General features: G+C 67.0%; 427 protein-coding genes, 4 tRNA genes, 1 other RNA gene and 6 pseudogenes (2 of these 438 cut by a window edge). 216 read left to right on the forward strand and 222 right to left on the reverse strand.

Going from position 1 to position 449,789, the window contains the following annotated elements; genetic code table 11:
• Positions 1-360: pseudogene (locus CSW63_RS20615) on the reverse strand (glycosyltransferase family 9 protein) (its annotated part extends 667 nt beyond the left edge of the window); the annotation flags it as partial.
• 103 nt (positions 361-463) lie between these two features.
• On the opposite strand from CSW63_RS20615, the gene CSW63_RS20620 reads away from it, so the two are divergent.
• Together CSW63_RS20620 and CSW63_RS20625 are read left to right on the forward strand one after the other, a co-directional pair.
• Complete coding sequence (locus CSW63_RS20620) at positions 464-1,255, forward strand: folate-binding protein YgfZ (RefSeq protein ID WP_062098276.1); 792 nt, start codon at positions 464-466, stop codon at positions 1,253-1,255.
• 95 nt (positions 1,256-1,350) lie between these two features.
• Positions 1,351-2,232: an alpha/beta fold hydrolase gene (locus CSW63_RS20625; protein ID WP_099503019.1), complete on the forward strand. Its 882-nt coding sequence runs from the start codon at positions 1,351-1,353 to the stop codon at positions 2,230-2,232.
• A gap of 13 nt (positions 2,233-2,245) precedes the next feature.
• Here CSW63_RS20625 and CSW63_RS20630 read toward each other — a convergent pair whose 3' ends face one another.
• Positions 2,246-2,668 carry a hypothetical protein gene (locus tag CSW63_RS20630; RefSeq protein WP_062098280.1) on the reverse strand — a complete coding sequence of 141 codons (423 nt, stop codon included), beginning with the start codon at positions 2,666-2,668 and terminating at the stop codon, positions 2,246-2,248.
• Between the two features lie 128 nt (positions 2,669-2,796).
• On the opposite strand from CSW63_RS20630, the gene CSW63_RS20635 reads away from it, so the two are divergent.
• The gene (locus CSW63_RS20635) at positions 2,797-3,387 is read left to right on the forward strand and encodes a DNA-3-methyladenine glycosylase I (RefSeq protein WP_062098282.1); all 591 of its coding nucleotides are present in this window, start codon (positions 2,797-2,799) and stop codon (positions 3,385-3,387) included.
• Here the strand turns inward: CSW63_RS20635 and CSW63_RS20640 are convergent.
• Positions 3,381-4,718, reverse strand: a complete 1,338-nt coding sequence (locus CSW63_RS20640; RefSeq protein WP_062098327.1) for an MFS transporter — start codon at positions 4,716-4,718, stop codon at positions 3,381-3,383. The two genes, CSW63_RS20635 and CSW63_RS20640, sit on opposite strands and share 7 nt — an antisense overlap.
• 132 nt (positions 4,719-4,850) lie before the next feature.
• On the opposite strand from CSW63_RS20640, the gene CSW63_RS20645 reads away from it, so the two are divergent.
• A complete protein-coding gene (locus CSW63_RS20645; protein ID WP_231737543.1) occupies positions 4,851-5,888 on the forward strand; it encodes an alpha/beta fold hydrolase in 1,038 nt (345 codons plus the stop codon).
• Positions 5,889-5,898: 10 nt separating this feature from the next.
• On the opposite strand, the gene CSW63_RS20650 is transcribed toward CSW63_RS20645, so the two are convergent.
• Entirely contained in the window at positions 5,899-6,801 is a 903-nt protein-coding gene (locus CSW63_RS20650) for a glycoside hydrolase family 16 protein (RefSeq protein ID WP_062098286.1), read from the reverse strand.
• An 85-nt stretch (positions 6,802-6,886) separates the two neighbouring features.
• On the opposite strand from CSW63_RS20650, the gene CSW63_RS20655 reads away from it, so the two are divergent.
• From CSW63_RS20655 to CSW63_RS20670, 4 genes are all read left to right on the forward strand, one after another.
• Positions 6,887-7,522 (forward strand): ribonuclease HII, encoded by a 636-nt coding sequence (locus CSW63_RS20655; RefSeq protein WP_062098288.1) that lies wholly within the window; start codon positions 6,887-6,889, stop codon positions 7,520-7,522.
• A 138-nt stretch (positions 7,523-7,660) separates the two neighbouring features.
• Entirely contained in the window at positions 7,661-8,737 is a 1,077-nt protein-coding gene (ccrM, locus tag CSW63_RS20660) for an adenine-specific DNA-methyltransferase CcrM (RefSeq protein WP_062098290.1), read from the forward strand.
• Between the two features lie 59 nt (positions 8,738-8,796).
• Positions 8,797-8,979 carry a hypothetical protein gene (locus CSW63_RS20665; RefSeq protein ID WP_127847000.1) on the forward strand — a complete coding sequence of 61 codons (183 nt, stop codon included), beginning with the start codon at positions 8,797-8,799 and terminating at the stop codon, positions 8,977-8,979.
• A gap of 7 nt (positions 8,980-8,986) precedes the next feature.
• Entirely contained in the window at positions 8,987-9,424 is a 438-nt protein-coding gene (locus CSW63_RS20670; protein ID WP_062098292.1) for a hypothetical protein, read from the forward strand.
• A gap of 3 nt (positions 9,425-9,427) precedes the next feature.
• Here the strand turns inward: CSW63_RS20670 and mutY are convergent, their stop codons facing one another.
• A complete protein-coding gene (mutY, locus tag CSW63_RS20675; RefSeq protein ID WP_062098294.1) occupies positions 9,428-10,492 on the reverse strand; it encodes an A/G-specific adenine glycosylase in 1,065 nt (354 codons plus the stop codon).
• 47 nt (positions 10,493-10,539) lie between these two features.
• On the opposite strand from mutY, the gene CSW63_RS20680 reads away from it, so the two are divergent.
• From CSW63_RS20680 to smc, 4 genes are all read left to right on the forward strand, one after another.
• Positions 10,540-11,079 carry a DUF721 domain-containing protein gene (locus CSW63_RS20680; protein ID WP_010918264.1) on the forward strand — a complete coding sequence of 180 codons (540 nt, stop codon included), beginning with the start codon at positions 10,540-10,542 and terminating at the stop codon, positions 11,077-11,079.
• 125 nt (positions 11,080-11,204) lie between these two features.
• Entirely contained in the window at positions 11,205-11,819 is a 615-nt protein-coding gene (locus tag CSW63_RS20685) for a DsbA family protein (protein ID WP_062098296.1), read from the forward strand.
• Positions 11,819-12,427, forward strand: coding sequence for a thioredoxin domain-containing protein (locus tag CSW63_RS20690; protein ID WP_062098298.1), 609 nt, complete (start codon positions 11,819-11,821; stop codon positions 12,425-12,427). Before CSW63_RS20685 ends, CSW63_RS20690 begins: the two co-directional genes overlap by 1 nt.
• 21 nt (positions 12,428-12,448) lie before the next feature.
• Positions 12,449-15,892, forward strand: a complete 3,444-nt coding sequence (gene smc / locus CSW63_RS20695) for a chromosome segregation protein SMC (protein ID WP_062098300.1) — start codon at positions 12,449-12,451, stop codon at positions 15,890-15,892.
• 127 nt (positions 15,893-16,019) lie between these two features.
• Here the strand turns inward: smc and CSW63_RS20700 are convergent, their stop codons facing one another.
• Together CSW63_RS20700 and CSW63_RS20705 are read right to left on the reverse strand one after the other, a co-directional pair.
• Entirely contained in the window at positions 16,020-16,805 is a 786-nt protein-coding gene (locus tag CSW63_RS20700) for a TSUP family transporter (RefSeq protein ID WP_062098302.1), read from the reverse strand.
• A gap of 69 nt (positions 16,806-16,874) precedes the next feature.
• Complete coding sequence (locus CSW63_RS20705) at positions 16,875-17,264, reverse strand: DUF6481 family protein (protein ID WP_062098304.1); 390 nt, start codon at positions 17,262-17,264, stop codon at positions 16,875-16,877.
• Positions 17,265-17,684: 420 nt separating this feature from the next.
• Here CSW63_RS20705 and CSW63_RS20715 point away from each other — a divergent pair, with 420 nt between their 5' ends.
• The 6 genes from CSW63_RS20715 (at position 17,685) to CSW63_RS20740 (ending at position 21,812) form a co-directional block, all read left to right on the forward strand.
• Complete coding sequence (locus CSW63_RS20715) at positions 17,685-18,065, forward strand: AtpZ/AtpI family protein (protein WP_062098308.1); 381 nt, start codon at positions 17,685-17,687, stop codon at positions 18,063-18,065.
• Between the two features lie 5 nt (positions 18,066-18,070).
• A complete protein-coding gene (locus tag CSW63_RS20720) occupies positions 18,071-18,832 on the forward strand; it encodes a F0F1 ATP synthase subunit A (protein ID WP_062098310.1) in 762 nt (253 codons plus the stop codon).
• 49 nt (positions 18,833-18,881) lie between these two features.
• Positions 18,882-19,106, forward strand: coding sequence for a F0F1 ATP synthase subunit C (locus CSW63_RS20725; protein WP_004615714.1), 225 nt, complete (start codon positions 18,882-18,884; stop codon positions 19,104-19,106).
• Between the two features lie 126 nt (positions 19,107-19,232).
• On the forward strand, positions 19,233-19,769 hold the full coding sequence (locus tag CSW63_RS20730; protein ID WP_062098312.1) for an ATP synthase F0 subunit B': 537 nt from the start codon (positions 19,233-19,235) through the stop codon (positions 19,767-19,769).
• Positions 19,770-19,779: 10 nt separating this feature from the next.
• Positions 19,780-20,289: a F0F1 ATP synthase subunit B gene (locus CSW63_RS20735; RefSeq protein WP_062098315.1), complete on the forward strand. Its 510-nt coding sequence runs from the start codon at positions 19,780-19,782 to the stop codon at positions 20,287-20,289.
• A gap of 782 nt (positions 20,290-21,071) precedes the next feature.
• On the forward strand, positions 21,072-21,812 hold the full coding sequence (locus CSW63_RS20740) for a hypothetical protein (protein ID WP_127847001.1): 741 nt from the start codon (positions 21,072-21,074) through the stop codon (positions 21,810-21,812).
• 279 nt (positions 21,813-22,091) lie between these two features.
• On the opposite strand, the gene CSW63_RS20745 is transcribed toward CSW63_RS20740, so the two are convergent.
• From CSW63_RS20745 to phnC, 4 genes are all read right to left on the reverse strand, one after another.
• Positions 22,092-23,405 carry a hemolysin family protein gene (locus CSW63_RS20745; RefSeq protein WP_062098317.1) on the reverse strand — a complete coding sequence of 438 codons (1,314 nt, stop codon included), beginning with the start codon at positions 23,403-23,405 and terminating at the stop codon, positions 22,092-22,094.
• 154 nt (positions 23,406-23,559) lie between these two features.
• Positions 23,560-24,396: a phosphonate ABC transporter, permease protein PhnE gene (gene phnE, locus CSW63_RS20750; protein WP_062097217.1), complete on the reverse strand. Its 837-nt coding sequence runs from the start codon at positions 24,394-24,396 to the stop codon at positions 23,560-23,562.
• Positions 24,397-24,401: 5 nt separating this feature from the next.
• The gene (gene phnD, locus CSW63_RS20755) at positions 24,402-25,442 is read right to left on the reverse strand and encodes a phosphate/phosphite/phosphonate ABC transporter substrate-binding protein (RefSeq protein WP_062097218.1); all 1,041 of its coding nucleotides are present in this window, start codon (positions 25,440-25,442) and stop codon (positions 24,402-24,404) included.
• A complete protein-coding gene (gene phnC / locus CSW63_RS20760; RefSeq protein ID WP_062097219.1) occupies positions 25,439-26,233 on the reverse strand; it encodes a phosphonate ABC transporter ATP-binding protein in 795 nt (264 codons plus the stop codon). The genes phnD and phnC overlap by 4 nt, the downstream gene beginning before the upstream one ends.
• Before the next feature lie 353 nt (positions 26,234-26,586).
• On the opposite strand from phnC, the gene CSW63_RS20765 reads away from it, so the two are divergent.
• From CSW63_RS20765 to CSW63_RS20785, 5 genes are all read left to right on the forward strand, one after another.
• Positions 26,587-27,846 (forward strand): type III PLP-dependent enzyme, encoded by a 1,260-nt coding sequence (locus CSW63_RS20765; protein ID WP_062097220.1) that lies wholly within the window; start codon positions 26,587-26,589, stop codon positions 27,844-27,846.
• Between the two features lie 122 nt (positions 27,847-27,968).
• Positions 27,969-29,063 carry a deoxyhypusine synthase gene (locus tag CSW63_RS20770; RefSeq protein ID WP_099503017.1) on the forward strand — a complete coding sequence of 365 codons (1,095 nt, stop codon included), beginning with the start codon at positions 27,969-27,971 and terminating at the stop codon, positions 29,061-29,063.
• 78 nt (positions 29,064-29,141) lie between these two features.
• Positions 29,142-29,918, forward strand: a complete 777-nt coding sequence (locus CSW63_RS20775) for a phosphatase PAP2 family protein (RefSeq protein ID WP_062097224.1) — start codon at positions 29,142-29,144, stop codon at positions 29,916-29,918.
• Positions 29,919-29,954: 36 nt separating this feature from the next.
• Complete coding sequence (locus tag CSW63_RS20780; RefSeq protein WP_099503015.1) at positions 29,955-30,440, forward strand: Fur family transcriptional regulator; 486 nt, start codon at positions 29,955-29,957, stop codon at positions 30,438-30,440.
• A 50-nt stretch (positions 30,441-30,490) separates the two neighbouring features.
• Complete coding sequence (locus CSW63_RS20785) at positions 30,491-31,435, forward strand: thioesterase family protein (RefSeq protein WP_062097228.1); 945 nt, start codon at positions 30,491-30,493, stop codon at positions 31,433-31,435.
• Here CSW63_RS20785 and CSW63_RS20790 read toward each other — a convergent pair.
• Positions 31,432-32,322, reverse strand: a complete 891-nt coding sequence (locus CSW63_RS20790) for an alpha/beta fold hydrolase (protein ID WP_099503013.1) — start codon at positions 32,320-32,322, stop codon at positions 31,432-31,434. The two genes, CSW63_RS20785 and CSW63_RS20790, sit on opposite strands and share 4 nt — an antisense overlap.
• 69 nt (positions 32,323-32,391) lie before the next feature.
• Here CSW63_RS20790 and CSW63_RS20795 point away from each other — a divergent pair, with 69 nt between their 5' ends.
• Complete coding sequence (locus CSW63_RS20795; protein ID WP_062097256.1) at positions 32,392-32,826, forward strand: DUF488 family protein; 435 nt, start codon at positions 32,392-32,394, stop codon at positions 32,824-32,826.
• On the opposite strand, the gene CSW63_RS20800 is transcribed toward CSW63_RS20795, so the two are convergent.
• The gene (locus CSW63_RS20800) at positions 32,823-33,620 is read right to left on the reverse strand and encodes an SH3 domain-containing protein (protein WP_062097232.1); all 798 of its coding nucleotides are present in this window, start codon (positions 33,618-33,620) and stop codon (positions 32,823-32,825) included. The genes CSW63_RS20795 and CSW63_RS20800 overlap by 4 nt on opposite strands.
• Positions 33,621-33,702: 82 nt before the next feature.
• On the opposite strand from CSW63_RS20800, the gene CSW63_RS20805 reads away from it, so the two are divergent.
• Positions 33,703-34,563 (forward strand): crotonase/enoyl-CoA hydratase family protein, encoded by an 861-nt coding sequence (locus tag CSW63_RS20805; RefSeq protein ID WP_062097234.1) that lies wholly within the window; start codon positions 33,703-33,705, stop codon positions 34,561-34,563.
• A gap of 48 nt (positions 34,564-34,611) precedes the next feature.
• Here the strand turns inward: CSW63_RS20805 and CSW63_RS20810 are convergent, their stop codons facing one another.
• From CSW63_RS20810 to CSW63_RS20830, 5 genes are all read right to left on the reverse strand, one after another.
• Positions 34,612-36,039, reverse strand: coding sequence for an alpha/beta hydrolase (locus tag CSW63_RS20810; RefSeq protein ID WP_099503011.1), 1,428 nt, complete (start codon positions 36,037-36,039; stop codon positions 34,612-34,614).
• A 115-nt stretch (positions 36,040-36,154) separates the two neighbouring features.
• Positions 36,155-36,919 (reverse strand): MipA/OmpV family protein, encoded by a 765-nt coding sequence (locus tag CSW63_RS20815; RefSeq protein ID WP_062097238.1) that lies wholly within the window; start codon positions 36,917-36,919, stop codon positions 36,155-36,157.
• An 85-nt stretch (positions 36,920-37,004) separates the two neighbouring features.
• Positions 37,005-38,240 (reverse strand): pentapeptide repeat-containing protein, encoded by a 1,236-nt coding sequence (locus CSW63_RS20820; protein WP_062097240.1) that lies wholly within the window; start codon positions 38,238-38,240, stop codon positions 37,005-37,007.
• Between the two features lie 154 nt (positions 38,241-38,394).
• Positions 38,395-39,102 (reverse strand): CHAP domain-containing protein, encoded by a 708-nt coding sequence (locus CSW63_RS20825; RefSeq protein WP_062097242.1) that lies wholly within the window; start codon positions 39,100-39,102, stop codon positions 38,395-38,397.
• Between the two features lie 70 nt (positions 39,103-39,172).
• The gene (locus CSW63_RS20830) at positions 39,173-40,267 is read right to left on the reverse strand and encodes an acyltransferase (protein ID WP_062097244.1); all 1,095 of its coding nucleotides are present in this window, start codon (positions 40,265-40,267) and stop codon (positions 39,173-39,175) included.
• A 124-nt stretch (positions 40,268-40,391) separates the two neighbouring features.
• On the opposite strand from CSW63_RS20830, the gene CSW63_RS20835 reads away from it, so the two are divergent.
• The gene (locus tag CSW63_RS20835; protein WP_062097246.1) at positions 40,392-41,180 is read left to right on the forward strand and encodes a TerC family protein; all 789 of its coding nucleotides are present in this window, start codon (positions 40,392-40,394) and stop codon (positions 41,178-41,180) included.
• 80 nt (positions 41,181-41,260) lie between these two features.
• On the opposite strand, the gene CSW63_RS20840 is transcribed toward CSW63_RS20835, so the two are convergent.
• Positions 41,261-43,420 carry a primosomal protein N' gene (locus CSW63_RS20840; protein WP_062097248.1) on the reverse strand — a complete coding sequence of 720 codons (2,160 nt, stop codon included), beginning with the start codon at positions 43,418-43,420 and terminating at the stop codon, positions 41,261-41,263.
• A 125-nt stretch (positions 43,421-43,545) separates the two neighbouring features.
• Between CSW63_RS20840 and CSW63_RS20845 the strand changes: the two genes are divergently transcribed.
• The 3 genes from CSW63_RS20845 (at position 43,546) to CSW63_RS20855 (ending at position 47,334) form a co-directional block, all read left to right on the forward strand.
• A complete protein-coding gene (locus CSW63_RS20845) occupies positions 43,546-44,226 on the forward strand; it encodes a DUF484 family protein (protein ID WP_062097250.1) in 681 nt (226 codons plus the stop codon).
• A complete protein-coding gene (locus tag CSW63_RS20850; RefSeq protein ID WP_082749578.1) occupies positions 44,223-45,137 on the forward strand; it encodes a tyrosine recombinase XerC in 915 nt (304 codons plus the stop codon). The genes CSW63_RS20845 and CSW63_RS20850 overlap by 4 nt, the downstream gene beginning before the upstream one ends.
• Positions 45,138-45,318: 181 nt before the next feature.
• Positions 45,319-47,334, forward strand: coding sequence for a methyl-accepting chemotaxis protein (locus CSW63_RS20855; protein ID WP_099503009.1), 2,016 nt, complete (start codon positions 45,319-45,321; stop codon positions 47,332-47,334).
• Positions 47,335-47,516: 182 nt separating this feature from the next.
• Here the strand turns inward: CSW63_RS20855 and lpdA are convergent, their stop codons facing one another.
• Positions 47,517-48,917 carry a dihydrolipoyl dehydrogenase gene (gene lpdA / locus CSW63_RS20860; protein WP_062094638.1) on the reverse strand — a complete coding sequence of 467 codons (1,401 nt, stop codon included), beginning with the start codon at positions 48,915-48,917 and terminating at the stop codon, positions 47,517-47,519.
• Positions 48,918-49,160: 243 nt separating this feature from the next.
• Between lpdA and CSW63_RS20865 the strand changes: the two genes are divergently transcribed.
• On the forward strand, positions 49,161-50,006 hold the full coding sequence (locus tag CSW63_RS20865; RefSeq protein ID WP_082749392.1) for an alpha/beta hydrolase: 846 nt from the start codon (positions 49,161-49,163) through the stop codon (positions 50,004-50,006).
• Positions 50,007-50,071: 65 nt separating this feature from the next.
• The gene (locus CSW63_RS20870) at positions 50,072-50,803 is read left to right on the forward strand and encodes an AcvB/VirJ family lysyl-phosphatidylglycerol hydrolase (RefSeq protein WP_062094640.1); all 732 of its coding nucleotides are present in this window, start codon (positions 50,072-50,074) and stop codon (positions 50,801-50,803) included.
• Positions 50,804-50,815: 12 nt separating this feature from the next.
• Here the strand turns inward: CSW63_RS20870 and CSW63_RS20875 are convergent, their stop codons facing one another.
• The 12 genes from CSW63_RS20875 to CSW63_RS20930 all read right to left on the reverse strand — a co-directional run bounded on the left by CSW63_RS20875 (position 50,816) and on the right by CSW63_RS20930 (position 68,575).
• Positions 50,816-51,160 (reverse strand): DUF3088 family protein, encoded by a 345-nt coding sequence (locus CSW63_RS20875; protein ID WP_062094641.1) that lies wholly within the window; start codon positions 51,158-51,160, stop codon positions 50,816-50,818.
• An 86-nt stretch (positions 51,161-51,246) separates the two neighbouring features.
• On the reverse strand, positions 51,247-52,455 hold the full coding sequence (odhB, locus tag CSW63_RS20880) for a 2-oxoglutarate dehydrogenase complex dihydrolipoyllysine-residue succinyltransferase (protein ID WP_062094643.1): 1,209 nt from the start codon (positions 52,453-52,455) through the stop codon (positions 51,247-51,249).
• Between the two features lie 60 nt (positions 52,456-52,515).
• The gene (locus CSW63_RS20885; RefSeq protein ID WP_062094645.1) at positions 52,516-55,479 is read right to left on the reverse strand and encodes a 2-oxoglutarate dehydrogenase E1 component; all 2,964 of its coding nucleotides are present in this window, start codon (positions 55,477-55,479) and stop codon (positions 52,516-52,518) included.
• Between the two features lie 176 nt (positions 55,480-55,655).
• The gene (sucD, locus tag CSW63_RS20890) at positions 55,656-56,540 is read right to left on the reverse strand and encodes a succinate--CoA ligase subunit alpha (protein WP_062094647.1); all 885 of its coding nucleotides are present in this window, start codon (positions 56,538-56,540) and stop codon (positions 55,656-55,658) included.
• On the reverse strand, positions 56,541-57,740 hold the full coding sequence (sucC, locus tag CSW63_RS20895; RefSeq protein ID WP_062094649.1) for an ADP-forming succinate--CoA ligase subunit beta: 1,200 nt from the start codon (positions 57,738-57,740) through the stop codon (positions 56,541-56,543). It abuts the gene before it with no gap.
• Positions 57,741-58,039: 299 nt separating this feature from the next.
• Positions 58,040-61,402, reverse strand: a complete 3,363-nt coding sequence (locus CSW63_RS20900) for a glycosyltransferase (RefSeq protein ID WP_062094650.1) — start codon at positions 61,400-61,402, stop codon at positions 58,040-58,042.
• Between the two features lie 93 nt (positions 61,403-61,495).
• Positions 61,496-62,812, reverse strand: coding sequence for an MFS transporter (locus CSW63_RS20905; RefSeq protein WP_062094653.1), 1,317 nt, complete (start codon positions 62,810-62,812; stop codon positions 61,496-61,498).
• A 68-nt stretch (positions 62,813-62,880) separates the two neighbouring features.
• Positions 62,881-65,121, reverse strand: a complete 2,241-nt coding sequence (locus CSW63_RS20910; RefSeq protein WP_168193707.1) for a TonB-dependent receptor — start codon at positions 65,119-65,121, stop codon at positions 62,881-62,883.
• Between the two features lie 173 nt (positions 65,122-65,294).
• Positions 65,295-66,005 carry a TetR/AcrR family transcriptional regulator gene (locus CSW63_RS20915; RefSeq protein WP_168193708.1) on the reverse strand — a complete coding sequence of 237 codons (711 nt, stop codon included), beginning with the start codon at positions 66,003-66,005 and terminating at the stop codon, positions 65,295-65,297.
• Positions 66,006-66,082: 77 nt separating this feature from the next.
• The gene (locus tag CSW63_RS20920) at positions 66,083-67,534 is read right to left on the reverse strand and encodes a carotenoid oxygenase family protein (protein WP_062094657.1); all 1,452 of its coding nucleotides are present in this window, start codon (positions 67,532-67,534) and stop codon (positions 66,083-66,085) included.
• A 10-nt stretch (positions 67,535-67,544) separates the two neighbouring features.
• Positions 67,545-67,982, reverse strand: a complete 438-nt coding sequence (locus tag CSW63_RS20925) for a DUF2141 domain-containing protein (RefSeq protein WP_062094659.1) — start codon at positions 67,980-67,982, stop codon at positions 67,545-67,547.
• Between the two features lie 32 nt (positions 67,983-68,014).
• Positions 68,015-68,575 (reverse strand): DUF2306 domain-containing protein, encoded by a 561-nt coding sequence (locus CSW63_RS20930; RefSeq protein ID WP_062094662.1) that lies wholly within the window; start codon positions 68,573-68,575, stop codon positions 68,015-68,017.
• On the opposite strand from CSW63_RS20930, the gene CSW63_RS20935 reads away from it, so the two are divergent.
• Entirely contained in the window at positions 68,554-69,465 is a 912-nt protein-coding gene (locus CSW63_RS20935) for a LytTR family DNA-binding domain-containing protein (RefSeq protein WP_062094663.1), read from the forward strand. The two genes, CSW63_RS20930 and CSW63_RS20935, sit on opposite strands and share 22 nt — an antisense overlap.
• A gap of 21 nt (positions 69,466-69,486) precedes the next feature.
• On the opposite strand, the gene modB is transcribed toward CSW63_RS20935, so the two are convergent.
• Both modB and modA read right to left on the reverse strand, forming a co-directional pair.
• Positions 69,487-70,161 (reverse strand): molybdate ABC transporter permease subunit, encoded by a 675-nt coding sequence (gene modB, locus CSW63_RS20940; RefSeq protein WP_062094665.1) that lies wholly within the window; start codon positions 70,159-70,161, stop codon positions 69,487-69,489.
• A gap of 2 nt (positions 70,162-70,163) precedes the next feature.
• On the reverse strand, positions 70,164-70,922 hold the full coding sequence (gene modA / locus CSW63_RS20945) for a molybdate ABC transporter substrate-binding protein (RefSeq protein ID WP_062094667.1): 759 nt from the start codon (positions 70,920-70,922) through the stop codon (positions 70,164-70,166).
• Between the two features lie 72 nt (positions 70,923-70,994).
• On the opposite strand from modA, the gene CSW63_RS20950 reads away from it, so the two are divergent.
• The gene (locus CSW63_RS20950) at positions 70,995-71,765 is read left to right on the forward strand and encodes a TOBE domain-containing protein (protein WP_062094669.1); all 771 of its coding nucleotides are present in this window, start codon (positions 70,995-70,997) and stop codon (positions 71,763-71,765) included.
• A 10-nt stretch (positions 71,766-71,775) separates the two neighbouring features.
• Here the strand turns inward: CSW63_RS20950 and CSW63_RS20955 are convergent, their stop codons facing one another.
• Both CSW63_RS20955 and mtgA read right to left on the reverse strand, forming a co-directional pair.
• A complete protein-coding gene (locus CSW63_RS20955) occupies positions 71,776-72,315 on the reverse strand; it encodes a GNAT family N-acetyltransferase (protein WP_062094671.1) in 540 nt (179 codons plus the stop codon).
• Between the two features lie 15 nt (positions 72,316-72,330).
• On the reverse strand, positions 72,331-73,020 hold the full coding sequence (gene mtgA / locus CSW63_RS20960) for a monofunctional biosynthetic peptidoglycan transglycosylase (RefSeq protein ID WP_062094673.1): 690 nt from the start codon (positions 73,018-73,020) through the stop codon (positions 72,331-72,333).
• An 84-nt stretch (positions 73,021-73,104) separates the two neighbouring features.
• Between mtgA and CSW63_RS20965 the strand changes: the two genes are divergently transcribed.
• Positions 73,105-73,767: a nitroreductase gene (locus tag CSW63_RS20965; RefSeq protein WP_062094675.1), complete on the forward strand. Its 663-nt coding sequence runs from the start codon at positions 73,105-73,107 to the stop codon at positions 73,765-73,767.
• A 39-nt stretch (positions 73,768-73,806) separates the two neighbouring features.
• Here CSW63_RS20965 and CSW63_RS20970 read toward each other — a convergent pair whose 3' ends face one another.
• A complete protein-coding gene (locus tag CSW63_RS20970; protein ID WP_062094677.1) occupies positions 73,807-74,838 on the reverse strand; it encodes a WD40 repeat domain-containing protein in 1,032 nt (343 codons plus the stop codon).
• A gap of 243 nt (positions 74,839-75,081) precedes the next feature.
• Between CSW63_RS20970 and CSW63_RS20975 the strand changes: the two genes are divergently transcribed.
• Positions 75,082-75,540, forward strand: a complete 459-nt coding sequence (locus CSW63_RS20975; RefSeq protein WP_082749393.1) for a biopolymer transporter ExbD — start codon at positions 75,082-75,084, stop codon at positions 75,538-75,540.
• A gap of 199 nt (positions 75,541-75,739) precedes the next feature.
• On the opposite strand, the gene CSW63_RS20980 is transcribed toward CSW63_RS20975, so the two are convergent.
• Positions 75,740-76,837: a GTP-binding protein gene (locus tag CSW63_RS20980; protein ID WP_062094681.1), complete on the reverse strand. Its 1,098-nt coding sequence runs from the start codon at positions 76,835-76,837 to the stop codon at positions 75,740-75,742.
• A 42-nt stretch (positions 76,838-76,879) separates the two neighbouring features.
• Positions 76,880-77,509: a hypothetical protein gene (locus CSW63_RS20985; RefSeq protein WP_062094683.1), complete on the reverse strand. Its 630-nt coding sequence runs from the start codon at positions 77,507-77,509 to the stop codon at positions 76,880-76,882.
• A gap of 203 nt (positions 77,510-77,712) precedes the next feature.
• Between CSW63_RS20985 and rplU the strand changes: the two genes are divergently transcribed.
• The 3 genes from rplU (at position 77,713) to CSW63_RS21000 (ending at position 79,245) form a co-directional block, all read left to right on the forward strand.
• Positions 77,713-78,228: a 50S ribosomal protein L21 gene (gene rplU / locus CSW63_RS20990; RefSeq protein WP_062094685.1), complete on the forward strand. Its 516-nt coding sequence runs from the start codon at positions 77,713-77,715 to the stop codon at positions 78,226-78,228.
• 30 nt (positions 78,229-78,258) lie between these two features.
• Positions 78,259-78,528 (forward strand): 50S ribosomal protein L27, encoded by a 270-nt coding sequence (rpmA, locus tag CSW63_RS20995; protein ID WP_004615680.1) that lies wholly within the window; start codon positions 78,259-78,261, stop codon positions 78,526-78,528.
• 183 nt (positions 78,529-78,711) lie between these two features.
• A complete protein-coding gene (locus CSW63_RS21000; RefSeq protein WP_062094687.1) occupies positions 78,712-79,245 on the forward strand; it encodes a GNAT family N-acetyltransferase in 534 nt (177 codons plus the stop codon).
• Between the two features lie 12 nt (positions 79,246-79,257).
• Here the strand turns inward: CSW63_RS21000 and CSW63_RS21005 are convergent, their stop codons facing one another.
• Complete coding sequence (locus tag CSW63_RS21005) at positions 79,258-80,217, reverse strand: hypothetical protein (RefSeq protein WP_062094689.1); 960 nt, start codon at positions 80,215-80,217, stop codon at positions 79,258-79,260.
• Positions 80,218-80,423: 206 nt separating this feature from the next.
• Between CSW63_RS21005 and obgE the strand changes: the two genes are divergently transcribed.
• The 9 genes from obgE to CSW63_RS21050 all read left to right on the forward strand — a co-directional run bounded on the left by obgE (position 80,424) and on the right by CSW63_RS21050 (position 89,678).
• Positions 80,424-81,488, forward strand: coding sequence for a GTPase ObgE (gene obgE, locus CSW63_RS21010; RefSeq protein WP_062094691.1), 1,065 nt, complete (start codon positions 80,424-80,426; stop codon positions 81,486-81,488).
• On the forward strand, positions 81,485-82,615 hold the full coding sequence (proB, locus tag CSW63_RS21015) for a glutamate 5-kinase (protein WP_062094693.1): 1,131 nt from the start codon (positions 81,485-81,487) through the stop codon (positions 82,613-82,615). Before obgE ends, proB begins: the two co-directional genes overlap by 4 nt.
• A 23-nt stretch (positions 82,616-82,638) precedes the next feature.
• A complete protein-coding gene (locus CSW63_RS21020; RefSeq protein ID WP_062094696.1) occupies positions 82,639-84,168 on the forward strand; it encodes a UbiD family decarboxylase in 1,530 nt (509 codons plus the stop codon).
• A 33-nt stretch (positions 84,169-84,201) separates the two neighbouring features.
• On the forward strand, positions 84,202-84,780 hold the full coding sequence (locus CSW63_RS21025) for a hypothetical protein (protein ID WP_062094699.1): 579 nt from the start codon (positions 84,202-84,204) through the stop codon (positions 84,778-84,780).
• Positions 84,781-84,946: 166 nt separating this feature from the next.
• Entirely contained in the window at positions 84,947-86,776 is a 1,830-nt protein-coding gene (locus CSW63_RS21030) for a M14 family metallopeptidase (protein WP_062094701.1), read from the forward strand.
• A gap of 80 nt (positions 86,777-86,856) precedes the next feature.
• Positions 86,857-87,258 carry an MAPEG family protein gene (locus CSW63_RS21035; protein ID WP_062094703.1) on the forward strand — a complete coding sequence of 134 codons (402 nt, stop codon included), beginning with the start codon at positions 86,857-86,859 and terminating at the stop codon, positions 87,256-87,258.
• Between the two features lie 55 nt (positions 87,259-87,313).
• The gene (locus tag CSW63_RS21040) at positions 87,314-88,645 is read left to right on the forward strand and encodes a TldD/PmbA family protein (protein ID WP_062094704.1); all 1,332 of its coding nucleotides are present in this window, start codon (positions 87,314-87,316) and stop codon (positions 88,643-88,645) included.
• Positions 88,642-89,421, forward strand: a complete 780-nt coding sequence (locus CSW63_RS21045; protein ID WP_062094705.1) for a 3'(2'),5'-bisphosphate nucleotidase CysQ — start codon at positions 88,642-88,644, stop codon at positions 89,419-89,421. Before CSW63_RS21040 ends, CSW63_RS21045 begins: the two co-directional genes overlap by 4 nt.
• Positions 89,422-89,441: 20 nt before the next feature.
• Complete coding sequence (locus tag CSW63_RS21050) at positions 89,442-89,678, forward strand: DUF4170 domain-containing protein (protein WP_168193709.1); 237 nt, start codon at positions 89,442-89,444, stop codon at positions 89,676-89,678.
• A 138-nt stretch (positions 89,679-89,816) separates the two neighbouring features.
• Here the strand turns inward: CSW63_RS21050 and CSW63_RS21055 are convergent, their stop codons facing one another.
• Entirely contained in the window at positions 89,817-90,482 is a 666-nt protein-coding gene (locus CSW63_RS21055; RefSeq protein WP_062094707.1) for a tyrosine-protein phosphatase, read from the reverse strand.
• A gap of 155 nt (positions 90,483-90,637) precedes the next feature.
• Between CSW63_RS21055 and CSW63_RS21060 the strand changes: the two genes are divergently transcribed.
• Genes CSW63_RS21060 through lpxK form a run of 5 tightly spaced genes read left to right on the forward strand, consistent with a single transcriptional unit; the run spans position 90,638 to position 96,452 of the window.
• Complete coding sequence (locus CSW63_RS21060; protein WP_062094708.1) at positions 90,638-92,452, forward strand: ABC transporter ATP-binding protein; 1,815 nt, start codon at positions 90,638-90,640, stop codon at positions 92,450-92,452.
• A complete protein-coding gene (locus CSW63_RS21065) occupies positions 92,449-93,162 on the forward strand; it encodes a lysophospholipid acyltransferase family protein (protein WP_062094709.1) in 714 nt (237 codons plus the stop codon). The genes CSW63_RS21060 and CSW63_RS21065 overlap by 4 nt, the downstream gene beginning before the upstream one ends.
• 31 nt (positions 93,163-93,193) lie before the next feature.
• The gene (locus CSW63_RS21070; protein ID WP_062094710.1) at positions 93,194-94,201 is read left to right on the forward strand and encodes a cation diffusion facilitator family transporter; all 1,008 of its coding nucleotides are present in this window, start codon (positions 93,194-93,196) and stop codon (positions 94,199-94,201) included.
• Positions 94,171-95,448: a 3-deoxy-D-manno-octulosonic acid transferase gene (locus CSW63_RS21075; protein WP_062094712.1), complete on the forward strand. Its 1,278-nt coding sequence runs from the start codon at positions 94,171-94,173 to the stop codon at positions 95,446-95,448. Before CSW63_RS21070 ends, CSW63_RS21075 begins: the two co-directional genes overlap by 31 nt.
• On the forward strand, positions 95,445-96,452 hold the full coding sequence (gene lpxK / locus CSW63_RS21080) for a tetraacyldisaccharide 4'-kinase (protein WP_062094714.1): 1,008 nt from the start codon (positions 95,445-95,447) through the stop codon (positions 96,450-96,452). Before CSW63_RS21075 ends, lpxK begins: the two co-directional genes overlap by 4 nt.
• A gap of 33 nt (positions 96,453-96,485) precedes the next feature.
• Here the strand turns inward: lpxK and CSW63_RS21085 are convergent, their stop codons facing one another.
• From CSW63_RS21085 to CSW63_RS21130, 10 genes are all read right to left on the reverse strand, one after another.
• Positions 96,486-97,775 carry an amidohydrolase family protein gene (locus CSW63_RS21085; RefSeq protein ID WP_082749394.1) on the reverse strand — a complete coding sequence of 430 codons (1,290 nt, stop codon included), beginning with the start codon at positions 97,773-97,775 and terminating at the stop codon, positions 96,486-96,488.
• A 4-nt stretch (positions 97,776-97,779) separates the two neighbouring features.
• Positions 97,780-98,862, reverse strand: a complete 1,083-nt coding sequence (locus CSW63_RS21090; RefSeq protein ID WP_062094716.1) for a phosphotransferase — start codon at positions 98,860-98,862, stop codon at positions 97,780-97,782.
• A 79-nt stretch (positions 98,863-98,941) separates the two neighbouring features.
• Complete coding sequence (gene purD / locus CSW63_RS21095) at positions 98,942-100,222, reverse strand: phosphoribosylamine--glycine ligase (protein ID WP_062094718.1); 1,281 nt, start codon at positions 100,220-100,222, stop codon at positions 98,942-98,944.
• Between the two features lie 61 nt (positions 100,223-100,283).
• On the reverse strand, positions 100,284-102,200 hold the full coding sequence (locus CSW63_RS21100; protein WP_062094720.1) for a methyl-accepting chemotaxis protein: 1,917 nt from the start codon (positions 102,198-102,200) through the stop codon (positions 100,284-100,286).
• A gap of 468 nt (positions 102,201-102,668) precedes the next feature.
• The gene (phoB, locus tag CSW63_RS21105) at positions 102,669-103,361 is read right to left on the reverse strand and encodes a phosphate regulon transcriptional regulator PhoB (RefSeq protein ID WP_010918183.1); all 693 of its coding nucleotides are present in this window, start codon (positions 103,359-103,361) and stop codon (positions 102,669-102,671) included.
• A 20-nt stretch (positions 103,362-103,381) separates the two neighbouring features.
• Positions 103,382-104,074 carry a phosphate signaling complex protein PhoU gene (gene phoU / locus CSW63_RS21110; RefSeq protein ID WP_062094723.1) on the reverse strand — a complete coding sequence of 231 codons (693 nt, stop codon included), beginning with the start codon at positions 104,072-104,074 and terminating at the stop codon, positions 103,382-103,384.
• 21 nt (positions 104,075-104,095) lie between these two features.
• The gene (pstB, locus tag CSW63_RS21115) at positions 104,096-104,929 is read right to left on the reverse strand and encodes a phosphate ABC transporter ATP-binding protein PstB (RefSeq protein WP_082749397.1); all 834 of its coding nucleotides are present in this window, start codon (positions 104,927-104,929) and stop codon (positions 104,096-104,098) included.
• A gap of 59 nt (positions 104,930-104,988) precedes the next feature.
• Positions 104,989-106,284, reverse strand: a complete 1,296-nt coding sequence (gene pstA / locus CSW63_RS21120; RefSeq protein ID WP_099503007.1) for a phosphate ABC transporter permease PstA — start codon at positions 106,282-106,284, stop codon at positions 104,989-104,991.
• Positions 106,277-107,710: a phosphate ABC transporter permease subunit PstC gene (pstC, locus tag CSW63_RS21125; RefSeq protein WP_062094728.1), complete on the reverse strand. Its 1,434-nt coding sequence runs from the start codon at positions 107,708-107,710 to the stop codon at positions 106,277-106,279. Before pstC ends, pstA begins: the two co-directional genes overlap by 8 nt.
• A 151-nt stretch (positions 107,711-107,861) precedes the next feature.
• A complete protein-coding gene (locus CSW63_RS21130) occupies positions 107,862-109,274 on the reverse strand; it encodes a cell wall metabolism sensor histidine kinase WalK (protein WP_062094729.1) in 1,413 nt (470 codons plus the stop codon).
• Positions 109,275-109,437: 163 nt separating this feature from the next.
• On the opposite strand from CSW63_RS21130, the gene CSW63_RS21135 reads away from it, so the two are divergent.
• The 10 genes from CSW63_RS21135 (at position 109,438) to CSW63_RS21180 (ending at position 120,652) form a co-directional block, all read left to right on the forward strand.
• Positions 109,438-112,695, forward strand: coding sequence for an autotransporter outer membrane beta-barrel domain-containing protein (locus CSW63_RS21135; protein ID WP_082749395.1), 3,258 nt, complete (start codon positions 109,438-109,440; stop codon positions 112,693-112,695).
• 262 nt (positions 112,696-112,957) lie between these two features.
• Positions 112,958-114,493 carry an OprO/OprP family phosphate-selective porin gene (locus tag CSW63_RS21140; protein WP_062094733.1) on the forward strand — a complete coding sequence of 512 codons (1,536 nt, stop codon included), beginning with the start codon at positions 112,958-112,960 and terminating at the stop codon, positions 114,491-114,493.
• Between the two features lie 23 nt (positions 114,494-114,516).
• A complete protein-coding gene (locus tag CSW63_RS21145; protein WP_062094736.1) occupies positions 114,517-115,566 on the forward strand; it encodes a sulfate ABC transporter substrate-binding protein in 1,050 nt (349 codons plus the stop codon).
• Between the two features lie 193 nt (positions 115,567-115,759).
• The gene (locus CSW63_RS21150) at positions 115,760-116,866 is read left to right on the forward strand and encodes a histidine kinase dimerization/phosphoacceptor domain -containing protein (RefSeq protein ID WP_062094815.1); all 1,107 of its coding nucleotides are present in this window, start codon (positions 115,760-115,762) and stop codon (positions 116,864-116,866) included.
• A 19-nt stretch (positions 116,867-116,885) separates the two neighbouring features.
• Complete coding sequence (locus CSW63_RS21155; protein ID WP_062094738.1) at positions 116,886-117,353, forward strand: response regulator; 468 nt, start codon at positions 116,886-116,888, stop codon at positions 117,351-117,353.
• A complete protein-coding gene (locus tag CSW63_RS21160) occupies positions 117,353-117,625 on the forward strand; it encodes a SemiSWEET family sugar transporter (RefSeq protein ID WP_062094741.1) in 273 nt (90 codons plus the stop codon). Before CSW63_RS21155 ends, CSW63_RS21160 begins: the two co-directional genes overlap by 1 nt.
• Before the next feature lie 80 nt (positions 117,626-117,705).
• Complete coding sequence (argB, locus tag CSW63_RS21165) at positions 117,706-118,620, forward strand: acetylglutamate kinase (RefSeq protein WP_062094742.1); 915 nt, start codon at positions 117,706-117,708, stop codon at positions 118,618-118,620.
• Entirely contained in the window at positions 118,617-119,282 is a 666-nt protein-coding gene (locus CSW63_RS21170) for a pyrimidine 5'-nucleotidase (protein ID WP_062094745.1), read from the forward strand. The genes argB and CSW63_RS21170 overlap by 4 nt, the downstream gene beginning before the upstream one ends.
• Entirely contained in the window at positions 119,279-120,124 is an 846-nt protein-coding gene (gene dapD, locus CSW63_RS21175; RefSeq protein ID WP_062094747.1) for a 2,3,4,5-tetrahydropyridine-2,6-dicarboxylate N-succinyltransferase, read from the forward strand. Before CSW63_RS21170 ends, dapD begins: the two co-directional genes overlap by 4 nt.
• A gap of 51 nt (positions 120,125-120,175) precedes the next feature.
• The gene (locus tag CSW63_RS21180; RefSeq protein ID WP_062094750.1) at positions 120,176-120,652 is read left to right on the forward strand and encodes a DUF805 domain-containing protein; all 477 of its coding nucleotides are present in this window, start codon (positions 120,176-120,178) and stop codon (positions 120,650-120,652) included.
• 4 nt (positions 120,653-120,656) lie between these two features.
• Here CSW63_RS21180 and CSW63_RS21185 read toward each other — a convergent pair whose 3' ends face one another.
• A complete protein-coding gene (locus CSW63_RS21185; protein WP_062094752.1) occupies positions 120,657-121,007 on the reverse strand; it encodes a hypothetical protein in 351 nt (116 codons plus the stop codon).
• 82 nt (positions 121,008-121,089) lie between these two features.
• On the opposite strand from CSW63_RS21185, the gene fmt reads away from it, so the two are divergent.
• On the forward strand, positions 121,090-122,016 hold the full coding sequence (gene fmt, locus CSW63_RS21190; protein ID WP_062094754.1) for a methionyl-tRNA formyltransferase: 927 nt from the start codon (positions 121,090-121,092) through the stop codon (positions 122,014-122,016).
• Entirely contained in the window at positions 122,016-122,759 is a 744-nt protein-coding gene (truA, locus tag CSW63_RS21195; RefSeq protein ID WP_062094756.1) for a tRNA pseudouridine(38-40) synthase TruA, read from the forward strand. The genes fmt and truA overlap by 1 nt, the downstream gene beginning before the upstream one ends.
• On the opposite strand, the gene CSW63_RS21200 is transcribed toward truA, so the two are convergent.
• Genes CSW63_RS21200 through dapE form a run of 3 tightly spaced genes read right to left on the reverse strand, consistent with a single transcriptional unit; the run spans position 122,756 to position 125,497 of the window.
• A complete protein-coding gene (locus CSW63_RS21200; protein WP_062094758.1) occupies positions 122,756-123,346 on the reverse strand; it encodes an NAD(P)H-dependent oxidoreductase in 591 nt (196 codons plus the stop codon). The two genes, truA and CSW63_RS21200, sit on opposite strands and share 4 nt — an antisense overlap.
• A 52-nt stretch (positions 123,347-123,398) precedes the next feature.
• Positions 123,399-124,319, reverse strand: coding sequence for a glutaminase (locus CSW63_RS21205; protein ID WP_062094761.1), 921 nt, complete (start codon positions 124,317-124,319; stop codon positions 123,399-123,401).
• Between the two features lie 17 nt (positions 124,320-124,336).
• On the reverse strand, positions 124,337-125,497 hold the full coding sequence (dapE, locus tag CSW63_RS21210) for a succinyl-diaminopimelate desuccinylase (RefSeq protein WP_062094762.1): 1,161 nt from the start codon (positions 125,495-125,497) through the stop codon (positions 124,337-124,339).
• 64 nt (positions 125,498-125,561) lie between these two features.
• On the opposite strand from dapE, the gene CSW63_RS21215 reads away from it, so the two are divergent.
• Positions 125,562-126,041, forward strand: coding sequence for a cupin domain-containing protein (locus tag CSW63_RS21215; RefSeq protein ID WP_062094764.1), 480 nt, complete (start codon positions 125,562-125,564; stop codon positions 126,039-126,041).
• Between the two features lie 14 nt (positions 126,042-126,055).
• On the opposite strand, the gene CSW63_RS21220 is transcribed toward CSW63_RS21215, so the two are convergent.
• The 7 genes from CSW63_RS21220 to ffs form a co-directional block, all read right to left on the reverse strand.
• Positions 126,056-126,688, reverse strand: coding sequence for a glutathione S-transferase family protein (locus CSW63_RS21220; RefSeq protein WP_099503004.1), 633 nt, complete (start codon positions 126,686-126,688; stop codon positions 126,056-126,058).
• Positions 126,689-126,748: 60 nt separating this feature from the next.
• A complete protein-coding gene (gene def / locus CSW63_RS21225) occupies positions 126,749-127,270 on the reverse strand; it encodes a peptide deformylase (RefSeq protein WP_062094769.1) in 522 nt (173 codons plus the stop codon).
• Between the two features lie 8 nt (positions 127,271-127,278).
• The gene (rmuC, locus tag CSW63_RS21230; RefSeq protein ID WP_062094771.1) at positions 127,279-128,568 is read right to left on the reverse strand and encodes a DNA recombination protein RmuC; all 1,290 of its coding nucleotides are present in this window, start codon (positions 128,566-128,568) and stop codon (positions 127,279-127,281) included.
• 39 nt (positions 128,569-128,607) lie between these two features.
• Positions 128,608-129,210 carry a recombination mediator RecR gene (gene recR / locus CSW63_RS21235; RefSeq protein ID WP_062094773.1) on the reverse strand — a complete coding sequence of 201 codons (603 nt, stop codon included), beginning with the start codon at positions 129,208-129,210 and terminating at the stop codon, positions 128,608-128,610.
• 2 nt (positions 129,211-129,212) lie between these two features.
• On the reverse strand, positions 129,213-129,542 hold the full coding sequence (locus CSW63_RS21240) for a YbaB/EbfC family nucleoid-associated protein (RefSeq protein WP_062094817.1): 330 nt from the start codon (positions 129,540-129,542) through the stop codon (positions 129,213-129,215).
• A gap of 147 nt (positions 129,543-129,689) precedes the next feature.
• Positions 129,690-131,516 (reverse strand): DNA polymerase III subunit gamma/tau, encoded by a 1,827-nt coding sequence (locus tag CSW63_RS21245; RefSeq protein WP_062094776.1) that lies wholly within the window; start codon positions 131,514-131,516, stop codon positions 129,690-129,692.
• A 91-nt stretch (positions 131,517-131,607) separates the two neighbouring features.
• An RNA gene (ffs, locus tag CSW63_RS21250) (signal recognition particle sRNA small type) lies at positions 131,608-131,699 on the reverse strand.
• A gap of 75 nt (positions 131,700-131,774) precedes the next feature.
• Here ffs and nudC point away from each other — a divergent pair.
• Positions 131,775-132,716 carry an NAD(+) diphosphatase gene (nudC, locus tag CSW63_RS21255; protein WP_062094778.1) on the forward strand — a complete coding sequence of 314 codons (942 nt, stop codon included), beginning with the start codon at positions 131,775-131,777 and terminating at the stop codon, positions 132,714-132,716.
• 93 nt (positions 132,717-132,809) lie between these two features.
• Positions 132,810-134,048, forward strand: coding sequence for an acetyl-CoA C-acetyltransferase (locus CSW63_RS21260; RefSeq protein WP_062094780.1), 1,239 nt, complete (start codon positions 132,810-132,812; stop codon positions 134,046-134,048).
• 48 nt (positions 134,049-134,096) lie between these two features.
• Here the strand turns inward: CSW63_RS21260 and CSW63_RS21265 are convergent, their stop codons facing one another.
• Positions 134,097-135,551, reverse strand: coding sequence for an AMP nucleosidase (locus CSW63_RS21265; RefSeq protein WP_062094782.1), 1,455 nt, complete (start codon positions 135,549-135,551; stop codon positions 134,097-134,099).
• Positions 135,552-135,860: 309 nt separating this feature from the next.
• On the opposite strand from CSW63_RS21265, the gene CSW63_RS21270 reads away from it, so the two are divergent.
• Complete coding sequence (locus CSW63_RS21270; RefSeq protein WP_062094784.1) at positions 135,861-137,114, forward strand: dicarboxylate/amino acid:cation symporter; 1,254 nt, start codon at positions 135,861-135,863, stop codon at positions 137,112-137,114.
• Between the two features lie 145 nt (positions 137,115-137,259).
• Positions 137,260-137,676 carry a DUF6491 family protein gene (locus tag CSW63_RS21275; protein ID WP_062094786.1) on the forward strand — a complete coding sequence of 139 codons (417 nt, stop codon included), beginning with the start codon at positions 137,260-137,262 and terminating at the stop codon, positions 137,674-137,676.
• Between the two features lie 24 nt (positions 137,677-137,700).
• On the opposite strand, the gene CSW63_RS21280 is transcribed toward CSW63_RS21275, so the two are convergent.
• Complete coding sequence (locus CSW63_RS21280; RefSeq protein WP_127847002.1) at positions 137,701-138,408, reverse strand: hypothetical protein; 708 nt, start codon at positions 138,406-138,408, stop codon at positions 137,701-137,703.
• Between the two features lie 163 nt (positions 138,409-138,571).
• Complete coding sequence (locus CSW63_RS21285; RefSeq protein WP_062094790.1) at positions 138,572-139,612, reverse strand: ribonucleotide-diphosphate reductase subunit beta; 1,041 nt, start codon at positions 139,610-139,612, stop codon at positions 138,572-138,574.
• 152 nt (positions 139,613-139,764) lie between these two features.
• On the opposite strand from CSW63_RS21285, the gene CSW63_RS21290 reads away from it, so the two are divergent.
• On the forward strand, positions 139,765-140,439 hold the full coding sequence (locus CSW63_RS21290; RefSeq protein WP_168193749.1) for a glutathione S-transferase family protein: 675 nt from the start codon (positions 139,765-139,767) through the stop codon (positions 140,437-140,439).
• A 52-nt stretch (positions 140,440-140,491) separates the two neighbouring features.
• Here CSW63_RS21290 and CSW63_RS21295 read toward each other — a convergent pair whose 3' ends face one another.
• The gene (locus CSW63_RS21295) at positions 140,492-141,376 is read right to left on the reverse strand and encodes a hypothetical protein (protein WP_127847003.1); all 885 of its coding nucleotides are present in this window, start codon (positions 141,374-141,376) and stop codon (positions 140,492-140,494) included.
• Positions 141,377-141,463: 87 nt separating this feature from the next.
• Between CSW63_RS21295 and ahcY the strand changes: the two genes are divergently transcribed.
• From ahcY to CSW63_RS21310, 3 genes are all read left to right on the forward strand, one after another.
• A complete protein-coding gene (gene ahcY / locus CSW63_RS21300; RefSeq protein ID WP_062094796.1) occupies positions 141,464-142,855 on the forward strand; it encodes an adenosylhomocysteinase in 1,392 nt (463 codons plus the stop codon).
• Positions 142,856-142,974: 119 nt separating this feature from the next.
• Entirely contained in the window at positions 142,975-143,826 is an 852-nt protein-coding gene (locus CSW63_RS21305) for a bifunctional hydroxymethylpyrimidine kinase/phosphomethylpyrimidine kinase (protein ID WP_062094798.1), read from the forward strand.
• Positions 143,827-143,844: 18 nt separating this feature from the next.
• A complete protein-coding gene (locus CSW63_RS21310; protein ID WP_062094801.1) occupies positions 143,845-144,969 on the forward strand; it encodes a serine hydrolase domain-containing protein in 1,125 nt (374 codons plus the stop codon).
• On the opposite strand, the gene rarD is transcribed toward CSW63_RS21310, so the two are convergent.
• Both rarD and CSW63_RS21320 read right to left on the reverse strand, forming a co-directional pair.
• Positions 144,966-145,868 carry an EamA family transporter RarD gene (gene rarD / locus CSW63_RS21315; RefSeq protein ID WP_062094803.1) on the reverse strand — a complete coding sequence of 301 codons (903 nt, stop codon included), beginning with the start codon at positions 145,866-145,868 and terminating at the stop codon, positions 144,966-144,968. The two genes, CSW63_RS21310 and rarD, sit on opposite strands and share 4 nt — an antisense overlap.
• Positions 145,869-146,013: 145 nt before the next feature.
• The gene (locus CSW63_RS21320; RefSeq protein ID WP_062094805.1) at positions 146,014-147,042 is read right to left on the reverse strand and encodes an aspartate-semialdehyde dehydrogenase; all 1,029 of its coding nucleotides are present in this window, start codon (positions 147,040-147,042) and stop codon (positions 146,014-146,016) included.
• A gap of 250 nt (positions 147,043-147,292) precedes the next feature.
• Between CSW63_RS21320 and CSW63_RS21325 the strand changes: the two genes are divergently transcribed.
• Complete coding sequence (locus CSW63_RS21325; RefSeq protein WP_062094807.1) at positions 147,293-149,254, forward strand: penicillin-binding protein 1A; 1,962 nt, start codon at positions 147,293-147,295, stop codon at positions 149,252-149,254.
• Between the two features lie 3 nt (positions 149,255-149,257).
• Here the strand turns inward: CSW63_RS21325 and CSW63_RS21330 are convergent, their stop codons facing one another.
• The 3 genes from CSW63_RS21330 to CSW63_RS21340 form a co-directional block, all read right to left on the reverse strand.
• Positions 149,258-149,977, reverse strand: coding sequence for a SprT family zinc-dependent metalloprotease (locus CSW63_RS21330; RefSeq protein WP_062094808.1), 720 nt, complete (start codon positions 149,975-149,977; stop codon positions 149,258-149,260).
• A gap of 48 nt (positions 149,978-150,025) precedes the next feature.
• Positions 150,026-151,288, reverse strand: a complete 1,263-nt coding sequence (locus CSW63_RS21335; protein ID WP_062094810.1) for a polyhydroxyalkanoate depolymerase — start codon at positions 151,286-151,288, stop codon at positions 150,026-150,028.
• A gap of 82 nt (positions 151,289-151,370) precedes the next feature.
• Complete coding sequence (locus CSW63_RS21340; protein WP_062094811.1) at positions 151,371-151,961, reverse strand: SCO family protein; 591 nt, start codon at positions 151,959-151,961, stop codon at positions 151,371-151,373.
• Positions 151,962-152,017: 56 nt separating this feature from the next.
• Here CSW63_RS21340 and CSW63_RS21345 point away from each other — a divergent pair, with 56 nt between their 5' ends.
• Both CSW63_RS21345 and spdR read left to right on the forward strand, forming a co-directional pair.
• Positions 152,018-153,418 carry an ActS/PrrB/RegB family redox-sensitive histidine kinase gene (locus tag CSW63_RS21345; RefSeq protein WP_099503002.1) on the forward strand — a complete coding sequence of 467 codons (1,401 nt, stop codon included), beginning with the start codon at positions 152,018-152,020 and terminating at the stop codon, positions 153,416-153,418.
• A gap of 76 nt (positions 153,419-153,494) precedes the next feature.
• Complete coding sequence (gene spdR / locus CSW63_RS21350) at positions 153,495-154,052, forward strand: stationary phase response regulator transcription factor SpdR (protein ID WP_062096510.1); 558 nt, start codon at positions 153,495-153,497, stop codon at positions 154,050-154,052.
• Between the two features lie 46 nt (positions 154,053-154,098).
• Here the strand turns inward: spdR and CSW63_RS21355 are convergent, their stop codons facing one another.
• From CSW63_RS21355 to CSW63_RS21365, 3 genes are read right to left on the reverse strand one after another with little or no spacing between them, the layout of a single operon-like run.
• On the reverse strand, positions 154,099-154,884 hold the full coding sequence (locus CSW63_RS21355; protein WP_062096512.1) for an SDR family oxidoreductase: 786 nt from the start codon (positions 154,882-154,884) through the stop codon (positions 154,099-154,101).
• Positions 154,885-154,903: 19 nt separating this feature from the next.
• Positions 154,904-155,209 carry a 4a-hydroxytetrahydrobiopterin dehydratase gene (locus CSW63_RS21360; RefSeq protein ID WP_062096513.1) on the reverse strand — a complete coding sequence of 102 codons (306 nt, stop codon included), beginning with the start codon at positions 155,207-155,209 and terminating at the stop codon, positions 154,904-154,906.
• Positions 155,210-155,234: 25 nt separating this feature from the next.
• The gene (locus CSW63_RS21365; protein ID WP_062096515.1) at positions 155,235-155,876 is read right to left on the reverse strand and encodes an HAD-IA family hydrolase; all 642 of its coding nucleotides are present in this window, start codon (positions 155,874-155,876) and stop codon (positions 155,235-155,237) included.
• 141 nt (positions 155,877-156,017) lie between these two features.
• Here CSW63_RS21365 and CSW63_RS21370 point away from each other — a divergent pair, with 141 nt between their 5' ends.
• From CSW63_RS21370 to CSW63_RS21380, 3 genes are all read left to right on the forward strand, one after another.
• Entirely contained in the window at positions 156,018-156,419 is a 402-nt protein-coding gene (locus CSW63_RS21370) for a hypothetical protein (protein ID WP_082749522.1), read from the forward strand.
• Positions 156,420-156,487: 68 nt separating this feature from the next.
• Entirely contained in the window at positions 156,488-156,592 is a 105-nt protein-coding gene (locus tag CSW63_RS21375; RefSeq protein WP_062096518.1) for a hypothetical protein, read from the forward strand.
• A 172-nt stretch (positions 156,593-156,764) separates the two neighbouring features.
• On the forward strand, positions 156,765-158,747 hold the full coding sequence (locus CSW63_RS21380) for an AsmA family protein (RefSeq protein WP_231737487.1): 1,983 nt from the start codon (positions 156,765-156,767) through the stop codon (positions 158,745-158,747).
• A gap of 15 nt (positions 158,748-158,762) precedes the next feature.
• Here CSW63_RS21380 and CSW63_RS21385 read toward each other — a convergent pair whose 3' ends face one another.
• The 5 genes from CSW63_RS21385 to CSW63_RS21405 form a co-directional block, all read right to left on the reverse strand.
• Positions 158,763-159,032 (reverse strand): HPr family phosphocarrier protein, encoded by a 270-nt coding sequence (locus tag CSW63_RS21385; protein ID WP_062096520.1) that lies wholly within the window; start codon positions 159,030-159,032, stop codon positions 158,763-158,765.
• A gap of 5 nt (positions 159,033-159,037) precedes the next feature.
• The gene (locus CSW63_RS21390) at positions 159,038-159,445 is read right to left on the reverse strand and encodes a PTS sugar transporter subunit IIA (RefSeq protein WP_062096522.1); all 408 of its coding nucleotides are present in this window, start codon (positions 159,443-159,445) and stop codon (positions 159,038-159,040) included.
• 75 nt (positions 159,446-159,520) lie between these two features.
• Positions 159,521-159,955: an HPr kinase/phosphorylase gene (locus tag CSW63_RS21395; protein WP_062096524.1), complete on the reverse strand. Its 435-nt coding sequence runs from the start codon at positions 159,953-159,955 to the stop codon at positions 159,521-159,523.
• Positions 159,952-161,565, reverse strand: a complete 1,614-nt coding sequence (locus CSW63_RS21400) for an ATP-binding protein (RefSeq protein ID WP_062096526.1) — start codon at positions 161,563-161,565, stop codon at positions 159,952-159,954. Before CSW63_RS21400 ends, CSW63_RS21395 begins: the two co-directional genes overlap by 4 nt.
• The gene (locus tag CSW63_RS21405) at positions 161,540-162,247 is read right to left on the reverse strand and encodes a response regulator transcription factor (RefSeq protein ID WP_062096527.1); all 708 of its coding nucleotides are present in this window, start codon (positions 162,245-162,247) and stop codon (positions 161,540-161,542) included. The genes CSW63_RS21400 and CSW63_RS21405 overlap by 26 nt, the downstream gene beginning before the upstream one ends.
• Positions 162,248-162,462: 215 nt before the next feature.
• On the opposite strand from CSW63_RS21405, the gene CSW63_RS21410 reads away from it, so the two are divergent.
• The gene (locus CSW63_RS21410; protein ID WP_062096529.1) at positions 162,463-164,160 is read left to right on the forward strand and encodes a hypothetical protein; all 1,698 of its coding nucleotides are present in this window, start codon (positions 162,463-162,465) and stop codon (positions 164,158-164,160) included.
• Positions 164,161-164,220: 60 nt separating this feature from the next.
• Here CSW63_RS21410 and pseC read toward each other — a convergent pair whose 3' ends face one another.
• A complete protein-coding gene (gene pseC, locus CSW63_RS21415; RefSeq protein WP_062096530.1) occupies positions 164,221-165,378 on the reverse strand; it encodes a UDP-4-amino-4,6-dideoxy-N-acetyl-beta-L-altrosamine transaminase in 1,158 nt (385 codons plus the stop codon).
• Positions 165,375-166,415, reverse strand: a complete 1,041-nt coding sequence (gene pseB, locus CSW63_RS21420; protein WP_062096531.1) for a UDP-N-acetylglucosamine 4,6-dehydratase (inverting) — start codon at positions 166,413-166,415, stop codon at positions 165,375-165,377. Before pseB ends, pseC begins: the two co-directional genes overlap by 4 nt.
• A gap of 129 nt (positions 166,416-166,544) precedes the next feature.
• On the opposite strand from pseB, the gene CSW63_RS21425 reads away from it, so the two are divergent.
• Positions 166,545-166,961, forward strand: coding sequence for a hypothetical protein (locus CSW63_RS21425; RefSeq protein ID WP_062096532.1), 417 nt, complete (start codon positions 166,545-166,547; stop codon positions 166,959-166,961).
• Here the strand turns inward: CSW63_RS21425 and tadA are convergent.
• Complete coding sequence (gene tadA, locus CSW63_RS21430) at positions 166,954-167,442, reverse strand: tRNA adenosine(34) deaminase TadA (RefSeq protein WP_082749526.1); 489 nt, start codon at positions 167,440-167,442, stop codon at positions 166,954-166,956. The genes CSW63_RS21425 and tadA overlap by 8 nt on opposite strands.
• Positions 167,443-167,492: 50 nt before the next feature.
• Between tadA and CSW63_RS21435 the strand changes: the two genes are divergently transcribed.
• On the forward strand, positions 167,493-168,716 hold the full coding sequence (locus CSW63_RS21435) for a pseudouridine synthase (protein ID WP_168193710.1): 1,224 nt from the start codon (positions 167,493-167,495) through the stop codon (positions 168,714-168,716).
• Position 168,717: 1 nt separating this feature from the next.
• Here CSW63_RS21435 and CSW63_RS21440 read toward each other — a convergent pair whose 3' ends face one another.
• Complete coding sequence (locus CSW63_RS21440) at positions 168,718-169,683, reverse strand: CPBP family intramembrane glutamic endopeptidase (protein WP_062096570.1); 966 nt, start codon at positions 169,681-169,683, stop codon at positions 168,718-168,720.
• 200 nt (positions 169,684-169,883) lie between these two features.
• Here CSW63_RS21440 and rsmD point away from each other — a divergent pair, with 200 nt between their 5' ends.
• The gene (gene rsmD / locus CSW63_RS21445) at positions 169,884-170,450 is read left to right on the forward strand and encodes a 16S rRNA (guanine(966)-N(2))-methyltransferase RsmD (protein WP_062096534.1); all 567 of its coding nucleotides are present in this window, start codon (positions 169,884-169,886) and stop codon (positions 170,448-170,450) included.
• Here rsmD and CSW63_RS21450 read toward each other — a convergent pair whose 3' ends face one another.
• Positions 170,451-170,726: a YjhX family toxin gene (locus tag CSW63_RS21450; RefSeq protein WP_062096572.1), complete on the reverse strand. Its 276-nt coding sequence runs from the start codon at positions 170,724-170,726 to the stop codon at positions 170,451-170,453. It abuts the gene before it with no gap.
• Between the two features lie 448 nt (positions 170,727-171,174).
• Here CSW63_RS21450 and CSW63_RS21455 point away from each other — a divergent pair, with 448 nt between their 5' ends.
• Positions 171,175-173,220, forward strand: a complete 2,046-nt coding sequence (locus tag CSW63_RS21455) for a TonB-dependent siderophore receptor (RefSeq protein WP_062096535.1) — start codon at positions 171,175-171,177, stop codon at positions 173,218-173,220.
• A 101-nt stretch (positions 173,221-173,321) separates the two neighbouring features.
• Complete coding sequence (locus CSW63_RS21460; RefSeq protein ID WP_062094136.1) at positions 173,322-174,263, forward strand: IS481 family transposase; 942 nt, start codon at positions 173,322-173,324, stop codon at positions 174,261-174,263.
• A 6-nt stretch (positions 174,264-174,269) separates the two neighbouring features.
• On the opposite strand, the pseudogene CSW63_RS21465 reads toward CSW63_RS21460, so the two are convergent.
• Positions 174,270-175,019: pseudogene (locus tag CSW63_RS21465) on the reverse strand (alpha/beta fold hydrolase); the annotation flags it as partial.
• Positions 175,020-175,039: 20 nt separating this feature from the next.
• Positions 175,040-176,659, reverse strand: coding sequence for a glucose-6-phosphate isomerase (pgi, locus tag CSW63_RS21470; protein WP_062096538.1), 1,620 nt, complete (start codon positions 176,657-176,659; stop codon positions 175,040-175,042).
• 104 nt (positions 176,660-176,763) lie between these two features.
• Between pgi and CSW63_RS21475 the strand changes: the two genes are divergently transcribed.
• Positions 176,764-177,258, forward strand: coding sequence for a hypothetical protein (locus CSW63_RS21475; protein ID WP_062096541.1), 495 nt, complete (start codon positions 176,764-176,766; stop codon positions 177,256-177,258).
• 12 nt (positions 177,259-177,270) lie between these two features.
• Here the strand turns inward: CSW63_RS21475 and CSW63_RS21480 are convergent, their stop codons facing one another.
• Complete coding sequence (locus CSW63_RS21480; protein ID WP_062096542.1) at positions 177,271-177,876, reverse strand: thioredoxin family protein; 606 nt, start codon at positions 177,874-177,876, stop codon at positions 177,271-177,273.
• Positions 177,877-178,040: 164 nt separating this feature from the next.
• Here CSW63_RS21480 and CSW63_RS21490 point away from each other — a divergent pair, with 164 nt between their 5' ends.
• The gene (locus tag CSW63_RS21490) at positions 178,041-178,772 is read left to right on the forward strand and encodes a DUF1353 domain-containing protein (protein WP_062096544.1); all 732 of its coding nucleotides are present in this window, start codon (positions 178,041-178,043) and stop codon (positions 178,770-178,772) included.
• A gap of 6 nt (positions 178,773-178,778) precedes the next feature.
• On the opposite strand, the gene CSW63_RS21495 is transcribed toward CSW63_RS21490, so the two are convergent.
• Positions 178,779-180,935, reverse strand: a complete 2,157-nt coding sequence (locus CSW63_RS21495; RefSeq protein ID WP_062096546.1) for a protein-disulfide reductase DsbD — start codon at positions 180,933-180,935, stop codon at positions 178,779-178,781.
• A 113-nt stretch (positions 180,936-181,048) separates the two neighbouring features.
• On the opposite strand from CSW63_RS21495, the gene CSW63_RS21500 reads away from it, so the two are divergent.
• A complete protein-coding gene (locus CSW63_RS21500) occupies positions 181,049-181,441 on the forward strand; it encodes a hypothetical protein (protein WP_062096574.1) in 393 nt (130 codons plus the stop codon).
• A 65-nt stretch (positions 181,442-181,506) separates the two neighbouring features.
• On the opposite strand, the gene CSW63_RS21505 is transcribed toward CSW63_RS21500, so the two are convergent.
• The 6 genes from CSW63_RS21505 to CSW63_RS21530 form a co-directional block, all read right to left on the reverse strand.
• Entirely contained in the window at positions 181,507-182,295 is a 789-nt protein-coding gene (locus CSW63_RS21505; RefSeq protein WP_062096547.1) for a SapC family protein, read from the reverse strand.
• Positions 182,296-182,494: 199 nt separating this feature from the next.
• Positions 182,495-184,531, reverse strand: coding sequence for a TonB-dependent receptor (locus tag CSW63_RS21510; RefSeq protein ID WP_099502998.1), 2,037 nt, complete (start codon positions 184,529-184,531; stop codon positions 182,495-182,497).
• 234 nt (positions 184,532-184,765) lie between these two features.
• Positions 184,766-185,293 carry a GNAT family N-acetyltransferase gene (locus tag CSW63_RS21515; RefSeq protein WP_062096551.1) on the reverse strand — a complete coding sequence of 176 codons (528 nt, stop codon included), beginning with the start codon at positions 185,291-185,293 and terminating at the stop codon, positions 184,766-184,768.
• Entirely contained in the window at positions 185,290-186,168 is an 879-nt protein-coding gene (gene aguB, locus CSW63_RS21520; RefSeq protein ID WP_062096553.1) for an N-carbamoylputrescine amidase, read from the reverse strand. Before aguB ends, CSW63_RS21515 begins: the two co-directional genes overlap by 4 nt.
• Positions 186,168-187,175: an agmatine deiminase family protein gene (locus CSW63_RS21525; RefSeq protein ID WP_062096555.1), complete on the reverse strand. Its 1,008-nt coding sequence runs from the start codon at positions 187,173-187,175 to the stop codon at positions 186,168-186,170. Before CSW63_RS21525 ends, aguB begins: the two co-directional genes overlap by 1 nt.
• 163 nt (positions 187,176-187,338) lie before the next feature.
• Positions 187,339-189,786, reverse strand: a complete 2,448-nt coding sequence (locus CSW63_RS21530) for a TonB-dependent receptor (RefSeq protein WP_062096576.1) — start codon at positions 189,784-189,786, stop codon at positions 187,339-187,341.
• Positions 189,787-189,973: 187 nt separating this feature from the next.
• On the opposite strand from CSW63_RS21530, the gene CSW63_RS21535 reads away from it, so the two are divergent.
• Together CSW63_RS21535 and CSW63_RS21540 are read left to right on the forward strand one after the other, a co-directional pair.
• Positions 189,974-191,551 (forward strand): glycosyltransferase family 39 protein, encoded by a 1,578-nt coding sequence (locus CSW63_RS21535; protein ID WP_099502996.1) that lies wholly within the window; start codon positions 189,974-189,976, stop codon positions 191,549-191,551.
• An 81-nt stretch (positions 191,552-191,632) separates the two neighbouring features.
• Entirely contained in the window at positions 191,633-192,622 is a 990-nt protein-coding gene (locus CSW63_RS21540) for a DJ-1/PfpI family protein (protein ID WP_062096559.1), read from the forward strand.
• Here the strand turns inward: CSW63_RS21540 and CSW63_RS21545 are convergent, their stop codons facing one another.
• Positions 192,623-193,264, reverse strand: a complete 642-nt coding sequence (locus CSW63_RS21545; protein ID WP_062096561.1) for a 3-oxoacid CoA-transferase subunit B — start codon at positions 193,262-193,264, stop codon at positions 192,623-192,625. It lies immediately after the preceding gene.
• A complete protein-coding gene (locus tag CSW63_RS21550; protein WP_062096563.1) occupies positions 193,264-193,974 on the reverse strand; it encodes a CoA transferase subunit A in 711 nt (236 codons plus the stop codon). The genes CSW63_RS21545 and CSW63_RS21550 overlap by 1 nt, the downstream gene beginning before the upstream one ends.
• Here CSW63_RS21550 and CSW63_RS23955 point away from each other — a divergent pair.
• Genes CSW63_RS23955 through CSW63_RS21560 form a run of 3 tightly spaced genes read left to right on the forward strand, consistent with a single transcriptional unit; the run spans position 193,877 to position 196,569 of the window.
• Positions 193,877-194,083, forward strand: a complete 207-nt coding sequence (locus tag CSW63_RS23955) for a hypothetical protein (RefSeq protein WP_231737489.1) — start codon at positions 193,877-193,879, stop codon at positions 194,081-194,083. The genes CSW63_RS21550 and CSW63_RS23955 overlap by 98 nt on opposite strands.
• Entirely contained in the window at positions 194,083-194,664 is a 582-nt protein-coding gene (locus CSW63_RS21555) for an NAD(P)H-dependent oxidoreductase (protein ID WP_099502994.1), read from the forward strand. Before CSW63_RS23955 ends, CSW63_RS21555 begins: the two co-directional genes overlap by 1 nt.
• A 3-nt stretch (positions 194,665-194,667) precedes the next feature.
• A complete protein-coding gene (locus tag CSW63_RS21560) occupies positions 194,668-196,569 on the forward strand; it encodes a monovalent cation:proton antiporter-2 (CPA2) family protein (protein ID WP_099502992.1) in 1,902 nt (633 codons plus the stop codon).
• 3 nt (positions 196,570-196,572) lie between these two features.
• On the opposite strand, the gene CSW63_RS21565 is transcribed toward CSW63_RS21560, so the two are convergent.
• The 3 genes from CSW63_RS21565 to CSW63_RS21575 form a co-directional block, all read right to left on the reverse strand.
• The gene (locus tag CSW63_RS21565; RefSeq protein ID WP_082749520.1) at positions 196,573-197,577 is read right to left on the reverse strand and encodes a sterol desaturase family protein; all 1,005 of its coding nucleotides are present in this window, start codon (positions 197,575-197,577) and stop codon (positions 196,573-196,575) included.
• A 57-nt stretch (positions 197,578-197,634) separates the two neighbouring features.
• On the reverse strand, positions 197,635-198,690 hold the full coding sequence (locus tag CSW63_RS21570) for a fatty acid desaturase (protein WP_062096509.1): 1,056 nt from the start codon (positions 198,688-198,690) through the stop codon (positions 197,635-197,637).
• Positions 198,691-198,808: 118 nt separating this feature from the next.
• Positions 198,809-199,489: an OmpA family protein gene (locus CSW63_RS21575; protein ID WP_062096500.1), complete on the reverse strand. Its 681-nt coding sequence runs from the start codon at positions 199,487-199,489 to the stop codon at positions 198,809-198,811.
• A 161-nt stretch (positions 199,490-199,650) separates the two neighbouring features.
• Between CSW63_RS21575 and CSW63_RS21580 the strand changes: the two genes are divergently transcribed.
• The gene (locus CSW63_RS21580; protein ID WP_062096499.1) at positions 199,651-200,586 is read left to right on the forward strand and encodes an isopenicillin N synthase family oxygenase; all 936 of its coding nucleotides are present in this window, start codon (positions 199,651-199,653) and stop codon (positions 200,584-200,586) included.
• 51 nt (positions 200,587-200,637) lie between these two features.
• On the opposite strand, the gene CSW63_RS21585 is transcribed toward CSW63_RS21580, so the two are convergent.
• Positions 200,638-202,527: a ubiquitin-activating E1 FCCH domain-containing protein gene (locus tag CSW63_RS21585; protein ID WP_099502990.1), complete on the reverse strand. Its 1,890-nt coding sequence runs from the start codon at positions 202,525-202,527 to the stop codon at positions 200,638-200,640.
• A 129-nt stretch (positions 202,528-202,656) separates the two neighbouring features.
• Between CSW63_RS21585 and trmD the strand changes: the two genes are divergently transcribed.
• From trmD to CSW63_RS21625, 8 genes are all read left to right on the forward strand, one after another.
• Positions 202,657-203,391, forward strand: coding sequence for a tRNA (guanosine(37)-N1)-methyltransferase TrmD (trmD, locus tag CSW63_RS21590; protein ID WP_062096495.1), 735 nt, complete (start codon positions 202,657-202,659; stop codon positions 203,389-203,391).
• A gap of 5 nt (positions 203,392-203,396) precedes the next feature.
• Complete coding sequence (gene rplS, locus CSW63_RS21595) at positions 203,397-203,798, forward strand: 50S ribosomal protein L19 (protein ID WP_062096507.1); 402 nt, start codon at positions 203,397-203,399, stop codon at positions 203,796-203,798.
• A 110-nt stretch (positions 203,799-203,908) separates the two neighbouring features.
• Positions 203,909-204,595, forward strand: coding sequence for a glutathione S-transferase family protein (locus CSW63_RS21600; protein WP_062096493.1), 687 nt, complete (start codon positions 203,909-203,911; stop codon positions 204,593-204,595).
• Positions 204,596-204,858: 263 nt separating this feature from the next.
• Positions 204,859-206,298, forward strand: coding sequence for a 3-isopropylmalate dehydratase large subunit (leuC, locus tag CSW63_RS21605; protein ID WP_062096506.1), 1,440 nt, complete (start codon positions 204,859-204,861; stop codon positions 206,296-206,298).
• Positions 206,295-206,903 (forward strand): 3-isopropylmalate dehydratase small subunit, encoded by a 609-nt coding sequence (gene leuD / locus CSW63_RS21610; protein ID WP_062096491.1) that lies wholly within the window; start codon positions 206,295-206,297, stop codon positions 206,901-206,903. Before leuC ends, leuD begins: the two co-directional genes overlap by 4 nt.
• Positions 206,904-207,043: 140 nt before the next feature.
• Positions 207,044-207,346 (forward strand): putative quinol monooxygenase, encoded by a 303-nt coding sequence (locus CSW63_RS21615; RefSeq protein ID WP_062096489.1) that lies wholly within the window; start codon positions 207,044-207,046, stop codon positions 207,344-207,346.
• 14 nt (positions 207,347-207,360) lie between these two features.
• A complete protein-coding gene (gene leuB, locus CSW63_RS21620) occupies positions 207,361-208,413 on the forward strand; it encodes a 3-isopropylmalate dehydrogenase (protein WP_062096487.1) in 1,053 nt (350 codons plus the stop codon).
• Between the two features lie 64 nt (positions 208,414-208,477).
• Complete coding sequence (locus CSW63_RS21625) at positions 208,478-210,097, forward strand: long-chain fatty acid--CoA ligase (RefSeq protein WP_062096485.1); 1,620 nt, start codon at positions 208,478-208,480, stop codon at positions 210,095-210,097.
• Here CSW63_RS21625 and CSW63_RS21630 read toward each other — a convergent pair whose 3' ends face one another.
• From CSW63_RS21630 to CSW63_RS21640, 3 genes are all read right to left on the reverse strand, one after another.
• Positions 210,098-210,574: a GNAT family N-acetyltransferase gene (locus tag CSW63_RS21630; RefSeq protein WP_062096483.1), complete on the reverse strand. Its 477-nt coding sequence runs from the start codon at positions 210,572-210,574 to the stop codon at positions 210,098-210,100.
• Between the two features lie 188 nt (positions 210,575-210,762).
• Positions 210,763-211,191 (reverse strand): acyl-CoA thioesterase, encoded by a 429-nt coding sequence (locus tag CSW63_RS21635; protein ID WP_062096481.1) that lies wholly within the window; start codon positions 211,189-211,191, stop codon positions 210,763-210,765.
• A gap of 18 nt (positions 211,192-211,209) precedes the next feature.
• On the reverse strand, positions 211,210-211,494 hold the full coding sequence (locus tag CSW63_RS21640) for a zinc-finger domain-containing protein (RefSeq protein ID WP_062096479.1): 285 nt from the start codon (positions 211,492-211,494) through the stop codon (positions 211,210-211,212).
• A gap of 141 nt (positions 211,495-211,635) precedes the next feature.
• On the opposite strand from CSW63_RS21640, the gene CSW63_RS21645 reads away from it, so the two are divergent.
• The 4 genes from CSW63_RS21645 (at position 211,636) to CSW63_RS21660 (ending at position 215,237) form a co-directional block, all read left to right on the forward strand.
• The gene (locus CSW63_RS21645; RefSeq protein WP_062096477.1) at positions 211,636-212,598 is read left to right on the forward strand and encodes an ABC transporter ATP-binding protein; all 963 of its coding nucleotides are present in this window, start codon (positions 211,636-211,638) and stop codon (positions 212,596-212,598) included.
• A gap of 102 nt (positions 212,599-212,700) precedes the next feature.
• The gene (locus CSW63_RS21650; protein WP_062096475.1) at positions 212,701-213,762 is read left to right on the forward strand and encodes a purine nucleoside permease; all 1,062 of its coding nucleotides are present in this window, start codon (positions 212,701-212,703) and stop codon (positions 213,760-213,762) included.
• Complete coding sequence (locus CSW63_RS21655; RefSeq protein WP_062096473.1) at positions 213,759-215,075, forward strand: NCS2 family permease; 1,317 nt, start codon at positions 213,759-213,761, stop codon at positions 215,073-215,075. Before CSW63_RS21650 ends, CSW63_RS21655 begins: the two co-directional genes overlap by 4 nt.
• Positions 215,076-215,160: 85 nt before the next feature.
• A tRNA-Arg gene (locus CSW63_RS21660) sits at positions 215,161-215,237 on the forward strand.
• Between the two features lie 333 nt (positions 215,238-215,570).
• Here the strand turns inward: CSW63_RS21660 and CSW63_RS21665 are convergent.
• From CSW63_RS21665 to CSW63_RS21680, 4 genes and pseudogenes are all read right to left on the reverse strand, one after another.
• Positions 215,571-220,925, reverse strand: coding sequence for a tandem-95 repeat protein (locus CSW63_RS21665; RefSeq protein ID WP_168193711.1), 5,355 nt, complete (start codon positions 220,923-220,925; stop codon positions 215,571-215,573).
• Positions 220,926-221,456: 531 nt separating this feature from the next.
• The gene (locus CSW63_RS21670) at positions 221,457-222,332 is read right to left on the reverse strand and encodes a hypothetical protein (RefSeq protein WP_127847004.1); all 876 of its coding nucleotides are present in this window, start codon (positions 222,330-222,332) and stop codon (positions 221,457-221,459) included.
• 234 nt (positions 222,333-222,566) lie between these two features.
• Positions 222,567-223,076: pseudogene (locus CSW63_RS21675) on the reverse strand (TetR/AcrR family transcriptional regulator); the annotation flags it as partial.
• Between the two features lie 261 nt (positions 223,077-223,337).
• Positions 223,338-224,063 (reverse strand): family 1 glycosylhydrolase, encoded by a 726-nt coding sequence (locus CSW63_RS21680; RefSeq protein WP_062098821.1) that lies wholly within the window; start codon positions 224,061-224,063, stop codon positions 223,338-223,340.
• A gap of 451 nt (positions 224,064-224,514) precedes the next feature.
• Here CSW63_RS21680 and CSW63_RS21685 point away from each other — a divergent pair, with 451 nt between their 5' ends.
• Positions 224,515-225,276 carry an A24 family peptidase gene (locus CSW63_RS21685; protein WP_062098823.1) on the forward strand — a complete coding sequence of 254 codons (762 nt, stop codon included), beginning with the start codon at positions 224,515-224,517 and terminating at the stop codon, positions 225,274-225,276.
• Here CSW63_RS21685 and gspN read toward each other — a convergent pair.
• The 14 genes from gspN to CSW63_RS21755 all read right to left on the reverse strand — a co-directional run bounded on the left by gspN (position 225,265) and on the right by CSW63_RS21755 (position 240,075).
• The gene (gene gspN / locus CSW63_RS21690) at positions 225,265-225,990 is read right to left on the reverse strand and encodes a type II secretion system protein N (protein ID WP_062098825.1); all 726 of its coding nucleotides are present in this window, start codon (positions 225,988-225,990) and stop codon (positions 225,265-225,267) included. The genes CSW63_RS21685 and gspN overlap by 12 nt on opposite strands.
• Complete coding sequence (locus CSW63_RS21695; RefSeq protein ID WP_062098827.1) at positions 225,987-226,466, reverse strand: type II secretion system protein M; 480 nt, start codon at positions 226,464-226,466, stop codon at positions 225,987-225,989. The genes gspN and CSW63_RS21695 overlap by 4 nt, the downstream gene beginning before the upstream one ends.
• The gene (gene gspL / locus CSW63_RS21700; RefSeq protein ID WP_062098828.1) at positions 226,463-227,569 is read right to left on the reverse strand and encodes a type II secretion system protein GspL; all 1,107 of its coding nucleotides are present in this window, start codon (positions 227,567-227,569) and stop codon (positions 226,463-226,465) included. The genes CSW63_RS21695 and gspL overlap by 4 nt, the downstream gene beginning before the upstream one ends.
• Positions 227,551-228,525 carry a type II secretion system minor pseudopilin GspK gene (gene gspK / locus CSW63_RS21705; protein WP_062098830.1) on the reverse strand — a complete coding sequence of 325 codons (975 nt, stop codon included), beginning with the start codon at positions 228,523-228,525 and terminating at the stop codon, positions 227,551-227,553. The genes gspL and gspK overlap by 19 nt, the downstream gene beginning before the upstream one ends.
• Complete coding sequence (gspJ, locus tag CSW63_RS21710) at positions 228,522-229,112, reverse strand: type II secretion system minor pseudopilin GspJ (RefSeq protein WP_062098833.1); 591 nt, start codon at positions 229,110-229,112, stop codon at positions 228,522-228,524. Before gspJ ends, gspK begins: the two co-directional genes overlap by 4 nt.
• On the reverse strand, positions 229,109-229,492 hold the full coding sequence (gspI, locus tag CSW63_RS21715; RefSeq protein WP_082749690.1) for a type II secretion system minor pseudopilin GspI: 384 nt from the start codon (positions 229,490-229,492) through the stop codon (positions 229,109-229,111). The genes gspJ and gspI overlap by 4 nt, the downstream gene beginning before the upstream one ends.
• The gene (locus tag CSW63_RS21720; protein ID WP_062098837.1) at positions 229,461-229,874 is read right to left on the reverse strand and encodes a GspH/FimT family pseudopilin; all 414 of its coding nucleotides are present in this window, start codon (positions 229,872-229,874) and stop codon (positions 229,461-229,463) included. Before CSW63_RS21720 ends, gspI begins: the two co-directional genes overlap by 32 nt.
• A gap of 58 nt (positions 229,875-229,932) precedes the next feature.
• Positions 229,933-230,385: a type II secretion system major pseudopilin GspG gene (gspG, locus tag CSW63_RS21725; RefSeq protein WP_062098839.1), complete on the reverse strand. Its 453-nt coding sequence runs from the start codon at positions 230,383-230,385 to the stop codon at positions 229,933-229,935.
• Positions 230,386-230,396: 11 nt separating this feature from the next.
• Positions 230,397-231,608, reverse strand: coding sequence for a type II secretion system inner membrane protein GspF (gene gspF, locus CSW63_RS21730; RefSeq protein WP_062098841.1), 1,212 nt, complete (start codon positions 231,606-231,608; stop codon positions 230,397-230,399).
• Positions 231,595-233,070 (reverse strand): type II secretion system ATPase GspE, encoded by a 1,476-nt coding sequence (gspE, locus tag CSW63_RS21735; RefSeq protein WP_099502986.1) that lies wholly within the window; start codon positions 233,068-233,070, stop codon positions 231,595-231,597. The genes gspF and gspE overlap by 14 nt, the downstream gene beginning before the upstream one ends.
• Positions 233,067-235,151: a type II secretion system secretin GspD gene (gspD, locus tag CSW63_RS21740; protein WP_062098844.1), complete on the reverse strand. Its 2,085-nt coding sequence runs from the start codon at positions 235,149-235,151 to the stop codon at positions 233,067-233,069. Before gspD ends, gspE begins: the two co-directional genes overlap by 4 nt.
• Positions 235,148-235,585, reverse strand: a complete 438-nt coding sequence (locus CSW63_RS21745; RefSeq protein ID WP_062098846.1) for a type II secretion system protein N — start codon at positions 235,583-235,585, stop codon at positions 235,148-235,150. The genes gspD and CSW63_RS21745 overlap by 4 nt, the downstream gene beginning before the upstream one ends.
• 187 nt (positions 235,586-235,772) lie before the next feature.
• Positions 235,773-238,445 (reverse strand): TonB-dependent receptor domain-containing protein, encoded by a 2,673-nt coding sequence (locus CSW63_RS21750; RefSeq protein ID WP_082749687.1) that lies wholly within the window; start codon positions 238,443-238,445, stop codon positions 235,773-235,775.
• Positions 238,446-238,527: 82 nt separating this feature from the next.
• Positions 238,528-240,075 carry a hypothetical protein gene (locus tag CSW63_RS21755; RefSeq protein ID WP_099502984.1) on the reverse strand — a complete coding sequence of 516 codons (1,548 nt, stop codon included), beginning with the start codon at positions 240,073-240,075 and terminating at the stop codon, positions 238,528-238,530.
• A 786-nt stretch (positions 240,076-240,861) separates the two neighbouring features.
• Here CSW63_RS21755 and CSW63_RS24240 point away from each other — a divergent pair.
• From CSW63_RS24240 to CSW63_RS21820, 13 genes and pseudogenes are all read left to right on the forward strand, one after another.
• A pseudogene (locus CSW63_RS24240) lies at positions 240,862-241,725 on the forward strand (PAS domain-containing protein); the annotation flags it as partial.
• Positions 241,726-242,017: 292 nt separating this feature from the next.
• Positions 242,018-242,701, forward strand: a complete 684-nt coding sequence (locus tag CSW63_RS21765; protein ID WP_255357780.1) for a response regulator — start codon at positions 242,018-242,020, stop codon at positions 242,699-242,701.
• A 150-nt stretch (positions 242,702-242,851) separates the two neighbouring features.
• On the forward strand, positions 242,852-243,178 hold the full coding sequence (locus CSW63_RS24245; protein WP_168193713.1) for an STAS domain-containing protein: 327 nt from the start codon (positions 242,852-242,854) through the stop codon (positions 243,176-243,178).
• On the forward strand, positions 243,175-243,540 hold the full coding sequence (locus CSW63_RS21775) for a response regulator (protein ID WP_062098855.1): 366 nt from the start codon (positions 243,175-243,177) through the stop codon (positions 243,538-243,540). The genes CSW63_RS24245 and CSW63_RS21775 overlap by 4 nt, the downstream gene beginning before the upstream one ends.
• On the forward strand, positions 243,537-245,510 hold the full coding sequence (locus CSW63_RS21780; RefSeq protein WP_099502982.1) for a chemotaxis protein CheA: 1,974 nt from the start codon (positions 243,537-243,539) through the stop codon (positions 245,508-245,510). Before CSW63_RS21775 ends, CSW63_RS21780 begins: the two co-directional genes overlap by 4 nt.
• A gap of 8 nt (positions 245,511-245,518) precedes the next feature.
• Entirely contained in the window at positions 245,519-245,986 is a 468-nt protein-coding gene (locus CSW63_RS21785; RefSeq protein ID WP_062097258.1) for a chemotaxis protein CheW, read from the forward strand.
• Between the two features lie 77 nt (positions 245,987-246,063).
• Positions 246,064-247,872 (forward strand): methyl-accepting chemotaxis protein, encoded by a 1,809-nt coding sequence (locus tag CSW63_RS21790; RefSeq protein WP_099502980.1) that lies wholly within the window; start codon positions 246,064-246,066, stop codon positions 247,870-247,872.
• Entirely contained in the window at positions 247,869-248,342 is a 474-nt protein-coding gene (locus CSW63_RS21795) for a chemotaxis protein CheW (RefSeq protein ID WP_062096139.1), read from the forward strand. Before CSW63_RS21790 ends, CSW63_RS21795 begins: the two co-directional genes overlap by 4 nt.
• Positions 248,343-248,408: 66 nt before the next feature.
• Positions 248,409-249,269, forward strand: coding sequence for a protein-glutamate O-methyltransferase CheR (locus CSW63_RS21800; RefSeq protein ID WP_062096137.1), 861 nt, complete (start codon positions 248,409-248,411; stop codon positions 249,267-249,269).
• Positions 249,270-249,273: 4 nt separating this feature from the next.
• Entirely contained in the window at positions 249,274-250,371 is a 1,098-nt protein-coding gene (locus CSW63_RS21805; RefSeq protein ID WP_099502978.1) for a chemotaxis response regulator protein-glutamate methylesterase, read from the forward strand.
• Between the two features lie 154 nt (positions 250,372-250,525).
• Positions 250,526-250,642 (forward strand): hypothetical protein, encoded by a 117-nt coding sequence (locus CSW63_RS21810; RefSeq protein ID WP_062097945.1) that lies wholly within the window; start codon positions 250,526-250,528, stop codon positions 250,640-250,642.
• Positions 250,643-250,727: 85 nt separating this feature from the next.
• On the forward strand, positions 250,728-251,261 hold the full coding sequence (locus tag CSW63_RS21815) for a DUF2975 domain-containing protein (RefSeq protein WP_062097943.1): 534 nt from the start codon (positions 250,728-250,730) through the stop codon (positions 251,259-251,261).
• 16 nt (positions 251,262-251,277) lie between these two features.
• A complete protein-coding gene (locus CSW63_RS21820; protein WP_062097941.1) occupies positions 251,278-251,505 on the forward strand; it encodes a helix-turn-helix transcriptional regulator in 228 nt (75 codons plus the stop codon).
• On the opposite strand, the gene CSW63_RS21825 is transcribed toward CSW63_RS21820, so the two are convergent.
• On the reverse strand, positions 251,502-252,479 hold the full coding sequence (locus CSW63_RS21825) for a S1C family serine protease (RefSeq protein ID WP_062097939.1): 978 nt from the start codon (positions 252,477-252,479) through the stop codon (positions 251,502-251,504). The two genes, CSW63_RS21820 and CSW63_RS21825, sit on opposite strands and share 4 nt — an antisense overlap.
• Positions 252,480-252,544: 65 nt before the next feature.
• The gene (rph, locus tag CSW63_RS21830) at positions 252,545-253,261 is read right to left on the reverse strand and encodes a ribonuclease PH (RefSeq protein ID WP_062097937.1); all 717 of its coding nucleotides are present in this window, start codon (positions 253,259-253,261) and stop codon (positions 252,545-252,547) included.
• 139 nt (positions 253,262-253,400) lie between these two features.
• On the opposite strand from rph, the gene hrcA reads away from it, so the two are divergent.
• Positions 253,401-254,477: a heat-inducible transcriptional repressor HrcA gene (gene hrcA, locus CSW63_RS21835; protein WP_062097935.1), complete on the forward strand. Its 1,077-nt coding sequence runs from the start codon at positions 253,401-253,403 to the stop codon at positions 254,475-254,477.
• A gap of 12 nt (positions 254,478-254,489) precedes the next feature.
• Positions 254,490-255,110 carry a nucleotide exchange factor GrpE gene (gene grpE / locus CSW63_RS21840; RefSeq protein ID WP_062097933.1) on the forward strand — a complete coding sequence of 207 codons (621 nt, stop codon included), beginning with the start codon at positions 254,490-254,492 and terminating at the stop codon, positions 255,108-255,110.
• On the opposite strand, the gene CSW63_RS21845 is transcribed toward grpE, so the two are convergent.
• Complete coding sequence (locus tag CSW63_RS21845) at positions 255,056-255,307, reverse strand: DUF2061 domain-containing protein (protein WP_062097931.1); 252 nt, start codon at positions 255,305-255,307, stop codon at positions 255,056-255,058. The genes grpE and CSW63_RS21845 overlap by 55 nt on opposite strands.
• A gap of 176 nt (positions 255,308-255,483) precedes the next feature.
• Between CSW63_RS21845 and dnaN the strand changes: the two genes are divergently transcribed.
• The 6 genes and pseudogenes from dnaN to CSW63_RS21875 all read left to right on the forward strand — a co-directional run bounded on the left by dnaN (position 255,484) and on the right by CSW63_RS21875 (position 264,279).
• Entirely contained in the window at positions 255,484-256,602 is a 1,119-nt protein-coding gene (gene dnaN / locus CSW63_RS21850) for a DNA polymerase III subunit beta (RefSeq protein ID WP_062097929.1), read from the forward strand.
• Between the two features lie 63 nt (positions 256,603-256,665).
• The gene (locus tag CSW63_RS21855; protein WP_062097927.1) at positions 256,666-258,612 is read left to right on the forward strand and encodes a S9 family peptidase; all 1,947 of its coding nucleotides are present in this window, start codon (positions 256,666-256,668) and stop codon (positions 258,610-258,612) included.
• Between the two features lie 173 nt (positions 258,613-258,785).
• Positions 258,786-259,157, forward strand: a complete 372-nt coding sequence (locus CSW63_RS21860; RefSeq protein WP_062097925.1) for a VOC family protein — start codon at positions 258,786-258,788, stop codon at positions 259,155-259,157.
• Positions 259,158-259,372: 215 nt separating this feature from the next.
• Positions 259,373-260,536: a DNA replication/repair protein RecF gene (gene recF, locus CSW63_RS21865; protein WP_062097923.1), complete on the forward strand. Its 1,164-nt coding sequence runs from the start codon at positions 259,373-259,375 to the stop codon at positions 260,534-260,536.
• Positions 260,533-262,998 (forward strand): DNA topoisomerase (ATP-hydrolyzing) subunit B, encoded by a 2,466-nt coding sequence (gyrB, locus tag CSW63_RS21870; protein WP_168193714.1) that lies wholly within the window; start codon positions 260,533-260,535, stop codon positions 262,996-262,998. Before recF ends, gyrB begins: the two co-directional genes overlap by 4 nt.
• A 140-nt stretch (positions 262,999-263,138) precedes the next feature.
• Positions 263,139-264,279 (forward strand): annotated as a pseudogene (locus CSW63_RS21875) (methyl-accepting chemotaxis protein).
• Between the two features lie 46 nt (positions 264,280-264,325).
• Here the strand turns inward: CSW63_RS21875 and CSW63_RS21880 are convergent.
• Positions 264,326-264,919 (reverse strand): glutathione S-transferase family protein, encoded by a 594-nt coding sequence (locus tag CSW63_RS21880; RefSeq protein ID WP_062097919.1) that lies wholly within the window; start codon positions 264,917-264,919, stop codon positions 264,326-264,328.
• Between the two features lie 24 nt (positions 264,920-264,943).
• Here CSW63_RS21880 and rdgB point away from each other — a divergent pair, with 24 nt between their 5' ends.
• The 9 genes from rdgB to CSW63_RS21925 all read left to right on the forward strand — a co-directional run bounded on the left by rdgB (position 264,944) and on the right by CSW63_RS21925 (position 274,758).
• Positions 264,944-265,546: an RdgB/HAM1 family non-canonical purine NTP pyrophosphatase gene (gene rdgB / locus CSW63_RS21885; protein WP_062097917.1), complete on the forward strand. Its 603-nt coding sequence runs from the start codon at positions 264,944-264,946 to the stop codon at positions 265,544-265,546.
• Positions 265,539-266,693 carry a radical SAM family heme chaperone HemW gene (gene hemW / locus CSW63_RS21890; RefSeq protein WP_062097915.1) on the forward strand — a complete coding sequence of 385 codons (1,155 nt, stop codon included), beginning with the start codon at positions 265,539-265,541 and terminating at the stop codon, positions 266,691-266,693. Before rdgB ends, hemW begins: the two co-directional genes overlap by 8 nt.
• Before the next feature lie 34 nt (positions 266,694-266,727).
• Positions 266,728-267,600 (forward strand): 16S rRNA (cytidine(1402)-2'-O)-methyltransferase, encoded by an 873-nt coding sequence (rsmI, locus tag CSW63_RS21895; RefSeq protein WP_062097913.1) that lies wholly within the window; start codon positions 266,728-266,730, stop codon positions 267,598-267,600.
• The gene (locus CSW63_RS21900) at positions 267,600-267,977 is read left to right on the forward strand and encodes a YraN family protein (RefSeq protein WP_062097911.1); all 378 of its coding nucleotides are present in this window, start codon (positions 267,600-267,602) and stop codon (positions 267,975-267,977) included. The genes rsmI and CSW63_RS21900 overlap by 1 nt, the downstream gene beginning before the upstream one ends.
• A 1-nt stretch (position 267,978) precedes the next feature.
• Positions 267,979-268,794, forward strand: coding sequence for a SirB1 family protein (locus CSW63_RS21905; protein WP_062097909.1), 816 nt, complete (start codon positions 267,979-267,981; stop codon positions 268,792-268,794).
• A 54-nt stretch (positions 268,795-268,848) separates the two neighbouring features.
• A complete protein-coding gene (gshB, locus tag CSW63_RS21910) occupies positions 268,849-269,802 on the forward strand; it encodes a glutathione synthase (protein ID WP_062097907.1) in 954 nt (317 codons plus the stop codon).
• 108 nt (positions 269,803-269,910) lie between these two features.
• Positions 269,911-271,455: a YifB family Mg chelatase-like AAA ATPase gene (locus CSW63_RS21915; protein WP_062097906.1), complete on the forward strand. Its 1,545-nt coding sequence runs from the start codon at positions 269,911-269,913 to the stop codon at positions 271,453-271,455.
• Between the two features lie 36 nt (positions 271,456-271,491).
• Positions 271,492-273,036: a response regulator gene (locus CSW63_RS21920; RefSeq protein WP_062097904.1), complete on the forward strand. Its 1,545-nt coding sequence runs from the start codon at positions 271,492-271,494 to the stop codon at positions 273,034-273,036.
• 33 nt (positions 273,037-273,069) lie between these two features.
• On the forward strand, positions 273,070-274,758 hold the full coding sequence (locus CSW63_RS21925) for an MFS transporter (RefSeq protein ID WP_062097902.1): 1,689 nt from the start codon (positions 273,070-273,072) through the stop codon (positions 274,756-274,758).
• A gap of 26 nt (positions 274,759-274,784) precedes the next feature.
• Here CSW63_RS21925 and CSW63_RS21930 read toward each other — a convergent pair whose 3' ends face one another.
• The 6 genes from CSW63_RS21930 to CSW63_RS21955 all read right to left on the reverse strand — a co-directional run bounded on the left by CSW63_RS21930 (position 274,785) and on the right by CSW63_RS21955 (position 279,623).
• Complete coding sequence (locus CSW63_RS21930; protein ID WP_062097900.1) at positions 274,785-275,618, reverse strand: serine protease; 834 nt, start codon at positions 275,616-275,618, stop codon at positions 274,785-274,787.
• A gap of 25 nt (positions 275,619-275,643) precedes the next feature.
• A complete protein-coding gene (locus CSW63_RS21935) occupies positions 275,644-276,072 on the reverse strand; it encodes a DUF350 domain-containing protein (RefSeq protein WP_062097898.1) in 429 nt (142 codons plus the stop codon).
• 117 nt (positions 276,073-276,189) lie between these two features.
• Positions 276,190-277,404: a 23S rRNA (adenine(2503)-C(2))-methyltransferase RlmN gene (gene rlmN, locus CSW63_RS21940; protein ID WP_062097947.1), complete on the reverse strand. Its 1,215-nt coding sequence runs from the start codon at positions 277,402-277,404 to the stop codon at positions 276,190-276,192.
• An 85-nt stretch (positions 277,405-277,489) separates the two neighbouring features.
• Positions 277,490-278,290: an SDR family oxidoreductase gene (locus tag CSW63_RS21945; RefSeq protein ID WP_062097897.1), complete on the reverse strand. Its 801-nt coding sequence runs from the start codon at positions 278,288-278,290 to the stop codon at positions 277,490-277,492.
• Positions 278,291-278,453: 163 nt separating this feature from the next.
• Positions 278,454-279,062 (reverse strand): flavodoxin family protein, encoded by a 609-nt coding sequence (locus CSW63_RS21950; RefSeq protein WP_099502973.1) that lies wholly within the window; start codon positions 279,060-279,062, stop codon positions 278,454-278,456.
• 138 nt (positions 279,063-279,200) lie between these two features.
• Positions 279,201-279,623: an Rrf2 family transcriptional regulator gene (locus tag CSW63_RS21955; protein WP_062097895.1), complete on the reverse strand. Its 423-nt coding sequence runs from the start codon at positions 279,621-279,623 to the stop codon at positions 279,201-279,203.
• Between the two features lie 200 nt (positions 279,624-279,823).
• Here CSW63_RS21955 and CSW63_RS21960 point away from each other — a divergent pair, with 200 nt between their 5' ends.
• The 3 genes from CSW63_RS21960 (at position 279,824) to CSW63_RS21970 (ending at position 283,496) form a co-directional block, all read left to right on the forward strand.
• Positions 279,824-281,821, forward strand: coding sequence for a potassium transporter Kup (locus tag CSW63_RS21960; protein ID WP_062097894.1), 1,998 nt, complete (start codon positions 279,824-279,826; stop codon positions 281,819-281,821).
• Between the two features lie 3 nt (positions 281,822-281,824).
• Complete coding sequence (locus tag CSW63_RS21965) at positions 281,825-282,187, forward strand: hypothetical protein (RefSeq protein WP_062097893.1); 363 nt, start codon at positions 281,825-281,827, stop codon at positions 282,185-282,187.
• Positions 282,188-282,269: 82 nt separating this feature from the next.
• Entirely contained in the window at positions 282,270-283,496 is a 1,227-nt protein-coding gene (locus tag CSW63_RS21970; protein ID WP_062097892.1) for an argininosuccinate synthase, read from the forward strand.
• Between the two features lie 110 nt (positions 283,497-283,606).
• On the opposite strand, the gene CSW63_RS21975 is transcribed toward CSW63_RS21970, so the two are convergent.
• Positions 283,607-283,807 carry a KTSC domain-containing protein gene (locus CSW63_RS21975; protein WP_062097891.1) on the reverse strand — a complete coding sequence of 67 codons (201 nt, stop codon included), beginning with the start codon at positions 283,805-283,807 and terminating at the stop codon, positions 283,607-283,609.
• Between the two features lie 174 nt (positions 283,808-283,981).
• Between CSW63_RS21975 and CSW63_RS21980 the strand changes: the two genes are divergently transcribed.
• The 4 genes from CSW63_RS21980 (at position 283,982) to CSW63_RS24250 (ending at position 285,921) form a co-directional block, all read left to right on the forward strand.
• Positions 283,982-284,389 carry an MAPEG family protein gene (locus CSW63_RS21980; RefSeq protein WP_062097889.1) on the forward strand — a complete coding sequence of 136 codons (408 nt, stop codon included), beginning with the start codon at positions 283,982-283,984 and terminating at the stop codon, positions 284,387-284,389.
• A 107-nt stretch (positions 284,390-284,496) separates the two neighbouring features.
• Positions 284,497-285,165, forward strand: a complete 669-nt coding sequence (locus CSW63_RS21985) for a LysE family translocator (protein WP_062097887.1) — start codon at positions 284,497-284,499, stop codon at positions 285,163-285,165.
• 94 nt (positions 285,166-285,259) lie between these two features.
• Positions 285,260-285,850: a hypothetical protein gene (locus tag CSW63_RS21990; protein WP_168193715.1), complete on the forward strand. Its 591-nt coding sequence runs from the start codon at positions 285,260-285,262 to the stop codon at positions 285,848-285,850.
• Entirely contained in the window at positions 285,847-285,921 is a 75-nt protein-coding gene (locus tag CSW63_RS24250; RefSeq protein WP_371415252.1) for a hypothetical protein, read from the forward strand. Before CSW63_RS21990 ends, CSW63_RS24250 begins: the two co-directional genes overlap by 4 nt.
• Before the next feature lie 71 nt (positions 285,922-285,992).
• Here CSW63_RS24250 and CSW63_RS21995 read toward each other — a convergent pair whose 3' ends face one another.
• Positions 285,993-286,775, reverse strand: a complete 783-nt coding sequence (locus CSW63_RS21995; RefSeq protein WP_062095981.1) for an SDR family NAD(P)-dependent oxidoreductase — start codon at positions 286,773-286,775, stop codon at positions 285,993-285,995.
• Between the two features lie 71 nt (positions 286,776-286,846).
• Between CSW63_RS21995 and CSW63_RS22000 the strand changes: the two genes are divergently transcribed.
• Together CSW63_RS22000 and CSW63_RS22005 are read left to right on the forward strand one after the other, a co-directional pair.
• Entirely contained in the window at positions 286,847-287,257 is a 411-nt protein-coding gene (locus CSW63_RS22000) for a YkvA family protein (protein ID WP_062095985.1), read from the forward strand.
• Between the two features lie 8 nt (positions 287,258-287,265).
• Positions 287,266-287,724 carry a hypothetical protein gene (locus tag CSW63_RS22005; protein WP_062095987.1) on the forward strand — a complete coding sequence of 153 codons (459 nt, stop codon included), beginning with the start codon at positions 287,266-287,268 and terminating at the stop codon, positions 287,722-287,724.
• Here CSW63_RS22005 and CSW63_RS22010 read toward each other — a convergent pair.
• Together CSW63_RS22010 and CSW63_RS22015 are read right to left on the reverse strand one after the other, a co-directional pair.
• Complete coding sequence (locus CSW63_RS22010; RefSeq protein ID WP_062095989.1) at positions 287,721-288,239, reverse strand: GNAT family N-acetyltransferase; 519 nt, start codon at positions 288,237-288,239, stop codon at positions 287,721-287,723. The two genes, CSW63_RS22005 and CSW63_RS22010, sit on opposite strands and share 4 nt — an antisense overlap.
• Positions 288,236-288,697 carry an SAM-dependent methyltransferase gene (locus tag CSW63_RS22015; RefSeq protein WP_062095991.1) on the reverse strand — a complete coding sequence of 154 codons (462 nt, stop codon included), beginning with the start codon at positions 288,695-288,697 and terminating at the stop codon, positions 288,236-288,238. The genes CSW63_RS22010 and CSW63_RS22015 overlap by 4 nt, the downstream gene beginning before the upstream one ends.
• A gap of 58 nt (positions 288,698-288,755) precedes the next feature.
• Here CSW63_RS22015 and CSW63_RS22020 point away from each other — a divergent pair, with 58 nt between their 5' ends.
• The gene (locus CSW63_RS22020; protein ID WP_099502971.1) at positions 288,756-289,934 is read left to right on the forward strand and encodes a cyclopropane-fatty-acyl-phospholipid synthase family protein; all 1,179 of its coding nucleotides are present in this window, start codon (positions 288,756-288,758) and stop codon (positions 289,932-289,934) included.
• Positions 289,935-289,947: 13 nt separating this feature from the next.
• Here CSW63_RS22020 and glmS read toward each other — a convergent pair whose 3' ends face one another.
• Entirely contained in the window at positions 289,948-291,768 is a 1,821-nt protein-coding gene (glmS, locus tag CSW63_RS22025) for a glutamine--fructose-6-phosphate transaminase (isomerizing) (protein ID WP_062095996.1), read from the reverse strand.
• Positions 291,769-291,929: 161 nt separating this feature from the next.
• Between glmS and glmM the strand changes: the two genes are divergently transcribed.
• Complete coding sequence (gene glmM / locus CSW63_RS22030) at positions 291,930-293,276, forward strand: phosphoglucosamine mutase (RefSeq protein WP_099502968.1); 1,347 nt, start codon at positions 291,930-291,932, stop codon at positions 293,274-293,276.
• 69 nt (positions 293,277-293,345) lie between these two features.
• Here glmM and CSW63_RS22035 read toward each other — a convergent pair whose 3' ends face one another.
• The 4 genes from CSW63_RS22035 to CSW63_RS22050 all read right to left on the reverse strand — a co-directional run bounded on the left by CSW63_RS22035 (position 293,346) and on the right by CSW63_RS22050 (position 298,470).
• On the reverse strand, positions 293,346-296,663 hold the full coding sequence (locus CSW63_RS22035; protein ID WP_062096000.1) for an amidohydrolase family protein: 3,318 nt from the start codon (positions 296,661-296,663) through the stop codon (positions 293,346-293,348).
• An 86-nt stretch (positions 296,664-296,749) separates the two neighbouring features.
• The gene (locus CSW63_RS22040) at positions 296,750-297,055 is read right to left on the reverse strand and encodes a transcriptional regulator (protein ID WP_082749464.1); all 306 of its coding nucleotides are present in this window, start codon (positions 297,053-297,055) and stop codon (positions 296,750-296,752) included.
• Positions 297,056-297,057: 2 nt separating this feature from the next.
• Complete coding sequence (locus tag CSW63_RS22045; protein ID WP_062096002.1) at positions 297,058-297,630, reverse strand: hypothetical protein; 573 nt, start codon at positions 297,628-297,630, stop codon at positions 297,058-297,060.
• Positions 297,631-297,723: 93 nt separating this feature from the next.
• Positions 297,724-298,470 carry a DUF6065 family protein gene (locus tag CSW63_RS22050; protein ID WP_062096004.1) on the reverse strand — a complete coding sequence of 249 codons (747 nt, stop codon included), beginning with the start codon at positions 298,468-298,470 and terminating at the stop codon, positions 297,724-297,726.
• A 76-nt stretch (positions 298,471-298,546) separates the two neighbouring features.
• Here CSW63_RS22050 and CSW63_RS22055 point away from each other — a divergent pair, with 76 nt between their 5' ends.
• The 4 genes from CSW63_RS22055 to CSW63_RS22070 all read left to right on the forward strand — a co-directional run bounded on the left by CSW63_RS22055 (position 298,547) and on the right by CSW63_RS22070 (position 300,949).
• Entirely contained in the window at positions 298,547-299,053 is a 507-nt protein-coding gene (locus tag CSW63_RS22055; RefSeq protein WP_062096006.1) for a prolyl-tRNA synthetase associated domain-containing protein, read from the forward strand.
• 96 nt (positions 299,054-299,149) lie between these two features.
• The gene (gene trxA / locus CSW63_RS22060) at positions 299,150-300,049 is read left to right on the forward strand and encodes a thioredoxin (protein ID WP_062096008.1); all 900 of its coding nucleotides are present in this window, start codon (positions 299,150-299,152) and stop codon (positions 300,047-300,049) included.
• A gap of 24 nt (positions 300,050-300,073) precedes the next feature.
• Complete coding sequence (locus tag CSW63_RS22065; RefSeq protein WP_062096010.1) at positions 300,074-300,739, forward strand: LON peptidase substrate-binding domain-containing protein; 666 nt, start codon at positions 300,074-300,076, stop codon at positions 300,737-300,739.
• 9 nt (positions 300,740-300,748) lie between these two features.
• The gene (locus CSW63_RS22070; RefSeq protein ID WP_062096012.1) at positions 300,749-300,949 is read left to right on the forward strand and encodes a Trm112 family protein; all 201 of its coding nucleotides are present in this window, start codon (positions 300,749-300,751) and stop codon (positions 300,947-300,949) included.
• Here CSW63_RS22070 and CSW63_RS22075 read toward each other — a convergent pair.
• Together CSW63_RS22075 and CSW63_RS22080 are read right to left on the reverse strand one after the other, a co-directional pair.
• On the reverse strand, positions 300,946-302,196 hold the full coding sequence (locus tag CSW63_RS22075) for a UbiH/UbiF/VisC/COQ6 family ubiquinone biosynthesis hydroxylase (protein WP_062096018.1): 1,251 nt from the start codon (positions 302,194-302,196) through the stop codon (positions 300,946-300,948). The genes CSW63_RS22070 and CSW63_RS22075 overlap by 4 nt on opposite strands.
• 47 nt (positions 302,197-302,243) lie before the next feature.
• Positions 302,244-302,942: a MarC family protein gene (locus CSW63_RS22080; protein ID WP_062096014.1), complete on the reverse strand. Its 699-nt coding sequence runs from the start codon at positions 302,940-302,942 to the stop codon at positions 302,244-302,246.
• 98 nt (positions 302,943-303,040) lie between these two features.
• On the opposite strand from CSW63_RS22080, the gene pyrF reads away from it, so the two are divergent.
• Entirely contained in the window at positions 303,041-303,742 is a 702-nt protein-coding gene (gene pyrF, locus CSW63_RS22085) for an orotidine-5'-phosphate decarboxylase (RefSeq protein WP_062096016.1), read from the forward strand.
• 677 nt (positions 303,743-304,419) lie between these two features.
• On the opposite strand, the gene CSW63_RS22095 is transcribed toward pyrF, so the two are convergent.
• Positions 304,420-306,705 carry an NADP-dependent malic enzyme gene (locus CSW63_RS22095; protein WP_062096612.1) on the reverse strand — a complete coding sequence of 762 codons (2,286 nt, stop codon included), beginning with the start codon at positions 306,703-306,705 and terminating at the stop codon, positions 304,420-304,422.
• 251 nt (positions 306,706-306,956) lie between these two features.
• On the opposite strand from CSW63_RS22095, the gene dapB reads away from it, so the two are divergent.
• The 4 genes from dapB to CSW63_RS22115 are packed head-to-tail and all read left to right on the forward strand — an operon-like array spanning position 306,957 to position 311,619.
• The gene (dapB, locus tag CSW63_RS22100; protein WP_082749550.1) at positions 306,957-307,730 is read left to right on the forward strand and encodes a 4-hydroxy-tetrahydrodipicolinate reductase; all 774 of its coding nucleotides are present in this window, start codon (positions 306,957-306,959) and stop codon (positions 307,728-307,730) included.
• A 50-nt stretch (positions 307,731-307,780) separates the two neighbouring features.
• The gene (locus CSW63_RS22105; protein ID WP_062096614.1) at positions 307,781-311,026 is read left to right on the forward strand and encodes a YdbH domain-containing protein; all 3,246 of its coding nucleotides are present in this window, start codon (positions 307,781-307,783) and stop codon (positions 311,024-311,026) included.
• A 35-nt stretch (positions 311,027-311,061) separates the two neighbouring features.
• Positions 311,062-311,247: a YnbE family lipoprotein gene (locus CSW63_RS22110; RefSeq protein ID WP_024265977.1), complete on the forward strand. Its 186-nt coding sequence runs from the start codon at positions 311,062-311,064 to the stop codon at positions 311,245-311,247.
• A 15-nt stretch (positions 311,248-311,262) separates the two neighbouring features.
• Positions 311,263-311,619: a YdbL family protein gene (locus tag CSW63_RS22115; RefSeq protein WP_062096616.1), complete on the forward strand. Its 357-nt coding sequence runs from the start codon at positions 311,263-311,265 to the stop codon at positions 311,617-311,619.
• A gap of 72 nt (positions 311,620-311,691) precedes the next feature.
• On the opposite strand, the gene CSW63_RS22120 is transcribed toward CSW63_RS22115, so the two are convergent.
• The 4 genes from CSW63_RS22120 to CSW63_RS22135 all read right to left on the reverse strand — a co-directional run bounded on the left by CSW63_RS22120 (position 311,692) and on the right by CSW63_RS22135 (position 313,392).
• The gene (locus CSW63_RS22120; protein ID WP_062096618.1) at positions 311,692-311,955 is read right to left on the reverse strand and encodes a hypothetical protein; all 264 of its coding nucleotides are present in this window, start codon (positions 311,953-311,955) and stop codon (positions 311,692-311,694) included.
• A 13-nt stretch (positions 311,956-311,968) separates the two neighbouring features.
• Positions 311,969-312,157 (reverse strand): hypothetical protein, encoded by a 189-nt coding sequence (locus tag CSW63_RS22125; protein WP_062096619.1) that lies wholly within the window; start codon positions 312,155-312,157, stop codon positions 311,969-311,971.
• 339 nt (positions 312,158-312,496) lie between these two features.
• Positions 312,497-312,955, reverse strand: coding sequence for an OmpA family protein (locus CSW63_RS22130; RefSeq protein WP_062096621.1), 459 nt, complete (start codon positions 312,953-312,955; stop codon positions 312,497-312,499).
• Between the two features lie 92 nt (positions 312,956-313,047).
• On the reverse strand, positions 313,048-313,392 hold the full coding sequence (locus tag CSW63_RS22135) for a YMGG-like glycine zipper-containing protein (RefSeq protein ID WP_062096623.1): 345 nt from the start codon (positions 313,390-313,392) through the stop codon (positions 313,048-313,050).
• A gap of 128 nt (positions 313,393-313,520) precedes the next feature.
• On the opposite strand from CSW63_RS22135, the gene CSW63_RS22140 reads away from it, so the two are divergent.
• Positions 313,521-314,375 carry a diacylglycerol kinase family protein gene (locus CSW63_RS22140; protein WP_082749535.1) on the forward strand — a complete coding sequence of 285 codons (855 nt, stop codon included), beginning with the start codon at positions 313,521-313,523 and terminating at the stop codon, positions 314,373-314,375.
• Positions 314,372-315,160, forward strand: coding sequence for a metallophosphoesterase (locus CSW63_RS22145; RefSeq protein ID WP_062096626.1), 789 nt, complete (start codon positions 314,372-314,374; stop codon positions 315,158-315,160). Before CSW63_RS22140 ends, CSW63_RS22145 begins: the two co-directional genes overlap by 4 nt.
• Before the next feature lie 45 nt (positions 315,161-315,205).
• Here CSW63_RS22145 and CSW63_RS22150 read toward each other — a convergent pair whose 3' ends face one another.
• From CSW63_RS22150 to CSW63_RS22160, 3 genes are all read right to left on the reverse strand, one after another.
• Complete coding sequence (locus CSW63_RS22150; RefSeq protein ID WP_062096771.1) at positions 315,206-315,826, reverse strand: superoxide dismutase; 621 nt, start codon at positions 315,824-315,826, stop codon at positions 315,206-315,208.
• Positions 315,827-316,031: 205 nt separating this feature from the next.
• A complete protein-coding gene (locus CSW63_RS22155) occupies positions 316,032-316,433 on the reverse strand; it encodes a hypothetical protein (RefSeq protein WP_062096627.1) in 402 nt (133 codons plus the stop codon).
• Positions 316,430-316,774 (reverse strand): hypothetical protein, encoded by a 345-nt coding sequence (locus CSW63_RS22160; protein ID WP_062096629.1) that lies wholly within the window; start codon positions 316,772-316,774, stop codon positions 316,430-316,432. Before CSW63_RS22160 ends, CSW63_RS22155 begins: the two co-directional genes overlap by 4 nt.
• A gap of 166 nt (positions 316,775-316,940) precedes the next feature.
• Between CSW63_RS22160 and CSW63_RS22165 the strand changes: the two genes are divergently transcribed.
• The 4 genes and pseudogenes from CSW63_RS22165 to aac(6') all read left to right on the forward strand — a co-directional run bounded on the left by CSW63_RS22165 (position 316,941) and on the right by aac(6') (position 320,251).
• Positions 316,941-317,567, forward strand: coding sequence for a hypothetical protein (locus CSW63_RS22165; protein WP_246842035.1), 627 nt, complete (start codon positions 316,941-316,943; stop codon positions 317,565-317,567).
• Positions 317,497-318,438, forward strand: coding sequence for an IS481 family transposase (locus CSW63_RS22170; RefSeq protein ID WP_099502965.1), 942 nt, complete (start codon positions 317,497-317,499; stop codon positions 318,436-318,438). The genes CSW63_RS22165 and CSW63_RS22170 overlap by 71 nt, the downstream gene beginning before the upstream one ends.
• Positions 318,435-319,811, forward strand: a pseudogene (locus CSW63_RS22175) (HWE histidine kinase domain-containing protein); the annotation flags it as partial. The gene CSW63_RS22170 and the pseudogene CSW63_RS22175, both read left to right, overlap by 4 nt.
• Positions 319,808-320,251, forward strand: a complete 444-nt coding sequence (aac(6'), locus tag CSW63_RS22180) for an aminoglycoside 6'-N-acetyltransferase (protein WP_062096633.1) — start codon at positions 319,808-319,810, stop codon at positions 320,249-320,251. The pseudogene CSW63_RS22175 and the gene aac(6'), both read left to right, overlap by 4 nt.
• A gap of 12 nt (positions 320,252-320,263) precedes the next feature.
• Here aac(6') and CSW63_RS22185 read toward each other — a convergent pair whose 3' ends face one another.
• On the reverse strand, positions 320,264-321,463 hold the full coding sequence (locus CSW63_RS22185) for a CaiB/BaiF CoA-transferase family protein (protein WP_082749537.1): 1,200 nt from the start codon (positions 321,461-321,463) through the stop codon (positions 320,264-320,266).
• 137 nt (positions 321,464-321,600) lie between these two features.
• Between CSW63_RS22185 and CSW63_RS22190 the strand changes: the two genes are divergently transcribed.
• A complete protein-coding gene (locus CSW63_RS22190) occupies positions 321,601-322,227 on the forward strand; it encodes a DUF4142 domain-containing protein (protein ID WP_062096638.1) in 627 nt (208 codons plus the stop codon).
• Here the strand turns inward: CSW63_RS22190 and CSW63_RS22195 are convergent, their stop codons facing one another.
• From CSW63_RS22195 to CSW63_RS22205, 3 genes are read right to left on the reverse strand one after another with little or no spacing between them, the layout of a single operon-like run.
• Complete coding sequence (locus tag CSW63_RS22195) at positions 322,228-322,656, reverse strand: PaaI family thioesterase (protein ID WP_062096640.1); 429 nt, start codon at positions 322,654-322,656, stop codon at positions 322,228-322,230.
• Complete coding sequence (locus CSW63_RS22200) at positions 322,653-326,240, reverse strand: M1 family aminopeptidase (RefSeq protein WP_062096642.1); 3,588 nt, start codon at positions 326,238-326,240, stop codon at positions 322,653-322,655. Before CSW63_RS22200 ends, CSW63_RS22195 begins: the two co-directional genes overlap by 4 nt.
• A 13-nt stretch (positions 326,241-326,253) precedes the next feature.
• Positions 326,254-327,138 (reverse strand): ABC transporter ATP-binding protein, encoded by an 885-nt coding sequence (locus CSW63_RS22205; protein WP_062096645.1) that lies wholly within the window; start codon positions 327,136-327,138, stop codon positions 326,254-326,256.
• 302 nt (positions 327,139-327,440) lie between these two features.
• Here CSW63_RS22205 and CSW63_RS22210 point away from each other — a divergent pair, with 302 nt between their 5' ends.
• From CSW63_RS22210 to CSW63_RS22220, 3 genes are read left to right on the forward strand one after another with little or no spacing between them, the layout of a single operon-like run.
• Positions 327,441-328,121, forward strand: coding sequence for a fumarylacetoacetate hydrolase family protein (locus CSW63_RS22210; protein WP_062096647.1), 681 nt, complete (start codon positions 327,441-327,443; stop codon positions 328,119-328,121).
• Between the two features lie 37 nt (positions 328,122-328,158).
• On the forward strand, positions 328,159-328,791 hold the full coding sequence (gene maiA, locus CSW63_RS22215) for a maleylacetoacetate isomerase (RefSeq protein WP_062096649.1): 633 nt from the start codon (positions 328,159-328,161) through the stop codon (positions 328,789-328,791).
• A complete protein-coding gene (locus CSW63_RS22220) occupies positions 328,792-329,418 on the forward strand; it encodes a carbonic anhydrase (protein WP_062096651.1) in 627 nt (208 codons plus the stop codon).
• Between the two features lie 3 nt (positions 329,419-329,421).
• Here the strand turns inward: CSW63_RS22220 and pbpC are convergent, their stop codons facing one another.
• From pbpC to CSW63_RS22240, 4 genes are all read right to left on the reverse strand, one after another.
• Positions 329,422-331,467: a penicillin-binding protein 1C gene (gene pbpC, locus CSW63_RS22225; RefSeq protein ID WP_062096652.1), complete on the reverse strand. Its 2,046-nt coding sequence runs from the start codon at positions 331,465-331,467 to the stop codon at positions 329,422-329,424.
• A gap of 154 nt (positions 331,468-331,621) precedes the next feature.
• Entirely contained in the window at positions 331,622-336,682 is a 5,061-nt protein-coding gene (locus CSW63_RS22230) for an alpha-2-macroglobulin (protein ID WP_062096654.1), read from the reverse strand.
• Positions 336,683-336,759: 77 nt separating this feature from the next.
• Complete coding sequence (locus CSW63_RS22235) at positions 336,760-337,587, reverse strand: carbonic anhydrase (RefSeq protein WP_082749539.1); 828 nt, start codon at positions 337,585-337,587, stop codon at positions 336,760-336,762.
• 72 nt (positions 337,588-337,659) lie between these two features.
• Entirely contained in the window at positions 337,660-338,133 is a 474-nt protein-coding gene (locus tag CSW63_RS22240) for an Lrp/AsnC family transcriptional regulator (RefSeq protein WP_062096658.1), read from the reverse strand.
• Positions 338,134-338,252: 119 nt separating this feature from the next.
• Between CSW63_RS22240 and ald the strand changes: the two genes are divergently transcribed.
• Complete coding sequence (gene ald / locus CSW63_RS22245) at positions 338,253-339,365, forward strand: alanine dehydrogenase (RefSeq protein ID WP_062096660.1); 1,113 nt, start codon at positions 338,253-338,255, stop codon at positions 339,363-339,365.
• Between the two features lie 94 nt (positions 339,366-339,459).
• Here ald and CSW63_RS22250 read toward each other — a convergent pair whose 3' ends face one another.
• Positions 339,460-340,164 (reverse strand): glycosyltransferase family protein, encoded by a 705-nt coding sequence (locus CSW63_RS22250; RefSeq protein ID WP_062096662.1) that lies wholly within the window; start codon positions 340,162-340,164, stop codon positions 339,460-339,462.
• A 167-nt stretch (positions 340,165-340,331) separates the two neighbouring features.
• Positions 340,332-341,210: a bifunctional regulator KidO gene (locus CSW63_RS22255; RefSeq protein ID WP_062096773.1), complete on the reverse strand. Its 879-nt coding sequence runs from the start codon at positions 341,208-341,210 to the stop codon at positions 340,332-340,334.
• On the opposite strand from CSW63_RS22255, the gene CSW63_RS22260 reads away from it, so the two are divergent.
• On the forward strand, positions 341,203-342,285 hold the full coding sequence (locus tag CSW63_RS22260) for an XdhC family protein (protein WP_082749541.1): 1,083 nt from the start codon (positions 341,203-341,205) through the stop codon (positions 342,283-342,285). The two genes, CSW63_RS22255 and CSW63_RS22260, sit on opposite strands and share 8 nt — an antisense overlap.
• On the opposite strand, the gene CSW63_RS22265 is transcribed toward CSW63_RS22260, so the two are convergent.
• The gene (locus CSW63_RS22265; protein WP_062096666.1) at positions 342,282-343,037 is read right to left on the reverse strand and encodes a creatininase family protein; all 756 of its coding nucleotides are present in this window, start codon (positions 343,035-343,037) and stop codon (positions 342,282-342,284) included. The two genes, CSW63_RS22260 and CSW63_RS22265, sit on opposite strands and share 4 nt — an antisense overlap.
• A 137-nt stretch (positions 343,038-343,174) precedes the next feature.
• On the opposite strand from CSW63_RS22265, the gene CSW63_RS22270 reads away from it, so the two are divergent.
• From CSW63_RS22270 to CSW63_RS22290, 5 genes are all read left to right on the forward strand, one after another.
• Complete coding sequence (locus CSW63_RS22270; RefSeq protein ID WP_062096774.1) at positions 343,175-344,125, forward strand: GAF domain-containing protein; 951 nt, start codon at positions 343,175-343,177, stop codon at positions 344,123-344,125.
• A 119-nt stretch (positions 344,126-344,244) separates the two neighbouring features.
• On the forward strand, positions 344,245-345,765 hold the full coding sequence (adh, locus tag CSW63_RS22275; RefSeq protein WP_062096668.1) for an aldehyde dehydrogenase: 1,521 nt from the start codon (positions 344,245-344,247) through the stop codon (positions 345,763-345,765).
• 126 nt (positions 345,766-345,891) lie between these two features.
• Positions 345,892-347,820, forward strand: a complete 1,929-nt coding sequence (gene acs, locus CSW63_RS22280) for an acetate--CoA ligase (RefSeq protein ID WP_062096670.1) — start codon at positions 345,892-345,894, stop codon at positions 347,818-347,820.
• Between the two features lie 33 nt (positions 347,821-347,853).
• Positions 347,854-348,411, forward strand: coding sequence for an SRPBCC family protein (locus CSW63_RS22285; protein ID WP_062096672.1), 558 nt, complete (start codon positions 347,854-347,856; stop codon positions 348,409-348,411).
• Positions 348,396-348,830 (forward strand): thiol-disulfide oxidoreductase DCC family protein, encoded by a 435-nt coding sequence (locus tag CSW63_RS22290; protein WP_062096674.1) that lies wholly within the window; start codon positions 348,396-348,398, stop codon positions 348,828-348,830. Before CSW63_RS22285 ends, CSW63_RS22290 begins: the two co-directional genes overlap by 16 nt.
• A gap of 45 nt (positions 348,831-348,875) precedes the next feature.
• Here CSW63_RS22290 and CSW63_RS22295 read toward each other — a convergent pair whose 3' ends face one another.
• Both CSW63_RS22295 and CSW63_RS22300 read right to left on the reverse strand, forming a co-directional pair.
• Positions 348,876-351,392, reverse strand: coding sequence for an HWE histidine kinase domain-containing protein (locus CSW63_RS22295; RefSeq protein WP_231737499.1), 2,517 nt, complete (start codon positions 351,390-351,392; stop codon positions 348,876-348,878).
• Positions 351,379-351,972, reverse strand: coding sequence for a biliverdin-producing heme oxygenase (locus CSW63_RS22300; protein WP_062096678.1), 594 nt, complete (start codon positions 351,970-351,972; stop codon positions 351,379-351,381). The genes CSW63_RS22295 and CSW63_RS22300 overlap by 14 nt, the downstream gene beginning before the upstream one ends.
• 161 nt (positions 351,973-352,133) lie before the next feature.
• Between CSW63_RS22300 and CSW63_RS22305 the strand changes: the two genes are divergently transcribed.
• On the forward strand, positions 352,134-354,980 hold the full coding sequence (locus CSW63_RS22305) for a pitrilysin family protein (RefSeq protein WP_062096680.1): 2,847 nt from the start codon (positions 352,134-352,136) through the stop codon (positions 354,978-354,980).
• Between the two features lie 78 nt (positions 354,981-355,058).
• Here CSW63_RS22305 and mscL read toward each other — a convergent pair whose 3' ends face one another.
• The 6 genes from mscL to aroA all read right to left on the reverse strand — a co-directional run bounded on the left by mscL (position 355,059) and on the right by aroA (position 361,913).
• A complete protein-coding gene (gene mscL, locus CSW63_RS22310) occupies positions 355,059-355,478 on the reverse strand; it encodes a large-conductance mechanosensitive channel protein MscL (protein WP_062096681.1) in 420 nt (139 codons plus the stop codon).
• Positions 355,479-355,561: 83 nt separating this feature from the next.
• A complete protein-coding gene (locus CSW63_RS22315) occupies positions 355,562-355,852 on the reverse strand; it encodes an integration host factor subunit beta (RefSeq protein WP_010921415.1) in 291 nt (96 codons plus the stop codon).
• A gap of 128 nt (positions 355,853-355,980) precedes the next feature.
• Positions 355,981-357,957: a DUF3857 domain-containing protein gene (locus CSW63_RS22320; RefSeq protein ID WP_062096775.1), complete on the reverse strand. Its 1,977-nt coding sequence runs from the start codon at positions 357,955-357,957 to the stop codon at positions 355,981-355,983.
• Between the two features lie 113 nt (positions 357,958-358,070).
• On the reverse strand, positions 358,071-359,780 hold the full coding sequence (gene rpsA, locus CSW63_RS22325; protein WP_062096684.1) for a 30S ribosomal protein S1: 1,710 nt from the start codon (positions 359,778-359,780) through the stop codon (positions 358,071-358,073).
• Between the two features lie 148 nt (positions 359,781-359,928).
• Positions 359,929-360,570: a (d)CMP kinase gene (gene cmk / locus CSW63_RS22330; protein WP_062096686.1), complete on the reverse strand. Its 642-nt coding sequence runs from the start codon at positions 360,568-360,570 to the stop codon at positions 359,929-359,931.
• Positions 360,571-360,572: 2 nt separating this feature from the next.
• Positions 360,573-361,913 (reverse strand): 3-phosphoshikimate 1-carboxyvinyltransferase, encoded by a 1,341-nt coding sequence (gene aroA / locus CSW63_RS22335; RefSeq protein WP_062096688.1) that lies wholly within the window; start codon positions 361,911-361,913, stop codon positions 360,573-360,575.
• A gap of 118 nt (positions 361,914-362,031) precedes the next feature.
• Here aroA and CSW63_RS22340 point away from each other — a divergent pair, with 118 nt between their 5' ends.
• The 4 genes from CSW63_RS22340 (at position 362,032) to CSW63_RS22355 (ending at position 363,743) form a co-directional block, all read left to right on the forward strand.
• Positions 362,032-362,499: a TIGR02300 family protein gene (locus CSW63_RS22340; protein WP_062096689.1), complete on the forward strand. Its 468-nt coding sequence runs from the start codon at positions 362,032-362,034 to the stop codon at positions 362,497-362,499.
• 215 nt (positions 362,500-362,714) lie between these two features.
• Positions 362,715-362,790 (forward strand) — tRNA-Ala (locus CSW63_RS22345).
• A 169-nt stretch (positions 362,791-362,959) separates the two neighbouring features.
• Entirely contained in the window at positions 362,960-363,388 is a 429-nt protein-coding gene (locus CSW63_RS22350) for an Hsp20 family protein (protein ID WP_062096691.1), read from the forward strand.
• 85 nt (positions 363,389-363,473) lie between these two features.
• Positions 363,474-363,743, forward strand: a complete 270-nt coding sequence (locus tag CSW63_RS22355) for a DUF1150 family protein (RefSeq protein ID WP_062096693.1) — start codon at positions 363,474-363,476, stop codon at positions 363,741-363,743.
• Positions 363,744-363,756: 13 nt separating this feature from the next.
• On the opposite strand, the gene ptsN is transcribed toward CSW63_RS22355, so the two are convergent.
• From ptsN to CSW63_RS22400, 9 genes are all read right to left on the reverse strand, one after another.
• Complete coding sequence (gene ptsN / locus CSW63_RS22360; protein WP_062096695.1) at positions 363,757-364,221, reverse strand: PTS IIA-like nitrogen regulatory protein PtsN; 465 nt, start codon at positions 364,219-364,221, stop codon at positions 363,757-363,759.
• 84 nt (positions 364,222-364,305) lie between these two features.
• Positions 364,306-364,932, reverse strand: coding sequence for a ribosome hibernation-promoting factor, HPF/YfiA family (gene hpf / locus CSW63_RS22365; RefSeq protein ID WP_062096696.1), 627 nt, complete (start codon positions 364,930-364,932; stop codon positions 364,306-364,308).
• Between the two features lie 63 nt (positions 364,933-364,995).
• Positions 364,996-365,610, reverse strand: coding sequence for an exopolysaccharide biosynthesis protein (locus tag CSW63_RS22370; protein ID WP_062096698.1), 615 nt, complete (start codon positions 365,608-365,610; stop codon positions 364,996-364,998).
• Between the two features lie 49 nt (positions 365,611-365,659).
• On the reverse strand, positions 365,660-367,153 hold the full coding sequence (gene rpoN / locus CSW63_RS22375; protein ID WP_062096699.1) for an RNA polymerase factor sigma-54: 1,494 nt from the start codon (positions 367,151-367,153) through the stop codon (positions 365,660-365,662).
• Between the two features lie 136 nt (positions 367,154-367,289).
• Complete coding sequence (gene lptB / locus CSW63_RS22380) at positions 367,290-368,048, reverse strand: LPS export ABC transporter ATP-binding protein (RefSeq protein ID WP_062096701.1); 759 nt, start codon at positions 368,046-368,048, stop codon at positions 367,290-367,292.
• An 8-nt stretch (positions 368,049-368,056) separates the two neighbouring features.
• The gene (locus CSW63_RS22385; protein WP_062096982.1) at positions 368,057-368,611 is read right to left on the reverse strand and encodes an LptA/OstA family protein; all 555 of its coding nucleotides are present in this window, start codon (positions 368,609-368,611) and stop codon (positions 368,057-368,059) included.
• A gap of 59 nt (positions 368,612-368,670) precedes the next feature.
• Positions 368,671-369,291, reverse strand: a complete 621-nt coding sequence (lptC, locus tag CSW63_RS22390) for an LPS export ABC transporter periplasmic protein LptC (RefSeq protein WP_062096703.1) — start codon at positions 369,289-369,291, stop codon at positions 368,671-368,673.
• A 7-nt stretch (positions 369,292-369,298) separates the two neighbouring features.
• Entirely contained in the window at positions 369,299-369,916 is a 618-nt protein-coding gene (locus CSW63_RS22395; RefSeq protein ID WP_062096705.1) for a ribonuclease D, read from the reverse strand.
• A 153-nt stretch (positions 369,917-370,069) separates the two neighbouring features.
• A tRNA-Leu gene (locus CSW63_RS22400) sits at positions 370,070-370,156 on the reverse strand.
• A gap of 154 nt (positions 370,157-370,310) precedes the next feature.
• On the opposite strand from CSW63_RS22400, the gene CSW63_RS22405 reads away from it, so the two are divergent.
• Positions 370,311-371,270, forward strand: a complete 960-nt coding sequence (locus CSW63_RS22405; protein WP_062096707.1) for a complex I NDUFA9 subunit family protein — start codon at positions 370,311-370,313, stop codon at positions 371,268-371,270.
• A gap of 76 nt (positions 371,271-371,346) precedes the next feature.
• On the opposite strand, the gene CSW63_RS22410 is transcribed toward CSW63_RS22405, so the two are convergent.
• A complete protein-coding gene (locus CSW63_RS22410) occupies positions 371,347-372,147 on the reverse strand; it encodes an undecaprenyl-diphosphate phosphatase (protein ID WP_062096708.1) in 801 nt (266 codons plus the stop codon).
• Between the two features lie 230 nt (positions 372,148-372,377).
• On the opposite strand from CSW63_RS22410, the gene CSW63_RS22415 reads away from it, so the two are divergent.
• Positions 372,378-373,823: an NAD(P)-dependent oxidoreductase gene (locus CSW63_RS22415; protein ID WP_062096710.1), complete on the forward strand. Its 1,446-nt coding sequence runs from the start codon at positions 372,378-372,380 to the stop codon at positions 373,821-373,823.
• 15 nt (positions 373,824-373,838) lie between these two features.
• Positions 373,839-378,362, forward strand: coding sequence for a glutamate synthase large subunit (gltB, locus tag CSW63_RS22420; protein WP_062096711.1), 4,524 nt, complete (start codon positions 373,839-373,841; stop codon positions 378,360-378,362).
• A 65-nt stretch (positions 378,363-378,427) separates the two neighbouring features.
• Here gltB and CSW63_RS22425 read toward each other — a convergent pair whose 3' ends face one another.
• On the reverse strand, positions 378,428-378,862 hold the full coding sequence (locus CSW63_RS22425; protein ID WP_062096713.1) for a PaaI family thioesterase: 435 nt from the start codon (positions 378,860-378,862) through the stop codon (positions 378,428-378,430).
• Positions 378,863-378,983: 121 nt separating this feature from the next.
• Between CSW63_RS22425 and CSW63_RS22430 the strand changes: the two genes are divergently transcribed.
• On the forward strand, positions 378,984-380,594 hold the full coding sequence (locus CSW63_RS22430; protein ID WP_062096715.1) for a cisplatin damage response ATP-dependent DNA ligase: 1,611 nt from the start codon (positions 378,984-378,986) through the stop codon (positions 380,592-380,594).
• A 61-nt stretch (positions 380,595-380,655) separates the two neighbouring features.
• Positions 380,656-382,434: an ATP-binding protein gene (locus CSW63_RS22435; RefSeq protein WP_062096716.1), complete on the forward strand. Its 1,779-nt coding sequence runs from the start codon at positions 380,656-380,658 to the stop codon at positions 382,432-382,434.
• On the opposite strand, the gene CSW63_RS22440 is transcribed toward CSW63_RS22435, so the two are convergent.
• On the reverse strand, positions 382,424-383,584 hold the full coding sequence (locus CSW63_RS22440) for a DegT/DnrJ/EryC1/StrS aminotransferase family protein (protein ID WP_062096718.1): 1,161 nt from the start codon (positions 383,582-383,584) through the stop codon (positions 382,424-382,426). The two genes, CSW63_RS22435 and CSW63_RS22440, sit on opposite strands and share 11 nt — an antisense overlap.
• Positions 383,585-383,721: 137 nt before the next feature.
• Between CSW63_RS22440 and CSW63_RS22445 the strand changes: the two genes are divergently transcribed.
• Positions 383,722-384,714 carry a mechanosensitive ion channel family protein gene (locus CSW63_RS22445; protein ID WP_062096720.1) on the forward strand — a complete coding sequence of 331 codons (993 nt, stop codon included), beginning with the start codon at positions 383,722-383,724 and terminating at the stop codon, positions 384,712-384,714.
• A 46-nt stretch (positions 384,715-384,760) separates the two neighbouring features.
• Here the strand turns inward: CSW63_RS22445 and fsa are convergent, their stop codons facing one another.
• The 3 genes from fsa to CSW63_RS22460 form a co-directional block, all read right to left on the reverse strand.
• Positions 384,761-385,414 carry a fructose-6-phosphate aldolase gene (fsa, locus tag CSW63_RS22450; protein ID WP_062096721.1) on the reverse strand — a complete coding sequence of 218 codons (654 nt, stop codon included), beginning with the start codon at positions 385,412-385,414 and terminating at the stop codon, positions 384,761-384,763.
• Positions 385,415-385,486: 72 nt separating this feature from the next.
• Positions 385,487-386,368 carry a dTDP-4-dehydrorhamnose reductase gene (rfbD, locus tag CSW63_RS22455; RefSeq protein ID WP_099502959.1) on the reverse strand — a complete coding sequence of 294 codons (882 nt, stop codon included), beginning with the start codon at positions 386,366-386,368 and terminating at the stop codon, positions 385,487-385,489.
• Positions 386,365-386,910 (reverse strand): HAD-IIIA family hydrolase, encoded by a 546-nt coding sequence (locus tag CSW63_RS22460; RefSeq protein ID WP_062096724.1) that lies wholly within the window; start codon positions 386,908-386,910, stop codon positions 386,365-386,367. Before CSW63_RS22460 ends, rfbD begins: the two co-directional genes overlap by 4 nt.
• 94 nt (positions 386,911-387,004) lie before the next feature.
• Here CSW63_RS22460 and CSW63_RS22465 point away from each other — a divergent pair, with 94 nt between their 5' ends.
• Positions 387,005-388,165 carry an AGE family epimerase/isomerase gene (locus CSW63_RS22465; protein ID WP_062096984.1) on the forward strand — a complete coding sequence of 387 codons (1,161 nt, stop codon included), beginning with the start codon at positions 387,005-387,007 and terminating at the stop codon, positions 388,163-388,165.
• Here the strand turns inward: CSW63_RS22465 and CSW63_RS22470 are convergent.
• Together CSW63_RS22470 and CSW63_RS22475 are read right to left on the reverse strand one after the other, a co-directional pair.
• The gene (locus tag CSW63_RS22470) at positions 388,149-389,459 is read right to left on the reverse strand and encodes a mannose-1-phosphate guanylyltransferase/mannose-6-phosphate isomerase (RefSeq protein ID WP_062096726.1); all 1,311 of its coding nucleotides are present in this window, start codon (positions 389,457-389,459) and stop codon (positions 388,149-388,151) included. The two genes, CSW63_RS22465 and CSW63_RS22470, sit on opposite strands and share 17 nt — an antisense overlap.
• Positions 389,460-389,567: 108 nt before the next feature.
• Positions 389,568-391,604 carry an NAD(+) synthase gene (locus tag CSW63_RS22475; protein ID WP_062096728.1) on the reverse strand — a complete coding sequence of 679 codons (2,037 nt, stop codon included), beginning with the start codon at positions 391,602-391,604 and terminating at the stop codon, positions 389,568-389,570.
• Positions 391,605-391,801: 197 nt separating this feature from the next.
• Between CSW63_RS22475 and tkt the strand changes: the two genes are divergently transcribed.
• Positions 391,802-393,763, forward strand: coding sequence for a transketolase (tkt, locus tag CSW63_RS22480; protein ID WP_062096730.1), 1,962 nt, complete (start codon positions 391,802-391,804; stop codon positions 393,761-393,763).
• A 156-nt stretch (positions 393,764-393,919) separates the two neighbouring features.
• On the opposite strand, the gene CSW63_RS22485 is transcribed toward tkt, so the two are convergent.
• A tRNA-Ala gene (locus CSW63_RS22485) sits at positions 393,920-393,995 on the reverse strand.
• 106 nt (positions 393,996-394,101) lie between these two features.
• On the opposite strand from CSW63_RS22485, the gene CSW63_RS22490 reads away from it, so the two are divergent.
• The 3 genes from CSW63_RS22490 (at position 394,102) to CSW63_RS22500 (ending at position 396,653) form a co-directional block, all read left to right on the forward strand.
• Positions 394,102-394,416, forward strand: a complete 315-nt coding sequence (locus CSW63_RS22490) for a YggT family protein (RefSeq protein WP_062096732.1) — start codon at positions 394,102-394,104, stop codon at positions 394,414-394,416.
• Between the two features lie 3 nt (positions 394,417-394,419).
• Positions 394,420-394,704 (forward strand): DUF167 family protein, encoded by a 285-nt coding sequence (locus tag CSW63_RS22495; RefSeq protein ID WP_062096733.1) that lies wholly within the window; start codon positions 394,420-394,422, stop codon positions 394,702-394,704.
• 146 nt (positions 394,705-394,850) lie between these two features.
• The gene (locus CSW63_RS22500; RefSeq protein WP_062096735.1) at positions 394,851-396,653 is read left to right on the forward strand and encodes an ATP-binding protein; all 1,803 of its coding nucleotides are present in this window, start codon (positions 394,851-394,853) and stop codon (positions 396,651-396,653) included.
• Here the strand turns inward: CSW63_RS22500 and CSW63_RS22505 are convergent.
• The 4 genes from CSW63_RS22505 to CSW63_RS22520 form a co-directional block, all read right to left on the reverse strand.
• Positions 396,587-397,042 carry a very short patch repair endonuclease gene (locus CSW63_RS22505; RefSeq protein WP_062096737.1) on the reverse strand — a complete coding sequence of 152 codons (456 nt, stop codon included), beginning with the start codon at positions 397,040-397,042 and terminating at the stop codon, positions 396,587-396,589. The two genes, CSW63_RS22500 and CSW63_RS22505, sit on opposite strands and share 67 nt — an antisense overlap.
• Before the next feature lie 17 nt (positions 397,043-397,059).
• Entirely contained in the window at positions 397,060-398,046 is a 987-nt protein-coding gene (cysK, locus tag CSW63_RS22510) for a cysteine synthase A (RefSeq protein WP_062096739.1), read from the reverse strand.
• Between the two features lie 111 nt (positions 398,047-398,157).
• On the reverse strand, positions 398,158-398,973 hold the full coding sequence (locus tag CSW63_RS22515; protein ID WP_168193716.1) for a helix-turn-helix domain-containing protein: 816 nt from the start codon (positions 398,971-398,973) through the stop codon (positions 398,158-398,160).
• Positions 398,933-400,114: a DNA cytosine methyltransferase gene (locus CSW63_RS22520; RefSeq protein WP_062096985.1), complete on the reverse strand. Its 1,182-nt coding sequence runs from the start codon at positions 400,112-400,114 to the stop codon at positions 398,933-398,935. Before CSW63_RS22520 ends, CSW63_RS22515 begins: the two co-directional genes overlap by 41 nt.
• A 27-nt stretch (positions 400,115-400,141) precedes the next feature.
• On the opposite strand from CSW63_RS22520, the gene CSW63_RS22525 reads away from it, so the two are divergent.
• A complete protein-coding gene (locus tag CSW63_RS22525; protein WP_062096741.1) occupies positions 400,142-400,597 on the forward strand; it encodes a COG3650 family protein in 456 nt (151 codons plus the stop codon).
• On the opposite strand, the gene CSW63_RS22530 is transcribed toward CSW63_RS22525, so the two are convergent.
• The 3 genes from CSW63_RS22530 to purU form a co-directional block, all read right to left on the reverse strand.
• Positions 400,594-401,871 carry a serine hydrolase gene (locus tag CSW63_RS22530; protein ID WP_062096743.1) on the reverse strand — a complete coding sequence of 426 codons (1,278 nt, stop codon included), beginning with the start codon at positions 401,869-401,871 and terminating at the stop codon, positions 400,594-400,596. The two genes, CSW63_RS22525 and CSW63_RS22530, sit on opposite strands and share 4 nt — an antisense overlap.
• Before the next feature lie 80 nt (positions 401,872-401,951).
• Complete coding sequence (rfbB, locus tag CSW63_RS22535; RefSeq protein ID WP_062096745.1) at positions 401,952-403,016, reverse strand: dTDP-glucose 4,6-dehydratase; 1,065 nt, start codon at positions 403,014-403,016, stop codon at positions 401,952-401,954.
• A gap of 74 nt (positions 403,017-403,090) precedes the next feature.
• Entirely contained in the window at positions 403,091-403,933 is an 843-nt protein-coding gene (gene purU / locus CSW63_RS22540; protein WP_062096747.1) for a formyltetrahydrofolate deformylase, read from the reverse strand.
• Between the two features lie 178 nt (positions 403,934-404,111).
• Here purU and argE point away from each other — a divergent pair, with 178 nt between their 5' ends.
• Positions 404,112-405,287 (forward strand): acetylornithine deacetylase, encoded by a 1,176-nt coding sequence (argE, locus tag CSW63_RS22545; protein WP_062096749.1) that lies wholly within the window; start codon positions 404,112-404,114, stop codon positions 405,285-405,287.
• Between the two features lie 133 nt (positions 405,288-405,420).
• Here the strand turns inward: argE and CSW63_RS22550 are convergent, their stop codons facing one another.
• On the reverse strand, positions 405,421-406,446 hold the full coding sequence (locus CSW63_RS22550) for a glycosyltransferase family 2 protein (RefSeq protein WP_062096751.1): 1,026 nt from the start codon (positions 406,444-406,446) through the stop codon (positions 405,421-405,423).
• Between the two features lie 36 nt (positions 406,447-406,482).
• Between CSW63_RS22550 and rfbC the strand changes: the two genes are divergently transcribed.
• From rfbC to CSW63_RS22565, 3 genes are all read left to right on the forward strand, one after another.
• Positions 406,483-407,046 carry a dTDP-4-dehydrorhamnose 3,5-epimerase gene (gene rfbC, locus CSW63_RS22555; protein WP_062096753.1) on the forward strand — a complete coding sequence of 188 codons (564 nt, stop codon included), beginning with the start codon at positions 406,483-406,485 and terminating at the stop codon, positions 407,044-407,046.
• 140 nt (positions 407,047-407,186) lie between these two features.
• Positions 407,187-408,089 carry an alpha/beta fold hydrolase gene (locus CSW63_RS22560; RefSeq protein WP_082749547.1) on the forward strand — a complete coding sequence of 301 codons (903 nt, stop codon included), beginning with the start codon at positions 407,187-407,189 and terminating at the stop codon, positions 408,087-408,089.
• A gap of 75 nt (positions 408,090-408,164) precedes the next feature.
• Complete coding sequence (locus CSW63_RS22565) at positions 408,165-409,367, forward strand: threonine ammonia-lyase (RefSeq protein ID WP_062096987.1); 1,203 nt, start codon at positions 408,165-408,167, stop codon at positions 409,365-409,367.
• Here the strand turns inward: CSW63_RS22565 and CSW63_RS22570 are convergent.
• Entirely contained in the window at positions 409,364-409,861 is a 498-nt protein-coding gene (locus CSW63_RS22570) for an FKBP-type peptidyl-prolyl cis-trans isomerase (protein ID WP_062096757.1), read from the reverse strand. The genes CSW63_RS22565 and CSW63_RS22570 overlap by 4 nt on opposite strands.
• 160 nt (positions 409,862-410,021) lie before the next feature.
• Here CSW63_RS22570 and CSW63_RS22575 point away from each other — a divergent pair, with 160 nt between their 5' ends.
• Complete coding sequence (locus tag CSW63_RS22575) at positions 410,022-410,903, forward strand: UTP--glucose-1-phosphate uridylyltransferase (RefSeq protein WP_171012827.1); 882 nt, start codon at positions 410,022-410,024, stop codon at positions 410,901-410,903.
• On the opposite strand, the gene queG is transcribed toward CSW63_RS22575, so the two are convergent.
• From queG to CSW63_RS22600, 5 genes are all read right to left on the reverse strand, one after another.
• The gene (gene queG, locus CSW63_RS22580; RefSeq protein WP_062096759.1) at positions 410,900-412,018 is read right to left on the reverse strand and encodes a tRNA epoxyqueuosine(34) reductase QueG; all 1,119 of its coding nucleotides are present in this window, start codon (positions 412,016-412,018) and stop codon (positions 410,900-410,902) included. The genes CSW63_RS22575 and queG overlap by 4 nt on opposite strands.
• Entirely contained in the window at positions 411,999-412,685 is a 687-nt protein-coding gene (gene fzlA, locus CSW63_RS22585) for an FtsZ-binding protein FzlA (RefSeq protein ID WP_062096989.1), read from the reverse strand. The genes queG and fzlA overlap by 20 nt, the downstream gene beginning before the upstream one ends.
• 119 nt (positions 412,686-412,804) lie before the next feature.
• Positions 412,805-414,256 (reverse strand): D-glycero-beta-D-manno-heptose-7-phosphate kinase, encoded by a 1,452-nt coding sequence (rfaE1, locus tag CSW63_RS22590; RefSeq protein ID WP_062096761.1) that lies wholly within the window; start codon positions 414,254-414,256, stop codon positions 412,805-412,807.
• Between the two features lie 61 nt (positions 414,257-414,317).
• Entirely contained in the window at positions 414,318-415,247 is a 930-nt protein-coding gene (locus tag CSW63_RS22595; protein WP_062096763.1) for a cation diffusion facilitator family transporter, read from the reverse strand.
• Positions 415,248-415,278: 31 nt separating this feature from the next.
• On the reverse strand, positions 415,279-416,364 hold the full coding sequence (locus tag CSW63_RS22600; protein ID WP_062096765.1) for a citrate synthase/methylcitrate synthase: 1,086 nt from the start codon (positions 416,362-416,364) through the stop codon (positions 415,279-415,281).
• 74 nt (positions 416,365-416,438) lie between these two features.
• Between CSW63_RS22600 and CSW63_RS22605 the strand changes: the two genes are divergently transcribed.
• The gene (locus CSW63_RS22605) at positions 416,439-417,617 is read left to right on the forward strand and encodes a citrate synthase family protein (RefSeq protein ID WP_062096767.1); all 1,179 of its coding nucleotides are present in this window, start codon (positions 416,439-416,441) and stop codon (positions 417,615-417,617) included.
• Here the strand turns inward: CSW63_RS22605 and CSW63_RS22610 are convergent.
• A complete protein-coding gene (locus tag CSW63_RS22610) occupies positions 417,593-418,621 on the reverse strand; it encodes a ligase-associated DNA damage response exonuclease (RefSeq protein WP_082749552.1) in 1,029 nt (342 codons plus the stop codon). The genes CSW63_RS22605 and CSW63_RS22610 overlap by 25 nt on opposite strands.
• A 136-nt stretch (positions 418,622-418,757) precedes the next feature.
• On the opposite strand from CSW63_RS22610, the gene CSW63_RS22615 reads away from it, so the two are divergent.
• From CSW63_RS22615 to CSW63_RS22625, 3 genes are all read left to right on the forward strand, one after another.
• Positions 418,758-419,258: a PaaI family thioesterase gene (locus CSW63_RS22615; protein ID WP_168193717.1), complete on the forward strand. Its 501-nt coding sequence runs from the start codon at positions 418,758-418,760 to the stop codon at positions 419,256-419,258.
• Positions 419,255-419,674 (forward strand): PaaI family thioesterase, encoded by a 420-nt coding sequence (locus CSW63_RS22620; protein ID WP_099502955.1) that lies wholly within the window; start codon positions 419,255-419,257, stop codon positions 419,672-419,674. The genes CSW63_RS22615 and CSW63_RS22620 overlap by 4 nt, the downstream gene beginning before the upstream one ends.
• A 218-nt stretch (positions 419,675-419,892) precedes the next feature.
• Positions 419,893-419,991: a hypothetical protein gene (locus CSW63_RS22625; RefSeq protein WP_062098755.1), complete on the forward strand. Its 99-nt coding sequence runs from the start codon at positions 419,893-419,895 to the stop codon at positions 419,989-419,991.
• 82 nt (positions 419,992-420,073) lie between these two features.
• Here CSW63_RS22625 and CSW63_RS22630 read toward each other — a convergent pair whose 3' ends face one another.
• Positions 420,074-420,988, reverse strand: a complete 915-nt coding sequence (locus tag CSW63_RS22630; protein WP_062098757.1) for a histone deacetylase — start codon at positions 420,986-420,988, stop codon at positions 420,074-420,076.
• Positions 420,989-421,069: 81 nt separating this feature from the next.
• Between CSW63_RS22630 and CSW63_RS22635 the strand changes: the two genes are divergently transcribed.
• Complete coding sequence (locus CSW63_RS22635) at positions 421,070-421,924, forward strand: acyl-CoA thioesterase II (RefSeq protein WP_062098759.1); 855 nt, start codon at positions 421,070-421,072, stop codon at positions 421,922-421,924.
• A 4-nt stretch (positions 421,925-421,928) separates the two neighbouring features.
• On the opposite strand, the gene CSW63_RS22640 is transcribed toward CSW63_RS22635, so the two are convergent.
• The 5 genes from CSW63_RS22640 to CSW63_RS22660 all read right to left on the reverse strand — a co-directional run bounded on the left by CSW63_RS22640 (position 421,929) and on the right by CSW63_RS22660 (position 426,117).
• The gene (locus tag CSW63_RS22640; RefSeq protein ID WP_062098761.1) at positions 421,929-422,492 is read right to left on the reverse strand and encodes an NUDIX hydrolase; all 564 of its coding nucleotides are present in this window, start codon (positions 422,490-422,492) and stop codon (positions 421,929-421,931) included.
• 24 nt (positions 422,493-422,516) lie between these two features.
• On the reverse strand, positions 422,517-423,083 hold the full coding sequence (rimM, locus tag CSW63_RS22645; RefSeq protein ID WP_062098763.1) for a ribosome maturation factor RimM: 567 nt from the start codon (positions 423,081-423,083) through the stop codon (positions 422,517-422,519).
• A gap of 57 nt (positions 423,084-423,140) precedes the next feature.
• Positions 423,141-423,638 (reverse strand): 30S ribosomal protein S16, encoded by a 498-nt coding sequence (gene rpsP / locus CSW63_RS22650; RefSeq protein ID WP_062098765.1) that lies wholly within the window; start codon positions 423,636-423,638, stop codon positions 423,141-423,143.
• A 27-nt stretch (positions 423,639-423,665) separates the two neighbouring features.
• A complete protein-coding gene (gene ffh / locus CSW63_RS22655; protein WP_062098767.1) occupies positions 423,666-425,195 on the reverse strand; it encodes a signal recognition particle protein in 1,530 nt (509 codons plus the stop codon).
• Positions 425,196-425,610: 415 nt separating this feature from the next.
• Entirely contained in the window at positions 425,611-426,117 is a 507-nt protein-coding gene (locus CSW63_RS22660) for a DUF1993 family protein (RefSeq protein WP_082749678.1), read from the reverse strand.
• 108 nt (positions 426,118-426,225) lie between these two features.
• Between CSW63_RS22660 and CSW63_RS22665 the strand changes: the two genes are divergently transcribed.
• Complete coding sequence (locus CSW63_RS22665; RefSeq protein ID WP_062098771.1) at positions 426,226-426,654, forward strand: CBS domain-containing protein; 429 nt, start codon at positions 426,226-426,228, stop codon at positions 426,652-426,654.
• A gap of 61 nt (positions 426,655-426,715) precedes the next feature.
• Here CSW63_RS22665 and mdh read toward each other — a convergent pair whose 3' ends face one another.
• A complete protein-coding gene (mdh, locus tag CSW63_RS22670) occupies positions 426,716-427,678 on the reverse strand; it encodes a malate dehydrogenase (protein ID WP_062098773.1) in 963 nt (320 codons plus the stop codon).
• A 147-nt stretch (positions 427,679-427,825) separates the two neighbouring features.
• Here mdh and CSW63_RS22675 point away from each other — a divergent pair, with 147 nt between their 5' ends.
• A complete protein-coding gene (locus tag CSW63_RS22675) occupies positions 427,826-428,872 on the forward strand; it encodes a MaoC family dehydratase (RefSeq protein ID WP_062098777.1) in 1,047 nt (348 codons plus the stop codon).
• Positions 428,865-429,290, forward strand: coding sequence for an HIT domain-containing protein (locus CSW63_RS22680; protein ID WP_062098775.1), 426 nt, complete (start codon positions 428,865-428,867; stop codon positions 429,288-429,290). The genes CSW63_RS22675 and CSW63_RS22680 overlap by 8 nt, the downstream gene beginning before the upstream one ends.
• Before the next feature lie 51 nt (positions 429,291-429,341).
• Here the strand turns inward: CSW63_RS22680 and CSW63_RS22685 are convergent, their stop codons facing one another.
• Positions 429,342-430,520, reverse strand: a complete 1,179-nt coding sequence (locus tag CSW63_RS22685) for a hypothetical protein (protein WP_231737560.1) — start codon at positions 430,518-430,520, stop codon at positions 429,342-429,344.
• Positions 430,402-431,289: a CoA ester lyase gene (locus CSW63_RS22690; RefSeq protein ID WP_062098749.1), complete on the reverse strand. Its 888-nt coding sequence runs from the start codon at positions 431,287-431,289 to the stop codon at positions 430,402-430,404. The genes CSW63_RS22685 and CSW63_RS22690 overlap by 119 nt, the downstream gene beginning before the upstream one ends.
• 134 nt (positions 431,290-431,423) lie before the next feature.
• Here CSW63_RS22690 and CSW63_RS22695 point away from each other — a divergent pair, with 134 nt between their 5' ends.
• Positions 431,424-431,807, forward strand: coding sequence for a DUF2237 family protein (locus tag CSW63_RS22695; protein WP_062098747.1), 384 nt, complete (start codon positions 431,424-431,426; stop codon positions 431,805-431,807).
• Here the strand turns inward: CSW63_RS22695 and thpR are convergent, their stop codons facing one another.
• Together thpR and CSW63_RS22705 are read right to left on the reverse strand one after the other, a co-directional pair.
• The gene (gene thpR, locus CSW63_RS22700) at positions 431,808-432,347 is read right to left on the reverse strand and encodes an RNA 2',3'-cyclic phosphodiesterase (protein WP_062098745.1); all 540 of its coding nucleotides are present in this window, start codon (positions 432,345-432,347) and stop codon (positions 431,808-431,810) included.
• A gap of 7 nt (positions 432,348-432,354) precedes the next feature.
• Positions 432,355-433,407, reverse strand: a complete 1,053-nt coding sequence (locus CSW63_RS22705; RefSeq protein WP_062098742.1) for an aldo/keto reductase — start codon at positions 433,405-433,407, stop codon at positions 432,355-432,357.
• 202 nt (positions 433,408-433,609) lie between these two features.
• Here CSW63_RS22705 and CSW63_RS22710 point away from each other — a divergent pair, with 202 nt between their 5' ends.
• The gene (locus CSW63_RS22710) at positions 433,610-434,362 is read left to right on the forward strand and encodes a Bax inhibitor-1/YccA family protein (RefSeq protein ID WP_062098741.1); all 753 of its coding nucleotides are present in this window, start codon (positions 433,610-433,612) and stop codon (positions 434,360-434,362) included.
• 77 nt (positions 434,363-434,439) lie between these two features.
• Here the strand turns inward: CSW63_RS22710 and CSW63_RS22715 are convergent, their stop codons facing one another.
• From CSW63_RS22715 to acnA, 3 genes are all read right to left on the reverse strand, one after another.
• On the reverse strand, positions 434,440-434,772 hold the full coding sequence (locus tag CSW63_RS22715) for a DUF2794 domain-containing protein (protein ID WP_062098740.1): 333 nt from the start codon (positions 434,770-434,772) through the stop codon (positions 434,440-434,442).
• 540 nt (positions 434,773-435,312) lie between these two features.
• Positions 435,313-436,059: a thioredoxin family protein gene (locus CSW63_RS22725; RefSeq protein WP_082749676.1), complete on the reverse strand. Its 747-nt coding sequence runs from the start codon at positions 436,057-436,059 to the stop codon at positions 435,313-435,315.
• Positions 436,060-436,228: 169 nt separating this feature from the next.
• Positions 436,229-438,916 carry an aconitate hydratase AcnA gene (gene acnA / locus CSW63_RS22730; RefSeq protein ID WP_062098737.1) on the reverse strand — a complete coding sequence of 896 codons (2,688 nt, stop codon included), beginning with the start codon at positions 438,914-438,916 and terminating at the stop codon, positions 436,229-436,231.
• A 183-nt stretch (positions 438,917-439,099) separates the two neighbouring features.
• Here acnA and ccmA point away from each other — a divergent pair, with 183 nt between their 5' ends.
• On the forward strand, positions 439,100-439,714 hold the full coding sequence (ccmA, locus tag CSW63_RS22735; protein WP_062098735.1) for a heme ABC exporter ATP-binding protein CcmA: 615 nt from the start codon (positions 439,100-439,102) through the stop codon (positions 439,712-439,714).
• Entirely contained in the window at positions 439,711-440,376 is a 666-nt protein-coding gene (gene ccmB / locus CSW63_RS22740) for a heme exporter protein CcmB (RefSeq protein ID WP_062098733.1), read from the forward strand. The genes ccmA and ccmB overlap by 4 nt, the downstream gene beginning before the upstream one ends.
• On the opposite strand, the gene CSW63_RS22745 is transcribed toward ccmB, so the two are convergent.
• Positions 440,373-441,266 (reverse strand): DMT family transporter, encoded by an 894-nt coding sequence (locus CSW63_RS22745; RefSeq protein ID WP_062098731.1) that lies wholly within the window; start codon positions 441,264-441,266, stop codon positions 440,373-440,375. The two genes, ccmB and CSW63_RS22745, sit on opposite strands and share 4 nt — an antisense overlap.
• Before the next feature lie 219 nt (positions 441,267-441,485).
• On the opposite strand from CSW63_RS22745, the gene CSW63_RS22750 reads away from it, so the two are divergent.
• From CSW63_RS22750 to CSW63_RS22765, 4 genes are all read left to right on the forward strand, one after another.
• Positions 441,486-442,139, forward strand: a complete 654-nt coding sequence (locus CSW63_RS22750) for a Spy/CpxP family protein refolding chaperone (RefSeq protein ID WP_099502953.1) — start codon at positions 441,486-441,488, stop codon at positions 442,137-442,139.
• 95 nt (positions 442,140-442,234) lie between these two features.
• The gene (locus tag CSW63_RS22755; protein WP_062094138.1) at positions 442,235-442,978 is read left to right on the forward strand and encodes a heme ABC transporter permease; all 744 of its coding nucleotides are present in this window, start codon (positions 442,235-442,237) and stop codon (positions 442,976-442,978) included.
• Positions 442,975-443,142 (forward strand): heme exporter protein CcmD, encoded by a 168-nt coding sequence (gene ccmD / locus CSW63_RS22760; RefSeq protein ID WP_062094139.1) that lies wholly within the window; start codon positions 442,975-442,977, stop codon positions 443,140-443,142. The genes CSW63_RS22755 and ccmD overlap by 4 nt, the downstream gene beginning before the upstream one ends.
• Positions 443,139-443,651 (forward strand): DsbE family thiol:disulfide interchange protein, encoded by a 513-nt coding sequence (locus tag CSW63_RS22765; RefSeq protein WP_062094140.1) that lies wholly within the window; start codon positions 443,139-443,141, stop codon positions 443,649-443,651. The genes ccmD and CSW63_RS22765 overlap by 4 nt, the downstream gene beginning before the upstream one ends.
• Before the next feature lie 5 nt (positions 443,652-443,656).
• On the opposite strand, the gene CSW63_RS22770 is transcribed toward CSW63_RS22765, so the two are convergent.
• A complete protein-coding gene (locus CSW63_RS22770) occupies positions 443,657-444,040 on the reverse strand; it encodes a hypothetical protein (RefSeq protein WP_062094141.1) in 384 nt (127 codons plus the stop codon).
• 117 nt (positions 444,041-444,157) lie between these two features.
• Here CSW63_RS22770 and CSW63_RS22775 point away from each other — a divergent pair, with 117 nt between their 5' ends.
• Positions 444,158-444,436, forward strand: coding sequence for a hypothetical protein (locus CSW63_RS22775; protein ID WP_062094142.1), 279 nt, complete (start codon positions 444,158-444,160; stop codon positions 444,434-444,436).
• Positions 444,437-444,456: 20 nt separating this feature from the next.
• Here CSW63_RS22775 and CSW63_RS22780 read toward each other — a convergent pair whose 3' ends face one another.
• From CSW63_RS22780 to ftsY, 3 genes are all read right to left on the reverse strand, one after another.
• The gene (locus CSW63_RS22780) at positions 444,457-445,017 is read right to left on the reverse strand and encodes a MarR family winged helix-turn-helix transcriptional regulator (RefSeq protein WP_062094185.1); all 561 of its coding nucleotides are present in this window, start codon (positions 445,015-445,017) and stop codon (positions 444,457-444,459) included.
• Positions 445,018-445,139: 122 nt separating this feature from the next.
• The gene (locus tag CSW63_RS22785; protein WP_062094143.1) at positions 445,140-445,751 is read right to left on the reverse strand and encodes an inner membrane-spanning protein YciB; all 612 of its coding nucleotides are present in this window, start codon (positions 445,749-445,751) and stop codon (positions 445,140-445,142) included.
• Between the two features lie 3 nt (positions 445,752-445,754).
• Entirely contained in the window at positions 445,755-446,696 is a 942-nt protein-coding gene (gene ftsY, locus CSW63_RS22790) for a signal recognition particle-docking protein FtsY (protein WP_062094144.1), read from the reverse strand.
• Positions 446,697-446,787: 91 nt separating this feature from the next.
• On the opposite strand from ftsY, the gene CSW63_RS22795 reads away from it, so the two are divergent.
• From CSW63_RS22795 to CSW63_RS22805, 3 genes are all read left to right on the forward strand, one after another.
• Complete coding sequence (locus tag CSW63_RS22795) at positions 446,788-447,438, forward strand: trimeric intracellular cation channel family protein (protein ID WP_168193718.1); 651 nt, start codon at positions 446,788-446,790, stop codon at positions 447,436-447,438.
• A gap of 225 nt (positions 447,439-447,663) precedes the next feature.
• The gene (locus CSW63_RS22800) at positions 447,664-448,122 is read left to right on the forward strand and encodes a tellurite resistance TerB family protein (protein WP_062094146.1); all 459 of its coding nucleotides are present in this window, start codon (positions 447,664-447,666) and stop codon (positions 448,120-448,122) included.
• A 341-nt stretch (positions 448,123-448,463) separates the two neighbouring features.
• Complete coding sequence (locus CSW63_RS22805; protein WP_168193750.1) at positions 448,464-449,477, forward strand: TerC family protein; 1,014 nt, start codon at positions 448,464-448,466, stop codon at positions 449,475-449,477.
• Positions 449,478-449,505: 28 nt separating this feature from the next.
• Here the strand turns inward: CSW63_RS22805 and mtaB are convergent, their stop codons facing one another.
• Positions 449,506-449,789: the 3' portion of a tRNA (N(6)-L-threonylcarbamoyladenosine(37)-C(2))-methylthiotransferase MtaB gene (gene mtaB / locus CSW63_RS22810; protein ID WP_062094148.1), read on the reverse strand. It continues 1,057 nt past the right edge of the window; only the last 284 of its 1,341 coding nucleotides appear in the window; its start codon lies off the right edge, out of view — the gene reads right to left on this strand; it ends in the stop codon at positions 449,506-449,508.

Genomic DNA, 449,789 nt, shown 5'->3' on the forward strand with positions numbered 1-449,789 from the left:
CGCGTCCACCACCTTGTGGACGACCTCGCCCGGGATCTTCTTCCAGATGGCGCGCTTGTCACGCCGCAGGAACAGCGCCGTGGCCGAGCCTCGCAGATCGACAATCAGGCTCCACTTCTTGTGGCGCACCTGGTTCCAGAGCTTGAACCAGTGGCCCTTGCCCTTGCCCTTCTCCATCACGATCACCCGGTCGAGACCGGGGACGTGCGCGAAGAGCGGCGCGGCGAGAGGGCCGGCGACGATGGTGAAGCGCGCGTTGGGGATCTGGTCGGCCAGCATCTTGATCAGGCCAGACGACAGCACCGCGTCACCGATACGCGTCGCCGTGATGAAAAGGATCGGGAAGGCCCGCTGTGTCATCGGTCCACCTATAGGCCGGTCGGTGAGTCGGCGCACCCCACGTTAACACTTGAGTTACCTCAAGGACTGGCGCTGCCCGCGACACGGCGCCACATGTGCCCTCATGACCGCACCTTTGCTCGCCCGTCTCGCCTCCCGCGCCGTCATCGCCGTCTCCGGTCAGGATTGGCGGAGCTTCCTTCAGGGCCTGCTGACCCAGGATGTCGAAACCCTGGCCGCCGGCGAGCTGCGCTTTGGCGGTCTGCTGACCCCGCAGGGCAAGCTGCTCTACGACCTGTTCGTGGTGGGGACTGAGGACGGCGCCCTGCTGGACGTGGCGACGGCGCACCGCGACGCCATCCTGGCTCGCCTGACGATGTACCGCCTGCGGGCCAAGGCGGACCTCGCCGCCAGCGACCGCTCGGTGATCGCGGTGTTCGGGGGCGACATTTCCGGCGCGGGCCTTTTCGCTGATCCCCGCCTGCCCGCCCTGGGCGCCCGCGCCTATGACGACCGCCAGACCAACGCCGACGAGGACGCCTATGAGGCCCACCGCCTGGCGCTGGGCGTCCCCGGCCCCGCCGACTGGGGCAGCGAGACCACCTATCCGATCGAGGCCAATTTCGACCTGCTGGCGGGGATCGATTTCAAGAAGGGCTGCTTCGTCGGCCAGGAGACCACCAGCCGCATGAAGCGGCGCGGGACGATCAAGAACCGCATGCTGCCGATCGTCTTCGATGGCCCGCCGCCGCCCTTCGGCGCCGAGGTCCTGGCCGGCGAGCTGCGCGCCGGCGAGGTGCTAAGCGGTCGGGACGGCCGGGCCATGGCCCTTCTGCGTCTGGACCGGATCGACGGCGCCGCGCTGAGCGTCGACGGGCGGCCGGTGCGCGTCGACCGTCCAGAGTGGATGGCCTGAGACCGCCGGTTGCGAGCGTCCCCAATTCGGGGCAGAGAACGCAAAACTGCGGTCGCTGAACCCAGTGACCGGTGTCGCTTAGGGGCATGGGAAACATGAATCGTCGCAAAATTCTGGTTGCGGGCGCGCTGCTGGCTATGGCCGCCGCGGGCGGACCCGCTCTGGCCGCCAGCGCTGAGCGCTTCACCGTCAAGGTGCGCGGCAAGGGTCCCGACGTCATCCTGATCCCGGGCCTGTCGTCGTCACCGGACATCTGGGAGTCGACCGCCCAGGCGCTGGAAGGCCGTTATCGCGTTCACCTCGTTCACGTCGCCGGGTTTGCGGGCGCGCCCACGGCCGGCAACGCCGAGGGTAAGGTCGCCGCGGGCGTGGCCGAAGGTCTCGCGAGCTATATCCAGGCTCAGGGTCTGAAGTCGCCCGCCGTGATGGGCCACTCGATGGGCGGTACGATCGCCATGATACTGGCGGCGCGTCACCCCGACCTGGTGGGCAAGCTGATGGTCGTCGACATGTTCCCGAACCTGGCGGTCGCCTATTTCGGCCCTGGTCAATCGCCGGAGGCCGTCGCACAGCGCGCGGCCGGCTTCCGCGCTCAGATCACCGACGCCCCCGCCGACGCTTTCAAGGCCATGCAGGAGCATTTGATTACGGGCATGGTCCGCACTGAGTCCGCCCGCGCCGCCATCGTCAAGCACTCGCTCGACAGCGACCGGCAGGTTTCCGGCCGCGCCATGGAAGAGCTGCTGACCACCGACCTGACGCCCGAGCTGGCCAAGATCACCGCGCCGACCACCGTGGTCTGGGCCTGGAACAGCAACATGCCTGTCCCGGCCGCGACGTTCGGCGGCTGGTATCAGGCCGCCTATGGGCCGCTAAAGGGCGTCAAGGTGGTGCGCATCGACGATAGCGCCCACTTCATCATGATCGATCAACCGGCCAAGTTCATGGCCGAGGTCGAGACCTTCCTGGCCGGTTGATCTGGCGTCGACCTTATCGGCAGCGACCGTAGCGGTCCGGGGACGCCCCCGGGCCGCCGCGCCAGCCGGGCGGGTTCTCCCAGTTCGTACCAGGACCGCCGCGCGGACCCGGCGGGTTGCGGTCGTTGTCGAACCAGCACTTGCCCGCCTGGTTCCACCAGCCAAAGCTGGGGTGATAGTAGCCGTAGGCGCGGTTGTAGTAGTAGCCGTCGCGGTAGCGGAACTCGATCCGCTGACCGTTCCAGCGATAGTAGCGTCGGTCGGGCGAGGCCCCGGGGCCGCCTCGCCAGCCCGGCGGATTTTCCCAATTGGTCCCCGGTCCACCGCGCGGCCCCGGCGGGTTATGATCGCGGTCCCTGTGCTGGGCCAGGGCCGGCGTCGTCGCCACGGCGGTCGTCGCCAAGGCCATCAGGGCGAAGGTCTTCAGGCGCTTCATCGGCGCACCTTTCGTGTGTCTAGGTCCCTCGCGAGGCTCAACGCGCAAGATCCGGAAATCCGTCGCCCTACGCTTCATGTTCCTGAAAAGTTCTAGTCAGCCGGCAAAGTTTCTGCCAGCTTCGCCGCATGACTGAGATCGCCCGCTGCACCTGGAAAGGCATGAACGGAGACCCGTTCTACGAGGCCTATCACGATGACGAATGGGGCGTGCCCGAGTGGGACAGCCGCGCCCTGTGGGAGAAGCTCGTCTTGGACGGTTTCCAGGCGGGGCTGTCCTGGATCACCATCCTGCGCAAGCGTGAGGCCTTTCGCGCCGCCTTCGCCAATTTCGACCCGGAAAAGGTCGCGCGCTTTGACGAGACAGATCGCGCCCGACTGATGGCCGACGCCGGCATCATCCGCTCGAACGGCAAGATCGACGCGACGATTCAGGGCGCGCGCCTCTATCTCGACATGCGCGAGCGGGGCGAGGATTTCAGCCAGTTCCTATGGGACATGGTCGGCGGCGCGCCGATCCAGAATCAGTGGGAGGCGGGCCAGGTGCCGGCCCAGACCCCCTTGGCCGTCGAGATGTCCAAGGCGCTGAAGGCCAAGGGCTTCAAGTTCTGCGGGCCGGTGATCGTCTATGCCTTCATGCAGGCGACCGGGCTGGTCAACGACCACCTGGTGACCTGCTTCCGACATGAGGAGTGCAAGGCGCTGGGCCACCGTCACTGAGCGGCGGCGGCCGTCTCGCCCTGAACATAGGCGGCCGATAGCTGCTTGTAGGCCTTGGAGCCGAAGGCCAGCAGGGTGACGATGACCCCTACGATCCCGGCCACCGTAAACACCAGCGCCATGCCGCGATCCGGTCCCCGACCGAACCAGTCGCCGATAGCGCCGGCGCCGGCGCCATGGGTCATGAACGGGATGAAGATGAACTGGGTCAGCGGTCCGATCAGGAACGCCGTCAGCGGCGACGCCGCCTGCTCCACCGACTGGGCGAAGCCGAAGACCCGGCCCTGGCGCTCGAACGGCACCACCTTCTGCAGCGTCGTCTGCTCGGCGGCCTCCGCATAGGGCCCCAGCGCCATCCAGACGAAACAGCCGATCGCCAACAGGACAATCGACGACTTCAGCGGAAACACACAACATACCGCCCACGAGATCAGATTGACCAGAAGCAGGGTGCGCAGCGGGTTCTTGCCCAGCCCCGTCCTGCTGATCGCGACACCGCTGGCGATGAAGGCCACCGACAGGAAGCCGAACAGCAGCCCCCAAGTCTGCACTGACACCATCGACAGACCGTAGGCGTCCAACAGGGCCATGAAGATCCCGCCCAGGAAGTTGTTGAAGGTCGCGAACAGGATCAGGGCGAAGAGACCGGGCACGGCGGCTACGACCTTGATCGTGCCGGCGAGGTCGATCGTCCTGGGTTCGACGGGCGCCCCATGTTCGGCTTCGACACGCGGCTCATGGACCGGAACGGCCAGCAGGTGGACCAGCGCGGCGAGCGTCAAGCCGAGCGCGAAGACGAGGGCGGCGAACATGCCGCCCCAGGCCACCAGGAAGCCGCTGATCACCGAGGTGGTCAGGAAGCCGATTCCCGTCACCATGCCGACCAGACCGTTGGCCTTGTCGCGCCCGTCCTCGGGAATCAGCAGCGTCACCAGAGTGGGCAAGGCGATGGTGCGGATATTGCCGGCGATGACGCCCAGCATCGAAAGCCCGATCAGCGCCCACAGCCAGGGACGCCCGACATCGGCGATAGCGCCCTTGGGCGCCAGCAGCAGCACGGCCAGCGCCAGGGCGTAGAGCAGCAGCGACGCCACGCTGGAGCCCGCCATCGCCACCTTCTTCCGGTGATGATCGACGAGGCTGCCGAACCAAATGCCGCAGGCCGCCGTCAGCACCAGATAGACGCCCGCGATCATGCCTGTGGCGAAGACCGACTTGGTCTCCAGATAGACGTAGAAGGTCAGGGCGAACCAGATCGTGAAGTTCGTGATGTTCGCAACCAGGTTGTTGACCAGCAGGTGATGGAACGGGGTCACAAGGCGCGTCTCCAGGGCGAGGCCGGGACCCTGCCAGCGGGCTGCGCCGGAGGCAACGCGCGCTCTGCCAAGACGTACCGAACAACAGCGTTGGCGCCCCCTCGCAGGGAAACTAGGCTGCGCCGCACAAGGGCTACGGGGCGTCGAATGGCAAGCAAAATCATCCTGGGCGTAGTGGCGGCGATCGCGTGCGGGATCGGCGGCGCGCAGGCGCAGGTCATCCAGGGCGTTCCGGTCGTGGAAGCGATGAACGCCTATGTCGAACCGACTGGTCTGGTCGAGGTCGAGGCCGGTCGCCGGATTCACATTCACTGCCTGGGATCGGGCTCACCGACGGTCGTCTTCACCGCCGGCCTTGGCGGCTGGTCGGGCAGTTGGGCGCTGGTGCAGCCCGAGGTCGCCAAGACCACCCGCGCCTGCGCCTGGGACCGCGCGGGCTTTGGCCTGAGCGACGGCGACGCTCAAAACGCCCAGACCTCGGACCAGACGACACAGGACCTCGCCAAGGCCCTGGCGGCGGCGGGCGAGCGCGGGCCCTTTGTGCTGGTCGGCCATTCGGCCGGCGCGTTCGAGACCCTGACCTTCGTCGACCGTCACCGGGATCAGGCCGCCGGCGTGGTGTTCGTCGATCCGACCCGGCCGCATGACATGGCGCGCGAGGCCAAGGCCGGCCCCAAAGCCGCCGCTGCGGATCGCGCCTATTTCGCTTCCGAAGCCAAGCGCCTGCGCGATTGCGCGGCGGGTATCGAGGCTGGAACAGTCAAGACCGGCGCGCCCGCCGCCCCGTGCTTTCAATACTATCCGGAGATCCCGACCGCCGCCCAGACGGCGCTAGCGCGCCGTGACGCCGAACCCGCCCGTCTCCGCGCTCAGGCTTCCCTGTACGAGGAATACGAACCGAACGGCGAACGCGTCGCGCGCGACGGGCGAGACTGGGGCGACCTGCCGCTGATCGTCGTCAGCGCCGGCGCGGCGGCCGACGGCGGTCTCTGGAGTCCTGACGCCCGGGACGAGCACGCGGCCCTGTTCGCCGACTGGACAGATAGCCACAAGAGCCTGGCCAAACTGTCCCGTCGGGGCGAGCGTCGCGTCGCCGAGGGGGCGGGGCATCTCGTCCAACTGCAGAAGCCGCAGGTGGTGATCGAGGCGGTGCTGGCCATCGTCAAGGCGGCGCGGCCCCACTGAGGCCCTGCCGCTAGCCCCCGATCCGCTGACTAACTCGCACCCAGTCCACCTCCAGCGTCGCCGGCAAGGCGGCTTCGTCGATGCCCTTGGCGTTGAGGCTCTCGGGCCAGCGACCCCCGAAGGCGAGGTTGATGATCAGGTGAAAGGGCTGGTCGAACGGCGCGGCGCTGGCCGGCTGGCCGTCCCGCTTCCAGTCGCTCGGCGTGGCGCGGACGTACTCTCGGCCATCCAGGAACCAGACGATCGCCTCGGGCGACCACTCCACCTCATAGACATGGAAGCCGTCGGGCGAGTCCGGCAGCGGCGCGCTGGCGCTGACTTGCTTGTGGGTCCCGGCCGCGTCGGCGGCGAAGTGGATGGTGCCGAACACGCGGTTCTCGCGGCCGTCCGCGCAGGCCTCGCCCGACGGCGGACACGGGGCGCCGAGGTTCACCGTCTCCAGGATGTCGATCTCGCCGGACCTGGGCCAGCCGCCATAAAGCGACAGCTCCGGCATCATCCAGATCGCCGGCCAGACGCCCTGCCCGCCCGGAACCCGCGCGCGCGCCTCGACGCGGCCATAGCGCCAGCTGAACTTGCCCTGGGTGACGATCTTGCCCGAGGCGTAGTGGCCGGTCTTCATCGGCCCCGTCGGCCCGGCCCACGGGTTGCCTATGCCGCGCGTCTTGCGCTTGATGACCGTCAGCCGCAGCGCGCCGTCCTTCACCGACAGGGTCTCGGGGCTGACCACGTAGCACTGCCGCTCATCGTTACCGCCGCCGCCGCAGTCGGCCGCCGGCGTCCACTTGGCGGCGTCCAGAGCGGTCCCGTTGAACTCGTCGGACCAGACCAGCGTCCAGTCGTCCTGGGCGTGGACCGGTCCGGCCGCCATCAGGACGGCGCAGAGGGCGAGGGCGGCGAGGGGACGTGGCATCGGATGACCCTAACGGCATCGGCCGAGCCGCTCCACCCGCCCCCGCCACATTCCCATCCGCGCCGAACCGGCCTAAACAGCCGCCATGCCGCCCGGACCCGACATGATGCTGGAGCTGGCCTGCGGACCGGGGCCGGTCTGCGGGGTGGACGAGGCTGGGCGCGGCCCGTGGGCCGGGCCGGTGAGCGCCGGCGCGGTGATCCTGGATCCCGACCGCATCCCCAAGGGCCTCAACGACTCCAAGAAGCTCTCGGCCAAGGCCCGCGCAGCCCTCGAAGAAGAAATCAAGGACGTCGCTATCGCCTGGTGCGTCGGCCTGGCCTCGATCGAGGAGATCGCCAAGCTCAACATCCTGCACGCGGCGGGCCTGGCCATGTGCCGGGCCATCGAGGGCCTGTCGGTTACCCCGGCCTTCGCGCTCGTGGACGGCAACTACGCCTTCAAGCTGCCCTGCCCGATCAAGACCGTGGTCAAGGGCGACAGCCTATCGTGCTCGATCGCCGCGGCCTCGATCCTGGCCAAGGAGGCCCGCGACCGGATCATGGTCGAGATGGACGCGCTCTATCCCGGCTACGGCTTCGCCGGCCACAAGGGTTACCACGCGCCGATCCACGTCGAGGGCCTGCGACGCCTCGGCCCCTCGCCGATCCACCGCCTGGGCTGGGCGCCGGTGAAGGCGGCGCTGGCGGCGACACCGGTCAACGGCGAGCTAGATCTTTGATCGGCCTCGGTTTTTGAGTCTGGTCAGACTCAAAAGCGCCTGAAGGGCCGTGGTTAACGGCCCGCTAACCACGTCTCTCAACACCGGGTTTACCAGGAAGACTCATGATTCCGTTCTCTTTCTTGAGGACGCGGGACCATGAAGTTCGGGCCGGAAACCATCATTCACGGCGATTGCATCGAGCAGATGAACGCCCTGCCCGAGAAGTCGGTCGACCTGATCTTCGCCGATCCGCCCTACAATTTGCAACTGGGCGGCGACCTCTTGCGTCCCGACAATTCCAAGGTCGACGCGGTCGACGACCATTGGGACCAGTTCGAGAGCTTCGCGGCCTATGACAAGTTCACCCGCGAGTGGCTGAAGGCCGCCCGCCGCGTCTTGAAGGACGACGGCGCGATCTGGGTGATCGGCAGCTATCACAACATCTTCCGCGTCGGCGTGGCGATCCAGGACCTGGGCTTCTGGATCCTCAACGACATCGTCTGGCGCAAGTCCAACCCGATGCCCAACTTCAAGGGCACCCGCTTCGCCAACGCTCACGAGACCCTGATCTGGGCCTCCAAGAGCCAGAACGCCAAGCGTTACACCTTCAACTACGACGCCCTGAAGATGGCCAATGACGAGGTGCAGATGCGCTCGGACTGGACCATCCCGCTGTGCACCGGCGAGGAGCGCATCAAGGGCGCCGACGGAGCCAAGGCCCACCCGACTCAGAAGCCCGAGGCCCTTCTCTATCGCGTCATCATGTCGACGACGAAGCCGGGCGACGTGATCCTGGATCCGTTCTTCGGCGTCGGCACCACCGGCGCGGCCGCCAAGCGCCTGGGCCGCCGGTTCGTCGGCATTGAGCGCGAGGCCGAATATCTCGAGCACGCCAAGGCCCGCATCGCCAAGGTCACGCCGATCGCGCCGGAAGACCTGGAGGTCATGGGCTCCAAGCGCGCCGAGCCGCGCGTGCCGTTCGGCACGATCGTCGAAGCCGGCCTGCTGTCGCCGGGCGACACGCTCTACTGTGCTAAGGGCACGCACGTGGCCAAGGTGCGCCCGGACGGGTCGATCACCGTCGGTGACCTGTCAGGCTCGATCCACAAGATCGGCGCGCTCGTCCAGAGCGCGCCGGCCTGCAACGGCTGGACCTACTGGCACTTCAAGACCGACGCCGGCCTGGCGCCGATCGATGTCCTGCGGGCCCAGGTCCGGGCGGGGATGAACTAGGGTGTTATTTCCGAGACCGGGACTTGTCCTCACCGGAAAGCGGCGCATATGGTTTGAGCATGAGCAAGAGCAATCGCATTTTGGCGAACGGGGCCTTTGTGAGCGTCGGGCCAACCGGCGCGAAAAGTGGCAGCGTTTTGCAACAAATTCGCCGCCCTGACGGCAGCAAGGTCACTGGACTGAGCCGCGAAACGTATGATCGAGCGCTGTCGAGCGCCAAATCAGTGCTCTCCAAGAAGTAGCATCTTCATGGCGTCGACCGAATACAATCCGGTCTTCGACAACCTTGTCCAGGCACCTGACGACATCGAAGGCTTCATCGCCTACGGACTCTACAAGCAGGCCAAACGTGAGTGGTTGCTGGAGCATCAGGCGCGCGAGGGCAAATCGCCTTCGCCGTCGGAACTTCGCGCATTTTCCCGCCAATGGTCTCCGACCACGCTGCAAGCGTTTAGAGAGACCGCTGAAAGCGCGCTCTCGGCCTATGCACAGAGTGTGCTCGAAGATCAGACGCCCTCTATCCAGCGCGACGCATTACTGCACGGCCGCCCTCTTTGGAAAGATGTCTTGATCGGCGTTGTCTCGGCTCTGAGCTACTCCGTGATATTGGTAATCGCCGCCTTCCTGCTGAAGATTTTCGGTAACGACTTCATGGATGCCGTCACGGCCATCCGAGGCAAACAGTAGACTTCAGAGCAGCCGTTCGGCCGCTCGCGCCGCCTTCAAAAACACGCTCGGCAAGGCGCCAAGCCCCTCGCGCGGCGTCCAGACGAAATCGCCGGCGTTGGCGCCGCCATTGTTCTCCTTGGCCGCCGCGAACACCCGCAAGGTCAGGGAAAAGTGCGTGAAGACGTGCTCGACCGCGCCGAGGTCGCGCCAGGCGGCGGCGACGGGCGCGGCGGCGATCACTTCCGCATCTGACCACGTGTTGGCGCGCCATTCCGACGTCGGCAAGCCCAGCATCCCGCCTAGCAAGCCCTTCGGCGGGCGGCGGACCAAAGCGACCTCATCGCCGCGCGTCAGCACATAGGCCACGCCATAGCGGCGCGGACGATCGGCCTTCTTGGTCTTCCTCGGATAGGTCTCGGGCGCGCCGCCCTGATAAGCCGCGCACCAGGCGGAGATGGGGCAGCGGTCGCAGAGCGGTCCCTTGGGCTTGCAGACGGTGGCGCCCAGGTCCATCAGCGCCTGGGCCCAGTCCCCGGGTCGATCGTCGGTAACGAGGTCGCCGGCCAGGGCCTTCAGCTCGGGCTTGGCGTCGGGGAGCGGCGTCTCCACCGCGAACAGCCGCGACATCACCCGCTCGACATTACCGTCGACGACATTGGCGGCGCGGTCGAAGGCGATCGCGGCCACGGCGGCGGCGGTGTAGGCGCCCACGCCCGGCAGGGCGCGCAAGGCCTCCTCGGTGTCGGGAAAGACGCCGCCGTGATCGTGGGCGACGGCCCGCGCGCAGGCCAGCAGGTTGCGGGCGCGGGCGTAGTAGCCAAGCCCCGCCCAGGCGGCCATCAGGTCGCCGTCCTCCACGGCCGCCAGGTCCGAGACCGTCGGCCAACGCTGAGTGAAGCTCAGGAAATAGGGCGTGGCGTGCGGCACGGTGGTCTGCTGCAGCATCACCTCCGACAGCCATACGCGGTAGGGATCGCTGCGCACGCCCGCGCGGCGGTCGGCAGGACCGATCCGCCAGGCCAGATCGCGCGCCTGGGCGTCGTACCAGGCCAGCAGGGCCGAGCGGAGAGCGTCGCGGTCTTTCATGCCCCTTCGCCTACCGCGAACTGACCACGCCATGCTAGTTTCCTCGCATGCGTCGCCCCCTGCCCACGCCGGAAGAAGCCATCGCGATCCTGCGCAGCAAGCGGACCAAGCCCCAGCGCCGTCCGCCGCCGCCGGCCGGCAAGAATCTAGCGCCGTTGCTGAAGGACCTGGAAGACCGCTTCGGCAAGGGTCCCGCCGCTCTGCAGGCGCGCTGGAAGGAGATCGTCGGCGACACCCTGGCGCGCCGCACCGAGCCAGTCCGCATCATCAAGGGTCGCAACGGCGAAGGCGGAGCGCTGGAGTTGCGGGTCGACGGGCCCGTGGCCTCGCTGATCCAGCACCAGGCGCCGCAGATCACCGCACGGCTCGACATGCTGCTGGGCAAGGGCGTGGTCACCCGCCTACGCATCGTGCAGGGCCCGGTCAAGGCGCCCGCCGCCGCGCCGTCCACGCGCCTGCGCCGTAAGCCGCCGCTGGACGCGGCGCTGGAAAAGCAGCTGGCCGACAGTCTGGCCGAACAGCCTGACGGGGCGCTAAAGCAAGCGCTGCTGAAGCTGGGTCGCGGGGTTCTTTCCTCCGAGCGCTAGAGGCCGGATCGGACCATTGACAAGGACGGCTGGCTCACGCTCTTGGAGCCGTCACGGTTGCGCCTTTTTCGCTGCCTAACGAGAATCGGGTTTAACCTCTCCAACGACCGCCAAGGGGCCATTTCATGCGTTCGCTGATCAGCCGAGTCACCATCGTCGCCGCCCTCGCGGCCAGCCTCGCAGCCTGCTCGCCCAAGAGCACGGCGGTCACGGCCGAGGACATGGTCCTGGGTGATCCGAACGCCAAGGTCACGGTCATCGAGTACGCCTCGGTCGCGTGCCCGCACTGCGCCGACTGGAACGCCGAAGTCTTCCCGGCCTTCAAGGCCAAGTACATCGACACCGGCAAGGTCAAGTACGTCCACCGCGACGCCCTGACCGGCGAACCGCGCCTGGCCAACGCCGGCGCCATGCTGGCCCGCTGCGCCGGTAAGGATAAGTACTTCCAGGTCACCGAGGCGCTGTACCGCGCCCAGCGCAACATCTTCACCAGCGGCGACATCCGCGGCGAGCTGCTGACCATCGCCCAGGCCGCCGGCATGAACGAAGCCCAGTTCAACGCCTGCCTCAGCGACGAGAACGCCGCCAAGTCGGCCGAGCGCATCGAGAAGATGATGTCGGACAACAACATCCGCGGCACCCCGACCTTCGAGGTCAACGGCAAGCGCCTGGGCGGCGAAGAGGGCGGCGAGCAGACGCTGGCCCAGCTGGACGCCGCCATCGCGGAAGCCTCAAAGTAATGGCGTTCGACCGGCGCATCCTGATCGCTGGCGGCCTCGCCCTCGCGGCGGGGCCTTCCGTCGGGCGCGCCCGGTCGCTGCCGCCCGCGCCCGGCGACATGGTGCTGGGCGCGGCGACCGCGCCCGTCCAGTTCGTGGTCTACGCCTCGGCCAGCTGCAATCACTGCGCCCACTGGTGGACCACCGAGCTGCCAGCGATCCGCAAGGCCTTTATCGACACCGGCAAGGTGCGCCTCGTTTTCCGCGAGTTCCTGACCCCGCCCAACGAGTTCGCCGCCGCCGGCTTCCTGCTGGCCCGACGCATCCCGGGCAAGTACTTCGAGGTCCTCTCGACGATCTTCCAGAAGCAGGCGTCGATCTATGAAAGCGGACGCCTGTGGGAAGGCCTGCTGGCGATCGCCCAGCAATACGGCCTGACCGAGGCTCAGTTCTCCGCCGCCATGAACGACACCAAGGCGCTGGAGGGGGTCAATACGCGCTTCCGCCGGGCCATCGGCGAGGACCAGGTCGAAGTCACGCCCACCTTCTTCGTCAACGGCGCGCCCTATGAGGGCGAGGCCGATATCGCGACGCTGTCCAAGGTCTTCGCCCTGGCGGCGAAGGGCTAGGGATCGGAAGGGACCGCCTCCGTGCAGTTCCAGCGCCTCCGCCTCTCGGGCTTCAAGTCCTTCGTCGAACCCACCGAGTTCCGGATCGAACCGGGGCTGACCGGCATCGTCGGCCCGAACGGCTGCGGCAAGTCCAACCTGCTGGAAGCCCTACGCTGGGTGATGGGCGCCAACTCCGCCAAGGCGATGCGCGCCGGGGGCATGGACGACGTAATCTTCGCCGGCAGCGGCGCGCGCCCAGCTCGCAACCACGCCGACGTCACCCTGACCATCGACAACACCGACCGCACCGCGCCAGCCCAGTTCAATGACGATCCCGTGCTGGAGGTCGTCCGGCGGATCGATCGCGGCGAAGGGTCGACCTACCGGATCAACGGCCGCGAGGTGCGGGCGCGCGACGTCCAGCTGCTGTTTGCCGACGCCTCCACCGGCGCCAACTCGCCGGCCCTGGTGCGTCAGGGCCAGATCAGCGAGCTGATCGGCGCCAAGCCGCAGAACCGCCGCCGCATCCTGGAAGAGGCCGCCGGGGTCTCAGGCCTGCACACGCGCCGTCACGAGGCCGAGCTGCGCCTGCGCGCGGCCGAGACCAATCTCTCACGCCTGGAAGACGTGGCTCGTGAGTTGGAGACCGCGCTGAACCGGCTTCGCCGTGAGGCGCGGCAGGCAGAGAAGTACAAGCGCCTGTCGGCCGAGATCCGCGCCGTGCAGGGCGCGGTGCTCTACGCGCGCTGGACCGAGGCCCGCGACCACCTGGAGCGCACCACCAGCGAAGCGACGGCCGCCGCGCGTCTGGTCGAGGAGACCGCCCGCGCCAGCGCTGCGGCCCAGCTGGCGATCACCGAGGCCGAGGCGGCCATGCCGCCGCTGCGCGAAGAGGCCACGATCGCCCAGGCCATCCTCGGCCAGTTGGCGATCCAGAAGGACCGCGCCGAACGCGAGGCCGAGGCCGCCGCCGCCGAGTTCGAGCGTCTGTCTAACGACTTGGCCCGCATCGACGCCGACCGCGCCCGTGAGGCGCAGGCCAAGGACGACGCCGCAGCCGCCCTCGCCCGCATCGAGCCTGAGCTGGCAGAGGTCCGCGCCCTGGTCGCCGCCGCGCCGGAGCGGGGTCCGGAGTTGGCCGCCGCCGCCAAGGCCGCCGAGGAGGCGCGCGCCGCCGCTGAGGCCGCCGTCGAGCAGCTGGCCGCTCGCGTCGCCGCCGAAGAAGCCCAGGGCCGCGCCGCCGCCGCGCGCCTCTCCGAGGCCGAGGCCCGCGCCAACCGCACCAACCGCGCCCTGGATCAAGCCCGCGCCGAGCGCGCCGCCGTCGGTCCCGAGGTCGACCCGGCCGCCGCCGACGCGCGCCAGCGCTTCGCCAACGCCGAGGCCGCCCTCGCCGCCGCCCGAACCGCGCTGGAGGAGGCCGAAACCGCCCGCGTGAAGGCCGCCGAGCAGGAGGCCCAGGCCCGTCAACTGGCGCGCAGCGTCGAGGACCAGCTGGGTCGGCTGCGGACCGAGGCGCGAGGCCTGGCGCAGCTGACCGCGCCGCGCACCAAGAGCGGCCACGCGCCGGCGCTGGACAGCGTCGCGCCCGACAAGGGCTATGGCGCGGCCCTGGCTGCGGCCTTGGGGGATGATCTCGACGCGGCGCTCGATCCGAAGGCGCCCTCGTACTGGGGCGGCGCCGAGGCGCCCGCGCCGGTCTGGCCCGAGGGCGCCGAGCCCCTGGCGCCGCTGGTCAAGGCCCCGCCGGCCCTGGCCGCCCGCCTCTCGCATGTGGCCGTAGTCACCCGGGCCAATGGCGATCGGCTGCAGAAAGCACTCAAGCCCGGCATGCGCCTGGTCTCGAAGGACGGCGACCTGTGGCGCTGGGACGGTTTCGTCGCCCGCGCCGACGCGCCGCGCCCCGCCGCCGTCCGGCTGGAGCAGCGCACGCGCCTGGCCGAGGTCGAGGCCGAGATCGACGTCATGGCGCCCCGCGCCGAGGCCACCACCATCGCCCTGAAATCGGCCGCTGATCGCCTGCGCGCGGCCGAAGAGCTGCTGCGCGACAAGCGGCGCGGCCCGCCCGACGCCGAGCGCCTCTTGACCCAGGCCCGTGAGCAGGTCGCCAAGTTCGAACGCGAACAGGCCCTGCGCGCGGCCCGCGCCCAGTCCCTCGACGACACCATCGCCCGCTTCGAGGCCGAGAAGGTCGAGGCCGACGCCGCTCTCGCCCAAGCCCAAGAGGCCCACGCCGCCGCCCGGACCTCGGGCGACCTGCAACCGCAGCTCACTCAGGCGCGGCAGGCCGCAGCCCAGGCGCGCGAGGCCGCCAGCGCCGCGCGCACGGCCCTGGATGTCGAGACCCGCGAGCGCGCCGGCCGCCAGCGCCGCCTGGAAAGCCTGGACCGCGACCGCGCCGACTGGAGCAAGCGCGCCGAGGCCGCCGCTAAGCGAGCCGAAGCTCTGGAAGGCGATCGGGTGAAAGCCGCCGCCGCCCTCGAGGCCGCCCGCGAGGCGCCGACCGCCCTGCAGGAAAAGCTGGTGGCGCTGCTCGACGAGTTCGCCGCCGCCGAGGCGCGCCGCGCCAAAGCCAGCGACGCCCTGGAGGCCGCCGAGACCACGCGCCTGAACGCCGACCGCGCCGCGCGCGCCGCCGAACAGGCCGCCGGCGAGGCCCGTGAGAAGCGCGCGGCGCTGGTCGCGCATCTGGACGGCGCCCGCCAGCGCTTCGCCGAGGTCGCCTCGGCCATCCGTGAACAGGCCCGCATGGAGCCCGAGGAACTGGGCCGACACGTCGCGGGCGAGGCGGTGGCCGTGCCGAAGGACGCCGCCGGCGTCGAGGCCCACCTGTTCGCCCTGGAGCGCGAGCGCGACTCGATCGGCCCGGTGAACCTGCGCGCCGAGGAGGAGGCGCAGGAATATGCCGGCCGCCTGGAGACGATGCGGGTCGAGCGGGCCGACCTCTCGGGCGCGGTGACCAAGCTACGCGCCGGCATCGAGGAACTAAACGCCGAAGGCCGCGAGCGCCTGCTGGCCGCGTTCGACGTGATCAACGCCAACTTCCAGACCCTCTTCCAAGCGCTGTTTGGCGGCGGTCAGGCCGAGCTGAAGCTGATCGAGAGCGACGATCCGCTCGAGGCGGGGCTGGAGATCTTCGCCTGCCCGCCGGGCAAGCGCATGGCCAGCATGAGCCTGATGAGCGGCGGCGAGCAGGCCCTGACCGCCAGCGCCCTGATCTTCGGCGTGTTCCTGGCCAATCCGGCCCCGATCTGCGTGCTGGACGAAGTGGACGCGCCGCTCGATGACGCCAATGTCGATCGCTACTGCAACATGCTAGACGAGATGCGTCGCCGCACCCAGACGCGCTTCATCGCCATCACCCACAACCCTGTGACCATGAGCCGGATGGACCGCCTGTTCGGCGTGACCATGGCCGAGCGCGGCGTGAGCCAGCTGGTCAGCGTGGACCTGAGCACGGCGGAAAAGCTGGTGGCGGCTTAGGCCGCCCACTTGCCCCCTCCGCGCTTCGCGCTCCTCCCCCGGAGGGGGAAGAAGGATCACCTTCCGCCCGCCTTTGGGGGCGGACGATCCGCGAAGCGGATCAGGTGGGGGGAGCCTCAGCCCCTGGTTAAAACCCTATCGCCATCCGCAACGGATTGGCCGGATCGGCCAACAGCTTCACGGCCATGGCGCATGAGATCACCACCAGCAGCGGCCGGATCAGCTTGGGGCCAAAGCGCATGGCCAGCCGCGAGCCGACCTGCGCTCCGAGGAACGCCCCTGCGGCCATGGCGAGGCCCACGGGCCAAACGACCGCGCCCTTCAGCGTGAAGAGGATCAGACTGCCCAGATTGCTGGCGGCGTTGGCGAGCTTCGTATGGGCGGTGGCCTTCAACGCGCCGTAGCCCAGTAGGGTAACGATGGCGACCATGTAGAAGGCGCCCGCCCCCGGACCGAAGATACCGTCATAGAAGCCGACCAGGGGCGCGATGAAGCAAGCGAAGGGGATGAGCGCCATGCGCGGCGTCACGTCCTCGCCCTTGATGGCGCGGGAGAAGCCGAAATACAGCGCGATGGCGATCAGCAGCAGCGGCACGACCGCACGCAGCAGCTCCGGCGATAGCAGGCTGGCGCATAGCGCGCCGCAGAGGCCGGCGAGCGCCGCCGCGCCCGCCACCGGCAGGGCGGTCTTCCAGTCGATCAGGCCGCGCCGCGCGAAGGCGCTGGTCGAGGAGATGGCGCTGACCGCCCCTTGCAGCTTGTTGGTGCCAAGGGCCTGCACCGGCGACAGACCGGCCAGCAGCAGGGCCGGCAAGGTGATCAATCCGCCGCCGCCTGCGATGGCGTCGAGCGCGCCGGCCAGGGCGGCGACCACGAAAAGGCTGGCCAGGACGTCGAGATGCAAAGGGCCCATGGGCGCCTCATGATCCCGTTCTGACGAAGAGGCAAAGAAAAAGGGGCCCCCGAGGACCCCTTATCGTCTTTAGCCCAGCAGGCTGGCCCACTGGTGGGCGCGGGAGGCCTTGCTGTTGGCCGGTTTGCCCAGGGCGCGCAGCTCGTCACGCTCCTTGGCCTTCTCTTCCTTGCGCATGCGCATTTCAGCGGCTTCGAGCGCCTTGCGCTCCTTACGCTCGGCGCGCTTGGCGGCCATCTGCTCTTCCTGGCGCGCCAGGGCTTCCAGGCGGGCCTTTTCCTTGGCTTCGGCGCGGGCGGCGCGGACGGCCTCGAGTTCGGCGGCGCGGAGCTCCTCGCGCTTGTCGAAATCGGGATCCTGGACCGTCGGCTTGGCCTTGAACTTGGCCAACATGGCCTTTTTGGCTTCCTGCTGGGCAGAAATACGATCGGCGAATCCGGTGTTCTTCAGGTGCGACATGAATCTTCGTGTTGTTTGGAGGCGGCGGCTCTTAAGCCCAGATTGACGAAAAAATCAATGCGTCATCGGGCTCCGACGCCCCTTGCCTAGAGGGGGCGAAGCATAAAGAGCACAGGTTACATAGGGCCCGCGTGTGACAGTTGGTAGGGTCACGCCCGGAAATGATCGAAACGCCCTCTCGCAAAGCCGGTTCAAAGGCGGGCTTGCGGGAACAGGGCGACCCCGGAGCCCGTGATCCGGGGATGGTTTTGCCCGCCCGCCGGCGAGATCTCGAAATCCTTAAGTATTTCGGTCACTTGCCGGAAAAATAGCTCACCTTGACGCACTGCGGCGAGGTCTATAGGTTCCGCGCCGATCAAGCCGGCCGGAAAAGCGCCTTGTTTTGGCGCGTCCTCGGCGCTTTCGGACCTGCCGCTTCCCATGCCCAAGGCCGACGAACCGAACGAAAAGGCTCTTGAAGGCCTCGACGCTCGGCTCGCCGCATTTGAGGCGAGGAAGGCGGCGGAAAAGCCGTCCAAGGCGGCGTCCGAACGGGCCACGCAGGACGGTTACCGTCTGCTGGCGGATTTGATCGGGGGCGTACTGGTGGGGGCCGGCTTTGGCTGGCTGCTCGACCGCTACGTCCACACGAGCCCCTGGGGCATGGTCGGCGGACTGCTGATCGGCCTGGGACTCGCGATTTTCTCCATCGTCCGCAAGGCGATGAAACTGAGCGCGCAGGCGTCGGCGCCGTCCCCGCAAGGGAACGCCGACGGAGACACGGGAGGCGGGTCTACCGCCCCCAAGCAGAAGAGAGACTAGGGCCGATGGCCGATCCGATGCACCAGTTCCAGATCCAGAAGATCGTGGAACTGCCCACCGTGACCGTTCCTGGCCTCGGCGCCATCGACCTGTCGATCACGAACTCCGTGGCCGCCATGATGTCGGCCGCCCTGCTGATCATCGGCTTCTACGCCCTGTCGGCGAAGAAGGCCGTGGTTCCGGGCCGCCTGCAGGCGGTGGGCGAGATGCTCTACGGACTGGTCGACGGTCTGGCCGAGTCGATCATCGGCCACGACGGCAAGAAGTTCCTGCCCTTCATCTTCACGCTGTTCGCGTTCGTGCTGTTCATGAACGTCCAAGGCATGTTCCTGGTGTTCACCGCCACCTCGCAGCTGGCCGTAACCCTGACGCTGGGCCTGATGGTCATCCTGACCGTGGTCGCCGTCGGCTTCGCCAAGAACGGCGTCAAGTTCTTCAAGCTGTTCGCCCCGTCGGGCGTGCCGTGGCCGCTGTATTTCCTGCTCGTGCCTATCGAAATCCTGTCGTTCCTGATCCGTCCGATCACGCTGGGTCTTCGTCTGTTCGGCAACATGCTCGGCGGCCACGTCGTGCTGAAGATCTTCGCCGGTTTCGTGATCGCCCTGGGCGGTCTCGGCGTGCTGGGCTGGGCCGGTGCGGCCCTGGCCCTGACCTCGGTCGTCGCCTTGACGGCCCTCGAGTTCATGGTGGCCTTCCTGCAGGCCTTCGTGTTCGCGGTGCTTGCCTGCGTCTACATCAACGACGTCGTGCACCTCGACAGCCACTGATCAACCTTTAGTCTTTCAACCTACATACCCTTCCTAAGGAGTCTCAATCATGGACGCTGCTGCTGCTAAGTACATCGGCGCTGGTCTGGCGATGCTCGGCATGATCGGCGCGGGCGTTGGCCTGGGCGTGATGTTCGGCAACTACTTCCAAGGCGCTCTGCGTAACCCGACCGCCGCCGCTCAAGAGCGCCCGATGCTGTTCCTGGGCATGGCTCTGACGGAAGCCCTGGGCATCTTCGCCCTGGTTATCGCCTTCCTGATCCTGTTCTCGTAATCCGATCCCTGGAGCGCGGCGCTTCATCGGAAGCGACGCGCTCCATGCTTTTGTTTTCTCGCGCTTCCTGGAGCGGGCCGGAACACGGTCCGCTCCAAGCGCACTAGCTGAGAGGCGCCCTCGCCCATGGCGACGGAAAATCACGGCACGACCGAGACGACGGAAGCCCCCCAGAAGCACGAAAGCGGCGGCCTTCCGCAGCTGCAGTTCGAGCACTGGGGTGGTCAGATCGTCTGGCTGCTCATCATCTTCGCCGTTCTTTACGCGGTGCTGTCGAAGGGCCTGCTGCCCCGGGTCAGCGGCGCGATCGAAGAGCGCGGCGCCAAGATCGCCGGCGACATCGCCGACGCCCGTCGCATGAAGGACGAGGCCGAGGCCCAGGCCCGCGCTGCGGCGGCGGAAGTCGCCGAGGCTCGCGCCAAGGCCCAGAAGACCGCTGCGGACGCCAAGGCCAAGGCTTCGGCCGAAGCCGCCGAGCGTCAGGCCAAGGAAGAGGCCGTCCTGGCCGAGAAGCTGGCTGCGGCCGAGGCTTCGATCCAGACCGCTCGCGACCAGGCCATGAGCCAAGTCCGCGTGGTGGCCGAAGAGACGGCCGGCGCGATCGTCGAGAAGCTGACGGGCAAGGCGGCTACGGCCGCCGAGCTGAAGTCGGCTCTGGCCTAAGGAGCGAACGATGGAACACGAATCCCTGTTCAGCTTCTCGAACCCGGAGTTCTGGGTTCTGGCCGCCCTGGTGATCTTCTTCGGCCTGCTGGTCGTTCTGAAGGTGCTGCCGGGCGCTCTGTTCGGCGCTCTGGACGGCTATGCCGCCAAGATCAAGGCCGAGCTCGACGAAGCCGAGCAACTGCGTGAAGAGGCCCAGGCCCTGCTCGCGGACGTGAAGGCCCAACGCGAGGACGCCGAGCGTCAGGCCGCCGCCATGCTGGAAGCCGCCAAGGCCGACGCCAAGCGTCTGGCCGAGGAAGCTAAGGAAAAGCTCGAAGAGCAAATCAAGCGCCGCGCCGAAATGGCCGAACGCAAGATCGCTCAGGCCGAGGCGCAAGCCGCCGCCGACGTGAAGGCCGCTGCGGTGGATCTCGCCGCCCAGGCCGCCGAGACCGTCCTGGCCGCCCGCCTCGCGAGCGCCAAGGGCGACGCTCTGGTCGACGCCGCGATCAGCCAGATGGGCGCCAAGCTGCAATAGCGGCCGGCTTCATCGGGTAGACAAGACGAGGGCGCGGATCGCAAGGTCCGCGCCCTTTTTCTTTGGGTCGTGTCTTGGAGCGGCTGTTGGAACGCGGACATCGCCAACGTCAGTAAAGGGTGGAAAGCTGACTCTCGCCATGCGATCAGAAGCGGTCACGAACTCGATCGTGGTCAGCTATGAGCTTCCGACGTTCAACGGCGGGCGGCCAGATTCAAAAGAGGCGCTCATAGGCGTTAGAACAGCTTTGGGCAGTCCAGCGCCCGAAGGCTTTTCGAAGCCGGCATACGTAGGTTGGAAATCGTTGCTCACTAGCTATGCCGGGGAGATGCTCTCGAGCTCCCAGGGTCGCGCCTACGACAATCACGGCTCGCCGCCCATCCGGAGAGACCAGGGGCTGATAAAAGGTAAGCCGAACGCCAGTCTCCTCTCTCGAGCGATCAAAATCACAGCGAGGCCATTTCCAGCCGAGGTGCGCGCCCAAGCCCAACTTCGGCATGGGAGTGCCCACCTTTCCATTCCAGAAGGTTTCGTTCCTGAGCTCATTAACATCGGGCGCGAGTATGTCTGACTGGTCGACTTGAGATTTACTCAAATCGTACATCACTCTGTACTTCCGCAATGCGTCTGCTGAACTTTTAATGAGCGCGCACGCTTGCTGAGCGGATGATGGCGCCCGAACCGCGTAAGCGGGCAAGGAGTCCATTGACAGCATCACAACCTCCAGATTACTCCTAGAACAAACCACTCCAGGTTACATTTGTGGGCGGGGAGCACAAGCTGTGTCGGATGAAAATATAATCGCCCCGATTATTATCACTCTCCCGCCAAGCATAAGCATATCTTACGGTACTGAGATCGATTTCCTCAGCTGGAAAGCCAGCATCTATGGAAACCTTCCAGAATACATGAAGCAGTATCCGGAATTCTTCGGGCCTTACTCGACATCGATTCAGAGCGAAGTGACGGAAAATCCGACGAAGCCGTGGATTATACCCAATCTCATATCTGCGTTCGGCAACAAGCTTGCAGCATTTGCAACGGCGCTAAGCGCGACACCAGACACGCAGTTAATCGATGTGGGCGGAGGCGTAAGCGTCCCAGCCGGAGACATCAAGCGAACGCTTCAGAATTTTCAGAAAATCGTCATCGTTGACAACAACGGAATGCCGGAAGGTTACGGCGGAAGAAACTATGGAGATAAACTATATATTACAATCGGAACGCTCAATGGATACTTAGCTTATGATCAAAATGGCATAAATTTCCTTATGCTTCATGAAATTGCTCACAACACAATATCGACTATGCAGGGGGCTCAGCAGTTATATGACGCTCACCTGAAGAACGGCGGAACGGCAGCAACGTACAATAATGGATCTATGTATTTCCGCCAGGCGGAGGCGCGAGCTAACTACGTGGCCACAAAGATCGCAACCGCGACAAGTACCCCGATACCTCCGATATCTCCCGGGGTCGGCGACCTCTCTGTTTTCCCCCCTTACGGCACGCTTCCATTTTGAGCCAATGTCGAGTTGCGATAACTTCAAAGCAAGTGGGGTGGGATCCGGGCGCAGGCGGCGAGAGCAACGCCCGCATTCAGTAAAGACGTCGAAACGCCACGACAACTCGCCCTCCTTATAGGTCACGCCGACCTTCTAAATATTCTGGGGTGAGCGGAGTCTAAACCGCACAATGCAACGAGTCCGACTTGGGTCGCTAGCCGCCTGCAGCCTCCCGCCGGAAACCCGACCTTCCCGGCGACACGTGCGTGCGGCCTTCAGCCGGAACCGCGACGCCCCCTACCCCTCCTGGCCGTCCTTCTTGCGCTTGCTGGGCTTGAGGATGACCTTGTCGATCCGCGAGCTGTCCATGTCGACGATCTCGAGGTCGAAACCGCCGATTTCGACGTGCTCGCCTTCAACCGGCAGGCGGCCCAGGCGGTCGAGGATCAGGCCGGCCACCGTGTGATAGCCACCCTCGGCCTCGAAGTTCTCGCCGAGGTGGTCGTTGAGCTCCTGGATGTCGAGGCGCGCGTCGATCAGCCAGCCGCCGTCCTCGCGGCGGATGATGCGCTTTTCGTCGTCGTCGTGATCTTCCGGGAAGTCGCCGGCGATCATTTCCAGCAGGTCCAGCGGGGTGATGGCGCCCTGAAGCGAGCCGAACTCGTCGACCACAAGCGCCATGTGCAGGCTGGTCGATTTGAACAGCTGCAGCGCCTTGAGCAGCGACATGGTCTCGGGGATCGCCAGCGGCTGCTGGACGTGGGCCTTCAGGTCCAGCGGCTCGCCCGACAGGCAGGCGTCCAGCAGGTCCTTCTTGAGCAGCACCCCAACATCGCCGTCGAGGTCGCCCTCGGTGGCGACCACGATACGCGAGTGAGCGCTGGCGCGGATCTCGGTCAGCACGGTCTCAGTGTCGTCGGCCAGCGACACCCAGAAGAGGTCGCGGCGCGGGGTCATGGCCACCCGGACGGGACGATCGCCCAGGCGCAACACCTCCTGGATCATCGAGCGCTCCTCAGGCTCGATCAGGCCGGCGTCCGCGCCCTCGGCCAGGACCGCCTCGACTTCTTCGGACGTGACGCTGGTGTTGCGCTCGTCGCGTACGCCCATCAGGCGCAGGACGGCGGCGGTCGAGACCGTCAGCAAGGTGACGAAGGGGCGCAGCACCGTCGCCACGATGGCCAGGAACGGCGCCATGCGGCGGGCGATGGCGTCGGGGAAGATCAGGGCCAAGCGCTTGGGCACCAGTTCGCCCAGGATCACCGAGACATAGGTCAGGCCGATGACGACGGTGGTCGTGGCGATGGCTTCGGAATACTTGGCCAGGGCCGGGACGCTCGCTTCCAGCCAGGTGTCCAGGGCGGCGGCGATGGTGGCCTGACCGTAGGCGCCGGCGAAGATGCCGATCAGGGTGATGCCCACCTGCACGGCCGACAGGAACCGCGTCGGATGCTCGGACATCTCCAGGGCCAGCTTCGCCCCCCGATCGCCCCGTTCGGCGAAGCCCTGAAGGCGGGCCTTGCGCGCCGAAACGACGGCCAGTTCGGACATGGAAAAGACCCCGTTCAGCAGAACGAGGAAAAGGACGACGACGAGCGCGACGAGAATCATGGCCCTTCAGGGTCAGGGGCGCGTCGCCGGACGGCGACCGCGACCGGCGCATGGGGAGGTCCGGCGCGCCACTATACAAACAAAAACGCCGCGGCCCATAGAGCCGCGGCGTGAATGCGTCGCCATGCGAAGACTTGCCGGCTTTCGCCGCGCTCTAAAGCAGACGCGTGCGGATGATCTGCGACAGCAGGTCGATCATCGACACGGCCACCACGATGACCAGCACGATGCAGCCGGTCTGGTCGAACTGGAACGCGTTGATCGAGTCGTACAGGATCTGGCCGATGCCCCCGGCGCCGATGATGCCCAGCACCGTGGCGGCGCGGCTCGACGACTCGAAGCGGTAGAGCGCATAGCTGGTCCACAGCGGAGCCACCTGCGGGATCACGCCCCAAACGATCTCCTGCAGCTTGGCCGCCCCGGTGGCGCGGACGCCTTCGACGGGGCCCTTGTCGATCGACTCGACCGCCTCGGCGAACAGCTTGGCCAGAACGCCGCCGGTGTTGAACATGATCGACATCACGCCCGCGAACGGACCAAGGCCGACGGCGGTGATGAAGATCAGCGCCACGACCAGGTCGGGGATCGAGCGGATCAGGTCCAGAACGCGGCGGACCGGCTGCTGCACCCAGACGGGCGCGATGTTGCGCGCGCCCAGGAGGCCCAGCGGAATGGCCACGATGATCGCCAGGGCCGTACCCCACAGCGCCATCTGGATCGTCTGCCACATCTTGCCGATGAACAGACTCCAATCCATCGACATGAACAGCGCCGGATCGGTGAACGGCTTGAAGAACAGCTTGGCGAAGCCTTGCGTCTTCTCGGTGTCGGTGAACAGCTGCGGGAACTTATCGATCTCGGCCGGCTTGAAGCTGATGATCAGCAACAGGATCACCCCGCCCCACAGCAGGGTGTCGAAGGCCAGGGCCGAGGTCGACCGCTTGGGGGGTGGCGGAATCGCCCCTTCAATCTTGGCGGCTTGGCTCATCAAGGACCTCAGTTGGCCGGCTGAGCGACGACGCCCGCCTTGCCTTCGGCGGCGACGCGCTCGGCCTTCACGCCGTCGAGGACCTTCTGGGCGGCGGCGATCTTGGCCTGATCGCCCGACTCGCGAGCGATGCCCAGCTGTTCCGTGGCCTCCATCTCGCGCACCACCAGCAGATGGGTGTCATCGGCCGGCTTGAAGCCGCCGATCGACAGCCTCTTCAGATAGCCGCGCTGCTGCTCGGCCTCGGGCGTGTCGCCTTGGGCGTAGGTCAGGAAGAACTGACGCAGCTTTTCCTTCACGACCGGGTCGAGGTCCTTGCGCCAGACGATCGGATCTTCCGGCAGGGTCGGCGACTCCCAGATCACGCGGATCTTGTCGGTCACGCCTTCGCCGCGCGCCCTCGAAAGGTTGATGGCGGTGGAGTTGTTCGTCGAGGCGTCCAGCTTGCCATTGGCCACCGCGAACAGGTTGGCCTGGTGGTTGGCGCTGATCACGGTCTTGAAGCACTCTTCGGGCTTCTTGTTGGCCGGGATGAACACATACGTCATCGGCGCCAGCGTGCCCGAGGTCGATTTCTTGTCGCCAATGCCGAAGTCCAGGGTCTTGTCGCACTTCAGCAGGTCCTGAACCGTCTGGATCTTGCTGTCGGCCGGCACGATGATCACCGACTTGTAGCCGTCGGTGCCCGAAGGATCGAACGTCCGGGCGAACACCTCGCCGTTGGAGCGACGCACCGCCTCCAGGCCCGACTGGTTGGAGAACCAGCCCAGATCCGTCTGCTTGGCGCCCATAGCCACGATCAGCGACGAATAGTTGGATGAGAAGAACGGCTTCACCTTGAGGCCGGTCTGCTTCTCCATGTCCTTCAGGATCGGCGTCCAGTAGCTCTCCATGTTCTGGGCCGACTCGGTCGACAGGATGGAGAAGGTCACCTCGTTCTTGGCCGTGGGCGCTTCGGACTTGCCCGAGCAAGACGCGAGCGCCAGGGCCGAGAACCCCACAAGCGAACAACGGGCGGCGATGACGAGAGCCGAACGACGGCTGATCATTGGGGAGCTCCTTCCCAGAACACGTCCTCGAATTCCGGGCCGTAGATATCGATGAGTTTTTCACGCTTCAGGCCGGAGGCCGGGCCGTCATAGACCTTCTGACCGGCCTTCAGGGCCACGACCCGGTCGCAGTAGCGCAGGGCGTAGTCCACCTGGTGCAGTGTGACGACGACGGTCAGCCCGTCGCTTTGATTCAGGTCACGAAGAATCTCCATGACCTTGCGCGCCGAAACCGGATCCAGCGAGGCGACCGGTTCGTCGGCCAGGATGATCTTGGCGCGCTGAACCAGCGCGCGGGCGATGGCGCCGCGCTGCTGCTGACCGCCGGAAAGGGTGTTGGCGCGCTGGCCGGCGTAGTCGGAAACCCCCACGCGATGCAAAGCGGCCATGGCCGCCTCGCGCGTCTCCTGCGGCCACCAGCCAAAGAGGCCGCGAAGGAAAGAAATCCGCCCCAGGGAGCCCAGGGCCACGTTGCTGAACAGCGACAGGCGGCCGACCAGATTGAATTGCTGGGCCACGAAGCCGATGCGAACGCGGGCCTTGCGCACCTGGTCCGAGACCTTCCCACGCGCCTGCACCGGACCGGCGAACGCGGTGATGGTTCCTTCGTCCTCGTCGATGGTCTGCAGACCATCGATCGAGCGCAGAAGCGTGGATTTGCCCGACCCGGAAGGGCCAATGAGCGCGATCATCTCGCCCCGATTCACATCGAGCGAGACGGCGTCCAGCGCGCGGCGAGACCCGAAGGTCTTCGAGGCGGCGCGGATCGAGAGAACAGGGTCCGACGTCATGGTCGGGGCGAATCCTTAACGTGGTTTCACGGGTTGGGAAATGCGTTCTCCGGTTTGCGGTCAGGACGCAACGAATTTGTGACGGCTTCGCCCGTTTTGTACGGCCGGAAGCGGGGCTCTGACGGCGGTGAAAGCCCCAGCGTTTCCGGGCCTGGAGCGCTCCGGCGCGACGAAATCTCGCAGGTGGCGGGCCGCTGGACCGCTCTGGATCAATTCGCCTCGAAACGGGGCCGCAAAAGGGTCTTTACATCCCGGATCAATGCCCCTATCTCGCACGGCTCCGGCGGACCCGAAGTCCTACAAGCGCTGCTAACGCCGGCCTGGGTTTAACTTCCAACAGGGGGTTACGTGAATTGCACACGTACCATACGCCCCTGGACCTGGTCCGCGAGCGGTCGCCGGAACGTCCTGTCGCCATGGTGCGACCGGACGCGGTGGCGGTAGCGGCGCGCTGGTTCCAGGCAGAATTTAAAGGCGATGTCTTTTACGCGGTGAAGGCCAATCCTTCGCCGTGGGTGATCCGCGAGCTGGCCAAGTCCGGCGTGCGGTCGTTCGACGTCGCATCGCTGAACGAAGTCGAGCTGGTGGCCCAAGAGGCGCCGGGCTCGCGCATGGCCTTCATGCACCCGGTCAAGAGCCGGGCGGCGATCTCCGCCGCCTATTTCGACCACGGGGTGAAGACCTTCTCGTTCGACACCCACGAAGAGCTGGCCAAGATCCTGGACGCCACGGGCCAGGCCAAGGACCTCAACCTGATCGTCCGCATGGGCGTGCAGGCCGAGGGCGCAGCCTACAGCCTGTCTGGCAAGTTCGGGGTCGAGATGCACAACGCCCCGGCCCTGCTGCTGGCCGCGCGCCGCGCGACCCAGGACCTGATGGGCGTCAGCTTCCACGTGGGCAGCCAGTGCATGCGTCCGACCGCCTTCCAGGCGGCGATGGCTCAGGCGAGCCGCGCCTTGGTGCGCGCCGGGGTGCTGGCCGATGTCGTAGACGTCGGCGGCGGCTTCCCGTCGATCTATCCGGGCATGGTCCCGCCGGATCTGTCGGAGTACCTGGCGGCCATCGACCGCGGCTTCGCCGAGATGATGGTCCATGAGACCACCGAACTCTGGTGCGAGCCCGGCCGCGCGCTGGTGGCCGAGGCTTCGTCGCTGCTGGTCAAGGTCGAGCTGAAGAAGGGCGACGCGCTCTATCTGAACGACGGGTCCTACGGCTCGCTGTTCGACGCCGCGCACATGAAGTGGCCGTTCCCGGTCAAGCTGTACCGCAAGAGCGGCGAAGTGGTGGAAGAAGGCCTCAAGCCGTTCCGCTTCTACGGCCCGACCTGCGACAGCGTCGACCACATGCCTGGCCCCTTCTACCTGCCGGAAAGCGTCGACGAAGGCGACTACATCGAGATCGGCATGCTCGGCGCCTACGGCGTGGCCATGAACACCCGCTTCAACGGCTTCGGCGAAACCGACACCGTCGAGGTGCAGGATGCGCCGATGGCCTCGATGTACGGCCTGGCCAAGCGTTCTATCCCGGTCGTCCGTCAGGAGACGGAAGAGCGCAAGATCGTCCGCTTCTCGCGTCCCAAGGGCGCGGCCGGCAAGCGCAAGCGTCGTCGCTGATCCGACACGGTTCGCCAGTAGATCGTTTCTGAGTTAAACCGCGCCCCGCGCCCGACGTTATCAGACGTCGGGTGCGGTTCGTTTTTCAGCCCCGTCGGTCGCTCCGTCCCGGCGAAGGCTCTTTGTTTCAACGACGGGCGTCCAAAGTCAGGGAAACCGAAGCGATGAACGCTCCCGTTCCGAACAACCAAAAAGCCGAACTCCTCCAGAAGACCGTCGAGCACGTCGACATCACCAGCTACGACGCCCGCCCGATCATCGACTCGATGCGCAAGATGTCGTTCAGCTCGCGCGACACCGCCCGCGCGGCCGACATCTTCAACATGGCGCTGGCCGACAAGGGCTGCTCGACCTGGCTGATCCTGGCCGGCTCGACCTCGGCCGGCGGCTGCATGCACGTCTACCGCGACATGGTGAAGAACGGCATGATCGACGCCGTGGTCGCCACCGGCGCCAGCATCGTCGACATGGACTTCTTCGAAGCCCTCGGCTTCAAGCACTATCAGGCCGCCGGCCCGGTCGACGACAACGTCCTGCGCGACAACTACATCGACCGCATCTACGACACCTATATCGACGAAGAAGAGCTGCAGGCCTGCGACCACACGATCCTCGAGATCGCCAACCGCCTGGAGCCGCGCGGCTACTCCTCGCGCGAATTCATCTGGGAAATGGGCAAGTGGCTGGCGGAAGGCAACGCCAAGAAGGAAGGCTCGCTGATCCAGACCGCCTATGAAGAAGGCGTGCCGATCTTCTGCCCGGCCTTCGTCGACAGCTCGGCCGGCTTTGGTCTGGTCAAGCACCAGAAGGAGCGCGCCGCCGAAGGCAAGCCCTACCTGATGATCGACGCGATCGCCGACTTCCGCGAACTGACCGACATCAAGATCGCGGCCGGCACCACGGGCCTGTTCATGGTCGGCGGCGGCGTCCCGAAGAACTTCGCACAGGACACCGTCGTCTGCGCAGAGATCCTCGGCGTCGAGGCCGACATGCACAAGTACGCCATCCAGATCACGGTGGCCGACGTGCGCGACGGCGCCTGCTCGTCGTCGACGCTGAAGGAAGCCGCCTCGTGGGGCAAGGTCTCGACCACCTACGAGCAGATGGTGTTCGCCGAAGCCACCACGGTGGTGCCACTGATCGCCTCGGACGCCTACTGGCGCAAGGCCTGGGAAGGCCGCGAAAAGCCGCGCTGGAACAAGCTGTTCGGCAAGTAAGGCTGATGGTCCGGCAGGCTTGATCGGCCGGACTTGAAAATGCAGGGTCTCCGAAAGCGATTTCGGGGACCCTTTTTCATGCGTGCTGTCTGGCTTGTCACCGCCACCGCCCTGATGCTGAGCGGCTGCGCCACGTTGAGCGGCGACGCGCCCAGCAACCGTTACCTGGCCAAGGGCGTCTTCGACGCGCGCGACCACCTGCCGCCGCCGCCGCCCAAGGGGTCCGAAGCCGCGCTGCGGGACCGCGAGATCTTCCGCGCCACCCGCGCCCTGAAGGACACCCCGCGCTGGTCTTTGGCCCAGGAGGACAATGTCGAGGAGAAGGTGCTTGATGGCTACGCTTGCGCTCTGGGCGTCACCCCGTCGTTCGAGCGCAACCCCAAGCTGGCCGCCACCCTGTTGCGCATGAGCCGCGACGTCCGCTCAGCGGTGGCCGGGCCAAAGCTGAAGTATCGCCGCCCCCGCCCCTATTTCCGCGAGGAAGGTCCGATCTGCATCAAGCGCAGCCTGGGGCTGGCGCTGTCGCCGGACTACCCGTCGGGCCACGCGACCTGGGGCTGGAGCGTGGGTCTGGTCCTGGCCGAACTGGCGCCCGACCGCCGCGAGGCGATCCTGGCCCGCGCCAAGGCCTATGGCGAAAGCCGCGTGGTCTGTGGCGTGCACAACATGAGCTCGGTCGAGGCCGGGCGGATGAACGCCGAGAACCTGTTGGCGGCGCTGAAGTCGTCCGACGCCTTCAAGGCGGACCTCGCCGCCGCCCGCGCCGAGCTCGATGCAGCACGCGCCGCCGGTCCTGCTGTGGCCCCCAAGCGCTGTGAGGCCGAGGCGGCGGCCCTTTCGAAACCTCTGCTGTAGCTTGCGTAGAGCCCACCCGACCTCTACCTCTTGACCATGGCCAACGCCCCTTCCTGCGGACACGACCACCACAACCACGGCGTCGCCGGCGCGGCCCTTGCGGCCGAGCTGGACGCGGCCGAGGCGCGCTGCACGGCCGCCGATCAACGCCTGACCGCCCCTCGCCGTCGGGTGTTGGAACTGCTGTTGCAGGCAGGCCAACCGGTAAAGGCCTACGACCTGATCTCGACCTTCGGCGGCGAGGGCCCGCCGGCCAAGCCGCCGACCGTCTATCGCGCCCTCGACTTTCTGGAAAAGCAGGGCTTCGCCCACCGGATCGAGAGCCTCAACGCCTATGTCGCCTGCCGCAAGGAAGCCGACGGCCACGTCGCTGCGTTTCTGATCTGCGACTGCTGCGGCGCGACCCGCGAGATCGAGCCCAAGGCCAGCGCCGAGATCATCGCCGCGGGCGAGGCGGCGGGCTATGCGCTGACGGGGGTGACGATCGAGGCCCACGGGCTGTGCGCGGATTGCCGAAGCTGAGCAAAGCCCGCTAGGTTCGAACAACCGTTCAACCGCGTTCGAGACAGCTCATGACCGCGCAGTCCCTCCCTGGCGTCGAGATCTGGCGCGGCGGCGTCAACACCTGGGACTGCGACGAGATGGGGCACATGAACGTGCGCCACTACGTCGTGCGCGCCCAGGAAGGGCTGATTGGCATGGCCGCCGAACTGGGCCTGCCCCACGCCTTCTCGCCCCACGCCAATGCGACGCTGCTGGTGAAGGAACAGCACATCCGCTTCCTGCGCGAGGCGCACGCCGGCGCGCCGCTCTACATGCTGGGCGGCGTGATCGAGATGAGCGCGTGCGAGGCGCGGATCCTGCAACTGCTGATCCACCCGGCCTCCGGCGAACTGGCGGCCACGTTCCAGACCACCGTCGTTCATGCCACGCCGCGTGACGGTCAACCGTTTCCCTGGCCGAAGGTCGCCCGCGAACGAGCGGAGGCCCTGAAGGTCGCGGTTCCGGAACGCGCCCAGGCCCGCAGTCTCGACCTGTCGCCCTTCACGCCGACCGCCAATCTCGCCCGCGCCGACGCCTTGGGCTTGTCGCGGATCGGGCTTGGAGGTCTCCTGCCGTCGGATTGCGACGTGTTCGGACGAATGCGCACCGAGCAGTTCATCGGCCGGGTCTCCGACGGCATCGGCACGTTCATCCATCCCTTCCGCGACGTCGTGGTCGAGCACGCCGAGCACAAGCCGCAGCGGATGGGCGGCGCGGTGCTGGAGTACCGGATCGTGCACCTGGCCTGGCCGCGCGCCGGCGATCGCATCGAGATCCGCTCGGGCCTGCTCGGGACCGACGCCCGGACGATGCGCGTGGTCCACTGGATGCTGGACCCCGCCACCGGCGAGCCGTGGGGAACCTCCGAGGCGGTGGCCATCACCTTCGACCTCGACGCGCGCAAGGTGGTGCCGGTCACCGACGCGGCGCGGGTGGCCCTGGCCGCCCATGAGGTGAAGGGGCTGGCTCTCTAAGCCGTCGCCATCTCGAATAGCGCGTCGCGCACCAGATCGGGCCGCTCCATGGGCAGGAAGTGGCTCGTGCCCTCGACCATCTCGATACGGACGTTCCGCCCCCGGCGCGCGAAGCCGTCGCCCACGCGGCATGTCGAGTGCTTCTGGGCCTTCAGGATCTTCACCGGCGCAGAGACGCGTCGAATCGCGCGCCAGGGATCATGCGCCTGCGCCGCGTAGTTCGACGCCTCCCAGGCTGGCGCGCAAGCCAAGCGCACCTTGCCGTCCGGCGCATCGACCACGCCGCCGGCGACATATTCGGCGAGCATCGTCTCGGGCCACGTCTTGAAGGCGCCGCGCCCCTTGTAGCCTGCGAAAACCGCCTCGCGATTATCGAACACGGCCCGCCGCTTCAACGCCGCCTGGGCGATCGGCAGCTGCATGAAGCCCCGGCCGGAGGTCCAGGGCGCCTTGGCGTAGAGGTTGGCCAGCCACGGCATGATCACCGGGTCCAGCAGCAGCAAGCCCTTGACCCGCTCGGGTCGCTCGGCGGCGGCCAGCAGGCTGACCGTGCCCCCCATCGAGTGGCCGGCCAACACGACCGGCGGCCCATCCAACACCTCCAGCAGGCCGACGAGGTCGTCGCGCAAATCCCGCCAAGACCGACGCCCCTTCGGATCAGCCGGCAGGGTGGTCGCGCCGTGTCCCCGCTGGTCGATCGCAAGAATCCGCAGGCCCGCCGCCAGCGGCGACAGGAGCGTCCGGTAGGTCTGGGCGTTGAAACCGTTGGCGTGGACGAAGACGATATCGATCGCCCGATCCTCGGGACCAAACTCCAGGGCGGCGATCTCGCCGCCGGGCACGGCCACGACACGTCGGCGAGGTTCGCGAAAAACGGCCGCGTCCATGGCGTGGCTCCCTGAAACTGATCGGGCGTAAGGTAGGCGTCTCCAACCCCCGCGTCCATGGAGCCCAAGATGAATCCGCTGGCCACCATCGGCTACGAGACCGACACGCAGAGCGGGATGATCGACCGACTGAAAGCCGCCGACGTCGAACTGGTGATCGATGTCCGCGCCGTCGCCAGCTCGCGCAAGGCCGGGTTCTCGAAGACGCTGCTGGCCGGCGGCCTGAAAGACCAGGGCGTCGACTATCTCCACCTGCGAGACCTGGGCACGCCCAAGCCGGGGCGCGACGCCGCCCGGACTGGGCGGATCGACGAGATGCGCCAGATCTTCGAGGCGCAACTGGAGGAACCCGCCGCGGTGCTGGCCTTGGCTCAGGCGACGGCGCTGGCCAAAACAAAAAGGATCGCCCTCCTTTGCTACGAGGACGATCCCAATTGCTGCCATCGCCGCATCGTCGCCGACCGCATTCGCGAACGGCTGAAGTGCGAGGTGGTGGACCTCTAGGCCTGGGTCAGCTGCCATTCGCCGCGATTGTCGCGGCAGGCGCTGTAGCGCTGGGTCGAGGTCGCCTGGCCGCCGCCCGAGACCGCCGCGTCGATGATCCGGCAGCTGGCCGCCAGCTGGCCGCTGGGACGCACCAGCGAGGCGGCCGCGTAGCCGACGCCAAAACCGCTGCGGCCCACAAGCACCCAACCGCCCGTCGGCGCCTGGCCGATGGCGTCGAACGTCTCGCCGGCCGCCAGCTTGCCGACCACGGCGGTCTTGGTGGAAGGCCCCGCGCGCAGGTTCACGGTCGAAGCGGCCGTATAGGCGCCGGCGGTCGCCGCCAGGCTGGGCAGGCTCTGCACGCCCTGGGCGTAGCGGATGTTGCGGCCGTCGATCGGCGGGCCATAGCTGGACGAGACCACGCTGATGCGGCCCGAATTGCCTGTGCGGCTGTTGCTCCAGGTTTGGGAGACGCCCGTCTCCAGCGCCTTCTTGGTGGCCTGTTCGGCGAGGGCCGCGTCGGTCGACTGCATCCGGCAACCGATATAGGCGCCAGCTGCGGCGCCGGCGGCCGCGCCAACGAGCGCGCCCAGGGTCTTTTCGTTCTTGGCGACCTTGCTGCCCAGCAGCGCACCGGCCGCCGCGCCGATCAGGGCGCCGCCTTCCTGCTTCTTGCCCGAGCCTTCGCATCCGAAGATCCCGCCGAGCGGCTTGGACTGCTGGGCCAGCACGGGGGCCGGTGCGGCCGTCAGGCCAGCGCCCAGGACGGCGGCGAGGGCCAGGGCCGTAGCGGGGGTCTTGCGCGTCGTCATGTCGTTTCCCTTTTCCGTAGGGTCAGTGTTGTCGCCGCCCTCCCCCCGTCCGATAGTCGCGGACAACATAAGGGAGGCCAGCATGAGCAACCAGGATCAGACGAACTATAGCTGTTTCAAGGTCGAGATCGAGGCTGGCGTTGCGCACATCCAGTTGAAACGCCCGGAAGCCATGAACACCATGACCCGGGCGTTCTGGAACGAGCTTCCCGCGATTGTGAAAGACATCGACGACAACGCCCGGGCGCGCTGCATCGTAATCTCCTCGACCGGCAAGCACTTCAGCGCCGGCATGGACCTGTCGGTGTTCACAGACGACGAGGGCGTCACCGCCCGTCAGGACGCAGACCGGTGGGTGGCCGCCGAGAGCTTCCGCCGCTTCGTCCATCACCTGCAGGACACCTTCAGCTGCCTCGACAAGGCGAGGATGCCGGTGATCGTCGCTATCCAGGGCGGCTGCATCGGCGGCGCGGTCGACTTCATCAGCGCCTGCGACATCCGCTACGCGACCACCGACGCCTTCTTCTCGATCCAGGAGATCAACATCGGCATGACCGCCGATGTCGGCACCTTCCCGCGTCTGTGCAAGCTGATCCCCGAGGGTTGGGTGCGGGAGCTGGCCTACACGGGCCGCCGCCTGCCAGGACAGCGGGCCCGCGACATCGGCCTCGTCAACGAAGTGTTCGACACCCATGAGGAGGTCGTCGCCCACGCCCTGGCCACCGCCCGCGAGATCGCCGAGAAGTCGCCGCTGGCCGTGGCCGGCAGCAAGGTGATGATCAACTACGCCCGCGACCACACCATCGCCGACGGCCTCGACTACATCGCCACCTGGCAGACGGGCATGTTCTCGGGTCCGCACATGGCCGAGGCCTTCGCGGCGAAGGCGCAGAAGCGGGATGCGGTGTATCCGGACCTGCTGCCGCTGAAGAAGAAGATGTAGGGCGGCGATGGAAAGCCCTTCCCCGGCCGGAGAGGGCCTTCCAGAAGGTCAGCCGGCGTAGTTGAACACCATCGGCGTATCCGCTGCCGGCAGGCAGCTGCGGTCCACCGGCTGGGTCGGATCCAGGAAGAAGCTGCGGATCATCTTGCGCGCGCAGGGATGGCGGCTGACGCCGTGGGTGGCGTTGGTGACGATGACCACCTGCGAGCCCTCGTATCCCTTGGCGGCGGCCTTGGTCAGTTCCGGCGGGCAGCCGGGGTCGATCTCGGCGGCCAGGAACAGGGTCGGGATCGCGGTCTTGACCGGCTGCTGCTCGAGCTTGGAAATCGGGCCGACATCGATGGCGGCGCAGACGTCATGAATACGCTGCATCGAGGCGACCATCAGGCGGGCCACGGGGTCCTTTTCGGTCCCGTCCGCCACCGCAGCGCGGGCCTCGAACGGGATTTCTTCCTTGCACAGGTGGGTCATGAACTGGCCCTCGCTGTAGTAGTCGCGGCTCTCGACGAACTCGGCCACGGGCGACACGTCACCCTCGATGATCTTCCAGAGGTCGCGCGGCAGGACGCTGGCGGTGAAGTAGCTGGCGTCCATCAGATAGCCGCCAAGATCATCGGCCGTGTAGGTCTTGCCGTTGATCGTCTGGGGCCCGGCCAGCCAACGCTCGGCGACGACCGCCAGCTTGGCCTTGAGGTCGGGATAGCGTTTGGCGCACTCGGCGACCTTGGCGCACTTGGCCATCACGATATCGATCGAGCTTGAGACCATGGCCGGGCCGCCAACGGTCCAGTCAGCCTCGGGCGGCCAAGGCGAGTCCTGCACCACCGCGCGCACGCCCTGCGGCGCATGGGCCTGGATCGCCGCCTCGATGCGGGTGCCATACGAGCCGCCAAAGAGGTCGATCAGCGGCAGCTTCAGCACCTGGCGCAGGTCCTGAACGTCCTTGGCGACCTCGACGGCGTTGTAGCGCGACAGGTTCACGCCCTTGGCCTGGAAGGCCTTCAGACAGGCGATGATGGCCTGGGCGTCCTTCTCGGTCGGCGGGCCTGCGTCGGTTAGGTTCGCACCTGGACAGTTGAGGTTGGGATCCGACTGGCCGCCGCCGCGCTGGTCGATGAAGATCCAGTCCTGATCGACCGCGACATACTCCAGGGCGGCCTTGCTCTTGAGCATCTGCGGCAACCCGTCGAGCGCCGAACCGCCAGGACCGCCATGCAGGTAGACGACCGGCGGCTGACCGGGCTTGGGCGCGCTGGCCTTGACGATCGCCACCGCGACCTTGATGCGACGGCTCTTGGGATCACCGCGCGTCTCGTCGACGATCAGAGTCCCGCAACGCGTTTGCCGCGCGGCGTCCTTGTAGTCACCCATACACGCGGACGGCTTGAACTGCGGCGCGGCGGCGTGAGCCGCGCCCCCCAAACCCGCCAGGGCCAAGGCGCCGGCGGCGGCGATCCAGGACAGACGCGACATCATAAAACTCCCACGGTTACCCGGCATCAACACCAAGGTTGACGCGCACCGCAAGAGCTCGCGCAAGATTATGCCGCGATCAGCGGTGGGCGGGCGCCGCCGCCCTTCGTCCGACCGGCTAGAACCGATAGGAAACCGACAGCACGCCCGAGGGTTGGGTGGGATCGACGACGATCGGGCTCTTGCGCGCGTCACCCGTCAATCGGCTCAGGCTGGCCGTCGCGCCCAGGCTGACCTTGTCGGTAAGCCGGTAGTTGGCGCCGAGCGACATCGAGACATCCTTGACACCGCCGCCCGGACGATAGGTCGGCAGCTTCGAGGCGGCAGCCTGGGCGGCGCTGATCCCGAAATAGGCGCGGTTATACTGGGCGTCGGCCCGGGTGGCCGACACGCTGGGCGTGACGCTCAGGCGGTCCGAAACCCGGATCGGATAGGCGAGACTGGCGTCCAACAGGGCCCCGTCGACGTCGCCCGACACCACCTTGGTGCCGCCCACCGAAGCCAGGACGCCGCCCAGCCGCATGTCAGCCGCCACGCGCAGTCCCGCGCCGCCGTCCAGGCGCCCGATACCGACCGGCGCGTCGCGTCGTCGGTAGCCGGGCACATAGGTCGCGCCCGCGCTGACCTTCGCCACCGGTCCGTCGATCACGGTATAGCCTAGGCCCTTACGGCCGCTCGCGAAGAAGCGGCCATAGGTCACGTCGATCACCGGAAAGGGCATCAGGCGATAGTCGTCACCGCCTTGATAGCCGGGCGTGTAGACGGCGGCGATCCCGATCACGGCGCGGTCCGGCGCTCGGCCTTGAGCGACCGCAGAGGTCGCTGCGGCGCAGACCCCCAGACCGATCAGGCTGTGATTGGCGAGCTTGCGGAGGGCGATCATGCGGTTTCGGGCTCCTGGCGCGGCGTCATCACACTATACGGCGCAAGCGCGCCGATGGATGCCAGAAACCTCGGAAGTTGTACCCCTAAGGGCGGAAACCCGCCGGCATTTCGGCGCCGCCCAGGTCGGCCCCGTCGAGTTTCGCCCCGGACAGGTCCGCCTCGATCAGCCTGGCGCGGGGCAAGCTGGCGCCGCGCAGGTTCGCTCCCCGAAGAACCGCACGGGTCAGATCGCTCCGGATCACGCGATCCTCGTCGATCTTCAGCGGACCCAGCTTGGCGTCCGACAGGTCCGCCCGGCACAGCTGCGCCCCGACCAGCCGCGCGCCGCGAAGGTCAGCGCCGCGAAGCTTGGCCCCACGCAGGTCCGCGCCAGACAGATTGGCGCCCTGCAATTGCACGCCCTCCAGGTCCATGCCGAAGAATACCGCGTTTGGAGCCGACAGGCCGCTGAGACGCCGATTCTTCAGGCGGCGCAGGGGACGGAAGTCAACCTCGGAAACATTGGCGATCTTGCCCTCGCGGCCTTCGGACTTGCAGAACAGTTCGTGCGCTTCCAGAACCTCGCCCAAGGGCAGGTCGTCGATATAGATGATCGGCGGCGGCGCGCGCAGGACGTCGCTAAGGTCGGCGGCGGTCAGATTAGCCCCGCTGACATCGACGCCCACCAGGACAGCCCGGCGCAGCGAGGCCTTGGACAGGTCCGCGTTGTGCAGATTGGCGCCGGACAGGTTGGCCCCGTCCATCACGGCGTTGTTGAGCTTCGCGCCCTCCAGGGAGACATTCGAGAGATCCGCATCCCTGAAGTCGGCCTGACGCGCGAACGCGCCAGACATCTGAGCGCCATTGAGATTGGCCCCCTGCAGCAGAGCATAGTCCAGCTCGCCCGGCCGCTGGGCATGGTCGAGAATTCGCAGCCCCTTCTCCTCGTCCCGCACGGCCGTGACGCCTTCGCGCAGATCGCAGTTGGAGAGGTTGGCCCCGCCGAGGTTGGCCCCGCGCAGGCAGGCGCCGCGCATGTCGCAGCGCGAAAGGTCGGCGCCGCGCAGATCGGTATCCCGCAGATCGGTTCCGTACAGCGTCGCGCCGCTCAGCCGCGCGTCGCGCAGCGACGCGCCGTGCAGCAGCGCCCCGGTGAGATCGGCCTCGCGCAGGTCGGCGCCGTCCAGCTCGTAATGGCTGAGATTGACGTATTGCAGCCCTGCGCGACGCCCGTTGGGCACCCCCTTCAGATAACGGGCGTGCGCCTCCAGCACCTCGCGCACCACCGATGGGTGGATGCGACGAACCAGGCTCGGTCGTGAGGGCACGGCGGATGGCATCGTTCGGTGACGGAACGCTCAAAGGGACGGGATTACGCGAAAGCGGCGTTCACCGTGCCACAACAGCCTTAATCAACCGTTCAAATCGCGACAGAAAGTCGCAGCCCTGACCGAGCGTCGAAGGCGTTCGCGGGGCGCACCTTTGCGCGTCCGCTTAACGGGGCGCGTTGGGCTTGTTGCTGGCGTCGTTCGAGGGCGAACCACCGCCCGTGGCGGCCTCGATCAGAGCCGCGATGCGGTCGGTCGAGTCGGCGGCCTGGCTGATGATGTCCAGCGGCGAGGCGCGGACCGAGGCGGCGACCTGATTGGCGGCGGACTTGGCGGCCGAGACCACGGCGTTCTGGGCCAGGGCGATCTTGCTGGTGGCCATGGCGATCTTCATCGCCTGGGCGTCCTGATAGATGAAACCATTGGTCGGATAGACCGTGGTGCCGAGATCGCGGATCGGATCGTACCAGACCTTGACCTGGGTCCAGTCGCCGTTGGGCGAAACGTCGACGACCGTGACGTCCTTCTCGATCTGACCGCGATCGCCTTCGATCACAGACCAGTTGGCGTGGGTGACCTGAATGACGCGATCGGTCAGCACCTGGCTGACGAAGGCCACATGACCAAGGTTCATGCGGGCGGTGGGCTTGAAGGAAAGGACCGAACCGATCTTGGGGGTCGACCCAGTATCGTATTTTCCGGCGGCTTGGCCCCACCACGTGCGGGCGTCACCGAAAATCTGGATACCCGACATCAGACGCGCGAACGGCACGCACTGCCAGTAGCCGTCAGCGTTCGCGCCGGACATCGGCACAAGGCTGATCATGGCGGCGGCGGCCAGGGAACCCAGAAGGGTCCTCGTCCGTTTCGTCATGCTGTGGGTACTCCCCCGCGTCACTGGGTGAAGGGATAACCCTAGAGGCGATTGGTGAAAAGAGTATTTATCAGGCGCCCGCCACGGCGAGACGCCGGCTCCGCCATGCCGCAGCCCAAGTTTTCATGCGCTCGCGGCACGGATTCTCGATGATATGGAACGAAATCGCCGACAGCGGGACTAGCGCGGCGACAATCACCAGCCAGACAAACAGCGGCAACTTGTCGCTATCGATATTCAAGATTTTGGTCGCCGCATTGATCGCCAGGATCTTCCACGGGATGCAGATCATGTAGGTCGAGTAGCTGATCTCGCCGAGATAAACGAAGACCTTTTGCGAGGCGAATCGCGACCCCGCCGAAGCGAGGCTGGCGAGCATGAAGATCAGCCCCCCCAGAAGCATGACGATGCCCAAATCCGGGGCGCCCGCATGAATGGCGAGCAGAGTCGCCAAGCCCAACGCCGCCGCGCCGAGACCCGCCAGACGCGCGGGGAATCGTCCCGAGCGCCACAAGGCATGGAGGGCGCAGCCGTAGGCGAAGCACGGCACGATGCGCAGCGCGCCCCAGCGGATAGTGGCCTCGGTCAGGGAGAAGCCCGCCAGGGTCTGAAACACCGGGTAGATCACGGAGATCAGGGCCAAGGCGCCCAGCACGGCGACGAGCGGCCGCTCGCGCAAGCGCCAGGCCGCGAAGGCGAAGACCGGAAAGGTCAGATAGGCGAACCACTCCGCCGAGATCGACCACGAGGCGTGATTCCAGCCCGCGACAGGCGCGAAACCCCAGGCGTGAACCAGCAGCAGGTTCGCCGGCAGAGAGGGCCAGGACAGAATGTTGGGGTCTACAGCGAGACCCGCCATTGTCGCGGCCAAAGCCATCGCGCCGACGCCGACCAACGTCGCCAGATGCAGCGGATAGACCCGCGCCAGACGGTTCCAGAGGAAGTCGCCATAGCGAAAGCGCCCTTCCCCGAAACCGCTCAGATACACATGGCAGAGAATGAAGCCCGACAGGACGAAGAACGCTTCGACGCCGAGATAGCCTTTGGACGCGATCGCCGGGGTGAAGCCGACGTCGAGGTTGGGCCAGTAATGATAAAGCACGACCCAGAACGCGGCGAAGAATCGAAGGGCCGTAAGCGGCCTTATGTGGGCGGCGTCGGGCATGAATCGTCCTCCGGCGTCGCTTTTCGAAACACGAGGCCTCGACAAGCAGGGCGTTCGTCCCCCATTTGGTCCCTCTCACGGGTCCGTGCGGGGAGGCGCGGAGCCAGAACCCTATTGGGAACCCATGAACGAAATCCTTAGCCTTGCCGCTGACCCGGCCGCGTGGGCCGCCCTCGTCACGCTCGTCGTGATGGAGGTGGTGCTGGGTATCGACAACCTGATCTTCATCTCGATCCTGTCCAACAAGCTGCCGGAAGAACACCGGCAGAAAGTCCGGCGGATCGGTATCTCTCTGGCGCTGATCATGCGCCTGATCCTGCTGTCGACGATCGCCTTTATCGTCGGCCTTACCGCGCCGGTCTTCGATCTCGGGATCAGCGGTCCCGTCGGGACGCATGGCGAACCCGGCTTCGAGACGGCCTTCTCCTGGCGCGATCTGATCCTGATCGCCGGCGGCGTCTTCCTGATTTGGAAAGCGACCAAGGAAATCCACCACGCGGTGGATCCGGGCAAGAGCGACGACGTGCTGGAGAAGGACAAGACCACTGTGGTGATCAACAACGTCGGCTCGGCGATCTTCCAGATCATCCTGCTGGACCTGGTGTTCTCGATCGACTCGATCCTGACCGCCGTGGGCATGACCGATCACCTGCCGATCATGGTCATCGCCGTTCTGGTCGCCGTAACCGTGATGCTGCTGGCCGCCGATCCGCTGGCCAACTTCATCAACGCCAATCCGACCGTGGTCATGCTGGCCCTGGGCTTCCTGCTGATGATCGGCACCGTGCTGATCGCCGAAGGCTTCGGCGCCCACGTGCCGAAGGGCTACATCTACACGGCCATGGCCTTCTCGGCCGGGGTCGAGGGCCTGAACATGCTGTCACGCAGACGCGACGCCAAGAAACAGCCCTAGCGCCGCGATCCGCAAGGATCCGCAGTCAGAAAAGGCCCCCGGAGCATCTCACTCCGGGGGCTTCTTTTTATGCCGCCGGCTCAGAGAAATGAGTACGGATCGACGTCGATCACCACGCGGACCGAGTTCGGAATCCTGGCCCGGGCGCGCCACGCCGCCATGAACCCCTGGAGGTCGACACCGCGCTCAGCCCGGACGAGGAACCGTTTGCGGCGGCGGCCGCGCACCAGGGCTAACGGCGCGTCGGCGGGGCCGAACACCTCGACGCCCTCGGCGTTGGGAATGACCGCGGCCAGCGCCTCGACATAGGCGTCCAGCGCCGCCCCGTCCGCCCCCGAGGCGATCACCGCCGCCAGGCGTCCGAAGGGCGGCAGGCCGGCGTCCTCGCGCATCGCCATCTCGGCCTCGACAAAGGCGTCGCGGTCCTGCGCCGCCAGGGCCCGCATCACCGCATGGTCGGGCGCATAGGTCTGCAGCAGCGCCCGCCCCGGCTTCTCATGCCGCCCCGCCCGGCCCGCCGCCTGGGCCAGGAGTTGGAAGGTCCGCTCTCCGGCCCGCAGGTCGCCGCCGCGCAGAGAGAGATCGGCGTCCACCACGCCCACCAGGGTCAGGTTCGGGAAGTTGTGCCCCTTGGCGGCCGCTTGCGTGGCCACCAGGATGTCGATCTCCCCCGCCGCCATGCTGGACACCAGCGCCTTGGCGCCCTCGGCGTCCATCACCGTGTCCGAGGAGAACACCGCCACGCGGGCGTCCGGAAAGATGTGCCGCGCCTCCTCCTCGACCCGCTCGACCCCCGGGCCGATCGAGACCAGCGAGTCCTTGGCGCCGCAGTGCGGGCAGGCCTCGGGCTTCTTCATCGAGAAACCGGTCAAATGACAGACCAGACGACCGGTGTAGCGGTGCTCGACCAGCCAGCTGTCCGTGTCGGGCGACTTCATCTTCTCGCCGCAGGCCTTGCACAGCACGAGCGGCGCATAGCCGCGCCGGTTCAGGAACAGCATGGCCTGCTCGCCGCGCTGCAGGGTCACGGCCATGGCCTTGATCAACGGCGGCGACAGCCAGCGGCCGGGCTCCGGCGGGGTCTGGCGCATGTCGATCAGGCCGATATCTGGCAACTGCGCCGCGCCGTGTCGCGCGGACAAGCGAAGCCAGCGATAGCGGCCGGTCTGAGCGTTATAGAGGCTCTCCAGCGACGGCGTGGCCGAGGCTAGGAGGACACTGGCGCCCTCGATCTTGGCGCGCGCCACCGCAAGGTCCCGAGCCTGGTAGATAAAGCCTTCTTCCTGCTTGAACGAGCTGTCGTGCTCTTCGTCCACGACGATCAGGCGTAGCTTGCGGAAAGGCAGGAACAACGCCGAACGGGCGCCGACCACGATGCGAGCGTTCCCGCCCGCCACCGCCTCCCAAACCTGCCGGCGACGCGGCGGCGAGACGCCCGAGTGCCACTCGGCCGGGACCGCGCCGAACCGCTGCTCGAAACGGGCCATCACCGCCTGGGTCAGGGCGATTTCAGGCAGCAGCACCAGAACCTGCGCGTCGGGGTCCTTCAGCGCCTCAGCCACCGCCTCGAGATAGACCTCGGTCTTGCCCGAGCCGGTCACGCCGTCCAGCAGCGCCGCCTGGAAGCCGCCGGTCTCCAGCATGTCCTTGAGCACGTCGACACAGGCAGCCTGGCCCGGATTCAAGGCGCGGGGCGGAAGCGTCAGGTCGGGCTGGGGCAGACCGCGTTCGGGCTCGATGAAATCGACCGCGAGCACACCTTCCTCGACCAGCCCCTTGACCACCCCCGCCGAAACGCCGGCGGCCGACGCCAGGGCCGGGCCGGAGAGCTTCCGCCCCTCGGCGGCGGCCATCACCTTGAGTCGGGCCGGGGTCACACGGGCGGGCTGTGCGCCAGTCAGCGCCAGAACCTTGTCGGGCTTGGGCGGCGGGTGGCGCAGGCCGCGCAAGGCCATGGCCAGGGGCCAGCCTGGAACATCGACAGAGTAGCGCGCCGCCCACTCAACAAAAGCCAGCGCGCCAGGCGGCAGCGGCGGGTCGTCGACCCGTTCCAGCACCGGCTTCAGCGGCCGATTGCCGCCCGTCCCGTCACGCAACGCCGTCACGACGCCCCGGATCACGCGCGGCCCGAGCGGGACGGTGACATGGTCGCCAACGGCCAGCTCAAGGCCCTCCGGCTCGGCGTAGTCGAAGGCCTCCGGCAACGGCATCGGCAGCAGGACGGAAGCGATACGCGGCATGGCGTGAGCTTCTGCCGCGAAACCGTCCCCAGGTCGAGAGCCGCCGATGAAGGGGTCATCAAGCGGGTGTTAACCGTCTTGCCGCTTCATCGGGGCCAGTTAGGTCCAAAGCCGGTGGGGACGAGATGAGCGACGCGACGCGAGCGACCAAGACAACGGTCGTGGACCCCGAGAGCGTCCGCGATTTCCTCCGGACCGAGCCGGAGTTCCTCCGCCAGGACGAGAACCTGCTGGGCGAGCTGGGCCTGCGGGTCGACGCGGCCAATGTCGTCGATTTCGGGCCGCGAGCCCTCGCCCGCGCTGCGGCCGCCCACCGCCGCGAGGCGAGCGTCCGTCAGGCCATCGAGGCCAACGCCCGCGCCAACTATTCGGCCCAGGCCCAGACCCACGCCGCCGTGATCGACATGCTCGACGCGCGGAATCACTCCGACCTCGCCCGACGGGTCGACGAGATGGCCCAGCTGCGCTTCGGTCACGCCGCCGGCGTCATCGCCCTGGAAGGTCCGCACCGCGTCCCGGCGGGCTGGCGTGCCCTGGCCGAAGGCCAGGTGGACATGCTGCTGGGCGACGCGCCGATCGCGCGCATGGGCTTCTTCGCGCCGGCCCTGCCGCTGTTCGACGACAAGGCCGACACGATCCGCAGCATGGCGCTGGTCCGCATGGCGATCTGGGAGCCCCGGCGCGAGGCGCTGATCGCCTTTGGCTCGACCGACCCAGAGGGCTTCACGCCCGACATGGGCACCGAGCTGGTCAATTTCCTGGCCCGTGTGGTGGAGCGCACGGCCGAACGCTGGCCGGTCCTGTGAGCGCCCGCCAGGCCTATGTCGCCTGGCTGGACCACCTGACGCTGGAGCGCCGGGCCTCGCCGCGCACGGTGCGGGCCTATGGCGACAATGTCCTGGCCTATCTGAACTTTCTGGAAGCCCATCACGGCGAGGCGCTGAGCCTCTCGGCGATGGCCGAGGTCTCGGCGGCGGATCTTCGCGGCTACCTAGCCTTCCGGCGTCAGGGCGAAAACGCACTGGCGCCGCGCTCGCTGTCGCAGGCGCTGTCGTCCATTCGCGCCTTCCACCACTATCTGGACCAGCGCCATGGCGTGGCCAACGCCGCCATCGACCTCGTGCGGGGCCCCCGCCTGAAGGTCTCCCTGCCCCGACCGGTTTCGGAAGACCAGGCGCGCGACCTGATCGCCGAGGCCGCCGAGGACACCGAGCGCGAACCTTGGGAGACCGCTCGCGACGAAGCGGTGCTGACCCTGCTTTGGGGCTGCGGCCTTCGCATCAGCGAGGCGCTGTCGCTGCGCGAGGCCGACGCCCCGCTCGGCGCCACGCTGCGCATCTTGGGCAAGGGCGGCAAGGTCCGCCTCGTGCCCGTGCTGGACGCGGTGCGCGACGCCATCGACCTTTATCGAGACGCGCTCCCGTTCGCGCTGTCGCCGGACGACGCGCTGTTTCGCGCCAAGCGGGGCGGTCCGTTGTCGCCCCGCCACGTGCAAGGTCTCGTCCAGACCCTTCGCGGCCGGCTCGGGCTCTCGGACCGCGTCACGCCCCACGCCTTCCGGCACGCCTTCGCCACCCATCTGCTAGGGGCGGGCGCGGACCTGCGGGCGATCCAAGACCTTTTGGGGCACGCGTCGCTGTCGACCACCCAGCGCTATACGGCGGTCGACGCCGCTGGCCTGCTAGCCGCCTATCAAGCCGCTCATCCCAAGAGCTGACGCCTAGCGCGAACCGCGCCCGCGTTGGTTGTGCAAAAGCCCAATTCGGGTGCGGCAGACTGTCGCCCGAGCCCCACGGGCGCTTGCCGTTAACCGCGATTTTACCGCGTCACGTCGTTCTGGGGTTTGAGAAAAAGTACGATTTTCCGTGCCGCGACCGTTCGCCGACGAGGTCCCCCCCATGAAATTTGATGACCTGAAGATCTCAACCAAGGTTGCGCTGCCGGCCGTCATCCTGACCGTCGTCGCCCTTACGATCGTCGGCATGGACGCGATGCAGGCGCGCAAGGTGGAGGCTAACACGGAGGTGCTCGTCCACGAACGCGCGCCCGCCGAGCTGGCCTCTTCGCGCTTCAACCGGCGCCTGATGGGCCTTGGCTATGCGTCCTATCGCTCTGTGGCCAATGCGGGATCGTCGTCCGAGGCCCGGCAGGCCAGCGACGAGATCGATGAGGCCTACAAGGAGGCCAAGGAGCAGCTGGCGGAAATCAAGAAGGCCGAGCCGGCTTCGGCGAAAATGGTGGCGGACTTCGGCGCGCGTCTCGAGAAGATCTACACCAGCGCCCGCCAGGGCGCGGACCTCGGCCTGCAAGACGCCGACGAGGCCGCGATCATGGTCATGGCGGTGATCGATCCCGAAATCGCCGCCCTGAGCAAGGACGTCACCAAGTTCACCAACAGCCACAACGACGAAACCCGCGCGATGGTGGAGAAGGCTTCGAAGCAGGCCGCCGCCGGGACGATGTTCTCGATTCTGTTCGGTCTGATCGCGGCGGGTTCGGCCCTGCTGTTCGCCCTGTGGATCGGCTCGAAGAAGATTGCCGCGCCTCTGATCGCCACGTCCAAGACCATGGACATCCTGGCGCAAGGCTCGGTCGACGTCGAAGTGCGCGGCGCGGATCGCAAGGACGAGGTCGGCGCCATGGCCCGCTCGGTCCAGGTGTTCAAGGACAACGCCGTGGCCCTGCGCACCGCCGAGGCCGCTCAGCAGCGCGCCAGCGCCGAAGTGGAGGCCGAGCGCCGTCGCAACCAGGAACTTGCCGAGGCCGCCGCCAAGGAGCAGGCCATGGTCATGGAAGCCATCGCCGGCGGCTTGGCCCGCCTGTCGGACGGCGACCTGACCTACCGCCTGGATCAGCAGTTCCCCGAGGCCTACAAGCGCCTGCAGAACGATTTCAACGGCGCGATCGCCCAGCTGGAAGAGGCCATGGGCACGATCGTCCATGCCGCCAACAGCATCGGCGCGGGCTCGGACGAAATCGCCTCGGCCGCGGACGACCTGTCGCGCCGCAGCGAGCAGCAGGCCGCCAGCCTGGAAGAAACCGCCGCCGCTTTGGACGAGATCACCGCCACGGTGAAGCGCTCGTCGGCCGGCGCTCTGGAAGCCAGCAAGGTGGTCGGTTCCACCCGTTCGGACGCCGAGCGCTCCAGCGTCGTGGTCCGCAACGCCGTCGACGCCATGAACCAGATCGAAAAGTCGTCGCAGTCGATTAGCCAGATCATCGGCGTGATCGACGAGATCGCCTTCCAGACCAACCTCCTGGCGCTGAACGCCGGGGTCGAGGCCGCCCGCGCGGGTGAAGCCGGCCGAGGCTTCGCCGTCGTCGCTCAGGAAGTCCGCGCCCTGGCCCAACGCTCGGCCGACGCCGCCAAGGAGATCAAGACCCTGATCTCGACCTCGTCGCAGCAGGTCAACCAAGGTGTGTCGATGGTCGGCCAGACCGGCGAGGCCCTGGAGGCCATCGTCACCAAGGTCGGCGAGATTGACGCTCTGGTCAGCGAAATCGCTGCGTCGGGCCAGGAGCAGGCCACCGGCCTGAACCAGGTCAACGCCGCCGTCAACCAGATGGACCAGACCGTCCAGCAGAACGCCGCCATGGTCGAGCAATCGACCGCCGCCTCGCACGCGCTGAAGAGCGAAGCGGGCAATCTGATGCAGATGATCTCGAAGTTCCGCGTGCAGGGCTCGGCGAGCATGGCGGTCGCCGGCGGCTCAAAGCGCGCCAGCCGCCCCACCGCCCCGCCGCCTGCGGCCCGCGCCCCGGCGCCCGCGCCCGTCGCGAAGGGCCCGGCCCTAGCCAGCGCCACCAGCCGCCCGGGCGCCAATCCCGTCGCGGCCGCCCAGGCCAAGCTGGCCAGCTTCGCCAAGAGCTCGGCCGCGCCGGCCGCCTCTGCCGACGACTGGGAAGAGTTCTAAGCCGCTTGAGTACCGCGTAAGCCCCGCCCATCCCCTCGGCGGGGTCCCTCCCCGAAAGCAGATTGGCCCCGCCTTCCCTCAAGGCGGGGCCTTTTTCGTTCAAGCGCGCTGCAACGCCGAGACAAAAAAGGCGGGGCTTCGCCTCGCGAAACCCCGCCTCCAAGGCTTGATGAGAGCCGTCCTTAGGCCTGCATCGTCCAGCCTTCGACGCCCATGGCCGCCTGGCGCAGGGCTTCCGAGCGGGTCGGGTGCGGGTGACAGGTACGGGCCACGTCTTCCGACGCCCCGCCGAACTCCATGGCGACGCAGTATTCGGCGATCATGTCGCCGACGTTCGGGCCGACCATGTGGGCGCCGAGGATGCGATCGGTCTTGGCGTCGGCCAGGATCTTCACGAAGCCGTCGGTCTCGTGGTTGATCTTGGCGCGGCTGTTGGCCAGGAACGGGAACTTGCCGACCTTGTACGCGACGCCCGCCGCCTTCAGATCGTCTTCGGTCTGACCGACCGTGGCCACTTCGGGGCTCGTGTAAACGACGCCCGGGATGATGCCGTAGTTCACGTGGCCAGCCTTGCCCGCGATCATCTCGATGCAGGCCACGCCTTCGTCCTCGGCCTTGTGGGCCAGCATCGGACCCGAGGTGACGTCGCCGACCACCCACACGCCCGCAACGCCGGTCTTGAAGTGGTCGTTGGCGATCATCCCGCGCTTGTCCGGCGTGATGCCCACCGTCTCCAGGCCCAAGCCTTGGGTGTAGGGGCGACGGCCGATGGCGACCAGCACGTAGTCGGCCTCGATCGCCTGGGCCTCGCCGCCGGCGACCGGCTCGAAGCTCAGCTTCACGCCCTTGGCCGAAGCGGCCGCGCCGGTGACCTTGGCGCCCAGCTGGAACTTGAAGCCTTGCTTGACCAGGATCTTCTGGAAGGCGTTGGCCACTTCGGTGTCGGTGCCCGGGAGGATGCGATCCAGGTACTCGACCACGGTGACTTCCGCGCCCAGGCGCTTCCAGACCGAGCCCAGCTCCAGACCGATGACGCCGGCGCCGACGACGACCAGGTGCTTGGGCACTTCCGGCAGCGACAGGGCGCCGGTGGAGTCGATGATGCGCTTGTTGTCGACGGTCACGCCCGGAAGCGGGGTCGGCTCCGAGCCGGTGGCGATGACGATGTTCTTGGTTTCGAGGGTGGTTTCCGAACCATCCTCGGCCTTGACCACGACCTTGCCGACGCCGTCGATGCGGCCCCAGCCCTTCACGTAGTCGACCTTGTTCTTCTTCATCAGGAACTCGACGCCCTTGGTCAGGGCTTCGACGCTCTCGGCCTTCTGGGCCATCATCTGGGGCAGGTTCAGCTTCGGCTTCACCTCGATGCCCAGCTTGGCGAACTCAGGCCCCGTCGCGGCGGCGTACAGTTCCGAGGCGTGCAGCAGGGCCTTCGAGGGCATGCAGCCGACGTTCAGGCAGGTGCCGCCCAGCTTGCCGCGGCCTTCGACGATCGCGACCTTCAGGCCCAGCTGGCCAGCGCGGATCGCCGCGTTGTAGCCACCAGGACCGCCACCGATGATGACGACGTCGTACTGAGCCATGGGTGTATCGCCTTCAGGACGCGCCGGAAGCGGCGCCGGACAAATATGGGGCCTCGCCGGCCGCTTTGTCAGACCTCTGGAGGCGCGTGTTCCTTAGAGGGAACCAGGCCAAAACGGAACCCGCTTTCGACGCGCCCGGCCTTGAAAATCAAGGAGAATGGGCAGTCTTCCTGGAGCCGCGCCCCTTCCCTGCCGCCCACGACGCAGCCTAACCTTGCGGGCTCGTCCGGAGACCGTCGCATCGTGTTGAAATCCGCCGCCCTCGCCCTGGCTGTTCTTTGCGCTTCGGGCGCGTCCGCCGCCGCCGCCCAAGCCGTCCCCGAAGGAACGCCGATCGTCATCGGTCAGTCGCTGACGATCGAGTCGAAGGTTCTCTCCCAGACCCGGCGGATCAACGTCCACCTGCCGCCGGAGTACGCGAGCTCGGGTAAGACCTATCCGGTGCTGTACCTGCTGGACGGCGGCGAGAAGGAGGACTTCCCGCACATCGCCGGCCTGGCCCAGCTGGGCGAGCTGTCCTGGACCTATCGCGAGATGATCGTGGTCGGGATAGAGGGTATCGACCGTCGCCATGACCTGACCCACCCGACCACTGTCGCCGAGGAGAAGGCCGACTATCCGACCACCGGCGGCTCGGCCGCCTACCGCCGCTTCCTGGCCGAAGAGCTGAAGCCCTGGGTCGCGGCCCGCTACCGGGTCAGCAGCGAAAGCGCGATCATCGGGGAGAGCCTGGCGGGCCTGTTCGTGGTCGAGACCTTCCTGAAGCAGCCGACCCTGTTCGACGCCTATATCGCCGCCAGCCCCAGCCTGTGGTGGAGCGACCAGGCCCTGGCGCGCGGCGCGGCGGCGGATCTGGCCAAATGGCCGGTGGGTGGGCCGCGCAAGCTCTATCTGACCATCGGTGACGAGGGGACCACGATGCAGGCGGGCGTCGACAAGGTGGTGGTGGCGATCGGCGCGGCCAAGCCAGCGGGCCTAACGTTTGTCTACGACCCGATGCATCAGGAGCACCACAGCACGATTTACCATCCAGCCGCTCTGAAGGCCTTCCGCAGCGTCTGGCCCGGCCCCCGCCCGAACTCGAACTGAGCTTTGCCACAGGCCTGACATCGCGGCGCCTGGAGAGCGCCACCGATCGGTGACGTCATGTCGGCATGACCTCGCGTATCCGTCTTTTCGCCGCTCTCACCGTCTTGGCCCTCGCCGCCGGCGCGGCCCTGTCCGCGCCGGCTCGCGACCATCAGATTCCGATCGCCAGCGCCAAGCCTGGCGACACCCTCGCGGTGCTCTATTCGGGCGATGGCGGCTGGGGACCGCTCGACCAGGTCGTCGCCCGCCACCTGGCCGATGGCGGCGTGCCGACAATCGGTTTCAACTCGCTGACCTATTTCCGCACCAACCGCTCACCCGATGGCGTGGCCGGCGACTTGGCCGGCGCCGTGCGCAAGTACGAAGCCCTGTGGGGCCGCAAGAACGTGGTGCTGATCGGCTATTCGTTCGGGGCCGACGCCCTGCCGGCGATTATACCGCGACTGCCAAGCGACGTGCGTGCGCGGATCAGTCACGTGGTGCTGATCGGCACGGGGCCGGTCGGCGATCTGCGCTTCCATCCGCTCAGCTGGTTGAACCTGGCCCCGCGTGACTCGTTCGCGGTGGCCCCGGCGATCGCGGCGCTGAAGGACGTGAAGATCACTTGCATCTACGGCGACAAGGAGCGTCACGACATCTGCCCCACGCTTACGGACGCTCAGGTCGCCAAGATCCGCCTGCCCGGTGGCCACCACTTCGACGGCGACTATGCAAGATTGGGCGAGGCGGTGCTGACGGCTAGCCGATCGGCTGACCAATCTTCGAGCACGAGGCTGGAACCCGCTCGAACGCCTTGACGCAGCCTTTAATCAAAGCGGCGCGGCCAACCCATGCTTGGCCGCCAGATAGCGGGTGATCGGCCGGGCGTCGGTCAGGAACGACAGGCCTTTGGACGCTTGGATTTCGCCGTGCGGACCCGCGTCCGGCGCGGCCTGCGCCAGGATCAGGGTCGGGGCGTTCTGGTGGTCTTCGCCCAACCGCTCGACGAGGATCGCCCGCGGGCGGGCATAACCGACATAGACGATCTCCAGCATCTCGCGCAGCGCGGGATAGGTCGCCAGATACCCTTCCATCATCGCGCAGTCGGGACAGAAGCGCTCGGCGCCCTCCTTCTCGAAGTGCGGCTTGAGCAGATAGAGCGTGTCCTTGGCCATCGCATGGGATCCTGAAATGCGAACGGCCCCGACGTAGGACGCCGGGGCCGCGAATGCAAAGAAGCCTTGGAAGCTTCTTGTGAAGCTTAGAGCTCCAGCAGCAGGCGCTGCGGGTCTTCGATGGCTTCCTTGACCTTCACGAGGAAGGTCACCGCGCCGGCGCCGTCGACGATGCGGTGATCGTAGGACAGAGCCAGGTACATCATCGGGCGGATCTCGATCTTGCCGTTGATGACCATCGGACGTTCCTTGATGGCGTGCATGCCGAGGATCCCCGACTGCGGCGCGTTCAGGATCGGGGTCGACATCAGCGAGCCGTAGATGCCGCCGTTGGTGATCGTGAAGGTGCCGCCCTGCATGTCCTCGATCGCCAGCTGGCCGTTGCGGGCGCGCTTGCCGAGGTCGCCGATGGTCTTCTCGATCCCGGCCAGGTTCAGGGCGTCAGCGTCACGGACGACCGGAACCACCAGACCCTTATCGGTGCCGACGGCGACGCCGATATCGTAGTGGTTCTTGTAGATCACGTCCTGCCCGTCGATCTCGGCGTTGACGTCCGGGATCGCCTTCAGGGCCGCGACGCAGGCCTTCACGAAGAACGACATGAAGCCCAGCTTCACGCCGTGCTGCTTTTCGAAGACGTCCTTGTACTGGGCGCGCAGGGCCATCACGGCGCTCATGTCGACCTCGTTGAAGGTCGTCAGCATGGCGGCGGTGTTCTGGGCTTCCTTCAGGCGGCGAGCGATCGTCTGACGCAGGCGCGTCATCTTCACGCGCTCTTCGCGCTCGTGCAGGGCGCGCGGCGCGGCCGCAGCGGCGGCCGGAGCCGGGGCGGCGGCGCGAGCTTCCAGGGCGGCCAGGGCGTCGCCCTTGGTCACGCGGCCGTCCTTGCCGGTGCCGGCGACCTTAGACAGGTCAAGGCCCGTTTCGGCGGCGATGCGAGCCGGGGCCGGGCTGACCGGAGCAGCGGCGGGAGCCGCGGCCACGGGAGCGGCCGCCGGAGCCGGGGCCGGCTTCGGCGCTTCAGCGGCCTTCGGGGCGGCGGGAGCGGCCGCCGCCGCAGCGCCTTCGCTAACCACGCCCAGGACAGTGCCCGGAACAACCGTCGCGCCTTCCTCGGCGCCGATGGCCGACAGCACGCCGTCGGCGGGCGAGGCGACCTCGAGCGAAACCTTGTCCGTTTCCAACTCGACGAGGATCTCGTCCTTCTTCACGGCCTCACCGACCTTCTTGGTCCAGCGCGCCACCGTGGCTTCGGTGACGGATTCGCCGAGGGCGGGCGTATTGATGTCGGCCATGGGGCTTTCCGAGTCTCTCTTGCTTGGTCCGGCGGGTTTCTTGGGTACGACAGCCCTCGCTTACGCGAAGGCCTCGTTGAGGAAGGTTTCGAGCTCTTTCAGGTGGCGGCTCATCAGGCCGGCGGCCGTCGAAGCCGAGGCCGGGCGGCCCACGTACTTGGCGCGCTTGGCCTTGATGTCCAGCTTGTCCAGCGTCAGCTCCAGCCACGGATCGACGAACGTCCAGCCACCCATGTTCTTGGGCTCTTCCTGACACCAGATCAGGTCGGCGTTCTTGAAGCGGCCCAGCACATTCATCAGCGACTTCATCGGCCACGGATAGAACTGCTCCAGACGCAGCAGATAGACGTCGTCACGACCCAGCTTGGCGCGCTGGTCGACGAGGTCGAAGTAGACCTTGCCCGAGCAAACGATGACGCGCTTGATCTGATCGTCGCTCTTCAGCGTGATCCCGCCGACATCGCAGCCCGCCTCGGCGCCGTCCACCATCACGCGGTGGAAGGTCGAGCCCTCTGTGAAGTCCGACAGGTTCGAGACGGCGCGCTTGTGGCGCAGCAGGCTCTTGGGCGCCATCACGATCAGCGGCTTGCGGAATTCGCGGTGCATCTGGCGACGCAGGGCGTGGAAGTAGTTGGCCGGCGTCGTGCAGTTGACGACCTGCATGTTGTCTTCCGCGCACGACTGCAGGAAGCGCTCGAGGCGCGCCGAGCTGTGCTCGGGGCCCTGGCCCTCATAGCCGTGCGGCAGCAACATCACGAGACCGCTCATCCGCAGCCACTTGCGCTCGCCCGAGCTGATGAACTGGTCGATGACGACCTGGGCGCCGTTCACGAAGTCGCCGAACTGGCCTTCCCAAAGGGTCAGGGTGTTCGGATCGGCCAGCGAGAAGCCGTATTCGAAGCCCAGCACCGCCTCTTCCGACAGGGCCGAGTCGATCACCTCGTAGTGCGCCTGACCCGGACGGATGTTGTTCAGCGGCGTGTAGTGCTCTTCGGTCTTCTGATCGATGATGTCCGAATGGCGCTGGGTGAAGGTGCCGCGCACCGAGTCCTGGCCCGACAGGCGGACCGGAATGCCCTCGTCGAGCAGGGTGGCGAAGGCCAGGTGCTCGGCCGCGCCCCAGTCGATGCCCTCGCCCTTCTCGAACGCGTCGCGACGGTTCTCGATGGCGCGGCGAACGGTCTTGTGGGCGTCGATCCGCTCCGGGATCGTGGTGATCTGACGGCCCAGCTCACGCAGGCGCGTTTCCGGGAAGGCGGTCTTGCCGCGACGGTCCTCGTCGCCCGGCAGGGTCAGGCCGGCCCACTTGCCGTCCAGCCAGTCGGCCTTGTTGGGCTTGTAGGCCTTGCCCGCGTCGAATTCCTTGTCGAGGAAGGTCTCGAACTCCGAGACCCAGCCGTCGCTATCGGCCTGGGTGATCACGCCTTCGGCGATTAGGCGGTTGGAATAGAGTTCGCGCGTCGAGGGGTGGCCCTTGATCTTCGCGTACATCAGCGGCGACGTCATGGTCGGATCGTCGCCTTCGTTGTGGCCGAAGCGACGGTAGCAGACCATGTCGATGACCACGTCCTTGCCGAACTTCTGGCGGTACTCGGTCGCGACCTTGGCGGCGAAGACGACGGCTTCGGGATCGTCGCCGTTCACGTGGAAGATCGGCGCCTCGACCATCAGCGCCATGTCGCTGGGGTACGGCGAGCTGCGCGAATAGCGCGGGCTGGTGGTGAAACCGATCTGGTTGTTGACGATGAAGTGGATGGTGCCGCCCGTGCGGTAACCCTTCAGGCCCGACAGGGTGAAGCACTCTGCCACGACGCCCTGGCCGGCGAAGGCGGCGTCGCCGTGCAGCAGCAGCGGCAGCACGTGGCCGCGACCGGCGTCCGGCTGCTCGCGCAGGGTGAAGGCCTGCTTGGCGCGGGCCTTGCCGATCACGACCGGGTTGACGATTTCCAGGTGCGAGGGGTTGGCCGTCAGCGACAGGTGGACCTTGTTGTCGTCGAACTCACGGTCCGACGAGGCGCCCATGTGATACTTCACGTCGCCCGAGCCCTCGACGTCCGAGGGCACCGACGAGCCGCCTTGGAACTCGTGGAAGATCACGTGGTAGGGCTTGCCCATCACGGCGGCCAGCACGTTCAGGCGGCCGCGGTGCGGCATGCCGAGGACGATGTCCTTCACGCCCAGGGCGCCGCCGCGCTTGATGATCTGCTCCAGGGCCGGAACCATGGCCTCGCCGCCGTCCAGGCCGAAGCGCTTGGTTCCGGGGAAACGCTTGTGCAGGAAGCGCTCGAAGCCTTCGGCCTCGATCAGCTTTTTCAGGATGGCGACCTTGCCCTCCTTGGAGAAGGTGATTTCCTTGTCGCGACCCTCGATACGCTCCTGCAGCCAGGCCTTCTCGGCCGGGTCGGAGATATGCATGTACTGGACGCCGACATTGCCGCAGTAGGTGCGGCGGACGATCGACAGGATTTCGCGGACCGTGGCGGTCTCCAGGCCCAGCACGTAGTCGAGGAAGATCGGACGGTCGTAGTCGGCTTCCGAGAAACCGTACGAGGCCGGATCCAGCTCGGTGGCGTCCTTCGGCGGATCCAGGCCCAGCGGATCGAGATTGGCGGCCAGGTGCCCGCGCACGCGGTAGGCGCGGATCATCATGATGGCGCGCAGGCTGTCCAGCGTGGCGGCGCGGACGGCCTCGGCGTTGGCGCCGGGAGCCTTGGCCTCAATAGCCTTGGACACCTTGGCTTCGATGGCGGGGGCCACGGTGGCCCACTGGCCGTCCAGGGCCGACAGCCAGTCGGGACGGACGGTCGGGACCTTCTTGGGGGTCCAGGCCGGGTCCTGCGCGGCGCGCTTAACCTGATCGGCCTGCTCCTGCAGGCTAGCGAAGAAGGCGTTCCACGAGGGCTCGACCGATCCGGGGTTCTCCGCCCACTGGGCGTAGAGGTCCTCAACGAACGCCGCATTGGCGCCGTAGAGGAAGCTGGTCTCGGTCAAGACCTGGTTGATGATGCCTGCGTCGTCCGCCATCGTTCTTCGCCTTAGATCCGCTGCATTACGGGACCGCTACCGCACAGCCCGTAAATATAGTCTCTCAATCACCCGGGCGCCCGTCGCTTCGCGGGGCCCAGGTGATTTTTTCGGATCGTCGACTGGCGGTCGCAAAAAACCTGGGCCCCGCGCGCAGCGGGGTTTCGGTGTCTAGTTTAGCCCTTCAGGACTTCCAGCAGGGTTTCGCCCAGCTTGGCCGGCGACGGCGAGACGCGGATACCGGCCTCTTCCATCGCCGCGATCTTGTCCTCGGCGCCGCCCTTGCCGCCCGACACGATGGCGCCGGCGTGGCCCATGTGACGGCCGGGAGGGGCTGTACGACCGGCGATGAAGCCGACCATCGGCTTCTTGCGGCCGCGCTTGGCTTCGTCCTTCAGGAACTGGGCCGCTTCTTCTTCGGCCGAGCCGCCGATTTCACCGATCATGACGATCGACTTGGTGGCTTCGTCGGCCAGGAACATTTCCAGGACGTCGATGAACTCGGTGCCCTTGACCGGGTCACCGCCGATGCCGACAGCGGTCGTCTGGCCCAGGCCCGCATTGGTGGTCTGGAACACCGCTTCGTAGGTCAGGGTGCCCGAACGCGAAACCACGCCGACCGAGCCTTCCGAGAAGATCGAGCCCGGCATGATGCCGATCTTGCACTGCTTGGGCGTCAGGACGCCCGGGCAGTTGGGTCCGATCAGGCGCGACTTGGAGCCTTGCAGGGCCTTCTTGACCTTGACCATGTCCAGCACCGGGATGCCCTCGGTGATGCAGACGATCAGCGGGATCTCAGCCTCGATGGCTTCGAGGATCGAGTCGGCCGCGAAGGGCGGCGGGACATAGATCACCGAGGCGTCGGCGCCGGTGCGGTCCTTGGCTTCGGCGACGGTGTCGAACACCGGCAGGCCGATGTGGGTTTGACCGCCCTTGCCCGGGGTGACGCCGCCGACCATCTGCGTGCCGTACGCGATGGCCTGCTCGGTGTGGAACGTGCCTTGAGCGCCGGTGATGCCCTGGCAGATGACCTTGGTGTGGGAACCGATCAGAACCGACATTTAGCGGGCGCCCTTCACAGCGGCGACGATCTTCTCGGCGCCGTCAGACAGATCGTTGGCGGCGATGACGTTCAGGCCGCTTTCCGAGATGATTTTCTTGCCGAGTTCGACGTTGGTGCCTTCCAGGCGGACGACCAGCGGAACCTGCAGGCCGACTTCCTTCACGGCGGCGATGACGCCTTCCGCGATGATGTCGCAGCGCATGATGCCGCCGAAGATGTTGACCAGGATGCCCTTCACGGCCGGATCGGCGGTGATGATCTTGAAGGCCGCGGTGACCTTCTCCTTCGACGCGCCGCCGCCGACATCGAGGAAGTTGGCCGGCTCGGCGCCGTACAGCTTGATGATGTCCATGGTGGCCATGGCCAGACCGGCGCCGTTGACCATGCAGCCGATTTCGCCGTCGAGGGCGATATAGGCCAGGTCATACTTCGAGGCTTCGATTTCCTTGGGGTCTTCTTCGGTCTCGTCGCGCAGGGCCTTGATGTCCGGGTGACGGAACAGGCTGTTGCCGTCGAACGACAGCTTGGCGTCGAGGACGCGCAGGTGATCATCCGCCGTCACGATCAGCGGGTTGATCTCCAGCATGGCCATGTCCTTGGCCATGAACGCCGTATAGAGCTGGTTCAGCAGCGAGGCGGCTTCCTTGGCGAGGCCCCCGGTCAGGCCCAGGGCCTTGGCCAGCGCGCGCTGGTGGGTCGGCCACACGCCCGTCGCCGGGTCGATGGTGAAGGTGTGGATCTTCTCAGGCGTCGAGTGAGCGACGTCCTCGATGTCCATGCCGCCTTCGGTCGAGGCGACGACCGAGACCTTGCTCGAGGCGCGGTCAACCAGCAGCGACAGGTAGAATTCCTTGGCGATCGCCGCGCCTTCTTCGATGTAGAGGCGGTTGACCTGCTTGCCCTTGGGGCCGGTCTGGTGCGTCACAAGGACGCGGCCCAGCATTTCCTCGGCGTTCGAACGAACTTCGTCGACCGACTTGACGACGCGAACGCCGCCCTTGGCGTCGGGGCCCAGGCCCTCGAACTTGCCCTTGCCACGGCCACCGGCGTGGATCTGGCTCTTCACGACGAAGACCGGCCCGCCCAGCTTCTCGGCGGCGGCGGCGGCTTCATCGGGCGTGAACGCGGCGAAACCGCGCGGCACGGGGGCGCCGAACTCGGCGAGTACGGCTTTGGCTTGATGTTCGTGGATGTTCATGAGGGCCCGGTCTCGACGACGGCTTTCTGAAATGTGGCCGGGTTATAGGAGCGCTATTTCGCAGGCGCAACCGCGCGCGGACGATAAGGTGAAGGCTTGCGCGGTTATCTTGTCCGATAGGCTACCGTCGCCGCCCGTTTGGGCGAGCGTGGCAAGGAAGCCCTTGACGAGGCGGCATTGTTACCGCTCCCAATTCCATCCCAAGCCGGGATCGCGGCGTTGCTCAGGACTCGATCCGCCGGGCGCCTTGGGATGGCAACGTTGTCATGTCGCGGACGCCGGTCCTCTCAGGTGCTGGATCACCGCCTTGCCGCTACGGTGACCGTCGCCCGGCGCTCCAGCTTGCCCCAGCCGACGCGGCCGCCCTGGATCGCGGTCACAACGGACTTCACCACGACGTAGTACATCAACTGACGATAGCCGAACCGCTGAACGGGCAGGAACGGCAGGTCTCGCCAGGGCGCCCGCCGCTCCAGCGCCATGCCCAGGGCGCCCGCTGACAGGTCGACCGCGATGAACACCGCCCAGTAGGCCAGGCCCAGAACCATGTCGTCCGGGCGCCACTCCACAGGGTGCGCGATCGCGCCGTAGAGACCACTGACCAGGCTCCACACTACCGCCAGGTCGACCAGCGGCGCCGCCACCGCCAGCAGAATCTGGAAAAGCCAGATCTGCGGCAGCGCGATGAAGCCGAGAACCGGCGTCTTGCGGCTGAACATCGCGCCGCGATGCTTCCAAACGCATTGCAGCGTGCCGAACGACCAGCGGAAACGCTGCTTGAGCAGGCCGCCCACGGTGTCGGGCGCTTCGGTGTAGGCGCGGGCCTCGGGGTCGAAGGCGACCTTCCAGCCCGCCCGCTGACAGGCGATGGTCAGGTCCTGATCCTCAGCCAGGGTGTCGGCCGGATAGCCGCCAAGATCGTCCAGAACGCGCTTGCGCCAAGCGCCCACCGCACCGGGCACCACGGTGACGGCGCCGAGCGCCGCGAGCGCCCGTCGCTCCAGGTTCTGGGCCGTGACATATTCCAGCGCCTGCCAGCGCGTGACGATGTTGACGCGGTTGCCGACGATGGCGTTGCCCGCGACCGCTCCGATGTCCTCGTCCTGGAACCAGCGCGCCAGCCGCCCGATGGTCTCGGGGGGAAAGAGCGTATCGGCGTCCAGGGCCACGACATACTCGCCCTTGGCCACGGCCAGCCCGCGGTTGACCGCCCGCGCCTTGCCGCCGTTCTCGAAGCTGAGCAGCGTCACACGAGGATCATCAGCGAAGTGGTCGAGAACCTGCTGGGCCGTGCGGTCCTTGGACCCGTCGTCCAGCACCAGAACCTCGAGATTCTTCCAGTCGCTCTGCAGAATGCGCGCAACCGAGGCGGCGATCACCTTCTCCTCGTTGAAGCAGGGGATCAGCACCGAGACCAGCGGACCGTCGCCGCTATCCAGATCGGCGGGTTCGTCGTGCGTCCAGAACCGGTGCACCAGGGCCAGGCTCGCCAGGAAGACCAGCCGGGCCACGCCCAGAAAGATAGCCGCCACGAACAGGAAGGTCATCAGCGCCTGGGTCCACCGGAAGAAGTCGAAGCCCAGGCGGTCGACGGCCAGGTCCAGCCCCGCGCGTGAGGTCGGAGGCATCGCCTGCTGGGGGGTCATGCCAGCCAGTTCGCCAACCGTGACCAGGCGGTAGCCCCGCGCGCGAATGGCGTCGATCAGACCCGGCAAGGCGGCCACTGTGCGGCTGCGGTCGCCGCCCGCGTCGTGCAGCAGCACCACTTGTCCCGGCCGGTCGCCCGGATGGTCCAGGCGATCCAGCGTGCGATCGATGATCTGCTGGGGCGTGGGTTTCTGCCAGTCGTCTGGATCGATGCGCAGACCGACGGTCGTGTAGCCAAGGGTCTGGGCGATCACGAGGGGCGCGACCTCGTGCGGGGTCGAGGGTTCGGCGTCGCCGAAGAACGGCGGCCGGAACAGGCGCATCGACCGCCCCGTCAGAACCTCGAACAGGCGCTGGGTGGCGTTGAGCTCCACCGTCACCTGCGGCAGCGGCGTTTCAGCGATGTTCGGGTGTGTCCAGCTGTGCCCGCCGACATCATGGCCCTCGTCGACCTCGCGCCGAACAAGCTCGGGGTGCTTCTGCATGTTCTGGCCGATGACGAAGAAGGTCGCCGGCGCCTGCTTGGCCTTCAGGATGTCGAGGATCTTGGTGGTCCAGCGCGGATCGGGACCGTCATCGAAGGTCAGCGCGACTAGACCCTTCTTCTGGCCGTAGCGTTCGATCACGTAGCTGGACGGAATGACATCGTAGCTTTCGCCCGAAACCAGACCCGTGTCCGAATCGAAGGCCAGGGATCGCTTGCCGGGCGTCGGCAGGGCGGCCACGCGCAGCACTTCCCCGCCGCCGTCGAAATCGACGCCCTGTCCGTTGGCCAAGGTGGTCAGGGCCGCCGTCGAGGCCTGGCCATAAGGCTTGCCCATCAGCGACCAGGCGCCGGGGTCCTCGGCGCCCATGCGCCAAAGCGCATAGCCCCGCGGCTTCCAGGCGTCCGTCACCTTCACCTGGTTGAACAGGGTCACCGCATCCAGGAACCAGACGACGTGGTCGTCCCCGTTGTCGTCGACATAGCGGTAGGTCGGATTGAGCGCATCGTCGTCCATCCGGATGGCCGCGCCGGAGTCCTGAGCGTTGCGCATGGCTTCATGAAAGGTCGTGGGCGCGCCGGAAGACCGCGAGCCGTCCTTGTTCAGAGTCCAATCATAGCCATAGGTCCCCAGGGCCAGCACGGTATGGGCGGGGTCGAGCTCGGCGAACCGCTTGTCCAGCTCGCGCTCATACCAGTCCTGGCCGGCGTTCGGCCCGGGATCCCCCAGCGCATAGTGTTCGTCATAGGCCATCAGCACCAGAGTGTCGGAAGCCTGCTCCAGACGCTTGAGCGGCCAGCCCTGCTCGTCGAACGGCGCGGTGACCCAGACTTCCCGGCCGCTCTCGGCGAAGGCCCGCCGAGCCTCGGCCAGAAACCCCGGATAGGCCGCCAACCCCTTCGCCGACAGCGCCTCAAAGTCAAAGATGTAGCCGCCAAAGCCGCGCTGCGCGGCAAGGTCCTTCAGCGTGGCGATCAGCTTCGCGCGCGCGGCCGGATTGGTCAGCAGCGCGTCAGCTGCGGGCCCGTTGAACGCCGCATCGGCCGAGTTGTGCACCAGGGGCAGAACAGCGGGCTTGTTCGGCGCATTGGCGATGCGCCCTGCGCCTTCTGGGTCGTCGACGACGCTGATGTCACCCTGCGCGCCGTTGATCGCCACCCACTGCGGCGACACCACGTCCAGCTTGTCGACGTTGCGGCGCAGCGACTCCCGGCTGTCCTCGTCCCAATTGACGTAGAAGCCGACCGACAGAGCTCTGGTCGCCGCGCCGTTGGGGGTCGTCCTGGGCCGGGGGACCCGCCGCCACGACCTGACCGCCCGGGTGCGTCGCGGCGTATCCTGGTGCAGCGACGTCAGAACATGCGGGTCCTTCAGCGGTGCGTCAGGCAGACGGGGCGCGAAGGCCAGGGTCGCGACGAACCCCGCCACGATGGCCGCAACGACGGAGGCCACAACGCCGAGGGCCAGCTTGACCCTCCGCTCACGTCGCCCCGTGGGATCGTGAAAGACAGGACGGTCGTCTGGGGTCATGGCGGCGCTCGAGGTTCGAGCGGCTCATGATCCCCGATCTTGACCGAAGCGTGGCCTTTCCACGGCCTCGGCCGGGCCTGTCGCCGCCCGCCCCTACTCCGCCCAGTCCCTGCTCAACCGCCGGGAAGCGAGGATCAGCAGCACCGCCGCGACGACGTAGAAGCCAAGGCCGTAGTAGAGCGCGTGGCGCATCGATTCCGCGCCGTAGCGAGGCGTGAGCAGGTCCGACACATAGCCGAAGAACCACAGGCCCACCGCCAGGCCCAGCAGGTTGTTGATCAGCAGGAACAGGGCCGATGTGGTGGTCCGCATCGCGGGCGGGGCCAGATGCTGCACGGCGGCGACTACGGGCCCCAGCCACGCCAGGTTCAGGCCTGTCGGGATCAGGAACAGCAGGAAGGCCAGGACCATCGACTGGACGTTCATCGCCAGCAAGAAGCACGGCAGGGCCACCAGGAAGCAGATGGCCGGCGCCAGGGCGTAGGCGGCCTTGTTCTTGGCCCCGAAGCGATCGGCCAGCACCCCGCCCAACCAGATGCCCGCGACACCACCGATCAACGAAAGGGCGCTGTAGTAGAGGGCTCGATCGGTCAGGGACAGGCCAAAGCTGCGCTGGAAGAAGGTCGGCAGCCAGAACGCCACCCCATAGCCGCAGATCGAGGAGCAGGCCGCGCCGAACGACAGCAGCCAGAAGCTGGGCTTGGGCATGATGGTGGCCAGAACCTGACCGAACGCCGGCGCCTTGGGCGGCTCGGCGGGCGCGACCTCGCCGGGCGCGCGGTCGAGGCCGCCGCGCACCGGATCCTTGACCACCCACTTGAAGATCGGGGCCAGCACAACCCCAGCCAAGCCCACAGCGATGAACGCAAAGCGCCAGTCGACATAGGCGGCGATCAGGCCGCCGAACAGCACGCCCAAGGCCGTGCCCAGCGGGATGCCGAAGGAATAGACCGCCAGCGCCCGAGCGCGCTGCTCCTTGGGGAAGTAGTCAGCGATCAACGAATAGGCCGGCGCCACGCCGCCCGCCTCCCCGACGCCGACGCCCATCCGCGACAGGAACAGACTCCAGAAGCCTCCGGCCAGGCCGCAGGCGACGGTGAAGCCGCTCCAGACGGTGAGAGCCACGGTCATGATCCAGGTCCGGCTGACCCGGTCGGCCAGCCAAGCCAGCGGGACGCCCAGCGTGGTGTAGAGCGCGGCGAACGCCACCCCGCCCATCAGGCCCAGCTGCGTGTCGGTCAGGTGGAGATCGGCCTTGATCGAGCCGGCGAGGATGCCGAGGATTTGGCGATCCAGGAAATTGAAGGTGTAGGCCAGGATCAGCATCGCCAGCACCACGTAGCGGTAGCCGGCGCCCCGCCCGTCCGCCGGAGCCTTGTTCACATCCTCGGTCATGCTCGCCCTCCTCAACGCCCGTCCAGATACAAAAAGGGCGGGACCTGTTGCAGCAAGTCCCGCCCGAGCAGCTGTCGCCTAGATTAGAACGCCACCTCGATCGAAGCGGCCACGGTGCGCGGCGGACCATAGAAGCCGATCACCGAGTTGTTGTAGGTCGCGACCCCGAAATTGTAGCCGCCGGTACGGTACTTCTCGTTGGTCAGGTTCTTGCCGGTCAGGGCCAGCTTGTAGCGGCCGCCCGGTGCGGTCCACTGCGCCGTCATGTCCACCAGGGTGAAGGCCTTCTGATCCAGCAGCGGCAGAGGCTGCTCGAACTGCTGGTAGGCGTCGCGGTAGCTGACCATCGGGGTGATCGCCAGATCGCCGCCCGCCAGCTGACCACGCCAGGTCAGGCTGACATTGCCCGTCCATTCCGGGGTGTTCTGGAAGCCGTACAGGTCGGCCACGTTGATGACCTGGCCGGTGGCCAGGGTCGTCGACGGGTTCAGCGGGTTCGGCGCCCCGGCCGGCACGAAACGGCTGAAGGTGTCGTACTTGGCGTGGATGTAGCCCAGGGCGACATTGGCGCTCAGGCTCGCGCTCAGCTTGGCGTTGGCTTCGAACTCGACGCCGTACAGGGTCGAGGCGCCGGCGTTGTCGACCGAGCTGGCGATGCCCGAGGGCACCACGACCTGGGTGGTGACCTGCTGGTCGGTGTACTTCGACAGGAAGGCGGCCGACGAGAACGAGACCCGGCGATCGAACATATAGCCCTTCAGACCGGCTTCGTAGGTCTTCACGACTTCAGGCCGGTAGCCGTTGACCGTCTGCGGGGTGATGAACGCGTCGCCGCGCATGTCCCAACCGCCCGACTTGTAGCCCTTCGAGAACGAGACGTAGCTCGTCAGATCGTCGCTCAGGTCGTACGAAGCCGAGATCCGCGGCGTGAACTGCTCGAAGGTCTTCTCGGCGTTGTAGTTGGTGCGCGTCTGCAGGATCGGACGGGGCGTGCCGCCCTGGTACGGCGTGCGCGTCGCACCGAGATAGAAGAAGCGGTAGACGTTGGCGCGCTTGGCGTCGCGGGTCGCACGGGCGCCCAGCGAGACCTTGAACTTGTCCGTCAGGTTGGCGCTGAAGTCGAAGAACGCCGCGAAGCTCTGGGTGTTGACCTTGCCGCCGTTGGCGATGGCCACGCCGAGGTTGCCGGCGATGGTGTCGAACTCGCCCGAGGCCTGGCTGTTCATGTAGTAGAGGCCGAACACGCCCTGGACGTTCTCGTCCGAATAGACGGCCTGCAGTTCCTGGGAGAACGAACGGTCGTCATAGGTGGCCGGCACGTCCAGCGTCGGCAGCGGCGTGCCGTCGAAGTCGATGACGGTGTCGGTGTGGCCGCGACGGCTGGCGGTGATCGACTTGAGCGTAACCTTGTCGGTAGCGTTCCATTGAGCGGTCAGCGACACACCCTTGGTCATCACGTGGTTCTTGTCGCCCAGGCCCGACTGGGTGTCGTAGATGTCGAGCACCTGATAGCCGCCGACCAGGGCCGGCAGTTCGCGGTGGCCGTGGCGGGGGTTGGAGTCGTCGACGACCTTGTCATAAGCCAGACGGAAGAACAGATCCTCGGTCGGCTGATACTCGGCGCTGAGGCGATAGGCCTCGACGTCCTTGTTGTAGTGCTCGGCTCCGGTGGTGATGTTCGTGCCATAGCCATCGCGCTTGTAGAGGGCGTACGAGCCACCGACCGACAGGCCGCCGCCGATCGGCGTCTGGCCCGAGACCAAGACGTCGGTCTGGTTGTAGCTGCCGTAGGTGCCTTTGATCTTCGCGCCGGCGTCGTCGCCCAGGCGCTTGGTCACGTACTTGATCGCGCCGCCGATGGTATTGCGGCCGTACAGGGTGCCCTGCGGGCCACGCAGCACTTCGATGCGCTCGATGTCAAAGATGTCGAGCACCGCGCCCTGCGGACGATAGATGTAGACGTCGTCGACATAGAGACCAACGCCGGGCTCGAAGCCCCACAGCGGGTCCTGCTGGCCCACGCCGCGGATATAGCTGATCAGGGTCGAGTTCGAACCGCGGGCGGTCTGCACCGTGATGTTCGGGGTGGTCTGCGAGAGCACGGTGATGTCCGTGCCGCCCGAACGCTCCAGCTTCTCGGCCGAGAAGGCCGAGACGGCGACGGGCACGTCCTTGAGATTTTCCTCACGGCGACGCGCGGTGACCGTCACCTCGTCGACCGAAACCGAATTGTCAGCGGCCGGGGCCTGCTGAGCCGACGCGGCGCCGGCGATCGTGCTCCACGCAGCGCCAGCCAGCAGCGCGGCCTTCCACATCGAAGTCATGGGTTTCCCCTCCCTTGTGTTCCGCCCTTCCCCGGCCGGATCCGTCTTTCGCGGACGCGAGCGCAGGGTTCGCCAATTCATCGAACAGCGAATTGCAGCCACCATCACCCGAACGGGCGCGGGACGCCAGCCCTTTTTCATCACTTGATGAAAAATGGAGCGGGTGTGGCGGATCAGCCGCTGGCCAGGGTCTTGTTCTGCTTGGCGATCACGGCCTCGAAGCCGGCGGCGCAATAGGCGAAGAGGCGCTGGCGGACGGACTCAAGATCGCTGGAATGGCATTCGCCTTCCGACAGGGAGTCGATCCGTCCCGTCTCCGAAAGGGTCAGCATCATCGAGCCCGTCAAGAACTGATAGCACCAGTAGAGGTCGCGGTAGGCCGCTTCGGGACGGACCGACTTGAGCGTCTCGACCAGTTGGTGGACCACCGGGTCGAAAAACCGCGTCATGGTCTCGCCGCCCCAGGCGGGCGTGTTGTTCACCTGCGCCACCAGGACGAAATAGCTCTTCCACCCCTGCCCGCCGTCTTGGGAGATCCGCAGCAATGGATCGATGAACGCCTCGATCACGCCTTCGACGGTCATCGCGCCCGCATGCGCCTTCACATAGGCGTTCATCGACGCCTCTCGGGCCTGGTTGAGGATCTCGGCCCGGCGCAGGAACACCGCGTCGAACAATTCGCGCTTGGCGCCGAAGTAGTAGTGGATCAGGGCGGTGTCGACGCCGGCCTCGGCCGCCACCTGACGGGTGGTGACGCCATAGAAGCCGTGCCGCGCGAACAGCCCCTCGGCCGCGTCGAGGATCGTTTCCTTCAGGTCCAGGCCTTTGGCCTTGGAGGGACGACCCCGTCCGCCGGCGCGGGCGCGGGACTTGGTTGCGGTCATGGGGACGGGCCCGCCTTGATGAAGCTCCGCCCTCGGATAGGCGCAACCCAGCGGCCCTGGCAAGGACCGCCGTTCTCTCAAGCGCCGACGAACACGCCATGGAAGGTCACCGGCAGCGCCACCGGCGCGCGCCAGGTCGCCAGCGGCCCCCTGTCCACATGTTGGGCGTCGAACACGTGCAGCTCGGTCGCGCGGGCGTCGAGGTTGATCGTCGTACCGACAAGCCAACCATCGAGCTCCGCCGACGATCCCAGCCGGGGCGCGAAGACCATTTCCTCAACCAGATGACGCGCACCGAAGTCGAAGATCTGGTCCTTGTCCTTCTTCCAGTCGCGCACGGCGACGCTCTGGAACAAGGGACGACCAGAACGCTCGTTGGTCAGGTGGACCGAATAGCGTCGGGCCAGACCGGCAAAGCGCGGATCGGAACGCGGGAACTCCGCGCTGACCGTATCGGTCGCCAGCTCGGCCCGACCATCGCCACGAAGCGTGATCAGCGCGCGCCGAGGCGGGGCGGCGCGAAGGCGCTCGCCGCGCAGGATCGCGCCACCGTTCGCTGCGGTCCCGAAAGGGTCCTTGTCGATGCAGGCGTCGAAGCGGATCGTCCCGTCGGCCTCCTCCCAGGCGTCGCCGAGGTGAAAGAAGAAGAACGGCGGCAGCTCGAACAGGCGACGCTTGGACAGATCGTTCTTGTCCAGCACCAAGACCTGCGCGCCGAGCTCAGGTCGCCAAACCATGGTCGACGCGATCGGCATCCGCATCCCCTCCTGCACCCACGGCTGGAGGATGATGATCAGGCTGCGCTCGGTGGCGGTGAAATCGTGCATGTAGCCGGCGCGCGGCAAGGTGATGACCTCGGCCTTGCGCAGCCCACCGTCGGGCGAGAGGTTCCAGACCACCGCGCGCTTGCCCGCAAGACCCAGGTTCCAGACCGAGCCATCGGGCTGGACACGCGGATGAGCCAGGAACGGCATACCCTTCATGTCAGGGCTGATCGTCTTGAAGCCCCGAGTCTCCAGCGAAACAGGGTCCATCGCCGTCGGCGAGCCGCCCTCCCAGAGCGCCCAGAGCTCGCCGCCCGCCATCATCACCGACGTATTGGCCGCGTTGGCGTCATCGGCCGAACCGACCCGGGCGCCCGGCCCTGCCGCCGTCCCATAGCCTGGCGTGATCACCGCGTTAGCGGCGGCGTCCTGGCGGCGTTTGACGGTGTCGACAAAGCGGGCCGACATGCGCGCCTCGCCGTCCGCGACCTGGAACTTGCGGACCATGCCGTCGCCGTCGAACCAATGGCCGACCGAACCGCCCGGCCGGCGGAACTTGGCCGGACCGTTCCGGAATAGCGTGCCCTTCAGGTCGGTCGGCGCGCGGCCGTGAACCAGGGCCAAGCTGGTCGGCGCGATGTCCGCCTCGACATCGGCCAGACCCAGGGTCCAGTCGCTGGCGGCGGCGGCCCAGAGCGTTTCAGGGGTGAGGACGGCGGCGGCGCCCGTCATGGCCGCGCCGCGCAGGATGTCGCGTCGGTTCATGGCTCGGCTCTCAGTTAAGGCGCAGGAATTGGGCGTTGGCGCCCGCCTTCACCTCGAAGGCGGCGGCGTCGAACGCGGGCGGGCCCATGTTCGGCTGGGCGTCGCGCGAGAAGCCGTACGGCTCGGTCGGCATGCCAAAAGGGTTGGTCGCCATCTTGCCGTCGCCATCGACATCCTGGAACGCGCGCACTGCGTAGGAGCCCGGCGGCAGAGCCACGATCTTGACCGTGGCGAGGTCTGCTGCGGCCGAGGCGTTGGCGAAACGGACGGGCTTGCCCGACGCCCAGCCTTGCGGGCTGTCGAAGACGGCGATCATGATCTGGCCCTGCTTGGCCTTGAGGTCGGGGAAGGTCAGGGTCAGGTCGCCGAACGCCTCTTGAGCGCGCGCGGCGGGAGCGAGAACGGAAGCGGTCGCCAGGGCCAGGGCGAGCGTGCGAACGAGGGTCATGGGTTGAGTCCTTCTTGGGGTTGGATGACGGGTCAGCCCAGGAACACGGTCCAGAGCAGGCGACCGGGAAAAAAGGCGAAGAGGCCGGCCACAAGCAGACCGCCGACGAACATGCCGGTCATGGCCTTCCGGTGCGCCGAGACCTTGCCGCGCTTGACCGCGTAGACCGCGCCCGGCAGGCCGACGATGGTCCAGCCCGACAGCAGATGGATGAAGCTGAAGGCGCCGTGGTTGATCTCGCGGATGAACAGCGAACTGACGGCGGTCGCCCCCATCGCCAGCACCCAGGTCCACCCCAGGAGCCTGTGCAGGGTCGTGCCCTTCACCCGCATCATCAGGACGACGCCGATGGCCAGCGCGGTCAGGGTCGAGAAGAGATGCAGTTGGATCACGGCCGGCGCGGCGACAATTCTGGAGACATCTGGAGCGTGGGGCTGGAAGCCGACACGCTGGATAACGGCGCCAAAGTCGGTGACGGCCTGCGGCGCGGTGACCGCCACGATCACGATCGCCGCGCCGACGCCCAAGGCGGCGTTGCGAAGCCCGCTCCAGCGATCCGACACTTGCGAAATTGACTTGCCGTGCGAGGCCATCTTCCTTCACTCCCGGTTCAAGCGGGGCGTTAGGTCGCCGCGCCGTCGGAAGCCTTGGTGGAGGGGTCAGGTTCGTGCCTCAATCGTCGTTGCGCCAGTCGCCGGCCTCGTTTCGTGAACGGCTGGCCGGCGCCATTCACGCTTCGCGAACGGCCATGAGGCGCCATGACAGCCTTCGGGGCTTCGCAGCCTCAGCGGCCGCCGGCGTCTTCCTGGCCCTGATCGGCGCGTTCGGAACCGACGCGGCGCCATTGGGCCTTCGGGTGGCCTACTGGGTAGGCCTCTGCCTCGCAGGCGCCGTCGTCGGCACGACGGTCACGCATTTGATCGGTCGCGAGGGACGCGCCGACTCACGCCCCTGGCTCTACGGCGCGCTCACCGTGATCGGCATCACCCTGCCTTTCACCGCCGTCGTCTGGCTGGTCACCGAGCTGACCTTCCACGGCTCGCCGCGCCCCCAGACCCTGTCGCTCTATCTTGGCCCGGTGTTCATCGTGACGACCGGCATGACCGCCCTGAACTTCCTGGTTCAAAGGCGTCCGGTGGAAACGCACGCCGCGCCAGCAGGCGCCACGACCGTGCGTTTTCTTGAGCGCCTGCCCGGTAAACTGCGCGGCGCCGAGCTCTATGCCGTGGAGGCCGAGGATCACTATCTGCGCCTGCACACCTCGCGCGGTCAGGACCTGATCCTGATGCGCCTGTCCGACGCCGTGGCCGAGCTGGAAGGGATCGAAGGCGCTCAGACCCATCGCTCGTGGTGGGTCGCCAAGGGCGCCGTCGAGGACGCCCGACGCGGTGACGGACGCGCCGTCCTGACGCTGAAGAGCGGCGTCGAAGCGCCTGTCAGCCGGGCCTACGCCAAGGCGCTGCGCGAGGCCGGCTGGTTTTGACCGAGCCGGCGGCCGCTGGTCTCAAGACCGGGTGCGGAGCAGAATCTTCGACCGCGCCTCCAGCGCCAGAAGGACCGTCAGGACCAGGAAGGCGAAGGCCAGCAGCAGCAGCGACAGGCGGTGCGCTTCGCCCCATTCCAGCGCCTCGACCAGACGATAGATTTCGGTCGACAACACCGTGGTCTCGCCCGGGATGTTCCCCCCCAGCATCATCACCACCCCGAACTCGCCGATCGTATGGGCAAAGGTCAGGATCGCGGCGGCGACATAGCCCGGCAGCGCCAGCGGCAGGGCGACACGCCAGAAGGTCTGCGCACGCGAGGCGCCCAGGCTGGCGGCGGCTTCCAGCGGCTCGTCGCCGATGGCCAGGAAGGCGTTGCGCAGCGGCTGGACGGCGAAGGGCAGCGAATAGATCAGCGATCCGATGACCAACCCTTCGAAGGTGAAAGCCAGGGTCCGCACGCCGAAGGGCTGCAGCAACGCCATCAGGGGACTGTTCGGCCCCAGCGCGATCAGCAGGTAGAAGCCCAGCACGGTCGGCGGCAGGACGATCGGCAAGGCGACGATGGCGGTGACGGGCGTCCGCAGCGGCGAACGGCCCCGCGCCAGCCACCAGGACAGCGGCGTGGCCAGCAACAGCAGGAGCACGGTGGTGATCCCCGCCAGCTTCGCCGTCAACCACAGCACCTCACCCACGGTCAACGCACCTCATAACCGTAGCGCCGGATGATGGCCTTGACCTCGGCGCTCTTGAGGAACGCCAGGAAGGCCTTGGCGGCGTCGCTGTTCGCGCCCGTCTTCAGCAGCACGGCCTGCTGATCGATCGGCGTGTGGTTCGCGGCCGGCACGAGCCAGCGCGAGCCCCTCTTGTCGTCTACGACCTGCGACAGCGCCACGAAGCCAAGCTCCGTAGCGCCGGTCTGGACGAACTGAAAGGCCTGGGTGATCGAGGCGCCCGTGACGATCTTTGGCCTTAGGGCTTCGTAGAGTTTGAGCTTGGTCAGGGCTTCAACCGCCGCCTGGCCGTAGGGCGCGGCCTTAGGATCGGCGATGGCCAGCTTATCGAACCCACCGCGCGACAACACCGCGCCCCGCCCGTCAACGAGGCCCTGCGTCCGGCTGAACAGTACGAGGCGCCCGGTCGCATAGGTGAAGCGCGAGCCGGTAACCGCCAAGCCCTCCACCTCCGCCTTCTGGGGGCGCTCCACGTCAGCCGACAGGAAGACCTCGTACGGCGCGCCGTTGGCGATCTGGGTGTAGAACTGACCCGACGATCCGAAGCTGAGCACGGCGTCATGACCGGTCCGGGCCTTGAAGCGCGCGGCGATCGCCTTGGCCGGCTCGGTGAAGTTGGCGGCGACGGCCACCTTGGTCTCGCCGGCCAGGACCGCGCCGGCGAAGGTCAGAGACCAGACGCCGAGCAGGGCGGCGATCAGCATCGGACGGCGAGCCATCATCTGGTATGCCTCTGAGGTCAGCGCAGCGGTTATGCAGCCAAACTACATAACGATGAAAGCCAGGTCCGACCAGTGAGCAGCGACACCGACTTCAGCGCCTCGCTGGTTCTCAAGCGCGGCGGGCTGGCGCGCGTGGGCCTGGAGCGCATCGCCTTGCTCGAGGCCGTGGCGCGGCACGGCTCGATTAGCGCCGCTGCGAAGGAGACCGGCCTGTCCTATAAGGGCGCCTGGGACGGCGTGCAGGCGCTGAACAACCTGTTCGACGCCCCGCTGGTCAGCGCCGCGCCCGGCGGACGCACTGGCGGCGCGGCCCAGGTGACCGCGCGAGGCCAGGCCGTGATCCGCGCCTTCCGGGCTGCGGAACGCGAGGTCAGCGCCGCTTTCGCGCGCCTTGAGTCCGATCTGGCTGGCGAGGTTGAGCAACTATGGAGCCTTGGCCTGCGCACCAGCGCCCGCAACGCCCTGCGCGGCGTGGTGACGACGGTGGCCGAGGACGGCGTCACCGCTTCGGTGTCTCTCGACGCTGGCGAGGGCCTAGGCTTCACCGCGCGGGTGACCCGGCGCAGCGTCGAGGACCTGGGCCTCGCGCCCGGCCGTCCCGCCATCGCCCTGATCAAGTCCAGCTTCGTCCGGCTGGACGGCGCACCAGCGGAGAACCATCTGGATGGACGGATCCTGGACCGCGAGGCGGGAGACGACGCCGCCGAGTTGGTGATCGGCCTGTCGGGCGGCAAATCTCTCGTGGCCACCGTCGAGGCCGGCGCGGCCGGCTGGAACCTCGCGCCCGGCGACGCGGTCAGCGTCTCGATCGCCGCCGCTGACGTGATCCTGGCGGTCGACTAAGGCTTCTGCTTCAGCGCGCGCGCCACTGATCGGCGGTCTGGCCCCAGATCTCGACGACATGGTCCTCGAACGGCGGCGGCAGGCGTCCGGGGCCGCGATTGATCGACCCCAGCCGCCGGGCCACCGCCTGCGAGGGCGTATTCTCCGGATCGATGCAGTGAATGATGTCGGTCCATCCCAGGTGATCCACGACCCAGTCGATCGTCGCCGTCGCGGCCTCAACGGCGTAGCCGCGCCCCCAGGCGTCAGGGTGAAGCCCCCAGCCCACCTCGGTCCCCGGCCAGCCTTCGGGACGCCAGGGTCCGATACGGCCCTGCCACAGTCCGGAATCCTTCTCGATGACGGAGAACATGCCAAAACCGTTCAGGGCCCAGGAGCCGGCCATGGTCGCCATGAACCGCCACGCCGTCGCCCGGGGCTGCTGCCCCCCGATGAAGCGCGCCGCGACCGGATCGGCCATCATCTGCGCCCAGCGGTCCAGATCCTCGTCGGCCGGCGGACGCAGAATCAGACGTTCGGTCTCCAGCGTGGGGCCTGGCGCGATCGGCATTCCAGAATCTCCGTCTCAACTCAGGCAGTCGGCCAGCCCGTCGCGCCGCACAGCGCCGGAGGCCTTGCCGATCTTCTTGCTGCGCTTGGCCACGTACTTGCCGGGCTTGATCACTTTCCACTTGAGCGGACTGGGCAGGATGGCCGCCAGCCGCGCGGACTGGGCTTGAGTCAGCTTGTCGGCGCTAACCCCGAAATAACGCTGCGCGGCGGCCTCGGCGCCATAGATGCCCGAGCCGTACTCGATGGAGTTCATATAGACCTCCATGATCCGCCGCTTGCCCCAGAAGGTCTCGATCAGCACCGTGAACCAAGCCTCCAGGCCCTTGCGGACATAGGAGCGCCCTGGCCACAGGAAGACGTTCTTGGCGGTCTGTTGACTGATCGTCGAGCCGCCTCGGATCTTGCGGCCCGACTCATTGTTCTCGTAGGCCTTCTGCAGGGCTTCGAAGTCGAAGCCTCGATGGTCGCAGAACTTGGCGTCTTCGGCGGCGATCAGGGCGCGCGGCAAGGTCGGGGAAATCTTGTCCATCGACCGCCAGCGATGATCCAAGCCGCGCCCCTCGACGGCGCGGATGACCATCAGCGGGGTCACCGGCGGCGGGATGAAGCGGTAGAGAATCACCGCCACCACAGGGCCGGCGACCAGCACCAGGAACAAGGCCAGCAGAAGATTGCGCAAAAGCCGCCGCACGAAACGCCCCACTTGTCTTGACGCAGCGGACGGATGCTAACCACAGCAAACGCCGCTGTCGCGCGGCATAAACATATCTGGGTAAGGGAGCTATCGATGGACGTGATCGACGCCGTGAACCGCCGCATGTCGGTGCGCGCCTTCAAGTCCGATCCGGTCGACGCCGGACTGATCCGCGTGCTGCTGGAAGCCGCCGCGCGAGCCCCGTCGGGCGGCAACCTCCAACCCTGGCGCGTGCAGGTCGTGGGCGGCGCCCCGCTGGAGGCGCTGAAGGCCGCCATGCTGCAGCGCGTGGCCTCGCCCGATCCCACCGAGTACGACGTCTATCCCGCCAACCTGTGGGAGCCGCTGCGCAGCCGCCGCTTCCAGGTCGGCGAGGACATGTACGGCGCGCTGGGCATTCCGCGCGAGGACAAGCTGCAGCGCCTGCAGTGGTTCGCCAACAACGGCCAGGGTTTCGGCGCGCCGGTGCAGCTGTTCTTCTCGATCGACCGTCGCTGCGGCCCGCCGCAGTGGAGCGATGTCGGCATGCTGATGCAAACCTTCATGCTTCTGGCCGTCGAGCGCGGCCTCGACACCTGCCCGCAGGAGTTCTGGTCGCACTACAACAAGCTGGTCGACGAGCATGTCGGCCTACCCGAAGGCCACATGTTGTTCTCGGGCATGGCGCTGGGCTACCGCGACGCCGATGCGCCGGTGAACAATTTCCGGTCGCGCCGAGCGCCGTTCGAGGAATGGGCGGAGCTGAAGGGTTTCTGACGTCTTGCTTCCGATTTCCCCGGCGAGGTCGGATGGACGTTATCCCGCAAACTGGCGCGGACCGGACAGGTCGGGGATCTCGAGCACCCCGGCCTCGCCGCTCTCGTCGCCCCAGGCCATCTTCTTCCCGTCGGCGCTGACCGACAGGGCGCTGATGGACGCGCCCTTCTCGGCCTTGAGGGTTTCGATCCGGCCATTGCGCATGTGAGCCGCCCAGATCTTGCCGTTGTCCTGACCCGCGATACAGACCGGCTGAGCGTCGATCCCCGCCACTCGAACGACCATCGAATCGCGGGAGAAGCCGATCTCGGCGGCTTCCTTGCCCATAGGCCCATTGGCGCCGGCGAACGGCCAGATGACCGCGCCCGAAGCGCCGGCCGTAGCCAGCAGATTACCCTTGTCGAAGAACGCCACGCTCTTGATCTTGGACGGATAGCCGCCCATCCGCATGTCCTTGCCATCCGACAGCCGCCAGCCATGCAGCTGGTTTTCCTGCATGGACGAAATCAGGAACTTGCCGTCCGGGCTGAATTCCACGGCGATGTGGCTGCCGGCCCATTTGAGAATCGCCGGCTTCTGGTCTGCGATCCGCGCGTACCAGAGATAGGCGCCGCCGTAAGTCGCCGAGGCCAGGCGGCGGCCCTTGGGCTCGAACGTCAGGCCCGACACCGTCTTCTCATGCGCGAACGCGCGCGCGAAGGCCGGGTCGCCGACGTCACGGACATGGACGTCCTTGCCGGCCGTGAAGGCGATCAGGCCCGAGGCGGCGCTGGCGGCCACGTGCTCGATCCACTTGTTCTTCACCTCGGCGATCAAGGTGGCGACGACTTCGCCCCCCTCGATTCGGCTCCAGACCACTCGGCCGTCGTCGCCACCGGTGACGATCCCCACGCCACTGGGGTGGACCGCCGCCGCCAGAACGGCGCCGCCGAGCGGGCCGCCATGCGCCTCGACCGTGACAAATCCCTCGTCGGTCTGCAGGCGGACCGTGCCGTCCCCGAGGGCGAACATGGCCCGGCCGAAGCGGTCGAACAGGGCGCTGGTGACGAAAGCGTCGAAGGAAAAGATCATGCGCGCGAGATAAGACAGGAGGATCGCGGCGACTAGACTCTTTCGGAAAGCGTCACATTCGCGCGTCGCGCGAACCCCGCCCCGCCCCGGCGCCCATTCGAACGGCGTTCCGCCAAAAAGAGTCAAAAAGGGGGTTGCTATTGCGCCGCGTCGTCGGGCTTTACTTCCGCGCCCGTCTGCGCCAGACGTGGCGAGGTAACGACATTTCAGGCGTGCGCGGAGCGCGCAGCCTTCTGGGAGACAGTGCAGGCTATGGCGGCTAAACTTGCTGGCGGCGGTGGTGGCCGTTACGATCTGGGCCAGAACTCCGAAATCAACGTCACGCCCTTCGTTGACATTCTGCTGGTGCTCTTGATCATCTTCATGGTCGCCGTTCCGATGGCCGTGACCTCGATCAAGATCGACCTGCCCCCGGCGGTTCCGCCGCCCCCGAACGCGCCGAAGCCGAAGGAACCGGTCTTCATCTCGATCCAAAAGTCGGGCGCGATCTTCATCGCCGACAAGCAGAGCAGCCTCGACAACCTCGAGTATGATCTGAACGCCAAGTTCGCCGCGACCGGCCAAGCCGGCGCCAAGGACGAACAGCGCATCATGATCCGCGCCGACGCCGACGTGCTGTACGCCGACTTCATGGGCGTGCTGAACCAGCTGCAGACCTCGGGCTGGTTCAAGGTCGGCCTGATCAACGAGGACATCCACTAAGGATCCTCGGCGACAGCCAAGAACACGAAAGCCCCGGAGCTCAGGCTCCGGGGCTTTTTGTTTGTCTGAAATCCTCTCCCTAAGGGAGAGGTGTCGGCTCGAAGAGGTGACGGGGAGGGAAGAGGCGAGACCCAAGAGGACTCCCCCTCCGATCGTTTCGCGACCACTTCCCCTGCCAGGGGGAGGATTCAAAGCCCCATTAAGCCGCCGTCGCCTCGAAGCCGGCGCGCAGCTCGGCCTCGTCCAGGTCGCGGCCGATGAAGACCATGCGGCTGTAGCGCTTGTCCTTGTCGGTCCATTCGCGCTGGAAGTCGCCTTCCAGGATCATGTGCACCGCCTGGAAGACAAGGCGCTTGTCCTCGCCCTTCACGTCGATGATGCCTTTGGCGCGCAGGATGTCGGGGCCGCGACGGGCCAGCAGGTCGTTGAGCCAGGCGGTGATCTTCTGGCCGTCGACCGGCTTGTCCAGCGTCAGCGAGATCCCCTTCACGCCGTCATCGTGGACGTCGCTCTTGGCGTCGTGATGATGATGGTGGTGGTGGTCGTGACCGCAATGCTCGTCATGCACGTGGTCATGATCGTGATGATGATGGTCGCAGTGCTCGTCGTGCACGTGACCTGGCTCGCCGTGGGCCGGATTGAGAAAGTCCGGCTCCAGGTCGGTGATCCGCTCCAGGTCGAAGCTGTGCTTGCCCAGAATCGCGTCCAGCGGAACGTTCGAGCGCTGCGCGCGATGGATCGGAGCCAGCGGATTGATCCGACGGATACGCGCCTCGACATGGCGAAGGTCGTCTTCCGAGACGAGGTCGGTCTTGTTCAGCACGATCTGGTCGGCGAAGGCGATCTGCTCGACGGCCTCCTTGCTGTCCGACAGGCGCAGCAAGATGTGCTTGGCGTCGACCACCGCCGTCACCGAATCCAGCGCGGTACGGGCCTTGACGTCATCGTCGACGAAGAAGGTCTGGGCGACCGGGCCGGGATCGGCAAGGCCCGTGGTCTCGACGATGATCGCGTCGAAGCCGCCCTTCCGCTTCATCAGGCCCTGGAGAACCCGGATCAGGTCGCCGCGCACCGTGCAGCAGACGCAGCCGTTGTTCATCTCGAAAACTTCCTCGTCGGCGCCGACCACCAGGTCGTTGTCGATGCCGACCTCGCCGAACTCATTGACGATCACGGCGTACCGCTTGCCGTGCTCCTCGGTGAGGATGCGATTGAGCAAAGTGGTCTTGCCGGCGCCGAGATAGCCGGTGAGCACAGTGACGGGGATCTTGCCGGAGGCCGGAACAGTCTGGGTCATGGCCGCTATTTAGGCGCCCGGGCCGCTGAGCGAAAGCCGCCTTTACGTCTTGAGGAAAGCAACCGCCAGACCGACCAGGATCAGGGCCACGCCCAGGATGGTTTCCTCGTAGCGTTCGACCCACTGCAGGCCCAGGCGCTTGAACCCGGCGAGGCTCAGGCTGGTGAAGATCAGCATGCCGGCGGCGGTGGCGGCCATCAGAACGGCGCTCAGCACAAGAAAGGCCTGCCAGCCGTGCTCCATGCCCGCTAGATAGTAAGGTAGGAACGCCTCGCACGGCGAAAGGGTCAGCAAAGTCACGAGGGCGGCGATCGCGGCCCGATCCGAGGCGTAGGCGCGGCGGCTCGCCTCGGGCAGCGCATGATTGTGCCGGCCCCGCACGACATAGAATACGCCGATCGCCATCATCAGCCCGCCCACGATCCAGTGGAAAAGGCCTCCAAGCGATGGCTGCAGAGCCAGGCCGGCCATCACCAGCGCCAGGCCCAGCGCAATTGTCAGACCCACGTGACCCAGTCCCGCCAGCAAGGTCACACCCAGGGTTCGGCCCGTCGACCATTTCTGTGCGCGGCCCACCAGCACGAACGGCAGCCAGTGGGTCGGCAGCGCGGCGTGCAGGAAGGCCACGGCGAAGCCGGTGGCGGCGATCGATGCGAAGAAGGTCGAGGTCACGAGAGGGCATATAGCGTGTTATAAAGTAACATGCCAGGGGTTACCCGCCGTCCCGCGAGCTTTCGTCGCGGACCTTCGCTGAATCCGCTGCTACGCCGTTGACTCCCGGGCCTTGGGCTGTATAAGTCGCGCCCTCTTCGCCCGCCGGGTTTCCGAGCGGGCGTTCCCTATTTTGCGAACGCACGTTTTTAAGGCGCTAACCTATGTACGCGGTGATCAAAACCGGCGGCAAGCAGTACCGGGTTCAAGCCGGCGACCTGCTGGTGGTCGAAAAGCTCGAAGGTGAACCCGGCGCTGCCGTGGCCTTCGGTGAAGTCCTGATGCTTGGCGAAGGCGAGGCCGTGACGGTCGGCGCCCCCACCGTGGACGGCGCTGTCGTCTCCGGCACCCTGATCGAAACCCGCAAGGGTGAGAAGGTGAAGATCTTCAAGAAGATCCGCCGTCAGGGCTATCGCCGCACCCGCGGTCACCGCCAGTTCGAATCCGTCGTGCGCGTCACGTCGGTCACCGGCGCCGGCAAGGAAGCCAAGTGGGAAGGCACGATCGACCTGACCCCGAAGGTCATCCTCGACGCCCGCGCCCGCGGCCTCGGCGACGCCGCCGTTCCGGCGACGATCCCGGCTCCGGTCGAAGCTGCGCCGGCCAAGGCCGAAGCCGCCCCGAAGAAGAAGGCCGCCCCTAAGAAGGCCGCCGCCAAGACGGAGGAAGGCGAAGCCTAAGGGCGACGCCTTCTAAGGTAGGAGAGCAAGATGGCTCACAAGAAATCAGGCGGCTCGTCCAGCAACGGTCGCGACTCAGAGTCGAAGCGCCTTGGCGTGAAGAAGTTCGGCGGCGAGAAGGTTCTCGCCGGCAACATCCTCGTGCGTCAGCGCGGCACCAAGTTCTACCCGGGTTCGGGCGTGGGCATGGGCAAGGATCACACCCTCTTCGCGCTCGTGCAGGGCGCGGTGGGCTTCGTGACCAAGAAGCACAACCGTACCTACGTGACCGTGACCCCGGCCGCTCAGCCGGCCGAGTAAGCACGAACCAGGGTTTCTTCGGATCGTGCTTCGCAAGAAGACGATCCGGACAGACGATCTCTAGCGGGGAGTCCGGACGCCGGGCTCCCCGCTTTTGTTTTGTCTCGCCGCCGAAACAAGCTTCGCCATGGCGGCGTCACGGTCCCGAACGAAAGAGGGCCGGAGAATCCCTGGGAGGCGCCGATGAGCGTCATCGAAGAAAAACCCGTCATTGAAACCCAGCGGTTGACGCTGCGCGTGCCGGCCTTGGCCGACATCGAGCGCGTGGCGGCCTTCTGCGTGGATCACGACGTGGCGCGCATGACCACGCGCATGCCCTCGCCCTACACCCGCAGCCACGCCGAGGATTTCGTCGCACGGTGCGGAACCCAGGATCGTCGGCGCGACAACACCTTCGCTATCGAGTTGGGCGAAGAAGGCCTGATCGGGGTGATCGGCCTCTTCACCAATCCGGACGGGCCGGTGGAGATGGGCTACTGGATTGGCCGGCCCTACTGGGGTCGCGGCTATGCAACCGAGGCCGCTCGCGGCGCCTTGGACTGGGCGCGTTCCCGCTGGAGCAAGCGGTACGTGACCGCGGGCCACTTCGCCGACAACGCGGCGTCTGGGCGCGTGCTGGTCAAGGCCGGGTTTCTGTATACGGGCGTCGTCGAGCACAAGCCGTCGATCGCGCGCGGCGAACTGGCGGCGACGAGAATGATGGTCTGGCTGGCCTGATCGCCTCGCGCCCTAGGCCGCGCGGTGGGTGTGGATCACCTTCTGCGGGCCTTCGCGGAAGCGCTTTTCGGCTGTGGTGATCCGCTCGCAAAGCGCGTCCAGGTCGCTGAGCAGGGAGTAGGTGGCGTAGATGGGAATCTCCATCATCGCCACCTGAGCGCGCGGCATGAACTCGGTGTATTTCTTCCAGGCCGGGTGATTGTCGCGAGCGTTCAGCGCGCGCTGACCCAGCGGATTCCATAGATCCAGGTCCATCAGCTCGTCGCGACACTGCTTCATCACCGGCAGCGCGATGTAGAGAAACAGGAAGGTCGGCGTCGCGGCGCGGGCGAACTGGGGCTGAACCTGGAGATGCCAGATGCGATAGGCCTCGAAGAACCCCGCCTTGCGAACCGGATCCGGCGGCAGCCAAGTAGCGTTTTCGTTGATCAGGTCGTTGGACGCCGCAGCGCGCTTGACCAGTTCGTCGGCGTTCGCGCCAGGCGGCATGGTTCTCGACAAGGCGTTGACTGGAATGGCCAAGCGCCTGGCGACCTCGGTGTAGGCGACCTGTTTTCCGCCCATCGGGGTCCATTGGCCGAACGAAGGCGCGCCCGGCGCGCTCGCGCGCTTCGCCGCGGCGGTCTGATGCAGCAACAGCTGCTCCTCGCGCATCTGTTCGGCGCGGAGGCGATCGAACTCAACTTCGTGGGCGGCCTGCTCCTCGGCGGTCATCCAGCGCGCTCGGCCCGGCCCATAGGTGCGTTCGTACCGGTTGAGCAGCACGAGGTTATGATCGGCGGAAGGCTTCTGGCCCACCTCCTCAAGGAAAACCTTGAAGTCACGCCACTGGGGCGCGACCCCAGTCCCGCGGCTGATCAGAATGTTGCGGTGCGTGGACGCCTCGGCGCTATACTTACGGTGAAGCTCCTGCGTCGACAGATCCACCAGATCCCTCGCCAGCAACGCCTCGCGCTGTTCTTCGCCCGCCAAGGTCAGCCTCCTGCTCCGCCATAGAAAAAACGGCGGTTTTGCTGCCAAGACACTTTGTCGCACTTTCTACTTTAACATTTCGTCACGATCGCAACCGCGCATCGCACAATCCCGCAACGCTCTGGCGTGACCAAGCGTCACGGGTCTAGCGGCGCGAGGCGGCCTTTGGGCTCGACGTACGGGACGCCTTGGGACAAAAGGACCCCATGAAATTCTTGGACCAATGCAAGATCTACATCCGCTCCGGTAACGGCGGCGGCGGATCGGTGTCGTTCCGCCGCGAGAAGTACATCGAGTACGGCGGCCCGGACGGCGGCGATGGCGGTCGCGGCGGCGACGTGTGGATCGAGGCCGTAGAGGGCCTCAATACCCTGATCGACTATCGCTACCAGCAGCACTTCAAGGCCGGCACGGGCGTGCACGGCATGGGCCGCGCGCGTCATGGCGCGGCCGGCGAAGATGTTGTCCTGAAGGTCCCCGTCGGCACAGAGGTGCTGGAAGAGGACAAGGAGACCCTGATCGCCGATCTCGACCACGCCGGCATGCGCATCCTGCTGGCCAAGGGCGGCAATGGCGGCTGGGGCAATCTGCACTTCAAGGGCCCGGTCAACCAGGCCCCAAAATACGCCAACCCCGGTCAGGAGGGCGAGGAGCGCTGGATCTGGCTCCGGCTGAAGCTGATCGCCGATGTCGGCCTCGTTGGCCTGCCCAACGCCGGCAAGTCGACCTTCCTGGCCGCGGCCAGCGCCGCCAAGCCCAAGATCGCCGACTACCCGTTCACCACCCTCACTCCGAACCTCGGCGTCGTGGACCTGTCGAGCAGCGAGCGCTTCGTTCTGGCCGACATCCCCGGCCTGATCGAGGGGGCCAGCGAAGGCGCGGGTCTTGGCACGCGCTTCCTCGGTCACGTCGAACGGTCGGCGACCCTGATCCATCTGATCGACGCCACTCAGGAGAACGTCGCAGAGGCTTACAAGACGATCCGGGGCGAACTTGAAGCCTATGGCGACGAGTTGGCCGACAAGGCCGAGATCCTGGCCCTGAATAAGATCGACGCCTTGGATGAGGAAACCCTCGCCGAGAAGGTCGCCGAGCTTGAGGCTGTCGCGGGCGTCAAGCCGCGCCTGGTGTCGGGGGTCTCGGGCCAGGGCGTCACCGAACTGCTGCGCGCGGCCTATCGGCAGGTCCGCATCCGCCGCGGCGACCTTGAGGAAGAGATCGCGGACGACGAGGATCACGTCGACGAGACCCCCGGAGGCTGGACGCCGTGAGCCAAGCGGCCGAGGCGTTCCAGAACGCGCGTCGCATCGTCTTTAAGGTCGGCTCGGCCCTGCTGGTTGACGATGACACTGGCGCGGCCGACCGCGCCTGGCTGGACGCGTTCTGCGCCGACGCTGCGGCCCTGCGCGCCGCCGGCAAGCAGGTCCTGGTCGTCTCGTCGGGCGCCGTGGCGCTTGGGCGGCGACGACTGGGGCTCACCGGCCGCAAGACGACCTTGCCCGAAAAGCAGGCCGCCGCCGCCGCCGGGCAGTCGCTGTTGATGCGCGCCTGGGAGGAAGCCTTCGAGCCCCATGGCGCCGGTGTCGCGCAGATCCTGCTGACCCGCGACGACACCGAGACCCGCCGTCGCTGGTTGAACGCTCGCGCCACGACCGAAACCCTGATGGGCCTGGGCGTCGTCCCGGTGGTCAATGAGAACGACACGGTCGTCACCGAGGAAATCCGCTACGGCGACAACGACCGGCTGGCCGCGCGCGTGGCCCAAATGGCCGGCGCCGATCTTCTGGTCCTGCTGTCGGACATCGATGGCCTCTACACCGCAGACCCGCGCAAGAGCCCCAAGGCCCAGCACATCCCATTGGTGAGCGAGATCACGGCCGAGATCGCCGGCATGGCCGAGGGGGCCAACGCCGCCGCCGGGGTCGGCACCGGCGGCATGGCCACCAAGATCGCCGCCGCTCGTATCGCCCGAGCCGCCGGCTGCGCCACCCTGATCACCTTGGGCTCGCGCCCGCGCCCGCTGGCCGCCATCGCCGCCGGCGAGAAGGCGACGCTGATCGAGGCCGGGGCGTCGCCCGCCGCCGCCTACAAGGCCTGGATCGCCGGCTCGCTGGCGCCGCAGGGCTGGGTCACGGTCGACGCCGGCGCGGCCAAGGCGCTGGAGTCCGGCAAGAGCTTGCTGTCGGCGGGCGTGCGTGCGATCGAGGGTCCGTTCGAGAAGGGCGACGCCGTCCGCGTCCGCGATGAGACCGGCCGCGAGATCGCGCGTGGCATCGTCCGCTACGACAGCGCCGACGCCCAGCGCATCGCCGGACTGCGATCCGACGCCATCGAGGCCGAACTCGGCTTCACCGAAGGTCCCATGATCCACGCCGACGACCTGGCCGTAGCCCACTAGACGTTTTCAGTACGAGCATTCCCATGGCCTACCGATCCTTGCGCGAATTCATCGATGTCCTGGAGGCCAAGGGTGAACTGGTCCGGGTCAGAGAACCCGTGTCCAGCGTCCTGGAGATGACCGAGATCCAGACACGGCTTCTGGCGACCGGCGGTCCGGCGGTGCTGTTCGAGCACGTCTTGCTGCCAGACGGCTCGCGTTCGGAGATGCCAGCGCTCGCCAACCTGTTCGGCACGGTCAAGCGCGTGGCCATGGGCGTCACCCTGGGCGGTGAACCGCGCGAGACGGCGGGCGAACTGCGCGAGGTCGGCGAACTCCTGGCCTTCCTGCGCCAGCCCCAGCCGCCCAAGGGCCTCAAGGACGCCCTCGACATGCTGCCCCTGGCCAAGACGGTCATGAGCATGCGCCCTGGCACGGTGAAGAAGGCTCCCGTGCAGGAGGTCGTCCTGACCGGCGACCAGATCGACCTCACCAAGCTGCCGGTCCAGACCTGCTGGCCGGGCGAGCCCGCGCCGTTGATCACCTGGCCGCTGGTCGTGACCAAGGGCCCCAGCAAGGACCGCGAGGACGACTTCAACCTCGGCATCTACCGCATGCAGGTGCTGGGCAAGGACAAGTGCGTCATGCGCTGGCTGGCCCATCGCGGCGGCGCCCAGCACTACGCTCGCCACAAGAAGGCGGGCAACAAGGACCCCCTGCCCGCCTGCGCCGTGCTGGGCGCGGATCCCGGCACCATCCTGGCGGCCGTTACGCCGGTGCCCGACACCTTGTCGGAGTATCAGTTCGCGGGCCTGCTGCGCGGGGCCAAGGTCGACCTCGTCCCGGCCAAGACCGTGCCGCTGATGGTCCCGGCCCACGCCGAGATCGTGATCGAGGGTCATGTCCTCTTGGACGAGTTCGCCGACGAGGGCCCCTACGGCGACCACACCGGCTATTACAACAGCGTCGAGAAGTTCCCGGTCTTCCAGGTGACGGCGATCACCATGCGCAAGGACCCGATCTACCTGACCACCTTCACCGGCCGGCCGCCGGACGAGCCCAGTGTGCTGGGCGAGGCGCTGAACGAGGTGTTCATCCCGCTGATCCGCCAGCAGTTCCCCGAGATCGTCGACTTCTGGCTGCCGCCCGAGGGCTGCAGCTACCGCATCGCCGTGGTGTCGATGAAGAAGGCCTATCCCGGCCACGCCAAGCGCGTGATGCTGGGCGTGTGGAGCTATCTGCGCCAGTTCATGTACACCAAGTGGGTGATCGTCGTGGACCACGACATCAACGCCCGCGACTGGAAGGACGTGATGTGGGCGATCAGCACCAAGATGGACCCCGCGCGGGACATCACGGTGATCGAGCACACCCCGATCGACTACCTCGACTTCGCGTCGCCCGAGAGCGGCCTCGGCTCCAAGATCGGCCTCGACGCCACCGACAAGTGGCCGCCCGAGACCAAGCGCGAATGGGGCGAGGAGATTCGCATGGACCAAGCCGTCGTCGACGCCGTCAGCGAGAAGTGGGCGAAGCTGGGCCTACCGGGTGACGGCCGGCCGATCTGGAAATAGACTCAAGGCGCAACAACGGTCGGGGGGCCATTGATGAGCGGGTTCGAGTTCTTCTTTTCGCTTTACGGGCTGGTTCTGGGCCTGTCGGTGGTCGAGATCATCGGCGGCGTCGCCCGGCTGACCCATGATTCGAAGGGCGTCCGTATCGGACTGCTGACACCCGTCCTGATCGCGGTGTTGCTGACGGATCTGTGCGGCTTCTGGGTGACGGCCTATCTGCTCTACAACGACCGCCCGCTGAACTATCTCGTTGTCGTCATGAGCCTTTTTTCAGCATCGCTCTACTATCTGGCAGCCGCGATCGTCCTGCCTCGCGACCTGTCGCAAGAGCCCGATCTCGACGCCGTCTACTTGCGGCACCGTCGGCTGATCATGGCCTGTATCGCCATAGCCGGCTTGGTGATGTTCGAGTTGACGCCGTCATTGACGCCTGCGGGTTTCGCTCAACGGCTCGCCTTCTGGACCAACCTGTCGCAGAGCTGGCAGCCGCTGACCTTTTTCGCCTGCATCGGCGCGATCATGCTGACGCGAAACAAGGCGGCGAACCTTGGACTGATGGTGCTGATGCTGTCGGTCAATGTCGCCTCTTTCCTCAGATTGCCTTCGATCTGAAGCCTCGTCGAAACGGTTTCACGCGACGCACAGCCCTGAGGCTTCGTACGCCCGACAGCGGCCTGCCCTCGGAGCGAAGGCCCTTAGCGCTTACTCGGCGTTTCGGTCGCTGATCGGCTGCTAAGTGGGTTGTCATCGGACGCGGGAGGCGCGACGACTTCGCTCCATGCGCACGACAGCCCTTCTCGCTATAACCCTGCTTGCCTTGGGAGCCCCCGCAATGTCCCAGACCCCGCCCTCCAAAGCCCCATGGGACCAAGCCTTCCTGCCGCCGGCGCCGCACTGGCAGGGCGCTAGCCAAGCTCTGATCCGAGACAAGGCCGATCCGTGGGTGACGCCGTTCGAGGCCGACGCCGAACACAATTTCTCGCCGAGCTACGCCGACACCCGCGCCTGGTTCCAGAAGCTGGACAAGGCCAGCCCCCTGATCCGCGTCGAGGACTTCGGCGTCTCGCCGCAGGGCCGTGAGATCTTCGCGGTGATCGCCAGCAAGGACGGCGACAAGCTGGATCCCAAGAAGCCGCTGCTGCTGGTCCAGGCCGGGATCCACCCCGGCGAGATCGACGGCAAGGACGCCGGCATGATGCTGCTGCGGGATATGGCGTTCCACGGCAAGGACGGCCTGCTGGACAAGGTCAACCTGGTCCTGATCCCGATCCTGTCGGTCGACGGACACGAACGCTCGGGCCCCTACTCCCGCCCCAACCAGCGCGGGCCGCGCATCCAGGGCTGGCGCAACACCGCGACCAACCAGAACCTCAACCGCGACTTCATGAAGCTGGACCAGCCGGAGATGCGGGCCCTGAAGCGCCTGCAGGCCAAGTACAAGGCCGATCTCTATGTCGACGTCCACGTGACCGACGGCATGGACTACCAGTACGACGTCACCTACGGCTTCAACGGCGAGAACGGCGTCTGGAACCGCTCCCCGGCCATCGCCCAGTGGCTGGACGGGGTGCTGAAGCCCGCCATGAACAACAGCCTGGAGGCCGAGGGCCACATTCCGGGCGAGCTGGTGTTCGGCGTCGACGAGCACAATCCCAAGGCCGGCTTCTCGGACGGGGGTCTGGGCGAGCGCTTCTCGAACGGCTGGGGCGCGGCGGCCCACGTCCCGACCATCCTGATCGAGAACCATAGCCTGAAGCCCCACGCCCAGCGCGTGCTCGGGACCTATGTGTTCATCGAGACGGCGATGAAGCTCCTGGCCGAAAAGGGCGGCGACCTGCGGACGGCCATCGCCGCCGACAGCGCCCTGCGCCCGACCGAGATTCCAGCCAATTTCGTCGCCGACGACAAGCCGGCCTACACGCGGGCCTTCAAGGGCATCCGTTACGAGTACTACGACAGCCCCGCCTCCGGCCGGAAGGAAGTGCGCTGGCTGGGCGAGGCGGATCCCGAGATCTGGAACGTCCCGTTCTATGGCTCCAAGCCCTCGCTGACGCTCAAACGCCCGGCCGCCTATTATGTGCCCAGCTACCGCGCCGACATCATTGATCGCCTGAAGCTGCATGGCGTGATCGTAGAGACGCTGCCAGCCGCCACGACGCTCAAGGTCGAGATGATCCGCCTGGTCGATCCCAAGATCGCCACGCGCGCCAACGAAGGCCACGTGCAGATCAGCGTCGACAAGGTCACGACCGAGACCCGCGATTGGACCTTCCCCAAGGGCTCGGTCCGTGTGTCGACCGACCAGCCGCTGGGCGACCTTGTCGTCCTGCTGCTAGAGCCGCAGTCGAACGAGAGCCTGTTCGCCTGGGGCATGGTTCCGGAGGTGCTGAGCCGGGTGGAATACATCGAGCCCTACGCCATCGCCCCCCTGGCCGAGAAGATGATGGCGGCCGATCCGAAGCTGAAGGCAGAGTTCGAGGCCAAGTTGGCGGCCGAGCCCAAGTTCGCCGCTGATCCCGACGCGCGCCTGGCCTGGTTCTACAAGCGCACGCCGTTCTACGACGACCACCACCTGCTCTATCCGATCGCGCGGGAACGCGCGCGATAAGGTCGCCGGGTTGCCGAGCCCGAGCGGAAGGCCTCATATGGCGCTCCGCTCGGGGGGAGCGGGCGTAGGGACGAAAGATCATGGACACCATCACCTCGGGCCACGCCGCAGCGCTGTGGGCCGGCCTCAACCTTTTCCTGCTTCTCATCCTGTCGTTGCTGGTCGTGCGCCTCCGCCAGAAACACAAGGTGGCGCTGGGCGATGAAGGCATTCCCGAACTAGCCCGCGCGATCCGCGCGTTCGGCAACGCCTCAGAATACATTCCCTCGGGTATGGCGGCGCTCGCGGTGCTGGCCGTCGCAGGCGCCGCGCCCCTGGCCATCCACGTGGTGGGTTTCATCCTGTTCGCCGGCCGTGTGATTCACGCCGTCGGCCTGTCCAACAGCGGCGGGGCGTCGATCCCACGCGCGGTAGGCATGTTGGCCACCTGGCTGGCCTACATCTTCGCCGGCGTCGCTCTGCTGTTGTCGGCGATCGGATAGCTGCGAATTGTCCTCCCCCGTTGCACGGGGGAGGAGATCACGTCCATAAGACCCCATGGACGATAATCTGCTGCATGACGTGGTCGCCGCCGCGCGCAAGGCCGGGGCCGACGCGGCCGAGGCTGTCTTCGCCGAGCGCCAATCCCTTTCCGTTTCCGTCCGGCTGGGCGACCTAGAAGAAGTCGAGCGCGAGGAGGCCCGCGATCTTGGCCTTCGCGTCTTCATCGGCCAGCGCAGCGCCACAGTTTCCGGATCGGATATCTCGGCCGAAGCGCGCGCGAAGCTGATCGAACGCGCCGTCGCCATGGCCCGTCTGGCGCCGGAGGATCCCTATGCCAGCCTCGCGCCTCAGGATCGTCTGGCGCGCGGTCCATTCCCGGACCTCGACCTGATCGACGCCTACGAACCGTCCGCCGAAACGCTTGAGACCCAGGCGCGAACCGCCGAAGAGCACGCGCGTGCGGTCAAGGGCGTCACCAATTCCGACGGCGGCTCGGCCACCTGGTCGTCGTCACGCTGGGCCCTGGTCACCAGCGACGGCTTCCACGGCGCCCACGCGGCCACGGCTCACTCGATCTCGGCCTCCGCCATCGCCGGCGAGGGCGCAGGCATGGAGCGGGGCGGCGAAGGTCGCTCGACCCGTCACTTCGGCGACCTGCCGGCGGCGGGCGACGTCGGCATGGAGGCTGGCCGCCAGGCCGTCGCCCGCCTGAACCCACGCAAGATCGCCTCGACCACCGCCCCGGTGATCTTCGAGAACCGCTTGGCCATGAGCCTGATCGGTCCGCTGCTGGGTGCGATTTCGGGTCCCTCGATCGCGCGCGGCACCTCGTTCCTGAAGGACAAGCTGGGTCAGGCGATCTTCGCCAAGGGCGTCAACCTGCTGGAAGACCCACACCGGGTGCGCGGCCTGGGCTCTGCCCCGTTCGACGACGAGGGGGTGGCCACCGAGGCCCGCGCCCTGATCGAAGACGGCGTCCTGACCACCTGGCTGCTCAACACCAGCGCGGCCAAGCAGCTAGGCCTCACGACCACGGGGCATGCCTCGCGCGGTCTGGCGGGCCCTTCCGGCGTCTCGACCCACAACCTGACGCTCCAACCCGGCGCCCAGGACCTGCAGGGCCTGATGAAGGATGCAGGGACGGGACTTGTGGTGACCTCGATGTTCGGCCCCTCACTGAATGGCAATACGGGCGATTGGTCTGTGGGCTGCTCGGGCTACTGGTTCGAGAACGGCGAGCGCACCGGCCCCGTCACCGAGATCACCGTCGCCGGCAACCTGATCGACATCTACGCCCGCCTCGTGCCTGGCTCGGATCTGGAGCTACGCGGCGCCAGCAACAGCCCGTCGCTGCTGGTCGACGCCCTGGCGATCGCGGGCAAATGAACGACCTGGACCTGATCATCGCTGCGGCGCGGGAGGCGGGCGAATTGGCGCTCGGCGCTCGCGAGAACGGCCTGAAGATCTGGTCCAAGTCGGGCGGTTCACCGGTCACGGACGCCGACCTCGCCGTCGACACGCTGCTGCGCACCGAACTCCGCGCCGAACGCCCGGACTATGGCTGGCTGTCCGAAGAGACCGCCGACGACCCCGCCCGCCTCTCCACCGCACGGCAATTCGTGGTCGATCCGATCGACGGCACCGTCGCCTTCATGAAGGGCAAGCCCTGGTTCGCGGTGTCGATCGCCGTGGTCGAGAACGGCCATCCCGTCGCCGGCGTCGTTCACGCGCCGGCGCTGGACGAGACCTACGCCGCGACCTTCGACGGCCCCGCCACCCTGAACGGCGTACCGATCGCCCCCAGCGCCACTGACCGCCTGGAAGGCGCGGCGATGCTGGGCGACGCCAAGATGTTCGCCCACCCCGCCTGGCGCGAGCCGTGGCCGGCGATGCGGATCGAAACCCGAAACTCCATCGCCTACCGGGCCTGCCTCGTGGCCGCCGGCGCTTTCGACGCGGCGGTGGCGCTATCTCCCAAGAGCGAATGGGACGTCGCGGCCGCTGACCTGATCTGCCGGCGCGCTGGCGCGGCGCTCAGCGATCACAAGGGCCGTCCCTACGCCTATAATCGGCCCGTTCCGCAGGTTCCGAGCCTTGTTTGCGCCAATCGCGTGCTGGCGCCATTGATCCTTAACCGTGTCGGGCATATCGAGCTGCCATAATCACAATTCCTCGCAGGAACTTGCTCCAAATGCCTGACAAGCAGCTTCTTCATATCGTGGTCGGCGGCGAACTGAAGGACGTCGCGGGCGTCGAATTCCGCGATCTCTCCAAAGTCGAATTCGTCGGCGCCTATCCGAGCTACGACGAGGCCCACAAGGCTTGGAAGGCCAAGGCTCAGGCCACGGTCGACAACGCCCACGCCCGCTACTTCATCATCCACGCCCACAAGCTGCTGGATCCGAGCAGCGAGGGGTGAGCGTAGAAGGGGGCCGGGTCACTGGCCTCCACCTGACCGCTTCGCGGTCGGCCGCCCCCATAGGGGGTCGCAAGGCGCGCGCCCTTCTTCCCCTATGGGGGAGGAGGGCCGAAGGCCCGGAGGGGGCGAGTCGTCCGCCTACTCCCGGCGCAAAATCTTGTCCGTCAGGACCTTACCCAGCATGCCCGCCCGGAAGGTCTTCTTCATCTCGACCGGGTCGTAGTCGTCGCTCTCGACCCACTCGCTGAAGCTCAGACCCTTGGGCTCGCCCTTCTCCAGGTACTGCTCGAACACGTAGTCCAGCACGCCCGTATTGCCGTGTTTGATGTGAAGGTAGCGCGGCCCCAGCTGCTTCATCGCCTCGCGGATCGGCTGGCCCAGGCGATAGTGGGCGTAGAACACACTCATGATCCCCGCCCGGTCCGCACCGGACTTGCAATGCATCAGGGCCGGGTACTCGATCTTGTCGAATAGTTCCTTGGCGCCGCGCACCCGCTCACGGATCGGAACCTCTCGCGAGGTGATGGTGAAGTCGACGAAGTTCAGGCCCAGCCGCTCGCAGGCGTCCTTCTCCAGCGCATAGAAGCTGCCGTCAAAGCCACCTCGCAGGTTCACGATCGTCTTGATCCCGCGCTTCTTCCACCAGGCCAGCTGGAACGGCCACGGCTGGTTGGCGCGCACCAGTTCCGGACTGATCCAGTGGGCGTTGGAAAAGCCGAGCCGCAGATAGGCATGGTCGTTCCACAGATAGTGGAGATAGGTCTTGAACCGGCCCCAGGGCGTGGTGAGGTCGAACTTGGCCAAGGCGGCGCGATCCTTCGGAAATTCCGGCTCTAAGTAGGGGTATCGCCCATGAAAGGCAAAATCGCGCGACGATCCGCCTTCAGAGCGTCGCTTTTCGACGCCAGTGCGTCTCGCGCGTCCTTGACAGCCTCCTTCCGAAATCCGACCCCTCGCCCATGATCGCACAGGACCGTCCGCAGCCCTCGAACCGCGCCCTGATGGGCCGGATGTGGCGCGAGTTCCTCCAGCCGCGCTGGAAGGGCTTCCTGGTGTCGATGCTCAGCGCCGTGATCGTGGCGCGGCTCACCGTCATGCTGGCCGAGTATGTCGAGCCCGCCGTCGACAAGCTGATCGCCCATCCCCAGCCGGGCGCCCTGATCTGGGTGCCGCTGACCATCGCCGGCCTGGCCTTGGCGCGGGGCGTCTTCCAGGTGATCCAGGCCAGCCTGATCAACCGCATCGGCAACGGCGTGGTCGGCGACATGCAGACGCGCCTGTTCGGCCGCCTGATCCGCGCGGATCTGGCCCGTCTGCGCGGCGCGCACTCGGGCTCCTATGTCGCATCGGTGCTTTACGACGCGGGCCTGATCCGCGAGGCCGCCACGACCGGCGTCATCAACTATGTCCGCGAAGGCCTGACTGTCGCCATCACCCTGTGGGCGCTGTTCAACAGCGATCCGATCCTGGCGGCCGGCGTGCTGATCATCGTGCCGGGTGTCAGCAGTGTGATCCGCCACTTCTCCAAACGCACCACCAAGGCCGCCAAGGGGGCCATGGGCGAGACCTCGAACCTCTCCACAGCCATCATGGAGAGCCTGGACGGGGTCAAGATCGTCAAGATGGAGAACCGGGAGGCCTATGAGGAGGCCCGCGTCGCCGCCGTGGTCGAGCGTCGCCAACGCCACCTGATCAAGGGCAGCAACGCCCGCGCCATGGCCGCGCCGGCCACCGAGCTGTTCTCGCAGATCGTGATCGCGGCCGTTTTCGCCTACGCCGGTTGGCGGGCGATCACCGGGGCGCTGGTGGTGGGTCCCTTCACCCTGCCGCCGATCACGCCCGGGGGCTTCCTCAAGTTCGTGATCCTGCTCGGCATCGCCGCCCAGTCCCTGCGCCAGGTCGCCAACCTGCAGACCGTATTCAGCGAGGGCCTGACCGCCGCACGTCGTCTCTTCGAAGCGCTCGATGTGGCCCCGACCATCGTCGACCCGGCCGACGCCAAGGCGCTGCCTCCCGGCGAGAGCATGATCGCCCTGGCCGACGTGACCTTCTCGTACGGCGCCGACATACCGGCCCTGTCGAACGTCAATCTGCAGGCGCGCAAGGGTGAGACCGTGGCCCTGGTCGGCCCCTCGGGCGGCGGCAAGAGCTCGATCCTGAACCTGATCCCGCGCTTCTATGACGTGAACGCCGGCGCGGTGAGCATCGACGGTCACGACGTACGCTCGGTGACCCTGGCCAGCTTGCGCGACCGCATCGCCCTGGTCACCCAGGAGCCGTTCCTGTTCGACGATACGATCCGCGCCAACATCGCCTATGCCCGTCCCAACGCGAGCCAGCTGGAGATCGAGGCCGCCGCCCGCCAGGCAGCGGCTCATGACTTCATCCAAGCCCTGCCCGAAGGTTATGACACCCCGGTCGGCGAAGGCGGCGCAAGGCTATCGGGCGGCCAGCGCCAGCGTATCGCCATCGCCCGCGCCTTCCTGAAGGACGCGCCGATCCTGTTGCTGGACGAGGCCACCAGCGCGCTGGACACCGAGAGCGAGGCGCAGGTCCAGGCGGCGCTGGAGCGCCTGATGGCCGGTCGCACCACCATCCTGATCGCCCACCGCCTGTCGACGGTGAAGAACGCCGACCGGATCTATGTGATTGACAAGGGGCGAGTCGTGGAGACGGGCGCCCATGCCGATCTGGTCCGCGCCGGCGGCCTCTATGCCCGCCTCGCCAAGGCTCAGGATCTGGACAACCCAGCGGGCGGGGAGTCCCAACCATGAGGCCGCTCCGTTCTCCCTGGGTGATGGGCGCGCTGACGCGTGTCTTCTCGGGCTACATAGCCCTGACCTACAAGACCCTGCGCTGGACGCGCGAGGGCCAGGCGATCGCCGACCGCGTCCAGACCGAGGCCCTGGCCAGCGGCGGCGGCGCGATCCTGGCGCTGTGGCACTCGCGGGTTCCGGTTGGTCCCGCGACCTGGCCGCAGGGGCGGGACAAGCCGGAGATCCGGGTGCTGGTCAGCCAGTCCCGCGACGGCGAGTTCATCGCCCGGGTGATCGCGCGCCTGGGCCTGCCATCAATCCGGGGATCGTCCCTGAAGAAGACCGACACGCACAAGAACAAGGGCGGCGAGCAGGCCTTCCGCGACATGGTCAAGTGGGTGAAGGACGGCGGCGCCATGGCCATCACGCCCGACGGCCCGCGCGGCCCCGTCGAGGTGATGCAAAAGGGCGCGATCGCGCTGGCCCGGGTCAGCGGCGCGCCAGTGCTGTTCGTCGGCGTCGCGGTCAATCCCTGCATCCGCCTGAAGACCTGGGACCGCACCATCATTCCCCTGCCCTTCGCCAAGGCGGCGATCGTTTGGGACGGCCCGGTTCACGCCGGTCGCGACGACGACCCCGAAGCCCTGGTCCAGGCCTGGAGCGCGCGACTGAGCGCCGTTTCGAGGCGCGCCGAGGCCATTGTCGGCGAAACCGCGCCCAAAGATTGATCCTCGCCCGCCTTGGTGGGATGTAAGCCCCATGCCCCACGACGCCCACGGACACGCGCACGATCATGGACACGGTCATGACCATCATGGTCACGACCACGCGCGTGGGCATGGGCATCACCACCATGGCCATGATCATCACGGTCACCACCATCACGCCCCCAAGGACTTCGGCCGCGCCTTCGCAATCGGCACGGCGCTGAACCTCGGCTTCGTCATCGTCGAGGCGGGCGCAGGGATCTTCACGCACTCTTTGGCGCTGCTGGCCGACGCCGGGCACAATCTGTCTGACGTCCTGGGCCTGCTGCTGGCCTGGGGCGCGACGATTCTGGCCAAGCGCGCGCCCAGCGCGCGGCGCACCTATGGCCTCCGCAAGGGCACGATCCTCGCCTCGCTGGGCAACGCCGCCCTTCTTTTGGTCGCGGTCGGCGCCATTGCCTGGGAGGCGATACGCCGCTTCGCCGCGCCGGAGCCGATTGAGACCGGCCCCGTGATGATCGTCGCCGCCATCGGCATCGTCATCAACACCGCAACGGCGCTGATGTTCATGAAGGGGTCCAAAGAGGACCTGAACGTTCGGGGCGCGTTCCTGCACATGGCGGCCGACGCTGCAGTGTCGGCCGGGGTTGTGCTCGCGGCCCTGGCCATGACCTTCACCGGATGGCTGTGGCTGGACCCCGTGGTGAGCCTCGTGATCGTGGCGGTGATCGTGCTGGGCACCTGGGGCCTTCTGCGCGACTCGCTGGATCTAGCCCTGGACGCCACGCCGCGCGGCATTGACGCCGACCAGGTACGCACGTGGCTCGCGGCGCGCCCGGGGGTCAGTGAGGTTCACGACCTGCATATCTGGGCGATGAGCACCACCGAGACCGCCATGACCGCCCACGTCGTCCGTCCTTTGGACGCAGACCACGACCAGTTTCTGCACGACGCCTGCGCCGAACTGGCCAGCCGGTTCAAGATCGGCCACGTGACCATCCAAGTCGAAAGCAGCCACGGCGCGCACGGGTGCCGCCTGGCGCCGGCGGACGTCGTGTGATCCGTCCGAACGCGCTGAACCTCTACCGGGCCGTCACGGGCCTGCTGGAGCCCATCGCGCCGGCCCTGCTGACGCACCGCGCCCGCAGGGGAAAGGAGGACCTTGCGCGCCTGGACGAACGCCTCGGCAAGTCCAAGGCGCTGAGGCCCGACGGCCCCCTCGTCTGGCTGCACGGCGCCAGCGTCGGTGAGAGCCTGTCGATCCTGCCGCTGGTCGAACGCCTGCGCGCCGAGAAGCCGAAAGTGACCGTGCTGGTCACCTCCGGCACGACAACGTCCGCCGCGTTGCTGGCCCAACGCCTGCCGCAGGGCGCGATCCACCAGTATCTCCCCGTCGACGCCCCCAGCGCGGCCAAACGTTTCATGGCGCAGTGGCGGCCCAGCCTCGCCGTGTTCGTCGAGAGCGAGCTGTGGCCCAACCTCTTGCTCGAAGCCAAGGCGGCGGGAACGCGCCTCGCCTTGGTTTCGGCGAAGCTGTCGGATCGCAGTTTCGCGCGCTGGTCGCAACGCTTCGACGCCGCTCGCCAGCTTCTGGCGAGCTTTGACCTGATCCTGGCGCAGGACGCGCGGGCCCAAGCGCGCTTTGAGGCCCTCGGCGGGAAGGTCGCCGGCGAGGCTGACCTTAAGTTCGGCGCCGCGCCTCTGCCGGTCGATCCGGCCGCCCTGGCGGTCGAGCGCGAACGGTTCCCCGTCGCACCGCTGCTGATCGCTAGCACCCACCCCGGCGAGGACGAGATCGCGCTCGATACGATCGCGTCTCTGTCGGATCGTCCCGGCGTGATCCTGGCGCCGCGCCACGTCGAACGGGGCCCGGCCATCATGACCTTGGCCAAGGCCCGAGGTCTGTCGGCCTCGCTCCGCAGCCAGTCGCCGGGTCAGCCCGCCGATATCGTCATCGCCGACACCCTGGGCGAGATGGGCCTCTGGTTCCGTCTGGCGCGAACTTCCGTGGTCGCCGGAAGCCTGGTTCCCGATATCGGCGGCCACAACCCGCTGGAGGCCGCACGGCTGGATTGCCCCGCGATCAGCGGCCCCTTCGTGGAGAACTGGGCCTCAGCCTATGCCGGCCTGGAAGCGATCGGCGGCGTGGTGATGACCCCGCCGACAGGGCTGACCCAGGCCATCGCCGCCGACCTGGTCGCCCCCGAGGCGGCGCGCGCTCGCGCTGCTCGCGCCCGCGATTTTGTCGACCGCCGCGACCAGGAAGCCCGCGCTGGCCTGTCGCGCATCCTCGAGCTGGCACCATGAAACTCGGCACCCCCCGCTGGTGGTACGTCAAGAGCGGCGCGCCCGCGCCGATAACCCGCGCGCTGCTCACGCCGCTGTCTTGGGTGTGGGCCGACGCCACCCGCCGTCGCATCGCGCGCGCAACCCCAGCGATTGTCGGCGCGCCCGTGATCTGCGTGGGGAATGTCACCATGGGCGGCGCGGGCAAGACCCCGATTGTCCGTGAACTGCTGCTGACCCTCACGAAACGGGGTGTAGAAGCTCACGGCCTGTCGCGGGGCTATGGCGGCAGGCTGAAGGGACCGGTCCAGGTCGACACCGCGCGTCACACCGCCGCCGACGTCGGTGACGAGCCGTTGATGCTGGCGCAAGACTTTCCGATGTGGATCGCGGCCGATCGCGTGGCCGGCGCCAGGGCGGCCGCCCGGGCCGGCGCTCAAGCGATCGTCATGGACGACGGCCACCAGAATCCCAGCATCCGAAAGGCGCTGTCTCTGGTCGTGGTCGACGGCGAGACCCGCGGCGGCGAGTGGCCGTTCGGCGACGGCCGCGTGTTTCCCGCCGGACCAATGCGCGAGCCGCTGAAGGTCGGCCTGTCCCGCGCGGACGCGGTGATCGTGCTTCTGCCGGTCGAGATGGAGCAGCCGGACTTCGATCTTCTCGTCGAGTTCGGGGATATCCCGGTGCTGGTCGCCCGCCTCGAAGCGGCCGCCCCGGTCCCCAAGGGACCTCAGGTCGGCTTCGCCGGCATCGCCAAACCCTGGAAGGTGGAGAAGGCCCTGACCGCCGCCGGCTGCCAGTTGGTCGACTTCGCGCCCTTCCCCGATCACGGCGCCTACAGCGAGTCGACCTTAAAGATGCTGGCCGACCGCGCCGAGGTCTATGAGGCGGGTCTCGTCACCACCGAGAAGGACTGGGTGCGCTTGCCGCCGGCCTGGCGCGAACGCGTGACCCCCTGGCCGGTCCGCGCCCGGTTCGACGACCGGGACGCGCTTGAGGCCCTGCTGAAGGGGATCGGGCTATAAGGGTCAATCCTCCCCGGCAAGGGGAGGATCCGATCACTTATAGACCACGCCGCCCTTGATGACCGAGGTCACGCGCTGGAGTTCGGTGACGTCCTTAAGCGGGTCGCCCTTCACCGCGATCAGGTCGGCGGCCTTGCCTGGGGCCAGGCTGCCGATCTCGTTGCTCATCGAGAAGTGATCGGCGGCGTTGACCGTAGCGGTCTGGATCGCTTCCAGCGGGGTCAGGCCGGCCTTGACCAGCAAGGCGAACTCCCCGGCGTTGTCGCCATGGGCCGAGACGCCCGTGTCAGTGCCAAAGGCGATCTTCACGCCGCCCTCGTGGGCGCGGCGGGCCATGGCCAGCATCTTGGGACCGGCATCCAGGGCCTTGGCGGTCTGGGCGGGGGTGAGGAAGTTGTTCGGACCCGAGGCGATCCGGTAGACGAAATCGCCGGCCATCAAGGTCGGCACCAGATAGGCGCCGTTGTTCTTGAACAAGGCGATGCTCTCGGCGTCCAGGAAGGTGCCGTGCTCGATCGAGTCGCCGCCGGCCTTCAGGAAGCTGTTGATGCCGTCCACACCGTGGGCGTGCGCCGTGACTTTCCGGCCCATGCGGTGGGCGGCGTCGACGATCGCTTCCAGCTCTGCGTTCGAGAACTGTTGAGCCAGACCGGCGGCGGTATTGGAGAGCACGCCCCCCGTAGCGGTGATCTTGATGATGTCGGCGCCGTGCCAGACCTGCTCGCGCACCGCGCGTCGGCAATCGTCGGCGCCCGAACAGACCGACTCCGGACGCAGCACATGCATGACCTCGTCCGAATAGCCGTTCACGTCGCCGTGGCCGCCGTGGATCGACACCGCCGAGCCGGCGGCGATCACGCGCGGTCCGGGAACATCGCCGCGCTTGATCCCGTCACGCAGCGCGAAGACCGCCTGGTTCTCGCCGCCCAGGTCTGCGACCGTCGTGAACCCGGCCATCAGGGTCTTTCGCGCAAAGCCAGCACCGACCATGGCTTGGGTCGCTGACGACTGGGTAACCTCGTCAAGGCGGGAGTTCGGATTCTGCTCGCCCGTCAGGTGGACATGGCTGTCGATCAGGCCTGGCAGCACGAAGCTGTCCTTCAGATCGACGATCTTACCGCCCTTTTCGGCGACATAGCCGTCGACGATGCGAACCACCTTGCCCTTTTCGATGACCAGCGTCTTGGCGGTCTCGACCTTGCCCGTCGCCGGGTCGGCCAGAAGGCGCCCCGCCTGAACGAAAGTCGTCTGCGCGCTCGCGGCCTCGGCGAGCACGGTCGTCGCCGCCAGGGCGCAGACGCCCGCCAAATAGCGCTTGATCATATCGTCAGGCCCCCGCCTTGCGCGCGAAGTCCCAGGCCCCCTTGGCCAGAACCGGCACGCGCGCTTCCATCAGCTGCGCATGGGCGCTGGCGGCGGTGCCGTCACGGACGCGGCCAACAATACCCTGGCAGATACCGGCCAGTCTGAAGAGGTTGTACGAGAAATACCAGTCGAGTTCCGGCAGGCCGTCACGACCCGTGGCCTTGCAGTAACGCGCCACGGCTTCGGGGATGGTGGGAACGCCATATGCGGTCAGGTCGTCGATGCCCGAGAGGCCCCCGCGCTGGTCGGAAGGCATCACCCAGTTCATCAGGAAGTAGCTGAAGTCCGCCAGCGGATTGCCCAGGGTCGACAGCTCCCAATCCAGGACCGCAATCACCCGCGACTCGGTGGGGTGCAGGATCATGTTGTCGAGGCGATAGTCGCCGTGGACGATCGAGGTCTGGTCGTCCGCCGGCACGGTGGCCGGGAGCCATTCCATCAGGCGGTCCATCTCCTCGATGGTCTTGGTTTCGCTGGCCTTGTACTGCTTCGTCCACCGGTCGATCTGGCGCGCGAAATAGTTGCCGGGCTTGCCGTAATCGGCGAGTCCGACGGCCGCATAGTCCACATTGTGCAGCGCCGCCAGGGTGTCGATCTGGGCCTCGTAGATCGCGCGGCGCTCGGCCGGCTGGTAGTCGGGCAGCGTGCCGTCCCACAGGATCCGGCCCTCGACGTTCTCCATGACGTAGAAGATCGTTCCGATCACATCCTCGTCCATGCACAGGGCATAGGCCTTGGCGACGGGGAAGTGGGCCTTGTTGAGCCCGGAGATGACCTTGAACTCGCGATCCACCGCATGGGCGCTGGGCAGCAGCTTGCCCGGCGGCTTGCGACGCAGGACGTACTTCTTGGCCGGCGTGACGAGCTGGTAGGTCGGGTTCGACTGACCGCCCTTGAACTGGCGCACTTCCAGCGGGCCGACATAGCCTTCGACATTCGCTTCCAGCCAAGCCGCCAGCTTAGCCTCGTCGATCGCATGGCGCGGGTCGACGGGCTTGGTGCCGGAATTCAGGTCCTGGGCGGACGGTTCGGCGGCTTCGGCCATGACGCTTTCTCCCCAACGCTTGTTTGAATGGGGAGTTTAGAGGTCACGTCGCCGGAGGCAAGCCTTCGCCTGCGAAACCTCAGGTCCGTTGAAGCCCTCGCCAGCCGATATCCCGACGGTGGAAGCCGCCCGGCAGGCTGATCTGCGAAAGCGCGGCGTAGGCGCTCTCCCGCGCCTCGGCCAGGGTCTCGCCCAGAGCACAGACGTTCAGCACCCGCCCACCCGACGCCACGAGGCGCCCTTCGGCGTCACGGCTCGTGCCGGCATGGAAAATGACGGCCTGATCGAAAGACCCGTCCGCGCCCGTGATAACGCCGCCGGTCTTGGGCGCGTCGGGATACCCTTCCGCCGCCACGACGACACAGATCGCCGCCTCGTCGCGCCACTTGGGCGGCTCGGCGCTGGCCAACTCCCCCCTTGCCGCCGCCAGCAGGATCGGGACGATGTCGCTCTCCAACCGCAGCATCAGGGTCTGGCACTCGGGATCCCCGAAACGGGCGTTGTATTCGACGAGCTTAGGGCCGGTCGGCGTGAGCATCAGGCCGGCGTAGAGCACGCCGACGTACGGATTACCCTCAGCCGCCATGCCCTCGACGGTCGGAAGGACCAGTTCGCGCCAAGCCTGGTCGATCAGATCCTGCGTCAGCACCGGCGGGGGCGAATAGGTGCCCATCCCGCCGGTGTTAGGCCCCTCGTCGCCATCATAGGCGCGCTTGTGGTCCTGCGCCGCGCCGAACAGGACGGCGGTCTTGCCGTCACAAACGGCGAACAGCGAGGCCTCCTCGCCGTGCATGAACTCCTCGATCACCACGCGGGCGCCGGCCGAGCCAAAGCGGCCGCCCAGCATGTCCAGAACCGCCGCATCAGCCTCGGCGCGGGTCGCGGCGATGACCACGCCCTTGCCCGCCGCAAGACCGTCGGCCTTGATCACGAACGGCGCGTCCAAGGTGTCGAGGAAGGCGCCGGCCGAGGCCGCGTCCTCGAACACGCCATAGGCCGCCGTCGGCAGGCCATGACGCTGGCAGAAGTCCTTGGTGAAGGCCTTGGAGGTCTCCAGTTGCGCCGCGCGCTGGCTGCCGCCGAAACAGGGAATGCCGACCGTCGCGAGCTTGTCCGCGAGACCGACCTCCAGAGCCGATTCCGGACCGACCACCACAAGGTGGGCGCCGATCTCCTGGGCCAGGGCGACCAGTCCGTCGGCGTCGGTCGCTTTCACCGGGCGCAGCTCGGCCACCGCCTCAACGCCCGGATTGCCAGGCGCCGCCACAAGGCGTCCGCAGAGCGGCGACTGGGCGATCTTCCAGGCCAGGGCGTGCTCGCGCCCGCCGGACCCGACGAGGAGGATGGTCAGCTTTTCCATGAGCGCGGGGTGTGGCGCGGGCGACGGCGCGGGTCAAGGGCCGGACCCGCGCCGTGGGGTCTCAAGCGGCGTAGTCCTTGAAATTGGCGTCGTCTGAATCCGGTCCGCCTTGCGCCAGGTCCAGAGCGAAGCCCTTAACGCGCGCCTGCTGAGCGGAGACCGGAGTCCGGCTCGTCGACTTGCCGGCGACAGCCTTGCGCGCGGGTCGGACCGTCGCCTTGGCGGGCGATCGCGCCATCGCGGAGGCGTTTTCGCCGTCTATGCGGAAGAAGGCGATGGAGGCGCGCAGTTCCTCGGCCTGGGCGGCCAGTTCCTCGGAGGTCGCCGACATCTCCTCGGACCCGGCGGCGTTCTGTTGCGTCACCTGGTCCAGTTGCTGCAGCGCCTCGTTGATCTGGGCGGCGCCGATATCCTGCTCGCGGCAGGCGGCGCTGATCTCGGCGACCAGCTCGGCGGTCTTGCGGATGTCCGGCACCAGCGAGGTCAACATCTCGCCTGCCGCCTGAGCCGCCTTAACGGTGTCGCTGGACACGGCGCTGATCTCGGCGGCTGCGGTTTGACTCCGTTCGGCCAGCTTACGCACTTCCGACGCAACGACGGCGAAGCCTCGGCCATGCTCACCGGCGCGAGCCGCCTCGACAGCCGCGTTCAGGGCCAGAAGGTCAGTCTGACGGGCGATTTCCTGGACGATGGTGATCTTCTCGGCGATGACTCGCATGGCGTCGACGGCCTGAGCGACCGCCTTGCCCGAAGCCTCTGCATCTTGAGCCGATTGGCGGGCGATCTTCTCGGTCTGAGCGGCGTTATCGGCGTTCTGCTTGATGTTGGCGGCCATCTCCTCCATCGAGGCCGAAGCCTGTTCCGTCGAAGCAGCCTGTTCCGTCGCGCCCTGACTGAGCTGTTCCGAGACCGAGGACAGTTCTTGGCTTCCCTCGGATACATTTTCTGAGGCGGCGGAGGCGTCAGAGACCACGCCGCGCAGGCGGTCGATCATCCGCTCAAGCGCCAGGCCCATCACGTCCTTGTCAGACAGGGGATTGGCTTCCACCGTCAGGTCGCCTTCCGAAACCTTGTCGGCCAGGGCTGCTGTCTGGCGAAGATTGGCCACCATGCCCCTCAAGGACTTGCTCAAGATATCCTTGTCCGAGAGCGGGGTGATCTCGACGCTGAGGTCGCCTGCGGCCACCTGGTCGGCCAAGGCGGCCGTAGCGCGGAGATTGGCGGTCATGCGATTAACGGTGTCGACCAGGTCCTTGATCTCGTCGTTGGTCGTGACGGTCACGGTCTGATCCAGGTCCCCCTTGGCCACGGCGTCGGCCAGGTCGCCGATCTTGGCGAAGCCGCGCGAGATGGTCCGAGCGATCCAGACCGCCGCCCCGGCGGCCAGCAGCACCGAAAGACCGATCACGCCCATCAACATGTTGCGCGACCGGGCGTAGGTCCGGTCGCCTTCGGCGACGGCCTCGGCCAGAAGCTTCTGATTGACCTCCGTCAGCGCATCGACCGTCGTGATGATGCGACCGGTGATCTGTCGCTGCGTGGTCCGCATCACGGTGAGCGCCTGATCGCGGCGGCCCTCCATCAGGTCACGCCGCATAGCCTCGTCGATTTCGGCGAACACCGCCCATTCGCTGGCCAAGGCTTCCCACTTCGGCTTGCCGCTGGGCGACGCATGGGACAGGCCCGCCTCCAACAGGGCGGTGACCTTCCGCTTGTTGTCTACGGCGCTGGTGTTTTGGCTCTTCAACTCCTCGGCGTCATCAGCCAGGGCCATGTTCTTCTCGGCGCGCATCACCTGCAACAGGGCCGTGCTCAAGCTCTGGCTGCGCTCCAGCTGAGCGACGGGGCCCTCGACCATAGCTTTCTGGCCGCGATCAAGGTCGCCGAGTTGTCGAACGCCGAACAGCGTGGCGGCGGCCATCATCAGAATGAGCGCCCCGAAGGTCAGGGCGAGTTTGAGCTTGATCGTCATGCGCATGGGAGGCTCCGACTCGTTTTAGCCCTAGGAGAAAGAAGAACAGAAAAGTGAACTCAAAAATCTCATTCGCTCTTCATTTGGACAAGTTTACAGGCACGTAGACAGACAGGAATATTCAGAACCTGAATATTTCTGGATACCTGGAAAATTAATACACGATCATATCTGCAGCGACATCATCCAAATCACTCAAGATGTACGGGAATTCGGGCTAGAGTCTTGCAGATAGTACTTCTTCAAACTCGATCGAGGACGGTTAACGGCCGGTGAATCGGTCAACTATCGAGATAGCGACATTCTGCCTCACCATCTTTGGGTGAAATCGCTTCTTCGTTGCGAGAACGGCGCGGCCGTCGCGTGCGGGCCGCGAAGGCACGAAAAAACCGCACGCCGACAAACGGCGTGCGGTTAAGCCCAAAGGCCTGGGTTCACAGCGTTTCGGTGAGGCGGACCCCGGCCCGCCTTGGCTTACGCTGCGTCCATATCCAGCGAGTAGCCCGCCGATCGGACGGTTCGGATCGGATCCGCGTCGGTCGTTCCGTTCAGCGCCTTGCGCAGGCGGCCGATGTGGACGTCGACCGTGCGGGCCTCGACATAGACGTCCGAGCCCCAGACGGCGTCCAGCAGTTGCTCGCGGCTGAAGACCCGGCCAGGGTGCTGCATCAGATAGTCCAGCAGGCGAAACTCGGTCGGGCCGAGGTGGATTTCCTTGCCGCTGCGCTTCACACGGTGGGCGACCCGGTCGATGATGATGTCCCCGACCGTGATGCGGTCATCGGCCAGACCGGGACGGATCCGGCGCAGCACGGCGCGAACGCGGGCCGTCAGTTCGACCATCGAGAACGGCTTGACCACATAGTCGTCGGCGCCGGTGTCGAGACCCCGGATGCGATCGGTTTCCTCGCCGCGCGCCGTCAGCATGATGATCGGCACGTTGCGCGTCTCGGCGCGGCCGCGCAGGCGACGGCAGACCTCGATGCCCGAGACCTTGGGCAGCATCCAGTCGAGGATCACCAGGTCCGGCGCGCGCTCGTTGGCCATGATCAGGGCTTCCTCGCCGTCGCCGGCGACGCCGACCCGGTAGCCCTCCTTGTCGAGGTTGTAGTGCAGCAGGGTGGCCAGGGCGTCTTCGTCTTCGACCACCAGAACGTAGGGAGTCATTTCAGCCGCCTCTTTCGGAGCTAGTGCGACAGCACATCGAGCTTGGGACGCTGCGAGGTCAGTTCCTCGCCCGTCAGCTCGAAATGAATGATTTCGGCGATGTTGGTGGCGTGGTCGCCGATCCGCTCGAGATTCTTGGCCACGAACAGCAGATGCGTGCACGCGTTGATGGTTCGCGGATCGCCCATCATGTAGGTGAGCAGTTCGCGGAAGATGGCGTTGTAGTGCTCGTCGACCTCTTCGTCGCGGCTCCAGACGCCGATGGCGCGCTGAAGGTCCGAGGTCGTGTAGGCGTCCAGCACGTCCTTCAGACGCCCCTGGACCAGCTTGCCCATACGCTCGATCGAGCGCGTCAGGGCGCTCATCGGGTCGGCCTCGGTCAGGATAAGGGCCCGCTTGCCGATGTTCTTGGCCATGTCGCCGCAGCGCTCCAGGCTCATCGAAATCTTCAGCGCGGCCACAGCGTGACGCAGATCCACCGCCATGGGTTGACGCAGTGCGATCAGGCGGAAGGCCTTGCGCTCGATTTCGGACTGCAGCGTGTCCAGACGCTCGTCGCCGGCCACGACCGCCTGGGCCAGGGGACCATCGCGGCGGGCGATGGCGGCGATGCAGTCGGCGACCTGGCTCTCGGCGATGCCGCCCATGCGGGTGACTTCGGCGGTCAGGTGGGCCAGCTCTTCGCCGTACGATTTGACGGTATGTTCGGTCATGTCAGCTTCCTCCGGTTCCGCTTAGCCGAAGCGGCCGGTGATGTAGTCCTGGGTGCGGCTGTCGCGAGGATTGGTGAACATCTCCTCGGTCGGGCCGCTCTCGACCAGCTTACCGAGGTGGAAGAACGCCGTGCGCTGCGAGACGCGGGCGGCCTGGGCCATCGAGTGCGTCACGATGACGATGCAGAACTGGCTGCGCAGTTCGTCGATCAGTTCCTCGATCTTGGCGGTGGCGATCGGGTCGAGAGCCGAGCACGGCTCGTCCATCAGGATCACTTCGGGCGAAACGGCGATGGCCCGGGCGATGACCAGACGCTGCTGCTGGCCGCCGGACAGGCCGGTGCCGGGCTGGTGCAGGCGATCGGCGACCTCGTTCCAAAGACCAGCCTTCTTGAGGCTGCTCTCGACGATCGCTTCCAGTTCAGCCTTGCCAGTGGCGAGGCCGTGGATGCGGGGACCATAGGCGACGTTCTCGAAGATCGTCTTCGGGAAGGGGTTGGGCTTCTGGAACACCATGCCGACGCGCGAGCGCAGCACCACCGGGTCGACGCTCTTGGCGTTGACGTCGGCGCCGTCAATCTGGATCGAGCCTTCGACGCGCGCGCTGGGGATCGTGTCGTTCATACGGTTGATGCAGCGCAAGAAGGTCGACTTGCCGCAGCCCGACGGGCCGATGAAGGCGGTGACCGATTTGCCGGGGACATCGAGATCGACGTCAAAGAGCGCCTGCTTCTCGCCGTAGAAGACCTTGACGCCACGCGCCTTGATCTTGGGCTCGGCGGTCGCCGGGGCGGAGCTCGGGGCGGTGTTGATCACCGACGCGCGGGAGGAATCGTCGGGGCTTTGGACGGTCATGGCGTGTCCCTGGAGGAGGGGCGAAGCAAGGGGATTCAGGATCGAGGTCATGAGCGCTCCTACCAGCGGCGTTCGAAGCGGCGGCGCAGGATCACGGCGGCCGCGTTCATGACGATCATGAAGACGAGAAGAACGATGATGGCCGCAGCGGTGCGCTCATGGAAGGCGCGCTCGGAAGCGTTCTCCCAGATGAACACCTGTACGGGCAGCACGGTGGCCGCGCCGGTCAGGCCTTCCGGCACGCCAGGTACGAACGAAACCATGCCGATCATCAGCAGCGGCGCCGTTTCGCCAAGCGCATGCGCCAGCGACAGGATAGCGCCGGTCATCACGCCGGGCATGGCCAGCGGCAGAACGTGGTGGAAGACGGTCTGGGTCTTGGACGCGCCAACGCCCAGAGCAGCCTCGCGGATCGAAGGCGGCACCGCCTTCAGGGCCGAGCGCGTGGCAATGATCACCGTCGGCAACGCCATCAGCGCCAGGACCAGACCGCCCACCAGCGGCGAACCGCGCGGCACGTTCAGCCAGTTGATGAACAACGCCAAGCCCAGCAGGCCGTAGACGATCGAGGGCACGGCCGCGAGGTTGTTGATGTTGACCTCGATGATATCGGTCCAGCGGTTCTTCGGCGCGAACTCTTCCAGATAGACAGCGGCCAGGACACCCACAGGCACCGCAATCAGGGCGGTGATCAGCAGCATCATGGCCGAGCCGATCACCGCGCCGAGCACACCGGCCTGTTCGGGTTCGGTCGAGTCGGAGTGAGTGAAGAAGCCGAGATTGAAGCCCGACGTGATCGCGCCGTCCTTCTTGAGCCTATCCAGCCAGTCCAGTTGCTGATTGTCGAGCTTGCGATCGCCTTCGGCGGTCGAGCGCTTGATCTGCCCCTTGAAATAAAGATCGGCGTCGGCCTTCAGGGGGCCGGTGACCGTGACGGTTTGCCCGATCAGCTTTTGATCGGCCTTTAGCTTGTTCAGCAGCTGGAAGCCAAAATCGCGCGACACCAGATCCTGAACCTTGGACGAGATCGTGCCGTAGTCGTCATCCTGCAGGCCCAGCTTCTTCATCACCGCCTCGGCGACGATGTAGTCGTAGTTGACGCCAGACAGGTCCGACGTGTCGATCCGGTCGGGATTCAGATAGACCGGCACCGACAGGGTGTGGGTCTCGAAGGTCGAGTAGCCCTGGCTGACGATCCGACCGACCAGCACCACCAGGAAGATCATCGCGACGACGATCGCGGCGACCCCTTGGGCCTTGAACAGGCGTTCGGCGCGGTGGCGCTTCTTCAGACGGGCTTCGGCGGCCGAGGGGGCCTGGCGCGGGGCGGCCGCGCCGAGGGTCGCGTCAGTCATATTGTTCCCGGTACTTCTGGACGATGCGCAGGGCGATGATGTTCAGGCACAGCGTCACCACGAACAGGGTGAGGCCGAGACCGAACGCCGACAGAGTCTTGGGGCTGTCGAACTCCTGGTCGCCGGTGAGCAAGGTGACGATCTGCACGGTGACGGTGGTCACCGTATCGAGCGGATTAGCGGTCAGCTTGGCCTGCAGGCCCGCCGCCATGGTGACGATCATGGTCTCGCCGACGGCGCGGGAGATGGCCAGCAGCATCGCGGCCATGATGCCCGGCAGGGCGGCCGGCAGGACCACCTTCTTGACCGTCTCGGACTTGGTCGCGCCCATGGCGTAGCTGCCGTCGCGCAGGGACTGCGGCACCGCATTGATAATGTCGTCCGACAGCGAGGAGACGAACGGGATCAGCATGATGCCCATCACCACACCGGCGACGAGCGCCATCTGGTTCTGGACTTCCATCAGATAGGTGGCCACCGGACCGGGCGGCAGGGCCGCGCCGATGGCGTTGAAGCCGGCTCGGAACAGCGGTCCCACGGTCAGGGCGGCGAAGAAGCCGTAGACGACGGTCGGCACGCCGGCCAACACCTCGAGCAGGGGCTTCACCACGCCGCGCACCGGGCGGCTTGCGTATTCCGAAAGATAGATCGCCGAATAGAGACCGACGGGCGCGGCCACCAGCATCGCGATCAGCATGATCAGGAAGGTGCCGGCGAACAGCGGCACCGCCCCGAAGGCGCCCGACGAGGCGACCTGATCGGCGCGCATGGCGATCTGCGGGCTCCACTCGGTCCCGAAAAGGAACGACAGCGGGCTTACGCTCTGGAAGAAGCGCCAGCTTTCCCAGACCAGCGACAGAACGATGCCCAGCGTGGTCAGAACCGCCGCGACCGAGCAGGCGATCAGCAGGCTGCTCGTCCAGCCTTCGACGCGATTGCGGGCGCGGAATTCGGGATTGATGCGCGGGAAGGCCAGGAGGAAGCCCGCGAGGGCGAGAACACCCGCGCCGGCCAGCATGCCGGTGTTGACGACGGCCTCGATGCGCTTGGCCTCGGCGACCTTGGCGTCGAGGGCGACCTTCAGCTTACCCTCATAGGCGACTTCGGAGGGCGACTGCGCGGCCGCGATCGCGCGGACATCGCTGTAGAACACCGCCTGACGGTCCGGCTCCAGCGCCTGGACGGCCGCCGGACGAGTCGACTGCAGGATCGCGTCCTCGACACGCCCTCCGGCCATGACGCCCAGCAAAAGCAGCAAGGCGGCGGGAACGCCGGCCCAAAGCGCGACATAGGTCCCGTAGTAGTTCGGCAAGGAATGGAGCACGCGGGGGTGGCCCGCGGCGGCGGTCGTGGCGCGCCGGCGGCCAGCCATGAAGGCTGCGCCGGAAAACAGCGCCAGGACGAGAAGCGAAAGCCAGGTCAGCATGCGTGAGGCTAATCTTGCGCGAGTTGTCGAGCGCCACGCAGGATCGCGGGCCCTCCCCCCGGGCGTCTATGCCGGCCGGGCGCTGTGCTTATGCGACAGTTGTATGACAGTTTGACGACAGCGACGGACGATAAGCCCGTCTTCAGCGGCGTCAGGCCTCGGTCGCCGCCGTCTTGAGGCTCGCCGCCCCCTCGGCCTTCGCCATGGGAAGGTAGACTCCGAAGGTCGCACCTTTCCCCTGCACGCTCTCGACGGTCAGACCGCCGCGATGCCGGTTCATGATGTGTTTGACGATGGCCAGACCAAGGCCCGTACCTGACCGATCGCCGCTCTTCTGTCCCTCGACACGATAAAATCGCTCGGTCAGGCGGGGCAGGTGTTCGCGCGCCAGACCCGGTCCCCGATCGGTAACGCGCAGCACCGCGTAGCGCTCGGCCGGGTCGTGATCGGGCGTCAGAAGCGACATGCGCGAGGCGGCGGGATCACGGGCGGCGGCGGCGGCCTCGGCCGCAAGCCCTGGAAACACCTCGACCCGCACCACGCCATCCTGCGGCGTATACTTGATTGCGTTGTCGACGAGGTTCTGGACCACCTGAATAATCTGGTCCCGGTCTCCGTCGACGACCGCGCCACCGCGGGGCGGCAGAACCGGATCGAACGTCACGCCCTTGTCGCGAGCCTGCGGCGCCAGGGCGTCGATGACATCAATCGCGGCCATGGACAGGTCCACGCGCCCCGCCGGCGCGATGTGTTCGTTCAACTCGATGCGCGACAGGCTCATCAGGTCGTCGATCAGACGCGACATCCGCTCGGCCTGAGCCAGCATGATGGCCAGGAACTTGTCGCGCGCGCCCGGGTCGTCCTTGGCGTGACCGCGCAAGGTTTCGATGAACCCCGACAACGAGGCTAGCGGGGTGCGAAGCTCATGGCTGGCGTTGGCCAGAAAGTCGGCGCGCGTGCGCTCGCTTCGTCGAGCGTCGGTCTCGTCGCGCAGGGCCAGCAGCGCCAGCTTGGAGCGCCCCGCCGTCTCCTTCAGGGGGCGCGCGTAGGCCAGCCATGAGCGCCCCTGGGCGCCGCCCGTCTCGAACTCCACAACGCCCTCGATCGCACCGAACAGGGCCTCATCCACGGCCTCCAGGACGCGGGGGTGGCGCACGGCGGTGACCAGCAGCGCGCCTTGGTGTTGAATCTTGAACAGCTCACGGGCGGCCGCGTTGGCGAACAGGAAGCGCCGCCCCGTGAGATCGTCGGCTTCCTCGGCCGCGATCACCATCAACGGATCGGGCAACCGGTCCAATATGGCGGCGAAAGGCGGCGTCGGCTCGCTCTTGGCGTCCGGCGCGGCGACAACCATCGCCGCGTGTCCGGAAGCCTCCGTTTCGCGGCGGCGGTTCAGGAAAAGGCTCAGGCCGGCCACCGCCAGCGCGGCGAACACGGCGGGGACGGGCTCAGCCAGACCGGTGACCGCAAGGCCCAGCAGGGCCGCCGGTCCAAGCCATAGCGACCAACGGCCGCTTGTGCGCGATCGCTGGGGGCCATCCAGGGGCAGGTTCGCCAGCGGCATGGTGGGGCTTCACCGATTCAAGTGAGAGGCGATTCGACGAACCAGATATGGCGCCCCGCCAAGCCATGCGATAGACGATTGACGCCCTAGTGCGTGTCGCGAGCGGAACTCACCGCATTTTCGCCGCATCGTGACCCGAATTAGTGGCCCGGTTTCTATCGAGGTGTCGTTCGTAATGCAGCGCAAGGTCCTGGTCGCGACGGTCGCGGCCGCTCCTCTCCTGGCCATTGGTCTCGCCGCCTCGGCTCAGACGACGGTCTCCACCGCGCGCACGACGCCGATCACGACGAGCACGGCGACGGGCTCGACCGCCGACGACATCAGAATCACCGCGGAAGGTTCGATCAAGCCGACGACGGCCGGACCGATCGTCACGATCGACAGCAACAACAAGGTGACGAACCTCGGTACGCTCTCGACCAACGGCGTCAATGACGGTGTCGGCGTGCTGATCATCGGCGGCAAAACCGGTGGGTTGACCAATTCGGCGACGATTTCGTTGCTGGAAGACTACACCGCGAGCGACAGCGACTCGGACGGCGACCTCGACGGCGTGTTCGCCCAGGGCTCAAATCGCGTTGGGGTCCGTCTGACCAACGCCGGCGCCTTCACCGGCGACATTACCAATGACGCCACCGGCATCATCAGCATCGAAGGCAACAATTCGGCCGGCATGCTGCTGGAAGGCCCCATCGTCGGCAACGTCACGAACCTAGGCGCAATCAGCGTCATCGGCGACAACGCCTACGGCGTGCGGCTCGCCGCGCCGGTGACCGGCAAGGTGACGCTGGGCGGCCAGATCAACGTGCAAGGCGTCAACGCCGTCGCGCAGGCGATCGACTCAAACATCTCCGGCGCGCTGGTTCTTCAAGGCACCGCCACCGCGACCGGCTACCGTTACACGTCGCGACCGACGACGCTCGACGCGTTGAACAAGCTGGACGCCGATGACCTGCTGCAAGGCGGACCGGCGGTTCGCGTAGCCGGCGACGTCAGCGGCGGTGTGCTGCTGCAAGGGTTGAACTTCTCGACCAAGGTCAACAGCGACGGCACGACGACGACCACAACGGTCTCGTCCAGCAACAGTGGTACATCGAGCATCACGGTCTCCGGCCAGACCCCGGCGCTGCTGATCGGCTCGACCAGCCAGAATGTGACTCTGGGCGCGGTCGGGACCGGCGACAACGCTTATGGCCTGATCGCCAAGGGCGCGATCACGGCGAATGGCGTCTATAACGGCGTGTCGGCTACGGGCGTCTCGATTGGCGCTGGCGGCGGCCGCACCACCACCCTGACTGGCGGCCTGCGAAACGACGGGCAGATCACCGCGACCTCGTATGAGGCCAACGCTACCGGCGTCCTGCTCAATTCGGGAGCGGCGGCCAGCGCGATCCTCAATCGCGGTTCGATCACCGCCAACTCCGCCTCGTTCGCTGGGTCTGGCGTCACGGCCAACGCCCGCGGGATCGTGATCGGCGCCGGCGCTTCCGCGACCAGCCTCAACAACATCGGCAGCATCACGGCTACACGCACCGGCGAGACCGGCGATGCGGTCGCCGTGCTCGATCAGGCCGGGTCGCTGCGAACCATCTCGAACACGGGCGCTCTGCGCGCCACCGTCTCGGCGCCCGCCATCAAGGCGGACGGCACGGCGGCGACCGTGACCAGCGCCGGACGAACTATCGCCCTGGACCTGCGCGCCAATACGTCCGGCGTGACGTTCACCCAGTCAGGCCCCGCCGACTTCACCTCGACCAGCACCTACCCGAGCGCCGACACCACCACGAGCGCCACCTCCAGCTCGACCACCACCGCGCCTTCGACGGTGGGCGACGTGCTGTTTGGCGGCGGCGCGGACACCCTGAACCTGTGGAGCGGCACGCTGCTGGGTGAGATGTCGTTCGGGGCCGGCCAGGATCGCCTGTCGATTGACGGCGGCGGCGTGGCGCTGGGCAAGCTCTATGACAGCGACGGCAAGCTGGATCTGGCCATCGCCAACGGCAGCCTCGCGATCGCCAACAGCGACACCATTAACGTCACCAGCCTGAGCCTTGGCTCCAAGGCCAAGCTGCTCTTCTCCGCCGACGCCGCAGCAGGAACAAACACCAAGCTCGTGGTTTCCGGCGCCACGAACATCGCCACGGGCGCCGAGCTGGGCATCCGGATGGCCAACCTCGTCAAGCAGCCGACGACGTTCACCGTCATCCAGGGCTCGAACATCAATGTCGGGACCATCGGCTCGGGCCTGCTGGCGCAATCGCCCTATCTCTACGTCGCCACCAGCCGCGCCGACGCCAACAACGTCTATATCGACGTGCGCCGCCGCACCGCCGCCGAGATCGGGTTCAACCAGGCGGAAGCCTCTGCCTACGACGCGGTCTATGCGGCGCTCGGCGCGGACTCCACGCTCGCCGCGCCGTTCCTCAGCCAGAACTCGCGCGACGCCTTCCGCGATCTCTACGATCAGATGCTGCCCGACCAGGGCGAGGGCCTGTTCGCAGCCCTGCAGTCGGTGAATCAGCAGATTTCGGCCGCGACCATGTTCCGTCCGGATCCGGGTGACCGTTACGGACCCGACAGCGTCTGGGTGCAGGAGATCAACTCGCTGACACGCCGCGACACCGACCAGACCCTCGGCTCGGACACCCAGGCCTTCGGCTTTGTGGGCGGCTATGAAGCCATGGGCGACGCCGGCGGGGCGCTGGGCCTCACCCTGGCCTATATGAGCATCGAGGAACACGACACCGTCGCCAAGGTCGGCGAGCAGACGACCGCCTCGTTCGTTCAGAGCGGAGCCTACTGGCGGCGTTCCATCGGCGGCTGGCGCTTCAACGCCGGGGGCGGCGTGGGTTACGCCTTCTTCCAGGGAGATCGCCGCTTCATCGCGCCCGACGCCGACGGCAACGGCGTCGCCGACCTCGTGTTGAAGAACAGCGCCGATTGGAATGGCGTGACCGCCAACGCCTATGCCGGCATGGCCTACGAGCAGAAGTTCGGTCGCTTCTTCGCCCGTCCGGAAGGTCGTCTCGATTATGTCTGGCTGCGCGAAGGCAAGCGCGCCGAGAGCGGCGGCGGCGCAGGCTTTGACCTCACGGTCGACAAGCGCACGTCCAGCAACCTCAGCGGCGAACTCGGCGTCGTGATGGGCGCCGACTTCGGCAAGCAAGTCTGGTGGCGCCCCGAAGTTCGCGTCGGTTACCGTCAGACCCTGGCCGGCTCGGTCGGCGACACGGTGGCGCGCTTCAAGGGCGGCAACCCGTTCTCGCTGTCCGCCCTGGACAGCAAGGACGGCGCGGTGACAGCGGGCCTCGCGCTTCGGGCGGGCACCCCGATGTCGTATCTGGCGCTGGAAGGCGGCGTCGAAGCCACCAAAAAGCAGAAACGCTACAACCTGCGCCTTTCAGGTCGAGCGATGTTCTAAGGCGCGTCAAATCGCCTCATCATCCTTTATTCGCAGAAAAGGCCGCTTCGGGAGACCGAGGCGGCCTTTTCCACAAACGGATTTTTAATCGCTTCAACTGATTGATTACATGGAAGATTCGCGGAGCTTTTTCGCGACACTTCGTCGCGCCTCAAGAAAATCTAGGGGCCGGCTCCCTTAATCTCTATTCCCGAGCTAGGAATGATCGTCTTCCTAGACCTCGGCAGGTCGGCTCGCGCTGCGCGCCGAGAGGGGACTAACCATGACCGTTGCCAAGACCGCCTTCCGCGCCGCGCTGATCGCCGGCGCCTCCCTGCTCGTCACCGCCGGCGCCGCCTCAGCGCAGACCTCGCCCGACGACGCCACCGCCCGCATCGCCGCGCTGGAAGCCCAGCTCGCAGCCTTGCAGAAGCAAGTTTCCGATCTCAAGGCCGCCACCGCCGCGAGCCCCAAGGATGCCAAGCCAAGCCCGAACACGACCAGCGTGAGCCTAGCGAACGGCCGCCCCACCTTCTCCACCGGCGATGGGGCGTTTTCGGCGTCGCTTCGCGGCTTCTTCCAGGCCGACGCCGCGCTCTATGACCAGAGCGCCGCTGGCCCCCTCGCGACGGATTTCCGACGCGGCTCCTTCGGCGACGCCACCGAGAACGACCGCGCGCGCGATCTCTCTGATGGCGTCAACGTCCGTCGGGCGCGCTTCGGCATCGAAGGTAAGGTCTTCGGCGTCTTCGACTATAACATGGTCTATGATTTTGGCGGGTCGGGAACCGAAGAGGCTGGGAAGATCTCGTCGGCCTGGCTGCAGTACAACGGGCTGCCGATGCGGGTCCGCGCGGGCTTCTACCCGCACCCCACCAGCCTGGAAGACGCCGCCAGCTTCACCGGATCGCTGTTCGTAGAGCGCGCTTCTGTCGCCGAAACGATCCGGGGCCTCTCCGGCGGCGATGGCCGTGCGACCCTTGGGGTGTTTAACAACGGCGAACGCTGGACCTTCTCCGCCGCCGTCACCGGCAACACCGTGACGACCCAGACCTTCGACGAACAGCTGGGCTTCATCGGCCGCTTCTCGGTCGTTCCGTTCAAGGGCGACGGGTGGCTGGTCCATACGGGGGTCAACACCAACCTCGTCATCCATCCGGCCAAGGGCGGTCCTGACGTCGCGGCCACGGGCGGCGCTGTCACCAACCTGCGGCTCCGCGATCGCCCCGAACTCCGGGTCGACGGCACGCGACTGATCGACACTGGCAACATCGACGCCGACAGCCTGACCGCGATCGGGCTGGAGTTCGGCGTACTGCGCAAGAACGTCTTCGTGCAGGCCGAGTATTTCGACATCAAGGTCAAGCGCCGCAACAGCACCCTGCCAGACCCCAAGTTCAACGGCTGGTATGTGCAGGCCGGCTGGACGCTGACGGGCGAGTCCCGCCGCTACACCACCGCGACCGCAGGCTTCGACGCGCCGCGTCCGGCCAAGCCCTTTGACCTGAAGAAAGGCGACTGGGGCGCGATCGAACTGGCCGCGCGCTATTCCAACTTCGACCTGGACTACCTCGCCGGGCCGGCCGGCTCCGCGCCGGTCGCCGGGGCGATCCGCGGCGGTGAGCAGAACATCCTATCCCTGGGCGTGAACTGGTATCTCAACCCAGTCGTTTCGCTCTCCGCAGCGTACCGCAATGTCGAGGTCAAGCGCCTCTCGCCCGGCGGCTCGGCCTTCGTGGCCGGCGCCACCCCGCCGGCGGGCGCGCAGGTCGGCCAGGACCTCGACATTTGGTCGGTCCGAACACAATACGTTTTCTAACCTCCACAGCACCGAGGACACCGATGACCCGTCGTTTCACGAAACCCACGCGTCGAGGTGTCCTCGGCGCCGCCACAGCTGGCGCCGGCGTCCTCGCCGCGCCGGCCATGCTCGGCGGCGTCGCTCAGGCTCAGGGCAAAACGGTCTCGCTGCTCAATGTCAGCTACGACCCGACCCGAGAGCTCTACAAGGAGATCAACGCCGCCTACGTCACCTATTGGAAGACGCGTGTCGGACAGACGCTGACGATCAATCAGAGCCACGGGGGCTCGGGCAAGCAGGCGCGCTCGGTGATCGACGGCCTGCAGGCCGACGTCGTGACCCTGGCCCTGGCCTATGACATTGACGAGATCGCGGCCAAGGCCAAGCTCCTGCCGGCCAACTGGCAATCGCGCCTGCCGAACAACTCCACGCCCTACAGTTCAACGATCGTGTTCCTGGTTCGAAAGGGTAATCCCAAGCGGATCAAGGACTGGGGCGATCTGATCAAGCCGGGCGTAGCGGTGATCACCCCCAACCCCAAGACCGGCGGCGGCGCGCGCTGGAACTATCTGGCGGGCTGGGCCTGGGCCTTGAAGCAACCGGGCGGAAGTCCCGCCAAGGCCGAGGCCTTCGTCAAGGCTCTCTTCCAGAATGTGCCTATCCTGGACTCCGGCGCGCGCGGCGCAACCACCACCTTCACCCAGCGTGGCATCGGCGATGTCCTCCTAACGTGGGAAAATGAGGCGTTCCTCGCGCAAGAGGAACTGCCGGGCCAGTACGAGATTGTCTATCCGTCGCTATCGATCCTGGCCGAACCGCCGGTGGCGCTGGTTGACAAGAATGTCGACCGCCACAAGACCCGCCTGGTCGCGCAAGGCTACCTCAATTTCCTCTACAGCCCGCTGGCCCAAGACCTGATCGGCAAGCACCACTACCGCCCCCGCAACGCAGCGGCCGTCGCCAAGTATGCAAGCAAATTCAAGAAGATCCCGCTGGTGACGATCGACGGTGCGTTCGGCGGCTGGAAGAAGGCCCAGGCCATCCACTTCAGTGACGGCGGCGTCTTCGACCGCATCTATCAACCGAAGTGACCTGAGCTCTTTGGGGGGGCGGCCGTTCCGGGAAGTCCGGTCGCTCCCTAACCAGCGTGGCCCGACGCAGGAGGGCGCATCTCCGGCCTGCTGGCGGGAGCCCGTGGCCCCCTTCGCGCCTTGACATAACCACTGTTGGGAACCCGACACGATCGGGTACGTTGAGCGTCCACGGGGAGGTGGGAGCTTGGCCTTGGAAGACTATTCGGAATTTCACCGGCTCGGCCAGGAACTCGCCTCCGGCCACGGTGTCGGAGACCCGTTCGCCGCCGCGATCAAGGCGACGCGCATGGCCATGATCGTCACCGACGCCACCCGAGACGACAATCCGATCATCTTCGCCAACGACGCTTTCCTGCGCCTCACCGGATACTCCCGAGAGGAAGTGATCGGCCGTAACTGTCGCTTCCTTCAGGGTCCGGAGACGGATCGCGAGGCCGCTAGCGCCATCCGCGACGCCGTAGCGGCGGGCCAGGACATCGCGATGGACCTGTTGAACTATCGCAAGGACGGCTCGCCGTTCTGGAATGCGCTCTATCTGTCTCCTGTACGTAACGACGTCGGCAAGATCGTCTATTTCTTCGGATCGCAACTCGACGTCAGCGACAAGAAGGCCATCGAGTTTCGCGCGCGCGACCATAGCGATGGTCTTCAGCAGGTGGTCGAAGACCGGACGCGGGAACTGACCCAGGCGCTTGAACAAAAGACGGCGCTGCTTCACGAGGTCGACCACCGCGTGAAGAACAACCTTCAGCTGATCTCTAGCCTCCTGCTGCTGCAGAACCGCCGCGTGCCCGATCCTGCAGTGAAGGCGTCGCTGAAGGGCATGCTCGGCCGCGTGAACGCGATCGCGACCGTGCATCGACGCCTGTTTCAGAGCGAGGACGTCGAACGCTTCGACGTCTCGGCGTTCATCCGCGACATGGTCGCAGACCTGATGGGTTCGGCCATGCGCGACGACATTCGCGTGGAGCTTGACCTCGAGCGCGTGGAAATCCCGGCCGCCAAGGCCGCGCCGTTCGCCCTGGTCGTCAACGAACTGCTGACCAACGCGTTGCGGCACGGCTTTCCAGAGGGGCGTGGCGGTCGCATCTTCGTCGGCGTTTCGCGCCTGAACGGCGACTTCCGGATCGAAATCACCGACGACGGCGTTGGTCTGTACAAGGAAACGAGCACGTCCGGCTTCGGTCTCACCATCGTCCAGCTGCTTTGCCAGCAGCTGAAGGCGAAATGTGAAACGACCGACGCGGAACCGGGAACCCGGGTGGTCGTTCTGTTGCCCGTCAATGGGGCGCACTAGGTAAGGACGCGTTTTGGTAATGAGCCGGCCGGCGCTCGATGTTCTGATTGTCGAGGACGAGATGCTTCTCGCGATCGAACTCGAACATCTGATCGAGGAAGCCGGTTGTCATCCTCTCGGCTGCGCTATGAGCTCGCAAGAGGCCGTGGCGCTCGCGGAGCAGCTGAAACCGGATCTGGCGCTCGTCGACGTTCATCTCAGCGACGGTCCCACCGGCGTCGATGTCGCCCGCAAGATCGCCGACGACTGCGGCGGCGTGGCGCTGTTCATGACCGCCAACGTCAAACGTCTGCCCGACGATTTCGCCGGCGCCTGCGGCGTGATCGGCAAGCCCTATTCGGAGCACGGCGTGAAGACCGCCCTCGCCTATCTGGCCGTCTGCCTGACCCAGGGGCGCGCGCCGGGTCCGATTCCTGTAGGCCTCACCCTGGCCCCGGCCTACGCGCAGCGCTGGGGCGCCGAAGACCCGCTGGCGAAGTCGGCTTGATGGACGGGCCGCCCATCGCCGTCTTGGTCGGAACGCTGGCGGCTTTACTGTCGATCGGCAGCTTCGCGCCCCAGATCGTCAAGACTTGGCGAGAGCGCGATGCTTCGGCGGTCTCGCTCCGCATGTACTTGGTCACAGTCACCGGGTTTGCGTGCTGGTTGGCCTATGGCGTGATGATCCAGGCCTGGCCGGTGATCGCCTCCAATCTCGCGTGCCTCCTGATGTCCGGCGCCATGCTGGCGCTCAAGCTGCGCTTCAGTCGCTCGGACTAGCGCAGGGCTCGTTTTTGGTGACAGGGGGGGCCGGGTCCGCTATCGAGGCCCGCCTAATTTTCCCTTCGAGGACAGCCGCCTTGAACGACGTCGCCGAGGAAGCCGGCTGGGCCACCGCCAAGACCCTGGCCGAAGCCCTGCCCTTTATCCAGATCTACGACCGCGAGACGGTTGTGATCAAATACGGCGGCCACGCCATGGGCCAGGAAGAGGTCGCCAAGGTCTTCGCCGCCGACGCCGTACTGCTGAAGCTTCTGGGCGTCCACCCCGTGGTCGTCCACGGCGGCGGCCCGCAGATCAGCCGGATGCTCGACAAGGCCGGCGTCAAGTCGACCTTCGTGGACGGCCTGCGCGTCACCGACGAGGCGACGATGGAAGTCGCCGAGATGGTCCTCTCAGGGGCCATCAACAAGGAAATCGCCAACTGGATCACGCTGGCCGGCGCCGAAGCCGACGTGCGCGGCGTAGGCCTCTCGGGCAAGGACGCTCGCCTGATCACCGCCGAGAAGGTGACCCGGACCAAGAAGGATCCCGACAGCAATATCGAACAAGCGGTGGACCTGGGCTTTGTGGGCGAACCCACCAAGGTCGACCCGCAGCTGATCGAAGCCCTGCTGACGTCCGAGCACGACTATATTCCGGTCGTCGCCCCGATTGGGGTCTCGGCCGACGGCGACACCTTCAACATCAACGCCGACACCGTGGCCGGCGCCCTGGCCGGCGCGCTGAAGGCCAAGCGCATGCTGATGCTGACCGACATCAAGGGGGTCCTGGACGGAAACGGCGAGTTGATCCGCGAAATGACGATCGAACAGGCGCGCGAGCTGATCGCCACGGGCGTGGCCACCGGCGGCATGATCCCGAAGCTGGAGAACGCCATCCACGCGATCGAGTCCGGTGTCGAGGCTGTTGTCATCCTGGACGGCCGCCGCCCGCACGCCATGCTGGTCGAGCTGTTCAGCGAGCACGGCGCGGGTACGCTCATCAAGCGATGAGCGCCGACCTCTCCCACATCGACACCTGGCTGTTCGACCTCGACAACACGCTCTACCCGCTCGAAACCCGGTTCATGAGCCTCATCGAGGCCAAGATGACGGATTTTGTGGCACGGGAGACCGGTCTCCCGCGCGACGAGGCGCGCGCGCTGCAACATGGCTATTTCCAGGAGCACGGCACCACCCTGGCCGGACTGATGGCCAACCACGGCATCGAGCCCCGGCGCTTCCTCGACGAGGTGCACGACGTCTCCCTGGACTGCCTGACGCCCAATCCCGACCTGCGCCTGGCGATCGCGGCCCTTCCCGGGCGGCGCCTGATCTTCACCAACGGATCGGTCGGCCACGCCGAGCGGGTGCTGGCGCACATCGGTCTGCGGGACCTGTTCTCAGAGATCTTCGCTATCGAGACAGCGGACTATGTGCCCAAGCCCGCCCTGGCGACTTTCGATCGGATCTGCAAGCTGCATGACATCGATCCGCCGATGACGGCCTTCTTCGAGGATAGCGAAAAGAACCTCGTGCCGGCCTCGCGCATGGGCATGACCACTGTGCTGGTCGGCCCGCACGCGGCCGCCTCGACCTCCGAACACGTTCATTTCCGCACCAATGATCTCGCCGAGTTCCTGAACTCGGCGCGCCTGCAAGGAAGCCCCGCATGACCGCCGTGAGCCTCGCCGATCTCCAGACTGAAATCGAAGCCGCCTGGGAAGCCCGCGCCGACGTTTCCGCCGCGACCACTGGTCCCGTCCGCACGGCCGTCGAAGAGGCTCTGCGCCTGCTCGACAGCGGCGAGGCCCGCGTCGCCGAGAAGATCGACGGCGAGTGGTTCACCCACCAGTGGCTAAAAAAGGCCGTGCTGCTGTCGTTCCGCCTGAACCCCAACGCCGTGATGCGCTCGGGCGCCTTGGGCGGCGGCGTGGGCCCGTGGTGGGACAAGGTGGCGAACAAGTTCGACGGCTGGGACGCGCCGCAGTTCGAAGCCGGCGGCTTCCGCGCCGTGCCGGGCGCGATCGTCCGTCGCGGCGCCCACATCGGCAAGAACGTCATCCTGATGCCCTCGTTCGTGAACATCGGCGGCTATGTCGACGAGGGCACGATGGTCGACACCTGGGTGACGGTCGGCTCGTGCGCCCAGATCGGCAAGAACGTTCACCTGTCCGGCGGCGTCGGCATTGGCGGGGTGTTGGAGCCGCTGCAGGCCAATCCGACCATCATTGAAGACAACTGCTTCATCGGCGCTCGCTCGGAAGTCGTCGAGGGCGTGGTCGTCGGCGAAGGCTCGGTCCTGTCGATGGGCGTTTTCATCAGCGCCTCGACCAAGATCGTCGACCGCAAGACCGGCGCCGTCCACATCGGCAAGGTGCCGCCGTACAGCGTGGTCGTGCCGGGCAACCTGCCCGACCCCAACGGCGGCCCAGGCCTGTACTGCGCCGTGATCGTGAAGACGGTGGACGCGCAGACGCGGTCGAAGACCTCGATCAACGACCTGCTGCGGGACTAGTCGAGTAAGCTGGACCACCCTAAGGTTGTCTCTTCGGCCGAGGAGACGATCTTGGACTACGCGAAGCTGCTGTTCGGCTTTGAAGGTCGCGCGACGCGCCTGACCTATTGGCGCATCCAGGTGATGCTCACGGCCGTTGGAGCCACGCTGTTCATCTTAGCGGCCTTCGGAACGATCGTGGGCGGCTGGCTAGGCGCCGTGCCGCTAGCCTTCATCCCACCCCTCCTGCTCACCGGCTTCTCGATCACGGTGCGCCGTCTGCATGACCGGGGGAAGGGCGTCCTCTGGGCGCTCTTCTTCCTTGTCGGTCCGTGGGTGCTTTTCGCCCCCGCTGGCACGCTGAGGGACGGCGCCAGCACGGGGGCGATCCTCGGCGCTTCGCTTCTGGCGCTGAGCGGCTTTGCGCTGGGCGCGTGGGGCTGGATCGAAATCGGCTTCGTGCGCGGAGCTCAAGGCGCTAACCGCTACGGGCCGCCGCCCTCTGAATTGCGGCCAGGGGACTTCTTCAAGGCTGAAGCTAGGACCTGACGCCCTACTTCGTCGCCTCGTTCAGTTGTTTCTTGCTCTCGGCCGCGCCTTCCTTGGCGTCCTGCTTGAACTCCTTGCCGGCTTCCTTGAGTTCCTGGCCGGCCTCGCCGACGGCCTCCTTCAGTTCCGCGCCCGTTTCCTTGGCGCTTTCCTTGATCGCGGTCCCCGCTTCCTTGACGTCAGGGTCATTGGCGATCTCGTGGGCCGCGTCCTTGACGTCGGCGGCGGCGGCCTTCGCGCCCTCCTTGACCTCCTGAGCATGCTGGTCAGAGCAGGCCGCCATGGACAAGGCGGCGCCGACGGCGGCGATCACAAGCAGTTTCGAGCGCATGGTCGAGTTCCCGGCTGGGTTCATGGGTCGGCTAGATAACGAAAGGCCACGGCGCAGGTTCCGGCCAGGCTTTGCGTCCCAGCGCCGGGACCGCTAAACCCCCGCCATGCGCATCGCCTTTCTCGGCACTCCCGATTTCGCCGTCACCTGCCTCGCCGAACTCGTCGCCTCGGGGCACGAGATCGCCTGCGTCTATTCCCAGCCCCCCGCGCCACGCGGACGCGGCCAAGAGCTGAAGCCCTCACCGGTCCACGCCTTCGCCGAGGGTCTGGGCCTACCGGTTCGTACGCCAGTCTCGATGAAGACCCCGGAGGAGATCGAGGCCTTCAAGGCCCTGGATCTCGACGCCGCGGTCGTGGTCGCCTTCGGCCAAATCCTGGTGAAGGACGTCCTGGAGGCGCCGCGCCACGGCTGCTTCAACCTGCACGCCAGCCTGCTGCCGCGTTGGCGGGGCGCCGCGCCGATCCAGCGGGCGATCATGGCCGGCGATGCGGTGACCGGCGTTCAGGTCATGCGGATGAGCGAGGGCCTCGACGAGGGCCCGATCCTGATGTCCGAGCAGGTGGCCATCGCCGACGATGACACGGCCGCCAGCCTGCACGACAAGTTGGCCGCCGTTGGCGCCCGCCTGCTGCCGGTCGCCCTTGCAGCGATCGAGCGCGAGGTCGTTCACGAAACTCCGCAGGCGAAGGACGGCGTCACCTACGCCAAGAAGATCAAGTCGGCCGAAGCCCGTATCGACTGGACCCGCCCAGCCGTCGAGGTCGATCGCCACATCCGCGGTCTCTCACCCTTCCCCGGCGCCTGGTTCGAGGCGCCGTCGGAGAAAGGTCCCGTCCGCGTGAAGGCCTTGCTGTCGCGTGTCGAGGCCGCCTCGGGCGCCGCTGGAACCGTGCTGGACGACAGCCTGCTGATCGCCTGCGGAGACGGCTCCATCCGCCTGCTGAAGGCCCAGCGCGAGGGCAAGGGCGTGCAGGACGCTCAGGCCTTCACGCGTGGCTTCCCGCTCCCGATGGGAACGGTCCTGGCCTGATGCCCCGCTACCGCCTCCTCGTCGAGTATGACGGCCGCCCCTATGCCGGGTTCCAGGCCCAGGCGACCTTGCCCAGTGTGCAAGGCGCGATCGAGGCGGCGGTGAAGGCCTTCTGCGGGCAGGACGTGCGTATCGCCGCCGCCGGCCGCACCGACACAGGCGTCCACGCCACCGGCCAGGTCGTCCATGTCGATCTCGAAAAGGACTGGCCGGCCCAGACGGTGTTCAACGCCCTCAACGCCCACCTGACCCGCGAGGCGGTCTCGATCCTCTCGGCCGAGGTGGCGGAGGGGGACTGGCACGCCCGCTTCTCGGCCAATGAGCGGCGCTACCTCTATCGGATCCTCAACCGTCGCGCCCCGCCGGCCCTGGACAAGGGCCGGGTCTGGCACATGAAGAAGGAGCTCGACCACGAGGCCATGCACGCGGCGGCCCAGCATCTGATCGGCCTGCACGACTTCACCACCTTCCGCGACATGCACTGCCAGGCGAAGAGCCCAGTGAAGACTCTGGACGTCGCCCGCGTGCGCCGGGTCGGCGAGGAGATTCACCTCGACTTCGAGGCACGGTCCTTCCTGCACCGCCAGGTCCGCTCGATGACCGGCACCCTGGTCGAGGTCGGCGCGGGACGTTGGACGGTGGACGATGTGAAGGCGGCGCTGGAGGCCAGGGACCGCCGGGAATGCGGACCCGTCGCGCCGGCCGATGGGCTGTATCTGGTCGGCGTCGGGTACGGCGACTAACTCGCGGCGGCGCCCAGCTTCCTCATCCGCTCCAACCACCGGGTCCGGCCGCCGGCGCCGATGGCCTCGACGCCGCCGACGATCGACGCGCGGGCCGGCTTGACGCCCGCGAGCATGAAGACGCCCTGCGTCACCGCCTTGAGGCCGTGCGACCCGAAGACGATCCGGAAGATCGCCCCGGGCATGCCCATGGTCAGCACCATGCGCGCCGTGCGACCCGAGAGCTTCGAGTTCCAGCCCTTGGGACCGACCTCAAATCCGAACCCGCCCCGAAACACCTGCTCCAGCGCGGCCTTGAGCTTGGCCGGCACCCCGCCCAGCCAGAGGGGGAAGACCAGCACCAGATGGTCCGCCCAAAGGATGTCCGCGCGAAGATCTCGGATCAGGCGGGGAATGTCGTCCACTTGGAAAGCCGCCTGGCTTTCCAGCAAGGGTACGTCCATCGGGCCGATGTCGGCGCGACGCACCTCATGCCCCGCCTCCGCCGCCCCATTTGCATAGGCCTCGGCGAGCGCCCGGCAAAAGCGTTCAGGGGCGGGGTCGGGATGGCCGACCAGAAGCAGAATCCGATGGCGTGTCGCGGTCATGGGTCACAGCTTGACCTGGGGCCGCCGTCCGCACCTTGACCCTGATCAAGCCCTACAGCACCGAGCAGTTGGTGATCTGGCTGAACGCCTCCAGCGCCGCCGTGCCAACCACGCTCGTCCCGAACCGATCCAGCTCCGGCGACCAGACCGCGACCGTCGCCTTGCCAGGAATGACCGCGACGATGCCGCCGCCCACCCCGCTCTTGGCCGGCAAGCCGACGCGATAGGCGAAACTGCCGACGCTGTCATAGATGCCGCAGGTCAGCAGCAGGGCGTTAAGGCGGCGGGTCAGGCGCTCGGGGAACACCGTCTCCTGGGCGATCGGCGAGAAGCCGCCGGCGGCCAGCGGCAGGAAGGCGCGGGCCAGCTGGCGACAGCTCATGGTCAGCGCGCACTGGCGGCAATAGGCGGCGACCACCGCCTCCGGGTCATGGGTGATGGTGCCCTTGCCGCGCATCAGGCTGGCGATGGCGCGGTTCTGCCAGGCATGCGCCAGTTCTGAGGTCGCCACCGCCGAGTCGATCTCCAGCCGCTCATCGCAGAGGAAACCTGCGAAGTCGCGGACCAGCGCCGCCGGATCGCGGGTGACGTCCATCAGCACATCGGTCACCGCCAGGGCGCCCGCGTTGATGAACGGATTGCGCGGCACGCCCTGCTCGGCCTCCAGCAGCGACAGGTGGTTGAACGGGGTGCCGGACGGCTCCTTGCCGACCCGCGTCCAGGTCTCGTCGCCCAGCCGGTTCAAGGCGAGGCCGAGGGCGAAGACCTTGGTGATGCTCTGGACCGAAAAGCCCTCGTCTGCGTCGCCGATGACGTGTTCGCCGCCATCGACCGTGCGGACGGCCATACCGAACTTCGTTCCCGGCACGATCGCGAGTTGGGGGATGTAGTCGGCCGGTCGGCCCTTGCCGAAATGCGGCTTCACCAGTACGGCCACCTCGGCCAAGACATCGGGGATCGAGAGCGCCTTCATCCTCGTCCCCGCTCGGCTCAGGCGAAGGCCGCGAAGTAGCGGTTGACCAGCGCCTGGTAGGCGTCGGCCAGTTGGCGGACTTCCTCCACCGGAACGCGCTCGTCGACCTGGTGCATGGTCGAGCCAACCAGGCCGAACTCGACGACCGGACACAGGGCCCGGATGAAGCGGGCGTCGCTGGTGCCGCCGGTGGTCGACAGCTCCGGCGCGCGACCGGTGGCGTCGCTGACGGCGGCGACGATCACGTCGGTGAAGGCGCCCGGCTCGGTCAGGAAGGCCTCGCCGCTGATCTTGCACAGCGCGCTGGCGGTCCCGTCGAAGCCTTCCGCCGCCTTGACGCACTCGGCCTCGATCCAGGCGGCCAGGTCCTTGCCCTTGTGGGCCGGGTTGAAGCGGATGTTCACGCGCGCCTTGGCCGAGGCCGGGATGACGTTGGTGGCGGTGTTGCCCACGTCGATCGTGGTGATTTCCAGGTTCGACGGCTGGAAGCCAGTATAGCCCTCGTCCAGCACCCGCGCCTTCAGGCCCGACAGGATATCGACCAGCACGGGAACCGGATTGGCCGCCCGGTGCGGATAGGCCACGTGGCCCTGGCGGCCCTCAACCGTAATCCAGGCGTTGATGCTGCCGCGACGGCCGATCTTGACCATGTCGCCCAGGAGGTTGGCCGAGGTCGGCTCGCCGACGATGCAGTGGTCGATGATCTCGCCCTCGGCGGCCAGGGCCTCGACGACCTTGACCGTACCGTCCTCGGCCACGCCCTCTTCGTCGCCGGTGATCAGGAAGCTGATCGAACCCGGATGCTCAGGGATCTTGGCGACGGCGGCGACAAAGGCGGCGATGGCCGACTTCATGTCGACTGCGCCGCGACCGAACAGCACCCCGTCCTTGATCTGCGCCTCAAACGGTCCGGCGGTCCAGGCCGCGTCGTCGCCGACGGGCACAACGTCGGTATGGCCCGCAAAACACAGGTTCGGCCGCGCCGTCCCGCGCCGGGCGTAGAGGTTCTCGATCTCGCCGAATTTCATGCGGCGACAGGCGAAACCCAGCGCCTCCAGTTGCCGCTGCAGCGTGTCCATCGCCCCCGCATCGGCCGGCGTCACCGATGGGCGCCGGATCAGGGCCTGGGCGAGCGCGACGGGATCGATGCTGACGGAAACGGGCGCGGGACTGGTCATGATGCAGGCTTTAGGCTTCCCTCCGGGCCGACGCAAATTCGGCACGCTTGTTCCAAGGTAGGTCATGCCCAAGATCGATCTCGCCACCGCCCCCACCCGCGTCGGCACGGCCTATCCCGCGCCGTTCGACCAGCCCTGCCTGAAGCGTCACCGCACCAAGCTGGGCGACGCGGTCGGGCTAGACCAGTTCGGCGTCAACCTCCTGCGCCTGCCGCCCGGCGCCTGGTCCAGTCAGCGCCACTGGCACACGGCCGAGGATGAATTCACCTGGGTGGTCGAGGGTGAGGTCGTGCTGGTCGAGAACGACGGTGAGACCGTGCTGCGGGCCGGCGACTGCGCTGGCTTCAAGGCCGGCGTCGCCAACGGCCACTGCTTCCAGAACCGCTCGGATCGGGACGCGGTACTGCTGGAAGTTGGGTCCCGACGGCCGGAGGAGGACGGCTGCGACTATCCAGATATCGACCTGGTGCTGCGGGAGGGGGAGAGTGTGTATCGGCATCGCGATGGGACGCCCTACGACACCGAGCACGGCCGCCAGCGCTAGCTCTTGGACGAGGCCTAGAACACCGCCAATTGGGCGGCGAAGGCGCGCTGGAAAGCGGGCCTCGCCTCGGCGCGCTCCACATAGGCCGCCAGGTTCGGGTAGTCCCCTAGCAGACTAGCCCCCGCCGGACGGCGAAGCACCGTGACCATCATCAGGTCGCCGACGCCGAAAGGGCCGTCCAGCCAATCGGCGTCGCCAAGCCGCTGGGAAAGGTCCGCAAGACGCAGACGCACCTCTTGTTCCAAGACTGGCTGGCGGGCCGCGAACCAGGGTTCGCCGCGCTCCAGCAGGCTCGAACGTTCGCGCTCGACGATCGGCGGCTGCACGGTGCTGACGGCGGCGAACATCCATGCGATCGCGCGGGCCCGGGCCTCGGGTTCAGACGGCAGCAAGCCAGGATGGGTCTCGGCGATGTTCAGCACGATCGCCCCGGACTCGAACAGGACAAGGCCGTCCGCCTCGTAGGTCGGGATCTGACCGAACGGTTGTAGCGACTTGTGCCCAGGCGCTTTCATCTCGCCGAAGGTCACCAGCCGGACTTCATAGGGCTGGCCCACCTCCTCCAGCGCCCAGCGCACCGGCATGTCCCGCGCGAGGCCGCGTCCGCGATCAGGCGAACTCTTGAAGGCGGTCAGGATGGGGGTCATCGGCTCGTCTCCTGGTCCTTGGTAGCCCAAGGACGGCCGGACGACGAGAACGCCGACAATCTAGGCCGCGCGGCGAGCCTTTTTCACCTTGGCCATGGCGCGGTCGCGGCGCAGGCGCGAGAGGTGGTCGATGAAGAGCACGCCTTCCAGGTGGTCCATCTCGTGCTGGATGCAGACCGCGAACAGGCCCTCGGCTTCCTCGACGATCGTCTCGCCCTGGTAGTTCATGTAGCGCAGAGTAACCTTGGCCGGGCGCTCGACCTCGTCATAGTACTCGGGCACCGACAGGCAGCCTTCTTCATAGCCCTGCAGGTCCTCGGACGAGGCCAGGATCTCGGGATTGACGAAGTAGCGCGGCGCCTTGTCCTCGCCCTCTCGGGCCAGGTCCATGACGATCACGCGGACGGGCTCGCCGATCTGCACGGCGGCCAAACCGATGCCGGGGGCGTCGTACATGGTCTCCAGCATGTCATCCATCAGGGCGCGCAGCTCGTCGGTGACGGCCTCCACCGGGGTGGAAACCTTCTTCAGGACCGCCAGGTCGGCGGCGTTATCGACGGTGAGGATGCGACGGATGGCCATGATGTTGGTCAGGTAGGCGTGTCATTCCCGAGGGTCAAGGTGGGAGATTGTCCCACGGCCTTCAGCTTGGTCAAAGGCCGCACGGCCTGATCGACCATCGGCGGCTCGGGGATCTCCTTGCCTTCGTGATCGACGGACAGATCCTCGAAGCGGCGGGCCTGGGTCAGGACCTGACTCTCCAGCGAGCCGACGAACTGGTTGTACTTGCCCACGGCGCTTTCCAGCGCCTTGCCCATGGCGCCCGCGTGCGCGCCCATGACCGAGACGCGCTTGTAGAGCTCGCGGCCGACCTCGACGATACGGGCGGCGTTCTTGGCCTGGTCCTCGGCCCGCCAGCCATAGGCGACGGCCTTGCAGAGCGCGAACAGGGTCGTGGGCGTGACCAGGACCACGCGGCGGTCCATCGCCTCGGCCATCAGCTCGGGCAGGCGATCCAGGGCGGCGGCCAGGAAGCCGTCGCCGGGCACGAACATCGCCACGAAGTCCGGCGAACCCTCACCGGCGAACTGGTCCCAATAGGCCTTGGACGACAGGCCCTGCATGTGGCTCCGGACGCTCTGGGCGTGGCGGGCCATGGCCGCTTCGCGCAGGACATCGTCGGTGGCTTCCTGGGCCTCCAGAAAGGCGTTCAGCGAGCACTTGGCGTCGATCACGAACACCCCGCCGCCAGGCAGGGTGACCTTAACGTCGGGCCGGCGGCGGCCCTCGTCGCTGTCGACGCTAAACTGCTCCTGGAAATCAAAGCGGCTGTTGAGGCCAGCGGCCTCCAGCACGTTGCGCAGGGTCTGCTCGCCCCAGCGGCCCTGGACCCCCGCTCCGCGCCGCAGGGCGGCCGACAGTTTCCGGGCCTCGGCCTGGGTGGCGGTCGAGGCCTCCAGGAGGGCGGTGATCTGGGCCTTGAGGCCGCCGGTCTCTTCGGCGCGGGCCTTCTCCACGGCGGTGACCTGGGCCTCGAACTTGGCCAGGGTCTCGGCCACCGGCTTGAGTTGAGCCTCCAGCCGGGCCTCGGCGAGGCGCTCGCGGCTCTTGGCGTTCTCGTCCGCGCGCTTGATCAGCTGCTCGGCGATGGCGTTGGCGCTCTGGGCGGCCTGGGCCTTGATCAGCTCGATCTGGGTGGCGCTTTGATCCTCGAGCAGGCGATGGCGCTCCTCGGCCTGGGTCAGGCGTTCGTTCAGCAGCCAGGCCTGGGCCTCGGCTTTGGCGGCCCGGCGTTGCGCCGCGACGGCCCACAGCCCCAGGGCCACGGCGGCCAGGGCGAAGACGAGGGCCAGGATCAGGAACGGATCGGAAAAGTTCATGCTCCGTTCTTAGCCGGAGTCTATCGCTCCCGGAAGGGTCTAGGCCGGCCGTCGCGCGCGCAAAGCCTGGGCGATGGTGCCATCGTCCAGCCAGTCGAGGTCGCCGCCGACCGGCACGCCGCGCGCCAGCATGGTCACCGGCACATTGGTCTGGGCCAGGCGGTCGGCGATGTAGTGGGCGGTCGTCTGGCCGTCGACCGTGGCCGGCAAGGCCAGGATCACCTCGGCCACCTCGCCGCCGCTGACCCGCGCGACCAGCTCACTGATCCGCAAGGCCTCGGGGCCGACGCCGTCCAGGGCTGACAGCAGGCCGCCCAAGACGTGGTAGCGCCCCTTGAACGAGCCGCCGCGCTCCATGGCCCAGACCGAGCCGACCTCCTCGACCACGCATAGCAGGCGGCCGTCGCGAGTGGCGTCGATGCAGATCGCGCAGGGATCCGAAACGTCCAGAGAACCGCAGACCGAGCACGTCCTGACCTTGGCCTGCGCCTCGGCCATGGCCAGGGCCAGCGGCGCCAGCAGCGTGTCCCGCTTCTTCAGAAGAGCCAGGGCCGCCCGCCGGCCCGAGCGCGGACCCAGGCCCGGCAGCTTGGACAGCAGGGCGATCAGGCGCTCAATCTCGGGTCCGGCGGACGAGGCCAAGACTAGAACTTCATCCCGGGCAGGCCGCCCATCAGGCCCGCCATCGGACCGGCGGCGTCCTGCATCATCTGGGCCTGCTTGGCGTCGAGCTTCTTCTTGGCGTCGGCGTGGGCGGCGACGATCAGATCGGCGATCACCTCGCCCTCGCCGGGCTCGATCAGGCTTTCGTCCAGCACCACCTTGGCCAGCTCGCCCGTGCCCTTCAGCGTCACCGTCACCATGCCGCCGCCAGAGGTCCCCTCGACGGTGCTCTCGGCTAGGCGCGCCTGGGCGTCCTGGAGCTTCTGCTGCATGGCCTGGGCCTGCTTCATCAGGCCGCCGAGGTCTTTCATGATCTTGGTCTCCAATTTCGAATTCCCCTCCTTTCGATGGGAGGGGTAGGGGGTGGGGTGATGTGGCGGTCGATGTAGCGCATACCCGCCACCTCGGCAGTCACCCTATCCCTCCCCTTCCCCCATCAACGGGGAAGGGAAAATGGTTCAGCCCTCTTCCTCGTCCGGCTCCAGGGGCGGGGCCTCGGGGGTGAGGAGCTTGCGAATCTCGACGATCTCGGCGCCGGGAAAGGCCGACAGCACCGAAGCGACGAACGGGTCCTTCTTGATGGCTTCCAGCGCCTCGCGCTCCTCGCGCTTCTGGCGCTCCATCAGGCTCTCGGCCCCGCCGCCGCCCTCGGCGGCCACCAGCCAGGGCTGGCCCGTGTGTTCCTTCAGGAAGCGGACGAGGCGCCCCGCCAGGTTTCCAGGCGCGCCGGGCGCGGCCTCGAAAGTGAGGGCGCCGGGACGGAAGCTGATCGGGCGGACATACTGCTCGACGTCCAGGCGCAGGCCGATGTCGCGCTTGGCGGCGATCAGAGCCATGACATCGTCGAACGAGGCCAGAACCGGCATGGCCTGGGCGCCGGGCGCGGCCATCATCACCGGCGACTGGGCCGAGGCCGTCGCCCCGCCAGCACCGCCGCCACCGATCGCAACGCCACCGCCAGGACCGCCGCCGCCCACAGGCGCGCCGTCGCGCAGGGCCTTAAGCGCCTCCTCCGGACCGGGCAGGTCGGCGGCGTAGCAGAGGCGGATAAGGGCCATCTCCGCCGCAGCCATGGCGTCGGGCGCGCGGCGCACCTCGTCATGGGCCTTCAGCAGCATCTGCCACAGACGCGACAGCGTGCCCGCCGAGGTATGGGCCCCGATGGCGGCCAGCCGCGCTGCCTGCTCCTTGGGCATCGACAGGGCGTCGGGCCCAAGCGCCTTCGACACCGCCGAGGCGTGACAGTGGTCCAGCACGTCGAGCATCACCACCGCTGGATCGGCCCCGAAGCCCCACAGGGCGCGGAAGCCCTCCAGGGCCTCCTTGGTCTTGCCCGCCATCACATGTTCATAGAGCGCGATGGTCTGGCTGCGGTCCGCCAGGCCCAGCATGTCGCGTACCACCGTAGAAGTGACCGTCTGCCCGCGCTCGGTCTGGACGATGGCCTGGTCCAGCAGCGAGAGGCCGTCGCGCACCGAGCCCTCGGCCGCGCGAGCGATCAGGGCCAGGGCGTCCATCTCGATCCGCGCGCCTTCCTTGGCCGAGATGCGGTCGAAGTGCTTGACCAGCACGTCCGGCTCGACGCGGCGCAGGTCAAAACGCTGGCAGCGCGATAGGATCGTCACCGGAACCTTGCGGATCTCGGTGGTGGCGAAGATGAACTTGGCGTGCGGCGGCGGCTCTTCCAGCGTCTTCAAGAGGGCGTTGAAGGCCGCCGTCGACAGCATGTGCACTTCGTCGATGATGTAGACCTTGTAGCGCGCCTCGACCGGGGCGTAGCGCACCCCGTCGAGCAGCTCGCGCATCTCGTCGACTTTGGTGCGCGAGGCGGCGTCGAGCTCCAGCACGTCCATGTGCCGGCCCTCGATGATAGCGCGGCAGTGGTAGCCCTCGGTGGTCAGGTCGACCGAGGGGCCCTTCACCGTATCGGTCTCGTAGTTCAGCGCCCGAGCCAGAAGGCGCGCGGTCGTGGTCTTGCCGACGCCCCGGACGCCGGTGAGCATGAAGGCGTGGGCGATGCGGCCCGTCGAGAACGCATTGGCCAGGGTGCGGACCATGGCTTCCTGGCCGATCAGGTCCTCGAAGGTGCGCGGCCGGTACTTCCGCGCCAGAACCGTATAGGCGTCGCCCTTCTCGCTCTCAGGCGGGGTTTCGACAACGGGGCGCGCATCGGCGGCCGGCGCCGGCGCATCGCCGAAGATGTCGGCGGTGTTCTCATCGCGTTCAGCAGGCGCCTCGTCCCACGGCGGCGCGGAATCGGGCGGGAGGTCGTCGTGGTCGGCCATGGCGCGGAGTGTAGTGGCGCGAAGGGCGCAGCAAAAGCCTCGCACCCAAGCGAGCGCGCATCTGCTGACAGAATCTTCAAAGGAAATGAGGTGGAGACCGGCAGACGACCCAGAGGTGATCTCGTTGTGGCTGCTGCCTCTCGGCCCTGACCAGGTTGGCGAGGACTCCGTCCGCGCCGATCTCCGAGCCCTATATCGCGACTCATCGCGCAGGATGCAAGGCTGACGAGTCATTCCGCTCACGCTACAGAGTGGCGCATGCCTCTTTCGATCATCACCAACACCTTCGCCGGCAACCCCCTGGACCGTGACAGCGAGCGTCGCGGCGACGAGGCCTTCCTTGCCGAAAAGCTGGCCGACCCCGAGTCGCTGGCCGTGGCGCTGTGGAACGGCAAGCCGCTGGTCGAGGACATTCTCGACGAGACCGGAAAGCCCAAGGGCGTCCAGATCGCCTATCTGCGCGCCGACATGGCGCAGGACTTGGCCGGCGGGAACGAGAAGCTGCTGTATCTGGGCCTCTGGAAGGACATTGCGGTCTTCGCAGTCGACATCGAGGGCGCCGCCGACCCGGCGGAAGGCGCGCTTCAGGGCCTGGGTCGGTTCGAAGAATTGCGCGGCGCCGCAGCGACCATGCCCCCGGCCGACGCCGGTATCCTGGCCACCGCCAAGTCGATGTTCGAGTGGCGCCGCCGCCATCGCTGGTGCAGCGCCTGCGGTCAGAAGACCGAAGTCTCAGATGGCGGCTGGAAGCGGGTCTGTCCGTCCTGCGAGGCTGAACACTTTCCGCGCACCGATCCGGTGGCGATCATGCTGGCCATCCATGACGGCAAATGCCTGCTGGGCCGCCAGGCTATGTGGCCCAAGGGCATGTTCTCGGCCCTGGCCGGCTTCATCGAGCCCGGCGAGACCATCGAAGAGGCCTGCGCTCGCGAGCTGCAGGAGGAGGCCGGCCTGAAGGCGACGGCCGTCCGCTACCACTCCAGCCAGCCCTGGCCGTGGCCAAGTTCGCTGATGATGGGCCTGATGGCCGACGTCGAGACCGCCGACGCTGCGCCCGACCAGACCGAACTGGAAGAGGTCCGCTGGTTCAGCCGCGAGGAGGCCCAGCAGCTGATCAAGGGCGAGCTTGAGGGCCTGTTCGCCCCCCCGCCCCTGGCCATCGCCCACCAGCTGATCAAGGCCTGGGCCGAAGAGGCATAAAACCTCTGGACTGCCCCAGCGGCGCCTCCCGTTCAGTTCGCATTGAGCCCGGCCAGCAAGACCGGCGATGTGAACTGAACATGGGAGGGCCCGATGGCCGAAGCCTACATCATCGACGCCTGCCGCACGCCGCGCGGCATTGGCAAGGTCGGCAAGGGAGCCTTGGCCGACTTCCATCCGCAGCACCTGGGCGCCACGGTTCTGAAGGCCCTGGCCGAGCGCAACGACCTGAACACCGCCGAGGTCGATGACATCATCTGGGGCACCTCCAGCCAGCGCGGGTCGCAGGCCGGGGACCTGGGCCGCATGGCCGCGCTGGACGCTGGCTATGACGTGCGCGCCAGCGGGGTGACCCTGGACCGCTTCTGCGGCTCGGGCATCACCACGGTGAACCTGGCGGCGGCCTCGATCATGTCGGGGATGGAAGACCTGGTCATCGCCGGCGGGACCGAGATGATGTCCTACACCTCGGCCACCGCGAACGTGACCTCGCCGCCGATGCTGGACAGCGGCAACCTGCGCCTGCGCGCGCGCCACCCGCAGTCGCATCAGGGCGTCTGCGCCGACGCCATCGCCACGCTGGAAGGCATCACCCGCGCCGATGTCGACGCCCTGGCGCTGGAAAGCCAGCGTCGCGCCGATCTGGCCATCAAAGGCGGCCACTTCAACAAGAGCCTGATCCCGGTGCTGCGCGACGACGGCTCGGTGGCGCTGGACCACGAGGAGTTCCCGCGTCCGCAGACCACGGCCGAGGGGCTGGCCAGCCTGAAGGCCTCGTTCGCGGCCCTGGCCGAGATCCCGGTCGACGAGGCGGGCAACACCTATGGCGGGCTGATCCGCAAGGTCTATCCGGACCTCAAGATCGAGCACGTGCACCACGCCGGCAATTCGTCAGGCGTGGTGGACGGCGCGGCGGCGGTGCTGCTGGCCTCGCCGGCCTACGCCCAGCGCAATGGCCTGAAGCCGCGGGCCAAGGTCATCGCCATGGCCAATGTCGGCGACAGCCCGACCCTGATGCTGAACGCTCCGGTCCCGGCCGCGCGCAAGGCCCTGGCCAAGGCCGGCCTGACGGTCGACGACATCGATCTGTGGGAAATCAACGAAGCCTTCGCGGTCGTCGCCGAGAAGTTTATCCGCGACCTGAAGCTGGATCGCGACAAGGTCAATGTGAACGGCGGCGCCATGGCCCTGGGCCATCCGATCGGCGCGACCGGCTCGATCCTGATCGGCACGATCCTGGACGAGCTGGAACGCCGCGACCTCAAGCGCGGCCTGGTGACCATGTGCGCCGCCGGCGGCATGGCCCCCGCGATCATCATCGAGCGGGTCTAGGGGAACCCTATGCTCCCCCGCGCGGCGGGGGAGCATCTTAGTTAAAACTCACCGGAACGGCGGCTCGTCGAAGGCGCGGAGCTTGCGAGAGTGCAGGTTCGGGCCCTCGGCGTGCAGCAGCTTGCAGGCCAGGATGCCGATCTGCAGGTGCTGGCTGATCGCCCGCTCGTAGAAGGCGTTGGCCTGGCCGGGCAGCTTGATCTCGCCGTGCAGCGGCTTGTCCGACACGCACAGCAGCGTGCCGTAAGGCACCCGGAAGCGGTAGCCCTGGGCCGAGATCGTGGCGCTCTCCATGTCGATCGCCACGGCGCGGCTCTGGTTGAAGCGCAGGGCCGACAGGCTGTGGCGAAGCTCCCAGTTGCGGTCGTCGGTGGTGACCACGGTGCCGGTGCGCAGGCGCTTCTTCAGCTGATCGCCGCTGTCGCCGCTGATCGCCTTGGCCGCGTCATAGAGGGCGCGCTGCACCTCGGCGATCGACGGCACAGGGATCTCGGGCGGCAGCACCGCGTCCAGCACATGGTCGTCGCGCAGATAGGCGTGGGCCAGGACGTAGTCGCCGATCGTCTGGGTGTCGCGCAGCCCCCCGCAGTGGCCGATCATCAGCCAGGCCTGCGGACGCAGCACCGCAAGGTGGTCGCAGATCGTCTTGGCGTTGGAGGGCCCGACGCCGATATTGACCAGGGTGACGCCCGAACCGCCCGGCGCCATCAGGTGGTAGGCCGGCATCTGGTGCTTGCGCCAGGTCGACTCCGCCACCGCAAGCTCCGGATTGACCGTGTTGGCGGTGATGGTCAGGCCGCCCGCGCACGACAGCGCGGTGTAGGGGCTGTCGGGCTGCTGCAGCTGCTCGATGCCCCACCGCACAAACTCGTCGACATAGCGGTTGTAGTTCGTGAACAGGATGAACTGCTGCACGTCCTCGGCGGGGGCGCCGGTGTAGTGCTTCAGACGGGCCAAAGAGAAATCGGTGCGCAGGCCGTCGAACAGCGAAAGCGGGTGGTTGTCCTCCAGCACCGAGTTCCACAGGCCGTCGGCGATCTCATCGCCGATGAAGGCCAGGTCCGTGGTCGGGAAGAAGCGGGCGATGTCCTCGCTGCGCACGTCGGCCTGGTTCAGGTCGATCGTGGCGTCCAGGACGTAGGGATAGGGGATTTCCTGCCGCGAGCGGTCTATCTCGATCTCGACGTCGAAGTCATCCATCAGCAGCGTCAGTTGCTCGACCAGATAGTCGCGGAACTGGGCGGGCCGCGTGACCGTCGTCGCATAGACGCCCGGCCGGCTGACGCGGGCGTACGAGCGCGCCAGCTTCGGCGGCAGCGCTTCGGGGTCGTAAGTCAGCCGCAGCTCGGGATAGGCGAACGTCCCATCGAAGCGGGCGGCCGGATCCGGGCGGGTTCCATGTTCGAGATAGGCGCGGAGCGCGTCGCGCAGAGCGCCGACGGCGCGTTCGTATTCGTCATTGAGCCGTTCGACGACGGCGATTGCTTTTTCTTGGTTTGACATGGCGCCTTATAGCGACGTTTTGCGACCTTGGCGAGACAGTCGGGTGACGCAAATAAGAATTTTATTACTTATGGCTTGCGGTTCCGGCTGCGGCGCCTTGCGGGGCCGCCGAACGCGCCTGTTTGCGCAGCTGGACCGACGGAACACGCCGGTCGTCGACTCTAGGGCATGGACGAACCCGCCGGGGTCGGCCACAAGGGCTGCAAAGCTGGAGGAAGGAACCAATGGCGGCGCGGTCGTTCTCGCGCGTCAGTCCTTCCGCAACCCGAACAAAGCCGTCGACGCCGCAGTAGGCGCCAGGGGGACGAGATGAATAAACGCTTCGCCTATCTGATCATCGGCGCGATGGTCATCGGGGTGCTGGTCGGCTGGGCCTGCAACCAGTTCCTTGATCCCGCCGGCGCCAAGGCCGCCGCGAACAACCTGTCGATCATCACCGACATCTTCCTGCGCTTGATCAAGATGATCATCGCGCCGCTGGTCTTCACGACCCTGGTGGCCGGCGTGGCTCATATGGAAGACGCCGCCGCGGTCGGCCGCATCGGCGCCAAGACCATGACCTGGTTCATCGGCGCGTCGGCGGTGTCGCTGCTGCTGGGCCTCTTGATGGTCCACCTGCTGGATCCGGGCGCGGGCCTGAACATGGCCCATGTCGATGTGGCGATGAAGACCACCGCGACGACCGAAGCCTTCACCTTGAAGGGCTTCATCACCCACCTGGTGCCGACCTCGATCTTCGACGCCATGGCCAAGAACGAGATCCTGCAGATCGTCGTCTTCTCGCTGTTCGTCGGCACCGCGGTCGCGGCTCTGGACGACAAGGCGCCGCAGATTCTCGAGCTGGTCGAACAGGCCGCCCAGATCATGCTGAAGGTCACGGGCTTTGTGATGAAGCTGGCTCCGCTGGCCATCTTCGCGGCCCTGGCCTCGACCATCGCCACCCAAGGCCTGGGCATGCTGGCCACCTACAGCAAGTTCGTGCTGGGCTTCTACCTGACCATGGGCGTGCTTTGGGGCCTGCTGTTCCTCGCCGGCCTGGTGGTGTTGGGCAAGCGGGTGGTCCCGCTGTTCGGCGTGATCCGCGACCCGACCCTGCTGGCCTTCTCGACCGCCAGCTCGGAAGCCGCCTATCCGCGCATTCTCGACAGCCTGCCCAAGGTGGGCGTTCGCCGCAGGATCGTGTCGTTCGTTCTGCCGCTGGGCTACTCGTTCAACCTCGACGGCTCGATGCTGTACTGCACCTTCGCCACGATGTTCATCGTCCAGGCGCACGGCGTGGAGCTGACCGTCCAACAGCAGATCTTCATGCTGCTTCTGTTGATGGTGACTTCCAAGGGCATCGCCGGCGTGCCGCGCGCCTCGCTGGTCGTCATCATGGCCACCCTCACCTATTTCGGCCTGCCGGAAGCCTGGATCGCGCTGGTCCTGGGCGTTGATCACCTGCTGGACATGGGCCGCAGCGCGACCAACGTGGTCGGCAACAGCGTCGCCGCCGCGGTCGTGGCCAAGTGGGAGGGCGAGCTCGACGACATCCCGCCCGAAGGCGAAGCCGCCAAGGCCTGACGCCTGCCTTCCGGCCGCTTGAAATCGCCCGCTCCGCTTCGCCGGGGCGGGCTTTTTCGTGTCCAGTTTCAAATGTACAGTAAAAACTTGACAAGCCCCCGAGGAGCGCCAATCTCAAAGGGCGAGGGACTATGAGGACGACGTCATGAGCAAGATGACCCCCCTGGCGCGCGTGGCGCTGATCGGGCTCGCCGTCGCGGGCTTCTCGGCTTCCGCCGCCTTGGCCCACCAGGCGCCGGCCAAGCCCGCCAAGCCGGCCCGACAATGCTTCTACCTGTCCGACTGGCGCGGCTGGACAGCGCCGGACAAGAACACGCTGTACATGAAGGTGCGCGGCCGCGACGTGTATCGCGTCGACCTGGCCTATGGCTCGAACCAGCTGACCTGGCCGGGCTCGCATCTGGTGTCGGTCGTGCGCGGCCCCGACAGCGTCTGTCATCCGCTGGATCTGGACCTGCGGGTGTCCGACGGCTTCGGCTTCGCCATGCCGATCCGGGCCAAGGCGATCACCAAGCTGACGCCGGAAGAGATCGCGGCGCTGCCGAAGAAGGATCGGCCTTAGGGGTCCCAGCATCTGGCCAGGCGCTCAGCGCTTTCGAACGCTGGCCTCGGGCGCGAAGAAGTTCCCCTGTATCGGCACGACGCATGGCGTCGCACCGAGCCTGATTTCGCCTTGCCGGTCCTTCGGCTTGGCGCCTGGGCCGAACTTGATCGAGCAGTTGATGAAACGGCCGTAGGCGGCGCCCGGGCTGACCGCGCCCGGCGGCGCATCGCCGTAGCCCCCGCCCGAGGGGCCCGCCGCGACGACGGCGTCGTAATACGCGCGCTTGGCAGGATCCATGGCTGCAGGATAGCTGGGCGTCGCCGCTTGAAGACGTCCCAGCCGCTCCTCGCACCTTTCCCGCTCCTCGCGGGATAGACTTGCGCCGCGCAGACATCCCCCGGCACGGAGCGCCGTGCGCAACGCGTCGGAGGGCGGGGCGACGCCGGGCGAGGCGGTTAGCGCTGGCGCGGCCGGCGCGACATCCACCGGGGCGGCGGACAGGGTCGGCGCCCCCGGAACTGGCGAGGATACGGAAGCCAAAGCCACGGACGCACGGCGCGAAACCTTAGCCTGCGGACTCTCGGCGTCTGGGGGAGTCAACTCGATTGTCATCAGCGGCAGGTCCGGCCCATCGTCGCGCAGGACCGGGGCCGTAGACCCCGCCAACCAGGCTAGTATGGCGGCGTGCAGGCCCAGCGACAGGACTGTGACAAAGCCCCATCGGTGCGACAGCCGCCCCGCACCCCGCATCACTTTTCCCCAAGCCACCCCGTCCGCGCGCAGAGCATCCCTTCGTTGTGTCGGAAGCGAGGCGGCGCCATGGCGCGAATCGCAAGGATCGACCGCGGGCAAAAGAAAAGGGCGAGATCCTTATGTTCGGATCTCGCCCCAATTTTCTGTGTAAGCGGAGCGCCTACTCCGCCGGCGTCAGGTCGGTCGTGCGCTTTTTCATCATCTCGTCGAAACTGGTCCAGACGCCGTCGGCGCCGTGCCACTGACCCTTGGTCGCGGCCTTGGAGTATTCGGTGGCGCGGGCTTCGAAGAAGTTGGCGTGCTCGACGCCCGACAGCAGCGACTGCAGCCAGGGCAGCGGGTTTTCCTTGACGCCGTACACTTCCGGCAGTTGCAGCTGGCGCAGGCGCCAGTCGGCGACGAAGCGGATGTATTGCTTGATGTCGTCGGGGACCATGCCCTGCACGTCGCCGGCCTCGAAGGCCAGGTCGATGAAGCGATCCTCCAGGCCCACCACGTGCTTGCAGCAGTCGACGATGTCGTCGGCGACGGCTTTGGTCACCGCGCCCGTCTCCTTGTTGAAGGCGTGGTACAGCTTGATGATGCCGTCGCAGTGCAGGCTCTCGTCGCGGATCGACCACGAGACGATCTGGCCCATGCCCTTCATCTTGTTGAAGCGCGGGAAGTTCATCAGCATCGCGAACGAGGCGAACAGCTGCAGCCCCTCGGTGAAGCCGCCGAACATGGCCAGGGTGCGGCAGATGTCCGCGTTGGTCTCGACGCCGAAGGTCTGCATGTAGTCATGCTTGGCCTTCATGGCCTCGTATTCCATGAACGCCGAGAACTCGGTCTCCGGCATGCCGATGGTCTCGAGGAGCAGGGCGTAGGCCGCGATATGGATCGTCTCCATGTTCGCGAACGAGGCCAGCATCATCTTCACTTCGGTCGGCTTAAAGACCCGACCGTAGCGCTCCATGTAGTTGTCCTGCACCTCGACGTCGGACTGGGTGAAGAAGCGGAAGATCTGCGTCAGCAGGTTCCGTTCCTTGTCGTTCAGCTTGACGGCCCAGTCCTTGAGGTCCTCGCCCAGCGGCACCTCTTCGGGCATCCAGTGGACCTGCTGCTGCTTCTTCCAGAAATCATAGGCCCACGGATAGCGGAACGGCTTGTAGCCGCCCGAGGGGGTCATAAGGCCAGGCAGGGCGGTCGAGATGACGGACATGGGAGGGCCTCGGTAGCGCGAGAATCGAGCGGACGGTTTAGGCTAGGCTACGGCAGGCGCGAGCCCGACGCACGCCTAGAGTGCCCCACTACATCTGGTGTGACAATGGGCCACAGACACAACATAGGGGAGGCTTTGTGGACAAACCGTTCATGATTTTCAGTGCGCTTGGCTCCGGCGGCGTCCCCGTCGAGGCGGCCATGTCCTTGATCGGATTGCCCTATGAGGTGATCGAGGCACCCACTTGGGAGGGCGCGGCGCAGCAGGCCAAGGTCGCGACGATCAATCCCCTTAAGCAGATTCCGGCCCTGGTCACCCCGGACGGCGAAACGATCACCGAAAGCGCGGCGATCCTGATCTGGCTGGCCGACCGCTTCCCCAAGGCGAAGCTGGGTCCCGCGATCGACGATCCGATGCGCGCCCAGTTCCTGCGCTGGATGACCTTCATCCCGGCCTCGATCTATTCGCTGTTCTGGGTGCGCGACGAGCCCTCGCGCCTGGGCGGGCCCGACCCGGAGGTCCAGGCGCGGATCAAGGCCGCGACGGCCGAGCGGATCGCCGACTGCTGGGCGATGATGGAAAGCCAGGTCGCGCCGCTGATGAACCGCCACGGCGGCCCCTACCTGCTGGGCGACACGCTGGGCGTGCTGGATCTCTATGTCGCCGTCGTCAGCCGCTGGGGGCCAAGGCGCGTGCGGTTCTACGAGGCCGCGCCGAGGATGGCGGAGGCCGTGCGCCGGGTGGACGCGGACCCGAGGCTGGAGGCGTTCTGGGGGGCACGATTCCCGTTCTTTGACGGGTGGGAGCGGTTGGGGCAGCAGGGGTGAGGCAAGCTCAAGGGCGTAGAGCTCGCGGCCTGACAGCATCAGGCCGTGAGCTCTAATCGGCGGTCGGCGCCGGTTTCGGCCAGACCGCCAGAGCCTGACCATTCCGCATAACGACGACCCTGTCGATGCGCGCCGTCACAAAGCACTGCCGGGCGCGGATTGCAAAGCTCTCGGAGTTGGTCAGGGCCCTGGACGTTACCCCGCCGTGGAAGCCACCGCAGAACGCCGGTGGCTTTTGGCCCAGTTCCGTCACCTCGCCCTCAAGCACAAGACTCATATGACTCACAAAGCGACGCAATTCGCTTTGAGGCAGGTTTTCGACCCTATGGATGACCGAAGGCTTCATACCGCCCGGCAAGCCCGAAACGCCCTTCTCGTCGTAGGGCGCGGCGATGGCGAAGCTGTACACCCAGGATCGTAAGCCACGCTCGTACCGGTCCCCACGCCCATCGCCCAGATCGTCGTTGTCGCGATCGCGCGCCTTTGTTTTGTTGTCGATATTGAAGTTGATTTCGTTGGTCACCTGGCGCGAGTCGAAAACATAGCTCTGTAGCGGCGGCAGCTTGTCCAGGCCCTGAGCCGAGAATTGATCATAGTTCAGCGCCGTGATCTCGCCGGGGCCGATGATTAGATCCAGTTGGTCGCGCTTGTAGTCGTAAACCCAGCGCGCCGGACTCTGGAACGTCATTACGTCCCGCTTCCGGCCGTCCACAAACGGGATCTCGATCCTGAAAGACCGCCCTACCGGGGCGACAGTCGGGGCCTGTTGAGCGCCTTTGATCGCCGCCTTCAGCCCAGTGGCGTCTAAGGGTGCGGCGTCGGCAAACAACGCTGCGGCCAGGATCAGACTACCCAACATGGTGCAACCTCCCGAATACAGCCTAAAGAGATATTTCGGTGCACTATTTGTCAAGCCGCACTCCGCCGGCAGCCACATAAGGATATCTTTATGCGTTAATTGCTCGGAAGGGGTCTCCAGCGTATAAGGCGCGCAAGAACCCCCATTCGACCGCAGGAGCCGACCGTGGCTGACTATATCGTCAAGGACATCTCGCTCGCCGATTTCGGCCGCAAGGAAATCGCCATCGCCGAGACCGAAATGCCGGGCCTGATGGCCACGCGCGCCGAGTACGGTCCCCAGCAGATCCTCAAGGGCGCCCGGATCGCCGGCAGCCTGCACATGACCATCCAGACCGCCGTGCTGATCGAGACGCTGACGGCCCTGGGCGCTGAGGTCCGCTGGGCCTCGTGCAACATCTTCTCGACCCAGGACCACGCCGCGGCCGCCATCGCCGCCGCCGGCATTCCGGTCTTCGCCTTCAAGGGCGAGAACCTGGTCGAGTACTGGGAATACGCCCACAAGATCTTCGAGTGGCACGACGGCGGCTATCCGAACCTGATCCTCGACGACGGCGGCGACGCCACCCTGCTCTGCGTGCTGGGCCCCAAGGCCGAGAAGGATCCCTCGATCCTCGACAACCCGCAGAACGAGGAAGAAGAAGCCCTCTACGCCGTGATGAAGAAGTACCTGGCCGAAAAGCCGGGCTTCTATTCGGCGATCCGCGCGGCCATCGGCGGCGTGTCGGAAGAGACCACCACGGGCGTCCACCGCCTGTACCACATGGCCCAGAAGGGCGAGCTGCCGTTCCCGGCCATCAACGTCAACGACAGCGTCACCAAGTCCAAGTTCGACAACCTCTATGGCTGCCGTGAAAGCCTGGTCGACGCCATCCGTCGCGGCACCGACGTCATGCTGTCGGGCAAGGTCGCCGTGGTCTGCGGCTATGGCGACGTGGGCAAGGGCTCGGCCGCCTCGCTGCGCCAAGGCGGCGCCCGCGTGATCGTCACCGAGATCGACCCGATCTGCGCCCTGCAGGCGGCGATGGAAGGCTATGAGGTCCAGACCCTGGCCGACGTCGCCGACAAGGCCGACATCTTCGTGACGGCGACCGGCAACAAGGACGTCATCACGCTGGACGACATGCGGAAGATGAAAAACAACGCCATCGTCTGCAACATCGGCCACTTCGACTCCGAAATTCAGATCGCCGCCCTGCGCAACTACAAGTGGGACGAGATCAAGCCGCAGGTCCACCACGTGGAATTCCCGGACGGCAAGAAGCTGATCGTGCTGTCGGAAGGCCGCCTCGTGAATTTGGGCAACGCCACCGGCCACCCTTCGTTCGTCATGTCGGCCTCGTTCACCAACCAGACCCTGGCCCAGATCGAGCTGTGGACCAACAAGGCCAAGTACGAGAACCAGGTCTACACCCTGCCCAAGCACCTGGATGAAAAGGTCGCGTTCCTGCACCTGGAAAAGCTCGGCGCGAAGCTGACCACGCTGCGCAAGGATCAGGCCGATTACATCGGCGTTCCGGAGGCCGGCCCGTTCAAGCCGGATCACTACCGGTACTAAGATCGGACGAAGTCTGAATTCCCATGGGGAAGGCCCGCCGCACGGCGGGCCTTTTTCTTTTGGGGTCATAAGCGAAGACGCCCTATTCAAGCCCGCATTGCTCGGCTAATCGCTTTGCCATGCCGCTAGCCTTGATCCTTTCCAGCCATGTCGCGGGCAGCCAGGTCGGCGCGACGGCCCAGGCCACCGCCCTGGCGCAGTTCAAGATCGACTCGATGGTGGTGCCGACCGTGCTGTTCGGCCGTCATCCGGGCTGGGGCATTCCCGGCGGCGCGCCGGTGCCGATCGAAGTGTTCGAGGGCATGCTGGACGGGATCGAAGCCAATGGCCTGTTCGGTCTCGTCGATCTCGTCATCACCGGCTATTTCGCCACGGCCGCCCAGGCCCGCGCCGCAGCGCGGGTGATCGACGCGGTCCGGGAGTCGCCCCGTCCGAACGGCGCGGCCATGCGCCGCCCGACCATCGTCGTGGATCCCACCATGGGCGACGCCGGCAAAGGCCTCTACATACCGGCCGAAACCGCAGACGAAATCATCGCCGACCTGATCCCCCGCGCCGACGTGGTGGCCTGTAACTCCTGGGAGCTGCAGAAGCTGACCGGGACCGACGCTCGTGACCCTCAGTCGGCCATGCGCGCTGCGCGGCTGCTGGGCAAGACGACGCTTGTCTCGTCGGTCCATCGCGGCGCCGAGATCGGCGCGGTGCTGGCCGACCGCAAGGAGGCCTGGCTGGCCGCTCACGCCAAGTCCGAACGCTCGCCCAACGGCACCGGCGACCTTCTGACCGCGCTCTACGCCGCGTCGATCCTGGAGGGCCAGACCTTCTCGTACGGCCTGGCCCGCGCCGTCGGCGGCGTGGCCGAGACGGTGACCGCCGCCAACATCTGGAACGCGCCCGAACTGCCGATCGTGGGCATGGGCGCGCGCATCAAGCAGACCTCGCCGACCGTTCGGATCGAACGGCTGGCCTAAAGCCCCGCAGGCGCGACCATGACCGACATCACCGGCTACTGCCCCGACCGCTTTTCGCGGGTGCGCGAGGTCTTCGAACAGAACTTCGCTGAAGGCGGCGAGCTGGGCGCGCGCTTTGCGTTCGCGATCGAGGGCGAGGTGGTGGTCGACCTGATGGGCGGCTTCGCCGACCGCAAGCGCGAGGTTCCGTTCGGTCCCGACACCCTGACCGCGCTGTTCTCGACCACCAAGGCGGTGGCGGCCCTGATGATCGCGCGCCTGGTCGATGAGGGCCGCCTGGCCTACGACCAGCCCGTCGCGGATGTCTGGCCCGAGTTCGCGCAAGCGGGCAAGGCTGCGGTGACCGTCGAGCAGGCGCTGTCGCACCAGGCCGGCCTGTCGGGCTTCCCCGACGAGACCGATCCGGCCATCTGGTTCGATTGGGACGCCACCTGCGCCAAGCTGGCGGCCATGGCTCCGCTGTTTCCGATCGGCTCGGCCAGCGGCTACCACCCGGTGACCTACGGCTATCTGGCCGGCGAGATCTTCCGCCGCGTCGACGGCCGCACGATGGGAACGGCGCTGCGCGAGGACATCTGCGCCCCGCTGGGCCTGGATCTCTGGATCGGCCTGCCCGACAGCGAGCACGGCCGCGTCGCCGACCTGATGCGCCCCACGGCCATGCCCCAGTTCGGCGAGATCAACCCGGCGGTCGAAGCGGCCTTCTTCAAACCGTGGTCCTCGCCGGGCGGCAAGGGCGCGGCCGAATGGCGGCGCGTCGAGATCCCGTCGGCCAACGGCCACGCCACGGCACCCGCCCTCGCGCGGCTGATGGGCGCGATGGCCAATGGCGGAACGCTGGACGGTCGCTCGCTGATCACTCCCGCCGGGATCAAGGCCGCCACTGCTGAGCGCATCCGGGGCCGCGACCTTGTTCTGCCCTATGAGATCAGCTGGGGCGCGGGGTTCATGCGCAACGAGCCCAACTTCTATTACGGCCCGACCGCCGAGGCGTTCGGCCACTCCGGCTGGGGCGGCTCCTGCGCCTTTGCGGATCCGACGCGCGGCCTGTCGGGGGCCTATGTGATGAACAAGCAGGGCAACGCCCTGATCGGTGATCCCCGGTCGGTGCGCCTGATCGAGGCGGCGTACGCCTGCCTTTAGGCCGGAGCCAAGGCCTTGGCCTTGCGCCACGCGCCGTAGGCGAAGGTGGCCACACCCAGCCAGATGAACACGAACGACAGCGCCCGCAGCGGCGTGAACGGCTCGCCGAACGCCACGCCCAGCAGGAACTGGATCGTCGGCGCGATGAACTGCAGGAACCCGACCGCGCTGAGCGGCAGGCGGCGAGCCGACCAGGCGAACAGCGCCAGCGGAACCACGGTCGCAGGACCGGCCAGCGCCAGCAGCGTCGTGACGCCCGCCCCGCCGCCGAAATGGCCCTGACCGTTCGCCTGCAGGAACCAGACATAGGCCAGCGCTGGCAGCGCCAGATAGCCGCATTCGATGAATAGGCCGGTCTGGGCGTCGGCCTTCACCTGTTTACGCAGGATGGCGTAGACGCAGAAGCTGAGAGCCAGGCCCAGCGAGACGATCGGCAGGTGACCGAGCGCCACGGTCTGAATGGCCACGCCAACGGCGGCGAAGCCGATCGCAACCTTGCCCTCGGTGGACATCCGCTCGCGGAACAGCAGCGCCCCGGCGGCCATGTTCATCAGCGGGTTGATGTAATAGCCAAGGCTGGCCTCGATCACGTGTCCGGCGTTCACGGCAAAGACGTAGATCGTCCAGTTGCTGAAGATCGCCAGGGTCGACAGGGCCAGCACGCCCAGCGTCTTCGGTTGACGCAGCACCTCGGCCACTTGGCCCGCCTGCTTGGCGATCAACACGAGGCCCAGCGCCCACAGCACAGACCACAGCGAACGGTGAGCGATCATCTCCCAGGAGGTGACGCCCAACTTGGCCAGGAGGTGGAAATAGAGCGGCAGGAAACCCCAAAGCAGGTAGCAGCCGACGCCGGCGATATAGGCTGACCGGCTCTCGGCCGCAGAACTGGTAGGCATGTGACCGAACCTTTCGGAAGGCTTCTCGCAAATAGGAAGCCCGCCGTCCGCCGACATCTTGCGGTGGTTCGGGAAAATCTGGACCCGGGCCCAGGAAATCCGTCGTCCTCCGCTCCGCTGGCGAAGGACGACGGGATAGTCGTTCTTAAGCCAGAGCCTTGCGCTTCAGCAGACCCTTGTCGTGCAGAAGCTGGGCGATCTGCACCGCGTTCAGGGCCGCGCCCTTTCGCAGGTTGTCGGCGACGCACCAGAAGGCCAGACCGTTCTCGACCGTCGGATCCTTGCGGATGCGCGAGATGTAGACCGGGAACTCGCCCTGCGACTCCTTGGGCGTGATGTAGCCGCCGTCCTCGCGCTTATCGACCACGACCACGCCGTCGGCCTCACGCAGGATCTCGCGGGCCTCGTCCTCGTCCAGCGGGGTCTCGAACTCGACGTTCACGGCCTCGGAGTGACCGACCATGACGGGCACGCGCACGCAGGTGGCGGTCAGCTTGATCGCCGGATCCAGGATCTTCTGGGTCTCGACGGCCATCTTCCACTCTTCCTTGGTGAAGCCGTCCTCCATGAAGACGTCGATGTGGGGGATGACGTTAAACGCGATCTGCTTGGTGAACTTCTTAGGCGGCGGCGCGCCCAGGACGTAGACGCCCTTGGTCTGGTCCCACAGCTCGTCCATGCCTTCCTTGCCCGCGCCGGAGACCGACTGGTAGGTCGAGACGACCACCCGCTTGATCTTGGCCTCGTCGTGCAGAGGCTTCAGCGCCACGACCAGCTGCGCCGTCGAGCAGTTGGGGTTGGCGACGATGTTCTTCGGGATGCTGTTGACCGCCTGCGGGTTCACCTCCGGCACCACCAGCGGCACGTCCGGGTCCATCCGGAAGTGGCTCGAGTTGTCGATGACGATCGGACCGGCCGCGCCAATCTTCTCGCCCCAGGCCTTGGAGATCGCGCCGCCGGCGCTCATCAGCACCAGGTCGACCTTGGAGAAATCGAACTGCTCCAGGTCCTCGCACTTGAGAATCTCGTTGCCGAACGAGACCTCGACGCCGATGGATTTACGGCTGGCGATCGCGTGCATCTTGTCTACCGGGAATTTGACTTCCTCGAGGATGTTGAACATCTCGCGGCCCACATTGCCCGTGGCGCCGACCACGGCGACCCGGTAACCCATCGCGCTCTCCTGAAGACTGTCGCCCTGCGGACCTCGCGGGGCGCGGTTCCGTTACGCCTCATACCCCGCCGGCGCAAGCCGAGGGTTTCTGGCGGCCCTGACAGGGAAACGAAGGCCCGTCGGAGGCCGCCCGAAAACCGCCGCGTTCATGTCTCGTCAATCTTGTCGCGCGTTTTGTGGGCTTCGGCTAAACCGAACGCGCCCCCAAGGGGCGTGATCACGTCGTCTGCGCGGTAGGAACAATACGATCATGGCGAACGGACCCTTCGGCGGGAATAAGCCGGCGAAGCCGCAGCGCACGCCGCTTCAGGCCCTGGTCTATTGGGGCTCGGTCGTCGGCGTCTGGGGCCTGATTTTCGTCGTCGCTTTCTTCGCGGTGTTCGCCAGCGACCTGCCGGACACGTCCAAGCTATACGACGTCAAGCGCCAGCCCTCGATCAACTATCTGGACCGCTCGGGCGCGCTGCTGGCGGTGCGCGGCAGCCAATACGCTCCGCCTGTCGATCTGGACGCCCTGCCGAAGTATGTGCCCGCCGCCTTTATCGCGATTGAGGATCGGCAGTTCTATCACCACTTCGGCTTCAACCCCTGGGGCATCGTGCGGTCGCTGGCCTGGAACCTGACCCACGACGGCCCGCAACGGGGCGGCTCGACCATCACCCAGCAGCTGGCGCGAAACCTGTTCCTGAGCCCGGCCCAGAACTATCGCCGCAAGGCCCAGGAGCTGATCCTGGCCGTCTGGCTGGAGCTGAAGTTCTCCAAGAAGCAGATCCTGGCCCTGTACATGAACCGGGTCTATTTCGGGGCCGGCGCCTATGGGATCGAAGCCGCCTCTCAGCGCTATTTCAACAAGCCCGCCAACCAGTTGACCATCGGTGAGGCGGCTTTGCTGGCCGGCATGATGAAGGGCCCCGCCCGCTACTCGCCGGTGTCAGCCAAGGAACGCGCCGCCCGCCGCGCCACCATCGTTCTCGACGAGATGGTGCGCATCAAGGCGATCACCCCCGAGCAGCGCGACGAAGCGTTCCGCACGCCGGTGCAGGTGTCGGCCACGCTGGCCAACCAACGCGCGCAGTACTTCACCGACTATATCGACGCCCAGGTGCGCTCGCTGGTCGGCGAGCCCACCGAGGACCTCGTCGTCGAGACGACGCTGGACCTGCCGATCCAGGTCTCGGCCGAACGCGCCGTGAAGCTGGGCGTCGAGGGGCACATCAAGCAGGGCGTACAGCAAGCCGCTCTGGTCGCCATCGACGGCGAAGGTCGCATCCGCGCCTATGTCGGCGGCGCGGACTACAACGAAAGCCAGTTTGATCGCGCGACGACCGCGCGACGTCAGGCAGGGTCGGCGTTCAAGCCCTTCGTCTATCTGACCGCCATGGAAGCAGGCCGCACCCCCAATGTCATGGTGGTCGACGAGCCGGTGAAGATCGGCAACTGGGAGCCCAAGAACTACACCAACAAGTATCTGGGTCCGATCACCATGCAGACGGCCCTGGCGCAGTCGATCAACACCGTCGCCGCGCGCCTGGCCAACGAGGTCGGCACCAGCAATGTCGCCGCCACGGCGCGGCGCCTGGGGATCACAAGCAAGATCCAGCTGGACCCGTCCATGGCGCTGGGCGCCGTCGAGGTGTCCCCGATGGAGATGGCCCAGGCCTATGCGCCCTTCGCGAACGGCGGGTTCCTGGCCAAGGGCTATGGCATCGAGCGTATTCGCACCGCCAGCGGCAAGGTTCTTTACGACCACAGCGTCGACAAGCAGGCGCGGACGGCCGTGATCGGCTCCCCGGGCCTTCAGTACATGAACCAGATGATGCGCGAGGTCGTCACCTCGGGCACCGGGACCCGGGCGCGCGTCGGCGGCTACGACATCGCCGGCAAGACCGGCACGACCAGCGACTACAAGGACGCCTGGTTCGTCGGCTACACCGGCGGCTTCGTCACGGCGGTGTGGACCGGCAAGGACGACGCGACTCCGATGAAGCGCGTCACGGGCGGGGGCGCGCCGGCCGAGGTCTGGCGCACCTTCATGGCCGCCGCGCTCCCCCGGCTGAAGTCCACACCGATCCCGGGCGGGGTGATCGAGCCGCCTCCGCCCCCGACCGAGGATCCGATTGGGGATCTGATGAACGCCGCGCCCGCGCCTGAGGGCCCCGCTGCGGAAACGCCCGCAGGCGAGCCTCCGCCTGCGGATCAGCTCCCCTACTAGGGGTCAGGCGCCGATCGCGTGCAGCTCGGCCGCATGGGCGCGGAGCCACGCACGGTGGGGCGCGGGGTCGCCGACCAGCTGCTCGCAGAGCGCCCAGAAGCGCGGGCCATGATTGGCCTCGATCAGGTGGGCGCACTCGTGGGCGGCGACATAGTCGGCCACCGCCGCCGGGGCGAGGATCAGCCGCCAGCTGTAGCGGATCGCCGCCGGCGTCCGCGAGGTCGCAGGCCGACACGACCCCCATCGCGCCTTCGGATCGGCGATGGCCACCGACGGCATGGGTCGCCCCAGGGCGGCGGCGTGGATCGCGGTGCGCGCCGTCAGCACCGTCAGAGCCTCGCGCTTGGCCAGGCGGATGATCTTCAAGCCCCAGTTGGGATCGTCAGGCGCAACGATGCGGTCACCGTCGATCTTGGCGCGACCGGGACCGACCTCCAGCCGGTAAGGCCGATCGTTCAGCCGCAGCACGCCGCCGGGCGCAAGGCTCATGCGTTCGGGCAGCGCCGCCAGCTGCTTTGCGATCCAGCCCGCCTTCTCCTGGGCAAATGCGACGGCTTCGGTCAGACGGCGAGGACTGGGCGACAGGGCGACGATCTCGGACCTGGCCCGATCCACGCGCAAGGAGACCCGCCGCGCGCGGCCGTCGACTTTCAGCCGCACGGGCCAGCCGGCGACCTCCAGTCGATCACCATCTGAAAAGCGTTGGGCGGAACGCGCGAACATCGCCCCTAGATCGCTTGCCTGCGGTCGCGCCGCAAGTGCGCCCCTGCGTCACGCCTCTTCGGCGAAATGCGGGTCGCACTTGCGGATGAACTTGCGCACGCGCGGATAGATCTCTTCGCGGAACCGCCGACCGTTGAACACGCCGTAATGGCCGACGCTGGGCTGGACGTAATCGAGCTTCATATCGTCAGGAATATTCGGGCAGAGGCCGTGCGCCGCTTGGGTCTGGCCGATGCCGGAGATGTCGTCGTTCTCGCCCTCGACCGTCATCAGGCCGATGTCGGTGATCGCCTCGGGCTTCACCCGCGTGCCGCGATGCACCAGTTCGCCTTTGGGCAGCAGGTACTGCTGGAACACGATATCAATCGTCTGGAGATAGAACTCCTCGGTCAGGTCCAGGACCGACAGATACTCGTCGTAGAACTCCAGGTGCTTGTCGGCGCTGTCGCCGTCGCCCTTCACGAGGTCGTTGAAGTAGCGGCGATGGGCCTCCTGGTGGCGCTCGGCGTTCATGCTCATGAAGCTGGCCAACTGGACGAAGCCTGGATAGACGCGCCGGCCCGCGCCGGGATAGGGCGGCGGCACGGTGTAGATCATGTTCGACTGGAACCAGGTGAACGGCTTTTCCTCTGCCAGCTGGTTGGTCACGGTCGGCGACAGGCGCGCATCGATCGGCGACCCCATGAAGGTCATGCTGGCCGGCCGCGAGGGGTGGTTCTGCTCGGCCATCAGGGCGGCGGCGGCCAGGACCGGCGGCCCGGGCTGACAGACCGCGACCACGTTCGGACGCGGCCCAAGCACCTCGAGCATCTGGATGACGTGGTCGATATAGTCGTGGAAGTCGAAGCGCCCCTCGAGGACCGAGACCTCGCGCGCATTGACCCAGTCGACGATGAACACGGCATGGTCGGGCAGAAAGGCCTCCAACGTGCCCCGCAGCAGCGTGGCGTAGTGGCCCGACAGGGGGGCGACGATCAGCACGGCCGGATCCAGCGAGAACTTCCCGGCCCGTCGCATGTCGGCCATGTCGCGGTCGAACTGGACGAGGCGCGCCCACGGGCTTTCCCAAACCACGGTAGGCCGCACGCGGACATCGACCTGGCCGACCTTGACCGTATTGATGTTCCAGTCGGGCTTGCCGTATCGGCGCGTGACATTGGCGAAGAGATCGGCGCCGGCGCGCGCACGGCGGCCGAGGTCGCTGTCAGCGGCCGGGTTCAGCGGCGATCCCCAGAAGTCCCGGGCCGCCAGCGCCGCAAGGCGCATCGGAGTGGAGGCGTAGTAGGCCGCCTCGTGCAGGGCGTAGAGCATGGCGCATCCGCGATATTGCAATGCAACATAACACGCCGAAGCCTAACAAAGTCCAGTCGCTCGCGAAATTTTGCCGATCGGCTCAGCCTTCGCGGATCGCATCCTTGATACGGCGGGCGATTTCGTCCGGCGGCAGGTTGTAGGGGATCACCGTCTTGAAGCGGCCCTTGGGGTCCATCAGATAGATCGCCGTCGAGTGGTCCATGGTGTAGCCGGGTCCGGCCCCAACCTTGGCGTAGTAGACGCGGTAAGCCTTGGCGGCCGCGTCGACCTGCGCCTGGGTTCCGGTCAGGCCGAGGGTCGACTTCGGGACATAGGGGGCTGAGAGGTAGGCCTTCATCTGCGGCACGGTGTCGCGCGCCGGATCAATCGAGATGAAGACGATCTGGAAATCCTTGGCCTTGGGGCCGAGTTGATCGGTCGCCACCGCCAGGCCTTGCAGCGTGCCCGGACACACGTCAGGGCAATAGGTGAACCCGAAGAACACCGCGCTCCACTTGCCTTTCAGCGCCTTTTCGGTGGTCGGCGCGCCATTCTGATCGACCAGAGTGAAGGGACCGCCGACCGTAACGGCTGACTGAGAGCGGAAGACCCCCGCGTTCCAGGCCAGGCCCGTAACGACCGCCAGACCCAGAATACAGGCCAGGATGAGTATGAGCCTATGGCGAGGCATGTGTGCTTGATCCTTTTACTCTCGCCACGCGCGCAATTCTGGACAATCCTGCGATCATGGCCGACGTTTCGTTCGCGAAAACACCCGACGATCAACGTCATATGGGGCTCGATAAGCCGGGCGACGAGCCGGTGCAAGACGACGCTTGGTCCTGGACGGCCCCAGGACTTCGCCGCGGTCGTTTGCGGGTGCGAACCCTGCTCGCGCAGCGCTGGGCGTGGATCGTCGGCCAGACGGCTGTTCTCATCTTCGCGGGCCTCGTCCTGAAGCTTCAGGTGCCGTGGGCGCTGTGCTTCACTCTGATCGCGCTCTCCTCGTGGCTGAATGTTCTGCTGGGTCTGGCCTCTAGCGGCCAGCGACTGGCGCGGGACGGCGAAGCTACCGCCCAGATCGCCTTCGACATCCTGCAACTGTCGGGTCTGTTCTATCTGACCGGCGGCGCGCAGAATCCCTTCTCGCTGCTCCTGATCGCGCCGGTGACCCTGGCGGCGGCCACCCTGCCCGCGCGCTACGCGCTGGCGCTCGGGGCCTTGGCCATCCTCTCCTCGATCCTGCTGGCGATCTTCCACATGCCGTTGCCGACCGTCGACGGGCGCCAGTTGCCGGACCTGTCGAGCTCCAACCTGCTATGGTCGATCGTCATCGCCAGGATCTTCGGTATCGTCTTCACCGGCCTCTATGCGTGGCAGGCGGCCAGCGAATCCGCCCGAATGGAGCTGGCGCTGAACGTGACCGAGACGGTGCTGGCCCGGGAGCAACGTCTCTCGGCGCTCGGCGCTCTGGCCGCCGCGGCCGCGCATGAGTTAGGCACGCCGCTGGCGACGATCTCGGTGGTCGCGCGCGAGATGGCCCGCAATGCGCCGAATGACGAGGTGCGCGAGGACGCCGAGCTGATGATCGGCCAGGCCGCGCGTTGCCGCGAGATCCTGCAACGTCTGACCGAGATGCCCGAAGCGACCGACGCCGTGCACGAACGTATGAGCTTGGTCCAGTTGGTCCACGACGTGATCGAGCCGCATATGGTTCATGGCATCCGCGTTGAAGCCGTGGTCAACGGGCCGGCGGGCGAGACCGCGCCCGACGTCTGGCGCCGGCCCGAAATCATTCACGCCATGACCTCGATCGTGGAAAACGCGGTGGACTTCGCCCGGGGCGAGGTGATCGTCATCGCCCGTTTCGACGCCCGCTACATCGTCATCGAGGCCCGCGACGACGGACCCGGCTTCTCGCCCGAAGTGCTCGCCAAGCTGGGCGAGCCGTACGTGACGACTCGTCCGGGCGCCGAAGGCTCCCGTACCGGTCACATCGGCATGGGTTTGGGCTTCTTCATCGCGAAGACGTTGCTGGAGCGGACCGGGGCCACAGTGGATTTCCGCAATGGTCGTCGGGGCGGTGCGGTGGTTTCAGCGCGCTGGCCGAGACCCGCGCTTGAAGCGCCCGGCTATACGGGGGCTTGAGTTATGATGCGGAAACGCGGAAGTATGTTTTGTTACTAGGCCTGCTCAAGTATTGGCGCGGGGAGGCGCTGACTTTATGGCGGATATCGGAGAGCTGGTTTCGGCGCTGCCGGACAAGTCATTGCTGCTGCTGGACGACGACGCTCCGCTGCGGACCCGACTGGGTCGAGCCCTGGAACAACGCGGGTTCGAGGTGACCCTGGCGGCATCCGTCGCCGAGGCCCTGACCATCCTCCGGAGTCAGGCCCCCGCCCACGCGGTGCTGGACATGCGTCTTGAGGACGGATCTGGCCTGAAGGTCGTCGAAGCGGTGCGCGACGCCCGGGCCGACGCCAAGGTCATCATGCTGACGGGCTATGGCAACATCGCCACGGCCGTGGCTGCGGTGAAGGCCGGCGTGGTCGATTACCTGTCCAAGCCGGCCGACGCCGATGACGTCGCCCGAGCTCTGTTGGCGGCCAAGGACGCCGCGCCCGCGCCTCCGGAGAATCCGATGAGCGCCGACCGCGTCCGCTGGGAGCACATCCAGCGCGTCTACGAGATGTGCGGTCACAACGTCTCGGAGACCGCGCGCCGCCTCAACATGCACCGGCGAACCCTGCAGCGGATCCTGGCCAAGCGCGCACCGCGATAGGACGAACCCTGTTCCTCCCCCATGAGGCGGGGGAGGAGTTGAGGGGTCACATAGCCGAGATGCCGCCGTCGACCTTGATCTCGGCGCCGGTCATGAACTTGCTCTCGTCGCTGGCCAGATAGAGCACCGCGTTGGCGATATCAGCCGGCTCGCCGATGCGGCCCATCGGCACCTGGCGGGCCAGCTTGGCGAAAGCTTCCTCCTTGCCGAACCGGGCCGAGAAGCCGTCCAGGATCGGCGTGTCGATGAACGTCGGGTGGATGGAGTTCGAGCGGATGTCGAGCTTCATCTTGGCGCAGTAGAGCGCGATGTTCTTGCTGAGCAGCCAGACCGCCGCCTTCGAGGCGTTGTAGGCGGGTGAATTGCCGTTGGCGATCAGGCCCGCGATCGAGCTCAGATTGATGATCGAGCCTGGCTGGTGGGCCCGCATGTGGGTCAGGGCGTGCTTGGCCCCCAGAAACACCGAGTCGACATTGACCGACATGACCTTTTTCCAGAGGCCGAAGTCGAGACTCTCGATCGGACCGTCGCCGCCGATGCCGGCGTTGTTGACCAGCACGGACAGGCCGCCCATGGCCTGCGTCGCCTTTTCCAGCACGTCGATCCACTGATCTTCCTGGGTGACGTCCAGCTCGAAGGCGAAGGCTGTGCCGGCGCCATGCGCGGCGTTGATCTCGTCAGCCACCGCCTGGGCGCCCGCCAGGTTGATGTCGGCCAGGGCGACCTTGGCGCCCTCCTTGGCCAACATCCGTCCCGCCGCCGCGCCGAGGCCCTGGGCCCCGCCGGTGATGAAGGCCTTCTTGCCGGCGACCCGGCCCGTGCTCTGCGCCATGCGGCGTCCTCCCGATTATTCAAACATCAGTTTGAAATTTTCGGGCGGCGCTGTCCATGAACTTCGCGAGCTTGACGTCTAGATCCGTCACCCCGTCGGCGTCATGCGTCGTCAGCAGCACCTCGACCCGATTGTAGACGTTGAACCATTCAGGATGGTGGTCGAGCTTGTCGGCCATGAGGGCGACCTGGGTCATGAACCCGAAGGCCTCGTTGAAATCCGCGAACTTGAACGTCTTGGCGATGGCGTCGTTGTGATCCGGAGCGACGCTCCAGCCATTGAGCTGCGTGATCGCCGCAGAGGCGCCGATCCGAGGACGGGACATGGGATTCTCCAAGGGGCTTTACCTCTCAGAACGCCAATCCTGTCGCCTTCGCAAGGTCGTCAAGCAATTGCTGCTCGCCGGACACCTTGATCGCGGTCATTCCGAGCGCCGCCGCCGGTTTGCAGTTGATCCCCAGGTCGTCGAGATAAACGCAAGCCTTGGGCGCCGCGCCGAGCAGCTCGCACATCATCTCGTAGATGCGCGGGTCGGGTTTGCGGACGCCGGCCTTGGAGCTTTCGATCACGGCGTCGAACAGCCCCATGATCTCGCCGACCGCCAGCGCCTTCTCCGCGCTCTGCGCCATGCCGGGACCGTGCCCCGTGGGGACATTGTTGGTGATGCAGCCGACCTTGAAGCGACCCTTGCAGGCCTTCAGCGCATCGATCACCCGAGGCCTCAGGTCGCCGTAGAGCAAGGGCAGGACCTCGGCCCCGCGCACGTCATGACCCAACCGCAGCGCCTCCTCCCGGAACAGCCCGTCGAACGCCGCCGCGTCAATCTCCGCACGCTCGAACCGCGCCCAGGCGTTGGTGTCGGGATCGGTCGCGTTGACCGTGCGGATGAAGTCCTTGGGCAGGCCGCGTTCAGTCTCGTAGCGCCGAAACGCCTCGAACGGCGAGGTCGTGAAAACGCCGCCGAAATCCCAGATCACCGCCTCGATCGCCATCGCCGCCTCAAACACTTGTTTGAGCCACGCTAGCCGTCGATGCGCGCGAGGGGAAGTCGGTTGATGACCAAGCTCGCGCGTCGGGTGAACGACGGTGACGTCCGCCCTGGAAATGTTTTGTTAACAATTCAGGAGCCGCCCATGAACCGTGTTCGTCATCTATCCCTGCTCGTCCTCGCCGGCGCCGCCCTGGCGTCCGCGCCCGCCCATGCCGGGTCGGGACGGGGCGGATACATCGACGCTCGCGTCTCGCCGCCCGAGCTCTCGGGCGGGGGTTGCCAGACCCGGCGAGTCACGGGGCCGGGCGGCGCCTATCGTTGGGAACGCGTCGCCTGCGACACCGATCACGGCTGGTCGGACTACGACCGCTGGGGCTACGGCCAAGCGCCGCTAGCGGTGGAGACCCAGCTTGATCGCTACGGGGAGCGCGAGGCTTATGCGGAGGACCGTTACGGGCCGCCGCCCGGCGCCTATGCGCCGAACTACGTCGCGGCGGGGCGCGATCGGATCGGATACCTGATCTGGCCGGGAAAAAGACCCTGAAGGGAATGGCGCCGCCCTTGCGCCGGACGCGTTCACGTGCACCAAATTGGGACGGGGGAAACAGTCTTATGCGTACACCGAGTAAACCACTCTTCAAGGCCTACGAACTAGTGGCTATCGCCGTGTTCGTTGTCGCGGCGGCTGCTGTCAGCAGCATCGGCCTCGTTTATTAAGCTCCAATAGGCCAACGGCGAGAGGCTCCGCCTTGCGCCACATGGGAACAGGATCGCCGGCCCCGCGCGTTATGTGGGAGCAACCGGAGCCGCGATCCTGCCAACCCCTGATGCTTCTTCTCAGTCAAAGCCCCCGCGAAAGCCCGTAAACCGGCTGTCGCGCGGCGCGCTTGTGGGTATCGGGTCGGCGCTGACCCTGCTGGCGGCCATTGTGGGCTTCCTGGTCGTTTTCGACTGGAACTGGCTGCGGGGCCCGGTCGGACGGTACGCCTCAGCCCAGCTGAAGCGCGAGGTTGCGATCACCGGCGATTTGCGGGTCCACCCCTGGTCACTGTCGCCGAAGATTGAGGCCTATGGCCTGCGGATAGGCCAACCGGACTGGACGCGCGCGCACGAACCTGGCGCCATGCCCATGGCGCGGATCCAGCGCATCGCCGTTCAGATCAAGATCCTGCCCTTGCTGCGCGGCCAGACGGTGCTGCCGTTCCTGGCGATAGACCGCCCAGACGTACGCCTTCTGCGCCTCAAGGACGGGCGGGCGAACTGGACCTTCGGACCGAGCCGAAGCGACAAACCGCTGAAGCTGCCCGCCATTCAGCGCCTGATCATCAACGACGGCGCGCTTCGCCTCGACGACCGCCAGCGCGGCGCGCTGTTCATCGGCGAGGTCAATGCGCGCGAACGGGCCGGGGGTCGTCAGGGCCGCTTCGTGCTCGAGGGCAAGGGCAGCCTGAACCGTTCGGTCTTCTTGGCCGAGGTCAGCGGGGGACCGTTACTTCACATCTCGCCCAGCCGGCCCTACCCGTTCGAGGCGCGGGTTCAGGCCGGGGCGACCCGCATCCAGGCTTCGGGCCAGATCGTGCGCCCCTTCGATCTGACCCGTTTTGAGACACGGCTCAACATCTCCGGCGCGGACCTCAATCGGCTACACGACCTGACCGGACTGACCCTTCCCAATACGCCGCCCTACCGCATTGCCGGCCGCCTGGTTCGCAAGGGGCCTCGCTACGATTTTGAAGGCCTGTCGGGACGTGTGGGTGACAGCGATATTGGCGGCGACTTGTTCGTCCTGACGGGTAGGGAGCGACCCTATCTGGAAGCCCGGCTGCGCTCTCGCCGTCTGGATTTCGATGACCTCGGAAGCCTGCTCGGCGCCGCCCCCGCCACGGGGCGCGGCGAGACCGCCTCGTCCGGCCAGAAGATCGAGGCCGCCCGGCGCGACGTCACACAGCGCCTTCTTCCCGACGCCACCCTTCAGGTAGAACGCGTCCGCGCCATGGATGCGAAGGTCTCGTACCGCGCCGACGCCGTGAACGCGCCGAACCTGCCGCTTCGGAAGGTCAGCCTCGACATGACGCTGGAGGCGGGGGTGCTCACTCTGGACCCCCTGGCCTTCACCTTCTCGCGGGGCGATCTACGCGGGAAGGTTCGGCTCGACGCGCGACCGAACACGCCCCGAACCGATATCGACGTCCGCCTGACCAACGGACGGCTGGAGGACTTCATCCCGATTCAAAGCGGCGGCAAACCCGCCATCGAGGGACCGGTCATGGCGCGGGCCAAGCTGACGGGGCTGGGGAACAGCGTGCACCGCGCCGCGTCGACCGCCGACGGCGTGGTCACGGTCGTGGCCCCGAAAGGCGAGATCCGGCAAGCCTTCGCCGAGCTCTTGGGCGTCAACGCCTCGAAGGGACTGATCCTGCTCTTGTCTGGGAGCGACAAGCAGACTCCGGTTCGCTGCGCTGTGGCGGATTTCAGCGTCAAGAACGGCGTGATGACCACCAACCATCTCGTCGCCGACACCGGCGTGGTGTTAGCCCGCGGTCACGGGACCATCGATCTGGGAACCGAGCGGATGGCCTTCCGGATCCAGGGCGACAGCAAGAAACCGCGTCTGGTCCGCGTGTTCGCCCCGATCACCATCAAAGGGCCGTTCATGGCTCCGAGCGTCAGCGTGCGGCCCGGCAAGGCCGTCGGCCAGGGCGGCGTCGCCGCCGTGCTCGGGTCGTTGGTCAATCCGATCGCGGCGCTCTTGCCGTTCGTCACCACGGGCGAAGCCAAGGACGCCGACTGCGCGGGCCTGGTCAGCGAAGCACGCCAGCAGGGCGCGCCGGTCAAGGTGTCTCAAACCACATCGCAAAAGGCGGAACGCTGACGCCCGCGGCGGCCGCTACCGCTCTTCGTCGAACCGATTGGCGACCAGTTCGCACAGGGCCTCGACAGCGGCCTGGGCTTCAGGACCTTCGGCGCTAATGTCGATCGTGGAGCCGATACCGGCGGCCAACATCATCAAGCCCATGATCGAGCGCGCATCGACGGAAGCGCCTTCGCGACTGACGGTGACCTCGGCGTCGAAGCCCGACGCCATCTTCACGAACTTGGCCGAGGCCCGGGCGTGCAATCCCCGCTCGTTGACGATCTCGACCGTTCTTGAAGCCATGCGCGTTACTTTTCTCCGGCGAGGACGTAGGAGGCCACCGAGATGTACTTGCGTCCAGCCTCTTGCGCGTGGGCGACGCAGGCTTGCAGCGTCTCGCGCTGGCGCACGCTGGCCAGCTTGATCAGCATGGGCAGGTTCAGGCCGGCTATGACCTCGGCCTTGGTCTGCTCCATCACCGAGATGGCGAGGTTGCTGGGCGTACCGCCGAACATGTCGGTCAGCAGAATCACGCCCGCGCCGTCCTCGTCGACGGCGGCGCACGCCTTCAGGATGTCCGAACGGCGACGCTCCATGTCGTCTTCGGGACCGATGCAGATCGCCTTCACGGCGGCCTGCGGCCCCACGACATGCTCCATGGCGGAGACAAATTCTTCCGCCAGACGCCCGTGCGTCACGATCACGAGCCCGATCATGCCTTGTATCTCAAACGGGATCCCCATTCCCGCAGCGACCGGGAGAGCGTCGCGCGGGCGGTCTTGATACGCCCGTTAGGATTGGACTCCAAGAGACTGCATCATGCGTCCGATTTTCGCCGGAGCGGCGGGTTCTCGCGGCCACAGGTCGAAAACGGGAACGTCGACCCCCAGAATGGACTGATACGCGGGGTCGGGCAGGCGCTCGACCCGTTCGGGCGCGTCGACGCAGCGGATGATCAGCACAATCTCGGAGAAGGCGAGCGCGGGCGCGCCGATCACGCCAACACCCCGAACCTCGATTAGTCCCGCAAGGGTTTCCGGCGCGCGGCCATAGAGGCGACCGCCAGCCGGGAAGACGACGACCCGGTCGTCCGCCACCAGACGAAACCCCTGATCGATCGCCCGCAAGGCCAGGTCGCTCTTGCCCGAACCTGACGCCCCCTCGATCAGCGCGCCGCGCCAAAAGCCGTTCTGACGCCGAGCGATCAGGCCGCCATGGAGGATCATTCGCGCGCGTCCGGCAGGTCGACGACGAATCGGGCGCCGACCACCGCGCCGTCGGCGTCGCGGCGGTTCTCCGCATGGATGACGCCGCCGTGCGTCTCGACGATCTGCCGCGCGATCGAAAGGCCAAGCCCCGAATTGCCGCCGAACGCCCGGCCCTTTGGCCGCGAGGTGTAGAAGCGCTCGAAGATGGTCTCCAGATTTTCGGGCGGCATCCCAGGTCCGTCGTCCTCGACCATGGCGATTAAGCGCCCGCGCGCGCGCGACAGGCTCACCCGCACCTCGCCGTCGGCGGGACTGAACGAACGCGCGTTGTCGATAAGATTTCGGAAGACCTGACCAATCGGGGTCTCGCGCCCGATCAGCACCGCCGGCTGCGCCCCATCCGCCACGCGCAGCGACACGCGCACGCTGCCGGGCGCTTCACCTGGTCGCAGCTGATTCTCATAGAGGCCTACCACCTCGGCCAAGAGGCGCGCGAGGTCCACAGCCTTTGGCTGCTCGCGCGACAGCTCAGCGTCGAGCCGCGAGGCGTTGGAGATGTCAGTGACCAGCCGATCCAGGCGATTGACGTCGTTCTGCAGGATGGCGAGCAGACGGGCGCGGGCGGCGGGCTCTGAGACCAGGTCCAGGGTCTCGATCGCCGAGCGGATCGAGGTCAGCGGGTTCTTGATCTCGTGCGCCACGTCGGCGGCGAAGCGCTCGATGGCGTCCATCCGCTCGGACAGGGAATGGGTCATGTCCTCGAGCGATCGCGAAAGATCGCCCAGTTCATCCTTGCGCTCTGACAGGTCCGGCAGGGAGATCGCGCGCGCGCCCTGCAGGCGAACGTGGTCGGCGGCGCGAGCCAGGCGCAGGACCGGCACGGCGATCAGACGATGCAGCAGCACGCTGGAGACGAGGATCGCCAGCATCGCCACGGCGATGAACGGCAACAGCGCCTTGCGTTGGGCGGCGATGATCTCGTCGACGTCGCTGGCTTCCAGCGTGAGGACGCCCAACACCGCCTTGACGTGCTGGATGGGGATCGACACCGAGACCACGCGCTCGCCGTTCTCGGCGATCCGCGTCCCGGCGACTGTGCGGCCGCGCATGGCCTCGGCGATCTCATTGTTCAGCGCCTCTTGCGCGCGCTTGGCCGTGGCGTCGTGCGCCGGCGCCTTCAGGGCGTTGTCATCCTTCTGCCCCGGCTTGCGGGCAGGCGGCAGGACCTTCCAGTCCACTCGGTCAGCGACCACGAACGAGTCCGCCAGCGCCTTGCCGTTGGCGTCAAACAGACGCGCGCGCTGCGAGCGCGGGATAAACAGCAGCTGGAAAATCTGACTGGCGGTATAGGGATCAAGCGCCGGCTCGGGTTCCCCCACCGTCGCCGACTGGTCGATGACGTTGGCGATCAGCTCGCCCTGAGTGGTGAGGCTGTCGATGCGTGCATTGACGAGGCCGTTGCGCCATTCGTTCAGAATTAGGGCCCCGACAATCACGATTGCCAAGGCCACCACGTTCAGGACGACGATCAGCCGGCCCAGCCGCGATCCGCGCGGCCAAGCGAAGCGTCGCCGACGCTCGGCGACGCCTGGGGGGGCCGGATCAGGCTTCGCGGTAACGGTAGCCAACGCCGTACAGGGTCTCGATGGAGTCAAATTCCGGGTCGACCTGACGGAACTTCTTGCGCATGCGCTTGATGTGGCTGTCGATCGTGCGGTCGTCGACGTAGACCTGATCGTCGTAGGCGGCGTCCATCAGGTTGTCGCGGCTCTTCACGAAGCCGGGACGCTGCGCCAGGGCCTGCAGCAGCAGGAACTCGGTGACGGTCAGACGCACCGGCTTGCCGTCCCAGAGGCTGTCGTGCCGCGCGGGGTCCAGCGTCAGCTTGCCGCGCTTCATCACCTTGGAGCCTGCGGCGCCCGCCGGGGCGGCGGCGTCTTCCTCCTCGGGGCGGGCGCGGCGCAGCACCGCCTTCACGCGCTCGAGCAGAAGACGCTGGCTGAACGGCTTGTGCATGTAGTCGTCGGCGCCGAGATTGAAGCCGAGGATCTCGTCGATCTCATCGTCCTTGGACGTCAGCATGATCACCGGGATCTCCGATGTCTGGCGCAGGCGACGCAGCACTTCCATGCCGTCCATGCGGGGCATCTTCACGTCGAGGATCACCAGATCCGGCGGGCTGGTTTCGACCGCTTCCAGCCCGGAGGCGCCGTCGTAATAGGCCTTCACGGTGTGGCCATGGCTCTCCAGGGCGAGCGAGACCGAAGCAACGATGTTCTCGTCGTCGTCAATGAGCGTGATGGCGGCCATAGGGTCGATACGTGTCCTTCACCTTCCGTAGTCGCCCGATCCTATCGGTCGAGCGTCGCAGCTTCAACGCGCGGCGCGGCAAAGCTTTCCCTGCTTCTGGCGACGCTTTGCGGCCCGACAAAGGCGTGATTGGGGCGTTCTGTGCCGTCCCCGTTATCCTCAACCTCACCTTAAGGTCTCGTACGCCATAGTTCAGGCTCGTGGAGCAGGTAGGCATGAGCCAGGTCCATTACGAGCTTTTTGTCCGACGCAAAGTCGGCGCGCAGTGGACGCTGGAAATCGCCACGGAAAACCGCGCGCAAGCGTTGCAGGCGGCCGAGGACGTCCTGACTCAAAATCGCGCCGTCGCCGCGCGCGTGACCAAGGAAACGCTGGACCCCTCTACCGGCGAATACAAGTCGATCTCGATCTTCACCAAGGGCCTCGTCGACGGCGGCAAGCCCAAGAAGGAGGTCGAGGACCGCGACCCCCTGTGCGTCCAGCCGGCCGACCTCTACACCGCGCACGCCCGCGACCGGATCGGCCGCCTGCTGGAGGGCTGGTTGGCGCGCCATAGGGCGACACCGTTCGAGCTGCTGCACCGGCCCGATCTCGTCGAGAAGCTGGAGGCCTCGGGCACCGACCTGCAGCACGCTCTGCAGAAGATCGCCATTCCAGAGGCCGAGGCGCGCGGACAATCCGTCCACGAGGTGATGCGTCACTTCCACGGCCTGGTTGAGCGCACGATCGCCAACCTGATGAAGGCCTTCAAGAAGGGCAGCCTGCCGGATCTGGACAAGGAAGGATTCGCCAAGGCCGCCCAACGCCTTGTCGCCGATCCCGATCGCGCGTTCCTGCTGGGCGCTGGCGTCGCCGCCTCGATCGCGCCCGCCAGCACCTGGTCGGACAAGATTGCGCGCCTGCTGGACCTGGCCGACGCCGCGCCGGAAGAAGCGCGCGCCCGCGTCGCCGCGCTGCAGGCCATTGAGACACCCCTGGCCGAAATCATCGGCTCACGCGCAGGCATGGCCGACCTGCTGGACACCAAGGACGACTTGGGCTCGACCCTTGCGGCCATGACTCGCCTGACCGGTGGCACGGCGGTCGAGGCCTTGATCCGCATCGAGTCGAGCGTCCAGGCCTGTATGCCTGAGCTGTCGGGCACCGCGCGCCGTCTGGGCGCCTGGCTGGCGGGTGATCATTTTCCGTCCGTGCGCAAGGCGATCGCCGACCGCGTGCTCGCCGAGCTTAACGGTGTGCGCCGCCTGAAGCCCAACGACGCCGAGGCCGAGATCGAGTTCCTGCGCGCGCTGGCGATGAGCCTGACCGCAGCGGCAGGCCGGATCCTGCAGGCCGAGGATATCCAGGTCGCGTTCACCACCCGCTCCAAGACCCTGCTGAACGGTGACTTCATCGACTCCCTTCTGGGCCGCGACCGCAGCGCCCACGAAGAGATCAAGATGCTGATCCGCCTGGCCGAGAACGTGATGGGCGCGGTCAACAAGCGCAATGCGTCACGCTGGCTGAACGCCAATATCAGCGCCATGCGGTTCGAGAAGGAAATGCGCCAGGGGCCGGATTCGCCCGTAGCCAAGCTCAGCCATCTGGCGATTCTGCAGCGCTCGCTGACCCGTTCGGGTTTGGTCCGGGAAGACTATGAGCCCCTCTGCGCCAAGCTTGGCGAGATCGGGGCCCTGATCGAGGCCGATACGCGACTCCTGACCATGCTGGTGCGCGCGCCGGCGCCGCTGCCGCATCGCCTGCAACTGCTGGCCAAACTGGCCATGGGCGAGGCGGGACCGACCGGCCCCGTAGCCGAAAAGGCGCGGTTTGAGGCCCTGAAACTGGCCAAGGATCCCAACTCCCGCGAACAGTTGGCGAACTCCCCGCAGACCATGGACCTGATCAAGAGCTTGCTGGCCAAAGCGGCTTGAACGACAGACCATCGACGATTGCCTGAGCACGCCTGCCCACCTCAGGCGAATGCAGACCCCCTACCCCAGGATCTCCGCCAAGGCGTCGACCACGCGCTCGACGTCGCCGTCGGTCATGGTCGGATACAGGGGCAGGGTCAGGCAGCGCGCGTACCAGGCGTCAGCCCCTGGCAGATGGGCCAGGCCTTGGCGGTTCACGTAATAGGGCTGACGATGCACCGGGATGTAGTGGACCTGGGTCCCGATCCCCTGCGCCTTGAGGCTTTCAACAACCGTGCGCCGAGACAGGCCCTCGGCCTGAAAGTCGATTAGCACGGTCAGCAGGTGCAGGGCCGGGTTCGAATGGGCGGGGTTCGCGGCTAAGCGTACGCGCGGCGCCCGCTCGGCCAGCAGCCGGGCGTAAAGCGCGGCCAGCTCGCGCCGTCGAGCGACAAAGCGTTCCAGCTTGTTCAGCTGCGACAGGCCCAGGGCGCAGAGCACGTCTGGGATGCGGTAGTTGAAGCCCAGTTCCGGCATCTCGTACCACCATGGGTCTCCGCCGGGTTCGCGGACCATGCCGTGGGATCTAAGCAACCGAGCCTTGGCCGCCAGGGCGGCATCGTTGGTGGTCAACATGCCGCCTTCGCCGGTGGCCAGCGTCTTGACCGGGTGAAACGAAAAGCTGGCGAAGCTGGAATAGGTCCCGTCGCCGACCGGATGGGCGACGCCGCCGAACGTCGCGATCGAGCCCAGCGCGTGGGGCGCGTCCTCGACCAGGATCGCGCCGGACGCCGACGCCATCGCCTTGAGCGCGGGCAGGTCGCAGACATCGCCGCGCAGATGTACGGGGAGCACCGCCTTCACCCGCTTGTCGCGCGCGCCGGCCAAGGCCTTGGCCAGCGTATCGGGCGTCATCAGGCCGCTGTCGGGATCGACGTCGGCGAACACCACCTCGGCGCCGACATAGCGGGCGCAGTTGGCGGTCGCCAGAAAGGTGATCGACGGCGCGATACAGACATCGCCCTCCCCGATCCCCAAGGCCATCATCGCCAGATGCAAGGTCGCCGTGCCGTTGGAGACGGCGATCGCATGCTCAGCCCCAACCTTTTTCGCGAAGGCCGTCTCGAACGCCTCAACGGTCGGCCCGGTGGTCAGGAAATCGCCGCGCAGCGCCTCGGCGACGGCGGCGACATCGTCGTCCTCGATCGTCTGCTTGCCATAGGGCAGGAAGCCGCTCATCGCGCGGCCTTCTCCTCCAGCATGGCCAAGAGGCCCTCGGGGCTCAACCAGTCCTGGTTGTTGTCGCTGCTGTACGAGAAGTCTTCAGCGACCCGCTGGGCGCCGTCCGAGGCGGCGTAGGGCTCGCGGCCGAACTCGGCGAAGTTGGGCTCAATAGCGTAGCGATCCTCGAACTCCACCGTCGAGCGGGCATCGTCGGCGCTGATCATGATCTCATGCAGCTTCTCGCCCGGGCGGATGCCGATCACCTTCATCGCGGCCGTCGGCGACATCGCCTTGACCAAGTCGGGCATGGCCATGGACGGGATCTTCGGCACGAAGATCTCGCCGCCGCGCATCATGGTCAGCGAGGAGAGCACGAAGTCGACGCCCTCGTTCAAGGTGATCCAGAAGCGGGTCATGCGCGGATCGGTGACGGGCAGCTCGGTCGCGCCATGGCTCAGCAGACGACGGTACAAGGGCACGACACTGCCGCGCGAGCCGACGACATTGCCGTAGCGCACGACGCAGAACCGCGTGCCGATGTCGCCCGACAGGTTGTTGGCGGCCACGAAGGTCTTGTCGGAGGCCAGCTTGGTCGCGCCATAGAGGTTCGTGGGATTACAGGCCTTGTCGGTGGACAGGGCCACCACCTGCTTCACCGCATTTGCGAGGCTGGCCCAGACGACGTTTTCGGCGCCCAGCACGTTGGTATGGATACACTCGGACGGATTATACTCGGCGGCCGGCACCTGCTTGAGAGCGGCGGCATGGATGACGATGTCGACGCCGCGCAGGGCCAAGGTCAGGCGCTCACGGTCGCGGACATCGCCAAGAAAGAAGCGCATCTTGGCGACGGTGGTCTCGTCGAACTGTTCGCGCAGCTCGATCTGCATGTCGCTCTGCTTCAATTCGTCGCGGGAATAGACGATGACCTTCCGGGGGTCATAGCGACGGAGCACGGTCTCGATGAAGCGCCGCCCGAAGGAGCCGGTGCCGCCGGTGACCAGGATCACCTTGCCGTCCAGATCGAGGGATTTGGGAGAAAAACGACCCAAGTTCAGCCTCCTGCGACGCTGCCGGCGGCCTTCCGGGTTCGGCAGGCGCGGCGACGAATCGTGGTTAACGCCCCTTGATGCGCCCGTAGACGTAAAGAGGACGTCAACCACGTCGCGTTAGAAGGCGGCATGCGCCGACATCGCCTCCTGTCTCTCGCCCTGACCGTCGCCCTGGTGGCGACCCCGACGCTCGCCCCGAGCCTGGCCTGGGCCAATGAGGGCAAGAAGGAGAAGAAGGAGGCCGTCACGTACTTCGCCCTGGCCCCCATCAACGCGGTAGTCCTGCGGCGCGACGGCCGCCGAGGCGTGATGACGGTCGAGACAGGGCTGGAGATCAAGGACGCCAAGCTGATGGAACGGGCCCAGGCCTCGACCCCGAGACTTCGCGCGGCCTTCGCCCAAACCCTGATGGTCTATGCCGCCGGCCTGCGCGGCGGATCGCCCCCCGATATCGACCACATCAGCCGCGAACTACAGAAGGCCGCCGACCAGGTGTTGGGCAAGCCGGGCTCGAAGGTCATGCTCACCTCGGCGATGATCAACTAGGCTTGGCCTTTCGCCGCGCGCGAAAGAAGCTGCGCAAGAGGTCTGCGCTCTCCTCGGCCAGCACCCCGCCCGTCACCTCGGGTCGCCAGTGACAGGTGGGCTGGGCGAAGAACCTTGGTCCATGCACCACGGCGCCGCCCTTCGGGTCTTCGGCCCCAAAGACGACCCGCCCGATCCGCGCGTGACTGATCGCGCCGGCGCACATGGCGCAGGGCTCCAAGGTCACCACCAAGGTCATGCCCGTCAGCCGATAGTTCCCGAGCTTGGCGGCCGCCGCACGCATCGCGGCGATCTCGGCGTGGGCGGTGGGGTCGTGCGCCCCGATCGGGCCGTTGCCGGCCGTCGCGATCACTTCGCCGGTTCTTGGATCGAAGATCACCGCCCCGACCGGCGTCTCGCCCGCCGCGGCGGCTTCATGTGCGGCTGCAAGTGCGAGCCGCATCATCTGGCGGTCTTGATCCTCGCTCGCATCAGTGCGCATTAGAAAACAAAGCCCATCGAGAGATGCGCCCAGCCCCAGAAGGACGCGCCATGACCAAACCCCACGATCCCCTGTACGAGCCCCACCTCGACGGTCAAGACGGAGATCTCGACGGCGGCCCCGGCGAGCGGGTGGCCAAGGCGCTGGCGCGGGCCGGCGTGGCCTCGCGGCGCGAGGTCGAGCGGCTGATCGAAGCGGGCCGCGTGGCCATCAACGGCAAGGTGCTGACGACCCCGGCGGTCAAGGTGAAGCCCGGAGACTTCCTCACCGTCGACGGCCAGTTGGTGGCTGAGCGCGAGCCCACGCGGATTTTCCGTTATCACAAGCCGACCGGACTGATGACCACCCACAGCGACCCCAAGGGTCGCCCAACGGTGTTCCAGACCCTGCCCAAAGACCTGCCGCGCCTGATCTCGGTCGGTCGCCTGGACTTGAACTCCGAAGGTCTGCTGCTGCTGACCAACGACGGCGAACTGTCCCGCGCGCTGGAAACGCCCAGCAACGCCTGGGTCCGCCGCTATCGCGCCCGGGCCTTCGGCGACACCACCCAGGCCAAGCTCGACACGCTCAAGGACGGGGTTACGATCGAGGGCGTCAAGTACGGCGCCATCGACGCCAAGCTCGACAAGGCCCACGAACGCGCGGGCGGCGGCAAGAACGTGTGGATCACGGTGAGCCTGTCGGAAGGCAAGAACCGCGAGGTCCGCAAGGTGCTGGAGTCGATCGGCCTGAAGGTCAATCGCCTGATCCGCCTGTCGTACGGCCCCTTCGCTCTAGGGACCCTGGCCGCCGGCCAGATTGAGGAGGTCGGCCCGCGCGTGATCCGCGAACTGCTGGAAGGCGTCGTTTCTCCTGAGAACATGCCGACCGGTGATCGTCCCAAGTTCGTCGGGATCGCCAACCCCATCAAGGCGCCCGGCGCCGAGGGCGGCGGCGACCTTCAACGTCGGGGCGCTCCGCGTGCGGACCGCGCGATCCTGCCAGACGCGCCCGAGAAGCCGGAAAAGCCGGTCTACAAGCCCGGCTGGGCCAAACCCAAGAAGAAGACCTCGCCGCATGGTCCGGCCAAGTCCGTAGGCAAGGGTCCGGCCAAGCCCAAGCGGCCGGCGAAGTCGATCGAGACCAAGTTCATCGACGATCGCAAACCGATCGCGCGCAGCAAGACCGCGCCTCGCGTAGCCGCCAAGCCGGGGACGAAGCCCGCCGAGGGCGCAGCCCGTCGACTGTCGGAACGGCCAGCCAAACCTGGCGCGTCGCGCGGTCCCAAGCGTTAGCTCAAGCCGTCGCCGGACTGGACAACCGCGTCCACCGGCGGAGCGCGGGCCAGCGAACCGCCAGTTCGGCGATCGCTATGAAACCGGCAAGGACAACCAGAGCGCTCGCGATCAGTCCGACCTTGAACTCGTGGGCGGCGTCCGGTCGCGTGGTCATCGGACGCAACATCAACAGGATGACGACATTGTTGGCGGCGTGCGCCCCGATGCCCAGCTCGATGCCGCCCAAGCGCAGTGCCATCCAGGTCAGGCCGGCGCCCATGGCCGCGCGCACCAGAAAGGCGTCCAGATTCGGATCCAGATGGATGGCCGCGAACAGCAGACCGTTCAGCGCCATCAAGGCGATCGGATTGCGGACATAGGCCGCGCTCTGCTTCAGCAGCCAGCCGCGAAACACCAGCTCCTCGGCGGCCGACGCCAGAACCAGCAACGCCACGGCGATCACCGCGTATAGCGAACGCCCTACAAGGTTGGGCGAGACTCGCAGGACCGGCGGGTCGATCGACTGACCGGTCAAGACCGCTGCGCCGGTCACGGCCAGCATGACCAGCCCGACCAACACCAAGCCTCCGACCATCAGGCGCCAACGCAACGGCTGGCCGTCATTGACATAATCGCGGATACGCCGGTGGTGGATCGCCCCCGCCGCCGCGACAAAGCCGATGGCGGCCCCCAGGTTGACGCCCGCCAGGGCCGCCAGGATGAAGAGCGAATCTCGTCCCGTGGGTTCGGTCAGATCTGTTTCGGAGAAAACGCGAAAGAGCTCCATGGCCGCCGAAGCGCCGTCCAGGCCGCTGACGATCAGCATGAAGACCAGGATCGCGGATAGCGCCCCCAGGAGTCCCGCCACCGCGCCGGCCAGCATTCCCGCCGGGATCGCGATGGCCGTCCGCCACGGATCGCGGTCGAAAGGCGACAGGTCGGCCAGGAAGCGCGAACGCCTCACGGTCTCCATCAGCTCGGCCATCGCCTGTTCCATCCGTCTATTCCCGCCCTGGACTAAGAGGGGGCCGCTGCAATCTTGTAAAGCGCGCGCTTGCCGCAGCGCGCGGACGACGGCACACATCCGGTTACGACTTGTAAGGGGGCGGGCATGAGCGATCAGGATTCAGGCGCGGGGCGCCTGCGCTACACGGTCGCTCCCGCGACCCAGACGCGGGCGGCCTGATGCGGATCGTTTCCGGCCAGTTTCGCGGCAAGGCCATCGCCGCCCCGCCCGGAGAGGCCACCCGCCCCACCTCGGACCGCGCCCGCCAAGCGGTGTTCAATATCCTGGAGCACGCCGCCTGGGCGCCTGAACTGCACGGCGCGCGGGTCATCGACGTGTTCGCTGGCTCAGGGGCTCTGGGCCTGGAGGCCCTGTCGCGCGGCGCGTCCTTCTGTCTGTTCGTGGAGACCGACGACGCCGCGCGCGGCGCTATCCGCGAGAACATCGACGCCATGCATCTGTTCGGCGTCACGCGGGTGCATCGCCGGGACGCGACCGATCTTGGACCGCGGCCCGCCAGCGCCGGCGAGCCGTTCAATATCGTTTTCCTCGACCCACCCTATGCCAAGGGCCTGGGCGAGAAGGCCGTGGCCGAACTGCGGACCCATGGCTGGCTGGCCCCCGGCGCGATCCTGATGTTCGAGCGCGGGCGCGGGGAGGTCGATCCCATGCTCGACGGCTTCGAACAGATCGACGCGCGCGACTATGGCGCCGCGCGCGTCCTGTTCTTCAAGCTGCTGGACTGATCACCACGCTCTGGCGCCGACCCGGTTGTCGAGCTGGGCGCGTAGATTGGCCAGGCCCAGCCGGGTGATGCGGTAAGGCCCGCCGTCCTGGCTGGCGATCAGCCGCTTTCGCTTCAGGGACTGAAAAACGCTGACCGTGCAGTCGGTCAGCGTCCAGCCATCACGGGTGATGCAGTCGGCCGAGAGCACCCGGCCTTTGTCGTCACGTTCGAGTTCGATGCGGCCGCCTTGGGCCAGCGCGTGCAGCGTGCGTTGCTGCGGCTTTGAGATGTTCAAGGGATTGTCCGAGAGATCGAGGCGTACGATCGCGCTTCCACCGGCGGGAAGCACGGGCGGAGCGGGCCTAGCGACTTTCGAACCGAGGTTCTGAGCCTGTTAGGCCCGGGCCTCGCGCACAATCTCGGACATGAACCACACGAGAGAAGGTTGTGAGTCGAAGGTGGGCCAAACCGTCGAAAAGCTCAAGAGCAAGGGATAGTCAGGTGAGCCCCGCGCCTCTGTCGCAACGCCCCTTGCTGCGGCTGCGAATTTCGCAGCGAGACACGACGCTGCTCAGAACAGTATATTTCAAGTAAACGTCGATTATGAAACGTATAACGAGCGCGCAGCATGCGACGGAAGATGAATTTCCTGTAATTCTATCCGATATGTAATCTACCTTTCAGGCTTGTAACTTGAGGTGAACGCACGCGCCCTTCAGACCTTCCGTCACTGAGGGGAACCGGTGATGACTAAGACGATGCTTCTGGCCAGCGCGGCCGCCATTCTGCTGGCCGGCGCCGCCCAGGCCGCCGAACTGACGCCTGAGCAAGTGGCCGCCCAGGCCGAAGCCGCCCAGCGCGGGGTTCTGGTTTTCCAGCCCGACTTCTTCGCCGCCCAACGTCCGAACACGGCGCTGGAGATGGTCCAGCGCGTGCCCGGGTTCTCGGTTCAAGACGGCACCGGCGCTCGGGGCTTCGAAGGCGCAGTCGGAAACATCCTGATCAACGGCGCCCGTCCGGCCTCCAAGAACGACACCGGCAGCAACGTGCTGTCACGCACCCAGGCCAACCGCGTCGAGCGGATCGAGTTGATCCGGGGCGGCGCGCCGGGCGTCGACATGCAGGGCTATTCGGTGGTCGTGAACGTGATCCTGAAGAAGGGCGCCAACCGCCAGTCGATCCTGACGTGGAACACCAGCCAGTTCGACGGTGGTCGTGACCTCTATGGCGGCAGCTATCAATTCACCGCCACGAACGGCGACAAGAGCTGGGGTGTGACGCTGAGCGACGGGATCGGCAGCAGCGACTCCAACGGCCCCGGCACGAACATCCGACGCGACGCCACCGGCAAGATCATCCGCGACGAGAAGTTCCTGAACGATAGCTGGGGCGGCGGACGCAGCATCCGGGGCAATTATTCAGCGCCGCTGGGCGGCGGCAAGATCGAGGCGACGGCTCGCTTTGGCGTCAATGACTGGAACCAGTGGCAGACCCTCACCTCGCCGACCGCCGAACGCCGCAGCGACTATGCCGATGAGAGCCGATCGGGCGAGCTCGGCCTGACCTACACGCGCCCGCTGGCGCCCAACTGGGCTCTGGAGACGAGGGCCATCCATAGCTTCGAGAGTTTCGAAAGCGCTTCGACCAGCGACGAAACGCTGAACGGCGTCAAGGCCGCTCAGCAACGCTTCACGGGCGACGGCGACAGCGGCGAGTCAATCTTTCGCGCCCAAATTCGGCACGACTGGAGCAAGGCGATCACCGTCGAGACCGGCGCCGAAGCCGCCTACAACATGCTCGACGTGAAACAGGCCTATTCGGTGGGCGGCGCGGCCGTGCCGCTGCCCAGCGCCTCGGTCAAGGTCGAGGAGTTGCGCGGCGAAGCCTTCTCGAAGGCCACCTGGCGGGTCAATCCGCGCCTGACGCTGGAAGGCGGCCTGCGCCTGGAGACCTCGACGATCAAGCAGTCGGGCGACGCGGAGAACAAGAAGAGCTTCTTCTACGCCAAGCCCCGGTTCCTGGCGACGTGGACGCCCGTGGCCAACAATCAGCTGCGCTTCCGTTTCGAGCGGGAGCTTGGCCAACTGGACTTTGAGGACTTCGCCGCCTCGTCGGACCTGGAGGAAGGCAATGTCTACGGCGGTAATGTCGAGCTGAAGCCTGAGCAGCGCTGGATCACCGAGATCGGCTATGAGCGCCGCTTCTGGGGCGAAGGGATCGTCGCGATCACCTATCGCCATGACGAGATCATCGGCGTGATCGACCGCCTGCCGCTGCCCGGCGGCCTCTCGGCCGTGGGCAATATCGGCGACGCCACCCTGGATCGCCTAAGCCTCAACATCGTGGTCCCGACCGACAAGTTGGGGATCAAGGGCGGCCGTTTCACCTTCAAGAACGACTGGAACGAAACGCACGTGAAGGACCCGACGACCGGTCTGGATCGTCCGATCTCGCGCGTGCGGCCAACCCAGGCCAATATCGGCTTCCAGCAGGATCTGACGAAGTACAAGACCCAATGGGGGATCAACTGGCTGCCGCTGCTCGGGCAGGGCACCTATGATGTCGACCAGACCAGCGTCTGGCGCGGCGCGCAGTACTACGAGCTCTTCGCCGAATATAAGCCCACCCCGACCCTGGCCATCCGCGCGCAGCTGAACCTGTGGGATGACTTCAGCATCCGCCGCACGGTCTTCGCCAACCGCGGCCCCAACCGCGCGGTCGCCTTCGTCGAGGACCGCGCGATCAACCCGCGAACCTTCATGAGCTTCCGGGTGCGCAAGACGTTCTAAGGTTGGCCTAGCTGTCGAAGCTATGAAGGTTGTTCACCCGGAGGCGGGCTTGAACGAAGCTGGGGTTGCGACACTCCACTTCCATGGCCGGGAGCCCCCGGATGAACATCCATCAGAATGCCCGCCTGACGCCGCTTGGTCGAGCGGCGATGATTTCACGGATCGAGGTTGAAGGCTGGTCGGTGGCTAGGGCCGCCGAAGCCTTCGGAATTTCACGCCAGACGGTCGGTAAGTGGCTGCAACGGCATCGGCGGGGCGGCGAGCGAAGGCTTCACGACCGCAGCTCGGCGCCCCGCCGATGTCCGCGCAGGACGTCCGCGGAGATCGTCGACCAAGTTCAGACCCTGCGCCGCCAGCGGATGACAGGGCCGGCCATCGCCCGCAACCTGAGCCTGGCCCGCTCGACTGTGGGGCTGATCTTGCGCCGGCTGGGCCTGGGCAAGCTATCGGCCCTGGAGCCCAGGCCGCCGATCGTCCGATATGAGCGCGCCGCGCCTGGCGAGATGATCCACCTCGACATCAAGAAGCTGGGCCGGTTCACCGTCGAGGGCCATCGCGTCACCGGCGACCGGCGGGCGGGACGTTCCAAGAAAGCCGGCTGGGATTTCCTGCACGTCTGCGTCGATGACGCCTCGCGCTTGGCCTACACCGAGATCCTGCCCTCCGAAGGCCAGCACGATACGACCGCCTTCCTCGAACGCGCCCTGGCCTGGCTGAGCCGCCACGGCGTCGCCGTCCAGCGGGTGATGACCGACAACGGTTCGGCCTATCGCTCCAAGCTCTTCGCCCAGGCCCTGCGGATCGCCGGCGCCAGGCACGTGCGCACCAAGCCCTACACGCCCAGGACCAATGGCAAGGCCGAGCGCTTCATCCAGACGAGCCTGCGCGAGTGGGCCTATGGCAGGCCCTATGCCTGCTCGGAGGAACGATCCAACGCCATCAAACCCTGGACCGACGCCTACAACCTAACCCGACCACACTCTGGCATCGGCGGCCTCACCCCCTGGCAGCGTGTAAACAACCTTCTTGGAAACGACACCTAGCGCTGTCAAAAAGCTGCTGACTTCGGAGACGAACCAGTCGCGGGCGTCGCGATGGACATAGTGGCCGCCCTTCGGGGCGGCGACCAGCCGCGCAGCCGGCCAACGCTGGACCAGCTTGGCCTGCTGCGAGAGCCATAGCCCATCGAAACCGCCCTGCCCGGTGTTGGCGCGGGTCAGGATCAAGGTAGGCGTCGCCCCGCCGGCCGCCTCGGCTTCCTGACGCTCGGTTAGGCTCAGCGCCTCGATCTCGCGGCGACCGCCCGGCGGGAACGCGTATTTGAGCAGCGGCGGGAATTCGCATCCGCGCTTGATTTTCACCTTGCAGGCGTCGGTAAAGCCGGTCGGCCGTGTCTCCTCCAGCACGAGCCCCGCGACTTCTCTCGGATTGCGGGCGGCGAAGTGGGCCGCGAACACGCCCCCCAGAGAGTGCCCCAGCAGCACCGGCCTTTGGATATTCAGCGCGGCGAGCAACCCCTTGAGCTCAGCCTCCGCCCGCACCGCATCGTGAACGCCAGGATCATCGGCGCTGCCGCCGTAACCCGCGCGGTCATAGGCGATGACGCGCAAGCCTTGGGCCAGGCGCGGGCCGACACCGTCAAAGGTCTCCGCGCCGTCGCCAAGACCGCTCACCATCACCAGCGTCCGGTCGCCGGCGCCCCATTCGCGGTAGGCGACCTTGCGACCATCGACCATCACCTCGCCGGCATTCGCCCACGAGGCGGCCAGCAGAACAGCCGCGGCGACGCCGCCGATCATGGGGGTTCGCACGGCGGCGCCTATCGCTTCAGTCGCTGGATTAACGCCGTCGTCGACGGGTCATGCTCACCCGCCGCGCCGTTCTCCAGTTCCGGCAAGATCCGATTGGCCATCACCTTGCCCAGCTCGACGCCCCACTGGTCGAACGAGTTGATCCCCCAGATCACGCCCTCGACGAAGGTCTTGTGCTCATAGAGGGCGATCAGCGCCCCGAACGCCTGGGGGGTCAGGCGGTCCAGGAGCACCAGGGTCGAGGGCCGGTTCCCGGCGAAGGTGCGCTGCGGGGCCAGGGTGACGATCTCGGCCTCGGACACGCCCTTGGCGGTCAGCTCAGCCACGACGTCCTCCGTGCTCCGCCCGACCATGAAGGCTTCGGCCTGGGCCAAGAGGTTGGAAAGCAGCTTTTCGTGCATGCCGGCCGGACCTTCGTCCGACTGGGCGACGCCGATCAGCTCCATCGGCGTGATGTCCGTCCCCTGGTGCATGCACTGGAAATAGGCGTGCTGGACGTTGGTGCCCTCATCGCCGAACACCACCGTGGCCGTGCCGCGCTGGGCCGGCCTGCCGTCGGGACCAACCGACTTGCCGTTGCTCTCCATCTCCAACTGCTGGAGGAAAGCGGCTAGGCGGCGCAGGCGGTGCGAGTACGGCACGACTGAGCGGGCCCGGCGGTCCAGGCCGTTGCGGTTGAAGATCTGGGCCAGAGCCACCAGCACCGGCGCGTTCTTGTCGAGCGGGGCCGTGCGGAAGTGCTCGTCCATGGCCGCGCCGCCGTCGAGGAAGCCCTGGAACGCGTCCCAGCCCGCCGCGACGGCCACCGACAGGCTGACCGAAGACCAAAGCGAATAGCGGCCGCCGACCCAATCCCAGAAGCCGAACACCCGCTCGTCGGGCACGCCGAAGGCGGCGGTCTTGTCCAGCGCGGTCGAGATGGCGGCCAGGTGCTGATTAGCCCCCTGCTCGCCCAAGGCCGCCACCAGCCATGCGCGCGCGGCTCCGGCGTTGGCCATGGTTTCCTGGGTCGTGAAGGTCTTGGAGACCACCATGACCAGGGTCTCCTCCGGGTCCATGTCGGCGGTCGTCAAGGCGAACTCGGCGCCGTCGACATTGGCCACGAAGCGCAGGTCGATCGACGGCTTGACCGGACGTAGGGCGTCCCACAGCAGGCGCGGACCGAGGTCCGAACCGCCGATGCCGATGTGGAGGATAGCCTTGAACGGCTTGCCGGTCGCGCCCTTGATCACCCCCGAACGCACCGCCTCGGCGAAAGCCTTCATCCGCTGACGGACAGCCTCGACCTCGGCGATGACCGGCTGGCCCAGCGCCTTGATGTCGGCGTTGGCCGGGGCGCGCAGGGCCGTGTGCAGCACCGCGCGGCTCTCGGACGAATTGATGGCCTCGCCGCCGTACATGCGGGCCCGAGCGCCTTCGACATCGGCCGCATGCGCCAGATCCAGCGCAGCTTCCAGGCCCGCCTCATCCCAAGCCTGCTTAGAAAGATCCAGGTGCAAGCCCGCGACGTCCAAAGTCAGCGCCTCGAGGCGCCCAGGCTCGGCGTCGAAAAACTCGACGATACGCTTGTCGCCGGCGGCCTTGGCGGCGGCTTCCAGGCGGGTCCAGGCGGCGTCGAGATCGGCCATGTCGTCCTCACGGTTTTGGTAAATCGGCGTTTACGAAACCGGGCTTATCAAACAGGCGCCGCCACGTCATGGCAGACCAATGACGTTTTTTGCGGGAGCTCCTCATGTCTTGTGACGCCGTCGCCTTTTCCGCCATGCTCTGGATGGCGTCGTTCAACCCAGGGCAAGGCGCCGGCCCGACCCTGGCGGTTATGCAAGCGCCCGCAGCGCCGGCGTCCGTTGCGGGCGAGCCGTTGTTCATCGACATCGTCAAACGCGCCCGCCAACTGAAGGCCCAGACCGAGGCCTATCGCGCGCAGTTGGCCAAGGCTGACCCGACCGGTCCCGCCTCGACGCTCAAAGCCTTCGACGCGTTCTCCGGAAAAATCCGTGATTTGGCCGCGCTCGACATGAAGGGCCACGTCACCCTGAGGGAACGCGGGGCGGTCGACGACCTCAAGTGCATCCTGCGCGGCATCAGCCAGGACCTGCCCGAGAAACTCGCCGCCGTCCGCGCCGCCACGACGCTCAAAGCTCAGGACCTCGCGCTACGCGACATGGTCTATCTGCTGAACGACAACGTCGAAGTGATCACCGCGCCGCCCCGACCAGCCGCTTAGAATCCTCTGGGTTTAAACGTCCTTGTACTTCACCGAGCAACCGTAGGGCGCGACGAAGGGCGTGGCGACCTTGCGCCCAGCCTTCACGTCGGCGAGAGCCGCCGCGACGAGGTTCTTGGCGCCCTGGATATCCTCGACCTTGCTGGTCGGCTTGTCGTCGATCGCGCCCTCGTAGACCACCGCGCCCATCCTATCGATGACGAACATGTGCGGCGTCGTCTTGGCCTTGTAGAGCGTGGCGACCTTGTTGTCTGCGTCGAGCAGAAGAGCCGTGGGCTTGGCGCCCTTGGCGTTCATCCAGCTCTTGGCGGCCGCGCCGTCGGCGAAGTGCCCCTGCTTGCCCGGCGCCGACGAGGCGATGGTCAGCCACACGACGCCGTCGGCGCGCGCGGCCTGCTGCAGGCCTTGCATGTTCCCCGAATAGTGCTTGCGGACATAAGGGCAGCCCTCGTTGGTCCATTCCAAGACCACGGTCTTGCCGCGAAACTCCGAAAGTGACCGGGCCTTTCCATCGGCGTCGATCGCCGTGAAGTCGGGCGCGGGTCGCGCGTGGGCGATGGCGGGAACAAGGGCGGTCAGCGGCAGGGCGGCGGCCACCAGGCGGCGTGTGATCGGCATGTCGGGTCTCCAGCGGCGAACACTGTGGATCAAACTCTCACAGACCCGAGATATGCGGAAGATTCGCAGTCGCAATGTTGTGGGGGTCGAAACTTCGCCACACGGACTTGATCCGTAGGCCCTTGCCACTCAGAAGAAGTCTCCCTCCCGTCCGCAGTACACTGATGTCCCGTTCGAGAACCGCCCTTGCCCTGATCGGCGCCGCTCTTCTAGCGAACGCCTGTGCGACGCAGACCAGCACGACCGTGTTCGTGCCCGTGGTCGCCCCGACGCCGCCGAGCTCGCTGACGCCGCAGCCGATCATGCTGTTCAACCAGACCAAGGACGGCCGCAAGCTGTTCACCCTGGATGCGGAGTTCCCCTATTGCGACGTCGAGACCGGCAAGGTGATCGTGGTGCCGCGTTGGTACGTCACCGACTTCGCCAGTGTGCCTTGGTACGGCCAAGCCTTCATCGACCCGCAGGGCCCGACGGCCCGCGCCGCGATCGTCCACGACTGGCTCTACACGCTGGGCGAGCCCGGCAAGCGCGAGGAGGCCGACCAGATCTTCCTGCGGGCGATGCTGCGGTACGGTGTCCCGCCTTTCCAGGCCAACCTCGCCTATCAGGCGGTGCGCCTGGGCGGTGAGAAGGGCTACGGCCTGCCGACTGACTGGCGCTTCGTCGATCCCAAGCGCCAGGACCTGGTGCAGCCGCCCCCGTTCGCCAAGCCGCGTTCGGGCATGGTGCGCTATTTCCCCAAGTGCCAGGGCTTTAGCGCCCTGATCCAGACAGGCTGGCGCGCCTATCCCATCAAGACCGCACCCCTGACCGTGCCGCCACCGGTGGTTGTGACCAAGACGCCGCTGGACCAGGTCAAGGCCAAGCTGCCGTTCGGAAACGACAAAAAGAAGTAGCGCGGCCTAAGCCCCCGCCTTCTCGATCGCCTCGATCACCATGCCCTCGGTCAACAGCTGTGGCAGGATGACCGGCGCGCCGCCGTTCTTCGGATAGACGACATAAAGCGGCACGCCGACGCGGTTGAACTCCGCCAGCGCCTTGGCGATGACCGGATCGCGGTTGGTCCAGTCAGCCTTCAGCAGTATGGCATTCTGAGCCTTGAACGCCTCGGCGACCTTGGCTCCGGAGAGCGCGACCTTCTCGTTGACTTGGCAGGTCACGCACCAGGCGGCGGTGAAGTCCACGAAGATGGGACGCCCTTCGGCCTGCAGGGCCTTCACCCGCTCGGGCGACCAGGCCTCGGCCGTCAGGCCAGGGCCGCCGGCCGCCGGGACCTCGGCGGCGGCGGCCGCAGCAGGCGGCTTGGCCGCCACCGCCGCAGCGCCTGCAAGAGCCAAGGCCAGAACAATCGCCAGAACGCCGGCGCCGCTCGTCAGCGCCCAACCCCGGCCGGCGGCGCGCCGCGCCTGCGACAGACCGTAAAGCCAGGCGCCGAAAGCCGCCAGGATACCCGCGACCAGCACTTGCCCGAGCGCAATCGGCCCCGCCTGCTGGGCGAACACCCAGACCAGCCACAGCGCTGCGCCATACATCGGGAAGGCCAGCCCTTTCTTCAGCACCTCCATCCAGGCGCCGGGGCGCGGCAGCAGCTTCAGGGCGCCGGGGATGAAGGTGACGGCCACGAACGGCGCGGCGAAGCCCAGGGCCAGAGCCAAGAAGACGCCCAGGGCGATCACCGGCGGCTGGGTGAGCGCATAGCCGAGCGCGCCGGCCATGAACGGCGCCGTGCAGGGCGCGGCGACGACGACCGCGAGCGCGCCCGTGAAGAAGGCGCCAGAAACGCCGCCCCGCGCCGAAGCGCCCGCCCCGACACCCTGTACGGACGTTCCGATCTCGAAAACGCCCGACATGTTCAGGGCGACCAGCAGCATCAGCAACGCCAAGCCCGCGATCACCAGCGGCGATTGCAGCTGGAAGCCCCAGCCCACCGCCGCGCCGCCCGCACGCACCGCCAAGAGCGCGCCGGCCAGGGCCAGGAAGGTGGCCACGACGCCCAGCAGGAAGGCCAAGCCCTGCAGCCGGGCCTTGGGCGCTTCGTGCGCATGGCCCGCCAGGCTGGCCGCCTTCATCGACAGCACCGGGAAGACGCAGGGCATCAGGTTGAGGATCAGCCCGCCCAGGAAGGCGAACAGCAGCGCGCTGGCAAGGCCGGTCGTCGTCTGACTGGTCGACGCAGCGTCTGCGGGCGGTGCGCCCAGACCGGAGGCCTGCGGCGGCGGATCGCCGGCGACGGCCGTCACCTCCCACGCCCCCGCCTTGGTCGCCAACACGCCGGCAAGCTCGCTCGGGGGTGTTCCGCCGCCGACAAAGTCATAGCCCGGCTTCAGCGTCAGGGTCAGGCCCTCGGGGCCGCGCTCGATCGTCTGCTCCGCAGCGTGTTCAATGACCTTGGGTGAGTACGGAAAAAAGTAGGCGCCGGCCATGTCCGCGCCCTTCAGGAGGCCGCCGGTCACGGCCAGTTTCAGGGTCTGCCCCTCAAGCTTGAAAACCGCCTTGAGACCGGCCGGCTTGGGAGCGTCAGCCAGCACCTTGCCGATCACCGCGCCCCATTTGGGATCGGGCTTTGGCGCGTCGGCGACGACCGGCAGCAGCAGCGAAAGCTTGGCCTCCTCGGGAATGCACACCTGCTCGCACACGAGGTAGAAGACGTCGGCGGTGAGGCTGAGCGTCGTGCCGGGCTTGGCGTCAGCGGCCGCCGTGATCGGCACCGGGATCAGGACCTCGCCCTCATAGGCGTAGTCGAGCAAAGGACCGAGCCGGGTTTTCTTCGGAGTCGGCCACACCATCTCCCCGGCGCTCCAGCCCTCCGGCAGGGTCCAGGTGATCTTGGTCGGCTCGCCGGCGTCGCCGGGGTTGCGCCAGTAGGTGTGCCACCCCGGCACGATCTTCTGGCGGAGCGCGACGTAGATCGTGCCCCCGGGCGCGATACCCGCCTCCTGGGCGACCAGTTCGGACTCGATATGGCCCGAGTTGACGACCGGACCCGCCAGGGCTTGGCCGCCCAAAAGCGCCGCGAGCAACACGGCTTGCAGGGCGAGGACGACTTTCTTCAGAAACATGCGCTGGCCCGGACACGGAAAAGAGCTGAGCGGTACACATGGACCGCCGGCCGGCTCTCGACAATGGCCAAGGCCCAACAGACAGTCAGGCGAGGAATCATCTGGAGACGCTGATGCCCGCCGCGTTCGACGATATCGAGATCGGCCAGGTCGTGACGCTGGGCACGCGCGCGGTCGACGCCAAGGCTCTGGAAGCCTTCACCGCCGCGTTCGCCCCCGGCTGGCCGGTCGAGAACGGCGCGCCTGACGCCATGATCTTTGCGATATGGACGCGACTGGAGTCCGAGGCGAGCGCCGGGTGGCCCCAGACCAAGCGGCTGGGCGTCGACGCCCTGCGCTGGATGCGCAATCCGCCCGTCGGCGAGTTGCTCCGCGGCCGCATGACCATCATGGGCAAGGATCCGGTCGGCGAGGGCAAGGGGATCGTCATCGCCCAGCATGACATCCTCGACGAGGCCGGGCGGCTGGTCTTTTCCTGCCTGACCCGCAGCATCTTCGCGCGCTGATCGTCACAAAGAAAAAGGGCGGCGAGTCTGGCTCGCCGCCCTTCCTTCTCGGTCGAAGCAAAACCTTAGTTCAGGTTCGCGGCCTCGGCCTGCTTCATCATGGTCTTGTTGATCAGGCGATCCCAACCCAGCAGCGAAACGAGGTGGGCGTAGATCTGACCCAGAGCGCCGTTTTCCTGCAACTCCTTCAGCTTCTTGGCCGGCAGGGCGTTCAGCTTCTCTTCCGAAACGCCGAAGTACTCGGCGACCGTGACCGGCTCGCCGGCCGGAGCGCCGGCCTCGTCGGTCGGCTGGAAGGTGGCCTTCTTCAGCTCGAACAGGTCGTTGTCCTTCAGGATCTGAACGAACGTGTCGGTGCGGCGGCGCTCCACTTCGAAGTCGTCGCAGAACTTGATGCAGTTCTGGGTGTATTCGGTGGGCTCGCCCTTGGCGTCAAACAGCGGGGTTTGGCCTTGCTCGCTCAGCAGGTCGCTGCCGCGGTCGATGCAGACGATCAGGCGCTCTTGCGTGTCGTCGTTCGCCAGCACGAACGGATAGCGGCGGATATAGGCCGGGATGTAGACGTTCGGCTCGATCGAGCCGTCAGCGCCGACGAACAGGTTTTCCTGCTGATTCAGACCCATCACGGCCAGCGGCACCTTGTCGTCGCCGGCGAAGATCACCGGGAAGGTCAGGGCGGCCGGACCGAATTCAGAGACCGTCAGCGGAACGGCGGTGCCGGCCGCAGCGAACGCGTAGGGCTTTTCCTTATGAACGAGCGCCAGCTTGGCGTGCTGCTCGCGGTTCAGGGGCTCGGGCGAGTTATAGAACAGGACGTTGCCGGTGATTTCGCCGGCGGACTGGGTCGTTGTCATGAAGAGCTCTACGACAGAAAATTGGCGCGGTCGCTCGAACGCCTCAAGGACGACCGCAAAGGCTCGCGGTTCTAGCCGATCCCACGCCCTGCGGCAATCTTGGCCTTGATTCGCCAACGCCGGGGCCCGGAAATCATCCAGGCCCCGGCGCGCGGTGGGGCTCGTTGGGGCTGGCGAGAAGCCCACCTTTCGGCAGGCGCTAGAAGCGCCAGGCGAAACCGGCGCGGACGGAACGGCCCGGAGCGGGCGCGAACTCCTTGAGGAACGAGGTGTGTTCGCGGATCGTCTCGTTGGTCAGGTTCCGGCCATCGACGAACAGCCGCAAGGGCGAGTCCGCGATCGGCTTGAAGGTCACCATCGCGTTCACTTGGGTGTAGCCATCCGTGGGCAACTCGAAGGTCGAGACGCGGTCTTGGCTGGCGACGCGCCGAACTTCGGCCTGAGCCTGAAGGCGGGGCGCGCTCCAGACCACACGGCCAGTCAGCGCCCAAGGGGGCACACGGGCGGGAACGCCTAGGTCGGTCGAGCCACGCACCCAGTCATAGACCCCTTCCAGCTTCAGCGCCTTGTCGCCGTCGCTCCAGGCCGTGTACGAGGCCTCGGCCTCGGCCCCGTGGAACTTGGCGTCCGTCTGGAAGTACTGGAACACGGGCAAGCCGTCCTCGACCGCACCGGTGGGCTTTTCCTCGATGAAGCCGTTGTAGCGGGCGCCCCAGAGGTGACCTTCGAGCCGCAGACGATCGCCGGTGTAGCGGTAAGTCGCGTCTAACGAGGTCACCTTCTCCGACTTCAGCCTGGCGTCGCCCACCTCATAGCCGCCCGTACCTGGGTGCGGACCATCGGCGAACAGCTCGAACTCAGTGGGGGCGCGGCCGTTGCGCGACAGCGTCAGAGCCACAAACTGCTTATCGGCGGGCTTGTAGAACAAGCCGAGCGAGCCGGAGACATTGTCGAATGAGCGCTTGGTGAAGTCGGTCTTCAGTTCGCGACTGTCGAAGCGAAGACCCGCGTCGACGCCCCAGGCGCCTTTGTCCAGGCGCTGCAGCGTGAAGATCCCGTATTCCTTGATGTCCGTAGACGGCACAAAGGCCTCGTCGCCGATCGCCTTGAAGTGACGCTCCAGCGCCTGGAAGCCCACGGCGCCCTGCCAGCCGTCACGCTCCTTCTGGACCAGTTCGACACGGCCCTCGTTGCCGTTGGAGAGGAAGCGGGTGCCTACCTCGCCGTCCTCGACCGAGACCTCGGCATGCTCGTACTTGGCGTGGCCGGCCGAGAGGCGGATCTTGGCGAACGGCCCGAGATCCACATCCTGCTCGCCGCGCAGATCATAGCGCGTCTGCTGCAGGTGTATGGAAACCGGTCCTTCGGCGTCAGGATCGATCGGCGCAAGGATCTGGAGGTAGGGCACGCCGTAGGTCATGTCGGTCTTCTTGACCGCAACACCGAAGAAGCCGCGATCGTGGACGTAGGACACGCCCGCGCCATAGGCGTCGATCTCGACGTCGGTGTTCTTGACCGTCTTGTCCGGATCGGGCGTCAGGCCGTCGCGCGCAGCCAGACGCGACGAGACCGGCGTAGTCGGAACCTTGTAATCGCTGCTTGCACGATGATCCGCGTCGATGGCGAAGACCAGCGGTCCGCGGCCAAACTTGGCCGAGCCGTTGATCGAGCGACCGTCATCGACCGACGAGAGCGAACCGGCGATGCGGCCCTCGAAGCCGTTTTCGGCCGGGCTCGACGGCACGCGGTCATCGATGATGTTGACGACCCCGCCGATACCCGAGCCGCCATAGGCCAGGGTGGACGGTCCGCGCAGCACCTCGATGCGCGAGGCTTCGCCGGGGTCGGACGCCACGGCGTGATCGGGCGACAGCGACGACGCGTCGACCTGGCCAACGCCGTTCTCCAGGATCATGACGCGCGGACCGGCGAGACCGCGGATGATCGGACGGCTCGCGCCGGGGCCATAGGCGGTCGAGCGCAGGCCCGGCTGGCCATTCAGCATGTCGCCGAGGCCCGCAGGCGGCGCCAGGTCCAGATGGTCGCGGGTGATGATGTTGACGCTGCTCGTGACCGTGTCGAGCGACACAGGATAGGGGGCGGCGGTGATCACCACCTTGGAGACCTGGGTGTCCTCTGCGCCGTCGGTCGGGGCGGCGGAGGTCTCGGCATGGGCGGCAGCAGCGGCGGCGAGCGCAACAAGGCTCGCGGCGGAAAGGACGGCGCGACGGAACATGGTTTGTCCTGGACGAATTGAACGCGAGCGTGGAAACGGCCGCTCAAAACTGTTATGAAATAACATATCTATTCGTCAATCCGCTTTTGCGGCCACCTTCCTTTGACGGACAGTTCGACGTCGCCTTGTTGCCAGGAAAACACCCATGCCCCCGCCTGGCGCTGATCGCGATCACGATCCGCCTGGTCGGCTGCTGGGTTTCTAAGCGGCGGTTAAACGATTCCGTTCACGCCCTCAGGGACGAGCGACGAAGACCACATGGGCCTTGAGCGGATGGTCCGCCGCCAAGCGTGGGTGATCGAAATCCCGGTCCGGGGCGGGGGTCATGCCGATCCGACACATCACGGCCTGTGACGCCAGGTTGGCCCGGGCGGTGAACGCGATGATCTCCGGGCGTTCTAGGACCGTGAAGCCATAGTGCAGAGCGGCCTGCGCCGCCTCGGTGGCAAAGCCGCGCCCCCAGGCGTCGGGATGCAGGCGCCAGCCGATCTCGATCTGGTCCGGCATCGCCATTTCTGGAGGAACCCACCAGACCCCAGCCATACCGATGACGCGACGATCCGCGCGGCGCTCCACCGCCCAGAAACCGAAGCCGTGCTCGGCCTGATGCGCCATTACTCGGTCGACGAAGGCGTCGCTGGCGGCGCGGTCGATCGGTCCGCCCAGCCAGTCACTGACGCGGGCGTCGCCGTTCATCGCGGCGATCGCGTCCCGATCGGCGTCGACCGCCGGGCGCAACACCAGGCGGTCGGTCTGGATCAAGCCGGACGGCCGTCGGCCAGGGCCGTATAGAACTCGGGCCGGCGGTCGCGGAAGAAGCCCCAGGCGGCGCGGTGCGTCGTCAGGAAGTCGAGGTCGAAGGTCGCGCTGACCAGGCCCTCGTCAGCGCGGCCCAGTTCCGACACCAGGTCGCCGCGATGGTCGGCCACGAAGGACGAGCCATAGAAGGTCTGACCGCCGTTTGGATAGCCGTCCCACGGCTCGAAGCCGATGCGGTTGGCGCCGATCACCGGGATGACGTTGCTGACCGCATGACCCTGCATCGCCCGCCGCCAGGGCAGGGCCGTATCGAGGCTGGCGTCATGCGGCTCGCTGCCGATGGCGGTCGGATAGAACAGGGCCTCGGCGCCCATCAGGGCCATGGCGCGGGCGCACTCCGGGTACCACTGGTCCCAGCAGATGCCGACGCCGATGCGGCCAAAGCGGGTGTCCCAGACCTTGAAGCCGGTGTCGCCGGGGCGGAAGTAATACTTCTCCATATAGCCCGGGCCGTCCGGAATATGGCTTTTGCGATAGACGCCCATTAGCGAACCATCGGCGTCGGCCATGACAAGGCTGTTGAAATAGTGGGGTCCCTCGCGCTCGAAGATCGAGATCGGGATCACGACGCCCAGTTCGCCGGCCAGGGGCGCGATGGCCTTGACCACCGGATGCTCGCGCCACGGGTGGGCCTCGGCGAACCAGCGCTCTTCCTGGGCGACGCAGAAATACGGCCCTTGGAACAGTTCCGACGGCAGGATGACCTGCGCGCCTTTCGACGCCGCTTCGCGGATGAAGCCTTCCGTCTTCTTGATATTGGCCTGCAGATCCATGCCGTACGAGGTCTGGATCGCGGCGACGCTGAGCGTGCGGGCCATCAGGCTGTCTCCGGCTCTTGCTGGCTGATGCAGTGGAACGAACCGCCGCCCGTCAGGATGGCGGTGGACGGCAGGCCGATCACCTGGCGTTCCGGGAACAGGCCCTTGATCACCTCCACGGCGAAGGCGCCGGACTCCTCGGCGTAGATCGGCACGATCACGGCCTCGTTGGCGATCAGGAAGTTCATGTGCGAGGCCGGGATCGGCTCGCCGTCCTCGTCGAGAATCTTGCCCGGGGACGGGATGCGGACCACCTGCAGCGGCGAGCCGCGACTGTCGGTCATGCCGGCCAGCATCTTGGCGGTGTCGCCATAGATATCCGCGTTCGGATCATCGAGCCCGTAACCCATCGGACAGGCCACGACACCGGGCGCCACGAAGCGGGCCAGGTTGTCGACGTGACCGTCGGTGTGGTCGTTCTTGAGCCCCTTGCCCAGCCACAGCACCTTCTTGGCGCCCAGCGCCTGGGTCAGGGCGGCATTGGCGGCGGCCTCGTCCCAACCGGCGTTACGGTTATCGTTGAGCAGGCACTGGCGTGTGGTGAGGATCGTGCCGTTGCCGTCATGGTCCAGCGCGCCGCCCTCCAGAATGAAGTCGTTGCGGACCAGAGGCGCGCCCGAGGCGGCGGCGATCTGCTCGGCGACGATGTCGTCGCCCTCGAGGCTGTACTTGCCGCCCCAGCCATTGAACTTGAAGCCCGCAGCGACGGCCTTGCCGGCGTCGTCGATGAAGATCGGGCCGGTGTCGCGCAACCAGATGTCCCCGAACTGGCCCCGGACGATCTCGACGGCGGTGTCGGACAGCAGCGCGCGGGCGGCGGCCTCGGCCTCGTCGCCGACCACCATCAGGCGCACGCGCTCGGCGCCCGGCCCGGCCAGGGCGCGCGCAAGGTCGGCGACCTCTTGCTGAGCTTGCTCCAGATCCTCCTGCCAAAGCTCGGCGTGGCTGGGGAAACCCACCCACATGGCGCGGTGCGAAGCCCATTCGGCGGGAACGGTCACGGTCATTCGAAGGCCCAAGGAAGACGGTCGGGAGGAACGAAGGGGGCGCAGATGGCCCCTCACGACGCCGGGGTCAAGCGGCGCCTCATTAGCAAACCAATACGACAAAGAAAAAGGGCGGCCCAGACGGGCCGCCCTTCTCTTTGAGGATCGGCGAAGCCGACGCCGCTTAGAAGCGGGTCGTGATGCTGGCCTGAACCGTGCGCGGGAAGCCCACGGCGTAGGTCGGCGCGGAGCCGTTCTGCACGCCCGTGATGGTCACGGCGTTGTTCCGGCTGCTGATGCTGCCGAAGTAGTCCTCGTCGAACAGGTTCTTCACGTTCACTTGGACGTAGGTCTTCTCGGCGAACGGCAGGTCGTAGCGGACGCTGACGTTCGTGATCGTGTAGGCCGGCGTCTTTTCGTCGTTGACGTCGGTCGACCAACGCTCGCCGGTGTACTTCAGGTCCATCGACAGGCGCAGGGCCTCGGTGATGTTCCAGTCGAAGCCGCCGCCGAAGGTGTATTCCGGCGTTTCCACGATGAACTTGCCCTTGGTCGGAAGGACCCGGCCGTTGAGCGGGATGTCTGACTTCAGCTCGCTGTGGTTGTACGAGAACGAGCCGAAGACGCTGAGATACTCTTCCAGGCGCCACGACGCGTTGGCGTCCAGGCCGTAGCCCTTGGCGTCGCCGACGTTGCGGTCGACGAAGATGCCGAGGCTGTCGTCATAGGCGCTGACGATGCGGTTCTGGAACTTGTTGGTCCACAGAGCCACTTGAGCGACCACGTCCGGCGTCTGATAGCGGTAGCCGACGTCGAAGGCCTGGGTCGTTTCGGGTTGAACGCCCGGGTTCGTCACAGTGCCGTCGGCCAGACGCTTCACGGTGTAGAGGCTGTCCGTACGCGGAGCCGAGAGCGCTTCGGCGTAGCTGACATACACGTAGTTGTTCGGAGCCAGTTCGTAGTTCAGGCCGACGTTCGGCAGAACCTTGTCGTACTTCTTTTCCGCCGTGTACGGCTTGATGTACTGCGTCGACGAACCGGCGAAGGTCACGTTACCGTTGGCGAGCGTGGCGTTCGGGGTTTCGGTGGTGCAGCGCACGTTGCTCGAACCGTCCTGCGAGTAGCAGTACTGGTTCAGCTCACGCTTGAAGTTCTTGCTGACGACGCCGGCCGACAGGCGCAGCTTGTCGTCCATGAACTTGCCTTGGTACTCGAGGGCGACCTGGTTGAGGTTGGCCAGCGAGAAACGGTCGCGACCGCGCAGGAAGCTGCCGTCGGCGCCGAACACCTTCTGACCGTTGCCATCCTTGCCACCAAACACGTTGGTGGTGGTGCCGTCGGCGTTCAGGGTGGTGTACTCGCCCGTCTGACGGTGACGGCCGAAGTCGCCGGTGTAGGCGACGCGGACGCGATGCTGGTCGTTGATGTCCCAGATCAGCGACGAGGTCAGGCCGTAGCGACGGGTGTTGGTCACCGACGGGGTGAAGAAGGCCACGGTGTCGGCGGTGTCGCCGTCACCGTTCAGATCCTTGCCCGCCGCGCTGCTCGTGCCCTTCACGCGGCCATCGGTTTCCGAGATCGTGCCGAGCTGGGGACCACCGTCGGCCAAGACGTACTGGAACGACGGGTCGAAGGTGAAGCGCAGGTTTTCGGTGATGTGGTACAGGAACTGGCCACGGATGTTGCCGGTGTTCGACGGGTTGACCTGACGACCGTAGAAGTCGAAGCAGTTGCCCGGGATGGTCGGCGCCGACTCGGTGATCGTGGCCGTCGCGGCGTTCAGCGTGCGGTTCGTGCAGGTTTCCGTGTAGTCGAGATCGCGACCAAAGGCGCGGTACTCGGCCAGAGTCAGAGCGCGGAAGTTGTTGTTGCGGTTCTCGTTGTAGTGGAACGCCAGGCTGGCGAAGTCGCCATTGCCGAGGTTCTGGTACAGACGGGCGTTGAACTGCTTCTTCTCGAGGGTGCCCGGACCCTTGAACTTGTCGTACTTCTGGTACGAGCCGGCGACCCAGGCCTTGGTGCCGAACGGACCGAATTCGCCGCTGTTCACCACGCCGAACACGCGGCGGTAATTGTTCTCGCCGATCGAACCACGCAGCATGCCGCTGAAGTCCGAGGTCGGGGTCAGGGTGGTGTAGTTGATCGTACCACCGACGGCCGAGGCGGTCGGGCTGTCGACGTCGGTCGTACCCATGTTGACCGAGGCGCGGCTGATCAGTTCGCCGTCCAGCTGTTGGTTCGAATAGATGGCGTAGTTGCCGGTGTCGTTCAGCGGGATGCCGTCGAACGTCAGCGAGATGCGGTTGCCGTCAAAGCCACGCAGGCGGACGTTACCACCCGACGAGCCGTAGGGGTCGTTGTTGGTGAACGACAGACCCGGCGTCTGGTTCAGCGTGTCCAGGATCGTCTGGCCCGCAGGTTGCTTGTCGATGTATTCTTGGTTGATCGACGACTTCGACTTCGGCGCGGTTTCGGCGATCAGACCGCTGACGGCCCGTTGACCCGAAGCGGTGACGACGACCTTGTCGACTTCCGTGGCCTGCGAGGCGGTCGACTGGGCCGAAGCGGCGCCGGCGAGCATCATGCCGCCAACCAGGGCGGTGGTCGCCAGGGCGAAATGTTTCATGTTCATCTGAAGGATCCCCTCATTCATCGACACGCTTGCGTTGGGTCGCACAGTTTCGTGCCTTTGCGGGCCGTTTATCGAAAGATTTAGAAGGTTTGGTGACGGAAAGGCCACGCCCGCCCGCAAAGTGTCACAAACGCCTCAAAACGCGGAAGAAGTGGTCAGATTTTTTTTACTTGGCTAATCAGGCGTCATGCAGACCGCGCCTGACGCTTCGCCGCCTTCGAACGAGACCCGCGCCTGGCGGCTGACGCTGCTGATGGTCGGCGGGCTGACGATCGTGCGTCTGGCGGCCTTGTTCCTGACGCCATTGGAGCTCTACCCCGACGAGGCGCAGTACTGGCTGTGGTCGCGCGAGCTGGCCTTCGGCTATTTCTCCAAGCCGCCCATGATCGCCTGGCTGATCTGGTTGACCACGACGCTGGGTGGCGACGCCGAGGCTTGGGTGCGACTCTCGGCCCCCCTCCTTCATGGCGCCACGGCGTTGGTCATCTACAGGCTCGCCCAGCGCCTCTACGGCGGATGGCCCGGACTAGCGGCTGCGGCGATCTATAGCCTGATGCCAGGCGTGGTGCTGTCTTCGGGCCTGATGGCGACCGACGCGCCGTTACTGTTTTTCCTGTCCCTGACGATCTGGGCCTACGTGGCGCTCCCGGACGCCAGCGCTGGACGTCGTGCGCCGGTCGCGGCCGGACTCGGCGCGGCGCTGGGCCTGGCGTTCCTGTCGAAATATGCAGCGATCTACGCGCTGGGCAGCATCGCCCTGCACTTTCTGGTCTCCAAGGACGCGCGGCGACGCTGGAGCCCGATGACAGCCGCCATTTTCTTGGCGGCTTTCGTCCTAGTCCTCGCGCCGAACCTCGCCTGGAACGCCAGCCACCAGTTTTCGACCGTCAAGCACACCGCCGCCAACGCCAACTGGAACGCCCAGCAACTCTTCAACTTCCGGGAACTGATCGAGTTCGTCGGCTCGCAGTTCGGCGTGTTCGGCCCCCTGCCCTTCGCCGTGCTGGCCGGCGGTGCGCTCTGGCTCGGCGTCAAGAAAAAGGTCGAGTCACCCGATCTGCTTCTGCTGTGCTTTGCGCTTCCGCCGCTGATCGTGGTGGCGGCCGAGGCGTTCGTCTCCCGCGCCAACGCCAACTGGGCTGGCGCGGCGTTCGTTGGCGGCTCGGTGCTCGTCGCCGGCTGGATGACCCGCTGGAACGCGCGCCGCTGGCTGCTCGGCGGCCTCGCTCTGCAGGCGCTGTTCGCCGCCTTCTTTGTGGTCTGCATGGTCAACCCGAAGGTCGCCGACGCCGTTGGCCTGTCGAACGGCTTCAAGCGCGTGCGGGGCTGGGATCAGACGGTCGCAGCCATCGTCGCCCGAACGCGGGAGGAGCAGGCCCTGCGAGGTCCGCTCAGCGCCGTGGCCATGGACGACCGCTTTGTCTACAACGCCGCCGCCTACTATGGCCGCGACTATTTCGGCCAGCCCGGCGCGCCGCCGCTGCGGATGTGGGTGCACGAGGCCTATGCCCAGAACCAGGCCGAAACCGAAGCCCCTCTCGACGCCGACTACGGTCGCCGCGCGCTGATCGTCAGCCTGGAAGGCGGCTACCGGCCTGAGATCGAGCAGGACTTCAAGGCGGTCTCCGGGCTGGAAATCGCGCGCGTCAGGCTGGACAAGACCCGGTCTCGGCGGATCGATCTCTTTATCGCCGAAGGCTTCGCGCCGCTGCCTCGCGACCCTGTCACCGGCCTGCCGCCTCCACCAAAGCGGAGCCAGCCTTAGGGCTGGCGGCTTTCGAGGGATCACCGTCCTTTCGCTTCGCCAGTCACCAACGATGCTTTCTCCCGTCAAAGGGAGACATCCATGCTTCGGCTTTTCGCATTTCTCTTCGTTCTGCTGGCGGCGGCTCCGGCCCTCGCCAAGCCGCTGGTCGTGATCCTCGCCGACCCACGAGGCGTCGAGACCACGGATCTGATCGCGCCATACGCGGTGCTCGCGGAGTCGGGGGCGGTCGAGGTCAAGATCGTCGCGCCCAGCCTGGCGCCCGTGCGACTGATGCCCGGCCGCGCTTGGGTGCGGCCTCAAACGACCTACGCCGATCTGCGCCGGCGTCCGGATGTGATTGTCGTTCCGTTCCTGATGCCGCCCTATGATCCGGCCCGCGACGCGTGGCTGCGCGAGCAGGCCCGGGCCGGCTCCCGGATCGTCTCGATCTGCGCAGGCGCGGAAACTCTGGCGCGGGCGGGGCTCTTGGATGGCCGGACCGCGACCACCCACTGGTACGAAATGAACCGTCTGGCCAAGGCTTTTCCCAAGGTCCGGTGGCGTCGTGACCAACGCTGGATCGTCGACGGCGCGGTGACCACGACGGCCGGCGTCACCGCCTCGATCCCGGCCAGCCTGGCGCTGCTCCGCGACCTGGCCGGCGAAGACGTCATGCGAACCACGGCGGCGCGACTGAACCTGCCCCTGCCGGTCCAGCCCCACAACGGGGCGGCCTTCCGGGTGAACCGTGACGCGGCGCTGTCCGGACTATCGGGTTGGATGAACGCCTGGCGCGCGGAGAAGGTCTCGATCCGGATCGCCGACGGCTTTGATGATCTGGCCTTCGCCACGGCCCTCGACGCCTGGTCACGAACCAACCGTTCCGAAGCGTTCGCCAGTCGGGACGCGACTTCGCGGCGAGGACTGACGATCATCGCGCCCGCGAAATCCCCGCGCGCCGACAGGGTCATCGATCCGCGCGACGGCGACCCGACGGCCACCCTCAACGCGATCGCCGCCGCCTATGGCAAGGCGACGGCGCGCTATGTGGCGCTCACCCTGGAGCACCCGTACTGGCTTGGTCAGTGATTAGACCGCGACCTCGAAGGCGGCCTCGGTCTTGGCCTTGACCTCGTCGACCGTGACGCCGGGCGCGAGCTCGATCAGCTTCACCGGCGTCTTGCCGCGATTGATCTCGAACACGCCCAGTTCCGTGATCAGAAGGTCGACGACCCCGGCGCCAGTCAGGGGCAGCGTGCACTGCTTGAGCAGCTTGGGCGCGCCCGACTTCTCGCAATGGTCCATGACCACCACCACGCGCTTGACGCCGGCCACCAGGTCCATGGCCCCGCCCATGCCCTTGACCATCTTGCCGGGCACCATCCAGTTGGCGAGGTCGCCGTTCTCCGCCACCTGCATGCCGCCCAGGATCGACAGGGCGATGTGGCCGCCGCGGATCATCGCGAAGCTGTCGGCCGAGGAGAAGTAGGAGCTGGAGTCCAGCTCGGTGATCGTCTGCTTGCCGGCGTTGATCAGATCGGCGTCCTCTTCGCCCTCATAGGGGAAGGGGCCCATGCCCAGCATGCCGTTCTCGCTCTGCAGCGTCACATGCATGCCTTCCGGGATGTAGTTGGCCACCAGCGTCGGGATGCCGATGCCGAGGTTCACGTAGAAGCCGTCCTGCAGCTCCTTGGCGGCGCGGGCCGCCATTTCATCGCGCGTCCAGGCCATTACGCTTGTTCCTTCTGGCGAGTGGTCACGCGCTCGATACGCTTCTCGAACTTCGCGCCCTTGACGACATGGTCGACATAGATGCCGGGCGTATGGATGGCGTCCTTGTCGAGCTCGCCGATCGCGACCAGTTCCTCGACCTCGACGACGGTCTTCTTACCGGCCGTGGCCATCATGGGATTGAAGTTCCGAGCGGTCTTTCGATAGATCAGGTTGCCTTCGGCGTCAGCCTTCCAGGCCTTCACGATCGACAGGTCGGCGGTCAGGCCGCGCTCCATCACATACATCTCGCCGTCGAATTCGCGGGTTTCCTTGCCCTCGGCCACCAGAGTGCCGTAGCCGGTCCGCGTGAAGAAGGCGGGAATGCCCGCGCCGCCGGCGCGGATGCGCTCGGCCAGGGTGCCCTGCGGATTGAACTCCAGCTCGAGCTCGCCCGAGAGGTAGAGCTGTTCGAACAGCTTGTTCTCGCCGACATAGGACGAGACCATCTTCTTGATCTGGCGGTTCTCCAGCAGGATCCCCAGGCCAAAGCCGTCGACGCCGCAGTTGTTGGAGATGACCGTGAGGTCCTTGGTTCCCGCCTCGCGGATCGCCGCGATCAGGTTCTCCGGAATGCCGCAGAGGCCGAACCCGCCGGCCATGATGGTCATGCCGTCGAACAAAAGCCCGGCAAGGGCTTCGACGGCGTCCTTCTTCACCTTGTCGACCATGGTGTCTCCCTGTTCCCAGACTTATACGTCTGGCGCTGGGCCCAGCGTGTCGCCCGAGCTGCGAATAAATTCAACCCTTGATGAATTATTTTCCCGAAGGGCTGCTTGATGACCGACGCTAGCACCGGCGCCGTGACGCCCGCCACCTCCGGAGTGCTGCTGGTGCTGGCGCACCCGGCGCTTGAACGGTCTCGCGCCAATCGCGCCCTGGCCAAGGCGGCGAAGGGCCACGCCGGCGTCACCTTCAAGGATCTGTACGAAACCTATCCCGACTTCGTGATCGATATCGAAGCCGAGCAGGCGGCGCTGAGGGCTCATCAGGTCGTGGCCTTGCAGTTCCCGCTCTATTGGTATTCCACCCCCGCGTTGCTGAAGGAGTGGCTGGATCTCGTCTGGCTGCACGGCTTCGCCTACGGCGAGGGCGGCGAGGCGCTTCGGGGCAAGACGCTCTTCATCGCCTGCACCACGGGCGCCAGCGCCAAGGCCTATCATGCGCATGGCTACAACCGCTTCTCCATGGACGAGTTCCTGCGCCCGCTGGAGCAGACCGCCCATCTGTGCGGCATGGTCTGGGAGACGCCGTTCGTCGTGCACGGCGCCTCGGTCAAGGACGATGCGGCCCTGAAGGCCGAGGCCGAGCGCTACCGAGCGCGGGTGGCTTCGCTGCTGCCGACGAAGACGGAGGCCTGAGCTATGGAAAACATCCTAACCCAGACTCTCGTCTATCTGGGCGCCGCCGTCGTCTCGGTGCCGATCGCCAAGCGGCTCGGGCTCGGATCGGTGCTGGGCTACCTGATCGCCGGCGTGGTGATCGGCCCCTTCGCCCTGTCGCTGGTCGGCGATCAAGCCGACGTGATGAAGTTCGCCGAGTTTGGCGTCGTGATCCTTCTGTTCCTGATCGGCCTCGAGGTTCAACCCTCCATGCTGTGGGACATGCGCAAGGCGATTTTCGGCCTCGGCGGCGCACAGGTGGTCGGCACGGCCCTGGCCATCGCGGCCGCGGCGCTGGCCCTGGGCCTGCCCTGGCAGACGGCGCTGGCCGTGGGGTTGGTGCTGGCCATGTCCTCCACCGCCATCGTCCTCCAGACCCTGGACGAAAAGGGCTTGCGGCAAGGACCGGTCGGGCGCGCGGCCTTCGGCGTTCTGCTGTTGCAAGACCTGGCCGTCATTCCGCTGTTCGCCCTCCTGCCCCTGCTGGCCATCGGCGCGCCGCAACACGCGGCGGAGGCCGGCGGCCATGGCGCCAGCCTTGTCTCTCACCTGCCGGTCTGGGCTCAGACCCTTTCGGTGCTCGCCGCCGTCGCGGCCGTGGTCGGCGGCGGCCGCTATCTGGTGCGGCCGCTGTTCCGGTTCATCGCCAAGGCTCGCCTGCGCGAGATCTTCACCGCCTCGGCCCTGCTGATCGTCGTCGCGGTGGCCAGCCTGATGCAGACGGTGGGCCTTTCGCCGGCGCTGGGCGCCTTCCTGGCGGGCGTGGTGCTGGCCGAAAGCGAGTTCCGCCGCGAATTGGAAACCGACATCGAGCCGTTTCGGGGTCTGCTGCTGGGCCTCTTCTTCATGACCGTCGGCGCGGGCGTGGACCTGCCTCTGGTCGCTCACCAGCCTCTGACCTTGGCGGGCCTTGTCATCGGCCTGATGCTGCTGAAGTTCTTGGTCATGTACGGCATCGCCAGGCTGTTCGGCGCGCCCAAGCGCGGCGCCCTGGCTGTCGCCACCGCTCTGGCCCAGGGCGGTGAGTTCGCCTTCGTGCTGCTGACCTTCACCGTCGGCGCGGGCGTGATCGGCGCGGAACTGGCCGCGTTGCTGACTGCCGCCATCGCGGTCTCGATGGCCCTGACGCCGGTGGCCATGATCCTCTACGAGCGGGTGGCGGCCTTGATGGACGCGGCGATCCCCGACGTGACCCCCGACACCGGCGAGTTCGACGAAGGCGAGCCCGACATCATCATCGCCGGATTTGGCCGGTTCGGGCAGGTCACCGGCCGCCTGCTCGCGGCGAACGGTTTCAAGTCGACGGTCCTGGACAGCGATATCGAGCAGATCGAGTTGCTGCGCCGTTTCGGTCGCCGCGTACACTATGGCGACGCCACGCGGCTGGACCTGCTGCGCCAGGCGGGCGCAGACCGCGCGCGGATGCTGATCGTCGCGCTCGACGACCGGGAAAAGACCGTCGAACTGGTCGAGACCGCCCGCAAGGCGTTTCCCAACCTGACCATCCTGGCCCGCGCCTGGGACCGTCGCCACGCCTACGACCTTCTGTCGAACGGGGCCGACGCGGTGGAGCGCGAGACCTTCGAAGCCGCCCTGGCGCTCGGCTCGACCGCGTTGCAGAAATTGGGCTTCCGGGCCCATCGCGCCCATCGCGCCGCCGCCTTCTTCCGCCGCCATGATCGCCGGATGTTCGAGGAGCTGCGCCCGATGTGGGGCCAGGAGGAGGCCTATATCCTGGCCTCGCGCGACGCGGCCCAGACTATGGATCGGCTGCTCAACGCCGACCTTCACCGCATGCGCCCAGGCGACGGGGGCGGTGCCTGGGACACCGCGAGCCTGGACGAGGAACTGCGCGAACGGGCGCAACGCGAAGGGGCCGACTGAGCCCTACTCTGCGTGTAGCGGAACCGGGCTTCGAGCCGGCTCGCCTTTGAAGGCTTCGACGAAGGGCGTCGCAAACCCGCCGGTCAGGCTGTGCGGATCGCTCGCCACGGCGCCGAAGGTCAGCGATGCGGGTCGCTGGTCGGGTACGTGCAAGGTGCCGAACATCCGGTCCCACACCGCCAGGCAACTCCCCAGGTTCTTGCCGAAATGGGCGGGATCGGCCGAGTGGTGAATCTGGTGGTGGGCGGGGCTGAGAAGCCATTTCCCGAACGGTTTGAACGTCATCCAGGCGTGCGAGTGCTGCAGGTGGATCAGGCTCATCGCGAACACCAGGAAGATGGCGTTCTGTCCGAAGATCAGCGGCTGATGCCAAGCCGGTCCAAAGATCCACGCGAGAACGCCGCCGGTCCCGCCGGTCGCCAGCGCCGCGATGTTGGCGAACTTCAGGCTCTCGACGGGATGGACGCGATACACTGTGAGCGGCGTCAGGACCTCGGCGGTGTGGTGGACCTTGTGGAAGGCCCACAGGACCTTGACCTTGTGGCTCAGCCAATGATCCAGCCAGTAACCCAACTCATAGGCGAGGAAACCGGCGAGCGTTCCTACCCCAGCCACGACGGGCCACGGGGTGGCTGCGAGAGGGGCGTCGCCCAGGCTCGCCGCCAGCCAGACCGACAGCGCCTCGGCGATCACCTGCCCCGACAACAGCGCTCCGCCCAACAGCAGACCCGCGCACCAGATGTTGAACACGAAGAACACCAGATCCAGACGACTGGACGCGGTCAGCCAGATCTTCCGGGGAAACAGCGCACGCGCCAGCAGGCGCACCGGTGTCCGACGGCCACGTGCGCGACGCGTTGAGATCACGTGACCGGCCGCGATCAGCAGCGCGCAGGTCAAGGACAGCAGAGAGAAGGTCGAGCCCAGGGGCAAAAGGGTGTCGAGCAGGGGCGCGGCCAGCCGATGGCCGGCGGCGGTAAAGTCGAACCCTGGCTCGGCGATGGTCACGCCCGGCGGCCTCCGTGTGATACGGAACCGTCCTAGCGCAGACGCCTCAACCGGCGCTTAATGCGCGGGCTGCTTCCCCGCTTGAGCGCTCTTCTGGCGAACGCGTCGGAAGAGATCTCCCAGCGCCTGAAACAGCCCCGGCTCGGACGCCCGATTATAAAGCGAGTGCGGCCCGAGCGCCTCGGTCAGCCGGGCGTGAGCCTGGGCCATGTTGTGGTAGGGAAGACGGGGGAGAAGGTGGTGCAACGCGTGGTAACGCAGGCCCACCGGCGCCCACAGCTCGGAGGCCAGGTTCGGCGGCGGCACATTCACCGAGTCGAGAAACTGCTCCTCAAGCGTCATCTTGCCCCCGTCGTTGTCCCAATGGTGGGCCACGAGGGTGCGCGCCTGGTTCAGCAAGGTGGCCAGGGCGAAGATGGCCAAGCCCGTCAGTACGGCGCGCACGGGAATAACGCCCGTGACCGTGGCCGCGATCACCGCCCAGGACCAAAGCCAACAGGCCACGTCCTGAACGACCCATTCCTTGCGCCAGCGGCTGAGGTCTTCGCGGGCGAAATCGGGGTTGATGATCAGGGCCGAGAGTTTGGTCTTCAGATAGCGCCGCAGCGGCGGAACAACGAACGACAGCGGAACCAGAACCGCCGAGCGCAGAACCACGCCCAACGGGGCCAGGAGGGCGACGAACAGAAAACCGGCCAGCTTCAGCGGCGTGAAGTGCGACAGGGGCAGGTATTCCGGATCCAGCTTGGTCCCGAAACGGTCCTTGATGTGGTGGATATTGTGGACGCCCTCGTACATCAGCGACGGGGTCATCAGCGGAACGCCGACCAAGGCGTTCCAGGCGGCCCGGAACCCCGGCGCCTCGTCATCGCGAATATGCGTCAGTTCGTGGATGAAGCTGAGCGCCCGGTAAAGCGCCAGCATGCTGACGAGGCCGGCCAGCAGCGCGAACACGGCATTCGGGGTGGTGGCGGCCAGGAAGAGGCCGCCCCACATGGCGCCGACCGACACCAGCAGATCGGTCCAGTAGATGGCCGCGTTGGGCGTCATCAGGTCTTCGGTCAGGCCCATGGCCTGCTTCGTCAGACTGATGTCGCTCGTCGTCTTCGCCACTTCGCCCTCGCGCCGCTCTGCCTGGGACGACGAATTGGCGACGGCGCACGAGAAATGCAACACCTTGATGCCCCTAAGGGCGAGCCGCCAAGCCGGCGTCTCGCCCCGGGGGCAGGTCTTAGGTCAACGGGCGCAGGATGATCTCGACCCGGCGGTTCTGGGCGCGACCCTCGGCGGTGGCATTGTCCGCGACCGGGGCGCGCTCGCCCATGCCCGCCACATAGACGCGATCGGTCAGGACGCGTCCCGGGCCCGTCAGGTAGCCGGCGACGGCGCTGGCGCGGCGCTCGGACAGGGTCTGGTTATAGTCGTCCGGGCCGCTGGAGTCGGCGTGACCCACCACGTCGATCGTGGTCTGGGGATAGGCGTTCAGCGTCCGCGCCACGTCGTCGAGCACGCGCATGAACTGGGGCTGCACGTCCGAGCGGTCGACGGCGAAGGTCACATCGCTGGGCATGACCAGCACGATCTGGTCGCCGTTACGACGGATCATCACGCCCGAGCCTTCCAGGCTGCGGCGGAAGTCGGCCTGCTGGCGGTCCATGTAGTTACCGATCGCGCCGCCGGCCAAGGCGCCGATGCCCGCGCCGATCAGGGCGTTCTTGCGGCCTTGTTCGCCCTTGTTGGTGTTGGTCAGATAACCCAGCACTGCGCCGACGCCAGCACCGGTCAGTGCGCCCGTACCGGTGTTATTCCGAACCGGCATGCCCGTGTAGGGATCGGTGGTGGTGCAGGCGGCCAGGGCGCCGGCGCTCATCAGCACCAGAGCCAGCGTCGTCTTGCGGGCGAATTTCGGCATGGTCGCAACCCTCGCTTCTTTGTTGTAGATCAAGTCACCCGGGCAAACGCCCGTCTTATGGTCAAGTTCCCGACCTCGCGCCGCGCGACGACGAACAGCCTTCGTTTCGCTCCTCGCCCGGTGTAGTAAGAAGGAACTTACTCATTCCAAGGCTCGCCGACGTGTCCACCTCCGCCATCGATCCGGTCTCTTTCTCTCTCTACGCCAAGGACTTTTCGCGCTTCGCGCAGGAGCTTGGCGCCTCGTTCGAACGCTACGGCTTCGCGGTGCTGTCCGACTATGATCTGGATCAGGCGCGCATCGACGCCGCCGTCGACTCCGCAAAAGCCTTCTTCGCCCTGCCGGTCGAGACCAAGAAGCAGTACGCCGGCGTCAAGGGCGGCGCGCGGGGCTACATCCCGTTCGGCGTCGAGACCGCCAAGGGCGCGGACCACTACGACCTGAAGGAATTCTGGCACATGGGCCGCGACCTGCCGCCCGGCCACCGGTTCCGCGCCCACATGGCCGACAATGTCTGGCCGGCCGAGATCCCGGCGTTCAAGCACGACGTCAGCTGGCTGTACAACAGCCTCGACGCCATGGGCGGCAAGGTGCTGGAGGCGATCGCCACCTATCTCAAGCTGGACCGGAACTTCTTCTACCCGACCGTGCAGGACGGCAATTCGGTGCTGCGCTTGCTGCACTATCCGCCGATCCCCAAAGACGCCACCGGCGTGCGCGCCGGGGCCCATGGCGACATCAACACCATCACCCTGCTACTGGGCGCCGAAGAAGGCGGGCTGGAAGTGTTGGACCGCGACGGCCAGTGGCTGCCGATCAATCCGCCGCCGGGCTGCCTGGTCATCAACATCGGCGACATGCTCGAGCGCCTGACCAACAACGTCCTGCCCTCGACGGTGCACCGCGTGGTCAACCCGCCGCCGGAACGTCGCGGGGTGCCGCGCTATTCGACGCCGTTCTTCCTGCACTTCGCGTCGGACTACGAGATCAAGACGCTGCCTAACTGCGTCACGGCCGAAAACCCGGATCGCTATCCGGAGTCGATCACCGCCGACGAATTCCTTCAACAGCGCCTGCGCGAGATCAAGCTGGCCTGACGACTACCCGCGTTGGAACAACGAGCCCCGCCGAAACCCGGCGGGGCTTTTCTATTTGGAGATTCGAAGCGAGGAGATTTCCTGGGCGATCGCCTTGAAGGACGACTTCAGCTCCGACCCGGTGGCGGGGAAGAAGGCCTTGGACGAGTCCGAGGCGCAATCGGTCAGGAAGCTCCTGGCAGTGGCGTCCGAACCGACGTCGAAGCCTACGGTGTAAAGCGTAATATCGTAGGCGCTGTTCTTGATCGCGGTACAGAGCGCCCGCGCCTGCGAGAACGAGTCGCCGTTCGTCGCGTTGCAATTGATGTGATCATCATCGCTGCCGCTGCCAGCGCCGGCGTTCGCCGCGATAACGCCGTTGCAATAGGGCGTGTTGAAGGCGCCGTCCGTCATCAGGATCACGACCTTCATCAGGTCCTTGGTCTTGTAAGCCGCCGGACGCTGCGACGCGCTTGGCCAGATATAGCCGAAGTTCGGCGCGACCATGTACCAGCCCCAGGCGAGACCAATATGGCCTGCCGTCGAGCCGCCTGCGGCGTAGGCGTTGATCTGGGCTTTCAGCGAAGCCTTGTCGCTCGAAAGCGGGGTGATCTTCGCGGACGGACAGGGGTTGGGGGAGTTGGTTTCGGGCGATACCGATGGATAGTTCGTTCCCACATAGGCGGTGCTGGGCGCAGCGTCCGTGTAGGCCTGAGGCCCCGTCCGCTCGCTGACGCAGGTACTGATGGACCGTACCTTGTTATTTCCCCAGTTACTGACATAGGCGAGACGTCGGCACCCTGGGGTCGTGCTCTGCTCACAGGTCGCCGTTCCCCCACTGGTGTAGGCGGCCGTTCCGAGCCCTGCGACGCCCGTGTCGAACGTCGTGCTCGTCAAGCTGGTGATCGAGACCGTCTGGCCGTTCAGCGTCGTCGTGCCGCCGATCCCTGTAAAGCTGATCTGGTCGCCCGTAGAGAAACCATGTGACGCGCCCGTCGTAACCACGAGGCTGCAATTGCTCGTGAGGCATTTCTGGATTGTGCCGCCGCTTGAATAGTTGGACTTCAGGGTCGTGTTCACCCCATCAAGCCATACGCGGTTGTTCGTGTCGCGCCTCACCGTGTAGGTCTGCCCATTAAGGCTCGACATGCTGTTCGAGCCGCTGGCGTTGATGCCAGTGATCAGGACTTTGTCGCCAGTAACCAAGCCATGGTTGTTTGAAGTGACCCTGGCGGGCCACGCCTTGGTGATCGCCGTGATCGGCGTACCGCTCGCCACCCACGCAACATTGCTGACATCGCGCACCGGAACCGGCCCACGAACAGCGTCGGCATAGGTGTCGACGTTCACACCGGCCGCATAGGGCACGAGGGCGATCTTGGAGTAGAAAGGCGTTTGGGTGTCACGGACGATGATATCCACGAGATCCGACGCCGCGACCTTCAGGTCGGCGATCCGCGTGCCGCCCATCGAGCCGGTGATGTCGAGCACCAGAGCCACTTCCAGGTCCTTGGACGAACGGACAACCTCGGATCGGGCGGTGACGGTGAAATCGCCCCTTTGCCAAAAATTGGCGATGATCGGCTTCAGGGTGGCGGTGACCGAGCCGACGACGCGGTTGTTCGTCCCCGCCGTGAAGGTCGAGTTCGACGCCGTAAGGCCCAGGTTCATCCCCGCGATCTCGGCCAGGAAAGCGGCGTCGCCCGCAGCGTCGAGTTCGGCGTCGGTCGCAGCGGTCGAACGCGCGGCGATCAGGGTCGCCGCGTCCAGGGCGTCCTGCATCTGACGGCGCTGGAGGCTGAGGCGTCCGACGTCCACCAGGCCAAAGATGAGGATCGACAGCGGCAGGGCCAGCAGCGCGAACTGAACGGCGATCGCGCCCCGCTCATCGCGCCGCAGACGGCGGGCGAGGGCGGCGACGCCTTCGCTCAGACGTCGGAAGAAGCGGCCTTGGATGGGCATGGGACGGTGCGGACCTCTTGGTTATGCCTGAATGTGCCGGATGACGGTGAACAACTGGAAAATGCCCGTGGTGAACGGGCGCGGCACGCGGGCTTCGACTCCGGCCGTCGCTGACGCTAAAGAGCGGCCATGCCGTTCACCGCCACCGTCCTGACCATGTTCCCCGAGGCCTTTCCGGGCCCGCTCGGTGTCTCGATGATCGGGACCGCCTGGAAGGAGCAGGACCTGTGGCGTTTGGAAACACTGGACATTCGCGCCTTTTCCAAGGATAAGCGCGGCTTCCTCGACGACACCCCCGCGGGTGGCGGCGCGGGAGCCGTGCTCAAAGCGGACGTTATCGCCTCTGCGCTCGACAGCGTGGAGATCGATGGACGGCCGCTTTTGTACATGAGCGCCCGGGGCAGGCCCCTGACCCAGGCGCGCGTTCGGGAGTGGTCCAAGGCGCCGGGTATCGTGGTGCTGTGCGGCCGCTTCGAGGGGGTGGATCAACGGGTGCTTGACGCCCGAGGGTTCGAGGAAGTCTCGGTCGGAGACGCGGTCCTTGCCGGTGGCGAGGCGGCGGCGATGGTCGTGATCGAGGCGTGCGTTCGACTAGCCCCGGGGGTTCTGGGGAACATCGAGAGCACGCTGGAAGAAAGCTTCGAGGACGGTCTCCTCGAGCATCCGCAGTACACTAGGCCGCGGACGTTCGAAGGGCTCGAAATTCCCGAGGTGCTGCTGTCGGGCGATCACAAGAAGATCGACCAATGGCGCAAGCGTATGCGTGAAGAAACGACCCGCGAGCGGCGCCCGGATCTCTGGGAAGCCCACCTCGCCAATCAACAGGCAAAAGGCGACCCGAAGCCGGGTAAGCCCAAGGAGTAGTGACCATGGCTGCGAACATCATCGCTCAGCTCGAGCAAGAAGAATCGGCCCGTCTGCTGGCCGCCCGCGCGATCCCGGATTTCCGTCCCGGCGACACCCTGCGCGTCAACGTGAAGATCAAGGAAGGCGAGCGCGAACGCGTTCAGGCCTACGAAGGCGTCTGCATCGCCCGCGCCGGCACGGGCGTGCACGAGAGCTTCACGGTCCGTAAGATTTCGTTCGGCGAAGGCGTGGAGCGTCTGTTCCCGCTGCTGTCGCCGAGCATCGAAAGCATCGAAGTCAAGCGTCGCGGCGTCGTCCGTCGCGCCAAGCTGTACTACCTGCGCGACCGTCGCGGTAAGTCGGCCCGTATCGCCGAGCGCGCTGGCGGCCCGAAGGCTTCGGCTTCGGCGGCGTCGGAAGACTAAGTCTCCGACTTCGGAATTGAACGAGGCCCCGGCGGAAACGCCGGGGCCTTTTTCTTTGCCGATCGGCTCCGGGCGCGGTTCTATGCCCTTACACAGAGGGAGCCGCCGCCATGATCACCCTTTTCGGCGAGGGCCGCGGATTCCGGATCGCCTGGCTGCTGGAGGAGATGGGCCTACCCTATCGCCTGAGGCCCGTGGACATGCTGGCTGGCGTCGAAAACGATCCCGAGTTCATGGCCATCAACCCAGGAGGCTTCATCCCGGCCATCCAGGACGGCAAGACCATCATGGTCGAGTCCATAGCCATCATGGAATATCTGATGGGCCGCTATGGCCCGACGCCCTTGGCTCCTGAACCGCGCGATCCCGCCTTTCCGGCCTATCAGCAGTTCCTGCACCTGGGCGAAGCCGGCCTGGCCACTCCGATATTCATTACCGTCGTCAGCCAGATCCTCGCGCCCGAGGCCGAACGTGACAACTGGGGCGCCCGGAAAGGCCAAGCGATGTTCACGGGGCGTCTGGCTCTAGTGACACGCCAGCTAGCCCGCGAGCCCTACATGGCTGGCAAAACGTTCACGGCGGCCGACATCTCGGTCACCTACGCCCTCCAGTTCGCTCAGCGCACCGTCAACTATTCGCTCGGCGATCTGGAATTGGCATATATCGACCGAACCACCGCGCGCGAGGCCTACAAACGCGCCATGGACACGTGTCAGGCCACAAAGGCATGGGCGGAATCCATCGACCGTCAATCGCGGACATCACAGTCAAGCTCCGTGCAACCACACACAACTTGACAAACCGCAGCGCCGTGAGAAGCTCGCTTCACCCCCGACATTGTCGGGCTTCCAGACCGTCTCCTTTCTAGTGGACGGCCCTCTTCGGGCGGAGCCCATCGGCCCCCGAAGGCTGAAAATGATGCGAGGGCGCGCCGACAGGTCGAAAGACGGGCGCGCCCTTTGTCTTTGTTACCGTGCTGCGGGCGAACGCGGCGCAAGAATTTGGCCCGAGCAGCGCCCGCCTCTGGATTTCGACGCACGATCCGCCCTATATCGCGCCCATGTCCGGCAAAACCCTTTACGACAAGATCTGGGACGCCCACGTCGTCAGCGAAGCAGGCGGCGAAGCGATCCTCTATATCGACCTGCACCTCATCCACGAGGTGACCACGCCGCAGGCCTTCGCGGGCCTTCGCGCGGCCGGCCGCAAGGTGCGTCGGCCCGATCGCACGCTCGCCGTGGCCGACCACAACATCCCGACCGAAGGCCAATCGCTGGGCGTCGACGCCGTGGCGGACGAAGAAGCGCGCCTGCAGCTCAAGACCCTGGCCCGCAACGTCGCCGACAACGGCATCGAATTCTTCCCGATGGGCGACATCCGTAACGGCATCGTCCATGTGGTCGGACCCGAGCAGGGTCGCACCCAGCCGGGCATGACCATCGTCTGCGGCGACAGCCACACCTCGACCCACGGCGCCTTCGGGGCTCTGGCGCACGGCATCGGCACATCCGAGGTCGAGCACGTGCTGGCCACCCAGACCCTGCGACAGAAGAAGGCCAAGAACATGCTGGTCCGCGTCGACGGCCAGCTGCCGCCCGGCGTCACCGGCAAGGACGTGGCGCTCGCCGTGATCGGCGAGATCGGCACCGCCGGCGGCACCGGCTACGTCATCGAATTCGCCGGCGAGGCCATTCATGGTCTGTCGATGGAGGGCCGCATGACCCTCTGCAACCTGACCATCGAGGGCGGCGCCAAGGCCGGTCTGGTGGCCCCAGACGAGAAGACCTTCGCCTATATCCAGGGCAAGCCCGCCGCCCCCAAGGGCGCGGCCTGGGACATGGCGCTGAGCCACTGGAAGACCTTCTTCACCGACGAGGACGCCGTCTTCGACCGCACGGTCGTGATCGACGGCTCGGCCCTCGTGCCGATGGTCACCTGGGGCACCAGCCCAGAGGACGTCATCCCGGTCACCGGCGCCGTCCCCGATCCGGAAAGCTTCGCCACGCCGGACAAGCGCGCCGCCGCTCACCGGGCCCTGGACTATATGGGCCTGAAGGCCGGCCAGCCGATCTCGGAAGCCCGCATCGACCGCGTCTTCATCGGCTCGTGCACCAACAGCCGCATCGAAGACATGCGCGCCGCCGCCGCCGTGGTGCAGGAAGCCTTCCTGCACGGACGCATGGTGGCGCCGCACGTCAAGGCGATGGTGGTGCCCGGCTCTGGCCTGGTGAAGGAGCAGGCCGAGGCCGAGGGCCTGGACGCCATCTTCAAGGCCGCCGGCTTCGACTGGCGCGAGCCGGGCTGCTCGATGTGCCTGGCCATGAACCCCGACAAGCTGGCCCCAGGCGAGCGCTGCGCCTCGACCAGCAATCGCAACTTCGAAGGCCGCCAGGGCCGCGCCGGCCGCACCCACCTCGTCTCCCCCGCCATGGCGGCGGCGGCGGCGATCGCGGGCCACCTTGTCGATGTGCGCACCCTGTTCTCGGAGACCGCCCAATGAAGGCCTTCACCCGCCTCGACGGCCGCGCGGCTCCGCTGGAGCTGGCCAATATCGACACCGACCAGATCATTCCCAAGCAGTTCCTCAAGACTGTGGAGCGCGAGGGGCTGGCCAAGGGCCTGTTCTACGACTTCCGCTTCGACGCCGACGGGAACGAGATCAGCGACTTCGTGCTGAACAAGCCGGAGTACAAGAACGCGTCCGTGCTGATCGCCGGGGACAATTTCGGCTGCGGCAGCTCGCGCGAGCATGCGCCCTGGGCGCTGATGGACTTCGGGATCATGTGCGTGATCTCGACCAGTTTCGCCGACATCTTCTTCAACAACTGCTTCAACAACGGCCTGCTGCCGGTGGTGGTCAGCCCGGAAGACCTCGCCCTGCTGATGGACGAGGCCAAGGGCGGCAACCACATGGTCAGCGTCGACCTCGAGGCCCAGACCGTGATCTCGCCCTCGGGCAAGACGATCGGCTTCGACATCGACCCGGTCCGTAAGGAAAAGATGCTGAAAGGTCTCGACGCCATCGGCGAGACCCTGCAGCACGGCGGCGACATCGACCTGTTCGAGAGCAAGCGCGCCATCAGCCAGCCCTGGCTGGAGGCTTAAGGCAGCAGTAAAGCGTATCCTCCCGGCCGCAGCGCAGCGGAGAGCCGGGCCCCAGAGGCCGATGCACTGCGGTTGCCCCTGGGTCCCGGAACGCGCATGCGCGTCCGGGATGACACGGAATTTTGGGACGTTGAGCGAACATGACCATCATCCTCGCCGGCACGATCCGCATAGCTCCCGAGCGCTTGTCCGACCTGCGGCCACACCTGCGCGCCCAGGTCGAAAGCAGCCGCGCCGAACCGGGTTGCCTGGACTATGCCCTGACCGAGGACCCGCTCGACCCAGGCCTGATCCGGGTCTACGAGCACTTCATCGACGAAGAAGCCCTGGCCTTCCATCGCGCCAGCCCGCACATGGCGGCCTGGCGGGCCTGCTGGCCGGAGCTCGGCGTCGGCGAACGCCGTATGTCTTCGTTCGACGTCTCCGCCTACCGCGAAATCTGATCCAAGAGAGCCCCATGTCCACCCTGCTCCTCCTGCCCGGCGACGGCATCGGCCCGGAAGTCTGCGCCGAAGTGCGCCGCGTGGCGGCCGCCCTCACCCCGGACCTGAAGGTCGAGGAAGCGCTCTATGGCGGCGCCAGCTATGACGTCCACGGGACGCCGCTGACCGACGAGGTCCGCGACCAGGCCACCGCCAGCGACGCGGTGTTGATGGGTGCGGTCGGTGGTCCCAAGTGGGCCGACGCCCCGCGCCACCTGCGCCCAGAAGCCGGTCTTCTGAACCTGCGCAAGGCGATGGACGTCTTCGCCAACCTGCGCCCGGCCTATTGCTTCGAAGCCCTGGCCGGCGCCTCCAGCCTGAAGCCGGAACTGGTCTCGGGTCTGGACATCCTGTTCGTGCGCGAACTGGTGGGCGGGGTCTATTTCGGCCAGCCGCGCGGCATCGAAGACCTGGCCGATGGCCAGAAGAAGGGCTTCGACACCCAGGTCTATACGACCAGCGAGATCGAGCGCGTCGGACGCGTCGCCTTCGAGCTGGCGCGCGGCCGCACCAACAAGGTCCACTCGGCCGAAAAGTCGAACGTCATGGAGTCGGGCCTGTTGTGGAAGCAGGTGATCACCGACCTGCACGCCCGCGAATATCCGGACGTCCAGCTGGAGCACATCCTGGCCGACAACTGCGCCATGCAGCTGGTCCGCGCGCCCAAGCAGTTCGACGTGATCGTCACCGACAACCTGTTCGGCGACATCCTGTCGGACGCGGCGGCCATGCTGACCGGCTCGCTGGGCATGCTGCCCTCGGCCGCTCTGGGCGCGCCTGGCAAGCCGGGCCTCTATGAGCCCATCCACGGCTCCGCCCCCGATATCGCCGGCAAAGGCCTGGCCAACCCCCTGGCCGCCATCCTGTCGTTCGAGATGGCCCTGCGCTGGTCTCTGGGCCAGACCGAAGCCGCCGACACGCTGTTGACGGCGGTGAAGGCCGCCCTCGACAACGGCGCCCGCACTCGTGATCTGGGCGGCTCGCTCACCACGACGCAGATGGGCGACGCGGTCCTGGCGGCGCTTTAGGCCCTTTTCCAACAAGCGTTTCACCCTCTAGGCTCCTCTCAACGACAAGAATTGGGAGGAGCCCATGATCCCGGGCCTGATGCAGACGACGCCGCTGATGATCAGCGGCATCCTGACCTACGCCGCCCAGGCTCATGGCGCGCGCGAGATCGTCTCGCGGCTGATCGACGAGCCGCTGCATCGCTACGACTATGCGGGCCTGGCGCGCCGCGCGGCCAAGGCCGCCCACGCGCTCCGAGGGCTGGGGATCAAGGCCGGCGACCGGGTCACCTCCCTGGCCTGGAACACCCATCGGCACCTGGAGCTGTTCTACGCAGTCCCGGGGATCGGCGCTGTGCTGCACACGGCCAATCCCCGGCTGTTCGACGAGCAGATCGTCTACACGATCAATCACGCCGAAAGTTCGGTGCTATTCTTCGAGCGCAACTTCCAGGCCCTGGTCGAGCGGATCACCCCGCAACTGACCACAGTGAAGACCTTCGTCATGCTGTCCGACGCCGAGCGGACCGCCCCCGGCGCGGTCGGCGCGGTCAGCTATGAGACCCTGATCGCGGACGAACCCGATACAATCGCCTGGCCCAGCTTCGACGAGAACGCCGGGGCCTTCCTCTGCTACACCTCGGGCACCACGGGTGATCCCAAGGGCGTGCTCTATTCCCACCGGGCGGTGGTGCTGCACGCCATGGCTGGGGGTCTGAACAGCGCCTTCGGCTTTACGCCGTTCGACGTGGTGATGCCCTGCTCCAGCCTCTATCACGCCACCGCCTGGGGCCTGCCATTCAGCGCGCCGATCTGCGGGGCCAAGCTTGTCCTGCCCGCCGACAAGATGGACGGCGCCAGCCTGCACCAGCTGATCGACGGCGAGGGCGTCACCTTCACGGGCGGCGTGCCGACCATCTGGACCATGTATCTGGACTGGCTCGACCGGAACGGCCAGCGGCCGGACAGCCTGAAGAAGGTCGTCATCGGCGGCAGCGCCGTGCCGCGGGCCATGGCCGAAACCTTCAAGCGCCGTTACGGCGTCCAGACCCTGCAGATCTGGGGCATGACCGAGACCTGCCCGATCGGTGTTGTCGCCACCCCCACCCCGGCGCTTGCGTCGCTGGGCGAGGAAGCGATGGACGAGGCGATCTGGACCCGCCAGGGCCGGCTGCAGTTCGGCATCGAGCTGAAGGTCGAGACCGAGGACGGCCAGGCCGCGCCCTGGGACGGCGAGACCTCCGGCGCGCTGCTGGTGCGCGGTCCCTGGGTGGTGAAGCGCTATTTCCGAAAGGAGGCCGACGCCGCCCGCGAGGACGGCTTCTTCGACACCGGCGACATCGCCACCCTGGACGCCAACGGCTTCATGCGCATCACCGACCGCCAGAAGGACGTCATCAAGTCGGGCGGCGAGTGGATCAGCTCGATCGACCTGGAAAACGTCGCCGTCGGCTGTCCCGGCGTGAAGATCGCCGCAGTAATCGGCGTGCCGCATCCCAAGTGGGAAGAGCGCCCGATCCTGGTCATAGAACCCCACGACGGCGCGGAGGTCACCAAGGCCGCCGTGCTCGACTATCTGGCGCCCCGGATCGTCAAATGGTGGACGCCCGACGACGTGGTCTTCGCCGCCGTGCCGCTGACCGCAACCGGCAAGATCGACAAGAAGGTCCTGCGTCAGGCGTGGAGGGACCACCTGATCGGCTGATCACAGCTTCAGCCGCCAGCTCTCCGAAATCAGTCCCTCGGCGAAGCCGTCATAGTCCCAGCTTTCTTCCAGCACGAAGCCGAAGCGGGCGTAGAGGCGGCGCGCCGGCAGCAGGATGCTCTGGGTCCACAGCACCATCTCCGCGTAGCCGACCTCGCGGGCCCGGGCGATGCAGGCGGCGATTAGAGCCTCGCCGACGCCCATCCCTCGCGCCGAGGGCTCGACCAGCAGCAGGCGCAAGCGGCCGACCGTTTCGGTCTCCTTGGCCAGCATGATCGAGCCGACCGGCGCTCCCTGATGTTCGGCGATCCAGCAGGCCTCCCGGACCGGGTCATGGGTCTTCACATAGTCCGCGACGACTCCGGCCACGACGCCTTCGAACCGATGGTCCCAGCCCTGCTCGGCGGCGTAGAGTTCGCCGTGGCGCTGGATGATCCAGCCCAGATCGCCCGGACGGGTAGCGCGCAGCTCGACCATGGCTAACCCGCCTTCGCCGGGTTTGGGGCGACGATCAAGGGGGCGAACGACAGAAGGTCGAGATCCAAGACGGCGGTGCTCATGCGCCCATCTGACGCCCCTGCCGCCAAGTCATGCAAGCCGGTCCAAGCCGCCGCCGCTACAGCCGTTTCGATCCGATGGCCGCTTCACGCCTATCGGAGAATATTCTAGGGCAGCGGCCGAGATTTCCGGTTCTCGTCGATGGCGACAAAGGTGAACACGCCTTCGGTCACCTTGTGCGCCTGCTCGCTGTCGCGCGGACGCCGCCAAGCCTCGACCTGCACCTTCAGCGAGGTGCGGCCCGTATGGATCACCCGCGCGAACAGGCTGACCTCGTCACCGACAAACACCGGACTGATGAACGTCATGCCGTCGATCGCGATGGTCGCGCAACGGCCTGCGGCGCGGTGGAACGCGATCGAGGCGGCGGCCAGATCCATCTGCGACAGCAGCCAGCCGCCGAAGATGTCGCCCTCGGGGTTGGTGTCGGACGGCATGGCGATGGCGCGCAGCACCGGCGCCTCGTGCGGCCACTCAGCCTTTTCCCACGCCTTGGCGAGGGTTTCAGCGCGCTGCGCCGCAGGGATATTGCTCATCGAGGCCAAGCACGCGGCCTAGTGGCCGCCGGCGCCTTCATAGACGCCCGGCGCCAGAAGCTCGCTCTCGTCGCCCTCGCCCGTCGTCGCCACGAACCGACGGTCGCAGTAGGGGCAGTCGACAAAGCCGGCCGCACCCATCTCCAGCCAGACGCGCGGATGCCCCAAGGCGCCCCCGACGCCGTCGCAGGCGATGCGGTGAGAGCGGACCGCGATCGTCTCCGGCGCGGGACCGGCGATGGCGGCCGGATCCATGGCCGTCGGAACGGTGGCGTTAGCGGGCGTGATCTTGGCCTTGGCCATGTAGGGAATCCCTGAATTCGGAACGCGGCCTTGGCGCGGCGGCGAACGAGGCATACCTATGCGACGCTGAAAGGCGCCGTCAATCGACGCGCGCCTGTTATGACGTTTCCCGGCCCACCGCCGGCCCGCTTTGGACGCTCCATGGACCTGCCCGCCTACGCCATCGAAGCCGAAGGCCTGTACAAGACCTATGCCGGCACCAAGACCTCGCCGGAAAAGCGGGCCCTGAACGGCATTGACCTGAAGATCCCTCGCGGTTCGATCTTCGGCCTGCTGGGTCCGAACGGCGCGGGCAAGTCGACCTTCATCAACATCCTGGCCGGTCTGGTCCGCAAGAGCTCGGGCACGGTGCGGATCTGGGGGCGCGACATCGACCAGCGCCCGCGCGACGCCCGCGCCGCCATCGGCGTGGTGCCGCAGGAACTGGCCGCCGATGTGTTCTTCACCCCGCGCGAGTCGCTGGAGGTGCAAGCGGGCTTCTATGGCGTGCCCAAAAGCGAACGGCGCACGGACGAACTGCTGAACGCCCTGGGACTTGGCGACAAGGCCAACGCCTATGTGCGCCAGCTGTCGGGCGGTATGAAACGCCGCCTCATGGTGGCCAAGGCGATGGTCCATCAACCGCCGGTGCTGATCCTGGACGAGCCCACGGCCGGGGTCGACGTCGAGCTGCGCCGCCAGCTCTGGCAGTACGTGACGGGTCTGAACCAACTGGGCGTGACAATCGTGCTCACAACCCACTACCTGGAAGAAGCCCAGGAGCTCTGCGACGAGATCGCCATCGTCAATCGCGGCGAAGTCGTCGCCTGCGAGCCGACGGCCAAGCTGCTGAGCCGGATGGACAGCCGCAACGTGGTTGTGACCCCCGAAAACCCCGTATCGGTCGCTCCGGCGTTGCAAGGATTCGACACCAAGCTGCGTTCCGGCGGCGGCTTCTCGGTCAGCTATCGCACGGGTCAATCCAGCGTCGAGCAGGTGTTGGCCGCCGTCCGCGCCAGCGGCGTTCAGATCAAGGACATCGCCACCGAGGACCCCGATCTCGAGGACGTCTTTGTCGCCCTGACCTATGGCGATCCCAACGCAGCCGATCCGACTAAGGACTGATCACTCGACGCGGCCTCGGCGCCGGAGGACGATACCGGCTTGTCAGGGCGGGCGGCGCGCGCCAGCTTCGCGCCTCCGGCATGGGGCGGGGCGTGAGGGGCGATGCGATTTCTTGGACTGATTCTGGCCTTGTGGCTGGGGCTTGGCGCGGTGTCGCACGCCCAGCCTGCAAAGCCGATCCCGGTGAAGGTCGTCGTGCTCACCACTTTCGAGATCGGCGCGGTGACGGGCGATCGCCCGGGCGAGTTTCAGCCTTGGGTCGAAGGCCTGCCGCTGAACGAAGTCATCCAGGTCCCGGGCCTGCGGCATCCGGCCCGTTATTCGCCCAAAGACGGGGTCCTGGGCGTGATGACCGACATGCGCGCCCGAGCTCGCGAGAGCGTTGCGGCCTTGCTGCTCGACAAGCGGTTCGACTTCTCCAAGACCTACTGGCTGGTGGCGGGCATCGCCGGCGTCGATCCCAAGGCGGCCTCGATCGGCAGCGCCGCCTGGGCCCGCTATGTCGTGGACGCCGATCCGATCTACGAGGTCGATGACCGAGAAATCCCCGCCGACTGGCCCTACGGCCTCTACGCCCTGGAGACCGAGCGTCCGAACGTGAAGGGCTCGGCCGAAGGCTCCTCTGGCATGGTCTGGGCGCTGAACTGGCGACTGGTCGATTGGGCCTACAGCCTGACCGCCAAGGTCGAGATCCCCGACCACCCCGGCCTGGCCGCGCTACGGGCCCCCTATGCCGGCGAAACGAACGCCCAGCGCCCGCCCTTCGTACTCAAGGGAGAGGCCCTGGGCGCGACCCGGTTCTGGCACGGCGCCCGGCGCACCCAATGGGCGCAAGACTGGGTCAAGCTGTGGACTGACGGCGCAGGCGTCTTCGTAATGACCGACTGCGAGGACCAGGGGATCCTCGACGTGCTCGACCTCTACGCCAGGACCGGCCGCGTCGACTTCCAGCGCGTGATGGTCCTGCGCACCGCCAGCAACTATTCTCGCCCGCCGCTCGGCGCGCCGACCTTTCCCCGCGCCTTCCACGACGAAGGCGCGATGTCGGCGTTCGACTCGGCCTACCGTGTCGGCTCGGTCGTGGTGCGGGAATTGACGGCTCGCTGGGACCGCTACGAGACCAACACACCGGACCTGACCGCGATCGGGGGCGCGGCGAAATGATCGAAAAGATCTTCAAGCTGTCGGAACAGGGAACCTCGGTGCGCACCGAGGTGCTGGCCGGCTTCACCACCTTCCTGACCATGGCCTATATCGTGATCGTCAATCCGGCGATCCTGGGCCAGGCCGGCATGCCGATCGCGGCCGTCGCGGCCGCCACCTGCCTGGCGGCGGGCCTGGGCAGCATTCTGATGGGCGTGATCGCCAACTATCCGATCGCCCTGGCGCCCGGCATGGGCCTGAACGCCTATTTCACCTTCACGGTGGTCAAGGGCATGGGCCTGCCGTGGGAAACCGCCCTGGGCTGCGTGTTCCTTTCGGGCGTGGCGTTCCTGGTGCTGACGGTCGCCGGCATCCGCCAGTTGATCGTCGGCGCCATTCCTCGCCCGCTGTTCTCGGCCGTCGCGGCCGGGGTGGGCCTGTTCATCGCCTTCATCGGCCTGAAGGAAGCCGGCATCATCGTCCCCGACCCGGCCACCACCGTGGCGCTAGGAGACCTGACCAAGCCGACGGCCGCCCTGTCGATCCTTGGCCTGCTGGTCATGGGCGCCCTGATGGCCTGGCGGGTCAAGGGCGCCATCCTGATCGGCATCCTCGTCGCCGCCGGCGCCGCCTGGGCGCTAGGCATGGCCAAGATCACGCCCGGGGAGTACGGCCTGGCGGCCCTCACCGCCACGGCCTTCAAGCTCGACGTTCCCGCCGCTCTCCACCTGAACGGCGCGGTGGGCATGGCGCTGGCCGAAGTGATCTTCGTCTTCCTGTTCGTCGACCTGTTCGACAATGTCGGCACGTTGGTCGCGGTGACCAAAAAGGCCGGCCTCGTCCAGCCCGACGGCACGATCCCGCGCCTGAACCGCATCCTCACCGCAGACTCGATCGCCACCATCGGCGGTTCGCTGGCCGGCACCTCGACCGTTGTCAGCTATATCGAGAGCGCCTCCGGCGTCGCCGAGGGCGGCCGCACCGGCCTGACCGCCGTGGTGGTGGGCGTGCTGTTCCTGCTGACCCTGTTCTTCGCGCCCTGGGTCCAGGCCATCCCCGCCGCCGCCACGGCGCCGGCCCTGATCGTCGTCGGCTCGATGATGGTCGGCGCCTTGGCCGATGTCGACTGGGACGACCCGAGCGTGGCCATCCCGGCCTTCCTGACCGTGATCGCCATCCCGCTGACCTTCTCGATCGCCAACGGACTGGCGTTCGGCATCACCGCCTATGCGGGCCTCACCCTGCTGCGGGGCAAGGCCAAGCCGAAGGACTGGCTGCTGTTCGTCCTGGCCGGCCTCTTCGTGATCCGCTTCATCTATATGGGAAAGGCGTGAACGACCGCGCGAGACCGTTTGCGCCGGGCTCGCCTTTCGGCTAAGACCCGCTTCCCGTCTCCTTGATCTCCAAGGCGACGAGAAGGCACCCGTAGCTCAGCTGGATAGAGCGTTGCCCTCCGAAGGCAAAGGTCACACGTTCGAATCGTGTCGGGTGCGCCAGTTTCATCATGAAATCCAATTACATACCCAGCCCATCTTAGGACGAGCTTGGTAGTCATTTCTCCCGGAAGCATGCCGGAAGCAAACTGCCCCCCCTAGATATCCGCAGAAGCGCACCGCCTTCCTCGATCCGGAAGCAAGCCAACCTCGTTAGACACGCGCGCATGGCAGGTACGCGCCATAAGCGGATGTTTCAGGGCCTCCAGCAAGTCGACCTTCCATGGAGCCGCACCGCGCTCCGGGCCATGCCCAAGCCAGCAAACTGATGCGCTGAAGATTGATCTTCTCGAACGTCTCCAGAGCCCCATCGAGCGGCTCTCTCCCTGCTCGCGATCAGAACCGCGCGATGAGCTTTAAATGCAATCCTTGGCTGGACCCGTTTGACACCAGGGTGCTGCGGTAGGAGGCGTCGATGTCGAGGTTGTCACCGAGCGTCCAGCGCCCGCCCAACTCGAGCGCCAAGCTATCGCGCGACCAGCCGTCGAGGCTGACGTTATAGAGCGGGCCGTCTAGCCAGTCGGCGTAGGATATCGTCTGGTCGCCAGGCTGTTGAAACTCATGGCGCCATTCCATCCGGGCCGACGGTGCGAAGACGAATGTCCGAGCCTCGACGATCCATTCCAGCTTGACACCCAAGTTGCCGGTCACGGTCGCGGGGGTGATCGCCTGATAGTGCAAGGCGGAGATACCGGCCCCCGTTTCGGTGAAGGCTGCGAGCGAGGCCCGACTGGTCTCCATCCGGCCATAGAGCGACCGGGCCCTACGGCCGGACCGGCGATCATAGGCCAGGCCAACCGAGCCGAAGGTGAGATTCCCCGATCGCCGGCCAAGAGCGAAGCCAGACTCCTCGGGCGACCAGCGACGGGAGCCGTAGTCCAACCGCCCGTAGCCGATCAACCCTTCCAGGTGCAGGTCGGGCGCGGCGCGCCAGCTTCCGTAGAGCACGCCGACCAGGGTCTCGCTGTCAAACGCCGTGCCTTGGCTGCCGATGCGGGTGCGATCACCGCCATATCCAAAGCCGCCGCCCAAGATCAGGTTGTCGTTGACCTTCAAGTCGGCGCCCCCGCTCACGCCCGAGGTGCTGAATCGGGTGTCGCGCAGGCCCTGGGCGTCGCGATGACCCCAGTCCAGGCCGCCACCCGCCCACACCCCGACCTTGGACGGCGATCCAACCCGCGCCTTCGGGCTGGACGCCGGGTCAGACAGCCCGCTGTCGTCGTCCGCATCTGACGCGGATGAGGCCAGAGCGGCGCTACGCATCTTGAAGCCGTCGAGGAAGGCTCGCTCCTCCGCCTGGTAGGCCCGGTCGCGCGGAGAGCGACCCTGCTCGTCCACGTCCAGACCCAACTGCTGCTGAAACTCAACATTGGGCGTGCGCTTAGTGTCCCTGAAGGCGCCCATGTTCACCGATAGCCCGTTCTGGCTTCGATTGTCGCCGCCGCGTATTTGCTCAAGACGCCGGCTGAAGTTCTCGGTCTGGGCGCGGGCGAAGCGCCAGGCCGTATCGGCCTGGCCGGAAATCAGGGCGCGCGTATCAGGATCCCGCGAAGGGTCCGGACGGGGCTCTACCGTGATTTGAACCAAGCCGGTCGAGGTCGCGAAGGCGTTCGAAAGAGTGAATCTGACGTCCACTTGGCCGGCGAACTGGCCATCCGGCGTGAAGGTGAGATCATAGGTCCGCGCCCCCGCCGAGCCGCCCGCCGTCAGGGTAGCCTTCCCGGCGCTGGGAACCGACAGACTGACGACGGCGGCGGAGATGAATGGGCCGCCTTGGGCGTTCGCGGTCACGCTGGTGGTGACCGGACGGCCCGCCTGTGTCGTGATCTTGATCGGAGCCACGACGGGGACTGGATCTGCCTGCAGATCGATACGCCCAACCCCGGAGGATCCGAACGGCAACTCCACCACGTAGTCTAGCGACGCTGCGCCGCTCCCACCCGCGCCGGGCGCGAACACCAGGGTCAACCCCGAAGTTATCGCCGTCCCGAAAGCCGGAGCGCGGATGATCCGCAGGCCTTGGAATGGCCCCCCGATTACGCCCGTCGTCGGGGTCAGAGTCACCGAGCCGCTGGACAGCACCCGAGCGCTTAGATCCGGAGCCTTACCCGGGACATTGAAGGTAAACACGACCGGCGCTGAACGTCCCCCCTGTCCCACAGCAACCAGGGTCACCGTATCCACGCCCATGAACCCAGGATTCGGCGTGTAACGGAGGCGGTAGCCGAGCATCGAACTAGAACGCGGCCGGCTGGGGCGCGCGACGTCCTCGGCCAGCGCCATCGACGAGCCCAAGATCACCTCCTCGATCGCCACTTGGCCATATTGGCCCGGCGCGGTGACTTCAAATCCCGTCACGCTACCCGTTGCGACGGTGGTCAAATCGACCGTAACCGACGCCCCTGAGCCGCCTGCCGCAGACGGGACAACTGCCGTCGTCGCGGTCGCGGGCAGACTTACCACCACCGGCGCCGGCGGCGGGCGCGCGACCGCAAGAGTAATTGTCGCCGGAGCTGACGTGCCGCCCGGACCGGTGGCCGTGTAGGTGAAGCTGTCAGCGCCGAAAAAGCCGGGGTTCGGCACATAGATCGCCGTCGCGCCGTTGATCGTCACCTTGCCGTTCGTGGGCGCGGTTGCGACCGTAAGCGCGGTGAACACGCCGCTCGCCGCCAGTCTGACCGTCTGGCCCGCCGAGTTAAAGGCGACATTGACGGAGTCTGCCGCGACCGTCGGCGCGTCTGGCCGGGCCACTGTCAGGGTGACCGTCGCGGGAGGCGACACGCCGCCCGGGCCTGTAGCAAAATACGTGAAACTGTCCCCACCCGAAAATCCCGGGGTTGGGACATAGACCGCGGTCACGCCGTTGATCGTCACTGTACCGTTCGTGGGCGCGGTCGCGACAACAAGCGCAGTGAAGGCGCCGGTCGCTTTCAGGCTGACCGCCTGGCCCGGTGAGTTGTAAGCGACATCGGCAAAGGCGGCCGCGACCGTTAAAGTCCGAGGCGACGCCACGGTCAGGGTCACAGTCGCGGGAGCCGAACCGCCGCCAGGGCCTGTAGCCGTATAGGTAAAGCTGTCAGAGCCGGAGAAGCCCGGGGTCGGGACGTAGAGCGCGGTCGTGCCGCTGATCGTCACCTTGCCGTTCGTGGGCGCGGTGGCGACCGTCAGCGCGGTGAACACGCCGCTCGCCGCCAGGCTGACCGCCTGCCCGACTGAGTTATAGGCGACATCGGCGGAGACGGCCGCAACGGTTGGCGGCTCAGGCCGCGCGACCGTCAGGGTCACGGCCGCCGGAGACGACGTGCCGCCGGGGCCTGTCGCCGTATAGGTGAAACTGTCGGCGCCGAAAAAGCCCGGGGTCGGGACGTAGGTCGCCGTCGCGCCGTTGATGGTCACCTTGCCGTTTATCGGGTCGGTCAAGAGCGCAAGCGCGGTGACCGCGCCGCTCGTCGGCAGAGCAACGGTCTGGCCCGATGAGTTAAAGGCGACATTCGCTGAGGCGGCCAACGCCGTCGGTGCGTCGGGTCGAGCCACGTCCAGCGTTACAGTCGCTGCATTCGATGCGCCGCCAGGGCCACTGGCCGAGTAGGTGAAGCTGTCTGCGCCGAAAAAGCCCGGGGTCGGAACATAGGTCGCCGTCGTGCCGCTGATCGTCACCCTGCCGTTCGCAGACGCGCTCGCGACCGTGAGCGCGGTGAACTCGCCGCTCGCCGGCAAGTTGAAGGTCTGCCCCGGCGAATTGTACGCCACGCTAACGGAAATCGCCGCGACCGTCGGAGCCCCGGGCGGAACCACCCGCAGGGTCACAGTCGCTGGGGCAGAGGCGCCACCCAGGCCTGTGGCTATGTAGGTAAAGCTGTCCCCGCCCGAAAAGCCCGGCGTCGGAATGTAGGTCGCCGTCGCGCCGTTGACGCTCACCTTGCCATTCGTGGGCGCGCTTGAGATCGCAAGCGCGGTGTATTGACCACTCACCGGCAAACTGACCGCTTGCCCTGGCGAATTATAGGCCACATCGACGGATGTCGACGCGACCGTCGGGGCTGGGGGCAAGGCGACGGTTAGAACATAGGTTTGAGAAGCCTGAGCGTTGACACCCGCCACCGCTGCTTGGGTCGCGGTGATGGTCGCGGCGCCGACGCCGACCGGAGTGACCACACCACTGGCGCTAACCGTGGCGATACCCGGGTCGCTTGAGGCATAGCTGATCGCGCCAAAGTTTCCGCCGCTGAGGGTCGAGGTCGCCGCATTCGTCAGCGAGCCGCCCATGGTCACGCTGGCCGAGGTCGGCGTGGCGAAGGTCAGCGTCGGGGTCGGGGTGAACGCCGCATTGACCGTCAGATCAAAGGTCGTGGTGCCGGTGATCGCTGTCGGGACAGACTGATCGGTCACCGTGACATTATAGGTGGTCCGAGCTTTCGTGCTCGTGGGTGTGCCACTGATCTGGCCCGTCGAGGTGGAGAAGATCAGACCGGTTGGCAGGGCGCCGCCGGAGGTGATCGCATAGGTCAGTGGTCCCGCGCCTCCCGAAGCGGTCACAGGCGTGAAGGCCGTCGCCGCGACGTTTTGGGTCAGGACCGTGGACGCCACCGCTTGGGTGACCGTGAGGGTGGGGTTCACCGTGATCGCGAGAGGAGAGCCCTCTGCGCCCGCAGCGGCGTTAGTCGCGCTGGGGGCGCCCGTCGGAACGCTTACCGAACCGGCCGACGCGCCGCGAACCGTGACGGTGAAAGTGCAGGAACCGTTGGCGCTTATCCGCCCGCCGATGAGCCTCACCGAGCCGCCGCCCGTAGAGCCTAACAAGGACGCGTTGGTGCAGGTGGTGGTGAAATCGGATCCTGAGTTCTGATGAATGACCAACTCGCTCGGCAAGGTCAGCGTCGTCCCGACGCCAGTGATCAGAAACGCGTTCGGGTTGCTCAGCGTGAACGTCAGTTGGGTGGTCCCGCCGACGGCGATGGCGCCGGGAAATGTTGTCCGGCTGACGGTGATGGTGGGTGGGGCGGGAACGCCCGCGGTAACGGTCAGGTTCTGCTGACCGCCGCTCGAGCCCGTGAGACTGAAACCACTGACGCCGTTTGCGGTCGTGGCGGTTGGAGACTGCGGATTGACGTATCTCGTCCCGGTGGGTTGGCCTGCGGGAATGTTGACGACGACGGTGCAGGAACTGTTGGCGGCGAGCGTCTGATTGCTCAGGGATACTTCGCCGAAATCTATGCGGGGCGACGACGAGCAGGTGCCTGCGCCGAGGCTTATGGTTGCTCCCGAAAAACTCGAAAGGTCGGTCGCGGGCAGCCTCACGCCGCCAAGCGCGACGGTGTTCGGGTTTGTCAAAGTGATCGTCAGGGTCGTCGACTGATCCTGCCGGATCGAGCTGGCGGCGTAGCTGGCGGCCACCGAAGGCCCGCGCACCGAATACTGCGTCAGGGTTGAAGACACGGAAGCGGCATATCCCGTGCCGCCCGAGTAGTAGGCGACGATGCTGCGGGTTCCCATCGGCAGCCCGCCGCCCATCGAGCAACTCGCGACGCCGGACTGCACCTGAACCGACGTACAGCCACTGATATCCGCGCCATTGTCGGTGAACCGGACACTGCCGTTGCCGCTGCCGGGATTGGGCGAGATCGTGACGTATAGGGTAACGCCGCTCGGCGACCCGTAAGGGTTTACAACCGAAGGGTTCTGGGTGGACATCAATGTCGTCGTCGTGGCCGTCTGCGCCATCAAGGACGACGGCGACGCCAGCCCACCGAGAACGGCTACCGCAAGGACGATGGCCCCGCCGAACCCCGAGCGAGATCCGGCTCGAACGGCAGCCAGGGTCGACGGTTTTGATCCGCCTGCGGCGCCCGGGACTCGAACTAGGGCTCGCCCCGAAAGCGCAGCCCCCTTTATCGCTCGCGATAGCGCCGCCCCCAGCCGCGCGCCGAATCGCTCAAGTCCTCTGAACACCCTCGGCAAGACGCACCCCGACCAAAACCCGACACGTTCCGCGCGCCGATCGCGAACGGAATTGGCAGGGGGCGTGGCATTTTATCTTTAATGCGTGAGTAACCGCCCCCATTTGGTCAGTAAGAAAAAATCAGTCGCGCCCGCAACTGAACACATTTGACACACTTCGGGTCGGATAACTCACATCGATTGAGAGCCCACCCAGTGGGGTCATCGACATGTTTCGATAATATTTAACTGCGCTTTGCAGTATCGCCTGAATGAATCGCCAGACTAATGGGATCCGCAGAGCCGTTCGACGCTCACATGGCGGACCGCCGCCAGCAGAGCGTTGAACATCCCAACGAAGTAAACGTCCAAAGCCTCGGCGAAGGCGGGCATGAGGGTCACCGCATTGGCTTTCTGGTCGACAGAAACCAGTCCCGCGTCCTGCAACAGAATCAAAACTCGACGGCAGTGCGGCCTGGATATGCCCAGACGCCTCGCGAGGCTGGACACCGTGATCTCAATCCTGCCCGCCGCGCGAGGCAGCCCCGCCCTGAACGCCGCCTCCGCCAGAGCGTAGCTGAGCATCAGACCCATTGATCGGCGACCGACGCCTCCCATCGGGTCGATGAGCTCCTGATCCAAAGTCGGCGCCGCTAGATGGCTGCTGGCCAGAAAGGCGATGATCCCGTCGAAGATCGCGGGGTCGTCAAAGGCTTCGACTAGGGCGCCGGCGCGGGCGTCGATCATTGCGAGGCTTTGAAGTTCGATCAAATAGCAGGCGCGGAAGGCCTCGATCATCGCTGGCGCCGGGCTGTAGCGCCGTTGCCGTCCTTTCTCAAAGGCGTCGATCGGTACGATCAAGCCTATCGTTTGCATTCGTGAAAGAATGGCAGTGGCGCGGCCGGGACTAAAAAGATCTTTGGCGACGTTTCGAAGACCCCGGTGGTACAGCCGGTCGGTCGAATGCAGATAAAGCGCGAGTACGCCCAGCGCGTAGCTCGGGATGTCGCCGATACAACGGTAGAAGCTAGGGTCACGGTCGAGAAGCGCCAGCGGACCGGTCGTAGAATGGCGTACGGCCGCAGCGAAACCAGGATGCGCGTTGATGGGACAGATGACCGGCCCGTCCGGCGCGCTTGAGACTTGTGATGGGGTGTTCACGTCCTAGTCCACGTCAGCTCCATGTCGCCTACTTCTAAAGAGCAAACGTCACCATGTCGTTGAACCGCCGTGCTCTTTGAGAGCGGGAACATTGAACATGCCCTAAGAGATCTCGGCGATCTGCATAGGCGCGGCTGCCGTACTCCACGTCAATAAGCCGCCTGAACCACCTCCAAGGCCTGGGCCGCCCCACGCCTCTGGGAGGTATCGCTCACGCGAGAATCGTCGATGAGTTCACGGCGGCCCGGCCAGTTCCTCGAAGCTTCCACTTGGCGCTGCGCGTTCGATGAGCCGCGCCAGTTGCGCCACCGCCCCCTCCATGCCCGCCGCGTCGCCGGTGAAGGCCCGCCCGAGGGTCATGCCGCGGATCGCCCAGACGACCATTCGGATCGTCGGCATATCGACGTCCCTGGCGCCGATCCTCTGGGCGAAATTCATGGCCCCGGTCAGCTCAACCTCGGCCTGCATCGGCGTGACGAGCTCAGCCAGTTCCGGATCGCTTCTGGAGGCCACCAGGATTTCGAGAACCGCAACGCCAGACGGGCGGGAGAACACATCCCAAAGCAGCGCTGGCCAGTCGCTTACCCGGGCGCCTGCGCGGCGATCTTGGATGAGCGTTCGGAAGATCTCGGTTTCGCGCTCGAAAACCCAGCGCATGACCTCGGCCATAAAGGCTGCGCGACTGGCGAAATGGTGGTTGATCGTCCCACGCGTCACCCCCGCCTCATCGGCGATCAGGGCTGTATTGGCCCCAGCGCAACCTTATCTGTCGATAGTACGAACAGCCGCCTCGAAGAGGGCCGCGCGCGTCTCAGCGCTACGCTGTTCCTGGGTCCGACGCGGCCGCTTTGGAGGTCGCGCGCTCTGCGCCGTCTCTGAACTCATCCGGCTTTTGTACGCCACGTCAGAGAAGTCTGGAACCTCGCCCGCAGCGCCCCGCGCTCCCTCCCCTGGGGCGAGTGCGCCCCCCAAGCGCGCTCGCCCCAGATCCAATGGCGAATGCCGCTACCCGATGCCCAGAGGCGTAGCGGCGCGCAGGGGTGACGGGGAGGTCATGGCGGACCGCGCCTCGACGGCGCCGATAGCGCCCGCCCGCGCGATCGCGCCGTAGGTCAAGGCCGAGGGCTTGATCATGCGTCGTTGCGTCGAGCGGTCAACGCCAACGATCCCAAACTTGGGACCGTAGCCGGACATCCATTCGTAGTTGTCCAGCAGCGACCAATCGAAGTAGCCGCGCATGTCGACGCCATCGGCGATCGCCCTTTGAAGGTGATCAAGCGACTCGCCGACAAAGGCGCAGCGGCGCTCGTCATCGTCGCCTGAAAAGCCGTTTTCGGTAACCAGCACCGGCGTGCGGCGGGCGTCGCGCACGGCCTCGGCGCCCGGCTCGGCCTGTTCATCCTGCAAGGAGAGCGTGACCCCCACCTGCACGTCAGGCCGCACGGCCTTGATCGCATCTCGACCCGTAGCGTGGGCGCCCAGTCCGTTACGGACCAACGCATCAGGGGGCGTGAACAGGAAATTACTGCTGATCGGCGCGCCGAGCGCCCGCTCTGCAGCGGCGCGCCTAGCCTCCCCTTCAGGACCTGACAGCAGGTCGCGCGCCACGTCGTGAATGATCAGGGGCACGTTCATCTCGTTCATCGAGCAGACGACGACGAGGCCGCGAAGTGATCGCGTCACCGTCTCGCAGTAGCGTGCGAAGAGCGCCGGAAACGCATCGCAGGTCATGCCGCCGCGCCGGGCGAGCCATAGCGGGATCGTAAAATGGTGGAACCGCGGCAATCTTCGCACGGCTGCCGAATGAGACCTCGAGCCGAAAGGAGGCGCTGGCCTGGTTGCTGCCGTTAGCTTCGCTCCCGTAAGCGGGCATTCAGCACGCTGGGCGCCGGGACGGTAGCGAACCAACGCTGCGTTCGACTAGGTTGCTCGGCTGCGGATATAAACGTCTGTTCTTGGGCGGGAGATCGACCGACATCACCCGATCTCCTGCAGACCCATAAGGCGCTGAAGGGGCGCGGCGCCCTCATCCAAAGCCTGTCAGTCGATCGACCGTCCCCGCGCGAGGCGCTGAGTCGGTTAGGGTGAGCGACGCCATAAAATTTCATCCCTTCGCCGCTTAGGCGATTGTTGTTCGGACAGCTCTAGGCCAAGGCTCCTATCACCTTCGGACGAGCCTCTCTTGACCATCGAACAGCTCTGGGCCGTTTCGGCCCTGATCTTCGCGCCCTTTGTCGGCAGCTTCATCGGCCTGCTGACGCTACGCCTGCCGGCGGAGCGTCCTTGGGCGATGTCACGATCAGCTTGCGATGCGTGCGGACGTCAACTGGGCTTGATCGATCTGGTCCCGCTGTTCAGTTTCCTGGCGCTGCGCGGGCGCTGCAGGACCTGCGGAGCGGCCATACCCTGGCGCTACCCCCTGCTTGAGGCCGGATGTCTGCTGATCGCGGCATGGAGCGCGCTCACCTTCTCCGGGGGATTGGTTGCGGTAACCGCGCTTTTCGGCTGGGCGCTGCTGCTGATTGCGACGATCGACGCCGAGCACCTCTGGCTTCCCGACAGGCTGACCCTGCCGTTCGGCGCCCTGGGGGCGATCGCGACGCTCATGATCGGTGAGGTCCCGACCTGGACGCCCTTCGTCGGCGCGGCAGTGGGCTATGGAGGGCTGGCCTTGATCGCCTGGCTTTACAAGCGGGTCCGAGGGTTTGACGGCCTGGGCGGCGGGGATCCGCGCCTGCTCGGCGCGATCGGCGCCTGGGTCGGCTGGCAAGGCCTGCCGTCGGTGCTGATCTGGTCCTGCGTCGCCGGCCTCAGCGTGGCGATCGCGCAGGCGATTGTCCGACGCCGCTTCGCCGCCGACCAGCAGCTTCCGTTTGGAACATTCCTAGCGGTCGGGGCGTGGCTGACCTGGCTCTGGGGCCCGTTACACGCGCTACTTCGCTGACGGAGGGACCAGCCGGCCATCGACCGACCGCCGAGCGCCTGTCGCGTCGCGGACGAAGCCGCTGGCCACCAGGCCCTGGATCAGATCCGGATCCGTCGTTGCGGCAGACATCTCCAGTTGATAGCGGCCATCGCCCTGCACACGGCCGCTCAGCGTCAGGTCCGCGCCTGCGGCCCGCCCGCTGAGCGTGGTGGTCCAGGTGTCGGCGCGGCAGACGGCGACACCGCTGAGCACCGCGCCACGCAAGGGACCATCGCCGATCAGCCGTAGGCGCGTGTCGCCGCCAGCCCGCGCGCACCGTCCGTTCCGAAAGACCGCCGAAACATCTCGCAGGGCGACATCCCCGGTGAGCGGCAGCCCGAGGGGCGCTAGGTCGGCGGAGGTCCGCAGACTGAGGCGCTCTACGCCCTTGTCGCGGCCGCTGAGCAGCAAGGTCGCTCGTTGATCCGAACCCGCCTTGTCATGCCTCAGGCCCATCCGAACCTGACCCGTGACCAGGGCCAAGGGGTTGAGCCCGCCCCTCCAGGTTCCGATCGGAGCGCCCGCGAGGGTCACGTCTTTCAAGCGGCCGTTCCAGACGGCGCCGCTCACGCCCGCCGCGCCGAACGCTTCGGTTCTGGCCAAGCGCTCGGTGAGCAGACTCATCGGCGCGAGCGCCGCGGTCATGATCAGGGTGGCGACGATAAGCGCCGCGATGAGGAATCGATTACTCATGGCGCGGCGCGCGCGAAGGTGATCTCCGCCTCGATGAGACCGTTATCCAGGCGCGAGGCGGTGAAATCGGTGACCTTGACGCCGCCATCGCGCTCCAGGCTCGCGGTCCAGGGCAGGAGGATCTTGGCGTCGATCGCGGAGATCCAGATGGTGAAGCGGCCGTTGGCGTCCTGGCGGTGGCGTGAGATCGGGAGGCCGACCTTGCTCGCGGCGGCCTCGACCACCGCCTGCGGCGCGGCGCCGCCCGAGGCGGCTGACCGGCTGGCGCCGGCCGAAAGACCCCGCAGGGTGGCCCATTGAACCGAGGCCTTTTCAACGCGAACCCGCGCGGCCTGTGACGTGGCCATCAGCGGCGTGATGACGCCATACCAGCCCAGCACCGCGACGAGCGCCGCGGTCATGACCGCCAGCAGGACCTGCTCGCGTCCGGTGCGCGCCGCCCACCAGAGACGGGCGGCTTCGAGTCGTCCGTTCACGGCTTTCTCCTCACGATGAGATCGCTGCTGATCCGCCCGCCCTCGCTGGCGGTGCTTTGCTCGGTCAGCTCCAGGCCAAACCGCTTGGCGGCCATGCGCAGTTGGTCCATGTCCGAGTAGTTGGCGTAGCCGATCGTCGAGCGGATCGCCCCCTCCTCGCCATAGACCAGAGTGTCCAACGTCACACCGGGGACGGACTCGACCATGCCGAGATAACTGGCGGCGAGCGCGCCGAACCCTTGACCGCTCTGACTCGCAGCCAGCCGAGTCAGGGCGTAGCCCGTCGCGTCTTCATAACGGGAGGCTTGCGGCACGAGCGAGACCGCCAGCTTGGCGGCGCGGCGCTCCAGGCCGTTGGCCGTCCACTGGTCATGGGCGATCTGCACGATCAGCAGCAACAGTGGCGAAAGCACCGCCGCCGCCGCCAGGATCGCCAGGCGCTTCATACCCTTTTGCTCGCCAGGCCGGCGGACGGCGAAGCGCCCTTGCAGCAGGTTGATGGCCGGGGAGCGCGCACCGGCGATCAGTTGAGCGTCGAGCGCCTTGCCGTCGAGGATGCGGTGCTCGCGCCCGTCGAGCAGCAGGGCCGCCAGTTCGGGATCTGCGCTCAGCGCCTTGCCCGGTTCGCGCAACGCCAACCGCCGCCCCAGCCGCCCCACCACCAGGACGCCGTCTTCGGTCTCGGGCAATAGAAGATAGTCGGGAATGACGGCATCGACGGAAAGTCCGTACGCCTGGGCGGCGTCCAGCCAGGCCTGTAGCGTGCGCCGGGCAGTCCAGGCCACGAGCGTTCGACCCGCCTGATCGGCATCCCCGACGGCGATATGCAGGTCATCGCCCCCAAGGGCGACTTCGTCCTCCAGGCGGAAGGCGGCCGCCGATCGCGCCTGGGCCGGGCTGCCGAGCGGCAGGTCCATCCAGCGCGCCACGACGTCCTCGCCAGGCGCGACCAGGATCACCGGGCCGACGTCGTCGAGACGCTCGTCAGGCGCCAGCGGCCGCCGCGTGGCCGACAGGCCAAAGTCCTGAAGAAGTTGCGCCGGCTCGTCGGGTGCGGCGGGCAGGATTAGAAGGCTGAGCAAGGTCATTCGTCGGGCGTCCAACGTCGGGCGGCCAAGATCACCTTGTTGGCCGACGGCGTTTCGAAGAGGGCGGTCATGAACACCGGCATGTCGGCGAAGACGACTTGGCTGTCCAAGGCGAAGTACCGGGTGCGGAACTTGATCTGGTCGCGCACCACGTCGCCGGGCGGCGTGGCGACCAGGGCTTGCTGGCCCCAGAACGCCTGGGCGTCGGGCCAGCCCGCGGCGGGGCGGCTGTGGAGCACGCTGGCCGCCGTCTCGCGGCTGATGCGCCCCTCGGTCAACGCTGTCAGCAGGAGCGCGCGTTCGGGCGGGAGGGTGTTGACGTTGATGGGCGACAGGTCCGTCGTCGGCAGGGCGCAGACATAGGGACGAAGCGCGGCGTAGACGCCGGGCGTGAAGCCACGCACCGCCCGGAGCTCGCTCACCTCGGCCAGAGGCCCGCCCGCAGTCCTGTAAGGCTGCGCCAGCTTCGCATAGCCCGGGTCTTCCGCGTCGGTGCGGCCGACATCGTTGCTGTCCATCCACTCTGCGAGATTTTCCGCGAGCTCCGGCCCGCCGGAGACCCCCACCAGGGACAGCAAGGTCGTGAACTGCCGAACCCCCAGCTCGCGCCGGCGGAAAGGCTCGCCCTGGTTGGCCTCGACCACGCTATTGAGGTTGAAGCAGCCCGTGGCGTCGGTGACCTTCGCCTCCATGCGGCCCTGGTCGATCGGGAACGCGATCACCCGCCCGTTCCAGCCGCCCTCAAGCGTGGTCTTGCCCGCGTCGCGCTCCATCAACTGAGCGATGCGGGTGCGGGCCAGTTGTTCAGCGCCCAGGGCGTACCATTGAGCCTGGCTGGCGATCCGCGCGTTCAGCGTGCGGCGCACACCGAACCGGATGTCGTCCAGAACGCCGACCGCGATCACCGAGATCACCGCGACCATCAGCATGACGGTCAGCAGCGCCGCGCCCTTCTCGTCCTCCCGCTTCATCGCCCCTCTCCCGAGGTGAGGAAGAGCTGGTCGATGTCACCCAGGTCCTTGAGCTTCACGTTCAGGCGCACGGCGGTCGGAATGTCCGCCCCCGCTTCGCCCCGCCACGTCGGACGCCAGACGCCGTCGAACAGATATGCGGACTGGACGCTCTCCACGTCGGTCATCAGCACCTGGGCGGGTCCGAGCCGGGCGCCGTCCAGCGCGGGGCGGGTCCGGCGCTCCAGACGTCCCTCCACCAGCGCGTACTCCACATACTGCATCGAGGCGCGCGGCGCCTGGTCGGGATTCTCGTAGCCGCGACGCGTGAAGGCCAGCAGGGGGCCGCCCGCCACCCAGGGGCTGACCCCCGCGAAAGCGGTTAGCGCCGGGACGCCGTCCTCGCCGCGCGTCCGGCGTGTCGCCGCCTGTGAGAGATCGGCCTTCACGATAGCCCGCATACGCTGCAACTCGGCATAACGCTCCACCCGAACGCGGACGGCGCTCTGGTTGGTAAGCGTCGAGTTCATCACCGCGACTCCGGCGGCGGTGATCAGCGCGAAGATCAGCAGCGCCACCATCATTTCGATCAGGGTGAAGCCCTTCATCGCGCGGCCCTGAACAGGGTCACCGCCGCAGCCGGCTGGCGGGATGTCGGCGCCATGACCGCGATGTCGACCCGCAGGATCGAGGGATCGTCGGTGCGGCTGACTTGGCGAGTCCACAACCACGGGCGGCCAGCGACCCGTTCAGCTCCGGAGACGCGGCCCAAGGCCGGCGGCGCCACGCTGGTCACCGCCTCGATCGCGCGGTTGTCCAACACCACCTCGGCCAGGATGCGATCCTGCAGCCGACCGCTGGCGCGCGTGTTCTCGCCCGCCAGGTTCAAGAGCGCCAACACCGCCAGACTGAAGATCGCCAGGGCGACCAGCAGCTCGATCAGCGTGAAGCCGGCTTCAGAGCGTCTGGGCGGCATGGACAGCAACATTTCCGGCGACATCGACGCTGACCACATAGCCAGAACCGCCGCGCCCCAGGCTGAACTCGGCCCCATTGGCCTGGCCGGTTGGCTCAAAAATGACGGCCCCCGCCCCATCGCGGCTGGCGACCCGAGTGTCTTCCACCCACGCCGTCGTCACGAATGGAGCCTTGTCCAGCGCCCGCCACCCGCGGCCGTCCCGGATGTCGAACCGATAGTCGGCGGACGAGACCTCGACCCTGACCTGGCGATTGGTGAGCAGGGATTCCTCACGCGCGCGCAGCAGCCGCGCGGCGAACCGCGCGCTCTCCTGCGACAGCGACATCTTCCCGTCAGGCAGGGTCAGGATCACCGCCGTGGCCAGCAGGCCCATGATCATCAGCACGACCATGAGCTCGACCAGGGTGAAACCCGCCCGCGCGACGCGACGCCTCTTGGCTCGTCTGGCGTCAGCTCCAGTTGCCAATGTCTGCGTCCTTGCCCTCACCGCCTTCGCGGCCGTCCGCGCCGAACGAGTAGACATCGATCGCGCCGTGCGCGCCGGGCGCGCGGTACTGGTAGTCGTTACCCCAAGGGTCCTTGGGCAGGCGGCGGATATAGCCGCCTTCACGATAGCGATCGACCTGGGTCAGGCCCGCTGGCGGGGCGACAAGGGCCGACAGCCCTTGCTCGGTCGTCGGAAATGAGAAGTTGTCCAGACGATAGCTCTCCAGCGCCTGTTCCAGGACGGACACGTCGGCGCGCGCCTTACCCTTCATGGCTTTTTCCTGGTTGGGCAGCACGTTGATCGCCACGACCGTGGCGAGAAGACCCAGGATGACGATGACCACCATCATCTCCACCAGCGTGAAACCGGCCCGGCGGGCCCGGCGGCGTCTCGTCTCGGGATCGAGGTTCGGCATGACTTGGCTTCCTAGTTCAAGGCCAGATTGTTGATCTGCAGGATCGGCAGCAGGATCGACAGCACGATGGTCGCCACCACCCCGCCCAGCAGCACGATGATGGCCGGCTCCAGCAGGCTGAGCAGCGTGGCCGTGAAGGTCTCGAACTCACGTTCCAGATAGTCGGCCGCGCGCATCAACATCGCTTCGACCCGCCCACTGCTCTCGCCGCTGGCGGTCATGTAGACGAGCACCGGCGGAAAGACCTCGGCCCGGCGCATGGCCACCGACAGCGCGCCGCCTTCGCGGATGGCGGCGATCATGTCGTCGAGCGCGGCTTGCAGCACGGCGTTGCGCACCGTGCCGGCGGTCAGCATCAGGCCCTCCAGCACCGGCAGTCCGCTGGCGACCATGGTGGCGAGCGTCCGGGCAAGTCTGGCGGCATGGACGTCCCGGATCAGGCGGCCGATCATCGGCAGGCGCAGCAGCCAGCGATCCACCGCCAGCTTGAAGGGCCGATGACGCAGGGCGCGAAGAAAGGCGAACACCGCGATCGCAGCGCTGACGACGATCAACCAGCCGAAGGTCTGGAGACCGGTCGACAGGCCGATCACCAGGCGCGTCAGCAGCGGCAGGGTCTGGCCCATCGAGTCGAACTGCTCGACCACCTTGGGAATGACGAAGACCATCAGGGCCGCGACAACCAGACAGGCGACCACCGCCAGAACGATCGGATAGACCAGAGCCGTGGTGATCTTGGCACGGACCTGTTGCTGTTGCTCCAAGAGGTCGGCAAGGCGATCCAGGATCGCCGGCAAGGCGCCGGACGACTCGCCGGCCGCCACCATGGCGCGGTACAGTGGCGGAAACGCCTTGGTGGGACGGGCCATCGCGTCCGAGAGCCGATAGCCCTCCAGCACGGCGGCATGAACCTCGCCGATCACCTGCTTCAGCTTCGGCTTGTCGGCCTGCAGGGCGATCGTGCGCAGCGCTTCTTCCAACGTCGAGACCGAGGTCAGGGTCGCCAGCTGGCGCGTGAACATCGACCGGTCCTTGGCGCTCAGGCCCTGGCCGAAGGCCAGACGCCCCGCGCTGACCGGCTTGGCGACCGAGGCCATGATCTTGACCGGCGCCAGGCGCTTGCGTTGCAGCTGTTCGGCGGCGGCGGCCTCGTCGACGGCCCTCAGCTGGCCCCGGCGCGTCCGGCCGGCCAGATCCAGCGCCACATAGTCAAAGGTCGCCATCGCGCGCCCCTTGGCCCGTGATCCGGAGCGCCTCCTCCACCGTCGTCAGGCCCGCCAGAACATAGGCCCGCGCCTCCTGCCCCAGGCGGCGATCCAGACCCGCCTCGGTGATCTCCTGCTCGCTGGCGTTGCCTCCGATCAGACGGCGCAGGTGGTCGTCGACGCGCAGAGCCTCATAGACACCGATCCGGCCCTGATAGCCGGTGTGGCCGCAGTGGGCGCAGCCGACGGGGCGATACAGAATCTCGCCCTCAGGCAGCCCCACCAGAGCCGCCGTCGCGGCGTCGGCGGGTTCGGGCGTGCGGCAATGCTCGCACAGGCGACGCACCAGCCGCTGGGCGATCACGAGGCGCAGGGTCGAGGCCAGCAGAAAGGGCTCGACACCCATGTCGCGCAGGCGCACCACCGCGCCCGCCGCGTCGTTGGTATGGACCGTCGACAACACAAGGTGACCGGTCAAACTGGCCTGGACGGCGATCTGGGCGGTCTCGGAGTCGCGGATTTCACCGACCATCACCACGTCGGGGTCCTGGCGCAGGATGGCCCGCAGGCCCGCCGCGAAGGTCATGCCGACCTTGGTGTTGACCTGGGTCTGGCCGATGCCATGCACGGCGTACTCGACCGGATCCTCGATGGTCAGGATGTTGCGGCTGTTGTCGTTCAACACGGCCAGGGCCGCGTAAAGCGTCGTCGTCTTACCCGAGCCGGTGGGTCCGGTGACCAGGATGATCCCATGCGGCTCGCGCACGGCCGTCTCCAAAGCGCTCAGCACGTCGGGCGACATGCCAAGATCGGTCAGGCGCAGGCCGGCCTGGTCCTTGTCGAGAATCCGCATCACCACCCGTTCGCCCATGCGGGCCGGCAGGGTCGACAACCGGACGTCCAGGCTCTTGCCGCCCAGGGCCAGCGAGATCCGGCCGTCCTGCGGGACGCGCTTCTCGGCGATGTCCAGCTTGGCCATGACCTTGACCCGCGACACCAGCATCGCGGCGATGCGGGGCGACAGGCTCAGCACCTCGGTCAGCACGCCATCAATCCGAAGCCGGACAATCAGCGCCTTCTCGAAGGGCTCGATATGGATGTCCGACGCGCCCAGGCGCACGGCCTCGGCGATCAGGCCGTTGATCAGGCGAATGACCGGCGCGTCGTCCTGGGGATCGAGCAGGTCGGCCGCGGCGGGCATGTCCTCGAGCAGGAGGCCCAGGCCGCCCTCCAGATCCAGGCTGTCGGCGCTTGAGGCGGTGGCTAGGCCCGCGCCCGCATAGACCTCCGAGAACTTGCGATCGAACACCGGGGCGGTCATCGGCTCGATCGCCAGCGGCGCGCCGACCGCCCGCCGGATCTCGACCAGCGCCATCGGGTCATAGCCCTCGCGAACGCCGATCACCGCTCGCTCGCCCAGGGACAGCAGGACCACCCCGTTTCGCTTGGCGAAACCGTAGGCGAGCATCGGCATGGTCATGGCGTCGTCGCCGGCTTGCCGGCGGTCGGCGAGACGTTAGCGGGCGCCGGCGCCCCGACCGGACGGGCCACGTTCAGGTAGTCGCGCATCACCGCGTCCAACGAGTTATCGCCATCCTGCGTGGTCATCGGCGGCAGGTTGCGCATGTAGTCGTAGCGCGGCGCGGTCAGGTCGCGCGCGTCGGCGCTGCTGCGGATGATGCGGGGCCGGATGAAGACCATCAGGTTGGTCTTCTTGTGTTCGCGCGCCGTGCTCCGGAACAGGGCCCCGAGACCGGGAACATCCCCCAGGCCGGGCGTGCGCTGGGCCGACTGGGTCTCCTGCTGGTCCAGCAGGCCGCCCAGCACGACGATGTCGCCGTCGTCGACCAGGGCCGTGGTCTCGATCTCGCGCTTGTTGATGATCAGCTCGCTGGAGCCGACGCTGACGGGCCCCGCGACGCTCGACACTTCCTGTCGCAGGAACAGGGTGATGCCGCCGCCCGCATTGATCTGCGGCTTGACCTCCAGCTGGATGCCGACGTTCTGGCGCTGGATGGTTCGGAAGGGGTTGGCGTTGGAGTCGCCCAGCACTTCGCCCGTCGTGATCGGCACTTCCTGGCCGACCAGAATACGGGCCTCTTCGTTGTCCAGCGTCATGATCGACGGCGTCGACAGCAGGTTGGAGCCCGTGTCCTTCTTCACCGCATTGATGATCGCGCCGAACAGCGCGTCACCACTGCGACCGTAGACGCCCGAGGTGACGCCCGATGCGGTCAGCAGGGAGCTGATGGCCGCGTCGCGCATGGACTTCAGCCCATCACTGTCGGCGCCGCGGGTCGTGGTCGCCGCCGCGCCGACGAGCGGCAGCAGGCTCGGCGTGGCATTGGTGTAGTTGGTCGCGACGAAGGGAATGGTGCCGTTGGTCCCGCCGAGCAGGAACTGCACGCCCAGCTGCTTGGCGGTTCCGTCGGTGACCTCGACGACGATGGCCTCGACCAGAACCTGCTCCCGGCGAATGTCCAGCTGGCGAATGACCTCGGCCAAGGTGCGCTGGGTCTCGGGCGGCGCGTTGATGATCAGGGCGTTGGCGCCGGGAAAGCGCGCGATCGTCGCCTGGGCGCCATTGCTCGGCGCGACGGTGGCGGCCGGGGCGGTCGCTGGAGTCGACGGAGCCGGCGCTCCGGTCGTGGCCCGTGAACCGCCAAGGCTCCGCGACGCGCTCGTCGTCGACGAGACAGCCGTCTGCCCCACCAGTTGTTGCAGCACGGGCAGCATCTGCTCGGCGTTGGCGTGACGCAGGAAGACGACGCGCACGTCGTCGCTGGACTCGGCGCGACGATCAAGGTCGGTGATGATCGGCAGCAGACGCTGAACGGCGTCGGGATCACCGCGGAGCAAGACCGAGTTGCTGCTGTCGACCGGGACCACGGTGACGGCGCCCCGGCCGCTCTTGCCCTCCGCCCCCGGCGTGGCGAGCATGTCGTTCAGCACCTGGGCGATCTCGCGGGCCGAACTGTGGGTCAGGGTGACGGTGTGAACCGTCGCGCGGTCCTGATCGACCTGGGCCAGGAGACCGCGGATACGACGGACGTTGTCGGCATAGTCCGCCACCACCACGGCGGCGCCGCGCGGGTTCGCCACGACCTGACCCTGCGGTCCGACCAGCGGCTTGAGCATCTCGACGGCGCTGGCCGCGTCCAGGGTGCGCAGTCGGAACACCTCGGTCGCGAACTGACCACCGGCCGCCGACGGCTGTCGGGCCGCGTTCTCGGAAGGCTCGATGCGGTAGGCGCCATTACCGGCGGGGGTGGCCACGAAATTGTTGGCCCGCAGCGTCGCCAGGAACACCTCGAAGAGTTCGCGACGGTTCAGCGGGCCGTTGCTCGCCACGGTCACGGTTCCCTTGACGCGCGGATCGATGATGAATGTCGTGCCGGTGGACTTGGCGACGTCCTGAATGAACACGCGAATATCCGCGTCCTGGACATTCAGCAGCTGGGTCTGGGCTCGGGCGAGCGCGGGCGGAAGCACGGCGCCGCCCAAGACCAGGGCCGCAGCGGCGGCGGCCAGAACAGAACGCGACGGATGGACCTTGGTCATTGGGACACCGGGAAGGAAAGGGTCGCGCGCGCGCCGCCACGGGAGAGCTCGACGTGATCGGCCGCGACGGAGGCCAGGGTGACGCCATCCGCGATGGTCTCGCCGACGGTGTAAGACTTTTGCACGCCGTCGGGTCCCGCGATGATGGCGGAGCCGCCGCCCGGCCCCCCGGACCTCACGCCGAAAAGACGGAAACCATCGATGGCCGAGCCGCCGACCGCCCCGCGCGTCGCGCCGAACGCGTCGAACCGGGCCAGCACGCTGATGTCCACGGGACGGTGAGAGGCCTTTACCGGCGGCGAGACTACACCGACCGGCGCGGCGACGATCCAGACCAGACGCGCCGCCTGCACGGCGAGCAGCAGCACCAGCAGAACCTCGAGCGCGAGGATGATCCTGGGACCGGGCGAACGGGGAAGGTCAGGGAATGACAATGGGGTCCGCCAACGGATCGCTTACGGTCGAAGCGATGTAGCGCGGCGGCGCCGCAGTTCGGCGACGGTTTGACTACAGAAATATGACAAACGCTCCCGGTTCGGATGATCCGAGGCGAGAGGCGCGTCGGTTGGGGCGCCGTTCGGAGGCGACCGAGAGGGGCAAACCCCCTCTCGGCCCATCCGTTTAGAACTTCGCGGAAGCGCCGATCGAGAAGAAGCGACCGACGTCGTAGGTGTTGACGTCGACGCGGTTCTTGCCGGCCTTCTGATACTCTTCGTAGCCGACGCCGGTCAGGTTGCGTGCTTCGAACTTCAGTTCGATTTCACGCCCCCAAAGCTCCAGGCCCTGGCGCGCGACGAAGTCGATGCGCGTGCCCGGATAGGCCTCGACGTCCGGCTGGCCGCTGTTGACCAGACCCCGGCTGGTGACCCGCTTGCTGGCGTAGTTGATCAGCAGGGTCTGCTGCGACAGGCGCTCGGTGTCTTCGAGGCCCAGTTGCAGGTTGACCACGTGATCCGACTGGCCCGTCAGCGGCGCGCCGTCGGTGAAATAGTCGGTCGCCTTGGTCGAGGTCGCGGCGAACACCGCGACCGTGTCGCCGGCCGAAACCTGAAGCTCGGACTTGGAGTAGGTGTAGTTGGCGATCGCCACCAGACGACGGCTGGCCCAGAAGTCGCCGTTCAGATCCGAAAGGTCGAAATACTTCTGAACTTCGAATTCCGCGCCGTAGAGCTTGGCCTTGGGCGCGTTGGCGAAGCTGGTCGACAGGTCACTGCCCGACACATAGCTCTCGATCGGGCGATCGATGGTCTTGTAGAAGCCCGCGACGGTCAGACGTTGGTCGCTGGCGAAGTACCACTCGTAGCGCGCTTCGGCGTTGGTCAGTTTACTGTCCGTCAGAAGCGGGTTGCCGCGATACATGCGGTTGCTGTCGGGATCGAAGTAGAACTGATAGATCAGCTCGCGGAACTGCGGACGAGCGATCGTCTGGGACGCGCTCAGACGCAGTTGAGCATCTGACTTGACGTGCCACGTGCCGGTGGCCGACGGCAGCCAGTAGGTCTCCTTCAGGCGGGTCGAGGCCAGGGACGCGCCCGGGGTTTTGAAGACCTCGACCGGCGACACCTTCTGGCGCGCCGTCTCGTAACGGAGACCGACGTCGAAGTCGAAATCGCCGAACACCGTGCCGTTCAGCTTGCCGTAGGCGGCATGGTTCTGCAGCTGGGCGTTGAAGGCCGGGTTGCCTTCGTTGGTGTCGACCAGGGCGATGTTGAAGTTCTTGATGATCGACGGCGCCAGCAGAAGATCGGGACGCAGCATGTCAACGCCGCGCGGGAAGGTGTTGGGCGCCTGGAACTGGAAGTCGCGACGCGAGCTGTCACGATCGGTGCTGACATAGGCGTAGCCGACCGTCGCCGCGAAGCCCGGCGCCAACTTGTAGGTGGCGTCCACGCCGCCCGACCACAGGTCTTCGTCCAGATCCGAATAGCTGATGCGCGCGTCGCCGCCGTTACCGTTGTTCAGGCGGTTGACGAAGTACTGGCCGAACGGATCCGACGCGGTGTTGGTGCGCACATATTCCAGCGAAAGTTCGGCCGGGGCCTTGCGCTGGGTGTTGGCGTAGCTGGCCCGGACGTCGACGTTCAGCTCCGGCGTCGGCTTGAACTCGCCGACCAGCTGGGTGTTGAACAGCTGGCGCTCGAACCAACCGGTGTTCTGCTGCATGAAGTCGACGCTGGTTCCGCCGCGCTTGCCCAGCGCCAGACGCGTGTTCTTGACCGTGTCGTGAACGTACAGATTGGTCCAACGGATCTTGTTCTCGCCAAAGCCAAGCGCGGCGCCGAACAGGCCGTTGAGCACCATACGGTTATCGGTGCTGACGCGGCGGAAATCCGATTCCTTGTCCGAGAGGTCGGCGTTCAGGGAGCTCTGGATCTGAGCGTCGCGGGTGGTCCAGCGGTTGCTGAAGCCGACCGTGGCGATGACGCCGAGGTCCATCGAATCGAGGTCGAACGGCTTGGCCGCCGTGATGTCCATCGCGTAGTTGACCGGCAGATGGTTCCACTTCTGGACCACGCCATTGCGGCTGTTGACCAGTTGGCCGGCGATCGCTGCGGTGTCGACCTTGCCCGAGCTGATGCGCTCGCCGCTGGCGAAGAACGCCGCCAGGGCCGAAGGCGTGTCGCGATTGCCGTTATCGAAGCCGGTCCAATCGGTCTTGCTGCCGTAGTGGTCGTAGCCGAGCTGGTTGGTGGTTTCGGTGTCGCCGGACACCGAGGCCCCGATGCTGATGAAACCCTCATTCGGGATCGACTTGGTAGTCAGGTTGATCACGCCACCGCCAAACTCACCGGGGAAGTTGGCGGAGTAGCTCTTCTGAACCAGCGACGAGGCGATCACGCGGCTGGGGAACAGGTCGAGCGGGACGACGCGCTTCAGCGGTTCCGGGCTCGGCAGCGGCGAACCGTTCAGCAGCGCCAGGGAGTAACGGTCGCCAAGACCGCGAACATAGACATAGCCGTTGCCGACCAGGGTCACGCCGGTGACCCGGTTCAGCGCGCCGGCGATGTTGCCTTCGCCCGTGCGCGCGATTTCGGCCGAGCTCAGGACCGTAACGACTTGCGACCCCGTGCGGACCACGTTGGTCGAGCGGTTCGCCGTGATGACCACGGCGTCGACCATGCCCGGGATCGAGACCTCAGGTTGCTGGAAATCCGATTGCGCCGGCGCCGCAGCGGCGGCGGGCTTGGCGGCCTCGTCGGCCGAAGGGGCGGTCTGCGCCATGGCCCAGGAAGGCATCGAGAGCGCGGTCGAGAGAAGCAACAGAGACGTTAGCCGACGCGTGATCATATCCAATCCCCCCGGGGAGCTAGGCAGGTAAAATTTGGGGGGCAGCCGTCTTCCAGCCGCCCCCCCGTTTCGACGAAAACGCGTCGGCTTAGTTGGTCGGCAGCGACGTACAGGCGGTGCTGGTCGAGCCGAAGTTGGCGGCCGAGCTGTTGCAGGTCCAGCCGGCGTACCAGGTGTCGTTGCTGTCCTTGACGGCGCCGATGTAGGTGGTCGGGCTGAAGAAGGCGCCCAGGCCCGTGACGTTGAAGACCGCGACTTGCAGCTCGTTCACGCCGTTGATGAAGGCGTTCAGCGTCGAGGTGAAGGCGTCGTTGTTGTTGTTGCCGCCCGAACCGAACTGAGCTTGAACCGCAGCGGCGTTGTACGAACCGCTGCCGAGGTACTTGGTCGCGTTACAGCTCATGACGAACGAACGCGCGACCAGCGTGGCCGGCGTGGCGCCCGAACCGTTCATGCGGAGGCATTCGTTGTTCGGCGAGACGATGATGCTGTTGGCGATCGTCGTGTCCGAGTTGCCACGCAGCAGGATCGAGGCCAGGTCGTTGGCTTCGTTGTTGCTGGTGACCTGACGCTGGATCATCGTGAAGTTCGAGATGCGCAGATCCGTGCGCGGCGTTTCGGTTTCGCGGCCGTTGCTGTCGATTTCCATCAGGGCGTCGCCGGCGCCGTCGCGCTGGATCATGATGCCGTACTGGAAGTTCGCGCGCGCGCCGACGTCAACGTCGAGGCTGTCGTCGTCCGCGCCGACCGAGACGTAGTACTTCATCCGCGGAACGCCGCCGAAGAACTCAACGCCGTCGTCCGAGCTGTTGTAGCTCTGGATGTGGCTCAGAACGGTGCCGCTGCCGATGCCCGACGGCGTCAGCGACTGCAGTTCGACGTTGGAGCCGAGCACGTAGCCCGAGTAGCGGATCTGCACGTACTGCATCGTCCCGCTGTTGTCGGCGTCGTCCGAGCCGCCGAACAGGGCCGGGTCGGCTGCGCCTTCGGTCTGACGCTCGCAGGTGTTCGCGGCGGTCGAGCCGGTGGTGCAGTCGGTGATCTTCGCGCGGCCCAGCAGCACGACGCCGCCCCACTGACCTTGCGAGGTCTCGGTGTTCAGGCCCAGGACGTTGTCACGGCTGGTGAAGATGATCGGGCGCGTGGCGGTGCCGACGGCGTTGATCTTGTTGCCGCGATTGACGGCCAGCCAGGACACGCCCGTGCCGCCATAGACGATGACGCCCGGCTCGATCGTCAGCGTGACGTTCGAGTCAGCGGCCGACTTCGTGAAGCCGCCGTCGGTGCCGACGTCGACGCGGCCGGCCATTTGGTACAGCAGGCCCGCGATCTTCGGCAGGGTGATCGAGCGGTTGATGCGCGACGGCAGGGTGCAAACGCGCCACGTGCCCGTCGGGCCCGTGATGGTGCCGTCGTCCTTCAGACCCTGCGGGTCGGCGATGGTCGGGCAGCCCGAGGCCGGCGTCACACCCGTCGGGGTGGTCGGCGTGGTCGGCGTCGTCGGGGTGGTCGGCGTCGTCGGGTTGTTAATGGTGACGTTGCCGCCAGTCCCGGGCGACGAGATGTCATCGGATCCGCAGCCGGCCAGCGCCATCGCGGCGCAGCTCACGAGCATTAGGTTTCTATACAGCTTCACAGGAGCCCCTCTGGTTTCTCAAGCCGCGACGAACGCAGGCGGTCACGCCTAGGGAGCTCTTTAGTCGGCAATTGTGACACTTTTTCTGGAATGGGGTTCACCCAATACACGTTGATCGATGACCAGAGCCCCGCTGCGAGCCGAGTTAGAGGGCAGGAGCCGAGTCTACTGACCTTCGCGCCGCGCGATCGCGAAAATCAATTGTCGTTTATGAATATAAGATTTGGCAGATGAACTCTAATCTTCTATTTTAAGAATCTTTAAGAAGATAAACTTCATTTATTGAATACACGCGCCATTCATATGACGGCTCGAACCCAGGCCGTTGGCGAGCATTTTAAACTAGTCCGTATACGGATATTCCATATTCGGAATATTTTGCGCGCAGCTGCTTTATCATTTTTAGCGAGCCTCTGGATCACCTCTTGCTCCATAGCGCCCTTTTCTTGCTTCGTTAGGCTTGGCAAGGCCCGCCGCATGGCTAGCCTTCAATCTCATCGACCGCCTCAATCGAAGCTGGCGCGCCTGACCGCCGACGCCGCAAGGCGTGCCCCCCCCGACGACCGAAACTCAGATCCTACCCACTACGCACGCCGAAAACCTCAGATTGAGTCGCTGGATCAGTGGGTGAGCGGACGATAGAAGACGGTCTGCGAGCGCGCTGGGCGCCCGAAACGGAAAAACGAAAATGAGCAGAGCGGCAATTGACGAGACGCGCGAGCGCCTGTCCGATTATCGCCCGCCAGACTTGATGAAGATCAAGCTCTACGATCTTGAGGTCAACCATTGAACTGTCTTTGGACGCTGGATCTGGATGGCCGCATCCTGCACCTCAACGAGGCGAGCGAGCGGTTCTCCGGCGTCGCCGCGCGTGAGGCGATAGGCACCTTCTGGCGCGACCACTGGCCCGAAGAGAGCAGTTTCTCTCTTGACCGGGCGTTCGCTGCGGCGACAAGCGGGAGCGTCGCGCGCTTTCGTTCCTTTGATCATCGCAAGCTTCGAACCGCCTCATATTTCGAGGCCATCGTCGCCCCCGTCTTCGGCGCCGATGGACAGGTCTCCGCGATTACGGCCGTCGCCCAGAACGTCACGGAAGGCGTTGAATCCGCCGCCCTGATGGCGTCCGTCGTTCAGTCTCTTCCGTCACCCTTGACGGTCACCGCTGCGGATACGGGCCGATATGTGCTCTGGAACCGCGCGGCCGAGGCGGCCTTCGGCGTCGACGCCGAACAGGCGCTCGGGCGCACGCCGACAGAACTGTTCGCCGCCGATCTCGCGAACGCCGTCTCCGGCGCGGACGCCGAGCAGTTCGGGATGGGTGAAACGCGCGTAACCCATGGGGTGCGCTTACCCGAAACGATGGGCGGAGCGGTCTACGACATCAAGTCGATGGCCACCTTTGATGACCAGGGGCCGCGCCATGTGATCAGCCTAGCCGAGGACATCACCGAACGTCTGGCGCAGGCCGAAGCCCTGCAACATGCGCTCAAGGCCGCCGAGCGAGCCAGCCAGGCCAAAAGCGCCTTCCTGGCGAACATGAGCCACGAAGTGCGCACGCCCATGAATAGCATTGTTGCATGCGCCGACATGCTCTCGCGGGCGGTTCTGGATGCGGCCGCCCGGGAACAGGTCGAGATGATCGGCTTGGCGGGGCGAACGCTGAGACGCCTGCTCGATGACATTCTGGACGTTGTCCAACTGGAGGCCGAAAGGCTCCGCATTGAGGCCAAGCCCTTCGAAATGCAGGATCTGGCGCGCACGGTCGAGGTGGCGGCTCGTAGCGAACTGGTCGGGCGCGAGGTCACGTTCGCGATTACCTGCCCCCCTTCCCTGCAGAACGTCATGGGCGACGAAGTGCGCCTTGGCCAAGTTCTAAGCAACCTGGTCGGCAACGCCATCAAGTTCACGGCGCGGGGCGAGGTGGCGCTCGACTATCGAAGAGATCGCTCCGGGCCAGATCCGCTTCGAAGTGCGCGACACCGGACCGGGGTTCTCTCCGGCCGACAAGGACCGCATCTTCGAGCGCTTCCAGCAGGCCGACAATTCGATGACCCGCCGGTTCGGCGGCGTGGGTCTGGGCCTGACGATCGCGCGCGATCTGGTGGCGCTGATGGGCGGGAAGCTGGACTGCGAGAGCACGCCGGGCGTCGGCTCCCGATTCTGGTTCACCTTGCCGTTGCCCCCGCTCGAGGCCGGCGACGCCGTTGAGACGGATGTCTCGCAAGGCCCGGGCGAGGAATCCGTCCTGTCAGAAGGCCTTCTGAAGGTGCTTGTCGCAGATGATCATCCCGCCAACCGCCGTATCGTGGAGATCATGCTGGACGGTTCGGCGGAGGTGATCAGCGTCGAGAACGGTCAAGAGGCGGTGCAGGTCTTCCAGCGTCAAAGGCCGGATCTTGTCCTGATGGACATGCAGATGCCGGTGATGGACGGTCTGACGGCGATCGAGGAGATTCGACGCCTGGAAATCGCCGCCGGTCAGACACGCCTCCCGATCATCATGCTGACGGCCAACGCCGCCGAAGAACACGTCCGCGCAAGCCTGCGCGCGGGAGCCGACCGCCATCTCGCCAAGCCCATCACCGCGGAAACACTGTTCACCGCGCTTCAGGCCGTCCTGAATTAGCGATCCCAAGTCTTTCCAAGAGAAACCCGGCGTGGCGGATTGTCGCACCCACTCTTTGGGCAAATTTACTCGCGTTTAAGGTTACCTGATCAGTCTGGATTCATGAATTGATCCAGACAGTCGCAGCCTTTATTGCGAACGCGAGGTATCGTGTCCGAAGCACAAGATAAGAGCATTATTGTTCTATCGGGAAAGATTACACTTCCTAACATCAAGGAAGCGCACTCCACCCTGCTGGAAGTCCTGGATAGGGACGCGCCGGCCTCAATCGACATTGACGGCGTAACTGAAGCGGATCTGTCCTTCGTTCAACTTATCGAGTCTGCGCGCCGCACCTTTGCTGAGCGCGGGCGGGCTCTAAGCCTGCGGAGCGCCGCCGGGGAAGCCGTGCTTCCGGTCCTGCGGCGAGGGGGCTTCTTGGATCCGTCAGATCCCAGCACGACGAGTTTTTGGCTTAAAGAGGGGGTACAACCGTGACCGCGATCCTATCGGTGGACGACTCCGCCAGCATTCGCGCGGCGATCAAGATCGCCTTGAGCGCCGAGGGTTATAGCGTGACCGAGGCGGCGAACGGCGCTGAAGGCCTCGACAAGGCCACCGCTGGTGGCTTCGACCTGATCGTCACCGACCTGAACATGCCGGTCATGGACGGGCTGACCATGATCCAGCAGTTGCGAGGACGCCCGGCCGGAGCCGGAGTCCCCATCCTGTTTCTGACCACGGAGTCCGACGCCGACGTCAAGGCCCAGGCCAAGGCCGCCGGCGCGACGGGCTGGCTGACCAAGCCTTTCGACCCCGAGCAGTTGGTCAGGGTGGTCAATAAGGTCCTGGCGAAATGAGCGGCCTCGATCCCACCGAGACCTTCCGCCAGGAAGCCCAGGAGCTTCTGGAACAGATCGAGCAAGGCCTGCTTGATCTGGCTGATCGTCCAGGGGATCGCGACCTGATCGATGCGGTCTTCCGCGCCCTGCACACGCTGAAGGGCTCGGGCGCGATGTTCGGCTTCGACGCCCTCGCCGCTTTCACCCACCATTGCGAGACGGCGTTCGACCGCGTGCGCAAGGGCGAGGTCGCGGCCAGCGCGCAGCTGGTGGCCGCCGTGCTCGCGGCCCAGGACCACATGCGCGCCCTGGCCGAAGGGCGGCCGGTGGCGGAAGGCCTGGACAAGGCCCTGCTTTCCGACCTGCAGAAGGCGATCGACGGCGACGGCCCCGCGCCGCCGACCACGCCAGCGCTCAAGACCTTCAAGATCCGCTTCAGCCTGCCGGCCGACGCGCTGGTCAACGGCGCGCGGCCCCTGCCGCTGCTGGACGAGCTGCGAGACCTGGGCGAGGCCACGGTCCGGGTGATCACCGACGCGGTGCCGCCGCTGGGCGAGCTGGTTCCGACCCATTGCCACCTGGCCTGGGAGGTGGTGCTGACCACCGCCCACGGCCGCGATGCGATCGATGACGTGTTCATCTTCGTGATCGACGACATGACCCTGGAGGTCGAGGACCTCACCCCGGCCCCGGCCGCGACCCGCGAGGAAACGCCCGCCCCGGCGCTGGCCGCCGAGCCCGCGTCTCAGGACGTCCCCGCCAATACCCCCGCCGCCCCGGGGGCCGGGCCCGAAGCCGGCCGCGCCGCCAAGGCCGGCGACACCGTGCGTGTCCCGGCCGAGCGCCTGGACGAGATGATGGACCGCGTGGGCGAACTGGTCATCGCCCAGTCGCGCCTCAAGCAGCTGGCCGCCTCCAGCAGCGACGTCGCCCTGCGCGCCGTCGCCGAGGAGATCGAGCGCCTGGCCGCCGAGATGCGCGACACCATGATGATCGTCCGCATGGTGCCGATCGCCCAGCTGTTCGGCCGCTTCCGCCGCCTGATCCACGATCTGGAGCGCGACACCGGCAAGCGCATCGAGCTGTCGACCGAGGGCGAGACCACCGAGCTGGACAAGACGGTGATCGAGCGCCTGGCCGACCCGCTGATCCACCTGATCCGCAACGCCGCCGACCATGGCCTGGAAGGTCCCGAGCAGCGCGCCGCCGCCGGCAAGCCGCCAGCGGGCCGCATCATGCTGGCCGCCCGCCAGTCCGGCGCCGAGGTGGTCATCACCATCACCGACGACGGCCGCGGCATCGACCGCGCCCGCGTGCGGGCCAAGGCCGAGGAGAACGGCCTGATCGCCCCCGGCGCGGTGCTGGGCGACCAGGAGCTGCTGCAGCTGATCTTCGCCCCCGGCTTCTCGACCGCCGCGGCGATCACCAACCTGTCGGGCCGCGGCGTCGGCATGGACGTGGTCAAGAAGACCATCGAGGGCCTGCGCGGCGCGATCGACATCAGCAGCGAGCCGGGCCAGGGCTCGGTCGTCTCACTGCGGATCCCGCTGACCCTGGCGATCATCGACGGCCTGCTCGTGCGGGTCGGCGCCAGCCGCTATGTCATCCCGCTGGGCGCGGTCGAGGAGTGCGTGGAGCTCTCCCCCGCCCAGGACGCGCGCTCGACCGGCCGCAGCCTGATCACCCTGCGTGACGAGCTGGTGCCCTTCATCCGCCTGCGCGACCAGTTCAAGTCCCACAGCGCGCCTGATCCGCACCAGAAGATCGTCGTCGTCGCCACCGGCCAGGATCGCGTCGGCCTCGTCGTCGACCAGATCCTGGGCGACCACCAGACGGTCATCAAGCCGCTGTCCAGCTTCCACGCCGATGTCGGCGCCTTCTCGGGCGCGACCATCCTGGGCGACGGCGGCGTGGCCCTGATCCTCGACATCCCCGCCCTGGTCCAGATGGGCCAGCGCCACGACGCCCACCTCCGCGCGGCCGGATAGGAGCCTTCATGAGCACCCTCGAAGCCCTCACCTTCGACCTCCACGGCGAAACCTTCGCCTTGGAGGCCGAACTGGTGCGCGAAGTGCTGGACCTGTTGCCCGAGACGCCGGTTCCCGGCGCCCAGCCGCATGTCAGCGCGGTGATCAACTTCCGCGGCCGGATCATCCCGCTGATCGATCTTCGCGTCGCCTTCGACATGCCCGTCGACGGCGCCACGATCGACAACCGCATCGTGGTGATCGAGCACCCCCTCGACGGCGAGCCGGCCCTGATCGGGCTGCGCGCCGACAAGGTGCACGAGGTCACCGCCATCACCGACGACGACAGCGAAGAGCCCCCTCGGGTGGGCATGCGCTGGCGAGCCGACTTCATCCGCCGCCTGGTCCGCCGCTCCGGCGACGTGATCGTGGTGCCCGACCTGGACAGGATATTCGCCGCGATCCGCGAGGAGACCGGCGGACGACAACGCCACTGAACAAAAGGGTCGCCCCGCGCGGCGACTACTCTCCCAACCACCGCGGCCAAGGCCGCGACAGCCCACGGGGTGCTGAAATGCGACTGACGATAAAAGTTAAGCTGATGGCCACCTTCGCGGTTCTGATCGCGATGATGGGCTTGGTTGTGTTCATGGGCGTGAGCCGGATGGGCACGCTGAACGAGTCGATCTCGGGCATCATCGACGGTCCCGCCAAGCGTCTGGCGCGCGCCCAGCTCGTCGACGGCGACATGGGTCGACTGCTGCGCTTCGAGAAGAACATGGCGCTCACCGAGGACCCGGCGTTGCTGCGCAAGTTCGAGGCCGACTCGCTGGAACTGATCCCGAAGCTGGACACGACCATCAATGAGGGCGTGGCCAACGCCGCCGCTGCGGCCAAGCCGATGTGGGTGAACGTCGACGCGGCCTGGGACGAGTACAAGCTTGTCAACGCCGAGGTCCGCGGTCTGGCGATGGCGGGGCGCCGGGCCGAGGCTGGCGAGGCGACGGTTTACAAGTCGCGCGCCATCGCCAACCGCCTGACCGGTGACCTCAACAACATCGTCACGCTGAACAAGGCGATGATGGTCAAGGCCGACCAGGACAGCGACGCCCTCTATGCGCAAGCGCGGAACACGCTGCTGACGACGGCCCTCGCGGCGCTGCTCGTGGCGATCGCCGGTGCAGTCTGGATCTCGATGATCATCAATCGCGGCTTCAAGCAGATCACCGAGGCCCTGGACGCGGTCGCGATCGGCGATCTGAACAACGAGGTCACGGTCAAGGCCGATGACGAGATTCGTGATCTGGTCACCACGGTAAATCGCATGACCGCCAACCTCCGCGAGACCGCCTCGCTGGCCGACAAGGTGGCGGACGGCGACCTGACGGTGAAGCCCAAGCCTCTGTCGGACAAGGATACGCTGGGCCTGGCCCTGGAGCGCATGGTCGACCGCCTGCGCGGCGTGGTCGCCGACGCGGTCTCGGCCTCGGAGAACGTCTCGGCGGGCAGCCAGGAACTCTCGGCCACGTCCGAGCAGATGAGCCAAGGCGCCACCGAGCAAGCCTCGGCCGCCGAGCAGGCCTCGGCCTCGATGGAAGAAATGGCCGCCAACATCAAGCAGAACGCCGACAACGCCGCCCAGACGGAGAAGATCGCCCGTCAATCGGCTGCTGAGGCGGAGACCTCAGGTCAGGCCGTGGCCAACGCAGTCGAGGCCATGCGGACGATCGCCGAGAAGATCACCATCGTTCAGGAAATCGCCCGCCAGACCGACCTCCTGGCCCTGAACGCCGCCGTCGAAGCCGCCCGGGCCGGCGAACATGGTCGCGGCTTCGCCGTCGTCGCCTCGGAAGTCCGCAAGCTGGCCGAACGCAGCCAGACGGCCGCCGCCGAGATCAGCGCCGTGTCGACCGACACCGTCAAGGCGGCGCAACAGGCCGGCGACATGCTGGCGGGCCTGGTGCCGAACATCCGCAAGACGGCCGAACTGGTCTCCGAGATCAGCGCCGCCTGCCGCGAGCAGGACATCGGCGCCAGCCAGATCAACGAGGCTATCCAGCAACTCGACAAGGTCACCCAGCAGAACGCCTCGGCCTCCGAGGAGATGTCGGCGACCTCCGAGGAGCTGGCCGCCCAGTCCGAGGAACTGCAGGCCTCGATCGCCTTCTTCCGCACGGAAGCCAGCAGCGGCGGTCGATCGACCACCCGGACGGCCACGCCGGCCAAGCGCCCGGCGCCCCAGCCGGCGCGCAAGACGGCGGCGGCCAAGCCCGCCACCCGCAGCGTCGCGGCCCAGCAGGCCCGCGCGGCCGGCTTCGCCCTCGACCTGACCAAGGGCGGCCCGGACGAGGACGACGCGGTGTTCAAGGAGTACGGCACTTGAGCCAGAACAGCGATCGCCAGTACGTCACGCTGGGCCTGGGGGCGGAGGTTTTCGCCGTCCCCGTGGCCTACGTCCGGGAAATCCTCGACTACGCTCCGCCGTTCGGCATCCCGGAAGGTCCCGGCTACATGCTCGGCCTGACCGATGTTCGCGGCCGCGGCGTGCCCACCCTGGACCTGCGACTAAAGCTCGGCCTGCCGCGCATCGAGCCCTCGCTGACGACCCGAATTCTGGTCGTGGACGTGCCTGTCGACGGACGGGTCCTGTCGCTGGGGCTCGTCGCGGACCGGGTGATCGAGGTCGCGGATGTCTCGGAAGGCCAGATCGAGGCCGCCCCGGACATCGGCGTCCCCTGGCGCTCGGACTACATTGAGGGGGTGGTTCGACGCGATGGCGGCTTTGTCGTCCTGTTCAACCTGGCCCGCCTGCTGACCAGTCAGGACGTCGCTCTCGTCGCTCAAGCCGCCTAGAGCGCCTTGGGTCTAAGCGTACGCGGCTCAACCGCCCGAACGCGCTCTTAGTTTCAGGGGATCAGTTTGGCCCAAGCTGCCGCCGCCTTAAATCCGGTGTCGATCAGCGAACCGCTCAGCGCCAAGAATTTCTCGCGCCTGTCAGCGTTCGTGCACGACTATAGCGGCATCAAGATGCCAGCCAACAAGCGCACCATGCTTGAGGGCCGGCTGCGGCGGCGGATGCGGGTCCATGGTCTCGACGACGTCAACGCCTACTGCCGGTTCATTTTCGACGAGGGGGGCCTCGAGGCCGAAACGATTCATCTGATCGACGCGGTGACCACCAACAAGACCGAATTCTTCCGCGAACCGGTGCACTTCGAGGTTTTGGAGAAGACTATCCTGCCGCAGCTCGTCGCGGCGGGGCGTCGGGAGATCAAGGTCTGGAGCGCAGCCTGCTCTACGGGCGCAGAGCCCTACACCCTGGCGATGGTGCTGGACGCGTTCTGCGACGCCAACAGGGGGCTGGACTATTCGATTCTGGCCACGGACATCTGCACCGAGGTGCTGGCGCAGGCGATCGCCGGGCGATACACCGCCGGAATGATCGCCCCCGTCCCGATGGCGATGCGTCGGCGATACGTACGCCAATCCAAAGATCCGTCACACCACGAAGTGCGGATCGCGCCGGCCCTGCGGTCCAAGATCGGCTTCGCGCGCCTGAACCTGATGGACGACGCCTACCCCGTCCAGCAGGACATCGACGTCGTCTTCTGCCGCAACATCCTGATCTATTTTGATAAACCCACACAGGGAAGGGTGCTGACGCGCCTTTGCCATCACCTGCGACCCAACGGCTATCTGATCCTGGGGCACTCGGAGTCGATCGTGGGGCTGGACCTGCCGGTTCGCCAGGTCGCCAACACCGTCTTCCAGAAGCGCTAGCCCCATGCCGCAGTCGGGAAAAGTCCGCGTTCTGATCGTTGATGACTCCGCCACGGTCCGCCAGACCCTGGCCAGTATCCTGGAGTCTGATCCGCAGATCGAGGTGATCGGGGTGGCCTCCGACCCCTTCGTCGCCGCCCGTCGCATCCGCGACGAAATCCCCGACGTCATCACCCTGGACGTCGAGATGCCCCGAATGGACGGCATCACCTTCCTGCGCAAGATCATGAGCCAGCACCCCTTGCCGGTGGTCATGTGCTCGTCGCTGGTCGAGGCGGGTTCGGAGACGCTGCTGCAGGCGCTGGAGGCCGGCGCGGTCGACGTGATCGTCAAGCCCCGGATGGGCGTGGCCGAACATCTGGTCGAGTCGCGCATCCGCATCTGCGACGCGGTGAAGGCCGCCGCCAGCGCCCGCGTGGCCGGGGCGCGCCGCCCCCCTGCGTCCGTACCGCATGTCTATCACGAGCCGGAACGCAAGCTGACCGCCGACGCGGTGCTCCCGCCGCCGAATGCGCGCGCCATGGCCAGGACCACGGAGACGGTCGTCTGCATCGGCGCCTCGACCGGCGGCACCGAGGCCTTGCGCGAAGTGCTCGAAGCGCTGCCCGCCGACTCCCCCGGGATCGTCATCGTCCAGCACATGCCCGAAAAGTTCACCGCCTCGTTCGCCAAGCGGCTCGACAGCCTCTGCGCGGTGTCGGTGAAGGAAGCCGAGGATGGCGATACGGTGCTGCGCGGTCGGGTGCTGATCGCGCCCGGCAACAAGCACATCCTGCTTGAGCGCAGCGGCGCGCGCTACTTCGTCTCGGTTCGCGACGGACCGCTGGTCACCCGGCATAGGCCCTCGGTCGACGTCCTGTTCCGCTCGGCGGCGCGGTCGGCCGGGTCCAACGCCGTGGGTGTGATCATGACCGGCATGGGCGACGACGGCGCGCGCGGCATGAGCGAGATGAAACAGGCCGGCGCCGCCACGATCGCGCAGGATGAGGCCACCTCGATCGTCTTCGGCATGCCCAAGGAAGCAATCGCCCTCGGATGTGTCGATCGCATAGCCCCCCTGCAGGCCCTGGCTTCGGAAATCCTAAGATCGCCCCGCCGCTAGCGAGAGACGCCGACACAGATGCGATCATTGCTAAAGTTTAATATCGTTTCTCGATAAACAGCATTGGCGGAACCGGAAGCCCGGCCTATTTGTTGACCGTGGCGAGGGGCCGAACGTTTCGGCCCTGGCCACATCTCGCAAACTGGAAAACCCGATGTCCTCCGCCCGCCTGTTCCGCATCGCCGACAAGCTCGTCATGACCGCTATCACCGCCGCGCTGATCGTGGCCGTGCCGGTGTCGGCCGTGACGTTCGTGGTGCAGACGCTCTAGGCGGCCGAAGGTTCGAGACATCCTTTTTTGACGTCTCCCCGCGACGCGGGGCATGTTGCTTAGCGTCGCTGTCGGGGGAGCAGCCATGCGCGCCTTGGGGCCAGGCTCTGTATCGAGTTTCCTGAAGATCATCCTCGACGTGATCTATGTCGGGCTGTGGATCTTCGTCAGCCTGCTATCGCTGTTCACGCTGATCGCGCTGCTGTTCAGTTTCAATCCCGAACTGCTGGCGTCGATGCTGCCGATCAGCGACGCGGTCGAGGCCGTCAGCCGCAACGGACCCCTGTTCGCTGGGGCCCTGGCCGCCTGGGCGCTCTTGCTGGGCGGCTGGATGGTCATCGTCGAGCGGCTGCGCAAGATCTTCGCCACCCTCACCGCCGGCGACCCCTTTCACCCCGACAACGTCGTGCGCCTGCGCCTGATCGGCCTGGTGCTCGCGGGTCTGGAAGTGGGCCGCTATGTCTTTTCGGGCCTGGCCCGTTGGCTGGCCCCGAAGGCCAAGGTCATCGACGACAGCTTCACCCTGACCGCCTGGTTCTCGGTGCTGGTGGTGTTCGTCCTGGCCGAGGTCTTCCGCGAGGGCGCGCGCCTGCGGCGCGAAGCCGAACTCACGATCTGATCCGGAGCGATCCTGCATGCCCGTCCGCGTGAACCTCGACCGCGTGCTTCTGGAGCGCCGGATGTCGCTGACCGAGTTATCGGACCGCGTCGGCGTGACAATCGCCAACCTGTCAATCCTGAAGACCGGCAAGGCCCGCGCCGTGCGCTTCTCGACCTTGGACGCGCTCTGTCGCGAACTGGAATGCCAGCCAGGTGACCTCCTCAGCTTCGAGTACGGCCCGGCCGACGCGCACGAGGATTAGTTCAGCCGCCGCCTTTTCAGCAGGCTGGCCCGATCCATGGAACGCACCTCCATATCGAAGGCGTCGCCTTCGCGCAGGATCTTCAAGGGCACGGTGACGCCCGCCTCTCCAAGACCCCAGAGCGCATCGTAGAACGCCGACAGGTCCGACACTGGCCGGCCGTTGATCGCGAGGATCAGGTCGCCGGCCCGCAACTCGGCGCGCGCGGCGGGTCCCTTGGGCGAGACCCCGACGATCACGATGTGGTTCTCCATCTCCTGAGCAAAGACGCCCAACCACGGACGCGGCGGATGAGGACTGCGCCCCCGCGCCAGATCATCCAAAATCGGCGGCAGCAACTCGGCGGGCACGAACATGTTCAGCGGGCGCGCTTCGTTGTTCTGGTCACGACCTTCGAGGGCCAGTGAACCCAGCCCCACGAGATCCCCCTTGGGGCCGATCAGGGCGGCGCCGCTCCAGTGCGGGTGGGCGGGCGCGGTGATGATCGCGTCGTCCAGCTTGTATTCCCAATAGCCGGCGAACGGCATGCGGGTCAGGACCTGGCCCGCCACCGCGTGGGCGCGGCCACCGGCCCCGGCGGCGATGATCGCCGAGCCTGCATCCAGGTCTCGCGCGCTGCCGATGGTGATCGCCGGAAGGTCAAGAGGCTCTAGCGCCTGGACCAGGCCAAGCCCCGAGCGGGCATCGAGCCCCAGCACATGGGCGGACACCCGTCGGCCGTCGTTGCGGGTCAGCACGACCTCTTCGGCCTCGGTGATCAGATAGGCCATGGTCACGACAAGACCGCTGGGGCTGATCACCACCCCGTTGCCGACCCGCTCGGTGCCCAGCAGCGGCGCGGTGTAGGCGTCGGCCGGGATCGTGGCTTCCAGGGCGACCATCGAGGCCAGCGCCTGATCCAGATCGAACCGATAGGCCTCGGCCGAGGGACGCAGGCGGGCTTCGACTTCATGGCCATCGAACGGGGTGGGCACGCGAGACTCCTAGACTTGAGGTCGGAATCTGGGACCGGCGCCCCCGTTCGGCAAGCCTTTGGGTCCTAACTGCCGATCGCGGCGCGTTGCAGGGCGAACAGTTCGTTGATCCCCTTGTCGGCCAGACCATAGAGGCTTTCGAACTCGGCGCGGGTGAAGCCGCGCTTCTCGCCCGTGGCCTGGATCTCGACGATGTCACCCTCGCCGGTCAGGACGAAATTGCTATCGGCCTCGGCGTTGCTGTCTTCCTCGTAGTCGAGGTCAAGCACCGGCACGCCGTTGAACACGCCGCAGGAGACGGCCGCCACCTGGCCGAGGATCGGGTCGGTCTTCAGCACGCCCTCGTCCAGCAGGTACTTGGTGGCCAGGCGCAGGGCGACCCAGGCGCCAGTGATCGCGGCGGTGCGGGTGCCGCCATCGGCCTGAACGACGTCGCAGTCGAGCGTGATCTGGCGCTCGCCCAGCGCCTTCAGGTCTACGACGGCGCGCAGGGACCGGCCGATCAGACGCTGGATCTCCTGGGTGCGGCCCGTCTGTTTGCCGGCGGCGGCTTCGCGGCGGCCACGCGAGTGCGTGGCGCGCGGCAACATGCCGTACTCGGCGGTCACCCAGCCCGCCCCCTTGTTGCGCATCCAGCCAGGGACGTTCTCTTCGACGGTCGCGGTGACCAGCACCTTGGTGTGGCCGAACGAGATCAGGCACGAGCCTTCCGCATAGCGATTGACGCCGGTTTCCAGCGTGACGGCGCGCAACTGGTCGGGGGCGCGTTCGGACGGACGCATGGGAAACTCCTGATCTGCTGGGAGATTTGAATGTGTGTGGGTGGCCGCTTATCCTATTGGCAGCCGCACTTGAAAGGGGCCGACCGCTTTTGTTCGCCGACCGGGTCTTCGAAGTCACGCTTGATCGGAGCGCTGAGGCATGACGCAGCTCTTTCCAGGGCCGATCGTCCGCACGCCAGGCCTCGCCGAACTGGACGCCCGCGCCCGCGACATTTTCCGGCGGGTCGTCGAATCGTACCTGGAGACCGGAGAGCCGGTGGGCTCTCGCACCATTTCCAAGGGCGGCGTCGCCCTGTCGCCGGCCTCGATCCGCAACACCATGCAGGATCTGGCCCAACTGGGTCTGCTGGACGCGCCGCACACCAGCGCGGGGCGGATGCCCACCCATGCGGGCCTGCGGATGTTCGTCGACGGCTTCCTGGAGGTCGGCGACGTCGCCGAACAGGAAAAGCGCGCGATCGAGGCCCGACTGGCGGTGAAGGGTCGCTCGTTCGAAGAGGCCCTGGCCGAGGCGTCCTCGATCCTCTCGGGTCTGGCGGGCGGCGCCGGGATCGTCGTCACGCCCGTCCGCGAAGGCGGTGTCAAGCATGTGGAGTTCGTGCCGCTGGGCGGCGGCCAGGTGCTGGCTGTGATGGTCTTCGAGGACGGCCAGGTCGAGAACCGGCTGATGCGCCAGGCGCCGGGGGTCACGCCTTCGGCTCTGCAGGAAGCCTCCAACTTCCTCAACGCCCGCCTGCGCGGCCGCACCCTCACCGAGGCGCGGACCGAAATGCGCGGGGAACTGGACGCGGCGCGTCGGCAGCTGGACGAAACCGCCGCCCGCCTGGTGGAAGACGGTCTGGCGGCCTGGAGCGGCGGCGAGGGCGACGCCCGCTCGCTGATCGTGCGCGGCCAAGCCAACCTGCTGGCCGATGCGCGCGCGCGCGAAGACATCGATCGCGTCCGCCAACTGTTCGACGATCTGGAGCAGAAGGGTCAGCTGATCGGCCTGTTGGACGACGTGCGCGACGCCGAGGGCGTTCGTATCTATATCGGGGCTGAAACGCGTCTCTTTTCGCTTTCGGGTTCCTCGGTGATCGCGGCGCCCTATATGACGGGACGCCAGAAGGTGCTGGGCGCGATCGGCGTGATCGGCCCCGCCCGCTTGAACTACGCTCGGGTCATTCCGTTGGTGGACTATACCGCCCGGGTGCTCGGGCGGATGATGGATGGATAAGGACCTTACCCAATGACCGACGAGCAAACGCCGGCGGAAGAGATGCCGTTCGAAGCCGATGACGCCGCGCAGGAAATTGAGGCGCTGAAGCTGGAAGTGGCGCAACTGAAGGAGCAGGCGCTCCGCTACGCCGCCGAGTCCGAGAACACCAAGCGCCGCGCCGAGCGCGAGATGAATGACGCGCGCGCCTATGCGATCCAGAAGTTTGCGCGCGACCTCCTGGGCGCCGCTGACAACCTGGGCCGCGCCACGGCGCACAGCCCCAAGGATTCGACCGATCCGGCGGTGAAGAACTTCATCATCGGCGTCGAGATGACCGAGAAGGAGCTGCAGAGCGCCTTCGAACGCAACGGCCTGAAAAAGATCGATCCTGCCAAGGGTGAGAAGTTCGACCCGCACCTGCACCAGGCCGTCACCGAGCAGCCCTCGACCGAGGTCGCTGCGGGCGGCGTGTTGATGGTCATGCAGGCCGGCTATGAGCTGATGGGCCGTCTGGTCCGTCCGGCCATGGTCGCTGTCGCGGCCAAGGGTTCGACCGGCCCAGCCTCGCCGGACGCGCCGACGGCTTCGGCAAACCCCTACGCGGCCGCCGAGGGCGACAACTCGGGCGGCACGTTCGACGCCAAGGCCTGATCGCGACGGTCGCGCGCCCGTTGGTCGGCGCGCGACCAAAGCCGCTCGTGGATGTTGAAGGCTACGGTCTGAACCATCGGTTCGACCAGACCGACCGCCAGCGCCACGCGCCAGTCGCGGGTGAGGGCGTAGGCGACCGCTACAGCCACCGTCAGGTGCATCGACGCATAGGTCAGGGTCTTGAGGGCAAGGCGCATCCTGGCGCTCCAATTTGAGAATCGTTCTCAATAAATGGCGGCGGAATCCCACGCCGCAAGGGTTTCGGCCTCTTCCCCGCGCGCGTGTTTTCGCTATTGTCGGCGGTCCCTTCTCCACGGGTTCGCGCGGGGCTGATTCTCCCTCGGGGCGGCGGGCCTGACATCTGGACTGGACTATGAAGCTTACGATCGAACGGGCGGCGCTCCTGAAGGCGCTGGGGCATGTGCAAAGCGTCGTCGAGCGCCGCAACACGATCCCGATCCTGTCGAACATCCTGCTGTCAGCGGATGGCGATCGTCTGTCGTTTTCGGCCACCGACCTGGACATGGAGATCATCGACGAGGGCTTCGCCCAGATCGACGTGCCTGGTCAGATCACCGCACCGGCCCACACCCTTTACGAGATCGTCCGCAAGCTGCCCGACGGCGCCGATGTGTCACTGAGCTTCAGCGGCGATGATCCGCGCCTGGTGATCCAGGCTGGCCGCTCGCGCTTCAACCTGCCGGTGCTGCCGGCCGGCGACTTCCCGGTCATGAGCTCGGACGGGCTGTCCAGCCGCATCGCGGTGGACACCAACGAGTTGATCCGCCTGATCGACAAGACGCGTTTTGCGATCTCGACCGAAGAGACGCGCTACTATCTGAACGGTCTCTACCTGCACACGGTGAACGAAGGCGGCGAGACCAAGCTGCGCGCTGTCGCCACCGATGGCCACCGCCTGGCCCTGGCCGAGATGCCCGCTCCGGAAGGGGCGGTGGGCATTCCGGGTGTGATCGTGCCGCGAAAGACCATCGCCGAGGCCCGCCGCCTGATGGAATCGGCCGGCGAGACGGTCGACCTGCAGGTCTCGCCGCAGAAGGTCCGCTTCGAGTTCGGCGCGGCGGCCCTGACCTCCAAGGTGATTGACGGCGCCTTCCCCGACTACATGCGCGTGATCCCGCGCGATAACGCCAAGATCCTGACGCTGGACAACGACCTGTTCGCCAAGGCCGTCGACCGCGTCGCGACGATCTCGGCCGAGAAGAGCCGCTCGGTGAAGCTGGCCGTCGAGCCGGGCCGCATCACCCTGACCGTCCGCAACATGGAAGCCGGCCAAGCTGTCGAAGAGGTCGAGGTCGACTATGACGGCGAGCCCTTTGAGATTGGCTTCAACGCCCGCTATCTGCTGGACGTCTGCGGCCAGATCGCCGGCCCGCAGGCCGAGTTCCGCTTCGCCGACCCGGCCAGCCCGACCCTGGTGGTCGATCCGGTCGATCCCGGCGTGAAGTACGTGCTGATGCCGCTGCGGGTCTGATCCGCGATTGTTGGGGATGACGAACGGGCGCTTTAGGCGCCCGTTCCGCTGTTTGGGGTCCGTATGAACAAGCTGCTTGCCGCTTCCGTCGCCGTTCTTGCCATCACCGCCGCCGCGCCCGCCTTCAGTCAGGCGGTCGGAGAGCAGGCGGTCGAGCGCCGCGAGATCGGAAACCAGATCCTGGAGAACGTTCCGATCGCGCCGGCCTCGGTCCGCGAGGGCCTTGCCAAGTACCAGAACGCCCGCTCGGCGGGGTTCGTGGACTGGGCCCCTGACGGCGGCATCCTGATCAGCACCCGCTTCGGCAACACCAACCAGCTGCACCGCGTGGCCGCTCCCGGCGCGGACCGCAGTCAGATCACCTTCTATGAAGAGCCGATCGGCGGCGCCAGCGCCCTGCCCACCGGCCAGATCCTGTTCTCCAAGGACACCGGCGGGGACGAGTGGTTCCAGCTGTTCCTGCTGGGCCCGGACGGCAAGACAATCCAGCTGACTGAGCCGGGCACGCGCAACCAGTCTCCTGAATGGTCGAAGGACGGCGCGGTGATCGTCTGGTCGAGGACGGCCAAGGGCTCGGCCGACTACGACATCCTGATGCGCGACGCCTCGGGCGCGACCAAGGTGATCTTCAGGGGCCAGGGTCAGGTCTCGCCGGAAGCGGTGTCCCCCGATGGCAAGACCGTCCTGCTAGGCCGCTACGTCTCGATCAGCGAGTCCAAGCGCTGGCTGCTCGATGTGGCCAGCGGGAAGCTAACCGAGCTGAACCCGTCAAAGACCAAGATCGCCTATTCCGGCGGGGTCTTCACGCCCGACGGCAAGAGCGTGCTGATGCTGTCGGACGAGGGTTCGGACTTCACCCGGCTCGTCCAATACGACCTGGCCACGGGCCAGAAGACGATCGTGTCGCCCGAACGCCCGTGGGGCGTCGAGAGCTTCACCCTGTCGGACGATGGCCGCATTCTGGCCTATGCGTTCAACGAGGACGGTTATTCCAAGCTGGTCGTGCAGGACTTCCGCACCCGCCGCGCGCTACCCCAGCCCGAACTGCCCGCCGGGGTCATTTCGGGCCTGACCTTCTCGCCCGACGGCGCCCGTCTGGGCTTCAGCCTGGCCTCGCCCACGGCGGCCAGCGACGCTTGGAGCTGGGGCGTTGTGGACGGCAAGCTGGAGCGCTGGACGGCCTCCGAGCTGGGCGGCCTAGATCCCAAGGCGCTGGCGACGCCGCAGCTGGTCCGCTACCCGTCTTTCGACAAGCGCACGATTCCGGCCTTTGTCTACAAGCCCAAGCTGGCCGCCAGCCAGAAGGCGCCGGTGATCATCAACATCCACGGCGGCCCCGAGGGCCAGTCGCGGCCGACCTTCGACACCTTCAGTCAGCACGCGGTCGCCGAGTTGGGCGCGGCGGTGATCCTGACGAACGTCCGAGGCTCCACCGGCTACGGGAAGACCTTCCATGCCCTCGACAACGCCGAGAAGCGCGAGGACTCCGTCAAGGACATCGGCGCGCTTCTGGACTGGATCAAGACCCAGCCCGATCTCGATCCCAGCCGGGTGGTGGTCTATGGCGGCTCCTACGGCGGCTACATGTCGCTGGCGGTCATGACCCACTACTCCGACCGCATGGGCGGCGGCATCGAGCTGTTCGGCATCTCGAACTTCGTGTCGTTCCTGCAGAACACCGAGGCCTACCGGCGCGATCTTCGCCGCGCTGAATACGGCGACGAGCGCGATCCGAAAATGCTGAAGGTCTTCGAGACGATCTCGCCGATGAACAACGTCCAGAAGATCACCAAGCCGATGCTGGTCATGCAGGGCTGGAACGATCCGCGCGTCCCCAAGTCGGAGTCCGACCAGATCGTCGCCAAGTTGCGGGGCCAAGGCGTGGAGACCTGGTACGTCCAGTTCAAGGACGAGGGCCACGGCTTCCGCAAGAAGGTCAACAACGACCGGCGACGCGAGGTCGAGACGCAGTTCCTGACCAAGGTGTTCGGCTTGGGCGCGGCGAAATAACCGTCGCGGAAACTGAACGGGTTCGAACCGGGATGATCGGCGCGGACCGGTTCGCCGACGTCGGCGGCTGGGCCTCCACCCCATCCATCCCGCCGGAGCGCTGACGTACGGGCAGGTTGCGCGCACGGGAAGTCGCTATAAGGTCCGTTTCCTATCAAAACGGGAGGCGCCTCATGGCCAAACTGAACTATGTGACGGTCGGATCGAACGATCTGCCGAAGGCGAAGGCCTTCTATGACGCGCTGCTGGCCTCGGCCGGCTTCAAGCCGTTGTTCGATCATCCGTCCGGTGGCCGTCTCTATCGCGGCGAAGGCTGCATGTTCGGGGTGCTTGGCCCGCACGACGGCAATCCCGCTTGCGTCGGCAACGGCATGATGGCCGGTTTCGCCTTCGACACACCCGCCGAGGTCGACGCCTTCCACGCCAAGGCCCTGGAACTGGGCGCGGTCTGCGACGGGCCGCCCGGCGAGCGCATGCCCAAGGCCTATTTCGCCTATTTCCGCGACTTGGATGGCAACAAGCTGTGCGGCTACAAGCTGGGCTGACCTGCATGAGGCGCGCGACCGCAAAGCTATGCCGCTGAGCGGCGCCTCGCCATGATTCCGCCGCAAACGCGCGGCGAGCTTGACCTTGGCGAGGCCAATATGTCGCGCAAGTCTCAGGAGGGCCATTCCGAGGCGGCCCCGCTTCATCATCGTCGGGTGAGGCGGGCGTCTTGGTCCGCCTAGCCCCGGGCGGCGACACCCCTTAAGACACCGCCATGGCGTCGGCCGCACTGCTTTCCCTGACCCTGACGGATTTCCGGTCCTATGCGCATGCGCGCCTGGAGACGGGCGGCCGCAGCGTCTTCCTCTTCGGCGCGAACGGCGCGGGAAAGACCAACCTTCTCGAAGCGATCAGCCTGCTAAGTCCAGGTAAGGGCCTGAGGGGCGTAAGCCTGGCCGAAGTCGGGCGACGGCTGCCGGGCGAGGCGACGGGTCGCGCCTGGGCGGTCTCCGCCGAGGTGCAATCAGGCGAGGACGCTCCGGTCAGGGTCGGCACAGGCGTGGATCAGGCCGGGGCGGCCCGTCGGATGGTCCGGCTCGACGGTGAGACCGTCCCGCCGGGACGGCTGGCGGACCACGTGCGCCCGATCTGGCTGACCCCGGCCCAGGATCGGCTCTTTCTGGAGGCGGCCTCCGAACGACGGCGCTTCTTCGACCGGTTGGTCTTCGCCGGCGAACCCGCTCACGCCGCGAACGCCAACGCCTATGACAAGGCGCAACGGGAGCGGATGAGGTTGTTGATCGACGCCGCCGAGACCGGCGCGCCGGCGGACACCACATGGCTGACCGCGCTGGAAGCCCGCTTGGCGGAATTCGGGGCGTTGCTGGTTCAGGCCCGGGCGCGGACGCTGCTGGCCTTGCAGGCCGAGATCGACGGACGGGGCGATCGACCGTTTCCGCTGGCGCGCCTTTCCCTCACCGGAGAGTGGGAGCGCATGGCGCTGGAGGGCGCGCCGTTCGCCCAGATCGAGTTAAAGCTCGCCCAGGCCTTGGCCGCCGCGCGGGGGCGGGACGGCGCAGCGGGACGCGCCCTGACCGGACCTCACCGAGGCGACCTGGCCATCTTCCATGTGGAGAAGGACCGATCGGCCGCCGAATGCTCGACCGGCGAGCAAAAGGCGCTGATTTTGAACCTGATCCTGGCTCAGGCGGCGCGACTTTCGCGTGCGGAAACCGCGCCGAATCCTGTAATACTACTTGACGAAGTCGCTGCGCATCTCGACCTGACCAGGCGAGCCGCGCTGGCCGACGAACTCACGGCGCTCAAGCTCCAGGCCTTTCTCACCGGCACGGACGAGTCGCTGTTCGACCATCTCAAGGGTCGGGCTCTTGGTGTTCGCGTCAGCGAGGCCGGCCTGACCACGCTGGAAGACGAATGACCGAGAACACCGAAGACCAAGTCCCCGAAGCGGCGCCCCCGGAAATGACGACCGAGGAAGCCGCCGCCCAGTACGGCGCGGATTCGATCAAGGTGCTGAAGGGCCTCGACGCGGTCCGTAAGCGCCCTGGCATGTACATCGGCGACACCGATGACGGTTCGGGCCTGCACCACATGGTCTACGAGGTGGTCGACAACGCCATCGACGAGGCGCTCGCCGGTCACGCCACCAAGGTTCAGGTGATCCTCAACGCCGACGGCTCGGTGACGGTCACCGACGACGGTCGCGGCATCCCGGTCGACATGCACGAGGGCGAGGGCGTCTCGGCGGCCGAGGTCATCATGACCCAGCTGCACGCCGGCGGTAAGTTCGATCAGAACAGCTACAAGGTCTCGGGCGGTCTGCACGGCGTGGGCGTCTCGGTCGTGAACGCGCTCTCGGACTGGCTGGAGCTGCTGATCCACCGCAACGGCAAGGTTCACCAGATGCGCTTCGAGCGCGGCGACGCGGTCACCTCGCTGAAGGTGACCGGCGATTCGCCCGTCCGAACGGAAGGTCCCAAAGCCGGCGAGACCCTGACCGGCACCGAGGTGACGTTCTTCCCCTCTAAGGACACCTTCGCCTTCATCGAATTCGACCGGAAGACCCTTGAGCATCGCCTGCGCGAGCTAGCCTTCCTGAACTCGGGCGTGACGATCTGGTTCAAGGATCACCGCGACGTCGAGCCGTGGGAGGAGAGGCTGTACTACGAGGGCGGCATCGAGGCCTTCGTGCGCCACCTCGACAAGGCCAAGACGCCGCTGCTGAAAGCGCCGATCACCGTCAAGGGCGTCAAGGACAAGGTCGAGGTCGACCTGGCCCTTTGGTGGAACGACAGCTACCACGAGCAGATGCTGTGCTTCACCAACAACATCCCGCAACGGGATGGCGGCACGCACCTTTCGGCCTTCCGCGCGGCCCTGACCCGCATCATCACCAACTACGCCGAGAGCACCGGCATCCTGAAGAAGGAGAAGGTCAGCCTGGGCGGCGAAGACAGCCGCGAGGGCCTGACCTGCGTGCTGTCGGTCAAGGTGCCTGATCCGAAGTTCAGCTCACAGACCAAGGACAAACTGGTTTCGTCCGAGGTGCGGCCGGCCGTCGAAGGCCTGGTGTCCGAAGGGCTCTCGACCTGGTTCGAGGAGCACCCAAACGAGGCCAAGGCCATCGTCACCAAGATCGCCGAAGCCGCCGCCGCCCGCGAGGCCGCCCGCAAGGCGCGCGAACTGACCCGCCGCAAGAGCGCGCTCGACATCACGTCCCTGCCCGGCAAGCTCGCCGACTGCTCCGAACGCGATCCGGCCAAGTCCGAAATCTTCATCGTTGAGGGCGACTCCGCTGGCGGCTCGGCCAAACAGGCCCGCAACCGCGATAACCAGGCCGTTCTGCCTCTGCGCGGCAAGATCCTGAACGTCGAGCGGGCGCGCTTCGACAAGATGCTGTCGTCCGACCAGATCGGCACCCTGATCACCGCCCTCGGCGCAGGCATCGGCCGCGACGACTTCAATCCGGACAAGGTGCGCTACCACAAGATCGTGCTGATGACCGACGCCGACGTCGACGGCGCCCACATCCGCACCCTGCTCTTGACCTTCTTCTACCGGCAGATGCCGGAGCTGATCGAGCGCGGCTACATCTACATCGCCCAGCCGCCGCTCTATAAAGCCAGCAAGGGCAAGTCCTCGCGCTACCTGAAGGACGACGCCGAGATGGACGCGTTCCTGGTCGACGAGGGCGTCGACGGCGCCGAGCTCGATCTGGCGTCCGGCGAGCGCATGACGGGCCAGGACCTGCTGGCCCTGGTGCAGACATGCCGCTCGGCCAAGGCCAATATCGATCGTCTCTCCGCACGCGCCCCCGCGACCGCGATCGAACAAGCGGCGCTGTCGGGCCTGCTGGGCGAGTCGCCGGATGTTCTGGCCGCCGCCAAGCGCCTGGATCTCTACGCCGAGGAAGGTGATGGACCTTGGTCGGGCGAGCGGGGCGATACGGGCTTCATCTTCAGCCGCGTTCGTCGTGGCGTCTCCGAGCGGGTCGTGCTGGACGATGTCCTGCTGCACGCCGCCGACGCGCGTCGCCTCGCCGAGCGGGCCGTCAAGCTGGCAGAAGTGTTCTCGGGCCGCGCCGTGTTCCGCCGCAAGGACAAGTCGACCACGATCCGCGGACCGCTGGACCTCGTCAACGCCGTGCTCGACGCGGGCCGAAAGGGCCTCACCATCCAGCGCTATAAGGGCCTGGGCGAAATGAACCCCGATCAGCTCTGGGAGACCACGCTGGACGCCGAGGCGCGCACCCTGCTGCAGGTCCGCGTCAACCACGCCGACGACGCCGACGACATGTTCAGCCGCCTGATGGGTGATCTCGTCGAGCCCCGTCGCGAGTTCATCCAGGAAAACGCCCTCGACGCAGAGGTCGACGTCTAGACACGCCCTTCGCGGCGGACCACCGCCGCACATGTCTGTTCGCTAAGCGCCGGGCGCCCATTCGAAGGGCGGCCCGGCGTTTTCTTTTTCAGAAATGCCCGTCTTGGCTTCGCCGCCGCCGGCGGCTGGATCGCTCCATGGTGACGGCGGCGTCATCTTATGAGCTTCGGGCCGATTCGCCCGGAAGTCTGCTTTTGGGGCGCGTAGCGTATGGAACAGGACGCCAGTCTTCGTCCGGAACGAATTCTGGATCTCTCGCAACGGCTATCCAGCGTGGCGGGGGAGAAGATCGGCGAGATCGCCCGAGTGAACCGGGCGGCCAAGATGCTGGCGATCAATGCGCTGATCGTCGCCGCCCGCGCCGGCGAGGCGGGCAAGGGCTTCGCCATCGTCGCCGAGGAATTCAAGAAGATTTCCACCGAGATCGACGGCGTAGCCGCCGCGCTGGAGAGTCAGGTCCGGGCCGACCTCGACGAACTCTCAGCGATTGGCGGGGCGATCCTGGGCCACTTGCGAGGCCAGAGGCTGGCGGACCTTGCGCTCAACGCCATCGAGATCGTCGACCGCAACCTTTATGAGCGCACGTGCGACGTGCGCTGGTGGGCCACGGATTCGGCCGTGGTCGCTTGCCTCGGGCAAGGCGAGGACGCAGCGGCTCGGCGCTACGCCAGCGAGCGCCTCGGCGTGATCCTGGACGCCTATACCGTCTATCTCGACCTATGGATCTGCGACGCCAGCGGCCGCGTGGTCGCCAATGGACGTCCGGCCCGCTACCCCGGCGTCGTCGGCCGCTCGATGGCCGACACCCGCTGGTTCCAGGAAGGCTTGCGCACCGCCTCGGGCGACGACTTCGTGGCGTGCGATATCGAACGTTGCGCGCCGCTGGGCGACGCCCCGGTCGCCACCTACGCCACGGCGATCCGCACCGGAGGCGTGTGCAGCGGACAGCCGCTCGGCGTCCTGGGCGTGCATTTCGACTGGAGGCCCCAGGCCCAGGCCGTGGTCGACGGCGTGCGCCTGACGCCGGAAGAGCGCGAACGCTCGCGCGTCATGCTGCTGGACCAGAGAGGCCGGGTCCTCGCGGCGTCGGACGGTCGCGGCGTTCTGACCGAGACCTTTCCGCTGGATACCTCCGCCGGAGCGATGGGCAGTTACGCGGACGGCGGCGTCACCGTCGGCTACGCGCGGACGCCGGGATACGAGACCTATCAGGGCCTGGGCTGGTACGGCTGCCTGGTCCAAAGACCGGCGGGCGAAGCGGTCCAGATCGCCGCAGCCTGAGCGAAGTCTCACGCCGGGCCACTTCTGGCCCATAGGCCGCTGGTAGTCAGGTAGCCGAAGCGTCCGTGGCGATCATGGACGTGCGCTTGGAGACCGCCTCGTACCATGCGGACAGCGCAGGACGGCCGGGGCGCCACGCCACCACCTGGCGCACGTCCAGGTAAGCCAGTTGCACGGCGATGGCGATTTCGGCGATCCCGAAGCGATCGCTCGGCAGATCGGCGGCCTCGAAGAGGTCCAGCGCGGCATTGACCGCCCGCAGCTGGCGATCGAACAAGTCCTGTCGATGCTGCGCCTCCGGCCGCATGCGCTCGCGCACGATCAGGATAGCCGCGTCGCCCAGGCCGTCGGCGGCCGCTTCCAGGGTCAAGGCCCGTCGGCGCTCCGGCTGAGCGCGCGGGATAAGGGCGGGCTCGGCAAGGCCGTCGATGTAGTCGGCGATCACCGCCGAATCGAAAATCGTCTCGCCGCCCTCCAGAACCAGGGTCGGAACCTTGTTCAACGGGTTCAGCGCGCGAAGGCTTTCGTCCTGAAACGGCGCGATCGTCTCGACCGTAAGTTGCTCGGACAGGCCTTTTTCCGCCGCCAGGACACGAACCTTGCGAGCAAACGGCGACAAGGGCGAGTAAAGAAGCCGCATCGATGGATTTCCCGGGAGACGACAATGGCGCTGAAGCTTGAAGCAGGAACAAAGCTTGTGGCCGCCACGCACAATCCTGGCAAGGTCCCTGAGATCGCCGCCCTGCTGGACGGCCGGTTCGAGATCGTCACGGCGGGTCAACTCGGCCTGCCCGAACCCGAGGAGACTGAGAGCACCTTTGTCGGCAACGCGCTCCTGAAGGCGCGTCACGCCGCCGACCTGTCGGGCCTGCCCGCCTTGGCCGACGACTCCGGCCTTTCGGTGCAGGCGCTGGACGGCGCTCCCGGCATCTTCTCCGCCCGCTGGGCTGGTCCCACCAAGGACTTCGCCATGGCGATGAAAAAGGTCGAGGAGCGGCTCGAAGAGACCGCGTCAGACGATCGCTCCGCCTGGTTCACCTCGGCGCTCGCGGTGGCCTGGCCGAACGGCCCGGCGGTCGTGGTCGAGGGGCGCGTGGACGGAAGTTTGATCTTCCCCGGCCGCGGGACACGGGGGTTCGGCTATGATCCGATCTTCATCCCCGAGGGCCACGCCATGACCTTCGGGGAAATGGAGCCGACCGCCAAGGACGCCATGAGCCACCGCGCCCGGGCCTTCGCCAAGCTGAAGGCGGCCCTGTTTGACTGACCCGAGCGCCGGGTCGGTCGGTGTCTATGTCCACTGGCCCTACTGCGCCCGGATCTGTCCCTATTGCGATTTCAACGTCGTGCGCGACCGAGGGCGGCTCGACGAGCAGGACGCACTGGCCGACGCCATCGTCGCGGACCTGGAGGCCCAGCGCGCCCTGACCGGCGAACGACGGCTGCTGTCGATCTTCTTCGGCGGCGGCACTCCGTCGCTGATGGACCCGGCGCAGGTGGCGCGCGTGATCGAGACGGCCAAGCGTCTTTGGTCGCCGGCGGATGATCTGGAGATCAGCCTGGAGGCCAACCCCACCGACGCCGAGACCGGCCGCTTCACCGCCCTTGCCGACGCCGGGGTGCAACGCCTGTCGCTGGGCGTCCAGGCCCTGGAAGACGCCGCTTTGAAGACCCTGGGCCGCAACCACGACGCCGACGCAGCACGGCGCGCCATCGCGGCGGCGACAAGGGCCTTTCCGCGTCTGTCGATCGACCTGATCTACGCCCGTCCCGGTCAGACCGACGCAGCCTGGCGCACCGAGCTCGCCGAGGCCATCGCCTTGGGGCCGGAACACATTTCGCCCTACCAGCTGACCATCGAGCAAGGCACCGCCTTCGATCGCGCGGTCGGGCGCGGGACCCTCGTCGTGCCCGACGAAGACCTGGCCGCGACGCTGTTCGAAACCACCCAGGAAATGCTGGAAGCCAGCGACTTCGACGCCTACGAGGTTTCGAACCACGCCAGAGGCGAGCCCGCGCGCTCGCGCCACAACCTCGTCTACTGGCGCGGCGTCGACTATGTCGGCGTCGGCCCGGGGGCGCATGGTCGGCTGACGCTGGCCAACGGGCGGGCGGCCACCACCGCGCATCGCGCGATCAAGGACTATGTCGTCGCCGTTCGCGAGCACGGCGTCGGCTTCGCGCGAGAGATTCTGGACCCGGAGGACATCGCCGAAGAGCGCCTGATCCTGGGCCTGCGTATCGATGACGGCGTCAGCTTCGAGGAGCTTGCGCCGCTGGGCCTCACGCCGGATCTCGCCAAGGTTCGGGATCTGGTCGAAGCAGGATTGCTGGTCGACGACCCAGGTCGCCTGCGCGCTACGCGCGCGGGCCGGCTGGTGCTTGATCGGCTGACAGGCGCGCTTGCGACCTGATATGGGTTCACCACAAACGAAGGACCCCTCGCCCTTGAGCCGTCAGCTTCCTCCACCGGCCCTGTCCGACGCGCCCCTGGCGCCGGGCCTCTATCTGGTGGCGACGCCGATCGGCAACCTGCGCGACATCACCCTCCGGGCGCTGGACGTGCTGGCCGGCTGCGACCTGCTGCTGGCCGAGGACACCCGTGTAACCGGCAAACTGCTATCGGCCTACGGCATCCGAACCAAGCTGGAACGCCACGACGAGCACGTGGCCGAACGCGCGATACCTGGGATTCTCGAGCGCCTGGCCGCCGGCGAGCGCGTCGCCCTCGTCTCGGACGCCGGCACGCCGATGGTGTCCGACCCGGGTTATCGCCTGGCGCGGGAGGCCATCGCCGCCGGCCATAACGTGATCCCGATCCCCGGCGCCTCGGCCGCGCTCGCCGCCCTGACCCTGGCCGGCCTGCCGACCGAACGGTTCCTGTTCGCCGGCTTCCCGCCGCCGAAGAGCGCTGCCCGGCGGACCTTCTTCGAAGAGTTCGCCAACACCCGCGCCACCCTGATCATCTACGAAGGCGCTTCGCGGGTCGCCGACTGCCTGGCCGACATGGCGGTGGTGTTCGGTGGCGACCGCCCGGCCGCCGTCTGTCGCGAGCTCACCAAGCTCTACGAGACCTGCGTGAGAGGGCCGCTGAGCGACCTCGCTACCGATCCAAGGTTCGAGGCGCCCAAGGGCGAGATCGTGATCCTGGTCGGCCCCGGAACCGCGAAGGTCGCCAGCGCCGGAGACGCCGAAGCCGCTCTGCGCGAGGCCATGAGCCGCCTGCCGTTGGGCGAGGCCGCCTCAGAGGTGGCCAAAGCGCTGGGACTTTCCCGCAAGGACCTCTACCGTCAGGCCCTGTCGATGAAGGAACAGGCGTGATGACGTCCGGCGTCCGCCAGGCGCGCGGAACCGCCGCGCGCAAGGTCGGGCGGCGGGCCGAGGTGATCGCCGCGCTGTGGCTGATGGCGAAGGGCTATCGGATTCTCGGTTTTCGCCTGGCGACGCCGCTTGGGGAAATCGACCTCCTGGCGCAACGCGGCAAGGTGCTGGCCGTTATCGAGGTCAAGCAACGCCGGACGATCGAGGAAGCGCTGGACGCCGTGAAGCCCACTCAGAGGGAGCGCCTGCGTCGCGCCGCCGCCCACCTTTCTGCGCATCGGACGGGACTGCGCGATCTCCTCGTGCGACTGGACCTGATCGCGATCGCCCCCGGGCGGCCGCCTCGCCACCTGCCCGACGCCTGGCGCGGGGCCTGACATGACGCGAGAAGAGGCCGAAGAGATTCTGACCAAGGCTGGCGAGGGGCCCGACGACGGCTTTCCGCTGTTCGAGGCCGCCTTGGCCTGCGCCGTGCACGACGATCCCAGCCGCGACACCAAGGCCGCGATTGATCTGGCCAACGACGCCGTGGAACGCCTGCGCCGCCGCGCCGAGACCGAGTCACCCGAGGAGGCCGTGGCTGAGACCCTGGCCGGCGACCTGCGCTTGACGGGGGACGTGATCACCTACGACCATCCGGACAACGCCGACGTCATCGCTATCGCCCACCGCCGCAAGGGGCTGCCGGTCGCGCTGGGCGTCTTCTATCTGCACGCGGCCCGCGCGGCCGGGCTGGAGCTCTACGGCGTCGACTTTCCCGGTCACTTCCTGCTGCGCATCGAGACCGAAGAAGGTCCGCTGGCGCTGGACCCGTTCAGCGAAGGACGGGTCGTGCTGCCGTCCGAACTGTCACGCCGCGCCCTGCGCACGGGCCTGATGCCGGATGTCGCCGCGCGGCTTGAGCTCCTGATGGCCCCGATCAGCGACCGCGCCGTTCTGATCCGCCTGCAGAACAACATCTTCGCCCGCGCCCAGCAGGCCAAGGACTGGCCGCGCGCCGAGCGCTCCGCCCTGCGGCGCGCCCTGCTGAACCCGGCTGATCACCGTCCCTGGCTGGACGTCGCGGCGGCGCGCGAAGGCCAAGGCGCCTTGGCGGGCGCGCTGCAGGCGCTCTCGCGCGCGCAAGTCCTCGACGGCGGCGCGGCGATCGCGGCGCGGGCGGCGCGCGAACGGGTTCGGCTGCGCTTGAACTAGCGTTCCAGCCAAAACGGCTTAACTAGGCTCCAGAGCCGAACCCCAGGAGCCCCCATGTCGCTGCGAGTCGCCGTTCAGATGGATCCCATCCTGGGGATCAATATCGACACCGACACGTCCTTCCTGATGATGATGGAAGCCCAGAGCCGGGGTCACAAGCTCTGGTTCTACACTCCCGACAAGCTCTCCCAGGAAGACGGCCGGGTGTTCGCCCGCGCCCAGCCCGTCGAGGTTTTCGCCGAAAAGGGGGCCCACGCCCGACTGGGCGAGACGATGGTGCTAGACATGAAGGACGATGTCGACGTCGTCCTCATGCGCCAGGATCCGCCGTTCGACATGGCCTACATCACGGCCACGCACTTCCTGGAAAAGGTCCATCCGCACACCCTGGTGGTGAACAACCCGGCCGAGGTGCGAAACGCGCCCGAGAAGCTGTTCGTCACCGACTTCCCGGGCGTGCAGCCGCCGACCCTGATCACCAGCGACCACGAGGCGATCTACGACTTCCGCGCCCGGCACGGCGATATTGTCTTGAAGCCCCTGTATGGCGGCGGCGGGTCGGGCGTGGCGCGTCTGCTGGCGGACGACCCTAATCTCGATGCGCTCTTGGAGCTGCACGCCATGATCGGCCGCGAGCAGGTCATCGCCCAAAAGTTCGTTCCCGCTGTCAGCAAGGGCGACAAGCGCATCCTGCTGGTCGACGGCGAACCGGTGGGCGCCATCAATCGCGTGCCGGCTGCGGGCCAGGTGCGGTCGAACCTGCGGGTCGGCGGTCGCGCTGAGGCCGTGGCCTTGACGGCCCGCGACCTGGAGCTTTGCAAGATCATCGCCCCCGAACTCAAGCGTCGCGGGCTGCTGTTCGTCGGAATTGACGTGATCGGAGAATACCTTACCGAGATCAACGTCACCTCGCCCACGGGTGCGCAACAGCTGCTGCGATTTACCGGAATCAACGCTGCCGACGTACTCTGGAACAGGATTGAGGATATTCGCGCGAACGGTGGGTAACTCTACGTAAACATCGAGATTTCCCGAAACGTTCGTTTTTCGTTCTTGCTCCATTTCGCAAGATGTGTTGCTCCTTGTGGATAAGTTGATGTTCCTCAAGGAGTTACGATGGCCGCCAGGGTCGTCACAGTCGCGTTCGAAGGCGTCGAGGCCCGCCGGGTCGACGTGGAGGTCCAACTGACGACCGGCCAGCACGCGTTCGTGGTGGTCGGGCTGGCCGACAAGGCTGTCGCCGAAAGCCGTGAACGGGTGCGCGGCGCCTTTGCAGGCCTCGGCCTGTCGCTTCCCGGCAAGCGCATCGTCGCCAACCTGGCGCCCGCCGACATGCCCAAGGAGGGCACGCACTTCGACCTGCCGATCGCCCTCGCGGTCATGGCCGCGCTCGGCGTCATCCCCCTGGACGCCCTGGACGGCTGGGCGGCCATGGGTGAGCTGTCGCTGGACGGCCGCATCGTCCCGGCCGCTGGCGCGCTTCCGGCCGCTATGGCGGCGGGCGCCATGGACCTTGGGCTCATCTGCCCCGAGGCCTCGGGGCCGGAAGCGGCCTGGGCGGGCGGCACGCGCATTCTGGCGCCCCGCTCGCTGGTGGCGCTGATCAATCACTTCCGAGGAAGCCAGATCCTGTCGGCGCCGACGCCGGGGCCCATTATCGAGGGCGAGCGGCCCAAGGACCTGCGTGATGTGAAGGGCCAGGAAAACGCCAAGCGCGCCCTGGAGATCGCGGCGGCCGGCGGTCACAACCTGCTGTTCTCCGGCCCGCCGGGCTCGGGCAAGTCGATGCTGGCCCAGCGCCTGCCGGGCCTCCTGCCACCCCTGACCTCCGCCGAGTTGCTGGAGACGTCGATGGTTCACTCGGTGGCGGGACTGATCGCGCGCGGAACCCTGACCCGCGCGCGCCCTTTCCGTGCGCCGCATCACAGCGCCAGCATGGCCGCCCTGACCGGCGGCGGCCACCGCGCCAAGCCGGGCGAGGTCTCGTTGGCGCACAATGGCGTGCTGTTTCTCGATGAGCTGCCCGAGTTCGGGGTGCAGGCGTTGGACAGCCTGCGGGGCCCGTTGGAGACCGGCGAGGTGATGGTCGCCCGCGCCAACGCCCATGTGCGCTATCCGGCCAAGGTGCAGTTGGTGGCGGCGATGAATCCCTGCCGCTGTGGTCATGGCGGCCCCGGGCGTGGCGCTTGCGGCAAGGCGCCCCGGTGCCAGAAGGACTATCAGGGACGCGTCTCGGGTCCCTTGATGGACCGCATCGACCTCGCCGTCGACATGCCCGCCGTCACCGCCGCCGATCTGGCCCTGCCGCCGCCCGTCGAAGGATCGGCCGAAGCCGCCGCCCGCGTGGCGCGGGCCCGAAATCTGCAGCTCGAACGCGCCGAGGCGCTAGGCGCCGCCGAGGGTCTGAACGGCCGCGCCGAGGGCGCCTTTCTTGAGAAGATCGCAGGCCTCGACACCGCCGGCCGCGACCTACTGTCCCGCGCCGCCGAGGCCGGACGCATCAGCGCGCGGGGCTGGACCCGGGTGCTGCGTCTGTCGCGGACCATCGCCGACCTAGAAGGTGCGGAAGGCGTCAAGCGGGTCCATGTCGCCGAGGCCCTCGCCTATCGCCGCACAACTCCAGCGGGCGAAGAAAGCTATGCGGCGGCCGGTCCAGCTTGACCGCCCGTTAAGCCGGGCCCGTTAGGCTTGGCCCCTATGAGCGAAACCCGATCCGACGACCGCCATCCCAGCGTGACGCCCGAGCAGCTGGCGACGCTGAGCCATGAGTTCCGCACGCCGCTGAACGGCGTGCTGGGCATGGCGCGCCTCCTGGAGAACACAAAGCTGACGGCCGAGCAGCGTTCCTACGTGACGGCGCTGCGCGAGAGCGGCGACCACCTGCTGTCGCTGGTCAATGACGTGCTGCATTTCGCCCGCCTAGGCGCGGCCGCGATCGAGCTCTCACTGGCCCCGGTCGATATCGAGAGCCTGCTGCGTCAGGTCGCCGAACTGATGAGCCCGCGCGCCCATGAAAAGGGCGTCGAGATCGCTTGGGCCGTCTCGACGCCCCTGCCCTCCATCCTCGCGGACGAAGGTCGGCTGCGACAGATCCTGCTGAATTTCGCCGGCAACGCCGTGAAATTCACCGAGACAGGCGGCGTGCTGTTGACCGCCAGCGCCTTGGACGGGGGGCGCATCCGCTTCTCGGTGGCCGACACCGGCCCAGGCGTCGCGCCCGAGGCCCGGGCCCGCATCTTCGAGGCCTTCGTCCAGACCGACATCACCCACGCCACCCAGTTGGGGGGTGCGGGCCTGGGCCTGGCCATCGTCTCCCGCCTCTCGGCGGCCATGGGTGGCGAGGTCGGCGTCGGGGGCGAGCTGGGCCAGGGCGCAGAATTCTGGTTCGAGGCGCCGTTCGCGCCGGCCGCGCCGCCCGCTCGCGCGACACCGCTCGCGGGCCAGGACGTCGCCGTCGTCTCGCCCAACGCGATCGTGCGCGCCGCCACGGTGCGCCAGATCGAGGCGGCCGGCGGTCGCGCCCATTCCGCCGTCGACGTCGACGCCGCGCTGGCCGGCGCTCCGGCCGACGCCGTGCTGCTGATCGACGCGGCGCTTTCGGGGCCGGACGGAGCCCTGACACCGCCCGCCGGGCGCCAGTCGGTCGTGCTTTTGACCCCCGAACAGCGCGACTGCATAGACCGCCTGAAGGCCGCCGGCTTCTCGGGCTATCTGATCAAGCCGTTGCGCGCGGCCTCCCTGGTCGCCCAGGTGCTGAAAGCCTCGACCGCCGGCGGCGTCGCCGAGGACGAACCCGCCCACGACGACCGCATCGCCGGCGCGGTCGCCACCGGCGCGCGGGTGCTCCTGGCCGAAGACAATCCGATCAACGCCCTCTTGGCCCGCACCCTCCTGGAGCGCGAGGGCTGCAAGGTCGACCGCGTCGCCGACGGCGAACAGGCCGTCGCCGCCGCTTCGGGCGGGGTCTACGACCTGATTCTGATGGACCTGCGCATGCCCGGTCTGACGGGGATCGAGGCGGCCAGGACCCTCCGGACCAAGGGCGTGGCTACGCCGATCGCCGCCTTGACCGCCGACGCCTTCGACGAGGACCGCCGCACCTGCCTGGCGGCCGGCATGGACGACTTCCTGGTCAAGCCCCTGACCCAAGAGGCGCTACGCGAGACGCTCAGGCGCTGGACCACGGGCGGTCCCTCGGGTGTCTGGACGAAACCCGCGACGCGAGCCAAGGTCGCCGGCTGATACGGGGGTGTCCCCCGCTGGGGGATCGCCGCCGTGACCAATCAAGCCGAGACACCCGAGGCTCCGCAAAAGAAGACCCTGCTGCAAACCCTCGCCTTCTTCGGCGAGCGGCGCAGTCTGGTGATGCTGGGCCTGGGCTTCGCCTCGGGTCTCCCGTTCATGCTCATCTTCGACACCCTGTCGCTTTGGCTGCGCGACGCGGGTCTGTCTTTGGCCGTGATCGGCTTTTTCAGCCTGGCGACCCTGTCGTTCTCCTTCAAGTTCCTGTGGGCCCCCCTGATCGACCGCACCACGGTGCCCGTTCTGCACCGGCTTCTGGGTCATCGCCGCGCCTGGATGCTGGTGTTCCAGACCGTGATGGTGCTGGGCCTCTGGACGATCTCGACCATGAACCCGCTCAACCAGCTAGGCTTCTTGGCGGCGGCGGCCGTGACGGTCGGTTTCGCCACCGCCTCGCACGATATCGTCATCGACGCCTGGCGCATCGAGGTCGCCAACGCGGAAGAGCAAGGCCCCATGGTCGTCGCTTACCAATGGGGCTACCGCGTCGCCATGATCGTCGCCGGGGCGGGACCGCTGCTGCTAGCCGAGCGGTTTGGCTGGAATCTATCCTATGCGGCGATGGGCCTGATCGTGGGCCTCGGCGTATTGGCCACGCTGTGCGCCCCGCGCGAGGCCGAGCACATCATCCGCCCGATCCCGACCGACGATGTCGAGCAGTCGAAGGCTCTAGAAGTCGTCGAATGGCTTGCACGGCTGGCCATCCTGCTGCTTGGCGCTCTGGCGCTTGGCTCAGGCTTGTCCGGCGACGCGACCCTGCTCTCCAAGCTCGTTGGCGGCGAAGCCCTGGCCGAGGCCTGGACCGCCAAGCCGAACGGCGTCTGGCTACAGTTGGTGGGCGTCGCGGTCGGCCTCGCCATCGTCGTAGTCGCCGCCTGGCCGATTCCAAAGGTCCGCACCAAGCCCGGCGTCTACATGTCCAAAGCGTTCGGCGAACCGCTGGGCGAGTTTCTGACCCGCTTTCACGGTGTGGCTGGCCTGATCCTGGCGGCGATCTGCGTCTATCGGGTCTCGGACTTCGTGCTGAACATCATGAATCCGTTCTACCGCGACATGGGCTTCACGCTCACCGAGATCGCCGAGATCCGGAAGGTGTTTGGCATCATCGCCTCGATGGCCGGCGTGTTCCTGGGCGGGGTGATCGTCGCGAGACTGGGTCTGATAAAGGCTCTGGTCATCGGGGCTTTCGCTCAGCCGCTCAGCAACCTGATGTTCGCGCTGCTGGCGATGAGCGGGCACAATACCGGGATGCTGTTCGCCTCGATCTGCCTGGACAACATCGCCGGCGGCATCGCGGGCACGGCGTTGATCGCCTACATGTCCAGCCTGACCAGTGCGGGCTTCACGGCCACGCAGTACGCGTTGTTCTCCTCGCTCTATGCCCTGCCCGGCAAGCTGATCGCCTCGCAGTCGGGGCGGATCGTAGAAGCGTCGGCCAAGGCGGCCGAGAGCGGCGGATTCACGGCGCCGCTCAAGGCCCTGTTCACCCGCCTGCCGCCCGAGAGCTTCACCGCCGCCGGCGCCAAACTGGGGGTCAGCGCGCCCGCCATGGCGGCCGGCTATACGGCCTTCTTCATCTACACGGCGCTGATCGGTGTGGTCGCGATAGTGCTGTCGTTCATGGTGGCGGCCCGCCAGGGAAAGACGCTGACGGCGTCTTAGAAGGCTTCTGGGGGGGGGGAAATGCCCTAAACCGCCAGACACACCACCTGCGCCACCCGCAGGTCGCGGCGCAGGCCGTCGGCGACACGACCGTAGTTCTCGGTGGTGATCGGTTCGCTGGGCGCGAATTCAGAGGCTGCGGGACGGCGGCGCGAACCGAGGACGGCCTTCAGGGTTTCGGGCGCGGTCGTGTAGATGCGGCCGCGACGGGGGGCCTCGGCCACCGTGACGCCGATCACCCGGCCGGCGCTGTCGAGAGCGGGCGCGCCGGAGAGGCCCGAAAGCGTGCCCTTCAGCGTATCGGTGCGGCCGACTTCGGCCCAGACCAGCACGGGCTCGGTGCGCGCGCCCCGGCCATGAACGACCAGGTTCTCCCGACCCAGCAGGCGCGAGGCGGCCTCGCCCGGATGGCCTTGGGGAAAACCAGGATGATAGGCCCGCGCGCCACGCCGCAGCGGCTGGTCGATACCCAGCGGAACGGCCGGCGCGCCGCCTTCGGTCGTCAGCACGGCGGCGTCGGCGCGGGTGTCGACATGGACCTTGGCGGCGACCCCGCGTCCGTCCGCCACCACGATCGCCGCCTGCTTGCAGCCGTCGACCACATGGCGAGCCGTCAGCCACACGCCGTCATCGCCGACCGAAAAGGCGGTTCCCGAACCCGGAGAGGGCTTGTCGGGCACCTGCACCACGATCGAGGGATCGAACGGCGAGGACGGCCCCAGCGGCAAGCCCTCCTCGCCCGGCACCGGCGGCGGTGGCGGTGGCGCGTCGGACCGTTCCTGACGACCGACAGCGACGATCACCAGGGCGCTGACCGCCGCAGCATAGACCAGCCAGTCGGGAAGCTTGGGGAAATGCACCGGACGACCTCCGGGCTCGATCTTATCAGCCGGCCACGGCCGCGGCCAGGATCAGGGCCACGCCCAGCTTGGCCCCGACCAGCAGGGCGGCGGCGGCCACCTCGCCCTCGTGGATCCGCTCGGGCAAGCCCTTGAGCAACATGTCGGTGATGCGGAACACCAGAAGCTGCACGGCGATGGTCGCCGCGCCCCAGATGACGATCTCGGTCACCGAGGTCGAGGCACGCAACGACACCGCCAGCGGGATGGCCAGGCCGACGAACACGCCGCCGAGCGAGAGCGCCGCCGCCGCATTGCCTTCACGGATCAGGGTGACTTCCTTGTGCGGGGTCAGCAGGGCGTAGAGCGTGGTGCCCAGGATCAGCATCACCAACGTCACGCTCGCATGTAGCAGGGTGACCGGAAAGCCGGTGGCGAAGGCCTGGACCTCGGGCGACTGAAGCTGGGACGGCATGGACGCAAATGACCCCGATGGACTGACAGCCCCCTGACTAACACGGGTCGGCAAGGCTTGCGTAGGGGGCGCCCGTCTCGCGAGAGCTGAGCCTTCATGCCCCGGCCGCCAACCGCATCAGGCCGCCTCGTCCTCGTCGTCGTCGGACAGCACGCCCGCCATCGCCGCCAGCGACAGCTTGCGCAGCGCCGAGGCGCGAACCTTTTCGCTTTCGCTCTTCAGCTGACCGCAGGCGGCGAGAATGTCGCGGCCGCGCGGGGTGCGGATCGGCGAGGAGTAGCCGGCCTTGTTGAGGATCGCGGCGAAGGCCTCGATCGTCGCCCAGTCCGAGCACTGGTAGTCGCTGCCCGGCCAGGGATTGAACGGGATCAGGTTGATCTTGGCCGGGATGCCCTTGATCAGCTTGACCAGGGCGCGCGCTTCCTCGGGACTGTCGTTGACGCCCTTCAGCATCACGTACTCGAAGGTCACGCGGCGGGCGTTGCTAAGGCCCGGATAGGCGCGGATGCCGGCCATCAGCTCGGCGATCGGGTACTTCTTGTTCAGCGGAACCAGGACGTCGCGCAGCGGGTCGTTGGTGGCGTGCAGGCTGATCGCCAGCATGGCCTGGGTGGTCGAGCCCAGCTTTTCCAGCATCGGCACCACGCCCGAGGTCGACACCGTGATCCGGCGACGGGAGATGGCGATGCCTTCGTTGTCGCTGATGATCTCGATGGCGTCGGCCACCTGGCCCAGATTGTAGAGCGGCTCGCCCATGCCCATGAACACGATGTTCGAGAGCTGGCGGTCTTCCTTGTCGGACGGCCATTCGGCCAGATCGTCCTTGGCCACCTGCACCTGGGCGACGATCTCGGCCGTGGTCAGGTTGCGGACCAGCGGCTGGGTGCCGGTGTGGCAGAAGCTGCAGTTCAGCGTGCAGCCGACCTGGCTGGACACGCAGAGGGCGCCGGCCCGGCCGACGCCGGGAATGTAGACGCTTTCGACCTCGATGCCCGGGGCCATGCGGATCAGCCACTTGCGGGTGCCGTCCTTGGACACCTGGCGCTCGACGATCTCGGGACGGGCGATGGTGAAGGCTTCGGCGAGACGCGCACGGGTCTCCTTGGCCACATCGCTCATGTCGGCGAAGTCAGTGACGCCGCGATGGTGGATCCAGCGGAAGATCTGGGTGGCCCGCATCTTGGCCTTGCCGTGCTCGACCACGCCGCTTTCGACCAGCGCCGCGACCAACTGCGGGCGCGTCAGGCCAGATAGGTTGACCGGCGGCTTGGAGACGGGTTGGGCGGGCGTCGTCTCGGACGAGACGCGCGACAGGTCGAGGGTGACGCTCAAGGGGGTGTCCGGATGGTCGGGGGTCGAGGCGGACATATAGCAGGTCCGGACCGGCTTATCAAAAAGGACGGCCCGGGCTGCAATCTCACACCTTGCGGAACCGGCTTCCCTGGCTGGCCATCAGGGCCAGGGCCCAGTCGTCGGGCACGAGCTTGGCGATGGCGGCGATGGCCTTGTTCGGCGCGCCGGGCACGCAGATCGAGCGGTTGGCCTCGGCGGCCTCGTAGCCGGCGGCGGCCACCTCGTCGGCCCCCAGCCACATCCACTCTGGCACACCCTGGCTGACCTGGGCGCGAGTGCCGTTCACGTCGTGGAACTCCGAATAGGTGAAGCCCGGGCACAAGGCGCTGACATGGACGCCCGTCTGCAGGTTTTCCAAGTGCAGGCTCTGGGAAAACTTCACCAGGAAGCTCTTGGTGGCGGCATAGAGCGTGTGGCCGGCCGCGCCGGGAACCAGGCCCGCCAGCGAGGCGACATTGACGATGCGTCCGAACCTGCGCTCGACCATGCCCGGCAGGACCTTGTGGCTCATCTCGCAGACGCTGGTCAGCATCAGCTGGAGAAACTTGGCCTGATCCTCCCAGCGGGTGGCGTCATAGGTCCCCGGCAAACCGTAGCCGGCGTTGTTGACCAAGGCGTCGATCTCTCGCCCCTGCTGGGCGACACCCGCCAGCACCGCGTCGACGCCGCCGGGCTCGGCGAGATCGGCGGGAAGGGCGTAGGCCTCGACGCCCGAGCGCAGCTTGATCTCGGCGGCCAGGCTCTCGAGCCGATCGGCCCGGCGCGCGGTGAGGGCCACGTCATAGCCGTGGCTGGCGTAGATGCGGGCGGAAGCGGCCCCGATGCCGGCGGAGGCGCCGGTGATCAGGGCGAGACGACGGGCCATGATGCGATGATCCGGTGGAAACTCCGCCGGAGTCGAGCACGGCCCGCGATTTGGTTCAAGCAACCCTCCAGGCGGCGGAGCGAAAGGGGCGCGCCGGAATGGCGAGGCGCGCCCCTTTCGGATCACGGCCGGGAGGGCGACGGCCGTGATCGTGGACGACGCCTCAGGCGGCCTGATCGAGTCCGCCGCGGGCGGCGCCGGCGACCCAGCGCGCAGCCGCCTTGGCGACGCGCTCGCCCAGCAGTCGCGCGGTCTCGCGGTCGCCGGCCGGCGGCGTGATTTCCGGCGAGGCGTTGTCGGACTGCGCGGCCAGGCCGATGAAGGAGCCGACGCGATTGATCGTGTCGGGGCCGCGCTCGGCGGCGGTGACGTTGGGCGGCGCCAGGCCCAGATTGATCCAGTTCATGCCGTGCTGCGCCGCCAGGATGGTCAGGCTGGCCAGCGCGTGGGCCTTGTCGCCGGCTAAGCTGTGCGAATTGGTGAAGCCGGCGGCCAGCTTGTCCTTCCAGGCGCCGGTGAAGAACGCGCTGGAGGTGGCGTCGGCGAACACTTTGAACACGCCCGACACGTCGCCCATATAGGTCGGCGCGCCGAAGACGACGGCGTCCGCAGCGGTAATCTGCTCGATCAGCGGCGCGAAGTCCTGGGCGGCGCTCTCGATCTTCAGCAGAACGGGTGTCTGGCCCGCGTCACGGACGCCTTCGGCGACCTTCTGAGCCAGAACTTCGGTATGGCCGTAGCCGGAATGGTAGGCGATGGCGACGGTGGTCATGGCAATCCCTCACGTTTGGAAACTGGATCGGTAGCGATTACGTAATGACGCTCCAAAGCGGCGCCAGGGGATTAGCCACAATCTTTGATGCAGTTTTTTGGGACCCGGGATCAGCCCGCCTGAAAGCGGCCCGTGCGTTTAGGCAAGCCCGTCCAAGAGGTCCGCGACCGTGATGCGGGAAAGCCTTTCAGCGGCGGCCTGGTCGGCGGAAAGGATCGCCGCGCGGACGGCGTCGGGGATCTTCTCCCCCACGGGACAACCCTTCACGCCCTTGGGCGCCACGCCCAGATGCGCGCAGCCGTTCACCGCCCGCAGGACGACATCGAGCGTGATGGTCTCGGCGGGTTTCAGCAACCAGGCGCCGCCATTGGCGCCCGCCCGCGCGCCGATCAGTCCCGCCTTGCCCAGCATGGCGGTCACCCGGCGCACCACGACAGGGTTGGTTGGCACGGAGGCGGCGAGTTCCGCGCTGGCCACGGCGCGATCCGGCGAGAACGCCGCCTTGTGCGCCAGATAGGCCAGGGCATGGGCCGCGACGGGAAATTTCTGACTGTCCGACATCTCAACCCGGGAACGTAAGGTGGCCGCCCGCGCGTTCAACCGAAAACTCGCCCGCTGCGGAAATCCTCAACGGCTTGGGGACCGCGTAATGCGACGCAGCGTGACGATTGAACCCGGCGCGGTTTGGGTGTATCGCGCCGCGCTTGATCGCGATATGGGTCGGCCAGCAGCGTTTTGCGAGGGCTCCCCGGAGGGATTGCATGGCTTCCGAAGCCCCCCACGCTTCCGCACCCGATTGTGCGCCCGCGTCTTCTGACATTCCACAACAGGATGGGGCCCCGCCGAACGGCAATGGGCATGACCTGAAGGGACACGGCTTCTTCGCCCTGGCGCTGGGCTCGGTCGGCGTGGTGTTCGGCGACATCGGCACCAGCCCGCTCTACGCGTTCAAGGAAGCCTTGGCCGCAGCCGCCCACGACGGCGTCACCCGATCCGAGATCTTCGGCGTGGTCTCGCTGGCGCTGTGGGCGATGTTCCTGATCGTGACGATCAAATACGTCGTCTTTATCATGCGCGCCGACAACAAGGGCGAAGGCGGCGTGCTGTCGCTGATGGCCCTGGCCCAACACGCCATGGGCCGGCGGACCGCTCTGGTGTTCGCCCTGGGCGTCGCCGGCGCGGCGCTGTTCTATGGCGACGCGGTAATCACGCCGGCCATGTCGGTTCTGTCCGCGGTGGAAGGCCTTCGCACCATTCCCGCGCTCGAGCATAGCGTGACCAACGAGGTCGTCCTGCTGATCGCCACGGTCATGCTGCTGGGCCTGTTCTTCATCCAGAGCCGCGGCACGGCCTCGGTGGGCAAGCTGTTTGGCCCGGTCTGCGCGCTTTGGTTTGGCGTGATGTTCGCGCTGGGGCTCATGAACCTGGCGAGCAACCCCGGCATCCTGATGGCGGTCAACCCGTACTACGCGGTCAAGTTCCTGGCTGAGCACGGCCTCACGGGCTTCATCGTCCTGGGCGCGGTGTTCCTCACCGTGACGGGCGTCGAGGCCCTGACCGCCGACATGGGTCATTTCGGGCGCTGGCCGATCCAGGCCGCCTGGCTGTTCTTCGTTCTGCCGTGCCTGGCCATGAACTATCTGGGCCAAGGCGCCTTCGCCCTCAGCACGCTGCAGGCGGCGGAAGCCGCCGGTAAGGCGATGCCGGAGGTTAACTGGTTCTTCGAAATGGCGCCTGAAGCCGCACGCCTGCCGCTGGTGCTGCTGGCCGGCGCGGCGACCGTGATCGCCAGCCAGGCGGTCATCACCGGCGCGTTCTCGCTGACCCAGCAGGCCATCCAGCTGGGCCTGCTGCCGCGCCTGGACGTGCGCCGCACGTCCGAAACCCAGTCGGGCCAGATCTTCGTGCCCCAGCTCAACACCATGCTGCTGGTCGGCGTGCTGGCCATCATGTTCACCTTCCAGACGTCTTCGGCCCTGGCCCACGCCTATGGCCTGGCCGTGACCGGCACGATGATCGTGACCACCTGCATGGCCTTCATCGTCATGCGCAAACTGTGGAAATGGAGCATGCCGATGGCGCTGCTCTTCCTCGTGCCGTTCCTGACGCTGGACATCACCTTCCTCAGCGCCAACGCCCTGCGCTTCTTCTCGGGCGGCTGGCTGCCCGTGCTGATCGGCGCGGCGCTGTTCACGATCATGGCCACCTGGGTGCGCGGCAGCCAGATCCTGACCGACAAGACCCGCCGCGACAGCCTGCCCGTCGCCGATCTGATGGACATCCTGCGTGCCCGCGCTCCGCATCGCGCCCCCGGCACGGCGATCTTCCTGACCTCCGACCCCGACATGACGCCGGTGGCGCTGATGCACAACCTCAAGCACAACAAGGTGCTGCACGAGCGCAACGTGATCCTGACGGTCCGCACGGCCGAGACGCCGCGCGTCGCCGAGGAGGACCGTGTGAAGATCGAGAAGGTCAACGACGACTTCAAGAAGGTCATCGTCAACTACGGCTTCATGGAAAGTCCCAACATTCCCAAGGCTCTAGCCGTGTGCCGCAAGCAGGGCCTGAAGTTCGACATCATGGCCACCAGCTTCTTCCTCGGCCGCCGCTCGATCGTGCCATCGGCCAATTCCGGCATGCCGATGTGGCAGGATCGCCTATTCATCTACCTGATGAAGAACGCCGCCAACCCGACCGACTTCTTCAAGATCCCGCCCGGCCGCGTGGTCGAGTTGGGCGCCCAAGTGACGGTGTAGGCGATGGAAACGGCGCTGCGTATCCTTGGCGATGGTCTGTCGATCGCCGCCCTGACCATCATCGCCACCACCGCTCATGGCGCCTGGCAACGCATTCCGGCCGGCGCCAGCGTGCCGATCGTCTGGACCCGCGAGGGAAAGCCCGCGCTTCGGTTCAACAAGGCCGCGGGCCTGCTCTGGATTCCCATCGCGTCCATGGCGATCATCTTCGCCTTCACCCTATCGGGAACAACGTTCCGGGCTGAAGGGCTGGACGCAGTGATGGTGTTCTGCGTGCGCGCCACCCTCGGCGCCGTGCTGGCCATGGCTCAGCTTTTCCACCTGCGCTCGGTCATGAAGACGTTGCAGGACGAGGGCCAGATCTAGAGCCCCTATTAACGCTTGACCCGCGCGGTCTTTCGCCGTTGAAGGCGCGCGACTTTGTGTTTCTCTCCGAAAGGACCCTCTCATGGCCGACAAGCCCGTGAAGAAGGTCGTGCTCGCCTATTCGGGCGGTCTCGACACCTCGATCATCCTCAAGTGGCTGCAGACCGAGCATAATGCCGAGGTCGTGACCTTCACCGCCGACCTTGGTCAGGGCGAAGAGATCGAACCGGCCCGCGCCAAGGCCCTGGCGGCCGGCGTGAAGCCCGAAAACATCTTCATCGAGGACGTCCGCGAAGAGTTCGTGCGCGACTACGTCTTCCCGATGTTCCGCGCCAACACCGTCTATGAGGGCCAGTACCTGCTAGGCACCTCGATCGCTCGTCCGCTGATCGCCAAGAAGCAGATCGAGATCGCCCGCAAGACCGGCGCCGACGCCGTCAGCCACGGCGCCACCGGCAAGGGCAACGATCAGGTCCGTTTCGAGCTCGGCTATTACGGCCTCGAGCCCGACATCACCGTGATCGCCCCCTGGCGCGAGTGGGACTTCAAGTCCCGCGAGGCGCTGCTGGACTTTGCCGAGAAGCACCAGATCCAGATCACCAAGGACAAGCGCGGCGAGGCGCCGTTCAGCGTCGACGCCAACCTGCTGCACTCCTCGTCCGAGGGTAAGGTCCTGGAAGACCCGGCGGTCGAGGCCCCCGAGTTCGTCCACATGCGCACGATCGCGCCCGAGGACGCGCCGGACAAGCCGACCATCATCACCATCGACTTCGAGAAGGGCGACCCGGTCGCCATCGACGGTGTTGCGATGAGCCCGGCCACCCTGCTGACCAAGCTGAACGAGCTGGGCCGCGACAACGGGATCGGTCGCCTCGACCTGGTCGAGAACCGCTTCGTCGGCATGAAGTCGCGCGGCGTCTACGAGACCCCGGGCGGCACCATCCTGCTGGCCGCTCACCGCGGCATCGAGAGCATCACGCTGGACCGCGGCGCCATGCACCTGAAGGACGAACTGATGCCGAAGTACGCCACGCTGGTGTACAACGGCTTCTGGTTCACCCCCGAGCGCGAGATGCTGCAGGCGGCCATCGACTACAGCCAGCAGAAGGTCACCGGCCAAGTGCGCGTGAAGCTCTACAAGGGCAATGTCACCGTCATCGGCCGCAGCAGCCCCTACTCGCTGTACGACCAGGATTTGGTCACCTTCGAGGAAGGCAAGGTCGCCTACGACCACCGCGACGCCGGCGGCTTCATCAAGCTGAACGCCCTTCGCCTGCGGGTCCTGGCCAAGCGGGACAAGCGCGGCTAGGCGGGTTAAAGCCAAACGATCAAAGGGCGTCGCGGGGAAACTCGCGGCGCCTTTTTCATTTGGTCCAAGATGGCCGGCTCTCTCGCGCCAGGAGAGAGCGTTTTTGGCTCTCACACCCGGTTGTACGGATACCGGTCCCGGATCAGCCGCTGGAAGAACCGGCCCTTGGAAGGCGCGCGAAAGAAGGCCCGGCTGACGCGCTCGGGAACGCCGACATAGACGTATTCATCGCCGTCCTGGAACGTGACGAACAGCTTGCCGTGTTCAGGGGTGTAGTCGATCGCTCGGATCGCGGCAGAGTCCACATGCATGGCTTACGAAGCCTCCGCAAAGGGGATCGTTCAGTCTAGGAGCGAACGAAACCCGGCCGGGTTCCCGGCGTGCGCGGCTCCATAGACCGCCGAACGCCGCGTGCATACTCAGGGCGAATACGAATAGTCTGGCTGTGAGGCGGTCCGGGGAGGCCGCCAGGAGGAAGCGGAAACATGACTCAATCGCACGCGCTGGTGGCCATCGTCACCCTGGTCTCCTTGCTGGTCTATGTCTGGATGATCTTCAGGATCGGCGGCGCCCGCCGTCGCACCGGCATCGACGCGCCGGCCATGACCGGCGATCCGGAGCTGGAGCGCCATCTGCGGGTGCAGGCCAACACCGTCGAGTGGCTGGTGATCTACCTGCCCTCGCTGTGGCTGTTCGCGATCTACTGGAACGACCTGTTCGCCGCCGCGGCCGGCGTGGTCTGGATCATCGGCCGCATCCTGTACGCCCTCGGCTACGCCGCCGACGCCAAGAAGCGCGAGCTGGGCTTCATCATCCAGATGCTGGCCACGGCGGTGCTGCTGTTCGGCGCCCTGGGGCGGGCGATCTATGTCTACGCCGTCGTCGGCGCCTAGAGCTCACGACCTGACTGCGCCAGACCGTAAGTTCTGGTCTTCTGTTCTGGCGCATTTTTCTTCACGCGAACCGGGGCCCCTTGGCTCGAAAAAGACTCTAGCTTTGCTTGGTGGTCCGTGGCGCAGCGGCCTATATCCGCGCCATGGACCACCTGCCCGTCGATCCCGCCCGCTACGGCGCCTTTCTGGTCGCCATGTTCGTCATGGCCATCACGCCGGGGCCGGCGAATCTGTTCGCGATCGCCACCGGGATGGAACGCGGCAAGACTGCGGCTCTGCTGGGCGTGGTCGGGATGAACACCGCCACCCTGGTCTGGTTCGCCTGCTCGGCCCTGGGCCTCGGCGCCCTGATCATCGCCTTCCCGAAGGCGTTTCACATCCTGGCGCTGGCCGGCGCGGCCTATCTGGTCTGGCTGGGCTTGAAATCCCTGTGGGCCGGAATCAGGAACCTCGAAAGCCACGCCTCGGCCACCGTTCGAGCAAGCCGCTCGGCCTTCTTCGACGGCTTCATGGTGCAGATCGCCAATCCAAAGATCCTGCTGTTCTTTTCGGCCGTGCTGCCGCCGTTTCTGGATGTCGACCGCCCGCTCGTTCCGCAGCTGATCATGTTCGCCTGCGCCACCATCGGCATGGACCTGTTCAGCATGTCGGCCTACGGCGTCGGCGGCGCGGCGCTATCGAGCCGGATGAACGAACCGGGCTTCCGGCGCGGCTTTGCGATCCTGGTCGGCGTGCTGCTGATCACCGCCGCCGTACTGATCGTTTCGCGCGGCTAAGTTTCCGCCATGTGGCAATGCGGCCTTGGCGAAACCACAAAGCCCAGCCAGAGTTGACTCTAGCATCCAAGGACTCCGCGTGAAGGAGCACGTCATGTCGATCAAGAAGGCCGCCCTCGCCGCAGCCCTGGTGGTGGCCGCAGGTCTCGCCGCCTGCGCCACCCCAACGCCGTATCAGCCCCGCATCACCTCAGGCGCCGTCACCGGCGGCTTCTCCGAGCAGAAGCTGGAGGGCGACCGCTTCCGCGTGTCGTTCGCCGGCAACAGCCTGACCTCGCGTGAGACCGTTGAGCGTTATCTGCTGTACCGCGCGGCCGAGCTCACCGTGCAGCAAGGCTATGACTGGTTCGAGACGGCCGACCACCGCACCGATCGCACCGCCCGTAGCTATGTGGAGTCCGACCCGTTCGCGCGGCCGGGCTTCGGATGGGGCTATCCGTACGGCTACTGGCGCCCGGCGTGGCGCTATTACGGCCCGGCTTTCGGCTGGCGCACCTGGGACCCCTTCTGGGGTGACCCCTTCTTCGCCGACCGCGCCCAGATCCGCACGGTGGAGAAGTTCGAAGCCGGCGCTGAGATCGTCATGCACAAGGGCCAGAAGCCGCAAGGCGACCCGCGCGCCTACGACGCTCGTGAGATCATGGCCAACCTGGCCGGCTCGATCGTGCGGCCGGAGGCGAAATAAGAAGGGGGCCAGAAGGCCCCCTCCACCGCCGTTCGGCGGTCCCCCTCCCCCCAAAGGGGGAGGAAGGATAACTCTTCCGCCCCCTTTGGGGGCGGACGACCGCGAAGCGGTAAGGTGGGGGCGAGTGATCGCCCGTCTTCCTTTACCGCGGCGCCATGCGGATACCGCCGTCGAGGCGCACGTCCTCGCCGTTGAAGTAGCCGCAGGTGATCATGGTGACCGCCAGCTGGGCGTATTCTTCCGGATTGCCCAGGCGCTTGGGGAACGGCACCGAAGCGGCCAGACCCGCCTTTACCGCTTCCGGCGCGCCGTTCATCAACGGGGTGTTGAAGATGCCCGGCAGGATGGTGTTGACGCGGATGCCCTCGCCCATCAGGTCGCGGGCGATCGGCAAGGTCATGCCCACCACGCCGCCCTTGCTGGCCGAATAGGCCGCTTGGCCCATCTGGCCATCCTCGGCCGCGACCGAAGCGGTGTTGACGATCGCGCCGCGCTCGCCGTCTTCCAGCGGCTCGAGATCCAGCATGCCCTTGGCCGACTTGGCGATGCAGCGGAACGTGCCCACCAAGTTGATCTGGATGATGCGGTCGAAGGCGTCGAGCGGGAAGTGCTTGGTCTCGCCGGTGGCCTTGTCGCGGCTGGCGGTCTTGGCCGCATTGCCGGTGCCAGCGCAGTTGACGAGAATGCGCTCCTGGCCGTGGGCGGCGCGAGCCTTTTCGAAGCCGGCGTCGACATCGGCGTCGCTGGTCACATTGACCTTGCAGAAAACGCCACCGATGTCCTTGGCGACCTCTTCGCCACGCGCTTCGTTCATGTCGAAGATGGCGACCTTGACCCCTTGGGCGGCCAGAGCGCGGGCGGTGGCCTCGCCGAGGCCCGAGGCGCCCCCAGTGACGACGGCGGCGACGGTGTTGTCGAGCTTCATGAACGTTTCCCTTGTTCTTCGCGTTTGCGGCGATCCCGGCTAGGATCAAATTGGACAAGAGGTTTAAACCGATGAGCCGCGACGCCAAACCGTCCCCCGACGTAAACGTCAACGAGGTGCTGGATCCTGCCAAGGCGCTGGTCCCGGCCACCGTGCGCGTAAACGAGGAGAAGGTCCGCGAGGGCTTCCTGCCCAAAATCCGCCGGGTGGCCGCCAAGGTCCCCTTCGCAGCCGACGCCCTGTCGGTCTGGTGGTGCGCCCGCGACCCCGAGACCCCGGCCGCCGCCAAGGGCATGATGCTGGCGGCCCTGGCCTATTTCGTCCTGCCCACCGATGCGATTCCCGACGTGCTGCCGGCCATTGGATTCACCGACGACGCCGCAGTGATCGCGGCCCTGGTGGCGATCCTGGGCAAGACGCTGAAACCCCGCCACAAGGACGCCGCCAAGGCGTTCCTCGCGCGCCTGTCCAACGACGGCTGAGGAAGACGATGTCTCTGATCGCGATCGGCCTCGCCGCCAGCCTCAGCCTCGCGGCCGTCCCAGCCGACGCTGAGGAGAAGGCCGTGTTGGCCACGACCCAGGCCTTTTTCGACGGTCTGGAAGCTGGTGACCCAGCGGCGATGCGCGCAGCCGCCCTGCCCAACATCCCGATGATGGCTCTGTCGACGAAGTCTGACGGGACCGTCGATGTTCGCCGCTTCGCCTTCGAGGATAGCTTCGGCAAAAAGGTCGCGCCCGGACTGAAGGAATGGATGTGGTCGCCGGTCGTCGCTCGGCGCGGGGCCTTGGCGACAGTGACCGGACCGTTCGAGATTACGCGGGACGGCAAGACGGTCCATTGCGGCGTCAACGTCTTCACCCTGGCCAAGATCGAAGGCGCCTGGAAGGTCGCCAGCGTCAGTTGGACCGCCGAGCCCGAGGCCTGCCCGGAGCTCCGGAAGCGTTAACCCACGCGGAAGGTCAACACCGCCCCGTCCCAGTGGGCGTCTTGGCGCTCTTCCTCAACGAGATCCCGCACGCCCGGATAAGATTCGGCCGCCCGACGCCAGAACGCCCGAGCGCCGGCGTTGCGGCGAACGGTCGCCGCTTCCCAAACACCCCAGGCCGAGCCGAACAGCGCATGGGCCGCCGCCAAGCCAACGCCCCGGCGACGATGCTTGCGGACCACGAAGAATTCGGCCACCGCCCGGTCGATCGGCGTTGGTGAGTGAGCGATGTCGTTGACGAGGGCGAACCCCACCGGCAGGCCCCCGATCCGAAACAACCAGGCCTCGTGGCTCGGATCGCGCCAGTAGGCCTCAAGCCCGGGATAGTCCGAGTAGCGACCGTCCGGGCCCAGCTCCCCCTCGACCTCGCGGTCGAACCACAGTTCCGAGAAGTCGTGGATATAGAACTGCATGAGATTGGCGATGATCCCCGCCTCATCGGCGCTGGCTCGCGAGACGATTAGGCCCGCGCTCACCAGTAGGCCTCCATGATCGCCTTGGCCCAGGCAGGTTCGCGGACCGCGCCGCGCGGCGCAAAGCCGCTCATCACCGGCTTGATGTCGAGCACAGGCGTGCCGTCGATGGCGTCCAGCCCGCGCACCTCCAGCACCCGACCCGCGACCGAGACGACCTCGCAGATTGTGACGCCGATGCGGTTGGGCCGGTTCTTGCCGCGCTGGGCGAAGATGCCGACGCGCGGCCAAGCCGTGTTGCCGCGCGGGTGACGGGCGCCGGTGATGATCTGGTCGTCGCCGACCTTGTCAAACACGAACACCACCTCCGCATGGCTGAAAGCCTCGAGCCCCTGCAGCGCCTCGTCGTCGAAGTGCGCCGGATCCAGCACGATGCGCGCCAGACTTGCGCCCCAGTCATCATCCTCTGGCTCGGGCCTACCACCTTCGACCCGACCAATGGGCGTCATGACGATCGACATCTGATCCCTCCCGACACGGAGCGGTTGTCGTAGGCGAAAGTCGCCTTAAGCTATTGTCATGATCGAAGCGTTGCTGAGCAAGATGATCAAGACGGGTGACCTGACGGCGCATCTGCCGGGAGGTCGCGTTCTCAAGGCTGGGGACGGCACGGGGCCGCCCGTGGTGATGCGGATCAGCGCCCGGGGTTTGCGGCGGCTGGCCAACCCCAGCTTTGGCCTCGGCGAAGGCTATATGGAAGGCGATATCGTCTTCGAGCAGGGGACGATCTCCGATCTCCTGACCATCGTGGGGGAAAGCGGCGGACGGAAGCCCAAGCGTGGGTCGGCCCTGACTCGCCTGCGCAAGGCGATCAAGCGTCAGGTTCAGCAGGTCAATGATCGGGTCGCCTCGCGCCGGAACGTGGCGCACCACTATGACCTGTCCAACGACCTCTACCGGCGCTTCCTCGACGTCGACATGCAGTATTCCTGCGCCTATTTCGAGCGTCCCGACATGACGCTGGAGGAGGCGCAGGCCGCCAAGAAGGCGCTAATCGGCCGCAAGCTGTTGATCCAGCCCGGCATGAAGACCCTGGACATCGGCTCGGGCTGGGGCGGTCTGTCGATGACACTGGCCAAGGATTTCGGGGCGCGGATGACCGGGGTCACCTTGTCGACCGAACAGCTGGCGCTGGCCCAGGAACGCGCTGAGAAGGCCGGCCTTTCGGACCAGATCGACTTTCGCCTGACAGACTATCGCGACCTCGCCGAGCCCTTCGACCGCATCGTCTCGGTCGGCATGCTCGAGCATGTCGGCGCCCCGAACTTTCAGACCTATTTCGACACCATCGCCCGCCTGCTGACCGAGGACGGCGTGGCCCTGATCCATTCGATCGGCAAGATGCACGGGCCCGGCGCGACCAACGCCTTCACCCAGAAGTACATCTTCCCCGGCGGCTATATCCCGGGCCTGTCGGAGATCGTTACGGCGATCGAGCGCGCGGGCCTCTGGATCACCGACATCGAGATCCTGCGGCTGCATTACGCCGAGACCTGCCGCATCTGGCGCGAGCGCTTCATGGCCGACCCGGACATCCCGCAGATGTTCGACCAGCGATTCCGGCGGATGTGGGAGTTCTATCTGGCCGGCGCGGAATTGGGCTTCCGGCACGGCGGCCACATGGTCTTCCAGATCCAGCTGGCCAAGAAGCGCGACGCGGTTCCGCTAACGCGGGACTATCTTCTGGGCGCGCGATAAACCGCTCCCGCCCTCACTCCACCGTCACCGACTTGGCCAGGTTGCGCGGCTGATCGACGTCCGCGCCCTTCACCACGGCGACGTGGTAGGCCAGGAGCTGGATCGGGGCCGACATGACCAGGGTCGAGACCAGCGGGTCGGAAGCCGGAGCCGTGACCACCACCTTGGCGCCCGCCGGGGCGTGCTTCACGCCCTCGGTGTCGGTGATGAAGATCACCTGGCCGCCACGCGCCATCACCTCACTCATGTTCGAGGCCGACTTCTCGAAATAGCTGTCGTAGGGGGCGAGGATGACGATCGGGGTCTGATCATCGACGAGGGCGATCGGGCCGTGCTTCAACTCGCCGGCGGCGTAGCCCTCGGCATGGATATAGCTGATTTCCTTCAGCTTCAGCGCGCCTTCCAGGGCCAGGGCCGACATCGGGCCTCGGCCGAGGTAGAGCACGTCCCGCGCCTTGGCGACGTCGGCGGCGATCTCCTTGATGGCGTCTTCCAGGCCGATGGCCTCGGCGATCAGGCGCGGCGCCTCCAGCAGCACCTTGACGAGACGTTGCTCCTCGGCGGCGTCGATGGTCCCGCGTTGCTTGGCGGCGGCGATGGCCAGAGCGATCATCACGCTGACCTGGGCGGTGAAGGCCTTGGTCGAAGCGACGCCGATTTCGGGGCCGCAGTGGATCGGCCAGACCACGTCGACCTCGCGGGCCATGGTGGATTCCTGGGCGTTCACGACTACCGCACTCTTCATGCCCCTGGCCTTGCAGTAGCGCAGGGCGGCCAGGGTGTCGGCGGTCTCGCCCGACTGCGACATGGCCACGACCAGCGAGCCGGGGCGCAGGGCCGGGGTGCGGTAGCGGAACTCCGAAGCGATTTCGACATCGACCGGCAGGTCGGCGAGCTGCTCGATCAAGTACTTGCCGACGACGCCAGCGATATAGGAGGTGCCGCAGGCGACGATCTGGATACGCTCCAGGGCGGCGAAGTCGATGTCGCCCGGAACCGAGGCCTTGGCGCTCAAGGTGTCGACATAGGCCGCGATCGTCCGCTGGCAGCCTTCCGGCTGATCATGGATCTCCTTTTCCATGAAGTGCCGGTAGTTGCCCTTCTCCAGCATCACCGACGAGGTCGGCACCACGCGCACAGGACGCTCCACCGCAGCGCCTGAGGCGTCGAAGATGCGGTGGCTGACGTGATCGAGGGCCACGTAGTCGCCCTCCTCCAGATAGATCACCCGGTTGGTGAACGGGCCGACGGCCAATGCGTCAGAGCCCAGGAACATCTCGCCCTGGCCCTCGCCGACCACCAGCGGGCTGCCGCGACGCGCGCCCAGGATCAGATCGGCCTCGCCCTGGATCAACACCGCCAGGGCGTAGGCGCCGGTCAAGCGGTCCAGCGTGGCCTTGAAGGCCTCTAGGGGTGACAGGCCCGTCGCCAGTTCAGCGTCGATCAGCTGGGCGATGACCTCGGTGTCGGTGTCGCTCTCGAAAGTGCGTCCGGCGGCGGCCAGCTCCGCCTTCAGTTCGGCGAAGTTCTCGATGATGCCGTTGTGGACCAGGGTGACGCGGCCGGCGGTGTGCGGGTGGGCGTTGCGCACGTTGGGCGCGCCGTGGGTCGCCCAGCGGGTGTGGCCGATGCCGGTCGTGGCGGTGAGAGGTTGTTCGACCAGGACGGCTTCCAAGGCCTTGATCTTGCCCTGGGCCCGGCGGCGTTCGACCTGACCGCCGACCACGCCGGCGACCCCAGCGGAGTCATAGCCGCGATACTCGAGCCGCTTGAGGCTCTCGATCAGACGGTCGGCGACGGGTTCTTTTCCGACGATGCCGATAATGCCGCACATGGGCCATGATCCCTTGTAGAACGCGCCGACAGGATTATGCCTACCGACACGCGAATTTGCGTGAGGCGCCTTTAGCACTGGCTAAAGACCGCTTCGCATAAATCTGCATTTCGGATCGTTTCGCGTTCGAAGCGCGGCCGTAAAGAGACGACAGTACGACCATGAGCAAGCGCGCCTATTTCGGCACCGACGGAATCCGCGGCCAGGCCAACAAGCATCCGATGACAGCCGAGGTCGCCCTGCGGGTGGGTCTCGCCGCTGGCAAGCTCTTCCGATCGCAGGACGACCGCCGCCACCTCGTGGTGATCGGCAAGGACACCCGGCTGTCGGGCTACATGATCGAGCCGGCCCTGGTCGCCGGCCTGACCAGCGTGGGCCTGGACGTGCGCCTGTTTGGCCCCCTGCCGACCCCGGCCGTGGCGATGATGACCCGCTCGATGCGCGCCGACCTCGGCATCATGATCTCGGCCAGCCACAACAGCTTCGCCGACAACGGCATCAAGCTGTTCGGCCCTGACGGCTACAAGCTTTCGGACGCTCAGGAGCTCGGCATCGAGGCCTTGATGGATCAGGGTCTGCAGGAGGGCCTGGCCGCGCCGCGCGAACTGGGCCGCGTCAAGCGGATCGACGACGCCCAGGCGCGATATGTCGAGATCGTCAAGGCAACCTTCCCACGTCACCTCAATCTTTCCGGCCTGCGCATCGTCATCGATTGCGCCAACGGCGCGGCCTACAAGGTCGCCCCCACCGCCCTGTACGAACTGGGCGCGGAGGTGATCAGCCTGGGCGTCTCGCCCGATGGCACCAACATCAACGAGGAGTGCGGCTCGACCCACCCTGAGGCTATGGCCAAGATGGTTCGCGAGTACCGCGCCGATATCGGCATCGCCTTGGACGGCGACGCCGACCGCCTGGTGATCTGCGACGAGAAGGGCGTGGTCGTCGACGGCGACCAGATCATGGCGATCATCGCCGGGGCCTTCGCCAAGGCCGGGGCCTTGAAGGGCGGCGGCGTCGTGGCCACGGTGATGTCGAACCTTGGCCTAGAGCGTCAACTGAACACTCTAGGCCTATCGCTGGAGCGCACCGCCGTCGGCGACCGCTACGTGATGCAGCGCATGCGCGAAGGCGGCTTCAACGTCGGCGGCGAACAGTCGGGCCATTTGATCCTGTCGGACTTCTCGACCACGGGCGACGGCCTGATCGCCGCGTTACAGGTGCTGGCGGTGATGGTCGAGAGCGACAAGCCGATGAGCGCGCTCGGGCGTCAGTTCGAACCGGTGCCGCAACTGCTTGAAAACGTCCGCTTCGCCGGCGGCAAGCCGCTGGAGGCCAAGGCCGTAAAGGATGCTATCGCCGACGGCGAAAGCCAGCTCAATGGCGCGGGTCGGATCGTGGTCCGCGCCTCGGGCACCGAGCCCTTGATCCGCATCATGGCCGAGGGCGACGACCCGGCCCTGGTGAAGAAGGTCGTCAAGTCGATCGCCTCGGCGGTGAAGGCGGCTTAAGGAGGCCTGCCCCCAACCGTGTCATCCCGGCTCTTCGCTGCGCTACGGCCGGGATGACACAGATTTCCCCTACCCCAAGTCGTCGGTGTGGCCCGTGCCGCCCTGGCCGCCCCCCCAGGCCTCGCCCGAGCGTTCCCACCAGTAGGGCTGACGGACGCGCTGGCCGGTCACGGTCTCGTTGAGGGTCACTGGGTCGTAGAGTCGGCCGCCCAGCATCACGCGGTGCAGCTTGTCGCTGTTCCGGATGTCAACGGTCGGGTCGGCGTCCAGCACCAGAAGATCGGCCAGCTTGCCAACCTCCAGCGAGCCCACGTCCTTGGCGTAGCCCAACGAGCGCGCGGCGTTGATCGTGCCGGCCGCCAGAGCCTCGACCGGGCTCCAGCCGCCGCGCGCGAACGACCACATCTCCCAGTGCGCGCCGAGGCCCGCCTGCTGGCCGTGGGCGCCGATCGACACCTGCACGCCTCGGTCGGCGAGCTTCTTGGCCTCGCGGGCGGTCGCGCCGTCCACATAATCCGCCTCGGGCGCAGCCTGACGGCGGACATTCTGGGCTGCCAGCAACGCCGGCGGCGCGTGTTTCGACAGCAGCGGATGGGTCCAGACATCCATGTGCTGGCGCCAGTAAGGATCGCCCGCCAGACCGCCATAGGCCACGACCAGGGTCGGGGTGTAGTTGGTCTTGGTTTGCGACCACAGGCTGACGATGTCGTCGTAAAAGCGGTCGACCGGCAGGTTGTGCTCGACCGTGGCGTTGCCGTCCTGGACCAGGGTCACGTCCATCGCGTAGAGCGACCCACCCTCCGGCACGACCTCCATGTTCTCCTTCTGGGCGGCGACCACGACCATCTGGCGCTGGTCCCGGCGGGGCTGGTTGTAGTTCTTGACGCTGTGTGCGCCCTGGGCCTTCAGACGGCGGACGTGGGCAAGAGCATCGTCAAGACTGTTGATCTCGGCATAGACCTCCGCCGCCTTGGCCCCATAGATGATCTCGCCCGTCGAGAAGGTGCGCGGAGCCAGGATCTTGCCGGCCCGCTGCAGCTCGGCCGCGGCGAAAATCTCGGACGCCCGCGACGATGGGTCGTGGATCGTCGTCGTGCCCAGGGCCAGATTGGCCATCGCCGACCAGTTCTGCTGCGGGACCAGATTGTCCGTGCCCTGCGGCCCATGGGCGTGGGCGTCGACGAGGCCGGGGACGATGGTCTTGCCCGTCACGTCGACCACCTTGGCATCGGCGGGGACCGGCGTGCTGGCCTTGGGACCGACCGCGACGATGCGATCGCCTTTGATCACCACCACCCCATCCTCGATGATGCCGCCAGCCTTGTCAGCCATGGTCACCACGCGCGCGCCGGTCAGGGCGACGACGCCCGTCGGCTTGTCGGCGGCGACTTCCATCGACAGCGACAGCCCCGTCTTCACCGGCTTGAACTTGCCATCATCCTTGCTGGTCCCATCGGCGGCCGGAGCGTTGACGTACAGCGCATCGGTCTCGGCGGTGAACAGGGTGGGGCCCATGCTCCAGTGGACCTGCTTGCCGTCCTTGGACCAGTTGATGAAGTCCGCGCCCTCGGCGCTGACCCGCGTGACCGGCAGCGGCCCGCCCTTCTGGTCGACCGCGACCTCTTGGGTTCCGGGCATCAGCGGCATCACGAAGGCTTCGTAGTTCTGGCGGAACGCGACGTTGCGACCATCCGGCGAGACCTGGAAGTCATTGACCATGTCACCGCTGGCATGGACCCGCTTGGCCTGCCCGTTCAGATCGGTGCTGACCAACTGGCGCTTGTCGCCGCTCGACATCAGCATGAACACGCGATCATTGGCGGCGCCGAACTGCGGCTCCGAACCGCCGCGCGAGACCCGCACCGGCGTCCCGCCCGAGGCGGCCACACGATAGATCCCCGGATCCTGCGACCAGCGCCCGGAGGTCAGCCCGCCGCCGCGACGGCGCTCAAACACGATGGTCTTGCCGTCCGGAGAAAAGCGCGGCGCGCTGTAGTGACCCGGCTGGGCGATCACGTCCTTAGCCGCGCCGCCGGCGGCGGGCACTGTGCGCAGGCGTCCCAGCCCCGCGTCGGTCCAGCTGACGAACACCACCGTGCGACCGTCGCGCGACCACGAGGGATAGAGCTCGAAGGCGTCTTCCTCGCCGCTGATCAGGCGACGCGGCTCGCCGCCGGCCGTCGACTTGACCCATAGCTTGCCCAGGGTCTCGAACACCACCGACTTGCCGTCGGGGGATACGCTGGCCCAGCGCGGCATCTTGGTGGTGAAGCGATCGGGCGCGACCGCAACCTCGGGATGGACCGCGTCGATCACCACGCGGGTGTCGTCGATCTTGAACGGGATCACGCCGGACGCGCCGTCCGCCACATTGACCCGCCGGATCTTCCCGCCGGCCCAGAACACCACGGACGCGCCGTCGGGCGTCCAGGCCATGTTCGGATAGACGCCGGTCACCGCCCAGGTCTCCTGGACGTCCTGATCCAGCGCGTCGTAGACCTTGCGCTCCTCGCCCGACACCAGGTCCTTCACATACAGCTTGGACTTGGTGCGCTCGCGGCGGACGAAGGCGATCTTCTTGCCGTCCGGCGACGGCGTCGGTCGCACCGAGCCGCCCAGGCCCGAGACGGCGGTCGTGACCTCGCCGGTCTCCAGGTCATAGCGCTCGATGTCGAACAGGGCGGTGTTGGAGTCTTGCGCGTATTCGAAGATCGGGCCGGGCGTCACGTTGCGGGTGTAGAAGACGCTCTTGCCGTCGGCCGCATAGATCGGCTCGCCCAGCTCCTTTTGCAGCTGCTCGCTGGCGCGCTTGACCAGCTGGACGCCGCCGCCGCCTGAGACGTGATAGACCCAGACCTCGCCGGTGCCCAAAGAGCGGCCGGTGGTGAAGTGCTTCTTGGCCACAATGAAACGGCCGTCCGGGCTCCAGCTGGGCTGGTTGAGCAGACGGAAGTCCTCCTTGGTCACCTGGCGTTTGTCGCTCCCATCCAGGTTCATCACCCAGATGTTGTCGCCGCCGCCCCGGTCGGAGGTGAAGGCGATCCGCTTGCCGTCCGGCGAGAAGCGGGGCTGCTGGTCATAGGCCAGGCCCTCGGCGATGCGGGTCGGCGTCCCGCCCGCGATCGGCATGGTGTAGATGTCGCCCAGGATGTCGAAGGCGATCAGCTTGCCGTCGCGCGAGACGTCGACATTCATCCAGGTGCCGTTGTCGACGCTGATCCGCACCTCGCGGGTGGCGACGCCGGGCGGGGCGTTGACGTTCCACTTCTCGGGCTTCTCGGCCTTGGCCGCGCTTGCGGTCGGCGCTGTTTGCGCTTGCGCCTGATGGGCCAGGGCCGAGCCCGACATCAACAACAAGGCGGCCAGCGCCGTCAGCCGACGATCCATTTAATTTCCCCCGAACACCTGATGGGCACGATTTGGGCGTGACCCTAGGGGGGAAGCTGCGCGGTGTCACGGCCGGGGTTCCTCGGCTAGCCGCCCTCCTCGTCCGCCGCTTCGACCACCGCCCGCAGATAATCGACATGGGCGCGGAAGGCCTTGCGCCCCTCCGCCGTCAGCCGGGCCTGGGTGCGGGGGCGCTTGCCCACGAAGTCCTTTTCGATCGCCACGTAGCCGGCCTTCTCCAGGGTGGTGAGATGGCTGCCCAGATTGCCGTCGGTCGCCTGGGTGATGGCCTTCAGGCGCGGGAAATCCAGCGGCTGGCCTTTTTCGGCGCTGAGGGCGGCCATGATCTTCAGGCGCAGCGGCTGGTGGATGATGTCGTCGGAGTCCGCCACGCTCAGCGCCTCCACAGCCAGACGCCGCTGAGGAACAGTGCGCCGCTCGCCGCCGCCATCCAGAAGGGCAGCCAGGGCTGGAACAGGAAATACCCAACCAGGGTCAGGCCGAACATCAGCCCGCCGATCAGCGCATAGCGCGGCGCGGCCCAGAAGCCGACCACGGCGTAGATCACCCCGATCAGCAGGCCCGGAAAGGCCATGGCGGCGGCGGGATCTGCGGGCTTCATCACCCAGAAGACGCTCAGCGCGAAGATCATCAGGGCCAGCGAGCCGCCCAGCAGACGCCACGTCATGCCGGGGGGCGCTCCGGCTGCCTTGGGCTTGCCGGCCCGCGCCAACAGCAGGGCGCCGGCCACGCCGACCACATCCAGGCCCAGCCAGACCGGGAGCCAGAGCTCCGGCGGGGCTAATCCCATGGTCAGGTAGCCGGTCGCCCAGATCAGCGACCACATCATCAGGATCGGTCCGCCGACACGGTAGCCGCGCAGGGTCATGCCCCGGCGCTGGGTGCTCTCGATGTCGGACAGCGCGGCGGCCGCTTCGGTGCGGGTGATAGCCATGAGCCTCTCCATTCCCAGGCGCACCAGAGCGCTCTGTAATACAGAGTTAGTATCCCCGATAAACTCTGTCAATCAGAGTTCTCTGTGAAATGTCGCAGCGAGCCGTTAGACGCCCACCTTTGGCGACTTCAGGCGTCGCTTGTTGACGTGGTGGCTGGGGGCCTCGGCCTGGATCTCCTCGGGGTACTCGCCCTTGAAGTAAAAGCGCTGCCAGGCCTCCTTAGTGGCCTCGGGGTCGCGCTTGAAAATCAGGTTGTTGAACTCGGTCCGCTTCTCGGCCCAGACGTCGTACTGGCGCCGCAGTTCGGGGTTGGAGTTCATCGAGCGGATCACCGGCTGAAAGCTCTCCAGGGCCTTGTCCTGCAACAACATGATGAAGCAGAAGGTCTCCCCCTTCTCGAACCGCACGGTGCCCGGCCGGGTGAAGATCCAGTTCATCGTGAAGGGGAAGGGCAGCCAGTCCGTTTCGATCACCCCGGCCAGCGGCTGGACGCCGTCCTTGACGTGGTTGGGCGGGCCCATGGCCATCATCGACCAGCCCGGCGGCGTGCGGAAGAGATACCCCGTGTGGAAGGTCACCACCCCGCGCGTGAAGTGCGACTTCACGAAGTCATGGAAACCCGGATAGGGGTGGTCGGGCTGGAACTTGATGCACTCCTGGTGCGCCCCGCCGTCCCAGGTCATGGTGAAGCCGACCGGGCAGAGAATGTCCCAGCCCGTGGTGTTGGCCATGGTCAGCGGCAGGCAGCGATAGGGGTGGCGCTCGGCGAACCGGTCCATCCAGGCGCGCTGCGGCCGTCCAGGCACGATCTCCGGCGGACGGTTCTCGGTGGGATAGCACTCCAGTTCCATGCCGGTCCTTTATCTGATCTTCCTGCCCTGGGATCAGGTCTAGCGCTCGCGGCCTTACGCCGTCTAGTAGAGGCGCATGAAGACCCGCGCCGACCTGTTCGCCTTCTTCGACGCCCACGGCGTCGACCACAAGACCTTGGACCACCCGCCCGTCTTCCGCGTCGAGGAAGGGCTGGAGATCAAGGCCGCCATGCCGGGCGGCCACACCAAGAACCTGTTCCTGAAGGACGCCAAGGGCCAGCTGTGGCTGATCTCGGCCCTGGGCGAGACGACCATCGATCTGAAAAAGCTGCACCACGTGATCGGCTCGGGAAGGCTGTCGTTCGGGCCGCAGGAGATGATGCTGGAGACTCTGGGCGTGACGCCAGGCTCGGTCACCGCCTTTGGCTTGATCAACGACACCGACAAGCGCGTCCGCTTCGTGCTGGACAAGGCCCTGGCCGACAGCGACCCGGTCAATTTCCACCCGCTGAAGAACGACGCCACCACCGCCGTCAGCCAGGCGGGCTTTCGCCGGTTCCTCGCCGCGCTGGGCGTTACGCCGATGATCGTCGATTTCGCAGCGATGGAAGTGGTCGCTTAAGCTCGCCCGTCAAGCGAACGGGTCATTGCGCGCAGCTCGATGAGGGACCATCTTGACGGCTGAAGCGTTCCCCTACTTCCGAGTACGAGAGACCCGATGTCCCTGATCGGCGAAAAGCCCGCGCCCTCTTCGAAAAGCGAACACATCAAGGACGGCACGGACGCCAGCTTCATGGCCGACGTGATTGAGGCCTCGAAGACCCAGCCTGTCATCGTCGACTTCTGGGCCACCTGGTGTGGGCCCTGCCGGACGCTGACGCCCACGATCGAAAAAGTCGTCAACGCCGCCAAGGGCGCGGTCAAGCTGGTCAAGATCGACGTCGACAAGAACCCGGGCTTTGCGGGCCAGCTGCGCGTGCAGTCGATCCCGACCGTCTACGCCTTTGTCGACGGCCGCCCGGTCGACGCCTTCCAGGGCGCCCTGCCCGAAAGCCAGGTCCGGGCCTTCGTGGAGAAGCTGGCCGGGGCGGCCGAGGGCGGCGCCCTTGATGAGATGATCGCCATGGGCAAGGAGTCGCTGGAGATCGGCGATCTGGGCGGCGCGGCCCAGGCCTTCGCCCAGGCGCTGCAGATCGACCCGACCAGCGCCAAGGCCCTGGGCGGCATGGCCCGCGTCTATCTGGCCAACGGCGATCCGGAAGGCGCGGCCGAAGTGGTGGCCATGGCCCCGGCCGACGCCAAGGACCCCGACCTCGATGCGGCGCGCGCCGCTCTGGCGCTAGCCGCCGAGGCGCCGTCCGAAACCGCCGCCTTCGAACAGCGCCTGGCCGCCGATGCCGACGACCATGAGGCGCGCCTGGAACTGGCCAAGGCCCTGGCGGGCATGGGCCGCCTGCAGGACGCCGCCGATCAGCTGCTGACCATCATCGCCCGCGACCGGACCTGGAATGACGATGCGGCCCGCAAGCAATTGCTGACGGTGTTCGAGGCCGCCGGCCCGACCTCGGAAGTGGCCAAGCAAGGACGGCGCAAGCTGTCCTCGATCCTGTTCAGCTAGGACCCCAAGCCCCACGGAGCGTGCATGCCGGCGGCCTACCGCAAGATCGACGATCTGCCCCTGGTGATCCCGGTGTTTCCCCTGGACGGCGTGCTCCTGCTGCCGGGCGGGCAGCTGCCGCTGAACATCTTCGAGCCCCGGTATCTGAACATGCTGGACGACGCCATGTCGGGCGAGCGGATCATCGGCATGATCCAGACGCGCGCCGGCGGAGACCATCAGCGTCCGGCCCTAGCGCCGGTGGGTTGCGCGGGCCGGGTGACCAGTTTCGCCGAGACCAGCGACGGTCGCTACCTGATCACCCTGACGGGCGTCTGCCGCTTCCGCGCCGGAGAGGAGCTGCCGGTCCGCACGCCGTACCGTCAGGTCCGCGCGGACTTCGCGCCCTACGAGGCTGATCTGCGGGAAGAGGCGGCAGGCACGCGCACCGCCACCGAGATCGACCGCCTGATGATCGCGTTGCGCCGCTATCTCGATCACCGCGGTCTGGCGATCGACTGGGGGGACGCCGAGGCCGCGCCCTCGGACGCCCTGATCAACAGCCTGGCCATGGCCCTGCCGTTCGACCCGATGGAGAAACAGGCCCTGCTGGAAGCCGAGACCATCTTCGAGCGCAAAGCGACCCTGACCGCTCTGCTTGAGATCGACGCGGCGGGCGGCGACGATGACGAACCCACTTCGATCCAGTAGACAGTGCCCATGACCGAAGTTTCCGCCCCCCCCATCGACGTCGACCCGCGCCTCCTGGAAGTGCTGGTGTGCCCCGTGACGCGGGGTCCGTTGGAGTATGACCGCACCAAGGGCGAGTTGATCAGTCGCGCCGCCAAGCTGGCTTATCCGATCCGCGACGGCGTGCCGATCATGCTGCCGGAAGAGGCGCGGGCGTTGGAGAGCGTTTAAAGGCTCTCCCCCCGCAATAGCTTGGGCAGGTCGCCCACCCCGCCGCCGGCCTCGTGCATGAAGAAGCGCCGCGCCGGGGCGATCTGGTTGACGACCGCCAGGCCCGCGCCGCGCGCCAGGCGCAGCAGCGGGTTGTCGTTGGAGAAAATCCGCACGAAGGCGTCGAAGGCCAGGGCGTTTGTCACGGTGTCGAACCGCCGCCAGCGGGCATAGCGCTCCAGCACGGCTTCCGCCCCGATGTCCTCGCCGTTACGGACGGCCTCGACCAGAACTTCGGCCAGGGCGGCGGCGTCCTTGAGACCCAGGTTCAGCCCCTGGCCCGCGATCGGGTGCACGCCGTGGGCGGCGTCGCCGATCAGGGCCAGGCGCGGGGCGACCATGCGCTCGGCCAGCAGCAGCGACAGCGGATAGACGAAAACCGGCCCCTCGATCGTCACCGCGCCGAGGAAGTCGCCGAAGCGGCGCATCAGGTGGGCGTGGAAGGCCTCGGGACTGGCGTGGCGCAGCGCCTCGCCGCGCGCGGTGCTCTCGGTCCAGACCAGGCTGGCGCGATTGTCGGTCAGCGGCAGGATGGCGAAGGGGCCGCTGGGCAGGAAGTACTCGTGGGCCACGCCCTGGTGCGGGCGCTCCAGGCGGACCGTGGCGACCACGCCGCTCTGGCCGTAGCTCCAGCCGATATGGCCTATGCCGGCCGACTGGCGCAGCGCCGAGTTGCGGCCTTCGGCGCTGACAGCCAAGGGCGCCGACAGCACCCGGCCGTCCGACAGGGTCAACTTCGCCGCCCCGGCTTCGACCGACAGGGCCTTGGCCGCCATCGGCGCGATCACCGGAATCTCCTTGTCGATCACGGCCTGGGATAGGGCCGCGCGGATCTGGCGATTCTCGACCAGATAGCCCAGCGGCTCGCCCTCGATCCGGCCGGAGATTTCGCTGGAGTCGAAGCGCAGGAAGGCCGGCAGCGGCTTGCGCGCCGCCGCGCCCGGGGTGCGGCCGTCGGTGACCAGGATTTGCTCGATGCGCTGGGCGTGCGGCTCCAGCGCCTCGCCCGCGCCGATCGCCCGCCACTGGCGGAACGAGGAATAGGCGATGGCGGAGCTGCGGCCGTCGAAGGTCGGCGCCAGTTGGGCCTCGAAAGGCGCGGGATCGACCAGCAGCGGCCGCAGGCCGCCCGAGGCGAGGGCCAGAGCCAGGGTGGAGCCGGCCATGCCGGCGCCGGCGATGATCACATCAGCGTCGTGAGCGCGCATGGCGGCGATATGGGCCTCGTCACGCACCGCTGTCCAGAGCAGGGTCCCTACTTATGGCTCTCGGCGTAGGGGGCCTTGGCGTCGTTCTTGATCAGGCCGCGCGTGGCGTCGCCTACCCCGACCAGAACGAACTGTACGGCCAGGGCGCAGAGGATCAGACCCAGCACGCGCACCACGATGCTCATGCCGATACGGCCCAGCACCCTGCTGACCAGCGGCGCGGCCCAGAAGGTGGCCACCACCACCGCCGACACCGCCAGGATGACCGCCACCCCGATGCCTGCGCCGGCCCAGCCCAGCGGTTTGGCCTCGGCGGCGTAGATGATGACGGTCGAGATCGCGCCCGGTCCGATCAGCAGCGGCATGGCGAACGGCACGATCAGGCGCTCGAACCGCTGACGGGCGTAGGCGCGCGGGGTCTGCCCCTCTATGCCCTCGGCGGCGTCGGCGAACATGGTGGTGAAGTCGTCGCGCACCATGTCCAGACCCAGAATGAACAGGATGATGCCGCCGGCGATCCGGAACGCCTGCATCGAGATGCCGAAGAACGCCAGAAGGCCCACCCCGGTGAAATAGAAGAAGATCAGGAACCCGGCCATGAACAGGCCGATATAGGCGGCCACCATGCGCCGACCGGCGGCGGCCGCGCCCAGGGTGGCGGCGGCGAACAGCGGCACGTTGCCGATCGGATCGATCAGGGCGAACAGCGCGACGAAGAAGTTGACGGCGAGTTTGGCCTCGGTCATTCGACGTCCCTACCTTTCAGATCGCGCCCAAGCTTGCCCTTTCCTAGGGGTAACGGCCTCGCGCGCCAACCCTTGCGACCAATAACGGGGACTCGAAGATGACCGCTGATCCGCGCCTGATCGTGCCGCTCGACCTGCCCACCGTCGACGACGCCCGCGCCATGGTCGAGCGCCTAGGCGACGCGATCAGCTTCTACAAGATCGGCCTGGAGCTCCTGGCCAGCGACGGCATGGGCCTTGCCCGCGACCTGAAGGCCTCCGGCAAGGCGATCTTTCTGGACTGGAAGCTGCATGACATCGGCGCCACGGTCGAGCGCTCGGCCCGGGTGCTGGCCACCAGCGGCTGCGACCTTCTTACCGTGCATGCCGAGCCGCAGGTGATGAAGGCGGCGGTAAAGGCGCGGGGCGGCTCGTCCCTGAAGATCCTGGCCGTCACCGTGCTGACCAGCCTGACCGACGAGGACCTTGTCGAAATGGGCTACGCCTTCAACGCCCGCGACCTGGTCGAGCGGCGGGTGCGGCAAGCCCTGGCGTGCGGGGTCGACGGCATCGTTTCCTCGCCGCACGAGGCCGCACTGGCGCGCCAGATCGCCAACGCGGCCGGCAAGCCCGACTTCCTGATCGTCACGCCTGGCGTGCGCCCCGAGTGGTCGGCCAAGAACGACCAGGCCCGGGCCGCGACACCCGCCGACGCGCTGATCGCCGGCGCCAGCCATCTGGTCTGCGGCCGCCCGATCACGGCGGCGAACGACCCGCGCGAGGCGGCGCTGAAGGTCGTGGCCGAGATGGCGGGCCACTGATGGCCGGATTTCGCCGGCCTGAACACCGGAAGATGGGGACATGACCTGTCCTCCTCGCGCCGTGCGGCTGCGAGTGTGTTGGGGAGGCGACGGAACGGCCGGGCGAACCCGGAGTACCGTGAGTTTGTGTTTTGCGTTTCGGCTCGACAGTCCGATGCGCCAGGTTGTTCTTGCCCGTGAGGATGGGGGGGCGTGAGCGTCTCTCAGCTCGGGACCCCAAGAGCCCCCGGACGGGCGCGGACCAACTGGAGCGGCGACTTCCGTGTCCAGCCCGACGATCCACGATAGGCGGCTTGTACGATCACCGCCCTGTCGCTCCGCCTCCGACGTGATCCCGAGAAACCCCGCCCCTCGTGCGCGCTCCTGACGAGTAAGCCGCACGACCAAACAAAGCCTCCCAGGCGCCGAACGCGGCCCCGCTCAACCTAGCCCCGCCGCCGTATTGGGCCGGATCCATACGCCCCTCCCCGGCGACAGGGATGGCTATGATTGTGCGGGAGGATTCAGCGCCGGGGATAAGTTTGGCCGTAAAAGTGAGAAGCGATTGATTTTGCTGGCTTCGGCGTCGCCAATTCCGAGCGTTCACACCCGCCAATCCCCGTAAATCGGTTCCCTCTCCCAGAGGGAGAGGGAGTCGCCTCGCGGTTCCTTCTCTGCTGAGGGCAGAGAAAGGACCCTCACCCCTCGCCGTCGTCGACCGGCTGGTCGTAGGCGGCCATCATCGCCATGTTCAGAATCTTGGACACCGAGGCCGAGAGCGGCGCGATCTGCACAGATTTGGACAGGCCCAGCAGCACCGGGCCGATCACCGTGGCGCCGCCCAGCGACTGAACCAGCTTGGTCGAGATGGAGGCCGCGTGAATGGCCGGCATGATCAGGACGTTGGCGCTGTCGGTCAGGCGCATGAACGGATAGTTGGCGCGCTTTTCAGGATCCAGCGCCAGTTCGGGCGGCATTTCGCCTTCATATTCGAAGTCGACATCCATCTCGTCGAGCATGGCGACGGCCTCGCGCACCTTCTCCGAGCGCAGGCCCATCGGATTGCCGAAGGTCGAATAGCTCATGAAGGCGACGCGCGGCTTGAAGCCCAGGCGGCGGACGGCGCGGGCGGCTTCGCAGGCGATCTCGACCAATTCCTCGGCCTCGGGCAGTTCGGTGACGTTGGTGTCAGCCACGAACAGGGTGTGGCCCTTGGCCAGCACTACCGACATGCCCATGATTCGGCCGCCCGGCGCGGGGTCGACGACGCGCAGCACCTCTTCCAGGGCCTGGTCGAAGCTGCGGGTGACGCCGGTGACCATGCCGTCGGCCTCGCCCAGGGTGACCATCGAGGCGGCGAAGCTGTTGCGGTCCTGGTTGATCAGGCGCTGGACGTCGCGCTTCAGATAGCCCTGGCGCTGCAGGCGCGCGTAGAGCGCGTCCACGTAGTCCGGATTCCGGTCGGACAGACGGGCGTTGATGATCTCCAGGCCCGCGGTCTCGGGGTCCAGGCCCACCAGGCGCATGTTCTCGTGCACCAGGTTCTCGCGACCGCACAGGATGGCCTTGCCGAACCCGCCGCTCTGATAGGCGTAGGCCGCGCGGATGACACTGGGGTCCTCGCCCTCGGCGAAGACGATGCGCTTGGGATTGGCCAGCACCGAGCCGGAGATCTTTTGCAGGAAGCCGGCGGTCGGATCCAGGCGCTGGGCCAGGCCGGCGCGATAGGCGTCCATGTCGGCGATCGGCTTGCGGGCCACGCCCGTATCCATCGCCGCCTGGGCGACGAACGGCGGCACGTACCAGATCAGGCGCGGGTCGAAGGCCGACGGGATGATGTAGTCGGGGCCGAACTTCAGCTGGCGGCCGTGATAGGCGGCGGCGACCTCGTCGGGCACGTCCTCGCGCGCCAGCATGGCCAGGGCCTGGGCGCAGGCGATCTTCATCTCGTGGTTCACGCGGCGGGCCCGCACATCCAGCGCGCCGCGGAAGATGTAGGGGAAGCCCAGGACGTTGTTGACCTGGTTGGGATAGTCGCTGCGGCCCGTGCCCATGATCGCGTCCTTGCGCACGCGCTTGACCTCTTCGGGCGTGATCTCCGGATCGGGATTGGCCATGGCGAAGATGACCGGGTTGGGCGCCATCGAGGCGATCATCTCGGGCGTGAAGGCGCCCTTGGCGGACAGGCCCAGCAGCACGTCGGCGCCGACCACGGCTTCGGCGAGCGTGCGCTTGTCGGTCTCGACCGCGTGGGCGCTCTTCCACTGGTTCATGCCCTCGGTGCGGCCGCGATAGAGCACGCCCTTGGAGTCGACGGCGATGCAGTTCTCGGCCCGCACGCCCATGGCCTTGATCAGCTCCAGCGAGGCGATGCCGGCCGCGCCGGGGCCGTTCAGCACGACCTTCACGTCCTCGATCTTCTTGCCGGTGATGTGGCAGGCGTTGATCAGGCCTGCCGCGCAGATAATCGCCGTGCCGTGCTGGTCGTCATGGAACACCGGGATGTCGAGCAGTTCCTGCAGCTCGGTCTCGATGCGGAAGCACTCGGGGCTCTTGATGTCTTCCAGGTTGATGCCGCCGAAGGTGACGCCGATGTTCTTGACCACCGTGATGATCTCGTCGGGGTCCTTGGTGCTGACCTCGATGTCGATCGAGTCGACGTCGCCGAAGCGCTTGAACAGGACGCTCTTGCCTTCCATCACCGGCTTGGAGGCCAGCGCCCCCAGGTCGCCCAGGCCCAGAATCGCGGTGCCGTTCGAGATCACCGCCACCAGGTTGCCCTTGGAGGTATATTCGTAGGCCATGTCCGGATCGGCGGCGATGGCGTGCACGGGCACGGCGACGCCCGGCGAATAGGCCAGGCTCAGGTCGCGCTGGGTGGCCATCGGCTTGGTCGGTACGATGGCGATCTTGCCGGGGGTGGGGTGACGGTGGAAGGCCAGGGCCTCCGCATCCGTGAAGGTCTTGCGTTCCGCGTCACTCATCCGGCGTTTCCCATTCCTGCTGCGCAAGTCGATGAAGGGGCGCGCCGATCGATGCGGACACGCCCTTATATGTCCGTACCGTAACGAGGGGGGACGGACCTCACAACCGGGTCGGATCGCGAAAATCCCCGCAAACGCTTGTTGGGCTTGGCGTTGCGTCAAGCGCGGCGCCGTTGCGGAAGGCGGGGTGAGGTTGACCTGAAGGGGCGGAACGGGTGATTTGCCCGGGCAAGTTTCTCCTGGAGTTCGCCTTGTCCCAGCCCGTGAAGATCGCGATCGCCGGCGCCAACGGCCGCATGGGTCGCGCCGTCGCCCAGGCGCTGGACGGCCGGGCCGACGCCGTGGTCGCCGCCCGCTTCGAGCGTCCAGGCGTCGAAGGCGAAGGCTTGGTCGCGCGCGAGGCCGCCCTGGCCGCCGCCGAGGCGGTGATCGACTTCACCCTGCCCGAGGCCTCGGTCGCCCTGGCCGAGGAGGCCGCCGCCAGGGGCGGACCGGCCCTGGTGATCGGCTCGACCGGGTTTTCGGATGAGCAACTGGCCCGCATCGACGAAGCCGCAAAGACCATCGCCATCGTCCGCTCGGGCAACTATTCGCTGGGCGTCAACATGCTGATGGGCCTGGTGCGCCAGGCCGCCGCCGCCCTGCCGGCGGAGGACTGGGACGTCGAGGTCTTCGAGGCCCATCACAAGCGCAAGATCGACGCCCCCTCGGGCACGGCCCTGATGCTGGGCGAGGCCGCCGCGCAGGGACGCGGGGTGGCTCTTTCGCAGGTCGCCGACCGTGGCCGCGACGGCGTCACCGGCCCACGCAAGGAGGGCGACATCGGCTTCTCGGTGGTGCGCGGCGGCGGGATCATCGGGGAGCACAGCGTGATCTTCGCCGGCGAGAGCGAGAGCCTGACCCTGTCGCACTCGGCCATCGACCGGAGCCTGTTCGCGCGCGGCGCCATCGCCGCCGCCGTCTGGGTAAGGGGCAAGCCGCCGGGGCTCTACGACATGCAGGACGTGCTGGGCTTCAAGACCTAGGGATCCAAAGCTTGGCCGGGGGGCTTTGTTAGGACACCAGACGCCAGGACGTGATGGCACGACCCTCGACCGAACCGACAGCAGACGCCCCGCCGCAGCCCGTCATGGCCGCGCGCCGCCATGCGCGCCTGGTGGATCTGGGCCTCGAGGCGGTGTCGCTGTCGATGATGGCCTTCATCGCCACGGGCCTCGTGGTCTGGTCGGGCCGCCGCGAGATCAGCCGCGAACTGGCCGAGGCCTGGCTGAGCGAGCGGGGCATCGAGGCTGCAGTCCAGCTGGAGGATGTCGACGCCACTGGTTTCGTCGGCAAGGTGCGCCTGGGTCCGGCCAATGCGCCGATCTTCGCCGCTGATCGCCTGGAGGTCGCCTACGACCTTTCGACGCCATGGAGCGGGCAGCGCTTCGGGATCCAGACCAAGGCCGTGCGCCTGGTCCGACCGCGCGTCGCCGCCACGCTCGACGACAAGGGCTTGCGGCTGGGCGCGCTGCAGCCGCTGATCGACGAGGCGCTGAAGGCGCCGCGGCGTCCGGACGTTCCCAGTCCGGCAGTGCTGGTCGAGGACGCGCGGCTGGACCTGACCACCCCCGGCGGCCGCGCGCGGATCACCGGTGACGCCAGCCTGGACGCCGGTCAGTTGTTGCGCCTGGACGCGCGTCTCGCGCCGCTGCGCCATATCACGCCGGACCTGACGATCAACGCCCGGGGCGCGACCGTCACCGCCCGCAAGCGCGGCGACCGACTGACCCTGGATGTCACCCTGGCCCTGGACAGCTTGGAGAGCGCGCCGGGCGACCTCGCCGCGACCACCGCCCGGCTCAGCGCCGACCTGCCCTATCCGGATCTCGTCGGCAGGACGGCGCGAGGCCCGGTGAAGGCCCAACTCTCGCTGCGCGCCGACGCCGCGCGGCTCGGCGATGGCCAGGTCGAGGGGATGGACGCCAATCTCTCCTGGAACGGCCGACTGGACGGCGGTCCGCAAGACGTCGCCTTCATGGGCAAGGGGCGGGCGGTTCTGCGCGGCGAGCGCCTGTCGACACCGTCGCTGACGGCGCGCGAAGCCTTCCTGGCTCTGGACCTCGCGCGCGTCGTCGGAGGCCGCCAAGACGGCCGCTTGCGCATGCGCGGCGCGACGGCTCTCGACCTGCGGGCCGGCCAGGCGATCGCAGGCGGCGCGGCCATGCGGAACCTGCGCGCCTCGGGATCGTCGGACAACGTGGTGCTGGCGACCGACGCCGAAGGCGTTCGCCTGGACGGTCCGTTGAAGATCCAGGCGAACGCCGATCGGCTGGCCATGGGGGCCCTGGCCTTGGCGTCCGCGCGCGCCATGGCCAGCGGCCGGTTCGGCCAGGGTCCGCAAGGCCTGACCCTCAACCTCGACGGCGAGGCGTCAGGCGCGAGCGGCGTTTCGGGACCTGACGCGGAGCGGCTGGCGGCCCTGATCCCCAACCCCGCCTATGGCGCGCCGGTGAGCCAGGCGCTACGCACGTTCCAGCTGGAGGCGCCGGGCCTGGGCCTTGAGATCGCCAAGGGACGAACGCGGGTGGCGCTGTCGCGGGAGGCGCGCCTTGCCGCGCCGAACGGCGTCCTCCTGACCGCCTCTGCGCCCAACGGCCTCCTGGTCGACGCCGGCCCGGGCGGGGCGCAAGGCGGCCTGCGGGCGGCGCTCTCCGGTGGCGGCCTGCCGACAGTGCGGCTGGCGGCGGCCGACTGGCGCGCGACGGGGGGCGTGATGACCTCACCGCTCACCCTCGCGACCGAAGGCTTCGACCTGCCGCCGCTGCGGGGGATCGGCGGCCAGATCGATGGCCAGGCCCGACTTGCCGGCGGCCGCTTCACCCTGGTCACGCGACAGTGCGCGCCGATCACCGCGAAAGCCTACGCCCTGGGCGAGAGCCCCATCACGAACATCAAGGCCACCCTCTGCCCGACCGCCGCGCCGCTGGTCGCCGCCGGGCCGGGCGGATGGAGCGCCGCCTTGCGTTTCAAGGACGGCGAAGGCGACGTGGCCAGCGCTCAAGCGCACCTCCAGACGATCCAGGGCGAGGCCGTGCTGGGCGGCGCGCGCGGCTTCCAGCGCGCGGAGGTGCGCGTCGACAGCGCGGCCGTCGCCGACAGCGCGCCGGAGCGGCGGTTCAATCCGGTCCTGGCCAAAGGACGGCTGGCGCTGTCGGACGGGCTCTGGACCGGGGGCTTCCAGGCGACGACGCCGGTCGGCGCGCCGCTGGGCGAGATCCGCCTGCGCCACATCGTGGCCACGGGCCGGGGGCAGGCCGATATCGACGCCTCGAAGCTGGTGTTCGCGCCGGGAGGCCTCCAACCGGCGGAGCTGTCGCCGATGGCCGCCTTCGCGCGCGAAGCCAAGGGCGGGGCCAGGTTCACCGGCGTCTTCGCCTGGGATCAGGCCGGCGCCACCAGCCGGGGACGCCTGGTCGCCGACAAGATCGACTTCACCAGCCCGATCGGCTTCGTCGCCACCCTGGACGGTGCGATCGACTTCACCAGCCTGGCGCCGCTGGCCAGCGCGCCGAACCAGACGATGCGGGTGGTGAAGATCGACTCGCTGGTGCCGCTCACCGGGGTCGAGTCGGTGTTCCAGTTGGGCGCGGAGGTGCTGCACGTCTCCAAGGCCACATTCGAGGCCGCCAAGGGGCGGGTCTCGATCGAACCGATCGACGTGCCGTTGGGGCCGGACAAAACCATCAAGGGCGCCGTCGTCATCGAGCATCTGGACCTCGGCGAGTTGATCGCCGCCTCGTCCCTGGCTGACCGCATCAAGATCGACGCCGTGGTCGACGGCCGCCTGCCCTTCACTTTCGGACCCGAGGGCCTGAGGTTCCAGAACGGCCAGGTCCGCGCGATCCAGCCTGGACGGCTGGAGATCGCCCGCACGGCGCTGTCGAACGTCGCCGCCAGCCCGGCCGACGCGCCCGGCGCGCCGCCGACCCAGCCGCCCGGCCAGGTCAATGCGATCCAGGACTTCGCCTATCAGGCCATGGAGAACCTGGCGTTCGACCAGTTGGAAGCAGGCGTCAACAGCACCGACAACGGACGGCTGGGCATCCTCTTCCACGTGAAGGGCCAGCACGATCCCAAGGTGGCTGAGAAGGCCCGGATCGGGATCCTGGACCTTTTGCGCGGCCGCGCGTTTGACAAGCGCATCGCCCTGCCGGCCAAGACGCCTGTGGACCTGACCCTCGACACATCGCTGAACTTCGACGAGCTTCTGGACGCTTGGCGGCGTTCCTTCTCCGGCGAAGCGCCCGACTCGCCCCGTTCAGGTCCGGTTCAACCGTGACCCGTCACCCTGCATCCGAACTGGAGACCAGACGCATGAGAAAGCGCGCCCTCTTGATGGCCCTTATCGCGACGGGAGCGCTCGGCGCGGCCGCGTGCACGCCAACCGTCCGCGTTAAGGTCGACCCGATCAATATTTACGCCAAGCTGGACGCCGACGTGCGCGTGCGGCTGGACAAGGAAGTCCAGTCGCTGATCCAGCAGAACCCCAACCTGTTTTAAGCAAGGAGGACCGACATGATCCGCAAGACGATGACGGTTCTGGCCCTGGGTGTGGCGATGACCGCCGCCGGCGCGGGCCTGGCCATGGCCCAATCGGCCGCCGCCAAGGCGACTGTCGACGCCGCCAAGACCGCCGGTACGGTTGGCGAGCAGGCCGACGGCTATCTCGGCATCGTGTCGGGTGGCGACGCAGCCCTGCGCGCGGCCGTGGCCGAGATCAACACCGGCCGCGCCGCCGCCTACAAGGACATCGCCGCCAAGACCGGCGTGACCGCCGAGGCCGCCGGCCAGGCTACAGCCAAGCAGCTCTACGCCCGCCTGGCCCCGGGCCAGTACTGGAAGCCGCTCGACGGCGGCTGGATCAAGAAGTAACCGGCCGCGTTCCGGCCAAGAAGAAGGGCGGCCTCCTCGCGGAGGCCGCCCTGACTTTGCGTCCTACCCCGTTTACGGCGTCTGTCGCGCGGGGGAGGGCTGGGTGTCGTAGCGCTGGGCCTCCGCAGGGGTCTGCACGCCGTTATTGACCTCGACCGCAGCCAGGTCCTTGGCGCGGTAGCTCCAGGCTCCGAACAAGGCGATCGCCGCCAGAACGGTGGAGACGATCAGCACCCAGAAGATGTGCTTACCCCAGCGGCCCTGGCGGGCTCGGGTGGCGTTGACGCGCGGCGCCGTATCGTTGGGCGCGGCGTGATGATGAATGTCGGCGGGCATGACGCTTACCTCCTTATGGGGTCCAGATGCGAACGGCGTCTGCGCGCTGGTGGTCGTGGAAGGCCTGCACCGTCCCGGCAGAGGCGCCCATCACCGCGATCACGACCAGGGCCATGATCCGCGAACGCGTTCTTTTTTGACGCTGGCTGAGCGTCGAGACGAAAACCGTACCGCCATGTTCGGCCACATAGGTGCGAATCACGACGCTGCTCCCCTGCCCGGCGGACCCGGCGTCCGCCCTGCATTCTCAACGTCCTGGCCGTGCGCCCGTTCCGAGGATTTGGCGGCGCGCCGTTCGCGAGGCCGCAGCGGAAAAAATCGCACATCAACGGGGAACCAAGCGCCAACGGCTCCGTTCTGTATTGGCGAAGGCGGCGACGCCCCCCCGACTTGAGACTGGCGCAAGCCAGTCTGCCGCCTTCGCACCCCCCTTTGTTGATGCGAACTCAGGCGGACCGGATTTCCGGACCGCCTTTCTTTGTTGGCGCGAACACTTGCTTCGTGAGCGTAAGCACAGCCCCCTTGTTGCGCTCACGCCGGATCAGCGGGGCTCCAGGTCGAACAGCACGTCGGCGCGACGACGCAGAGGCGCAGCGGCGCCGGACGTGGAGACCGCGCCCGCGTCGCCCACCGCGGCCATGTCCACATCCACCTTAGCGAAGCCGACCCGCGCTAGCGCCCGGGACACCGCTTCGGCGCGGCGACGCGATAGCGCCAGGTTGTCCGCCGGCGCGCCCACGGCGTCGGCCAGCCCGACGACGCGCACCGATCGCACCGTGCAATCGCGCGCCTGGACTTTGGCGTTGTCGAGCACCATCCGCGCCTCGCGCGTCAGGGCGGCGCTGTCGCGGTCGAAATAGAGCGAGGCCTGGAAGTCGGCGCAGACCGCCGGCGCAGCCGCCACGGGCTTTCGCAAGGTCCGGAATGGCCCGTCGGTGGCGGCGCATCCGGCGGCGGCCAGGAGCGCGCCGCCCAGGATCAAGGTGCGTATGGTCTTCATGCCAAACCCTCCGTCAGAAATCGCGGACATGACAAAGGCGACCGGCGGGGCCGGTCGCCTCTCTGGCGCATGCTGTTCGCACGCGTGGCCCCTTAGTAGCGGGGCGCGCCGTCTTCCCAATAGTAACGGCCGCTCCGCGAGTCGTAGTAGTAATATCGACCGGCGCGTTCGTCATAGTACTGGCGACGGTTGACGCTGGTCGCGCCGCAGCCGCCATCCTCGCGACAGCCCTTCACCGCGCCCGCCGTGCCGCCGATCGCGGCGCCGATCGCCGCGCCGGTTCCGGCGCTGCCGCTGCCCACATTGTTGCCGATCACCGCGCCTGCGATCGCGCCGAGCGCGGCGCCGCCGGCGGCGTTGCGCTCGACATTGCCGGTCGAGGTGCACGCCGCGGCGAGCACGCCGACGCCCATCAGGGCGATCATGGTCGTTTTCATCTTGGCTCTCCGTTCCGAGCTGTCCCAGCCCAGCAAACGGCTCCAGCGGCCGAGGGTTCCGCGCGCAAGCGGAACCATGGCGCAAGCGGACCGTTGCGTGGCGGCAGCTTTCGTGAGGGGGTGTGCGCATGAAGCGCATCGACGTGATCGCCAACATCGCCTCCGGCTCGGTAGGACCGGACGCTCCCGAACTCGCCGAGCGCCTGCTGGCCGAGCATGGCGTGGCGGGGGTGGTTCATGCTCCTGCGCCAGGAGAACTGGTCGGCTGTCTTCGGGCGGTCATCGACAGCGCGCCCGACGCGGTCCTCGTGCTGGCCGGGGACGGCACCGCGCGCGCAGCTGCGGAAATGGCCGGACCGCAGGGCCCCCTGATCGCACCGCTGCCTGGCGGCACCATGAACATGCTTCCCCACGCTCTCTACGGCGAACGGCCCTGGCAGGCGGTGATGCGCGATTGCCTGGAATCGGGCGAGGCGCGCGCGATCTCGGGCGGGGAGGTGGACGGGCGGCTGTTCTTCGTCGCCGCGATCCTGGGCAGTCCCGCGTTGTGGGCCACGGCGCGTGAAGCGGCGCGGCAGGGCCGGCTGGACCTGGCCCTGGCGCGCGCCCGCCGGGCCTTCCGACGCGCCTTTTCCGGCCGCCTGCGCTACGTGCTGGACGGCCGGCCCAAGGGCAAGACCGAGGCCCTGACCTTTCTGTGTCCGTTGGTCTCCAGCGCGCTCGACTCGGATGAGCAAGCGCTGGAAGCCGCGGCCCTCGACCCCAGCGGCGCGATCGAGGTCTTTCGCCTGGGGATGAACGCCGCCTTTGGCCAATGGCGCGACGACCCTGCGGTGTCGGTGGGCCGCTGCCGCACCGGTCGGATCTGGGCCAATGGACGCATCCCCGCGATCCTCGACGGCGAACCGGCCCGGCTGGACGCCGAAGCGTCCGTCCGTTTCCGACCCGACGCGTTTCGCGCGCTGGTCCCGGCGAACCGATGAAGCTGATCCAGCTTTCGGATATCCATTTCGGCGGCGAGAATGTCGAGGCTGTCGCGGCGGCGGGAGCGTGGATTCGCGCGGCTGCGCCCGACCTCGTCGTGGTCGCGGGCGATCTTACGCTGGACGGAAAGACCTCGGAATTTGACGCTGCCGCGGCCTGGCTCAGCGCCTTGCCGCAGCCGCTGATCGTCACGCCCGGCAATCACGACACGCCGTTCGTCGGCCCCGGCGAGCTCTGGGAAAGGTTCACACAGCCCTGGCGACGTTTCTGCGACCGCTTCGGCGTCGAGGACGGGGCCCGATGGCGCGGCGAGGGCGTGACGGTGACCAGCCTGAACACCGCTCGCGCCGCCCAGCTGCGCTGGAACTGGTCGAAAGGCGCGGTGGCCGGGGGCCAGATCCGACGTGTGGTGCGCGAGCTAGAGGCCGCGCCGGTCGGTGACCTGCGGGTCGTCGTCTGTCACCATCCGCTGATGGAGGTTCTGGGCGGACCGATGACGGCGCGCGTGCGCGGCGGCGTCGATGCGGCCAACCGGTTCGTGCGGGCCGGCGCCGACATCGTGCTCTCGGGACACATCCACCTGCCCTTCGTGAGCGCGCTGCCGTTCGGCGACGGTCGGACCCAGGCGGTCGGATCGGGCACCCTGTCGCAACGCGAGCGGGGCGCTGCGCCGGGCTTCAACGTGATCGAGATCGAACCAGGCTGCGTGCGCGTCAAGGCCATGGCCTATGCGGGCGGCGACTTTGAGGCCTGGCGGAGCTGGGCGGTCGATCGCCGCGCCTGAAGACTGCGGCGGCGCGAACCGCGTCGCGCCGCCCTTGGTCCCCCGTCAGGTCGGAGCCGGATAGGCCCAGCCCTGCGCCCCCGACTTGGCGGCCGCGTACTGGCTGTCGGCCAGGGTCCAGTTGATCAGGTTGTCGAACACGGCTTCCAGGAAGCCCTTCCGCAGGTTCTGGTAGTCCAGATAGTAGGCGTGCTCCCAGACGTCGGCGACGGCCAGGGCCGTCAGGTCTTGCGTGACCGGGCTCTCGGCGTCGTGCGTGGAGATGATCTTCAACGCGCCCGAGGCGTCCGAGACCAGCCACACCCAGCCCGAACCGAAGTGGCCGATCCCTTCGGCGACAAACTTCTCCTTCAGCGCGTCCATGCCGCCGAAGGTGGCGTCGATAGCGGCGGCGAGCTCGGCGCCCGGCGCGGTCTTCGCCGGCGACAGGCCGTCCCAGAAGAAGGCGTGGTTCCAGGCCTGGGCGGCGTTGTTGAACACCTTGCCGGGACCGGCGCCCTTGATCACCGCTTCCAGCGTCCCCTTGTCGTCACCGTTCAGCAGGCCGTTGAGGGCCGTGACATAGGCGGCGTGGTGCTTGTCGTGGTGGAAGCGCAGCGTATTGGCCGAGATGGTCGGCTCCAGCGCGTCATAGGCGTAGGGCAGGTCGGGAAGCGTGTACGGCATGATCACTCCATGGGAAGGCGTTCCCATGAAGGGAGGAGCGGGAACGCGCGGGAAGGCATCTAGTGCGCGCGGGCGCGAAGCGTAAGCGGCTTCGACCATCCCGAACGCTCAACTTTCGTTGAGAAATACCCCTGGAAACTTGGGGTTTCCGCGCATCGCGCGCCGGACAAAGCTCTGGTGCGCGACGCCGGGTTTGAGCTCCAGGTCAGCGTTGCGGCGGCTTCGGGTCGAGAAACGCCTTGGCCACGCTCGCCGTCAGACCCGGGTTCTTCAGGGCGAAGATTCCGGCCGCCAAACCGAGGCCGATCGACATGATCGGACGCTCACGCACGATCTCGATAATCTTTCCGGTCATGTCGAAGCCGGCGGGCGGCGGCGCCTGGTGGCTGGCGGTGCGATGACCTTCGACCTTGCGCGCGGCGATCATGCCGGCGATGGCGACGATCAACGCGGCGACAGCGGCCACGATCGCGGCCGCGCCGGCGGGCGTGACCAGCGGAACCAGCATCGCGTAGAGCGCGAACGCGGCAGACACGACGCTGACCGCGGCGGCGGCGGCGATCGCCGCCGCCGCCGCCAGCGTCATCAGGGTTTTTTCAAACATCAGCGGTTGTGACGGCTGCCGCCGGCGATCAACAGGCCAATCAGCACGCCCACGCCCAGGCCGGCCAGGGTGGCGGTGATCGGACGTTCGCGGATGCGGTCGGCGGCGTAGGCTTGCGCCTCTTCCAGCGTCTGACCAGCGGTGTCGGTATAGGCTCGGCTCTGGGCGCGGAGGGTTTCGAACCCTTCGGACACGGACTTCTCGACGCGCTTGGCGGCTTCGGTCAGCGAGACACGGGCCGCGTCGGCGGCCTGGGCGAAGCTGCGCTCGGCGTGCTCGACCGCTTCCAGAGTCGCGGTCTTGGCCTTGGCGGCTTCCTTGGCGGCGGGGGAGCTGGCGGGCATTGGATCTTATCTCCTGTTCGCGACGCGACCGACCGGGCGCTGCTGACGCGCCCCGTCAACGCCGAGCTTGGCGCTAGGGTTCCAAGTTAGCGCAACGCCCCAAGCTTCACCACCGAGGAATCCAAAGGCGCTCGCGCTACACGCGAAGCGAGGCTAAGGTCGAATCATGGACGACGCCCTCAAAGCCAGCGACGAGCGCCGGGAAGCCGAGCGTCTGGCCGCCCTGCGGGGGCTGGACATTCTGGACGGGGCCGTGAACCCGCCCGCCCTGGCGCGTCTGGTCAGGCTTGCGGCCAAGCTGTTCGACGCGCCCAAGGCGGCGATCGCGCTGGTGGACGAGACCCGCATCTGGCGCGCGGCCTATCTCGGCTATAGCAGCCCCGAAGCCCCCCGGCGCGGCGATCTGGCTGACCGCGTGGTCGCAACCAACGCCCCTATCGATCTTGCCGCCCCCATCCGCGACGGCGAGGGCCGGCCGCTGGGCGCTCTGGTGGTCGAAGGCCCCGGCATGGGCGGCCCCGCCTCGGACGACGACCTCCTGGCTCTGACGGACCTCGCCGAGCTCGCGGCCGAGGCGCTGTGCGGGCCGTGCGCCAAGGCCCCGACCCTCGAAAGCGAGCGCCTTGATCTAGCTGTCGAAGCTATGAAGGTTGTTCACCCGGAGGCGGGCTTGAACGAAGCTGGGGTTGCGACACTCCACTTCCATGGCCGGGAGCCCCCGGATGAACATCCATCAGAATGCCCGCCTGACGCCGCTTGGTCGAGCGGCGATGATTTCACGGATCGAGGTTGAAGGCTGGTCGGTGGCTAGGGCCGCCGAAGCCTTCGGAATTTCACGCCAGACGGTCGGTAAGTGGCTGCAACGGCATCGGCGGGGCGGCGAGCGAAGGCTTCACGACCGCAGCTCGGCGCCCCGCCGATGTCCGCGCAGGACGTCCGCGGAGATCGTCGACCAAGTTCAGACCCTGCGCCGCCAGCGGATGACAGGGCCGGCCATCGCCCGCAACCTGAGCCTGGCCCGCTCGACTGTGGGGCTGATCTTGCGCCGGCTGGGCCTGGGCAAGCTATCGGCCCTGGAGCCCAGGCCGCCGATCGTCCGATATGAGCGCGCCGCGCCTGGCGAGATGATCCACCTCGACATCAAGAAGCTGGGCCGGTTCACCGTCGAGGGCCATCGCGTCACCGGCGACCGGCGGGCGGGACGTTCCAAGAAAGCCGGCTGGGATTTCCTGCACGTCTGCGTCGATGACGCCTCGCGCTTGGCCTACACCGAGATCCTGCCCTCCGAAGGCCAGCACGATACGACCGCCTTCCTCGAACGCGCCCTGGCCTGGCTGAGCCGCCACGGCGTCGCCGTCCAGCGGGTGATGACCGACAACGGTTCGGCCTATCGCTCCAAGCTCTTCGCCCAGGCCCTGCGGATCGCCGGCGCCAGGCACGTGCGCACCAAGCCCTACACGCCCAGGACCAATGGCAAGGCCGAGCGCTTCATCCAGACGAGCCTGCGCGAGTGGGCCTATGGCAGGCCCTATGCCTGCTCGGAGGAACGATCCAACGCCATCAAACCCTGGACCGACGCCTACAACCTAACCCGACCACACTCTGGCATCGGCGGCCTCACCCCCTGGCAGCGTGTAAACAACCTTCTTGGAAACGACATCTAGCCATCGCCGCCGCCAGCCTCGGCGAGTTCGAATGGAACATCCACGAGAACGTCTTCAAGATCAGTCCGCGCCTGGCCAAGTTGTCCGGCATTCCCGTGGGCGAGATGGCCAGCCACGACGGTGATAGCCTCTATCCCTACATTCACCCCGATGATCGCGACGCGGTGCGCGCCAGCGTCGACGAACAACTGGCGAAAGACGGCCGCTTCACCGTCGAGTACCGCCGCCTGACACCGGACGGGGCGGGCGAGGTCTGGAACAGCGCTGCGGGCGTGATGCTGCGCGACGCCGATGGCCAGCCGACCCGCCTGATCGGCGTCGTCCAGGACATCACCGAGCGCAAACTGCAGGAGGAGCAGCGTGAGAGCCTGGTCGCCGAACTGGAGCACCGTATCAAGAACCTGCTAGCGGTCGTTCAGTCGGTGGCGGCGCAGTCGGCGCGCAAGTCGGCCTCGCTGGACGTGTTCCTGAAGACCTTCGCCGCGCGGCTTAAGTCCATGAGCTCGGCCCACGACCTGCTCAGCGCCGCCCGCTGGCGCGGCGCCACCCTGGCCCGCATCGCGGCGGCCGAGCTGGGGGGGCTGGCGCCGACCCAGACCCGCTGGGACGGGCCCGAGCTGTTCTTGACGCCTCGCGCCGCCTCCGCCCTGTCGCTGGCGCTACATGAGCTGGCGGTCAACGCGGTGCGCTATGGCTCCCTCTCGACCGAGAACGGCAAGGTCGAGGTGGTGTGGCGGCGCACGCCCGACGGCGGCTTCGCCCTGGAATGGCTGGAGACCGGCGGTCCGCCGGCCACCGCCCCCGCAACCAAAGGCTTTGGCGCCACCCTGATCGAGGACGTCGCCGGTCGCGAGCTGGGCGGCGCGGCCAAGATCAGTTATCGCCCTAGCGGCGTCACCGCGATGATCCAGGGCGCCGCCGAGGCCCTGGCCGACGCGCCCCCGGTCGAGCCGGTCAGCGCCGCCCCCGAACGGATCGTCGAGACGGTGGTCGCCGCCGACGAGACCGTGCGCCCTGGCGCGATCGCCGGCCTGAAGGTGCTGATCGTCGAGGACTCGCTCTTGCTGGCGCTGGAGCTTGAGGCGGGACTGGAAGACGCCGGCGTCGACGTGATCGGTTGCGCGGCGGAGCTTAGCGAAGCGCTGTCCATGGTCGAGCAGGACTTCGACGTGGCGGTGCTGGACGCCGACCTCAACGGACAGTCGGTGGCGCCGGTCGCCGAGATTCTCCGCTCGATGGGCCGACCGTTCGTCTTCGCCACCGGCTATGCCGACAAGGCCGCGCCGATGGGCTTCGACGCCCCGATCGTGCGCAAGCCTTACAACGTTCACCAGATCGCCCGCGCGGTGGCGGGGGTCACTGGACGGGCATGATCGTCCGCCCGGCGACAGAGCGCGATCTCGACGCCTGGGCCGGTCTGCGCGCGGCCTTGTGGCCGGACGGCGCGCTGGGAGAGCACCACGCGGAAGCCGCCGAGACCTTGCGCGAGCCTGACGGCCTCGCCGCCTATGTCGCCGAAACCCCCGACGGCGCCATCGTCGGCTTTGTGGAGGCGGCCCTGCGCCATGACTATGTCAACGGCTGCGACACCTCGCCGGTGGCCTTCGTCGAGGGTCTCTACGTCGCCCCCGAGCATCGTGGGGGCGACATCGCCCGCCGACTGTGCGAGGCCGTCGCCGACTGGGGGCGCGGGCGGGGTTGCACGGAGCTGGCGTCGGACGCCGAGCTCGACAACGTGGCCAGCCACGCCTTCCACAAGGCGGTCGGCTTCGAGGAGACCGAACGCGTCGTCTATTTCCGCAAGGCGCTCTGAGCCGTCCCGGATTCAGCCCAGAACGCCCTTCTTCCGCAGGCCCTCGAGGGCCTCCGGACGCATTCCGACCACCTCCGCCAGCACCGTGTCCGTATGCTCGCCCAGGGTCGGCCCCGGCCAGCGCACGCCGCCGGGGGTTTCGGTGAGCCGGGGAAAGGCGTTCTGCATCTTGATCTCGCCGAACACGGGATGCGGAACCGTAACGATCGACTCGCGGGCCGCGAACTGCGGGTCCGTCAGCATGTCGGGCGCGCGGTAGATGCGGCCGGTGGCCAGGCCTGCGGCCTCCAGCTTCGGCAACAGGTCGTCGATCTCCTGATCGGCGGTCCAGGCGGCGATACGGGCGTCCAGCTCGGCCTGATGCGCGCCGCGTGCGGCGTGATCGCGATAGCGTGGATCGTCGGCCAGATCGGGTCGCTCCATCAGGTCGCAGAGCCGGCGAAACAGGGTGTCCTGGTTAGCCCCGATCAGCACGAGCTCGCCGCTCTTGGTCGGATAAACGTTGGACGGCGCAATGCCCGGCAACACCGCGCCCGACCGCTCGCGGACATAGCCTGTGAGGTCGTATTCGGTGACCAGGTTCTCCATTACCGTCAGCACGCTTTCATAGATCGCCGTGTCGACCACCTGCCCCCGTCCGGTGCGCTGGCGGGCGTGTAGGGCCATCATCACGCCCAGCGCCGCGTTCAGGCCCGACAGGCTGTCGCCGATAGAGATGCCCGCGCGCGCCGGGGGGCGGTCAGGTTCGCCGGTGATATGGCGCAGGCCGCCCATCGCCTCGCCCACCAAGGCATAGCCGGCGCGGCTGGAATAGGGACCGGTTTGCCCGAAACCCGACACGCGCGCCATCACCAAGCCCGGATTGGTCTTGGCCAGGGCCTCGTAACCCATGCCCCACTTCTCCAGGGTGCCGGGGCGGAAGTTCTCGACCACCACATCAGCCTTGGCGATCAGGGCGCGGGCGATGTCTCGGCCTTCCTCGGCGCGCAGGTCCACCGTGACGGACTTCTTGTTGCGGCCGATCACCGGCCACCAGGGCGATAGACCCCTGGGCTTGGAGCGCCCCCACTGGCGCATAGGATCGCCGACCTTGGGATCCTCCAGCTTGATCACCTCGGCGCCGAAGTCGCCCAACACCTGGCCACAGAAGGGCCCGGCGATCAGCGAACCCATCTCGATCACCCGCAAGCCGGCCAATGGACCCTGGCTCATGCGAATTTCCCCCACGCTTGAGGAACCGATCACGGCCCCGTGATGTTCTTGTTTGCACGACGGCGAACCGCGGCGCCGCCCCCGATCTCTCATCGCAGAGACCTTCAGTACAAAAAGAACCCCAGGGAAAGACAGCCATGACCCGTCATTTTCTCGTCGTCGGCGCCGCCGTCGCCGCGCTGAGCCTCGCCGCCTGCGGCCAGAAGTCCGATGAAACCAAGGGCGCCGCCACGCCGGCCGAACAGGCCGCGACGCCGGACGCCAACCCCGCCGCCACGGTTCCGACCATGGCGGACGAAACCAAGGCCGATGTGTTCGCCACCAAGATGGCCGACAGCGACATGTTCGAGATCGAAGCCGCCAAGCTGGCCGCCTCGCGCTCGACCAATCCGTCGGTGAAGAAGTTCGCCATGATGATGGAGACGGCCCACAAGAAGACCAGCGACGGCCTGAAGTCGGCCATCTCGGCTTCGGGCGTGGCCTTTACGGCGCCGACCATGCTGTCGAAGGACATGCAGGACGAGCTGGACGACCTGTCGAAGGCCGACGCCAAGGACTTCGACAAGGAGTATGCCGACGCCATGGTCGACGCGCACCAGGCCGCGCTGAACCTGCTGCAGCGCTACGCCCAGGACGGCGACACACCGGCGCTCAAGACTTTCGCCGCCGAAACCGCGCCGAAGGTCCAGGAGCATCTCAACATGGCCGAAGGCCTGAAGAAGGGCTTCGAAACCGGCGAAGACGTGGCCAAGGCCCGTCAGTAGTTACGGAATGGCGTAGGCGACCGTCGCCTTGGCGGCGGCGCGCTCGCGCCCTTCGGTCCACATCAGGACATCGACCGTCGCGATCCGACGGCCGAGTTTGAGCAGGGTGGCCTCGGCATAGAGGTCGCCCGGCTTGCAGCCCCGAAGAAAGTGGATGTTGAGCGAGGTGGTCACGGACAGGGCCACCTCGCCGATCCGCGCCAGGATCATGGCGTAGGCCGCCGTGTCTGCCAGACTCATCATCGTCGGGCCGGAGATGACGCCCCCCGGCCGCAGTTGCCGGGACGCATAGGGCAGCTTCAGCAGCGCCCGGTCACCCTCGACCTCCAGAACCTGCGGCATCTGCTCCGGATCAACTTCGGGAAAGGCGCGATGCAGGAACGCGTTCAGCGCCCCCGCATCCATGCCGATTTCAGCCTCGCCGCTCACCCGCCGACCTTCACCGTATTGTCGTCACCGTTGCGGTCGATCACCGTGTTGTACGGATCGATCCCGGCGAAGCTGGGCGCCTTGTCGACGGTGAAGGTGAAGCGGTTCTCGCCCGAGCGGATCGGCCGGCGCTGATACAGTACGACGTTCTTGGCGGCGAAGCCCTTGTCGCCCGGCTTGGCGGTGAACAGGCCGATATCCATCGTCTCGCTCAGCGCGGCGTTGGTTTCCTTGCCCTTGCCGTCGGCGTACTTTTTCTGCGCGTCGACCACGACCGTCACGTCGAACTTGCCGTCGGCGCGCTTCTTCACCGCCGCGCTCTTGGTCTTCAGGTCGTAGAGCGTGATCTTTTCGAAGAGGTCGGTAATCAGCGCCTGCTTGTCGGCAGGCGCTTCGGCCCGGAGCGCGGCCATAAAGTCGAGCGTGGTCGGATACGGCGCGCCCTTGAAGGCGTGGTCGGCGATCAGCTTGCGCAGAGCGCGGTTGACGGCCTCTTCGCCGATCTGATCCTGCAGCCGGTACATCACCAGCGAGCCCTTGCGGTAATAGACGTAGGGCTGGTTCTCGACCTTGTAGAGCGGCTGCTCGTCGATGACGTCGCCGCCCCGGGCCCGCAAATAGCTGTCCAGCTCGAACTTCAGGAACTTGCGGATCTGGTCTTCGCCATAGGTGTGCTTCATCACCATCAAGGCCGAGTACTGGGCGAAGGTCTCCGACAGCATGGCGCCGCCCTGCTGGTTGGCCCCGATCACCTGGTGCGCCCACCACTGGTGGCCGATCTCGTGCGCGCCGACATAGGTGACCATGTCGATCTTGGTCGGGTCGCGGTAGTCGGAGATGAAGAACATCCCCTCCGACCACGGAATAGTGTTGGCGAACGACTGCGCGAACTGAGCGTAGTCGGGGAACTCCTGATAGCGCAGCTGGCGGAACTGATAGGGGCTGAAATTGGCGCCCATATAGTCCAGTGAGCGCTTCATCGACGTCTTCATGCGGTCGATGTTCCAGGCGTGCTGGGCGTCGTAATAGACCGCCAATTGCACACCCTTGTAGGTCTCCTCGGCCACCCTGTAGCGGGCCGACTGGATGGAGACGAACGGCATGATCGGCGCCTCGGTGACGAAACGCGCGGTGCGGCGGCCGTTCTTGACGGTGTCGGACACCTTGTAGCCCGGCGCGATCGGCGTCTGGTCGGCCACGGTGGTCACCGTGATGTCGGACTGGATGAAGTCGGCGTCCTTGCGCAGGCCGTTGAACTGCATCGAGGCGACATCGCCCAGCTTGGCCATCCGCTGCTCGGGCGGCAGGCCGTATTTACGGCGCTTGGCCCTGTCGGTCAGCAGGCCGTCGCGCGACATGCCCAGGATCGGCGCGATCTCCAGATTGTTCACGAAGGTCCCGTTGTCGACGACCCGCGTGTCCTGACCGCTATTGGGGAAGCCGCGCTGGGCCCGCAGGGTGATGAAGCTCATCTTGCGCTGCTCGCCGGGCGCCATCGGCGTGTCGAAGGCGAAGATGCGATAGTTGAACGTCTCGTAGGTCTTCTTGGGCCGCGCGCCCTCGATCGACAGACCCTTGACCGTCAGATCGCGATCGAAGCGGACGTGGATTTCCTTCAGCGCCGCGCCGGTCCTGTTCTCCAGAACGTACGAGCCCTTGGTCTCCAGGCTGGGCGCGTGGGGTTGGATGTCGATCTCCAGCGTCTGGGCGATGATCTTCGGCTGAGGAACGTTCTCGAACGGCAGCAGGGTCTTTTCGTAGTCGGCCTGCCACTTCTCATCGTCGATGCGGGTGCGGTACTCGTTCCAGACGTTAGTGTTGACGTAGATGAACCCGCCCAGGGCTACGAAGGCGACCAGCGATACCCCCATCAGCATCCCGGCCCCACCGCGAAGGCGAAGTGGCAGGCGACGCAAGCGCGGCAGCAGGCGGCTCTCTGTTCCTCGCCGCCACAAGCCATAGGCCAGCACCAGCAGGATCAGCGCGAAGGCGGTCCAATAGGCGCGCAGCCACCAGGCCCCGATCCAGAACTTGCCGAGGCCGTTCATGTCGGAGAAGGGCGTGTCAGTCGTGGCGCCGTAGTTGTAGAGCTTGTGCTCGAAGCCGAGGTTCGTGAACGTGATGGTGCTGACGATGTAGATCACCATCAGCGCCCAGCCGATGAACTTGTGCGGGCTGATCGTCTGCAGGAACACCGCCAGCACGGCCACCAGGATGAAGTCCACCGCCTGCGGCAGCACGTACCAGAGCAGATACTTCTCGAGCTCGAAGTTGAAATAGCCGTGGAACACCTGGCTGAGCACGGCGGCGACCACGCTGATCAGCAAGGTGGAGATCAGCACGAGGCTGATCGCCAGGGTCTTGGGCGCGACGAACGCCCAGTCCGGAACCGGGGTGGCGTCGATGATCTCGTGGGTCTTGCGCTCACGCTCGCGCCAGACCAGCTCGCCCGAGTAATAGATGGCGATGATCATCGGGATCAGGCCGAACGAGCCAAGCAGCGGAAAGAGCAAAATCCGGGTGACCGGATAGACGACACCGCCGTAGCGGCCGGCCTCGGTGGCGAACCACAGCGAGCCCATGGCGTTGGCCAGGCCCAGGAACAGCAGCACGAAATAGGCCGGGCTCTTGAACACCTGCCCCATGTCGAGGCGGGTGCGGACCATCAATTGGGCCCAGGCCGTCCGGCGGTCGAACACCGGGGTCGGCAGCGGGCCGGTGGCGACGGGCGCAGCGTCGGACGCCGCGACCTTGGTTTTCTTGGCGGCCTTGCGCTGGCCCGAAAGCTCTGCCGACTGGAAGCGGAACAGGCTGTAGGCGAGCGCCAGGAAGCTGGCCGCCAGAGCCAGGACGAACACCCGATTGAACAGCAGCGCGCCGGCCAGCGGCGGGGTCAGGCTATTGCGCTCGCTGGCGGTCCAGTACTTGGTCGCCAGGCCGAAGGCGGCGGTGCCCAGCGGCTCCCAAAGCGCCGCGCCCTTCTCGTATTCGGGCCGATCCAGCGCGATGCCGGCGACGACATACAGAACCAGGAAGGCGATCACGCCGACATAGGTCCACATCATCGAACGGGTGACGGTGGCCAGGGCGAAGAAGATCGCCGAGGTCAGCAGGATCGACGGCATGGCCAGGGCGAAATACGAGAACAGATAGGCGTTCAGGCTGTTGGGTCCGAGCCGCTCGGGGTCGACCCAGGGCATGAACGAGCCGATGAAGATGGCCAGGGGCACGACCAGGAACGAGATCGCCGCCGCCAGGAACGCGCCGGTGAAGCGGCCGTACAGGTAGTCGAACTTGCGGATCCGTGTGGACCGCAGGATCGGGCCAAAGCCCGTCTCGTCGTCCCGGACGACCACATTGGCCACGAAGGCCGTGGTCACGAACATGTAGAAGATCGACAGGATCAGGTGCGTATTGGCGATCGCGTATGGGGCGTTCTTGTGGATGTTGCCGCCGCCGCCGATCCGGATCTGATCGATCGTCGCCGCCCCGAACGTCATCAGGAAGAAGATGACCGCCACCACCCAGAACACGGGCGACTTCAGCTGGTAGCGGAGCTCAAAGCCCGCGATCTTGCCAAACATCAGCGCGTCCTCCCTACGCCGCCTGGCGCGAACGGGTGGACGACAGGGTGGAGAAGTAGACGTCCTCCAGCCCGCCCTCGACGGGGGTGAAGCCGGCGCCCGGATCGGTCTCGGACTCGATGTGGATCACGGTGCGGCCGGCCAGCAGGCGGGTGGAGATGACCTTGTACTGCGCCTTGGCGGCCTCCAGCTCGGGCTTGTCGATGATCTTCTTCCAGATCCGCCCCTTCAGCTGGGCCACCAGATCGGTCGGCGCGCCCTCGCGCACGATGGCGCCGTTGCAGATGATGGCCATGGAAGGGCAAAGGTCGGAGACGTCCTCGACGATGTGGGTCGACAGGATCACGACCACGTTCTCGCCGATCTCGGCCAGCAGGTTCAGGAAGCGGTTGCGCTCCTCGGGGTCGAGGCCGGCGGTCGGCTCGTCGACGATGATCAGGCGCGGATCGCCGATCAGGGCCTGGGCGATGCCGAAGCGCTGGCGCATCCCGCCCGAGAAGCCGGCGATGGCCTTCTTGCGCACGTCCCACAGGTTCACCTGGTTGAGCAGGTTCTCGACGGTTTCCTTGCGCTCCTTGCCGCCCGAAATCCCCTTCAGCACGGCCATGTGGTCGAGCATGTCGTAGGCGGAAACGCGCGGATAGACGCCGAAGTCCTGCGGCAGGTAGCCCAGCGTCTTACGCAGGTCCTCGGGGTGCTTGAGCACGTCGATGTCGCCGAACCGGATATGGCCGGAGGTCGGGGCCTGCAGGGTGGCGATGGTGCGCATCAGGGTCGACTTGCCCGCGCCATTGGGGCCCAGCAGCCCATACATCCCGCGCGGGATCGTCAGACTGACCTCGTCCAGGGCCCGGGTCCCGTTGCCGTAGACGTGGGTCAGATTCTCGATGATCAGCATGGTCTTCCTACTGCCCCCGATCGAAGCCGGATCGCCGCCGGCCAGAACGGCGCGGCGGAGCCGAACTCCAAAGTTTCCAATTCAGCGCCCGTCGCACCGGATGTCGCCACCCGCGTTACGGGCACCTTAGCCCTAGTCCCCGACGGCGAGATGACTCGACGACGAGCGCGGCGGCAAGTGAAAGAACGTTTAGAGCGCCCGTTCAACTGTCTCATTGCCGAACAGCGACCACTTTGAGTCCGGATTTCACGGTTTCGCGACCGGGGTTTTGACACACGGCGTTTGGGTCTACAGGAAGCGCCATGACGCTCTACGCTTTTCCCCCGCACGCCATCCCGACGGTCCCGGTGGAGGGATCGGACGCCGTGTTTCCGGTCCGCCGGATCCTGTGTGTCGGCCGCAACTACGCCGCTCACCGCCGCGAAATGGGGGGCGACGATCGTGATCCGCCGTTCTTCTTCGCCAAGCCCGCCGACGCGATCGCGCCGCTGGCCGCAGAAATCGCCTATCCGCCGGCGACCAGCGACCTGCATCACGAGATCGAGCTTGTCGTCGCCCTGAAGGCCGGCGGCGCCGGCCTGTCGGTCGAACAGGCCCTGGCCTGCGTGTTCGGCTACGCGGTCGGCGTCGACCTGACGCGCCGTGACCTGCAAGGCGCGGCCAAGGCCAAAGGCCAGCCCTGGGAAGCGGGCAAGGCCTTCGACCAGAGCGCCCCGATCAGCGCTCTGCGCGTGATGGAAGCCCCTGCGGCCGAGGCGGCGGTGACTCTGTCGGTCAATGGCCAGGAGCGCCAACGCGGTCAGGTCGGCGACATGATCTGGAACGTCGGCGAAGTGATCGCCAAGGCCAGCGAGCTTTGGACCCTTTCTGCAGGCGACCTGATCTTCACCGGCACCCCCGAAGGCGTCGCCGCCATCGCGCGCGGCGACAAGGTCATGGGCGAGGTCGAAGGCGTCGGCCGCCTGGAATTCACCCTCGTCTAGCGCCAACGCGCCCTCCGACATCCCGCGAGAGACTGCGATGAAGCTTGTCCTGCACAGCGCCAAGCGCGCCAGCGCGCCCTATCGGGTCCGCATCGGCCTGAACCTGAAGGGTCTGGACTTCGAACTCCGCCCCGTGGACCTGGTGGCCAACGCTCATCACGGCGAGGCCTACCGGGCGTTGAACGCCCAGGCCCTGGTCCCGACCCTGGAGGTCGACGGACGCCCCCTGACCCAGAGCCTGGCGATCCTGGAATGGCTAGAGGAGACCTTTCCGGAGCATCCGCTGTTGCCCCCCGACGCCTTCGATCGGGCCAGCGTCCGGGCCATGGCCGAGATCATCGCCTGCGACATCCATCCGCTGAACAACCTGCGCATCCTGCGCCAGTTGACCGCGATGGAGATCGACGAGCCAGCCCGCAACGCCTGGGTGGCCCGGTGGATCCGAGACGGCTTTTCCGCGTTGGAGCCGATGGTGGCTCAGCACGGGCGGGGTTACGCCTTCGGGGATGCGCCTGGGCTGGTCGACTGCCTCTTGGTCCCGCAAGTGTTCAACGCTAACCGCTTCAATGTCGACTTGACCCCGTTCCCCGCCATCGAAGCCGCCGTCGCGCACGCCCGAGCCCACCCGGCCATCGCCGCCGCTCACCCTGACCATCACCCGGAGCGCTAGATGCTTGAGGACCTGAAAGCCAAAAACGCCGCCTGGTCGAAAAGCAAGACCGCGGTCGATCCGGACTTCTTCAAACGCCTGGCCAACCAGCAGAGCCCCGAATACCTGTGGATCGGCTGCAGCGACAGCCGCGTGCCGGCCAACGAGATCGTCGGCCTGGATCCCGGTGAACTGTTCGTCCACCGCAACGTCGCCAACCTGGCTCCGCCGCAGGACGCCAACTATCTGAGCGTGCTGCAGTTCGCGGTCGACGTGCTGAAGGTCAAGCACATCATGGTCGTGGGCCACTATGGCTGCGGCGGCGTCGCGGCGGCGATCGACGGCAAGCGTCGCGGCCTCGTCGACCACTGGCTGCACCCGATCCGAGAGGTCCACGCCGAGCATCGCCACGAGTTGGAGGCGATCCCCGAGGAGCGCGCCATGCTCGACCGTCTGACCGAGCTGAACGTCACCCGCCAGGTGCGCAATGTGGCCTCGGACGTCTTCGTCCAGGACGCCTGGGCGCGGGGCCAGTCGCTGGCCGTGCACGGCTGGGTCTATTCGCTGGCTGACGGCCTGGTGAACGACCTCAATGTCGGCATTGCTGGGTTGGAAGACTATCAGCGCGCGGTCGGGCAGGCGGGCTGAAGCCTATCCGCCGCGAATCCGCACGCGGGCCGTGGCCTTGCGCCCTTCGGTGTCCACCACGGTCAGCCTGTAGAACCCTGGCGCGGCCGGCTTCCAGATCGCTCGGCCGCTGACCGGATCAGGGTCGAGCGGCGCGCCCTCCACATACCAGGTGAGGCCCTCGCCCTCGGCGGCAAGGACCAGGCCCCGCGCTTTGCCCCCCAAAGCGTCGACCTGCACCGAAGCACCGTCGGGCGGGAAGATCAGGCGTGGGCCGTCATCGGCGGCGCGGAGTTTTTGCAGCGCCGGCGGCGCGGCCTTGGGCGCGATCGGGCGCGGCGCGGAGCCTTGCGCGCCGATCGCATCCGCCACGTCGAACAACAGCGGCAAGGCTGCGTCGCGACCCGTCAGCCCGCCGCGCGCGCCGCCGTCGGCGCGGCCCGTCCAGACCAGGATCGCATAGCCGCCGACCACTCCGGCCGCCACTGCGTCGCGGAAGCCGTAAGAGGTGCCGGTCTTGAAGGCCATCGACGGCCCGCCCCGCGTCAGGGCCGAAGGCGCGCGCCCCTTCGGCGCGGGCGCCTCACGCAGGATGTCCAGCACCTGCCGCGCCGCCTCGGGGCGGACGAGGCGTGTCCCGGCGGCCTTTTCGCGCGCCTTGGCGTCCGCCTCCGTCCAGGTCAGGGGCTTGGCGATCCCGTTGTCGCCCAGCGCCGCGTACAGCATGACGAGATCGCGCCAGGTAATCCCCTCGCCGCCCAGCGCCAGGGCCAGGCCTGCTTCCTTCAACTGCGCCTTGGGCCGCGCCAGATGCGCGCCTGCCGCCTCGATCCGGCCGGCGAAGGTCTCGGGACCCAGCTTTTCCAGCGTGGCGACGGCCGGAACGTTCAGGGAATGGGCCAGCGCCTCGCGCACGGTCACCTTATCATGGAACACCCGGTCGAAGTTCTCGGGCTGATAGTCGGCGAAGCGGGTGGCGCTGTCGGTCAGCTGGGTGTCGGCGGCCACCAGGCCATCATCCATGGCCATCGCGTAGATGAACGGCTTCAGCGCCGACCCCGGCGAGCGCAGGGCGCGAGTCATGTCGACCCAGCCGCCGGCCCGGTCTCGGCCTGCCGAGCCGACCGAGGCGCGCACCGCCCGATTGCGGATCTCGACCACCAGGATCGCGGCCGTGGCGTCCGGCCCCTGGGCGGCGGCGACGGCGGCGGCCATTGGCTCCAGGCGCGACTGAAGGTCCGCGTCCAGGGTCGAGACCACGCTGGCCTGGCCCTTGGGCGCGGCCCGCGCCAGTTCGCCGGCGGCATGCCAGGCCAGAGTCGGGAAGGCCGCGCGCCTGGGCAGGGGCTCGTTCTCGGCCTCATAGGCCGCCGCCTCGCTGATCGTTCCGCCCCGCACCATCTTGTCCAGCACCGCGCGCCGCGCAGCCTTGGCCACCTCGGGCCGGCGGTCCGGGCGGCGGGCCTCGGGCGACTGCGGCAGGGCGATCAGCAGAGCCTGCTCGCCATCGGTCAGGCTGGAGGGCTCATGGCCGAAATAGCTGAGGCTGGCCGCCCGCGCGCCCTCCAGATTGCCGCCATAGGGCGCGAGCGTCAGGTAGAGGGCCAGGATCTCGCGCTTGGAGAGGCGCGCTTCCAGTTGCACGGCCCGGACCATCTCGATCAGCTTGGAGCCCAGGGTGCGCGGGCGCGGCTCCAGCAGGCGGGCGGTCTGCATGGTCAGGGTCGAGGCGCCGGAGGTCACCCGACCATGAACCACCGCCGAGCCCACGGCGCGAACCAGCGATAGCGGATCCACCCCCAGGTGCCACCAGAACCGGGCGTCCTCGACCCTGATCAGGCGCTTCTGAAACGTCTTGTCGGTGCGTTCCAGGTCGGCGCGAATCCGCCAGCGACCGTCCTCGACGGGCAGGGCCCGCAGCCAGGCGCCGCGCCGGTCCAGAACCACCGGCGAGGACTGCTGCGCCCGGGTCATGTCGGGCGGGAAGACGGCGCCGAGGGTGAAGAGAGTCAGCTCGACGGCGAGAACGGCGATCAGGACCTTGGTCAGGCGGGGGACGCCGTCGCTCATCTTCCCCCTCCGGGGGAGGAGGATGCGCAGCATCCGGAGGGGGCGAGTCAGGGAAACCCCGCCGGAAACGTCCAGACCCCTCACCGACTGGCCCCCTCCGGGCCTGCAGCCCTCCTCCCCCAGAGGGGGAAGAAGGCCGATAAGCCGTCACGTATCATGGCCCCGGCGCGATGGTCGCGCGCGAGGCTGTGGACCGCGCCTCGATGGCCGGACGGTACATGTCCTTGGCCACCGCGCCCGGCAGGAAGAACGACCCCGGCGTCACCGCCCGCGCCACATAGGCCAGCGCGAAGGCCTTGTTCCCCTCCAGGTCCACGGCTGCGATGAAGCGGTCGTCACGGCTTTCCTGCACGTCGGCGGCGGTCAGCTCGCCCAGGAACTTGAACGGACCATTCTGGGCGTCGTCGGCGCCCAGGGTGGTCTCGATCTCGAACCCGGCCGGCAGGGCGTCGTCGACCACCAGAGCCATCGAGCGCGCCTGCATCGAGCGGCCGGAGACCAGCACGATGATCCGATCGCCCTGACGGATGCTCGCCGGGTCGATCGCCGCGCCGCTCATCGACAGCAGGCGCTTGCCCACCGACAAGCCGCTGGCGCTGGCCGGCGGCGCGGATACCGGCGTGCCGCGCACGCTGACCGTGCGCCACAGAACGCCCTTGCCGGTGTTGACGAAGCGGGCGTCAGCCAGCTTGCCCACCGCCCAGCGCGGGGCGCCGCCGGCCGGCGGCAACGGATTGGCGCCGGTGGCCTGGATCGAGATCGGACCTGAGGCCTTGATCAGGGCGTTGGCCGCGTGCAGCAGCGCCGCCTGCTCCTGAGTGTTCAGGGCGTCGGGATCCTTGACCGAGTTCTCCAGGCGTCCCTGCATCTGGCGAGCCACGTCCATCATGCCGGACTCGGCCGCCAGGGCCGTCAACACGGCGGTGTCGCGCAGGGCCGACTGGTACCAGTCCATCTCGTCGCGATAACCCAGCGATCCGACCGCCTGGCGCATGGCCGAGCGGGCGCGGGCGTTGTCGCCCATGCGGGCCAGGCCCGCAGCGACATAGGCCTTGGCGATCGGCTGGTCCTCATCCTTCATCTGCACGTCGTGCCACCAGCGCAGGCGAGCCAGATCACCCTTGCCGGCCTTGGCCATCACATAAAGGGCGTACGCGCTGGCGCGGCGGCGCATCCGCTCGGTGGCCTTCTTGGAGGCGTCCTCGTTGCTGGCCCACCACCCCGGATACTCCATGCGATAGGCGACCGAGGCCCAGCCTTCGGGTCGGCTGACCTGGCGCATGGCGCCCACGGCCTTGTCGATGGCCGCATCCGGCACGGCCACGCCCTGCGCCTTCGCCTCCAGAAGGAAGTCGACGACATAGGCGCCCAGCCACGGATCGGCCTCGCCGTCGCCGACGCGCCACAGGCCAAAGGCCCCGTCGAGCGTCTGGCGGTCCAGCAGCTTGCCCACCGCGCCCGCGAGGGCGGCCGGGGTGCGCTTGAGCTTGGGGTCGTTCGAGAAGGTCTGGGCGTACAGCAGCGGATAGGCCGTCGAGACCAGTTGCTCGGTGCAGCCGTACGGATACCGCTGCAGCGCCACGGCGATCGCCGAGGGGTCAAAGCCCCGGATCGGCGAGTAGCTGACCTGCATGGTCACATCGCCCGCGGCCAGGCCCGCCAGCAGCGGGTACGAGGGCGTGAAGGCCTCGCCCGGCTTCTGGGGCTCGGTGGTGGTGCGCACGATGTCGCCCCAGCCCAGGCGCGTCTGGATCGGATAGTCCTTCTGGGTCGCAAAGCCCGGACCGGCGACCTTGAAGCCGATCTTGCCCACGCCCGTGACGTCCGGCGCCAGGAACGGAATCTTCTCGGCGACGCGCTGGCCCAGCACCAGCTGGAACACCTTCTTGAAGGCCACCTTCAATCCGCCCATCGAGAAGGCCTCGGCGGTGTAGGCGCCCGGCTTGCCCTCGACATTGTGCAGCTCCAGCGTGGCATAGGCCTCATCGCCCGGCGCCAGGAAGCGCGGCAGGTTCAGGTCCGCCACCACCGGCTGGCGCACGGTCAGCGGCTTGGAGGCCGAGCCGACGGCGGTGTCGGTCCAGGCCACGGCCTGGATGCGCAGTTCGCCGTTGAAGTCGGCGGCCGGCAGCTTGACCACCGCCTTGCCGTCGAAGCCGGTCTCCACCACGCCCGACCACAGGGCCACGGTCTTGATCGGGGTGGTCGTCAGGCCTTCGCCGCCAATCTCGTCGCCGCCGAAATTGACGTTGGCCGGCGCGCCCATGTTCGGGTCCAGAAGACGACCGTAGTCGTCGCGGTAGTTGAGGGTCAGGGCCCGTTTGCCGAAGTACCACTTCACCGGGTCGGGGCTTTCCTGGTGGGTCAGGCGCAGGATGCCCTCGTCCACCGCCGCGATGGTGATGCGGGCCTTCTGGCCAAGGCCCATGCCCGACACCTTCACCGGGATCTCGACCGGCGCCTTGCTGTCGATCTTGCTGGGCGTGCCCAGGTCGACGGTCAGCTTGCGGCCCTTGGGGTCGATCGGCACATAAACGAGACCCAGCGCCCGACGCGGCTTGGGCGAGGCGACCGGGTCGCGCGGCTGGATGACGCTGACCATGACATAGGCCCCGCCGCCCCAGGCGGCCGAGGTCTTCAGGCGGACGGTCGTCCCGTTCTCGCCGACGCTGACGGTCTTGAGGTCGATCAGGCGATCGGTGGCGACCGCGATCTGGGCCTCGCCGGCATAGGGCGGCTTCAGGGTGATCTCGACCGTGTCGCCTTGCGCATAGGTCTTGGTTCCGGCGGTGACGCGGACGACGTCCGGCGCCTCGCCCTCACGGGCCGGCGCGCCCCAGCCCGCCGAGAAGCGGGTGACCGTCTTGGCCCCATCGGCCCCTTCGACCTCGAGGCGATAGTCGCCCCAGCCCAGGCGTCGGGCGATCTTGGCGGGCTGGCCCGCGCCGATATTGACCTGAGCCTTGGCGACGATCGCGTCGCGACTGCTGCGCCGCCACTGCCAGCGGCCGTTCTGCTGGAACCAGTCATAGTCCCAACGCTCGGCCACCAGCGTGTAGGTGGCGGTGGCGCCGATGCGCTGGCCGGCGGCGTTGACGGCGATGATGTCGAGGCTGACGGGCGGATCGCCCTTGCCCGACTCGCCCTGCTCGACCTTGACGCCGTAATAGACGGCCTTGGTCCGGATCTTCAGCTCCAGCCCCTCGCGCACCGGACGGCCGCCCGGCTCGAAGACGGAAGCCGTGACCGAGGCCACCAGCGGTTGGGCGTTGTCGCCGACGTCGCCGGTTCCAACCGACAGGATCGCGTGGCCTTCGCCGTCTGTCACGGTCGAGCCGAGGTCAAGGTACTTTTCGTCGAACGGCTTGCCCTGGTCGCCCCACGCGAAGCCCTTGAAGGCGGGGAACGGATCGGTGTCGGCGCGCAGGCGCGCCTCGCCCTGGGTCTGCAGGCCCGCGCCCGGCGCGCCATAGAGGAACCGGGCCGAGACATCGACCTTGCGGGTGTCGCCCGCGCCGAGCGGCACGGTTTCCTGGCCCGTGGCGGTGACGGCCAGACGCTGGGGCGCGAAGTCTTCGACGGAGAAGCTCAACGACCCCGTCGCCTCCTCGATGCCTTCGACATGCAACAGCGCCGTCCAGCGCCCTCGCGGCGCCGAGCGCGGCAGGGCGATGTCGGCAAGAGCCGCGCCGGCATTGGCCTGGCTGAACGGATAGCGGCGGAACTCGACGCCGGACGGACGCTTGACGATGATCTCGCCCTTGCGGTCGTTGACGGCCTTGGCCATCCGGTCGCGGATCATGGCGGTCAGGTGGACCGTCTCGCCCGGACGATAGATGCCCCGGTCGGCGTAGAGATAGCCGTCGATGTCGGCCGCGACGCTGCGACCGTCGACGCCGCCTTCGGTGCGGCCGCCGACGCCCTGCTTGGACAGGTCCACCGGCGAGCGGTCGAGGTCCAGCAACGCCAGATCGCCTTGCGCCCCATAGGCCATGACCATCTTGGCGCGCTCGGCGCCCTGGCCTTTCAGCAGCGGACGCAGGAACCGCACGCGGCCGTCGGCGTCGCTCTGCGCCTCGGCCAGGGGCTCGCCGTCGGCGGCGACCAGGGCCACGCGCACGCCCGACAGGGTCTTGGCGCTCTTGAGCGAGCGGACCACGACATCCAGGCTTTCCGAGCCGTCATAGGCCAGCATGGCCATGTCGGTGAATACGATCCAGCGGCGGGCCTGGGCGGGATTGTTGTCGCCATCGTCGGGATCGCGGCCGCCCGAGGCGTCGCGCGCCTTGATGACGAAGGCGCCGGCCTTCATGTCCTTGAGCACAGCGCCCAGCGGGAAGACCGTGGTAGCCTTCTGGCCGGTCGCGCCGCCAGCGACCTGCACAGTCCCCTTCCAGACCTGGCGACCGTCGTCGCCGACGGAATCCTCGCCATAGTCGCCGGCCCAGTCGCCTTCGCCGGTCGGCTCTGGCGCGCTGATCGACTTGCGAACTAGGTTGCGGTCCGGCACGCGCCAGACCTCGATGGCCAGGCTTTGGACGTTGATCGTCTCGATGGCGACGCCGTCGGACTCCTCGCGCGGCAAGATCACGCCATCGCCGGCGAAGCCGACATAAGGGGGCTTCTCACCAAAGGTGAAGTCGACGTCGGCGTTCGCGCCCAAGGTCTCGCCGCCCTTGGCGGGCAGCCCCTTGAGCAGGGTGATGCGATGGTCGGTGAAGCCGATCCCGCCCAAACACAGCTCGTCGCCCTTCACCCGAACCGAAGGCTGCCGGCCGATGTCGGGCGAAAGCAGCACGAAGTCGGCGTAGGATTTCGAGGCGTCCAAGTCGCGGCTCATGCGGATGCAGGCCAGCGGATCGGGACCGCTGCTGTCGACGCGGGTCTGCCAGACGGCGAAGCCCTCGGGCTTGGGAATGCCCCGGCGCGGCGCGCTGGCCGAGCGCGGCTTGCCGAACAGCGACCAGGCCTCGCCCTTGACCGTCTCCGCGCCGGCCGGCTTGCCGCCGCCGAAGAAATGGCCGCCTTTGCCGACGGCGAAGCCGCCGCCGAAACCGACCACCAGGGCCCCGGCCAGAGCCAGGGCGACGGGCCCATTCAGGGCGGTCGGCCAGCGGTCGGAGAGCGTCTGACGCAGGCTGTCCCAGCGCGAGCCCAGGCCGCGACGGGAGTCGCGGCCGCCTTCCGGCGGCGTCTCGTCCGTCGACATCCCGATATCTCCCCTGCTCGCCTAGGCTCGGGGCGACTTGAGCCTAAGCCGCGACGGGGGTCAACGGCGGGACGATGACGATATTATGCGTCGAACGCGACCAGTCCGGTGGTCAGATCGTAGCAAGCCGAGACCACCTTGAGGCGACCCTCCGCCAGCTTTTCGGCCAGCACCCCGTCGGCCACCTTCAGGCGGGCGGCGACGTCGCGCACATTCTGGCGAATGGCCGCGTCCTGCAAGTCCGCCGGATGGCGCTCCTCGGCAGCGACCACCGCCGGCAGGATCGGCAGCACCATTTCGTGGAGCGCGCCATGCAGGTGCGCGTGCTTGGTGGCGACATCGACCGCCGCGCCGACGGCGCCGCACTTGGTATGGCCCAGAACCACGATCAGCGGCGCGCCCAGGTGCTCGACGGCGTAGATGATCGATCCGAGGCCCTCGCGGCCGACCGTGGAGCCGGCGACGCGGACCACGAACAGTTCGCCGAGATTGCAGTCGAACACCAGTTCCGGCGCGACCCGACTGTCGGAGCAGCCGACGACGATCGCGAACGGCTTCTGGCCGTTGGAGAGCTCAGCGACGCGCGCCAGCGACGGCAGCATCAGATTGGCCCCGCCTCGCGCGAAGATCGCGTTGCCGTGCTTGAGGCGGCCCAGCGCTTCCTCCGGCGTCACCTCCTGCGGCGGCGCATGGCTTTCGGGCTCGTGGGCGGGGTCCGGCTCCATCGGCTTGACGCTGGCCAGCGCCTTGTCGAGCGCGGCCTTGTCGCTGGCCTGATGCTTGAGGGCGCTGGCGGTGCGCCGCCCCTTCTTGGTCAGCACGCTAGGCCCGTGTCCCTCGCCCTCGGCGAAGGCCAGCGCGGGCGCGGCCATGCCGGCCAGCGCGCCCAAAAGGAGCCGTCTCGAAACCATCTCGTCCCCCGACGCGGTTGGATGTCGGCGAGACGTTAGGCCAAGACGGTTCAAGACAAGGTTAATCGATCCCTACAGCGGCAATTCGACACGCTTGACCACCGTGCGCATGGCGATGCTGGAACTGACCCGCACCACACCGGGGATCCGGGTCAGTTCCTGGGCGTGGACGCGCTCCAGGTCATCCACGTCACGCACCACCAGACGCAGAAGATAGTCCGAGCCGCCGGTCATCAGATAGCATTCCGCCACCTCCCGGACGCCGGTGACGGCCTTCTCGAAGGCGCTCAGTGCGCTTTCGGCCTGGGACGACAGGGTCACGGTCACGAAGACGCTGAGCGGCAGGCCCACGGCCCGCTCGTCGATCACCGCAGCGTAGCGGCTGATGACCCCCTGCTCCTCCAACGCGCGCACGCGGCGCAGGCAGGCCGACTCCGACAAACTGACCGCCTCGCCCAGCTCGACAAAGCTGGCGCGCCCCCGCCTTTGCAGCACGGTGAGGAGCTTCCGATCGAAACTATCGAGTTCCACGGCGGCTTTCTTCATGACTTGACTATATCACGCAGGATTCCTGCATCAAGTCGCACGCCGAGGCCGAAATCGCCAAGAAACCTGCGAAGAAAGAGGCGCATGATCGCATCTAAAGCGCTTTTGGAGGAAGCATCATGCGCGTTGGCGTCCCTTCCGAGATCAAACCGGGCGAACACCGGGTCGGCCTCACCCCTACCGCCGTCCGTGAGTATGTCGGCCACGGCCACACCGTCATCGTCCAGTCGGGCGCGGGCCTCGGCGCCGGCTACGCCGACGACGTCTACGTCAAGGCGGGCGCCAGCATCGTTCCCGACGCCGCCGCCGTCTTCGCCGGCGCGGACATGATCGTGAAGGTCAAGGAGCCGCAGAAGGTCGAGTGGGAAAAGCTCGAGCCGCGCCACATCCTCTTCACCTACCTCCACCTCGCGCCCGATCCCGCCCAGACCGAAGGCCTGCTCAAGAGCGGCTGCGCGGCCATCGCCTATGAGACCGTCACCGACGCCAAGGGCGGCCTGCCGCTGCTCGCCCCCATGTCGGAAGTGGCCGGCCGGATCGCCGTGTTCTCGGCGGCCGAAACGCTGCTGAAGCACAATGGCGGCATGGGCTTGCTGCTCTGCGGCGTGCCCGGCGTGCCGCCGGCGCGCGTGGCCGTGCTGGGCGGCGGCGTGGTCGGCAGCAACGCCGCGCGCATGGCGGCGGGCCTAGGCGCCGAGGTCGTAGTGCTGGAACGCTCTATCCCGCGCATGCGCGAGCTGGACGACCTCTATCAAGGCCGGATCCTGACCCGCTACTCGACCTTCGGGGCGGTGGAGGAAGAAATTCTCAAGGCCGACGTCGTCATCGGCGCGGTACTGACCGCCGGCGCGGCCGCGCCCAAGCTGGTGCGCCGCGAGCACCTCAAGCAGATGAAGCCCGGCTCGGTGCTCGTCGACGTCTCGATCGATCAGGGCGGCTGCTTCGAGACCAGCAAGCCGACCACCCACGCCGAGCCGACCTATACGGTCGACGGCGTCGTCCACTACTGTGTGGCCAACATGCCGGGCGCGGCGCCGCGCACGTCGTCGGAAGCCCTGGGCAACGCGACCCTGCCCTTTGGCCTGGCTCTGGCCGACAAGGGCCTGGACGCGCTGAAGACCAACGTCCACCTCGCGCGCGGCCTGAACGTCCTGAACGGCGAACTGGCCCACCCGGCCGTCGCCGAGGCCCTGGGCAAGCCCTCGATCGACCCGTACGGCGCCTGGAAGTAAGACCGTCCGGTTACATCAGATAGAAGAAGGGCGCCGCGCGGGTCTCGCACGGCGCCCTTTTTAGTTTTGGGAGAGAGACAGACGCTTACAAAAGTCAGGCGGCGAAGCGGGCGATGTCCTGACGGTTCTCGACCAGGTCGAGCACGTCGCCCATGCGGAAATCGGGGTCGCCGGGATAGAGGGCGTCGTAGACCGAGCGCGCGAAAGCCAGATCGGCGGCGGTCTTGACCCGCCAGTCCAGCCGCGACCAGTCGCGGGCGGCGCGCAGGTGGGCCTGACTCCAGCGCTGCGGCTGGGCGCGAATGGCGGCGGTGGGCGAGATGCGCGCGGTCGGGTCGCGCTCTTCGGCGGCGGCCTCGCGCAGAACGCCGGCCTTGATGACCTCGACCTCAAGCCCGGCCGGATAGGTCCGGTGGACGCGGTTGGAGGTGTAGTCGGCGCCGCTGGCCAGGCCCATCCGGACCGCGTCGTCGACCACGCCTGCGTCCATGAACGGGGCGTCGCCCTTCAGGCGAACCACATGGCTGACGGCGCTGATCGCGTCGGCGCAGCGGGCGATGCGCGCCAGGATGTCGGCCCCGGCCCCGCGATGAACGGTGTGGCCGCGCGAGACGAGAAAGCCCGCCAGGGCGTCGTCAGCCTCGTCCTGACTGGTGGCGACGATGATCTTGGAAAGGCAGCGCGCGCCGCGCAGACGCTCCAGCTGACGCACGATCATCGGCTGGCCCTGCAGCGTGGCCATCGACTTGCCCGGCAGCCGGGACGAACCCATGCGGGCTTGCAGGACGGCGAGGATCATGGACGCGTCTCCCTTTGTTGGGAACAACTTAGACCTAAAGAATAAAACCTCGATGAATCAGAAACTTATGCGACCTTAACAGGCACGCTTAACGCGCGCTGAACGACGCGGGCAAAGGCGCGCGCCGTCCGATGCGATCTATTGTCGGGTGTGATTCTAGGCGGGTGTTAGGCGACCCAACGTCGCGGATCGAGCGCGACCGGATCGTCGATGGCCATGTCGTCCCAGTCGAGGTCCGGCGGCGGACTCGAGGCGGCCGCGACCACCGCCGACAGCTCGGCGGCGGAGTTGACACCGACCAGAACCGCCGAGCCTTCGGCGCGCGACAAGGCAAAGCCCAGCGCAGCCTGCAGCGGGTCCGAGCGCCCCTCGGCGATCATCCGGCGCACGCGCGACAGACGCCCCGAAGCGCCCTTCAACTGTGCGGGCACGCGATCAGGCGGCAGGAACAGCAGGCCGTTCAGGAAGATCGAGCGCAGATGCACCTCGATCCCCATCCCGGCGATGCGTTGCAGCGAGCCGTCAGCCAGCAGGCGCTGGTCCAGCAGCGAGGCCGGGGCTTGCAGAATGTCGGGCTTGAAGCGCTTGGCCACCCCGACCGGATCATCCGAGGCGTGGGCCGAGACGCCGATCTTGGCGAACAGGCCCTGGTTTTTCAGGCGCTGCAGGCGCTCCCACAGCGCCGCGCCGTGCGGGCCGAACAGCTCGGCGGGCGAGTGAACGACAATGGCGTCGGCGCGCTCGACGCCGATGCGACGCAGGGCGGCGCGGGCCTCGGCCTCGACATAGTCGGGACCGCGATCGGCGCGCGCGGTCGAGATCGTCACGCGGAACGGAACCGGGCGCGGAATGAGGTCGCCCAGCAGGGTTTCAGCGCGGCCAAACAGGCCCGAGGCGTCCAGCACCGACAGCTTGGCGCGCGCGGCGATGTTCAGGATATCGCGGGCTTCGGCTTCCGGCGTGCGGCCTCGCGGCGCGGACGAGCTCCCGCCGTCGAGGCCGAATTGAGCGGCCGCCAGACCCAGTTTTGAGACCGAAATGGACATCGCCATCCGTGCGCGAAACTCACCAACAGAACCCGAGGCTAAGCCCCAAGGTTTGAACATCCGGTTTCTGGAACCTTGCCGAGGGGTTAAAGTCGCGCCGATGACCTTTGACGTAAAAGACGCCGCCTGGCCGATGCACGGCCTGGCCGAAGACGCCCGCCCGGCCTTGGCCCAGGCGCTTTCGAGAGGCCCAGCGGCCCTGGCGACGATCGTCGCGCTGGGCGGCGGCGGGCCGCGCCCTGTTGGCGCTCAGATGGTGTTCGGCGACAGACTCATCTCGGGTTTCCTGTCGGGCGGCTGCATCGAGGCCGACGTCGAGGTCCATGCCCGTGCATGCCTGGAAGACGGCGTTCCGCGCCGGCTGGTCTATGGCGAGGGCAGCCCCTGGCCCGATATCCGACTCCTCTGCGGCGCGCGGATCGAGATCCTAGTCGAACGGATCGCGCCCGACGACGCGGCCGCCCGAACCCTGCTCGACCTCGCCGCCGCCCGCCTGCCGGCTTTCTGGGTCAGCGATGGTGCGCGCCGAATCTGCGCCGAGGAGCCGCAAGTCCCTTGGCCGGGCGCGTTCGAGCGGGCTTACGGCCCGGTCCCGCGCCTGGTGGTGATCGGCGGCGATCCAACGGCGCTGGCCATTGCGGGGCTAGCGACGCAGTCCGGTCACGAGACCTTCCTGCTGCGCCCCAAGGGTCCGGTCGCCCCGCCGCCTCTGCCGGGCGTCGCCTATCGCCGCGAGCCGCTGGAAGAAGCCCTCGCCGCCATCGGGCTGGACGCCTGGACGTCAGTGGCGGTGTGCGGTCACGATCTGGAGCAGGATCACACGGCGCTGATGGCGGCCCTGCCCTCCCCCGCGCCCTATGTCGGCCTGCTGGGCGCGCGGCGCCGCCTGCCCGAACGCCTCGCACGCCTGAAGGCGGCGGGTCTTGGCGAACGCGATCTCACCAAGCTACGCGCGCCGATCGGCCTCGATTTGGGCGGCAAGGCGCCGTTCGAGGTGGCCGTCGCGGTGATCGGCGAGGTGATGGCTACCCGGCACGGCCAGCCGGCGCTCGAACGGCGGGCTGTGGAAGCTTAGGCCGGCGCCTGCTCGGCCGCGAACGCCGCCAGGTCTTCGATCAGGGCGTTGGCGGCCATGTTCACCAGCTCGCCGCCCTTTTCGGGCGTCGCCTGGGCCGGGTCCGAACCCATGCGGCCGTCGGCGTAGCGGGCGCGGAAATCCAGCGCTTCGCGGATCGGTCCCGTCGGCGCGATCTGGGGCGAATAGGCCGCCGTCTTGATCGCCTCGGGATAGGCCCACTGGGTCACCGCGATCTCGGACGGGGTGGCGTGGCTGCCGTGTCCGGTCGGAAACTGCCGGTTGGCCAGGGCGTTGACGCCGGCCAGGTCCCACCAGTTCTTAAGCTTGAGCGCGAACGGCGCGCGCTGCTGGCGGAAGCTGTAATCGGCGTAGATCTCCGAGAACGCGGCCTCGATCGAGGCCACGTTGCCGCCGTGCCCGTTCAGGAAATAGATCCGTGTGAAGCCGTGCGCCGACAGCGACCGCACCCAGTCGCCGATCGCGGCGATGAAGGTCGAGGGCCGCAGGAAGATGGTGCCCGGAAACGCCAGGTGATGCTGGGCCATGCCGATATTGAAGGTCGGCGCCACCAGCACCTTGTCGTCGGCGCGCTTGCTGGCCTCATGGGCGATGATCTCGGGGCACAGCCAGTCGGTGCCCAGAAGGCCCGTCGGACCGTGCTGTTCATTCGACCCGATCGGCACCACCACGGCGGTGTTCGTCTCGAGCCGAGCCTTGATCTCGGGCCAGGTAGAGAGGGCGAGCAGCATCGAAAACTCCTGAGCAACGCGACGTTTTGTCTAAGCTCAATCTGGGTCCGGACAAGTAGAATCCCTGATTGCGGCCGCACGCCCGCTGGCGTCATGGTGCGCTTCTGGGCGGCTTGGCCGCGCCAGGGAGGATCATGATGGCCGAAGGCCACGCCGACCGGGTCTTATCCGTCTTGAGCAACGGCGCCGCCGCGGCGCTGTCGCCGATCGCCGCCTCGTGGCGGCGCTGCCTCACCCAGCACCACCTGGACCCCGAGAACCGCAAGCCTCCCGAGACCCTGACCAGCGCCGAACTGCGCGAGGCGCAGGAGCGCATGGGCCCCTTCCTGGCGGCGGCGCGGGACAATCTGGACTCGCTGTTCCAGGCGGTGGGCGAGTCGGGCTGCTGCGTGTTGCTGACCGACGCCGAGGGCGTGCCCGTCGATCGTCGTGGCGTGGCGGGGGACGACCCGGTCTTCCGCCGCTGGGGCCTGTGGGAAGGGGCGGTCTGGAGCGAGGCCCGCGAAGGCACCAACGGTATCGGCACCTGTCTGGCCGAACAACGCGTCCTGACCGTGCACCGCGACCAGCACTTCCATACCCGCAATATCGGGCTGTCCTGCACGGTGGCGCCGCTGTTCGACGCGACGGGCGGCCTGGCCGGAGCGCTCGACGTCTCGTCCTGCCGCCCCGGCATGGACGGCCTGACCAGCCTGGTCGAGCGCATCGTCACCGACGCCGCCCGCCGGATCGAGGCGCGCGCCTTCCGCGACGCGTTTCCGGACGCGCGCATCGTGCTGCTGCCCGAACAGACCCTGGAGCGGGCCTCGGCCCCAATGCTGGCCGTGGACGGTGACGACCTGATCATCGGCGCCACCCGGGCGGCCCGCCAAGCCCTGAAGCTGACCGACGCGGTTCTGCGCGGCGGGGTCACCTTCCCCGATCGCGCCGCCAGCCTGGACGAGGCCGAGCGGGCGGCGGTGCGGCGCGCGCTGTCTCAGACGGGCGGCAACGTTTCGGCGGCGGCGGCGCTGCTGGGCCTGTCGCGCGCCACGATGAATCGCAAGCTCAAGCGGCTCGACCTGGCGCGAGGCCGCGAATTCACCTGAAGGTGTCTCACCGATGAGACACTCGGCGCGATCCGGACTCCCGACCCGCTACGAAGCCCCGCTCTCTTGGCCGCAAGTTTTCTTCCAGATGTCCGCCGGTAAGGCGGCTGGAGGAAACCATGACCAAGCCCGAGTTCATCGATTCCCTGTCGCGTGCGCCCTTCAAGGCCCGCTACGACAACTTCATCGGCGGCCAGTGGGTCGCGCCTGCCGACGGTCGCTATTTCGACAACAGCTCGCCGATCCACGGCCGCAAGATCTGCGAGATCGCGCGCTCTCAGGCCGTCGACATCGAGCGCGCCCTGGACGCCGCCCACGCCGCCAAGGACGCCTGGGCCAAGACCAGCGCGGCCGACCGCTCGCGCATCCTGCTGCGCATCGCCGACCGCATGGAGGAAAACCTCGAGGCGCTCGCCACGGCCGAGACCTGGGACAACGGCAAGCCGATCCGCGAGACCATGGCCGCCGACATTCCGCTGGCCATCGACCACTTCCGCTATTTCGCGGGCTGCCTGCGCAGCCAGGAAGGCTCGATCTCCGAGATCGACCACGACACCATCGCCTACCACTTCCACGAGCCGCTGGGCGTGGTCGGCCAGATCATCCCGTGGAACTTCCCGCTGCTGATGGCCTGCTGGAAACTGGCGCCCGCCCTGGCGGCCGGCAACTGCGTGGTTCTGAAGCCCGCCGAGCAGACCCCCGCCTCGATCATGGTCTGGGCCGAGATGATCGGCGACCTGCTGCCGGCCGGCGTGCTGAACATCGTCAACGGCTTCGGCCTCGAAGCCGGCAAGCCGCTGGCCTCCAGCCCGCGCATCGCCAAGATCGCCTTCACCGGTGAGACCTCCACCGGCCGGCTGATCATGCAGTACGCCGCCCAGAACCTGATCCCGGTGACCCTCGAGCTGGGCGGCAAGTCGCCGAACATCTTCTTCGACGATGTCACGCGCGAGGACGACGACTATCTCGACAAGGCCCTGGAGGGCTTCACCATGTTCGCCCTGAACCAGGGCGAGGTCTGCACCTGCCCCAGCCGGGCCCTGGTGCAGGAGTCGATCTATGAGAAGTTCATGGAACGCGCTCTCAAGCGCGTGAACGCCGTCGTCCAAGGCAGCCCGCTCGATCCCGCCACCATGATCGGCGCCCAGGCCTCCGAAGAGCAGCTGAACAAGATCCTCGGCTACATGGATATCGGCCGCAACGAAGGGGCCAAGCTGCTGGCCGGCGGTCAGCGCAAGATCCTGCCGGGCCTGCTGGCCGACGGCTACTATGTCGAGCCGACCGTGTTCGAAGGCCACAACAAGATGCGGATCTTCCAGGAGGAGATCTTCGGCCCGGTCCTGGCCGTCACCACCTTCAAGACCGAGGAAGAAGCTCTAGCGATCGCCAACGACACCGCCTTCGGCCTGGGCGCCGGTGTCTGGAGCCGTGACGCCAACCGCTGCTACCGCTTCGGACGCGGCATCCAGGCCGGCCGCGTGTGGACCAACTGCTACCACGCCTATCCCGCCCACGCGGCGTTTGGCGGCTACAAGCAGTCGGGCGTCGGGCGCGAGACCCACAAGATGATGCTCGACCACTACCAGCAGACCAAGAACATGCTGGTCAGCTACAGCCCCAAGGCCCTGGGCTTCTTCTGATCCGTTCGCAGGATCCCACGTCGGCCGTCCGGCGCGAGAAACCTTATTGGTCTTCTTGCGCCGGGCGGTTGGCTTCGCCTAATTCCGCGCCGATAATAAAGGGGAGTAGCGCAGGTGAGCGACGGTATGCTGTTTCCGGTTCCAAAGGCCTGGGCTGATCGCGCCCATGTCAACGCCGACGCCCTGGCCGCCGCCCGCCGGCGCGCCGACGAGGATCCGCACGGCTACTGGAAGGATCTGGCCGGTCGTCTGGACTGGATCACTCCGCCCACCAAGATCAAGGACGTCTCCTTCCGCGAGGAGGACTTCCGCATCCGCTGGTACGAGGACGGTGTCCTCAACGTCTCGGCCAACTGCATCGACCGCCACCTTCGCCACCGCGCCCATGACGTTGCGCTGATCTGGGAAGGCGACGATCCGGCCGCCTCGCGGAAAATCACCTATGCGGAACTGCACGAGCAGGTCTGCCGCATGGCCAATGTCTTCAAGGCCCAAGGCGTGACCAAGGGCGACCGGGTCACGATCTACCTGCCGATGATCCCCGAGGCCGCCTATGCGATGCTGGCCTGCGCCCGGATCGGCGCCGTCCACTCGGTGGTGTTCGCCGGCTTCTCGCCCGACAGCCTGGCGGGGCGCATCAACGACTGTGACTCCAAGCTGGTCATCACGGCGGACGAAGGCGTGCGCGGCGGCAAACGCATCCCGCTGAAAGCCAATGTCGACGCCGCCTTGGCGCACTGTCCGGGCGTGGAAAAGGTGCTCGTCGTCACCCGCACAGGCGCCAGCGTGCCGCTGACCGCCGGCCGCGACATCATCTACGAGCACGCCGCCGCCAAGGCCTCGATCCACTGTGCGCCCGAGCCGATGAACGCCGAGGACCCGCTGTTCATCCTCTACACCTCCGGCTCGACGGGCAAACCCAAGGGCGTGCTGCATACGACCGGCGGCTATCTGGTCTGGGCCAGCTGGACGCACGAGGCGGTGTTCGACTACCGCCCGGGAGAGGTCTACTGGTGCACCGCCGACATCGGCTGGGTCACCGGCCACACCTACATCGTCTACGGCCCGCTCGCGAACGGCGCGACCAGCGTGATGTTCGAGGGCGTGCCGAACTATCCCTGCAACAGCCGCTTCTGGCAGGTGATCGACAAGCACAAGGTCGAGATCTTCTACACCGCCCCAACGGCCCTGCGCGCCCTGATGCGCGAGGGCGAGGCGCCGGTCGAGCGCACCTCGCGCGCCTCGTTGCGCCTGCTGGGCAGCGTGGGCGAGCCGATCAATCCGGAGGCCTGGCTCTGGTACCACCGCGTGGTGGGCGAAAGCCGCTGCCCGATCGTCGACACCTGGTGGCAGACCGAGACCGGCGGCACGCTGATGACGCCCCTGCCCGGCGCTGACGCCTTGAAGCCCGGTTCGGCCTGCGGCCCCATGCCGGGCGTCAAGCCGCAGCTGGTGGACGCAGAGGGCGTCGTTCTGGAGGGCGCGACCGAGGGCAACCTCGTGATCACCGACAGCTGGCCGGGTCAGATGCGCACGGTCTATGGCGATCATCGCCGCTTCTTCGAGACCTATTTCTCGACCTATCCCGGCAAGTACTTCACCGGCGACGGCTGCCGCCGCGACGCCGACGGCTACTACTGGATCACCGGTCGGGTGGACGACGTACTGAACGTCTCGGGCCATCGCCTGGGCACGGCCGAGGTCGAAAGCGCCCTGGTCGCCCACCCGCGCGTGGCCGAGGCGGCGGTCGTCGGCTATCCGCACAACATCAAGGGCCAGGGCATCTATTGCTACGTGACCCTGAACGCCGGAGTGACCGCCTCAGACGCGCTGCGCAAGGAGCTGACCGACTGGGTTCGCCGCGAGATCGGCCCCATCGCCACACCGGATGTCATCCAGTGGGCCCCGGGCCTGCCCAAGACCCGCTCGGGCAAGATCATGCGCCGTATCCTGCGCAAGATCGCCGAAAACGAGCTTTCAAGCCTCGGCGACACCTCGACCTTGGCCGACCCCTCCGTGGTGGACGACCTGATCCAGAACCGCGCCGGCGCGTGACGAAAACCGGGCCGGCGCGTTAGCATCGACACGATGCGCCGGCTCGCCCTGCTTTTCCTATCGCTTCTGGTCGCCACGCCCGCGCGCGCGGCGACAGAATGGATCGTCAAGGACGACGGCGTCCAGGTCGAGGCCCATGCCGACGCTCAAGGGCGCGGCGTGGTGCGCGCCAGCGTCGAGATCGCCGCCCCGCCCTCGGTGGTGTTCGACGTCATCCTCGATTGCGATCGCGCCGCCCGGATGAGCCCCGGGGTCAAGCGCTGCAAGGTGGTCTCCCGCGCTCCTGACGGCTCGGAGGTGCGCGAACACACCGTGAAGTGGGGCTTCTTCCTCCCCGCCATGCAATCGAGGGCGCGTCTGGTGCTGCGGCCCGATCGCGAAATCCGCTTCACCTGTATCGGCGGCGACATCCGCGCCTGCGACGGCTACTGGCGGCTGGAGCCGATCGACGGCGGCGCCCGCACGCGGGTCACCTACGATCTCTGGGCCACGGCGCCCTTCGCGGTGCCTGCCGGCCTCGTCTCCAGCCTGATGCGCCGCACCGTGCCGCAATCCTTGGTCGCCCTCCGGCGCGAGTGCGAGACGCCATGACCGGGCGCGATGACCCAGCGCCCGACGCGCTGATGCTGTTCGATGGGGTCTGCCATCTCTGCGACGGCGTAGTGCGCACGGTGCTGCGCCTGGACCGCCAAGGCGTGATCCGCTTCACCTCAGTCCAGTCGCCGTTCGGGCGGCGGCTGGCGATCGCGCATGGCCTGGACCCCGACGCCCCCGAAAGCTTCCTGTTCTTCGACAGCGGACGGCCGCTTCGCAAGACCGCCGCCGTGGCCGCCCTGCTCCGCCGGCTGCCCGCGCCCTGGCGCCACGTCGCCTGGATCGAACGTCTGCCGCGCGCCCTGACCGACCGAGCCTACGACTGGATCGCCGCCAATCGGTACCAGATCTTTGGCAAAAGCGATCACTGCCACGTCCCGGCTCCGGAACAGCGCGCGCGCTTCCTGCTCGACTAGCGGGTTTTCCGACGACGAGTCGGATCCGCTTCGCCGAAGAATGCTCTAGAACAGGGCCGCGACGCTCTCGGCGCTATAGGGTTTCTGCAGAACGGGAACATCGCGGAAGCGGTCCGGGAACGACGCGCTGTCGCCAAACCCCGTCCCGAACGCGAACGGCGCGCCTGCCGCCAGCAGGGCGTCGGCCACCGGAAAGCTGGTCTCCGCGCCCAGATTGACGTCCAGGATCGCGAACGGCGGCGACCAGCCGTTTAGCGCCTCGAGCGCCTGGCCGACGCTGGAGACCACAGTGATGTCCTTGACCCCCATCCGGGTCAGCATGTCTTCCAGATCGAGCGCGATGATCATGTTGTCTTCCAGAACCAGCATGCGTTCGGGCGCTCGAACCGGCCCGTCGGACCGGCGGGGCTGGGCGATCACTGCGGCGACGCTTTCGCTGGTCACGTAGCGGCCCGGGATACGGATGCGCGCCTGAAAGCCCTCTGGACGGTAGTCCAGCGCGACGTCGCCGTTCAGGTCGTGGGGAATGGAATGCTCGATGATCGTCGAGCCAAACCCTCGCCGGGTGGGCGGCTTCACCCTGGGCCCGTCGTGCTCGCGCCAGTCGATGATCAAATCGCCCTTCGGATCTCGCCGCCAATCGATCGTGACCCATCCTCGCTGGTCGCAGAGCGCGCCATACTTGGCCGAGTTGGTCATCAGTTCGTGGATGACCAGCGACAGGATGGAGAAGGCGTCCGGCGCCAGAGCGATCGGCGCGCCGGTCAGACGCACGCGTTGGGCCTTGGAGGAAAGATAGGCCTCGGCCTCGGCGGTGATCAGATCGCCGAGCGCGCCGGGGCCCCATTGGTGACGCGTGATCTGGTCGTGCGCGCGCGCCAGGGCCTGAACCCGCCCACCAACCACCTCGGCGAACTCCGCGACGCTGGCGACGCCTGCCTGGCTTTGACTGATGAGCCCCCGGATCAGGCCCAGAATGTTGCGAACCCTGTGGTTCAGCTCGGCGATCAGCAGCTCCTGACGCTGGTTCGCGCGCTGGCGCTCCGCGTCGGCCAGGTCGGTCAGGCGGAAGACGATTTCCAGGAGACTGGCGCGCATGCTCTCGGCCAGGGACCGCTCCACGGTGGTCCACGGCCGGCTCTGGCCGCGCACGGTCTCCTCCCACGCCTCAAAGCTTTTGCGGGGCGTCAGCCGGTCGCCCAACGGCCCGACCTTGGTCAGCTTCTCCGGCTTGCCGCCCCAGACCAGGGTCTTGGCCTCCTCCTTGCGGAAGAAGATCAGATAGTCGCGCGGCGCGCGCGACAGGGGCACGGCCATCATGCCCGCGGCCTTCTCCGACCAGTCCGCAGCCGCAGGCAGAAGCGCGCTGATTTCATGGGTGGCGAACACGGCGTGGGTGTCCTTGTCGCGCAAAAGTCGGATCAGGGTGTGCACGTCGCTGGCGCTCGGCGTGGAATCGCGCAGGGTCAATCGCCCGTCCAGCCACAAGGCCAGGCCGTCGCAATGCACGAGGCGGCAAAGATCGTCGAGGAACGGGATCAGGCTGTCGGCGCCAGGCTGACCGCTGACGACGGCGGTCATCATGCGGTCGTGCAAGGCGCGCGCCTCGGCCATCCTGCGCGTCTCGGCTTCGCGCTCGCGGCTTTCCAGGGTCAGGGAGAATAGTTGTCCAAACAGCTCGGCCGCCGTGCGGCGCTCATAGCTGACGTGCTTGGGCGCGTAGTGGTGGCAGGCGAACAGGCCCCAAAGCTTGCCGTCGCGCAGGATCGAGATCGACAGCGAGGCGGCGACGCCCATGTTACGCAGATACTCGATGTGGATCGGCGAGACCGCCCGCAGCATGCTCATCGACAGGTCCACCGGCTCGCCGCTCGCGCTGACGGGCGGCAGGATGGGCGAGACCTCGGCGTCGATGTCGGCGATGATCCGTAGCCAGTTGCGTTCGTAGAGCGCGCGCGCCTGCACCGGAATGTCCGAGGCCGGATAGCGCTGACCCAGGAACGAGCCGATGCCGGGGCGCACCGACTCGGCGATCACCTCTCCCGCGCCGTCGTGAGCGAAGCGGTAAACCATGACGCGGTCGAACTCGGTAAGGGCCCGGACCTGCCGCGCGGCCTCGTGGCAGAATTCCTCGAAGGTCGGCCGGGCGGTGATCCGCGTTGTCATCGAGCGCACCGCCGAGGCGGCCTCGATGAGAATCTCCGGATGGCTGGGCTCGGCCTCGATGATCAGAAGACGACCGGAATAGTGCAGAGCCAGATCGAAGTCCTCGCCGCCGTCGATCAGCGGCTGGCCGAACATGCGCTCCACCGCGTCGGCGCCCCGCATGATCTGAAGGCGGCCCCGGATATTGTGGATGGCGTGACCGCTCATGATCTGGGTCAGCGGCTTGCCCAAAAGGTCTTCGGCCGCAACGCCGAGATAGCGCAGGGTGGAGGTGGACGCGTGGGCGACCACCCAATCGCTATTCACCGCCAGCAGACAGCCGAAGGGTTGAACCGACCCCAGGATGTGGATCGGCTCGCGGTCGCAGTTGGTCAGATTGACGTCAAACCCGGACATGGGCGCAGCCTCGGGCATTCAGGCCTCCAGTCGGCGGGCTAAGGCTCTCGAACGCTTCCGAGAAGCAGCGAAAACCATATCGCGCACCGGCTTCGACGATGTCTGTCCGGCAGTCGACTTTTGGGGAGGCTTCAAGCCACGTCAGGAAGGCCCGCCAGAGGTTCTGCTCCAGACCGTGGCTCAGATAAGCGATCGGCAAATCCGCATCGGCCGCCCGCACTTGGCGGGATAGCAGACGCCCGCCCAGGCGCGAGCCCTCGAGCACATAAAGCACGCCCGCGCCGAAGGCGGGGGACGGTATGGCCGCTGTCGAGGGCGCTAAGGGCCTCACACCCAACTGATGAAGGTCGCTCTCAAGCGCGCGGCGACGCGAACGACTAGGCCAGTCCGGAAGCCAGTCCGCGACACCGGCCCGTTCCAGCGCCAGCTCCAGGGGAATCAACGCCTGGGCCGAGGCGCTCAGGAAGGCGCTGTAGCCCGCCCTCGTTTCCAGGTGCGACCGCGTTACGAGGGCGTCCAGAGCTTCGTGCTCACGAAGCGTTGCGACCCTGAGGCGGTCGCGTAGCGAACGTTCCGGCAAGTTCCCCCCCGTGGCGCGTCAGCCCAAGGGTCATGGGGACGAGTCGACCATCACTAACTCTGACGGCGCAGCTTGGTTCCACCCACATGAACTGTCGGTAAGGTTTCCCAGGCGAACGGCGGTGCTAGGGTTGCGTCGAACTGTTCTGGAGACTTTTGCGCATGATCCGCACCGCCAAGCTGGCCCTCGTGGCCGCGGCCCTGTCCACCTCGGCGCTGTCGCCGCTCGCCCTGGCCGCGCCGGCCCCGGCGCAGCCCGCCGCGACGGCCGCGATCGCCGTTCCGCCGATCGCCTTTCAGCAGCGCGTGCTAGCCAACGGCCTGAAGGTGTTCACTTCGCGCGACACCACAACGCCGAACGTCTCGGTGCAGGTCTGGTACGGCGTCGGCTCCAAGGACGACCCGCAGGGCCGCTCGGGCTTCGCGCACCTGTTCGAACATCTGATGTTCAAAGCCACGCGCAACATGCCCAACGAGACGATCGACCGTCTGACCGAGGACGTCGGCGGCTTCAACAACGCCTCCACCTGGGACGACTTCACCAACTATTACGAGGTGGTGCCGGCCAATCACCTGGAGCGCCTGATCTGGGCCGAGGCCGACCGGCTGAAGTCGCTGGTCATCGACGAAGCGGTGTTCGCCTCCGAGCGCGATGTGGTGAAGGAAGAGCTGCGCCAACGGGTGCTGGCCGACCCCTATGGCCGGTTCTTCGCCCTGTCGATTCCGCAGCAGTCCTTCGCCGTCCATCCCTATCAGCGCCCTGGCATCGGCTCCATCGAGGAGCTGGACGCAGCGACCGTCGACGACGTGCGCGCTTTCCACCGCACCTATTATCGCCCGGACAACGCCGCCCTGATCGTGGTCGGCAACTTCGACCAGGCCAAGCTGGACGTGATGATCGACAAGTACTTCGGGCCGCTCGCCGCGCCCGATGGAACGATCCCAAAGGTCACGGCGGTCGAGCCGGCTCGTACCGGTCCCAAGACCGTCAACACCTACGGCCCGAACGTCCCGCTTCCGGCCCTGGCCATCACCTGGCTGGCCCCGGCCGCCGCCGACCAGGATACGCCCGCCTTGGCGGTGCTGGACGCCATCCTGACCGCCGGCAAGTCGTCGCGCCTCTACGACAGCCTGGTCTATGACCAGAAGATCGCCCAGTCGGTGTTCTCGTCGGCCCCGAACAACGCCCAGCCTGGCCTGTTCTATGTCGGCGCCATCATGGCCGGCGGCAAGACGGTAGCCCAGGGCGAGGCCGCCCTACGCGCGCAGGTCGCGCGGGTCCGCGACGGCCTGGTGACCCCGGCCGAACTGGCGGAGGCCAAGGCCGGCCTGCTGGCCGACGCCGTGCGTCGCCGCGAGGAGATCGACGGACGCGGCTTCGCGATCGGCTACGCCTTGCAGACCGAGGGCGACGCCGCCGCCGCCAACACCAGCCTCGCCAAGCTTCAGGCAGTGACCGCCGCCGACATCCAGCGCGTGGCCCGCAAGTACCTGGCCGACGATCGCCGCACCGTGATCAACTACCTGCCGGAAAAGAATCGTCCGGCCGGCGAGAAGGACGCCACGCCACCGATACCGAAGGTGGCTTCGGTGAAGTACGACGGTCCGGTGACGACGCTGGCCCCGGAGGCCGAGCGCGAGAAACCGCCGGCGGTCGCCGCCCCGGTTCCGGCCGTCATGCCGAGCCCGGCGGAAAAGATCCTGGCCAACGGCCTGCGGGTCATCGTCGCCAAGTCCAGCGACCTGCCGCTGATCACCTCGACCTTGACCGTAAAGGGCGGCGCCAGCTCCGACCCCGCCGGTCTGGCAGGCACGTCTAGCCTGACCTCTGAGCTGCTGACCGAAGGCACCGTCACGCGCTCGGCGACGCAGGTCGCGCGCGAGACCGAAGCCCTGGGCGCCAATCTGTCGGCCGGATCGGGCTGGGAAGCCGCGTCGCTGACCCTCAGTGTCACGGCGAACAACGCCGAGCCCGCCATGGCGATCATGGCCGACGTCGCCCAGAACCCCGCGTTCAAGGCCGAGGAGCTGGACCGCGTCCGCGCCGAGACCCTGGATGGCCTGTCGGTGGCGTTCCAGCGCCCTGGCAGCCTGGCCGGCTTTGCGACCAGCCCGGTGCTCTATGCCGGCTCGGCCTATGGCCATGTCGCCGGCGGCACCCCGGGCTCGCTGCCGAAGATCAAGCGCGAGGATCTGACCAAGACTCACGCGGCCTACTGGCGGCCGGACAACGCGGTGCTAGTCGTGACCGGCAACCTGACGCCCGAGGCCGGTTTCGCCCTGGCCGAGCAGGCCTTCGGCGGCTGGAAGAAGCCGGCGACGCCGCCGCCGGCCCCGCCGGCCGCCCCGACCGGCTACCAGCCGCGCAATGTGGTCATCGACCTGCCGGGCACAGGCCAGGCCGCCGTGGTGCTCGCCAAGCCCGCCATCACCCGCGCCGATCCCAGTTACTATCAAGGCGTGGTCGCCAATACGGTGCTGGGCGTGGGCTTCTCCTCGCGCCTGAACCAGGAAATCCGCATCAAGCGCGGCCTGTCCTACGGCGCCGGCTCCAGCCTGACCCCGCAAGGCCAGTTCGGCGGCTTCTCGGCGCGGGTGCAGACCAAGAACCCCTCGGCCGGCGAGGTGATCAGCCTGACTCGCGCCGAGCTGAGCCGCCTGGCCAACGAACCGGCCACGGTCGGCGAACTGGCCGCCCGCAAGTCGGTGCTGGTCGGCGGCTTTGGCCGCGACCTCGGCACCTCGGAAGGCCTGGCGGGCATCCTGGGCAACCTCGCCGTCTACGGCGTGCCGCTCACCGAAATCCAGAGCTACGCGGCCAAGGTCGAGGCCGTGACCCCCGAGCAGGTCCAGGCCTTCGCCAAGGCCAAGCTCGACCCGGCCCAGATGAGCGTGATCGTCGCCGGCGACGCCAAGGCGATGGGCGAAGGCCTGTCCAAGGCCGCGCCGAACGCGACGGTCATTCCCGCCGCCAAGCTGGATCTGGATGCGCCCGGCCTGACCAAGTAGGCCGTCCGCGCTCCGGCGACGAAAAAGGCCGGCCGCTGTCGCCAGCGGCCGGCCTTTCCATGGTCGCCCAGACCTTGGTCAGCCCTTCTTGGCCAGCAGATCACGGATCTCGGTCAGCAGGGTCTGTTCAGGCGTGGGCGCAGGCGGCGCGGCGGGCGCCGGCTCGGCCGCGTCCTGGCGGCGGATCTCGTTGACCAGCTTGACCAGCAGGAAGACCACCGTGGCGACGATGAAGAACTGGATCACGGTGTTGATGAAGGCGCCGTACTGAATCGCCACCTTCTCGATCGCCTCGGTCGCCGGATCTTCGGGGCGCAGCACCCATTCCAGCTTCGAGAAATCCAGACCGCCGGTCAGCAGGCCGATCGGCGGCATGATCACCTGATCGACCAGGCTCTTGACGATGCCGTTGAAGGCCGCGCCGATGATCACGCCCACGGCCAGATCGATGACGTTGCCCCGCGCGATGAACTCGCGGAATTCCTTGACCACGCTCATGACAGAGCACTCCCCACACAAATCAGCGTGGGCGAAGCTGCGGGCGTTCGCGACCTGGGGTCAAGCCCAGGTCATGATTGTTGTTATTCGTCGCCGTCGGCGTTGAGGCGCGCGCGCAGTTCCTTACCGCTCTTGAAGAACGGCACGTGCTTGGCGCGGACATCCACGGCTTCGCCTGTGCGCGGGTTGCGGCCGGTGCGCGCCGGGCGCGAACGCACCGACAGGGCGCCGAAGCCGCGAAGCTCCACACGGCCGCCGTCTTCCAGGGCCCCGATCATGCGTTCCAGGATCACGCCGACGACGCGTTCGACATCCTTCTGCGTCAGGTGCGGATTTTCATTCGCGAGCCTGGCGATGAGTTCGGACTTGATCATCGAAATCCCCGGAACGCCCCTGGGAGGAGAAAGGCGCGAGCGGACCTTTGCCCAACGACGGCTGAGTCTTCAAGGGGTTGCATGAAATTCTCGAACGCGGTTCGGTTAATGCGTAGGGATGCGGACGATCACATCCCCTTCGGCGCGCGGACGATCTGAGGCTCTCCCGCCAGGCGCCTAAGCGTCTTGTTGGCCTCCTCGGCCTGACTGAACGGGAGCTCCCGCGCAAGGCTGCGGTTCGATTCCGAGAACCTCGCGACACCGTCCTTGATCACGGCGGTCTTCGAGACCTCGCGACTGGCCAGCACGCCCGTCCAGTTCGGCCCCTTCACGGAGAAGCCCTCGCCTTTGCCGGGAAGCACGATCTCGACAACGCCGGCCATATAGGTCGGAAAGGCGATCATGAAGGGCGCATCGCTGTTGGGGCCCGGCTCGCGGCGCGGAAAGGCCGACACCTTGCCCGAGCCCGAACCAGGAATATGGAACTCACGCACCCCCAGATCGTCGTTCATCTTCCAATCCAGGTCGGCCGTGCCGCCCAATGTGATCCTGGCTTCGCCGTTCGGGGAAACATCGAAGTCGATCTTTTCGATGTTCACCCAGCTCATCGTGGACGAGGTGCTTTGCTTCAGGCCGCGTTCGATATCGGCCCGCGGCGCGGTGCGCAGAGCGCGCGCAAAGCTCAGCGCCGCGTCGCCCCGGATCACCGTGGTCATGGTGATCGGCGCCGGCTTGTCGAGCCCACCCGAAGCATCGATCCGGATCAGGCCGTCGGTGTCCGGCTTGCCAAGCGGCGTCTGAACAATCTCCTCCAAGGCCGCGCCGTTGGCGCGCAATGGCAGGGCCCAACGGAAAGGCGGCGGCCGCAGGCCGTCGATGTCGCCCACGTCGCCCGAACGTGTGCCGTCCAGCCAATAGCTCCTGCCGGCGATACGGGCCCGAACCAGCACGTGGTTGAACAGCGCCGCCGACGGCAGTCGCTCCTCCAGCCCGTCGCCGCCGGTGGTGGAGACCAGCACGGGCTCGGCCTCGACCCCGAGTTCGCGTAGGACCGCCAGCAGCAGCACCGTCTTGCCCTTGCAGTCTCCGAAGCGACGGGCCCAGGTCTCGTTGGCCGAGGCGGGCTTGTAGCCGCCGTCGCCCATGCCAAGGAACAGATAGCGCGTCTTGTCCTCGACCAGTTGGAGCGCCTTGAACGCGCGGATCTTCGGGTCGGCGCTGGCCGCCGCGATCGCCGCGATCTCTGGCCGCAGCGACGAGTCCGCCGACAGTTCCGAGGCCTTGGCGTAGAGGGGGGCCATCAGGCGCGAGATGTCCGCCCAGCCGGTATAGGTCGTCGCCTCCAGAGCGCCCAGCCGCTGGAACCGCGCCGGCGCGCCGATCGGCGTCTTCGGCGGCTTGACGCTCGCGACGTCGACCATGAGCTCGTTGATCTTGCCGGTCTTGGAGAGCTTGGGCTGCGGGAAGCCGGGCGTCGTTCGCCAGGTCAGAGGCGTCCCGTCGGGCCACAGCAGGCGTACACGGAACCGACCGGCCACGCCGCTCCAGGCCATGTTCTCGAAGTCGTTGGTGCGGCCGTCCAGCAGCGCTTCCCTGTGCTCCTGGGTGTAAGACCAGTCGACCACGTCGCCGACCTGGAGGTCCTTGATCTGGATCGTCGCGCTCATCCGCCCGTCCAGCATGGCGCGCTCCAGGTTCTTCTCACGGCGCAGCACCAGTACGTCCTGGCCTTGCTTGAGAAGATCGATCCGCCGTCCATCGCGGATGATGGCGAGGGTATGGAGCGTGACCTTGTCGCGGACGGGGTCCCAGGTCACCGAGCGCGATCCGCCTTGCAGCCCCTCGGGCTTGAGCACCTTGACGACGCGACGAACGTAATAGGCCGAACCGGTGTTGTCGTGCTGGGACTGGTTGTCGTTCAACAGCAACTGGTTCGACGGCGCCTGGTCATCCTCGGGCGGGGCGGGAACCTCCGCCACCTGCACCCATCTGGCCGGCGGACCATAGCTGGGCTTCTCGTCGGCCCAAGCCGAGCCCGCCAAGACGGCGATGGAGCCCACGGCGACGGCCGCGCCTTGCAAACCCCGAAACCAAACGCCCCGCACGAACACCCCCACAAACTCAACCCTCGAGCGTTGTGGCAGAATCTCGCGCAAAAGAAAACGGCGGCTGGATCGCTCCAGCCGCCGCCAACTTCAACGTCTATGGAAGACGAAGCTTAGTCCTTCGAGGCCCGCTCGCGCAGGGCCGCGCCCAGGATGTCGCCCAGCGAAGCGCCGGAGTCCGACGAGCCGAACTGCTCGATGGCTTCCTTCTCTTCGGCCATTTCCAGCGACTTGATCGACAGCGAGACGCGGCGCGCGGCCTTGTCCACGTTGGTGATCTGGGCGTCGACGCGGTCACCCACGGCGAAGCGCTCCGGACGCTGCTCCTGACGATCGCGCGACAGATCCGACTTGCGGATGAAGGCGGTCATCGGGGCGTCGTCTTCACCGAAGCGGACTTCGATGCCGCCCGAGGTGACTTCCGTGACGGTGACGGTCACGGTCTGGTTCTTGCGGTAGGTGTCGCCCGACATCGGGTCGCCAGCCAGTTGCTTGATGCCCAGCGAGATGCGTTCCTTCTCGACGTCGACGTCGAGAACCTTCGCCTTGACCATGTCGCCCTTCTTGTAGCGGGCCATGGCTTCTTCGCCCGGGACGCTCCAGTCGATGTCCGACAGGTGCACCATGCCGTCGATGTCGTTGTCGAGGCCGACGAACAGACCGAATTCGGTCGCGTTCTTGACTTCGCCTTCGACCGACGAACCGACCGGGTGGGCTTCCAGGAAGGCCTCCCACGGGTTGGCCAGGGCTTGCTTCAGGCCCAGCGAGACGCGGCGCTTGGACGGATCGACGTCCAGGACCACGACGTCGACTTCCTGCGAGGTCGAGACGATCTTGCCGGGGTGGACGTTCTTCTTGGTCCACGACATTTCCGACACGTGCACCAGGCCTTCGACGCCGGCTTCCAGCTCCACGAAGGCGCCGTAGTCGGTGATGTTGGTGATGCGGCCGGTGAACTTGGCGCCGACCGGGTACTTGGCTTCAACGCCGTCCCACGGATCCGACTGCAGTTGCTTCATGCCGAGCGAGATGCGCTGGGTGTCCGGGTTGATCTTGACGATCTGGACCTTCACGGTGTCGCCCACGGCGAGCACTTGGCTCGGGTGGTTGACGCGCTTCCAGCTCATGTCGGTGACGTGCAGCAGGCCGTCGATACCGCCCAGGTCGACGAACGCACCGTAGTCGGTGATGTTCTTGACGACGCCTTCGCGGATTTCACCCTCTTGCAGCTGCGACACCAGTTCGGTGCGCTGCTCGGCGCGGGCTTCTTCCAGGATGGCGCGACGCGAGACGACGATGTTGCCGCGCGGACGGTCCATCTTCAGGATGGCGAAGGGCTGTTCCTTGCCCATCAGCGGGCCGACGTCGCGGACCGGACGGATATCGACTTGGCTGCCCGGCAGGAAGGCCGAGGCGCCGCCGAGGTCGACGGTGAAGCCGCCCTTCACGCGGCCGACGATCGCGCCCATGACGGGCTCGTTACGGGCGTAGACGCCTTCCAGACGGGTCCAGGCTTCTTCGCGCTTGGCCTTCTCGCGGCTGATGACCGCTTCGCCCATCGCGTTTTCGAGGCGTTCCAGGAAGACTTCGACGGTGTCGCCGGCCTTCACGGTGGCCTTGCCGTTCTCGTCGACGCCGAATTCCTTCAGCTGGACGCGGCCTTCGGTCTTCAGACCGACGTCGATGATGGCGAAGTCCTTTTCGATCCCGACGACCTTGCCCTTGACGACGGTGCCTTCCGCGAAGTCGCGGCCGCCCATGGAGTCGTTGAGGAGCGCTTCGAAATCGTCGCGCGTCGGGTTGAAGCTCATATCGTCAGCCATGCTGATCTTTAGTCTCGTAGGTTGGGGGAAGCCCTTGGATGAGCGCCGCCGGAAAGACGGTTCTCGGGATTCCGGATGAAGTGGGTTTGAAAGCGGGCCCGCGATGTTCTCGATCGCGGCGAGGCCGGCGGTGGATTTGCCCCTCCGGCTAGAGCCGGTGACGGGCGCGCGCGTCCTCGACGATACGGCGGGCCGCATCGAAGGCCTGCTCTATAGTCATTTCCGACGTGTCGAGCAAGACGGCGTCGGCCGCCTGGGTCATCGGCGCATCCTTACGGCCGCCGTCTCGAGCGTCGCGCTTGTGAATGTCGGCCAGAATATCCTCGAAGGCGACGTCCTCGCCCTGCCCCGTCAGCTGCTTCCAGCGGCGCTCGGCGCGCACCTCGGGGCGGGCGGTGACGTAGAGCTTGGCCGGGGCGTGCGGCGCGATCACCGTGCCGATGTCGCGGCCGTCGATGACCGAGCCCGGCTCGCGCGCGGCGAACGACTGCTGCAGGTCGAGCAGGGCCGCGCGGACCCCCGGATGCACCGCGCAACGGCTGGCGGCCTCGCCGGCGGCGCGGGTTCGCACCTCGGCCCGGTCCAGCGCCGATAGGTCAAGCGACCGCGCCACGGCCTCCGCCGCGATCGGATCGTCGAGATCGCCCGCGCCGTCCAGGATCGCGACGCCGACCGCGCGATAGAGCAGGCCGGTGTCCAGCAGCGGATAGCCGTAAAGCGCCGCCAGGCGCCCCGCGATCGTGCCCTTGCCAGACGCGGCCGGCCCGTCCACGGCGATCACGAAGGCCATGCTCAGGCCTCCGAGAGCGTCGCGCCGAGACCTCGCATCAGGTCGGCGAAGCCGGGGAAGCTGGTGGCGATCATGCCGGGCTCATCGACCGCGACCTCGCTCTGGGCGGCCATGCCCAGGATCAGGTGGCTCATGGCGATCCGGTGGTCGCCGTGGGTGTGGACCAGGCCGCCGCCCCGCACAGGGTGGTTGCCGCCCATGGTCCCGACCACGGTCATGCCCTCCGGCTCTTCCTCGACCGTGACGCCGCAGGCCTGAAGGCCCGCTGCAGTCAGGGCGATACGGTCGCTTTCCTTGACGCGCATCTCACCGATGCCGCGCATGACGGTCGGACCATCGGCGAAGGCGGCCGCCACGGCCAGGATCGGATACTCGTCAATCATCGCCGGCGCACGCTCGGGCGGCACGACCACGCCCTTGAGCTGCGAATAGCGGGCGGTGATGTCGCCGACCTCTTCCCCGCTGGCGACGCGGACGTTCGAGATGACGAGATCCGCGCCCATCTCCTGCAAGGTTGTGAACAGGCCGGTGCGCAGCTCGTTGAGCATCACCCCCTCGACCGTCACCGCCGAGCCGGGAACGATCAGGGCGGCGACCAACGGGAAGGCGGCGGACGACGGATCGCCGGGCACGGCCACATGGGTTCCAGCCAGCTTCTGGCCCTCGGGCAGGCGGATATGGCGGATGCTCTTCTCGCCCGCGACACGATCCTCGACGATCACCTCGGCGCCGAAGGCGCGCAGCATGCGCTCGGTGTGGTCGCGGGTGGCCTCGGGCTCGATCACCTCCACACCGCCTTCGGCGTGCAGGCCGGCCAGCAGGACGGCCGACTTCACCTGCGCCGAGGCCATGGGGAGGGTGTATTGCAGGCCGCGCAACGACCCGCCTTTCAAAGTCAGCGGCAGTCGCCCCTTGTCGCGGCCCAGCCAGGTCGCGCCCATGCGGGCCAGCGGGTCCAGCACGCGGCCCATGGGGCGGCCGCGCAACGACTGGTCCCCGGTGAAGGTGGCGCACATCGGAAAGCCCGCCGCAGCGCCCATGATCAGGCGCACGCCGGTGCCGGCGTTGCCGCAGTCGATGACGTCGGAGGGCTCCTCGAAGCCGCCCTTGCCCTCGATGCGCCAGCGACCCACGCCCTCGCGTTCGATCCGCGCGCCGAAGGCCTGCATGGCCCGGGCGGTGGCGAGAACGTCGTCGCCCTCCAGAAGACCCTCGACCGTCGTCGTCCCGGTCGCGAGCGCGCCCAGGATCATCGAACGGTGCGAAATGGACTTGTCTCCCGGAGCGCGCACGATCCCTCGCAGAGCGCCTCCGGGAGCGCTCTTCAATCCAGCCAGCGACATGCCGAAACCGGCTCCTTAGTATTTGGTGGTTTTCGCGAAGGGGTTTGCTTTTGACAGCGGGCTCTCGCCATGGCAAGTCACCCGCCGCTTTTCCCATCAGGATCAAAGGGTCGCCAACTTGGCCAATCCCGACTTGGGCGCAAAACAAATCTGCCCCAACTGCCAATCGAAGTTCTACGACCTCAACCGTCGTCCCGCCGTCTGCCCCAAGTGCGGTGAGCAGTTCGACCCGGAAGAAGCGCTGAAATCGCGCCGCGTCCGGGCTCGCGCCGTCACGCCGGACTATGACTCCGACGACGAGAAGGAAGTGGTCGCGCCCAAGGAGGTCGACGGTTACGAGGACGAAGTCGACGACACGCCGGAAATCGACGAGGCCGCCGAGGCCGACGTCGTCGAGACCGACGACGAAGACGTCGATCCGGGCGCGCCGACGCCGGCCGGCGGTGACGACCTAGGCGTCGACTTCGCCGAGGACGAGGACCTAGCCGAGGACGCTGACGACGTTCCGTTCCTGGAGGACGAGGACGATGACGACATTCTCGACGAGGAGATCGAAGGTCTCCCGGGCGAGGGTGACGACGACTGATCCAGCGGACAGCCGGCTTCGATCCTGTCGAAACCGGCTGTCCACAGGCGTTTTTGGGGCTGCGACATTTTTCTCGAAAAAAGTTCGAGAAGAGACTTGATCCCAAAAAAATCCCGGACTAGTTTCCGCGCCTCTTCGGGGGGCGACGCAAGTCTGAAACGCCGAAGAGACCAAGGATTTCCGAGAGTTACCGTTAGGTTTTCTCAGAAATATTTGGGGCTATAGCTCAGCTGGTAGAGCGCTTGAATGGCATTCAAGAGGTCAGCGGTTCGACTCCGCTTAGCTCCACCATCAAGGCCCGGACGGAAACGTCCGGGCCTTGCCCATTTTAGCGCCCCGCACATCCCCTCCTCTTGAACCGAGCGTTACCGCGCGCCATGTCTGGAGTCGTGTCGCGGCGATCGGCGCCGATCCTCGGGCCTGCCGCCGCGAACGAAGTCGCTTCAGCGAGGACTTCGCGATGACCCGGACGATCCTGTTCGACAGCCCCTTCCTGCTGGGCTTCGAGCATACCCGAGACCTGATCGAGCGCGCCGCCAAGGCCGCTGCGGAAAGCTACCCCCCGTACAATGTGGAACAGGCCGATCATGGCGGCGTGCGCATCACGCTGGCGGTGGCCGGCTTCGCGCCCGACCAGTTGCATGTGACCGTCGAGGGCGGGCAGCTGGTCGTCGCGGGCAAGCGCGAGAGCGCCGACGGCCGATCCGAGGCCGAGCGCGCCTTCCTGCATCGCGGGATCGCGGCGCGTGGCTTCGTGCGCACCTTCGTGCTCGCCGAGGGCATGGAGGTTACGGCCGCCACGCTGGAGCACGGCCTGCTGCACATCGACCTGGCCCGCCCGGCTCCCGAACGCCTGGTTAAGAAAATCCCGATCCGCAGCGCGGGCTGAAAACGCCGCGCGGAACCCGCCTTGGGCCGCGGCGGTCTGAACCGCGCGGAGTACAGCGCGTTCCCTCAACGAAGGAGGTGGTCTTATGACGCCCAACACCCAACATGGCCGGCCTTTCACAAGCGAGGCCTTCGCAGCCCTTGGCGCGCCGGAGCTTGTCTATGTCAGGCCCATCAAGGCCGCCGAAATTCTGGCCGACGCGCCTGAAGGCGTCGAGGACTTCAATCTGTCGCCCGATCAGACGCTCTACGCGGTGTGCCGCGCCGATGGCGCGCGTCTGGCGGTCATGATCGACCGCGATACGGCGATCGCCGCCGCGCTCGCTCACGAGCTGGCGCCGGTGTCCGTCCACTAAATCAGGAACGCCCTCAGGCGGCGGTGCTGGCCGGCAGGTCCGTGAGCAGGACGTGGATGGCGTCCGCCGAACGCGCCTGTCTCAGCGCCGACCGGAGTTCGGGCTGGCGCATCATCCGCGCGACCCGGGCCAGGGCGCGCAAGTGCTGGGCGTTGGCGTCGCGTGGGGCGAACAGGGCTACGAGAAGGTCGACGGGCTTGTCGTCGAGCGCGTCAAAGGCCACAGGCGTGTCCAGCCTCACCACGACCGCGCGCACCCGGTCCAGGCCCTCGACCCGGGCATGGGGAATGGCCACGCCCTCGCCGACGCCCGTCGAGCCGGCGGCTTCGCGCTCGACCAGTCCCTCGAGAACCGCTTCGGGATCGACGCCGAGCACCCGGCCGGCGATGTCCGCGACCATCGACAGGACCTGGCGCTTGCCGGGCGCGCTGGCGCGCAGCGCCACCGCTCCGGGTTCGAGAAGATCGCCAATGGTCATGGACTTCCAACGCTCGCTGTTTTCCGACCGCCTTGGCGCCGTCGACGGAAATCACCGACGGCGCCAAACCATGACACGGTCTGGTTAGCTCGCGGTTGACCCGTTTCCGTTCGACTTCGTGCGTTCGGGGTCGATCCAGCCGATATTCCCGTCTGGACGTCGATAGACCACGGAGATCCCCCCATGGGCGGCGTTCCTAAACACGATTGCCGGGTATCCGGTCAAGTCCAGTTCCATGACAGCCATGGAAACGGTCATCGTCTTCATCGCGGCCTGGGTTTCCGCAATGACCATCGCCGCGGGCGCGCCCGTCGGGTGGTCGTCTTCAACATCCCAGCCTTCGTCGATATCGTCGCCTTCAGGCGCCCGGAGGACGAACATCGCGGCGTTCTCGACCTTCTTGGCCGTCGCCGCCGCAGAGTGGCTCTTAAGTCGCCTCTTATAGCGCCTGATGCGCGTATCGATCTTGGCCAGGGCCGCGTCGAAGGCGGCGTGCGCGTCGCCGCCGGACCCGTGGCTGATAAGCTGCTGACCTGAAGCCAGCTTGACCGAGCAATCGACACGGAAGGCGTAGCCGTCCTTGCTGACTACGACCTCGGCGGCTCCGCCGCGATCGAAGTATTTGCCGATGCTTTGAGCGATTTCGTCGGAGACTCGCGCTCGCAGAGCCTCACCAACGTCGACATGCTTGCCGGAGACTTGGACTTGCATACCGATACAACGCGCCTGTCGCAGACGGGTGTCAAGCGGCGCTTTCGTGGCTTTTGAGCGACCTCAAATGAGCCCCGAAAATACCCCCAGAAGTTTGCGGACAGTCAGCACAACGACGTGGGCGCTGACGAACAGAAGCGCCCCGCTGCCCATAGCCATCAGATAACCCAGCAGGGCCAGGATTCCGTCGCGCTGGAGCAGCGCCAGGGCCAAAACGGCGACGGTGGCGCCAGGGGCCAGATTGCCCAACGGTATGGGCAGAACCAGCACCAGGGCCAGCAGGGTGCAGACCACGCCGATCGCGCGTTCGCCCAAGGGTGCGAACAAAGGCCGCAGCCTTGGCCGGGTGATCAACTCCATGCTCCGGACGATCGGGGCGAGGCGGCGGAAGAGGCCGCGCAGGTCGTCGCGCTTCAAAGGCTTTTCCATCAGGCCCCGCGGGAGCCACGGCGTGTCCGCGCCCATCGCGATCTGCGGGGCCAGGAACAGGATCGGCAGCGACAGAATGGTGGAAGACCCGGGCGGAAGCGGCAGGGTGTTCAGGAGACCGAACACCAGCAGCATCGCGCCGAACGCACGGCTATCGAACGCCGCCAGCATTTGTCCGACGGTCAGGGTGGGGCTGGCGTCCTCGCCAAAGCCCTCGATCACGTCCGCCAGGCTCTTTTCGCTCATCAAATCCTCTCGGCCCGCACGGGAACGCGCGGGAGACGAAAAAGAGGCGGGATCAGACCGCCTCTTTCATCAGGCGCCGCCGCTCCACCGAAGAGGGGATCCGCATGGCCTCGCGGTACTTGGCCACGGTCCGACGGGCGATGTCGACCCCGGCCGCCTTGAGAATCTCAACGATGCGATCGTCGGAGTGGACGTCGGCCTCGCACTTCTCGGCGTCCACCAGGCCCTTGATCTTGTGACGGACGCTGGCGGCCGAGTGGGCCTCGCCGCCTTCCGAGGACTGGATGGCGGAGGTGAAGAAGAACTTCAGCTCGAAGACGCCGCGCGGGGTGGCGATGTACTTGTTGGAGGTGACGCGGCTGACCGTGCTCTCGTGCATGCCGATCGCGTCGGCGACCGTCTTCAGGTTCAGGGGACGCAGGTGCTCGACGCCGAACGCTAAGAAACCGTCCTGCTGGCGCACGATCTCGCTGGCGACCTTCAGGATGGTCTTGGCGCGCTGGTCCAGGCTTTTCACCAGCCAGTTGGCCGAAGCCATGCAGTCGGCGACGAAGGTCTTCTCCTGATCGCTGCGCGCCCCCTTCGAGACGCGGGCGTGGTAGCGCTGGTCGACCAGCACGCGCGGCAGGGTGTCGGTGTTGAGCTCCACGTGCCACATGCCGCCCAGCCCCTCGCGGACCATGACGTCGGGCACCAGGGTCTCGGCCGGCTCGCTGTGGTAGGCCGCGCCCGGACGGGGATTGAGCGACCGGATCTCGGCGATCATGTCGCGCAGATCTTCATCGTCGACACCACAGATCCGGCGCAGACTCGCCAGATCCCGTTTGGCCAGCAGCTCAAGGTGATCGAGCATCGCGGCCATGGCCGGGTCGTAGCGGTTGAGATCCTTCAGCTGCAGCGCCAGACACTCGCGCACGTCGCGGGCGAAGACGCCGACCGGCTCAAAGCCCTGCAGAACCGCCAGGATCTCCTCGACAAGCGCCAGTTCGCAACCCAGGCGCTGAGCCAGCTCGGTGATGTCCAGGCGCAGGTAGCCGCCCTCGTCGACCGCGTCGATCAGGATCTCGGCCACCGCGTTGCGCGCCGGCGACAGCGCGGCCTGGACCAGCTGGGCGCGCAGGTGCGCAGCGAGGGTCGGTGTGTCGGTGAGGGCGCGTTCATAACCGTCGTCGCTCTCGAACGAACCGCCGCCGCCAGCGCGCGACCAGTCGATCTGGCCGCCCGCGTGCTCGGCTTCCGCGCCGTCGCCCGTAGCGCGTTCGCCGGGCGAGACGTCCTCGGACGGGGCGTCCATCTCGCGGCCGGCCGTGGTGTCGGCGACCGCGTCGACCTGGGTCAGGCTGGCGTCCTGCGGGGCTTCGACCTCGCCCGTCGGCTCGTGATCGCCCTCATCGCGTTGCAGGAGCGGATTGCGCTCCAGCTCCGCCTCGACGAAGGCGTCGAGTTCGATGTTCGACAGCTGCAGCAGCTTGATGGCCTGCTGCAGTTGCGGGGTGATGACGAGGCCCTGGCCCTGCCGGAGCTCTAGTCGGTGGCTGAGCGCCAATGCGCCCTCCTGACGTACGAAAAACTTCGAGCGCCATTGAAGAGCGGTTCTGGTTAACGGGTCGCCAACGCCTGCAATTATCGGGCCGGTGCGACCATCTGTGCCGAAAAGCGCTTAGGCCTTGCTAAACAAGACTTTAATCGCCGAGACGCGGCTCGGTGAAGCTCTCGCCCAGATAAACGCGCTTCACTTCCGGGTTTTCTACGATCTCGCGCGGCGAGCCTTCGAACAACACTTCGCCCGCATGGATGATCGACGCGCGGTCGATGATGTCGAGCGTCTCGCGGACGTTGTGGTCGGTGATCAAAATGCCGATACCCCGCCCCTTCAGATAGCCGATGACCTCGCGGATGTCGGCGATCGCTAAGGGGTCGATGCCGGCGAAGGGCTCGTCCAGCAGCATGAACGAGGGTTCGCTGGCGAGGGCGCGGGCGATTTCTACGCGGCGGCGCTCACCGCCCGAGAGGGCGACGGCCGGAGACTTGCGGATATGGGTGATCCGCAGCTCCTCGAGGATGCTCGTCACCTGCTCGCGGGCCTTGCGCGGGTCGCGCTCGCGCATTTCGACCACGGCCATGACGTTCTGTTCGACCGTCATGCCCCGGAAGATCGAGGCTTCCTGCGGCAGATAGCCGACGCCAAGCCGGGCGCGCTGGAACATCGGTTGGGCCGTGATGTTCTCGCCGTCCAGATAGATCGCGCCGTAGTCAGCGGCGATCAGGCCGGTGACCATGTAGAAGCAAGTCGTCTTGCCGGCGCCGTTGGGGCCCAGAAGACCCGCCACCTCGCCGCGCTTCAGGCGCAGGGACACGTTCTTGACGACCGGACGGTCGCCGAACGACTTGCCCACGGAATCGACGAACAGGCCGTCCATGTCGTTGGAGGTCAGGGTCATCCGTGATCCTAGCGCTGCTCGGCCGGCGCGTCGGACTTCGGGGCGTCGTCCTGATAGAACACCGCGCGCACGCGACGCTGGGCGCTGCGCCCGGTGCTCGTCGACTCCAGCTTGGCGTCGTTGGTCTTGGTGTTGACGGTCAGGCGATCGCCGCGGGCGACGTCCTTGCCCTTGACCACGATGACGTCCCCGGTGAGGACCGCCGTGTTGTTGCTGAACGTGTAGACGGCGCGATCGCCGCGAGCGTTCTGCTGGTCGCTGACGAGGTAGACGGTTCCCTCGGCCTCCATGCGCTCGGCGGAACCGCACGCATTGGCGTTCTCAGCCGTGGGGCGCTTGGCGTTGTAGATCGTCACCTTCTCGGCGCGCAGCCGCGACCGGTTCTGCAGGATCTCGACCCGCCCCGTGAAGATGATGAGGCACTTGCTGTTGATCGTTTCCTGATTGTCGGCGGAGACGTCCACCGGCGCGCTGGATCCGCCCTGCTGAGCAAAAGCCGCTCCGCCGGCGCCCACGCCAGACAGGATCAACGCGGTCATCGCCGCAGCCGTCCATCGCTTCATCAGAACCATGTCCTCATCCGTCGCGGTCCGCGTCCAAAGCGAACCCGCGCCATTTCTCTTTACTGCCGTTCGAACCGCGCGCGAACCCCGCCCCGGAAAACGATGCGATCGCCCTTGTCATATACGGAGTAGGCCTGGGATTGCACCTGTCCGCTGGGCCCTTCGCCGTTCATCAGGGTCTCGCCGGTCACGTCGCCCGTGCGGGTGTCGACGAACGACTCCTCCGAGGCGAAGCGATAGCCCGTTCCGTCATCGAGGCGCACATCGTCCTTGAGGTTCAGACCGAAGGTGTCCTGCCGATAGATCCCATGCTTGGCGGTCATCCGCGTCGGAGTCGGCGAGCCCGGGTCCAGCGTCAGCGCCGGCTCTTCCAGGATGATGCGACGCGGGTCGGCGTCGTCCCGGATCGCCGAACGCGCCGTGATCATGAAACTGCGGCCGTCCGTCGACTGTCCGTAGAACCTGGGCGTGATCAGTCGGATTTCGGTGCGGGCCTCGGCCGGGGCCCGGGCGGCGGCGGTATAGGTTCGCCACCCGACCTGGGCGGTCACCGCAACCAGCAGCACCCCGATCGCGGCCGGCAGAACGACACGCGCCGCCCGCACGCGGCGCGAGCGACGGCGCCAGCGCGCGAGGTCGGCGCTCATCGATCGTCCGGTCATGACCGCGGCGGTCTGCATCAGGTCCTCAGGTGTGAGCGAAGATGTCCATCTCCTCCCAGCCAGCCAGATCCAGCGAGGCGCGGTGGGGGAGATAGTCGAAGGCGTGTTGGGCCAGGGCCATACGGCCCTCGCGCTCGAGCATGGCGTTCAGCTTCAGGCGCAGCGCGTGCAGGTGCAGCACGTCGGAGGCGGCGTAGGCCACCTGGTCGGCGCTCAGCGACGGCGCGCCCCAGTCCGACGACTGCTGAGCCTTGGACAGCTCCACGCCCAAGAGTTCGCGCGTCACGTCCTTCAGGCCGTGGCGGTCGGTATAGGTGCGAGCCAGCTTGCTGGCGATCTTGGTGCAGTAGACGGGCGCGGTCACGACCCCCAGATGGAGTTCGAACATGGCGATATCAAAGCGTCCGAAGTGAAAAAGCTTCAGAATCTTCGGATTCGTCAGCAGCGCCTTGAGGTTCGGGCAGTCATAGGCCGGACGGTTCAGGCGCACGACGTGCGCGTCGCCGTCGCCGGCCGAGAGTTGCACCACGCAGAGCGGGTCGCGTCCCAGGCGCAGGCCCATGGTCTCCGAATCGATCGCGATGATCTCCGCGTCCGCGAAGACGCCGTCGGGCAGATCGCCCTCATGAACGAAATTGGCCAACTCTAAGACGTCTCCGGCGAAGTCTCGGCGCATCGACGCGCCGAACCACGCGCTCGATGTAAGCGCGCGACACTTATACTCACGATGAACGGATTAGCTATCCGCCGTACTACCGGCGCCACCCCGAGCTCCGCAATGAAGCCAGACAAGGGGTGGTGCCCAGGAGAGGACTCGAACCTCCACGACCTTTCGGTCACTGGCACCTGAAGCCAGCGCGTCTACCAATTCCGCCACCTGGGCCCGCTGTCGCAACCGGTGAGGTCGCCGCGAGGCCGGGACGTTTAGGGAAAGCCTCCGGCCGCGTCAACAGCGAAAAAACGACAAATCGTGATTTCGTTGCGAACCGGCGCGCGGTCGTCTAATTCCGGCCTCATCGCATGTACGAGGAATGATGATGCAAGGTCTGGTCACGGTGTTCGGCGGCTCCGGTTTCGTGGGCGGTCAGGTCGTGCGGGCGCTCGCCAAGGCGGGCCATCGCGTGCGGGTGGCCGTGCGCCAGCCCAACCTCGCCTACAAGATGCGCATGCTGGGCGACGTCGGTCAGATCGAGGTGGTCCAGGCCAATGTCCGCAACCCGGCCTCGGTGTCCCGCGCGCTGGACGGCGCCGAGGCCTGCGTGAACCTCGTCGGCGTGCTGTTCGAAAGCGGCCGCCAGAAGTTCCTTTCGGTCCACGCCATGGGCGCACGCAACGTCGCCGAAGCCGCCGCGAAGGCCGGCCTCAAACATCTGGTCCATGTCAGCGCGATCGGCGCCGACGTTAACAGCGCCGCCAAGTACGCCCGCTCCAAGGGCGAAGGCGAAGCCGCCGTGCGCGAGGCGTTCCCGAACGCCACCATCGTCCGCCCGTCGATCGTGTTCGGCCCCGAGGACGACTTCTTCAACCGCTTCGCCCAGATGGCTGCGCTGGCCCCGGTCATGCCGCTGGTCGGCGGCGAGACGCGCTTCCAGCCGGTATTCGTCGGCGATGTCGCGGCGGTGATCGCCAAGGCTGTCGCCAGCCCCGCCGCTGCGGGCGTGACGTATGAACTGGGCGGCCCGACCGTCTATACGATGCGGGAAATGCTCGACCTGATCCTGCTGGAGACCGGTCGCAACCGTCCGCTGATCCCCCTGCCCTGGCCGGTGGCGTCGTTGATCGGCTCGCTGGGCGACCTCGTTGCGGGCGTCATCCCGCCGCCGCTGACCTCAGACCAGGTCGAGATGCTCAAGAGCGACAACGTCGCCGAACAGGGCCTGCCGGGCCTCGCGGAAGTCGGCGTGATTCCCACGGCGGTCGAGGCCGTGGTCCCGAGCTACCTTTATCGCTACCGCAAGGGCGGCCAGTACGCCGAGACGCCGGCCGGCGCGTTCTGAGGCCGGACGCCGGATCGAAATCAAAAGGGCGGGCGCCGCGTGGCGCCCGCCCTTGTTGTTTGGATGTCAGGCCTGCTCAGCGGGCCAGGTTCAGCGCGATCAGCCCCCCGACGCCGACGACGATCCGCCACCAGGCGAACGGCGCGAAGCCGTGCCGGGTGATGAAGTCCAGCACTGTCCTGACCACGAACACGCCCGAGACCAGCGCCGCCACGAAGCCCAGGACGATCAGGCCCAGATCGTTCGTGCTCAGTTTGTCGATGTTCTTGTAGAGGTCATAGGCGAAGGCCCCTGCCATGGTCGGCATGGCCAGGAAGAAGCTGAACTCCGCAGCCGAACGCTTGTCGCACTTGAGCAGTAGCGCCCCCGCGATGGTCGCGCCCGACCGTGAGACGCCGGGAATCAGGGCGATGCACTGGAACAGGCCGATCAGGAAGGCCGTCTTCAGCGGATAGTCGGCCACATCGGTGTAGCGCGGCTCCAGCTTCATCCGATCCAGCCCCAGCAGGATCACGCCGCCGACGATCAGGGTGACGCAGATCAGGGTCGGGCTCTCGTACAGCACGGTCTTGATGTAGTCGTGGGCCAGCACACCGACCAACACCGCCGGCAGGAAGGCCAGCAGCACGCCCATGACGAAGCGGCGTGAGCTCGGATCCGTCGGCAGGGTGGTTACGAGACCCCACAAGCGCCCGAAGTAGACGCTGGTGATCGCCAGGATGGCGCCGAGTTGGATCAGGACCTGAAATGTGTTGCCCGGGCTGTGGAAGCCCAGGAAGTGGCCCGCCAGCAGCAGGTGCCCGGTCGAGGAGACCGGAATGAACTCCGTCAGACCCTCGATCAGGCCCAGTACGATCGCGATCAGCCAATCCGGCATGGACGCCCCCAGAAGTGACCGCTTCGGGGTGCGCCCGACTTGGTAAACTTCGCGTTAATCCACAAATTGGACCATTTCAGTCCCTAAATGAGATCGGTTCGCAATAGCATGGTCACGATCAGGGATATAATCGTCTACATTTTTGACGAAAGCATTCTTCTTCCACCAAAGAGTCCTTAAGAGGCCGGCCAGAGCAATTTTTCTCCCAATCCGGGGGCGAGGGAAGTCGCATGGCCGAGCGCATGCTGAAATTCACGACGGTGGCCCGCAAGACGCCTGAAAAGCGCGCGGCTGCTGAGCGTTCGGGCGATTTCCATGAGATCTACGCCGACTTCATCGACGCCAAGGCCACCGAACAGGCCTCGCGCTGCTCGCAATGCGGCGTGCCGTTCTGTCAGACGCACTGCCCGCTGCACAACAACATACCCGACTGGTTGCGGATGACCGCAGAGGGGCGCCTGGAGGAAGCCTACGCCCTTTCGCAGGCCACCAATTCCATGCCGGAGGTCTGCGGTCGGATTTGCCCGCAGGATCGTCTGTGCGAAGGCAATTGCGTCATCGAACAGTCGGGCCACGGCACCGTGACCATCGGCTCGGTCGAACGTTACCTGACCGACAAGGCCTGGGAGATGGGCTGGGTCAAGCCGCTGGTCGCCGGCCCCGCGCGCGGTCAGTCGGTCGGGGTGGTGGGGGCGGGTCCCGCCGGCCTCGCCGCCGCCGAGAAGCTGCGCGAAGCCGGCTATGACGTCACCGTCTATGACCGCCACGACCGGGCCGGCGGCTTGCTGATCTACGGCATCCCCGGCTTCAAGCTGGAGAAGGACGTCGTCGAACGCCGCACCCAGCGCCTGGCCGAGGGCGGGGTCGAGTTCAAGCTGGGCTTCGAGGTCGGCAAGCACGCCACGCTGGAAGACCTGCGCGCCCAGCACGACGCGGTTCTGATCGCCGTCGGCGTCTACGCCGCGCGCGACCTGACCGTCCCCGGAAGCGGCAGCACGGGCGTCGCGCCCGCGCTCGACTATCTGATCGCCTCCAACCGCCTGAACCTCGGTGACTCTGTTCCGGCCTTCGACTCCGGCGAACTGAACGCCGAGGGCAAGGACGTGGTCGTGGTCGGCGGCGGCGACACCGCCATGGACTGCGTGCGGACGGCCGTGCGCCAGGGCGCCAAGTCGGTCACCTGCCTCTATCGCCGGGACAAGGCCAACATGCCCGGCTCGATGCGCGAAGTCGCCAACGCCGAGGAAGAGGGCGTCACCTTCGAATGGCTGGCCGCCCCGCGCGCTCTGTCGGGCGAGGCCCAGGCCGTCACCGGCGTCCGCGCCATCCGCATGCGCCTGGGCGCTCCGGATGCGTCCGGTCGCCAGAGCCCTGAAGAGATCCCCGGCGGTGATTTCGATCGTCCGGCCCAGCTGGTCATCAAGGCTCTCGGCTTCGAGCCCGAAAACCTGCCGGAACTGTGGTCGGCGCCGGAGCTGAAAGTGACCCGCTGGGGCACCGTGAAGGCCGATGTCCGCAACCAGATGACCAATCTCGACGGCGTGTTCGCCGCCGGCGACATCGTGCGCGGCGCCTCGCTCGTCGTCTGGGCGATCAAGGACGGCCGCGACGCCGCCGACGCCATCCACCGCTACCTGCTGGCCAAGGCGTCCTCGACGCTGATCGCCGCCGAATAAGAGAGGACCAGGATCATGAGCCAGATGGACCTCTATCTGAAGAACCGCCAGGCGCTGATCGACGGCCACGCCTATGACCCCTCGACCGAGCGAGACGCCTGCGGCGTGGGCCTCGTCTGCGCCATTGACGGCCAGCCGCGCCGCGAAGTCGTCGAACTCGCGATCAAGGCCTTGAAGGCCCTGTGGCACCGGGGCGCCGTCGACGCGGACGGCAAGACCGGCGACGGCGCCGGCGTGTTGGTCAGCGTTCCACAGGACTTCTTCGTCGACCAGGTGCGCCGCACCGGCCACGCCCTGCGCCAGGGACCGATCGCCGTGGGCCAGGTGTTCCTGCCCCGCACCGACCTCGGCGCTCAGGAACTTTGCCGGACGATCGTCGAGGCCGAGGCCCTGCGCTTTGGCTTCTACATCTATGGCTGGCGCCAGGTGCCGGTCGACACCTCGGTGATCGGCGAGAAGGCCAACGCCACGCGTCCCGAGATCGAGCAGATCATGCTGGCCGCCCCGGCCGGTCTGGAAGGCGAGGCCCTGGAGCGGGCGCTGTTCCTGTGCCGCAAGCGCATCGAAAAGCGCGTCCACGCCCAGAACGTGAGCGACTTCTACATCTGCTCCTTCTCGGCCAAGTCCCTGATCTACAAGGGCATGTTCCTGGCCGAACACATCGACGCCTTCTATCCCGACCTGAAGGACGAGCGCTTCGCGGCCGCCGTGGCGATCTTCCACCAGCGCTATTCGACCAACACCTTCCCGCAGTGGCGCCTGGCCCAGCCGTTCCGGATGCTGGCCCACAACGGCGAGATCAACACGATCAAGGGCAACATCAACTGGATGAAGTCCCACGAGATCAAGATGGCCGCTCAGGCCTTCGGCGAGTTCGGGGACGACGTGAAGCCGGTGATTCAGCCGGGCGGCTCGGACAGCGCCAATCTCGACAACACCTTCGAGGTGCTGGTGCGCGCCGGGCGCGACGCGCCGATGGCCAAGGCCCTGCTGGTGCCCGAAGCCGCCAACCCGAAGATGAAGGACGCCCACAAGGCGCTCTATTCCTACTGCAACGCCGTGATGGAGCCGTGGGACGGTCCGGCCGCCCTGTGCGCCACCGACGGCCGCTGGGTCGTGGCCGGCAAGGACCGCTCCGGCCTGCGGCCGCTGCGCGTGGCCTATACCGACGACGGCCTTGTCATCATGGGCTCTGAAGCCGGCATGTGCGGCGTCGAGGAGGCCCGCATCACCCGCAAGCTGGCGATCTCGCCGGGTCGGATGCTGGCCATCGATCTGGCCGAAGGCCGTCTCTACGGCGAGGACGAGATCATCGACGAACTGGCCGGCCGCCACCCCTACACCGAGTGGCTGGGCAACATGGTCGACCTCGAAAAGGAGATCGGCCCCGGCCCCGAGCCGCGCAAGTTCGGCCGCGAGGAGCTGACCCGTCGCCAGGCCGCCGCCGGCTATAGCCTCGAAGACCTCGAGATGATCCTCGCCCCGATGGTCGAGGAGGGCAAGGAGGCCGTCGGCTCGATGGGCGACGACACGCCGCTGGCGGTGCTGTCGGAGAAGTATCGCCCGCTCAGCCACTACTTCCGCCAGAACTTCAGCCAGGTGACCAACCCGCCGATCGACCCCCTGCGGGAGACCGGCGTGATGAGCCTGAAGACCCGCTTCAAGAACCTCGGCAACATCCTGGCCCAGGATGCGGCCCAGGCCGACGTTTACGTGCTGGAAAGCCCGGTGCTGACCACCGGCATGTACGAGCGCGTGCGCGGTCTGCTCGGCGAGAAGAACGTGGCGGTCATCGACTGCACCATGCCGCTGCCGGCCGAGGAGGCCCGCGCGGGCGACGCCCTGCGGGCCAATCTCGACCGCATCCGGGCCGAGGCCGAGGACGCCGTGCTGCGCGGCTGCGGGGCGATCGTGCTGACCGACGAGGCCAGCGACGCCGAGCGCGTGGCCCTGCCGATGATCCTCGCCACCGGCGGCGTCCATGCTCACTTGGTGAACAAGGGCCTGCGGTCGTACGTCTCGATCATCGTGCGCTCGGCCGAGTGCCTGGACACGCACTATTTCGCGGTGCTGGTCGGGGTCGGGGCGACGGCGGTCAACGCCTATCTGGCGCAGGAGAGCTTCCAGGATCGCCTGGAGCGCGGCCTGATCGGCGACAAGTCGCTGAAGGACGTCTGCCTGAACTTCAAGGGCGCCATCGAGGGCGGCCTTTTGAAGATCATCTCCAAGATGGGCATCAGCGTCATCTCCTCGTACCGCGGCGGCTACAACTTCGAGGCCGTCGGCCTGTCGCGCGCCCTGGCGGCCGAGTTCTTCCCCGGCATGCCTTCGCGCATCTCGGGCATCGGCCTGGCTGGTATCGAGAGCAAGACGGTCGAGCTGCACCGCAAGGCCTGGGGAACGCCTGCCGTCACCCTGCCGGTCGGGGGCCTGTACAAAGCCCGTCGCTCGGGCGAGGCCCACGCGTTCGAGGCGCGCCTGATGCACACCCTGCAGACGGCCTGCGACACCGGCGACTATGAGTTGTACCGCCGCTGGTCCAATGGCCTGCGCACGCAAAAGCCGATCCAGCTTCGCGACCTCCTGGACTGGCGCTCGGATCGCAATCCGATCGCGACCGACGATGTCGAAAGCGTCAACGAGATCCGCAAGCGCTTCGTCACGCCGGGCATGAGCCTGGGCGCTCTGTCGCCCGAAGCCCACGGGGCCCTGAACATCGCCATGAACCGCATCGGCGCCCGCTCGGTCTCGGGCGAGGGCGGCGAGGACAGCGCGCGCTACAAGCCGCTGCCGAACGGCGACAACCCCAACAGCGCCATCAAGCAGGTGGCCTCGGGTCGCTTTGGCGTCACGGCCGAATACCTGAACCAGTGCGTTGAGCTGGAGATCAAGGTCGCGCAAGGCGCCAAGCCCGGCGAGGGCGGCCAGTTGCCCGGCTTCAAGGTCACCGAAATGATCGCCCGCCTGCGTCATTCCACCCCTGGCGTGATGCTGATCAGCCCGCCGCCGCACCACGACATCTACTCGATCGAGGACCTGGCCCAGCTCATCTACGACCTGAAGCAGATCAACCCGATCGCCCGGGTCACGGTGAAGCTGGTGGCCGCCACCGGCATCGGCGCGATCGCGGCCGGCGTGGCCAAGGCCAAGGCGGACGTGATCCTGGTCGCCGGCGGCGTCGGCGGCACGGGCGCCTCGCCCCAGACCTCGGTGAAGTACGCCGGCGGTCCGTGGGAGATGGGCCTGTCGGAAGCCAACCAGGTGCTTACGCTGAACAACCTGCGTCACTCCGTCGTCCTACGGGCCGACGGCGGCATGCGCACGGGTCGCGACATCGTCATCGCCGCCATGATGGGCGCCGAGGAGTTCGGCATCGGCACCGCTTCGCTGGTGGCGATGGGCTGCATCATGGTGCGCCAGTGCCACTCCAACACCTGTCCCGTGGGCGTCTGCACCCAGGACGAGGCCCTGCGCGCCAAGTTCACCGGCACGCCAGACAAGGTTATCAACCTCTTCACCTTCATCGCCGAAGAGGTGCGCGAAATCCTGGCGGGCCTGGGCTTCAAGAGTCTGCAGGAAATCGTCGGCCGCACCGACCTGCTGGCGCAGGTTTCCCGCGGCGGCGAACATCTGGACGACCTTGACTTGAACCCGCTGCTGGTCCGCGCCGATCCTGGCGCGAACAAGCCCTACTGCACGGTCGAGGGCCGAAACGCAGTGCCGGATACGCTGGACGCCCAGATCGTCCGCGACGCCGCCCCGCTCTTGGAGCGCGGCGAGAAGATGCAGCTGACCTACACGGTCCGCAGCACCGCCCGCACCATCGGCACGCGCACGTCCAGCCACATCGTCCGCAAGTTCGGCATGAAGGGCCTGCCGTCCGGTCACCTGACCGTCCAGCTGAAGGGCTCGGCCGGCCAGAGCCTCGGCGCCTTCGCGGTCCAGGGCCTGCGGATCGAGCTGACCGGCGAGGCCAACGACTATGTCGGCAAGGGCCTGTCGGGCGCGACCATCGTGATCAAGCCGGCCCGTGGCCTCGCAGCGCCCGAGACCAACACCCTGATCGGCAACACCGTGCTGTTCGGCGCCACCTCGGGCCGGCTGTTCGCGGCGGGCCAGGCGGGCGAGCGTTTCGCGGTCCGCAACTCCGGCGCCACCACGGTGGTCGAGGGCTGCGGCGCCAACGGCTGCGAATACATGACCGGCGGCCAGGTGGTGATCCTGGGCCCGACCGGAAACAACTTCGGCGCGGGCATGACGGGCGGCATGGCCTTCGTGCTCGACCAGCACGACCGCTTCCAGGACAACATCAATCCGGACAGCATCGTGGTGCAGCGCCTGGCCTCGCCCTACTGGGAAGGCGTGCTGCGCTCGCTGATCGCCGAGCACGCCCGCGAGACGGACTCCGCTTTCGCCGCGTCGCTCCTCCGGGATTGGGACCGAGTCCGTGATCAGTTCTGGCAGGTGTGCCCGAAGGAGATGGTCAACCGTCTGCCCCAACCTCTGGCGGCGGAAGAAGCGGTGCACGAACGCGCCTGACGCCAGACGGACCTGGAAGAACGAGAACGCCGCCGGGGCCCGACAGCCTCGGCGGCGGCTTTCGTTCAGGCGGCCGCCTTCGCCACGCGCAGCTTGAACGTCGCCCGGGCCCGGGCGACCGGAACGCCGTCGGCGCGCACTGTCGCCTCGGCGAAACAGATCGAGCGTCCCAGCTTGACGAAGTCGGTATCGAACTCCAACCACTGCCCCAGCCGCGCCGAGCCCAGATAGTCGAGCGTCAGCGACACCGTCACCAGACCCTCAGTCGCCATTCCGGCCCGCGCCAGATTGACGCCCAGAGACAGGCCCATCGCATTGTCGGCCATGGTCGCCAGGAACCCCCCATGCGGCATATGTCGGGAATTGCAGTGCGGCTCGCGCAAGCGCGTGGCCAGCACCAGACGATCTTCGGCGACGCGCGCGTAGAGCGGCTCCCACGGCTCGGTGATCGGACTGCGCCGCCCATGCGTCGAAAAGCCTTCGGGAACAATGTCGTCCATAACGGCCTCGCGGAAATCAAACAACTGTTTTAATCTACCACGACCTCTGGCCTTGCACGAGAGGCACAAGGCGGGTCGTTATGGGCCAACGGCTGAACGGAAAGGGGCGGCTCGACATTCCATGTCCATGCGCGCCTTTGCTCATCTGCTGGATCGACTGTCGCTGACCAGCTCGCGTAACGCCAAGCTGACCTTGATCCAGGATCATCTTCGCCAGACGCCCGATCCCGACCGAGGCTATGCGCTCGCGGCCCTGACCGGCGCGCTGTCGTTCAACGCCGCCAAGCCGGCCTTCATCCGCAAGGCGATCGAGGCGCGGATGGACCCTCAGCTGTTCGCCTGGTCGTACGACTTCGTCGGCGACCTTGCGGAAACCGTCTCGCTGGTGTGGCCCGCTCAGCCAGGCGCCAACCGTCCGCCAGAACTCTCGGAGGTCATCGACGCCCTGCATTCGGCGTCCCGCGCCGAGGTCCAGCGCCTGATCGAGGGCTGGCTGGACGCTCTGGATCCCGACGGGCGCTGGGCGCTTTTGAAACTGATGACCGGCGGCCTCAGGGTCGGCGTGTCGTCGCGACTGGCCAAACAGGCCTGCGCCAACCTCGGCGGCGTCGACATCGGCGAGATCGAGGAGGTCTGGCACGCGATGACGCCGCCCTATGGCGACCTCTTCGCTTGGCTGGAGGGTCGTTCGGAGCGGCCGTCGCCAGACGCGCCGGGACGCTTCCGGCCCGTGATGCTGGCCCAGCCGATCGACGAGGAAACCGACTTCCCCAAGCTCGATCCGGCGGACTACGTCGCCGAATGGAAATGGGACGGCATCCGCGTCCAGGCCGTGTCCGAGCGCGGCGAGCGGCGGCTCTATACCCGCACGGGCGACGACATCTCGGCCAGCTTTCCCGACGTCGTCGCGGCGCTGGACTTCGAGGGCGCGATCGACGGCGAATTGCTGGTGCTGCGCGACGGCGCCCTGGCCTCGTTTGGCGATCTCCAACAGCGGCTGAACCGCAAGACCGTCGACGCCAGGCAGCTGGCGAACTTCCCGGCCGGGATCCGGGCCTACGACCTGCTGATGGACGGCGAGACCGACCTCCGCGCCCTGCCCTTCGCCGAGCGGCGCGCGCGGCTGGAGATGTTCGTCGGCCGCCTGGCGAGCACGCGGATCGACCTGTCACCGCTGCAGCCCTTCGAGACCTGGGAAGACCTCGCCGCGCTGCGCCGCGACCCGCCGGAGGGCGACGCGCGCCTCTCCGAAGGCCTGATGCTCAAGCGCCGCGACAGCGTCTATGAACCTGGCCGCCCCAAGGGCCCGTGGTTCAAGTGGAAGCGCGATCCGCGCCTGATCGACGCGGTGCTGATGTACGCCCAGCGCGGGCACGGCAAGCGATCGAGCTTCTATTCGGACTACACCTTCGGCGTCTGGCGCGAGAACGAGGAGGGCCGCCGCGCCCTCACCCCGGTCGGCAAGGCCTATTTCGGCTTCACCGACGAGGAACTTAAGCGGATCGACAAGTTTGTCCGCGACAACACCGTCGAGCGCTTTGGCCCCGTGCGGTCTGTCCGCGCCGAGCTGGACTTTGGCCTAGTGTTCGAGATCGCCTTCGAAGGCCTGCAGCGCTCCAGCCGGCACAAGTCAGGCGTGGCCATGCGCTTCCCGCGCATCCATCGCATCCGGTGGGACAAGCCGGCGCGCGAGGCGGATGATCTCAAAACACTAGAGGCGATGATCGACTAGGGGCTGACGTTCATATCTCGTTTGCCTTGTACCCCTACGTCAGGTTGCGAGGAGTTCGCCCATGTCGCCGGTCCTTGCCTCTCTGCTGCCGTTCCTGCAGGCCAACGCCAACGAGCGCTATCGCCAGGCCTATTCGCGGATCGGCCTGACGATCCTGTTGAGCTGGGCCCTGCAACTGATCGACCGCGCAGACCTGATCCTCCCCTGGCTGGCGGCGAGCCTTTCGGTGCAGGCGCTGGAATTCTTCGCCGTCCGCCCCTTCGCCAGAGGCCAGCTGCCGCAGCGGGGTCTGGAATCCCGGATCGTGCTGATGCTGGTCGCCATGGTGGCGATGGCCGTAGTGCATGCGGGGTCGGTGCTTATCCTCTGGGTCAGCGGCGAGCCGCCGCTGATGGCCCTGGCCTTGATGGTTCTGGTTGGGGGCGTGCTGAACAACGTGGGTTCAGGCGTCGACAGCCGGATTCTCTTCTATCTGGGCGCCACGCCCTACGCGCTCAGCCTGGCCGCGACGCCGGCGCTCATCTGGCGCCAGTCGCACCAGCAGGTCATGATCCTGGCCGTCTCGGTCGCCTTCTTCATGCTGGCGGTTCACACGATCTGGACCCGGATGCATCGCAACCGCCGCGCGCTCGTCGCCGCGCGAGAGGAGGCCGACCGCCGACGCGCGGAGACCGAGGAAGCACTGTCCGACCGCACCGCCATGGCCGCCATCGTCAGCCACGAACTGCGCACGCCGCTGTCGGCCATTCTGGCCGGCGCGCACATGATCCGCGTCGGATCCTCGCCTGAGCAGACCCGGGCCACGGCCGATCTGATCATCGACGCCGGCCACCTGATGACCGACCTGCTGACCGACATGCTGGATCAGGCCAAGATCGAAGCGCGGGCCATGAGCCTTGAGGAGCGTGACTTCGACCTCCTCGGCGCCGTTCGCGACGCCGGGCGGTTCTGGACCGCCAACGCACGGGTCAAGGGCCTCACCTTGGTGGAGCCGCCGAAGGACCAGCCTGCGGTGTGGGTGCGCGGCGACCCCTTCCGACTGCGTCAAATCCTCAACAATCTCTTGTCCAACGCGGTGAAGTTCACGGACCATGGGTCGATCGTCCTGCGCGTGAAAGCCGAGCCCCCTGCTGGCGAGCGGGTCGGGATCGTGATTGAAGTTCAGGACAACGGCCCCGGCATTGCCGAGGAGGCGATGAGCCGCCTCTTCACCCCCTACGCGCAGGCCTCCCTGGAAACTGCACGAACCTATGGCGGGACAGGGCTGGGTCTGGCGGTCAGCCGCCAGCTCGCCCGCCTGATGGGCGGCGAACTGGAAGCCCGTCCGGGAGCGCCGCGCGGCGTCATCTTCCACCTGAACCTGGACCTGCCGCAGGGGCGCGAGGAGGAGGGCCCGCGCGCCTCCGCGACGCCTGAGCCCCGCGCGCCCGACCTCAAGGCGCTCAAGATCCTTGTGGTCGACGATCACGAGGTGAACCGGCGCACCCTGGCGCTCGTGCTGGAGCCGCTGGGCGCGGACCTGACCACCGCGCCCGACGGCCTGGAAGCGCTGGCGGCGTTGGAGGCTCAGGCGTTCGACCTAGTGGTGATGGACGTCAACATGCCCGGGCTGGATGGTCGCGAGGCGACGCGACGCCTGCGCGCCAGCAGGGGTCTCAATTACGACACCCCGGTGATCGGCTTCAGCGCCGGCGTGGCCGATCACGAGGTCGAGGCCTGTCACGAAGCCGGCATGACAGACTGGATCGCCAAGCCCCTCGACATCCGCGCGCTCTACGCCGCGCTAGCCCGCGCCCAGGGTTCGCGGCGCGACGCAGGCCGAAGCGTCATCAGCCGTTGAAGGCGCGGATCGCGTCGATGATCTTCTGCTGGTCGTCAGCGCCCAGATAGGGGTGCATCGGCAGCGCCAGTACGGTTTGCGCCTTGGCCTCCGTGACCGGCAGGCCGCCGGCGCCGCGCGGGAACTGGGCGTAGGGCGCCTGAACGTGCATCGGGACAGGATAGTAGACCGCCGTCGGCACGCCCTGCGCGCGCAGATGCGCCGCCAGGCCGTCACGGTTCTCATGCTCGATCACATACTGAGCCCAGACCGAGACACCGCCCTCGATGACCGCCGGCGTCGAGATCACCGCACCCTTGAGGCCCTCGGCGTAACGGTCGGCGACGACCTGCCGCAGCGCGATCTCCTCGGCGAAGATCGCCAGCTTTTCGATCAGGATCGCCGCCTGGATCGTATCGAGCCGCGAGTTCATCCCGATCCGGGTGTTCAGATACTTCGGATCGTGGTCGAAGGTCTTGCCCGCGAGGTCCGGACCGACCGCCTTGCCGTGGACGCGATAGCTGTCCATCAGGTCCCAAAGCGTGGCGTCATTGGTCAGCACCGCGCCGCCGTCGCCGTAACAGCCCAGCGGTTTGGCGGGGAAGAAGCTGGTGGTGGCGACATCCGCCCAGTGCAGGGGGTGTTTGCCGTTCAGGGTGCAGCCGAAGCCCTGGGCGCTGTCGGCGATCAGCTTCAGGCCCTCGCGGTCGCAGATGGCCTTGATGGGCGGATAGTCGGCCGGCTGACCGAACAGGTCGACGGCGATCACCACCTTGGGCCTCAGCTTGCCCTCAGCCTTCACGCCGGCGATGGCGGCCTCCAGCTTGGCGGGGTCGAGATTGTAGGTGTCGGGCAGCACGTCGACAAACACCGGCGTCGCGTCGACCCACGGCACGACCTCGGGCGTCGCGGCGAAGGTGAAGGACGGACAGAACACCGCGTCGCCCTTACCAACGCCCCACGCCATCAGCGGCAGGGCGATGGCGTCGGTGCCGTTGGCGCACGACAGGGCAAGCTTGGCCTGGCCGAACGCGGCCAACTGGGCCTCGAACTCGCGCACCTGCGGGCCCATGACGTAGGCGCCGCTATCCAGCACCTTGGCGATGGCCGCGTCGATCTTGTCGCGGATCCGGCGCTGCTGCGCGCCGAGGTCGATGAAGGGCATGCTCATGGGCGGCGCTCTTAGTCAGGCTCGGAGCGGATTTCGAGCCAATTGATGTAACCGACTGTTTCCCGCTGAGGGCAAGCGGAACCATCGGAAGCTTCGCCTCGTTGCCTTGACGCGCGGGGGCGCCTATCGAGAACGCCATGAAGACAAAGCCCAGCATCCTGCCGGCCGATACGCCGTTGCCCTCCCTGGCCAATGTGAAGGCCGACGAGACCATGCTCGGACATTTCCTCGACTGGCTGGGCAAGCTGGCCGTGAACCTGGTGGTCGCAGCCCTGATCCTGGCGGTCACCTTCTGGGCCGCCGGCTGGGCGGCGCGCTTCATGCGCCGCACCCTGACCCGCGTGCATCGCACCAACCCCGATCCGACCCTCGAGAGCTTCGCCGCCTCCCTCGCCCGCTACGCCATCGTGGCCGTCGGGCTCGTGGCCGTGCTGCAGCAGCTTGGCGTGCAGGCGACCTCGATCATCGCGGTCCTAGGCGCGGCGTCGCTGGCCATCGGCCTCGCACTGCAAGGCGCGCTGTCGAATGTCGCGGCCGGCGTGATGATCCTGCTGTTTCGTCCCTACCGTGTCGGCGATGTCATCGAGACCGCGACGCGTCAGGGCACGGTCAAGTCGCTCGACCTGCTGTTCACCGAGATCGCCACGCCCGACAACGTCAAGGTGATGATTCCCAACAGCAAGGTGTTCGGCGATGTCATCCTGAACTACTCCAATCACCGTCATCGACGGGTGGACGTGCTGTTCAAGGTGCCTCTGAAAACCGACCTGGTGGCGGTGCTCAAGCGTCTGCGCGAGCGGGCCGAAAACGACGCCCGCATCCGCCAGGACCCCGCGCCGATGATCGAGGTCACCGACCTTTCAGAAGCCTTCGCCCAGGCGGCGATCCGGGTGTGGACGGCGGCTGCCGATTTCGGTCCGGTCAAGACCGACCTGATGCTGTCGGCGCATCTGCTCGCCGAGGACCCGATGCGGACCGACCTGCCGCCGCCGCGGCCATCCAAGGCCATCGACCCCTCGCCCACCATGCCGGGCGAAGGCGAGCATCACCATCTGCTGGCCCTGATCAAGCCGCGCCGGAGCCGCAAGGCCGGCGTCAAGTCCAAGGCGCCGGCCGACAAGCCGCAATAGCGCGAGGCGATCCTCGCTTAGGCTGCCAAAGGTCCGTCGGCGAGACCTAGAGGATCGACTGACCGGTCGAGGCCCAGTCCTTCAGGAACTGCTCCAGGCCCTTGTCGGTCAGCGGGTGCTTGTAGAGATCGCTGAACACCGCGGGCGGGATCGTCACGACGTCGGCGCCGACGATCGCGGCTTCCTTGACGTGGCCGGCGTTGCGCACCGAGGCCGCCAGGATTTCGGTCTCGTAGCCGTAGTTGTCATAGATCGCACGGATGTCGCGGATCAGGTCCATGCCGTCAAAGCCATAGTCGTCCAGGCGGCCGATGAACGGCGAGATGTAGGTCGCGCCCGCCTTGGCGGCGAGCAAGGCCTGGGTCGGCGAAAAGCACAGGGTGACGTTGGTTTTGATCTCCTCGTCGGCGAAGGCGGCGCAGGCGATCAGGCCGTCACGGGTCAGCGGGATCTTGACCACGACGTTCGGAGCGATCTTGGCCAGCTTCTGACCTTCGGCGATCATCGCGTCGGCCGTGGTGGCCGCCACTTCAGCGCTGATCGGACCCGGGACGATGTCGCAGATCTCGGCGATCACCTCCAGCATCGGGCGGCCCGACTTGGCGATCAGGGTCGGGTTGGTGGTCACGCCGTCGATCAGGCCGGTCGAGGCGAGGTCCGCGATGACCTTGGTGTCGGTGCTGTCGAGGAAGATCTGCATGGGTCTCTTGCGCTGTATTGTAGGGGGGCGTTGGCGGCCGGTTTATCGCGGGCGGGCCGCGCGCGCCAGCGATTAGCCGGGGAGCCCCGCCGCGACCAGCCGATCCGCCGTGCGCTCGACCGCCGGGCGCCAAGGTTCGGGCGTGAAATCGAACACGGCCCGCAGCTTGGCCGTGTCGAGCGGCGAGCGGGGCGGACGGGGCGCGGGCTCGGCGAACGCCGCCTGGGTGGTCGCCTCAAGCCTGGCCTTCGCCAGCGGATCCCGATCGATCGCGGCCTTGGCGAAGTCGAAGCGGCTGGTCTCGCCGGCGTTGGCGAAATGGAACAGGCCAAACGCGGGATCGTCCACAGACGCCTGGGTCCAGCGCGGCGCGGCGCCGATCAGAAAGTCCGCCAAGGCCTCGCCGTCGGTGGGCGAACCGAACTGGTCAGCCACCACCTTCAGGACGTCCCGCTCGCGCGCCAGCTTCAGCATGAAGCTGACATAGTTGCGGCCGTAACGCGAAAAGACCCAGGAGATGCGCAGCACGACGGCGCGAGGGTGGGCCAGAACCGCCTGCTCGCCGGCCAGCTTGGAGCGGCCATAGACATTGATCGGCTCGGGGCGATTGGTCTCGACATAGGGACGATCGGTCCGGCCGTTGAACACCGCGTCGGTCGACAGATGCACGAACGGCAGCCCCCGCTCGGCGCAGGCGGCGGCCATGACGCCGGGGGCCTGCGCGTTGACGGCGAAGGCCGAGTCGGGCGCAGCCTCGGCGGGATCGACCTGGGTGAAGGCGGCGGTGTTGATCACAAGATCGCAGTCTGCGGCCAGGATCGCGGCGCGGACGCGCTCGGGATCGGCAACGTCGCAATCGGTGCGCGACAAGGCGGTCAGCGCCGCCCGCCCCTGCGCCGCGACCCGCATCGCGGTGGCGACCTGACCCGTCTGGCCGAACTGTAGAATCCTCATCTCAGCGCCGGAACGCGATCACCCAGCACGGAGGCTACGAAGTCTCGCAGGCTGCCGCCTTCGAACAGATAGCCCGGCACGCCCGCGCGCCGCCCGGCCTCGACGTCGATGTCGCGGTCGCCGATGATCACGGCCGCCTCGGCCGACAGTCCCCAGTCGGCCAGGCCGCGCAGGATCATGCCGGGATTGGGCTTGCGGTCCGGATGGTTGGCGACCCGATAGGCCTCGACCACCGCTGTCTCGTGAAAAGGGCAGTAGTAGAAGGCGTCGATCCGCCCGCCCACATCGGCCAGCTGCGCCTGCATGGCCGCATGGAAGCGTTCCAGCGCCGCCTCGTCGAAATAGCCGCGGCCGATCCCGGACTGATTGGTGACCACCAGCACGGTCAGTCCCGCTCGCGTCATCGCCGCGACCGCCTCGCGGGCGCCCTCGATCCAGTCCAGCCGCGCCGGATCGTGCACGTAGCCGTGATCGACGTTGAGCACGCCGTCGCGATCGAGGAACACGGCCTTGAGCGGCGGAAGAATGGTCTGACGGGTCATGGCGGAGCACTAACCGGCCGGCGAGCGGTCGCCAAGTCGCCGTCTTGGCCTTGGGCCGCAACCTCCCTAGAAGGAAACGCCGATGGAGCTCCCGATGACCGACGCCTTCGCCGACGCCGCCCGCCTTCGCGATCGCCTGAAGACCTGGGCGGCCGAGACCGCCTATCCGATCTGGTGGGAGATCGGCGCGGACCGCTCGAAGGGCGGCTTCTTCGAGAAGATCGACCTTGAGGGCCGCGCCGTTGACGGACCTCGACGCGGGCGGGTTCTTCCGCGCCAGATCTATGCCTACGCCATCGCGGGCGAGCTGGGCTGGCGGGGCCCCTGGCGCGCCGCCGTGCAACACGGGCTGGACTTCTTCCTGTCGGCCTATCGCCGCGCCGACGGCCAGTTCCGCACCCTGGTGGGCCCCAGCGGCGAAGCCCTGGACGACACCGCCGACCTCTACGACCAGGCCTTCGCGATCTTCGCCCTGGCGGCGGTGGCCAAGGCGCTGCCGGAGCGCGCGGAAGACGTTCGTAGCCTCGCCCTTGTGGTGCGCGAACGCCTGATCGCCGAGCGCAAGCATCCGGTCGCGGGCTTCCACCAGGCGAACCCGCCCACCGCGCCGTTACAATCGAACCCGCACATGCACCTGTTCGAGGCGATGCTGGCGTGGAACGAAATCGACGCGGACCCGGCGTGGCTCGCCCTGGCCGACGAGATCGCCGAACTGGCCCTGGCCAGATTCATCCACGCCGAGACGGGCATGGTCCGCGAGTTCTTCGACCTCGACTGGAACCCGGCGCCGGGCGTCGAGGGCCGCATCTGCGAGCCGGGGCATCAGTTCGAATGGGGCTGGCTGCTCTTGCGATGGGGCAAGCTGGCCGGTCGCCCCGACGCGACGGCCGCCGCCCTGAAAATGATCGACGACGCCGAGAAGCTGGGAACCGATTTCGCCCGGGGCGTCGCGATCAACGCCTTGCTGGACGACTATTCCGTCCACGACGCCGCCGCGCGTCTCTGGCCTCAGACCGAACGGATCAAGGCGGCGGTGCTCGCCGCGGAGACCACCGGCGACGCCAAGTATTGGGAGATGGCCGTATCCGCCGCGGTCGGCCTCTTGGCCTATCTGCGCACGCCGGTTCCGGGCCTTTGGCGCGACAAGTACCTGGCCGACGAGACCTTCGTGGAAGAGCCGGCCCCAGCCAGCTCCTTCTACCACATCGTCCTCGCGATCCTGGAGATGGACCGCGTGATCAGCGCGGCCGCGTGACCAGCAGGGTCGCGGCGCCGATCGCGCGGGCCTGACCCTCGACATCCAGCGTCAAGAGCGCTCCGGCGGCGTAGACCTCGCCGCCCATCTCGATCACACCCTCCAGAAGTTGGATCGTCGAGACGGGCAGCAGCACCGTCTCGCCCGCCGACCAGCGGCGCAGTTCGACGTCGAAACCGTCGGTCGAGACCAACGTTTCGGCGCCGTTCGAGACGGCGTTCTTACGCGAGGCGATCGAACGACCCTTGGCCTTGAGGCCGTCCACGAGCGTCTTGACCGCCTGGCTGTCCTTGCGATGGCAGACCAGCACCGCGTCAGGCTCGGCCACCACGACGATGTCGTTGACGCCGATCACGCCGACATAGGGTCCGGTCGACCGCACCAGGACATTGGACGATCCGTGCAGCTCGACATCGCCCGCCCAGGCGTTGCCGTCGTCGTCGCGCGTCGAGGCTTCCCAGATCGCGTCCCAGGCCCCCAGATCCGACCAGGCGAACGCGGCCGGCGCCACGGCGGCCTTTTGGGTGCGTTCCATGATCGCGTAGTCGAGCGAGATCTTCTTGGCCTGGGCGAAGGCTTCGCGGTTGAGCCTGCCGATCCCAGCCTCCAGCGCCAGGCCGGCGACACAGCCCCTGGCGGCGGCGGCGACCGTGGGCTCGAAGACGTCGAACTCGGCCAGCAGGGTCGAGGCCTGGAAGGCGAAGTTGCCGCTGTTCCAGAGATAGCCCTCCAGCAGGTAGCGCTCGGCGGTGGCCTGGTCGGGCTTCTCGACGAAGGCGGCGACTTCGCGCACCGAACCGTCCAGGAGCGGCGCACCGGGACGGATGTAGCCAAAGCCCGTCGCCGGAACCGTCGGCTGCACCCCGAACGTGACGATATAGCCCTGCTCGGCCGCCCTGGCGGCGGTGACAGCCGCTTGCTGGAAGATCTCGGGCTGGGCGATGTGGTGGTCGGCGGCCAGCATCAGGACCACGCCGGCCGGGTCCTGAGCCTGGACATAGGCGGCGGCGGCGGCCACGGCCGGCGCGCTGTCGCGGGCCTCGGGCTCGACCAGGATCGTGGCCCAGGCGCCGATCTCGGCGGTCTGCTCGGCCACGAAAGCGACCATCGCCTCGCCGGTCACGACGACAACCTCGGCCACGCCAGGGATGTCCTTCACGCGCAGGACGGTTTCCTGGAACGAGGAGCGGTCGCCGACCAGCTTGAGGAATTGCTTGGGCTGGTCGCTACGCGACGCGGGCCAGAGACGGGTGCCAGAGCCCCCGCACAGGATCACCGGATAGATCGCCGCCAAGACTTGTCCTCGTAAACAGCCGTCTTCGCCCCTGATAGGGCTCTTGCGCCGCCTGCTTAAAGGCAAAGCCGACAGTAACGAAGGTTTTTCCGCAAAGGGGGGATTTCCTCAGGCGGGCACGCCCGCGCGCAGCTCGGACAGCCAGGCGTCGGCGGTGACGTCCGAGGGCATCCGCCAGTCGCCCCGGGGCGACAGCGCGCCGCCCGACGAGATCTTCGGCCCGTTCGGCACGGCCGAGCGTTTGAACTGGTTGGCGAAGAACCGCTTCAGGAACAGCTCCAGCCAGCGCTTGATCTCCGGCAGATCGTAAGCGCGGCGCGCGGCTTCGGGCAGGCCCGCGGGCCAGGCGCCGCAATCGGCGTCACGCCAGGCGCTCCAGGCCAGGAACGCGATCTTGGACGGCGCCATGCCGTAGCGGGTCATGTAGTAGAGATTGAAGTCCTGCAGGGCGTAGGGACCCACGAAACTCTCGGTCGCCTGGACCTCTTCCCCCGGCACAAGCTCCGGCGAGATTTCCGTCGCCAGGATATCCTCGAGCAGGGCCGCAGCGTCGGCGTCCACGTCGCCAGAGTGAGCCACAAAGCGGATCAGGTGTTGGATCAGGGTCTTGGGCGCGCCGCAGTTGGGATTGTAGTGGCTCATGTGATCGCCGACGCCGTAGGTGCACCAGCCCAGCGCCAGCTCCGACAGATCCCCGGTGCCCACCACGAGGGCGGCGTTGTAGTTGGCCAGCCGGAACAGGTAGTCAGTGCGCAGCCCGGCTTGGACATTCTCGAAGGTCACATCGTAGACGGGCTCGCCGCGCCCGAACGGGTGATCCAGATCCTTCAGCATCTGGGTCGCCGCGGGCCGGATATCGAGTTCGGCGGCGGTGACGCCCATCGCTGTCATCAGGGCCCAGGCGTTCGACTTGGTCCGGTCCGAAGTCGCGAAACCCGGCAGGGTGTAGGCCAGGATATTTGTCCGCGGCAGGCCGAGCTGATCCACGACCTTGGCGGCCACGAGCAGGGCCTGGGTCGAGTCCAGCCCCCCCGAAATGCCGATCACCAGCTTCTTCAGGCCCGAGGCCTCCAGGCGCCGCGCCAGGCCCTGGACCTGGATGTTGTAGGCCTCATAGCAGTTTTCGCGCAGCTTGGCGGGATCGGACGGGGTGAACGGAAAACGCTCGATCGGCCGGGCCAGCGCCAGATCGCCGACAGGCGCGGCGAACGTGAACGAGGCAATCCGAAACGGCGTCTTGGCCGGCGCGAGAGCCATCGCATCGCCGAAGCTGCCGACGCGCATCCGCTCCTGCCGAAGGCGCTGGACGTCCACATCGGCGAAGGTCCAGGTCGGCCCGGTCGAAAAGCGCGGGGTCTCCGCGAGCAGGGCGCCCATCTCGTGGATATCCACGTGGCCGTCCCAGGCCAGGTCGGTCGAGCTCTCTCCCGCCCCGGCCGCCGAATAGACATAGGCCGCGATCATCCGGGAAGCCTGGCTGGCGCAGAGCAGGCGCCGTGTTTCGGACTTGCCGATGGTGATGTTGCTGGCCGACAGGTTCAGCAGGATCTCGGCCCCGGCCAGGGCCTGGGCCGTGCTGGGCGGGGTCGGGGTCCAGAGATCCTCGCAGATCTCGACGCCCACCGTGAAGGACGACACGCCCTCGCCGCGAAACAGGATGTCGGTCCCAAAGGGGACCGACTGGCCGGCCAGATTCAAGGTCTTGCCCGAGACACCGGCGCCGGGGGTGAACCAGCGCCGCTCATAGAACTCCCGATAGTTGGGCAGGAAACTCTTGGGAATGACGCCCAGGACCTTGCCGCCCTGAACGGCGATGGCCGTATTGTAGAGGCGCCCCCCGTCGCGGATCGGGCCGCCAACCACGATCATCGGGGCAAGATCGGCGCTCTCTTCCGCCAGGGTCGCGATCGCGGCCTCGACGGCGTCGAGCAACACATCCTGCTGCAACAGATCATCGATGGTGTAGCCCGTGAGACCCAGCTCCGGGAACACGATGACCGCCACACCGGCGTCATGGGCGTCACGCGCTAGAGCCAGGATGTTCCGGGCGTTGGTCGCCGGATCCGCCAGCTTGACCTTGGGTACGGCGGTGGCCACACGCACGAACCCGTGGCGGTAGGGCGAGAAGAACGACGGACGACCCAAGGGACCAGCCTTTCAGGTTATGCTTAAACTGAGCATAAGTCTTATTCCAGCTATAAACCCTGCGGGCCATGTTGCAAAGCGCCCACGAGACAGGCTCCGCGCCGCTTAAGCGGCTCCGCGCGGGTTGACCCTCGGGGGTTCCCATGCGAGTGCGCCCCTCGCGCAGCCCTGCAAAACATACAAAGACGGAAGCCCTCATGCCCGTTTCGCCCATCAAGATGGCCGACGCGATCCGCGTCCTTTCCATGGACGCCGTGCACAAGGCCAAGTCCGGACACCAGGGCATGCCGATGGGCATGGCCGACGTGGCGACGGTCCTGTGGGGCAAGTTCCTGAAGTTTGATGCGTCCAAGCCCGACTGGGCCGACCGCGACCGCTTCGTGCTGTCGGCCGGCCACGGCTCGATGCTGCTCTATTCGCTGCTGCATCTGACCGGCTTCAAGGCCGTGACGATGAAGGAGATCGAGAACTTCCGTCAGTGGGGTTCGCTGACCCCCGGCCACCCGGAAGTCCATCACACGCCCGGCGTCGAGACCACCACGGGTCCGCTGGGCCAGGGCCTGGCGACCGCCGTCGGCATGGCCATGGCCGAGGCCCATCTGGCCGCGCGCTACGGCTCTGATCTCGTCGATCACCGCACCTGGGTGATCGCCGGCGACGGCTGCCTGATGGAAGGCGTCAGCCACGAGGCCATCAGCATCGCCGGCCGCCTGCGCCTGAAGAAGCTGACGGTGCTGTTCGACGACAACAACACCACCATCGACGGTGTGGCCACGATCGCCGAGACCGGCGACCAGGTCGCCCGCTTCAAGGCCGCCGGCTGGGCGGTGAAGGTCGTCGACGGCCATGACCACGGCAAGATCGCCGCCGCCCTGCGCTGGGCCACCAAGCAGGACCGCCCGAGCATGATCGCGTGCAAGACGCTGATCTCCAAGGGCGCGGGCCCCAAGGAAGGCGACCCCCACAGCCACGGCTACACCCTGTTCGACAACGAGATCGCCGCCTCGCGCGTGGCCATGGGCTGGGACGCTGCGCCCTTCACCGTGCCGGACGACATCGCCAAGGCCTGGAAGAGCGTCGGCCGTCGCGGCGCCAAGGTCCGCAAGGCCTGGGAGGCCAAGCTGGCCGCCTCGGCCGAGGGCGCCGACTTCAGCCGCGCCATGAAGGGCGAGCTGCCGGCCAACGCCTTCGAGGCGCTGGACGCCCACATCGCCAAGGCCCTGGAGACCAAGCCGGTCAACGCCACCCGCGTTCACTCCGGCTCGGCCCTGGATCATCTGATCCCGGCGATCCCCGAGATGATCGGCGGCTCGGCCGACCTGACCGGCTCCAACAACACCCTGGTCAAGGGCATGGGCGCCTTCGACGCCCCCGGCTACGAGGGCCGCTACGTCCACTACGGCGTGCGTGAGTTCGGCATGGCCGCGGCCATGAACGGCATGGCCCTGCACGGCGGGATCATCCCCTATTCGGGCACCTTCCTGGCCTTCGCCGACTACAGCCGCGCGGCCATCCGCCTGGGCGCCCTGATGGAGGCCCGCGTCGTCCACGTGATGACCCACGACTCGATCGGTCTGGGCGAGGACGGCCCCACCCACCAGCCGGTCGAGCACGTCGCCAGCTTGCGCGCCATCCCCAACCTCCTGGTCTTCCGTCCGGCCGACGCGGTCGAGGCCGCCGAGTGCTGGAAAGCTGCCCTGCAGCACCAGCGCACCCCGTCCGTGATGACCTTGTCGCGGCAGAAGACCCCGCACGTGCGCACCCAGGGCGGCGACCTGTCGGCCAAGGGCGCCTACGAGCTGCTGGCGGCCGAGGGCGGCGAGGCTCAGGTGACCATCTTCGCCTCGGGCACCGAGGTGGGCGTGGCCGTCGCCGCGCGCGACATCCTGCAGGCTCAGGGCAAGCCGACCCGCGTCGTCTCCACCCCCTGCTGGGAGCTCTTCGACCAGCAGCCCGCCACCTACCAGGCCGCCGTCATCGGCAAGGCCCCGGTTCGCGTGGCCGTCGAAGCCGGCGTGCGCATGGGCTGGGAGCGCTTTATCGGCGAAAACGGCAAGTTCGTCGGCATGAAGAGCTTCGGCGCTTCGGCGCCGTTCGAGCGTCTCTATAAGGAATTTGGCATCACCGCAGAGGCCGTGGCCGAAGCGGCGTCCGCCTGAAACCTGATTCGCGGCGCGATGGACCCACCGTCGCGCCGCTCCTCCATGCGTGCGCAAGCCCTGTGACGTGACGTCGCAGGGCGTCGAAGCGTGAAGGCAAGAAAACGCTGAAATCGCCCCGCCAGGACGGCGTCACTAAACGGGTTAGGGGGTCCTTGGTGGAGCCGAGGGGAATCGAACCCCTGACCTCCTCATTGCGAACGAGGCGCTCTACCATCTGAGCTACGGCCCCAAGGAGCGGCGGAGATACGGCCCCAAAGCGCGCTCGTCAAGCGGCTCCTTCGCTTGCCAGCACGCGCGTGGCGCGGCAAGAAGCGAAAAGTCAGGACAGGACCCTCATGACCGCCCTCATCAACTTCGTGTTCTTCATCCTCGGCGGCCTGCTCAGCCTTCTGTGGTGGGCGATCGTCATCTCGGCGATCCTGAGCTGGCTGGTGGCCTTCGACGTCATCAACCGTCGCAACAACGCCGTGTACCAGATCCTCGACTTCCTCGATCGCGTGACCGGACCGGTGCTGCGCCCGTTCCAGCGCGTGATCCCGTCGTTGGGCGGCGTCGATATCAGCCCGATCATCGTGCTGCTGATCATTTCGGGCGTGCAGAACTACCTGTTGCCGGCGCTGAGGATGACGCTGGTCGGCCTGGTCGGCTGACACTTGGCGCTGAGCCTCGTCGTTCGCCTCACTCCGCGCGGCGGCCGCGACGCCGCCGACGGCTGGGCCTGCGACGGCGATGGCCGCCCCTATCTGAAGGTCCGCGTCAGCAGCCCGCCGGTGGAGGGCGCGGCCAACGCGGCCCTCATCGCCTTCCTCGCCAAGGCCCTAAAAATCCCGCGCTCGGCCGTTCGCGTGGTCTCGGGAGACACCGCGCGGGTCAAGCGCCTGGAGCTGGATGGCGTCGAGGCCGCCGACATCGCGCGAGCCTTCGGCGCGCCGCCGTAGCCGCAGGTTCCGTTTCGGACCGAAGACTTGCCCGTGCAGTGGCAAAAGGGCGCAATTTCCTTCCAAAACCCGTCCCGGGGCCGCCCCATTGACGCGACGGGCGGCTTTCATCTCCTCTTAGCCCTTCGCGCCTAGCCTAGGTTGAAATGGGGTCGCGCGACGATCTCGGGGGGAAGGCGCTGATGAGCGCGATGACAGTGGACAAGGACGTGGCTCGGGCCGTCGCCTCGCGACGCGCCAACATGTACCTGCGCCTCGGCTCCACCCTGGTGATCTCGGTGATTCTGGACGTCTTCGTCGGCATGCGATGGGTCTGGCTCTGGGCGGCCCTGTATACGGCGATCCAGCTGTTAGAAACCCGTCTGGCGGCGTGGCTGGCCGATCAACCGCGCTCCGGTCACGAGCGCTGGCGTCTGGTGTCCGTCACCGTCGCGCCTTTCCTGACTTCGGCGATCTTCGGCTTCCTCTCCATTCCGCTTTTCGCGTCGCACGAGCGCTTCGCCCCCACCCTGGGCGGCATGCTGCTGGCGGGCGCGCTGATGAACGTGGTCATCGTCAACGGCAGCCTGCGCTCGGCCACGATCTCTGCGGCCGCGCCGCACATCATCTATCTGCTGATCATTCCGGTCATCGCCCACGAGGCGAACCCTGATGCGCCGCTCGCCCACGCCTTGTGGCTGGGCGCCCTGCTGCTGATCGCGGCGGTCGCGGTCGCCTCGCGCACGCTAAGCGCCGCGCTGCAGGCCGAGGCCGACGCCAAGACCGAAGCCGAGCGCCGTCGGCACGAGGCCGAGGAAGCTGTCGCGGCGAAGTCGGCCTTCGTGGCGATGATCAGTCATGAGCTGCGGACGCCCATCAGCGCCATCCTCGCTGGCGCGGCGCGCCTGCACGCCGAGGTTCCCGAGCCCAGCTCCAAGATGCACGCGCAATTGATCACCGACGCCGGCGGCTTGATGCGCACGCTTCTGAACGATCTTCTCGACTTCTCGCGCCTCGAAGCCGGCCGCATGTCGGTGGAGAAATCCCCTTTCAACCTGCGCCAGAGCCTGTCGGACACCTTGAGGCTGTGGCGGCCAGAACTGGCGCGCAAGGGCCTTAAGCTTCGCGTCTCCGGTGCATCGACCGTGCCGCAGTGGGTGACCGGCGACGCGATGCGCCTGAAGCAGGTGCTGAACAACCTTCTCTCGAACGCCGCGAAGTTCACGGGCCGTGGCGGCGTCGCCGTCACGCTGGAAACCGAGCACGTCGGCGACCAGGTGCGCCTGATCATCGATGTGGTCGACACCGGTCCCGGCATTCCCGAAGCGGCGATCACGCGCCTGTTCACCCCGTTCGATCAGCTCGACGAGTCCGTGGTGCGCCAGCATGGCGGATCGGGCCTCGGCCTGGCGATCAGCCGCGAACTGGCGCGTCTGATGGGCGGCGACCTGACGGCGGCCAACGAACCCGGCCAGGGCGCCCGCTTCCGCTTGTCCGTTCTCCTTGAGCCCGCCGAGGCGCCCGCGCTGCGCCCTGCAGGGCCCTCGATCAGCGGCTTCAGAGTCCTGGTCGTCGACGACCATGTGGTGAACCGCCGGGCCGTCGAGCTGATCCTGCAGCCGTTCGGCGTGGAGGCCACCTTGGCGGAATCCGGCGAAGAGGCCCTGGAGTTGCTCGGATCAGAGGTCTTCGACGCCGTTCTGATGGACGTCTACATGCCGGGCCTGGACGGTCGCGAGACCACGCGCCGGCTCCGCGCCAGCGCCGGCCCCAATCGCGAAGCACCGGTTATCGCGGTGACGGCCTCGGCCACCGCCAAGGACTGGGAAGCGTGCACGGCGGCCGGAATGAACGCGCACGTCGCCAAGCCGATCGACCCGGCCGAACTGTTCTCGGCGCTGTCTCAAGTGCTGGCGGCGCGGGACGACGCAGGGCGCGCGAAACCGGAAGTCTTGTCGAGCAGCGCCTGAAGACGGGCGACCAGGGCGGCCTCGTCCTTGAAGTCGCATTCCCAAACGGTTTCGACCCGCCAGCCCGCCTCCATCAGCTCGGTTTGCGTCCGCGCGTCGCGCGAGACATTCCGGGCGACCTTGGCCAACCAATAGTCCCGGTTCGCCTTCGGGACCCGCGCGCCGCGCGGGCAGTCATGGCCGTGCCAGAAGCAGCCGTGGACAAAGAACGCCAGCCGCCGCCCGGGCATCACGATGTCGGGTGAGCCGGGCAGGTCCTTGCGATGCAGGCGGTAGCGGACGCCTAGTCCCGTCAGCGTTCGGCGCAGGCGAAGCTCAGGCCCAGTGTCCCGACTCCGCACCCGCGCCATGACGGCCGAGCGCTTGGCCTTGTCATAGACGTCGGTCAAGGCGCCCGCCCCCGGGGCTAGAGCCCGTCGAACAGGGCGGTCGACAGGTAACGTTCGGCGAAGCTCGGGATGATCACCACGATGGTCTTGCCCTTGTAGTCGTCGCGAAGGGCCAGATCGAAGGCCGCCGTCAGCGCCGCGCCGGAGCTGATGCCGACCGGCAGGCCCTCGGTCGCCGCCGCACGGCGGGCCATGGCGAAGGCGTCGTCGTTGCTGACCTGGACGATGTCGTCGATCACGCCGCGATCCAGCACGCCCGGAACGAAGCCGGCGCCGATCCCCTGGATCTTGTGCGGACCCGGCGCGCCGCCCGACAGCACGGGCGAGGCTTCGGGCTCGACGGCCACCATCTTCAGAGACGGCTTGCGCGCCTTGAGCACCTGCCCCACGCCAGTGATCGTGCCGCCCGTGCCGACGCCCGAAACCACAGCATCCACGGCGCCGGCGGTGTCGTTCCAGATTTCCTCGGCGGTCGAGACCCGGTGGATCAACGGGTTCGCGCCGTTTTCGAACTGCTGCGGCATGACCGCGCCCGGCGTCGCATCGATCAGCTCCTGGGCGCGGGCGACGGCGCCGCGCATGCCCTTCTCCGCCGGGGTCAGTTCCAGCTTGGCCCCGAGCAGCAACAGCATCTTGCGACGCTCGATGGACATGCTCTCAGGCATGACCAGGGTCAGCTTGTAACCCTTGGCGGCCGCGACGAAGGCCAGGGCGATGCCGGTGTTGCCCGAGGTCGGCTCGACGATCGTCGAGCCCGGCTTCAGCACGCCCTGGGCCTCCAGCGATTCGATCATCGAGACGCCGATCCGGTCCTTCACCGAGGCGATCGGATTGAAGAACTCCAGCTTGGCCAGCACCTCGGCCTTGGGGTTCAGCTCGACCGTCAGGCGCGGCAGGCGCACCAGCGGCGTGTCGCCGATCGTGTCGATGATCGAGTCATAGATCTTGCCGCGACCGGCGCGCTTGAAGCGGGCGGCGTCATAGAGGGAGGAAGCGTCGTCCATCGGAACACCCTGGGGCCTGTTGCGGGAGGGCGGCACCCTAGACCCGCCTCAGGCCGCTGTCAGGGGGTCATTCCGCAGCGAGGCTTGCAGTTTTGCTATCAATAAGCGCTATTAAGCGCTTGTTTGAGTCACGGCAGCACCCTCGGCGAGCGCAGAGGCGGCGACCCGCTGATCTCTTTTCTGAAGAATATTAAATAGATCGCCAGCCTTTATCTTCTCGCTACTGCGATTATATCTAAAATATATAGAGCCCTCTTCTATGTGTTTTGTAAAATTCGAGCTCGAATATATCGGCTTTGCGTCTGATGCGAAAACGTAAATTACCGCTATCATCTTTCCAGATATTTCTACAACGCTTCGCTCCCACGGAAAGAATGGCGAGAAATTTCGCGTTACGACATCTGATATATCATTCCAAAATCTTTCAACATTCTGACTATCATCAATGCCGATAATATGTCCATCATCACAAATTCCGAAGAATAAATATCCACCGTTATTGTTAGCGAATGATGCCATAGATCTAGCAATCTTTGCTTTTCCGGCCTTTTCCGCTGGTATTTCGCGCTTGAACTCTGCGAAGTGGCTTTCGAAGCCAGGCAGAGCGGACTGTCCATCGCTAGTGAGATCTAATATCTCATGCACCCTGAGCGAGCTAACCGGGTTAAAGCCATGATTTCTATCGCTATTGCTGGTCTCTCTTATTCGTCTTTCAATAAATTGAGCCACCTCTTCATTAGAGGCGGGAGATATGTCAGGGAATTTCTTGATAATCTCATTGGGCGCGGCAGCAGAAATCTTCCGCCCAGGCCGAACGAAAAACGACATGATAAAGTCGCGCGGTAGGCCATTCATTTTCATGCGCTTGATAAGCGCAACCTCCGTCCTATCGAGCGAGCGCCAAATCCCCTCGGTCTGCTGGCTCATCGACGCCATCACCCTTCAAGTTGATCAACTTATCGAGCACATTCTCCGCGAGAAACTGAACAACGTCCACAACAACGCCATCGCCAGTAATGCTTAGCGCCGCAGTTCGCGTAGCCGGCAGCAAGTAGTGCTCCCCCAACCCCATTAGTCGAGCAGCCTCTCGGGGCGTCAGGGCTCTAATCTTGACGCCCCCGCCTTCCACTACGGCAACAAATTGCTGCGACGACCCCCCTCGGGGCGTGCGCAGACAACCTGCCACGCCATCAAATCGAATCTCAGCCCTCTGAATCTTTTTACCGCCCTCAACACGCATTCGACGGAATATAGTACCTACCGCTCTTCCACCACGAGAGATCGCTATATCTATCTTCTCTGAATTCTTTTCATTGAATAGATTCAATATAGATTTTGACTTCTCTTCTGAGAACCATCTGACAGATTCGTCAGGCTCAATTATCGACTCTACGCTCTGGTTACCCGGCGGCGGATAGTTCATATCCCACCAAACCCACCGTTCTTGTAGATATTTTGGTAGCGCAAGCTTCGCCTGTATTACTCGTCGACTGTGAAATGGGGCTTTTGGCTCTATACGAGCTAAACTCGCGGGTACATTCTCCCGTGTTGCCACTACGAAAACTCTGGGCCTAGACTGCGGGACAAAGCGTGCCGCATCGATCTCAAATGCACCAACGCGGTACCCTTCGTCGAAGAAAGCCTGGCAAAGCGCTTCGAAGTCTTTCCCCCCATGGGAGGTTAGTAAGCCCACTACGTTTTCAACAACAACGGTTCTCGGCGCTCGGCCTTCGGCGTTAAGAGACTTAATGAGCCTCCAGAAGCCAAAAAACGCCGATGAACGCCCCCCCTTCAACCCAGCTCGATTACCCGCCAAACTAAAGTCTTGGCAGGGACTAGACGCCCAGGCCAGATCAGCAGTGCCGGGCAGACGATCCGCCCCAATCTTCCAAACATCACCTTCGTGGAAATGCTTGTCCGCGTCTGCAAAGTTGGCTCGATATGCGCTTGCCTTAACGGGATCGAAGTCGTTGGCGAATACGCACGACCATTTGGTTCCAAGGCCCAATCTAGCCATGCCTCCGCCTGCGAAAAACTCGTAGAATGTGGGGGAGGAACTCTTTGTCATCGCGACGATTCTAGCGTGAGCCGCACCATGAAGCATAGCGTTGCATTGCATTGTACGACCGGGATTGTCGCCGTCGCCCTGACGCTCGCCGCCTGCGGCGCTCCGATGGGCGCCTCCGAGGAGGCTCCGCCGCCGGCCGACGCGCCGGTCACGGTGGGTCCGGACTACTCCGGCGACTTCGACGCGGTGGGGACCGAACCGTTCTGGTCGGTGAAGGTCCGCGCCGAGAGCCTCACGTTGTCACGCCCCGACCAAGCCGACGTCGCCACAGCCAATCCCGGCGTCCGCGCGGACGGCGAACAGGGGGTCTGGGACGCCACCGCCGAAGAGCGGCGGCTGGTGCTGCGCCTGACGCCCGGCGATTGCTCGGACGGCATGTCGGATCGCCGCTACGGCTACGCCGCCGAGGTCTGGATCGACGGCGAGACCCTGCGGGGCTGCGCCGCGAAGACCGCCGCCCTGGCCGCTCAGCCCCTGCCCTAGTCGCCTTTTGGTCCCAGATAGCCGGGGCCATAGACCGCCGCACGGAAGTCGCGGTGCAAGGTCATGTCGAACGGATAGGTCTGGACGAAGAACACGGCCGTCAGCCGGTTGACCGGATCGACCCAGAAAAGCGTGGTCTCGCGGCCGTCCCAGAAGAACTCGCCGACCGCGCCGCGATTTTCCTCGGGCGTCTGGGGCGGGCTCTTGCGGACGGCGAAGTCGAAGCCGAAGCCGACCGTGCCCTTGCTGGGAAGCCAGCTCCGCGCGGTGACGCGCGCGTCCAGGTGATCGGTCGCCATCAAACGTACCGTCGAGGGCTTCAGGATCCTCACCCCCTCCAGCGCGCCGCCGTTCAGCAGCATGCGCGAAAAGCGGGCGTAATCGTCGATCGGCGCGACCAGCCCGGCCCCGCCCATCGTCAGGCGGCGACTGGCATCGAAGTTCATCGCCCGCGTCTCGGCGTCGGCCTGGCGCGCCAGCTTTCCGTCCGCCCCCTTGTTGTAGGTCGCCGCCAGTCGGGCGAAGGCGCTCTCCGGCTGGGTCCAGGCTGTCTCTTTCATGCCGAGAGGATCCAGGATATGCGCTCGCACATAGGTCTCGAAGGGCTGCCCGGAGAGCTTCTCCACCAGGAGGGCCTGGACATCGACCGCTGCGCTATAGCTCCATTGCTCGCCGGGATCGTAGAGCAGCGGCGCGGTCGCGATGCGCCGGCCAAACTCGGCAAGGTCGTTCTTCAGGTTCAGCGGATCCGCCGACCGGAACGCCGCGTCGGCCGGACTGTCGCCCCAGCCATAGGAGAAGCCCGCCGTGTGGCGCAGGATGTCGCGGACCAGGATCGGCCGGACCGCGGACCGCACCCCGCCCTTGGCGTCCGACACCTTCATGTCGGCGAACTCCGGCAGATAGCGCGCCAGAGGATCGTCCAGGCCGAACTTGCCCTGCTCCCACAGCTGCATCAGGGCCACGCCCGTCACCGGCTTGGTCATCGAGAAGATCTGGACCAGGGTGTCGCGGCCCATGGGCCTGCCCGCCTCGCGGTCGGCCATGCCGGCGACGCCGAAATAGCGCTCCTCGCCGTCTTGCCAGACCAAAGCCGAAACCCCGACGGCCCGACCGCTGTCGACCATCGCCTTCAGCGCCGTATCGATCCGCGCCTTGTCGATCTTGACGCTCGTCAGGGCCTCGGCGGCGCCGGCGGGGGCGGCGGTTGTCGGCCCGGCCTCCGCGCAGAGCAGCAACGCCGCGACGGCGGCGAGCACGAACTTCTTGGACACACGGCCTCCCGCAGCGCGCTTATGACGAGGTTGGACTGTCACCGAGCGCGCGCGGCTTTTCCAGCACGACGTGGTCGTACCTACTTCGATAGACCCAGGCGCTGGCCCGCATAGCGCGCGCGCAGCGGCCCCCACCAGGCCTCGTTGTCGAGGTACCACTGGATGGTCTTGCGCAAGCCGGTGTCAAACGTCTCCTGCGCCGTCCAGCCCAACTCGGTCTCCAGCTTGGTCGCATCGATGGCGTAGCGGGCGTCGTGGCCCGGACGGTCGGCGACGAAGGTGATCAGGTCACGACGGCTCTGGCCCGGGATCGGCCGCAGCTCGTCGAGGATGTCGCATATGGCCTCGACCACCTGCAGGTTCGTGCGCTCGTTGCGGCCGCCGACGTTGTAGCTCTCACCCGGGACGCCTCGGGTGGCGATCAGGTGCAGGGCGCGGGCGTGGTCCTCGACGTGCAGCCAGTCGCGAACATTGTCACCCTTGCCGTAGACCGGCAGCGGCTTGCCTTCCAGAGCGTTCAGCGTGACCAGCGGGATCAGCTTCTCGGGGAAGTGATAGGGCCCGTAGTTGTTCGAGCAGTTGGAGACCACGACCGGGAGGCCGTAGGTGTGATGCCAGGCCCGCGCCAGATGGTCGGACGAGGCCTTCGACGCCGAATAGGGCGAGCGCGGATCATAGGGCGTGGCCTCGCTGAACAGGCCCTCGGCGCCCAGGCTGCCGAACACCTCATCGGTCGAGATGTGATGGAAGCGGAAGCGGTCCTTGTCCTCGCCGTCCAAACCCCGCCAGTGCTCCAGGGCGACCTGCAGCATCACATAGGTGCCGACAATGTTGGTCTGGATGAAGTCGCCCGGGCCGGTGATCGAGCGATCGACGTGGCTCTCGGCGGCCAAGTGCATCACGACGTTCGGCTGGAAGGCTCGGATCGTGTCAGCGACAGAGCCCGCGTCGGCCACGTCACCCTGTACGAACTGGTAGTCGGCCTTTCCTTCAAGCATGGCCAGGCTGGCCTGCGAGGCGGCGTAGGTCAGCTTGTCATAGTTGAGGATCGCGACATTGTTCTGGCCAGCCAGATGACGGCACACCGCCGAGCCGATGAAGCCCGACCCGCCGGTCACCATCACGCGAAGATGTTGCTCTGCCATGCGCTGGACGGCTCTTGCCTCTTCAAAGAGCACGCCCCGTATCCAGTTTTTAGTGTACGCGCAACTCCGCCCGCCTAATCGGTGAACACCACCGTCTTGCGGCCGTTCAGCAGCACCCGGTCTTCAAGACGGTAGCGCAGGGCCCGGGCCAGGACGCGGCGCTCGATGTCGCGGCCCTTGCGAACCAGGTCCTCAGGCGTGTCGCGGTGGCTGATGCGCTCGACGTCCTGCTCGATGATCGGGCCTTCGTCGAGGTCGCCGGTCACATAGTGGGCCGAGGCGCCGATCAGCTTCACGCCGCGCGCGTGGGCCTGGTGGTACGGCTTGGCGCCCTTGAAGCCCGGCAGGAACGAGTGGTGGATGTTGATGCAACGGCCCTGCAGCTTGGCCGAGAGACCATCAGACAGCACCTGCATGTAGCGGGCGAGCACCACGATGTCGGTCTTGGTTTCCTGGATCAGCTTCCACAGCTCGGCTTCCTGCTCGAACTTGGTCTCCTTGGTCACCGGCAGGTGATGGAAGGGCAGGTCCGACAGGTCGATATGGGCGTAGGTTTCGGCCGGATGGTTGGACACGACGCCGGTGATATCCATCGGCAGTTCGCCGATGCGCCAGCGATAGACGAGATCCGCCAAGCAGTGGTCGAACTTGCTGGCCAGCAGCAGCACGCGATAGCGGTCGGCGCGGTTCCGCAGCGTCCACTTCATCTTGAAGCCGTCGGCGAGCGCGCCGAAGTCGCCGCGAAGCGCCTCGCGGTCCGCGCCATCGGCGTCGAAGACCACCCGCATGAAGAACTGACCGGTCTCCTGGTCGTCGAACTGCTGGGCGTCGAGAATGTTGCAGCCGCGCTCGAACAGGAAGGCGGAGACCTTGGCGACAATGCCGCGCTGGTCGGGGCAGGAAAGGGTCAGGATCATGGTCCGCTCCCTCTAGAGAAGCCGGCGCGCGAAGAAAAGCGCTTCATCGCGCCGCGCGCGCACGAAATCCCCTGAGACACGGCTTGGCGGACCATTCAAGAGGCATGACCTTGCCATGCGCGCCGCTTGTGGGGTTCCGGGGTGGCCGAGCCCGCGCGAAAGGGTCTAGGCTCGCGCCATGGTTTCCTCCTCCGAAGCGCTGTCCGCCCGCGCCATCGACATCCTGGCCAAGCTGGTGGCGTTCGACACCACCTCACGGCGCTCGAACCTCGAGCTGATCCAGTGGGTCGAACGGTACTTGGCCGACCTGAACGTCCCGACCCGGCGCGTGCCGAATGCGGAGGGAACGAAGTCGAACCTGATGGCGATGATCGGACCGGCCGTGGAGGGCGGGGTCCTGCTGTCGGGCCATACAGACGTGGTCCCGGTCGACGGCCAGCCCTGGTCCACCGATCCCTGGACGCTGACCGAGCGCGACGGCCGCCTGTACGGGCGCGGGACCTGCGACATGAAAGGTTTCCTGGCCCTGGCGCTGGCCGCCGCCCCGGACCTGGCCGCAGCGAACCTTCGCAAGCCCGTCCACCTGGCGTTCTCCTATGACGAGGAGGTTGGGTGCCTGGGCGCGCCTGACATGATCGACGTCATCGCCCGCGAGGTTCCCCGCCCAGCTTTGGTGGTGGTCGGCGAGCCTACCGACATGGTGGCGGTGCGCGCCCACAAGGGCATCGCCAGCTTCAAGGTCACGGTGACCGGCCGCGAGGCTCACTCCAGCCTGACCCATCTCGGGGTGTCGGCGAACATGATGGCGATCAAGCTGATGGCGATGCTGGTCACGCTGTCGGAAAGGCTGGAGCGGGAGGCTGATCCCAACTCGCCATTCACGCCGAAGGGCGCGACCCTGACCATCGGCCAGGTGAACGGCGGGACAGCGGTCAACATCCTGGCGCGCGAATGCGTGTTCATCTTCGACCTGCGCACACCGGCCGGCATGGACCCTGTCGCCTTGCTGTCGGACTTCTTCGCCATGACCTCGGCCCTGGACGCGGAAATCAAGGCCAAGGCTCCCGAGGGCGGGGTCAAGGTCGAACGCCGCTCGCTGACCCCTGCTTTCGCGCCCGAAGAGGACGGCGTCGCCGAGGCCTTCGCCCGCAAGCTGGCCGGCGATAATGGCCCCGCGCGCGTCGTGCCCTACGCCGCCGAGGCCGGACAGTTCCAGGGCGCGGGCTTCTCGACCGTGATCTGCGGTCCCGGCTCGATCGACCAGGCCCACCAACCCGACGAATATGTCGAAGTCAGCCAGATGCAGCGTGGCGCAGCCTTCATGCGCCGGCTGATCGAGGACCTGACAACCTAACGCCGTTTCCCCGGCGAATGCGGGGCCCAGATGGAAGAGCGCTGGGGTGAAAGCTATGAGCTCAGCGTCAATCCCGTCAGCCCAAGCGCTTCGAGATCTGGATCCCGGCATTCGCCGGGAAAGTCGGGGAAAGTTAGGCGCCTCTCCATTTCCTGATCACAAACCGGCGACCGACGAACGCCGCCGGATCGATGGCCATAACCCGCAGGATCGCGCCCGGCGAAACCCTGCGTTTGGCCTGGATCGTCCGGCGATCGGCCATCACCTGGTCCAGGTCCTCGCGCTTCAGGGCCGCGCGGATGCCCCGGATGGTCGGGGCGACATCGCCCCGCCGCCAATGCAGCAGCAGAAGACCCGCCGTCACCGCGACATGCAGGGGCAGCGTAACGGGGAAAAGCCAGCCGGGCGTATTCTTCAGGAAGGTCCACACCCGGTTGCGCGAACCGTGGAAGATCGAGAAGTCCGATCTTACCCCGGTGCTGGCTGAGCCCACATGGGCGACCTTGGCCTTGGGCAAGAGCAGGGTGGGTTCGCCATAGAGCCGCAGGCGATAGCCGAGATCGACGTCCTCGCAGTAGCAGAAGTAGCGCTCGTCAAAGCCCCCGACCGCCAGGAACAGTTCCCGGTCGATCAGCATCGCCGCGCCGCAGGCCGAGAACACCTCGCCCTCGGGTAGGACCGCTGGCGGTTTGCGGCCATAGCCGCCTCGAAAGGGGATGCCCGCGCTGGTGACGTTGTCGCCCGCGCCGTCCAGCAGGCCGGGGCGGTCGGCGGACAGCTGAAGAGAGGCGAAGCTTTTGACGGTCGGATGGCGCGCCGCGCCCGCCATCAGCTCTTCCAGCCAGTCGGGTTCGGCGTAGGCGTCGGGATTGAGCAGCACCAGCCACTGGCCCTTGGCGCGCCGGGCCGCCAGATTGTTGCCGGCGGCGAAGCCGAGGTTGGCGCCCGCCTCGATGAAATCGACCCACGGATGCGCCTTGGCCGCCGCCTGGGGCGCGCCGTCGGTCGAGGCGTTGTCGATCAGGATCGTCTCGAAGTCGCGAAAGGTCTGGGCCGCGAGCCTGTCCAGGCACGCCTCCAGCGTCGGGCCGCTCTGGTAGGAGACGATGACGACGGTTACCGCCGGGCCGGTCTTGTGTTCGGACGTGTCAGACGGCATCGGTGGTCAGCAAATTCCAGAGCAAAGTATTGCGTCATGAAGATCACGCCGCTGGCGATCCCCGAAGTGCTGCTTATCACGCCCGCGCGCCATGGCGATGAGCGCGGCTGGTTTTCCGAGACGTTCCGCCAATCGGCGCTGGAGGAGGCGGGGTTCAAGGCGACGTTCGTTCAGGACAATCACGTCCGCTCGACAACGCGCGGCATCCAGCGGGGATTGCACTATCAAAGGCCGCCCCACGCCCAGGACAAGCTGCTGCGCTGCGTGGTGGGCGCGATCTTCGATGTGGCGGTCGACATCCGCAAAGGCTCGCCGACCTTTGGCCGCTGGGTGGGGGCTGAACTATCGGCCGAGAACCGTCAGCAACTGCTCGTGCCCAAGGGCTTCGCCCATGGCTACGTCACCCTGACCGACGCCTGCGAGGTGCTCTACAAGGTCACCGACTACTACGCGCCCCAGGCCGAGGGCGGCGTGCGCTGGAACGACCCGGCCATCGGGATCGACTGGCCAATCCCGGTCGCCGACATCACCGCCAACGATCGCGACAACGCCGCGCCGTTGCTGAGCGAGATCGACTCGCCGTTCGAGTACGCCTCATAGTAGTCCGACCTCCCCGGCGAATGCCGGGGCCCAGATTCACGCTTAGCTTTCATGGCTTTCGCGCCAGCAGCCCCGATACGACCCACAAAGCCTGATGGGTTCGATCTGAGCCCCGGCGTTCGCCGGGGAAATCGGAGTTTATAATGAGCTTCACCGACTTCTTCTGGACCGCCCATGACGGCCTGCCGCTACATGCGCGCGACTATGCGCCGATCGGTGAGGCGCGCGGACTGCCGGTGATCTGCATCCACGGGCTGACGCGCAACGCTCGCGACTTCGAGGACCTGGCGCCTCGGATCGCCGCCCTGGGCCGTCGGGTGCTGGCGGTTGATGTCCGGGGCCGGGGTCTGTCGGCGCGCGATCCCAACCCGATGAACTATCATCCCGGAACCTATGCGGCGGATGTCGTCGCCCTGCTGGCGGCGGCCGGGATCGCGCGGGCGGTGTTCGTCGGCACCAGCATGGGCGGCCTGATCACCATGGTGCTGACCTCGCTGCAGCCCGAGGCCATCGGTGCGGCGGTGCTGAACGACGTCGGCCCCGAGCTGTCGCCGGTGGGGCTGGCCCGCATCGCCGGCTATACCGGCCTTGCCAGCCAGTTCGAGACCTGGGACGCGGCCGTCGCCTACGCCAAGGCGATCAACGAAGCGGCTTTCCCCGCCTATGGCGCGCAGGATTGGGACGCCTTCGCCCGGCGCCTGTTCGACCAGGAGGGCGACGGCTTCGTGCTGGCCTATGATCCCGACATCTCCGCTCCGATCAAGGCCGCCGCAGAGGCCGCCGCCAAGACCCAGGCCGAGGGCGGCCAGGCCTTGGCGCCGCCGGACATGTATCCGCTGTTCCGGGCGCTGGCGAAGGATCGGCCGCTGCTGCTGGTGCGCGGCGCGATCTCGGACCTGATAGACCCGGATATCGCCCAGCGCATGCGCGCCGCCGCGCCCGCCATGGCCTATGCCGAGGTCCCCGGCGTCGGTCACGCACCGATGCTGACCGAGCCGGAAGCCTGGGCGGCGATAGAAAAGCTGCTGCACGAAGCGCCCTAAGGGACGTGAACCGAGAGCCTTGCCGTGCTAGAGGCGCGGCAACGGCGCTTTCTCGCCGCGACAGAAGTGGACGACATGACCCTCGACCTCGCCGCTATCCAGGCCGCCGCCGGCCGTCTCCAAGGCCAGATCGAGCGCACGCCGTGCCGCCACTCCAAGACCCTGTCGAAGATCACCGGCGCCGAGGTGTGGGTGAAGTTCGAGAATCTGCAGTTCACCGCCGCCTACAAGGAGCGCGGCGCGCTGAACAAGCTGATGCTTCTTTCGGAGACCGAGAAGCAGCGCGGGGTCATCGCCGCCAGCGCCGGCAACCACGCCCAGGGCCTGGCCTATCACGGCGCGCGGCTGGGCGTGCCGGTCACCATCGTCATGCCCAAGACCACGCCCTTCGTGAAGGTGCAGCACACCCGCGACTTCGGCGCGACCGTGGTCATCGAGGGCGAGACCTATGACGACGCCAACGCCCACGCCCGAAAGCTTCGCGACGAGCAGGGCCTGACCTTCGTCCACCCGTTCGACGACTACGACATCATGGCCGGCCAGGGCACGATCGCTTTGGAAATGCTGGAAGACGCGCCCGACCTGGAAGTCCTCCCCGTGCCGATCGGCGGCGGCGGCTTGATCAGCGGCGTGGCGACGGCCGCCAAGGCCTTGAAGCCCGACATCCGCATCATCGGCTGCGAGCCGGCCATGTATCCGTCCTTCACCGCCCGCATGCGCGGCGTGGCGGCCCATTGCGGCGGCCAGACCATCGCCGAAGGCGTGGCGGTCAAGCAGGTCGGCGACCTGACCTACGGCGTGGTGCGCCCGCTGATCGACGACGTTCTGCTTCTGGAAGAGCCGCACCTGGAGCAGGCCGTCTCGCTGTACTGTAACGTCGAGAAGACCATCGCCGAGGGCGCGGGCGCGGCCTCGCTGGCCGCCCTGCTGGCCTATCCCGAACGCTTCCGGGGCAAGAAGTGCGGCCTGATCCTGTGCGGCGGCAATATCGACACCCGCCTGCTGGCCTCGGTCCTGACCCGCGAACTGGTCCGCGCCCAGCGCCTGGTCAGTCTGCGGATCATCGGCGACGATCGGCCGGGCCTGCTGTCGACCGTGGCCTCGGTGATCGGGACCATGGGCGCCAATATCATCGAGGTGAACCACAACCGCCTGGCCCTGGACGTGCCGGCCAAGGGCGCGGAGTTCGACATCACCATCGAGACCCGCGACGCCCAGCACACTCAAGAGGTCATGGAGGCCCTGCGCGAAAGCGGCTACCCGCCCCGCGCGGTCTAGCCCTTGGGCTTGCCCGGCCCGATCCGGTTCACGTCCAAGAGTTCGATCCGGAAGATCATCACGCTGTTGGCGGGGATCGGGCCCTTGTCCTGCGCGCCATAACCCAGGGCCGGCGGCACGTAGAGGATCCACTCGTCGCCGGCCTTCATGCGCTGCAAGGCGATGACCCACGCCGGGACCAGCCCGTCCAGCGGGAACACCGCCGGCACGCCGCGCTCGTAGCTCGAATCGAACACCGTGCCGTCGATCAGCTTGCCCTCGTAGTGGACCTTGACCTCGTCGGCCTTGCTTGGGTGCATGCCGCCGTTCGGGCCTTCGCGCACGACCTTGTACTGCAAGCCCTGCGGCAGGGTGACGACGCCCGGCTCCTTGGCGTTCTTGGCCATGAAGGCGTCGGCGGCGGCGAGGTTCTCCTGCGCCTTCTTGCTGGGACCGCAGGCCGTAAGGACCAGACCCGTGGCGGCGAGGGTGGCGAGCAGGGCGCGACGATGCATGGGGGACCTCGATCGAAACAGGCCGTTCAGCTAACACGGCCGGCCCGAAAATCCATGCCTGGACCCCCAATGCCTGCGCGCGCGAGGTCGATTTCACGCAACAGGAGTGGCGTCCGGGCCTCCGGGCGCCTAGAAACAGCTACCCGCCTCCGCAGACGAGATGTTCATGAAGCCCGTTCGCAAAGCCGTTCTGCCTGTCGCCGGCCTTGGCACCCGTGTCCTGCCGGGCACCAAGACCACGCCGAAGGAACTGCTGAACGTCGTCGATCGCCCGATCCTGTCCTACATTGTCGAGGAAGGCCGCAAGGCGGGCATTGAGCACTTCGTCTTCGTCACCGGCCGCAGCAAGGGCGCGATCGAGGACTATTTCGACCATCAGGTCGAGCTCGAGGCGCAACTGGAGGCCAAGGGCAAGACCGACATTCTGCAGCAGCTTCGCGCCGAACTGCCCAAGCCGGGCGAGATGAGCTTCGTGCGCCAGATGGCCCCGCTGGGCCTGGGCCACGCGGTCTGGTGCGCGCGTGACATCATCGGCGACGAGCCCTTCGCGGTCATGCTGCCGGACGTCATCGTCGACGCCGAGCGCCCGTGCCTTGGCCAATTGGTCGACGTCTACAACACGGTGGGCGGCGGCAATGTCATCGGCGTCGAGGAGGTGCCGGAGAGCGAGACCCACAAGTACGGCGTCGTCGCCCCGGGCAAGGTCGATGGCCGCATGGCCACCATGACCGGCATGGTCGAGAAGCCGCTGCAAGGCACGGCGCCGTCCAACTGGGCGATCGCCGGCCGCTATATCCTGCAGCCCGAGATCTTCGCCCTGCTGGCGGCCCAGGAGAAGGGCGCCGGCAACGAGATCCAGCTGACCGACTCGATGGCCAAGCTTATGAAGGACCAGCCCTTCCACGCCTATGTCTACGAGGGCGTCACCCATGACTGCGGCGATAAGATCGGCCTGCTGCGCGCCAACGTAGCCCTCGCTCTGAAGCGCCCAGACCTGGGCGCGGCCGCGCGCGCGGCGGTCGAGGCGGCGCTAAAAGTTTAGAGCCATTCGGCGAGAACGCTCTCGTCGCCCTCGCGCCCTCGAAGGGCCGCCGCAGCGTCTCCCAGCAACCGCCGCGCGGCCCACACCGCCGCGCCGCGCACGACCGGCGTGGGGTCGGCCAGCAGCGGCTCCACCACCGCCATCAAGCTAGCGTCCCCGCTGTTGCCGATCGCGTAGAGCACATTGCGCACGAAGCGGTCGCGGCCGATCCGCTTGATCGGGTTCTTCGAGAACAACGCCCGAAAGGCCGCATCGTCCAGCACCGCCAGCTCGGCCAATGACGGCTGGCGCAGCGCCCCCCGCGCAACGAGCTTGGCCTCGTTCGACAGCGAGGCGAACTTGTTCCACGGACACACCGCCAGACAGTCGTCGCAGCCATAGATCCGGTTGCCGAGCGCCGGCCGGAACTCGGCGGGGATGGGTCCGGAGAGCTCGATCGTCAGGTACGAGATGCAGCGTCGGGCATCCAGTTGGCGGGGGGTGGGGAAGGCGTTGGTCGGGCACACGTCGAGGCACGCGCGGCACGAGCCGCAATGATCGACCTCGGCGTCGTCCGGCGGGAGTTCCAGTGTCGTCAGGACGCTTCCCAGGAACAGCCACGAGCCGAACTGACGTGAGACAAGGTTCGTATGTTTGCCCTGCCAGCCCAGGCCAGCGCGCTGGGCCAGGGGCTTCTCGAGCAGCGGCGCGGTGTCGACGAAGACCTTCACGTCCTGGCCGAACCGGCGGTGCATCCAGCCCGCCAACACCTTCAGGCGCTTCTTGATCACGTCGTGATAGTCGTCGCCCTGGGCATAGACCGAGATCGCCGCGCGCTCCGGATCTGCCAGCTGTTCGAGCGGATCGATGTCGGGGCCGTAGTTGACGCCCAGCACCACCGCCGACTTCGCGTCGCTCCACATGGCGGTGGGATGCGAGCGCCGTTCCAGCGTCTCCTCCATCCAGCCCATGTCACCGTGGCGCTCGGCGTGGACAAATTCACGCAGCCATTCGCCGTTGGGCCAGGCGTCCGTGGCGCTGGCGAAACCGCAGGCGGAGAAGCCGAGTCTCAGGGCCTCGGCGCGGATCTCGTCCTTGATGCGGTCTGGCGTCAGCTCAGAAATCGAGGTCGTCATAGTGCGCGGCCGGCGCGAGGCCGGGCCAGCGGTCGGCCAGGATCGGCCTGAAGCAAGGCCTCGACTTCAGCTTCATGTACCACGTCTTGGCGGTCGGGAAGTCCTTCCAGGGCACGTCGCCGAAGTAGTCGATCACCGACAGGTGCGCGGCGGCGGCGAAGTCGGCCAGGCTCATGCGGCGACCCGCCAGCCAGTCGCGGGTCTGCAGCAGGCTTTCGATGTAGCCCAGGTGCATCCGCAGGGCCTCGCGTCCCTGACGCAGCGCCGCGAGATCGGGCGCGCCCATCCGCAGCAGGCGCTTTTCCATCTTCTCATGCAGCAGGAAGCCGTTGACCTCGTTGTCGAACTTGCGGTCGAACCACTGCAGCAACCGCCGGGCCTCAGCGCGTTCGGCCGGATCGCGCCCCAACAGCGGCGGCTCGCTCTCGGTCTCTTCGATGTGTTCGAGGATCGCGCGGGTCTCGCAGACCACAAGGTTGCGCTGGTGCTTGGTCTCGACCAGCACCGGCGGCATGCCCGAGGGATTCAGCGCGGTGAACTCCGGCGGCATTTCCCAGTAGCGAACCTGCATTTCGACGAAGGGCAGGCGCTTCTCGCCCAGCGCCAGACGCACCTGTCGCGAGGCGGGATCGAGGGGGAAATGGTGAAGAGTACGTTCGACGCTCATGCCCAGGCGCAATCAGGCTGCATCGAAAGAGCGATGCGCCGTTTTGCTTAACAACAGATTGCCGAACCACGTTGAGCCAGGAAATCCAGGCTTTTGCGCGGCGTTTTGGCGCTGGAACCTCAGCTGTTCATCCGAGCGATGAGGTTGGTCGTGCTCTGGCCCTGTTTCAGCTCGGCCAGAACGACCTTGCCGCCGTAGCCGAGCACGATGTCGGACCCCACCACGGTCTCGATCGTGTAGTCGGCGCCCTTGACCAGGACGTCGGGGCGGAAGGCCTTGATGAGCTCCAGCGGCGTGTCTTCGTCAAACAGCACGACCAGGTCCACCGACGAGAGCGACGCCAGCACCGTGGCGCGGCCCTGCTCCTTCTGAACGGGACGGGTCGGCCCCTTGAGCTTGGAGACCGAGGCGTCGGTGTTCAAGCCGACGATCAGGCGATCGCAGGCGGCCTTGGCCTGGGAGAGCAACGACACATGGCCCGGGTGCAGCAGGTCGAAACAGCCGTTGGTGAAGCCGACCTTCAAGCCACGCGCACGCCAGCCTTCCACGATCCGCCGGGCCTGATCGCGGTCGGCGATCTTGATCTCGCCAGGTTCGCCCTGGACGGAGGTGGCGCAAGCCGTCAGCTCGGCGGCCGTGACGACGTCGGTGCCAAGCTTGGCCACGACCAGCCCTCCAGCCAGATTGGCCAGTTGGGCGGCCTGCGCCAGGCTGGCGCCCGCCGCGACCGAGAGGGCGAGCGTCGCCGCGACGGTGTCGCCCGCGCCAGAGACGTCGAACACCTCGATCGCCGTGGCCGGCAGATGGATCGGCGCCTGGTCCCGCACCGCCAAGGTCATACCGGCCCCGCCGCGGGTGATCAGCGCCGCCTCAAGCCCAGGCGCCATGGCCAGAATGGCCGCGCCGGCGTCTTCCGAGGCCGCATCGCTGTTATCGACGATCCCCGTGGCCTCAGCGGCTTCCTTCCGGTTCGGCTTGATCAAGGTGGCGCCGTCGTAGCGCGAGAAGTCCCGACTCTTGGGATCGACGATCACCGGCTTGCCCGCGGCCTTGGCGGCGTCGATCGCGCCTCGAACCACCTCCGGCGTCAGCACGCCCTTGGCGTAATCGGACAGCACCACCACGTCGGCCGCGCCCAGCCGCGCCTTGAACGCCGCAAGCAGGGCCGTCCCGTCGCCTGGGCCCCGGTCCTCGCGGTCGACGCGCAGCATCTGGTGCGAACCGGAGATGTAGCGAACCTTCTCGGTCGTACGCCGCGCGGGATCGGCCACCAGCTCGGCCTCCAGGCCCGCCTCGGCGTCGATCATTCCCCGTAGCGCGGCCCCGGCGTCGTCATGGCCAACGAGGCCGATCAGCACAGCCTTTGCGCCCAGCGCGGCGACGTTGCGCGCCACGTTGCCGGCCCCACCCAGCATGGCGGTCTCTTTCTCGACCGCGATCACGGGCACCGGCGCCTCGGGCGAGATGCGATCGACCGCGCCATAGATGAAGCGGTCCAGCATCACGTCGCCCAGCACCAGCACGGTCTTGCCGGCGAAGGCGCGGGGCAGGTGGGCCAGGGTGTCGTCCATAGGGGTCCTTCGGGTTCTCGCGGCGCTTTTGCCCCCGTCGGGGCGTCTTGGGCAAGCGCCGTCAGTCGTGCTCGACCTCGGCGAAAAGGCCGCCGTGCTTCTCGGCCAGACCGCGCGGATCGCCGTGGATGATCAGGTCCGCCGCCGGAAAGGCGTCCAGCACGCGGTTCTCCGCCGCGACGATGATCGCGTGCGCCTCCGCCAACGAGATGTCGCCGGCCAGGTCGGCGTGCATCTGAATGTGGACATAGGGACCCGAGGCGCGCGTGCGCAGTTGGTGGACGCCCAGAACCTTGGGATCGGCGGTGACCAGCGCGACGATCTTCTCGCGATCCTCGTCGGGCAGCTCGCGGTCCATCAGCTGGTGCGACGCCTCCCGGAAGACGCCGACGGCGCCCCAGATCAGCCACAGCGCCACGATCAAGCCGGCCACGGCGTCCACCCACGGCAACCCCAGCCAAGCCGCCGCGCCGACACCGACCAGGGCGACGGCGTTCGAGGCGAGGTCGGCGGCGTAGTGGGCCCGGTCGCCCGAGATCGCGATCGAGCCGCTGGCCTTCACCACCCGCGTCTGGGCGGTGATCAGGGCGAGCGTCAGCGCGATCGAGATCGCCATGACCGCGACGCCGGCCAGCCCGTGCTCGACGGGCTGCGGATGAAGCCAGGCGTTGATGGCTTCACGCCCCACCAGGGCCCCGGAGGCGAAGACCAGACCGCCCTGCATCAGGCTGGAGAACGCTTCGGCCTTGCCGTGCCCGAACCGGTGCTCGGCGTCCGGCGGTTCGGCGGCGTAGCGCACGGCGTAGACCGTGATCAGCGACGCGACGAGGTCCAGGGCCGAGTCCGACAGCGACGCCAGGATCGCCACCGAACCGCTGGCCTGCCAGGCGATCGCTTTCACCACGATCAGAATGGCGGCCGTGGCGACCGACAGCAGCGCCACGCGCTGGGTGGCGGCCCGGGTCTCGGGTGAGGCGGCGGAGAGGGACATGGCCTCTCTCTACCGCACTCGGCGCCGAAGGCTAAGCCGCGACGCGGACCTCGGGACCAACATAGACCGATTGTGGCCGGATCAGGCGGCCAACGGCCAGTTGCTCTCGCGCATGGGCCAGCCAGCCGGCGACCCGCCCCATGGCGAACACGCAGGTGAAACTGGCCGGCGGCAGCCCCAGGGCCTCAAGCAGCAGGGCGGTGTAGAACTCGACATTGGTGTCGAGCGGTCGGTCGGGCTTGTGCTCGCGCAGGATCTCAAGCGCGGCCCGCTCCACGGCCTCGGCGAAGGCCAGTCGCCCGGGGGCCGCGCCGGTGGCGCTCGCCAGCATGCGCACGGCCGCCTTCAAAGCGTCGGCGCGCGGGTCGCGGACACGATAGATCCGATGGCCAAAGCCCATCAGGCGGTCGCCGCGCGCCAAGGCGCGCTCCAGCCAGGGCCGCGCGTTCTCCGGCGTTCCGATCGCGTCCAGCATGTCGATGACCGGTCCTGGCGCGCCGCCGTGCAGCGGCCCCTTGAGCGCCGACAGGCCGGCCAGGACGGAAGAGGTCAGGCCCGCCCGCGTCGAGGCCACCACCCGCGCCGCGAAGGTGGAGGCGTTAAGCCCATGGTCGCAGACCGTAACCAGATAGGCGTCCAGCGCAGCCGCCTCGGCGTCGGTGACCGGCGCGCCCCGGGTCATCCGCAGGATGTCGGCGGCGTGCGACAGCGCGGGGTCCGGCGCAATCGGCGCTTCTCCGGCGGCGACTCGCAGTACGGCCGGCGTGAACACCGCCGGGGCGGCGATCAGCAGCAGGGCCGTTCGCAGATCATCGCCGTCGGGCAAGCGCGCCAGCAGGGCGCGCATGGCCTCGACCGGATCCCGCCGGGCCAAGCCGTCATCCAGCGCGCCGACCTCGGCGAAGACGCGCGCCCGGGCCTCGCCCAACACGGCGGCAAGATCACTGGGAGCGTCGTCGAAGAAACCGTCGAACAGCAGGTGCGCGGCCTCCTCAAAGCGCGTCCGCCCCGCGAGGTCCTCGACGGCGTAGCCTCGGATCACCAGGCGGCCATGGGCGCCATCGACATCGGACAGAACGGTTCGGGCGGCGATCACGCCCTCAAGACCCTCGGACATGTGCGGTCTCCTTTCGCTGCGAAGGAGCGCCAACGCGACTTGATCGTCAATCTTGATCAATATAATCAATCTATATGAACGACTGGCTGGACGCGGATCAGGTTCTGGAGCGATTGGGGATCAGACCCCAGACGCTCTACGCCTATGTCAGTCGCGGCCGGATCGAAGCCGCTGCGCACCCGGGGGACCCGCGCCGCAGCCTGTATCGCGCCTCCGACGTCGCGGCTCTGGCCCGAAAGAAGGCGCGCGGGCGCCGCGTCGCGGACGTCGCCGCCGAGGCCATCGCCTGGGGCGAACCCGTCCTGCCGTCGGCCATCACGACGGTGGCGGCGGGCAAGCTCTGGTATCGGGGCCAGGACGCAGCGGTCCTCGCCGACCAAGGCCTGACGCTGGAGAACGTCGCTCGACTTCTGCGGGGCGGCCACGGCGCGGCGTTGAAGACCTCCAGCCGCTCAGCCCCGCCCATCACCGACAGCGCGCGCTCACGCCTGTTCCTCACCCTCGCCGAACGCGCGGGACGGGAGCCGCCAGCCCGAGGCCGCGCCCCGCTGGCCCTGGCCATGGAGGCGGCGGACCTTCTGGACGCGATCGTCGACGCCGCCACGGGCCGAACGGGCGACGGGCCGGCGCATCAGCGCTTCGCCCAGGCCTGGAGCCTGAACGACGCCGGAGCCGACCTGATCCGGCGGGCGCTGGTGCTTCTGGCCGATCACGAGCTGAACGCGTCGACCTTCGCCGCGCGCGTGGCCGCCTCGACCGGCGCCTCCCTATCCGCGGCTTGCCTGGCCGGTCTGTCGGCGCTGTCGGGACCCCTGCACGGCGGCATGGCGGCGCGCGTGGAGGCCTTTGTCGACGAGGCGGACCGGCGGGGCGAGACCGCCGCCGTCTCGGCGCGCCTCGAACGGGGCTCCAGCCTGCCGGGCTTTGACCATCCGCTCTATCCCGATGGTGATCCGCGCGCAGCGGCGCTTCTGAGCAGTTTCGAGCCGCCCGCGCCGCTGGCGCCGCTTTGGCGGGCCACCCAGGCGGCGACGGGGCGGGCGCCGAACATCGACTTTGCGCTGGTCGCCCTGGCGCGCGGCCTCGCCCTGCCGCCAGACGCCCCGTTCATTCTGTTCGCCACCGCCCGTAGCGCCGGCTGGACGGCCCACGCCATCGAGCAGTTGCAGACCGGCAAGCTGATCCGGCCGCGCGCCCGCTATGTGGGCGGCGTCCCCAGCGCGGCGCGTCATTCGCCCTCTTCGTCGTCGTAGCCGACCAGGCGCAGGGCCCGCGCGGGGATGCCCTCCAGCTGGCACCAGCGCTCCAGGGCCTCCTCACGTCCGTGGGTGATCCAGACTTCGCCCGGCCTCAGCTCGGCGAGGGTCGCGGTCAGTTCGTCCCAGTCGGCGTGGTCCGACAGGATCAGGGGCAGCTCAACGCCACGCTGGCGCGCGCGGGCCCGCACCCGCATCCAACCCGAGGCGAGGCAGTCGACGGGGTCGGGGAAACGGCGCGACCAGCGATCGGCGATGGCGCTGGGCGGCGCGATGACGATCTGGCCGGCGAAGGCGTCCTTCGGCCCCGAGGCGGTGGCCGGCGCCAGTGGTCCCAGGTCCACGCCATGCGCCTCATAGAGCGCGTTCAGCCGCTCCAGCGCGCCGTGAACATAGATCGTCCTGTCCCAACCGGCCTCACGCAGCAGGCGGATCACCCGCTGGGCCTTGCCCAAGGCGTACGCGCCGACCAGGTGGCAGCGGTCCGGAAACTGCTCAACCGACGACAACAGGCTGCGGATCTCCCCAGCGTCGTCCGGGTGGCGGAAGACCGGTAGACCGAAGGTCGCCTCGGTAATGAAGACGTCGCAGGGCACGGGCTCGAACCGCGCGCAGGTCGGATCGCGGCGGCGCTTGTAGTCGCCGGAGACGACCATGGTCAGCCCCTTCCAGCGCACCACCGCCTGGGCCGAGCCCAGCACATGGCCGGCCGGGACCAAGGTTACGGAGACGCCGTCATGCGTGAAGCTCTGGCCATAGGAAACAGCCTCGCGACGCCCGGCGAAGTCCTCGCCATAGCGGGCCGCCATGATCGCCAGGGTCTCGGGCGTGGCGGCGACGGCCCCATGGCCCGCCCTGGCGTGATCGGCATGGCCATGGGTGACCACCGCCCGGTCCACGGGGCGGACCGGGTCGATGTAAAAGTCTCCCGGCGGGCAGTAGAGACCCGCTGGCCGGGGACAGAGAAGATCTTCGGGCTTGATCACGTCTGGAAAAGACAACGCCTTAGAGCCTGTCGGGTTTAGATGGAACCATCTAAACCCGTAAACAGGGTCTGAATCATAGGGTTAGAGCGTGACAGGAGCCGAAACCGGTTCCCACTTTCGGCGTCACGCTCTAGGCGCTAAGCCTATCCGCATGAGCGATCACGAACAGTCAAAACTCATCGCCACGGCGATGAACGAGGGTAGTCCCCAAGCCAAGGCCCTGGGGTTCGCCACCCTGCAGATCGGCGATGCGGTGGCCGTGCTGAAGGTGCCCTATCGCCCGGAGATCGTCGGCGATCCTGAGACCGGCGTCATCGCCGGCGGCGTCGTCACCACTCTGCTGGATCACGCCAGCGGCCAGGCCGTGCACGCCGCGCTGGACACCTGGACCTCGATCGCGACGCTCGACCTGCGGATCGACTACATGCGCGCGGCCGAGCCCGGCCTCGACGTGATGGCCCGCGCCCATTGCTACAAGCTGACCCGTTCGGTGGCCTTCGTTCGCGCTGTGGCCTACGACCGCGATCCGGAGGACCCGATCGCCACCGGTCAGGCGACCTTCATGCTCGACTCCAGCGCCGGCAAGAAGGCCGGCGCCAACCTGAAACCTTCGCGTGAGCAGCGCGCCAAGACCGGAGGGGTCGACCAATGAGCGACGCCGACACCCGCCTCGTCTCGATGCTGGAGTCCATTCCCTACGCCCGCTTCCTCGGGATCAAGGCCGAGCTGGCCGGGGATGAGATGACCGCCGTCCTGCCCTTCGCTCAGCATATCGTCGGCAACCCGATGTTGCCCGCGATCCACGGCGGTGTTCTGGGCGCCTTCATGGAAATGACGGCCCTGGCCCAGCTGTCCGTGGCCGCCCCCATGAAGCGTCAGCCCCGCACCATCGACGTCTCGATCGAGTATCTGCGCTCGGGGCGTCCCCAGACCACCTACGCCCGCGCCATCATCAAGAAACTGGGCCGCCGTATCGCCAATGTGCATGTGGAGGCCTGGCAGGAGACACGATCGGCGCCGATCGCGTCGCTGCGCGGACTGTTTCTGGTGGCGCCGAGCGAGGATTGACCTCGCCGGGACGCCGCATCCGGCGACATGAGGTTAAAGTTTCCATTGAAACGGATTTGAACGCTCACATTACGCCTCGTTAATGTCGATTACGGACGTCAACGTTTCTTAAATCGGCGTCATGAAGCAAGAGTAACGTGTAATAACCAAGGTCCGGACCTATATCCCTCTCATCGGACGCCGACGGGGCGCTTCCGAAGAAAAAAGGGATCAAGACCATGACCATGAAGACCAACACCGTCGCCGGCTTCGCCTCGCTCGTTCTCGCGGTTCTGCCGCTCGTCGTTATCGCTGGTTCGCTCGCCTCGAGCTTCTAAGTGATCGCCGCTTAACCTTCGTCGGGTGCCGCTCCACCTGCGAGCCGGTCCGACGAAGATGGCGATGGGAAATCGCCCAAGACTATAAAGAACAAAGACCTTTCGCCGTCCGATGCAGGATGGCGTGGCGCGCCGCCAGACGATCGATATCCGCGTCATAGCCGCCGCCAATAACCCCGACCACGGGGATCTCCGAGGAAAGACAAGCGCCCAGGACATAGGCCTCTCGTCGCGCCAGACCCTCGTCGGTCAGCGCCAGGCGGCCCAGCTTGTCGTCTGCGTGCGGATCGACGCCCGCATTGAAGAAGACGATATCAGGCCGGACGCTGGAGAGCAGCGCCGGCAGGATGGTCTCCAGCTTTGCAAGATAGGCGCGATCGTCGGTTCCGTCGGGGAGTTCGATATCGAGGTCGCCGGTCGCCTTGCGGTGCGGGAAGTTCTTCTCGGCGTGCATCGAGAAGGTGAAGACGCTGGGATCGTTTTCGAAGATCTGCGCTGTGCCGTCCCCTTGATGCACATCCAGATCGACCACCAGCGCCTTGCCGATCGCGCCTTCGGCCAGAAGCCGCCGCGCCGCCACCGCCACGTCATTGAAGACGCAGAAGCCGGCGCCGGCGTCGGCCGCCGCATGGTGACTGCCGCCGGCGGTGTTGCAGGCCAAGCCGTGCTCAAGCGCCAGCCGCGCCGCCAGCAGCGTGCCGCCGGTCGCCGCCCGGGCGCGGGTCGCGACGCTTTCTGTGTTGGGCATGCCGATCCGGCGCACGACATCTGGCGGCAACGAGAGCTCGATGACGCCCCGCACATAGTCCTCAGCGTGAGCCAGGCACAGGGTTTCGACATCCACCGGCTCAGGCCGCGCAAATCCATCGGGCCCAGCCACCGCCTCGGCCTCCAGAATCGCGGCCAGACGCGAGTACTTGTCCATCGGGAACCGATGACCCGCAGGCATCTCGGCGCGGAAGGCGGGGTGATGAACGATCGGCGGCGACATCGACATGGCCTGACGATGGGGAGCGCGGCGGCGTGACGCAAGGAGACGGGTTGCGGCGCCGCAAAACGAGGCTTATCGCAGTGCGCCATGCAGACGACCGAGAACCTCGCCGACATCCTGGACCTCGAACCGATCGAGGTGAACCTGTTCCGGGGCATCAGCCCGAACGATGGCTTCCCGCGCATCTTCGGCGGCCTGGTGATCGCCCAGGCCCTGCTGGCGGCTTACAAGACGGTGCCGGACCGCATCTGCCACTCGCTGCACGCCTATTTCATTCGCCCCGGGGACGTCACCGCTCCAGTCCTCTATGAGGTGGAGCGCGCCCGAGATGGCGGCACCTTCACCACGCGCCGCGTCGCCGCGATCCAGCATGGCGAGCAGATCTTCAACCTCGCCGCCTCGTTCCAAACGCCGGAAGACGGCTTCGAGCACCAGTCGGAAATGCCCGAATCGGTCGATCCGGAGTCCCTGCCGACCGAAGCCGACTTCCTGCGCAGCCTGGGCGACCAGATCCATCCGAAGATGGTGGCGATCGCCGAGCGTCCGCGTCCGGTCGACATCCGCTGGATCGATCCGCAAAACCCCATCGCGCCCGTCAAGAAGTCGGGCACCAAGCAGGTCTGGATGCGCGCCAAGGCGCCGCTGGGCGACGATGTGAAGATGCAGCAGGCCGCCCTGGCCTACGCTTCCGACATGGCGTTCATGGAAAGCGCCCTGCGTCCGCACGGCCTGATCTGGACCACGCCCGGCATCCAGGCCGCCAGCCTGGACCACGCCATGTGGTTCCACCATCCGTTCAACTTCAACGACTGGACCCTGTTCGCCCAGGACAGCCCCAGCGCCTCGCAAGGGCGGGGTTTGGTGCGCGGTCAAATGTTCAGCCAGGACGGCAAGTTGCTGGCGTCGGTCGCTCAGGAATGCCTGATGCGGGTGCGGAAGTAGCCGCTCAGAGCGCTTCGATCCGGGCTACGCCCGCAGCGGCGAGGGCCCGGAGAAGCGACGCTGCTTGCATGCCGTTGGTCAATTCGCCCGCCAGCGCCATCCGCACAGCCTCCGGCGCCGAGACCCAGAAGCTCTCGATGCGCTCACCCGGATCGTCGTGGGGCGCGGCCACCTGGACGACATCGCGGAAGAGCACGATGTGACTCCGGTTGTCGTGGCTGGCCGAATTGGCCCGGAAATTTCCGATAAGCGTCGGCGTTCCGGCGCATCCGGTCTCCTCGAGAAGCTCCCGCGCTGCGGCGGCGATGGGATCCGCCTCCTCGGGGTCCATCCGGCCGGCGGGGATTTCGGTCGAGACGTCCCCGAGAGCGTGGCGATACTGCCGGACCAGAAGGACGTTGTTGGCGCCGTCGAGGGCCACGATCTCAAGCCAGTCCGCGTACTCAAGCACATAGTAGGGCGCGATCACCACGCCGTCGTCGGTGACACAATCGTCGGCGCGGACGCTGATCCAGCGGTCCCTGTGGATGTGCCGTGAGGCGGTCACCCGCCACTTTCCGTCGGGCATCGCTCAGATCTCCTACAGGGGGCGTCAGTCCCGATCGCCGAGCTCTTCGTCTTCCTCTGGCCCCTCATGGTCGCCCACCAGGGCCGGCGGATCGGCCAGGATCAGACCTTCGCTGATCTTCACCTCGGGGACAGCCGCCCGCGTGAACGGCAGGTACCAGGTCGGGCCGCCTAGGTCGGGGTTGATCTCGAGGATGTCACCGGCGCCGAAGTTCTGGACGCTCTTCACGCGGCCCAGCAGGGCGTTGGTCTGGATGTGGCGGACGGTGAGACCGACCAGATCGGTCAGATAGAACTCGTCCTCATCCGGCTCAGGCAAGGCAGAGCGGGGAACGTACAGGCGAAGGCCGCGCAGGGCGTCGGCCGCCTCTTTCGTTTCAATCCCGGGACAGCGGCAGACGACGCCGTCCTTGGTCTTGCGCGCCGAGGCGATGGTCAGGGCCGGCGAGCCGTCCTGGCGCTTCAGCGCCTTGAAGCCCGCGATGCTGAGCGGGTCTTCGGTATAGGTCGTGATCCGCACCTCGCCGCGCACGCCAAAGCCGCCGGCCACGCGGCCGACCAGGATCAGCGGATCATCGGGAGACACAGCCATCGCCTGGACAGAGTCGCGCCGCCGTCTCGAAGGAGAACGGCGGCGCTGGAACCCTGATTAGCCTTCCGAGGCTTCTTCAGCCGGAGCTTCAGCGGCCGGAGCTTCTTCAGCCGGAGCCTCTTCCACGGCCGGAGCAGCGGCCGCAGCGGCGGCGGCTTCAGCAGCGGCGGCCTTTTCGGCTTCGGCGGCGGCCTTGGCGTCGGCTTCGGCTTGCTTGCGCTCTTCTTCACGCTGGGCGCGCTCGGCCAGACGCTCTTGCGCCTTCTTGCCCGGCTTGCCCTTTTCCGGGTTGTTGCCGTGCGTCCAGGCGACCAGGCCTTGGGCGGCCAGGAAGCGGGCGACGCGGTCGGTCGGCTGGGCGCCCTTCTTGAGCCACTCCTGGATCGACTCGACCTTCAGGGTGACGCGGTTGGCGTCGTCCTTCTTGAGGAGCGGGTTGTAGGTGCCGACCTTCTCGATGAAGCGGCCATCGCGCGGCGAGTGGCTGTCAGCGACGACGATCGAGTAGTACGGACGCTTCTTGGCGCCGCCACGGGCGAGACGGATCTTCAGCATTTTTGGTAGTCCTTAGGGTCTAAAGTTCTATTTCTTGAACGGGTTGAAGCCGGGCAGGCCCAGGCCGGAGAGAGGGTTGGGCTTGGCGTCGCCGCCACTCCCGAGGCCCGGCAGACCGGGCAGCCCCGGGACGCCACCAAGGCCTCCCGCTGCATTGGGATCGGGCGCCGGCATCTTGCCGCCGCCCAGGTTCTTCAGGCGGGCCATGTCGCCGCCGCCCATCATCTGGGCCATGCGGGCCAGGCCCTTGCCGCCGTCCTTGGACATGGCCTTGAACATGTCGGCCATCTGGCGGTGCTGCTTGAGCAGGCGATTGACCTCGGCCACGTCGACGCCGGCGCCGGCCGCGATGCGGCGCTTGCGCGAGGCGGCCAGGATGTCGGGCTTCTTGCGTTCTTCCTTGGTCATCGAGCTGATGATCGCCTGCTGGCGGCGGAAGATGCTGTCGTCGACGCCGCTCTCGGCGATCTGCTTCTTGACCTTCTGGACGCCCGGCAGAAGGCCCATGATACCTTCCATGCCGCCCATGCGCTGCATCTGCTTCAGCTGGGCCGCCAGGTCGTCGAGGTCGAACTTGCCCTTGGCCAGCTTCTTGGCCATGCGCTCGGCCTCGGCCTGGTCGAGGTCGGCGGCGGCCTTCTCGACCAGGGCCACGACGTCGCCCTGACCCAGGATCCGGCCGGCGACGCGGCGGGCGTCGAACACGTCCAGCTGGTCGATCTTTTCGCCGGCGCCAAGGAACTTGATCGGCAGGCCGGTGACGTGGCGCATCGACAGCGCCGCGCCGCCGCGGCCGTCGCCGTCGGCGCGGGTCAGGATCAGGCCCGTGAGCGGCAGGCGCTCGTGGAAAGCCTTGGCCGTGCGCACGGCGTCCTGACCGGTCAGACTGTCTGCGACCAGGATGGTCTCGGTCGGGTTCGCGATACGGGCGATTTCGGCCGCCTCGCTCATCATCGACTCGTCCAGCGTGGTGCGGCCGGCGGTGTCGAGGATCAGGACGTCATAGCCGCCCAGTTTGGCGGCGGTCAGGGCGCGCTTGGCGATGTCCGGGGCGCTCTGGCCCGCGACGATCGGCAGGCTCTCGACCTCGACCTGCTTGGCCAGGGTCGCCAGCTGCTCCATGGCCGCCGGGCGACGGGTGTCGAGCGAGGCGACCAGCACCTTCTTGCGCTCGGTCTTCGACAAACGCAGGGCCAGCTTGCCGGTGGTGGTGGTCTTACCCGAGCCTTGCAGACCGGCCATCAGGATGACCGAAGGCGGGTTGAGGGCCAGGTTCAGGCCGGTCGGCTGCTCGCCGCCCAGCATCTCGACCAGACCGTCATAGACGATCTTGACCACCTGGTCCGCCGGCTTGACCGAGCGGATCACCGCCTCGCCAGACGCCAGTTCCTTGGCCTTGGAGATGAAGTCCTTGACGACCGGCAGGGCGACGTCGGCCTCGAGCAGCGCGACGCGGACCTCGCGCAGCGCCTCGTCGATGTCCTTTTCGGACAGCACGCCGCGACCGCCGAGGCGTTCAAAGACGCCGGAAAGTCGCTCTGTAAGGCCGTCGAACATGTCGAACCCTGTTGAATACCCTGGAACGTGACGCGTCACGTTCCGACTCTTTGTCTTGCTTCGGCCTGTTCGAAGAACAAACCGGGCTCCAAACGCGATCAGCCCCCGTGGACGATCACGTCGACGGGGGTCCTCGCCGTCCTCGTCCGGATGGATCCTGCGCTAACAGGCCGGGGTCGTGACGGTGGAGGCGCTGCTGATAAAGCGCCGGAAGCCGGGGCTTATGCACAGAAAAGGGCGAGGAGTCAAAAGTCAGTCAGCAATGACGATCAAATCCGACCTTCCCGGCGAATGCCGGCACCCAGATCCCAAGGCGCTTGGGCTTATGGGAAGCGTTCTGAGTTCAAGGAACCCGCCTGAGCGCTTTTCCATCTGGGCCCCGGCGTTCGCCGGGGAGATCGGGTTGGAGGAGGGATCAGGCCATGCCCAGATAGTCGCGCTTGCCGACCTCGACGCCGTTGTGGCGCAGGACCGCGTAGGCCGTGGTCAGGTGGAAGAAGAAGTTCGGCTGCGCCTGACCCTGGAAATACGCCAGACCCTTGACCACGCTGGTCTCGCCCCGACGGGTCAGGGTGATGTCGCGATCCTCGGCGCCCTCGAACGCTGCGGGGTCCAGGCCCTCGACATAGGCGATGGCGCGGTCGATGCGGGCGATGAGTTCGGCGAAGCTGGTCTCGACGTCGTCCCAGGCCGGAACCTCCTGCCCCGCAAGACGCGCGCAGCAGCCCTTGGCGAAGTCGGTGGCGATCTGCACCTGGCGGATCAGAGGGAACATGTCGGGATAGAGCCGGGCCTTCAGCAAGGCGTCCGGATCCCACCCCTTGGACTCGACCTGGGCGGCGGCCTTGGTGAGGACACCTTTCAGACCCTTCAGGCCTTGGATGAACACGGGCGCGCTGGCCTGGTGGATCGAGATCGACATGGGAAGCTCCACTTGAGGGATGCGCCTAGATAAGGCCGCGTCGAGCGGAACGGGAGAGCGAGACGGCGGGTTTTAGGAGCTCAAGTTCCAAACCCACGAGGTTCTCCCATGAAAGTCAGCGACGCCATGACCAGCCAGGTCTCGATCGCGCGCCCCACCGACAGCATCCGCCAGGTCGCCCAGACCATGGCCAAGGTCGAGAGCGGGGTCGTTCCCGTGGTCGAGGACGGCAAGGTGGTAGGCGTGGTCACCGACCGCGACATCGTCCTGCGGGTGGTCGCCGAGGGCCGCAGCTTCGACAGCCCCGTCTCCGAGGCCATGTCGGACGGCGAGGTGCTCAGCGTGAAAGAGGACGACGTGCTGGCCGACGCCACGGCCAAGATGGCCAACAATCAGGTCCGTCGCCTGATCGTTCTGAACGACGCCGGCGCGCTCAGCGGCATTCTATCGCTCGGCGACGTGGCCAAGGATTACGGCGCCAAGCAGGTCGGCAAGACCCTGGAAGAGATCTCGCAGGAGTCCGACGAGGCGCAGTAACCCAAGAAAAAGGGCGGCCCCACCAGGAGCCGCCCTTCTCGTATCGGATGGTCTTCCGGTCTCAGACCAGCGAGCTGTCGATGGCCTTACAGGCTTCCATCAGCCCCTTCACCGACTCGACCGACTTGGCGAACATCGCCTTCTCGTCGTCGTTGGTTTCGAACTCGACGATCTTCTCGGCGCCGCCGGCGCCGATGACGACCGGCACGCCCACGTACAGGTCGTTCAGGCCATATTGGCCGGTCAGGTAGGTGGCGCACGGCAGTACGCGCTTCTTGTCCTTCAGGTACGAGGTCGCCATGGCGATGGCGCTCTCGGCCGGGGCGTAGAAGGCCGAGCCGGTCTTCAGCAGGGCGACGATCTCGCCGCCGCCCTTGCGGGTGCGCTCGACGATGGCGTCCAGCTTGTCTTGCGTGAGCCAGCCTTGCTTGACCAGTTCCGGCAGCGGCAGACCGCCGACCGTCGAGTGACGGACCATCGGAACCATGTCGTCGCCGTGGCCGCCCAGGGTCCAGGCGTGGATGTCTTCGACCGAGACGCCGGTGGCTTCAGCCAGGAAGTAGGCGAAGCGCGCCGAGTCGAGGACGCCGGCCATGCCGATGACCTTCTCCTTCGGCAGGCCCGAGAACTGCTGCAGGGCCCAGACCATCGCGTCGAGCGGGTTGGTAATGCAGATGACAAAGGCGTTGGGGGCATGCTGCTTGATGCCTTCGCCGACGGCCTTCATGACCTTCAGGTTGATGCCCAGCAGGTCGTCGCGGCTCATGCCCGGCTTGCGCGGCACGCCGGCGGTCACGATGCAGACGTCGGCGCCGGCGATGTCGGCGTAGTCGTTGGCGCCCTTCAGGGCCACGTCCTTGCCGAACACGGCCGAGGCTTCGGCGATGTCGAGGGCCTTACCCTGCGGGGTGCCTTCGGCGATGTCGAACAGGATCACGTCGCCCAGCTCTTCGCGAGCGGCGATGTGGGCCAGGGTGCCGCCGATCATGCCGGCGCCGATAAGGGCGATCTTCGCGCGAGCCATGGGGTCTCCATCAAGGCTGTGGACAGTGGAAATGTCGCGCGCGGTCTAGACCCGTAGCGGCCCCGCCTCAAGCCCTCTTTCCCGTTTCGCTGCACTGCGGCAAAGTCGTCTGAACAACGATAATGAGCGCCAGGGGCGAGGGGCATGATGAGCAAGACCGATCCGGGGAACTATTTCGAAGACTTCCGACTGGGCCAGAGGCTGGTCCACGCCACGCCGCGCACCGTGACGGCGGGGGATGTGGCGCTCTACACCGCGCTCTATGGCCCGCGCTTCTCGCTGTTTTCCTCGGACGCCTTCGCGCAAGGGTGCGGCCTTATGTCCGCCCCCGTCGACCCGCTAATCGCGTTCCACGTGGTGTTCGGCAAGACCGTGCCCGACATCAGCCTGAACGCCGTCGCGAATCTCGGCTACGCCGAGGGCCGCTTTCTGGCGCCGGTCTTCCCGGGCGACACGCTGAGCGCCGTCTCCGACGTCATCGGGCTGAAGGAAAACTCCAACCGCAAGACCGGCGTCGTCTATGTCCGCACCACGGGCGTGAACCAGCGGGGCGAGGCGGTGCTGAGCTATGTGCGCTGGGTGATGGTGCGCAAGCGCGACGCCGAGGCCGAGATCGCTGAGCAGACCGTCCCGTCCCTGGCCGGCGCGGTGGCGCCCGCCGACTTGACGCTGCCGCAAGGCCTCGACTTTTCCGCCTATGACTGGTCGCTGGCGGGCGCCCCGCACGCCTTCGAGGACTACGCGATCGGCGAAAAGATCGACCATATCGACGGCATGGCCGTGGAAGAGGCCGAGCACCAGATGGCCACGCGCCTGTGGCAAAACACCGCCAAGGTTCACTTCAACCAGTTCGAGCGCGCCAAGGACCCGTCCGGCAAGCGCCTCGTCTATGGCGGCGTGGTGATCTCGACGGCCAAGGCCCTGTCGTTCAACGGGCTGCAGAACGCGGGTCTCATCCTGGCGATCAACGGCGGGCGGCACGTCGCGCCGTTCTTCGCCGGCGGCACGGTGTTCGCCTGGAGCGAGGTGCTGGACAAGGCGGATCTCGGCGCCGCCGGCGCTCTGCGTCTGCGTCTGGTGGCCACGAAGGACCAGCCCTGCGACGCCTTCCCGGACAAGGAGGCCGAAGGAGCCTACGACCCGGCCGTGATCCTCGACTTCGACTACTGGGCGGCGGTTCCCAAGCGTGGCTGAGTTCGCGCTGGACCCGGCGTTCGTGGCGACCTCGCATTCGGTGATCCAGCTGCCGCTGTGCGAGGTCAGGCTGCAGGATGACGCGCGCTATCCCTGGCTGGTGCTGATCCCGCGCCGGCCCGGTCTGCGGGAGCTGGAGGATCTGAGCCCCGCTGATCGCGTCCAGCTTCTTGAGGAAACCCTCCATGCCGGATCCGCCGTCCGCGCGATCGGGTCCACGCTCGGCCTGGCGGTCGACAAGTTGAATATCGGGGCCCTGGGCAATGTCACCGCCCAGCTGCATGTCCATGTCGTCGGACGGCGCCCGGGCGATCCCGCCTGGCCGGGCCCGGTCTGGGGCCACAGCCCAGCCGAGGCTTACCCGGCAGAGGTTCGCGACACGGCGATCACGGCCGCCCGCGCAGCCCTGGCGGTCTAGAGCATCTTCCGATCTGTTTGGATCGGAGAAATGCTCTCGTCCTCTGTAGCTCTAGCGCTTCTTTTTCTTGGCGCTCTTGGCCGGCGTCGCCTTGGCCTTGCCCTTGCGCGCGGCGGTGGCCTTGGACTTGCCCTTCTTGCCGGCCGAGGCCTTGCTCTTCTTGGCGGCGGCGGCGCACTTGGCCTTGGCCGCCTTCAGGGCCTTGCCCTTCTTGCCCTTGGTGGAACAGACCGGCGCGGCGGCGGCGGCCGGCGCAGGACGGCTGGCGACGACGCGCGGCGGCCAGACATAGGGGCCTCGCCCCTGAGACTCATAGCCTGGCGGCGCCTGCGGCAGGATGCGCTCGGCCCGCACGGCCACGGCCGAACCGTTCTCGAGCAGTTCGCCCGACCAGACCTCGTCAGCGGCGGGGCGCAGGGTGAGCACGGCCGACTCGCCGCCGCGTGGGCTGAAACGGGCGATAATCTGGTCGCCCTCGCGGCGCAGGTCGTCGATCAGGCCGGTCGAACCCACTGACCCCGGCCGCCGCACGTCGCGCCAGGCGCCTTCCAGCTCGCTCGCGCCGCCCGCCTTGTCGACGATCTGCAGCGCATAGAGCTCCCCGCCCTGCGCGCCTGTGACCCTCCAGCCGCCATCGAGCGGACCTTGCAGGTTCTGCGCCGCCGCAATGGAGCCCTTGACCCTCAGTTCATAGATCTGGGCGGTCGTCAGGTAGGCGCCTGGCGCCGCTGGGGCTTCCGGCTCGGGGGGCGGAATCGGCAGGATACGCGCGCGACGGCGCGGCGCCGGCGCTTCAGCGGTTTCGGCGGCTTCCTCGTCCAAAGTCTGGGCGCTCTGGGCGATCAAATCGGCCAGGGGATCCAGAGCTTCCGGGACTTGAGCAGGATCAGCGCCCGACGGCGCGGCCTGAGGCGCGGTGTTGATCGGCGCATCGGCCCCGGCCGGGACCGGAACAGCCGGCCGGGCGCTCAGCGGAGGACCCTGTGTCCCGAAGGTCGGCACATAGTCTGCGGGCGGAGTCGTCGCCGGGGTCTGCTGCTGGGCCAGCGCGGGGCTGGCCACCAGGACGACGGATAGAACGATAGCCCGCATAGAAACCTTCAAACGCCGCCTAAGCTTCCGCCGATCGTCCCGAAATGGCCTCCGCCACCGCGACAAGACGCTCTGCCTGCGCCAGATGCAAGCGTTCGGCCATCTTTCCATCGACGCGCAGAGCGCCTTTGCCAGCATTTTCGGGCGCGTTGAAGGCGGCGATCACCGCCTGGCTCCAGGCCACGTCCTCGGGCGAGGGCGAGAACACCCGATTGCAGATCTCAAGGTGCTTGGGATGGATCAGGGTCTTGCCGTCGAAGCCGAAATCGACGCCCTGGGTGCAGACCGCCTCCAACGCCGCGAGGTCCTCAATGTCGTTGTGCACGCCGTCCAGGATCGTCAGGCCATGGGCCCGCGCGGCGGCGACCGAAAGGGTTAACAAGGGCAGGAAGGGCGCACGGTCCGGCGTCTGGCGCGCCCGCATCTCCTTGGCGAAGTCGTTGACGCCCATGACCCAAGCCGACAGGCGGGTAGCATGCCTGGCCTCGGCGATCTCCCACAGGTGGAAAGCCGCCTTCGCCGTCTCGATCATGGTCCATAGGCGCGTGCTGGGCGGCGCCGACGTCAGGTGCTGGTCGTAAAGGCGAACGTCAGAGGCGTCGTTGACCTTGGGAACGAGCACCGCGTCCGGCCCCGCCTCGGCGGCGGCGGCCAGGTCTTCGGCGCCCCACGGCGTGTCGATTCCGTTGACCCGGATCACCACCTCGCGGGGACCAAAGCCGCCCGCCTTGACCGCCGCCACCGCGGCTTCGCGGGCCGCCGGCTTCATCTCGGGCGCGACAGCGTCTTCCAGGTCCAGGATGATCACGTCGGCGTCGAGGCTGCGAGCCTTCTCGACCGCCTTGGCGTTGGACGCGGGCATATAGAGCGCGCTGCGACGCGGACGATGGGCTTGGGCGGTGGTCATGGGAACTCCCCTGCGGTTTTTTGTGCTTTGCGGCGACCTTAGCATTGCTGCGACGCAGCAAAAGCCTTTCGGCTGAAATCATCGCCACGGGGAAGCGACTTGTCGCCTCTCGTGCGCGGGCGCAGGATCGGCCCATGACCATCACGCGCTATGACAAGGACGCCCGCAACGTGCTCGGAACGGCGCTGGCGCCGTGCTCGCTGGACCCCGTCACAGGCTTCTACCGCAACGGCTGCTGCGAGACGGGTCCGCACGATCTGGGCCTGCACACGGTGTGCGCCGTGATGACCAGCGCGTTCCTCGCCTTCTCGAAGGCCCAGGGCAACGACCTCTCCACGCCCCGCCCGGACCTGGCCTTCCCCGGCCTGAAGCCAGGCGACCGCTGGTGTCTGTGCGCCGGACGCTGGAAGGAGGCGCTGGACGCGGGCGTGGCGCCGCAGGTCGTGCTGGAGGCGACGCATGAGGAAATGCTGGCCGTGGTTCCACTGGGCGTGCTGAAGGACCACGCCGCCGCCTGATCAGGCTTCCAGCAGATATTCGCGCTCAAGCCGATAGGCCGACCCTTCGCGCGTCTGCCAGCTGGAATAGAGGCCGAAGCGATCGACCCTGAAGGCCGGCGAACGCAGAAGGTTGTTGGCCTGCAGCCAGGCGCCGACCTCCGGAACCGACGGGCGCTTCAGGTAGGCCAGGGTCACGTGCGGCGTGTAGAGACGGCTTTCCGGCTTCAGGCCCGCCGTGCGCGCGGCGCGCTCATGGCTTTTCTGGAGCTGGCGCAGGGCGGCGCTCTCGTCCACCCCCGCCCAGACGGCGTGGATGTCGACGCTCTCGCCGAAGTGACCCGCACCGGCCAGCGACAGATCAAACGCGGGCGCGGTGATCTCCGACAGCGCCTCATCCAGATCGGCGGCGACATCCTCGGCGACATCGCCGACGAAGCGCAGCGTGATGTGGAAGGCCTCAAGCGGCCGCCACCGCGCCGCCTCGATCCCGTACTGACGCGGCAGCAGCCCCTGGCCGATCTCGGGCGGGATAGCGATGGCGGTGAAGAGACGGATCATCGGTGCGTTACGGGCACGGATTGGGGTGACGCAGGTGGATGGCCTCGACCGCCTTTTCAAGCTCGTCGGTCCAGGTCAGGTCGAAGGCGTCGATATTCGTCTTCAGCTGCGCCATCGAGGTGGCGCCGATGATGGTGGACGTGACGAACGGGCGCGCGTCGCAGAACTTCAGCGCCAGCTGGGCGGGATCCAGGCCGTGCGCGCGCGCCAGATCGACATAGCTCCGGAACGCCTCGAGCGCGCCCGGGCCCTCATAGCGCTGCATCCGGTCGTAGAGCGCCTTGCGCGAACCTGCCGGCAGCGCGCCGTCCAGGTATTTGCCGGTTAACTGACCCTGGGCCAACGGCGAATAGGCCAAGAGTCCGACCTGCTCGCGCATGGCGATCTCGGCCAGACCGTACTCGAACGTGCGGTTTGCCAGGTGATAGGCGTTCTGGATCGACGCGATGCGGGGCAGGCCCCGCGTGTCGCTTTCCGACAGGAACCGCATCACGCCCCAGGGAAACTCGTTCGAGACCCCGACATGGCGGATATTGCCCTTCTTCACGTGGGCGTCGAGCGCCAGGAGGATGTCGCCGAAGCTCTCGAACTCCAGGCTGTAGTCCTTGAAGGTCTGGCCGCCGAACACGCGCACCCGGCGATCGGGCCAGTGCAGCTGGTAGAGATCCAGATAGTCAGTCCCGAGCCGACGAAGCGACCCCTCGACCGCCTCGTCGATCTGCGCCTTGGTCTGACGCGTGACCGTCCCGTCCTTGCGCAGCCAGGGCAGGCCGCCGAAGGCCGCGCCTTGGCCGGCCACCTTTGAGGCGAGCACGATTTCCTGCCGCTTGCCGGTCTTGCGAAGCCAGGAACCGATATAGGTTTCGGTCAGGCCCTGGGTCTCGGGCGTGGGCGGGCTGGCGTAGAGCTCCGCCGTGTCCCAGAAGTTCACCCCCCGGCTCAGCGCGTAGTCCATCTGCTCATGCGCCTCGGCCTCGGAATTCTGCGAGCCCCAGGTCATGGTTCCGAGGCAGCAGCGCGACACCGTCACGTCCGTCCGGCCGAGCTTGGCGTATTCCATGGGGGATGCCTCTTTTTGCGCAGGATCCGCGTTGTAGAGGGGTCGACGGATCTCTCGCAAGATGGACGCGGCGGCAGCGGATCTGGCCGAAATTTCGCGAACGCATACCATGAACGCATCTCACGGGGGATTGCGCGAACGGCGGGGACAACCGATATTTGGTGAGCGTCCACGGTGGACGCCTAGCTCAAGGGCTTATTCGATGAACGACTTCAACCGCGGCTATGCGCGCTCGATCCCGGCGGATCGCGCCGACATGTCGGTTGACGCCGGCCTGCGCAAATTCATGCTCGGCGTCTACAACAAAGTGGCGGCTGGTCTGGTGGTCTCGGGCGCTCTGGCCTACGCCACCTCTTCGGTCCCGGCGATCCGCGACCTGATGTTCGTGGTGCAGGGCGACCGTCTGGTCGGCGTGACCCCGCTCTATCTGGTGGTGGCCTTCGCGCCGCTGGTGCTGATGCTGGTGGCGGGCTTCGCGCTGCGTAACCCCAAGCCGCAAACGGCCGGCGCCCTCTACTGGACCATCGTCGCGCTGATCGGCGCCTCCTTGGGCTCGGTCGTCCTGCGCTATACGGGCGAATCAGTCGCCGCGACCTTCTTCGTCACCGCCACCGCCTTCGGCGGCCTCAGCCTGTTCGGCTACACCACCAAAAAGGACCTGACCGGTTTCGGCAGCTTCCTGATGATGGGCGTGATCGGCCTGGTCGTGGCCTCGCTGGTCAGCATCTTCCTGAAGAGCCCGGCGCTGATGTTCGCCATCAACGTTCTGGGCGTGTTCATCTTCGCGGGCCTGATCGCCTACGACACCCAGCGCCTGAAGATGACCTATTACGAGCTGGGCGGCGACGGCACGTCGATGGCCGTGGCCACCAACTTCGGCGCGCTGAGCCTCTACATCAACTTCATCAACCTGTTCCAATTCCTGCTGTCGTTTATGGGCGGCAACCGGGATTAGGCGAACTTCTTCATCGTCCAGCGATGACGAGAACCCCGGCGGATCCTCCGCCGGGGTTTTTCTTTGGCGGTCGAAGGTCAGTCGATGACCGCGAACCTGCCCTTCTCGAACACGCGCAAGACCTGTGAGAGCTCGTGGCCGCGCTTGAGGATCTGACCGCCCTGGCCATAGACCGCCCAGGCGCCCTGCTTGCGCGCCAGGGCCGGACGCTTCTCCACCCGATAGAGCGGCGCCTCGGCCGCGTGGCGGAAGATCGAAAACACAGCGCTCTCCGAGAGCCCGGCGATGCCGTAGTCACGCCATTCGCCGGCGGCCACCATGCGTCCATAAAGGCGCATCAGTTGGTCGAGCTCTCGACGCTCAAAGAACACGACGCCGCCAACGGGCGCGGATGAGGACTCCAGGGCCATCCGGCGAATCTAGCCCGAAATCCCCGGATTGGAACCGTCCGTGTCGGCACGGTCACGTCCGTCCAGAATGACACGCGTCGGACACGGTGCGCCCCGATATGACCTTATTTCGGTCCATCGCCCGCCTGTTTGCGCCGCGATAACAACAGTGTCGGCTGATCGGACATCCTGCGCTCCAGGATCCTGAACAGCCCCCCCAGCCCCCCGGATCGCGGGCCGGTCAGCCGACGAACCTATATCCCCCTCCCCTGAAATGAGCCCGCGCGGACCTCCCCCCACCGCGCGGGCTTTTCGCGTGTCGGGCTGACCGGCGCCGCGCTCGCGCGCCGCGAAACGACCTTTATTTGGTCGATCCCTCGCCTGTTTAAGCCGCCATAACGGAGCTGTCGAAGGCAGCCGGACCGGGTCCTGACCAGCCCCCCCAGCCCTCCCGGTCACCAAGCGGTCGCCATCGACACCCGTAAGGACCCGCGCGGCTCGTCCCCTCCAGCCGCGCGGGTTTCCCTTGTCGAGAGTATCAGTGAAGAAGAGGTCGCGGGCTCAGCGCTCAGCGCGCCGCGCGTCGATGGCGGGCGTTTGCGCCACGCCCAGGATGCGACCGCCTTTGGCGCCCTGCACGATCACCACCGTCACCAGGTCGGCGTCGGTCGCGGTCGGCAGGCGATAGAGCCTCGGCTTGCCGGCCCAGGGGCCAAGCTTGACCAATTCGCGGACGACGTTGCGGTGAACCAGGGTCTGGCCCTTGTTGTCGCCGCGCTTGATGGCGATGTCCTGCTCGCGCGGGTCGTAGCGGACCAGCCAGACCTCGCCGCCGCCGCGCGGGGCCGGGCCCGAGCCCACCGCCACCCGGGTCTTGCCGATGAACTGCATGTCCGGCGGATTCAGGCGGGCGCGCGCTGCGCTCTTGACCAGATCCTCGACCGCCTCAGCCTTGGCGCCCGACGCCTGCACCCGGCCGGCCACCACCACCTGCGGCGTCGGCACGTCGCGCAGGGCGAACTTCTTGGCGTAGGCGCGCTGGCGCTCGGCGAAGACCGGCTTGGCGAAAGTGTCCTTCCAGCCCAGATAGTCCCAGTAGTCGACTGAATAGGTCAGGGCCAGCACACCGTCCTGCTCGGCCAGCTCGGCGGCGACCCGGTTGGCCTTGCCGCACGAGGAACAGCCTTGAGCCGTGAAGAGCTCGACCACCACGGGCGGCTTCTGGGCCCACGCGGCGCCCCCCGATGACAGGGTGGCGACAACGCCGGACAGAACCAGGCTGAACAGGGGAAGGGCGACCTTACGCATTGGGCGCACTTAAGCCAAGAACGCCCCGGATGGCCGTTCACGAGGCCGTGAATAGGGTCGTCATCTGGGAAGAAAACGACTCGACATCGTTGTGAGATCGCGTCGCACACGAAAACGGCCGGCCCCGCGAGGGACCGGCCGCCTTTTTTCGAGTCGCTGAACGCGCGGCTTAGTCGGCCTTGGCCAGGTTGCGCAGCACGTAGTTCAGCACGCCGCCGTTCTTGAAGTACTCAAGCTCGGTCGGGGTGTCGATGCGGCAGCGGACCGGGAAGCGGGCGATGCGGCCGTCGGTTGGGCGGTAGAGCTCGACGATCAGCTGCTTGCGCGGCGCCAGGTCCGTAAGGCCACGGATCGAGACGATCTCCTCGCCCGTCAGCTCCAGCTTCTGCCAGCCGTCCTGGACGAACTGCAGCGGCAGCACGCCCATGCCGACCAGGTTCGAGCGGTGGATACGCTCGAAGCTCTCGCAGATCACCGCGCGGACGCCCAGGAGCTTGGTGCCCTTGGCGGCCCAGTCACGCGACGAGCCGGTGCCATATTCCTTGCCGCCGAAGACGACCGCCGGACGGCCTTCTTCCTGGTACTTCATCGCCGCGTCGTAGATCGACATCACTTCGCCAGTCGGGAAGTGCTTGGTCACGCCGCCTTCGATGTCGGGGGTGATGCGGTTGCGGATCCGGATGTTGGCGAACGTGCCGCGCATCATCACCTGGTGGTTGCCGCGACGCGCGCCGTAGCCGTTGAAGTCCACCGGCTGGACGCCGTTGTCGATCAGGAACTTGCCCGCTGGGCTCGAGGCCTTGATCGAACCGGCCGGGCTGATGTGGTCGGTGGTGATCGAGTCGCCGAAGACGGCCAGGATCCGGGCTTCCACGATATCGGTCACCGGGGCCGGCGTCATCGACATGTTGGGGAAGTAGGGCGGGTTCTGGACGTAGGTCGAGTCGGCTTCCCAGGCGTAGGTCTGGCCGCCGGTGACGTTGATGCCCTGCCAGTTCTTGTCGCCCTTGAAGACGTCGCCGTAACGGCTGGCGAACATCTTCTCGTTGATGGCCTTGCGCTGCAGGGCGGCGATGTCTTCGTTCGAAGGCCAGATGTCCTTCAGGAAGACGTCATTGCCCTTCTTGTCCTTACCGATCGGCTGGGTGGCCAGGTCGATCTTCAGGGTGCCGGCCAGGGCGTAGGCCACCACCAGCGGCGGCGAGGCCAGGTAGTTGGCGCGCACGTCCGGGTTCACCCGGCCTTCGAAGTTGCGGTTGCCCGACAGCACCGAGCAAGCGACCAGGTCGTTGTCGTTGATCGTCTTGCTGATGGCTTCCGGCAGCGGGCCCGAATTGCCGATGCAGGTCGTGCAGCCGTAGCCCACGAGGTTGAAGCCGAGCGCATCGAGGTGCTTGGTCAGGCCGGCCTTGGCCAGGTAGTCGGTGACCACCTGCGAGCCGGGCGCCAGCGAGGTCTTCACCCACGGCTTGGCCTTCAGACCCTTGGCGACCGCGTTCTTGGCCAGCAAGCCGGCGGCGATCAGCACCGAGGGGTTGGAGGTGTTGGTGCACGAGGTGATGGCCGCGATGACGACGTCGCCGTGGCCCACGTCGAAGTCCTCGCCTTCCACCGGAGCGCGGAAGTCAGGCTGCTCGGCCTTGCCGAACTCGCCGACCAGCGACTCCTGGAACTTGTACGAGGCTTCGGCCAGCAGGACGCGGTCCTGCGGGCGCTTGGGGCCGGCCAGCGATGGCTGCACCGTCGACAGGTCGAGTTCCAGGGTGTCGGTGAAGGTCGGCTCGGCGACGCCGGGCTCCCACCACAGACCCTGCTCCTTGGCGTAGGCTTCGACCAAGGCGACGCGCTCGGCCGTGCGGCCGGTGCCCTTCAGATAGGCGATGGTGGCGGCCGAAATCGGGAAGAAGCCGCAGGTGGCGCCGTATTCCGGCGCCATGTTGGCGATCGTCGCCTGGTCTTCCAGGGTCAGGTTGGCCAGGGCGTCGCCGTAGAATTCGACGAACTTGCCGACCACGCCCTTCTTGCGCAGCATCTGGGTGACGGTGAGCACCAGGTCGGTAGCCGTCGCGCCTTCCGGCAGGGCGCCGGTCAGCTTGAAGCCGATGACTTCCGGGATCAGCATCGGGATCGGCTGGCCCAGCATCGCGGCCTCGGCCTCGATGCCGCCCACGCCCCAGCCCAGCACGGCCAGGCCGTTGACCATGGTGGTGTGGCTGTCGGTGCCGACGACGGTGTCGGGATAGGCGACCTGCTCGCCGTCGACCTCGTTGGTCCAGACGGTCTGGGCCAGATACTCCAGGTTCACCTGGTGGCAGATGCCGGTGCCAGGCGGCACGACGCGGAAATTGTTGAACGCCGACGAGCCCCAGCGCAGGAAGCGGTAACGCTCGATGTTGCGCTCGTACTCGCGCTTGACGTTGGCGTCATAGGCCTTGGCGTCGCCGAAATTGTCGACCATCACCGAGTGGTCGATCACCAGGTCGACCGGGTTCAGCGGGTTGATCTTGGCCGGGTTGGCGCCCAGGGCGACCATGGCGTCGCGCATGGCGGCCAGGTCGACGACGGCCGGAACGCCGGTGAAGTCCTGCATCAGCACGCGCGCGGGGCGGAAGCTGATTTCGTGCTCGACCGACCCCTTGTTGTTGACCCAGGCGGCGACCGCCTTGAGGTCGTCTTCATTGACCGAGACGCCGTCCTCGTTCCGCAGGAGGTTCTCGAGCAGCACCTTCATCGAGACCGGCAGCGAAGAAACGTCGGCAAGACCGGCTTCCTCGGCGGCGCGAAGGCTGTAATAGACGTAAGACTGTTTGCCGACCTTGAGCTCGCGGCGGGCTTTGAGGCTGTCCACAGACGCCATTTTCAAGGATCCTTCTCTGTCCACGGCCGCCCGAAAACCACTCCCGGAATCACGCGCAGATCGGAAGGGACACACAGGTTCCGCCTCCGCGCCGCGTACCACCCTGAACGACTGGAGGGGGGCGACCGGCCGCTTCTTAGCGCCGCCGTCGAGCAACGTCCATGTCACGAGCGGGGTCTTGGCGTGTTGAGAGTTGTTCTCATTAAAGATCTGGCGATCTCGCGCGGCGAGAGAACGCTGTTTTCGCAACTGGATCTGACACTTCGCGCCGGTGAGGCCGCCACGCTGGTGGGACGAAATGGCGCGGGCAAGACCAGCCTTTTGCGCGCTGTCGCCGGCCTTTTGCGGCCAGCCGCAGGCTCGATCGCCTTCGAGGACGCGAACGGCGCCGTCGAGGCCGACATGGCGCGCGCGGACCAACTGCACATGCTGGGACACCAGGACGGTCTCAAATCGAGTCGCACGGCCTGGGAGGAACTGCGCTTCCAGACCCTGTGGACCGGCGGGACCGAGGAGAGCGCCCGCGCCGCCGCCCAGCGATTCGACCTGCGCCGCCTGCTGGACCTGGAGGTCCGCCGCCTCTCGGCCGGCCAGCGCCGCCGCCTGGCCCTGGCGCGCCTGGCCGCCAGCCCGCGGTCGCTCTGGCTGCTCGACGAACCGATGGCGCCGCTGGACGCAGGCCAGCGCGCCGCGTTCGGCGCGGTGATGGCCGAGCACATCGCCGGAGGCGGCATGATCCTGGCCTCGGTCCACGACCCCCTGCCCATCCCGGCCCGCAGTGTGGAGGTGGGCGCATGAGGGCGTTCGGAATCCTGTTGCGGCGGGAACTGGCCCTGGCCTGGGGCAAGGGAGGCGGACCGCTGCTGGCCCTGACCTTCTACGCCTGCGTCGTCGTGCTGCTGCCGATGGCGTCAGGCCGCGCGCCCGAACGCCTGGCCGCCATCGCGCCAGGCATCGCCTGGCTGGCCCTGGCCCTGGCGGCGCTGCTGTCGCTGGAGCGCCTGTTCGAGCGCGACTATGAAGACGGAACGCTCGACCTTCTGGCCATGGGCCCCGCGCCGCTGGAGGCCGTGGCGGTGGCCAAGTGCCTGGCCCAATGGCTCGCCACTGGCGCGCCGCTGGCGCTGGCCGCCCCGGTCGCGGCGCTGATGCTGGGCGCGGACCTGAAGGTCATGCCGCTTCTGGTGCTCTGCGCCCTGGCCGGAGGACTGGCCTTCGCCTTCCTGGGCGGCCTGGGCGCGGCCCTGGCCTTGGGCAGCAAACGCGGCGGCCTGCTGGTCGCGGTGATCGTGCTGCCGCTGTTCGCCCCGCCGGTGATCTTCGGCGCCGGCGCTCTGGACGGCTATGCGGCCGGCCTGCCCTGGACCGGCGGCCTTCTCTTCCTGCTGGCCTACAGCGCCGGGGCGGTGGCGCTGACCCCTCTGGCCATGGGCGCGGCCTGCCGCAACGCCCTGGATTAGGGGGCCGGCGCGACGGTGGCCTGGAGGTCTCCGGGTTTCGCCTGGCGCTCGCCCAGAACCACCGCGAAGCTGCCGCCGATGATCAGCAGGCCACCGGCGAACAGAGCCGCTGTCAGATGGTCGCCGAACAGCAGGACGCCGCAGGCCGCACCCATCAGCGGCTCTATATTGATGAACACGCCGGCGCTGGCCGCCCCGACCTGCGCCGCGCCGTACTGCCAGGCCGCCGTGGCCAACAGGGTGGCCAGGACGCCCTGGGCGATGATCGCGCTCCATGCGGGCGCGCTGAGCGCCAGCTTCGGCGGACCGTGCATGACCAGGGCGATCGGCAGCACCACCAGCGCGGCGACGATGATCGACACCGCCGGAATGGCCATCGGGTTGGGCGCGGGCGGCGCACGGCGCAGCACCAGAAGCCAGGTCAGGAAGAGGAACAGCGCGGCGATCGACAGCGCCACGCCCAGGGGCGAGCTGGCGCCGTCGGGCTTTCCGGCGATCAGGGCCGCGCCCAGGGTGGCCGCCGCCACGCCGACCCAGGACAGGCGCGAGACCTTCTCGCCCAGCACCCGAGCGCTCACGGCGATCAGCGCCGGCATGGCGCCGACCAGCAGCGCCGCGACCGTGACGCTGACATGGGCCAGGCCCTCGAACTGGACCATGAAGGCCACGCCGTAGAGGGCGCCGGCCAGCAGCACGACCGGCGAGCGAAACAACGCCCGCACCTCCGGACGCCGCAGAGCGAAGGGGGCGGCGGCCACGGCGGCCACCAGGAAGCGCAGCAGCACCATGTGGGCCGCGTCTGCCTCCTGCAGGATCAGCTTGCCCGTGGGAAAGCCCAGCCCCCAACTGATCCCGGCCAGGGCCAGAGCGACGAACGCGAGCGATTTCATACCAGGCTCCGACCGAAAGGTTCGCCGGGCGATCGCACGACGCGGGACGCATTTCTAGAGCCCGGCCGGGTCAGGGCGTGTCAGCTGCGGGGCACGCCAAAGCGAACAGGGTTACGCGCAATCGGCAAACATTGAATTTTGTTCATATTCTTGGACATTTTCGCGCCATAACCGCGTGGCCAAGCTCCAGGCTCGGATTACGATCGGGAGCTCATAACCATGCGTAAAACCTTTTCTCGCCTCGCCGTCACGGGCGCGGCTCTGTCGACCTTGATCGCCGGCGCGGCCCTCGCGCAGGTCCCGCCGCCGCCCGCCCCGCCGGCTCCCCCGCCGCCGCCGGAAGCGCCCCTCCCCCCGCTGCCTCCGCTGCCGATGGAAGGCATGATGGCCATGACCGGTCCGGGCATGGACATGATGATGATGCGCCACGGCCGCTCTGCGGACCCCGAAAAGCGCACCCAGCGCCTGCGCGACGTCCTGCAGCTGCGTCCGGATCAGGACGGCGCCCTCAAGGCGTTCGTCGAAGCGACCACCCCCAAGATCGAGATCAAGCGCGAGGTCGTCACCAAAGACAAGGCGGGCAAGAAGGACGGCGATACGCTGGAATGGTCCGAGCGCGCCCCGCCCACCACGCTCGAACGCCTCGACCGCATGACCAAGATGGCCGACGCCATGAAGAAGCGGGCCGACGCCACGCGCGCCTTCTACACGTCGCTGTCCCCCAGCCAGCAGAAGACCTTCGACGTGCTGGGCATGGGCGAGGGCGGCATGGGCGGCGACGAGCACATCGTCGTGCGGCGCTTCGACACCAAGGGCCCCGCCATGTTCAAGGGCGGCGACCGCAGGGTCATCATCCAGCGCAAGGTCGGCTGACCCAGGCCTCGGCGGAAGCGGCGTCCAGGGGCGTCGCTTCCCTCCGTAGCGATACGGCCATTGCCCGCGCGCGTCGCTCGCACTAAGCAGCCTGCATGGACGCCCGCCACACGTTCGATTTCCTGACCAATCCCGAGCGGTTCATGGCCTTCTCGCGATGGGCCGCGCCGTGGCTTGGCGGACTGTCCGCAGCCGCCGCCGTCATCGGACTGCTCCTGACCTTCATGGTCCCCGAGGACTATCAGCAGGGCGACACAGTGCGGATGATGTTCATCCACATCCCCGCCGCGTCGCTGTCGATGTTCATCTATCTCTGCCTGGGGATCGCCAGCCTGCTGTCGCTGGTGTTCCGGCATGTGCTGGCCGACCTGGCGGCCCAGGCGTGCGCGCCGATCGGCGCGGTCTATACGGCCCTGGCCCTGATCACCGGCTCGCTGTGGGGCCGCCCCATGTGGGGAACCTTCTGGGTCTGGGACGCGCGCCTGACCTCCGTGCTGGTCCTGCTGCTGTTCTATCTCGGCTACATGGCCCTGCGCGGCGCGCTCGAGGACGAGCAGAAGGCCGCCCGATCAGCCGCCATCCTGGCCTTGGTCGGCGTGATCAACCTGCCGGTCGTCAAGTTCTCGGTCGACTGGTGGAACACCCTGCACCAGGGCTCCTCGACCTTCTTCGCTGACAAGGGCGACCACCTGCCGGCAATCTACGCCTGGCCGGCGGTGTTCATGGCGCTGGCCTATCTCGGCGGCTTCGGCGCGCTGTGGCTGGTGCGCATTCGCGCGCTGGTCTGGCGGCGCAAGGCCCGCAGCCTCTCGATGAAGCTGGCGGAGGGCGCGCGATGAGCTTTGACTTCGACGCTGGCAAATACGCCATCTACCTGTGGCCCGCCTTCGCCGTGTCGGCCGTGGCGTTCGCCTGGCTGATCGGCGACAGCCTGGCCACGGCCCGCCGCTGGCGTCGCGAGGCCGAGCGCTTGCAAGCCGAGTTTGACGAGCAGCGCCCGTGAAACGCTGGCTGGCCTTCTCGCCGCTGATCGTACTAGCGGCCCTGGCGGTGCTGTTCGCCGGCTATGCGCTCAAACGCGATCCGCGCGTCCAGCCCCAGGCCCTGGTCGGCAAACCCATGCCCGCCCTGTCGCTGCCCGATCTGGCGACCGGTCGCACCGAACCGATCCGGCAAGCGGGCGAGGGGCCGGTCCTGGTCAACTTCTTCGCCTCCTGGTGCGCGCCCTGCGAGGTCGAGCATCCGCAGCTGATGGCCCTGAAGGCCCAGGGCGTGAAAGTGGTTGGCGTCGCCTACAAGGACGCCCCAGCCAATACTCAGGCCTTCCTGACCCGGCTTGGCGACCCCTTCGCCGCCAAGCGCGTCGATCGCGATGGCCGCGCGGGACTCGAATTCGGCGTCACCGGCGTGCCCGAGACCTATCTCGTCGGCTCCGACGGCATGATCATCGCCAAGCACACAGGCCCCCTGACGCCCGAGGCGGCCGAGGACTTGCTGCGTCAGGCCAGATAACAGCGCTACCGGACGCAGGTCTTGGGCGAGGCGGTTTCGCGCTCCAGCCCCGCCATCAACGCCAGAGCCTCGTCCTTGGAGACCGCGCGCAGCGGTCCCTGTCCCACAGCCAGCTGGTAGTCGCAGTCGAGAAGCTTGAACGGCGGTTTGTCGTCCGTCGGGTGACGCTCGATCAGCATGTGGTCGGCCGAGGCCCAGACGGACGTGACCTCGGTGATCAGCGTCTTGCGGTCCGGCGTTCGCACCCAGGTCTCGCCCTTGCCACCGACCGAGACGCGGTAGCCGTTCGCCAAGGTCTGATGGCTGGGCAGCATCGAGCCGACCATCGCGGCGATGAACACCGCGACCGCGCCCAGGACGATCAGGAAGATGATCTTCTGCCGGTTCATCGGGCCTCTCGTCGCCGCCTTCAGCGCCAGGTGCGCTTTCAAGTCGCGGAGCTACCGCGTTAACGCGGCGTTGACCATACTCGCCGACGCTCCATTAACCATGTTAGCTTGCGAGTCATGAGCACCGTTCGCCCCGCCGGTTGGCCCACCGTCCCGTCGAAAACGAGCTCGACCCCCGCTGCGGGTCAGGGCGGCGCCTCGACGCGCGCGGCCTTCTTCCAGGCGGCCCTCGGCGACGCCGCGCCGACCCGTCCAGCCGCCGCGCCCTCGACGGTGCAGATGCAGACCATGGCCCAGCCGCAGCAGCGCCAGGCGCCCCCGAAGCCGTTCGTGCAGCCCGACGCCCAGCCCACGAGGATCCTGCGTCCTGGGTCGCTTCTGAATATCGTGGTCTGAGACCTCGGAACCCTTTAGCTCTAGGCGGCCTTCTTGGCGGCCTTGTCTTTCTTGGGCTTCTTGTCCTTCTTCGGCTTCTCGGCCTTCGGAACCTTGGCCTTCTTGGCCTTGGGCTCGGCTTCCGCCGGATGAAGCTCGGCGCCGGCCATGTCGGACAGCAAATCCAGGAAACCGTCGCGCTTGCTCGGCTTCAGAAGCGCCAGGATGCGAGCGTCGGCCATGGCCACCATCGGACGGATCGTCTCCAGCGCCTCTCGGCCAGCCTCGGTCAGGCGCACGCTGTTGGCGCGGGCGTCCTCGCTGCTGCGCTGCCGTTCGAGATGGCCCTTGGTGATCATCCGGGCGACCATGTCAGCCAGGGTCGAGCGGTCGATGCCGGTGGCGCGGACCAGGGCCGTCTGCGTCACGCCCTCGTTCTCGGCCACGGCCGCCAGCACCGCGAACTGTCGTTGGGTGACGCCGGCGTCGCCGCACTCTTCGGCGTAGATGTCCAGGGCCAGCTGCAGAACGCGGTGAAGCAGATGACTTGGCGAGCGCTCCAGAAGCGTCGCGCCCTGCTTGTCGCCCTTCCCCTTCGCCATCGTCGCCGCCCCCATTCGCTCGGCCATGCTCGGCCAACGGATGAAGGCTAGCATCCGAACACGTCGGTTTGACGACAAAGGTCCGTGGACGGCTCAACAGCCGCCATGGCGCCAGGGACGGACTAGAACCCCGCGTCCGGCGGCTCGGCGCCCTTGGGATCGTCGCCCTTGGCCATATGCTTCATCATGAACGGCAACTGTGTAGCGACGAACACCAGCGCGACCGGAAGCAGGGCCAGCCGGAACTTGACCCAGGTGTCGGTGTCCTGGGTGTTGCGCACCACCTCGTTGACGATGGCCACCAGCGCGAAATAGGCGCCGTAGCGCAGGGTCAGGGTGCGCCAGGCCGCGTCGGGCAGATGAAGAGCCTCGCCCATGATCACCTTGAGGGGCTGGCGCTTCATCAGCACGCCGCCGACCAGGAAGGCCGCCAGAGCCAGATTGATCACCGTCACCTTGATCTTCACGAACACGTCGGAGTGGAAGATCAGGCCCAGGGTCCCGAAAACCAGCGCCATGCCGCCGAAGAACAGCGGCAGGATAGCCAGACGCCGCTCGACGGCGTAGCCGATCGCCAGGGCGGCGGCCGACGCCGCGACCAGCACCCAGGTCGCCTTCTGGAAGTCCTTGGTGACGAAATAGGCCACGCCGAACGCGATGGCCGCGCCATAGTCGACGACCGTCCGAACCCAGCCGCTGTTCTTTTTAGGAGCCTCTGCGGGCGCTTCGCTCACGGATCAATCCTTCAGGCCGACGAGTGAGCGGGAAAACGCCCGGGCGTCGAAAGGTTGCAGGTCCTCGACGCCCTCGCCGACGCCGATCAGCTTGATCGGGCTGTCGGAGGCGCGCGCCACGGGCACCAGGACGCCGCCGCGCGCCGTGCCGTCCAGCTTGGTCATGACAATGCCCGAGACCCCGACCTGACCGCCGAAGATCTTCTCTTGGGCAAGCGCGTTGCGGCCGACGGTGGCGTCCAGCACCAGAAGCGTCTCGTGCGGATAATCCGGATCGACCTTCTTCACGACGCGGATGACCTTCAGGAGTTCGTCCATCAGGCCCTGCTTGTTTTGCAGTCGACCGGCGGTGTCGATCAGCACCACGTCATAGTGCTCGGCCTTGGCCCGCTCGACGGCCTCGTAGGCCAGGGCGGCGGCGTCCGAACCGGTGGGCTTGGACATGAAGTCGGCGCCCGCGCGGTCGGCCCAGACCTTCAACTGCTCGACGGCGGCGGCGCGGAAGGTGTCGCCGGCGGCGATCAGGACACGAGCGCCCTTCTCGGTCAGGTCCGCAGCGATCTTGCCCAGCGTGGTGGTCTTGCCCGATCCGTTCACGCCAATGAACAGCACGACATAGGGGCGGGGACCATTGAGCGGGTCAAAGTCGCCCTGACGGTCGGAAAGCTCGGCGGCGATCAACTCGGCCAGGGCTTCCTTGACCTCTTCGTCGGTCGACGACTTGCCAAAGCGCGCCTTGCCGAAGGCCTCGGTGATGCGCGCGGCGATCTGCGGGCCAAGATCGGCCTCGATCAGCATCTCCTCCAGCGCGTCCAGCTGCGCCTGGTCCAGAGGCTTCTTGGTGAAGACCCCCGTGACCTGCTCGGTCATCGCCTGGGAGGACCGGGTCAGACCGGACGTCAGGCGCTGGAACCAGCCTTTTTTCTGCTCGGGCTTATCGCTCATCCGCGCCCCTTTAGTCGAACGGGCGAAAGTGTAAATCAGGATTTAACGGGCGATGGTTAGCGCCACGCGCGGACCCATGCGAAGAAGAGGCATGGACTTGCAGCTTGACCCGCTCGGAACTGCCCTTTTCTGGCTCGACTACGCCGCTGCGGCGGTTTTCGGGGCAACCGGCGCCCTCGCGGCGGCGCGTCGCAAGCATGACATCATCACGTTCGGATTCTTCGCCGCCATCACCGGCGTGGGCGGCGGCACCCTGCGGGACCTCCTGATCGGCGCGCCGGTCTTCTGGGTGCAGCGTCCCGGCTACATCCTGGCCTGTCTGATGGCCGCCACCGTGGTCTGGCTGATGGGCAAGCGCGGCTGGCGGTTCCGGGCCCTGCTCTGGCTCGACGCGCTGGGCATGGCGGCCTACGCCGTGGTCGGTACGGCCAAGGCCCTGAGCCTGGGCGTCCACCCCCTGAGCGCGGTGGTGATGGGCGTGCTGACCACCGCCTTCGGCGGGGTGATCCGCGACGTGCTGGCCGAGGAGCCGAACCTCCTCCTGCGCCGCGAAATCTATATCACCGCCGCCCTGCTGGGCGCGGGGGTCTTCGCCGCGCTGAAACTGCTGGGCGCGCCGTTCTGGCCCGCCGGGATCGCGGGGTTCGTCGCGGCGTTCGGCCTGCGGGCCTGCGCGTTGAAGTTCGGCTGGAGCTTACCGGGCTTCGCCGGCGGCGAAGCTCCGGGCGACCTGCGTCAGTAGAACGCAAAGGCTTGCGCCTCGGTCGCAATTTCCCCCTTGCGCCGACGGCGACTTGATCCAATATCTGTATTGCGGGCCGGGCCCCTCTGACGACTCCCACGCCATAAGCGTGATCGTGATGTCGGACCGCGTCGGGTGCGCTCGGCGTCGGGTCCAAGGGAAGCCCCCCAGAACCCCCGCCAACCCGGTGCCGGGCGCTCCCTCTCAAACAGAGGAGAGCACGATATGTCCCTTAATCCCATCCATGCCGCGCGGGCGCGGATCAGCGAAACCTGGACGCCGGCACAGCTGGATCAATTGGACGCCCTCGTCGCGGTGTGCGCCCTGGTGGCGCGCGCCGACGGCTGGGTGACCCCGGAAGAACGCGCCCGCATGCTCGAGCGCATGCGCGGTCTGGCGGCCTTGGCGGTGTTCGGCGTCGACGACGCCTTGGAGGCGTTCGAGGCGCTCGAACGACGCTTCGAGCAGGATCCCGAAGGCGCCCAGTTCGAGGCTGAAATGGCGATCCGGCGGCTGCGCGGGCGAGACGACGCCGCCCGGGCGGTGGTCAACGCCGCCTGCGTCGTTGCTACGTCGGACGGCGGCCTCGACGCCGAGGAGAGAGACGTGCTGCTGCGGATCTGCGGCCTGCTGTCGCTCAGCCCCGTCCAGTTCGACCTCATCGCGGAGCGAGGCCGGCGATGAGAATTGGAACCCCTCCGCCGTCGACCTGGGTCGCGCTGAGGATGGCACAGCAGACCCTTGTCCAAGCCGCATCACACGCCAGCCAGCCGACCGCCAAGCCGGTGATGGGGCCTGACCGGGTCGAGCGCGGCCCCGCGTCTCGGCCGCTGACAGCGGGGCGGCTGGACATCCGGGCGTAACGCCTGCCCCCCGGCGCGCCGTTCAACAGCGGCGCGCTGGATCATCCCTTTCAAGGGCAAGGCGCGCCCCGGCCAGACCGGGGCGCGGCCAAGCCTCGACTCATCGCCGGCGACGCCGTCAGGCCGCGCGCGAGACGCGCGCGCCACCGTCTCGGCTAGAAACTGAACGAGATCATGGACCTTCTGACCGCGCCGATCATCGGCAAACCTCTTTGGATGTGGGCCGGCTTCATCGTCGGCGTCCTCGCGTTGCTGGCTTTCGATCTGGGGCTCGTGCCGGGCCGAAAACGGGGACCCCGTGAAATCGGGGTCCGCGACAGCCTGATGATGTCGCTGCTCTATATCAGCCTCGGGCTCGGTTTCGGGGGTCTGGTCTGGATGCAATTGGGCGCCACGGCCGGCGTCGAATATCTGACCGGTTTCGTGATCGAGAAGAGTCTGGCGATCGACAACGTCTTCGTCATCGCCCTGATCTTCGGCTTCTTCGCCATTCCGCCGGCCTTGCAGCACCGGGTCCTGTTCTGGGGCGTGCTGGGCGTCATCATCCTGCGCGGGATCATGATCGGCATCGGCGCGGCTCTGGTCAGCCAGTTCGGCTGGGTGCTCTACATCTTCGCCGCCTTCCTGATCCTCACCGGCGTGAAGATGCTGTTCGCCGGGGACAAGCCGGTCGACCTCAACGAAAACCCCGCGCTGAAGTGGCTGCGGCGTGTCCTGCCGGTCAGCGACAAGCTGGAGGGCGAACGCTTCTTCGTGCGCGGCGTCGACAAGCGCACGGGCAAGATGGCGCTGCTGGCCACGCCGCTGTTCCTGGCCCTGGTGTTGGTCGAGCTGGCTGACCTCGTTTTCGCCGTCGACTCGGTGCCGGCGATCTTCGCCATCACCACCGACCCCTACATCGTCTACACCTCGAACATCATGGCGATCCTGGGCCTGCGGGCGCTGTACTTCGCGCTGGCCGCCGTGCTGCATCGCTTCGCCTATCTGAAGCAGGCCCTGGCCGTGCTGCTGGTGTTCATCGGCGGCAAGATCTTCATCGCCGACGCCCTGGGCTGGGAGAAGTTCCCCGGCGGCCTGTCGCTGTCGATCACCTTCGCCATCCTGGCGGCGGGCATTGGCTGGTCGCTGTGGAAGACGCGACATCCGGCTTCGGCCAAGGCGCTGGGCGGGGATTAATCCCAGAACCCTGGCGAGGGCGCAGCGATCAGGCCGCGCCCTCGACCAACTCGGCGAGGGCGCGAGCGCCGTCGTGGCCGACGACCTTGAAGGCCGTGATGGCGCCCGGGGTCGCCGCGCCTTCGAAAGCGATCTCGGTGAAGTCCTCGGCGCGCGCCACACCCGGACGCTCGACCAGGCCCGACAGGGTGCGACCGACCTGGGCCTGAAGATGGCGCTCGAGACCGCGCTGCCCGGCCTCGCGCAGGCGGCGGGCGCGGTCCTTGATCACCGGCCCCTTCACGGGCGGCATCCGCGCGGCCGGCGTGCCGG

Source organism: Caulobacter sp. FWC26 (assembly GCF_002742645.2).
Classification (GTDB): Bacteria; Pseudomonadota; Alphaproteobacteria; order Caulobacterales; family Caulobacteraceae; genus Caulobacter.

What these genes read in the sequence shown, in the direction of transcription:
- CSW63_RS20620 (WP_062098276.1), top strand. Translation starts at nt 464, where the DNA reads ATGACCGCACCTTTGCTCGCCCGTCTCGCCTCCCGCGCCGTCATCGCC.
- CSW63_RS20625 (WP_099503019.1), top strand. Translation starts at nt 1,351, where the DNA reads ATGAATCGTCGCAAAATTCTGGTTGCGGGCGCGCTGCTGGCTATGGCC.
- CSW63_RS20630 (WP_062098280.1), bottom strand. Translation starts at nt 2,668, where the DNA reads ATGAAGCGCCTGAAGACCTTCGCCCTGATGGCCTTGGCGACGACCGCC.
- CSW63_RS20635 (WP_062098282.1), top strand. Translation starts at nt 2,797, where the DNA reads ATGACTGAGATCGCCCGCTGCACCTGGAAAGGCATGAACGGAGACCCG.
- CSW63_RS20645 (WP_231737543.1), top strand. Translation starts at nt 4,851, where the DNA reads ATGGCAAGCAAAATCATCCTGGGCGTAGTGGCGGCGATCGCGTGCGGG.
- CSW63_RS20650 (WP_062098286.1), bottom strand. Translation starts at nt 6,801, where the DNA reads ATGCCACGTCCCCTCGCCGCCCTCGCCCTCTGCGCCGTCCTGATGGCG.
- CSW63_RS20655 (WP_062098288.1), top strand. Translation starts at nt 6,887, where the DNA reads ATGCCGCCCGGACCCGACATGATGCTGGAGCTGGCCTGCGGACCGGGG.
- ccrM (WP_062098290.1), top strand. Translation starts at nt 7,661, where the DNA reads ATGAAGTTCGGGCCGGAAACCATCATTCACGGCGATTGCATCGAGCAG.
- CSW63_RS20665 (WP_127847000.1), top strand. Translation starts at nt 8,797, where the DNA reads ATGAGCAAGAGCAATCGCATTTTGGCGAACGGGGCCTTTGTGAGCGTC.
- CSW63_RS20670 (WP_062098292.1), top strand. Translation starts at nt 8,987, where the DNA reads ATGGCGTCGACCGAATACAATCCGGTCTTCGACAACCTTGTCCAGGCA.
- mutY (WP_062098294.1), bottom strand. Translation starts at nt 10,492, where the DNA reads ATGAAAGACCGCGACGCTCTCCGCTCGGCCCTGCTGGCCTGGTACGAC.
- CSW63_RS20680 (WP_010918264.1), top strand. Translation starts at nt 10,540, where the DNA reads ATGCGTCGCCCCCTGCCCACGCCGGAAGAAGCCATCGCGATCCTGCGC.
- CSW63_RS20685 (WP_062098296.1), top strand. Translation starts at nt 11,205, where the DNA reads ATGCGTTCGCTGATCAGCCGAGTCACCATCGTCGCCGCCCTCGCGGCC.
- CSW63_RS20690 (WP_062098298.1), top strand. Translation starts at nt 11,819, where the DNA reads ATGGCGTTCGACCGGCGCATCCTGATCGCTGGCGGCCTCGCCCTCGCG.
- CSW63_RS20700 (WP_062098302.1), bottom strand. Translation starts at nt 16,805, where the DNA reads ATGGGCCCTTTGCATCTCGACGTCCTGGCCAGCCTTTTCGTGGTCGCC.
- CSW63_RS20705 (WP_062098304.1), bottom strand. Translation starts at nt 17,264, where the DNA reads ATGTCGCACCTGAAGAACACCGGATTCGCCGATCGTATTTCTGCCCAG.
- CSW63_RS20715 (WP_062098308.1), top strand. Translation starts at nt 17,685, where the DNA reads ATGCCCAAGGCCGACGAACCGAACGAAAAGGCTCTTGAAGGCCTCGAC.
- CSW63_RS20720 (WP_062098310.1), top strand. Translation starts at nt 18,071, where the DNA reads ATGGCCGATCCGATGCACCAGTTCCAGATCCAGAAGATCGTGGAACTG.
- CSW63_RS20725 (WP_004615714.1), top strand. Translation starts at nt 18,882, where the DNA reads ATGGACGCTGCTGCTGCTAAGTACATCGGCGCTGGTCTGGCGATGCTC.
- CSW63_RS20730 (WP_062098312.1), top strand. Translation starts at nt 19,233, where the DNA reads ATGGCGACGGAAAATCACGGCACGACCGAGACGACGGAAGCCCCCCAG.
- CSW63_RS20735 (WP_062098315.1), top strand. Translation starts at nt 19,780, where the DNA reads ATGGAACACGAATCCCTGTTCAGCTTCTCGAACCCGGAGTTCTGGGTT.
- CSW63_RS20745 (WP_062098317.1), bottom strand. Translation starts at nt 23,405, where the DNA reads ATGATTCTCGTCGCGCTCGTCGTCGTCCTTTTCCTCGTTCTGCTGAAC.
- phnD (WP_062097218.1), bottom strand. Translation starts at nt 25,442, where the DNA reads ATGATCAGCCGTCGTTCGGCTCTCGTCATCGCCGCCCGTTGTTCGCTT.
- phnC (WP_062097219.1), bottom strand. Translation starts at nt 26,233, where the DNA reads ATGACGTCGGACCCTGTTCTCTCGATCCGCGCCGCCTCGAAGACCTTC.
- CSW63_RS20775 (WP_062097224.1), top strand. Translation starts at nt 29,142, where the DNA reads ATGCGTGCTGTCTGGCTTGTCACCGCCACCGCCCTGATGCTGAGCGGC.
- CSW63_RS20780 (WP_099503015.1), top strand. Translation starts at nt 29,955, where the DNA reads ATGGCCAACGCCCCTTCCTGCGGACACGACCACCACAACCACGGCGTC.
- CSW63_RS20785 (WP_062097228.1), top strand. Translation starts at nt 30,491, where the DNA reads ATGACCGCGCAGTCCCTCCCTGGCGTCGAGATCTGGCGCGGCGGCGTC.
- CSW63_RS20790 (WP_099503013.1), bottom strand. Translation starts at nt 32,322, where the DNA reads ATGGACGCGGCCGTTTTTCGCGAACCTCGCCGACGTGTCGTGGCCGTG.
- CSW63_RS20795 (WP_062097256.1), top strand. Translation starts at nt 32,392, where the DNA reads ATGAATCCGCTGGCCACCATCGGCTACGAGACCGACACGCAGAGCGGG.
- CSW63_RS20800 (WP_062097232.1), bottom strand. Translation starts at nt 33,620, where the DNA reads ATGACGACGCGCAAGACCCCCGCTACGGCCCTGGCCCTCGCCGCCGTC.
- CSW63_RS20805 (WP_062097234.1), top strand. Translation starts at nt 33,703, where the DNA reads ATGAGCAACCAGGATCAGACGAACTATAGCTGTTTCAAGGTCGAGATC.
- CSW63_RS20810 (WP_099503011.1), bottom strand. Translation starts at nt 36,039, where the DNA reads ATGATGTCGCGTCTGTCCTGGATCGCCGCCGCCGGCGCCTTGGCCCTG.
- CSW63_RS20815 (WP_062097238.1), bottom strand. Translation starts at nt 36,919, where the DNA reads ATGATCGCCCTCCGCAAGCTCGCCAATCACAGCCTGATCGGTCTGGGG.
- CSW63_RS20820 (WP_062097240.1), bottom strand. Translation starts at nt 38,240, where the DNA reads ATGCCATCCGCCGTGCCCTCACGACCGAGCCTGGTTCGTCGCATCCAC.
- CSW63_RS20825 (WP_062097242.1), bottom strand. Translation starts at nt 39,102, where the DNA reads ATGACGAAACGGACGAGGACCCTTCTGGGTTCCCTGGCCGCCGCCGCC.
- CSW63_RS20830 (WP_062097244.1), bottom strand. Translation starts at nt 40,267, where the DNA reads ATGCCCGACGCCGCCCACATAAGGCCGCTTACGGCCCTTCGATTCTTC.
- CSW63_RS20835 (WP_062097246.1), top strand. Translation starts at nt 40,392, where the DNA reads ATGAACGAAATCCTTAGCCTTGCCGCTGACCCGGCCGCGTGGGCCGCC.
- CSW63_RS20840 (WP_062097248.1), bottom strand. Translation starts at nt 43,420, where the DNA reads ATGCCGCGTATCGCTTCCGTCCTGCTGCCGATGCCGTTGCCGGAGGCC.
- CSW63_RS20845 (WP_062097250.1), top strand. Translation starts at nt 43,546, where the DNA reads ATGAGCGACGCGACGCGAGCGACCAAGACAACGGTCGTGGACCCCGAG.
- CSW63_RS20855 (WP_099503009.1), top strand. Translation starts at nt 45,319, where the DNA reads ATGAAATTTGATGACCTGAAGATCTCAACCAAGGTTGCGCTGCCGGCC.
- lpdA (WP_062094638.1), bottom strand. Translation starts at nt 48,917, where the DNA reads ATGGCTCAGTACGACGTCGTCATCATCGGTGGCGGTCCTGGTGGCTAC.
- CSW63_RS20870 (WP_062094640.1), top strand. Translation starts at nt 50,072, where the DNA reads ATGACCTCGCGTATCCGTCTTTTCGCCGCTCTCACCGTCTTGGCCCTC.
- CSW63_RS20875 (WP_062094641.1), bottom strand. Translation starts at nt 51,160, where the DNA reads ATGGCCAAGGACACGCTCTATCTGCTCAAGCCGCACTTCGAGAAGGAG.
- odhB (WP_062094643.1), bottom strand. Translation starts at nt 52,455, where the DNA reads ATGGCCGACATCAATACGCCCGCCCTCGGCGAATCCGTCACCGAAGCC.
- CSW63_RS20885 (WP_062094645.1), bottom strand. Translation starts at nt 55,479, where the DNA reads ATGGCGGACGACGCAGGCATCATCAACCAGGTCTTGACCGAGACCAGC.
- sucD (WP_062094647.1), bottom strand. Translation starts at nt 56,540, where the DNA reads ATGTCGGTTCTGATCGGTTCCCACACCAAGGTCATCTGCCAGGGCATC.
- sucC (WP_062094649.1), bottom strand. Translation starts at nt 57,740, where the DNA reads ATGAACATCCACGAACATCAAGCCAAAGCCGTACTCGCCGAGTTCGGC.
- CSW63_RS20900 (WP_062094650.1), bottom strand. Translation starts at nt 61,402, where the DNA reads ATGACCCCAGACGACCGTCCTGTCTTTCACGATCCCACGGGGCGACGT.
- CSW63_RS20910 (WP_168193707.1), bottom strand. Translation starts at nt 65,121, where the DNA reads ATGACTTCGATGTGGAAGGCCGCGCTGCTGGCTGGCGCTGCGTGGAGC.
- CSW63_RS20915 (WP_168193708.1), bottom strand. Translation starts at nt 66,005, where the DNA reads ATGACCGCAACCAAGTCCCGCGCCCGCGCCGGCGGACGGGGTCGTCCC.
- CSW63_RS20920 (WP_062094657.1), bottom strand. Translation starts at nt 67,534, where the DNA reads ATGAACCGACGCGACATCCTGCGCGGCGCGGCCATGACGGGCGCCGCC.
- CSW63_RS20925 (WP_062094659.1), bottom strand. Translation starts at nt 67,982, where the DNA reads ATGACCCTCGTTCGCACGCTCGCCCTGGCCCTGGCGACCGCTTCCGTT.
- CSW63_RS20930 (WP_062094662.1), bottom strand. Translation starts at nt 68,575, where the DNA reads ATGGCCTCGCACGGCAAGTCAATTTCGCAAGTGTCGGATCGCTGGAGC.
- modA (WP_062094667.1), bottom strand. Translation starts at nt 70,922, where the DNA reads ATGATGGCTCGCCGTCCGATGCTGATCGCCGCCCTGCTCGGCGTCTGG.
- CSW63_RS20955 (WP_062094671.1), bottom strand. Translation starts at nt 72,315, where the DNA reads ATGCCGATCGCGCCAGGCCCCACGCTGGAGACCGAACGTCTGATTCTG.
- CSW63_RS20965 (WP_062094675.1), top strand. Translation starts at nt 73,105, where the DNA reads ATGGACGTGATCGACGCCGTGAACCGCCGCATGTCGGTGCGCGCCTTC.
- CSW63_RS20970 (WP_062094677.1), bottom strand. Translation starts at nt 74,838, where the DNA reads ATGATCTTTTCCTTCGACGCTTTCGTCACCAGCGCCCTGTTCGACCGC.
- CSW63_RS20980 (WP_062094681.1), bottom strand. Translation starts at nt 76,837, where the DNA reads ATGACCCAGACTGTTCCGGCCTCCGGCAAGATCCCCGTCACTGTGCTC.
- rplU (WP_062094685.1), top strand. Translation starts at nt 77,713, where the DNA reads ATGTACGCGGTGATCAAAACCGGCGGCAAGCAGTACCGGGTTCAAGCC.
- rpmA (WP_004615680.1), top strand. Translation starts at nt 78,259, where the DNA reads ATGGCTCACAAGAAATCAGGCGGCTCGTCCAGCAACGGTCGCGACTCA.
- CSW63_RS21000 (WP_062094687.1), top strand. Translation starts at nt 78,712, where the DNA reads ATGAGCGTCATCGAAGAAAAACCCGTCATTGAAACCCAGCGGTTGACG.
- obgE (WP_062094691.1), top strand. Translation starts at nt 80,424, where the DNA reads ATGAAATTCTTGGACCAATGCAAGATCTACATCCGCTCCGGTAACGGC.
- CSW63_RS21020 (WP_062094696.1), top strand. Translation starts at nt 82,639, where the DNA reads ATGGCCTACCGATCCTTGCGCGAATTCATCGATGTCCTGGAGGCCAAG.
- CSW63_RS21025 (WP_062094699.1), top strand. Translation starts at nt 84,202, where the DNA reads ATGAGCGGGTTCGAGTTCTTCTTTTCGCTTTACGGGCTGGTTCTGGGC.
- CSW63_RS21030 (WP_062094701.1), top strand. Translation starts at nt 84,947, where the DNA reads ATGCGCACGACAGCCCTTCTCGCTATAACCCTGCTTGCCTTGGGAGCC.
- CSW63_RS21035 (WP_062094703.1), top strand. Translation starts at nt 86,857, where the DNA reads ATGGACACCATCACCTCGGGCCACGCCGCAGCGCTGTGGGCCGGCCTC.
- CSW63_RS21040 (WP_062094704.1), top strand. Translation starts at nt 87,314, where the DNA reads ATGGACGATAATCTGCTGCATGACGTGGTCGCCGCCGCGCGCAAGGCC.
- CSW63_RS21045 (WP_062094705.1), top strand. Translation starts at nt 88,642, where the DNA reads ATGAACGACCTGGACCTGATCATCGCTGCGGCGCGGGAGGCGGGCGAA.
- CSW63_RS21060 (WP_062094708.1), top strand. Translation starts at nt 90,638, where the DNA reads ATGATCGCACAGGACCGTCCGCAGCCCTCGAACCGCGCCCTGATGGGC.
- CSW63_RS21065 (WP_062094709.1), top strand. Translation starts at nt 92,449, where the DNA reads ATGAGGCCGCTCCGTTCTCCCTGGGTGATGGGCGCGCTGACGCGTGTC.
- CSW63_RS21070 (WP_062094710.1), top strand. Translation starts at nt 93,194, where the DNA reads ATGCCCCACGACGCCCACGGACACGCGCACGATCATGGACACGGTCAT.
- lpxK (WP_062094714.1), top strand. Translation starts at nt 95,445, where the DNA reads ATGAAACTCGGCACCCCCCGCTGGTGGTACGTCAAGAGCGGCGCGCCC.
- CSW63_RS21085 (WP_082749394.1), bottom strand. Translation starts at nt 97,775, where the DNA reads ATGATCAAGCGCTATTTGGCGGGCGTCTGCGCCCTGGCGGCGACGACC.
- CSW63_RS21090 (WP_062094716.1), bottom strand. Translation starts at nt 98,862, where the DNA reads ATGGCCGAAGCCGCCGAACCGTCCGCCCAGGACCTGAATTCCGGCACC.
- purD (WP_062094718.1), bottom strand. Translation starts at nt 100,222, where the DNA reads ATGGAAAAGCTGACCATCCTCCTCGTCGGGTCCGGCGGGCGCGAGCAC.
- CSW63_RS21100 (WP_062094720.1), bottom strand. Translation starts at nt 102,200, where the DNA reads ATGCGCATGACGATCAAGCTCAAACTCGCCCTGACCTTCGGGGCGCTC.
- phoB (WP_010918183.1), bottom strand. Translation starts at nt 103,361, where the DNA reads ATGACTCCCTACGTTCTGGTGGTCGAAGACGAAGACGCCCTGGCCACC.
- phoU (WP_062094723.1), bottom strand. Translation starts at nt 104,074, where the DNA reads ATGACCGAACATACCGTCAAATCGTACGGCGAAGAGCTGGCCCACCTG.
- pstB (WP_082749397.1), bottom strand. Translation starts at nt 104,929, where the DNA reads ATGACCGTCCAAAGCCCCGACGATTCCTCCCGCGCGTCGGTGATCAAC.
- pstA (WP_099503007.1), bottom strand. Translation starts at nt 106,284, where the DNA reads ATGACTGACGCGACCCTCGGCGCGGCCGCCCCGCGCCAGGCCCCCTCG.
- pstC (WP_062094728.1), bottom strand. Translation starts at nt 107,710, where the DNA reads ATGCTGACCTGGCTTTCGCTTCTCGTCCTGGCGCTGTTTTCCGGCGCA.
- CSW63_RS21130 (WP_062094729.1), bottom strand. Translation starts at nt 109,274, where the DNA reads ATGCCGCTGGCGAACCTGCCCCTGGATGGCCCCCAGCGATCGCGCACA.
- CSW63_RS21140 (WP_062094733.1), top strand. Translation starts at nt 112,958, where the DNA reads ATGACCGTTGCCAAGACCGCCTTCCGCGCCGCGCTGATCGCCGGCGCC.
- CSW63_RS21145 (WP_062094736.1), top strand. Translation starts at nt 114,517, where the DNA reads ATGACCCGTCGTTTCACGAAACCCACGCGTCGAGGTGTCCTCGGCGCC.
- CSW63_RS21155 (WP_062094738.1), top strand. Translation starts at nt 116,886, where the DNA reads ATGAGCCGGCCGGCGCTCGATGTTCTGATTGTCGAGGACGAGATGCTT.
- CSW63_RS21160 (WP_062094741.1), top strand. Translation starts at nt 117,353, where the DNA reads ATGGACGGGCCGCCCATCGCCGTCTTGGTCGGAACGCTGGCGGCTTTA.
- CSW63_RS21170 (WP_062094745.1), top strand. Translation starts at nt 118,617, where the DNA reads ATGAGCGCCGACCTCTCCCACATCGACACCTGGCTGTTCGACCTCGAC.
- dapD (WP_062094747.1), top strand. Translation starts at nt 119,279, where the DNA reads ATGACCGCCGTGAGCCTCGCCGATCTCCAGACTGAAATCGAAGCCGCC.
- CSW63_RS21185 (WP_062094752.1), bottom strand. Translation starts at nt 121,007, where the DNA reads ATGAACCCAGCCGGGAACTCGACCATGCGCTCGAAACTGCTTGTGATC.
- fmt (WP_062094754.1), top strand. Translation starts at nt 121,090, where the DNA reads ATGCGCATCGCCTTTCTCGGCACTCCCGATTTCGCCGTCACCTGCCTC.
- truA (WP_062094756.1), top strand. Translation starts at nt 122,016, where the DNA reads ATGCCCCGCTACCGCCTCCTCGTCGAGTATGACGGCCGCCCCTATGCC.
- CSW63_RS21200 (WP_062094758.1), bottom strand. Translation starts at nt 123,346, where the DNA reads ATGACCGCGACACGCCATCGGATTCTGCTTCTGGTCGGCCATCCCGAC.
- CSW63_RS21205 (WP_062094761.1), bottom strand. Translation starts at nt 124,319, where the DNA reads ATGAAGGCGCTCTCGATCCCCGATGTCTTGGCCGAGGTGGCCGTACTG.
- dapE (WP_062094762.1), bottom strand. Translation starts at nt 125,497, where the DNA reads ATGACCAGTCCCGCGCCCGTTTCCGTCAGCATCGATCCCGTCGCGCTC.
- CSW63_RS21215 (WP_062094764.1), top strand. Translation starts at nt 125,562, where the DNA reads ATGCCCAAGATCGATCTCGCCACCGCCCCCACCCGCGTCGGCACGGCC.
- CSW63_RS21220 (WP_099503004.1), bottom strand. Translation starts at nt 126,688, where the DNA reads ATGACCCCCATCCTGACCGCCTTCAAGAGTTCGCCTGATCGCGGACGC.
- def (WP_062094769.1), bottom strand. Translation starts at nt 127,270, where the DNA reads ATGGCCATCCGTCGCATCCTCACCGTCGATAACGCCGCCGACCTGGCG.
- rmuC (WP_062094771.1), bottom strand. Translation starts at nt 128,568, where the DNA reads ATGAACTTTTCCGATCCGTTCCTGATCCTGGCCCTCGTCTTCGCCCTG.
- CSW63_RS21240 (WP_062094817.1), bottom strand. Translation starts at nt 129,542, where the DNA reads ATGAAAGACCTCGGCGGCCTGATGAAGCAGGCCCAGGCCATGCAGCAG.
- CSW63_RS21245 (WP_062094776.1), bottom strand. Translation starts at nt 131,516, where the DNA reads ATGGCCGACCACGACGACCTCCCGCCCGATTCCGCGCCGCCGTGGGAC.
- nudC (WP_062094778.1), top strand. Translation starts at nt 131,775, where the DNA reads ATGCCTCTTTCGATCATCACCAACACCTTCGCCGGCAACCCCCTGGAC.
- CSW63_RS21260 (WP_062094780.1), top strand. Translation starts at nt 132,810, where the DNA reads ATGGCCGAAGCCTACATCATCGACGCCTGCCGCACGCCGCGCGGCATT.
- CSW63_RS21265 (WP_062094782.1), bottom strand. Translation starts at nt 135,551, where the DNA reads ATGTCAAACCAAGAAAAAGCAATCGCCGTCGTCGAACGGCTCAATGAC.
- CSW63_RS21270 (WP_062094784.1), top strand. Translation starts at nt 135,861, where the DNA reads ATGAATAAACGCTTCGCCTATCTGATCATCGGCGCGATGGTCATCGGG.
- CSW63_RS21275 (WP_062094786.1), top strand. Translation starts at nt 137,260, where the DNA reads ATGAGCAAGATGACCCCCCTGGCGCGCGTGGCGCTGATCGGGCTCGCC.
- CSW63_RS21280 (WP_127847002.1), bottom strand. Translation starts at nt 138,408, where the DNA reads ATGCGGGGTGCGGGGCGGCTGTCGCACCGATGGGGCTTTGTCACAGTC.
- CSW63_RS21285 (WP_062094790.1), bottom strand. Translation starts at nt 139,612, where the DNA reads ATGTCCGTCATCTCGACCGCCCTGCCTGGCCTTATGACCCCCTCGGGC.
- CSW63_RS21290 (WP_168193749.1), top strand. Translation starts at nt 139,765, where the DNA reads ATGATTTTCAGTGCGCTTGGCTCCGGCGGCGTCCCCGTCGAGGCGGCC.
- CSW63_RS21295 (WP_127847003.1), bottom strand. Translation starts at nt 141,376, where the DNA reads ATGTGGCTGCCGGCGGAGTGCGGCTTGACAAATAGTGCACCGAAATAT.
- CSW63_RS21305 (WP_062094798.1), top strand. Translation starts at nt 142,975, where the DNA reads ATGCCGCTAGCCTTGATCCTTTCCAGCCATGTCGCGGGCAGCCAGGTC.
- CSW63_RS21310 (WP_062094801.1), top strand. Translation starts at nt 143,845, where the DNA reads ATGACCGACATCACCGGCTACTGCCCCGACCGCTTTTCGCGGGTGCGC.
- rarD (WP_062094803.1), bottom strand. Translation starts at nt 145,868, where the DNA reads ATGCCTACCAGTTCTGCGGCCGAGAGCCGGTCAGCCTATATCGCCGGC.
- CSW63_RS21320 (WP_062094805.1), bottom strand. Translation starts at nt 147,042, where the DNA reads ATGGGTTACCGGGTCGCCGTGGTCGGCGCCACGGGCAATGTGGGCCGC.
- CSW63_RS21325 (WP_062094807.1), top strand. Translation starts at nt 147,293, where the DNA reads ATGGCGAACGGACCCTTCGGCGGGAATAAGCCGGCGAAGCCGCAGCGC.
- CSW63_RS21330 (WP_062094808.1), bottom strand. Translation starts at nt 149,977, where the DNA reads ATGTTCGCGCGTTCCGCCCAACGCTTTTCAGATGGTGATCGACTGGAG.
- CSW63_RS21335 (WP_062094810.1), bottom strand. Translation starts at nt 151,288, where the DNA reads ATGCTCTACGCCCTGCACGAGGCGGCCTACTACGCCTCCACTCCGATG.
- CSW63_RS21340 (WP_062094811.1), bottom strand. Translation starts at nt 151,961, where the DNA reads ATGCCTCGCCATAGGCTCATACTCATCCTGGCCTGTATTCTGGGTCTG.
- CSW63_RS21345 (WP_099503002.1), top strand. Translation starts at nt 152,018, where the DNA reads ATGGCCGACGTTTCGTTCGCGAAAACACCCGACGATCAACGTCATATG.
- spdR (WP_062096510.1), top strand. Translation starts at nt 153,495, where the DNA reads ATGGCGGATATCGGAGAGCTGGTTTCGGCGCTGCCGGACAAGTCATTG.
- CSW63_RS21355 (WP_062096512.1), bottom strand. Translation starts at nt 154,884, where the DNA reads ATGGCGCAGAGCACGGGCCGGGTCGCCGGCAAGAAGGCCTTCATCACC.
- CSW63_RS21360 (WP_062096513.1), bottom strand. Translation starts at nt 155,209, where the DNA reads ATGTCCCGTCCTCGGATCGGCGCCTCTGCGGCGATCACGCAGCTCAAT.
- CSW63_RS21365 (WP_062096515.1), bottom strand. Translation starts at nt 155,876, where the DNA reads ATGGCGATCGAGGCGGTGATCTGGGATTTCGGCGGCGTTTTCACGACC.
- CSW63_RS21370 (WP_082749522.1), top strand. Translation starts at nt 156,018, where the DNA reads ATGAACCGTGTTCGTCATCTATCCCTGCTCGTCCTCGCCGGCGCCGCC.
- CSW63_RS21375 (WP_062096518.1), top strand. Translation starts at nt 156,488, where the DNA reads ATGCGTACACCGAGTAAACCACTCTTCAAGGCCTACGAACTAGTGGCT.
- CSW63_RS21385 (WP_062096520.1), bottom strand. Translation starts at nt 159,032, where the DNA reads ATGGCTTCAAGAACGGTCGAGATCGTCAACGAGCGGGGATTGCACGCC.
- CSW63_RS21390 (WP_062096522.1), bottom strand. Translation starts at nt 159,445, where the DNA reads ATGATCGGGCTCGTGATCGTGACGCACGGGCGTCTGGCGGAAGAATTT.
- CSW63_RS21395 (WP_062096524.1), bottom strand. Translation starts at nt 159,955, where the DNA reads ATGATCCTCCATGGCGGCCTGATCGCTCGGCGTCAGAACGGCTTTTGG.
- CSW63_RS21405 (WP_062096527.1), bottom strand. Translation starts at nt 162,247, where the DNA reads ATGGCCGCCATCACGCTCATTGACGACGACGAGAACATCGTTGCTTCG.
- CSW63_RS21410 (WP_062096529.1), top strand. Translation starts at nt 162,463, where the DNA reads ATGAGCCAGGTCCATTACGAGCTTTTTGTCCGACGCAAAGTCGGCGCG.
- pseC (WP_062096530.1), bottom strand. Translation starts at nt 165,378, where the DNA reads ATGAGCGGCTTCCTGCCCTATGGCAAGCAGACGATCGAGGACGACGAT.
- CSW63_RS21425 (WP_062096532.1), top strand. Translation starts at nt 166,545, where the DNA reads ATGCGCCGACATCGCCTCCTGTCTCTCGCCCTGACCGTCGCCCTGGTG.
- tadA (WP_082749526.1), bottom strand. Translation starts at nt 167,442, where the DNA reads ATGCGCACTGATGCGAGCGAGGATCAAGACCGCCAGATGATGCGGCTC.
- CSW63_RS21435 (WP_168193710.1), top strand. Translation starts at nt 167,493, where the DNA reads ATGACCAAACCCCACGATCCCCTGTACGAGCCCCACCTCGACGGTCAA.
- CSW63_RS21440 (WP_062096570.1), bottom strand. Translation starts at nt 169,683, where the DNA reads ATGGCCGAGCTGATGGAGACCGTGAGGCGTTCGCGCTTCCTGGCCGAC.
- rsmD (WP_062096534.1), top strand. Translation starts at nt 169,884, where the DNA reads ATGCGGATCGTTTCCGGCCAGTTTCGCGGCAAGGCCATCGCCGCCCCG.
- CSW63_RS21460 (WP_062094136.1), top strand. Translation starts at nt 173,322, where the DNA reads ATGAACATCCATCAGAATGCCCGCCTGACGCCGCTTGGTCGAGCGGCG.
- pgi (WP_062096538.1), bottom strand. Translation starts at nt 176,659, where the DNA reads ATGGCCGATCTCGACGCCGCCTGGACCCGCCTGGAAGCCGCCGCCAAG.
- CSW63_RS21475 (WP_062096541.1), top strand. Translation starts at nt 176,764, where the DNA reads ATGTCTTGTGACGCCGTCGCCTTTTCCGCCATGCTCTGGATGGCGTCG.
- CSW63_RS21480 (WP_062096542.1), bottom strand. Translation starts at nt 177,876, where the DNA reads ATGCCGATCACACGCCGCCTGGTGGCCGCCGCCCTGCCGCTGACCGCC.
- CSW63_RS21490 (WP_062096544.1), top strand. Translation starts at nt 178,041, where the DNA reads ATGTCCCGTTCGAGAACCGCCCTTGCCCTGATCGGCGCCGCTCTTCTA.
- CSW63_RS21495 (WP_062096546.1), bottom strand. Translation starts at nt 180,935, where the DNA reads ATGTTTCTGAAGAAAGTCGTCCTCGCCCTGCAAGCCGTGTTGCTCGCG.
- CSW63_RS21500 (WP_062096574.1), top strand. Translation starts at nt 181,049, where the DNA reads ATGCCCGCCGCGTTCGACGATATCGAGATCGGCCAGGTCGTGACGCTG.
- CSW63_RS21505 (WP_062096547.1), bottom strand. Translation starts at nt 182,295, where the DNA reads ATGACAACGACCCAGTCCGCCGGCGAAATCACCGGCAACGTCCTGTTC.
- CSW63_RS21510 (WP_099502998.1), bottom strand. Translation starts at nt 184,531, where the DNA reads ATGTTCCGTCGCGCCGTCCTTTCCGCCGCGAGCCTTGTTGCGCTCGCC.
- aguB (WP_062096553.1), bottom strand. Translation starts at nt 186,168, where the DNA reads ATGGCCCGCACGCTCAGCGTCGCCGCGATCCAGACCTCGTACGGCATG.
- CSW63_RS21525 (WP_062096555.1), bottom strand. Translation starts at nt 187,175, where the DNA reads ATGACCGTGACCGTTCCCGCCGAATGGGCTTCGCACCGCGCCATGTGG.
- CSW63_RS21530 (WP_062096576.1), bottom strand. Translation starts at nt 189,786, where the DNA reads ATGAACATGAAACATTTCGCCCTGGCGACCACCGCCCTGGTTGGCGGC.
- CSW63_RS21535 (WP_099502996.1), top strand. Translation starts at nt 189,974, where the DNA reads ATGCAGACCGCGCCTGACGCTTCGCCGCCTTCGAACGAGACCCGCGCC.
- CSW63_RS21540 (WP_062096559.1), top strand. Translation starts at nt 191,633, where the DNA reads ATGCTTCGGCTTTTCGCATTTCTCTTCGTTCTGCTGGCGGCGGCTCCG.
- CSW63_RS21545 (WP_062096561.1), bottom strand. Translation starts at nt 193,264, where the DNA reads ATGGCCTGGACGCGCGATGAAATGGCGGCCCGCGCCGCCAAGGAGCTG.
- CSW63_RS23955 (WP_231737489.1), top strand. Translation starts at nt 193,877, where the DNA reads ATGCCGCAGAGGCCGAACCCGCCGGCCATGATGGTCATGCCGTCGAAC.
- CSW63_RS21550 (WP_062096563.1), bottom strand. Translation starts at nt 193,974, where the DNA reads ATGGTCGACAAGGTGAAGAAGGACGCCGTCGAAGCCCTTGCCGGGCTT.
- CSW63_RS21555 (WP_099502994.1), top strand. Translation starts at nt 194,083, where the DNA reads ATGACCGACGCTAGCACCGGCGCCGTGACGCCCGCCACCTCCGGAGTG.
- CSW63_RS21560 (WP_099502992.1), top strand. Translation starts at nt 194,668, where the DNA reads ATGGAAAACATCCTAACCCAGACTCTCGTCTATCTGGGCGCCGCCGTC.
- CSW63_RS21575 (WP_062096500.1), bottom strand. Translation starts at nt 199,489, where the DNA reads ATGCCGAAATTCGCCCGCAAGACGACGCTGGCTCTGGTGCTGATGAGC.
- CSW63_RS21585 (WP_099502990.1), bottom strand. Translation starts at nt 202,527, where the DNA reads ATGCCCATCCAAGGCCGCTTCTTCCGACGTCTGAGCGAAGGCGTCGCC.
- trmD (WP_062096495.1), top strand. Translation starts at nt 202,657, where the DNA reads ATGCCGTTCACCGCCACCGTCCTGACCATGTTCCCCGAGGCCTTTCCG.
- rplS (WP_062096507.1), top strand. Translation starts at nt 203,397, where the DNA reads ATGGCTGCGAACATCATCGCTCAGCTCGAGCAAGAAGAATCGGCCCGT.
- CSW63_RS21600 (WP_062096493.1), top strand. Translation starts at nt 203,909, where the DNA reads ATGATCACCCTTTTCGGCGAGGGCCGCGGATTCCGGATCGCCTGGCTG.
- leuC (WP_062096506.1), top strand. Translation starts at nt 204,859, where the DNA reads ATGTCCGGCAAAACCCTTTACGACAAGATCTGGGACGCCCACGTCGTC.
- leuD (WP_062096491.1), top strand. Translation starts at nt 206,295, where the DNA reads ATGAAGGCCTTCACCCGCCTCGACGGCCGCGCGGCTCCGCTGGAGCTG.
- CSW63_RS21615 (WP_062096489.1), top strand. Translation starts at nt 207,044, where the DNA reads ATGACCATCATCCTCGCCGGCACGATCCGCATAGCTCCCGAGCGCTTG.
- leuB (WP_062096487.1), top strand. Translation starts at nt 207,361, where the DNA reads ATGTCCACCCTGCTCCTCCTGCCCGGCGACGGCATCGGCCCGGAAGTC.
- CSW63_RS21625 (WP_062096485.1), top strand. Translation starts at nt 208,478, where the DNA reads ATGATCCCGGGCCTGATGCAGACGACGCCGCTGATGATCAGCGGCATC.
- CSW63_RS21630 (WP_062096483.1), bottom strand. Translation starts at nt 210,574, where the DNA reads ATGGTCGAGCTGCGCGCTACCCGTCCGGGCGATCTGGGCTGGATCATC.
- CSW63_RS21635 (WP_062096481.1), bottom strand. Translation starts at nt 211,191, where the DNA reads ATGAGCAATATCCCTGCGGCGCAGCGCGCTGAAACCCTCGCCAAGGCG.
- CSW63_RS21640 (WP_062096479.1), bottom strand. Translation starts at nt 211,494, where the DNA reads ATGGCCAAGGCCAAGATCACGCCCGCTAACGCCACCGTTCCGACGGCC.
- CSW63_RS21645 (WP_062096477.1), top strand. Translation starts at nt 211,636, where the DNA reads ATGGACCTGCCCGCCTACGCCATCGAAGCCGAAGGCCTGTACAAGACC.
- CSW63_RS21650 (WP_062096475.1), top strand. Translation starts at nt 212,701, where the DNA reads ATGCGATTTCTTGGACTGATTCTGGCCTTGTGGCTGGGGCTTGGCGCG.
- CSW63_RS21655 (WP_062096473.1), top strand. Translation starts at nt 213,759, where the DNA reads ATGATCGAAAAGATCTTCAAGCTGTCGGAACAGGGAACCTCGGTGCGC.
- CSW63_RS21665 (WP_168193711.1), bottom strand. Translation starts at nt 220,925, where the DNA reads ATGTCCACCCAGAACCCTTCGGTTGTAAACCCTTACGGGTCGCCGAGC.
- CSW63_RS21680 (WP_062098821.1), bottom strand. Translation starts at nt 224,063, where the DNA reads ATGACCTGCGATGCGTTTCCGGCGCTCTTCGCACGCTACTGCGAGACG.
- gspN (WP_062098825.1), bottom strand. Translation starts at nt 225,990, where the DNA reads ATGAGTAATCGATTCCTCATCGCGGCGCTTATCGTCGCCACCCTGATC.
- gspK (WP_062098830.1), bottom strand. Translation starts at nt 228,525, where the DNA reads ATGAAGCGGGAGGACGAGAAGGGCGCGGCGCTGCTGACCGTCATGCTG.
- gspJ (WP_062098833.1), bottom strand. Translation starts at nt 229,112, where the DNA reads ATGAAGGGCTTCACCCTGATCGAAATGATGGTGGCGCTGCTGATCTTC.
- gspI (WP_082749690.1), bottom strand. Translation starts at nt 229,492, where the DNA reads ATGTTGCTGTCCATGCCGCCCAGACGCTCTGAAGCCGGCTTCACGCTG.
- CSW63_RS21720 (WP_062098837.1), bottom strand. Translation starts at nt 229,874, where the DNA reads ATGGTCGTGCTGATGATCATGGGCCTGCTGGCCACGGCGGTGATCCTG.
- gspG (WP_062098839.1), bottom strand. Translation starts at nt 230,385, where the DNA reads ATGCCGAACCTCGATCCCGAGACGAGACGCCGCCGGGCCCGCCGGGCC.
- gspF (WP_062098841.1), bottom strand. Translation starts at nt 231,608, where the DNA reads ATGGCGACCTTTGACTATGTGGCGCTGGATCTGGCCGGCCGGACGCGC.
- gspE (WP_099502986.1), bottom strand. Translation starts at nt 233,070, where the DNA reads ATGACCATGCCGATGCTCGCCTACGGTTTCGCCAAGCGAAACGGGGTG.
- gspD (WP_062098844.1), bottom strand. Translation starts at nt 235,151, where the DNA reads ATGACCAAGGTCCATCCGTCGCGTTCTGTTCTGGCCGCCGCCGCTGCG.
- CSW63_RS21780 (WP_099502982.1), top strand. Translation starts at nt 243,537, where the DNA reads ATGAGCGGCCTCGATCCCACCGAGACCTTCCGCCAGGAAGCCCAGGAG.
- CSW63_RS21785 (WP_062097258.1), top strand. Translation starts at nt 245,519, where the DNA reads ATGAGCACCCTCGAAGCCCTCACCTTCGACCTCCACGGCGAAACCTTC.
- CSW63_RS21790 (WP_099502980.1), top strand. Translation starts at nt 246,064, where the DNA reads ATGCGACTGACGATAAAAGTTAAGCTGATGGCCACCTTCGCGGTTCTG.
- CSW63_RS21805 (WP_099502978.1), top strand. Translation starts at nt 249,274, where the DNA reads ATGCCGCAGTCGGGAAAAGTCCGCGTTCTGATCGTTGATGACTCCGCC.
- CSW63_RS21810 (WP_062097945.1), top strand. Translation starts at nt 250,526, where the DNA reads ATGTCCTCCGCCCGCCTGTTCCGCATCGCCGACAAGCTCGTCATGACC.
- CSW63_RS21815 (WP_062097943.1), top strand. Translation starts at nt 250,728, where the DNA reads ATGCGCGCCTTGGGGCCAGGCTCTGTATCGAGTTTCCTGAAGATCATC.
- CSW63_RS21820 (WP_062097941.1), top strand. Translation starts at nt 251,278, where the DNA reads ATGCCCGTCCGCGTGAACCTCGACCGCGTGCTTCTGGAGCGCCGGATG.
- rph (WP_062097937.1), bottom strand. Translation starts at nt 253,261, where the DNA reads ATGCGTCCGTCCGAACGCGCCCCCGACCAGTTGCGCGCCGTCACGCTG.
- hrcA (WP_062097935.1), top strand. Translation starts at nt 253,401, where the DNA reads ATGACGCAGCTCTTTCCAGGGCCGATCGTCCGCACGCCAGGCCTCGCC.
- grpE (WP_062097933.1), top strand. Translation starts at nt 254,490, where the DNA reads ATGACCGACGAGCAAACGCCGGCGGAAGAGATGCCGTTCGAAGCCGAT.
- CSW63_RS21845 (WP_062097931.1), bottom strand. Translation starts at nt 255,307, where the DNA reads ATGCGCCTTGCCCTCAAGACCCTGACCTATGCGTCGATGCACCTGACG.
- dnaN (WP_062097929.1), top strand. Translation starts at nt 255,484, where the DNA reads ATGAAGCTTACGATCGAACGGGCGGCGCTCCTGAAGGCGCTGGGGCAT.
- CSW63_RS21855 (WP_062097927.1), top strand. Translation starts at nt 256,666, where the DNA reads ATGAACAAGCTGCTTGCCGCTTCCGTCGCCGTTCTTGCCATCACCGCC.
- CSW63_RS21860 (WP_062097925.1), top strand. Translation starts at nt 258,786, where the DNA reads ATGGCCAAACTGAACTATGTGACGGTCGGATCGAACGATCTGCCGAAG.
- recF (WP_062097923.1), top strand. Translation starts at nt 259,373, where the DNA reads ATGGCGTCGGCCGCACTGCTTTCCCTGACCCTGACGGATTTCCGGTCC.
- gyrB (WP_168193714.1), top strand. Translation starts at nt 260,533, where the DNA reads ATGACCGAGAACACCGAAGACCAAGTCCCCGAAGCGGCGCCCCCGGAA.
- CSW63_RS21880 (WP_062097919.1), bottom strand. Translation starts at nt 264,919, where the DNA reads ATGCGGCTTCTTTACTCGCCCTTGTCGCCGTTTGCTCGCAAGGTTCGT.
- rdgB (WP_062097917.1), top strand. Translation starts at nt 264,944, where the DNA reads ATGGCGCTGAAGCTTGAAGCAGGAACAAAGCTTGTGGCCGCCACGCAC.
- CSW63_RS21900 (WP_062097911.1), top strand. Translation starts at nt 267,600, where the DNA reads ATGACGTCCGGCGTCCGCCAGGCGCGCGGAACCGCCGCGCGCAAGGTC.
- CSW63_RS21905 (WP_062097909.1), top strand. Translation starts at nt 267,979, where the DNA reads ATGACGCGAGAAGAGGCCGAAGAGATTCTGACCAAGGCTGGCGAGGGG.
- gshB (WP_062097907.1), top strand. Translation starts at nt 268,849, where the DNA reads ATGTCGCTGCGAGTCGCCGTTCAGATGGATCCCATCCTGGGGATCAAT.
- CSW63_RS21915 (WP_062097906.1), top strand. Translation starts at nt 269,911, where the DNA reads ATGGCCGCCAGGGTCGTCACAGTCGCGTTCGAAGGCGTCGAGGCCCGC.
- CSW63_RS21920 (WP_062097904.1), top strand. Translation starts at nt 271,492, where the DNA reads ATGAGCGAAACCCGATCCGACGACCGCCATCCCAGCGTGACGCCCGAG.
- CSW63_RS21935 (WP_062097898.1), bottom strand. Translation starts at nt 276,072, where the DNA reads ATGCCGTCCCAGCTTCAGTCGCCCGAGGTCCAGGCCTTCGCCACCGGC.
- CSW63_RS21945 (WP_062097897.1), bottom strand. Translation starts at nt 278,290, where the DNA reads ATGGCCCGTCGTCTCGCCCTGATCACCGGCGCCTCCGCCGGCATCGGG.
- CSW63_RS21950 (WP_099502973.1), bottom strand. Translation starts at nt 279,062, where the DNA reads ATGACCACCGTCGCCATCGCCTACCATTCCGGCTACGGCCATACCGAA.
- CSW63_RS21955 (WP_062097895.1), bottom strand. Translation starts at nt 279,623, where the DNA reads ATGTCGGACAGTCAGAAATTTCCCGTCGCGGCCCATGCCCTGGCCTAT.
- CSW63_RS21960 (WP_062097894.1), top strand. Translation starts at nt 279,824, where the DNA reads ATGGCTTCCGAAGCCCCCCACGCTTCCGCACCCGATTGTGCGCCCGCG.
- CSW63_RS21965 (WP_062097893.1), top strand. Translation starts at nt 281,825, where the DNA reads ATGGAAACGGCGCTGCGTATCCTTGGCGATGGTCTGTCGATCGCCGCC.
- CSW63_RS21970 (WP_062097892.1), top strand. Translation starts at nt 282,270, where the DNA reads ATGGCCGACAAGCCCGTGAAGAAGGTCGTGCTCGCCTATTCGGGCGGT.
- CSW63_RS21975 (WP_062097891.1), bottom strand. Translation starts at nt 283,807, where the DNA reads ATGCATGTGGACTCTGCCGCGATCCGAGCGATCGACTACACCCCTGAA.
- CSW63_RS21980 (WP_062097889.1), top strand. Translation starts at nt 283,982, where the DNA reads ATGACTCAATCGCACGCGCTGGTGGCCATCGTCACCCTGGTCTCCTTG.
- CSW63_RS21990 (WP_168193715.1), top strand. Translation starts at nt 285,260, where the DNA reads ATGTCGATCAAGAAGGCCGCCCTCGCCGCAGCCCTGGTGGTGGCCGCA.
- CSW63_RS21995 (WP_062095981.1), bottom strand. Translation starts at nt 286,775, where the DNA reads ATGAAGCTCGACAACACCGTCGCCGCCGTCGTCACTGGGGGCGCCTCG.
- CSW63_RS22000 (WP_062095985.1), top strand. Translation starts at nt 286,847, where the DNA reads ATGAGCCGCGACGCCAAACCGTCCCCCGACGTAAACGTCAACGAGGTG.
- CSW63_RS22005 (WP_062095987.1), top strand. Translation starts at nt 287,266, where the DNA reads ATGTCTCTGATCGCGATCGGCCTCGCCGCCAGCCTCAGCCTCGCGGCC.
- CSW63_RS22015 (WP_062095991.1), bottom strand. Translation starts at nt 288,697, where the DNA reads ATGTCGATCGTCATGACGCCCATTGGTCGGGTCGAAGGTGGTAGGCCC.
- CSW63_RS22020 (WP_099502971.1), top strand. Translation starts at nt 288,756, where the DNA reads ATGATCGAAGCGTTGCTGAGCAAGATGATCAAGACGGGTGACCTGACG.
- glmS (WP_062095996.1), bottom strand. Translation starts at nt 291,768, where the DNA reads ATGTGCGGCATTATCGGCATCGTCGGAAAAGAACCCGTCGCCGACCGT.
- glmM (WP_099502968.1), top strand. Translation starts at nt 291,930, where the DNA reads ATGAGCAAGCGCGCCTATTTCGGCACCGACGGAATCCGCGGCCAGGCC.
- CSW63_RS22035 (WP_062096000.1), bottom strand. Translation starts at nt 296,663, where the DNA reads ATGGATCGTCGGCTGACGGCGCTGGCCGCCTTGTTGTTGATGTCGGGC.
- CSW63_RS22045 (WP_062096002.1), bottom strand. Translation starts at nt 297,630, where the DNA reads ATGGAGAGGCTCATGGCTATCACCCGCACCGAAGCGGCCGCCGCGCTG.
- CSW63_RS22050 (WP_062096004.1), bottom strand. Translation starts at nt 298,470, where the DNA reads ATGGAACTGGAGTGCTATCCCACCGAGAACCGTCCGCCGGAGATCGTG.
- CSW63_RS22055 (WP_062096006.1), top strand. Translation starts at nt 298,547, where the DNA reads ATGAAGACCCGCGCCGACCTGTTCGCCTTCTTCGACGCCCACGGCGTC.
- trxA (WP_062096008.1), top strand. Translation starts at nt 299,150, where the DNA reads ATGTCCCTGATCGGCGAAAAGCCCGCGCCCTCTTCGAAAAGCGAACAC.
- CSW63_RS22065 (WP_062096010.1), top strand. Translation starts at nt 300,074, where the DNA reads ATGCCGGCGGCCTACCGCAAGATCGACGATCTGCCCCTGGTGATCCCG.
- CSW63_RS22070 (WP_062096012.1), top strand. Translation starts at nt 300,749, where the DNA reads ATGACCGAAGTTTCCGCCCCCCCCATCGACGTCGACCCGCGCCTCCTG.
- CSW63_RS22075 (WP_062096018.1), bottom strand. Translation starts at nt 302,196, where the DNA reads ATGCGCGCTCACGACGCTGATGTGATCATCGCCGGCGCCGGCATGGCC.
- CSW63_RS22080 (WP_062096014.1), bottom strand. Translation starts at nt 302,942, where the DNA reads ATGACCGAGGCCAAACTCGCCGTCAACTTCTTCGTCGCGCTGTTCGCC.
- pyrF (WP_062096016.1), top strand. Translation starts at nt 303,041, where the DNA reads ATGACCGCTGATCCGCGCCTGATCGTGCCGCTCGACCTGCCCACCGTC.
- CSW63_RS22095 (WP_062096612.1), bottom strand. Translation starts at nt 306,705, where the DNA reads ATGAGTGACGCGGAACGCAAGACCTTCACGGATGCGGAGGCCCTGGCC.
- CSW63_RS22110 (WP_024265977.1), top strand. Translation starts at nt 311,062, where the DNA reads ATGAGAAAGCGCGCCCTCTTGATGGCCCTTATCGCGACGGGAGCGCTC.
- CSW63_RS22115 (WP_062096616.1), top strand. Translation starts at nt 311,263, where the DNA reads ATGATCCGCAAGACGATGACGGTTCTGGCCCTGGGTGTGGCGATGACC.
- CSW63_RS22120 (WP_062096618.1), bottom strand. Translation starts at nt 311,955, where the DNA reads ATGCCCGCCGACATTCATCATCACGCCGCGCCCAACGATACGGCGCCG.
- CSW63_RS22130 (WP_062096621.1), bottom strand. Translation starts at nt 312,955, where the DNA reads ATGAAGACCATACGCACCTTGATCCTGGGCGGCGCGCTCCTGGCCGCC.
- CSW63_RS22135 (WP_062096623.1), bottom strand. Translation starts at nt 313,392, where the DNA reads ATGAAAACGACCATGATCGCCCTGATGGGCGTCGGCGTGCTCGCCGCG.
- CSW63_RS22140 (WP_082749535.1), top strand. Translation starts at nt 313,521, where the DNA reads ATGAAGCGCATCGACGTGATCGCCAACATCGCCTCCGGCTCGGTAGGA.
- CSW63_RS22145 (WP_062096626.1), top strand. Translation starts at nt 314,372, where the DNA reads ATGAAGCTGATCCAGCTTTCGGATATCCATTTCGGCGGCGAGAATGTC.
- CSW63_RS22150 (WP_062096771.1), bottom strand. Translation starts at nt 315,826, where the DNA reads ATGCCGTACACGCTTCCCGACCTGCCCTACGCCTATGACGCGCTGGAG.
- CSW63_RS22160 (WP_062096629.1), bottom strand. Translation starts at nt 316,774, where the DNA reads ATGCCCGCCAGCTCCCCCGCCGCCAAGGAAGCCGCCAAGGCCAAGACC.
- CSW63_RS22165 (WP_246842035.1), top strand. Translation starts at nt 316,941, where the DNA reads ATGGACGACGCCCTCAAAGCCAGCGACGAGCGCCGGGAAGCCGAGCGT.
- CSW63_RS22170 (WP_099502965.1), top strand. Translation starts at nt 317,497, where the DNA reads ATGAACATCCATCAGAATGCCCGCCTGACGCCGCTTGGTCGAGCGGCG.
- CSW63_RS22185 (WP_082749537.1), bottom strand. Translation starts at nt 321,463, where the DNA reads ATGAGCCAGGGTCCATTGGCCGGCTTGCGGGTGATCGAGATGGGTTCG.
- CSW63_RS22190 (WP_062096638.1), top strand. Translation starts at nt 321,601, where the DNA reads ATGACCCGTCATTTTCTCGTCGTCGGCGCCGCCGTCGCCGCGCTGAGC.
- CSW63_RS22200 (WP_062096642.1), bottom strand. Translation starts at nt 326,240, where the DNA reads ATGTTTGGCAAGATCGCGGGCTTTGAGCTCCGCTACCAGCTGAAGTCG.
- CSW63_RS22205 (WP_062096645.1), bottom strand. Translation starts at nt 327,138, where the DNA reads ATGCTGATCATCGAGAATCTGACCCACGTCTACGGCAACGGGACCCGG.
- CSW63_RS22210 (WP_062096647.1), top strand. Translation starts at nt 327,441, where the DNA reads ATGACGCTCTACGCTTTTCCCCCGCACGCCATCCCGACGGTCCCGGTG.
- maiA (WP_062096649.1), top strand. Translation starts at nt 328,159, where the DNA reads ATGAAGCTTGTCCTGCACAGCGCCAAGCGCGCCAGCGCGCCCTATCGG.
- CSW63_RS22220 (WP_062096651.1), top strand. Translation starts at nt 328,792, where the DNA reads ATGCTTGAGGACCTGAAAGCCAAAAACGCCGCCTGGTCGAAAAGCAAG.
- pbpC (WP_062096652.1), bottom strand. Translation starts at nt 331,467, where the DNA reads ATGAGCGACGGCGTCCCCCGCCTGACCAAGGTCCTGATCGCCGTTCTC.
- CSW63_RS22235 (WP_082749539.1), bottom strand. Translation starts at nt 337,587, where the DNA reads ATGGTTTCGAGACGGCTCCTTTTGGGCGCGCTGGCCGGCATGGCCGCG.
- CSW63_RS22240 (WP_062096658.1), bottom strand. Translation starts at nt 338,133, where the DNA reads ATGAAGAAAGCCGCCGTGGAACTCGATAGTTTCGATCGGAAGCTCCTC.
- ald (WP_062096660.1), top strand. Translation starts at nt 338,253, where the DNA reads ATGCGCGTTGGCGTCCCTTCCGAGATCAAACCGGGCGAACACCGGGTC.
- CSW63_RS22250 (WP_062096662.1), bottom strand. Translation starts at nt 340,164, where the DNA reads ATGATCCTCGCCGTCCTGCAAGCCCGCATGGGTTCGTCCCGGCTGCCG.
- CSW63_RS22260 (WP_082749541.1), top strand. Translation starts at nt 341,203, where the DNA reads ATGGACATCGCCATCCGTGCGCGAAACTCACCAACAGAACCCGAGGCT.
- CSW63_RS22255 (WP_062096773.1), bottom strand. Translation starts at nt 341,210, where the DNA reads ATGTCCATTTCGGTCTCAAAACTGGGTCTGGCGGCCGCTCAATTCGGC.
- CSW63_RS22265 (WP_062096666.1), bottom strand. Translation starts at nt 343,037, where the DNA reads ATGCTGCTCGCCCTCTCTACCTGGCCCGAGATCAAGGCTCGGCTCGAG.
- CSW63_RS22270 (WP_062096774.1), top strand. Translation starts at nt 343,175, where the DNA reads ATGGCCGAAGGCCACGCCGACCGGGTCTTATCCGTCTTGAGCAACGGC.
- adh (WP_062096668.1), top strand. Translation starts at nt 344,245, where the DNA reads ATGACCAAGCCCGAGTTCATCGATTCCCTGTCGCGTGCGCCCTTCAAG.
- acs (WP_062096670.1), top strand. Translation starts at nt 345,892, where the DNA reads ATGCTGTTTCCGGTTCCAAAGGCCTGGGCTGATCGCGCCCATGTCAAC.
- CSW63_RS22285 (WP_062096672.1), top strand. Translation starts at nt 347,854, where the DNA reads ATGCGCCGGCTCGCCCTGCTTTTCCTATCGCTTCTGGTCGCCACGCCC.
- CSW63_RS22295 (WP_231737499.1), bottom strand. Translation starts at nt 351,392, where the DNA reads ATGTCCGGGTTTGACGTCAATCTGACCAACTGCGACCGCGAGCCGATC.
- CSW63_RS22305 (WP_062096680.1), top strand. Translation starts at nt 352,134, where the DNA reads ATGATCCGCACCGCCAAGCTGGCCCTCGTGGCCGCGGCCCTGTCCACC.
- mscL (WP_062096681.1), bottom strand. Translation starts at nt 355,478, where the DNA reads ATGAGCGTGGTCAAGGAATTCCGCGAGTTCATCGCGCGGGGCAACGTC.
- CSW63_RS22315 (WP_010921415.1), bottom strand. Translation starts at nt 355,852, where the DNA reads ATGATCAAGTCCGAACTCATCGCCAGGCTCGCGAATGAAAATCCGCAC.
- rpsA (WP_062096684.1), bottom strand. Translation starts at nt 359,780, where the DNA reads ATGGCTGACGATATGAGCTTCAACCCGACGCGCGACGATTTCGAAGCG.
- cmk (WP_062096686.1), bottom strand. Translation starts at nt 360,570, where the DNA reads ATGGCCTTCGTGATCGCCGTGGACGGGCCGGCCGCGTCTGGCAAGGGC.
- aroA (WP_062096688.1), bottom strand. Translation starts at nt 361,913, where the DNA reads ATGTCGCTGGCTGGATTGAAGAGCGCTCCCGGAGGCGCTCTGCGAGGG.
- CSW63_RS22350 (WP_062096691.1), top strand. Translation starts at nt 362,960, where the DNA reads ATGACCCGGACGATCCTGTTCGACAGCCCCTTCCTGCTGGGCTTCGAG.
- CSW63_RS22355 (WP_062096693.1), top strand. Translation starts at nt 363,474, where the DNA reads ATGACGCCCAACACCCAACATGGCCGGCCTTTCACAAGCGAGGCCTTC.
- ptsN (WP_062096695.1), bottom strand. Translation starts at nt 364,221, where the DNA reads ATGACCATTGGCGATCTTCTCGAACCCGGAGCGGTGGCGCTGCGCGCC.
- hpf (WP_062096696.1), bottom strand. Translation starts at nt 364,932, where the DNA reads ATGCAAGTCCAAGTCTCCGGCAAGCATGTCGACGTTGGTGAGGCTCTG.
- lptB (WP_062096701.1), bottom strand. Translation starts at nt 368,048, where the DNA reads ATGACCCTGACCTCCAACGACATGGACGGCCTGTTCGTCGATTCCGTG.
- CSW63_RS22385 (WP_062096982.1), bottom strand. Translation starts at nt 368,611, where the DNA reads ATGAAGCGATGGACGGCTGCGGCGATGACCGCGTTGATCCTGTCTGGC.
- lptC (WP_062096703.1), bottom strand. Translation starts at nt 369,291, where the DNA reads ATGCAGACCGCCGCGGTCATGACCGGACGATCGATGAGCGCCGACCTC.
- CSW63_RS22405 (WP_062096707.1), top strand. Translation starts at nt 370,311, where the DNA reads ATGCAAGGTCTGGTCACGGTGTTCGGCGGCTCCGGTTTCGTGGGCGGT.
- CSW63_RS22410 (WP_062096708.1), bottom strand. Translation starts at nt 372,147, where the DNA reads ATGCCGGATTGGCTGATCGCGATCGTACTGGGCCTGATCGAGGGTCTG.
- CSW63_RS22415 (WP_062096710.1), top strand. Translation starts at nt 372,378, where the DNA reads ATGGCCGAGCGCATGCTGAAATTCACGACGGTGGCCCGCAAGACGCCT.
- gltB (WP_062096711.1), top strand. Translation starts at nt 373,839, where the DNA reads ATGAGCCAGATGGACCTCTATCTGAAGAACCGCCAGGCGCTGATCGAC.
- CSW63_RS22425 (WP_062096713.1), bottom strand. Translation starts at nt 378,862, where the DNA reads ATGGACGACATTGTTCCCGAAGGCTTTTCGACGCATGGGCGGCGCAGT.
- CSW63_RS22430 (WP_062096715.1), top strand. Translation starts at nt 378,984, where the DNA reads ATGTCCATGCGCGCCTTTGCTCATCTGCTGGATCGACTGTCGCTGACC.
- CSW63_RS22435 (WP_062096716.1), top strand. Translation starts at nt 380,656, where the DNA reads ATGTCGCCGGTCCTTGCCTCTCTGCTGCCGTTCCTGCAGGCCAACGCC.
- CSW63_RS22440 (WP_062096718.1), bottom strand. Translation starts at nt 383,584, where the DNA reads ATGAGCATGCCCTTCATCGACCTCGGCGCGCAGCAGCGCCGGATCCGC.
- CSW63_RS22445 (WP_062096720.1), top strand. Translation starts at nt 383,722, where the DNA reads ATGAAGACAAAGCCCAGCATCCTGCCGGCCGATACGCCGTTGCCCTCC.
- fsa (WP_062096721.1), bottom strand. Translation starts at nt 385,414, where the DNA reads ATGCAGATCTTCCTCGACAGCACCGACACCAAGGTCATCGCGGACCTC.
- rfbD (WP_099502959.1), bottom strand. Translation starts at nt 386,368, where the DNA reads ATGAGGATTCTACAGTTCGGCCAGACGGGTCAGGTCGCCACCGCGATG.
- CSW63_RS22460 (WP_062096724.1), bottom strand. Translation starts at nt 386,910, where the DNA reads ATGACCCGTCAGACCATTCTTCCGCCGCTCAAGGCCGTGTTCCTCGAT.
- CSW63_RS22465 (WP_062096984.1), top strand. Translation starts at nt 387,005, where the DNA reads ATGACCGACGCCTTCGCCGACGCCGCCCGCCTTCGCGATCGCCTGAAG.
- tkt (WP_062096730.1), top strand. Translation starts at nt 391,802, where the DNA reads ATGCCCGTTTCGCCCATCAAGATGGCCGACGCGATCCGCGTCCTTTCC.
- CSW63_RS22490 (WP_062096732.1), top strand. Translation starts at nt 394,102, where the DNA reads ATGACCGCCCTCATCAACTTCGTGTTCTTCATCCTCGGCGGCCTGCTC.
- CSW63_RS22500 (WP_062096735.1), top strand. Translation starts at nt 394,851, where the DNA reads ATGGGGTCGCGCGACGATCTCGGGGGGAAGGCGCTGATGAGCGCGATG.
- cysK (WP_062096739.1), bottom strand. Translation starts at nt 398,046, where the DNA reads ATGGACGACGCTTCCTCCCTCTATGACGCCGCCCGCTTCAAGCGCGCC.
- CSW63_RS22515 (WP_168193716.1), bottom strand. Translation starts at nt 398,973, where the DNA reads ATGAGCCAGCAGACCGAGGGGATTTGGCGCTCGCTCGATAGGACGGAG.
- CSW63_RS22520 (WP_062096985.1), bottom strand. Translation starts at nt 400,114, where the DNA reads ATGACAAAGAGTTCCTCCCCCACATTCTACGAGTTTTTCGCAGGCGGA.
- CSW63_RS22525 (WP_062096741.1), top strand. Translation starts at nt 400,142, where the DNA reads ATGAAGCATAGCGTTGCATTGCATTGTACGACCGGGATTGTCGCCGTC.
- rfbB (WP_062096745.1), bottom strand. Translation starts at nt 403,016, where the DNA reads ATGGCAGAGCAACATCTTCGCGTGATGGTGACCGGCGGGTCGGGCTTC.
- purU (WP_062096747.1), bottom strand. Translation starts at nt 403,933, where the DNA reads ATGATCCTGACCCTTTCCTGCCCCGACCAGCGCGGCATTGTCGCCAAG.
- argE (WP_062096749.1), top strand. Translation starts at nt 404,112, where the DNA reads ATGGTTTCCTCCTCCGAAGCGCTGTCCGCCCGCGCCATCGACATCCTG.
- CSW63_RS22550 (WP_062096751.1), bottom strand. Translation starts at nt 406,446, where the DNA reads ATGCCGTCTGACACGTCCGAACACAAGACCGGCCCGGCGGTAACCGTC.
- rfbC (WP_062096753.1), top strand. Translation starts at nt 406,483, where the DNA reads ATGAAGATCACGCCGCTGGCGATCCCCGAAGTGCTGCTTATCACGCCC.
- CSW63_RS22565 (WP_062096987.1), top strand. Translation starts at nt 408,165, where the DNA reads ATGACCCTCGACCTCGCCGCTATCCAGGCCGCCGCCGGCCGTCTCCAA.
- CSW63_RS22570 (WP_062096757.1), bottom strand. Translation starts at nt 409,861, where the DNA reads ATGCATCGTCGCGCCCTGCTCGCCACCCTCGCCGCCACGGGTCTGGTC.
- CSW63_RS22575 (WP_171012827.1), top strand. Translation starts at nt 410,022, where the DNA reads ATGTTCATGAAGCCCGTTCGCAAAGCCGTTCTGCCTGTCGCCGGCCTT.
- queG (WP_062096759.1), bottom strand. Translation starts at nt 412,018, where the DNA reads ATGACGACCTCGATTTCTGAGCTGACGCCAGACCGCATCAAGGACGAG.
- fzlA (WP_062096989.1), bottom strand. Translation starts at nt 412,685, where the DNA reads ATGAGCGTCGAACGTACTCTTCACCATTTCCCCCTCGATCCCGCCTCG.
- rfaE1 (WP_062096761.1), bottom strand. Translation starts at nt 414,256, where the DNA reads ATGGACGACACCCTGGCCCACCTGCCCCGCGCCTTCGCCGGCAAGACC.
- CSW63_RS22595 (WP_062096763.1), bottom strand. Translation starts at nt 415,247, where the DNA reads ATGTCCCTCTCCGCCGCCTCACCCGAGACCCGGGCCGCCACCCAGCGC.
- CSW63_RS22600 (WP_062096765.1), bottom strand. Translation starts at nt 416,364, where the DNA reads ATGTCCGAGGGTCTTGAGGGCGTGATCGCCGCCCGAACCGTTCTGTCC.
- CSW63_RS22605 (WP_062096767.1), top strand. Translation starts at nt 416,439, where the DNA reads ATGAACGACTGGCTGGACGCGGATCAGGTTCTGGAGCGATTGGGGATC.
- CSW63_RS22615 (WP_168193717.1), top strand. Translation starts at nt 418,758, where the DNA reads ATGAGCGATCACGAACAGTCAAAACTCATCGCCACGGCGATGAACGAG.
- CSW63_RS22620 (WP_099502955.1), top strand. Translation starts at nt 419,255, where the DNA reads ATGAGCGACGCCGACACCCGCCTCGTCTCGATGCTGGAGTCCATTCCC.
- CSW63_RS22625 (WP_062098755.1), top strand. Translation starts at nt 419,893, where the DNA reads ATGACCATGAAGACCAACACCGTCGCCGGCTTCGCCTCGCTCGTTCTC.
- CSW63_RS22630 (WP_062098757.1), bottom strand. Translation starts at nt 420,988, where the DNA reads ATGTCGATGTCGCCGCCGATCGTTCATCACCCCGCCTTCCGCGCCGAG.
- CSW63_RS22635 (WP_062098759.1), top strand. Translation starts at nt 421,070, where the DNA reads ATGCAGACGACCGAGAACCTCGCCGACATCCTGGACCTCGAACCGATC.
- CSW63_RS22640 (WP_062098761.1), bottom strand. Translation starts at nt 422,492, where the DNA reads ATGCCCGACGGAAAGTGGCGGGTGACCGCCTCACGGCACATCCACAGG.
- rimM (WP_062098763.1), bottom strand. Translation starts at nt 423,083, where the DNA reads ATGGCTGTGTCTCCCGATGATCCGCTGATCCTGGTCGGCCGCGTGGCC.
- rpsP (WP_062098765.1), bottom strand. Translation starts at nt 423,638, where the DNA reads ATGCTGAAGATCCGTCTCGCCCGTGGCGGCGCCAAGAAGCGTCCGTAC.
- ffh (WP_062098767.1), bottom strand. Translation starts at nt 425,195, where the DNA reads ATGTTCGACGGCCTTACAGAGCGACTTTCCGGCGTCTTTGAACGCCTC.
- CSW63_RS22660 (WP_082749678.1), bottom strand. Translation starts at nt 426,117, where the DNA reads ATGTCGATCTCGATCCACCAGGCCAGCGCGCCCGTGTTCATCCAAGGC.
- CSW63_RS22665 (WP_062098771.1), top strand. Translation starts at nt 426,226, where the DNA reads ATGAAAGTCAGCGACGCCATGACCAGCCAGGTCTCGATCGCGCGCCCC.
- mdh (WP_062098773.1), bottom strand. Translation starts at nt 427,678, where the DNA reads ATGGCTCGCGCGAAGATCGCCCTTATCGGCGCCGGCATGATCGGCGGC.
- CSW63_RS22675 (WP_062098777.1), top strand. Translation starts at nt 427,826, where the DNA reads ATGAGCAAGACCGATCCGGGGAACTATTTCGAAGACTTCCGACTGGGC.
- CSW63_RS22685 (WP_231737560.1), bottom strand. Translation starts at nt 430,520, where the DNA reads ATGCTGGCAAAGGCGCTCTGCGCGTCGATGGAAAGATGGCCGAACGCT.
- CSW63_RS22690 (WP_062098749.1), bottom strand. Translation starts at nt 431,289, where the DNA reads ATGACCACCGCCCAAGCCCATCGTCCGCGTCGCAGCGCGCTCTATATG.
- CSW63_RS22695 (WP_062098747.1), top strand. Translation starts at nt 431,424, where the DNA reads ATGACCATCACGCGCTATGACAAGGACGCCCGCAACGTGCTCGGAACG.
- thpR (WP_062098745.1), bottom strand. Translation starts at nt 432,347, where the DNA reads ATGATCCGTCTCTTCACCGCCATCGCTATCCCGCCCGAGATCGGCCAG.
- CSW63_RS22705 (WP_062098742.1), bottom strand. Translation starts at nt 433,407, where the DNA reads ATGGAATACGCCAAGCTCGGCCGGACGGACGTGACGGTGTCGCGCTGC.
- CSW63_RS22710 (WP_062098741.1), top strand. Translation starts at nt 433,610, where the DNA reads ATGAACGACTTCAACCGCGGCTATGCGCGCTCGATCCCGGCGGATCGC.
- CSW63_RS22715 (WP_062098740.1), bottom strand. Translation starts at nt 434,772, where the DNA reads ATGGCCCTGGAGTCCTCATCCGCGCCCGTTGGCGGCGTCGTGTTCTTT.
- CSW63_RS22725 (WP_082749676.1), bottom strand. Translation starts at nt 436,059, where the DNA reads ATGCGTAAGGTCGCCCTTCCCCTGTTCAGCCTGGTTCTGTCCGGCGTT.
- acnA (WP_062098737.1), bottom strand. Translation starts at nt 438,916, where the DNA reads ATGGCGTCTGTGGACAGCCTCAAAGCCCGCCGCGAGCTCAAGGTCGGC.
- ccmB (WP_062098733.1), top strand. Translation starts at nt 439,711, where the DNA reads ATGAGGGCGTTCGGAATCCTGTTGCGGCGGGAACTGGCCCTGGCCTGG.
- CSW63_RS22745 (WP_062098731.1), bottom strand. Translation starts at nt 441,266, where the DNA reads ATGAAATCGCTCGCGTTCGTCGCTCTGGCCCTGGCCGGGATCAGTTGG.
- CSW63_RS22750 (WP_099502953.1), top strand. Translation starts at nt 441,486, where the DNA reads ATGCGTAAAACCTTTTCTCGCCTCGCCGTCACGGGCGCGGCTCTGTCG.
- CSW63_RS22755 (WP_062094138.1), top strand. Translation starts at nt 442,235, where the DNA reads ATGGACGCCCGCCACACGTTCGATTTCCTGACCAATCCCGAGCGGTTC.
- ccmD (WP_062094139.1), top strand. Translation starts at nt 442,975, where the DNA reads ATGAGCTTTGACTTCGACGCTGGCAAATACGCCATCTACCTGTGGCCC.
- CSW63_RS22770 (WP_062094141.1), bottom strand. Translation starts at nt 444,040, where the DNA reads ATGAACCGGCAGAAGATCATCTTCCTGATCGTCCTGGGCGCGGTCGCG.
- CSW63_RS22775 (WP_062094142.1), top strand. Translation starts at nt 444,158, where the DNA reads ATGAGCACCGTTCGCCCCGCCGGTTGGCCCACCGTCCCGTCGAAAACG.
- CSW63_RS22780 (WP_062094185.1), bottom strand. Translation starts at nt 445,017, where the DNA reads ATGGCGAAGGGGAAGGGCGACAAGCAGGGCGCGACGCTTCTGGAGCGC.
- ftsY (WP_062094144.1), bottom strand. Translation starts at nt 446,696, where the DNA reads ATGAGCGATAAGCCCGAGCAGAAAAAAGGCTGGTTCCAGCGCCTGACG.
- CSW63_RS22795 (WP_168193718.1), top strand. Translation starts at nt 446,788, where the DNA reads ATGGACTTGCAGCTTGACCCGCTCGGAACTGCCCTTTTCTGGCTCGAC.
- CSW63_RS22800 (WP_062094146.1), top strand. Translation starts at nt 447,664, where the DNA reads ATGTCCCTTAATCCCATCCATGCCGCGCGGGCGCGGATCAGCGAAACC.